Origin of the sequence: Tardiphaga sp. 768_D3_N2_1, from assembly GCF_052076105.1 — a bacterium.
GTDB lineage: Bacteria > Pseudomonadota > Alphaproteobacteria > Rhizobiales > Xanthobacteraceae > Tardiphaga.
In genome coordinates this window covers 2,446,297-2,899,266 of sequence record NZ_CP197245.1, presented here as the reverse complement: position 1 = coordinate 2,899,266, position 452,970 = coordinate 2,446,297, and the positions used below count along the sequence as shown (strand labels likewise).

Here is a 452,970-nt window from a genome sequence, read left to right as displayed (position 1 = left end):
GATGCCGACAGTTTGTTCGATATCGGCAGCGAATTTCGCCAGTACCTTGGCCGGGATCATGCCGTGCACGCGCTGCGTGCCTGAGAGATCGAGAAAGGCTTCGTCAATGGACAGTGGTTCGACCAGCGGCGTCAACGCCTGCATGGCATGGCGCACCTCGCGGCCGACGCGAACGTATTTCGCCATGTCGGGTCGCACCACGACGGCGTCGGGGCAGAGATCGAGCGCCTTGAACATCGGCATCGCCGAACGCACGCCATAGGTGCGCGCGATATAGCAGGCCGCGGATACCACGCCGCGCTTGCCGCCGCCGATGATGACGGGCTGGTCGAGGATATCGGGATTGTCACGCTTCTCGACGGTCGCGTAGAAGGCATCGCAGTCGATATGCGCCAGCGTCAGCGACGGCAGTGCGCGGTGCCGCACGAGGCGCGGCGATCCGCAGGCGGTGCAGCGCTTGACGCGAACATCCAGATCCACAAGGCAATCCCGGCAGAAGCAGTGCGGTCCGCTCAGCTCTGACGGGGAGGCGGTCACGGGATGTCGCGCTCCGTGCGGGGATCGCCCAGCGCCTGACGCGCGGCGGCAATGGTGGTCGGATGCAACTGTGAGGAGGCAGCGAAGGCCTGCACGGTCTCGTCGTCGCGCAGCACGAAATCGAGCACACTGACGAGGAACTGCGGGTCCTTTGCAGCCGAGCGGAGAGTCTCCGGACCGATTCCGCTCTCGGACAGGAACAGGCCCAGCCGCTCGGGTTCACCGGCAACGAAGGACAGCGCCTGAATCGCAACGATTTCAGCGACTTCGCTGGGGTGGCGCTGGGGCTTTTTCATCACGCGTGTTTGCCTTTCCGTAACTTATCGTCTCTATTTTAAATCATCATGCCCGAGTCACCGGGGCGATTCCAGTTGGTGGATACGCGCGGTACACGGGCACTTCGGCGGGGTGGCCGAAGTGAATTTGGAAGTTCGCTTCGGACATCACATGGCCGGTGACGCAGGGCAATGATGTCCCGCGAAACAAGAGCGCTCGGATTCGGGATTGGAGGGCGGATGGCAAAAACCGTCCTGATCGTGGAGGATAACGAGCTCAACATGAAGCTCTTCCGTGACCTTCTGGAAGCCCATGGCTACCAGACTGTCGGCACGAGCAATGGCTATGAAGCGCTCGATCTTGTCCGCTCGCTCCGCCCCGATCTCATTCTCATGGATATTCAGCTACCGCAGGTCTCCGGTCTCGAAGTGACCGGCTGGATCAAGAAGGATCCTGCGATCAGCATGATCCCCGTCGTCGCCGTCACAGCCTTCGCCATGAAGGGCGACGAAGAACGTATCCGCGAAGGCGGCTGCGAAGCCTATTTGTCAAAGCCCATTTCGGTCGGAAAATTTATCGAAACCGTGCGTCGGTTTATCGGTTAGGGAGTTCCCTATATGTCAGCGCGTATTCTTGTCGTCGATGACATCCCCGCCAACGTGAAGCTTCTGGAAGCCCGTCTCTCGGCGGAGTATTTCGACGTCATCACCGCGTCCAACGGCGCACAGGCGCTGGAAGTCTGCGCGCGTTCCGAATGCGACCTGATCCTGCTCGACGTCATGATGCCCGACATGGACGGCTTCGAGGTCTGCCGTCGCCTGAAGGCCAATCCGAAGACGCATTTCATTCCGGTGGTCATGGTCACCGCGCTGGATTCGCCGTCGGATCGCGTGCGCGGTCTCGAGGCCGGCGCCGATGACTTCCTCACCAAGCCTGTCGCCGATGCTGTGCTGGTGGCGCGCGTGCGCTCGCTGACGCGTCTGAAGATGATGACCGATGAGCTGCGCATGCGCGCCATCACCTCGCTGGAAATCGGCGTGCAGGCGCCCGAGCGCAGCGCCGTGTCTGATCTGGGTGTGGGCGGACGCATCCTGCTGGTCGACGATCGTCCATCGTCCTATGAGCGGCTGGCGCCGGTCCTGTCGGCCGAACACACCGTCGATGTCGAACCCAATCCGGCCGAGGCGCTGTTTCATGCCGCCGAGGGCAATTACGATCTGCTCATCGTCTCGTTGAGCCTCGAGAATTACGACGGATTGCGGCTGTGCAGCCAGGCGCGTTCGCTGGAGCGTACGCGGCAGATTCCGATTCTCGCGATTGCCGATGCCGATAACAATCCTCGGCTGCTGCGCGGTCTCGAGATCGGCGTCAACGATTACCTGATGCGCCCGGTGGACAAGAACGAATTGCTGGCCCGCGCCCGCACGCAGGTGCGCCGTCGCCGTTATACCGATCATCTGCGCGACAACGTGCAGCACTCCATCGAAGCCGCGATCACAGATGGGCTCACCGGGCTGCATAACCGGCGCTATATGGAAAGCCATCTGGAGACACTGGCAGAGCAGGCGGCCACCCGCGGCAAGCCGCTGGCGCTGATGATGCTCGACATCGACTTCTTCAAGTCGATCAACGACACCCACGGTCACGACTGCGGTGACGACGTGCTGCGCGAATTCGCCGTGCGTATCCGCAAGTCGATCCGTGGCATCGATTTGGCCTGCCGTTACGGCGGCGAGGAATTCGTCATCGTCATGCCCGAGACCGACATGCATGTCGCCAGCATGGTGGCCGAGCGTCTGCGTCGTTCGATCGCCGGCGAGCCGTTCTCCATCGACAAGGGCAACAAGCGCATCGAGGTCACGATCTCGATCGGGTTGTCGACGCTGGAGAAGAAGGGCGAGCCCGTCGCCGACGTACTCAAGCGTGCCGACGTGGCGCTGTATCGCGCCAAGCATGACGGCCGCAACCGCGTGGTCGCGGCGGCCGCCTAAGTTACTATCAGAGACGCGTTCGCGCTGACGGCTGCGACCATCGCGACGGCGGCGAGATCGGGCGCGATCCCGTATCGAAAGTCTGCGTGACCAGTCGGGCGCTGCAATAAGCCGGCCGGCTCATGCGTGGCCGCAAATATGCGTCGGCTTCCTTTGTTGGCAATTGCTTGTCGATCACGAGCTTGTCGAGCGTGCAGGCGAGGGCGTCAGCGCCCGGCTTGCTGCCGGTGGCATCGCAGGTCCAGCCGGCCATATACAGAGCTCTCGTATCGAACCGCGAGCTGAAGGCGAGGCACTGTTTCCAGCGGCCGTCGACCTGGATGCGCATTTCCACGGCGTGAACGGGGCCGTAGCGGGTCTCGAGATCGTAATGCGTCGAGAGCGTCTGATAGTTCACGTCGCGCAGCAATCTCGCATTGCGCAGATCAAGTCCGGGCGGCGTCTGAATGCTGCCAGACGGCGGAAACGAGATCGCCATCGCAAGACCCGTCGTGCTGGTCTGCAAAGTGCCGTATTGCATGATCTCGACACGGCCAAGCAACCCGCTGCTGACGATGTCGGAGGTGACGGGCAACCGGGTGTAGCTGCCGTCAGTGATCCTGAAGGCCGGCTTGTCCTGCACCACCTGGACGCGATTGCCCCACAGCCAGATCACCCCGAAGGCGATGAGCCCGAAGACAATCATTCCGAAAAAATAGAATGCGTAGCGGACGAAGACGCCCGCCAGAGACACCGCAGACGTGAACTGGCCAGCCGTCGTGTCTGTGTCGCGGAAAGACAAGGGTCGCTCCCGGTACAAATCAATTGCGTCGAATAATACCGGCTTGTCGCACGAATGAACTTGAAGACCGTTTCAATCGGCGGCGCGTGCCCGCCATAGTTGTGGCAGGGTAAACACGGCGCTGCGCAGATCGCTCAAATTGAAACAATTGGGCCGGGCTTGTTGCTTGACCTTTCCCCGCGCAAGAGCGGGGAGAGGTCAAAAGAAAACGGGGCCCGAAAGGGCCCCGTTCAAAATCCGTCAGCAGCTGTATTCAGCGCTTACTTGATCTTGGCTTCCTTGAATTCGACGTGCTTGCGCGCGACCGGGTCATACTTCTTCTTGACCATCTTGTCGGTCATGGTGCGCGAGTTCTTCTTGGCGGTGTAGTAGAAGCCGGTGTCCGCGGTAGAAACGAGCTTAATCTTGATGGTGACCGCTTTGGCCATGGTGAACCTCTGAATGTCAGGAATCGGGTGACAGCCAGAGCACTGGCCGTGTTGGGGCGCAACCTAGCCCCGAACGCCCCAAAGTCAAGGTTTTCCGGGGTGGTAAATCCGGGGATTTGCGCCTCTTAACCCGGAAAGAAGCGGTTTTCGGGCCGCGGGAGGCCCAAATTCTCCCGGAGCGTCCGGCCTTCATACTCCGTGCGGAAAATCCCGCGCTTCTGGAGTTCCGGGACCACCCGGTCGACGAAGTCGTTCAGCCCTTCCGGCAGGTAGGGGAACATGATGTTGAAGCCGTCGGAAGCCTCGGTTTCCAGCCATTCCTGCATCTCGTCGGCGATGGTCTGGGGCGTGCCCACGAAGGCGGAGCCGCCATAGCCGCCGAGGCGCTGGGCAAGCTGGCGCACGGTCAGGTTCTCGCGCCGGGCGAGGGCGATGACGCGCTCGCGGCCGCTCTTGCTGGCATTGGTTTCGGGAATCTCGGGCAGCGGGCCATCGGGGTCGAAGCCGGACGCATCGGTGCCGAGGTTGATAGAAAGCGAGGCGATGGCATTGGCGTAATGCACCTTGCTGTCGAGCAGCGCGCGTTTCTCCTTGGCTTCATCCACGCTGTCGCCGACCACCACGAAGGCGCCGGGCAGGATTTTAAGATGGTCGCGGTCGCGGCCGAGCGCGGCCATGCGGCCCTTGATGTCGGCATAGAGCTTTCGGGCATCGCCGATCGGACCGCCGCCGGTGAACACGGCTTCCGCGGTTTCAGCGGCGAGTTGCTTGCCGTCTTCCGATGCGCCGGCCTGCACGATCACCGGCCAGCCCTGCACGGGCCTGGCGATATTCAGCGGGCCGCGCACCGAGAGATATTCGCCCTTGTGATCGAGCACATGCATCTTCTCGGGATCCATGAAGATGCCGGTCTCGACATTGCGGATGAAGGCATCGTCGGCGAAGGAATCCCACAGCCCCGTGACGACGTCGTAGAATTCGCGCGCGCGCTTGTAGCGCTCGGCATGTTCCATGTGATCGTCCAGGCCGAAGTTGAGCGCCGCATCGGGATTCGACGTTGTCACGATATTCCAGCCGGCGCGTCCGCCCGAGATGTGATCGAGCGACGCGAAGCGGCGGGCGACATGATAGGGCGCGTCAAAGGTGGTGGAGCCGGTGGCGACGAGGCCGATATTATCGGTGACGGCAGCGAGCGCCGACAGCAGCGTGAAAGGCTCGAACGACGTCACCGTGTGGCTGCGCTTCAGCGCCTCGACGGGCATGTTCAGTACGGCAAGATGATCGGCCATGAAGAAGGCGTCGAACTTGCCGGCCTCGAGCTTGCGGATCATCTGCTTGAGGAAGGGAAAGTTGAAGTTGGCGTCGGGTACCGCACCCGGATAGCGCCATGCGCCGGTATGGATGCTGATCGGGCGCATGAAGGCCCCGAGCTTCAACTGACGCTTCGCCATCTGGAATTCCCCGTGATGCTGGTCGGGAACAGATAGGGATGCCGAGGCGTGGAGGTAGATGCAGCACGCGAGAAGATTATTGCGATTTGGAATGAGAGAGGAGGCTGTTTAACCCGTCATTCCCCGCCACTCCAATTGGAGTGGCTGAGGGCGCGGCCGGCTCTTGGCGGACGCGAACCCGGAATCCCGGAGTGATGAACACCAAAAGATTCCGGGTCCGCGCAAGAGCGCGTCCTCAGACACACCAATTGGTGTGTCGGGGAATGACGACCTTGTGGCTGAGTGTGACCGGCTACACCCGCTTCGGATTCAGCGTCGGGTCCATCGCGAATTGCGTTTCCAGGTAATCGATCATGGCGCGGGTTTTCTGCGGGACGAAACGGCGCGAGGGATAGACCGCGCTGATCGGCACCGGTTTCGGTTCGAAGGCTTCAAGCAGCACTTTGAGCCGGCCGGTCTCTATCTCATCGGTGAAATGCCAGATCGGTACGAAGCCGATGCCGAGACCGGACATCACGGCTTCGCGGATGCCTTCCGAACTCTGGGTGCGCACCGGTCCCTTGGCTTCGATGGCGATCGGGCCGTCCGGACTTTCGAAGCGCCAGGTCACTCCGCCGGTGAAGCGCGTATAGGGGAGGCAATCATGCCCGATGAGATCGTTCGGATGCGCAGGCAGTGTCTTGCCGCGCAGATAGGACGGTGACGCCACCAGGATGCGGCGTGTCACGCCGATCTTCCTGGCGATCAGGTTCGGGTCGGTCACGACGCCGGAGCGGATCGCGAGATCGATGCCGTCCTCCACGAGGTCGCTGAAGCCGTCATTCATCACGAGGTCGACGCTGACGTCCGGGTAGCGCGCCAGAAATCCCTTCAGATGCGGGATCACCCGCAGCCGTCCGAACACCACGGGGAGGGCCAGTTGCAACGTGCCTGATGGTCTGGCCCGGCGTCGTCCCACCGCGCCCTCGGCCTCGGCAACGGCTTCCAGCGCCAGTTTGGCGCGCTCATAGAAACTGCGACCGTCATCGGTGAGCGTCAGCTTGCGCGTGGTGCGGGTGAACAACCGGATGCCAAGATGGTCTTCCAGCGTTGCCACCTGGCGGCTGACGGTCGGCTGGCTGGAATTCTGCTCCTCGGCCACACGGGTGAATGAGCCCGCTTCGACGACGCGGATGAAAGCCTGGAAAAGGGCGACTGTATCGGTCATTCATTCAGAATACGGATAAATAATATCCGAACAAGCCCATAACCGCTAACGAGCGAATGGACGATGTTCTCCATGTCGGACGGCGATGGCGCCGCCCCAAATCAGATGGAGAACATCATGACCCGCAAACTCGAAGGTAAAATAGCAGTCGTCACCGGTGGCAGCGCCGGCATCGGTCTGGCCGCCGCACAGCGCTTTATCGACGAAGGCGCCACTGTGTTCATCACCGGCCGCCGTCAGGCCGAGCTCGATGCGGCCGTGAAGCAGCTCGGTCCGAAGGCCGTCGGTGTGCAGGCGGACGCGGCCAAGCTCGCCGATCTCGCGCATCTGTTCGATACGGTGAAGGCTGCCAAGGGCAAGATCGACGTCCTGTTCGCCAATGCCGGCGGCTATGAATTGAGCGCGTTCGGCCAGATCACCGAAGACGTCTATGACAAGATGTTCGACATCAATGTGAAGGGCGTTTTGTTCACCGTGCAGCAGGCACTGCCGCTGCTCTCCGACGGCGCCTCGGTGATTCTCACCGGCTCGGTGTCGGGATCGAAGGGCATGGAGTCCTTCAGCGTCTACAACGCGACCAAGGCTACGATCCGCTCCTTTGCACGTAGCTGGACCGCGGATCTCAAGGCACGCCGGATCCGCGTCAATGTCGTCAGCCCCGGACCGATCCAGACGCCCGGCCTGGACGTATTCGCGAATGATGACGTGAAGGGCTTCCTCAAGACGCTGGTGCCGCTCGGTCGCCTCGGCACCGCGGACGAAGTCGCGAAGGCGGTTCTGTTCCTGGCATCGGACGATTCCAGCTTCGTCGCCGGCGCAGAATTATTCGTCGACGGTGGCCTTGCTCAGATCTGACGATGGGCTTGGCAGAGCAGGAAGGCGCCGCCTATGCGGCGTCTTCCCGTGTCAGAAACTGTGCATGTGTGCGTTGGCGCGATACTCGCTCGCCATCAGTTCTTCGTTTTCGGCAACCTGAATCCACGAGATGGCAAGTTGCAGCAATGCGCGCACCTTCCGCACGTCACCTTCCACGCTGGCGCGCTGGCTGAGTGCCGACGCCTTGCGACGATATTCCAGTGACGCGCGAGTGAATGTCGAAGACTCGGCCTGCGGGGTCCAATTCATCTGTCCCATAACTGGGAGTTTCCTGTGAGCTTGAAAGTGGTAGCTAATACTGCGCTAATACTTCGTTGCACCACTAATCGCGCTAAGGAAACAGCTAAAATAAGCCGAAAATCGAGATCGGATTATCTGATTTTCTCAGGCATCTCCCGGCAGCATGTCGAGCTGCATCTTACCGCTGTACCAATGGAAGAAGGGCAGTGGTGCGTCGTGACGCAACGGGCCGGTGGCGAGTCGCTTCTGCAATTGATTGAGCACATTCTTCGTCATGGCGTGCGCGTCGGCAAGATGTGCGGAGCCGAGTTCGACCCAGACGAGTTCCACCAGTTCGGCATCCGCATGCACGACGCCCTCGACGCGATGCGCGATCGATGATGCATCAGCTGTGAAGAAGCGCGTATCGAAACGCTTGATGCGGCCGGGTGGTGTGATGGCGCGGGCAATCAGAAACAGGCCGGACGGATCGGGCAGGAGACCTGCATCGCTGAATGCTTCCCATACGCCGGGGAGCTTCCTGGTCGCGCCGTCGACCTTGCGGCCGAGGCAGAGACCGGTTTCTTCACAGGCTTCGCGGATCGCAGCGACGGCGAGCGAACGCGCACGCGACGGCGGCGTCTTCGGGCTGCCCTTCATCAGGTTGGCTTCAAGCTCCGGCGGCAAAGGTGCAGCCACCGGAATCTTGTTGTCGGTCGTATCGACGCTGCCGCCGGGGAAGACGAACTTGCCGGGCATGAACACGACCTTGTCGTGACGCTTGCCGACAAGCACTTTCGGAATCGGGCCGGAGCGATCGACCAGCATCAGGGTCGCAGCGTCACGCGGACGCTTATAGGGATGGTGGTCGGCTTCCTTGCCGATCTCGACTGCGTCGCTCATTCCGTCTCCTGAAATTCTTCTTATTAGGCGATGTTCAAGGGACGGAGAACGTATCAGTCAGCCGCGCCGTCGCCAAACCCATGCATGCGGAATGCCCACTGCAATCCGACCACGGCACCCTTGATTGGCTGCAGCAGCAACAGTGACGCGATCAGTGTGATCGGCAGGTAGATCGCAAGTTGCAGCGCGACCGATGGCGAATAGTTGGTCTCGATCCACAATGCGATCGGCACGACGATATGACCGACGATGACGATCACGAGATAGGCGGGAAGATCGTCGGCGCGGTGCGCGGAGAAATCCTGTCCGCATTTGTCGCAGTGATCGGCGGTCTTCAGGAAGGCGCGAAACATCTTGCCTTCGCCGCAGTTCGGACAGCGGCAGGCGAAGCCGCGCTTCATCGCGGTCCACACATTTCGCTTGGCGGAGGAATCCAGCGTCGCGCTCCAGATTTTCGGCGTGGTCAATGTCATCATGACGTTACCCCTTTTTCGGCTTGCCGGGTTTGCCTCCGGCACGAGCCTTGTCAGCTTTGGCAGCCTGCCGGGCATTGCGACCGGGTTTGGCTTTCTTGGGTGCCTTGAGCTTCTTCGACGACTTGTACTTCTTGGCACCCGGATGACGCGGCCGGTCTGCAGCGTCATTGCTGCGGGCATGTTCGCGTCGGCGGCTCCGTGGGGCGGTATTGCCCTCGGAGAGCATTTCGAACCGCAAGGCACCTGCAACGGGGGCTGCCTCGACCAGACGGACATCGACGACGTCGCCCAACCGGTGCATGGCACCACTGCGTGTACCGACGAGGGCGTGGCGAGCTTCGTCATAGTTGAAGTACTCGGTGCCCAACGTGCGGATTGGGATCAGGCCATCGGCGCCGGTCTCGGTCAATCGGACAAAGAGTCCAGCCCTGGTGACGCCGGAAATCCGGGCCTGGAAGCTCATGCCGATCTTGTCGGCCAGAAAGTGCGCAATCAGCCGGTCGGACGTCTCGCGCTCGGCCTTCATGGCCCGGCGTTCGGTGGCCGAAATCTGCGCCGAGATTTCGCTCAGCGTTTCCACGGTTTCGGTATCGGGGAGTGCGCCTTCGCCGAGCCCGAGCGCACGGATCAGTGCGCGATGCACGATCAGATCTGCATATCGCCTGATAGGCGAGGTAAAATGCGCGTAGCGCCGCAGGTTCAGACCGAAATGTCCGTAATTCTCGGCGGCATATTCCGCCTGGGCTTGCGAGCGCAAAACCACTTCATTCACCAGCGGCTCGGAATCCTGACCTTTGACCTGTGACAGCACCCGGTTGAATACCGATGGCCGCAGCGCGCCCGCCTTGGCGAACGGCATGTCGAGGGTCTTGAGGAATTCCTGCAGGTTGTGAACCTTCTCTACCGAAGGCTCATCATGTACCCGGTAGATAAGCGGCAGCCCCTTCTTTTCAAGCGTTTCGGCTGCGGCGACGTTGGCCAGGATCATGAACTCTTCGATGAGCTTATGGGCGTCGAGCCGCTCTGGCACGATGACGCGATCGACGGTGCCGTCCTTCTTCAGCAGGATCTTGCGCTCGGGAATCTCGAGGTCGAGCGGATCGCGTTCGTCGCGCGCGAGCTTCACTTGCGCATAGGCAGCGTAAAGCGGGGTCAGGATCGGTTCGAGCAGCGGGCCGGTGGTATCGTCGGGATGGCCGTCGATGGCGGCCTGCGCCTGTGCGTAATTCAGCTTGGCTGCCGAACGCATCAGGATGCGATGGAAGCTGTGTGACTTCTTGCGGCCATCGACACCGATGACCATTCGTACCGCAAGCGCGCCGCGCGGCTCGCCCGGCACCAGCGAACACAGGTCGTTGGAGATGCGCTCGGGCAGCATCGGCACGACGCGGTCGGGGAAGTAGACCGAGTTGCCGCGGATCAGCGCGTCGCGATCGAGCGCTGAGCCCGGCTGCACATAGAAGGCGACATCGGCAATGGCGACGGTAACGATATAGCCGCCTACATTGTTCGGATCGGAATCGAGCTCCGCGTAAACGGCGTCGTCGTGATCCTTGGCGTCCGGTGGGTCGATGGTGACCAGCGGCACGTCGCGCCAGTCTTCGCGTCCCTGCAATGTCGCGGGCTTCGCGGCTTCGGCCTCCTTCAGCGCATCGCGCGAGAACGCCATCGGGATATCGTGCGAGTGGATCGCGATCAGGCTGACGGCTTTCTCGGAGGAGAGCGACCCCAACCGTTCCTTCACCTTGCCGGAGCCGAGGCCGTAGCCACGCGTGCGAATGAGATCGACGCTGACGAGATCGCCGTCCTCGGCGCCGTTGGCATCGGATGCCGCGATGTTGAGTTCGCGCCCGGCCTGTTTCTTGTCGACCGGGATCAATCGTCCGCCGCCATTCGGCAGCACGCGATAGATGCCGAGCAGGCGCGTGCGAGCGCCTTCGAGCACGCGCACGACGCGGCCTTGATAGCCCTGCCTGTCGCCTTCTGTTTCGATCTTCTCGATGCGCAGCAATGCGCGGTCACCGACGCCGGCGGCCGTGCCGGGCAGGGGGCGGCGCGGCGTGTGAATGCGGATTCTCGGCGCCGTACCGTCCGCCTCGTCCCATTCGACAGGCGTGGCGATCAATTCACCATCGGCATCCCTGGAGGTGATGTCGACCAGCACGGTGGGGGGCAGCGCTGCGGGCTCGCGCACGCTGCGGCCTTTTTTGGCAATGGCGCCTTCGTCGGCGAGTTCGCGCAACATGCGCTTCAGCTCGACACGGGCAGCGTTCTTCAGTCCGAATTCACGGGCGATCTCGCGGGTGCCGATCTTGCCGGGATACGCGCGAACAAACGCGACGATGGCATCCCTGGTTGGAAAGCTGCTGTCGCGTTTCTTGTTCACAATTGTCCGTTCTATAGCGTTTTCGAGCGAAGTGGATTCCGGTTCGCGTGAAGAAAACGCGTTAAAACAAAGACCCTAGCCGGCGCTCTTCTTCACGACCGTTTTCGCGGCCTTCTTCTTGGCAGGCGATGTCTTCGCCTTCACCGGTGCGCGGGCCTTGCTGGCGGCAGCGCCCTCGGCTTTCGGCTTGGCTGCCGCTTTCTTTGCAACAGCCTTCTTGGCCGCCGGCTTCTTCTCGGCTGCGTCGGCCTTCTTGGCGGCAGCCTTCTTCGCCGGTGCCTTCTTGGCGCCGCGCTTCGGCTTGATGCCGCCCTTAGCCACGCGCTCGTCGATCAGCGCGATGGCTTCCTCGAGCGTGATCGTGTCCTGCGTCTTGTCGCTCGGGATCGTCGCATTGACGCCGCCCGCAGTGACATAGGCGCCGTAGCGTCCACCCTTCACGGCGACACCGCCGAGGGTCGGATGGTCGCCGAGCGGCTTGCCGGGATCGGCGCCGAAGCGGCGGCCTGATGGGCCCTTGGCGATCTTCTCGGCAATCAGCGTGACTGCGCGGTTGAGGCCGATGTCGAACACCTCATCGCCGGCCTCCAGGCTGGCATAGGTCTTCTCATGTTTCACGAACGGCCCGAAACGGCCGAGACCCGCGGTGATCGGCTCGCCGGTTTCCGGATGCTTGCCGATCTCGCGTGGCAGCGACAGCAGCTTCAGCGCCAGATCGAGTTCGACATCGCTGGGCGACGTGTTCTTCGGAATGCCGGCACGCTTCGGCTTCTCGCCTTCCTCGTAGTCCTTAGCGTCGCCGAGCTGGATGTAAGGCCCGAAGCGTCCGGCCTTCACGGCGACTTCGAGACCCGACACCGGATCGGGGCCGAGCACGCGGTCGGCATTGGCACCGCTGTCGGCGGCAAGCGGACGCGTGTAGCGGCATTCCGGATAGTTCGAGCAGCCGACGAAGGCGCCGAACTTGCCGGCCTTGAGGTTCAGCTTGCCGGTGCCGCAGGTCGGGCACTGGCGCGGATCGCCGCCATCTTCGCGCGGGGCGTAGATGTGGGGGCCAAGCATCTCGTCGAGGGCGTCGAGCACCTGCGCAACACGCAGATCCTTGATCTCGTCGACGGCTCCGATGAAGTCTTTCCAGAAATCCTTCAGCACCTGCTGCCAGGAAATCTCGTTGTTGGAGATCCTGTCGAGGTTCTCTTCCAGCGCGGCGGTGAAATCATATTCCACATATTTGGCGAAGAAGTTTTCGAGGAAGGCGACGACGACGCGGCCCTTGTCCTCGCCATAGAGGCGCTTCTTCTCGAGCCGCACATAGCCGCGATCCTTCAGCACCTGCAGGATCGACGCATAGGTCGAGGGACGGCCGATGCCGAGCTCTTCCATCCGCTTCACCAATGAGGCTTCCGAGAAGCGCGGTGGCGGTTCGGTGAAATGCTGGGTAACCGCGAGGTTCTCTTTCTTCAGCGCTTCGCCTTCGCTCATGGCGGGCAGGCGGCGTGAATCCTCATCGTCGGCGTCGTCGTCCTTGCCTTCCTGATACACCGCCAGGAAGCCATCGAACTTCACGACCTGACCGGTGGCGCGCAATTCCAGCACGCGCGATCCCGCTTTCGCGGCGATGTCGACGGTGGTGCGCTCCATCTCGGCGGATTCCATCTGGCTGGCGACGGTGCGCATCCAGACCAGTTCATAGAGACGGTACTGATCGCTATCGAGCCGCGCCTTCAGGCTGGCCGGGCGACGCGACATGTCGGTCGGACGGATCGCTTCATGCGCTTCCTGCGCGTTCTTGGCCTTGCTCGTATACTGGCGCGGCGCGTCCGGCACATAGGCCTTGCCGTAATCCTCGCCGATGACGGTGCGTGCCTGGGTGATGGCGGACGGATCGATCGTCACGCCGTCGGTTCGCATATAGGTGATGAGACCGGTGGTTTCGCCGCCGATGTCGATGCCTTCATAGAGGCGCTGCGCGATGCGCATCGTATGCGCCGGCGCGAAGCCGAGCTTGCGGCTGGCTTCCTGCTGCAGCGTCGACGTCGTGAACGGCGCCTGCGGATTGCGGCGCGCCGGCTTGGCATCGACGGTGGAGACCGTGAAACTTGCGGCTTCGATGGCCTTCTTGAAGTCTTCGGCCTCGGCACCGGTACCGATATCGAGACGCTGGATCTTCTTGCCGTCGGCGCCGACGAGGCGCGCGTCGAAGCTTTCACCGCGCGGCGTCGCCAGCGTGGTCACCAGCGACCAGTATTCGCGCGGCACGAATTGTTCGATTTCCTGCTCGCGGTCGCAAACCAGACGGAGTGCGACGGATTGTACGCGGCCAGCGGAGCGCGCGCCGGGCAGCTTGCGCCACAGCACGGGGGAGAGGGTGAAGCCGACGAGATAATCGAGGGCACGGCGCGCCATATAGGCGTCGACCAAAGCGCCATCGATCTCGCGCGGGTTCTTCATCGCCTCGGAGACGGCCTGCTTGGTGATGGCGTTGAACACCACGCGTTCGATCTTCTGATCCTTCAGCGCGCGCTTCTGCTTGAGGACTTCGAGCACGTGCCACGAGATCGCTTCGCCTTCGCGATCAGGGTCGGTCGCCAGAATGAGCTTGTCGGCGCCTTTGACCGCCTTGGCGATGTCGTTCAGCCGGCTGTTGGCCTTCGGATCGATCTCCCAGATCATCTGGAAATTGGCGTCGGGATCGACCGATCCGTTCTTGGCGGGAAGGTCGCGGACATGGCCGAACGACGCCAGGACCTCATAGTCCTTGCCCAGGTACTTGTTGATCGTCTTGGCCTTTGAAGGCGACTCGACAATGACGAGATTCATGTGATTCCAATAACTTAAAGGGGGAATCCGGCTTGGGTCTGCGAGAGTCGCGCCTGCCGTTTCGCGGCGAACATGGGTGCGAAGGGGGCCCGTGTCAAATCGTGAGTTGTTGATGGTCGCGGCCGCCGGGTCCCAGCCATTTACCGGGAGTTGTAAAATGCAACCTTTAAGGGTATGGCTTGGTGCTTCGTTGATACCGATTTCGTCCGGAATGCCCGGCCAGGGAATAGCCATGACACTGCCAATTCCGGACGACCCTGTGCAGGGCGATGGCGGGCCGGAGGAGGCGGCTCTCTATATAAAGGGTGCGGTCCGGATCTGTCGCGGATGGCGCGCCTGCATCGCCACGACATGCTCGCTTACCTGCTCGATATGGCGCATCTGGAAACCGAGGAGATTCTGCGGCTGCGTGACTTGCGCAAGCCGTCAGGCCGTTGAGGGCACGATCGCCGTGTCGCCATAGCCGAGCAGCCTGCCGTCAGCGGCATGTAGTTCCAGCTTCTTGATCTGCTTAGCGTTCTTGCGATCGATCATGATGGTCGTCGGTTCGCCGGGCTTGAACGCATAATCCTCGCCCCATTGGCGCAGCGCCACCATGATCGGATGGACCGCCTGGCCTTTCGCGGTCAGGACATAGTCCTGGTAGGCACTGCCATCCGCTGCCGGCTCCAGCTTCAGGATGCCGTCCTCCACCAAGGCTTTCAGCCTGGCGGCGAGAATGTTTTTCGCCAGTCCGAGACTTTTCTGGAATTCGCCGAAGCGGCGGGCGCCCAGCATGGCGTCACGGATGATCATCATCGTCCAGCAGTCGCCGATTACCTCCATGGACCGGGCCACGGGGCAGGTGGAGTTCTTCAGACTGGTGCGTTTGGCCATGTGACTGTCCTGGAGCGGAAAAGAAATCCTGTGATCGATCGGTCGAGTGGTTGCATTATGAAACCATTCGCTCTAAATGGCAATCTGGTTTCAAAAAGCAACCATATGGCCATCAGGAGATCATCATGCGTTTAGCGAACAAGACGGCGCTCATCACAGGCGGCAATAGCGGTATCGGACTGACGACGGCAAAGCTCTTCGTTGCGGAGGGCGCCAAGGTCGCCATCACCGGCCGCGACAAGGCCAAGCTCGACAAGGCGGTTGCCGAACTCGGCCCGAATGCGATCGGTATCGTGGCTGACGCGACCGATATCGCTGCCACCGAGAATGCCGTGGCCAAAGCTGTCGAGAAATTCGGCAAGCTCGACATCGTGTTCGCCAATGCAGGCATCAGCGCGCATACACCGGTGGGCGGCACTGCGCTCGACGTGTTCGAATCCGTTTTGAAGACCAACATCACCGCCGTGTTCTTCACCGTGCAGGCAGCCGCCGCGCATCTCAACGACGGCGCATCAATCATTCTCAACGGCTCGGTGATCTCCGTGCTCGGCAATCCCGGCTATGCCGCCTATGCCGCGAGCAAGGCGGGCGTGCGCGCCATGGCCCGCGTGATGGCGTCCGAACTGTCGCCGCGCAATATCCGCGTCAATGTCGTCTCGCCGGGCGCGACCGCGACGCCGATCTGGGACCGTGTCGCGCCAACGCCGGAAGCTTTCAACGCATTCGAGAAGCGTCTGTCGCAAACCATTCCGCTCGGCCGTTTCGGCAAGCCGGAAGAAGTTGCGAAAACCGTGCTGTTTCTCGCATCGGATGATGCATCGAACATCCAGGGCGCGGAGATTTTCGTCGATGGCGGCGTGACATCGGCCCCGGCGGGTGCACCGGCCTATCGTAGCTAACGTGCGAGGCTGTCATCCCGGGGCAGGCCGAACGCGTAGCGGACGGCATGAACCCGGGATCTCCATCAATAGAAACTCACTACGAGCTTCCCAGCCACTCCAATCGGAGTGGCGGGGAGTAACGAGTTGTCTTCAAGCCGCGCGCAAATCCGTCGCTGCCTGCAAGGCACCGGCAACGGCTTTCTCGCGCAACTCCGGTCCCACCATGATGCCGTCGGCAGCGATGAATTCCAGATTGGTCACGCCGATGAAGCCGAACACCCAACGCAGATAGGTTTCGAGATGTTCGCCGGCCGCCATCGGCGTGTCGGCGCCGTAGAAGCCACCGCGTGAGATCGCGACAATGACGCGCTTGTTGCCGGCGAGACCCTCGACAACACCCTTGTCATTGTACTTGAACGTCTTGCCGGCCACGAGGATACGGTCGATCCACGCCTTGAGCTGGGTCGGGATGGTGAAGTTGTACATCGGCGCGCCGATCACCACGATATCAGCGGCGAGGAACTCCTCCAGCACGGCCTGACCCGCAGCGAGGTCCGGCTGCAAGGCGGCGTCGGGCGCGGCACCCTGCGCGGCAGCGAGATGGGAACCCGACAGGTGGCCGAGCGGGGCTGTGGCGACGTCGCGATAGGTCACGGCAAGTCCAGGATTGGCCTTGGCCAGCCGGTCGGTAATGGCGGCGGATACCTGCCGGCTGACGGAGTGGGGGCCGAGAACGCTGGAATCGATATGGAGCAGTTTCATGTGGTCACCTCATGGTATAGGTTTGTAACTGACGCTACATGAGTGACTGGCCGAAACCGCACAAGAAGGCACAATTTTGAAACCCGAGCACAAAAAGGTGCCTGCTTTGCCGGCGATTCCGCATCAGGAGAGCGATTGCCGCGGCGTCGCGTCGGTGCTGGCGCGGGTCGGCGACAAATGGAGCGTGCTGGTCATCATGCTGCTCAGGGACGGCCCGCGGCGCTTCAACGAATTGAAGCGCATGATCGGAGGCATCTCGCAGCGGATGCTGACCCTGACGCTGCGCGGGCTCGAACGCGACGGTCTGGTGACGCGCACCGTGTTTCCGACCGTGCCCCCACGTGTGGACTATGAACTCACGGATCTCGGCCGAGGCCTGAGCGATCCGGTCATCAAGCTCGGCGAGTGGGCGCAGCAACATCTGCCGGATATCGACACCGCGCGGAAAAACTTCGACGGGCGCAATTCAGAGGACTGATCCCATCGCGTTTTCAAGCGCAGTGGCTTCCGGTTCGCGTGAAGAAAACGCGCCAGAAAGAGCTCAGATCATCGACACCAGCCCGCCGCCATGACGCTCCAGCCGTCCGGCAAGCTCGAGCTCCAGCAGCACGATGCGGACGGTCGAGGCGGATGTGCCGGCAAGACGTATGAGATCGTCGATACCGACGGGGCTCGGGCCAAGCAAGGCGATGACGCGCGCGCGATCGCCGCTATCGGGTTCGTCGTAGGATGCCATGTCGTCCGGCTCACGGTTCGGCAATTCAATCGGCCGCTCCATGATCGGTGCGACGGCGTTGATGACGTCGGAAGCTTCGGTCACCAGCGCCGCGCCTTGCTTGATGAGGTCGTTGGTGCCGGCGGCGCGGGGATCGAGCGGCGAACCCGGCACGGCAAACACCTCGCGCCCCTGTTCGGCAGCCATCCGTGCAGTGATCAGCGAGCCAGAACGATGTGCAGCCTCGATCACCACGACGCCGAGCGCTGCACCCGAGATTAGTCGGTTGCGGCGGGGAAAATCTCGGGCGCGGGGAACATGGCCGACCGGCATCTCTGAAATCGCGCCGCCGTTGTCCAGCAGGGCGAACAGCAGCTCCTCGTGTTCGGGCGGATAGATCTTGTCATGACCGCCAGCCAGCACAGCAATGGTGCCTCCATTCAGGCTGGCGCGATGCGCGGCCTGATCGATGCCGCGTGCGAGGCCCGACACGATCACGAAACCGGCGTCGCCAAGATCGCGCGCCAGTCTCTCCGCGAATTTCAATCCTGCGCCGGACGCATTGCGCGAGCCGACGATGGCGATCATCGGCCGCATCAGCGCGTCCACTCTGCCGCGGATGCCGAGCAGCGGCGGTGCATCGTCGATCCCCGCCAATCGCGGCGGATAGCCGGGCTCACCGGGGGCGACAAGCGCGACACCCATCTTGCGCCCGAGGTCGAGTTCACGCTGTGCATCGTCGGCGCTGTAGATCCGGCCGGCGCGGGTCGCACCGCCGCGGCGCGCCAGATCGGGCAGTCGCTCCAGCGCGGCGCGGGCGCTGCCGAAATGATTGGTCAGCGACCGGAAGGTGCGCGGCCCCACATTGTCGCTGCGGATCAGCCGCAGCCAGTCGAGCCGCTGCGCGTCCGTCAGTTTTGTGCTGCCTTGTGAGATGCTGTCCAAGCCATGCTCCCCCGGGTGGAAAGCATCTATCAACTTAAGGATGCATTCAATTGACATTCGCACTTAAGGTGCGAGAGTAGGGGGGAGCCCGGATGGCTTGTGTTCAGTGATGACAGTACTTTGGGACGTGAACAACTTCCAGCGGATCGGCGCATCGAGCAACGCCGCCGTTGGGCGTGAGTTCGAAGAGGCGGCGCAGATCTTCTTTCATTCCGAGGGCGTGCAGCTTGCGCGCAATTTCGTCGTACCCGTCGGCCACCGGCTGCAGAAGAACAAGCGCTTCGACCTTGGCAGCGCCAGCCCGCGCATCCTGGTCGAATGCAAGTCCTACACCTGGTCAGTGTCCGGCAATCGGCCGAGCGCCAAGATCCGCGGCATGAATGAAGCCATGCTGCTGTTCGGTGCGGCGCCCCGCGACTATCGGAAGATTCTGTTCGTGCTCAAACATCTTCACCCGCATTCGAAGGTGAGTCTGATCTCGCACTATATCAAGAACAACGGCCACCTGATCAGCCGCGGCATCGAGATCTGGGAGTTCGATCTGGATGCGCGGCAGGGCGCAAGGGTGTTCTAGCCAACAGGCTACTTCTGCCCGATCTTGCCTTCGGTGCCGTTCAGCAAACGCTTGATGTTCTCGCGGTGCATGAACCACAGCAGCAGCGTCAGCACGGTGGCCAGCACGGCGAGCTGCGGCGCCTTGGCCCACCACAGAAAAATGGGCGTGATGGCGCTGGCGGTCAGGGCCGAGAATGACGAGTAGCGCGAGGTGAAGGCGCAGGCGAGCCAGGCAAGGCAGAACACGATCGCCGCAGGCCAGTACAGGCCGAGCATGATGCCGATATAGACGGCGACACCCTTGCCGCCCTTGAAGCCGAGCCAGACCGGGAAGAGGTGCCCCAGGAAAGCGAAGAGACCGGCGATCATGGCCGGGACGGGACCGCCGACGCCGCCGGCGATGATCACGGCCACGGTGCCCTTGATGGCGTCGAGCAGCAGGGTCGCCGCGGCAAGACCCTTGCGGCCGGTGCGCAATACGTTGGTGGCGCCGATATTGCCGGAGCCGATGGTGCGGATGTCCTGCGTGCCGGCGAGCTTGGTCAGCACCAGTCCGAAGGGCACCGAACCGAGGAAATAACCGAGCGCGGCAGCGAATATGTAGAGAACGATCATCGGACCTCTATTCCAGGACGCGGTTCGCACTTTCGTGCTCGCAGACGCGCTCCGCGCTTTCGGTGCACCACGACGCTTGTCGCGTCAGACGTGCTCGTAAACGGTGCGTCCGCCGACGATAGTACGTGCGACGCGCCCCGTGAAGCGGGCTTCGTCGAATGGCGTATTCTTGCATTGCGACTTCAAGTCCGCGGGGTCCAGCACCCACGGCACGTCGGCGTCAATGACGATGATGTCGGCGACAGCGCCGGGGCGCAGCGTGCCGCCCGGCAGGCCGAGCAGTTCCGCCGGCCGTGTCGACATCGCCGATATCAACTGGGTGAAGGACAGTTCGCCGCTATGGACCAGTCGCAGTCCGGCCGACAGCATGGTCTCAAGTCCGATGGCGCCGGGCGCAGCCTCGGCGAATGGCAGTCGCTTGGTCTCGACGTCCTGCGGATTGTGGTCGGACATGATGACGTCGATCAATCCTGACGCGACGGCGGCGACCAGCGCGCGGCGGTTCTCTTCGGTGCGCAGCGGCGGCGACAATTTGAGATAGGAACGATAGGGCCCGATATCGTTCTCGTTCAGCGTCAGGTGATTGATCGACGCCGAGGCGGACACCCGCAAGCCGGCGTCGCGGGCGCGCTTCAGGATCTCGATGGATTCGATGCAGGTCAGCGATGCCGCATGGTAACGCCCGCCGGTGAGGGCGACGAGGCGCATGTCGCGCTCCAGCATGATGGCTTCGGCAGCATTGGGAATGCCCATTAGGCCGAGCCGCGAGGCGCGCTCACCTTCATTCATCACGCCTTCGCCGACGAGATCGGGATCCTCGGTGTAATGCACGATCAGCGCGTCGAAATCGCGTGCATAGGTCAGCGCGCGGCGCATGATCTGCGCGTTGGTGATGCTCTTGTCGGCATCGGTGAAGGCGACGGCGCCGGCCGCTTTCAGGAGGCCGAGCTCGGTCATTTCCTTGCCTTCGAGACCCTTGGTCAGGGCGGCCATCGGATGGATGTTGACGATGGCGGTGTCGCGGGCGCGCCGCAGCACGAAGTCGACTGTGGCCGAGTTGTCGATGGTCGGCGAGGTGTCCGGCTGACAGACGATGGTGGTGATGCCGCCGGCTGCGGCGGCACGGCTGGCAGAGGCGAAAGTCTCGCGGTGGCTGGCGCCGGGCTCGCCGACGAAAGCGCGCATGTCGACGAGGCCGGGGGCCACGACCTTGCCAGCGCAATTGATGATGTCGGTGCCTTCGGGCACGCCTGCCGCGCCGATGCCGCGGCGGGCATCACGGATCAAGCCGTCGGCGATCAGAACATCCCCGGGACCGTCGAGGTCGCTTGACGGATCGATCAAGTGCGCATTGGCGAGGAGGATAGGGCGGCGATCTGTCAGCATGGCGTTACGCATTCGGGAGGTTGCGCGCGAGCGCTTCGAGCACGGCCATGCGGACCGCTACGCCCATTTCCACCTGTTCGCGGATCAGCGATTGCGCGCCGTCGGCGACGATGGAGTCGATTTCGACGCCGCGGTTCATCGGACCCGGGTGCATCACCAGCGCATCGGGCTTGGCGTAAGCGAGCTTCTTCTGGTCGAGGCCGAAATACTGGAAGTATTCGCCGGACGACGGCACGAAGGAGCCGTTCATGCGCTCGCGCTGCAGCCGCAGCATCATCACGATGTCGGCGCCGTTGAGCCCTTCGCGCATGTCGCGCGCGACCTCGACACCCATGCGCTCGATGCCCGGCGGCAGCAGCGTGGAGGGGGCGACGACGCGGACGCGTGCGCCCATGGTGTTGAGCAGGAGAATGTTGGACCGCGCGACGCGGGAATGCAGCACGTCGCCGCAGATCGCGATCACGAGACCTTCGAGGCGGCCCTTGTTGCGGCGGATGGTCAGCGCGTCGAGCAGGGCCTGCGTCGGATGTTCATGGGCGCCGTCGCCGGCATTGATCACGGAGCCATCGACCTTGCGGGCCAGGAGTTCGACCGCGCCGGACGCGTGATGGCGCATCACCAGAATGTCCGGATGCATCGCGTTCAGCGTCATCGCGGTGTCGATTAGCGTCTCGCCCTTTTTGATCGAGGACGATGACACCGACATGTTCATGACGTCGGCGCCGAGCCGCTTGCCGGCCAGTTCGAACGACGACTGGGTACGTGTCGAATTCTCGAAAAACAGATTGATCTGGGTGCGACCGCGCAGTGAGGAGCGCTTCTTGTCGACCTGGCGGTTCAGCTCGACATATTCCTCGGACAGGTCGAGGAGGCCGGTGATATCCGCGGCGGAAAGGCCCTCGATGCCCAGCAAATGCCGGTGTCCGAGGACGAAAGAGGATTTCGTGGCTTGGGTCATTAAAACGAAAGCTATAGGCAGAGTTGAAAAGCGGGGCAAGCGCGATTCGGCCGGTTTCGGGTTATCCCCCGGTCAGTCCAGCGGCAGGGTAAAGATGGTGAGGCCAAATTCCCGCGGAATCGCCTTGGTTGGAGCTCCGGAACCCGTCATGAGACGTGCTCTAAACCAGGTGGTCGCGACGGTGTCGGCGGGGCTGTTTCTGGCCTTCGGCGTCATGCCCGCATATGCGCAAAATTTGCCCGATGATTTCGTGTTCCTGCGCGATATCGATCCCTCGATCCAGCAGGACATCCGCTATGCCGGCGTCAACAATTTCGTCGGCCGCAAGCTCAGCGGCTATGAGAGCGCGGAATGCGTGGTGAAACGCCCGGTCGGCCTCGCCCTGCAAAAGGTGCAGCGCGAACTGATGGCGCAGAACCTGTCGCTGAAAATGCTGGATTGCTATCGCCCGGCGCGGGCGTCGCGCGACATGGTGGCGTGGGCGCGCGACGGCAACGAGACACCTGCGCAGAAGCGTTACAATCCATCCTTCAGCAAGGCGGATCTGTTCAAGCTGGGCTATATCGCCGAACACTCCGGCCACTCCACCGGCGCGGCGCTCGATCTGACGCTGGTCGATCTGCGCGCGCCGGCGTCGCCGGCATTCGATCCGCACAAGGCCTATGCAAGCTGCATCGCGCCGGAAGCACAGCGCGCGCCGGAGGCCAGCGTCGACATGGGCACCGGTTACGATTGCTCCGATGCGAAGGCGCATACCGGATCGCGCGCGATTTCATCCGCGCAGCGGCGCTGGCGGGATCTCCTGACGTCGGCGATGGGCCGGCAGGGCTTCGTGAATTATTCCAAGGAATGGTGGCACTTCTCGCTGCCCGGCGCCGGCGCGCGCGCCTACGATTTCCCGATTGCACGGCAGGCGAGATAGCCCCGTGAAATCCCGCCCGATCCGGCGTAAAATGATTCGCAACAATGCCTTCAGCCGGAACTGATCCATGACCGACGCCACCTCCGCGATCCATGCGGTGCTCAACCAGTCCCCGCCCTTCGAGGACGTCAATCTGTTCGAGCTGGACCGGCCGCTCGTGGAAGCGGTGGCGATGAATGAGGGCTCGTTCGCCTATGTCGACCACGCCGAATTCGGTCAGCTCTGGGGCTCGGCCGAGATGGCGCAGCGCGCGCGGCTGGCCAACGAGAATACGCCGAAGCTGCGGACCTTCGATGCGCGCGGCAACCGGCGTGACGAGGTCGAGTTTCATCCGGCCTATCACGAGTTGATGGCACAGAGCATTGCGGCAGGAATTCATAATTCGACATGGACGCGTGACGGCAAGTCCGCACGCGGCGCGTCCGAAGTGGCGCGCGCCGCGAGGTTCTACATGGCGGCACAGGTCGAGACCGGACATCTCTGTCCGATCACCATGACGCGTGCTGCGGTGGGGGCATTGGCTTCGCAGCCTGATGTGCTTGCACAGGTCATGCCTGTGATCGCCAGCCGCGATTACGATCCGAGCTTTGCGCCATGGTCGGCCAAGCGCGGCATGACGCTGGGCATGGGGATGACCGAGCGGCAGGGCGGCACGGATGTGCGGACCAACATGACGCGCGCGGTGCGCGATGGCGATGCGTATCGGATCAGCGGCCACAAATGGTTCATGTCGGCGCCGATGTGCGACGCATTCCTGGTGCTGGCGCAGGCCGATGATGGCCTTAGCTGTTTCTTCATGCCGCGGTTCCGGCCGGATGGTTCGCTCAATGCGCTGAACTTCCAGCGCCTCAAGGACAAGCTCGGCAATCGCTCCAATGCGTCGTCGGAAGTCGAGTTCAACGATGCCTATGCACTGCGCGTCGGCGAGGAGGGCAAGGGCATCCGCACCATCATCCAGATGGTGCAGCTGACGCGGCAGGATTGCGCAACGGCGTCGGCAGGCCTGATGCGCTCGGGCCTCGTTCATGCGCTGCATCACGCAAGGCATCGCAGCGTGTTCCAGAAGCATCTCGCCGATCAGCCGATGATGCAAAGCGTGCTCGCCGACATGGCGCTGCATGTGGAGGCCTCCACCGCGCTGGTGATGCGGCTGTGCCGTGCGTTCGATGTGGCGCCGGAGGATGCGTCCGAGGCGGCCTATATGCGTTTCCTGACGCCGGTTGTGAAATACTGGGTCTGCAAATCGGCGCCGGGCTTCCTGTACGAGGCGATGGAATGCATGGGCGGCAATGGCTATGTCGAGGAGGGCATTCTGGCGCGGCATTATCGTGAGGCGCCGGTCAATGCGATCTGGGAAGGCTCCGGCAATGTGATGTGTCTCGATGTGCTGCGGGCGCTGTCGCGCGAAGGCGACGCTTCGACCGCGGTGCTGCAGGATCTGATGCTGGAGACGCGTGGACTGCCCGGTGCGGCCGACGCTGCATCCTTCGTCATCCGCACCTTGCTGCGGCCCGATAGCGAGCGTGCCGCGCGGCAGGCGGTGGAATCGCTGGCGTTGCTGGCGGCGGCTGCAGCGCTGAATATGGTGCATCCGCCCCATGCCGAACTGTTTGCGCGGACACGCCTTGATGGTGCGCGCAGCGCGATCTACGGCACTGCCGAATTGACCGAAGCTCAGGGCCGGGGGCTGCTCGAGCGGGCGTTGCCGCAGTGAGTGCGCTGGAGGCGGCCGTCGCTCCTGCTGCACCTTCGGATCTGCCGCCCGCGACAAAGCCGCCGCGGGTCTGGAAATTCTGGGGCACGTGCCTCTGGGGGCTGTTCGCCTTTGCAGCGATGTTCCTCGGTCAGTTGACCGTCGTCGCCTATTACCTGCTGATCAAGGATGCGCCGCTCGACGCGACGCTGCTGATCAAGGCCATGAGCAGCGGCACGACCATCGCGGCATCGGTCATCATGGGGCTTCCGGCCGTGTGTCTGGCGCTGTGGCTGGCGACGCGCATGGCGCGGCAGTCCTTTGCCGACTATCTGGGGCTGCGCGGCACGTCCTGGAAAAACTACGTCATCGGTACGGTGGCGCTGATCGCGCTGGTCGGCGCCTGGGAGCTGGTCGCAAAAGGCATGGGGCGCGATTCCGCGCCGACCTTCATGCTGGAAGTGTTGAAGTCGGCCCGTGCCGACGGCGCACTGTGGTTGCTCGTGATCGCATTTTGCGTCGGTGCGCCGATGACCGAAGAGTTCTTCGCGCGTGGCTTCCTCTATCGCGGCTGGTCGGAATCGTTCTTGCGGCCGCTTGGCGCCATCGTGGCGTCATCGCTGGTCTGGACGGCGATGCATCTGCAATATGACTGGTTCTTTTTCGTCGAGATTTTCACCATTGGCCTGCTGTTCGGCTATATGCGCTATCGTAGCCACTCCACATGGCTGACGATCTTTCTGCATGGCCTCAACAATCTGGCAGCGACCGTTCAGACGCTGCTCATCGCGAACGGTGTGATATCGCCCTAGAGCATGATCCCGAAAAGTGGCAACCGGTTTTTGGGCAAGATCATGCTCAAAAAAGAAAAACCTATTCCGCCAGCGCAATGAAGACGGGCATGGTCAGCACCGCCAGCGTGGTTTGAACGGTCAGGATTTGCGCCAACAGGGGCGCGTCGCCGCCCATCTGCCGCGCCAGAATATAGCCGTTCGATGCCGACGGCACCGATGCGCAGCAGACCACCACCGCGAGGTTGGTGCCCGACAGGCCGAAGGCGATGCCGAGGCCCATGGCGATCAGCGGCATCACGGCGAGTTTCAGGACCACCGTCAGTGCCGCAGCCATGCCGGGCTTGTGCAGGCCTTCGAGTTGAAGACCTGCGCCGACAATCAGCAGGCCCATGGCGAGTGAGCAGCGCCCGAGGGCATCGAGGAATTCGTGTGCGGGCTTGGGAACCGGCAATCCGGTCACGTTGATCGCGAGGCCGATCACGCAGGCCCAGATCAGCGGGTTCCTGGCGATGGTCAGCAACAGCGCGGGCCACGCCATCCGCTGCGGCGAGGCGTAATGCGCCAGCACCCAGACGGCCAGAATGTTCAGCAGCGGGATCATCGCCACCATGGCGACGGAGGCCAGCGTGATGCCGAGGTCGCCCCACAGATTGCCGGCGACCGATAGTGCCACGAAGGTCTGCCAGCGCGTCGCGCCCTGAAACAGCGACGTGAAGGCAGGCCCATCGAGACCGATGGCCCGCGCCAGCAACGGACGCAGCGCCAGACATAGCGCGGACATCAGGATGACGGAGAGCAGCAGCGCACCGCCGACGCCGGCGATCGGTACCGACGCCAGATTGGCCCGCGACAGCGTATCGACCAGCAGGGCCGGGAACAGTACGTAATAGACGAGCTGCTCCAGCCCGACCCACTCGATGTTCTGTTTCAACAACACACGTCGCAGCGCAAAGCCGAGCACGATCAGCAGGAAGACCGGGACGAGAGCACCGAATACCGTGAGCATGGTCAGCGAATATCCGGCGCCCGCAGCAAGGCGGCCAAACGGTCGAGTGCGCCCTGCAGGATGAAGATGGCGGCGTGCTGGTCGATCACCTTGGCCCGCTTGGCGCGGCTGACGTCATTGGCGATCAGTTCGCGCTCCACGGCAGCGGTGGACAGGCGTTCGTCCCAGAACGCGATCGGCAATTCGGTCAGTTTGGAGAAGTTGCGGGCGAAGGCGCGGGTCGATTGCGCGCGCGGCCCCTCGCTGCCGTCCATGTTGATGGGCAGGCCCAGCACGAAGCCGCAGATGTTGCGCTCGCCGGCGAGCTTGAGCAGGCGCGCGGCATCGGCCTTGAACGCGGTGCGCTCGACGGTCTCGATGCCGGTGGCGAGACGACGATCGGGATCGGACACCGCGACACCGATAGTCTTGGTGCCGAGATCGAGGCCGATCAGCGCGCCGCGGGCGGGCAGATGGGCGGCGGCTTCAACGAGAGGAAGGATGACAGCGGGCATGGCCCCGCATAACACGCGCGGCCATCAGGTCAAACGCTGCGCTGCAGTTATCGGGGCTGACGGCGGCTGCATGTACGCGTTCGAGACGGCGCAAGATTGGGCGCGATGTCGGTCGGGAATGGCAGCGGTCATCGGTCGCGTTTCACATTCGGGTCGATCTGCGGCAAGGTAGCATCGTTCCCGCGTTGCTGCGTCTAAGTCACGAGCCCTCATGGATTCCCTCAGCCTGTTCGGATTATTCGCAGTCAGCGCCATGCTGGTCTGCTATGCGCTGGAGGCGCGCAGTCCGTGGTTTACGCTGGCCTTTGCCGGCGCCTGCGGGCTTGGATCGCTCTATGGCTTCCTGCAGGGCGCCTGGCCGTTCGGACTGGTGGAGGCGATCTGGGCTGGCGTTGCGCTGCGCAAGTGGATGCTCATCCCCCGCGCAACCGCATAGCTCGTACCGCTGCGGCCGTGCTAGCTTGACCGTGGCCCGGCAACGACGCGCGTGCCGATCCCCTTACATTCTGAGAGCGTACCCATGTGGCCTGACCGCAGACTGATCGATCTATTCGGCACTGAATATCCCATCGTGCAGGCGCCGATGGCTGGCGTGCAGGATGCCGACATCATGATCGGCGCAGCCGAGGGCGGCGCGCTGGCCTCGCTGCCTTGCGCGATGATCTCACCCGAGAAAGCCCGCGAGCAGATCAATATCGTGCGCCAGCGCGTTTCCTCGCCGGTCAACATGAATTACTTCTGCCATACGGCGGTCGATGCCGATCCCGCCCGCGAGGCCAACTGGCGTAAGCGGCTGACGTCCTATTACACGGAGCTCGGGCTCGATCCGAATGCCGACATCAATGCCGCCAACCGCGCGCCGTTCGACGCGGCGATGTGTGCGCTGGTGGAAGAGTTGAAGCCGAAGGTGGTGAGCTTCCACTTCGGCCTGCCGGATGCAGCGCTGCTGAAGCGCGTCAAGGCGGCGGGCTGCGTGGTGATCGCCTCGGCGACCATCGTCAAGGAAGCCGTCTGGCTCGAAGAGCGCGGCGCGGACGCGATCATCGCACAGGGCGCGGAAGCCGGCGGTCATCGCGGCATGTTCCTGACCGAGGATATCGCCACCCAGCCCGGCCTGTTCGCGCTGTTGCCGCAGGTGGTGGATGCGGTGAAGGTTCCGGTGATTGCTGCCGGCGGCATAGCCGATGGACGCGGCATCGCGGCTGCCTTCGCGCTGGGTGCGGCGGGTGTGCAGATCGGCACTGCGTATCTGCGGACGCCCGAATCCAAGGTGAGCGGGCCCGGCCGCGCAGCCCTGGCCGAGGCGTCGGACGCCTCCACGGTGATCACCAATGTCATGACCGGCCGTCCGGCTCGCGGCGTCATCAACCGGGTGATGCGCGAAGTCGGGCCGATCTCGGCGGATGCGCCGGCGTTTCCGCATTCGGCGGTCGCGCTGGGGCCGTTGAAGACGGCGGCCGAGAAGCTCGGCAGGGTCGATTTCACCAATCTCTGGGCCGGGCAAGCCGTGCGGTTGGGGGGCGAACTGCCCGCGGCAGAGCTGACGCGGTCGCTGGCGGCTGCCGCATTGGCACGGATGGCTGAGTTGCGGGGCTAGGGCGCCAAACAGGGCGGAGGTGCCGGCCGGTTGCGGCGCGAAACCTCCGTCTGCTATACGGCAGGCAGAATTCGCCCAGAGGCCCTATATAGATGTCAGTCGATGCTGCCACCGTTCGCCGGATCGCGCACCTTGCGCGGATCGCGGTCACAGATGCCGAGGTTCCCCATCTGCAGGGTGAACTGAACGCGATGCTGGCCTTTGTCGAGCAGTTGCAGGAAGTGAATGTCGACGGCGTCGAGCCGATGACCTCGGTGATGCCGATGGAGATGAAGAAGCGCGCCGATGTCGTCGCTGACGGCGAGATCGTCGATGCAGTGACGGCGAATGCGCCGGAGTCAGAGGATCATTTCTTCCTGGTGCCCAAAGTCGTCGAGTAATCGAGCAAGAACCGTTCAGACGGAATACGCCATGTGCCTGCTTTGCGACGATGAAAAGTCCTATCAGCTCTATATGGACTACCTCGACGAGATGGAACGTCAGGGGAAGGTCAAGGACGTCGATGCGGCCATGGATGCGATCCTCGACAAGGTTCAGGCTGCGCAGGTCGCCGACGACAAGCGCCGCCGCGAACTCCACGGCAACGACCTGCCCGAAAACGACAAGACGCTCTCTCCCTTCTTCTGCAGCCCGGTCAATAAATAGATGACAGATCTGACGTCGCTGACACTCGCCGAGGCGCGTGACGGCCTTGCGACCAAATCCTTCACGTCAGTCGAACTGACCGATGCGCATCTTGCGGCGATGGAAGCTGCGCGCGTGCTGAACGCCTATGTGCTGGAGACGCCGGATCAGGCGCGTGCCATGGCGCAGGCCGCGGACGCGAAACTCGCCAAGGGCGAGGGCGGCTGGCTCGGCGGTGTGCCGCTGGGTATCAAGGATCTGTTCGCCACCAAGGACGTGCGCACCACCGCATGTTCGAAGATCCTCGGCAACTTCGTGCCGCCTTACGAGTCGACCGTGACCGCGCAGTTGTGGCGCGACGGGGCCGTGATGCTCGGCAAGCTCAACAATGACGAATTCGCCATGGGCTCGGCGAACGAAACCTCGTTCTTCGGTCCGGTGATCAATCCGTGGCGGCGCGAGGGCTCCGACGTCAATCTGGTGCCCGGCGGCTCGTCCGGCGGCTCGGCGTCGGCTGTCGCTGCAGGTCTCTGTCTCGGCGCGACCGCAACGGACACCGGCGGCTCGATCCGTCAGCCCGCGGCCTTCGCCGGTATCGTCGGCATGAAGCCGACTTATGGCCGCTGCTCGCGCTGGGGCACCGTGGCTTTCGCCTCGTCGCTCGACCAGGCAGGGCCGATCGCGCGCACCGTGCGCGATACCGCGATCCTGATGCGCTCGATGGCCGGCTACGATCCGAAGGACTCGACGTCGGTCGATCGCGAAGTGCCCGACTATGAGGCGGCGATCGGCAAGTCCGTGAAGGGCATGAAGATCGGCATTCCCAGGGAATATCGCATCGACGGCATGCCGGCCGAGATCGAGAAGCTCTGGATGGAAGGCGCCGCGCAGCTCAAGGCCGCCGGTGCCGAACTCGTCGACGTGTCGCTGCCGCACACCAAATACGCGCTGCCCGCCTATTACATTGTGGCGCCCGCCGAAGCCTCGTCGAACCTCGCGCGCTATGACGGCGTGCGTTACGGCCTGCGCGTACCCGGCCGCAACATTCACGACATGTATGAGAATACCCGTGCCGAAGGTTTTGGCGCGGAGGTTCGTCGCCGCGTGATGATCGGAACCTATGTCCTCTCTGCCGGCTATTACGACGCTTACTATCTTCGCGCGCAAAAAGTCCGCACGCTGATCAAGCGTGACTTCGAGGAATGTTTCGCCAAGGGCATTCACGCGATCCTGACGCCGGCGACGCCGTCTGCGGCGTTCGGGATCGGCGAGAAGGGCGGCGCCGATCCAATCGAGATGTATCTCAACGACATCTTCACGGTGACGGTGAACATGGCCGGCTTGCCGGGCATCGCGGTTCCCGCGGGCAAGGATGCGCAGGGACTGCCGCTCGGGCTGCAACTGATCGGCCGGCCGTTCGACGAGGAGACGTTGTTCTCGCTCAGCGAAACCATCGAACAGGCATCGGGACGCTTCACGCCGCCCAGGTGGTGGGCCTGACATCATCGTCCGCGTGAAGTGTTGCGCGTTTGACATTGCGTTTTGCAATGCACTTGGCCATGCTTTGTCCATGAACGTGGCACGCGTATGAGCACTGACGACAGTCTTCCTCCGACCCAGCAGGTCGACCAGATTCTGGGATCGTCGAAGCTCGCGCAGGCGATCGAGAACGACCGCTACAAGCATCTGCTCGATCATGTGCCGGTCGCCGTTGCCGTGTCGCGCGGTTCCGCAGGCGAGCAGCAGGTCGTCTATATCAACAAGGCGTTCGAAGCCTTGATGTCCATGGTGCCGGCCGACGTCGAAGGGCAGGGTTGGACCTGCCTCGACGGCTTTCTCAACGAAGACAATCAAGCAGAGACGCTGGGCGAGGCGATCCGCGACGGCGAGGATTTCATCGGCGTGTTTCGGCCGTCGCTGCCGCTGGAACGGCTGGTGATCGTGCAGGCCTATGCCTCGGTGATCGAAAGCGACGACGGCGTCGAAAATTTCCGGATTGCCGCGCTGGTCGATGTCGGCGGCCGCGAGCGCGCGCAGATCGAGCAGTTCGAAAACCAGATCCGTGACCGCGACATGCTGATGCGCGAGCTGCAGCACCGGGTGAAGAACAACCTGCAGCTCATCACGGCGCTGGTGCGCCTCGAAGCCCGATCGGCCGCAGAAGGCGAAGCAGTCGCGTTGGGACGGCTGGCAAGCCGCATCGATGCCTTGACCGTGCTGTACCGGACGCTGTCGGCCGAGGACGCCGCTGCCGATATCGATCTTGGCCAGTATCTCGCCGATATCGCCAATGCCGTGATGGCTGCCAGCGCCCCGGCGGATATCACGCTTGATGTGCAGGTCGGCTATTGCCCGATGTCGATCAATATCGCGATGCCGGCGGGACTGCTGGTCAACGAGATGCTGACCAACGCGTTGAAATACGCCTTCGTTGGTCGCTCCGCCGGTCAGATCAAACTGATCTGCAAGCTCGAAGGCGGTCACGTCACGGTGGTTGTCGCCGATGACGGCATCGGCCTTGGCGAAGGCCAGGAGTGGCCGTCGCCGCGCAAGCTCGGCGCTTTGATCCTGCAGACGCTCAAAGAAAATGCGCCGAACGTGAAGTTCAATGCCGAGAGCATTCGCGGGCAGGGCAGCTGGTTCACGCTGGTATTTGATGCCGCACCGGGCACGCAGCCGAACTAGAATTTCTGCACCATCGCCGCCGCTTCACCATTCATTAGCCACGTTGCGGGCGCGGGTGTCGCATTCGTGCCTCATTGCACGAAATTGCAAAGCTTTGCGTTAGTATGTGGTTGAGTATTGCGGATCGGGGAAAGTCCGGGTGGGCGTGGATCGGCTGCGGTTGGTTCCACGGACTTGGGATCGGTAGAAAAGTGATGAAAGCGTTGCGTTCGATCGGTGTCGTGGTCACGACCTGCGCGCTGCTGCTGGGCTGTGCCTCTGTCTACAATACGCCGGTCAACGTTCCCGTCGGCGCGGAGGGCGTGACCGACAACCTCAAGCTCAATTTCACTGACCCTGCCGGGATGGATGACCTCCTCATTGGGCTGTCCTTCTCCGGTGGCGGCACGCGCGCGGCAGCTTTTTCATTCGGCGTTCTCCAGGAGATGGAGCACATCCCGATGCCGCGGTCGTCAGACAAGATGGTCGACCGCATCGATTACATCTCCGGCGTATCGGGCGGTTCGGTGACCGCCGCCTATTTCGGGATCAAGAAACGCGCCGCGCTGTCCGATTTCCGCGAACGGTTCCTGCTGCAGAACGCCGAGGCAGGGCTGCAGACCACGCTGTCCCTCGGCACCATCAGTCGCGCACTGGGCGGAGGGATCAACGACCCTGAGGCGCTGTCGAAATGGCTCGACGCTCATCTGTTTGAGGGCATCACCTACGGCCAGGCGCGTCAGGTTGGCTCGCCGCGGGTCTGGATCAATTCGTCGGACATCTATAACCGCGTCCCGTTCATTTTCGATGCCACGGCCTTTAACGCGATCTGCAGCGATCTCGGAAAGTTTCCGGTCTCCAGTGCCGTTGCGGCATCGGCGGCCGTGCCGATCGCCTTCGCGCCGGCGGTGGTGAAAGCCTATCCCGGCACCTGCAACGATCCGCTGCCCGAATGGGTGCGGCGCGCGGCGTCGAGCCGTACCGCGTCGCCGATGCTGAACTCCTATGCCAAGGCCATCGTTCGTTACCGCGAGGGCGCGGTGCCCTATATCAAGCTGATGGATGGCGGTCTCGTCGATAACTATGGCGTCGCCGGTTTCACCATCGCTCGCGAGTCCTCCAACACGCCCTATGGTCCGATGAGCCCGCAACAGGCGGTGCGGCTGCGTCGCGCATTGTTCCTGGTCGTAGATTCCAAGACCGGCCTGTCCGGCGACTGGGTCAATACGGTGCAGGGACCCGACGGTGTCGAACTGCTGAAGGCCGCAGTGGACACCACCATCGATGCCAGCGTCGGTGCCAACTACACAGCCTTCGATCGCACCATGAAGGACTATCAGTCGTCGCTGGTCGCCTGGCGCTGTGGCCTTTCGGCGGCGCAGCGGGCGAGCTATGGCGCGCGGCCCGGCTGGAATTGCCGCGACCTGCAATTCTTCGTCGGCCGGCTCGGTTTCGACCAGCTTGACGGTGAGCGCGCTGCGGCTCTCGAAAGCGTGCCGACACGCTTCCAGCTGCCGCAAGCTCAGGTCGATGACGTGATCGCCGCCGGTCGCGACACGCTGCGCGCCAGCCCGGTCTTCAAGGCCTTTGCTTCGGGGATGTAGCCGGCTTGCAATGGCTCAGGTTTGAAGCCGAAGGCCTTCATGGGGGTTTTCCCGCGCCTCGTGTCGCGGTAGAAACCGCTCCATGAACGCACCTGTCAAACCTTCGAAGCTCATCAAGGGCGCCACCGGCGACTGGGAAATGGTCATCGGTCTGGAGATCCATGCCCAGGTCAATTCTCAAGCCAAGCTGTTCTCCGGCTCGTCCACGGAGTTCGGGGGCGCGCCGAACAGCCACGTGTCGCTGGTCGATGCAGCCATGCCGGGCATGCTGCCGGTCATCAACGAGGAATGCGTCCGGCAGGCGGTGCGTACCGGCCTTGGTCTGAATGCCGTGATCAACCTGCGCTCGATCTTCGACCGCAAGAACTACTTCTATCCGGACTCCCCGCAGGGCTACCAGATCAGCCAGTACAAGTCGCCGATCGTCGGCGAGGGCGAGGTCACCGTCGAACTGTCCGATGGCGAGGCCATCACCATCGGCATCGAGCGGCTGCATCTGGAGCAGGACGCCGGCAAACTGGTGCATGACCAGAGCCCGACCAGTACCTTCGTCGACCTCAACCGCTGCGGCGTGGCGCTGATGGAGATCGTCTCCAAGCCCGACATGCGCTCAAGCGAACAGGCGCAGGCCTATGTGTCGAAACTGCGCACCATCCTGCGCTATCTCGGCACCTGCGACGGCGACATGGAGAAGGGTAACCTGCGCGCCGACTGCAACGTCTCGGTTCGCAAGCCCGGCGATCCCTATGGCACCCGCTGCGAGATCAAGAACGTCAACTCGATCCGCTTCATCGGCCAGGCCATCGACTATGAAGCCCGGCGCCAGATCGGAATCCTCGAGGATGGCGGGGCGATTGAACAGGAGACGCGGCTTTACGACCCCAACAAGGGCGAGACCCGGTCGATGCGCTCCAAGGAAGAGGCGCATGACTACCGCTATTTCCCGGATCCCGACCTGCTGCCGCTGGAATTCAGCGAAGACTATGTCGCTGAACTGAAGGCCGGGCTGCCGGAACTGCCGGACGAGAAGAAGGCACGCTTCATCAGCGCCTTCGGCCTGTCGCCCTATGACGCCAGCGTGCTCGTCACCGAGCGCGAGAGCGCCGAGTTCTTCGAGACGACGCTCGACGGTCTCGCCAACAAGACGCGCGACGGCAAGCTGGCCGCCAACTGGGTGATCAACGAGTTGTTCGGCCGTCTCAACAAGGAAGGTCAGGACATCACGTCCTCCCCGGTGTCGGCCGTACAGATGTCCGCCATCGTCGATCTGATCGGCGAGGGCGTGATCTCCGGCAAAATCGCCAAGGACCTGTTCGAGATCGTCTGGACCGAGGGCGGCGACCCGCGCGCGCTCGTCGAAGAACGCGGCATGAAGCAGGTGACGGACACCGGCGCCATCGAGAAGGTGGTCGACGACATCATCGCAGCCAATCCCGACAAGGTCGCGCAGGCGCAGGCCAAGCCGGCGCTGATGGGCTGGTTCGTCGGCCAGGTGATGAAGTCGTCCGGTGGCAAGGCCAATCCGCAGGTCGTCAACGACCTCCTCAAGAGCAAGCTCGGCATCTGACGATCGCCATTCGATGACGACGGCGCCGCCTCGAGCGGCGCCGTTTTCGTTTCGGCGGACCTCGCTTGGCGCGTCGTTACCTGCGCGATGAACGGTCGCGCGCGCGGAATCAGACCACGAATCGGCGTGGTGTCAGCCGCCAAAAAGTGCGGTTGTGGCCAGCACCGATAAGTCGCGAACGCGTTTTCTGAAAAAATATTTTCGTTGCCAAAAATCCCGACTCAGAGTCCCCGGCACCCGTTTTCAGCGCCCGACTCACGCCCGGAGGACGGCAGAAGTTTGTGTAGTTGTTTGATAGTACGAATTGCGGACGCTCGGAAAAAATAAGTACTTTCTGCAATCTTGACATTTGTGGACGCAGAGTTTTCGGGCGTTTCTCGCGTCGCCTCGCATGCCGGATTTCAAGTTGTGACTGGGCCCGTGGGGGAAGTGGCGCGTTGCGCTCATCAACACTTCCTTAAGCGGGAGACTGTTCTTTTGAAATCGTTGGTGTATTCGGGATGAAGTGCATTTCGATTCCCGAGTGCACGCAGCGATCAAGTCATCTCTTTATTGGAGGGCAACATGGCCAAGAAAGCTACGAAGAAAGCCGCTAAGAAGACCGTCAAGAAGGCAGCGAAGAGCGCTGTGAAGAAGACCGCGAAGAAGACCAAGAAGGTCGCCAAGAAGAAGTAACTTCTTCTGCGATCCTGCCGGCGGCAACGCCGGCGACGTCACAAGGGCTCCGGCGACGATTTGCTTCTCGAAGCGGATGTTGAACGCAGCCCTGGTCGACGAAAGAGGGTGTCGGCGAGACATCAGGTCAAACGGCTGGACCGTCACTCAAAGGCAGAGCTTGCTCTTCCCGAGAACCGGTCCGGCAAAGAAGCCGGTCATTCCGTGATTGGCCTTCTGTGTTCGGTGCGGATCATTGGTCCGCAATTTCATCGGCGGCTTCGGCCAGATGAGATTTGATCCTGACGTGTTGCCGACGCCCTCGTTTTTTTGCCGGTGCGGTTCATCCCCGGCGCTTTGAATTTCCCAATCCCGAAAATCTTTCGTTTGCTCAAGGCGATAACGGTGTGCCGGCGCTTCTGCTAGAGTGTACCGATGCTGCTGTTTCGCCCTTTTGAACCCCGCGACCTTGCGGCGCTCCATGCGATATCGCTGGCCACCGGCCATGCGGGTGGTGATGCGTCCCATCTCTACGAGGATAGCCAGCTCGTCGGCCACATCTACTCAGCCCCGTACGCCTCGCTCCAGGCGGATCTTGCTTTTGTCGTGGAGGATCACGACGGCGTTGGTGGTTTTGTGGTCGGCACGATCGATACGGTGCTCTGGGAAAGCCGGCTTGAGCAGGTTTGGTGGCCAAGTCTGCGCCGACGATACGCCTATCCCGGCAGCGCGCCGGAAGCCTGGACGATCGACGAGCGGCGCCATGCCATGATCCATCATCCGGAGCACGCGCCAGCTGATGTGGTGCGCGACTATCCAGCGCATGTTCATCTCAACCTCCTGCCGCGACTGCAGCACCGGGGCATGGGCGTCAGGTTGCTCGCCGTATGGCTGGAGCTCGCAAGCGCGCGGGATGCCAAGGGCATTCATGTGGGGGTCAATCACGCGAATGCGGCGGCGCTGATATTTTGGAAGCGACAAGGATTTCTGCCATTGGCCACGGCGAGCGAGACGTCACGCACCATCTGGATGGGGCGTCGCATCACTGGCTAGCGGCCTTTATCGGCTGGGGCAGGTGCCTGCCTGTTCGCAGCCCTTAACGTCCATTGTTATTGGCGCTGCTGCGATGGTTACGGCATCCCAAAACAGCAGGGTAAACCGAATTCCGCGAAAATGCAGAAAACCCGCATAAATACTGGGTTTCTGGCCGCGTACCGGCCGATTCAGGCTCTGGCTCTTCAGATTTCGTTCATCGCGATGCTTAAACTGCTCTTCAAATTTGATCGGTCATATTGATCCCAACAAGCCGGCAAACGGCGGTTGGGATTGCATCAAATAACGGACAGGAGCCGCGCTCGGTTGGAGGCGGCAAAAGCAAAAAAAGGAATGACCGATGTTTCAGGGGCAGATCGATTTTGAAGCTGCGATACCAGTCGCAGAGACCGCCATCCAGGACGTGCTGTTCGAGCGCGGTCTGTACTGGGCGTCAGGCCGCTCGGGGATTGTGGACCTCGTCGCCGCGCACAAGTGGTTCAACCTCGCTGCCCTCAAAGGCCGGGTCGACGCCATCCCGATGCGCCGCGAAGTCGCCGAGATGATGTCGGATGTCGAGATCGCCGCCGCGCAGCGCGATGCCCGCGCCTGGCTGTCGACGGTTCACTAGAGCCTTTTCGGTTCTGATAGAATCAGAACCGAGGCTCCAGCTTTTTGTAGTGACGCGTTTTCTTGACGCGAACCGGTACCCACTTCGCTCGAAAACACTCTGATCCGACTGCGCGTCTTCACGGTGGGTCGGCAGGCGCGATGCCCGCCGGGGCAGCATGATCAGCCGCTACTTCTTGACGATGGTGAAGATGCCATCGGTCTCCGGCTCCGCCACATAGCGGTTGTCCGGCGTCGAGAAGCGGATGCGCAGTTTGCGGGTCGCGTCGGCAAAGCCGATCGTCCATCCCTCATAGAGCCGCCACGCCGCGATCTCGTCCATGACGGGAAAAGTCCTGGCGCAGTCCTTGGCGACGTCGATCTGTGAGCCGCCGATGGTGCTCTCGCTCTTCAGCACGACCCGGCAGCGTTTCTTGCCCTTGGCATCCTGAACCTCCCAGGTGCCGTAGATATCCTTGAGCATCGCCGGATCGACCTCCTTGAGATCCATCGGCTTGAGGGTTTGTCCACATGCGGCAGATGAGATCGTCATCCCGACGGCAATCACGGCAGCCCATTTCATATCGCGCACTCCCTCGCATACGTCCAAATGTACCGTAGCCCCGTCACGGCCTTGTTACGAGTGTCACGGTTGTAACCGGCATGTGCGCCCCAATGTCTGTCACGTCGCTTGCACAACGAGGCCGAGAGGCCGCGCCACAAAAAGGACAATGCCATGTCGACGAAGAAACTCACGCTCCCATCGATCATCCGCGCCAGCGGCCTCGCGAGTCTGGTGGTTATTGCCGTTGGCGCAGCCCAGCCTGCAGTTGCCGCATCGGCGCCCGCATATCCGCAATCGATCAGCGCACCTGCTGCGGTCACATCCACCGATATCAGTGCGGCCCGCAAGAACCGGCAGGTGAGGCGCACATCTCCGCGTGATGCCTATGGCAGCTATGTCGGCGGAGGCAGCTATGTTGGTGGGGGAGGCGGTGTATCGCAGTCCTATCCCGGCTACGGCTACGGCTACGGCGTTGGAGACAATTCGCGGAACCAGACCTGGTAGGTCCGTCATCCAGGCTGTGACGACCCGGCGGCGACCGCGAGCGTCGTCCGGGGAGGGTGTGCATACTGTTGTGGAGGATGATGGCAGAGAGGCGTCGGGAATCCTTCTTTAAGGATTGCCGGGCATCATTCGCTCAAGCGGAGAGTTTGAGTACCGCTAGCAGGTAGAGACCCGCCGGAGCGACCCGGCGGGTTTTCTTTTGAGGCCCGGTCTTGGCCCGTTAAAGCCAGGCCTCGTACAGCAGCAGTTGCTGCGGAAAGCCGAGCAGCCCGCGCGCACAAGATGCGTGTCGCCCCGCATCAGTTGATGATTTCGCCTCGTTCGTCTGAGCGCAGTGCGGTCAGACGTTCTCTCCACATCTGCAGTGCTTCGGGCGTCAATCGGGTCCAATCTGTGATTTTGCCAGTGACCTTGAGCGGTGCGCTGCTGCGATACGACCGAGTGGGGTTGCCGGGAAATTTCCTGTCGGTCACGTTCGGGTCGTTCTCGAATGTCCCGGTCGGCTCGACGACATAAACACGCGGGACTGCGCTGCCTTCGGTGAGTTCTGCCGCGATTTCAGCGGCAAGCCCGGCACCGTCCACAATGGCAGTGAAGTAGATGTGGTTCATCACCACTTCAGGACGATAGTTCGACCGGTATCCTGCGGTGAGGAAATCACCCACGCGCAAATCCGCGATTGTACCGTGAAAGAACGGTCCTTCGTCCAGCACTTCGGTCATTGTCCTTATCTTGTGAGTCTGCTTTTAGTCAGTGAGCCAGGGGTGCCAACGTCCGCGATGAGGTCGATAGCTGTCGTGGCTGATCTTCAAGACATATCAGACTGTAGCGTAGAAATGGTGGCGATTCGCCGGGCTCATGGCCGCCTGGTGACGATGCGGTGATCGGCGGGAATATCGGGCCATCGAGGGCAATCGGCGGAGATGGCGGGCCGCGCCCGATGAAGATGAGCATTATGAGATCGTCATAAGCCTCTGATGTTTATCTGGATATTCCGCGCGGCACGGTAATCGGCGGGTTTCGGCGGCGTTTGGGCGGCCAACGGCGGTGATATGGGGCGTCCGGCGGGCATACGTTGCCTTTCGAGCTATGCCGGTCGCGTGAACGCTATTCCCGCGTCAGCCGCCCGTTTCCGGACGACGCATCCCTCTGCGTGATCGTTAATGAGGCCCATTGCCTGCATGAAAGCATAAACGGTGGTCGGGCCTACGAAGGACCAGCCATGCTTCTTCAAGTCTTTCGAAAGCGCAGTGGAGGCAGCCGAAGTCGATGCAGTTTGTGGCGCGGCCAGTTCATCCGCCTTCGGCTCGAAGCGCCAGACATAGGCGGCGAGCGAACCTTCCCGGTTCACCAGTTCTTGCGCCCGTTTCGCATTGTTGATGACGGCGACGATCTTGCCGCGATGACGAACGATGCCGGTATCTTTCATCAGACGTTCCACATCGGCGTCGACGAAGTCAGCGATTCGATGGAAGTCGAACCCATGAAACGCGGCGCGGAAGCTCTCGCGTTTGGCGAGAATCGTCCGCCAACTCAGGCCCGACTGAAATCCTTCGAGGCATAGTTTTTCGAACAAGCGGCGATCGTCATCGACCGGGAAGCCCCATTCGTTGTCGTGATAGGCGAGAAATTCAGGCGCCGCCGCGCACCAGCTGCAGCGCGGGCGCCCGTCCGGGCCTGCGATCGTCGCGCTCATGTCTCAGGCTTTCAGGAAGGCGAACCGTTCATCGGTACGGCTCGGCAATATGACGAGGATTTCGGCGCTGACCACGCCCTCGGCGACGAAGGGGTCGTCCTGCACACGTGCCTCGATCTCCTCTGGCGACGCATTGTGCGCGAGGATCGCACCACCCGCATTCGGCTGGAGGCTTCCGACTAGTAGAAACACGCCGTCGTCGAAACCGCGTTTGATCCAGGCGTTGTGCCCGTCCATGAACTGCGGGGCTTTGGTCTTGTCGGCGAAGCGAAGGGTAATGACGAACATGATTGCTCCATCAGGCGGGTTGGCGGGAATGAGGTGGTGATGCGACCGGGTATTGTGCCTGCAGCCACGCTTCCATGTCGGCGACTTCGCGGCGGATGAAATCCTCATCGCGGAAGGCAGTCGCGAGCGTTGCAACGCCCTGGCTGCGCATCAGGATGTGGAGAGCCAGCGCCTCCGCGTCCGCTTCGCGCCCGAGCGCCGCAAACTGCCGGGCAAGCCAGTCGCGGAACACGGTGAAAAGGCGAGCTGCATCGTCCTTTGCTGCGTGATCGAGCTTCGCTAGCTCGTTGCAGAGCGTACCGACCGGGCAACCATGCGCCATGATCTTCGTTCGGTTCACGATGAGAATACGTGCAAAGCTGCGCATACGGTCTGCGGGCGATCCTGCCTCTTGTTCCCAGGAGTCCAGCATGGCGCGTGTAGTTGCCATGCGTCGCTCGATCACCGCGTCGAGGATCTCGTCCTTGGTCTTGAAGTGGTAATAGAAATTACCTCGCGACAGCCCGACATCCTTGGCGATATCGGCGAACGAGGTGGCCTCATACCCGTGCTCGTAGAAAAGCCTGTCGGCGACATCCACGATTTGCTGGCGGGTTTCGCTCGCACTCATAGCGGGTCTCCTCGATCATGGTGCGACAAACAAAGGTTACACATCGCGCGTAGGACGTTTGACCTAATCACTCGTAGGCCAAGCGTCCTACGAAAGCAATGGCAGAACCAATAGAACATCCCGCCTCAGTCAGGGTACTGAGGCAGGAAGGCGTACCATGGAGGGAAATCGGGGGCGTTCGGCGGTAAGCCGTTCGCAAAATTGGCTATTTCAGCCAAGATGGCGGAGCCGGAGGGATTCGAACCCTCGATACCCTTGAGAGGTATGCCGCTTTAGCAAAGCGGTGCCTTCAGCCACTCGGCCACAGCTCCATCATCGCTGCATATGCCCGACACCGTCGCCAGCCGCAAGCGCCAGTTCGCAGTCTGCAGCGCATGTTCGCAGAAATCGGACGCGGCTGATGTGGATGTGTCTTTATAATATTCAGATGCCGCGCCCGCCTGTGGCGCATTTGCGCCGGAAAAATGCGCCCCGGGGCGGGTTATCGATCGCCATTCGTCGTTGCGCGCTTGCCGGAATCTATCGCTCCGGCGGAGCGAGGCGATTCGGCCGATGGACAGGGAAATCGGGCAGTTACGTCGCATGCGGGTGTGAACGTGTTTCTGCTCGTTACGGGCGTGTCTGGCGGCCTGAAATGTGGCGTCCGAAATTCCCACGTTGAAACAGTGGCTTGCCAGGAATGCCCATTCACGAGTCCGTGTGATTTAAGCAACACAGCCCGGGAAACGGCCGAATGGAGGCCGCTTTGAGGCGTTCCATTGTTGCGAAGCGAGAAACCTTAGGAGATGGTCTCGGTGCGACGGAGGGGGGCATCCCGAGGTCGTCCCGCAAGGTGGTTCGTCCTGAACCTCGTCGGCACGCTTTGTGCGACGGGTTTTGAGATTCGGAGCGTTTGCGGGTTGTCAGGGATTAAGGGGACTTGTCTTCAGGGTGGCCTCCACCCCGTTGCAGAACCTTCCCTAAAGCAACTTGGAGGTTTACATGAAGACGATTAAGGGCCTTATTCTCGGCTCGACGGCAGCTCTGCTCGCCGTTGGCGGAGCTCAGGCAGCCGATCTTCCCGTCAAGGCCAAAGCGGTCGAATACGTGAAGATCTGCTCCCTCTACGGCGCGGGTTTCTACTACATCCCGGGCACCGATACCTGCATCAAGATCGGCGGCGCGATCCGTATCGACACCTCGTTCAATGCGAACGCATACGACACCCCGTTCTACCAGGGTGGCGCAGGTGGCAATAATCTTTGGACCAAGGATTATTTCATCACCCGCGAGCGTATCAACCTGACCACCGATACCCGCACTGCCACCGAATACGGTGTCGTTCGTACCTACGCGAACATGCAGTTCGACTTCTCGCAGAACCGTGAATCGATCGCTGGCGGCTTCACCGAAGTCGACTATGCGTTCATCCAGTTCGCCGGCTTCACCTTCGGTAAGGCTGTCTCCCAGTTCGACCCGCAGTGGGCTCTCTCGAAGCCATATATCTCGTCGGGCTTCCTGAACGGTTCGAACAACTCGACCGGTATCCCGCAGCTTGCCTATACCGCTTCGTTCGGTAATGGCGTGTCGGGCACGATCTCGATCGAAAACGCTTCGCCCTACCGCAATGCCGGTCTCTGGAACACCAACACCTTCATCGTTGGACCGGGCGCGGGTTCGTTCACCGGTACGTTCTACGGCACCAACTCGAACACGTTCCTCGGCAACGCCATCGGCGGCAACCACATTCCTGACGTCGTCGGCAACATCCGCCTCGACCAGGCCTGGGGCACCCTGCACTTCGGCGCTGCCATGCACGCCGCGACTCCGGGTCTGTACTCGGGCAGCAACGAGACCCTTGGTCACGCTGACGACAAGTATGGCTTCGCAGTCAACGGCGCTGTCGAGTTCAAGAACCTGCCCACCGGCGCAGGCGACAGCCTGAAGCTCGAAGCAACCTACGCTAAGGGCGCTGCCAAGTACGTCTTCGGTGGTACCAACGATTCGGCGGGCGGTGGTCGTTACGCCAAGGTCGATGGCAACACCATCGGCTTCGGTTATGTGCTCGACGGCGTTTACGCCACCAACGGTCAGATCACGCAGAGCGAAGCATGGTCGGTCGTTGGCTTCTACGAGCACTACTGGAACCCGGCATGGCGCACGTCGCTGTTCGGCAGCTACAGCAGCATCAGCTACGGCGATGGCAATGCTCAGATGCTGGCAGCGTTCCAGGGCCTTAGCGCTGGTGGCCCGGGCTTCAGCAGCTCGTCGGCAGCAGCAGCTCGCGCTGGTACTTTCGCCGGTACCGGCAACTTCGACTTCGCGATTGCCCAGATCGGTACCCGTACCGCCTGGACCCCCGTCAAGAACCTGACCCTGTCGGCTGAATTCACCTACAGCCGCCTCGAGCAGAACCTCAACGGCACCTACACGACCATCGGCAGCGGCATGTCCGGCAAGCCGGCTGGTACGGTCCTGAACACGAGCAACCAGAACCTCTACAACGGTTCGGTGCAGATCCTGCGCTCGTTCTAATATCGACTGCCTCACGGCAATCGCTATCTGAAACAAAGACCCCCGGCAGGAAACTGCCGGGGGTTTTTGCTTGTGTGAATGACGAGTGAGGAGCGCTGAACGTAGGGCGGAATAGCCAATGGGTCGCGCAAGGCGCGCCCGATGATGAACTCCGCGTGTTCCGCGCTGGTGCGTGAGGCCGGCGGATTACGCCTTCGGCTAATCCACCCTATGACCATCTGGAATGCTTCGTCGGAGGGGCTTCTCGCAATGATGGTGGTGAGGTCGTGCTGTTGTCGTGTGCTATTCGACGCTGCTGCCGGCGCCGCGATGCAGGTCGGCCTCGATCTGCAGCCGTGAGCCACCGCCGAAGCGGGCGCGATAGACCTGCAGGTTCTCCATGATGCGCTGGACGTAGTTGCGCGTTTCCGAGAACGGAATCGACTCGACCCAGTCAACCGGATCGACCTTGGGGTCACGTGGATCGCCGTAGCGTTCGATCCATTTGCGCACGCTACCTCGGCCCGCATTGTAACCGGCGAAGGTCATGATGTAGGAGCCGCGATAGTCTTCGAGCAGGCCACCGAGTTCGGCGGCGCCCAGCGTGGCGTTGTAGACCGAATCGCTCTTGAGGCGCGCGAGGTCATAGGTGCCACCGTGTCGCTTGGTGACGTATTGCGCCGCGCTCGGCGTCACCTGCATCAGGCCATAGGCCTGGGCCGGCGACACGACGGCCGGATTGAAGGCGCTTTCCTGCCGCGCGATCGCGTAGACGACAGCGGATTCGACTTCAGGTCCGATCGGGCGGTAGCTCGGAATGCCCGTTGTCGGATAGGCATAGTGATCGAACGGCAGGCCGCGATTGAGCGCCGCCTTGCCGACCAGCAACGTGCCGCGGGCATCCTTGTTCTGTTGCGCCAGCTCGGCAAGGCCGAGCACGGCTTCCGGATCGCCGTTCTCGCCGACATCGGCGAAGATCGGGATGGCGACTTCGCGCTCGTCCATGGCGTAGAGCAGTTGCACCGCGCGGACGATTTCCAGTCGATCGAGCCCACGCGCGCGCGCGGTCAACGCACCGCTGATGTCGAGCTGCTGCAGGCCAAGCTTCGCGCGCGCGAGCTGGCCGTAATAGCTGGTGGATTGCTCTGCTGCGCGCGTATAGGCGGCACGCGCTTCCTGGCTGCGGCCCGCGGCTTCCGCAGCACGGCCCTGCCAGTAACCGGCGCGGGCGAGAGCTGTCGGATTGACGCTGCCGACGCCGATACGTGCGAAGTGCTGTGCGGCCGTTGCGGGATCTTTCAGGAAGCGCAGCGCGATCCAGCCGGCGGTGAATTCCTGCTCGGTCTTGTAGATATCGCGCGCGGGCAGGGCGGCATCGCGTGCCACGAGATAGGCCGAGCGATGTTCGCCGACGTCGAGCAGCTTGCGCGCCGTGAGACGTCGCTCGATCCACCATTCGTCGAGATTGTGCAGGCGCTGCGGTTCACGCGGCGCTGCGAGCATCAGTCGTGCGGCTTCGCCGAATTTCTCTTCGCGGCGCAGCTGCTGAATGCGGCTGAACATATAGCCGGGATCGCTGTGCAGCTCTGAGGGTACCGCGGCAAGCAGCGCGTTGGCGTTCGATGCCTTCTTGGTGACGCCGATGCGCGCGCGGGCGAGCGCCATCTGCGCGCCGCCGAGGCGCTTGGCAGAGCGCAGCGCGGCATCTGTATCGCTGCCATAGAGCAGCATATCCATGCGCGCCTTGTGATCGCCGGGCGTGATCAGCGGACCGAACATGTCGATGGCCATGCTCTCGGTATCGCCCGAGATCGGATCGCTGCGCCATGCATCACGGATCAGCCGCTCCGCGCCGGCGCGGTCGCCGCGCGCGAGTAGCGACTTGGCCAGCGCGAACTTGCCCTTGGCGGAGATCGGCTTCTCACTCTCGAAATAAGACTGGATCGCGGAGTCGTCGCGCTTGTCGTCCCACAGCGCCGCTTCGATGCGGCGACGCAGGAAGGTCTGCGACGGCCAGCTCGGATTGGCGGCGACGAAAGCGCGGTAGCGCTCGACCGAAGCGCCATTGTCATCACTGCGCAGATAGATCCACTCGCCGAGCTTGCGCGCGACAGGATCGCCAATCGTCTGCACGAGCTGCGCGGCTTCCGAACCCTTGCGCTTGCGGATCAGCTCGATGACGTTTTCGAGCGTTTCGGCATCCGCCTGTGGGGTGGATGTCGTTGCCGCGACGGCGGCGCGGGCGACCGGCTTCTTGGCAGCAGGGGGGATGGCCGCGTGCTGGCGGGTGGCGGGCTGGATCGCGGGAGCCGGGCTCGCAGCATCCGGCGCGAGCGGCTTTGCCGGGGCCGCCACGACGGTGGGGGCCGGTGCAGCACTGCGCGCAATGGGGCGCGCTTTCGGCAATGGAACCTTGGTGGCCGCCCAGGCCTCGACGGCCAGCACCGATACCCCGACCGCCAGCGCCAGACCGGAGCCCAAAGCTGTCCGTTGCAAGGCCGTCCGCCGTGCAGTCGTGGTGAGGAGCTGGTGCTTCACGGCGTTCCCTCGCGGCGAATCAGACAATCGCACGCATTCCCATGATGTATTTGATTGAAACGGTGACCAAATCGTCAATTTCTGTGACCGCTTGATCCTCTCTGCCCGGCCACAACGGCGAAATCACGGCCAAACAGCCGGTAAACCCAGCTGAAACCGCGCTGAAACCGCCTCGGGCGGTCTTTCGCCGCAGCCGCAGACTCGATAAGACTTGCGGTTCAATCAATTGGTTCAAGCAGACGGCCAAAGCCGCATCGCGTTCGGAGCAGACCATGGCAGCCACCAAGACGAATTTCCGGGGGTCTTACACAGCTCTGGTCACCCCGTTTAAAGACGGTGCGCTGGACGAGGCAGGCTTTCGCGCGCTCGTCAGCTGGCAGATCGCCGAGGGCAGCAACGGTCTTGTTCCGGTGGGCACCACGGGTGAGAGCCCGACGCTGAGCCACGAAGAGCATTACAAGGTCGTCGAATGGTGCATCGACGAAGCCAAGGGCCGCGCGCCGGTGATCGCTGGCGCCGGGTCCAACTCCACCAAGGAAGCGGTGGCATTGGCGAAGCATGCCGAGAAGGCCGGCGCCGATGCGGTGCTGGTGGTGACGCCGTATTACAACAAGCCCACACAAGAGGGCATGTATCAGCACTTCAAGGCGGTGAACGATGCGATCGGCATTCCGATTATCATTTACAACATTCCGCCGCGGTCGGTGGTCGACATGTCCGTCGACACCATGGCGCGCCTGTATGAGCTGAAGAACATCGCCGGCGTGAAGGATGCCACCGCCGATCTCGCGCGCGTCTCCAAGCAGCGTCACGCGATGGGACCGGATTTCATCCAGATGTCCGGCGAGGACATGACCGCGCTGGCCTATATGGCAGCGGGCGGCCATGGCTGCATTTCGGTGACGGCGAATGTTGCGCCGAAGCTCTGTGCCGATCTGATGTCTCTGGTGCTCAAGGGCGACTATGCCGGGGCGCTGAAGATCCAGGATCGCCTGACACCGCTGCATGACACGATCTTCAAGGAGCCGGGCCTCGCCGGCGCCAAGCACGGCCTCGCTTTGCTGGGCCGCATCAAGGAGGAAGTGCGTCTGCCGCTGCTGACGGTGACGCCGCCGACCGGCAAGGTGATCCGCGACGCCATGGTCTTCGCGGGCCTCATCAACTAGGCATCTGCATCAACCGGATGTTGGGTGACTGTGGCTGCGTCATCTCTCCTTGTTTGTAAGCGCGTACCCGTCGTTCGTTGAAAGCAAAAGGGAATTGCAGATGCTGAAGGAATTTCGCGATTTCGCGATGAAGGGCAATGTGGTGGATCTCGCCGTCGGCGTGATCATCGGCGCAGCCTTCGGTGCCATCGTCTCGTCGATGGTGGCCGACGTCATCATGCCGATCATCGGCGCCGTCACCGGCGGTCTCGATTTTTCGAATTACTTCACCGGCCTGTCCAAATCCGTTACTGCGACCAATCTGGCCGATGCCAAGAAACAGGGCGCCGTGCTGGCCTGGGGCAGCTTCCTGACACTGACGCTGAATTTCATCATCGTCGCCTTCGTCCTGTTCCTGGTTATCCGCTTCATGAACACGTTGAAGCGCAAGGAAGAGGCCGCGCCGCCGAAGCCGACCCGCGAAGTAGAACTGCTGACCGAGATCCGCGACCTCCTCAAGAAGACTTAAGCCTTCTTGAGTTCAAGAAGGCCTGAGCCCAAAGCTTGGGTTGGGCGGTCGCGGCACCTATATTCGGTCAGTTACGCTGAAAGTATTGGACGATGGCCGAGAAGAACGAACGCCCGATCAAGGTGATCGCAGAAAACCGCAAGGCGCGGTTCAACTTCGCCGTGGAGGATACGGTTGAGGCGGGTATCGCCTTGACCGGGACCGAGGTGAAGTCGATCCGCAATGGCAAGAGCACCATTGCGGAATCCTACGCCGATCCGAAGGACGGCGAGATCTGGCTGATCAACTGCAACATCCCTGAATATCTGCAGGCCAATCGCTTCAATCACGAGCCAAAGCGGCCGCGCAAGCTGCTGCTTCATCGCAAGCAGATCAACAAGCTGATGGGCGCGGTAGAACGTCAGGGCATGACCCTTGTGCCGTTGAAGATGTACTTCAACGAACGCGGCCGCGTTAAGCTGCAGCTCGCGCTGGCCAAGGGCAAGCAGCTCCACGACAAGCGTGCGAGCGAAAAGGACCGCGACTGGGGCCGCGAGAAGGGCCGTCTGTTGCGCGCGCGGGGATAAGGCTGGGCGTCGCCCATTCTTTCAAACAAGAGGATGAGATGACGCAAGGTAACCTGCTCGAAGTCGACTGGAGCAAAATCCCGGCACCGGAAGACGATGGTGCCGCCAATCATCTGGCCGGCATGATCATCCCGCCGGTCAGCCTGCGCGCTACCAACGATACCGCGATGACGCTGTCCGAACTCGCCGGCCGCACCGTGGTGTTCGGCTATCCCCGCACCGGAGAGCCCGGCAAGATCGGCCTCGTGGATGACTGGGACATGATCCCCGGCGCGCGTGGCTGCACCCCGCAAACCTGTTCGTTCCGGGATCTGTTCGCGGAGTTGCGCGCTGCAGGGGCGAAGCACGTGTTCGGTCTCTCGACCCAGAGCAACGACTACCAGACCGAGATGGCAGCGCGGCTGCATCTGCCGTTTCCGGTGCTCTCGGATGAGCAACTCGAACTGACCGACGCACTCAGCCTGCCGACCATGGAAGTCGCCGATCTCACGCTCATCAAGCGCCTGGCGATGATTATCGACGACGGCAAGATCACCCATGTGTTCTATCCGGTGTTTCCACCGGACCGGAATGCGGGCGATGTGCTGGAATGGTTGAAGGCGAATCCTCCGTCCTCATCCTGAGGAGCGGTCGCCTTCGACCGCGTCTCGAAGGATGGCGGAGTGCTCCATTCATGGTTCGAGACGCGCGCCGAGATGGCGCGCTCCTCACCATGAGGACGGTAGATATGGCCGTAGCAGTCGTAGCCCGCATGAGCGGAGCGACATGCGGGGAGGGCTAGCCCGGATAGCGCGTCGCTCATCCGGGCTACAGGTTAGCCGTCCGCCAGATCCGCCTTCACCCGCGCGAACACCGCGCGAAACATCTCCGGCGTCAGCACCCGTGTATTCGTGTTGTAGCGCGAGCAGTGATAGCTGTCATAGAGCTTGAAGCGGCCGGCATTGTGAACGGCGCCGTGCGCAAAGGGCGCTGCCACGGCGCGAATGCCGAGCGTTCTCAGCATCGTGTCGTGGGCGACGCGGCCCAGCAGCACGATGGCGCGCAATCGCGGCATGGTGTCCATGGTGGCAATTAGAAACGGCCGGCAGGTGGTGATCTCGGCGGGCAGTGGCTTGTTCTGCGGCGGCACGCAGCGCACGGCATTGGTGATCCGGCAATCCTGCAGCATCAGCCCGTCATCAGGACGTGCTTCATAGGTGCCGGAGGCGAAGCCGAGATCGAGCAAGGTCTCGTAGAGCAGGTCGCCGGCATAGTCGCCGGTGAAGGGACGCCCGGTGCGGTTGGCGCCCTGCACGCCGGGAGCGAGGCCTACGATCAGCAGCGACGCATCGGAGGTGCCAAAGGATGGCACGGGTCCGTTATAGCCGCTCGGATCACGCTCGCGCACCTCCGTCCGGTACTCGACGAGACGTGGGCAGAGCGGGCAGTCGCGCCCCGGATCGATGGAAGTGCCAGCGGAAATCGCGGTTGCGACCACCGCCGGCTGTTGTCTGCTGAGTTGCGTCTTAGTCTTCGAAATCTTCATCGCCTCGGGGCGCCATGGTGGTCGCGCGCTGCAGGAATTGCGGCGTCTGGTGACGCGGCTCGCGCGGAGCAGGGCGCTCTGCCGGATCGCGGCCGAGTTTGCTCTGCAGTTCCATGAGATCGGTAAACACGTCTGCCTGCCGGCGCAACTCGTCGGCGATCATGGGGGGCTGGCTCGAGATCGTGGACACCACGGTGACGCGGACGCCGCGACGCTGCACGGCTTCGACCAGGGAGCGGAAGTCGCCGTCGCCCGAGAACAGCACGATCTGGTCGACATGTTCGGCCAGTTCCATGGCATCGACGGCGAGTTCGATGTCCATATTGCCCTTCACCTTGCGTCGGCCCGACGCATCGATGAATTCCTTGGTGGCCTTGGTCACCACCGTATAGCCGTTGTAATCGAGCCAGTCGATCAGCGGGCGAATCGACGAGTATTCCTGATCTTCGATGATGGCGGTGTAATAGAAGGCCCGGACGAGGGTACCGCGGCTCTGGAATTCCTTGAGGAGGCGCTTGTAGTCGATGTCGAAGCCGAGGGTCTTGGCGGTGGCGTAGAGGTTGGCGCCGTCGATGAAGAGTGCGATCTTGTTAGATGTGAGGGACATCAAGTTTTCTCATGTGGTTTGTTGTTGTTAGCGTTTTTGGCGCGACTTCGTCGTTGCGCATTTGAATCACATTGTCGTCCGCTCTTCGTCGGATCGGCCTTATTGACGCCACGCAATCAGCTGGTCTGGAACTGCCCGAATATGCCGATCCATCTGCCCTTGCAATGAAGCCTTTTGGTGTCGAGATATCCGCTTCTGGCCAGATGGTGCCACCGCTTCTGCGGCCTTTTCGAGGGTACCATAGTGCGGCAGAAAACCAAGCCAAGAAGGGCGCAATTCCAAATTGGTCCTTGCGAATGCCGCAAAGCCCCTATACCTACGGCACTTAATCATCATATTCGGTCCCACAACAAACGGAGCGACATTTTATGGCGCGCGTAACCGTCGAAGATTGCATCGATAAGGTCGACAACCGGTTCGATCTGGTGTTGCTGGCAGCACACCGGGCACGAATGATCTCGTCCGGCTCACAACTTACGATTGATCGCGACAACGACAAGAATCCCGTTGTTTCGCTGCGCGAAATCGCCGATCAGACCATTTCGCCGGAAGATCTCCGTGAAGAACTGGTCCATTCGCTGCAGAAGTTCGTGGAAGTCGACGAGCCCGAGCCGGATACGATTCCGCTGATCGGTTCCGCCGGCGCCAGCGTCGATGCCGACGACACCGAAGTGGCCGTCGAGCGCATGACCGAAGAAGAGCTGCTCAAGGGTCTCGAAGGCCTCGCTCCGCCGGAAGAGCAGCCCGAAGAAGACGAGTAAAGCGACACACACGGTTTTTTGCTTAACCGTTTTGATTATCAGTCATCACAAAGGCCCGGACATGCGTCCGGGCCTTTGCTTTTGCAGTACGTTTCGGGGCAAACTTAAAGTGAAGAATCCAGGTCGCTGCTGACCGGATCGAACGAGGCTAGGATGGCGACTTCGCGCCGTAATAGACGGCAGATGCAGGCTGCGAACGACACGGTCGCCGCGGTCTCGCCAGTTTCGCCTGAACCACTGTCCGCAGAGACGCCAGGTCCGGCCAAGGTGCCGCGGACGTCCCGTGTCCGGATGATGCGGCAATACGATCTGGTGGACCGCGTCCGGGCCTATAACCCGAATACCGACGAGGACCTGCTCAACCGCGCTTATGTCTATGCCATGGTCGCCCATGGCGAGCAGACGCGGGCCTCGGGCGATCCGTATTTCTCCCACCCGCTGGAAGTGGCGGCGATCCTCACCGACCTCAAGCTCGACGACGCCACGATTGTGGCGGCGCTGCTGCATGACACGATCGAGGATACCGAGGCCACCCGGACCGAAATCGACAAGCTGTTCGGCGCCGAAATCGGCGCGCTGGTCGAGGGCCTGACCAAGTTGAAGCGGCTCGAACTGGTGTCGCGCGAAGCCAAGCAGGCCGAGAACCTGCGCAAGCTGCTGCTGGCGATCGCCGACGACGTCCGGGTCCTGCTGATCAAGCTCGCCGACCGTCTGCACAATATGCGGACGATGGAGTTCATGCCGCCGGCCTCGCGCCGCCGCATCGCGGAAGAGACCCTCGACATCTATGCGCCGCTGGCCGGCCGCATGGGTATGCAGGCGATGCGCGAGGAGCTCGAGGAACTATCGTTCAAGGTGCTCGATCCCGACGCCTATCTGGTGGTGATGCAGCGCCTGGACTCCCTGACCGAGCGCAATCAGAACCTCATCGACATGATCGAGAGCCATCTCTCCACGAAGCTGGAGAAGAACGGCATCACGGCGCGGGTCACCGGCCGGCGCAAGAAGCCGTTTTCGATCTGGACCAAGATGAAGCGCAAGTCGGTCGGCTTTGAGCAACTGTCGGACATCTACGGTTTCCGCGTGGTGCTGAAGGACATGGAGGCGTGCTACCGCGCACTCGGCGTCGTGCACACGACCTGGCCCGTGGTGCCCGGCCGCTTCAAGGACTACATCTCGACGCCGAAACAGAACGATTATCGCTCGATCCACACCACGGTGATCGGCCCCGGCAACCAGCGCGTCGAACTGCAGATCCGCACCGAGGACATGAACAGCATCGCCGAATACGGTATTGCCGCGCATGCGTTCTACAAGGACGGGATCGGCTCGCCGACCGAAATGCTCAAGCGCGAATCCAACGCGTTTTCGTGGCTGCGCCATACCATCGGCATTCTCTCGGAAAGCACCAATCCGGAAGAATTCCTGGAACACACCAAGCTCGAACTGTTCCACGATCAGGTGTTCTGCTTCACCCCGAAGGGCAAGCTGATCGCGTTGCCGCGCAATGCCAATGTGGTCGACTTCGCCTATGCCGTGCATACGGACGTCGGCAACAGTGCGGTGGGTTGCAAGATCAATGGCAAGTTCGCGCCGCTGTCGTCCGAACTGCAGAACGGCGACGAGGTCGAAGTGTTGACCTCGGCCGCACAGCAGGCGCCGCCATCCGCATGGGAGGGCTTGGCGGTCACCGGCAAGGCGCGCGCCGCGATCCGCCGCGCGACGCGAACGGCGGTGCGCGATCAATATGCCAGCCTTGGCCGCCGCATCGTCGAGCGCTTGTTCGTGCGCGCCAAGATGGAATATTCGGACGATCAGTTGAAGGGCGCGCTGCCGCGTCTGGCGCGTACGTCCATCGACGACGTGATGGCCTCGGTGGGGCGCGGCGAATTGCGCGCCGCCGACGTCGCGCGGGCGATGTATCCGGATTACAAGGAAGAGCGCATCGGGCGCTTTTCGGCCAACAACAAGAAGTCCACGGCGGATAAGGTGCGGACGCCCGATGGCGCGACGCGCTTCACCTCGATCATCTCGATCGGCGGCGTCAATTCCGACCTGCCGGTGAAGTTCGCGCCGAACGGTGGCGCCGTGCCGGGCGATCGCATTGTGGGCATTGTCACGCCGGGCGAGGGCATCACGATCTATCCGATCCAGTCACCGGCGCTGAAGGATTTCGAGGAAGAGCCGGAGCGTTGGGTCGATGTGCGCTGGGATATCGATGAATCCTCGCCGCAGCGTTTCCCGGCCAGACTCTTTTTGCAGAACGTCAACGAGCCCGGCAGTCTGGCGCAGATCGCTCAGGTCATCGCCGACCATGACGGCAATATCGACAATATCAGCATGCATCGCCGCTCGCCCGATTTCACCGAACAGACCATCGATCTCGGGGTCTACGACCTCAAACATCTCAGCGCGATCATCAATCAGTTGCGCGCCAAGGCCGTTGTCGCCAAGGTCGAACGGGTGAATGGATAGCGTCTCCCTTTAGGCATCTTCTGGAATTCCGTCATGTCCTCTTCCTCGCTGCGCCTCGGCGTCAACATCGATCACGTCGCGACCCTGCGCAACGCGCGGGGCGGCAAGCACCCGGATCCCGTCCGCGCTGCGCTGGAAGCCATTTCGGCTGGCGCCGACGGCATTACGGCGCATTTGCGCGAGGATCGTCGCCATATCCGCGACGCCGATATGGAGCGGCTGAAAGCGGAGATCTCCAAGCCGCTGAATTTCGAAATGGCGGCGACGCCGGACATGGTGCGGATCGCGCTGGCGGTGAAGCCTCATGCCGTCTGTCTGGTGCCGGAGCGGCGCGAGGAGCTGACCACCGAAGGCGGCCTCGACGTGGTCGGCCAGCGTGAATCGCTGGAGCCGTCGATCGCGCGCTTCACTGAAGCCGGCGTGCGGGTGTCGCTGTTCATTGCGGCGGATCCCAAGCAGATCGAAATGGCCGCCAAACTGAAAGCCCCCGTGATCGAAATCCATACGGGCGCCTGGTGCGATGCCATCACCGATGGCGATGCCGCGAAGGCGGCCAGCGAATGGCAGCGCATTGTCGCCGGTGCCAGGCTGGCGAAATCCGCAGGCCTGGAAGTGCATGCCGGCCATGGCCTCGACTATGCGACCGCCGAGACCATCTCGGCGCTGCCCGAAATCATGGAGCTGAACATCGGCTACTATATGATCGGCGAGGCACTGTTCATTGGTCTGTCCGATACGGTGCGTCTGATGCGCGCGGCGATGGATCGCGGGCGGATGCAGTCCAAGAGCGCCTCATGATCATCGGCATCGGTTCCGATCTGATCGACATCACACGCGTCGCCAAGGTGATCGAACGCCATGGCGATCGTTTCCTCGATCGCATCTTCACCGAGGCCGAGCGGGCGAGGGCGCAGCGCCGCGCCAAGAGCGAGAGGATGGTGGTGGCGACCTATGCCAAGCGTTTCGCCGCCAAGGAAGCATGTTCCAAGGCGCTGGGCACCGGCATCCGGCAGGGGGTCTGGTGGCGCGATATGGGGGTCGTCAACCTGCCGGGTGGCAAACCCTCCATGAAACTCACCGGCGGTGCGCTGGTCCGGCTGCAGGCGCTGATACCGCCCGGCCATGACGCCCAGATCGATCTGTCGATCACGGACGATTGGCCGCTGGCGCAGGCTTTCGTCATAATTTCGGCCGTCCCGTCGCCCAAATCCTGAGGCAAGTCGTGAGTGCAGGCCGGGAGGTGTGCCGGAAGCGGCGCGACGACCGGCCGGCGCATCGAACCGGCGGGACGTGGCTTTTCGGGGCGTTCATTGCACCGTTACCAACAACCGTTTAAACCTGCCGGGATACCGAACCGACGCCAATTCTCGCTGACGCCGCTCATGGCATTTGCAGGACTTTGCCGTAATTATATGAATCTAATGCATTTTTCGCGCGGGGCGTGATGCCGCCTTGCCCCAAAATGCTACCAGCCGCGCGGCGACGCTGCGGGAATCGGGAAAGCGATGAGCGTGACATCCGGGACCAAGACTGAAAGCGGCGTCGGCGAGACCATCCGTGTTGTCATCAACGCATTGCTGATCGCGCTGGTGATCCGGACCTTCCTGTTCCAGCCCTTCAACATCCCGTCGGGCTCGATGAAGGCCACGCTTCTGGTCGGCGATTACCTGTTCGTCTCGAAATATTCCTACGGCTACAGCCACTTTTCGATCCCGCTGTCGCCCAACATCTTCTCCGGCCGTATCTTCGGCTCCGAGCCGTCGCGCGGTGACGTCGTGGTGTTCCGTCTGCCGAAGGACGATAGCACCGACTACATCAAGCGCGTGATCGGTCTGCCCGGTGACCGCGTCCAGATGAAAGAGGGTCTGCTCTACATCAACGACAAGCCGGTGCAGCGCGAACGCATGAGCGACTTCGTCGGCGAGGATCCGTGCGGCTCCGATGCCACGGCGCGGGTGAAACGCTGGAAGGAAACCCTTCCGAACGGTGTCACCTATGAGACGCTCGATTGCGTCGACAATGGCTTCTACGACAACACCAATGTCTACACTGTGCCGCCCGGCAACTTCTTCATGATGGGCGACAACCGCGACAATTCGACGGACAGCCGCGTGCTGTCGGCGGTCGGCTATGTACCGTTCGAGAATCTCGTCGGCCGCGCGCAGATGATCTTCTTCTCGATCGCGGAAGGCGAACATGCCTGGCAGATCTGGCGCTGGCCGACCGCCGTGCGCTGGAATCGAATTTTTTCCATCGTGCGATGACCGACGACTCCAACAATCCCATCGATACCACGCCGAAAACCGACGAAGTGAGCCTTTCGGTCAAGGATTCTGCGACTGAGGCTGCGCCGGAGACGGCGGCTGCCCGCAAGAAGAAGGCACGCGCAGCGGCGAAGGTCGCCGCCGCCGAGATCGAAACGCGGATCGGTCACAGCTTCAAGGACCCGCTGCTTCTGGCGACCGCCTTCACCCATGTATCGGCCTTGAAGTCGCAGCGCAGCCGGACCGAGAGTTATCAGCGCCTTGAATTTCTGGGCGACCACGTGCTCGGCCTCGTTGTCTCCGACATGCTGTTTCGCGCCTTCCCGAATGCGGATGAAGGCGAGTTGTCGAAGCGGCTCGCTGACCTCGTCCGCAAGGAAGCATGCGCCGATGTCGCGCGGCTGTTGGGTCTGCTCGAGGGCATTAAGCTCGGCACCGTCGGCGCCGGCGCCGGTCAGCGGTTGCGCAAGTCGGTCCTCGGCGATATCTGCGAAGCTGTGATCGGCGCGATCTTCCTCGATGGTGGCTATCCGGCCGCTGAAAGTTTTGTGCAGCGCAATTGGACCGAGCGTATGCGCAAGCCGGTGCGACCGTTGCGCGATCCGAAGACTGTGCTGCAGGAATGGGCCCAGGGCCGCGGTCTGCCGACACCGGCCTATCGGGAAGTCGAACGTTCCGGTCCGCACCACGATCCGCATTTCAGGATCGAGGTGGATGTAAAGGGTTTTGCACCGGCCGAAGGCGAGGGCGGCAGCAAGCGCGCCGCCGAGAAGGCCGCGGCGCAGGCAATGATTGCGCGTGAAGGCGTCAGCAGTGGCGGCAATGAAGGATAATGTCGTGAACGATGCTGAACCAGATCATGAATCCGAAGGGACACCAGCCGAGACCCGCTGCGGCTTCGTCGCGCTGATCGGCGCGCCCAATGTCGGCAAGTCGACGCTGGTCAATGCGCTGGTCGGCTCCAAGGTCACCATCGTTTCGCGCAAGGTGCAGACCACGCGCGCGCTGATCCGCGGCATCGTCATCGAGAACCACGCCCAGATCATTCTGGTCGATACGCCCGGCATCTTCCTGCCGAAGCGGCGTCTCGACCGGGCGATGGTCAAGACGGCGTGGAGCGGTGCGCATGATGCCGACGTCGTTTGCGTGCTGCTGGATGCCAAGGCCGGCATCAACGAAGAGGCCGAGGCGATCTTCACGCAGCTTGCCAACGTCAATCACCCGAAGATCCTGGTGATCAACAAGGTGGATATCGTCTCGAAGGAAAAGCTGCTGAAGCTGGCGCAGATGGCCAATGAGCGGCTGAAGTTCGAAGAGACCTTCATGATCTCGGCGATGACCGGTGATGGCGTCGACGACCTGCGCCGCAGGCTCGCGGCTGATGTTCCCGCCGGCCCGTATCATTATCCCGAAGACCAGATGTCGGATGCGCCGATGCGCCATCTCGCGGCGGAAATCACCCGCGAGAAGATCTTCCGTCAGCTGCATCAGGAACTGCCGTATCAGTCGACGGTGGAGACCGACAGCTGGACCGAGCGCAAGGACAAGTCGGTGCGGATCGAGCAAACGATTTTCGTCGAGCGCGAAAGCCAGCGCAAGATCGTGCTCGGCAAGGGCGGTGCGACGATCAAGCAGATCGGTGCGGACTCGCGAAAAGAGCTGACGGAGATCGTCGGCGCCCCCGTACATCTGTTCTTGTTCGTGAAGGTGCGCGAGAATTGGGGCGACGATCCCAATCGCTATCGCGAAATGGGCCTCGAATTTCCTCACGAGTAGTGAGGAGCGATGATGGAAGTGCAGCCGACACGATGACCGCTCCCGCCAACCTTCCGAAGAACGTCTTCTATTTCGAAGTGCTGCTCTACACGTCGCTGATCCTCGACGCGCTGTCGATCGCGTTTCAGGATCGCACGCCGGACCTCGCGATGTCCGAGAGCACCATCATGGCAGCGAACCTCGTCGCCGCCTGCATGCTGTTGTTCTTCGTCTGGCTGGTCTGGCTTGCCGCCTATCGCCGCAAGGGCTGGCCGCGCTGGGTGCTGGTGGTCTCGCTGGCCTTTTCGGTGTTGTCGCTGTTCCAGGTGCTTGGCCTCTACGGGCTGCAATTCGACAGCGCGATCGAGATCGTGTCATGCATCCTGACCGGGCTCGGACTGTATTGCGCCTTCTCCGGCGACGCGAAAACCTGGTTCAAGGCATAGGCGACCACAGGCGTCTCTCTCGTCATTCCGGGGCGCACGAAAGCGGCGAAGCCGCTGAAGTGCGAACCTCAGCCACTCCACTTGGAGTGGCGGGGAATCTCAGAGTGTTTTGCGCTGAACATGCTGGGATTCCGGGTTCGCGTCCGGCAAGGGCCGGCCGCGCCCTCAGGCAAACCAATTGGTTTGCCGGGGAATGACGAGCGTGGGGCCGCGCTGACCTCTCCGCTGTCGTCCCCGCGCAGGCGGGGACCCATAACCACGGTCAGCGTGATTGAAGCGGCAGAGCCACAACGACAACGCTCTCACCAGTTCTTCAGCGTGTATGGGTCCCCGCCTGCGCGGGGACGACGCGGAGAGGTCCGGGTCAAACATTTTTTCCTATCTCTCGTTGACAATATCCCCTGCCTGATTATATTCCCCGTCGTCCTGCCCCACCGAGAGGGGCGATCGCGATCGTCACGTTCGCGGGGTGGGATGCGGTGGACGCCGGAGATGCGGCGTTACGCGGTTCACGGGTGACGTCTGTCTTCGGGCAGGACGGATCTGCGCCAGCACTGCCACTGGCAAGGAGACGGCCGACCCTGGGATGGAAAGACCCCTGGACAGTGTGACGGACGACCAAATCGAAACGCGTCCGGCCCAAGTGCTTGAGGCTCCCTTCCCATCGCCTTGGGACTTTAATTCGGTGATCGGATCGTTCGCTGAGGCAAAGTGCAAGCAAGTCGAAAAAACACCGCAGGCGGAACGTCGGGCACTTGCTCGGCGCGTCCGAAAGTCCTGATGCACTCTATAGATTGCGGAAGACCGCATCGCATCAGGCCCAAGGGTGCAACGGGCACCCGGCGTTCCGCACGCCCTCTCAACAGAGGGTGGGAATGCGAAACACGACGGCGCCCCCGCGCCGCTAACAATGGGGGCGATGACGCATGTCTGAAGAACAGTGGCTGTTTGACAGTTGAATCCGTGAATGACGTGACGCGCGCACCCTCCACCAAACGCCGTCATGCCCGGCGAATGCCGGGTATCCACGCCTTGGCCACACACGAAGGAAGACGTGGATGGCCGGGATAAGCCCGGCCATGACGACTGAGAGCGTTGCGCGAGATCGCAGGATGGGTGGAGTGCAGGCGCATCGCGCCGGAGCGAACCCCATCGATCATGCACCGCACGAAGATGGGTTTCGCGCAGACGCTCACCCCATCCTATGACGCCCGATTTCCTGTATAATGACCGCATGGAATGGACGGACGAGGGCATCATCCTTGGCGTAAGGCGGCATGGCGAAGCCAGCGCCATCGTCGAACTCTTGACGCGCAGCCATGGCCGTCATCTCGGCCTGGTGCGCGGTGGTGCGGGATCGAAGATGCGGCCGCTGCTGCAGCCCGGCAATAGCGTGCAGGCGATATGGCGGGCGCGGCTGGACGAGCAGCTCGGCTATTACCTGATGGAAGGCACGCTGATGCGCGCCGCGACGCTGCTGGGCTCGTCTCATGCAGTCTACGGCATCACCCATCTCGCCTCGCTGGCGCGGTTGCTGCCGGAGCGCGATCCGCATGAGGACATCTACGAGATGCTGGAGCGCATCCTGGATGATCTCGACGATGTCGGGGAAGCTGCCATCCACATGATCCGGTTCGAACTGGCGATGCTCACCGAACTCGGTTTCGGCCTTGATCTGGAAAACTGCGCCGCTACGGGTGTCACCACCGATCTGATCTACGTCTCGCCGAAATCCGGTGGCGCCGTATCCCGTACCGCGGGCGAACCGTATCGCGACCGGCTGATGCGGCTGCCGCCATTCCTGCGCGAAAGCGAAGATCGCCAGAACAGCATCTCTGATCGCGACCTGCAGGATGGCTTCGACCTGACCGGCCGCTTCCTGCTCCGCAATGTGCTGGAACCGCGCGGGCAGGGCCATTCCGACGCCCGCGAAGGGTTCATCAATGCGGTGACGCGGCACCTCGCGCGAATCTCAACGTCCTGAGGTGAGTTCGATATTGGCGAATGCCGGATTCGCGTTTATGGTCCGCGCGTTCATGGGTTGATAGGAAGATATCGCATCCAGATGCTGGTTCGTCTGACCAGAGTGCAACGGCTGAGAGCAGGGTGGTTCGTCGCCCTGACTTATCTGTTGTGCGTGCTGGCGCCGACGATCTCCCTTGCCTTGCCCGGACAGCCCCCGGCTGCGCTGTGTCTGACCGGCGAAAGTCATATGACCGGCATGGTTCATGTGAACAGTAGCGCGTCGGCGCACATGCATGGGGATGGTCAGGCGCACGATCATTCTGTCGCGCATGCATCAGCCGCACATGCCGATGGCGACCACGCATTGATGGCGATCGACGATGCCTCCGGCTCGCACAAGGTCCCGCATTCACCGAACGGTCCATGCTGCGGCCTTATGTGTGTCTCCGCGCTGCCTGCAGTGCTGGCTGACATCGTGACCCCTTCGGTGCCGACGGTCCTTCGTGTCACCGAAGGCTATCGCGCGGTCACCGACCGCGCGCCCGCTCGGCTCTACCGCCCTCCCATTTCCTGACCTGATCGTATCGACGCGGTGCCGCGCCCGTTAAGGGCACGCGCGCCTGTGATCCATCGTCATGTCAGGAAAATAACATGCTTGCGCAGCTTGGGGCGAAGCTCGCCGCCGTTTGTTCGGTGGCCGGGAAGCTATTCGATATCAAATTGGGAATTCTTGCAGCGACGACCGCTGCCAGTACGGCGCTCGGTGGCTGCATGCCAACGACCGTGCCACTGGCCGGCGCCGACCCGGCAGATCCCGGCGCCAAGGTCGCTGGTGTCGGCTACCGCTCTACGGTGGCTCCTTACACCGGCCTCCGGCCGGTAGCGCCATCGGCATGGCGCGAGCAGAACGACCGCGTCGCTCCTGCGCCAAAATCCGGCCGGTAGGAGCGCGTCATGTTCAACAAGCATCACAAGTCGCTCACGCGTATGCGCCAATCGGGCGCAAGGCCCGCCGCGGGCATCACGCTGCTGTCTACGCTATTGCTGGCAGGATGTGCGTCGTTCTCGCCGGATCGCGGGATGGGCGTCGTCGCGGGGGTCGCAAGCGAGACCATCAACAAGGACGTGATGGCGATCCGAACGCCGGATGACGCACAACGTGCCGATGCGACCGTCAAAGCCCTGCTGCGGCGGCCACTGACAGTCGACAGCGCGGTGCAGATCGCGCTGCTCAGCAATCGCGGTTTGCAGGCTGCATATAATGAACTGGCCCTTGCGGAAACGGATCTCGTCGGCGACAGCCTGCCGCCCAATCCGACATTCTCGATCTCGCGCATTTCCGGGAATGGAGCGCTGGAGATCGAGCGACAGGTCGTCGGCGATATTCTCGCGCTGGCGACACTGCCGTTCCGCTCCGAGATCGCCCGTCAGCGATTCCAGAAGGCGCAATTGCGCGCCGCAGAAGAGACGTTGCGGCTCGCCGCTGATGTGAGGCGCGTCTACTACCGCGCCGTCGCTGCCAACGAACTTGTCGGCCTGCTGACGGACGCCAAGTCGACGGCGGAAGCCACAGCGCAACTCGCGCAGAAGCTGGGCGAGACCGGATCGCTGAACAAGCTCGATCAAGCCCGCGAGCAGGTATTCTACGCGGAGACGACCGCCGATCTCGCAACGCTCCGCCAGGAGGCAACGAGTTCGCGCGAGGGCTTGATCCGTCTGCTCGGTCTCTGGGGCGCCGACATCGGCATCAAACTGCCGCAGAAGCTTCCGGTGCTGCCGCGTCAGCCGCTGTCGCTGCCGGGGATCGAGGTCGATGCCATTTCACACCGTATTGACCTGCAGATCGCGCGCATTGAACTGGCCGCACTCGCCCGGTCGCTCAACCTGACCGAAGCAAGCCGGTTCGTGACATTGCTCGATGTCGCCGGCATCGACCGCAAGACGCGTGATCCGGAGGGGCCGCCGTTCCGCGAACGCGGCTTCGACGTGCAATTCCAGATTCCGATCTTTGACGGTGGTGAAGTGCGCGTTCGACAGGCGGCGGAGACCTATAATCAGGCCTTCAACCTGTTGACCGAGAAGGCGGTGAATATCCGCTCCGAAGCCCGCGATGCCTTCAGGGTCTATCGCTCGACCTACGATATCGCCGGTCATTACCAGCGCGAGGTGTTGCCGCTGCGCAAGATCATCTCGGATGAGATGCAATTGCGCTTCAGCAGCATGCAGGTCGATGTATTCGCGCTGCTGACCGAGGCCCGCCAACGCATCGCAGCTTTGCGCGCAGCCATTGAGGCCAAGCGCAATTTCTGGCTCGCGCAGTCCGAACTGCAGACCGCGATCAATGGCGGCGGCCGTGGCGAGTCTCAATCCGAAACGAAATCCGCGACGACCGCTCAGGCGACGAGCGGAGGAGGGCACTGAAATGGAGAGGACCATGCTGTCCCGACGAAATTTTCTCAGTACCGCCACGGCGCTTGCCGGCGCAGCTGCGGTGACTGGCCGCGTGCAGGCGGCGAGCATTCCCGAAGCGCCGATGATGGACAAAGTAACAATGCAGCCGCCGCTGCATCCGCCGAGCGGGCCCGACTACAATCCGGTGGTGACGCTCAACGGCTGGACGTTGCCGTGGCGTATGAATGGCGACTGGAAGGAATTCCACCTGGTCGCCGAACCTGTCGAGCGCGAATTCGCCGACGGCATGAAGGCCTATCTCTGGGGCTACAACGGCCAGTCGCCGGGGCCGACCATCGAGACCGTCGAGGGCGACAAGGTTCGCATCTTCGTCACCAACAAACTGCCGGAACATACGACCGTGCATTGGCACGGCGTGATCCTGCCGAGCGGCATGGATGGCGTTGGCGGGCTGAGCCAGCCTCATATCAAGCCCGGCAAGACCTTCGTCTACGAATTCGAGATGAAGCACAGCGGCACGTTCATGTATCACCCGCATTCGGACGAGATGGTCCAGATGGCGATGGGCATGATGGGGATGATGGTCGTGCATCCCCGCGACAAGAGTTTCCGGCCTGTCGATCGCGATTTCGTCTTCATCATGAGCAGCTATCTCATCGATCCCGGCACCTATCTGCCGAAGGTCAACGAGATGACCGACTTCAACATGTGGGCATGGAACAGCCGCGTCTTTCCCGGCATCGATCCGTTGCCGGTTCGGCTTGGCGATCGCGTGCGGATACGCGTCGGCAATCTCACGATGACCAACCATCCGATCCATCTGCATGGGCACAAGTTTGCGGTCAGTTGTACCGATGGCGGATGGGTGCCCGAAAGCGCGCAATGGCCTGAGGTCACCACCGACGTGCCGGTGGGCGCGATCCGCGCATTCGACTTTGTCGCCGACAATCCCGGCGATTGGGCGTTCCACTGCCACAAGTCGCATCACACCATGAATGCGATGGGGCACGACGTCAGAAACCTGATCGGCGTCTCCAAAAAGGATCTGGCGAAGGCAGTCGGCAAGCTCGCTCCGGATGCGATGGTGATGGGATCCACCGGCGGCGCCATGGGTGAGATGGAGATGCCGGCGCCGGACAACACGCTGCCGATGATGACGGGATCAGGTCAGTTCGGCCCGATCGAGATGGGCGGCATGTTCAGCGTCATGAAGGTGCGGGAAGGGCTCGCGCGCGACGATTACCGCGATCCGGGTCCTTACGATTTCCCGAAGGGCACGGTGGCCTATGAGGTCGAGGCGCCGCAGAGCGAAGCTCCACGACAGACGAGCGTGAAGGACAAGCCCATTAAAGGCCAGGGAGCGAAGCCGATGGACATGAAGAAGGGCATGAAAATGAAGGGAATGTAGAGGCCAGGACTGCACATCGTCATCACGGACAACAAGCAACATGGAAACTGAAATGAACAAGACACGGAAATATATTGGTCGCGGCGTCATGCTGGCCGCGATGGCTTACGCGGCCGCTGCTGCGGCCCACGACAAGCACGGAGGATATTCGGCGGGCGAACCCGGCGATCCCAAGAAGCCGGCGCGCGAGATCGTCGTCAGCATGAACGAGATGGATTATTCGCCTGCTGTCATTGAGGTCAAACGCGGCGAGCAGATTCGCTTCGTGATCCGTAACGCGGGGACCGAAGCACATGAATTCCTGCTGGCGACCACGGCAGAGAATCTGAAGCACGGCGAAGCGATGAAGAAAAATCCCGATATGGAGCATGACGAGCCCAATGGCCTGCGTCTCGCCGCCAAGAAGTCCGGGGAGATCCTGTGGAAGTTCTCGAAGGCAGGAACGTTCGAATATTCGTGCCTGATCCCGACGCATCGCGAATTGGGGATGACCAGCAAGGTCATCGTGAAATAGCCGGACGCAAACAGCTCAATCTGAAGCAAAGGAATGCATGATGAAGACCAATGGATTTGTCGCGCTTGTGGCGTTTGTCGCGCTCTCACTGTCCTCCGTCGCGGGTTACGCGCAGGACGCTGGGGCGAGCGGAGAAGTGAAGAAGATCGATGAAGCGGCGGGCAAGATCACGCTGAAGCACGGCCCGATCAAAAGCCTCGACATGGACGAGGGCATGACCATGGTGTTTCGCGTGAAGGATCCGGCGATGCTGAAATCGGTCAAGGTGGGCGACAAGGTCAAATTCGATGCCGGTCGCATCGATGGCCAGATCGTCGTGACCTCTATCCAGAAGTCGAAATAGTCGCCGGAAGACGGCTGTCCGGGCGGAGCCTGGACAGCCGTCTATTGGATCGCTGGGCCGTTGACCGGAGGTCGTGGGCGGCCCTCCCTAGGCGAGGGCGCCCCGATATCGATGGAACTTGATCGGTGGCGCGCGATTCATTTCTTGCCCGATTCGTTGGGAGGCGCTAACCCCTCGCCATGGGAAAAAGACTGATTCCGCCGGAGCCGGCTGAAATTCACGAAGTGCAGCTGCGGGAAGCGCTCGAGGAGCGCTATCTCGCTTACGCGCTGTCCACGATCATGCACCGGGCGCTGCCGGATGCGCGGGACGGGTTGAAGCCGGTCCATCGCCGCATCCTTTATGGCATGCGCCTGCTGCGGCTCGATCCGGGCACGCCGTTCAAGAAATCCGCCAAGATCGTCGGCGACGTGATGGGCTCGTTCCATCCCCATGGCGACCAGTCGATCTATGACGCGCTGGTGCGCCTCGCGCAGGATTTCTCGTCGCGCTATCCGCTGGTCGACGGCCAGGGCAATTTCGGCAATATCGACGGCGATAGTGCTGCGGCCTATCGTTACACCGAAGCGCGCATGACCGACGTCGCGCGGCTGTTGCTCGAAGGTATCGACGAGGATGCGGTCGAGCTGCGCCCGAATTACGATGGCCAGTCGAAAGAGCCGGCGGTGCTGCCGGGCGGCTTCCCGAACCTGCTGGCCAACGGTGCACAGGGCATCGCGGTTGGCATGGCGACCTCTATCCCGCCGCACAATGTCGCCGAACTCTGCGACGCCGCTCTGCATCTGATCGACAAACCCGACGCCAAATCGAAGTCGTTGATGCGTTGGGTGAAGGGACCGGATTTCCCGACCGGCGGCATCATCGTCGATTCCAAGGAAAGCATTGCCGAGGCCTATACGACCGGGCGCGGCTCGTTCCGGACCCGCGCCAAGTGGCACGTGGAAGAGGGCGCACGGGGCGCCTGGAATGTCGTCGTCACCGAGATTCCGTGGCTCGTGCAGAAGTCGCGGCTGATCGAGAAGATCGCCGAACTTCTCAACGACAAGAAGTTGCCGCTGATCGGCGACATCCGCGACGAGTCCGCCGAGGACATCCGTGTCGTCATCGAGCCGAAGACGCGCAATGTCGATGCCGGTCTGGTGATGGAGTCGCTGTTCAAGCTCACCGAGCTCGAGAGCAAGATTCCGCTGAACCTCAACGTGCTGGTGAAGGGCCGCATCCCGAAGGTGCTCGGTCTCGCCGAATGTCTGCGTGAATGGCTCGACCATCTGCGCGACGTGCTGCTGCGCCGTTCCAACTATCGCAAGGGTCAGATCGAGCATCGCCTCGAAGTGCTCGGCGGCTATCTGATCGCTTATCTCAATATCGACGAGGTGATCCGGATTATTCGCACCGAGGATGAGCCGAAGCCTGCCTTGATGAAGGCATTCAGCCTGACCGAGCTTCAGGCCGAGTCGATCCTGAACATGCGCCTGCGCAGCTTGCGCAAGCTCGAAGAGTTCGAAATCAAGAAGGAAGACAAGGAACTCCGCGCAGAGCTGAAGGGCATCAATGCGATCCTGAAGTCCGAGGCCGAGCAGTGGGCCAAGGTCGGCGAACAGGTCCGCAAGGTGCGCGATATCTTCGGACCGAAGACGCCGCTCGGCAAGCGCCGTACGGTGTTCGCGGATGCGCCGGAGCACGATCTGGCCGCACTCGAAGAGTCGCTGGTCGAGCGCGAGCCCGTCACGGTCGTGGTTTCCGAAAAGGGGTGGGTCCGTACGCTGAAAGGCCAGGTCGCAGACCTGTCCAACCTGACCTTCAAGACCGACGACAAGCTGGACAAGGCGTTTTTCGCCGAGACAACCTCGAAGCTGATGTTGCTCGCCACCAATGGCCGGTTCTATTCGCTTGACGTGGCGAAGCTGCCGGGCGGCCGCGGCCATGGCGAACCGATCCGCCTGTTCATCGACATGGAGGGCGACGCCGCGATCGTCTCGATGTTCGTGCACAAGGGCGGCCGCAAGTTCCTGATTGCCAGCCATGACGGGCAGGGCTTCCTCGTCAATGAGGATGACTGTGTCGGCACCACCCGCAAGGGCAAGCAGGTGCTGAATGTCGAGATGCCGAACGAGGCGCGGGCGCTGACGGTGGTCGGCGAGGGTAGCGATCAGGTCGCGGTCATCGGCACCAACCACAAGATGGTCATCTTCCCGCTCGATCAGGTGCCGGAGATGGCGCGCGGTCGTGGCGTGCGCTTGCAGAAATACACGAGCGCGGGCCTGTCGGATGTTGCGACTTTCGTGGCCAAGGAAGGCCTGAGCTGGAAGGACTCATCTGACCGCGAACATCGTCTGACCTGGAAGGAACTGGCCGACTGGCGCGGCAATCGTGCGGATGCCGGCCGTCTCGCGACGGGCCTGCCGAAGTCGAACAAGTTCGGCCGAGTGATCGAGTAGGCATCGCGTCCGTAACTCTCAACATGTCGTCCCCGCGAATGCGGGGACGATAGAGCGTGCCGCGACTGCACGCCTATCCCAGCGCCTCTTCGGTCACCCGGCTGGCCAGCACCTTGTCGATGCGGCGGCCGTCGAGGTCCATGACCTCGAAACGCCAGGCGTGCGAGACGACCTCGTCGCCGACGTCAGGGATCTTACCGAACTCCTGCAACAGAAATCCCGCGAAGGTCTGATAAGGGCGCGACTGTATCGGCAGTTCAATGCCGAGCAGGGCGGCGAATTCAACCGCGGGCATCCAGCCCGAGATCAGATACGAGCCGTCCTCGCGCTTGTGGAAGGCGACCTCAGCCGGGCCTTCCTCGGTATGGAAGGCGCCGACGATGGATTCCAGAATATCAGCCGATGTCACGACACCCTGGAACACGCCGTATTCGTCATGCACGAGGCCGATATGAAATGGCGAGTCACGCAGGATCGCCACCACGTCGCGCGCATCGACAGTGTCGGGAATGACCGGCGCCTCGCGCACCAGCGCACGGATGTCCGGCGTCTTGCCGGTGAGATAGACGTCCAGCAGGTCCTTGGCTTGCACGATGCCGATGGCGGAATCGCCGTCGCCATCGAACACCGCAAAGCGCGAATGCGAGCTGCCGGCGAGTTCGGCCTGAATGGTCTCGATGGGATCGGCAAGATCGATCATCGCCACCTCATGGCGCGGTGTCATCACGGCGCCGACGGGCAGATCGCCGAGGCGCATCACGCCCGCGATCATTTCCTTCTCGCCGGGCTCCAATACGCCAGCGGTCTCCGCTTCGGTCACGAGTGTACGGATTTCGTCCTCGCTGACCTTCTCCTCCGCTTCGCCGCGGTGGCCCAGCAGGAACAGGATCGCCTTGCCGGAACGGTCGAGCAGCCACACCAGCGGCAGCGAGATTTTTGCGAGCAGTACCATGGCCGGCGCAACGCGCACGGCCACGGCCTCGGGATCGCGCAGCGCGATCTGCTTTGGCACGAGTTCGCCGATGATCAGCGATGCATAGGTGATGAGAGTGACGACGATGCCGACGCCGAGTGTATCGGCGAGCCCCCTGGAGACGCCAAGGTCGAGCAGGATCACGCTCAGGCGTTGGCCGAGCGTAGCACCGGAGAATGCGCCCGACAGGACGCCGATCAGCGTGATGCCGATTTGCACGGTGGAGAGGAACTTGCCGGGATCGGACGCCAGCGTCAGTGCGCGGCGTGAGCCTGTCACGCCTTTTTCAACCAGAGCGGTGAGGCGGGCAGGACGGGAAGATACGATCGCCAGCTCCGACATTGCGAGCAGGCCGTTGACGACGATCAGGATCGCAACGATCCCGAGTTCGAGAGATAACACGCTTGTTCCTTCTGGGTGATGGGCAGGTATCATAGTCGATCTGTAGCTCTCGCGCCATGGCTGAGCATGTAGCGCGACACATGGGCTCAGACCCCTTGAAACTGAAATCGTCCGGCAGGCGAGATCAAGTGTCACGCCGTATTTGCGTTCTCAGGTCGTCGGCTTCGACAATTTGATCGAAATCACGTTTCAAATATCGCGCGTGTCGCCGATTCAGGCGTCGTCATTTTGGCGGTGTTGATGTCAATGCGACTCTGCTGCGGACAAGCCACAGCCCAGTGCCGATGCATTGGCTCCGACCGTGACGCCGTCGAGCATTTCTAGCAGGCAGTGCCACCCATGCGACCGTCGAGATGACCCCGCACCTCATAGGCTGTCGTCGCGTGACGTGAGCGAAAAGACGCCAGCATCACGATGATGCGACCATCGCGTGACGTTTGATGGTCAATTGCCCCTTCGGATAGCTCGGTTGCAGTCGCACGGTACTTGCAGCGACGCGGCTCGATATTATTTCGCTTGATGTCGAATTGATATAGCGCATGATGGCCGGAGTATCGGGTGTCGTGGCAGGGGGCTGGTTTTGAGGACTTCAATCAGTTTGTCTCGGTTATATGTCGCCGGAAATACCCTTGCGTCATGTCTGTCGATCGTTGCCCCCGTTCTGGCTCTTCTGCTTCTCGCAGGTTGCGGCAAGAAGGAAGAGGCTGCGGCACCGCCGGCGCCACCGGTCACGGTCGCCAATCCCGTCAAGCGGATGACAACTGACTGGGATGAATTCACCGGCCGCTTCGATGCTGTCGATCAGGTGCAGGTGCGCGCCCGGGTCACCGGTTTCATCACCAAGGTGACCTTTGTGGACGGCGCCGTGGTGAAGACCGGCGATGTTCTCTACGAGATCGATCCGCGCCAGTATGAAGCGACAGCCGAGCAGGCGCAGGGCCAGCTCGACGATGCCAAGGCCAAGGTCGTTCTGGCAGAGAAAGAACTTGAGCGCGCCACAACGCTGATCAAGACCCAGGCGATCTCCGAAAACATCGTCGATCAGCGAAACCAGCAGCTCGCGGCGGCGCAGGCTGCGGTTTTGCAGGCCGAAGGCGCCTTGAAACTGGCCAAGCTCAATCTCGAATATACCAAAGTTGTCGCGCCTATCGATGGCCGCGTCAGCCGGCATCTGATCAGCGTCGGCAATCTCGTGCAGGGCAGCGACAGCGGTGCGACGGTGCTGACCTCGATCGTGTCGATGGCGCCGATCTATCTGTATTTCGACATGGACGAGTCGATCTATCAGCGGAACAGCCGGTTGTGGTTCGAGGGCAGACGACCAAGTTCGCGGGATACGCCCAATCCGGTGCAGATAACGCTGACCGGTGATATCAAGCCGTCACGCGAAGGCAAGATGGACTTCCTCGACAATCGCCTCGATGTCGGCACCGGGACACTCCGTGGCCGCGCCATCGTTGAAAATAAAGATCTCTCGATTTTGCCCGGCCAATTCGCCCGCCTGCGTGTCATCGCAAGCGGTGAATATGAGGCGCTGCTGGTACCCGACACGGCTATCGCAACCGATCAGTCGCGCAAGATCGTGCTGGTGGTGAAGGCCGACGACACGGTTGAAGCACGACCGGTGGTTCTGGGGCCGCTCGATGACGGGTTGCGTGTCATCAGGGAGGGCCTGAAACCGGATGATCGCGTGATCGTTGACGGGCTGCAGCGGGCCCGGATCGGCGCCAAGGTGGCGCCAAAAATGGCGGACGCCAAGCCTGCTACTCCAGCTGCCGGCGTTAAGCCATGAATCTGGGCAGCCTGTCCGTCAATCGCCCGATCCTCGCGATGGTGCTGTCCATCGTGCTGATCATCGTCGGTGCGCTCGCTTACACCACGTTGCCGGTGTCGGAATATCCGGAAGTCGCGCCACCTACTGTCGTGATCACCACGCAGTATCCGGGTGCTTCCGCGCAGACCGTATCCGAGACGGTGGCGACGCCGATCGAGCAGGAGATCAACGGCGTTGAGGACATGCTGTATCTGTACAGCCAGGCGACCTCGAACGGCCAGCTCAACATCACCGTCACTTTCAAGCTCGGCACTGACCTGGATAAGGCGCAGGTGCTGGTGCAGAACCGCGTTGCCATCGCCCAGCCGCGTCTGCCTGAGGAAGTCCAGCGCAACGGTGTGGTCACCCGCAAGAACAGCCCCGACCTGATGATGGTCGTATTCATGCTGTCGCCCGACGACACCTATGACCAGCTCTATATCTCCAACTATGCGCTGCGCCAGGTGCGCGACCAGTTGTTGAGGCTCAATGGTGTCGGCGATATCCAGATATTCGGTGCACGTGACTACTCGATGAGGCTGTGGCTCGATCCTGACAAGATCGCCAATCTCGGCATGACCGCGGGCGACGTCATCGCCGCAATTCGCGCGCAGAACATCCAGATCGCCGGTGGCCAGATCGCGGAGCCGCCGATCTCTGATCGAGCCTTCTCACCGAACCTGACTTTTACCGGCCGTCTCAAGGATCAGTCTGAATTCGGCAACATCGTCATCAAGGCCGGCAGCGACGGCCGCACCGTACGTTTGCACGACGTGGCGCGGATCGAACTTGGCGCGTTGTCCTATGCAACCAACAGCTTCCTGCTCAAGAAGCCGGCGGTGGCGCTCGCTGTCTCGCAGCGGCCGGGATCGAATGCGCTCTCCACGGCGAAAGCCATCTCCGATACGATGGTCAAGCTGAAAGCTGATTTTCCGAAAGGTCTCGAATACAATATCGGCTACAATCCGACTGAATTCATCGCACAGTCAGTCAGCGAGCTGATCAAGACGATCTACGAGGCAATGGTGCTGGTCGTTATCGTCGTCCTCGTGTTTCTGCAGGGCTGGCGGCCGGCGATCATTCCGATCATCGCCATCCCGGTGTCGCTGGTGGGCACCTTCGCGGTCATGGCGGCGCTCGGCTTTTCGATCAACAATCTGACGCTGTTTGGCTTGGTGCTCGCTGTCGGCATCGTGGTCGACGACGCCATTGTCGTGGTGGAGAATGTCGAGCGGCATCTCGCCGAAGGAAAGACCCGGCGTGACGCCGCACTACTGACCATGAATGAGGTCGGTGGCGCGCTGATCTCGATTGCCCTGGTGCTGTGCGCGGTGTTCGTGCCTACGGCGTTTATTGGCGGAATCTCCGGGCAGTTCTTCCAGCAATTCGCCGTCACCATCGCGGTCGCCACGGCGATCTCCTGCTTCTGTTCGCTGACCTTGTCGCCGGCTTTGGCCTCGATGATCCTCGAGCAGCATCACGAGAAGAAACCGCCCGCAAGCTGGAATGTGGTTGCGCGCGGCTGGAACGCGTTCACCGGTGTGTTCAATCGCGGCTTCGACCGGCTGTCGCACGCTTATGGCACCGCGGCCGGCTTTGTGATCCATCATCTGGCGCTGATGCTCGTTGTCTACGCAGCCCTGATCGGCACGGCTGGCTGGCTGATTTATGCGACGCCGCAGGGCTTCATTCCTGCGCAGGATCGCGGCTATGTCATCGTCGTCGTGCAATTGCCCGGCGCGGCATCCCTCAGTCGCACCACGGAGATCGTGCGGCAGATCGAGCGCATTGCGCTTGAAGTCCCGGGCGTCGTCCGCGTGCCGTCCTTCGCCGGCTTCAACGGCGCGACGCGCACACAGGCGTCGAATGCTGCGGCGTTGTTCCCTGTATTTGACGATGCGGAGGAGCGCGCCAAACATGGGAACACGGCGACCAAGATCACGGCCGAACTGCGCAAGCGGTTGGCCGCTATCGAAGGCGCGCTGGTGATCGTGGTGCCCCCACCCGCGGTGCCGGGCATCGGCACCGGTGGTGGCTTCGCCATGCGCATTCTCGATAATCAGGGCAGGGGTCCTGATCTGCTCGAGAAGGCGACGGACGAACTTGTGAATGCCGCGCGCAAGGCGCCCGGCCTCACTGCTGTGTTCTCCCCCTTCAGTGCGAACACGCCGCAGGTGTTCGTCGAGATTGACCGCCAGAAGGCACAGATGCTCAACGTGCCCGTTCAGAACGTCAATGAGGCGATTCAAACCTATTTCGGTTCGGCCTATGTCAACGACTTCAATATCCTTGGCCGCACCTATCACGTCACGGCGCAGGCCGATCTGCCGTTCCGCAAGGAGCGGTCTGATCTGGCGCGGATGCAGACCCGTAATGCCGATGGCAACATGGTGCTGCTGGGCAGCGTGGTGAACTTCAGGGACACGGCAGGCCCCGACCGTGTGCCGCGCTATAACCTTTATTCCGCCTCCGAAATCCAGGGCGATACGCTGCCCGGTGTCAGCTCCACGACGGCGCTCAATACCATGAAGAAGCTGGCGGACGACACGTTGCCGAGCGGCTTCACCTTCGAGTGGACCGATCTGTCCTATCAGCAGGTGACCGGCGGCAATGCAGGCCTCTACGTGTTCCCGATCTGCGTGCTGTTCGTCTATCTGGTGCTGGCGGCGCAATATGGCAGCTGGTCACTGCCTTTCGCCGTCATCCTGATCGTGCCGATGTGCCTGTTCGCGGCAACCGTCGGTGTGCGGATCATGGGGCAGGACATCAATATCCTCACCCAGATCGGCTTCGTCGTGCTGGTGGGACTGGCTGCGAAGAACGCGATCCTGATCGTCGAATTCGCCCGGGATATCGAGCAGGAAGGCCGCGACCAGCTTGAAGCCGTGGTTGAGGCTTGTCGCCTGCGTATCCGCCCGATCCTGATGACGTCTTTCGCCTTCATTCTCGGCGTGCTGCCGCTGGTGATCTCGTCGGGGTCAGGCTCGGAGATGCGTCAGGCGGTTGGTGTCGCGGTGTTCTTCGGCATGATTGGCGTCACCATCTTCGGTCTGATTTTCACGCCGATCTTCTATATCCTGATCCGGCGCCTGTTCCCGGGCTCGGTGGTGGTCACGCAAAAGGATCTGGGGGCGCATGCGTGATTGCCAATAATACCATGATACCCGGCCTTGTGTCGGGTATCCACGCCTTGGCACAATGGCACGAGAGACGTGGATGGCCGGACCTTCGCTGCGAAGTTGCTCCGGCACCGCAGGCGGGATCGGCCCGTCATGACGGAAGAAAGTTTGGGAATGGACACTGCCCCCCGCATCGAACTGATGAACTGGCTGACCGGCCAGGGCCTCACCGGCTCGCCTGAAAGCGAACTGATCCGCGGCTTTTGTGAACGCTGCCTTGCCATGGGGATCGAGCTGTCGCGCGGGCAGGTTTTTCTCGACACATTGCATCCGCTGTTCGAGGGGCGCGGCTTTCGCTGGAGCGACAGGCCGAGCAATGAAAGCGAGATGTTCGAATATGGCTCGACGGCGACCGGAGACGCCGCGGAAGCGTGGCGTCGGTCGGTGTTTTTCCACATGCTGGAAGAGGGATATGACGAGATGCGGGTCGACTTGTTCGATCCGGCCGTGGCCGAACGGTTCAACATGATCCAGACCTTGCGCGACAACGGGCACCGGCATGGTGCCGTCTTCGTGCACAGGTTCGGCGAACAGGGCTCCATGGGAAACATGGACTGCGTCTATTCGCATTGGACGACCCGCCGTGAGGCCGGTTTTGACGAGGATCAGATGGCGGCGCTGCGCGAGCTCGTCCCTTTGCTCGGCCTGGCGCTAAAGGCCGTGGCACAGATGGAGATTGCTCGTACTCTCGGGCGTGTCTATCTCGGCCGCGACGCGGCCGAGCAGGTGCTCCGGGGCAGGATCTCGCGCGGCGTGACCGAACGCATCAAGGCAGTCCTGTGGTTCTCCGACCTGCGCAATTCGACAGGGATCGGCGAGGCGATCGGTCCTGACGAGATCATTCCCTTCCTGAACGACTATGCCGAGGCGTCCATCAACGCGATCCACGAGTCCGGTGGCGACGTGCTGAAGCTGATCGGCGACGGCGTGCTCGCCATGTTCACAGCCGATGACATGGGGCAGGCCAAGCGCAACGCGCTGCGCGCCGAGCATCAGTTCCGCAAGAACATCGCCGCGTTGAATGCCAGGCGTCGGGCTGCGGATCGTCCGGTCACCACGGCCTATGTCGGCCTGCACGAGGGCGAAGTGTTCTATGGCAATATCGGCAGCGACGAGCGGCTCGACTTCACCGTGGTCGGCCCGTCGGTCAACGAGGTGAGCCGCATCGCTTCGATGTGTTCGTCGGTCGATCGGCCGCTACTGACATCAACGGCCTTCCAGAGCGGACTGGACAGCGCCGGCCGCAAATATCTGGTGTCCACCGGCCGTTATGCCCTGCGCGGAATTGGTCGCGCGCAGGATCTCTACACGCTGGATCCCGAGATCGACAGCGACGAGGTCGTGCGCGGCGGCTACGAGCGCTATCTCACGCGCTAGCCAGTCGCAGGCGCGCGCGGGCGCATCGCATAGAGCAGGATCGCCAGCAGGCAGCCGCCGGTCAGAACGATACCGAGTGCCTGCAAGGCGTCCGGCACGATTGTTGCGACAAGAAATACCCCGATGGCAGCGCCAGTCATCTGCCAGAAGCCGAGCAGGGCGGAAGCGGCGCCCGCATGTGTGCCGAACGGCGATAGCGCCTGTGCGGTGCCGAGCGGATTGACGACGCCCATGCCGAGCAGGAAGACGCAGGTCGCGGCGATGAAGGTCGCGACATTGGCGTGGAGATAGGCGGTTGCGACGATGGCGATGCCGCCGAGACATGCGATAAGCAAGCCGTAACGGATCGCACGTTCCAGACCGAAGCGCGGCGCCAGACGTGCGGCCAGCATGCCCGACCCGAACACGACCATCACCGTGCCGGCAAAGAACAGGCCGAGCGCGATCGGCGTGAAGCCGTATCCTTCAATCAGGATGCGCGGCGCGGCAGAGAACATCGAGAACAGCCCGCCCATGATCAGGCTGACCGTGGCCGCTGGGATCAGGAAGTGCCGGTTCGTCGACAGCTTGCCATAGGTAGTGCCAATGGCGATCGGATTAAGCGGGATACGCGTGGCATTGTGGGTTTCGCCGAGGATGACGGTGAAGGCCAGCGCCGAGAGCAGCGCGAAGATGCCCACGAAGACAAAGTCCGAACGCCAGCCGAAGAAGTGGTCAAGCCCGCCGCCGAGCAGCGGCGAGAAGCCGGGCGCAGCCGCCTGCGCGATCATGACGAGCGTCAGTGCCCGCGCGAGCGCCTGACCACTGTAGAGATCGCGTGCAATGGCGCGTGACAGCACCGAAGTCGAACAGGCGCCCACGGCCTGAATCGCGCGGCCGACGAGCAATGACGGAAGCTCGCTCGACAATCCGCACCAAATGCTGCCGGCGATGAAAATGGCGAAGCCAGCCAATACGGGAATGCGGCGCCCGTAGCGGTCCGAGATCGGGCCCACCACCAATTGCCCGAGTGCGAAGACGACAAGGAACACCGTGATCGACGCCGTCACTGCCGGTGTCGTCACATTCAACGCGATCGCCATCTGCGGCAGGGATGGTAGCAGGATGTTGGTGGCGAGCGTGCCTATGGAGGCTAGCGCCGCCAGCACCGCGATCTGCAGCGCGGTGGAGGATGCTTCCTGCGGGGTGTCTGCCATGGCGTCAGCCGTGCGGTCGGTCATATGATGATCCTCATTTTATAGATGATGTACATCATATAAAGAGGCCTGCAAAGAGCAGGGCAGTCATGCGGTATTCCGGGAGGACGGGCATGCCACCGCCGCGTTTTCCGGCGGCGGCGGTCGAGGCTGATGGATCAGTTGCCGTACAGGTAATTCGGCAGCCACAGCGTCAGGCCGGGCCAGATATACATCAGCACCATGCAGATGATGACGATGACCATATAGGGCATCATGCCGGAGAAGATCTGGTTCAGCGTCACATGCGATGGCGCGACGCCCTTCAGATAGAAGGCGGACATTGCGACCGGCGGCGACAGGAAGGCGGCCTGCAGGTTCACGAAAACGAGCACACCCCACAAGATCGGGTCGATGCCGAAATGCTTCAGCATCGGCAGGAAGATCGGCACGAAGATCACGATGATCTCCGTCCATTCCAGCGGCCAGCCGAGGATGAAGATGATCGCCTGCGACAGGATCATGAACTGGACCGGCGTCAGGTTCAGCGACAGCACCCAGCTCTCCAGCAGCGCCTGTCCGCCGAGAATGGCGAACACTGCGGAAAAGAGCGCCGAACCGACGAACAGCCAGCACACCATGGAGGTGGTCTTGGCGGTCAGGAACACGGCCTCCTTGGTGCGCTTCCAGTCCAGCGTGCGCGCCTGGAAGGCAAGCAAGAACGCGCCGGCAGCGCCGACAGCGGCGGACTCCGTTGCCGTGGTGATGCCGAGCAGGATCACGGCCAAGACGACAGCGGTCAGAATGCCGAGTGGCATGACGGACGATGTCAGGAGCCGCAGTACCTCGAACTGCGCGGCGCCCATGGTCCAGTAATAATAGAACAGCATGAGAGCGATGATGGCCGCCGTGAAGGCGAAGTAGGTGTAGAATTCCGGCGGCGGTCCGGCATCGACCGGCGCATTCGTCGGACGGTTTTGCAGATCGGCATTGCCCATCTGCTGCAGCACTTCCGGTTCGCTCTGTTTCGCCGAGCCGGACTGGGCGGCGCCGAGCTCCTCCAATTTTTCTTCTTCAGGTGCGGCCGTGCCGGCATCGCCGGGCTGAACCCGCTCGGTAATCGCGGCGGGCGCAGGGGCGTCGGGCTGCGGATGGATGACGACATACCACCATGCGGCCCATAGCGTGGCCAGCGCCAGGACCAGCGGCACCAAAGCAAAGCCGAGATTCTTCAGGATCGTCGTGTAGTTGACCCGCGCGCCGTCCATGGTCAGCGCCATGGCACGCGACGGCGCCACGGCAGCCGTCAGCAAGGCCGGCAGCATCTTGCGCGAATAGGCTTGCTGCAGATCGGCGATCCATGGCCGGACGGGCACGCGTGTTTCGCTCTCGGGCAGCTTCGGCGCGATCTTCGGGTTCAGCAGCGCCCAGCCGATGATGTAGACGAGATAGAGGAAGGCCAGGAAGAAGCCTGGAAACATTGCCGCGGCATAGAGCTTCACGACAGACTGTCCGGCGACGGCGGCATAGACGATGATCATCACCGATGGCGGGATCAGGATGCCCAGCGTGCCGCCGGCCGTGATGACGCCGGACGCCAGCTTGACGTCATAGCCCGCCTTCAGCATCGGGTTGAAGGCGATCACGCCCATCAGTACGACGACGGCGCCGACCAGACCGGAAGCGATACCCCAGAATGTGCAGACAATCAGCGTCGCCACCGCCAGCGAGGCCGGGACGCGGCGGAAGGCGAGCTGGATCGAATAGAACATCTTGTCGACCAGCGCGCCGCGTTCCATCACATAACCCATCAGCACGAAGAGCGGGATGGAGATCAGGACGTCGTTGGTCATGGCGCCATAGGTGCGCTGGACCATTAGATCGAAGATGTGGTTGTCGGCCCAGGATTCGCCTGCGCGGTAATAGGCGAAGAAGCCAAAGAACATGCCGAGACCCATCAGCGTGAAGGCTGTGGGGAAGCCCAGCATGATCACGACAACGATGAGGCCGAGCATCAGGAGGCCGAGTGCAGGATCGCTCATTTCTGCGTCTCCCCACCCATGCCGCGCTGGCGCGCGCTTTCCTCGATCTCCTGCGCCTGCGCGATGGCATTCCTGCGCACGTCGTCATCGACGTATTCGCTATGGGCGAGCTGCTCCTCGACGACATCGATTTCGGACACGTCCTTGAGCCGGCTCGGCCACACGCCCGTCTTCAGGCAAATCACGGCACGGGTGATTTCGGCGAGGCCCTGTAACATCAGCAATGCGCCGGCCAGCGGGATCATCGCCTTGAAATGATAGACGGGCGGTCCGTCCGCCGTGACGTTGGAATGCTCGCGGATGCGCCAGCTGTCGCCCGCATAGTCCCAGCCCGCATAGACCAGCGCTGCAATGCCTGGCAGGAAGAACACAATGTAGAGCACGAGGTCGAGCGAGGCCTGCGTGCGCGGCCGCATCGAGCTGTATAGAAAGTCGCCGCGGACATGGCCGTTCTGCGCCAGCGTATAGGCGCCGCACAGCATGAACAGCGTGCCATAGAGCATGTTCGACGCGTCGAAGATCCATGCCGTCGGCATGTTCAGCATATAGCGCTTGAATACTTCGGCGCAGACGAGGCCCATCAATCCCAGAATGAGCCAGGCCGCGGCCTTGCCGGTGAATGTGCTGATACCGTCAATGGAATGCAGGAAGCGCTCGGCAGTCATTTCATGGTGGCCAGTCTACAGAACATATGGGCAGGTGGAGGTCGGCGATATCAGGCAACAGCAAAGCATCATCCGGGAGCAGGTCCCGGACGATGCAGGGTACGTGCGCCTGATGGCGTCAGGTCTTCTTCTTCGCGTTCGGGCCGAAGTAGTGGTTATAGGCCATGCGACGATTCACGACCGTGTCCTGCTCCCACTGCGTAGCCCGCTTGGCGAAGGCCTGCTGGGACTCGGAGATCTCCTTGAACAGGGGATTTTCAGCCGACTTCTTGGCGACGACCTCGTCATAGACTTCGAGCTGCTTCTGCAGGATCGAGTCCGGCGTCTTGTAGAACTTGACCTTGTCCTTGCCCTGCAGGTCCGCGTAGTCCTGCGAGTAGCGGTCGATGGCCTTCCAGGACATTTCCTGACCGGCTGCCTCGGCGGCGCCCGAAATGATCGCCCGCAGCTTCTCGGGCAGGGCGTCGTATTTGGTCTTGTTGAACAGGATCTCGAACTGTTCGGCGTTCTGGTGGTAGCTCTGCAGCATGCAGACCTTGGAAACGTCGGGGAAACCGAGGATGCGATCCGACGAGGCGTTGTTGAATTCGGCCGCATCGAGCAGGCCGCGATCCATCGCCGAGACGATTTCGCCGCCGGGCAGCGCATTCACCGCGGCGCCCAGACCAGTGAACACGTCGATGGAAATGCCGACCGTGCGGAATTTCACGCCCTTGAGGTCTTCGGCCTTTTGCACCGGCTTCTTGAACCAGCCAAGCGGCTGGGTCGGCATCGGCCCGTAAGGCAGCGACACCACATTCGCGCCGATCGACGCATAGAGCTTGGCCAGAAGCTCCTTGCCGCCGCCGAATTTGTGCCAGGCTAGCAGCATGTTGGCGTCCATCGCATAGGCCGGGCCGGAACCCCACAGCGCCAGCGCGGTCTGCTTGCCGTAGTGATAGACCATCACGCCGTGGCCGCCGTCGAGCGTGCCTTTGGAGACGGCATCGAGCAGGCCAAAGGCCGGGACAACGGCGCCGGCCGGAAGCACCTCGATCTTGAGGTCGCCGCCGGTCATGTCGTTGACCTTCTTGGCGTAGTCGAGCGCGTATTCGTGGAAGATGTCCTTGGCCGGCCATGTGCTCTGCCAGCGCATATTGATCGGTCCCTGCGCCTGCGCGATCGCTGGTGCCACGACGCTTGCAGCCGCGCCGGCGGTGGCGACCTTCAGAAAGCGGCGCCGAGACGGAGTCCTGTCCTTGGATGAAGCCATTGTGTTCTCCCCGAATGGTCGTCCTTTTGCGGACTGACCTTGTTGATTGGCGGTAAGACAAAGGCTTGCTTGCAGTTTTGGCAAGAAAGTTCGCTTTGCTGCGACGCTTCGACGCGGCGCAACTACACTAACTATCCGTGCTGCGGTGCGGGGAGATCGTGAGCGAGTGCGAACTACAGATGAACGACACCAAGCCTGCTAGACTTTCGTCGGAACGTATCCGGTCACATCGCCGACCATGTCCGGCTGCCGTTCCAGTGTCGCTGCAGGCGAAGTCAGGATCACCACGGCCTGCCAGGCGAAGCCTGCGACGGCGAGGTAGAGGCAAGCCTCCGCGTGATAGAGCCCGCCGATAATGGCAGCGATGCCGGTTCCGATCGGACGGGCGCCATAGCTCAGGATGTTGATCGCCGAGACGCGTCCGAGCAGGCTCGGCGGCGTTACGGATTGTCGCAACGTCGCCGTGGAGATCACCCACAGGATCGGGCCGACGCCGAGCAGGAAGAAGCTGAGGCCGGCCAAAGCCGGCGAAGGGATCCAGGTGGTCAGTGCCATCACGACGGAGGCGACGAAACCGGTGACGGGGCCGAGCGCGATCACGGTGCCGAACGGCAGCCGATTCATCACGCGCGTCGCCAGCAGGGCGCCGATCACCATGCCGACGCCATACATCGCGAGTGTCACGCCGACGCCGGAGGCGGAAAGGCCGAGACGGCGAACCGCGTAAGGCACGAAGACCGCCAGCACCATGAAGGACGCGGCGCTGAAGATGAATTGCGTGATGAAGACCGGCCGCAAATACTGGTGATAACAGACGAAGGAGAGGCCTTCGACGATATCCTGCATCGGCTTGCGCTGTTGGACGGTTGCGCGCGGGGGCTCGTGGATGCCCGATAGCAAGGTGACAGCGATGATCGACAGCGCTGCGGCAAAGCCAAAGGCAGGCGCGGCGCCGACGAAGCCAACAAGCGCGCCGCCGATGGCAGGACCGCTCGCAAAGGCTACGGTGCGCGCGAGTTCGATCCGCGCATTCGCCGCGCCGAGCAATTGCGGCACGACCAGCGATGGCACGAGCGACGGCGCGGCGACGCTGTAGGCCACGGTGCCGCACACCGCGACGAAGCCGAGCAAGGCCAGCAGCGGCATCGTCAGCGCGCCGAACCAGATCAGTGCCAGGGTCAGCAACAGTGCGATCGCGCGCAGCGCCTCGGCTCCGGCCATCAGGGTGCGGCGCGACATGCGATCGGCGAGCAGGCCGGCGGGAATGGCAAACAGCACGAAGGGCAGGGTCAGCGCGGTCTGCAGCAATCCGGTCTGGCCTTCGCCGACGCCGAGCAACAGCACGGCGACGATCGGCGCCGCCGCCAGCGCGATCTGCTCGGCCGACTGCGCCGCGAGGTTCGACCAGGCGAGGCGGTTGAAGGTCGGGGGCAATCGGTCGGTAGGCGAGTGGGTCATGGCGATTCCTGGATTTGAAATCAGCATCTCCGCTCAGGCTCGGTGCAGCCACCCGTTAACTGACAAGGTGGAGCCGGTGATTAAGAGGCATCTGTTCCGCCGGGCCTCGGAATCGAAATCCGATGGTCTAAATCGACGGCCAGATGCACTTGCAAATGAGTTGCAATAAGCTCGAATATCGGCCATCTTGGCGGAATGGATGCCAAATCGCCCGCCATTACCGCCGAGCCGCTTGTGAACGCCTCAAATGATGCTGTCGACCAGCCAGGCTGGCGTTCGAGGCGGGGCGACCCGTCGCTCGCGGGCATGTTCGGTTCGATCCAGACGGTCAAAAACGGCTCGTTCTGGCGCAAGCTGCTGGCGTTTCTCGGGCCGGGCTACCTGGTCGCGGTCGGCTATATGGACCCCGGCAACTGGGCGACGTCGCTCGCCGGTGGCTCGAAGTTCGGTTATGCGCTGCTGACGGTGGCGCTGGTCTCCAACCTGATGGCCATCGTGCTGCAGTCGCTCTGCGCGCGTCTTGGCGTCGGGGCGGGGCGCGATCTGGCGCAGGCTTGCCGCGATTCCTATCCGCGCGTGGTGTCATGGGCGCTGTGGCTGTCGGCGGAGATTGCGATCACCGCGACGGATTTGGCCGAAGTCATCGGCACCGCCATCGGCCTGAACCTGCTATTCGGCATTCCACTCGAGATCGGTGTCATCATCACGGCGCTCGACGTGTTCCTGATCCTGGCCTTGCAGGCGTTCGGCTTTCGCTGGATCGAGGCCTTCGTGGTGGCGCTGCTCGGCGTCATCGCGGCGTGTTTTGCGATCCAGATTGCCATGGCCGATCCCGATTGGGGCGCGGTGATCCGCGGCTTCGCGCCGACGACCGAGATCGTCGCCAACAAGGAAATGCTTTTCCTGGCGCTGGGTATCCTCGGCGCAACGGTGATGCCGCATAATCTCTATCTGCATTCCGGTCTCGTGCAGACCCGCGGCTATGGCGAGAGTCTTCCCGAGAAGAAGGAGGCGATCAAGCTCGCAACGATCGATTCCACCATCGCGCTTTGTCTTGCGCTCACCATCAATGCGTCGATCCTGATCCTGGCGGCTGCGACATTCCACAAGACCGGCAAGACGGACGTCGCCGAACTCGATCAGGCACATGCGTTTCTGGCGCCCTTGCTGGGCTCAAGCCTCGCACCGACCTTGTTTGCCATCGCGCTGCTGTGTTGCGGTCTGAACTCGACGATCACGGCAACGCTGGCGGGCCAGATCGTGATGGAAGGCTTCATCAATCTGCGCCTGGCGCCGTGGCTCCGCCGCATGATCACGCGGATGATCGCCATCGTCCCGGCCGTCGTTGTCACGATCTGGTACGGCGAGAAGGGGACAGGGCAGCTCCTGATCCTCAGTCAGGTCGTGCTGAGTCTGCAGCTGCCCTTCGCTGTGGTGCCGCTGGTACTGTTCACGGCGAGCCGCAGCAAGATGGGACCGTTCGTCGCGCCGCGCTGGATCACAGCACTTGCTGCGATCACGGCGGTCGTCATCATCGTGCTGAATGCGAAGCTGGTGGTGGATTTCTTCGCGGGCGGCTAATCCTGCGGCTCGGGCATCGTTTCGCCCGTCGCATCCACGCGCAGCCATCCTGATGGCGCCAGCCGCTGCTGCGGCAAATAGCGGCCCTTGTAGTCCATCTTCTTCGAGCCATCGATCCAATAGCCGAGATAGACATAAGGCAGGCCGAGCCGCCTGGCGCGGGCGATATGGTCGAGGATCATGAAGGTGCCGAGCGAACGGCTTTCCTCGCCGGGTTCGAAGAACGAATAGACCATCGACAGCCCATCGCTGAGCACATCGGTCAGCGCGACCGCGAGCAGGTCCTCGCCGCGGCCGGTGATGCCGGTGTCGGGACCGCGGCGGCGATATTCGATAATGCGGGTCTCGACATGCGAGTCCTCCACCATCATCGCGTAATCGAGCACGGTCATGTCGGCCATGCCGCCATGGCGATGGCGCTGGTCGAGATAGGCGCGGAACACCGAATACTGTTCGGAGGTCGGTACCGCGTTACGCTGCTCGCCGATCACGTCGGCATTGCGCGCCAAGATCTTGCGAAAGTTGCGCGACGGCTTGAATTCGTTGGCGATGACACGGACGGAGACGCAGGCGCGGCACTGGTCGCAGGCCGGCCGGTAGGCGATCGACTGGCTGCGCCGGAAGCCGCCATGGGTCAGAAGGTCGTTGAGATCGCCGGCCTTGTCGCCGACCAGATGGGTGAAAACTTTCCGTTCGTGCCGGCCCGGCAAATAGGGGCACGGCGACGGCGCCGTCAGGTAGAATTGCGGAGTATCGCGCGAGTGTTGGGTCACGGGTTGCCGTCGGTCTCCGAAGCAGTTTGGCGTAGCATCGCGCCGGCCGGGCAAACGGTCAATCGCTTTGCCCGGCCAAGTTGGCGCCATTCGCGGCTGTTAGTATGCGCGTCCGGACTGGGCGTAGGACGCACGGATCACGGAATTATTCACCACCACGGTTCCCAGCACGAGATCGTGCAGCAGCTGACGACGGCCATTGAGCAGGCCAACCACCAGCACCAGCGGCGTGAGCAGCGACACCGAGGCCCAGAACAGCACCGCATGTGCCGCGCCGAGCACGAAGTAGCCGGGTGCACCTGAGAAGGTGCGCATCTGCAGGTCCATCATCCGCATGCCCCAGGTGGCCGAATGCGGGCCGCCAAGCGACATGCCGTAATAGACAATCGGCCAGATCACGGTTGCCGGCGAGACCAGCCAGAACAGCGCCCAGCCAAGCCCAAGGGTGACGACGCCGAATACTGCGATGAAGATCACCGCGAGTACGATCGGAATCGACAGCACCACGAGATCGATCAGGAAGGCGACAACGCGGCGCAGCAATACGCCGCGGAACAGATCCGGCTGTGCATAGGGATCGAACGCATGGACGCGCGGCGGCGTGCCGGCGCTACGCCAGGTGTCGCCTTGCCAGCTTCCATTGTTGTTCGGGCCGCCAGCATTCGGGCCGGTATCAGACATGACGCATCCCTCCGTTTGCATCCTCACGATGCATCACATGGATATCACCAGACCACGCAACAAGTGCGCGGAATCGTTACAGACTATCCATGATATAAATCAGGCGAGGGCCAAGCGCGGATGCGCTCAGCGCGATGCCTTGATACGTTCCGCAGCATGCGGCGCGAAATAGGTCAGCACGCCATCGGCGCCGGCGCGTTTGAAGCCGAGCAGGCTTTCCATGATGGCGCGGTCGCCGTCGATCCAGCCGTTATTCACAGCGGCCATGATCATCGCGTATTCGCCGGACACCTGATAGGCGAAAGTCGGAACCGCGAACGTGTCCTTCACGCGGCGCACAATATCCAGATAGGGCATGCCCGGCTTGACCATGACCATGTCGGCGCCTTCGGCGAGATCGAGTTCGACCTCGCGCAGCGCCTCGTCGGAATTGGCGCTGTCCATCTGATAGGTACGCTTGTCGCCGGTCAGCGTCTTGGCCGAACCGATGGCGTCGCGGAACGGGCCGTAGAAGGCCGAGGCATATTTCGCGGCATAGGCCATGATCTGCACGTCGAGGAAGCCGGCTTCATCCAGTGCCTCGCGGATCGCGCCGACACGGCCGTCCATCATGTCCGATGGCGCAATGATATCGCAGCCGGCTTCGGCCTGGATCAGCGCCTGCTGGACCAGCACGGCGACGGTCTCGTCGTTGAGGATCTTGCCGTTCTGGATCAGCCCGTCATGGCCATGGCTGGTGAATGGATCGAGTGCCACGTCACAGAGCAGGCCGAGATCCGGGAATTCTTTCTTGATGGCGCGGACGGACTGGCAGACCAGATTGTTGGCGTTGCAGGCCTCGGTGCCCATCTCGTCGCGCAGCGACGGGTCGGTATAGGGGAACAGCGCGATGCAGGGGATGTCCAGCTTCATGGCGCGCTCGGCATCACGGACCGCCTGATCGACGCTGAGGCGCTCGACGCCGGGCATCGAGGCGATCGGAGCGCGCTGGTTGTCGCCGTCGATCACGAACAGCGGCCAGATCAGGTCGTCGGTGGTCAGCACGTTCTCGCGCACCAGCCGGCGGGCCCATTCGGACTTGCGGTTGCGGCGGGGGCGGGTGGTCAGGCCGAGGGAGGGGGCATCGTAAGTGGCCGGGCGGGGAGCATGATCGCGCAATTCGATAGGGCGCCCGAACTTGATTGCCATAATACCGTCTCTCCCGCGGGCCTTCGTGAGGTCGAAAGCCCCTTAAATTCGACCTGTTCTAAGTCTAGCACTTTGACATCGCCACGTCATGCGCTGGGTCATTGATTTTGCAGGCCCAAAGGCCCACAAAAAGCCCCCATGAATCGCCTGAACCATCGCCCAAACGTCCAGTTCCCGCTCCCGAGATTGCGTTCGCATGTCTGAGCAGATGCCGCGCGACCTCGGGTCGAGGGACCCCACGTCGCGGGACCATGCCATGTCGGTCGCGGCGATCTCGTCCGGACGCATCGAATCCGACGAGAATGTCTGGACCCGGCGTCTGGTCCTGTTCCTGCGCGTGATGGCCGTCGTCTCGATGATGCAGGGCCTCTATCACTGGGCGCAGGTGACCGGCTTTGTCGGTACCGAGGATGAGGCCTTCGAGGTCCAGACCATGGGCTGGCAGACCGCCACGGTCTATTTCGCCGTCATCGAACTGGTCAGCGCCGTCGGCCTCTGGCTCGCGACGCCATGGGGCGCCGTCGTCTGGCTGACGACCGTGGTGTCCATGGCGGTCATCGAGCTGATGTTTCCAACGATCTATGGCGGCAATCTCCTGATCGTCGGCGTGCAGGCTGCGTTTCTCGCAGGCTACCTTGCGCTGGCGTGGATGGCGGCGCGCGAACGGCCGCCATAGGCTCAAGACGTCAAGCAGAGGCCTCGCAGAAGGCCCTGCATTCAGGGAGGTCATTTTGAACCAGCTTTATTCCGGCGGTACCGCCGGCAGCATCATTGTCAGCGCCATTGCCCGCTATGGCGACCGGCCCGCACTCGCTGACGGCAATGTCCGCTGGAGCTACCGCGAATTCGGCGACGTGGTGGCGCGTTTCATCAGCCTGTTCCGCAGCCTTGGCCTCAAGAAGGGCGACGCGCTGTCCATCCTCTCCGGCAACCGCGCCGAGAGCTGGGCTGCGATTTCTGCCGCCGCCGTGATGGGCCTGCGCTATACGCCGCTGCATCCGATGGCCGCCGAGGACGATCACGCCTTCATTCTCGAAGATGCCGAAATCTCCGCGCTGATCGTGGAGGCCGGCAAGTTCGCCGCGCGGGGCCTCACATTGCGCAGCCGCGTGCCGGGGCTGAAACATCTGCTGTCCTTCGGCGCGCTTGATGGCGCGCGTGATCTCTTGGCCCAATTGCCGGGCGCGACCCCGGCGCCATTGGTGGATGAGAGCAGCGTCAGCGACATCTGCTGGCTCGCTTATACCGGCGGCACCACGGGCCGCTCCAAGGGCGTGATGCTGCCGCATCGCGTGATCGTAGCGATGGCGCTGGCGATCTATGCAGATTGGGACTGGCCGGCGGATATCCGTTATCTCGCCGCGACGCCCATCAGCCACGCGGCGGGGATCACGCTGTTTCCGGTGATGCTGCGCGGCGGCTTCGCGCGGCTGGTGCAGGGCTTCGATGCGGAGACCTATTGCCGCGTGGTGCATGAGGAGAAAATTACCGCGACCTTCCTGGTGCCGACGCTGATCTATGCGCTGATCGACGCGCCGGATTTACGCGCGAAATACGACATGTCGTCGCTGGACATGATCGTCTATGGCGCGGCGCCGATGTCGCCGGACCGGCTGCGCGAGGGCGTCGGCATTTTCGGCAATGTGTTCGTGCAGCTTTATGGCCAGACCGAAGCGCCGCAGATCATCACCACCATGCGCAAGATTGATCACGACGACAGCAAGCCGGGCCGTCTCGGTTCCTGCGGCCGCGCCAATCCGATGGTCGAGGTGAAATTGTTCGATGCCGAGATGCGTGAAGTGGCGACAGGGGAGCCCGGCGAGATCTGCGTGCGTGGCTCGCTGGTAATGGATGGTTACTGGAAACGGCAGGATGCCACCGAAGACGCGTTCCGCGGCGGCTGGCTGCATACCGGCGATGTCGCGGTGAAGGACGCCGACGGCTTTTTCTATATCGTTGATCGCACCAAGGACATGATCATTTCCGGCGGCTTCAACATCTATCCGCGCGAAGTCGAGGATGCCTTGATGGCGCATCATGCGGTCGCGTCCGCCGCGGTGATCGGCATTCCCGATGCGAAGTGGGGCGAGGCGGTGAAAGCCTTTGTCGTGCTGAAAGCCGGCGCGAATAATTCCGCAGAGGAACTGCAGGCGCATGTGAAAGACAAGCGCGGCGCGCCGTGGTCGCCGAAGACGATCGATTTCGTCGCCGAGATCCCCGTGACAGGCCTCGGCAAGATCGATCGCAAGGCTCTGCGCGCGCCATATTGGGAAGGGCGAACGCGCGGAGTTGCGTAAAATTGTCGAATTAATTTTCGGGGCATTCGCGGTAAGATTTCGGTCACCCTAACGGGCCGGTTACGAGTCTTACGCGAGTGTTTCGAATTTTACGCAAGCTGTTCCGCTATGCGACAGATCGGGCGGACAAAGCTGGAACATGGGCTTTGCAGCGTGAATCAAACCTTGCGAAAACCCCTTGTTTCACCGGCTTAATCTCAGATTCACTGTCTCAAATTCATGATCTCTTTATTGTCTTATTTAAGCGGTTCTTCAAACGCTCCCCCTTAAGTTGGCCCTATCAGGCGGAACACAAGTTTCGTCGAATAAGTCGATAAAAACGACAACAGGGGTAGTGTCATGATGAAGACCGTTGCGACGGTGGAAAGCGTCGATCTCGTTCCAGGCCAGGCGCCGGTTCAACCGCTTTATCTGGAAGCTCTCACGCTGGTGGAACGGCTGCATCGTCGTCTGCTCGACGTCATCAAGGATGAATTCGATCGCCGCGGCCGCGCTGATATCAATTCGGTGCAGGCGCTGTTGCTTTACAATATCGGCGACAAGGAACTGACCGCCGGCGAACTGCGCACCCGCGGTTATTATCTCGGCTCCAACGTGTCCTACAACCTGAAGAAGCTTGTCGAACTCGGCTTCCTCGATCATCAGCGCTCGCGCGTCGATCGTCGCTCGGTTCGCATTCGTCTGACGGCGCAGGGCCAGGAAATCCGCCACATCGTCGACGCGCTGTATCAGAAGCACGTCAAGACGGTCGAGCAGGTTGGCGGCATCTCCAACGAGGAATTCGCGACCCTCAACAAGTCGCTGCATCGCCTCGAGCGCTTCTGGACCGACCAGATCCTGTATCGTCTCTGAGAATTGAGAAGTTCCCGAAATCTGAAGGGAGACGCGAAGGCACATTTGCGGGGAATGCACCTCCGCAAGATGTTCCGGCTACAAAAGCCGGTCACGCGTTTTCCTTCCATGTTGCCTTGATCAAACAACACGCCGGTCAACGGCGGATGTGTCGACCTTTATCGGCCTTGCTGGAAACGGCGGGCCGATTTGTCGTTTCACGCGAGGAGGGTAGCCATGTCTGATCTTCTGCTCGGCACCGGCGATGGCCCGTTGTTGCGGCTGGTGCAGGCCTATCCGTTTCTGGCGTTCGGCTTCGTGCTTTGCACGGGGCTCCTCATCTACGGGGTGTTGTATCCCGAGCGAGTCAGTCGCGATGGTGGCGACTTCCCGTGCTTCGATGATCACGGCGATGGCGGTGACGGCGCCGGCGACTGATCGGCAGCTGTCCGCCAGCGGATGAAATCTCTCCCTTTAACGGAACCAGTTTCATTCTCGCGGCTTATCGCTTCATCGGAAGGGATCAAGCGATGCTGGTCGAACGCGATCTGAAGGTTCTGAATGTCGAAGCGGTCGGCGAGTCCTATGCCATTGCTGCCAACTATCTGCGCAAGTCCGGCGCCATGCCCGACACTTGCCTCACCAATGAGCGGTTGCTCGAGATCATCGTCCGGATGTTTTATCGCGGCGAGGGCAACAAGCTGCGCCTTGCGAACAAAGCCATCGCGCAATTCCAGGCTGAGCGGCCTGAGGCGGCGTAGCCGATCTTCTGATGTCCAATGGGGAAAATGACGACATGCAGACTGCCATCGACCGCATCATGCACACCTATGACCTGATGATGAGCCGCACCGAAGCGGCATCGAATGAAGCTCGCACCAAGGTAACCGATTATGTGCAGTCGCTGTTCGACGGCGGCGAGAAGGATCCACACAGGTTGACGGTGTTCGGGCTGACTTATTTGCGTGAGCTCGACGGCAGCAACGATCCGGTAAAGGCCGGGTTTACCGGGCTGTAAGCGTCGGTCGCAGGATGGGGTGAGGGTCTTCGCGAAACACCATCCTACGACCTGCAATAGCACATCACTTGCAGTCGTCATGGCCGGATGGCGCGAAGCGAGCTTTGCTAGATGTTCCGGCCATCCACGTGTTCCTTCGTGTGCGGCCAAGACGTGGATACCCGGCATTCGCCGGGCATGACGGCGTCTGGTTTGGGCGTGCGCGTCACGCGATTTCCGATTCAACTGTCAAACAGCCACTTCAGACATGCGTCATCACCCCTGTTGTTAGCGGCGCGGGGGCGCCGTCGTGTTTCGCATTCCCGCCCCCTTACGAGAGGGCGTGCGGAACGCCAGGTGCCCGTTGCACCCTTGGGCCTGATGCGAATGCGGTCTTCCGCAAGTGAGAGTGCATCAGGACTTTCGGAGGCGCCGAGCAAGTGCCCGACGTTCCGCCTGCGGTGTTTTTTCGACTTGCTTGCACATCTGCCTTGGCGAACGGCCCCATCACCAAAATTAGTGTCCCAGGGCGGAGGGACAGGGTAGCCTCAAGCACTTAGGCCGGACGCATTTTGACTTGGTCGTCCGTCACACTGTCCAGGGGTCTTTCCATCCCAAGGCCAGCCGTCTCCTTGCCAGTGGCAGTGCTGGCGCAGATCCGTCCTGCCCGAAGACAGACGTCACCCATGAACCGCGTAACGCCGCATCTCCGGCGTCCACCGCACCCTGCCCCGCGAACGTGACGATCGCGATCGCCCCTCTCGGTGGGGCAGGACATTGGGGAATATAATCATGACGGGGATATTGTCAATGGAGAATAGGAAAAAATGTTTAACCCGAACCTCTCCGCTGTCGTCCCCGCGCAGGCGGGGACCCATAACCACGGTCGGCATGATAGAAGCGGCAGAGTTACAACGGACGGCGCTCTCGCCAGTTCTCCAGCGTGTATGGGTCCCCGCCTGCGCGGGGACGACACCGGAGAGGTCAGCGCGGCCCCACACTGTCATTCCCCGGCAAATCAACTGGTTTGCCTGGGAATGACCAGCGCGGGGCAGCGCGCTCATCCTACACGTGCGCATCGAAGCGCTGTCATCGCGGCCTGCAAGTTCGAACTATCGCTCGACCAGATGCGCGCGCGAGACTGCAGGTTCGAACCGATCGGCGAAATACTGCGTTTCGTTGGCCACCCGTCCTTCGTGGAACTCCATGATGCTCACCGCGTAGGATGGCATGCCGTCATAGGTCAGGATGAATTCGGTGACCCATAAGTCGCCGCTGCCGATAATCCGCCGAACCGTAAAACGTTTCTCGTTGGGCTGGACCAGTCGGCTCATCTGAATGTTGTGCCGACCGCGGATGCGCTCTCCCGATTGAGGATAATAAAGCATCGCATCCTCATGGTAGATGTCATGTTCGATATCGAAATCGTTCGCGTCCGATGCAGTCCAATGACGCTCCAGGGCGGCCCGTACATCGTCCATCTCAACCTCCTGCGAAAGGCCTCAGGTTGGCGGCTTGGTTTGGCGCAGAGGGGAAGGGGCTCGAACCTCTCCACAATTACGGATAGTCACCGTCCAGGCAGACTAGCATGGAAAAGCCCCCGAAGATTTTCTTGTTCGCTGTATCATCGCAATCGATGGGGCTTCCGAATAGTCATCATCGAAGCTCTCTCTCTCGCCGACGCGTCTACAGATCGGGCCAGGGACAACAAAGGACACGCCGATGCTCACGCTTCATCATCTCAACGACTCGCGCTCGCAGCGGATCATCTGGCTGCTGGAGGAGCTCGGCGCGCCCTATGAGCTGACAACCTATCAGCGCGATGCGCAGACGCGGCTGGCGCCGCCGGAGCTGGAGGCCGTGCATCCGCTCGGCAAGTCGCCTGTGATCGTCGATGGCGATATTACCATCGCGGAGTCTGCGGCGGTGGTGGATTACATTATCCGCCGTTATGGCAAGGGCGCGATGCGACCCGCGGAAGGCAGCGCAGAGTACGAGGCCTATCTCGAATGGCTGCATTATGCCGAGGGCTCGGCGATGCTGCCGCTGATGCTCAATCTCTACGTGTCGCGCCTGAAAGAGGCCGGGGCGCCGCTGCAACTGCGGATCGACAGCGAGATGGCCCGGCATCTCGGTTATGCCGACCGTGCCCTGAAGGGCCGCGCATTCTTCGTTGGCGACAGCCTGACCGGGGCAGACATCCAGATGAGCTTCGTCGCCGAGGTCGCCGGCAGTTTCGACCGGCTGGGGGCCTATCCCGATCTGGCCGCCTGGATCGGCCGGATGCATGCCCGCCCAGCGTTCCAGCGCAGTGTCGAGAAGGGCGGAGTATACCGGCTGGCGAAATAGGGCATACGGAACGTCATTCCGGGGCAGGCAGGACCGCGAAGCGGTCGGCATGAGCCCGGAATGACGGTGAACGCCCGATCAGCTTGTGCTATCGCCGCATATGCTGCCGCTGCCTAAATATCGCGCCTTGAACCGCAAAACCTTGGCCTCGCCAGCCAGATATGGTATTCGGGGCACCGTTTCCTGATCGCCACTCGTGACCGTCTGCACCCTCTCTGAAAGGCTGCGGCGGTGGAGAATTGTCCTGATGACCACTTCGGCCAAAACCGGCTCCGCGCCCGACTCGTTCTTCTCCGCCACGCTTGCTCAGGCCGATCCTGAGATTGCCGAGGCGATCAAGGGTGAACTCGGTCGCCAGCGTCACGAGATCGAGCTGATTGCGTCGGAAAACATCGTCAGCCGCGCCGTGATGGAAGCGCAGGGCTCGGTGATGACCAACAAATATGCCGAGGGCTATCCGGGCGCGCGCTACTATGGCGGCTGCGAATTCGTCGACGTTGCGGAAACGCTGGCGATCGAGCGCGCCAAGAAGCTGTTCGGCGCGCAGTTCGCCAATGTGCAGCCGAATTCCGGCAGCCAGATGAATCAGGCCGTGTTCCTGGCGCTGCTGCAGCCCGGCGATACCTTCATGGGTCTCGACCTCGCGGCCGGCGGCCATCTCACCCACGGCTCGCCCGTCAACATGTCCGGCAAGTGGTTCAAGCCGGTGCACTACACCGTGCGCAAGGACGACCAGATCCTCGACATGGATGCGATCGCCAAGCAGGCCGAGGAAGTGAAGCCGAAGCTCATCATCGCCGGCGGCTCGGCCTATTCGCGCGCCTGGGACTTCAAGCGCTTCCGCGAGATCGCCGACAGCGTCGGCGCCTATCTGCTGGTCGACATGGCGCACTTTGCTGGCCTCGTCGCCGGCGGCGTCCATGCCTCGCCGGTGCCGCATGCCCATGTCACCACGACGACCACGCACAAGTCGCTGCGCGGTCCGCGCGGCGGCCTGATCCTCACCAATGACGAGGCGCTGCACAAGAAGCTGAATTCGGCGATCTTCCCGGGCCTGCAGGGCGGCCCGTTGATGCATGTCATCGCGGCCAAGGCCGTGGCCTTCAAGGAAGCGCTGCAGCCGGACTTCAAGGTCTATGCGAAGAACGTCGTCGAGAATGCCAAGGCGCTGGCCGAAACGCTGCGCGCGCAGGGCTACGATATTGTCTCCGGCGGCACCGATAACCATCTGATGCTCGTCGACCTTCGGCCGAAGGGCCTGAAGGGCAACGTCTCGGAGAAGGCGCTGGTTCGCGCCGGCATCACCTGCAACAAGAACGGCGTGCCGTTCGATCCGGAAAAGCCGTGGATCACCTCGGGCATCCGTCTCGGTACGCCCGCTGCGACCACGCGTGGTTTCGGCATTGCCGAATTCAAGGCGACCGGCGAGATGATTGCCGAAGTGCTGAGTGCTGTGGCGCAGTCCGGCGACGGCAGCGCGCCGCTGGTGGAAGCGGCCGTGAAGGACAAGGTCAAGGCGCTGACGGATCGTTTCCCGATCTATCAGTAAGACCTGCGACGATTAGAAGGCCTGCGCGGTCAGAAGGTCGCGCAGGAACGGGTCTTTGGAAGGTTGTTGGGAATGCGCTGTCCGAACTGCAATAGCCTCGATACGCAGGTGAAGGACTCGCGTCCCGCGGAAGATTCCGCCGTGATCCGCAGGCGGCGCGTGTGCGTCGCCTGTAACTTCCGTTTCACCACCTTCGAGCGCGTGCAATTGCGCGAACTCACGGTGATCAAGCGCAATGGCCGCCGCGTGCCGTTCGATCGCGACAAGCTGGTGCGCTCGCTGTCGATCTCGTTGCGCAAGCGCCCGGTGGACCCGGAGCGCGTCGAGACCATGGTCTCGGCCATCGTGCGCGAGCTGGAAAGCGGCGGCGAAGCGGAGATTTCCTCGGAGACCATCGGCGAGATCGTGATGGAGCATCTGCGCTCCCTCGACGATGTTGCCTATGTGCGTTTCGCCTCGGTCTATCGCAATTTCCGCGAGGCCAAGGATTTCGAGGCGGTGCTCGGCGAATTGCATGCCGACGATGACGACCGGCCGGTGGTGGTCCGAAAATGATCTTCCGGATCCTGGAAGATCAATACGCGCAAAAATCTGCTGACGCCAAAGCAACCGACCTGCGCTTCATGCAGCTGGCGCTGACACTCGGTCGGCGTGGGCAGGGCCGGACCTGGCCCAATCCCGCCGTCGGTGCGGTCATTGTGAAGGACGGCGTGATTATCGGCCGCGGCTGGACCCAGCCCGACGGCCGTCCGCATGCCGAGCCTGTTGCATTGGCGCAGGCGGGCGAAGCCGCACGCGGCGCGACGCTCTATGTGACGCTGGAGCCGTGTTCGCATTTCGGCAAGTCGCCGCCTTGTGCGGACGCCATCGTCGCTGCGGGCATCGCGCGCGTGGTGGCGGCCATCGAGGATCCCAATCCGGAGGTCGCGGGCCAGGGCCATGCGCGGCTGCGCGCCGCCGGTATCAGGGTCGATGTCGGGCTGTGTGCCGAACAAGCCGCGCGTGATCACGCCGGGCATTTCCGCCGCGTGCGCGACAAGCGTCCGCATGTGGTGCTGAAGCTCGCAGTGTCGCCGGACGACAGGATCGCCGCGGCCGGTCACAGGCCCGTAGCCGTCACCGGCGAAATGGTGCGGTCGCGCGTGCATCTGCTCCGCGCGCAATGCGACGCGGTGCTGGTCGGCATGGGCACGGTCATCGCTGACGATCCCGAACTGACCTGTCGTCTGCCCGGGATGGCGAAGCGCTCACCGGTCCGCGTGGTGCTCGACCGTGCGCTGCGCATTTCCGGTAACAGCAAGCTCGTGCATTCGGCGCGCACAACGCCGCTCTGGGTGATGACATCGAGCCTCTCTGAAGCCCCGGCCGCAATGGCGCTCGGCGCTGCCGGTGCGCAGGTGCTGCGTGTGCCGGTAACCACAGCGCCGCCGCCGGGACTGGATCTGCCGGCTGTGCTGCATAGTTTGTCCGGGAAGGGGATCACGAAGCTGCTGGTGGAAGGCGGATCGAAGGTCGCGTCGTCCTTCGTGGCTGCGGGTCTCGTCGACGAGGTCTGGCTGTTTCGCGGCCCTAAAGAGATCGGCGAGGGCGGCGTTGCCGCGCTGGATGCATTGCCGCTATCGGCGATCACCGGGTCGCCGGACTTCGTGCAGCGTGCTAGCGAGACGATCGAGAACGACACTCTGACCATCTACGAAAGAAGCTAATGTTCACCGGCATTGTCACTGACATCGGCGAGATCGAGAGCCTGCAGCAAATCGCACAGGGCCAGCTGCATCGGTTGCGCATTCTCTGCGACTACGACCAGACCACCATTGCCGACGGCGCGTCCATCGCCTGCAATGGTGTCTGCCTCACGGTGGTTGGCTCCGGCGTGGCCAATGGCAAAACATGGTTCGATGTGGACGCTGCCGCCGAGACGCTGGGCATGACCACGGCGAAGCACTGGAAGCTCGGCACCAGGCTCAATCTCGAACGTGCGCTGAAGATCGGCGACGAGCTTGGCGGCCATATCGTCGCCGGCCATGCCGACGGCATCGCGACCATTGTGTCGCGCGAGAACCTGCCGGACATGGCGCGGATCACCTTCCGCACCACGCGCGAGCTGGCGCGTTTCATCGCCACCAAGGGCTCGATCACGCTGGATGGCGTGTCGCTGACGGTGAATACCGTCGATGACGTGCAATTCGCCGTGCTGATCATCCCGCACACGCTGAGCGTCACCACGCTGGGCAAGGCGTGGGAGGCGGGGGCCGAGGTCAATATCGAGGTCGACCTGATGGCTCGCTATGCGGCGCGGCTCAGCGAAATGCCGGTTTAAGGCTCCGACCTTTCGGCCGTCATGGCCGGGCTTGTCCCGGCCATCCACGTCTTCGTGCACGGCCAAGACGTGGATACCCGGCATGCGCCGGGCATGACGGCGCTAAATTGCCGAGTATTGCCCTTGGCTTCGCAGCCGCACACGACTAAAACCGCGCGATTGTTGACATACACCGTAAACGGATATTGTCAGCGTTTTGAACGGATTGAGATATGGCAGACGCGCGACGCGCTCATTTGCAGGACCAGACCGACATCACGGGCGCACGCGTCCTGATCGTCGAGGCGCGGTTCTATGACGACATTCAGGATGCGCTGCTGGAAGGCGCGATCGTTGAGCTAAAGGCGGCAGGCGTCAGTTACGACGTGCTGACGGTACCCGGCGCTCTGGAAATTCCGTCGACCATCGCGATTGCGGTCGATGCTGCCGCGAAAAGCGGCAAGCCTTACGAAGCGGCAATTGCGCTCGGCTGCGTGGTACGCGGCGAGACGTTCCACTTCGAGATCGTCTCGATGGAGTCCTCGCGCGGGCTGATGGATCTGTCGGTCGATCTGCGCCTGCCGCTCGGCAACGGGATCATCACGGTGGATACCGACGAGCAGGCCTGGGCGCGTGCGCGCGCCGGCGAATTGAACAAGGGCGGCGATGCAGCCCGCGCTGCGCTGTCGGTGCTGCGCATCAAGCGCCGTCTGGCGAAGGCCTGAGACATGGCTGACAAGAAAGCCGACTTCAAGAAGCCGATCCCTAAAGGCGACCGCAAGGCCAACCGCCGCGGCGCCGCGCGTCTCGCGGCCGTGCAGGCGCTCTATCAGATGGATGTGGGCGGCTCCGGTATCAACGACGTGTTCGCCGAGTTCGAGAGCTTCTGGCTTGGCAGCGAGATCGAGGGCGACCAGTATCTGCCGGCGGAGGAGGCCTTCTTCCGCGACATCGTATCCGGCGTCGTGCGCGACCAGAACAAGCTCGATCCCCTGATCGACGACGCGCTGTCCAAGGGCTGGCCGCTGCAGCGTATCGAGGCCATCCTGCGCGCAGTGATGCGCGCCGGCGCCTATGAGCTGGAACATCGCAAGGACATTCCCGGCCGTGTCGTGGTGTCGGAATATGTCGACGTCGCGCATGCCTTCGTGGAAGGCGACGAGACCGGCATGGTCAATGCGGTGCTCGACCAGATCGCCCGGCAGTTTCGCGCGGAAGAATTTTCGCGCGCAGGAAACTGACCATGTCAGCCGGGTCCAGCGCATCCGGCGAAGACTCCCTGATCGCGCGCTACTTCAAGCCGTTGGCGCGCGATCCCGGCGCATTCGGCCTGACCGACGACTCCGCGGTGCTGAAGGCGGATGGCGAGGACATCGTCGTTAACACCGACGCCATTGTCGAAGGCGTGCATTTTCTCCCCGACGATCCCGCGGACACCATCGCGCGCAAGGCGCTGCGGGTGAACCTCTCGGACCTCGCTGCCAAGGGCGCGGTGCCGGCCGGCTTCGTGCTGACCCTGGCGCTGCGCGACCACAACGAAGCGTGGCTCTCGGAATTCGCGCGTGGCCTTGGCGAGGACATCACGACATTCGGCTGCGCGCTGCTCGGCGGCGATACCGTCTCGACGCCGGGACCGCTGATGGTTTCCGTGACCGCGTTCGGCCGCGTGCCCGAGGGACGCATGGTCCGACGCCAGGGCGCAGCGGTCGGTGACCGCGTGGTGGTGAGTGGCACGATCGGAGATGCCGCGCTCGGTCTGGCGGTGCTGAAGAACGGGGCAGTGGCCGCGGCGCTGGCTGATGACAGCAAGGCGCGTGACGCGCTTGTGGCACGCTATCGCGTTCCGCAACCACGCAATGGCTTGGCATTGGCGGTGCGCGATTTCGCAACGGCCGCGATGGATGTCTCCGACGGGCTGGCCGGAGACCTCGCCAAGCTCTGTGGCGTGTCGGGTGTCTCCGCCGTGATCGATGCGCCTGCGATCCCATTCTCCGCTCCCGCGAAGGCGCTACTGGATCGCGGCGTGGTCGGTCTCGAAACCCTGATTGCCGGTGGCGACGACTACGAAATCCTCTGCACCATTCCCGGGAATCATATGCCTGCCTTCGCGCAGGCTGCACAGCAAACGGGCGTGCCGATCACTGTCATCGGGACGATTGTTGCAGGTGCGTCGTCGCCGCGCTTCGTCGACCGGGCGGGCAGGGACATCGTCCTGCAGCGCCTGTCCTATAGTCACTTCTGATAAGCTCTAAGTCTCACAAAACGCGGAACTAACCTCGCCCCGCATCTTGCGCGGGGAGAGGTCGCCGCGTCTTCGCGGCGGGTGAGGGGCGGGGCACCCGGCCTGCATCCGGTGCGTCTTGTCAGTTCGTGATCCGTTAAATCTGGAGGGTGAGAGGCCATCGCCATGCCCCTCACCCGGCGCTTCGCGCCGACCTCTCCCCGCGCAAGATGCGGGGAGAGGTTAAGAGCCGCTCCAAAAATCCTGCATTAGCCCGTTGGCAGCGTTGCACGCCGATACCGATTTTGCCATGCTCGTCAAACGAGAGGCCGTCCTCACGTGCTGGGCAGGCCTCCTTTTTATGCGCCAAATAACAAGGCGCCGGGCAGGAAGGACTGAGGCAGATTCCATGACAGCATTGTGGGTGATCGTGCTCTGCGGGGCACTGTCGATCGTTTACGCGATCTGGGCGACGAGTTCTGTGTTGAAGGCCGATGCGGGTAACGCACGGATGCAGGAAATTGCAGCGGCTGTGCGGGAGGGCGCACAGGCCTATCTGAAGCGACAATATCTCACCATTGGCATCGTCGGCGTCGTGATCTTCGCGCTGCTGGCCTATTTTCTCGGTATGCTTGTCGCGATCGGCTTCCTGATCGGCGCCGTGCTGTCGGGTGCAGCAGGCTTCATCGGCATGAACGTCTCGGTGCGTGCCAATGTCCGCACCGCACAGGCGGCGACCAGTTCGCTGGCCGGCGGCCTCGAGCTCGCCTTCAAGGCCGGTGCCATCACCGGCATGCTGGTGGCGGGTCTGGCGCTGCTAGGCGTCACCATCTACTTCGCTTACCTCACGCAGGGTTTGGGCCTCGCCGCCAACAGCCGCACCGTGATCGATGCGCTGGTGGCGCTCGGCTTCGGTGCATCGCTGATCTCGATCTTCGCGCGTCTCGGCGGCGGCATCTTCACCAAGGGTGCTGATGTCGGCGGCGATCTCGTCGGCAAGGTCGAAGCGGGCATTCCCGAGGACGATCCACGCAACCCGGCGACCATTGCCGATAACGTCGGCGACAATGTCGGTGACTGCGCCGGCATGGCGGCTGACCTGTTCGAGACCTATGCGGTCACGGCTGTGGCCACCATGGTGCTTGCTGCGATCTTCTTCGCGAGCTCGCCATTGCTGGTGAATATGATGACGCTGCCGCTGGCCATTGGCGGCATCTGCATCATCACCTCGATCATCGGCACCTTCTTCGTGAAGCTCGGCGCCAGCCAGTCGATCATGGGTGCGCTGTACAAGGGCCTGATCGCCACCGGCGTGCTGTCGCTGTTCGGTGTCGCGCTGGCCATTCACTGGCTGGTCGGCTTCGGCCCGCTGGCGGGTGTCAAATATACCGGCCTTGCATTGTTCCAATGTGGCGTCGTCGGTCTGGTTGTCACTGGCTTGATCATCTGGATCACCGAATACTACACCGGCACCGAATATCGCCCGGTGAAGTCCATCGCGCAGTCGTCGGTCACCGGTCACGGCACCAACGTCATCCAGGGCCTTGCGATCTCGATGGAGGCGACGGCGGGTCCGGCGATCGTCATCATCGCCGGCATTCTCGTCACCTACAGCCTCGCGGGTCTGTTCGGCATCGCCATCGCCACCACGACGATGCTGGCGCTGGCCGGCATGATCGTGGCGCTTGATGCCTTCGGCCCGGTCACCGACAATGCCGGCGGCATTGCCGAAATGGCCGGACTGCCCAAGGAAGTCCGCAAGGCCACCGATGCGCTCGATGCGGTCGGCAACACCACGAAGGCCGTCACCAAGGGCTATGCCATCGGCTCGGCGGGCCTCGGCGCACTGGTGTTGTTCGCGGCCTATAATGAAGATCTCAAATTCTTCATCGCCAATGCCGCGAAGTATCCGTACTTCAAGGACGTGCTGCCGGACTTCTCGCTGAACAATCCCTATGTGGTTGTCGGCCTGCTGTTCGGCGGCCTGTTGCCCTATCTGTTCGGCGCGATGGGCATGACGGCGGTGGGCCGCGCAGCCGGCGCCATCGTCGAGGAAGTGCGGCGTCAGTTCCGCGAGAAGCCGGGCATCATGCAGGGCACCGACAAGCCGGATTACGGCAAGGCAGTCGACCTTCTGACCCGCGCGGCGATCAAGGAAATGATCATCCCGTCGCTGCTCCCGGTGCTGTCGCCGATCGTCGTCTACTTCATCATCTACGCCATCGCCGGCGGCGGCGCGGCCGGCAAGTCGGCGGCCTTCTCGGCGGTTGGCGCGATGCTGCTCGGCGTGATCGTGACAGGTCTGTTCGTGGCGATCTCGATGACCTCGGGCGGCGGCGCGTGGGACAATGCGAAGAAGTATATCGAGGACGGCCACTTCGGCGGCAAGGGCTCCGACGCCCACAAGGCCGCGGTGACCGGCGACACTGTCGGCGATCCCTACAAGGACACGGCTGGCCCCGCGGTGAATCCGATGATCAAGATCACCAACATCGTGGCGCTGTTGTTGCTGGCGATATTGGCGCACTAGACGACCGCGATGCCGAATGCAAAAATCCCGCGGCGCAAGCCGCGGGATTTTTCTTTTCAGGCGGTGGGTTTCGCTTCGCTCTACCCATCCTGCGGTCGCTGTGTAGGATGGGTAGAGCGAAGCGAAACCCATCACCTCACGGCAGTGCTGCGATGACGGAGTATCGACGCAATTTCCAGCAGGGCGGCTGTTATTTCTTTACGGTCACGCTCAACGACCGCCATTCGTCGCTGCTGATTGACCGTATCGATGCGCTTCGGAACGCTTTTCGCGACGTGCAGCAACGGCATCCATTCGTTATGGATGCCGTTGTCATTCTGCCCGAACATCTCCACGCAATCTGGACATTGCCGGAGAATGATTCAGATTTTTCAACGCGCTGGCGGCAAATCAAGGCTTCGTTCTCGCGGACGTTGCCGGCAGATGAAATGATCTCGAACAGCCGCATCGCCAAGGGTGAACGTGGCATCTGGCAGCGGCGCTTCTGGGAGCACACGCTGCGCGACGAGACCGATTTCGAACGTCATTGCGACTACATTCATTTCAATCCAGTCAAGCACGGTCATGTAAGCCGTGTGCGCGATTGGCCGTATTCGTCTTTTGCCCGCATGGTGCGTTCAGGGTCTTATCCGGAAGACTGGGGTGGTGAGGCTGTGGGCGACCAGCATGGTTTCGGTGAGCGTTGATCGTGTGGCGATGGGTTTCGCTGCGCTCTACCCATCCTACAACATCTTGCTATGCTGCAGTTCTAGATATTCGTTTTGGGGACTCGTTGGAATGACTAGGTTTACTATCGCTACGGCGCTTTCGGCTCTCTTCATATTCTTGATCGGACCGGCCATCGCGGCCGAACAATGCCCGGTCTCCGAAGCCGCCATCACGAAAGCCGGCGGTTTTCCCCAGGCCGTCACCGCCGCGATAAAAACCGAGTTCAGCTGCGAAGGCGCATACCGGATTCTGGAGCTGTGCCTGCTTGGCTCGTCAGGCGATAACGCGCTGTCCACCATCGTGCTGTCGAAATGCGAACCGCGCTTTCTGCCCAAGGCAGTCGCCGCCACGAAAGCCGCCTATGAGAAGGCGCGTGCGAAATGCGACAAGATCGCGGAGAAGAACGAGGGGTCGATGTATCAGAGCCAGGCCGCGGTCTGCATCGCGAAGTCCGGGCGTGATTTCGCGCGGAAATACGGGACGAAGAGCTAGTCTGCCTCCGATCGCTCGTTAGTGCATACGAAATCAAGAAGCCCCGCGATGTGATCGCGGGGCTTTTTGTTGAGATGGTCTGGCTTACGCCGCCTTGCTTTGCTTTCCGTCCTGGATCGCGCGCCAGATGCGCTCGGGGGTCAGCGGCATGTCGATATGGGTGACGCCGTAATCGCTGAGTGCATTGACCACCGCATTGACGATGGTGCAGAGCGAGCCGGCGCAACCGGCTTCGCCGCAGCCTTTGGTGCCGAGCGGGTTGGTCGTCGCGGGCGAGGGATGATCGCCGACCTGCATCAATGGAATATCGCCGGCGCGCGGCATGGCATAGTCCATGAACGAGCCGGTGATCGGCTGGCCCGATGCGTCGTAGCTGACTTTTTCCATCAGTGCCTGGCCGATGCCCTGCGCCACGCCGCCATGCAGCTGGCCCGCGACGATCATCGGATTGACGATGGTGCCGAAGTCGTTGACCGCCGCATAGTTGACGATGGTCAAGACGCCGGTGTCCGGATCGATCTCGACCTCGGCCACATGGCAGCCGTTCGGGAAGGTCGAGGGGACATCGGATGACGTGTGGTCGACGTCGAGCGACGACGGCACGCCGTCCGGCATCTTGCCGTCACGGACCCGCTGCGACAGTTCCATGATGTCGATGGAGCGGTCGGTGCCGGCAATGGTGAAGCGGCCCGCCTTGAACTCGATATCGGCTTCGGATGCTTCCATCAGATGCGCAGCGGCCGCCTTGCCCTTGGCAATGACAAGGTCCGAGGCTTCGACAATGGCCTGGCCCGATGCGGTGATCGAGCGCGAGCCGCCGGTGCCGTTGCCTATGCGGACGAGATCGCTGTCGTTTTGCTCCAGGCGAATGGCGTCGAACGGCACGCCGAGTTGGGCCGACAGCACTTGCGCGAAGGGCGTGGCGTGGCCCTGGCCGTAATCCAGAGTGCCGGTGGTCAGCGTCACGGTGCCGTCCTCGCCGAAGGTCAGTTTGCCGAGTTCGCCTGACGGCGGCGCGGTGACTTCGAGATAGGAGCCGACGGCGATGCCGCGCAGTTTTCCGTTTTTACGGCTGTCCTTCTTGCGCTTCGCAAAGCCCGCGTGATCGGAAATTTCCAGCGCCTTGTCGAACACGCCCTGGAAGTCGCCGCTGTCATAGGTGACGCCGGACGCGGCGGCGAAAGGCAGTTGCGACGGCTTGATGAAGTTGCGCTTGCGCAGTGTGAAACGGTCGATGCCCATCTCATCGGCAGCGCGATCGATCAGCCGCTCCATGAAGTAATTGGCCTCCGGGCGCCCGGCGCCGCGATAGGCGCCCATCAGCGTGGTGTTGGTGAGTACGCATTTGATGTCCACCGACAGCAGCGGCGTCTTGTAGACGCTGGCGAGGTTCTTGCCGGTGTTGAGCGACAGCGGGCTCGGCGACACGCCGGTGATATAGGCGCCGAGATTGCCGTAGCCTTTCAGACGCACAGCGAGAAACTTGCCGTCCTTGTCGAGCGCGAGTTCGGCATGGATGTCCTGTGCCCGGCCCTGGCTATCGGAGAGGAAGCTGGAGGAGCGCTCGTCGAGCCACTTCACCGGCTTGCCCAGTTCCTTCGCCGCATGCAGCAGGCAGATATATTCGGGATAGCTGATATTCTTCATGCCGAACGATCCGCCGACATTGCCGGTCAGGATACGAACCTTGTCGGGCGCGACATTGAGGTTCTTGGCCAGCGTGTTGCGGTTGCCGGCGACGCCCTGGGTCGGCACCTGGATCACGTAGCGGCCGCCGGATTTTTCGTAAGTGGCGAGCGCGCAGCGCGGCTCCATCGAGACCACCGCGACGCGGGTGTTCTCGATGTCGAGCTTTGTGACATGTGCAGCAGAGGCGAATGCAGCTTCTACGGCTGCGGTGTCGCCATAGTGATAGTCGAGTGCGACGTTGTTCGGGATGTGATCATAGAGCTGTGGTGCGCCGGGTCTGGTTGCAGCTTCGCAGTCGGTGACGGCGGGCAGGGCGTCGATATCCAGCACGACGGCTTCTGCGGCATCGCGTGCCTGCGCTGCGGTCTCCGCCACGACGAAGGCGACGGGATCGCCGACATAGCGCACCTTGTCGGTCATCAGGGCATGGCGATTGGTCTGGAACAGCGGGGTGCCGTCGTGGCTCTTGAGCGGCAGGCCGCAGGTGAAGGGGCCGTAATTGGCGGCTTCGAGATCACGTCCGGTCCAGACGCCGCGGACACCCGGCATCGCTTTGGCGGCCTCGGTATCGATCCCGCGGATCACGCCATGGGCATGGGGACTGCGGACGATCCAGGCATAAAGCTGGCCGGGCAGGTTCATATCGTCGGTGTATTTACCCTTGCCGCGGACGAGAGTGTCGTCCTCCTTGCGCCGCACCGGCTGGCCGACCCCGTATTTCTGCATGGCGATCGTGTTGTCGACGGGTGAGCCGGTAAAATCTTGCATGGTGAATCCGTCAAATATGGATGATTTCAGGATTTGGCGCGGTCTGGCGCCTCTGCGGCCCCCTCAGATAAGGCAGCGTTAGCTGTACGACAACGCACGATTGGGCATGGGGCTGCGCCAAGGTTGCGCTGATCCTGTGCCCTGCTAAACTTTCCGTGAAAGAATATTTCCATCTCGGCCGGAACGGTCGCGGAAAGACAGATTGAATGGATGATGACACGCGGCTTCGCGGTGGCCATGCAGTGGAGATCGCTCGGCCAAGCGAGGGTGTGCAGGGACTAGTTGCTGCAATGGCCGATGGCGCGCGCGAAGCCGCATGCGCCAACACCTATGCCGCGCTCGATCTCGGAACCAATAATTGCCGCCTCCTGATCGCCTGTCCCACCGGCGACAGCTTTCGCGTGGTCGATTCGTTTTCACGGATCATCCGGCTGGGCGAGGGCGTCTCGACCTCCGGCGTCATCAGCGACGCGGCGATTGCCCGGGCGATTTCGGCGCTCAGCATCTGCCGCGACAAGATCCGCGCGCGGGATGCGCAGCGGCTGCGGCTGATCGCGACCGAAGCCTGCCGCGCCGCGTCGAATTCGGACGCGTTTCTCGATCAGGTGGCGCGCGAGACCGGCATCACGCTTGAGATCATCGATCGCGAAACCGAGGCGGCTTTGGCCGTGATCGGCTGTTCGCCGCTGATCGATCCGCAGGGCCGCGGCGCTATCCTGTTCGATATCGGCGGCGGCTCATCGGAACTGGTGCGTATCGAACGCGATCCCCATAATCCGTCGGGCCGGCCGCTGATCAAGGCGTGGATGTCGATCCCGCTTGGTGTTGTGACGCTGGCCGAGAAATTCGGCGGCAAGCACGTCACCCGCGAGAGCTACACGCAGATGATCGCGGAGGTCGCCAGGCATGTGGCGCCGTTTGCCGCGGAACATGCCGGTGATCTCGACGGGATGCACATGCTGGGCACCTCGGGCACGGTGACCACGCTCGCCGGCGTCTATCAGGGATTGGCCCGCTATGATCGCCGGCGTATCGACGGCATCTGGCTCAGCAACGCCGAACTCGATGAGACCATCGCCAGACTGCTCGACATGACCTATGCGGAACGCGCGGCCAATCAGTGTATCGGCCCGGACCGCGCCGATCTCGTCCTGTGCGGTTGTGCCATTCTGGACGCGATCCGGAACGCTTTCCCGCTGCCGCGGCTGCGTGTGGCCGATCGCGGGCTGCGCGAGGGCATGCTGGTGGAAATGATGCGCGAGGACGGCGCGATCCGCGCGTCCTGAGCCGATTTTCCCGAGGAAACGCGAATATTCGGGTTTCCTCGCCACGCTGTGCTAAGAGACGCGCGAACACTGAAAGCAAGCACGAGACCATGGCCAAAGACACCACCGGGCGGATGCGCGTCCAGGTCAAGAGCGCCGGCAGGCTGAAACTGTCGTCGAAGCTCTGGCTGGAGCGCCAGCTCAACGACCCCTATGTGCAGCAGGCCAAGAAAGACGGCCTGCGCTCGCGTGCGGCCTACAAGATCATCGAGATGGACGACAAGCATCGCTTCCTGAAGCCCGGTGCATCGGTGGTCGATCTCGGCGCAGCTCCCGGAGGCTGGAGCCAGATCGCGGCGAGGCGCGTCGGCTCCGCGGAAGGCAAGGGACAGGTGATCGCCATCGATCTGCTGGAGATGCCGGAGATCGTCGGCGTGACCTTCGCGCAGATGGACTTCCTCGATAACGATGCGCCGGACAAGCTCAAGGCGATGATGGGCGGGCTCGCCGATGTGGTGATGTCCGACATGGCGGCCAACACCACCGGGCATCGCAAGACCGACCAGCTCCGCATCGTCGGCCTCGTCGAGGATGCTGCGGCCTTCGCGGCCGATGTGCTCAAGCCCGGCGGTACGTTCATCGCCAAAGTATTCCAGAGCGGTGCGGACGCGGCGCTGATGGCGCAGCTCAAGCGCGACTTCGCCACAGTGAAACATGTGAAGCCCGCATCGAGCCGCAAGGACTCGTCGGAGCGCTATGTGCTGGCGATGGGCTTTCGCGGCGTGGCAGGTGACGAGCGGCGGGGCGACCGCGACGATTAAGTCGGGGCGGTAGGATGGGTAGAGCGAAGCGAAACCCATCACCTTTCGCGCCGATAATGATGGGTTTCGCGAAGACGCTCTACCCATCCTACGGCTCGACGACTTACTTTGCGCTCTCGCACTTCGGCGACAGCATCGGCACGTTCGGCCACGACCAGTTGCGCCACGATCCATCACGCTCGACACAGGCCGCCGGTGTTTTAGCAGCAGTTGGATCGGTCTGCTCTTTGGCGTCCTGCGCTGCGGCTTGTTCAGCTGGTGCCGGAAATCGCCTGTTCACATAGTCAAACGACACGACGCCCGCGATGATCGTGAGGACGATCGTCGCGATGCCGATGGCCCATTGCGAGCGTGTCACAGCTCACCCCAGTTTTTGATCCCTGGCATCCGCGGTACCTTCGCTGGCCGCCTTGACGGCGGCTTTTGCCTCGCCCTTGCGGCTCGCAATATCGATCACCTTGCGGCCGGAGATTTCGTGGCCGGCATCGTCCGGCATCTGCCAGAAGAACCAGGCCGAAGCTGCCGAGATCGCGGACACGACGAGGAAGGCCGGCGCGAAATCGGCGGCGGACAATTCGGTCATGCCGCGCATCAGCATGGTGGATTCCACCGAGAAGGCACCGATCGCGACGCCAGCGGAGATTGACAGCTGTTGGTTGACGCTGACCAGCGTGGTGGCACGGCTCATCTGCGCCGTCTCCACTTCGGCATAGGCGACCGTATTGATGGCGGTGAATTCGAGCGAACGGAAGAAGCCGCCGACCACCAGGATGATCAGGATCAGCATCAGCGGCGTGGTCGCTGTGAACAGCGCGCAGGCGGCGAGGAATACCGAACTCACGACGGCGTTGACGGTCATCACGTTGCGGAAGCCAAAGGCGCGGATGATGCGTGCCGCAAGCGTCTTCATGCCCATGGCGCCCACCGCCGAGCCGAAGGTCACCATGCCCGACTGGAACGGCGACAGGCCGAAGCCGACCTGCATCAACAGTGGCAGCAGGAAAGGCAATGCACCGATGCCGAGCCGGAACAGGAAGCCGCCGACGATGGCGGCGCGTAAGGTCACGAGCCGCATCAGCGAGAAGTCGAGCACCGGTGACGCCGTGCGCCGGGCGTGGATCACGTAGAGGGTCATCGACACGGTGCCGATGCCGACCAGTGCGGCGACGATCGGCCATGGCAGTAGATTGAGGCCCGCGACGGAAAGGCCGAAGGCGATGCCGGCGAGGCCGATGCCGGCCAGCACGAGACCCAGCAGATCGAAGCGCTCCGGATCCTCCGAGCGGATCGGATCGATGTAGCGCAGTGCCAGATAGATGCCGAGGCAGCCGATCGGAAGGTTGATCAGGAAGATCCAGTGCCACGAGAAATAGGTGGTAATGAAACCGCCCAGCGGCGGTCCGATCACCGGGCCGATCAGCGCCGGCACCGTCATCCACGCCATGGCACTGACGAGCGCGCTCTTGTCGATGGAGCGCAGCAGCACGAGGCGTCCCACTGGGGTCATCATGGCCCCGCCGAGGCCCTGGATGATACGGGCGATGACGAAATGCGTGACCGATTGCGATAGCGCGCAGCCGATCGATCCGATCATGAACACGCCGATCGCAATCGAGAATACCGCGCGCGCACCGAAACGATCCGCGGTCCAGCCCGACGCCGGAATGAATACCGCGAGCGAGAGCAAGTAAGAGGTGATCGCCAGTTTCAGCGTCAGCGGGCTTGTGCCGATATCGGCGGCAATGGCCGGCAGCGACGTCGCGATCACCGTGGAGTCCATGTTTTCCATGAACAGAGCGGAGGCGACGATGAGCGGGATCAGGCGTTCTTTATTCATCAGATCTCTGGTTCCCGATCATTTCGGCAGGCGAAATCGTCGCGACTCTGTCGGTGACGCGTGCAGGCGCGCTTTAGCACCAATGTCGCCGGAGCAGCCATCGCAGCGGAGGCATGGCTCCTAACACGTGCGTGATGACGGGACCACGCGGCGACACCGCGATGTACTCACCCAACCTCTTTCAACACATCGATAAACGCCCGCAGGCCGGGCGGTACCAAGCGGTGGCCGGGATAGTACAGAAACACGCCGGGGATCGGCGGGCACCAGTCGTCGAGCAGGCCGACCAGACGGCCGCTGTCGAGATAGCGCTGCGCCGAGTGGAGCGGGACATAGGCGATGCCGAGGCCGTCGCGCGCGGCCTCGATCATCAGTTCGACATTGTCGAGGGTGAGCACACCCGGCACGTCGATCTCCAGCTCCTGACCGTGCTTCTCGAATTCCCAGCGGTAGAGTTTGCCGCTCGGCAGCCGGAGCCGGATACAGGCATGGTCCTTGAGATCGTCTGGTACACGCGGTGCGGAGCGTCGTTCGAGATAGGCAGGCGAGGCGACCGGGAGAAACCGCGCCTCGCCGCCGAACCGTACCGCGATCATGTCCTGCGGCACCGCTTCGCCGAGCCGGATGCCGGCATCGAAACCTTCGGCGACGATATCAACGAGCCGCCCCTCGGTGACCAGATCGAGTGCCATGTCGGGATGTCGCGCCAGAAAAGTCGGTACCACCTTTTCCATCAGCTTGCGGGCGCCGGGTTCGCTTGAATTGATCCGCAGGGTGCCGCTGGGCCTGCCGCGAAAATCGTCGACCTCCTGCAGGGCCGCGTCGAGGTCGCGCAGCACCGGCTGCAGACGGGATAGGAGCCGCTCGCCTGCCTCGGTCGGGGCGACGCTGCGCGTGGTCCGGTTCAGCAACCGGACGCCGAGATTCTGCTCGAGCACCCGCATCATGTGGCTGAGCGTCGAAGGCTTGAGGCCGAGTTCGTCGGCCGCCTTGCGAAAACTGCGATGCGCCGCGATGGCGGCGAAGGCAGTCAGATCACCGAGCGAGGGTTTTTCATTCATGGGTAAATTTCATCAAGTTATATAATATTGATGGTATATACCCATGAGATGGGATGTCTACCTTGAGGGGACAGCCGCCGCAGCGGCCTCCCACCTCAAGGAGCTTTCCATGACCACTTCTTCCCGCACCTGGTTCATCACCGGGACGTCGTCCGGCTTTGGCCGCGCGCTCACCGAAAAGCTGCTGGCGCGCGGCGACCGCGTCGCGGCTACGCTGCGCAAGACAGGGGCGCTGGACGATCTGAAAGCGCGCCATGGCGACCGGCTGTGGATCGCCACACTGGATGTCACGGACGCCGTCGCCGTGCGGGGTGTCGTTGACCGGGCCTTTGCCGACCTCGGCCGTATCGACGTCGTCCTGAACAATGCCGGTTATGGACTGGTGGGCGCCGGCGAGGAGGTCAGCGACGACCAGATCCGGCATCAGATCGATACCAACCTGATCGGCTCGATTCAGGTCATCCGCGCAGCGCTGCCGCATCTGAGGGCGCAGGGCGGCGGCCGTATTCTGCAGGTGTCCTCCGCTGGCGGCCAGATCGCCTTTCCGGCGCTCAGCCTCTACCACGCCAGCAAATGGGGCATCGAAGGCTTCGTCGAAGCCGTTGCGCAGGAAGTGGCCCCCTTCAACATCGTCTTCACCATCGTCGAACCGGGGGCAACCCAGACGCAATTTGGCAGCAGCCTCATCTCGGCTCCGCCGACCCCGGCCTATGATGCCACGCCGGTGGGGGACATTCGCCGCGCCTTTGCAGCCAACGCGTTTCCGATCGTCGGCGACGCCGCCAAAATGGCCGACGCGATGATTGAGGTCGTCACCCGCGATCCAGCGCCAAAGCGGCTGGCGCTGGGCAGCGATACCTACACCATGGTGCGCGCGGCCCTCGTGGAGCGGCTCACGGCGCTCGACGCGCAGAAAGACATCGCGCTGTCCGTCGACGCGGATGCCTGAGACCGTGATGACGCGGTTGTGACAGAAGCGGCGCCGATACCGGCGGTGCCGCTTCCCAAAATGCCTGTGCATGGCTGCCAAACGCTTTGATTTCACGCAGCAGCATGCTATCGACCACCGCCAATCCTACCGATGGGGTCAGATTCGACGACGGTGTCACGCACCGCCGTTAATCGGCGCATCCAAGGTTCTACCGCGGCCCGCGAGGCCGCCGAATGGAGTTGGCAATGGCAGTCGTTCAGAAGATCCGCGAAGCTTACACGTTCGATGACGTTCTGCTGAAGCCCGGCCTGTCGGACATCCTGCCGTCCGACGCCGATATCCGCTCGCACGCAACGCGGGCTATCCCGCTGAATATTCCGATCATTGCTTCGGCGATGGATACCGTCACCGAAGCCCGTATGGCGATCGCCATGGCGCAGGCCGGCGGTCTCGGCGTGATCCACCGCAACTTCGATCCGGAAGGCCAGGCTGCCCAGGTGCGCCAGGTCAAGAAGTACGAATCCGGCATGGTGGTGAACCCGCTCACCATCGGACCCGATGCCAAGCTCGCCGAAGCGCTGGCGCTGATGAGCGAGCACGGTTTCTCCGGCATTCCGGTCGTGACCGGTGCGAGCAAGGACGTCCCCGGCAAGCTGGTCGGCATTCTCACCAATCGCGACGTGCGCTTCGCCAGCAATCCGAACCAGAAAATCTCCGAACTGATGACGCACGAGAATCTCGTCACCGTGCGGGAAGGCGTCAGCCAGGACGAAGCCAAGCGCATGCTGCACAAGCATCGCATCGAGAAGCTGCTCGTCGTCGACGATCAGTATCGCTGCGTTGGCCTGATCACCGTGAAGGATATGGACAAGGCCGTCGCGCATCCGCTGGCGTCAAAGGATGCGCAGGGACGTCTGCGCGTGGCCGCTGCCACCACCGTGGGTGAGGGCGGCTTCGAGCGCACCGAGCGTCTGATCGATGCGGGCGTCGATGTCGTCGTCGTCGATACCGCGCATGGTCATTCGATGCGCGTGCTGGAAGCCGTGACGCGTATCAAGAAAATTTCGAACTCCGTGCAGGTCATCGCCGGCAATATCGCCACCACCGAAGGCGCGCAGGCGCTGATCGATGCGGGCGCGGACGCGATCAAGGTCGGCATCGGTCCGGGTTCGATCTGCACCACGCGCATCGTCGCAGGCGTCGGCGTGCCGCAGCTCACCGCGATCATGGATGCAGTGGAAGCGACCAAGAAGGCCAACATTCCCGTCATCGCCGATGGCGGCATCAAGTTCTCCGGCGATCTCGCCAAGGCGCTCGCTGCCGGTGCTGATATCGCCATGGTCGGTTCGCTGCTCGCCGGCACCGACGAGACCCCCGGCGAAGTGTTCCTGTGGCAGGGCCGTTCCTACAAGGCCTATCGCGGCATGGGCTCGGTGGGCGCCATGGCGCGCGGTTCGGCGGATCGTTACTTCCAGCAGGACATCAAGGATACGCTGAAGCTCGTGCCGGAAGGCATTGAAGGTCAGGTGCCTTACAAGGGGCCGGTGGGCAATGTGATGCATCAGCTTGCAGGCGGCCTGCGCGCCGCCATGGGCTATGTCGGCGCCAAGACGCTGACCGAATTCCACGACAAGGCAGAATTCGTCCGCATCACCAGCGCCGGACTGCGCGAAAGTCACGTGCATGACGTGACGATTACCCGCGAAAGCCCGAACTATCCGGGCGGTGCTTAACTATATGCGCGATCTCAGACACTTTCGCAGTGCCGCATAGGCATCGCTGCCTAAATTGAGCCCCACAGATCGGCGAAAACGCGCTATTGTTCGCGCGTCACGTGCGCTGTCGGCCATGGGTTACCCGAGGCCGGACAAATCCGGCGTCGGAGCCTGGCCCCGCGTCGCGTTGTGATGCTCATTTTCGACAATGACCTTGTCACGCGTCGAAGTAACACCCGCAGAAAAGAACGTTGGATATCATGGCCATTGAATGGACGGACGAACGCATCTCGGCTCTCGACACCGCGCAACTGAAAAACCTGCGTGAGAATGCGACGCGCCGCGAGGTCACCGCATTGGTCGAGCTCTGCACCGCCGAACTTGCCAAGCGCAATGCCGACAAGCCGCGCCGGATCGGCCAGCCGCGCAGCGAAGCCAAACAGTTCGAGCACGACATGTCGGCCGAGCTCGCAACCGTCGGCAAGGCGATGGCGGAGAAATACGATCTCTCCGAAGCGACCGCGAAGGCGAAGTCCGAAGGCGTGAAGGGCTTCAAGGCGCACAAGCTGCTCGGCTCCGACGGCCATGCAAAGCTCGGCGGCATGCAGCGCGACGGCTCGGTCGCGATCGATCGCTACATTTCCTATCGCCGCGGCACGGACATCGCATCGCTTAGCGTCTTCCTGCTCAAGGACCAGCCGATCGACGCGCGCGAGTTTCAGGTGATCGCGCCGCTGAGCCTGCTCGATGGCGGCAAGCCGGTGGCTGAAATCCGCCCGACGGCAACGGCCGCGCAGAAGCAGTCGGCTGATGGCGGCCTGTCCTTCGCGGATCTCGACAGTGCAGCTGCAGCATTCGACAAGGTGCTGGCGAAGCTCACCGCCTGATATTTGCCGGTTTACGTTTTGAATGCGGCGCGCGATCATCGCGCGCCGCATTTTTTTGCGATCAAGAAAGAGAAACGGAGAAGTATCATGTCAGCAGCCAAACGCGTCGTTCTCGCATCGCGCCCGCACGGTGAGCCCGGCCCATCGAATTTCCGTGTCGAGGATTATGCGGTGCCGACGCCAGGTGAGGGCGAAGTGCTGGTGCGTACGATCTGGCTGTCGCTCGATCCCTATATGCGTGGCCGCATGAATGACGGCCCGTCCTACGCCGCGCCGGTGCCGGTGGACGGCGTGATGGAAGGCGGCACGGTGTGCGAGGTGATCGCCTCGAACAATCCGGGTTTTGCCAAGGGCGATATCGTGCTGGCTCACGCAGGCTGGCAGACTCATGCGATCTCCGACGGCAAGGGACTGCGCAAGCTCGATCCGAAGCTGGCGCCGATCTCGACCGCGGTCGGCATTCTCGGCATGCCCGGCATGACGGCCTATACGGGCCTGCTGGCGATTGGAAATCCGCAGGCCGGCGAGACGGTGGTCGTTGCTGCTGCCTCGGGCGCGGTGGGCTCTGCAGTTGGCCAGATCGCAAAGATCAAGGGCGCCCGTGCGATCGGCATCGCAGGCGGTGCCGACAAGTGCCGCTATGTGAAGGACGAACTCGGCTTCGACGAGTGCCTCGATCACTACGATCCGGATTTTCCGGCGAAGCTGAAGGCCGCGTGCCCCAATGGCATCGACGTGTATTTTGAGAATGTCGGCGGCGCGGTGTTCGAAGCGGTGTTTCCGCTGCTGAATTTCTTCGCGCGCATTCCGGTATGCGGGCTGATCGCGCAATACAACGACACGACGTCGGAAGCGCCGAAATGGGCCGCCGCGATGATGCGCAACGTGCTCACCAAACGCCTGAACATCCGCGGCTTCATCGTGCGCGACTTCGCATCGATGCATGGCGACTTCCTGCGCGACATGTCGCAATGGGTGCGCGAGGGCAAGGTGAAGTACAAGGAACACGTCACCGAAGGTCTCGACAATGCGCCGACGGCGTTCATGGGACTGCTGAAGGGCAAGAACTTCGGCAAGCAGCTCGTGCGCGTCGGCGCGGATAAGGCGTAGACGCCAAAAACTCCGACGTCGTCCCCGCGCAGGCGGGGACCCATAACCTCCAACGATATGTTGGGGCGATTGCCGAGCCACGTCGGCCGAGTGCTAACCACGCCGACAGCGTGTATGGGTCCCCGCCTGCGCGGGGACGACAGCGATGTCGTCGCTAGGCGCGCGGCTCGCCTTTCTCATTGATGACGGTGAACAGATCGATGTCGGTCTGGCCCGGCGCGCGGCTGTGACGAACTTTAAAGTCGCCGGGCTGGAAACTGTATTCGACGAGCCCGACTTCCTTGATGCCGATCGTCTCCTGCTTGTCCTCCGCACGAATGATGAAACTGCTCGATGGCGCCCAGACATGCCTGACGCTGCGCCATGTGGTGTCGCGCCGCTGGTGGACATGACCGCAGGCGACGAGCCGCAGATCGACAGGGTCAAGCAGATCGATGAGACGGCGGCGTGCCGGCATCGGGACGTAGCGGATCGACGTCGCAGCCAGTTCCGGATCGTCCGGGGTATTCAGAAATAGCGGCTTGTGGATGAACAGCGCCAGCGGTCGTCCGTTCAGGCCCGACAGTTGCGAGGCGAGCCAGTCGAACTGCTCCTCTTCGCAGGCGAGCCCACTATTCATGATCAATGAATTCAGGCCGATGAAGCACCAGCCGGCCGCATTGAAACGCCAGTGGTCGTGTCCAAAGACCGAGACGAATGACTGCCGGTTTTGTTCGGAAATCAGTTGGGTTGGTGGCGGAGCGACCAGAGTCGGGTTGTCGCCGATGTCGTGATTACCCGGCAGATAGCGGCAGGCAATGGGAAGGGCGTCATGCTGTGATCTGGCGAAGGCCAGGTCATCGGGATGGCCCGGGCCATCGAAGGCAAGGTCGCCACTATTGATAACGAGGTCCGGCTTTGCTGCGTCGATGAATGCGCAGACGTGCTGGAAATTTGCGACGAATTGCGGAAAGCGTGCGCCGAGATGTGTATCGGTGATCTGGATCAGGCGGAATTCGGACATGGCGGGAACTCCTCTGACGGAGAGTGTAGCCGTCCCGGATGTCAGTCAGATGGCTCGCACGGCCGAAAATCAGATCACGCGATACCTGATCGCATAGCCATCATTGGTGCGGGCTGTCTTGCCCGCGCTGGCCGATGCGATCATCTGATCGACCAGATGCCACGGGCTGAATTCTGCCTGATGGCTCGGGCTGGCGGCGAGCCGCAGTTTGAATATCAGCGGTGCCTGGCCCGGCACATTCACGATCATCACACGCTGCGTGGTGCGAAACTTGAGCGGCACCGTGCCCTTGAGGATGCTCTCGCCCTTGCTGGTAAAGGTTGGACCTTCGCTGATGGCGGCGAGCGCCTGATTGCGGTCGGTATGCAGCTCGATCTGCGTGGCTTCCGCATTGATCTTCGCCGCGACGGCATCGGGCAGGCGGATTTCGAATTCGACGGCGGGCCTGGTCGGATTGATGCCGAGATAGCCGAGCGCGGTGTGGCGCATGTCATAGGCGGCGAAGGCGAGGAGGCCGAGCACGGCCAGCGTCGCGACGCCGTGGCGGACCACGTCATAGACCGAGCGATAGCGGGCGCTGAAATAGAGGTTCAGCAGGATAGCCACCGCGAGCGCTGCAGCGGCGCCGGCCAGGGTGGACATCATGAGGCCGGCCCAGCTGTCGGGATCGCCGGGCGTCAGCATGGCAAAGAGGGCATCGAGATAGGCCATGGCAGGGCTCTCGGCAGGACTCTTGAGGGTGACGCGCCAGCGGGCTGCGTCTGAAAATGGGTGTCGGTCGCCGCCTCGCCGGTTCAATGCGGCCGGATGGAACCCGCAGGGAACTTTTGGGGCTGGTTATTCGTCATGTTCCCCGGGGAGAGGATGAGAGCGCAGGCGGGTGCCGCGCGGCCTCGAATCCCCGTGGCTGAGGAAATTTCAATGTCGGTTCAATGGGTTTTACTGCCAGTCTTTGTGCTTGTGGCCATCACATTGGGAGCCTTTTTCTGGACCGGCCGGCGCGGCGGCGTGCTGAGCCGCAATGATGCCGGCGACCTGCCGAATACCGCTCCGCAGCTCGATCTGCTGTTCTATGCGCTGATCGCCATCGGACTGCCGCTGCGCAAGATCGATCTGGTGCTGGTTTGCCTGTCCTGGGTGTTCGTGATCGCCCGTTTTGTCAGTGCCGGTTTCGTCGGCGGCAGCCGTGGATCGCAAGCCTGGCTTGCCAGCGCGCTTGTGTTGTTGGCGATGTGGCTCTACTTCGCGCTGCGGATGCTTCTCCTGATTTGATCGGGGGCGGCATCGCGCCTCTCTCCGTCGAAAGATTGTCATGACTCCCGCCGCACGAATTTCAGCCGCGATCGATGTGATCGAGGCCATCGACAGCCAGCGTATCCCTGCCGCCAAGGCGCTGAAGGAGTGGGGCACCGCGCACCGTTTCGCCGGCTCCGGCGACCGGGCCGGGATTTCCGGGCTGGTCTGGGACGTGCTGCGGCGGCGGGCCTCCAGCGCCTGGATTATGGACGACGACACATCGCGGGCGCGGGTGCTCGGCATGCTCAAGGCCGAGCGCAGCATGGACGTGGAGACGATTGCCGCGCTGTGCGACGGCAGCCGTTTCGCGCCGGAGCCGCTGTCGGACGCGGAGCGCGCCGCGCTGACGTCGCGGACGACGGCGGGGGCGCCGGCGCATATCGCCGGCGATTATCCGGAATGGCTCGACGGCCAGTTGGCCGAGGTGTTTGGCGACGATCGCGTGGCGGAAGCCACCGCGATGGCCAGCCGTGCACCGCTGGATCTGCGCGTCAATACGCTGAAGGCCAAGCGCGAGAAGGTGCTGGGCTCGCTCCGGCATCTCGGCGCCACCGAGACGCCGTGGTCGCCGCTGGGCTTGCGGATCGATCTCGGCGCCGATGCGCGCAATCCCGGCATCCATGCCGAGGAGGATTTCATCAAGGGCGGCATCGAGGTGCAGGACGAGGGCTCGCAGCTTGCGGCGCTGCTCGCCAATGCCAAGCCGGGCGAACAGGTGATCGATCTTTGCGCGGGGGCAGGCGGCAAGACGCTGGCGCTGGCAGCGATGATGCAGGGCAAGGGCCGGTTAATCGCCACCGACGCCGACAAGCGCCAGCTCGCGCCGATCCACGAGCGGCTGTCGCGCGCCGGCGTCCACAATGCCGATATCCGCACGCCCAAGGGGCCGGATGACACGCTCAGCGACATCCACAACTCCGCGGATCTCGTGCTGATCGATGCGCCATGCACCGGCACCGGAACCTGGCGTCGCAATCCCGACGCCAAATGGCGGATGCGGCCGGGCGCCCTCGAAGTCCGGATCAAGGACCAGCAGGAGGTGCTGGATCGCGCTGTCGCACTGGTGAAGCCGGGCGGCCGGATCGCCTATGTGACCTGTTCGGTGCTTCCTCAGGAAAACCGCGACCAGATCCGCGCTTTTACCGCCCGCCAGCCGGAGTTTGCTGTGGTGCCGCCGGAGCAGGTGATGTCGGTGCTGTGGGACAAATCCGAGGATTTCGCCGCAGCCACCTATCAGAGCCCGGAAGGCCTGCTGATGACCCCGCGGCGGACCGGAACGGACGGGTTTTTCGTGAGTGTGATGGTGCGGAAGAAGGCTGGCTAAGGCCCATCCCCGTCATTGCGAGGAGCCTTTGCGACGAAGCAATCCAGTCTTCCTTGTGGCTTCTGGATTGCTTCGCTGCGCTCGCAATGACGTGGATAGGGCGGCGCAGACCAGCCATATCCCGGCTTTTCAGCCTTGCGAGGCCGGCATGAGTCGCGTAATTCCTCGCTATGACAGCCCCCAGCAAAACCTCCGTTTCGCCCGCCGATCCGTCACCCCATGTGGCTGCGGCGCATGACAAGATTCTGATCGTCGATTTCGGCTCTCAGGTGACGCAGCTGATCGCGCGGCGCGTCCGCGAGGAGGGCGTCTATTCGGAAATCGTGCCGTTCAACAAGGCTGCAGAGGCCTTCGCCGAGATGAAGCCGAAGGCCGTGATCCTGTCCGGCGGTCCGGCCTCGGTGCTCGACGACAACGCACCGTCCGCGCCGCTGTCGATCCTCACCGCCGGCGTGCCGGTGCTCGGCATCTGCTATGGCGAACAGACCATGGCGCAGCAGCTCGGCGGTACCGTCGAGGCCGGCCATCACCGCGAATTCGGCCGCGCCGCCATCGAGATCACCGACGACTGCGCGCTGTTCGAAGGCGTCTGGGAGAAGGGCGGCAAATACGACGTCTGGATGAGCCATGGCGACCGCGTCACCAAGATGCCCGACGGTTTCCGTGCTGTCGCGAAAGCGCCGGGCTCGCCGATCTCGATCATCGCTGACGATGTCCGCAAGTTCTATGCGATGCAGTTTCACCCGGAAGTCGCGCATACGCCGGACGGCGCAAAACTGATCCGCAACTTCGTGCGCAACATCGCCGGTTTCACCGGCGACTGGACCATGCGCGCCTTCCGCGAGGAAGCGATCGAGAAGATCCGCGCCCAGGTCGGCAAGGGCCGGGTGATCTGCGGCCTGTCCGGCGGCGTCGACAGTGCAGTCGCAGCCGTACTGATCCATGAAGCCATCGGCGACCAGCTCACTTGCGTATTCGTCGATCACGGCATGCTGCGCAAGGACGAGGCCAAGACCGTCGTCGATCTGTTCCGGCACCACTACAACATCCCGCTGGTCCACGTGGATGCGTCCAAGACGTTCCTTGGCGAGCTCGAAGGCGTCACCGATCCCGAGGTGAAGCGCAAGACCATCGGCCGCCTGTTTATCGACGTGTTCGATGCTGAGGCGAAGAAGATCGGCGGCGCGGATTTCCTCGCGCAGGGCACGCTCTATCCCGACGTGATCGAAAGCGTCTCCTTCACCGGCGGACCTTCGGTCACCATCAAGTCGCACCACAATGTCGGCGGCCTTCCGGCGCGCATGAACATGAAGCTGGTCGAGCCGCTGCGCGAATTGTTCAAGGACGAAGTCCGCGATCTCGGCCGCGAGCTGGGCCTGCCCGACATCTTCGTCGGCCGTCATCCGTTCCCGGGCCCCGGCCTCGCCATCCGCTGCCCCGGCGAGATCACGCGTGAAAAACTCGACATCCTGCGCGAGGCTGATGCCGTCTATATCGACCAGATCCGCAAGGCGGGCCTCTACGACACCATCTGGCAGGCCTTTGCCGTGCTGCTGCCGGTGAAGACCGTCGGCGTGATGGGCGATGGCCGCACCTATGAATACGTCGTCGGCCTGCGCGCCGTGACCTCGACCGACGGCATGACCGCGGACTTCTACGCCTTCGACATGAAGTTCTTGGGCGAGACCGCGACGCGCATCATCAACGAGGTGAAGGGCGTGAACCGCGTGGTGTATGACATCACCTCGAAGCCGCCGGGGACGATTGAGTGGGAGTGAGGAAGAATCTGTAACAGCGCCTGCCGGCCAGATGCTGGCAGTTACAATAAAATCGGAGATAGTCTTGGCGGCAAATTTCGCGGGCGATATCGAGGAGCTGAAGCACAAGGTAGCGAGCGCCGCCATTACTGGCGATTGGTCAGAAGACGAGCTAGGTAAACATAGTTTTCGATCTAAGAAGGGCGGGATTTTAAATTTCTGGTCTTCTAAGGGAACACTTCAATTCCAGGGAAAACCTGAGCCCAAGGCGGAATTGGAAGCGATTTTTTCAGGCGACGTTTCCGCGTTCACGCGTCCGGCGACGGACTCTAACTCATCACAAAAAGCAACTGACCAACGAACCAAAATATTCGTGGTCCATGGGCATGACCATACAGCACTTGAGCAGCTAGAACTTGTGCTACGTCGCTTGAATCTTGACCCATACATTCTCCAAAATAATGATGGAGAAAGCAAAACGATAATTGAAGCGCTGGAGCAGCAGATTTATCGGGAAGCTGCTTTTGGCATAGTTCTGATGACGCCTGATGATTTTGGTTACGCTAAAGTCAAAGGTGAGACGGATAGGCAGCCGAGAGCGCGCCAGAATGTCGTGCTCGAGATGGGAATGGTTTTCGCGTCTCTTGGGCGAGATAGAATGGTTATCTTAAAGAAAGGCGCTCTCGAGATTCCAAGCGATATAGATGGCGTTCTGCGCCTTGAATTTAACGATCATGTTAAAGAGGTGGGAGTACGCCTTGCCACGCGCATGAAGAATGCTGGTATCGAGATTGATGATTCCCTCATTCACCGGGTTGGAGTCTGACCGCGGTCATCGTCGTTGCTAATTGCCGGGGGGCGGCGAGTAAATGGGACGAAATCGCTTCAATCAGGGTCATGCGATTCCGGATTTTGTTGATAAATTCGGGACGGCATTAGCATACTTCAGTCTTCGGGTGCGTGAGACTGCCAATATTAAGCATGCCGGCGCCAAAGGAACCGAGCGGGAGCTTGACCTGGTAGCGTTCATTGATGGCTTGCTGCCAAATTCCTATCACGCGAGAAAAGGTGAGGTCGTTGATCTAAAAGGGCGGAAGAGCCCTCAGCTTGACGTGGTGATTTTCGACGCAATAAAGAATTTTCCGCTCTACAGCGGTGATACAGTGGTGCTCCCAGCTGAGGCTTTACTTGCCAGTGTGGAGGTTAAATCAAAACTGAACGCGACGGAGGTGGCAACTTCCCAAGAGGCGGCGAGAGAACTGAAGTTGCTTGAGCCGATGAAAAGGAAATTAGGCTCGTCTACCGCGCATGCTGCATCCGGGCCACGTGCTTACCGATATCTGCACGGCCTGTTCGCCTATGACACTGACGTCAAAGAAAGCAAATGGGCTGCAACGGAGCTAGCGCGATTTGAAAAGCATTCCGCTGGACCTGCCGATGGTGCTATCGATTTTGTTTATGTATTGAACCGAGGGCTCATAGATACTCGATCTCGGTCAGTCATTCTTGAGGACGAGGCGACGGGGCAGGCCCTCGTTGCATTTTGGTTTGCATTTTATAACTTCATTGATCGCGAAAATAGAAGGCGAGATCGAGCTCCATATTTCAACTACGCATCCGATCTCAATCGCTTTTGGCATAAAATCTAAAGAGTCGAGAGGATTAGCGCTGCGTATCCCACAGCGTCGTCGATGGAGGGCGCGATACGCTTCGCTATTGCGCCTTACGACTTAAACTAACAACTTCGTCATCGTGTCCCGGACGCGAAGCATCACGCCCACTCGGGCGTGGTGCTTCGCAGAGCTACGGGCGTCCCAAACGCCGGAATTCCCGACGGTCCCGGATCCGCGGAGCAGCACAAAAGTGCTGCACCGCGTCCGGGACAAGTGTCCCATTATGCCTTTCGCGCGCGACCGGTTTTCGGCGTCGATCACACAGTCGTTGATCGACTACTGCTCCGTCTTGAACAAATCCTGGAAGATCAGAGGGCCCCACGTACGGCCGCGGGCGTGCACCAGCGCGCCGCCTTCGTCGAGCTTGCCGAGCTTGACCGGTGCGAAGCCGAGTTGTCTGGCGAGATCCGCCACGGGAGCGATCGCATCATCGTCGTCACTCGACAGAAAGACGACGCGGTGGCCGCCCGCGACGACCGGATCGGTTGCCAGCTTCGCCGCAATCAGGTGATTGAAGCCTTTGACGAGCCTGGCGCCGGTGAACGACTTCGCAACGAAGGCCGAGGACGGGACGCCGTCCAGCTCTTCAGGGACTGGAAACGCGTTCATCGCGTCGATGACCGTCTTGCCTTTCCAGTTCGGCAGGGCCTTCGCAACCGCGCGATGCTCCCCGAACGGGACCGCCAGGATGATCGTGTCGGCCTCGAGTGCTTTCGGCAGTGACTTGGCGACGACCGTGGGTCCAATCGCCCGAGCCTGTGTCGCCAGCGCTTCGGGCGGCCGACGGCTCGCGACGGTCACGTCGATGTTCTTACGGGCGAAGGCGTGGGCGAGGGCCTGGCCTATCTTGCCGAATCCTACAATCGCATAGCTCATAACGTTTCTCCGATTTTCAGATGGCCGAGAAGCCGCCGTCGACAGACAGCTCCAGCCCATTCACGAAGCTCGAATCGTCTGAAGCAAGAAACAGCGCGACCGCCGCAATTTCCTCGGGACGACCCATCTTTCCCCGCGGGATCAGGGATTCGAACATCTGCTTCGCCTCCTCGGTGAGGACCTGGTCCTGCATCGGCGTGGCGATCGGCCCGGGGTGCAGCACGTTCACCCGGATATTCCTGCCCTTCAGCTCGTTGAGCCACCCGCGTGCGAATGCGTGCAGCGTCGCCTTGCTCGCCGCATACACGCTGTAACCAGGAAAGCCTTTCAACGATGCAACCGATCCGGTCATGAAGATCGATCCGCCATCGTTTAACAGCGGCAACGCCTTTTGCACCGTGAACAGCGTGCCGCGCGTATTCAGGTCGAAGGTCGCATCGAAATGCTGCTCGGTAATCTCGCCCAGTGGCAAGGCTTCGCCCGTGCCGGCGCTCGCATACAGGATGTCGATCTCTCCCTTTTCCCGCTTGACCGTGTCGAACAGGCGGTCGAGGTCGTCGAGATTGGCCGCGTCGCCACGCACGCCGGTCACGTTCCGGCCAATCAGCCTGACGGCCTCATCGAGCGCCTCCTGCCTCCGGCCCGTGATGAAGACGTAAGCGCCTTCTTCAACGAACCGCCTGGCGCTCGCCAGCGCCATGCCGCTCGATCCACCCGTGATGACTGCAACCTTACCTTCAAGCTTTCCCATGACTTTTCCTTCAGACTCCGTGTTTGGTCGTTCGGGGAAGGCCCCCGAGACCGTGGACATGGGTCCGCCGGCGTCGGGCGTTCAGTGCGGAAGCGTGCACATCGGTGGTGCGAAATCGATCCGGCTGGGCGGCCGACGTCAGGTGCAACGATCAGCGCCCCCGTTCGGGAGGGGGCTGCGTGCGCCGGTGTGTGCGATAACGCCCACCCTTGCTATCCCAATGCAGGATGCCGTTCGGTGATGTTAGACACGGGCCTTGGAAAGGCGCCCCGCGTGGCGCAGGAATGCACCATGATCGACTGGGATGACGTTCGATATTTTCTTGCCGTCGCGCGCGGAGGTTCAGTTCGGGCCGCCGCCGGGCGCCTCGGGGTGAATCACTCCACCGTGCTGCGACGCATCGGCCAACTGGAGGAACGGCTCGGGGCGCTGATGTTCGAGAAGCTGCCTTCGGGCTACCGCCTGACAGCTGCGGGGGAGGAGGTCCTCGAGCTCGCTGACCAGATGGAAGCGTCGTCGCACCAGTTGGAGACGCGCGTCTTCGGTCGCGACCAGGGCGCGCGCGGGCTTTTGCGGGTGACACTTCCACCGTTCCTCGCCACACACCTGCTCATGCCGGATCTCGCAGACTTCTCGCATATGCACCCGGACATCGAGATGGAAATCTTGTCGAGCGGCGAGGTGGCGAATCTGACCAACCGAGAGGCAGACGTCGCGATCCGCATTGTCGCCGACCGCAAGACCCTGCCGCTCAATCTTCACGGCCTGAGGGGACCGGAGCTGTTCAGCGCCGTTTACATGTCTCGCGATCGACTCGCCGCGTGGCGTGCGGGCGCGCTTGATCCCATCCGGTGGATCGTCATCAACAATCACGGACTCCCGGGCTGGGCGCGCGAGGGAGAGGTTCACACCACGGGAGTTCCGTTCAGGACCCCGGACGCCGAGGCGCAGATCGTAGCGGCGCAGCAAGGGATCGGGATGACGAAGCTGCCGTGCTTCGTCGGAGATGCCGACCCTCTACTGGTGAGGGTGCCGGGCACCGACCTGCCCAAGCATGGGACGCTCTGGCTTCTCACGCAGGGGGAGACGCGCAAGACGAAGCGGGTGCGGCTCTTCACGGAGTTCATATCCCGCAGACTCGCCGCGTATGCGCCGCTTCTCGCAGGGCTGTCCATATCGCGCGACTGATGTGCGGCGGGTCGCCGACCACCAATTTGCTGACGGCGGCGGGTCAGGCCGACGTTTCGGACGGTCTTGGGAGCGTTTCTTTGCGACAGGTCGGGTGAGAACCGTCATTTCAGCCCGGCAAGCATGCCTGCCGTCATGTTTTGACCGTTGAACGCTGAATTTAAAGGACTATTTTTACCGCAATGCAGTATCTTGTCAGTCGGCCCCGATTGACGTACTCGAAGCCGAATTCGCCTTTAGACCGGTTTTAACAATAACGGTTGGTGGCGCTGCGTTTCAGCGTCAACCTCCTCATGACGTTGGGATGATGATGAGCCTTTATTCAGATTACCTCGCTGAGATCGAAAGCAGAAAAGCTCAGAACCTCGCTCCCAAGCCGATCGACGACGGCGCGCTCACAGGCGAAATCATCGCCCTGATCAAGGACAACGGCAGCGCATACCGCGCCGACGCCCTGAAATTCTTCATCTACAACACCCTGCCGGGCACCACGAGCGCCGCGGGCGTCAAGGCCGCCTTCCTCAAGGAGATCATCCTCGGCGAGGCGATCGTTCCGGAAATCACGCCCAGCTTCGCGCTGGAACTGCTGTCGCACATGAAGGGCGGCCCCTCGATCGGCGTGCTGCTCGACGTCGCGCTGGGCACCGACGCCGCGCTGGCGAAGCAGGCGGGCGAAGTGCTGAAGACCCAGGTCTTCCTCTACGACGCCGACATGTTCCGGCTGCGCGATGCCTACAAGGCCGGCAACGCCGTCGCCAAGGACGTGCTCGAGAGCTACGCCAAGGCCGAATTCTTCACCAAACTCCCGGACGTCGCCGACGAGATCAAGGTCGTCACCTATATCGCCGCAGAAGGCGATATCTCGACCGACCTGTTGTCGCCCGGCAACCAGGCGCATTCGCGTTCGGATCGTGAGCTGCATGGCCAGTGCATGATCACGCCGGAAGCGCAGAAGGAAATCCAGGCGCTGCAGGCGCAGCACCCGGACAAGCGCGTGATGATGATCGCCGAGAAGGGCACGATGGGCGTCGGCTCGTCGCGCATGTCCGGCGTGAACAACGTGGCGCTATGGACCGGCAAGCAGGCCAGCCCCTATGTGCCCTTCGTCAATTTCGCCCCCGTCGTCGCCGGCACCAACGGCATCTCGCCGATCTTCGCAACCACGGTGGATGTCACCGGCGGCATCGGCGTCAATCTGAAGAACTGGGTCAAGAAGCTCGGCGAGGACGGCAAGCCGCTGCTCAACAATGAGGGCAACCCGATCCTCGAGCAGAAATATTCGGTCGCGACCGGCACCGTGCTGAAGCTCGACGCCAAGGCCAAGAAGCTGCGCGACGAGGCCGGCAACGAGCTGGTCGACGTCGCCGCCGCCTTCACGCCGCAGAAGATGGAATTCATGAAGGCGGGCTCGTCCTACGCCATCGTGTTCGGCAAGAAGCTGCAGACCTTCGCTGCGCAGACGCTGGGTGTCGAAGCTACCCCGGTGTTCGCTCCGAACAAGGAGATCACTGTCGAGGGCCAGGGCCTGACCGCGGTCGAGAAGATCTTCAACCGTAATGCCGTCGGCGTGACGCCGGGCAAGGTGCTGCATGCCGGCTCCGACGTGCGCGTGAAGGTCAACATCGTTGGCTCGCAGGACACCACCGGTCTGATGACCGCGCAGGAGCTGGAAGCGATGGCGGCCACCGTCATCTCGCCGCTCGTGGACGGCGCCTATCAGTCGGGCTGCCACACCGCGTCCGTCTGGGACAAGAAGGCGCAGGTCAACATTCCGAAGCTCATGTCCTTCATGAACAATTTCGGCGTGATCACCGCGCGCGATCCGAAGGGCGTCTATCACTCGATGACCGACGTGATCCACAAGGTGCTGAACGACATCACCGTGGATGACTGGGCGATCATCATCGGCGGCGATAGCCACACCCGCATGTCGAAGGGCGTCGCCTTCGGCGCCGACTCCGGTACCGTGGCGCTGGCACTGGCGACCGGCGAAGCCACCATGCCGATCCCGCAATCGGTCAAGGTGACCTTCAAGGGCAGCATGAAGCCCTATATGGACTTCCGCGACGTCGTGCATGCGACCCAGGCGCAGATGCTGCAGCAGTGCGGCGACAACGTCTTCCAGGGCCGCATCATCGAAGTCCATATCGGCACGCTGCTGGCTGACCAGGCCTTCACCTTCACCGACTGGACGGCCGAGATGAAGGCCAAGGCGTCGATCTGCATCTCGCAGGACGCGACGCTGATCTCTTCGCTGGAGATCGCCAAGTCGCGCATCCAGATCATGATCGACAAGGGCATGGACAATCCCGCCCAAACGCTGAAGGGCCTGATTGACAAGGCGGATGCGCGTATCGGCGAGATCCGTTCGGGCGAGAAGCCCGCACTGACGCCGGATGCGAATGCCAAGTACTTCGCGGAAGTCGTCGTCGATCTCGACATCATCGACGAGCCGATGATCGCCGACCCCGACGTCAACAATGCCGACGTGTCGCGTCGCTACACCCACGACACGATCCGCCCGATCTCCTATTACGGCGGCACCAAGAAGGTGGATCTCGGCTTCGTGGGCTCATGCATGGTGCATAAGGGCGACATGAAGATCGTCGCCCAGATGCTCAAGAACATCGAGAAGTCCGAAGGCAAGGTCGCGTTCAACGCGCCGCTGGTCGTCGCGGCCCCGACCTACAACATCATCGACGAACTGAAGGCCGAAGGGGATTGGGAAATCCTGCAGAAGTATTCGGGCTTCGAATTCGACGACGTGAAGCCGAAGACCGCGAACCGCACCGCTTACGAAAACATCCTCTATCTCGAGCGCCCGGGCTGCAACCTTTGCATGGGCAACCAGGAAAAGGCGGAGAAGGGCGACACCGTTCTCGCCACCTCGACCCGCCTGTTCCAGGGCCGCGTGGTGGAAGACACCGCCGAGAAGAAGGGTGAATCGCTGCTGGCCTCGACCCCGGTCGTGGTGCTGGCGGCTATTCTCGGCCGCACGCCGAGCGCGGAAGAATACAAGGCCGCGGTCGAAGGCATCGACCTGACCAAGTTCGCACCGCCGAAGTCCGGCGCGATGGGGGCGTCCGTCCACTACTAAGGGCGGCAAGTTAGGGCTGTTCAAAAATCGGTGGCGGCAGGTGAACACCTGCCGCGCCGCGGGGCTGGTACACGAGCAGGCATCCTGCGCGAGGCATCATCAACGAGGTGAAGGGCGTTAGTCGCGTGGTGTATGACATCACGTCGAAGCCGCCCGGGATGATCTAGCGTTTCGTGGCGGGTAGGGGCGGCACCGGCAGAATAATTTCGGAAGCGATCTTCCAGTCGTCCCCGACGCGAAGCCAGTTGATGATCATTAGAAATGGCTTCGCTGTTCCATCCTGCCCCGCATAAGAGACCGTGATGTTCATCGGCACATAGGACTCGGCGACGTCGGGCGTCAGGCCGACAACCTTCAGCTTCGAGTAATCTGGCTCGAGCACGACCGGCCCGGAGGTGCCGATATCCTGCAGCTTTCGATCAATCGCTTCGTTGCCCCAAAAGCCGGCCCAATTTCCCTCTGACTGGATCGCGCTCTTCGCCACCAACAGGGTCGAGGGCGATTGCCAGAACATATCATGCAGAGCCTGGAAATCGTGCCTGTTGGCCAGTTGCATGAGCGTGCCGAATTTCGATTTGATCGTATTCAGCGTCGCAGAATCGAGCGGCTCCTTCCCGATGTCGGGCGACGCGGCGACAGCGCCGGAGGAAAGAGCCGAGGCCAGGAGAGTGACAAGAAGTAACTTATTCATGCAGAAAATCCCTTCCCGCATTTCGACAATTCGCGAGGCGCATGTGAGTGCCAGTTGCATTGGCGAATGGTGAGACATTCACATTCAATCGTCGAAAACATCGTCAGAATGTTTCAGCCGGCGCATTCGCGCAGTAAGGTTGTTACCTTCGCATCCAGATCCCGGGCGACGGCTAGAGCTTCCGGGTTGGCATAACGCAGCAGATAACTCTCCATTTTGTCGTAAGAGATGTGCACGCCATCGGGGCGCTCATCGATCAACACTGTGACCGGAGCATAGGAGCCAGCATCGGGCACGTGCTTGACCATTTCCTTCATGATGAGTGGATTGCCAACCACAAGCCGTATGATCTGAGGCGTCCTGGATCCAGTTTCGCGACGCAGAATGTCGCCCAAGTCAAATTCTGCGAAGAGCATGAGGTCCGTTCGGCCGAGGCTGCCATGTACAACGCGTTCTAAATCCGGGAAGGATTTTGTCGCTCTCGTCTCCTCGAAAAATTCAATCATGTCGGGTTGCCCGACCGCCGACTTGAACGCGGCCACAACGGCATCGAATGGTTTTAAGCTCGTGAGGCTGAAACGCTCTACTTCGACTTTAGCGATTGTCATTTGTCCTCCGTAACAACTCTCATGGATAAGGCGCCTCTGGTCGCGCCGGAGCGCGCCAGGATTCATGCTGCCGCGGGCTGGCTGGTTTGTGCCATCGCGGTACGAGCGCGCGTGCGCGCTCCCGACGCGAAAACGCCGGGAGCGGTACCGTCACTTCGCGAGCGCTGCCTTTTCGATGACCTCAGCGACTTGCTTGGCATGAACAACGAGCGAGGCATGACTGCCTGCGACCTCCGTCGTCTGAGCCTTGATCCTGGCTGCAAAGGATTTCTGAGCCTCGGGCGCGAGGACTTTGTCCTTCGTGCTGATGACATAGAATGTCGGCTTGTCATGCCACGCCGCAATACTGACGGGGGCTTCGAATGCAACGTGATTCAACGGAAGCTGCGAGTTAGCCAGGTGCGCGGCGATCTCCGGAGGAAGATCAGCCGCGACGGCCGACGGAAACACCTTGGGGTCGATATACAGGTTGCCCTTTGCGTCGGGATGGATCGCATTGCCGCCTTCGGTCGGCGGGCCGGCTTTGGCCAGTGATGCCAGGGATTCACCGACCTCGGGCGCGAAGGCGGAGACATAGACCAGCGCCGAAACCTTGGGATCGTTGCCGGCTTGCGTGATCACCACGCCACCCCATGAATGGCCGACGAGAACGGTCCTGCCGTTCTGTTTCGCGAGCGCCTGCTTGGTGGCATCAACATCAGCGGCGAGCGAGGTGAGCGGATTTTCCACGAGCGTGACGCTGTAGCCCTTCTTCGTGAGAATATCGGCAACGGGCTGCCAACTCGTCTGGTCCACGAAAGCGCCGTGCACGAGCACGATATTGTGGACTGCTCCCTTGGGCAGTTCGGCTGAGTGGACGGAGCCGGCTAATGCCGTTCCGGCCAGGAGTATGGTGGCGGCTGAGAGCAGGAGATTTCGCATCGATTGGTTCCTGTTGGAATGTCGGACGAAAAAAGTCCGGGGGAATGGACAGGCGTTTCCAGCCAAGTCGCGGTTCTTCCATCCGCCGTTGGTGAAATGGTTGCTGCACGTGACGTCGGCCCGCCGCGACATGACCTAGTCCGCGGGCTTTTCGGACGATAGGGATCAATCGTCCGGATGTTGTGTCCGACCGTCCACCGGATTAACTTCGGCGGCATGGACATCCTCGCCCAGGTGCTCGATCGCGTTCGTCTCGGAGGGACGCTGCTCTTCCACTTCGAGCTCGGCCATCCCTGGAATCTGGAGTTGCCGGCGCGTCCCTACGCCCTGTTTCACTATCTCAGTCGGGGCTCGGCGACCCTCGCGCTCGAACAGGCACAAGAACTCCACATGACCGAGGGCGATTTTGTCGTCATCACACGCGGCGCGCCCCATGCGTTTTATTCGGATCGCCGGGCCAAGCCTTTGCGGATTGTGGACCTTGATCGATCGTCGGCACGTCTTGGCGTCGTTCGTCACGGCGGCCGTGCAAAGCCGCTCTCGACCATGATCTGTGGCAATTTCACCGTGTCGCGCCCGTTGTACGGCAGCTTGCTGGAAGCACTTCCGCCCGTGCTTCTGTTGAAGCCGACGGCTGATGGTGGTTGGCTCGAAGCAATCCTGCGCCGTATGGTGAGCGAGTCCGCGCTCGAGCGTCCAGGTCAACGCGTCGCGCTCTCACGACTGACGGAAGTGCTCTTTGTCGAGGTGCTTCGAAGCTGGATCGCGTCTCTCAGTCCCGGACAAGGCGGCTGGCTTGGGGCAATATCAGACCCGCATATCGGACCGGCGCTCAAGCTGATTCACGAAAGCCCGGAGCGGCCCTGGACGCTGAGCGACCTTGGCCATCGCGTCGGGCTCGGCCGCTCGGTATTTTCGGCCCGCTTCACCAAGCTCGTCGGCCAGTCCATGCACCGTTATGTGATCGAACGGCGGATGGCAGAAGCGGCGTTCCTGCTCGAAACCAGCGACGAGCCCATCGCACGGATTGCGAGCCGGGTCGGTTACGAGACAGCGGCGGCGTTTTCAAAACTGTTCCATCGACATCTCGGCCTGTCACCCGGCCGCTACCGGGCCGCTCAACGCCTTGACGGAGGGCAAAGGCAACCGGCCGTTCCGGAAGTGGAAGTCGCCGATCGACCCCGACCAGGCTGACGTTCATGCCGGCGTCAATCGCGCGGTGGTCAATCGCGCAGTGTATGACATCACGTCGAAGCCGCCCGGGACGGTCGAGTGGGAGTGAGGGAAAGCATCGGCTGTTCCCAAAAATGGTGTCCTGATATAAGGCCGCAGCAATCTGTATTCCGCTTACATTCTGGCCTGAGAGGGTCCCGATGCGCGCCTGCCTTGTCCGTCTGCTGTCTGTTCTCGGTCTCCTTGCTTCAGCTTCCCTTGCCATGGCGCAGAGCATGCCTGCCGACGCGCCGAATGCGCGCGATCATGCCGTACTCAGCCGCTATGCCGGATCGTGGCTGGTCGCCCAGGACGTGAAGAGCTTCGATCAGACCAGCATTCCCTCCGGAGACACGAATGTCGCCAAGCTTGAGGGACGGGTGACGCGGTTGTTCTATCTCGCGCCTGCCTTGTCCGTCTGCTGTCTGTTCTCGGTCTCCTTGCTTCAGCTTCCCTTGCCATGGCGCAGAGCATGCCTGCCGACGCGCCGAATGCGCGCGATCATGCCGTACTCAGCCGCTATGCCGGATCGTGGCTGGTCGCCCAGGACGTGAAGAGCTTCGATCAGACCAGCATTCCCTCCGGAGACACGAATGTCGCCAAGCTTGAGGGACGGGTGACGCGGTTGTTCTATCTCGCGCCTGCCGGCAAGTCGGTGCTCGAAGTGCAGCGCAATTATGAGCAGGCACTTGAGCGTGCCGGTGCATCGAAACTGGATGCATGTGCCGACGCCTGCGGTCAGCGGAATTTCAAACCGCTGCGCGAGTTGCCTGCCAATCCGCAGCTGGCCAAGGTGTCGCTGGAAGGCTGGACTCCGATCACGCTGTTGCAGCAATGGCAGGCGATTGGCAGCGAGCGCTATTGGTACGGAACGTTGAATGCATCCGGCACCACGCTGCATGTGGCGGTCCTGTCAGCCAAGCCGGACACCGTCGCGCTTGCCAACAAGTACGTTGCCACAGTCGTGGAGATTGTCGAACCGAAGGCGATGGACAGCGGCAAGGTGACTGTGGATGCGGCGGCGCTCGCGAAGGGCCTGCAGGCTGAGGGGAAGGTGGCACTCTACGGGCTGTTCTTCGACACTGGTAAGGCGACCATCAAGCCCGAGTCCAAACCGCAACTCGACGAGATGGCGCGCGTGCTGCAAGCCAATGCCGGCGCGAACGTGTTCATCGTCGGCCATACCGACAATCAGGGGTCGCTGGATGCGAACCTCGCGCTGTCGAAGGCGCGCGCGCAGGCGGTGATCGATGATCTGATGCGCAGCTACAAGATCGATGGCAAGCGTTTGTCTGCATCCGGCGTGGCGAACTACGCGCCGCTTGCCAGCAATGCCAGTGAAAATGGCCGTGCTCGCAACCGCCGCGTCGAGATGGTGTTGCAGTAGGTCTACGGACATCGCTGGCCCGAGGTGTTCGTTGGGCGGTGCCCGTTTGCTGGACCCGCCTGGCGATCCGCCGCCGCTAGCGAGTGAGGCCCATTCTCACCGTCCATACGGCTGCCGCTACCCGCGAGAAAAATGCCCGCATGTGTCGGGAGACCCGCCCGTCATGCGTCCTTGGGAGACGAAGAGCCGGGAGAGACGATGCGGAAGACCATCGTCATGGCCCATGTCACATAGGATAGCGCATGCATTCGCCGGGAGTCTGCCTATGACCCCCACCATTACCGCCTTTGAACGGTCGCCCGATCGCGGCAGGGGATTGGCGCGAGACATGCGCGTTCGCTGGGCGCTCGAAGAAGTGGATCAGCTTTACGACGTTCGACTTCTTTCGTTCGATGAGATGAAGGGACCTCCGCATCGGGCGTGTCATCCTTTCGGGCAGATTCCGACCTATGAGGAAGGCGATCTTGTCCTGTTCGAGTCAGGGGCGATCGTCTTCCACATCGCAGAGCGCCATGCTGGCCTGCTGCCGGATGATGCGAACGCCCGGGCGCGGGCAGTCACATGGATGTTTGCCGCACTCAATACGGTCGAGCCGCCGATCGTCGATCTCGCCATTGTCACGCTCTTGGAGCGCGACAAGACCTGGTATGAGCAGCGCCTGGCGATGGTCAAGGATCGCATCCGCGGGCGGCTGGGCGAACTCTCCAAATACCTTGGCGATGCCGACTGGCTCGACGGCGCCTTCAGCGCCGGTGATCTGCTGATGGTGTCAGTGCTGCTCAGGCTGGGGGCGTCGGGTCTGTTGGATGAATATCCCAACCTCTCCGCCTATGTCGCCCGCGGCGAAGCCCGGCCGGCCTACAAGCGTGCTTTCGCTGCTCAATTGGCGGTTTTCACTGCTGCAGCGGGTGGCTGATAGGAAGTCCTCGGGGCAGCGTTCACGGACCGCTGCAGCGGCGCCGCCGGTTTATCGATTTTATTTCCCGCGACGCTGTAAAATTGTTGAACATTCATTCCAGAATTGCTATCTGGCCGTTTATGGCGAGACCACGGGAATTTGACACAGACGCTGCACTCGACGGCGCGATCAATGTCTTTAGCGGGCATGGATATGAGGGCAGTTCGGCCCAGATGCTTGTCGATGCAATGGGGATCGGGCGACAGAGCCTTTACGCTGCCTTTGGCGACAAGTGGCAGCTCTATTGCGCCGCCGTGCGTCGCTATGGAATGGGCGAATGTGCTGCACATATCGACGCGCTCCGAAGGGGACCGCGCGCGATCGATGGCATCGGCGCAATGTTGCGCCGTGTCGTGAAAACAGCCGATCGGCCGTGTCTTGGTGTTGGTTCGATCTATGAATTCGGCGTGTTCGAACCGGACCTCCAGGAGATCAACGGACTGTTGGCGAAGAGCTTGCGAGCTGCCATCGCAGCGCGCCTTCGCGATGCGCAGCGTGAAGGCGATGTCGCCGGCGGCCTCGACCCCGAAGCGACCTCGGAATTTCTGATCGCAAATATCGCCGGCATCCGCGTCGCCGGACGGGGGGGCGCCGCGCGTGCGGCTCTGGCCAGTCTGGCCGACATGGCCATGAGGGCGCTGCGATAGCCCCTTTTTTTGGGAAATTATGGAATGATCGTTCAACAAAAGGAGCAAGTGATGAGAGCTGTTGTGATGACCGGAACGGGCGACCGCGCGGTGCTGGACTATGTCGAACGTCCAGATCCTGTGGCTGGGCCAGGCCAGGCACTGGTCGAGGTTGCCTTTGCCGGGGTGAACTTCATGGACATCGGCGTGCGCCAGGGCATGGCCTGGACTGAGATTCCCAATCCCAAGATTCTTGGCGTCGAGGGTGTGGGGCGTGTGCTGGCGATCGCGGATGATGTCGAAGGTTTCAAGCCCGGCCAGCGTGTCGCCTGGGTTTATGCGCCGGGAAGTTATGCGGAACGGATCTCGATCCCAGTCACGTCGCTGGTGCCGGTTCCTGACGCGATCGATGATCGCACGGCGGCGTCGGTGATGATGCAAGGTCTCACTGCCAGCCATTTCGCCACCGACTTCTATCCGGTGCAGTACGGCGACATCGCTTTCGTCCATGCGGCGGCGGGCGGCGTGGGATTGCTGCTGACCCAGATCATCAAATTGCGGGGCGGCCATGTCATCGGACGCGTATCGTCGCAGGACAAGGTCGCTGCAGCCAGGGAGGCTGGCGCCGACCATGTGATCGTCGATACCGAAGGCCGGTTCGCCGAGGAGACCCTACGCCTGACCGATGGCCAGGGCGTGCACGTTGTCTATGACGGCTCCGGGCCGACGACCTTCCAGGGCTCGCTCGATGTGCTGCGTCGATCAGGCACGTTCTGCTGGTACGGTCCGGTGCTCGGGGGGCCGGGACCGCTCGACATCATGAGCCTGCCGAGAAGCATCAAGATCGGCTACGCGACCTTCTTCGATCATATCCATACGCCCGAGCTGCTGCGTGCGCGTTCGGAGCGGCTGTTCAACTGGATCGCGACGGGAGAGCTCAAGCTCCACATCGGCGGAGAATATCGTTTGGAGGACGCAGCGAAGGCCCGTGCCGACATGGAAAACCGCAAGACGACCGGCAAGCTGCTGCTGATCCCATGAGCGGCGAGTATCGGGTCTTGTGGATCGGCTGAAGTGTTCAGGGCACATGCGTCAGTCCGGGCTGACCGCCTTGAGCGAACTTGCGACATGCAGTTGCCGAATGCAGCCCAGCTGTTGTGTTTGATGTGCCCCGCCACGTCGCATGTTACGACCAACTTACTTGCCGCCTTACCGGAGCCCCTTCATGTCCGACGCCCCCGCACCGAACCAGCCCGCAACCGCCGCCGAGACCGATCCGAACACCCTCGGCTGGATGAAGGGCTTTCCGCCGGCGCGGGACAAGCTCATCCAATTTCACGACGACTCGTTCCGCAACTTCCCTGAATTGCGCTGGGCCTGGAGCAATGTGCGCTCGCTGGTGCCGACCGTGAATGTCTGGCGCGGGGCAAGCGGCGCATCGGTGCTGCCGCGCGCCGAGCGCGATATCGGCGGCTCGCAATCGACGACCATGGACGGCCGGCCGATGACCTTCGCGCGGATGTTCGAAGAAACCTATGCCGATGGCATCGTGGTGTTGCATAAGGGCAAGCTGATTTATGAGCGCTATGCCGGCGCGCTGAAGGCGCACAAGCCGCATATCGCCATGTCGGTGACCAAGTCCTTCACCGGCACGCTGGCCGGTATGCTGGTGGCCGAAGGCAAGATCGATCCGCAGGCGCCTGTCACCGACTATGTGCCGGAGTTGAAGGCCACGGCCTTCGGCGATGCCCGCGTGCATGAGGTCATGGATATGACGACGGGACTCAAATACACTGAGGTCTATGCCGACCGGAATTCCGATGTGTGGAGCTTGCGCCGCGCCAACGGCATGGCGCCGATCCCGCCGGACTATCAGGGCGCGACCGATATCTTCGCTTTGCTGTGCAAGCAGGAGAAGCAGGGCGAGCACGGCAAGGCTTTCGCCTACAAGACCGTCAACACTGACGTGCTCGCCTTCATCGTCCGGCGCGCCAGCGGCACGGCGCTGAGCGATCTGCTGTCCGAACGCATCTGGCAGCCGATGGGTGCGGAGGAAGATGCGCATTATCACGTCGACCGCATCGGCACGGAGAGCGGTGGTGGCGGGTTGTCGACGACGCTGCGCGATCTCGCGCGCTTCGGCGAGATGATGCGCAATCACGGCCATTTCAACGGCCGCCAGATCGTGCCGGCGGCGGTGGTCGAGGATATTGAACGCGGCGCCGATCCCGCGAAGTTCAAGCCCGCCGGTTACGTCACGCTACCCGGTGGCTCCTATCGCAATCAATGGTGGGTGACCCACAATGAACACGGCGCCTATATGGCACGCGGCGTCTACGGGCAGGGGCTCTATATCGATCCGAAGGCCGAGATGGTGATTGCGCGCTATGCGTCGCATCCGGTTGCCGGCAATGCTGCCAACGATCCGGTGACGCTGCCGGCCTATATGGCGCTGGCGAAAGAGCTGATGGCGGAAGGCTGATTGATCGGGTTCCCGCAAAGGGAACCTGATCGGGAACCTAAGAAGGCGTCGCGCGTATCCTTCGCGGCCGACACATCCCGTCGGGGCCATGCGGATCTGAACGCGATGATCAAGCCTTTGCGCGCTGCCTTGTGGCTGCGCCGTTCCAGCGTTGCGGTGATGCTGTGTTCGGCCACCATCGCATCATCGCCAAGTCTTGCCCAGGAAGCGGCGCCCCGCAGTCAGAAACCGGCCAGTGACAGCAGGATCAATCTCGATCCGCGGACCAATGGCGCAAATCTGGTCCACGGCAATTATTGCGGCCTCGGCTCGCGGCCGGGCAAGTCGCCGATCGACGCGCTCGATGTTGCCTGCATGCATCATGACGCATGTACGCCGGCAAGCGGCATTCCCGATTGCGATTGCAATATCCAACTGCGCGAGGAAGCTGCCGCGGTCGCGAGTGACCCCAAACAACCCTCGGACCTGCAGATCATGGCGTCGATGATCGCATCGGCGGCAGCCGTGATGATCTGCAAGCCGATCATCAACAGGGCTGCAGCGCCTCCGGCTCCTGCGCGTCCGAGCAACGTGCCTCCGGCTGACATCCCCACTGCTAACGTGCCGACCGCGGCTCCAGCCCCGGCCACGCCGGTGGTGATCGCGCCGCCAGCCGCTGCCGCGCCGATGGACATTGCGCCTGTGGTGGTGGCTCCAGCCACGGAAGCTCCGACCACCGTAGCTCCTGTGAGTGACGCGCCTGCGTCTGCGGGTCCTCTTCCGATTGCTCCGGTGCCGCGGGCTCCGTCATCGCCTTAAGAGCTCTGGATAAGCGAACGGCTCTTGCACCTCCCGATGTTTCCGGCTCAATCATTGCCGTGATTTCCGACTCGCCGATGGCGAGGCGCATGGCGGAGCAACGTGCATGAAGTTACCTGTCGCACATTTCGTGACATTCGCATTGCTGCTGGGCTCGGCAGCATCAGGCTCCGCAGCGGCGGCCGCCGATCCCATCCGCGTCGGCGCCGTGCTGCCGTTCTCCGGTGGCGTCGAACTTTATGGCCAGCAGGCAAAACTCGGACTCGATCTCGCTGCCAAAGAGATCAACGCCGCGGGCGGCATTCTCGGCAGGCCGCTTGAGGTCATCTATGTCGATGACAAGACCCGGCCGGCCTCCGCCGAGAGCGCGATGCGGTCGGTGATCGAGAGCGGCGTCGTTGCGGTTGTCGGCCCTGTCACCTCGGCCAACTTCAATGCGGTCACGCCGCTCGCCGAGAGCACGAAGACGCCGCTGCTCTATGCGACGAATTTCGAAGGCGGCAAATGCAGCCGCTATGTCTTCTCATTCAGCACTGTGCCGAACCAGGATCTCGGCCAGTTGCTGCCCTATGTGAACGAGGCCGTCGGCAACACCTATTTTCTGCTCGGCGCCGATCGCGTCTGGCCGCACCAGATGTTCGATATCGCCAAGCCGCTGATCGCAAAGCTCGGCGGCACCATCGTCGGCACGCAATACACGCTGGGGACGGAGACGGATTTCACGCCGCTGATCAAGCAGGTGGCGGCGGCAAAACCGAAAGTACTGTTGTTTGCGCTGAAGGGCGACGGCATGGATTTCATCCGGCAGGCCGACGATCAGGGCCTGCTCAAGGACACCACGGTCGCGTTCCTGGGATTGTCCGAGATCGATCTCGGCATTTTCAAGGGCAAGGGTCAGAGCATGATCACCGTGGTGCCGTCGCTGGCGACCAGCGATGCGCCGGAGATGAAGGCCTTCGTCGCCAAAGTGCGCGCTGCAGCTGGAAACGACGTGCTGGTGTCCAACTATGTCATGACCCACTACAACACGTTGATCGCACTCAAGGCTGCAATCGAGAAAGCAGGGAAGGTCGACAGGGAGGCCATCGTCGATGCACTGGCGGGAATCACCATCCCATCGCCGACGGGTCCTGTCACGATCGATGCGAACCACTATGCAACGATGAACATGTTTATCGCCAAGACGCAGGGGACCGAACTCGTTCCCGTCCGCGGGTTGGGCGCAATCGCGCCGCAGCCAGGCTGCACCATGGCGGGTCGCTGATCGCACAGGCATGCCGGCAAGGGACTGGTGCGCGTCGCCAGAGCTTGCTTAAGTTCGCCGCAATGCAATTGGGAATATGTGGAGACGACAACAGATGGCAAAGGTGCGCTGTATCACCGAGATGGGCATGGGTGTCGATGTTCACGGCCGCGACGCCACCAAGGCTGCGAAGCGCGCAGTCTCCGATGCGATCCGCCATTCCAGCGTCGGCTTCTTCCGGATGGTCGGCAAGACGCCGCACGACATGTTTGTTGATGTCACCATCGCCGTGCCTAATCCGGATGACGTCGACACATCGGCTGTCGCGAAGGAGTTGCCTTACGGCACTGTGACTGTGACCGCAGTCAGAGGTGGCCTCGACATTCCCGCCGAAAGTGGCAACGACGGCATCCTCATTGCCAACGCGGCGGTGCTGGTGAGCCTCGACGACGGCAAGTAGATCATCCGATCGGTCGACGTTCGGCTCGCATCCGTCTGTCCCATTCTCGCTTGACTAATCCATAGCTCGCCGGTTATTGATTTAATCGATAACTGACGGGTTATGGATTTCGATGCCGGACACCTATGACACGCTTTTCAAGACGCTGGCCGATCCGACGCGGCGGGCCATCTTCGAGCGGCTATGCCGTGACGGGGAGCAAACGGTCGCGGCTCTGACCGCGCGGGCCGGGGTCTCACAGCCGGCTGTCTCAAAGCATCTCGGCGTGTTGAAGCAGGCCGGACTTGTGCTCGACCGGCATCAGGGTCGCCAGACGCACTATCGATCCAGGCCTGCGGCCCTGGCTCCATTGCTCGACTGGACGAACCAGATGGCTGGGTTCTGGGAGAGCCGGTTCGACGATCTCGAACAACTACTGAAGAGGATGGACAATTGACCAATACAGCATCCGAAACGCGTTCTGTCGTTGTCGAGCGGGAGCTTGACCATGCGCCGGAAAAAATCTGGCGCGCGCTCACACAGCCACATCTGATCGCCGAGTGGCTCATGAAGAGCGATTTCCAGCCCGTCATCGGCCATCGGTTCGATTTTCGCGCAGACTGGGGGACGGTCGATTGTCGCGTCACGGAAGTCGAGCCCCACAGGAAGCTCGCTTACACATGGGAGGCGATGGGTCTCGAGAGCGTCGTCACCTGGACTCTCACGCCGTCAGGCACCGGAACTGTGCTGCGCATGGAGCAGGTCGGATTCCGGCCGGATCAGCAGCAGGCCTATCAGGGCGCGACATTCGGCTGGCCGCGATTTTTCGCAGCAATGGAGCGGCTCCTGCAACGGCTCGACTGATCTCGGCCGGCACGATGCGCACATACGGCCTTGCCGTACAATCATGAGGAGTTGTCTTGGTCATGAGTAAATGGATTCGACAGGCTCACCGCTGGCTGTCTCTTGCCTTCACCATCACGGTAGTCGCCAATTTCGTGGTCCGCGGATTTGGAGAGCCTCCAGCCTGGGTGACATATGCGCCTTTGCTGCCGTTGTTTCTGCTGCTGTTCAGTGGCCTCTATATGTTCGTGCTGCCCCACGCCGCAAAGTGGCGAAGCCAAGCGGAGGTGGGTGCGCAAGGATAACGAAGCAAGTCGGGACGTAGCCACGCACGCGATGTTCGTGTCGTCGATTGCCGGTCAGGCTCTTGTGAGTTAGGTTTCGGGCTGCATGCCGACGGCACATTCGCCGATAACCTGAATTGGTCCTCATGGACATCTTCGATCGCCTCAAAGCCGCCGCGTCCGACGCGTGGGCCAGCTATGTCGACCACGATTTCGTCCGCCAGCTCGGCGCCGGTACGCTGCCAGAGCCTGCGTTTCGGACCTACCTCGTGCAGGACTATCTGTTCCTGATCCAGTTCGCGCGCGCCTATGCGCTGGCGACCTACAAGAGCCGCAGCCTCGATGACATGAAGTCGGCGCAGGGTGGGCTTGCGGCCATCCTCGGCGAGATGGAGCTTCACGTAAAACTGTGCGGGCGTTGGGGGCTGTCGCCCGCCGATATCGAGGCCGCGCCCGAGCTGCAGGCGACGGTGGCCTATACGCGCTTCGTGCTGGATTGCGGCGCTGCCGGCGATTTGCTCGATCTGCATGTGGCGCTGGCGCCGTGCGTGATCGGTTATGCCGAGATCGGCAAGAAGCTCGCACCGGGTGGTGCCGACGCGCTCGGCGATCATCCGTATCGCGAATGGATCGGTGAATATGCCGGCGAGGCCTATCAGGATATCGCGCTGAAAGCGCGCCGCCATCTCGACGATCTCGCTGCCCGCGCGATGACCGAGCGGCGCTTTGTCGAACTCGCCAAACTGTTCGGTCAGGCCTCAAGGCTGGAAGCGGATTTCTGGCAGATGGGGCTGGACGCGCGCTAGTCTGACGCGCAACTGTCAGGGCAGAGCATGGCACCCGTTAAGGTCGATCCCGCGAATGTGCGCGAGTTCAAGAACGCTGACGCCTTCTACAAATGGCTCGGCAAGAACCACGACAAGGCCGACGAGGTCTGGATCAAGATTCACAAACTGAAATCCGGCCTTGCATCGATCACGCCGAAGGAGGCGATCGATGTCGTGCTCTGCTGGGGCTGGATCGACGGTATCCGCAAGGGGCTGGACGATGTGAGCTTCCTGCAGCGCTATTCACCGCGCGGCAAGAAGAGCGTCTGGAGCAAGATCAATGTCGACAATATTGCGCGCCTCATTGAGGAGGAGCGCATGACCGGGCATGGCCTCGTCCATGTTGAGGCGGCCAAGGCCGATGGCCGCTGGGATCGCGCCTATGGGAGCGGCAAGGATATGGCGATCCCCACCGATCTGCAGGCCGCGATCGACGCCGAGCCGAAGGCCAAGGCGATGCTGGCAAAGCTCAGCGCCCAGAACCGCTTCTCGCTGGCATTTCGGGTGCACAATATGAAGACCGAAGCCGGCCGCAAGAAGCGGATTGCGGCCTTCGTCGAGATGCTGAAGAAGGGTGAGACGATCTATCCGCAAACCAGGAAGTGAAGTGGCGTCGCTCGTTGCTTTTCACTTCCGCTTCGGCCGCGTGATCGCGCGGACCTTGCCGCTTTTGCCGCCGCCGGCGAAGAACTGATCGGCGCCATCGGACTCGAGGCCGGAGACGCCACTGCCTGCGGGCAAAGCGAGACTCTCGAGCGCTTCGCCGGTCTGCGGGTCGATGCGTCTGACATCGCTTTCGTCATTTTCCCAGGTGCCGTGCCAGAGTTCGCCGTCGACCCAGGTGACGCCGGTGACGAAGCGATTGCTTTCGATGGTTCGCAAAATCTTGCCCGTTTCTGGATCGACCTGATGGATCTTGCGCTCGCGATACTGCCCGACCCACAGCGCGCCCTCGGCCCAGGCCATGCCGGAATCGCCGCCATTGCCGGGAGCCGGAATGGTGGCGAGCACGCGGCCGGTTTGAGGATCGATCTTCTGGATACGGTCCTCGGCGATCTGGAACAGATGCGTGCCGTCGAAGGCGGTGCCGGCATGCGCGGCGACGTCGATGGCGCGCACCGTCTTGCCGCTTGCGGGATCGAGTGCGTTGAGCTTGTCGCCAGAGGCGAACCAGACGTGCAGGCCGTCATAGGTGACGCCATGCACGCCGTCGACGCCCTCGAAGGGGCCATATTCACGGATAATTTCTGCTGCCGATGTTTTCATGAGCGTTTCCCTCGTGACGATGGCTGCAATCCTAGTGATCCGGCAGCGGCTGCGGGAGTAACAACATCGTCGCGAGTCCGGGCAGGGACGGCGATGTCCAGCGGCGTGCACGGCCGCGACCGAGCGGCTGCACCTTGTTGTTGGCAGCCAGCGTTTCGAGCGTTCGTTGAACGCTGCGTTGGCTGCCTCCGAGTGCCAGCGCGAGCGCCGAACTCGACCAGCTTTCGCCGTCGGACAGAAGGGCAAGTACGGCGGCGTGTTCTTCCTCGACGGGGCGCGCCAGCACGACGACCTCGCGTGCCATGCGCGGCGCCAGCACGAAACCGTGCCTGGTCGCATTCACGTCGGCCAGAGGCGCAAGCAGTTTGCGCAGGCGTCCCATCTCGACGCGAAGCCGCGCGCGATGCGAGTCATCGGCGTGTCTGGCGCGGAAGGCCCGTGCCAGCAGCGTCTCTCGCGCGACGTCCGCCGGCCATGTCTCGCCAAGCGCGCGTGCGAGCGTGAACAGAACCGGGCGCGTGGCCAGCGACAGCTCGATCTTTCTGTGGCGGACGGCATGTCGGCAGGCATCGATGACGATGGCTTTCGATTGCTGCAACTCCTCGACTTCGTCGAGCAGCAGCATGCGTTCGTCACCGCGCGCGATCAGGCGCGCTGCGGGCGCGTTGAGCAGACGGGATGCGCTGTCGACTTCGGCCGTCAGCGCAGGAATGCGGGCAAGGCGTGCGGCACGTTGCGCGTCGGCGAGGGCCTTACGTGCGGTTCTCGCATGGAGCCGCCGCATCGCAATGCCCATGACGACCAGCGCGTGCGCCGTGCGCAAGGCGGGCGGAAAGGGGGCCGGATCGAGGGCGCCGAGCTTTCGCTCGGCTTCGTCCAGATGCCCGATGAGCAGAAGACGCCTGACGTCGAGATAACCGCCATAGGCTGCATTGAGCCGGTCCCCATGAGCGTCGAGCGTCCGCCGCGCGGCGTCGAGAGTCTTGCTGGGCCAATGGAGATCGCGCGAGACAAGCGCGATCTCGGCCTCGGCGACGATGCACCGCGCACGGGCCACGGGTTCCTTCGCACCGAAGGCGCGGGCGGCCCGTTTCACGAGATCCTTCGCGCGTGCGAAATCGCCGAGCTGAGCCATTGCGATGCCGCGCAGGGCGAGCGCTGGCGGGTCGTCGCGCAATGCAACGCGCTTCAAGGCACCGAGCGGGTCACCCGCCGCAAGCGCTTGTCCTGCGGCGGTGATCAGGGAGTCCATCTGAATCCCGCCACACTTGTCACTCCCACCCTCAAATTGTCCGGTCCTAATCTACCTCACGACGATCAACCGGCAAGTCGTGTCGGTAACGCATGACAATGGACGAAAGTGGAGAAGACCATGACGACACCGATGAAAACACCACCGATTGTGTCACCGCAGGCATGGGAGTCCGCGCGAACGGACATGCTCGTGAAGGAGAAGGCTGTGATGCGCGCGCGCGATGCACTGGCGGCGGAACGTCGGAGGATGCCGTGGATGGCGGTGGAGAAGGCGTATGCGTTCGAAGGGCCCGGTGGCCAGGTCAGCCTGCTCGACCTGTTCGACGGCCGACGCCAGTTGATCGTCTACCGCGCCTTCTTCGAGCCGGGCGTGTTCGGCTGGCCCGATCATGCCTGCCGCGGCTGTTCGCTCGGGGCCGATCAGGTCGCCCATCTCGCACACCTGAATGCCCGCGACACCACGCTCGTCTACGCCTCACGGGCACCGCAGGCGGACATCGCGCGCCTGAAGGCGCGGATGGACTGGGAGATGCCCTGGGTCACCATCACGGACAGTTTCGACGCCGACTTCGGCGTCGACGAGTGGCACGGCCACAACGTGTTCTTCCGCGACGGTGAGCGCGTGTTTCGCACCTATTTCATCAACAGCCGCGGCGACGAGGCGATGGGGACCACCTGGAGCTATCTCGACGCGACGCCGCTTGGCCGTCAGGAAGTCTGGGAGGATTCGCCCGAAGGCTATCCGCAGACACCGACCTACAAATGGTGGAACTGGCACGACAACTATGTCGCCGGCGCCGCACCCGACAAGAAATGGGTCGAGGTCTCGGCCGCAGGAGAGGCGACGTTCCGGAAGACCGATGAGTAGCGCCATCGACGACGTCGTGGATCGTGCGAAGACCCATCGCTGGAGAATGGCTCGCCTTGCGCCGGCCGCCGACTGGTTATGCCTTGCGGCCGCACCGGCCTTCGCACTGATGGCACTGCTGACGGGTGTGCTCGATGGCAGCGCGCCGGATTTGCTCTGTTCAACGTCGCATTCATCGCCGTGGAGTGGAATGGCGGTGATGTATGCCTTCATGAGCTTGTTCCACACCGTGCCGTGGCTCAGGCTGATATCCGGTCGACGCCGCCAATCGCAGTGGCGGACGTGACGATTGTCGCGCGCTTCAGGCGCGCGACAATTTCTCGAACCGCTTGATCAGCCGCTCGCGTTTGAGGCGCGACAGGCGCTGGATCCAGAACATGCCGTTGAGCTGGTCGATCTCGTGCTGGTGACACACTGCGCGCAGACCATCGGACTCTTCTGTTTGCATATTTCCGTCGAGATCCTGGTAGCTGATCCGGATGCGCGCATGGCGCTGGATGTCGTCATTCACACCGGGCATCGAGACGCTGCCTTCCTGATGCATGATCGTCTCCGGTGAAGCCCATGTCATCTCCGGATTCACATAGGTTTTCACGCCATCGCCGAGATCGAGCACGACGACGCGCAACAACACGCCGATATGCGGCGCGGTGATGCCGATTCCGGGAGCGGCATGCATGGTGTCGCGGAGATTGTCGGCGAGCGCGCGCAGCGCATCGTCGAACACGGTGACATCAGCGGCCGGTCGCGCGAGACGCGAGTCGGGATAGCGGACAATCGGGCGGATGCTCATTCGGGCAGCCCCGCGGCTTTCAGGGCGGCGGCATAGGTTTGCGCCATCGACTCGACGGGGACGGGAATGCGCGCAAAGAAAGCGGAGACCGTGAGCTCCGGTTCGATCGTGAGCAGTTCCTCGACCACCTGAGCGGCGCGTTCGTGCTCGCCGGTTTTGACGAGTGCTACGGCAAGCGCGCGGAGTGCGACAGCGAAGCGGCGGTTCTGCAGCAGCGCCTTGTCAGCCCAACCGATCGCCTCGGTGTAGTTCTCGTCGATGATCGCCGCGATCGCCAGCGCACCGGAAACGAACCAGCCGTGCGGATCGAGTGGGTTCAAATGTCGCGTACGATCGAGCAACGCACGACCGGCCTGCTGCTGGCCGCGCATGGTTTCGATCCAGCCGGCGAGCGCCAGCGCGGTCGCCGAATTTGGATTGATGGCCAGGGAGCGGTTGAACAGCTCAATGGCCGCGTCTTTCGCCGTTTGCGTTTCGGCGAGATTCCAGATCGCAAATGCGGCCATCCAGAGGATCTGCGGATCGTTGGGCATCCGCTCGATGGCCCGTTGCGCGAGCGCGAGACCCTCGGCGCGATGGGCATCGTCGGCACTGATCCAGCCCTGGAAGTGTCGCTGCGCGTGGCAATAGGCGGCCGCCGCCATCGCTGGCGCATAGGTCGGATCAAGTTCAAGCGCCTGATGCAGGCAATCGAGCGCCGCATTCATGCTCTCCGGCGTGAAGTCGTGTTCGTAACCTGAGGCGCGCAGCAGCAGATCATAGGCATCTGGCTTGTTCGGGCGGCTGTGCCTGCGCCGTTCGATCTCGGCGATGCGCAGCGTCGGCTCGATGGCAGCCACGGCGCGCTCGGTGATGCGGTCCTGCAGGTCGAACACGTCGCTGCGATCACCATCGAAACGGTCGGCCCACAGATGCGCGCCGGAGCGCGCGTCGATCAGTTGCGCGATGATGCGCAGCCGTTCGCCGACACGGCGGACGCTGCCTTCCAGCACATAATTGACGCCAAGCGTGCGGCCGACCTCACGGATATCGACCGGCTTGTTCTTGTAGATGAATGACGAATTGCGCGCGATCACAAACAGGCCACTGCAGCGCGACAGGTCGGTGATGATCTCCTCGGCGATGCCGTCGCCGAAATAGTCCTGTTCGGGGTCGGCGCTCATATTGGTGAAGGGCAGGACCGCAATCGACAGCCCTTCGGGATCGGCGGATTCGGACAGGAGTGCAGTTGCTGGCGCCGTCACCGCGAGCGGAGAGGGGCTTTCGGTCTGTTCGAAGACCTCGCCGACGAAGCGAAATCCCTTCCGGGGCAAGGTGCGGATCAGCCGCTGCTGCTCGCCATTGTCGCCGATGGCGGTGCGGGCCGCGTTGACCCGGCTGCTGAGCGTCGCCTCGGACACGATGCGGCCATGCCAGACTTCGGCCAGCAGATCGTCACGGCTGACGACCTTGTCCCGCGCCCGGATCAGGAATTCCAGCACGTCGAACACCTGCGGTTCCACTGCCACCGTGTCGGCGCCCCGCCGCAGCTCCCGCCGGTCAGTGTCGAGCACGAATTCGTCGAACCGGAACAGCAAGATAGGGGTCCATTTCCCGTTGTCGCGCCAAGGCCTTGTGCGCAGGACCGTCCCTAGCACACCCCGTCTCAACGACAAATCATGGCGTTCTGAAGAGAAAACCAACGGATTCTTCAAGCGGCGATGCCGGCGCGGGAGCATGGTCCGCGCATCGACGGCCGCAGCCGTCATTGCCCGGAGAGCGCACCATGACGAACGACAATCCCAACAGCCCGCATCTCAACCGCCGCAGCCTGCTGGGCGCGGCGATCATGGGCCTGGCAGCAGCGCCGTTCGCTGGCATTGGCCCGGCGGCGGCACAGGCCGCGAAGGCCGGCAAGCAGCTCCCCGTCGTCAAGCGTGGCACGCATACGTCGTTCAAGCCGCTGAAGCAGATCAATGCCGGCGACCTCAGCGTTGCCTATGCCGAGGACGGCCCGGCCAACGGCCCCGTTGTGCTGCTGCTGCACGGCTGGCCCTATGACATCTACAGCTATGTGGATGTCGCGCCGCTGCTGGCCTCCGCCGGCTACCGCGTCATCATCCCTTATCTGCGCGGCTATGGCGGGACGCGCTTCCTGTCCGATGCGACGATGCGCAACGGTCAGCCCGCTGCGCTCGCCACCGACATCATCAATTTCATGGACGCGTTGAAGATCGAGAAGGCGGTGGTCGGCGGTTACGACTGGGGCGGCCGCACGGCCGACATTCTCGCTGCGATCTGGCCGGAGCGCGTCAAGGCGCTGGTCGCCGTCAGCGGCTATCTGATCGGCAGCCAGGAGGGCAACCGCATGCCGCTGCCGCCGAAGGCTGAACTGGAATGGTGGTACCAGTTCTACTTCACCACGGAGCGTGGCCGGCTCGGCTATGACAAGTACCGGCACGACTTCGCCAAGCTGATCTGGAAGCTGGCCTCGCCGAAGTGGAATTTCGACGACGCCACCTATGACCGCTCGGCCAAGGCGTTCGAGAATCCCGATCACGTCGCCATTACCATCCACAACTATCGCTGGCGGCTCGAACTCGCCCAGGGGGAGGCGAAGTATGACGAACTGGAGAAGCGGCTGGCGCAGGGGCCGGCGATCGCGGTGCCGACCATCACCATGGAAGGCGACGCCAATGGCGCGCCGCATCCCGATCCCAAGGCCTATGCGAAGAAGTTCACCGGCAAGTATGAGCATCGCACGGTGAATGGCGGCATCGGTCACAACCTGCCGCAGGAAGCACCGCGTGAATTCGCCCAGGCCATCATCGACGCCGATGCGATGGCACGCTGAGGGAGATCCGCGATGCGATGGATTCTTGCAGCGAGTCTCGCGGCAGGTGTGCTGTCATCCGCGGTGGCGGCGGCCTTCGCGGCCACCACGGCCAATCCCGCCAACCTGTCGCCGATCTACGGCGTCGGTCTTCCCGATGGCTATCGCAAATGGGAACTGATCGCGCCCGCGCAGGAGGCCGAGCCTCTGAACGAGCTGCGCGCCGTGGTCGGCAACGACATCGCGGTCAAAGCCTATCGGGATGGCAAGCTGCCGTTCCCCGATGGCACGGTGCTGGTGAAGCTGGCCTGGAAGCACACCCAGTCGCCGGAATTCGAATCCGCCTCTATCCCCGGCGCCGCGACCACGGTGCAGGTGATGGTGAAGGATTCGAAGAAGTATGCCGCGTCTGGCGGCTGGGGCTTCGGCCGCTTCATCGACGGCAAGCCGGTCGATCAGGCGCAGCACGAGACCTGCTTTGCCTGCCACGAGGCGCGCGTGAAGGAGCGGGATTACGTGTTCACGAAGTGGGCGCCGTAAGCGCCCATTTTACGAGACGCCGACCTCGCTAATGAAGGCGGCGAGGAAGGACTCTGTCCGCGCGTGGCGTTCCTGCGCCATGCGTTTTCCAGTAGCAGTGTTGAAGCCTTTCGCGAGTGTCAGCAGTTTCGCCGGCAGATGGTCGATCGCAAAATTGCGGTCGTCGAATGGGCGGTGGCGTGCTGCCGGGTCTTCCGGATCGTACAGGTAGGATTGCATCCGCCCGGCCGTGTAGAAACAGCGCGCAATGCCGATCGCGCCGATGGCATCCAGGCGATCGGCATCCTGCAGGATTTGCGCTTCGATCGTTTCCGGCGTGATCTTTGCCGAGAAACTATGCGCCGCGATGGCATGGGCAATGCGGTCGAGCCGCTCGCTCGCCCAGCCGAACGGCGCCAGAAGGGTAACCGCATGTTCGGCGGCGAGGCGCGAGGCACTGGCGCGGAGCGGTGAGCTTTTCTCAACGGCGACGCAGTCATGAAGCAGCGTCGCCGCCGCCAGAATCTCGGGATCGCCACCCTCGATTTTCTGGATGGCGCGGACGTTGGACCAGACACGCGCCAGATGCGCGACGTCATGCGAGCCGTCGTCGGTCTTGACGTGATGCAGAAGCGAAGAGGCCAGCGTTTCGAACGGAGCGAAGGCGGCGGCGATAGCGATGATCTCGGTCATGGTGTCGTTGTTAGAGGGACCGGGCGATTTTGCCAACGCCACAAGCGCGCCGCAGTTGGCGATTAGTGAGCCGCGATCGTCATTTCAATAGGATGTGTGCTTCGATGGATTTCGCCCAGGTGACAACGCCGCTTCGCTTTGTTTCCCGGGAGAAGTCTATCCATGCCTGCCCACATCACTGTATCCGATCTGTCTGTCGCGACGCCTGACGGCCGCTCGCTTTTCACCAACCTCAATCTCAGTTTTGGCGCCGAGCGTACCGGCCTGGTCGGCCGTAACGGTGTCGGGAAATCCACGCTGTTGCGCGTGATGTCCGACGATTTCGTACCTGGTCAGGGCGGTGTGAGTGTCCACGGCCGGCTCGCGGTGTTGCAGCAGGCGCTGCAGCTTCGTCCTGGCGAGACAATCGCCGATCTGTTCGGCGTCACCGAAGCGCTGGGTCTTCTCGCCCGCGCGGAAGACGGTACGGCTACGGCCGAAGAGCTGGCTCTGGCCGACTGGGACGTTGAAACCAGGATGGCCAGATCACTCGGGCGCGTTGGACTCGACGTTAGCCATGATACTGCGCTGTCGGTGCTCTCTGGCGGCCAGCGGACGCGCGTCGCGCTGGCCGCGCTCGTCTTTGCCGATCCTGATTTTCTGCTGCTGGATGAGCCGACCAACAATCTGGACCGCGACGGCCGACGGGCGGTCATCGATCTGCTGGCCGGCTGGCGTGCGGGAGCCATTGTCGTCAGCCATGATCGTGAATTGCTCGACACGATGGATGCCATCGTTGAGCTGACCTCGCTCGGTGCCACGCGCTATGGCGGCAACTGGACGCATTATCGCACCCGCAAGACGCGCGAGCTTGCAGCTGCGCAACGCGATCTGTCGGATGCGGAAAAGCGTATCGATGATCTTGCACGGCGGGCACAGGCGATGGCCGAGCGTCAAGCGCGCCGGGATCGGGCAGGGCGTATCAAAAGTGCAAAAGGCGGCGCGCCGCGGATCGCGCTTGGCGGCATGAAGGATCGCAGCGAGGATACAGGCGGCGAGCAGACGCGGCTGGCAGAGCGTCAGCAGTCCCGGGCGGAGGATGCGCTGGCTGCTGCGTGGGAGCAGGTCGAAGTCCTGCAGCCGTTGTCCGTTGCGGTTTCGCCAACCGGGCTTCCGGCCCAAAGGATGGTCCTGCAGCTCGATGGCGTGAGCTTCTGTTATCCAGCGGCGGCGCCGATCATTGGCGACCTGTCGTTTTCCATCACCGGGCCTGAACGTGTGGCCGTCACGGGTCCCAACGGCTCCGGCAAGACAACGCTGCTAAGTCTTATCACTGGAGCGATCCAGCCTGTGGCGGGTGTGGTGCGGATGATGGTCGACTTTGCCATGCTCGATCAACAGGTCAGTCTGCTCGATCCGTCGCAGACGATCCGCGATAACTTTCGACGGCTTCATCCCCGAGCCGACGAGAATGCCTGCCGCGCAGCATTGGCGCGATTCATGTTTCGCGCCGATGCTGCGCTTCAGATGGTTGGCACGCTGAGCGGAGGGCAGATGTTGCGCGCCGGTCTCGCCTGCGCCATGGGCGGCGTGTCGCCGCCGCCGTTGCTGATCCTCGATGAGCCGACCAATCATCTTGATGTCGATTCCATCGAGGCCGTGGAAGCGGGTCTGCGTGCCTATGACGGCGCGCTCCTGATCGTCAGCCACGACGAGACGTTTCTGGAGAATGTCGGGATCACACGACGACTACAGTTGTAGCTGGCGGTGATCCAGTATCGCGGTGGCTATCGCTTCAACAGCTCATACACCACGGGATCGTCCGCGCAGGCCTTGAAGCCGCATTCGAGCAAGGTCGAGGCGACGTTCGCGGCCGTCAGGCCGATCACGAGCCAGACGGCAACATGCGCGATGACACTGGGCGTCGGGTGAGCGGCGGGGTCCTTCTCGAATTGCCGGTCGAACAGCAGCACCAGCGACACCAGAACGATCGCCGCGATGAATCCGACCAGTGCCCAGGTGTAATAGTGATAGCCAAACGGCGCCGTGCCATAGCCGGCGTCGCCGGGCATGATGTGCAGCAGCACCTGCCGCGTCGAGACGATGGCGCCGACCACGGCTGCAAGCAGTGACAATGCATAATGGCTGGGACGCGGGCCGAAGCGAATGTTGAGGATCGGGCCTATGGCGAGCAGTGCGAACATGATCCGCTGTAACAGGCATAGCGGGCAGGGTAATTCGCCGAGCAGCAGCTGTGCAGCAAAGGCGCCGGCAAGCAGCGCCGCGAGGGCGTAGAGAGCGAGGACGTTGAGGGCGATAGCGCGAACGGGCGTCATCATAGCCTCAGAACGACAGTTTCAGCGCGTCAGTGGCGTGGTGCAGAAAGGTTGCCACGCAGGCGATCAGCACAACGGCACACAGAGAGAATGCGAGGCTGCGGCTGCCATACCATGCAACAAGCATCGTGATGACGATCGCCAGAAAGAGGGCGGTGAATTCCATGGTCGCTCCGGCGCTGAATGGGTCCGGTATCTTACGTCAGATTCGTGGGCGACCTGTCGTGGGTTATCTGCCTCAGTCGGCGGTCTCCGTCGCGGCCGCGCCCGTCTTGCCGGTGTAGTTGGCCACGGCATCGCGAAAGGCATGGACCTCGCTGTTCAGGGCGATCAACCGCTCTGGCGTCATGCCGGCCGCGGCGAACAACGTCTCGCCAAGGCAGCGGGATTTTTCGCGCAGCCCCGTGCCTTTGGCTGTGAGGCTGACGACAACCTGCCGCTCATCTTCCGGATTGCGCTTGCGCGCGACGAAGCCGGCCTGTTCGAGCCGCTTCACCAGCGGCGTGACCGTGCTCGATTCCAGCGCCAGCCGGTCGGCTATGCTGCCAACGCTCTGTGCGCCGCCCTCCCACAATGTGCTCAGCACGAGATATTGGGGGTAGGTGATCTCGAGGGCGTCGAGCAGCGGCTTGTAGGCGCGGCCGATGGCCATGCTGGCGCTGTAGAGCGAAAAACAGAGCTGGTGATCCAGCGGAATGTCGGCAGGCACCACGGCAATTCTCCTCACGTCAATATCACAATAATGTATATCGCGATAAATAATTCTGGACAAGGTAGGTGATCTGGCCAGATAAGCATATCGCGATATTAGTTATTGCAATATGTAATGCGGCCGAGGTTCATTCGCCATGCCGGTTGAGGGTGCCCGGTCCCAACTTCGATGGAGACCAACATGACCATCTCACAGGGAACCGCCAGTCTGCAGGCCGTGGCAGCCGGAGATCTCGCACGTTATTACCTCACCCGCGGCATCGTGGCGGTGGGCTGGGTGGTGGCCGCCGTCGCGGTCGGCACCTCGAATCCGGCAGTGGCGGCTGTGCTGCTCGTCAGCTATCCCGCCTGGGATGCCCTTGCGAACTGGTTCGACGCCAATGGCAGCGGCGGCCTTCTGGCCAATCCGTCACAGGCACTGAATGTCGTCGTCAGCCTTGTTGCTGCGCTGGCTGTCGCCGTTGCTTTGCGGTCAGGGATGAACGCTGTGCTCGCCGTATTCGGCGTATGGGCTGCGCTGGCAGGTCTGGCGCAACTCGTCACCGGCATTCGCCGCTGGCGCAAATTTGGCGCGCAATGGGCGATGATCCTGAGTGGAGCGCAGTCGACTCTGGCCGGGGCGGTGTTTGTGCATAGTGCCGGCGGTGCCACTGTGCCGACGATCCTGGATATTGCGCCTTATGCGGGCTTCGGCGCCTTCTATTTCCTGGTGTCGGCGCTGTGGCTGATCTTCTCGAACCGCAGGCGCACGGCCTGAGATCTGGAGGACAAGCCGATGATGCTGGCCAGCATCATCGGTGGCCTCTGTGGATGATCGCGGATTTGCTGTCAGCCGCCGCTGCCTGATCTGTTAGTCAGGTCAGAACGGCGATCACTTCTGGCAGGCACGGGCGACATCTCATGGCCATCACCATCTACGGCATCAAAAATTGCGACACGATGAAGAAGGCGCGCGTCTGGCTCGACAGCCATGGCGTCGCCTACAGTTTCCATGACTACAAGGCCGAGGGCATCGACAAGGCGCGGCTGCAGCGCTGGGCCAAGGAGGTCGGCTGGGAGACGCTGCTCAATCGCGCCGGCACTACGTTCCGCAAGCTTGATGACTCTGCGAAGGAAGGTCTCACGGAGGCCAAAGCGATCGCGCTGATGCTGGAACAGCCCTCGATGATCAAGCGGCCTGTGCTCGATCTTGGCGGCAAGCTCGTGGTCGGCTTCAAGCCAGAGATTTATGCAAAAGACGTGAAATAGCGATCAGTCGATTTCGACGACGTCGGCGGCCGCGAGCCGATGAGGCGCACGATAGGACAGGCTGCGATCGATCACGGCACGGAGTTTCGGTACCGGCACGCTGTGATGGCCGCGCATCAGGTTTTTGATTTCGAAGCCACCATCCTCGCTGATGGTTTTGAGCGATGCGATGATGTGCGTGACGCCGTCACCTGACGAGAACGGCATCAGCATTCGCTCATAGGCGACAACACGACCGTTGACATCGTCGATCATCGAGACGGTGTAGGTCGGCAGTTCGCGCGCGATACATTCATGATAGGCCGGCAGCACAACAGGACCGAGGATCGGGCCGAGATAGTCGTCGAGATAGCGGCCCTTGCCGGTGGTACCATAGGCGCTCGCCATGCGGGTGCCATTGCTATCGATGATGAGCCGTGGCGGTGCCGTGCTGTGATCGACGATGTAGTCGACGAGATCGGGACGTTCCTCGTCCATCCGGTCCGGGCGATAGTTGGCGATGTCGGGCAGGGCCTGTTGCGGCGCATAGAGCCGCAGCCAGCAGTTCAGCAGATCGCGCTGCCGAATGGACTTCACCACGGACGCGTCGGCGCTCTGGAAGTCCACGGCAACGATCCCCCTGATATTGATCAAGGGGAGTATGAGTACAGCGAGCAAATAATCAATGAACGCGGGAAGTCGCCTCGCAATACAATTAACGAGCGATTTTCAAACCTCCTTGCGGCGCAAACAGGTGGCGCGTTCTGCGCGATAGACCGATCGCAGGCGGACTCTGCTTTCTGCATGCGCAGGGAGCTAACTGCCTACGACTAAGGGCGAAGTCGGTGCGACAGGCGGTCCACCCAATTCTGCCGCATTGCACCTTGCGTTCGCCGTCGCGTTGACGGCATATTCGCGCCACTCGATGTGGCCGCGCGGGGATGACTTCCAGTTTTCCCTGAAATGCGGCTGCGCAAAAAGTTGGCCACTGGCGAAGACACGCGCTGGGAAGGTCGATGGGGGAAATTTGCTTGACCGATGAGTTCATTCTCGAAACCAACGGATTGACCAAGGAATTTGCGGGCTTTTTCGCAGTCCGCGATGTCAGTCTCAAAATTCGCCGCGGTACTATTCACGCATTGATCGGCCCTAACGGCGCCGGCAAGACCACGTGTTTCAATCTGCTGACCAAGTTCATGCAGCCGTCCGCCGGCCAGATTTTCTACAAGGGCAAGGACATCACCGCGACGGCGCCTGCCGACGTGGCGCGCCTTGGCCTTGTACGCTCGTTCCAGATCTCCGCGGTGTTTCCGCATCTGACGGCGCTGGAAAATGTCCGTGTTGCACTGCAGCGTCAGCATGGGTCGTCATTCGACTTCTGGCGCTCCAAGAGTGTTCTGGATCAGTACAATCAACGCGCCGCCGAGCTCCTCGACGACGTCGGCCTCAGCGAATTCGCAAATACGCCCGCCGTGGAAATGCCCTATGGCCGCAAGCGCGCGCTGGAGATCGCCACCACGCTGGCGCTCGACCCCGAGATGATGCTGCTCGATGAACCGATGGCCGGCATGGGCCATGAGGACATCGACAAGATCGCCGCGCTGATCAAGCGCATTTCGGCGAAGTATACCATCCTGATGGTCGAACATAACCTCAGCGTCGTGTCCAACCTGTCGGACATCATTACCGTTCTGACTCGTGGAAGGGTTCTTGCGGAAGGCAGCTACGCCGATCTGACCAAGGACGAGCGCGTCAAGGAAGCTTATCTGGGAGCCGGGCATGGCTGAGATCACAATGGCCGCACCGGCAAAGACTGCAGCGACAGGCAATCCCATTCTCACCGTCGAGAATCTCGAAGCCTGGTACGGCGAGTCGCACATCCTTCACGGTATCAATTTCGATGTGAAGCCGGGCGAAGTCGTCACGCTGCTCGGTCGCAACGGCGCCGGCAAGACCACGACGCTGAAGTCCATCATGGGCATCATCGGCAAGCGCACCGGTTCGGTGAAGTTCGAAGGCAACGAGATCATCAAGACCTCGTCGGACAAGATCGCGAAGCAGGGCATCGCATTCTGTCCGGAAGAACGCGGCATCTTCTCGAGCCTTGACGTGAAAGAGAACCTGATGCTGCCGCCGACGATCCGGCCCGGCGGGTTGTCGCTGGATCAGATCTTCGAGCTGTTTCCAAACTTGAAAGAGCGTCTCAACAGCCAGGGGACAAAGCTCTCCGGCGGTGAGCAGCAGATGCTGGCAATCGGCCGCATCCTGCGTACCGGCGCGCGCTTCCTGATGCTGGACGAGCCGACCGAGGGCCTGGCGCCCGTCATCATCCAGCAGATCGGCCACACCATCGCGCGGTTGAAGTCGGAGGGCTTCACCATCCTGCTGGTCGAACAGAACTTCCGTTTCGCGGCGACAGTGGCGGATCGCTACTACATCGTCGAGCACGGCAAGATCATCGATGGCTTCGCCAATTCCGAGCTCTCGGCGAATATGGACAAGCTGCATACGTATCTCGGCGTCTAATATCGAATAACGGACCGAGCCAACGGTCCGACGATAGACACAACCATCAATACGGGTAGGGAGCACAGAATGAAAAAAGCCGTTTCGACGTCGCTGCTGGGTTTCGCACTGATGATGAGCGCAAGCTCGCTTGCGTTCGCCCAGGACAAGACCGCCAAGATCGGCGTGCTGAACGACCAGTCGGGTCTTTATGCCGACGTGACCGGTGTCGGTTCGACGCTGGCCGCGCAGATGGCCGTTGAGGATTCCGGCCTTGCCGCCAAAGGATGGAAGATCGACGTCGTGGTCGGTGACCACCAGAACAAGCCGGATATCGGCGTCAACATTGCGCGCCAGTGGTTCGACCGCGACAAGGTCGACGTGATCGTCGACGTGCCGACATCCTCCGTCGGTCTCGCCGTCAACAACGTCGTCAAGGAAAAGAACGGCGTCTATCTGAATTCCGGCTCGGGTACGTCCGATCTCTCCAACGCACAGTGTTCGCCCAACACCATCCACTGGGCCTATGACACCTATCAGCTCGCCAATGGCACCGGCTCGGCGATGGTCAAGAGCGGCGGCGATACCTGGTTCTTCCTGACCGCAGATTATGCTTTCGGCACGGCGCTCGAGCGCGACACCACCAACGCCGTGACCGCCATGGGCGGCAAGGTGCTGGGCAGCGTGCGCCCGCCGCTGAATACCGCCGACTTCTCGTCATTCCTGCTGCAGGCTCAGACTTCCAAGGCGAAGGTGATCGGCCTGGCGAATGCCGGCGGCGACACCATCAACTCGATCAAGCAGGCCTCCGAATTCGGTATTATCAAGGGTGGTCAGAAGCTTGCCGGCCTGCTGATGTTCATTTCGGATGTCCATGCCTTGGGCCTGCCGGTTGCGCAGGGGCTGAGCTTCACCGAGACCTTCTACTGGGATCTCAATGACGGCACGCGGTCGTTCTCCAAGCGCTTCCAGGAGCGCATGAAGAACAAGGCGATGCCCACCACCGTTCAGGCCGGTGTCTATTCGTCGCTGATCCATTACTTCAAGACGTTGGATGCGATGGGCGGCAACTCCCATGACGGGTTGAAGATCGTCGACAAGATGAAGGCGACCCCGACCGACGACATCATCTTCGGCAAGGGCACGATCCAGCCGAACGGCCGCAAGCTGCATCCGGCCTATCTGTTCGAGGTGAAGAAGCCCGAGGAGTCGAAGGGGCCCTGGGACTACTACAAGCTCGTGGCGACGATCCCTGCCGATCAGGCCTTCACGCCGCTCGACAAGAGCGCTTGTCCGCTTTTGAAGAAGACCTAATTTAGAAGCCCGTCGTCCAAATCATTGAGAGGAAGTCATGAAAAACAAGATTTCAACCGCACTTCTCGGCACGGCGCTTTCGCTGGCCATGGCGGGCATCGCCATGGCGCAGGACAAGACTGTCAAGATCGGCGCACTCAGCGATCAGTCCGGTCTCTATGCCGATCTCGGCGGCCCGGGCTCGACCCTGGCTGCGCAGATGGCGGCGGAGGACTCCGGTCTGATGGCCAAGGGCTGGAAGATCGACATCATCTCCGGCGATCACCAGAACAAGCCGGACATCGGCTCCAACATCGCGCGGCAGTGGTTCGACGTCGACAAGGTCGACACCATCGTCGACGTGCCGAATTCCGGCGTGGCGCTGGCGGTGAACAACATCGTCAAGGAGAAGAACGGCGTCTACATCAATTCGGGCGCTGCGACGTCGGATCTCACCAATGCACAGTGTTCGCCGAACACCGTGCACTGGACCTACGACACCTACATGCTTGCCCATTCGACCGGGCAGGCGATGGTGAAGGCCGGCGGCGACAGCTGGTTCTTCCTCACGGCCGACTATGCCTTCGGTGCCGCGCTCGAGCGTGATACGACCGAGGTCGTCAAGGCCAGTGGCGGCAAGGTGGTCGGCGGCGTCAAGCATCCGCTCAACACCGCGGACTTCTCCTCCTTCCTGCTGCAGGCGCAGTCGTCGAAGGCCAAGGTCATCGGCCTCGCCAATGCCGGCGGCGACACCACCAACTCGATCAAGCAGGCGGCTGAATTCGGCATCTCCAAGGGCGGTCAGAAGCTCGCGGCATTGCTGCTGTTCATCACGGACGTCAAGGCGATCGGTCTCGAAACCGCGCAGGGCCTCAGCTTCACCGAAACGTTCTATTGGGACCTGAACGACAAGACCCGCGAATTCTCCAAGAAGTTCGCGGCGCGCATGAAGAACGGCGCTCCGCCGTCGATGGTACAGGCGGGCGTATATGCCGGCCTGATCCACTACTTCAAGGCGCTGGAAGCGCTCGGCAGCAATCCGCATGATGGCGCGAAGATCGTTGCCAAGATGAAGGAATTGCCGACCGACGATCCGCTGTTCGGGCAGGGCAAGATCGAAGCCAATGGCCGCAAGATTCACCCGGGCTATCTGTTCGAAGTGAAGAAGCCGTCGGAATCGAAGGCGCCGTGGGATTTCTACAAGCTTGCCGGTACAGTGCCAGCCGATCAGGCCTTTACACCGATCGAGAAGAGCACCTGTGCGCTGCTGAAGAAATAAGATCGTTGGCCCGGCGGTGTCATACTGCCGGGCCAAGACTTTCCTGCGATAAAAGTTGAGAACAACATGTCGATCAATCTACAGGCCCTGTCTGCGCAATTGCTGGTCGGACTCATCAACGGCTCGTTCTATGCGCTGTTAAGTCTCGGCCTCGCCGTGATCTTCGGCATGCTGAACATCATCAATTTCGCCCATGGCGCCGTCTATATGATGGGCGCGTTCGCGGCTTACTTCCTGCTCAATCTGGCTGGCATCGGCTATTGGCCGGCGCTGATCCTGGCGCCGCTGGCGGTCGGCCTATTCGGCATGGTGATGGAACGCACCATGCTGAAATGGATCGCCAATCTCGACCATCTCTACGGCCTTCTGCTGACCTTCGGTCTGGCGCTGATCATCCAGGGCGTGTTCCAGAACTACTTCGGCTCGTCAGGCCTGCCTTACGCCATTCCGGATGCGCTCAAGGGCGGCATGAATCTCGGCTTCATGTTCCTGCCGATCTATCGCGGCTGGGTCGTCATCTTCTCGCTTGTGGTGTGTCTCGCCACCTGGTTCCTGATCGAGCGCACGCGGCTCGGCGCCTATCTGCGTGCGGCGACTGAAAATCCCACGCTGGTTCGCGCCTTCGGCATCAACGTGCCGCTGATGATCACGCTGACCTACGGTCTCGGTGTCGGCCTTGCAGCTCTCGCCGGCGTGCTGTCGGCGCCGATCAACCAGGTTCGCCCGCTGATGGGCGCCGACCTCATCATCGTCGTGTTCGCCGTCGTCGTGATCGGCGGCATGGGGTCGATCATGGGCTCCATCATCACCGGTTTCACCCTCGGCATCATCGAGGGTCTCACCAAGTATTTTTACCCCGAGGCCTCCAACACCGTCGTTTTCGTGCTGATGGTGCTGGTGCTCCTCGTGAAACCATCCGGACTGACGGGACGGGCTGCCTGATATGACAACGATCACCGAAAATTCGATTCCCGCCCCGCGTCGCACCGTGAAAGACGAGATGGTCGCCTTCGCGATCATGACCGCACTGTTGCTGGTCGTGCCGCTGACCGGCGTTTACCCGTTCTTCGTGATGCAGGCGCTGTGCTTTGCGTTGCTTGCCTGCGCCTTCAATCTCCTGATCGGTTATGGCGGTCTGCTGTCCTTCGGCCACGCGATGTTCCTGGGCACCGCCGGCTACTGCACCGCCCATGCGCTGAAAGTGTGGGGGGTGACGCCCGAGCTCGGCATCGTCATCGGTGTCGTCGCGGCCGCGGCGCTCAGCGTTGTTACGGGTCTGATCGCCATCCGTCGCCAGGGCATCTACTTCGCGATGATCACGCTGGCGCTGTCGCAGCTGCTGTTCTTTGTCTATCTGCAGACGCCGTTCACCCATGGTGAAGACGGCATCCAGGGCATTCCGCAGGGCATCCTGTTCGGCCTGTTCAACCTGTCGAAGCCGATCACGCTGTATTACGTGATCCTGGCCGGCTTCCTGCTCGGCTTCCTGATCATCTATCGCGCCATCAACTCGCCGTTCGGCGAGGTGCTGAAGGCAATCCGCGAGAACGAGCCGCGCGCGGTATCGCTCGGCTACAAGACCGACCAGTACAAGTTGCTGGCCTATATCCTGTCGGGCACGCTGGCGGGCTTCGCCGGCGCCCTGAAAGTGTTTGTGGCGCAGAACGCCTCGCTCACCGACGTGCACTGGACGATGTCCGGTGAAATCGTGCTGATCACGCTGGTCGGCGGTCTCGGCACGCTGTTCGGGCCGGTGGTCGGCGCCTTCGTGATCATCGCCATGCAGCAATATCTCGCCGGTTTCGGCCAGTGGGTGACGGTGATCCAGGGCGTGATCTTCGTGGTCTGCGTGCTGACCTTCCGCCGCGGCGTCATTGGCGAAATCGCGCATTACTTCAAGCGGTCGCTGTAGTTCGTTGGCGTCCCACTTCTCCGATCCGGAGGCGGTGGCCCGCTATGCGGAAGGCCCGGTGCGGCAAGTGCCGGGCTTCCTCGGCCTGCAGCGGATGGCGGGTATTCTCCTCGCGGAACGAACGCCGGACGATGGCCATGTGCTCGTGCTTGGCGCGGGCGGCGGGCTGGAGCTGAAGGCATTCGCCGAGACGCAGCCCGGATGGCGCTTTTGCGGCGTCGATCCGTCGGCCGAGATGCTCGGATTGGCGGGACGCACGCTGGGTCCGCTCGCATCGCGCGTCGACCTCCACGAAGGTTATATCGACAGCGCGCCTGAGGGGCCATTCGATGCGGCGACGTGCATCCTGACCCTGCATTTCATTCCGGAGGAGGAACGTCGTCGCACGCTGGCCGAGGTGCACCGGCGGCTCGAACCCGGCGCTCCCTTCGTCGTCGCCCACCACAGCTTTCCGCAGCACGGCGGGGAGAAAGCCAGATGGCTGTCCCGTTACGCAGCTTTTGCGGCGGCATCCGGCGTACCGGCCGCCAATGCGGAGAATGCGATCTCGGCGATCGGCGAACGCTTGCCGCTGCTGTCGCCGGAACAGGACGAAGCCTTGCTGCGGGATGCGGGCTTCGTCGACGTCGCCCTGTTCTATGCGGGGTTCACGTTCAGGGGCTGGATCGCCTACAAGGCGTAGCGCCGTCAACGGGTTGGGTCGACTTTCCGTCGCGGCGTTATTGGCGAATCGCGCATTACTTCAAGCGCTCGCTCTAAATCCAGGCACTGCCTCAAGAAAAGCAGGACGTCATAAACTGGTGGATGATCGCGCCTAAAAGGTGCGCGATTGCCTGCCTTGGCCGGAAATGCTTTATGACGCCCGTGTGACACAGGGCCTTTGCCGTGGCCCCGCGAGACCATGTCCGCCTCTGGCGGTCCGGTCGCCGCGTTTTCCTGACAGTTGGATGTGATGATGCTGCGCTGGTTCCGCTCCTTTCTGCCACGGGAGGAGAGGTTTTTCGACCTGTTCGCTCGCCATTCCGTGACGGTGGTCGAGGGGGCCAAGGCGCTGTCAGGGATGCTGGAAGGCGGCGACGAGACGCCGGTCTACTGCCAGCGCGTCAACCAGTTCGAGAACGACGCTGACGCCATCACCCGCGAGGTGCTGACCGCCGTCCGCCGCACCTTCATCACGCCCTTCGACCGCGTCGACATCAAGAACCTCATCACGGCGATGGATGATTCCATCGATCAGATGCAGCAGACCGCGAAAGCTGTGATGCTGTTCGAGGTGCGCCAGTTCGAGCCGCCGATGCGCGAGATCGGCACGCTGCTGGTGGAGTGCGCCAATCTTGTCGGTCGCGCCGTACCGCTGATGAGCGCCATCGGCGACAATGTCGGTCTGCTCACCGCGATCACGGAAGAGGTCGGCAAGCTCGAGGGCCGCGTCGACGATCTGCACGACATCGGTCTCAAGGAACTCTACCTCAAGCATCGCGACGCCAACACCATGGACTTCGTGGTCGGCGCCGAGATCTACAAGCATCTTGAAAAGGTGGCCGACCGCTTTGACGACGTCGCGAACGAGATCAACAGCATCGTCATCGAACAAGTATAAGGCAGGGCCATCAGGTGGACGCCACGCTCGCCTTTCCGGTGCTGATCGGCCTCATCGCCATCGCACTGCTGTTCGACTTTCTCAACGGCTTGCATGACGCCGCCAACTCGATCGCGACGATCGTCTCGACGCGCGTGCTGCGGCCGCAATATGCGGTGTTCTGGGCGGCATTCTTCAACTTCATCGCCTTCCTGGTGTTCGGCCTGCATGTGGCGAACACCATCGGCACCGGGATCATCGAGCCCAGCGTCATCGATCCCGCGGTGATCTTTGCGGCTCTGATGGGCGCCATCGTCTGGAACGTGATCACTTGGGGCCTCGGCATTCCCTCGAGCTCGTCGCATGCGTTGATCGGCGGCTTGCTCGGGGCAGGTGTCGCCAAGGCGGGGATCTCTGCGGCGCTTTGGACCGGACTGTCCAAGGCGCTGCTGGCCATCGTGCTGTCGCCGCTGGTGGGTTTCCTGCTGGCGCTAGTGCTGGTGGCCATCGTGTCATGGGCCTCGGTGCGCTCGACCCCCTTCGCCGTGGACCGCGCCTTCCGCATCCTGCAATTCGTTTCGGCCTCGCTCTATTCGCTCGGCCATGGCGGCAATGATGCGCAGAAGACCATGGGCATCATCGCGGTGCTGCTGTATTCGCAAGGCCATCTCGGCACGGAATTCTCGGTGCCGTTCTGGGTCGTGCTGTCATGTCAGGCGGCGATGGCGCTGGGCACGCTGATGGGCGGGTGGCGCATCGTCCGCACCATGGGGCTTCGGATCACCAAACTCACGCCGATGCAGGGCTTCTGCGCCGAAACCGGCGGCGCGGCGACGCTATTCGCAGCGACATTTCTGGGCGTGCCAGTCTCCACGACCCACACCATCACCGGCGCGATCGTCGGCGTCGGTGCGGCGCGTCGTGTCTCAGCGGTGCGGTGGAACGTGGCGAGTTCGATCGTCTATGCCTGGGTGATCACGATCCCGGCCGCGGCGGTGGTTGCCGCCGCGACGTACTGGATCGTGAAGCTGCTGCATCTGAGCTTCATCTGACGCAGGTCACGAGACCAGCTTCAGCCCGGCAATGCCCGCCACGATCAGCCCTATGCAGGTGATCCGCGCGACAGTGGCGGGGTCGCCGAACAAGTACATGCCCAGCGCTGCGGTGCCGACCGCGCCGATGCCGGTCCACACCGCATAGGCGGTTCCCATCGGCAGTTCCTTGAGGGCGAGGGCGAGCATGCCGACGGACGCGGTCATGCTGATGAGGGTCAGGACGGAGGGGACGAGGCGGGTGAAGCCTTCGGTATATTTCAACCCGACAGCCCAGCCGACTTCGAGCAAACCCGCGACGAACAGCAATAACCAAGCCATGGAACGGCCTCCTGATGAAAGTACAGGGCCGTCCCTGCTCGTGATGATGATTTGGAGGTCGTCCTCGCAGGGGGTATATGGAGGCGGCGCAGCCGGATCGCAACGCGGCCGATGGTCGCCATAATCAGGCGAATCCCGCCCGAATCCCTCGCAAATCCCTTGATTGCGCCCGTTTTCCCTGCCACAGGCACGTTTATGTCCGACATCGCCCTTTCTGCCGACTCGCCCGTGCAATCGCCGCTTGCCGCCGAGGTCGCCCGCCGCCGCACCTTCGCGATCATCTCGCATCCTGACGCCGGCAAGACCACGCTGACCGAAAAGTTGCTGCTGTTCGGCGGCGCCATCAATCTCGCCGGTCAGGTCAAGGCCAAGGGCGAGCGCCGCAACACGCGCTCGGACTGGATGAAGATCGAGCGCGACCGTGGTATCTCCGTCGTCACCTCGGTGATGACCTTCGAATTCCAGGGCCATGTCTTCAACCTGCTGGACACGCCGGGCCACGAGGACTTCTCGGAAGACACCTACAGAACGCTCACCGCGGTCGACAGCGCCATCATGGTGATCGACGCCGCCAAAGGCATCGAGGCGCGCACGCTGAAACTGATCGAGGTCTGCCGTCTGCGCGATATCCCGATCATCACCTTCGTCAACAAGATGGACCGCGAGAGCCGCGACATGTTCGATCTCCTCGATGAGATCGAGAAGACGCTGGCGCTCGACACCGTGCCGATCAACTGGCCCGTCGGCCGCGGCCGCGATTTCGTTGGCACCTATGACATCGAAACGGGTGGCATCCGCCTGCTCGAAGGCGGCGGCGCGAAGACCGGTGCGGCGGAGCAGATCACCATCGCAGAACTCGCCGGTCGCAATCCCAATCTCGACGCGGATGAAATCGCCGGCGAACTCGAACTGGTGAAGGAAGCCGGCAAGCCATTCGACCTGCAGTCCTTTCGCGAAGGCCACATGACGCCGGTCTATTTCGGTTCGGCGCTGCGCAATTTCGGCGTCGGCGATCTGCTCGAAGGCCTCGGCCGTTTCGCGCCGTCGCCGCGCGCGCAGGAGAGCAATCTGCGAAAGGTCGAGGCCGAGGAGCCGCGCATGTCGGCCTTCGTGTTCAAGATCCAGGCGAACATGGATCCGAACCACCGCGACCGCATTGCGTTTGCGCGGCTGTGTTCCGGCAAGCTCACGCGCGGCATGAAGGCCAAGCTGGTGCGCACCGGCAAGAACATGTCGCTGTCGTCGCCGCAATTCTTCTTCGCCCAGGACCGTGCGATTGCGGACGAAGCATTCGCCGGCGACGTGGTCGGCATTCCCAATCACGGCACGCTACGCATCGGCGATACGCTCACCGATGGCGAGGACATCACCTTCATCGGCGTTCCTTCGTTTGCGCCGGAAATCGTGCGTCGCGTGCGCCTCGGCGATGCGATGAAGGCGAAGAAGCTCAAAGAAGCTTTGCAGCAGATGTCGGAAGAGGGCGTCGTGCAGGTGTTCCGCCCGCGCGACGGCGCGCCGGCTCTGGTCGGTGTCGTCGGCCCGCTGCAGCTCGACGTGCTCAAGGCGCGGTTAGATGCGGAATATCAGTTGCCGGTCAGCTTCGAAGTCTCGGAATTCTCGCTGGCGCGCTGGATTTCGTCCGAGGACAAGAAGAAGCTCGACACCTTCATGTCGAACAACAATTCCGGCGTCGCCGACGACGTCGATGGCGATCCGGTGTTCCTGGCGAAGAACGACTTCTATCTGAACTACACGAAGGAACGCGCCGAGGGAATCGTGTTCTCTGATATCAAGGATGTGAAGAAGCAGGGGTGAGACCACCGCGAATTTCGCGGGCAATATCCTCTGCCCACGTCGTTGCCGGACCAAGCGCGAAGCGCAGCTTCGCCAGCTAACCCGGCAACCCATCTTCCCTTGCGAACCAAGCGCCCGACGAGGCGTTTTGTGGCGACCCGGTTCCCGATCGCCTCGCATTTGAGGCATTTCCGGTCAAGTTTGATAGTGTTCTTTGGCTACGAGGCACTGGTGCCGGGTCGTGCATCACGACGGCCTTGGCCTATTGGAAAGTTTGAGCGAGATGGATGGGGTCATCGTCAAGACTACGCTCCAACTGATCACGCCCGGAATATTGTTCGTCTTCGGGCTTGCCTTTATCTGCGCGTGGCTCATCGAGAAAAAGCGCAACTACCTGCTGTTGCTGGCTGGCGCGTGCGTCCTGTTTGCCCTCGGCGCGATGTCGCAGATTTTGAGCTGGCCTCCCGGCGCAGGGCCCAATGCGATCGTATCGGGCGCGCTCTACACGTCGGCGGTTATCGCCGCCGTGGAGGGCATTCTGGTGCGTTCGGGAAAGGGGCTCGGTCCGGTCATCGACCTGGCAATCCTTGCCGGCTTCGTCCTTCTGCTCGCCTATTTCTTCTATGCCGATCGCAGTGTCATCGCCCGAGTCTACGTTCAGAATTTCGGCTACGGCCTGCTGATGTTGATCGCAGCGTCGCGGCTCACTGCCTTGGCGCGCGGTCCGTATGTCGATCGAGTCTTGTTCTGGGTGCTGTTGCTGTTCGGGTTGCATTTTTTTCCGCGAACACTGCTCACGGTCGGATTTTCCGCACCGATCGACAGAACCGCGTTCGGCAATTCGATATTTTGGCAAGCACTCCAGCTTTCGCTCGCCGTGCTCGGTGTCGGCCTGGCGCTGGCCATCCTCGCTGCGGCGGTGTCCGACATGATCGACGATCTCCGTCGCGAACGCGATCTCGATCTATTGACCGGCATCCTCAACCGGCGCGGCTTTCAAGAACGGGTATCCGCCCATCTGCGCAAATACGGACCGAGCCGTACTGCGCTTGCCTTGTGCGACATCGACAACTTCAAGAGTATCAACGACACCCTCGGTCATGACGCCGGGGACGATGTCCTCGGAGAGGTGGGGCGCATGCTGCGCAACGCGTCGCGCAAACGCGATATTGTCGGGCGGCTGGGCGGCGAGGAATTTGCAGTGTTCCTTCCTGACACTGACGAACAGGAAGCGGTTGATTATGCCGAACGGTTGAGGATCGCGATCGAGCAGAACAGCTTTGCCGTCCTGGGGGGAGCGAGGCAGGTCACTGCGAGCTTCGGCGTGGGCGCGCTGCGGCCGGGGGATAGCTGGCCGAGCCTGTACAAACGGGTCGATGGGCGACTTTACGAAGCGAAGCGGACCGGCCGCAACCGCACGATTTCCCATGCGCTATCGAGCGCCTCTGCCGACGCGCCTGTCGCCGGATCCGCGCTCCAAGAGCTGCAGAGCCAGGACGGCGCCAGCCTCTGAGGTCGAGTTCCGTTCTGCAAAGATGGGGGGGCATCCAGCTTTGCGTCAGACGATTCAGTTGCGATGTCTATTGCCGGCTTACTCTGCGCTTTCTGCTCTACGAGGTGCCGAGCGCCTCCACAATCCTTTTGATATTCCCCAGTCCCAGCTCCGCCTCCTCATCGATCCGTGCAATCATTTCCGGCGTCGGTGGCTTTGGCCGCGCGGGGTTACGCACAGTACGCGTGAACTTCGTCCCACCATCGACGACGGCGCAGACATATTGCACCACGATGGGGCCGGTGACGCTCATATGTGTCAGGCCGATCCAGAGCCGAGGACGCTCGCAGGCGATCACCAGCCAGTCCAGGGCCACCGGGCCTGATCGCGTCGACCAGTGTTCGTGAAACGTGTCGCCGAAGCGCATCGGGCGATCCTCGCACTCGATGTCGTGCGAGGAGGGCAGCCATTGCGGCCATGATTTCGGATTGGTGACGTAGTCGAACACGGCTTCGGGCGCAGCCGCGATCACGATGGAATGGCTGCGCTCGAACGGATGGGGCGATACGGTCGTGGTCATCCGGCATTTCCCTTGTCGTATACGTATTCCATGCGATGCGACCGCTATGTCGGCAACGACTCGCCGGTCTGCTCGTGCACGATATAGTCGGCATACCAGTCCGGCCAGTTCTCGTCATGCTGGCCACCGCTGCGTTTTTCATGCTCGCCATGGGCGACGGCCGCTCGCCGCAATGCCGCTGCGAGGTCAGCAGAGGAGTTGAAAGTCGTGGCACTGGCATCGATGCGCCCCGGCAGTCGCGCGGTGATCTCCTGAAACAGCCAGCCGTTGCCGTCCGGGTCGCTGAATGACGCGAAGGAGCGATAGCTGGCGCGCGCGGGATCCGGGCCATTCACCCGAAGCCGCCCGAACAAATAAGGCTCGTCCGGCCCGACATTGACATCTCCGGCGTGGAAGGCGTCGCTCACCTTGACGCCGCGGGCGAGCAGGTCCGCACGGGCGGCCTCGATGTCGGAGACGATTAGATACAGGCCCTGCGCCGAACCAGGCGGTGCGGCGGTGACGTTCTTGCCGAAGATGACCGAGCAATCCGACCCAGGGGGCGTGAATTGAATCACGCGATAGTCGTCGCCGGCCACGAAGTCGGCATCGAGCCTCCAGCCAAGGCTTGCGTAAAAACTCTTGGCCGTGTCGACATTCGACACGGGAATGACGACGATTTCGAGCTTCATGGTGACGGAAGTATCACGATGCACCTGGGGACTGCTCATGTCGGTCTCCTGAGGTTGGGGTGTGATGACGACGACGTGTGGTGCCGGGCTGCGCGCCGGCGCAATAATGTCTGCAATCGGTCGTTCGGCCGGTGTTCCGCTTGCTGGTCTGCTCGTGCAGTTGTGACCCATCCCGATCTTGATGGTGCCACACGCCTGTATCATTTCAGGTGAGGGCGCATTTGCAAGGGTGTCCGAATGATACGGAACCTCACGTTGCTGTTGATCGCCGGCCTACTGGCGACATTCGCCGGGCAGGCGGAGGCGCGCCGGCTGCGCGCCGGCGATGCAGTGCCGTTTTCGCACAGGCCGTGCAGCGTACTCGATGGCGAGCCGTGCACGCCCTCCACCTGCAGCGTGTTCGATCACGGGCCGTGCATTCCCGAGATCGATTATCCGATCGGCCAGAATCTGCAGGTCACGGTGCTGAGCGTGCCGCCGGGTGATCAGCAGGCTCTCTACCGCCGGCCCGATCATGATCTCGATACGATCGGCGACCTGTTTGCAGCCTTGCGGTCGTGCTGGTCGCCGCCCGCGACGGACGTTGCGCGTGAGGGCATGCAGATGTCGGTGATGTTCTCGTTCAACACGGCGGGCAGGCCGATCGCGCCGCCGCGCGTAACTTTCGCAAGCAAGGATGCGCCGCAAGACACGCGCAGCACCTATCTCAAGGCCATCAACGGTTCGCTCGATAGCTGCCTGCCGCTGAAGCTGACCAAGGGCCTCGGCGGCGCGGTCGCCGGGCGGCCGATCATGATCCGCTATGTCGATAACCGGGAGTTGGAGAAGCAGTCCGGGAAGTAGCGTGCGCCGTGAACCACTGCGCCACCCGCCGCGACGAAGGGGAAACCACCCCGGAGGCGGCGATGTTTGGACGCAGGTTTGTATTGATTGCGACGATTGTTGGCGTTGTCGGCGCGCTCATCGGTGGCAGCGCCTTGCTGCTCTGGCCTGAAGCCGACAACTGGACCGAGGAAGCCAAAGCCTGCGTCGGCGACAAGTATGTCGGGTTCTGGGAGGACAACGGCAAGTATTCGTTCAAGATGGATTTCGAGAACAACTGCGCTCGCAAGATCGCCTGCGGCATCGACGTCACGGTAACCAGCGCCAAGGGCTCGGTGAAGGACCACGGCACGGTGATCATCCCGGCACGTGGCCAAACGCCCAGCGAGGCGAGCTACAGCATTCCGACCTCGTCGTCGTCCGGCATGGCGCAAACCGCGCGAAACTGCCGGTTCGTGTGAGCCGCCTTCTAACCTCTCCCCGCATTGCGAGGAGAGGTGAGACCTCAATCGATCCTGATCTTCGCCGCCTTGATCACCTCGGCCCACAGCGCCTTCTCGTCGGCCATGCGCTTGCGGAGCTGATCGGGCGTGGTCGGCGAGGGCGTGATGAGCTGCAGCTTCAGCTTCTCGATCACCGCGGGCTCGCTTAGCGTCTGCACGACTTCCGCATTGATCTTCGCCACCACGTCTCCAGGCAATCCGCCGGGGCCGACCAGCGCATTCCAGGCGTCGGACTGCACGTCGATGCCGCTCTCGGTCAGCGTCGGCACATCCGGCAGGAACGGCGAACGCTTCGCGGTGGTGACGGCGAGAATCTTCACGGCGCCGGTGGCGAGCTGCGGCGTCACGCCGATGGCGGGGAGGCACGCGACCTGCACATCGCCGCGGATCAGCGCGGTGGTCGCGGCAGGCGACGACGGATAGGGGATGTGCACCATATTGGCGCCGGCCTTCTGCGCGATCGCTTCCATGCAGAGCTGCGACAGCGTGCCAACGCCGATCGAGCCGTAGCCGAGGCCCTTCGGATCGGCCTTCGCCTTGGCGAGAAATTCCGCGACCGTATTGACGCCGAGGCTGGTCGGCACTGCGAGCACGCTCGGAAGCTGCGTCAGCAGCGTGATCGGCGCGATGTCGGTGTCCGGATTGTAGGGCAGTTTCGCAAACAGCAGCGTGTTGATCGCGAGCGGGCCGCCGAGCGAGATGCCGATGGTCGAACCGTCGGGCGTGGATTTGGCGATGGCATCGGTGCCGATATTGCCGGAGGCCCCGGGCTTATTCTCCACCACGAAATTGGTGCCGGGATGCCGCGCCTGCAGACTGTCGGCGAGCACGCGGCCGACAATGTCCGGGCTCGCGCCGGCGCCGAACGGCACGATAATGCGCACGAGTTTCGGTGGCCAGACGGGCGCCTGGGCCTGTGCCGCGAAAGGCAGTGCGACGAACAGCAGCGCTGCAAGTGCAAGGCGAAAGCGGGCAGGTGTCGTGTCGTTTCGCAGCATTGCGTGCGTCCCCTGAAAAGTGATACCCGGAAACCATCTGACCGGCGCCAAAGGCGGCTAAAATCCGCTGGCCGGGCGGGACCATAGTGGGAATTTCAGGGCGGGCAACCCATCCGGCACGCAACCGCCCGGGCGAGAGGACTGAACATCATGGGACTGATCGTGATGATCCTCGGCCTCGTGCTGTTTCTCGGCATTCATTTGTTCATCACCAGGCGCGAGGCGCGCGCGGAGCTGATCGACCGCCTTGGCGAGAGCGTCTACAAGCTCGGCTTTGCGCTGATCTCCGCTGTCGGCCTCGCGTTGATCATCTGGGGTTTTGCGCAATATCGCGCGACCGGCTGGATCGATGTCTGGACGCCGCCGCTGGCGATGAAGCACATCACCGTCGCCCTGATGCTGCCGGCGGTGATCATGGTCGCCGCGTCCTATATCCGCGGCCGCATTTACACCACGTTGAAACATCCGATGCTCGCCGGCATCAAGCTGTGGGCCGCCGCGCATCTGCTTGCCAATGGCGATCTCGGCTCGATCATCCTGTTCGGATCGTTCCTGGCCTGGGCGGTGATCGATCGCATTTCACTGAAGCACCGCGCCGATGCTGGCGGTCCGCCGATTCCGGTGGGCGGTCCGATGAATGACGCAATCGCGGTCGCGGTTGGCATCGTCGCCTATATCGCGTTGGGTTTTGCTTTCCATCCGGTGGTGATCGGCGTTCCCGTGTTCGGAGCTTAAGTTCATGTCAGTTCAGTCAGCCATCAGGCGCAAGACCGCACCGGATATTCTCGCGCGCAAGAACGGCGAGCCGATCGTGATGCTCACCTCGTATCATGCGCACACAGCCTCGCTGGTCGATCGCTATTGCGACGTGATCCTGGTCGGCGACTCGCTCGGCAATGTGATGCATGGCTTCGAGACCACGATCCCCGTGACGCTCGACATGATGATTCTGCAGGGACACGCGGTGATGCGCGGCTCGAAGCAGTCACTGGTTGTGGTCGACATGCCATTCGGCTCCTATGAAGCGTCGAAGGAACAGGCATTTCATTCCGCGGCGCGCATCCTGAAAGAGACCCATTGCGGCGCTGTGAAGCTAGAAGGCGGGGCCCGCATGGCCGAGACGATTGCGTTCCTCACCGAGCGCAGCATCCCGGTGATGGCGCATATCGGTCTGACGCCGCAGTCGATTGCCGCGCTCGGCTCGTTCCGTTCGCAAGGCAAGGAAGAGGCCGAAGCAATTGCGCGCGGTGAGAATGTGCCGGGGCCGATCCAGAACGATGCGATTGCCGTGGCGCAGGCTGGCGCGTTCTCGGTGGTGATCGAAGCGGTGGCCGAGCCGCTGGCGCGAAAAATCACCGAGACGATTCCGATCCCGACCATCGGCATCGGCGCCAGCCCGGCCTGCGACGGTCAGGTGCTGGTGCTCGAGGACATGCTCGGCCTGTCGGCGCGGGTGCCGAAATTCGTCAAGCGCTATGGCAATCTCGGACCCATGATCGAGGCGGCCATTGAGGGCTATGCAACTGATGTGCGTTCGCGCGCGTTTCCGGGGCCGGAACATGTCTATGGCGGCAAGCCGAAGGGCTGACGCAGGTTGACGCAAGAGGCCGCAAGATTTCCGCAGGAATTTTACGGTTCGGCCGGGGTTGAAAGAGCAGGGGCAATGCGAAGGATATTGATGATGAAGGCCTTGAAATTTCTGAGCTTTCTCGCCGTTTTGGCGCTGCTTCCAGCGGTTTCGCACGCCGACCCGGCCAAAAAGGAGCGCAAGCCCCATTATCGCGTCGAAGAGCCGCGTCCGGTCTACAACCCGCTCAACGACACCCGTGGCAATGCGGCGCTGGGCGGCAACAATGCCAACTCGGCCTTCGGCGATAACAGCGCCGGGGCCAATGCCAATGGCCGCACCAGCGGCGGCGCTGGCGGCATGAACTAGGCAGCGAATCTCACCACGTGTAATGCAGACCCAGGTCTCCCCTGACGCCGTCGCGCCTGCCGCCGTCAGTGCCGCTCATTGCAAACTGGTAGCCGCCTTGGGCATAGAGGCTCACACCCGGGAGAAGCTTCGCGCTCAAGCCGCTGGCGAACTCAAGCCGCGTCGCCTGCGCGAACAAGGGCACCGGGTCGGCACCGAAGGTCGTCGTTGCGCTGGCGCCCCAGTCGCGCCAGACATTGACAAGCACGTAAGGCTGCCACACCCGCGCGGAAGGATCAGTGAAGGTCCACTTGCCGCGCATGCCAAGCCGCCCGGTGGCGCCGGACGTCGTGCCGAGCCCGACCGGACCCAAGCCATCATTGGCATCGCGGAAGGAAACCCGCTGCCAGATGATCTGGCCTTCGGGCTCCAGCACGAAGCCCGGCCCGAGCCACGGTAGCGAGATCGGATAGCCTGCCTCCAGCGAGGAGGTAAACCCGGTGCCACTGATCGGCAGGTTGGCAAATTGTGTCACGCCGTTGCCACTGTAGAACGAGCCCTGCAGCACCGCGTCGATGTACCAGCCGGTGGGACCATAGTGGGTCCAGTATCCTCCCAGCGAATAGGCATTGAGGTTCAGCGAACCGGTGTGCTGCAGGACATAGGCGGTTGCCGCCGGATTGGTGACCAGACCGTCCACGCTGGCGTTGCCGTTGCCGTAGGCGAAGTAAAGACCGGCAGCGTCGCTGTGGCCCGGGATCAGGCTGCCGCGCCAGAGATCGGCGCCACTCTGGATGCCGGCTACCTGGCCGCTGGCGCGCGGGTCGGCGAAGGCCTGATACCGGTTGTTGATCTGCTGACCGAACAACCGCCCCCACACGGGCGGTCGGCAGTTGTCGTTCGGGCACGTGGCCTCCGCCGCCGTATCGCCGCGGCGCTCATGCAGGGTGCCGAGCGTGGTCAGCCCCATCTGTCGGGCGATCGGCTGCACCACGCCGTAGGTCGCGAGTTCGGGCCCGATGATCGGCCAGACGCCGGGCGGCAACGGCTCTGGCGGCGGAGCGGGACCAATCGGCTCCTCCGGCCCCGGCCCATTAACGAAGGTGGAGCGCAGGAACCAATCATTTGCGACACTGGGGTCGGGCAAGTTCACGGGGCTGCCGCGGAACAGGCGATAGTCGTAGGCGCCGCCACGCACCTCGCCAGCGAGAGCGAAGGCATCGACCGTCGTGGTGCCGCCATTAATCGCCTGCACCACGAGGATGCCCTTGCCGGTGGTCTCTGCACCGGGGCCGCCCACATTGGTGATGCTCATGAATGACGGATCGGCATTGCCGCCGTTGATCACCAGTTTGTCCGAGGGTGAGCCGTCCGTACCGAGATAGGTGTTGAGATGGAGCGTGCCGCCGCGGCCGATATAATTGCCGGCGACAGTCAGCGTAGTGCCCGGAGGCGTTACGCCTGGAATTCCGAGTTGCACCATACCCGCGTTCTCAAGGCCGTTGTTGAGTGTCTGGTTGAAACCGCGCAGGGCGAGCGTGCCGCCACTCTGTACAACGGTATGTGATGCCGCGCTGAACACATCAGCCGCGCCTGCCGCAAGCGTGCCGCCGCTGATCGTCGTCTGACCGATGTAGGTCTTGCTCGCTGCGAAGATGGTCGTGCCGGCAAGCACGTCAACCGAGCCGGGACCGGTGATGCCGGGTGCGAACACATAGTCGGTTGCCGTGTGGTTGAAGACGATGAGGCCGGTACCAGCGCCGAATCCGACGGACGTCGTGCTCAGCGTTCCCGGCGCAGCCGCCGGCGCGCCGGCGGTTGCGCCAATATTGAGCGTGCCCCGACTTCCGGCTTGCGCAGCCACGGTGATGGGGGGAGCGGTGACCGTTGCGCCGTCCGCGATCGTGAGCGTGCCCGCTCCGAAGTAGCCGACATAAATGCCGCCGGCGTTCCAGGTGGAGCCGGGGCCTCTTACCGTCACCGTACCGGAGCCGGATGAGCCGTTCGCAACAAATGCGTTCCCGCTGTTGGTGACACTCGCGCCGTTCTCGATCGTAAGCGTGCCCGCTCCTTGAGTGCCGACACGCATACCCCCCATTGTCCAGGCGGAGCCGGCGCCGTTCACCGTCACCGCGCCCGAGCCGGATGTGCCGCTCCCGATATCACCGAAGTTGGTGGTGACGGTTGCGCCGTCCTTGATTGTGAGTGTGCCTTTTCCCGCGCTGCCGATTATCATGCTAGCGCTGCCGGTGTTCCAGGCGGAGCCGGGCCCGCTTACTGTCGCAGTGCCCACGCCGGATACGGCGTTCCCAATGATTCCGCCCGAACTGCTGGTGACGGTTGCGCCGTTCTCTATTGTGAACGTGCCCGTTCCGGAGTTGCCGACAATAAGAGCACTGACGGAAGCGTTCCAGGCGGAGCCGGGGCCGCTTACGGTCACAGTGCCCACGCCGGATGCCGAGTCGCCAATAGTGTTTCCAACACCATCGAAGAGGAAGCCGCTGGTGACCGTCGCGCCGTTCTGGATGGTGAGAACGCCTGTGCTCGTATAACCTACGCTCAGCCCCCCAGTAGTGTTGTTGTCGATGGGCGCAGTTGCCGGTGAGTTGCCAAATTGCACTTGGTCAATTCTGCAGCCGCCGGTCTGTCCCGCGCAGGTCGACACCTGCGCCTGCGCCGCACCTGCCGCGAACAGCGCCGGTATTGCAACGAGCATGGAGGAAATCGCCTGGCTCCGCACCCGAGCAATGATGAGACTTGGACATTGCTGTTCCCCCCTGGTGCCGATGAGCGACCGGAGCACTGCCGCCGCTAATGTTAATGGCGCGGCTCTAAGGCGATAAGGCGCGTCTTTGCCAAAGTCGGCTAACCGCGCAGTGAATACTGACATTACGGCACGTTGTGCTGCGACGGCGACCGGCGTCGGCGAAGACTTGAGAGAGGTCGATCGGATGAAGACTGTCTTCGTTTTTTCAAAGATGCGTTGCGATATTTGCTTCCCATCGATCTCTCCCGATATCTGAGCACAGCTACTTTCTTTTTCGTCCTTTCGAGATGCATTGATCATCACAATCGGCTCCGGCGCCGGTTGCCACCTCCGCAGTCAAAGGGACGGCGAAACAAATAGTGGATTGGGTCGACGCAAATGCCCTAACCGGAACCCCACCGGATCGTTCTGGATCGCGGTGCGCCAAAAACCTTGCCAACCAAGTATGAAAGCGACGGTGCCTGTAAAAATTGCCCCATGTGTGACGTGCAACCGGAGCGTTTATGTTTCTCGCCGTCTGTTGTCATCGCGCTACACAATGAGCAGCAACACTGACCTGTTGCGCAATTCTCAAAGTCTTGCGTTGGTGGGGTCTTCATCGCCGGTCGAGTGTGGGCAGCGGCGGAGGGCTGGCGACAGCTGTCTTCAGCCGGGTCTCGAAATTAAGCATTTCGGGATAACGCTTTGATCGCGTTGGCTTTGCCTTGCCAGCGCCATAACGCTAGGGTATCGCCGCCGCCATGCCGGGGCGTATATGCCCGGCGCCGCTCGGGGTGAGCGCGGCCCATCGGGGACAGGATACCTTTAAGTGTCTGAATTATTTAATGAAGTCGACGAAGACCTGCGTCGCGAGCAGCTCAGGAAGATCTGGGATAAGTACTCGCTCCTGATCATCGCGGTTGCGATTCTGATCGTGGTCGGCGTCGGCGGCTACCGGGGCTATATGTATCTCGAGGCCAAGAAGGCCGCTGTGGCCGGTGCGGCGTTCGACCGTGCGGTCGAGCTTGCCGAGCAAAACAAGCATGCCGAGGCGGAAGCTGCCTTCACCAAACTCGCTGCCGAGGCGCCGTCCGGCTACCGCACGCTGGCCCGTCTGCGCGCCGCTGCTGAGGCCGCCGCCCGCGACCCGCTGGCCGCCGTGAAGCTCTATGACGACATTATCGCCGACCGCACCGTTCCAGCACCCGAGCAGGATCTCGCGCGTATCCGTGCTGGCAGCCTGTTGCTGGAAACCACGCCCTATGAGGCGATGCTGACCCGCCTGGAGCCGGCGACGACCAATACCAGCACCTATCGTCATTCGGCGCGTGAACTGCTGGCGCTGTCGGCATGGAAGGCCAACAACGCCGTGGCGACGCGGCAGTGGCTGGACATGATGTCCAACGATGCGGAGACGCCGGCGAGCCTGCGTACCCGTGCCGAAGCGTTGCAGGCGCTGTTGCCGCCCGCCGCGAAAAGCTGAGCAAGACAAGAGCTGAATTAAAGCTGACCTGAAGCCGATCGTTCAGATCACGAGTTGAGTGAGAAGTCGTCCATGCGCCCGATGCAACGCCTCGTTTCCGCTGCCGTCCTGATCGCGCTGTCATCAGCGCTGTCGGGCTGCGGCAGCATGACCGGCTGGGACCCGTCCGATCTGCTGGACTTCCTCGACACCAAGAAGAAGCTGCCCGGTGACCGCAAGCCGGTGTTCCCTGACGGCGTCCCCGGCCTCGAGCAGGGCGTGCCGCGCGATCTCTACAAGGGCAATGTCGAGCAGCAGCAACAGACCCCGCCGCCGCCGGTCGCTGCAGCACCGCCGCCCGCTGAATCCAAGGGGCGGAAATCGAAGAACCGCGCAGCCGCCGCTCCGAGCGCAGCTCCCGCCGATCCCGATGCCGCACCGGTCGAGGAAGGCAGCACCGCTGCTGCGCCACCTCCGCCGCAAGGCAAGAAGCTCGCTCGCCGCCGCAGCACCACCGCGCCGCCGCCGGACGAGCCGGCAGCAGCCGCGCCGGCCCAGCAGGCCACCACGCCATTCCCGGCACCAGTGCCGTCGGGTAGTTTCTCGCGCTAGAAACCGCGTTCTGATTCAATCGCACCGCGGTTTCTAGCTTCTAGTTTTGACGCGTTTTCTGCACGCGAACCGGCAGCCACTTCGCTGGAAAACGCTGTTGTATCGCGTGTCCTCTCATTGACAGGCTGTCCGTAAAGGGCGCACGGATCACCTATGTCCTTTACGATTGCCATTATCGGCCGGCCAAATGTCGGGAAGTCCACGCTGTTCAACCGTCTGGTCGGGCAGAAGCTTGCGCTTGTCGATGACACCCCCGGCGTCACCCGCGACCGCCGCGAGGGCGAGGGCAAGCTCGGCGATCTCGAATTCACGCTGGTCGACACCGCCGGTCTCGACGAAGGTCCGAAGGGCTCGCTCACCGCGCGCATGCAGGAACAGACCGAGACGGCAATCGCGCTTGCCGACGCGCTGTTCTTCGTCATCGATGCGCGCATGGGCCTGACGCCGAACGACCGCGCCTTTGCGGATTTCGCGCGCCGCGCGAACAAGCCCGTGTTGCTGCTCGCCAACAAGAGTGAAGGCAAGCACGGCGAGCTTGGCGCAATGGAATCCTACGCGCTCGGTCTCGGCGATCCCATCCAGATCTCAGCCGAACACGGCGAGGGTATGGGCGAGCTCTATGACGCGCTGCGCGTGCTGATGCCGGAGCCGGAAGACGAGCCCGAGCAGTTCGACGATGACGACATCATTATTCCCGAGGACGAGATCGAGACGCGGCCGATCCGCGTCGCCATCGTCGGCCGTCCTAATGCCGGCAAGTCGACGACCATCAACTATCTGCTCGGCGAAGAGCGCCTGCTGACCTCGCCGGAGGCCGGCACCACACGCGACAGCATTTCGGTCGAGGTCAACTACAAGGGCCGCGACTTCCGCATCTTTGATACCGCCGGCCTGCGCCGCCGCTCGCGCATCGAGGAAAAGCTGGAGAAGCTGTCCGTTGCCGACACGCTGCGCGCCGTGCGTTTCGCCGAAGTCGTCGTGCTGATGATGGACTCGCAGAACAAGTTCGAGGAGCAGGATCTGCGCATCGCCGACCTGATCGAGCGCGAAGGCCGCGCGCTGGTGATCGCGGTTAACAAATGGGATCTCGTCGAGAAGCAGGGCGGCATGATCGGTCAGTTGCGCACCGATGCCGATCATTGGCTGCCGCAGGTGCGGGGCGTGCCGATCGTCGCGATCTCCGGCCTGATGGGCGAGGGCGTCGAACGCCTCATGAAGGCGATCGAGGATGCTTACGCTGTCTGGAATCGCCGCATTCCGACGGCAGGTCTCAATCGCTGGTTCGAGGATGCCATCGGCAACAATCCGCCGCCGGCCGTGTCCGGTCGCCGGCTGAAGCTGAACTACGTCACCCAGAACAAGGCGCGTCCGCCGAGCTTCGTGGTGTTCTGCTCGCGTGCCGACGCCGTGCCGACGAGCTATCTGCGCTATCTCACCAATACGCTGCGCGAGGCCTTCGACCTGCCGGGCACGCCGATCCGCATCACGCTGCGCGAGAAGGCCAATCCGTTCGCGCACAAGCGTAAACGGCCGAACTGATCGGCCAGCGAGAGACGCTGGATCGCGGTGCACGCGACCCAGCATTTTTATTTTATGTCCTAGCGCTCACCGCTGAGCCCGAACGGATTGGCGTGCCTCTGTGCAGGCGGACGCGCTGATTTGCGCCATGGCACCAGCATCGATACCCGATCGCGGTAGCGGCGATAATCGTCGCCGAACAGGTCGACCAGATCGCGTTCTTCCAGAGAGATCCCGACAAAGATGTAGGCGGTCGTGACGGCTGCGAACAGCAGATGCCCGACCGTCATCATTGGCGTCGCCCAGAAGGCGATGATGAAGCCGAGATAGATCGGGTGGCGCACAAACTTGTAGTAGAGCGGCGTGCGAAATACCGGCGCAGATGGCTTCTGGTCAGACAGATTCTGCACCACCTGCTGCACCCCGAACAACTCGAAATGGTTGATCAGGAAGGTGCTGGTGAAGACGAGGACCCATCCGATCAGGGAAAGCCCTGTCATGGCCATGGCCAGTTGTGGATTGTTGATCTGCCAGACGAGCGCCGGCATCGGCCGCCACTGCCAGAACAGCAGCAGAAGGCTCAGGCTCGCGAACAGCACGTAGGTGCTGCGCTCGACCGAAGCCGGGACATATTGCGTCCACCACTGCTTGAATGACTTCCGCGCCATGACGCTGTGCTGGATTGCAAACAGTGACATCAGCGCGAGATTGACGAGCACGGATTCCAGCCACGGAACCTGCGTTCCCGCGTTGATGTCTTTTGGTACCATCATTCCGTCGACGAAACCGATGGCGTAAAGGATCGTGATGAAGAAGATCGCGTAGGACGCGAGCCCGTAGAGGAGTGCAACGAGGCGGGTCATGGAACTATCCTTTGCTGGTTGTCTTGTCGCGTTGAAACAGACGTTTCCTCAGCCGGTCCCTTCGGGAGGACCCGCGCGCGCTTCGGGTTGCCTGGCGCGCGGCTGCTTGGGCATGGCGGATGCCTCGACCACGCGCACATTCGGCCGCATCGTCGGCGCTAGCGGAATGGCATCGGGCTGCAGCCGACAACGCGCGGGGTGATCACGGCGGAATTGTGCCGCGTCATGATCGGGCAGGCTGCCAGAGCAGGCACTCAGGGCGCAGACGGCAACGAGGACGCCAGCCGTAAGTATCCGAATGCGGAAGCTCACCATTTGTCGGATCGCACGCATGATGGTTCCCCGGCGAAGCGTATTGGTCTGCGCGCAATGGCTGTCGATAGCGATCGAGCTATCTGCGGCACGGTGGAGCGGGTCCGGTTGGGGCGGCGATACTTGACCCGACTCAAGGGCGGTACCGACGTCTTGCACATCGCGCTGCATATGTTTGCGGCTGAAGAAGCGGTGTGGGTCGGTTCGAAGCGGACTCTTGAGGAAATCGGCTACAGCGGCGCGCGATAATCCCGCTTTTGATAGCGAGCTGTCGTCGATGCATGTCAGTCGCGCGATGGCGCGCCGCATCAACAGTGCTGCAATCAAACGGAAGCTACGGTCGGCGGCTTTTGACAGCCGTTTCTTGATCATCATCGTCTCCATCGGATACAATGCGACGCTACATGCCGCGCATGGTTGGGGCTGCTGACGACGGTCGGAGGTTCAGGACCTCGCATGATCGAGACACCGCCATCATTTGCAGCGACGCCGGATATTGATCGCGGTGGGGATTTGCTTGCGGATATGCTGCGGTCGATACGGCTCAGCGGATCGGTATTTCTGAACGCCAGCCTGACCGAGCCCTTCGGCCTCATCAGTCCGAAACACTTCGACGAGCGCACGCCGATGGCGCATTTGCGCCATGTCAGTATTTTTCATCTGATTGCGGCGGGCGGATGCACCGTCGAACTCGCCAGCGGCGAGCGCGGCACTATTGCCGCGGGCGACATTCTGCTGATGCCGTTTGCCGACACCCACAGGTTCTACAGTGGCGAAGGCGCGGAGATGTGTTCCGCGATGGAGTTGGTGCGTGCCGGTCCACTGTCCGGCATGTGGACGATCGAGCATGGCGGCGGAGGTCGGGAGACCCGCATGGTCTGCGGCTTCATCGAATCGTCGGAGCTGCTGCATTCTCCGGTATTTCGAACTCTGCCGCCGATGCTGATCGATCGCGCCGGCGACGACAAGGTGAGCGCGGTTCTGGCCACAACCGTGCGCGAAATCCTGTCACTGACGGAAGACGCGACGCCCGGCAGCGAAATCATGCTCGGTCGGCTGATGGAGCTGCTATTCGTCGAGGTGCTGCGTCGCTACGCCGCGCGATTGCCACCCAGCGCGCATGGCTGGTTCGCGGCGCTGAACGATCCCGTGCTTGGACGCGCGATGTGGCATGTCCACGGAAATCCCGGTCATCGCTGGACGGTTGACGATCTGGCCCGCGAATGTGGCACGTCGCGCACGGTGCTGGCCGAGCGCTTCAACGATGTATTGGGACAGGCGCCGATTGAATATGTGACCAGTTGGCGGATGCAACTGGCAGCGGAGCGCATGCGAACGGGTGCCGACAGTCTTGCTGTCATCGCCAGCGATGTCGGCTACGACTCCGAGGCGGCCTTCAATCGCGCGTTCAAACGCGTCACCGGCGTCGCACCGGGGCGCTGGCGCGACGGCGCGAAGTCGGCGAAGCCGTATCCGAGGCCCATGCGCAGGGGCTGAACTCGGTTTGAACCGGCTACTCCTCGCGAAATGATCGCGCAATCTGGTCGCCGATGGGCTTGACCAGAAAAGACAGGACGGTGCGTTCGCCGGTTTGAATGAAAGCTTCCGCAGGCATCCCGGGAACCAGAGCGAGTTTGCCGAGACGGGCCAGTTGCTGCTGCGGGATGGTGATCCGCACGATGTAATGGGAAAGCCCGGACTTCTGATCCAGCGTCAGGTCGGCGGCAATGCGGCTGACGCTGCCGTTTAGTTCGGGAGTGGTGCGCTGGTTGAAGGCCGACATGCGCAGCACAGCAGGCTGGCCAAGTCGCATCTGGTCGATGTCCTGCGGGTTGATCTGTACTTCGAGTGCCAGCCTGTCGCTGTCGGGCACGATCAGCATGACCGTATCGGCCGGCGAAATCACACCACCAACGGTATGTACCGCGAGTTCGTGGACCAGTCCGCTTTGTGGCGCGACAATGTCGATCCGCTTGAGCTGATCTTCTGCGGTCACCTTCCGTTCGACATATTCCGCCGTCTGGCCCTCGATGTCGCGCAGGCTGCTGGCGACTTCGCTGCGGAGATCCTGGTCCACCTGAATCATCTGCAGCTGTGTTTCGGAGATCTTGCCACCCGATTGCGCCTGCGCCTCGACGAGCCGGCCACGTTCGCCGTCGAGGTTTGCCGCTTCGCGTTCCAGTGCCATCATGCGCTGAATGGGCACGAGGCCTTTTTCCCAGAGTTCGCGGACACCTGTCAGTTCGCGTTGGATCAGGCCGATGCCGCGAATCTTCGCTTCCTCCTGAGCCACCAGGCCGCGGACTTCCTTGCCATATTGAAGGGCGCGTTCGCGAAGCTGTGCCTTCTGGCCGAGCCGGGCCTCGCGACGCAGTTCGAACAGCCTGTCCTCGCCTGCCATCAGCTGTGCGATCTCCGGATCGGCGGCACGCGATCTGATTTCGTCGGGGAAGGCGATGACGCTGGCCTCGTCGCGCTCGGCGCGGAGCCGCGCCCGTCGCACCGCGAATTCATCGAGCCGCTTGGTGACGATGGCGAGATTGGCGCGCGTCTGCGTCGCGTCGAGGCGCATCACAATGTCGCCTGCGGTGACGCGTTGCCCTTCGCGGACCAGAATTTCGCCGACCACGCCGCCGGTCGGGTGCTGGACCTTCTTGACGTTGCTATCCACGACGAAGTGGCCGGAGGCGACGACCGCGCCGGCCAGATTGGTCGCCGCAGCCCATCCGCCGATGCCGCCAACCAGCACGACACCTGCCAGCGTGGCGATGCCGAGGTGGCGCAGGATCGAGTGGGAGACCGCCGAGACATTGCTATCGGGCATCGCGATCTTCCGTATCGTCATGAGGATGGGTGCTCATTCCCGACTTGTCGGCGGGATTGGCGATCACCCGCAGCGGCGCGAGAGACCGCGCGGTGGCCGCATGGCCGGTCGCCGTACCGTTGCCGTGTGCCGCAGGAGCGGGAGCTTTCAGCGCTTTGCCGAGAACCTCCACGCGCGGGCCGAATGCCTTGGCACGGCCGCTCTCCATCACAAGGACGAGATCAACGGCTCCGATTGCGCTCGGACGATGCGCGATGACAATGGCAATGCCCTTGCGCTCGCGTATGGCGGCGATGGCACGGATGACAGCCGCTTCGCCCTCGACGTCGAGATTGGCGTTGGGCTCGTCGAGAACAACCAGGAACGGATCGCCATAAAGCGCGCGTGCCAGTCCGATGCGCTGGCGCTGGCCGGCAGAGAGGGCGGAGCCGGCTTCGCCGATCCGCGTCTGGTAGCCGTTTTCCAGGCGCAGGATGAGATCATGCACCCCAGCAGCTTTGGCCGCGGCGACAATGACCTCGGAGTCCGGGTCGTCTTCGAAGCGGGAGATATTCTCGGCAATGGTGCCATCGAACAGTTCAACGCCCTGCGGCAGATAGCCGATATCGCGACCGAGCATCTGGCGGTCCCACTGGTCGAAGCTGGCGCCGTCGATGCGCACCTTGCCGCTGGCCGGTCGCCAGGCGCCGACCAGTGCGCGTGCCAGCGTGGACTTGCCGCTGCCACTATGGCCGATGATGCCAAGAGCGCTTCCGGCGGAGACGATAAAGCTCAGCCCCGCGACCGTCGGTCGCTTCTCTCCTGGCGGAGCGATGGTCATCGCCTCGACGCGCAGATCGATATGGGCGCGTGGCAGTGCCATCGTCTTGGCGGCTTCCGGCATGTGCGCCAGCAATTCATCGAGCCGTGCCCAGCTCTGCCGCGCCATCAGGAACGGCTTCCATGTCGAGATGGCCAGTTCCACGGGCGCGAGCGCGCGGCCCATCATGATCGAACTCGCCACCATCACGCCGGCGCTGGCTTCCTGCCTGATCACGAGATAGGCGCCGACGCCGAGCATGGTCGACTGCAGCAGCGCACGCAGCGCGCGGGATATGCCGCCGAGCCCTCCCGTTACATCGCCAGCCCGGCGATTGGCTGCCAGATAATCCGAGTTGGTGCGATGCCAGCGCGCCGCCATCCGACCGCCGAGGCCCATCGCGCGCACCACTTCGGCATTGCGACGGTTGGCCTCCATCAGCGCGTTGCGAAACATGCCGTGTTGTACGGTCTCGCGGGCAGGTCCCCTGGAGCGGGCATTGGTGAGAAGGGTGAGGGAAACGAGGATAACGGCACCCACGAGCGCCGTGATGCCGATCCAGAAATGAAACACGAAACAGATGGCGAGGTAGAACGGCATCCACGGCAGGTCGAAGAAGGCGGTGGGACCGGGCCCGGACAGGAAGCCGCGCACATTGTCGAGATCGCGCAATGGCTGCAGGCCATCGCCGGGCAACGGCATCTCAAGCGGCAGGCTGACAACGGCATCATGCACGCGGCCGGAGAGCTGGTGATCGAAACGCTCGCCGATGCGCAGCAGGATGCGCGATCGAATGATGTCAAAAAGGGACTGAAAGGCGTAGAGCGTGGCCGCGAGCACGCCGAGGCCGATCAGCGTCGAGACACTGCGACTGGCCAGGACGCGGTCATAGACCTGCAGCATGAACAGCGGCGCGGTCAGCGCAAGCACGTTCACGATGCCACTGATCACGGCTATTCCCGTGATGGCGGATTTGAGTGGCGAGATAACCGCCGCAGCCAATGGCTGCGACGGAATGCGCTGCGGAGCTTTCACCACGACAGCTCTGCTCAGACGGTGAAGTGGCCGTCCAGCATCAGTTCCAGCATGTCGGTGCCGACATAGCCGTTGAGCTGGATCGTGTTGTCGCCGTCGGTGATGGTCAGAATATTGGTGTTGTCCCACCAGTTGCTGTGGTTGAAGAACAAGTCGACATAGCCGGTGATGTTGGTCACCGCCTGCAAGTCGATGACGTCAGAATCGCCGTCCACCGTATTGAAGTCGACGACGACATCGTCGTTCCAGCCGTTGGCGAAAGTGAAGGTGTCGTTGCCGAGACCGCCGGTGAAGCTGTCAGCCCCGCCGAAGCTCAGCATGACATCGTTGCCCGCCGTACCGGTCTGGATGGTGCCCTGTTCGGCAAAGTAACCGTAGAGGCCGTTCAGACTGCCATTCTGCGACAGATCTGTGATCGCGGTATCGAAGGCCGGCGTCAGCGTTGCGCCGCTGAAACCGATCGAGAGCCCCGGGTCCTGCACCCACAGATCGGTCGAGGCGACATAGGCCAGATTGCTGCCGAGGGTCATCGTCGTCACCGTCCCGTCGATGACGCCCGGCGTATAGGAGAAGTCATCGCCGCTCACGATGACCGACGATTTGTCATTGTCGACGCCGCCGACGATGCGTGTGCCGGCATACCATTGGTCGGTGGTGTTCTTCACGGCGTTGAAATTGCCGGTGCCGCGATATTCGAAATTGTCGATCCAGTTGTCCAGATAGGCGGGCAGGTTGCTGCTTGCTTCACTGTAGGTGATGGTCAGTGCCATTGTCGTTCCTCAGGATTTGGGTTGTCGGGACGTCGTGATCCGGCGGCGCGTCGTGATCAGCTTGCTGGCGATCCTGATGCAAGGGGCTGACGCGACATCAGTGTCGCGTCAGCTGGTCGCGTGGCCAGGAATCCGCAGCGAAGCCTGTTAGACGAAGGCGATATCGCTCCAGTCCAGCGTGCCGCCGCCGTCGAAATTCACGGTGATGGTGCTGGTCAGTCCGTTGGTTGCATCGGCATAGGTGATGACATTGCCGGACAGGCTGCCGCCCGCACTCTGGAATGCCGCGGCATTTGCCCAGCCGAAACCTGCGAACTGAATCTGGTCGGCGTCGTCGAAGAAGTCGGTGATGACGTCGTTGCCCCAGCCCTGGGCAGCGGTGCCCGCGGCGGTGTCGTAATAGTCAGCGCTCCAGAGGAACGTATCGACCAGTACGGCTCCATTTCCGCTCAGCACGTCGTTGCCCGCGAAGCTGAGGAGAACGTCGTCGCCCGTCGTGCCGGTCTGGTTCGTCCCCTGTTCGGCGAAGTAGTCGGTCAGACCCGCGAACGACTGACCGAAGAACGTCCCGCCATCGACCAGCCCGCCATGCGACAGCGAATAGATCGCCTGATTGAAGGTGGTGGTGACGGGCATGTAGCCGCTGCTATTGGTGATGATCAGTTCCTGATCCTGCACCCACAGATCCGTGGCTGGCACATATTCAAGATTATGGCCGAGCGTGAGCGATTCCACGTCGCCGTTGAAGGTGCCTGGCGTGTAGCTGTAGTCATGGATGTTCATGATGACGGAAGGCAGATTGTTGTCGGTGCCTTCGGTATCGACACCGGCCGACCATTGATCCTGGCCAGTGAACGAGGTGGAGAACCAGCCGTTTCCGTTGTAGGTGAAGTTGGCGTCATACGACGCCAGATATGTGGCGAGGTCGCTGCTTGCTGCCGTAAGCTGAAGATTGAGTGCCATTCTCGAAACCCTTCTCTGCTTGTTTTGCCCGCCTTGTGGTGGGCCTCCATCCACGCCAATGGGCGGGGAATTTCTAGAACTTGTAGTTCAGCGACACCGTCGCTGTACGGCCCGGCGCGGCGTAGAAATTGGCGCCGACCGCCGGCGCATAAGCGAGATCGGTGACATTGTTCACGGCGAAGCGTAGCTTGGTCGTTTCGTCGAAGCTGTAGGATCCGTAGATGTCGTAGACGCGGTAGCCCGACATCTCGTAGCCGCTGCGCAGCGAGCCGAGGGCAGGGACGGTCTTCGACACGTCGACGATGCGTGTGCCCAGCGTCAGTTTCTCGTCGAGCAGCCGGATGCCGGCATCGAGCGTCACGCGCAGCTTCGGCTGCTCGAAGATGACGGCGGCGCCACGGCCGGCATTGATAGGCATGTTCCTGCCTGACGGGGTCGTGAAGCTGTCGGCGAAGTCGGTGTCGATGCGCGTCACCGTGCCGCCGATATAGAAGAATCGCGCGTCGTAATTGGCCTCGATCTCGACGCCCTTCATGCGCGTGATGCCATCGAGATTTACGAATGAATCATATTGCCTGGTGTTCACCGCCGGGTTCAGGATGTAGCCAAAGCTGATGTAATCGGTGATCTCCCGATAGAAGCCGACGGCCTTGAAGCGGATGGCGTCGCGCTCGGTCAGGATGCCGTTGGCCAAAACATTGAAGCCGGCTTCGTAGGTGTCGCCGCGCTCCGGACGCAGGAACGGGTTCGGCGCGTAGCCATTGATTTCATTTGTATCGTGGCCGCCGTTCAGGAACGATTCCATCACGGTCGGTGGCCGATAGCTCTTGGAATATTTGGCAAAGGGTTGCAGCCACTCGACCGGCTGGAAGGCGACCGTGAAGCTTGGCAGCCACGCGCCGCCGGACTTGTCGATATCGACATCATAGGGGGTGTAATAAGCCGGACCGTAGATCGGCTCCGTTACAGCAGCCGACCCGAGGGAGCAGCCGCGCCGATTGCAGAATGGCGCCACTGCGGCCTTGATGATTCTCACGCCGATCTGGTCGTACTGCGGGTCACCAATGACCGTGGTCTTGCCATAGAGATGATGCCAGTCGTAGCGGATGCCGCCGGTCAGCGTGACCCATTCCGCTGGCTTGAGAGTTGCGCTGCCGAAGCCGCTGACCACATCGCGGTTTCCGCTCGGCGTGCCGCCAGTCAGCAGGCTGGAATAATCGACACCGTTGGGGCCGAGGAATCCGCGCTGCAGCGTCGTCTTGCCGTCGTCGGTGAAGGCCTCCAGCCCGTAATTGAGCGCCAGCGCGCCGATGCCGGTGTCGAAACGGCTGGTATTCTCGACGCTGCCGCCCAGCGTCGAGAATACGAAGTTCGATGGTCCGGTCAGCGCAACGGCGCCGTCGGAGACCGTGTCGTTCTTGAGGTGGTTGTAGTAGAGCTTGGCCTTCAGATCGACGATGTCATTGCCCGGATTCCAGTCGAGCGCTGATGTGAACGTATCGTTGGCGACCTGCTCACTGGACTTCAGGATGCCGCCGCGAGCGATCGTGTTGTCATAGTTTCCGGTATTGTACCGGGAATCGTTATGCAGCCAGCCGATCGTGATCTTCACGTCCTCGGTCGTCAGCGCCTCGGCCTTGAGGATCGTCGAGAACACCTCCTGGCCGGAGAACAGGAAGACATTGCCATCATAGGCCGTCGTGCCGCCGCCGATGGTGCCGTTCTTGCCGATATCGTAGGCGCCGATGTTCTTGTAGCTGACGCCACCGAGCACCGAGAAGCGCTCCGATACGCGGACGGCTGCCGCCGTCGAGCCGTCGAAATTATACGCGTTGGTGCCCGTGGTGGCATTCACCACGCCGCCATACTGGTTGCCGGGCTTGATCAGGTCGTCGGCGATGAAGGTGCGAAAATTGACCAGGCCGCCGAGCGCGCCAGCGCTTCCAACGCCCGACGTCGTGCTTTTCTCCACGTCGATCTGGCGCAGGAAGGCAGTGTCGACGTAGGTCCGTTGGGTCGCACCGTGGCCGCTGCGCTGAAAGTTCTGCCGCGCACCATCGATCATGGTGGCGATGCGGTCCTGATCCTGCAGGCCGCGGACATTGACGCTGATGCCAGGATTCTGCGCCGCCGAGCGATTGGCATAGATGCCGGCCACATTGTCCAGGAGATCGCGCGCGTTGCGCGTCGGGCTGCTCTCGATCGCCTCGCGGGAAATCACGCTGACCGCGGCTGGGCGCTGATAGACCCAGTCCGGCGTTCCCTGATAGCCGGAGCCCGTCGTATTATCGTTCCTGGTGGCGTCGACGACGATCGTGTCGAGCTGGACGCCGTCAGCGGAGGAGGGAACGGGACCTGCACGGCTCTGCGACGGATCGATCAGCAACGCGGCTTTCGGACCGGTGATGCGATATGTAATTCCCGTGCCCGCCAGGAGCCGTGCGAGAGCCTGGGCCACCGTGTAATTGCCGTTCAACGGCCGGCTACGCATGTCTGGCGCGAGCTGGATCGTGTAGAGGATGCGCCAGCCACTGCTGGCACCGAGATCGGCGATTGCGGCTGCAAGAGGCTTGGCGGGAATGTTGAGCGGGTAGGTCGTAGAGGCGGTCGCTGTCGCGTCGACACTGTTTTGGCCAAAGGCCGGTATTGTCGTGATCAACGGCAACATGCCGATCAGCCCGCCCGCCACATGGCGAGCGACGCCCCGTCTACCCCCGAACCGCATTACGCACGAACTCCGCTCTCGTTGTTTGCTGTGCGCCGCCCCAGCGCCGCGAAGAGCTTCTGCTCTTCATCCAGTTCAACGAGTCACGAAATCAAACCCACATCAGGGTCGTGCGTGTTGCCGTTTAGAATTCCGGTAAACAGAGTTCAGTAGATGACGGTCACCCAGGGTGTGACCTGGGCGATGTTGCCCTCGACCATGCCGGCAATGGCTGTGAGGCTTTCATCGACATTCGTGGTCGGGAATGTGCCGGAGACGAGCAAATCGCTGAAGCGACCGCGGATGACGATGCGGCTCGATGTTTGGCGCTGCAGCGCTTCGACGACTCGATATAGCGGAACGCGGTCGAAGACCAGGCGGCCGGATATCCAGGCCAGTCTGGCATCAATGTCTCCGGTTTCGACGGTACCAAGTTTTCCGCCGGACACGCGCACATGCTGGTTGGCCGATAGTTTGACACTCGTGTCGCGGTCCTGGCCGGCGACCGACACCAGTCCGCGCTGAACTGTCACCTCGACACCATCAGCCGTCCGGTCGATATTGAAAGCGGTACCAAGCACGCGGATTTCACCTGCGCCGCTGTCGACCGTGAAGGCCGTCTGGTCGGGTTTGACATCGAAGAAGGCCTGGCCACGGCGCAGAACGACCCGGCGTCGACCATCCTTGAAGTCCAGGTCCAGGGCAGTGTCAGCGCCAATGTTCAGGCGGGAGCCGTCCGGCAGGTCGCGGACGACCACCTGACCACGCGCCGTGACAATATCCGCCTGCCAGTTCTCTACCATCGACGGATTGACGAACCAGACGACGCAGGCCGCGGCGATCGCTGCGGGCAATGCCGGCCACCATCGCATCTGGCGCCGGGCTGCGATGTTGCTGCGACGATGGCCGGATGCCACCAGTCGGGTGGCAGGCTCCTCAAGCTGCTGCCAGATCGTCGCTGCTTCGCGATAGGCAAGTCGATGACGATGATCCTCGTCGAGCCATTGCCGAAAGGACGCTTCGTCGGCCTCAGTCGTGGTCCCGTCGCGTCGGATGAGCCAGAGATCAGCGGCGGCGCACTGTGCTTTCGTCGGCCGGTCGCCAGGTTTCATCAGCAATTCCTTCGATCGATCGTAAAGGCGACGCGGAAATGCCCCTGCCGTTAGAAGCGTTCCAGCTACTACCTTTACAACGAGCGGCGAGAAAGAACCCACATCCATTTTAGCGGAAATCTTTGCTGGCGAGATTGAGATGATCGTCCACGGCGGCGCGGCAGTGTTGCATGGCGCGTAGCAGATGTTTTTCGACGGCACTCACGGAAATGCCGAACCGCTGTCCGATCTCGGCATTGGACTCGCCATTGACACGTCGGCGAATGAAAATCTCGCGGGTTCGGGCGGGGAGCTGCGCGAGAGCGCGATCCAGTGCGGCAACGGCTTCGCGCGCCTGTAGTGCTGCGTCTTCCGATGGTTGTCCGGGACTGAGCTGTTCAGGCAGTACATCGGCGAGCATATGATGTCGCCGCGATGTCGTCAGGTTATGATCGATTGCGGCGTTCCGGGCTGCAGCATAGAGAACGCGCTTGTTGTCTTCATCCGAGCCATTTGTGCCGGCGGCAATTACCCGGGCGAAGACGTCCTGGACGATCTCCGAAGCTACTTCACGATCGCGGACCCGGCGACGCACAAGCGTTTCGAGGTGAGCGCGATGTGACGTAAAGAGCCTCGCGATCGTGCTCTTCCAGAGGGTCATGATGTCACGCGTTCGAACAAGGCGGGATTCGATGCGTTGCGGTGATCATTGAGAACGGGACGATAGTTGATCGATACAGACGATATGTTGTCTGTATGACGAGATCGTCGACCATGTCACCGACGGCGCCAATGTCGCTATCGGAAATCTCGCTCATCACCGGTTCCTGCGGTCAGGACATTCCTGATTGTCCGGCAGAGATAGACGGTACCACCGTCCATCTCAAGTTATTGATGAGCGCATGACATAGAACGGTTCGAAACTCACGGAAGTCTGGCTACGCGAAGTGCCCGAGCGGGATATTCCGACACTCAGACCGCAGCTACGATCACGTGCGCCTGAATCTTGGCAGCAATCTCGCCGTTGCCATGTCTGCGGGCAATTTCAAGTGCGGCGTAGTCGGTCGCAGCTTCCAGTTTTCCTGCGTCTCTGGCCTCGATTTCGTTGCGAAGGACAGTTCCCTGACAATACGCAACGGCCGGAAGGTGCGGCGAGGATGCATGGCTTTGTTCGGCTCTCGTCTCGATCGTCACATGGGAAAAACCTGCGCCTTCCAGCTCGCGACGGATCAGTGCCGTATCGTGATAACCGTGCGGCGTGCGCGCCAGAAATCGCGGCGGATCGTCCGGAAAAAGATCTGCAAGAGCATTCGTCACATCGTCAGCAAATACATTGTCCTCGATGCGATCCCATACATTGAACAAAAGATGCCCTCCGGGTTTCAGAACTCGCTTTGCTTCGCGGTAGGCAGATGGGCGGTCGGGAAAGAACATCGCGCCGAACTGGCAACATGCGAGATCGAAGGTCGCATTTTCAAACGGGAGTGCCAGGGCGTCCGCTTGTCGCCATGTGATGCGATTATCCGGAGCTTGTCGCGACGCGGCGTAGTCGAGCATCGGCTGGTTGAGATCGGTGACAATATAGCTTGCGCCGGGGGATAATTTGGGTGCCAACGCACGGGTGACAACTCCGGTGCCCGCGGCGATTTCCAGAACGGTGCTCGGCGAGAAAGACGCTGCGCGTTGTGCGAGATCTGCAGCGTATGGCTCGAAAATCAACGGCACCATATAGCGGTCGTAGTTTTCCGGAATCGAGCCAGCGAACAACTTGTCCGTTTCCAGCATTGCTATCACCCGTCGTCCGTTTGATGGCGCACGAGACTAGCATATATTGTTGGCGCCGTCCGTCTCGATGACGGACAGCGTGATTGTCCGCATGCATGAGCATGCGGCGCATCGTCGGGGAACCACGCGCGTCGATCCGGCCATGATCAACGGCGATCGCGACGGCTACTTCAGCGCATCCGATACCAGTTTGAATTTCTGGATGCGCTTTCCGGTGTCGACCTCGGCCGTGTAGACATTGCCCTTGGCGTCCACCGCCATGGCGTGAATCCAGTGGAACTGGCCGGCCTGGCGGCCGTTGCGGCCGAAGGTGCCGACGACCTTGCCGTCGTCGCGATTGATGACGCGGATCTCGTTGTTCTCGCCATCCGCCGTCAGTAGCCATGTCTGCTTCGGATCGGGCCACACCGCGAGATCCCACACCGCACCGTTGCCGAGCGTGGCCTTTTCGTAGAACCATTCTTTCACGAACGAGCCGTCCTTCTTGAACACCTGCACGCGGTTGTTGATGCGGTCGCAGACATAGACAAGGCCGTCATTGGCGAGCTTTACGCAATGGACGGGGTTGGCGAACTGCTGCGCCACCGGCGCGTTTGGATCGTAAGCGGCCTGCTTGTCGTCATTCGGCTTGTTGCCATAGGCGCCCCAGTGGCGCTTGTAGGCGCCGGTGGTGGCGTCAAACACGATGACGCGGCGGTTGCCATAGCCGTCGGCGACGTAGATTTCGTTGGCATCCTTGTCGATGGCAGTTTCAGCGGGCTTGCCGAGCTGCGTGGTGTCGTTGCTGCCCTTGCTCGGCGCGATCTTGCCGATCTGCATCACGAACTTGCCGTCGGTGGTGAATTTCAGGATTGCATTGTCATTGTCGAGATTGCCGCCGACCCAGACGAAGCCATCGTCGCTGACCTCGATGCCATGCTCGCGGCCGACCCATTCATAGCCTTCGCCTGGCCCGCCCCATGAGCGCAACAGATTGCCGGCGGCATCGAACTCCAATACGGGCGGCGCGGATACGCAGCATTTCGAGCGCGGCGGATTGAGAGCGGCGCCTTTCTCGTCGTCGGTCAGCGAGCGCGGGCGATGGATCACCCAGATATGGCCGTCCTTGTCGGTGGTGATGCCGCCGACCTGGCCGAGGATCCAGTTGTTCGGCAGCGGCTTCGGCCAGGACGCATCGCCTTCGAAGCGGGGGATGTCGGCGGCGCGGGACGGGGGAGGTGTGAGGGAGAGCGCAGTGAGTGTGAGTGCGGCTATAGCAAGTGCACGCAGTGACCGCGCGCGAGTTGGCGACGCCATGATGACCTCCCTGATTGTCGGTGCGGGTTGTCCCGCTTGGGAGGGAGTGAAGGCTTGAGATTGGGAAGAGTCAATCCTGTGCACCTTCGGTCGTCATGCATCCACGCCTTGGCCGCAACGTAAGACGTGGATGGCCGGGACATCTAGCGAAGCTATGCTTCGCGCTTTGCCCGGCCATGACAGAGCGTGGGTCGTTCTACGAAATCGTCACGCTGGCGGGTGGAAGCCCATCACCTTGCCGGTCTTGTAGTCGACGAATTTCCCGGTCTCCGTCCAGGACGGCAGGCACAGTGGCAAGATGGCTTTCGCAGCCTGTGCAGGGGTGTCGAGCGTCTCGGGATCTTCGCCGGGCATCACGATGGCGCGCATGTGGGTGCGGATCGGGCCGGGATTGAACAGGTTCACACGCAGCGGCGTCGTGGCGGTCTCGTTGGCCCAGACGCGCACCAGCGTTTCCAGCGCAGCCTTGGAGACGGCATAGGGGCCGCGATAGGCGGAGGCCTTGCTGGCGGTGCCGGATGTGAGGAACACCGCGCGGGCGGCATCGGACTGCTGCAGCAGCGGCTCCATGCAGCGAATGAGCTGGAAGTTCGCCGTGAGGTTGGTCGCCATAGTGTCGTTCCAGGCCTTCAGCTCGATATGGCCGAGCGGCGACGAGGGGCCTGCGACGCCGGCATTGCCGACCAGAATATCGAGCTTGCCGTGGCGCTCATGCAGCGCGGCGCCGAGGCGCGACAGGCCGTCGAGGTCGGTGATGTTCAGCGGCACCAGCGTGGCACTGCCGCCCTCGGTGCGGATCGCGTCGTCGAGTTCTTCGAGGCCGCCTTGCGTGCGCGCCACCGCGACGATGTGCGCGCCGGCCTTGGCCAGCGCGAGCGCTGTGGCATAGCCGATGCCGCGCGAGGCGCCGGTGACGAGGGCGATGCGGGAGGCGAGGGGTTTGGTCATGGCAGCTTCACTCCGTCATGCCCGGACCTGTTCCGGGCATCCACGTCTTTAGTGCGTGGTTTTATAGACGTGGATGGCCGGGACAAGCCCGGCCATGACGGTGTCTCAATCGCAATTGAGGAGGACTAAACGCTCAGCTCGCTTCCGCCAGCAGCGAGAGCTGCCGCGGGGCGTCGATCTCGCTCATGTCGGTGAGCGGGGTCGGATAGTCGCCGGTGAAGCAGTGGTCGGCGAACTTGGGATGGGCGGGATCGCGGCCGGGCTCGCCCATGGCGCGGTAGATGCCGTCGACCGAGACGAAGGCCAGCGAGTCCGCGCCGATCAGGTCGCGCATTTCTTCCAGCGTATGCGTGGCGGCGAGGAGGCCGGCGCGGTCCGGCGTGTCGATGCCGTAATAGTCGGGATGGGTGATCGGCGGCGAGGCGATGCGGAAGTGGACTTCCTTGGCGCCGGCGTCGCGCATCATCTTGACGATCTTCTTCGACGTGGTGCCGCGCACCAGACTGTCATCGATCAGGATGATCCGCTTGCCTTCGATGGCGGCGCGGTTGGCCGAATGTTTCATGCGCACACCGAGCTCGCGCACGCTCTGGGTCGGCTGGATGAAGGTGCGGCCGACATAGTGATTGCGGATGATGCCGAGTTCGAACGGCACGCCCGACTGACGGGAATAGCCCAATGCTGCGGGCACGCCGGAATCCGGCACCGGCACGACCACGTCGGCTTCCACATGGGTCTCACGTGCGAGCTCTTCGCCCATGCGCTTGCGGGTGTCGTAGACCGAGCGGCCGGCGGCGATCGAGTCAGGTCGCGCGAAGTAGATATATTCGAAGATGCAGGGGCGGGGCGATTGCGGCGCGAACGGCTTGTGGCTTTGGGCGCCGTTCTCGTCGAACACGATGACTTCGCCGGGCTCGATGTCGCGGATGTATTTCGCGCCGATGATGTCGAGGGCGCAGGTCTCCGAGGCGAGGATCGGGGCGCCGTCGAGTTCACCCAGCACCAGCGGACGGATGCCGAGCGGATCGCGGGCGCCGACCAGCTTCTTGTTGGTCAGCGACACCAGCGCATAGGCGCCTTCGATGGCGCGCAGTGCTTCGATGTAACGGTCGATGAAACGGTTGCGCTTGGAATGCGCGACGAGGTGCAGGATGACCTCGGTGTCGGTGGTCGACTGCATCATCGAACCGTTCTTCACGAGCTCGCGGCGCAGGGTGAGGCCGTTGGTGAGGTTGCCGTTATGGGCGACCGCAAAGCCGCCGGCATTGAGTTCGGCGAATAGCGGCTGGACGTTGCGGAGAATGGTTTCGCCCGTGGTGGAGTAGCGGGTGTGGCCGACGGCGGCGGTGCCGGGCAGGCGTTCGATCACTTCACGGCGGGAGAAGGTGTCGCCGACGAGACCGAGGCGGCGTTCGGAGTGGAAGCGTTTACCGTCGAATGCGACGATGCCGGCGGCTTCCTGTCCGCGATGTTGGAGGGCATGGAGGCCGAGCGCGGTAATCGCCGCCGCATCGGGGTGTCCGTAGATACCGAACACGCCGCATTTTTCGCGGAGCATGTCGCCGTCTAGATCGTCATTACGCATAGTGGTGCTCGCGTCGTCGGAAGGGCTCTGCATCGGATCCATCGCGCCTTTCAGGTGTCGCGAGAAACTAAGAACGCCTAGCGTCCCGCCGGTTTGCCATCGATCAGCTTTTTCAGGCTGTCGCGGGCAGGTTTGGAATAGCCATCGCTGGCGCCGGGCGCTGCAGGCTCGGCGTCAGTCGTATCCTCATCGGGTTTGTTTTTCTTGAACCTCTTCAAGATGGTGTTTTCAGGGTCATCCGGCAAGAGCGCCATCAGCCAATCGCCGGTTCCTTGCAGAACAACGCGCGATTTTGCACCCGTGACCCAGTCCGGACGCTGCTTGTCCGGCACCAGCCAGCTGAAGAACAGGAAGGCGACGACCACGATCAGGAGGCCGCGGGCGAGGCCAAACAGGAAACCCAGCGTGCGGTCCAGCGCGCCGATGCGCGAATCCAGGATCATGTCGGAGATACGGACAGTGATGATCGAAACCACGATCAGCGTGCCAATAAACACGCCGGCCACCACCACGATGCTCGCGACTGTATCGTTGTTGAAATAAGTTTTAGCGGTCGGTAGCAGCTTCTGGAAAGCAAACAGGGTGACCAGCGCCGCCGCGCCCCAGGCTGCGATCGACAGGATCTCGCGCATGAAGCCGCGGACCATGGCCAGAAGGCCGGAGATCAGCATGACGCCGAGCAGGACAAGGTCGAGAATCGTGATCGGCATCGGCTGGTCAGGTCCGCTCGTGAATCAGAAACCGCGAATCGGCACAGGCTGCCGCTTCAGGTGACGGTGATATGGCACGTCTCGCAAGGCCGGAAAACCAATAACGGCCGGAAGATCGCACCTGATCACACCATTGTTCCGCTTTCGGCAGAGTGCCTTAACGGAGCGTGTTGCACATCTGCGCAGTCTGTCGCGCGCGCATTCTATAGCGGCGGCGGCCACGCAGGTCACGCCGGTGTCAGCGTTCCCCGCGTGTGAATCGGGCTGGCGCGGTGTTTTTCTCCGCGCCTGTGCTTTTGCTGTTGTCGCGGCTGGGATCGCGCGCCGGTTTCACGCCGCGCGCGGCGATATCGGCGACCAGCGAGGTGAGGCCGCCGATGGTATTCAGCGACAGTCCGGCATCGCCGCCGGGGTCGCCGCGCGCCGATTCCGGCAGCACCGCACGGCCGAAACCGAGTTTTGCCGCTTCCTTGAGCCGCGCCGAGGTCTGCGCCACCGGACGAACCGCGCCGGACAGCGAGATTTCGCCGAAATAGACCGCATCCGGCGGCAGCGGCGCGTTGCAGAGCGACGAGACCAGCGCCGCGGCGGCGGCCATGTCGGCAGCCGGCTCGTTGATGCGCAAACCGCCAGCGACATTGAAATAGACGTCGTAGCCGGACAGCTTCACCCCGCAATGGGCCTCCAGCACCGCCAGCACCATCGACAGCCGGGAGGAATCCCAGCCCACCACCGCACGGCGGGGGGTGCCGAGCGTGGTTGGCGCAACCAGAGCCTGCAGTTCCACCAGCACTGGGCGGGTGCCCTCCATGCCGGCAAAGACGGCGGTCCCCGGCGAGCCCAGATCACGGTCCGACAGGAATAGCTCCGAGGGGTTGGAGACCTCGCGCAGACCCAGGCCCGTCATCTCGAACACGCCGATCTCGTCGGTCGGGCCGAAGCGGTTCTTCACCGCGCGCAGGATGCGGAACTGCTGCGAGCCTTCGCCCTCGAACGACATCACCGCATCGACCATATGCTCGACCACACGGGGACCAGCGATCTGGCCGTCCTTGGTGACATGGCCGACCAGGATGATGGTGGCGCCGGATTTCTTGGCGAAGCGAATAAGCGCCTGTGCCGAGGCGCGGACCTGGGTCACGGTGCCCGGGGCGGATTCCACCGTGTCGGTCCACATGGTCTGGATCGAGTCGATCACGATCAGCCGCGGCACCGCGCCCTCGGAGAGCGTGGCGACGATATCCTCCACCGAGGTCTCCGACGCCAGTTGCACGGCGGCATCCGCCAAGCCAAGGCGGGCGGCGCGCAGGCGCACCTGGGCCACGGCTTCTTCGCCGGAGATATAGACCACGCGATGCCCGGCGCGGGCCATCATCGAGGTGGCCTGGGTCAGCAGTGTCGACTTGCCGATGCCGGGATCACCGCCGATCAGGATGATCGAGCCACGCACGAAGCCGCCGCCGGTGACGCGGTCGAGTTCGCCCATGCCCGAAGGGATGCGCGGCGCGTCCTGCGTCTTCCCGGTCAGGCTTTCGAGCGTGAAGGTGCGCCCCTTGCGCTTGGAGCGGGCGCTGACCGGAATCGTGGTGACGCCGGTGGTGTCCTCCTCGGCCAGCGTATTCCACTCGCCGCAGGCGTCGCACTTGCCCTGCCACTTGTTATAGGCGGCACCGCAATTCTGGCAGACGAAGGAGAGGAGGTTCTTGGCCATGGGGAGAGGGAATCGGGGTTAGGGGGTGGGGATCGTGGATAGCATGAAACAGCGTGGGCGAAGCGCTTATCTCGTCAGCATACGGTCAAGCTTGTTCCCGTTGGACCGCAATCATCGACCTTGATCAAACCTCTTCAAAGCGCTCGGCGAAGAAGACGCCTGTGATCGGCAACTGTGCAGCCTCAAGGGCCAATTGCGGGGAGGTTGCAACCGTAATAGCGTGTTCATGTTTCTTGTAGTTCGTGGGAGGACGTCCATGAACCGACGCCTATGGCGACAGGCCGTGATCGCATGTTTTGCACTGATCGCCGTCATCGCGCCGCTCGGCGCGATCGCTCATGCGGCGACAGTCGTCGCGCTCGGTGCCAGCAACACTTATGGCAAGGGCGTCGCGCGCAATCAGGCCTATCCGGCGCAGCTTGAGGCGATGCTGCGTGCCAAGGGTTTGTCGGTCCGCGTGCTCAATGCGGGTATCAATGGCGATACGACAGGAGGAATGCTCAGTCGCCTCGACGGTGCGGTGCCGAAAGGTACCAGCGCCGTCATCCTCCAGCCGGGTGGAAACGATAGCCGCAAGGGCAGCGGTGCCGATCGTGCCGGCAATATTGCGGAGATCCAGAGGCGTCTGAGCGCCAAGGGTGTGCGGGTGATCATGTTGGAGAACAATGCGCTGCATGGCCTGCCGCATCAGCCGGATGGCGTGCATCTCACACCCGAGGGATATCGGATGCTCGCCGAAACCCTGGTGTCGCAAGTAGCCGGCGCTGTTGGCCGCTAGCGCATGTTCGACTGATCATGCAGCGGCGCCGGCCAACATCATGTCGTCTCTTCTTGTTGATGGGGCCGCCTCATTAATTCTTAAGCACGTTCGTCAAGGTAAATAACAGGTCTGAATTGACCGGTGGTGGTGCTTGGCTAAGTGTCGCACATCAGAGCGATACGAACCCATTTCAAACAAGTTCGCCACGGGGTCCCACCATGAAGAAATTGATTGCCGCTGCCACGTTCGCCATCGTCGGGGTGGCGCTGCCCAGCGCCGCCTCAGCCGGCTGCTATAATTGCTACGCGCCGCCGCCGTGCCAGACCTGCTATCAGCAGCAGGTGGTGCCGCCGCAGTATCGCACTGTCGAAGAGACGGTGATGGTGGCTCCCGGCCGCACCGTGGCACGTCGCACCCCGGCGCAGTATGAGACGGTGATGGTGCCGAAGACCGTGATGGTCGCGCCTGCGCGCGTCGACTATGAGCGCATCCCGGCGCAATATGCGACCCAGCAGCGTACCGTTCAGGTCGCGCCGGCACAGGTCTATTACGCACCGGTGCAGCAGGGCTGCTCGACCTGCAATCGCGGCTTCAGCTTCGGCTCAAGCTACGGATACGGCTACTAAGCCGCGGACAGCTCAGATTTTCAGGACTACGATCGGCCGCCTCAGGGCGGCCGATTTGTATTTGGGGGACGCGCCGGTACTGACGCTGCGTCCCGACGAACCAGGCCGTGGACCCATAAGCGCGTAGTTAAATCCGAATGGCGCTTCCAGAGCCGTGGCCGATGTCGCGTTTCGTTGCAGCAGCGGCGCGGCCCACCTGATCGCCGTTTGAAACGCGGCGGTCATCTCCCTGCGGTGATGACCCCTGTGCACAGCTCGCCGTCAGCAGCACCATTTCCAAATGAAGCTGCCGCATGGAGGTCCAATTCGGAGAGCGGAACGGGCCGACCGAACAGAAAGCCCTGGACGAGGTCTACGCCTGCAGCTTGCAGATATTCAAATTGCTCTTCGGTCTCGACACCCTCGGCCGTCGTTGCGATGTCAAGTCCGCGGGCCAGCGCAAGCACTGAGGACACCACCGCTGCGCAATCGCGACGATTGGGAGCGCCTTGTGCGAAGGACTTGTCGATCTTGATTCTGTCGAACGGGAAATTGGTCAAATAACTCGCCGTTGAATAACCAGTGCCGAAATCATCGAGCGCCATGGAGATTCCGAGATTCTTCAGCTGCCGTATCGTCCCGAGATGCGCCGTCGCGTTCTCAAGAAGAGCTGTCTCCGTAACTTCCAACTCCAGCCGTTCAGGCGAAAGACCCGTCTCCATCAGAGTATCCAGCATGATGTCGAGCAGTTTTCCTTTGCTCACTTGAACCGCAGAGATGTTGACCGTGATCTTGAGGTGAGCCGGCCACGACGCTGCATCCGTGCAAGCCTGGTGCAGGATCCACTCGCCAAGGGGAAGGATCAGCCCCGTCGCTTCCGCGAGCGGAATAAATTGATCGGGAGCGATGAGCCCTTTCGACGGATGCCGCCAGCGGACCAGCGCCTCGGCGCCGCGGATCTGCCGCGTCTTGGCGTCAACCACCGGCTGATAGTGCACCTCGAATTCATTTCGCGCGATCGCGTCCCGCAGTTCGTTTGCCAATATCTTCTGCGAGTGAGCAGCCTCGATCATTTCGGACTGGAACAGGCGGAAATCATTTCGCCCGCCCGTCTTGGCGTCGTAGAGCGCGAGATCCGCTTTTCTCAACAGGTCCTCGGGATCGACGCCCTGTTCCGGAGCGAGGGCAATTCCAATGCTGATCCCGACACTGGCCTGGTGGCCGTTGAGATCAAATGGCTGAGCAATGGCATCGATGATCCTGAGGGCAAGCACGATTGCACCCTCCTGCGAATTGGGGCCACTGTCCTGGATGATCGCAAACTCGTCACCCCCAAGGCGGGCCAGTACATCGGTTTCGCGAGTCGATGATTTCAGCCGTTGAGCGAACTCAACAAGCAAACGATCCCCAGCGGGATGTCCCAGCGTGTCATTGACGGTCTTGAATCTATCGAGGTCGAGCATGACCACGGCAAAGCCACCGTCATGGCGGCCAAGACGCTTGCTCGCCTCCTCAAGTTTCTCGGTAAACAGTGTTCGGTTGGCAAGTCCCGTAAGCGCATCGTGACGCGCCAGGTGGACGATCTCGGCCTCTGCGCGCCGCCGTTCAGTGATATCTTCGTGCGTTGCAACCCAGCCGCCGTCCTTCATCGGCTGTCGGGTGACGAGTATCAATCGCCCATCCGCAAGTTCATCGACCCTGGCCGAGCTTGAATCGGTCGAATGCTGGCCCAATTCAGCTATCTTTTTCCTGATGGCTGGTTCGCTCGTCCCGCCCTTGAGAATGCCACGAGAGACGCGATCGGCGATGATAGCCTCATGAGGCGTCCCGACTTTCAATAAAGCCGCAGGCAACTGGTATAATTCCGCATAACGATCATTCCAGACAACGAGCCGTTTCGCTCCGTCGAACATGCAGAGACCCTGCGACATGTTGCTTAGCGCAATGTCGAAGCGTTCGTTCGTCTGCTCCAACTCCACAGCTTTCGTGGCCAGCAATTGCTCCCTGTGTTTTTGCGCAGTGACATCTTCATGAGTCGCCAGCCACCCCTCGTTCGGCATCAGATGGCGCGTCATCGAAATGAGACGCCCGTCGACAAGCTCCTGGACCTCTTTCTCCAGTTTCAGCTTGACGTCGACAAGAACGTCCGCAGCCATTTCGCAATTTGTCCTCTTCGCCCGGCGGTATTCAATAATTTGCCGCAGCGTTGTTCCCGGCTTCACCTGTTCTTCGCTGAGGTGATAGATTTCCGCATAGCGCGCATTTGAAAGAATGATCCTCTGCTCCCCGTCAAATAGCGAAAGACCCTGCGACATGTTGTTCATCGCGGCGTCGAAACGCATATTGATCCGCTCGAGTTCAGCCGCTTTATCAGTCAATAATCGCTGTGCGCGCTTCTGCTCGGTGATGTCTTCATGGGTTGCGACCCATCCGCCATCCGCAATCGGCCTGCGTTGAATTAAAATCACGCGACCGTCGGCAGACATAAAAATCTGCTTTTGCTTCGTCGGAATTTCCTGAATATCCCCGTCGACGGACAAATCGTGCTTTCCGCGATCTTTGAGGGCCTGCAGCATGCGAGACAAGGGTGTTCCGGGCCTAACGAGTTCTTCCGGGAAGCCGTACATCTCGCGGAAGCGCCCGTTCGAAACCACGAGATTCTTGTTCGCGTCAAACAGGCAGAGCCCCAGCGACATGTTGCTCAAGGCAGCATCGAACTGCATGTTCGTTCGTTCCAGAATCCTTGTTTTCACAGCAAGACTATTTGTCTGGCGTAAGATCCGAAACGTGCCGAGCAAGATGACGGCAACGATCATCGCGACGAGCGGGCCCACCATGTAAAGGTGCTGGCGCCACGGTCCCAGCACCTCGCTGCGGGCGTATGTGATGGTCAAGACCAGTGGCAGTCCGGGCACAGCCTTGTATCCCACGAGGCGCGCGATGCCGTCGATAACGCCTATCGTCTCGTACGAGCCCGATTCCGATTTTGGCAGATATTCGGAGATGAGCGGGCTATCCGCGAAAGATTTTCCGATGGCTCCTTTTATCGCGGGCTCTCGCGCAAGAACCCGCCCCGTGCCCGCGCGATGCAGCAACAGCACGGATCCGCCCTTGCCGACATCGATCGCGCGATAGACCTGCGTGAAATGGGTCGGGTCGAGCGGGGCAGTTACAACTCCTGCGAAGCTGCCGTCGGCATTGCTTAACCGGCGCGACGCAGCCGACAACCATTTGTCGGTGACAGCCGAGGGATAGGGTGGCGAAATAAACAGCCGGCCATCGGCCTGATCGCGTTGAGCGGTGAAGTGCAACATGTCGGAGATATTGCTTCGCGGCGGCGTGCGATCGTAGGAATGCGCCAGAAGGTTACCGGCGGCATCCGTCCAGCCGACGGCAACGACGATCGATGAGGCTTTCTTGAGAAGACGCAAGGCGGTATTTGCAGCTTCGGGCGTTGCGTACTTTCCCGAAAGATGATCTTCGCGAATTCTCTCGGCTTCGAGCAGTGTTCGATCGATCCCCTCAAAGGTCAGCGCCGTGTGTTCGGCGAGAATCCCGGCGATATTCAGTGCCGTTTTTTTTGCCTCAGAGAGTGCTGCATGATGGCGCGCCTGCAGATCCACCAGAAACACAACGATGATCGACGTCGCAAAGAAGACGCCCAGCACAACCAATGAAAATCCTGGCAGCCGGGCCAGCCTTCCATAGAACGCGCGCATGAAGCGTCCATGTAGTCGTTACAAATGAAACAACTGAAATTCCGGATTTCAGCGTGGATTACGAACCTTAATAATAGGTTGGAAATATTGGCATTACTGTATGCGGCGAGGCAAAGGATTATATTGCACTGCGTACGCCGGAAATGCGGCGTCGCGAGATACTAATACCTGTTGCTGGTTGATCGCCATCTATGAACGTTAGTCGCACGTACTTGTAAGTAATAGATACAACTTTAAACAGCGCCGTTTCCAGCGGCCTGTTGTTTGAAAATCTCCTGTTGACGCTTTTCGGGATCCGAGACGATGTCCTGTTTGAGCCTGCAATTCGCGGGGATAGCGGACATACTTACCGCGATTTGTGAGTACACGCTCTAGATCAGCGCCACCCCCGACAGCACCATGCTTGCGCCTGCCAGAAGCATGATCCCGTCCATGACCAGGCGGAACGTCTCGACGCTTAGTTTCAGCACGTAGCGTTTGGCGATGAAGGCGCCGGCCATCAGTGAGGCGCCTGCGATCAGGCCTTTCATAAGCACGTCGAGATCGAGCGCGCCAAACCGTTGGAAGGTGACCGACTTGCTGAGATAGAGGCCGAGCGAACTCGCGGCTTCGGTGGCGAGGAAGGCGCCCTTGGCGAGGCCGTAAAACAGAAACAGCGGCACGCTGAGTGGCCCGCTGGAGACGACGATGCCGGTGAGATAGCCGATGATCGCGCCGCCAAGCGCGAGTTGCCACAGGCTGATGGTGAAGGAGTGCCGCGCCAGCCAGTGGCGCAGTGGCACCATGGCAATGAAGAACAGTCCGATGGTGAGATCGACAACATGCGACGGCAGCACCAGCAGCGTGCGGGCTCCGAGCGCCGCCGCTGGAATGCCGGTGAGCGAATAGGCGGCGGTGGCGCGCCAGTCGACCTCGCGCCACCAGGCGAGGATGCGCGACAGGTTGGCCATTACGGCGGCGACCGCCATGATCGGCACGGCTTGCTTCGGGTCGAACTGCCAGACCAGTACCGGCATCAGCATGATCGATGAGCCGGTGCCGACGATCCCGGAAATGGTGCCGGCGATCAGGCCGACTGTGCAGACGAAGATGAAGTTCAAGGCGCGACTCTCCCAGCGCGGGACGTTACAAGAGCGCTCCAGTCGTGTAGGTGCAACCGATCCGACGGGAGAGGGCGATGCCAGTCACAAGAATTGTCACCGGAGAATGGGCGCGGGGCCGCGAGATCGAGGTCATCGAGGCCGTGCAGTCGGCGATGCTGGCGGCGCTCAAAATTCCCGACTGGGACCGCGACGTGACGGTGGACATCTATAGCGAGACGCAGCGCATCGTTCCGACCGGGCGCTCGCAGCGTTTCACACGGGTCGAGATCGCGATGTTCGCCGGCCGCTCCATCGAGGCCAAGCGCAGCCTCTACAAGACGATCGTGCAGAACCTTGCGACGCTCGGCGTTCCGGAACTCGAGATCAAGATTGTCCTGAACGAGCAGCCTTTGGAGAACTGGGGCGTGCGCGGCGGCCTGCCAGCCTCCGAGATCGAACTTCGCTTCAAAGTGGACGTCTAGGACGTCGCGGCGGTGCCGTCGCCACCCTTGTAGACCCGCAGGTAGCGCCGGCCGAGGCTGGTCAGCACCTCATAGGCGATGGTGCCGTAGTGATGCGCGAGTTCGTCGACAGTGATGCCGTCGCCGATCAGCGTTGCCAGATGGCCACGGCGGGCAGCGTTGTGGGGCAGGTCGGTGATATCCACCGCGAGCAGATCCATGGAGATACGGCCGGCGATCTGGCAGCGCTGGCCGGCGATGATGACCTCGGCGCCGCGGGTGCCGTCGCTGCTGCCGGCAGCGCGGAAATAGCCGTCGGCATAACCAGCCGCAATGATCGCAAGTCTGGTCGGACGCCGTGCGGTCCAGGTGGCGCCGTAGCCGACGCTGTCACCGCGCTCGACGCTGCGGGTCTGCAGGATGCGCACCTTGAGATCGACCACGGGTGCCATCGGATTGTCGGCTTCCGGCGTGGGATTGACACCGTAGAGTGCGGCGCCCGGACGCGTCAGATCGAACTGATAGGCCGCGCCGAGATAGATGCCCGACGAATTCGCGAGGGATGCAGGCACGCCGGAGAACAGTGAGGAAGCCTCGCGGAAACTGGAATATTGCCGGGCATTCATCGGATTGTGCAGTTGTTCGGCGCAGGCGAGGTGGCTCATCACCAGCGTGAAGCCGTGATCACCGGAACCGAGGCGCGGGATCAGACCCCGGACATCGACCAGGCTGAGGCCGAGCCGGTTCATGCCGGTGTCGATATGCACGGCCGCGCCGCCCTTCCAGCCGGTGCGGCGGCAAAATATGTCCCATTCGGCGAGTTCGTTGAGATCGCCGATCACGGGCTGCACATTGATGGCAGCCAGCGCATCGCCGGAATTGGGTGGGAAGCCGTTCAGCAGATAGATCGCCGCATCGGGCGCGGCGGCGCGCGCGGCGCGGGCTTCGTCGAAGGTCGCAACGAAGAAGGTCTTGCAGCCGGCCTTCGCCAGCGCACCTACGACCGGTGTGATGCCGCAGCCATAGGCGTCGGCCTTCACCGCGGCGCCGCATTCGGCAGGAACGCCGTGCTTCTCCAGCTTGCGCCAGTTGGCGACGATAGCGTCGAGATCGATGGTCAGGACGCCGCTGGCGTCTGCAGGCAGCTCGTTGCCGGCCTGAGTTGTCGGTTTCGGGTCCGTGACGGTGTTCATCGCAACTTCCTGACGCGCAATGACGTGCGCATCACTCCTCAGGGGCGCGGAACTGGGAGCCGCCGGCGAGATCGCTGAAGCGCGTGAACTGGCCTTCGAACTGCAGATCGACGGTGCCGGTGGGGCCGTGACGCTGCTTGGCGATAATGACTTCGGCCTTACCATGCGCAAGATCCATATCGAGCTGCCATTTCTCGTGCTCGGGCGTGCCGGCCCGTGGCTCCTTGGCCTGCAGGTAGTATTCCTCGCGATAGACGAAGACGACCACGTCGGCGTCCTGTTCGATCGATCCGGATTCACGCAGGTCGGAGAGCTGCGGATGCTTGTCTTCGCGATTTTCGACCTGACGCGAGAGCTGCGACAGGGCCACCACCGGGCAGTTCAATTCCTTCGCCAGCGCCTTGAGGCTGGTGGTGATCTCGGTGACTTCCTGCACGCGGTTGTCCGAGCGCTTGCCAGAGCCCTGCAGCAGCTGGATGTAGTCCACCATGATGACGTCGAGGCCCTTTTGCCGCTTCAGGCGGCGGGCACGGGCGGTGAGCTGCGAAATCGACAGGCCACCGGTTTCGTCGACATAGAGTGGCAGGTTCTGCAGCTTGATCGTGTAGTCGCGGATCTTGTCGAATTCGGCTTGCGTGATGCCGCCGCGGCGGATCGCACTCGATGAAATTTCGGTCTGCTCGGCCAGAATACGCGTGGCGAGCTGTTCGGCCGACATTTCGCAGGAGAAGAAGCCGACGACGCCGCCATTGATGGTCTTCATGCTGCCGTCGGGCTGCACTTCGGACTGGTAGGCCGCGGCGATGTTGTAGGCGATGTTGGTGGCGAGCGAGGTCTTGCCCATGCCGGGACGGCCGGCGAGCACGAGGAGGTCAGAGCGCTGCAGGCCGCCCATGCGGGCATCGAGGTCGCGCAGGCCGGTGGAGATGCCGGACAGCTTGCCGTCGCGCTGATAGGCGTTGGCCGCCATGTCCAGCGCAGTGGTCATCGCCTGGGAGAAGCGCTGGAAGCCGCCGTCATAGCGGCCGGCTTCGGCCAGTTCATACAGCCGGCGCTCGGCATCCTCGATCTGGGCGCGGGGGGCGAAGTCCACCGGTGCGTCATAAGCGACGTTGACCATGTCCTCGCCGACATTGATCAGCTGGCGGCGGATCGCCAGTTCATAGATCGTGCGGCCGTAATCCTGCGCATTGATGATGGTGGTCGCTTCGGCGGCGAGGCGGGCGAGATACTGGCCCACGGTCATGCCGCCCAGGTCCGTATCGGTCGGCAGGAAGGTCTTCAGCGTCACCGGGGTGGCGATCTTGCCGGCGCGTACGATGCTGGCGGCCGTCTCGAAGATCGTCTGGTGGATCGGCTCGAAGAAATGCTCGGCCTTGAGGAAGTCCGAGACCCGGTAGAACGCGTCGTTATTGACCAGGATCGCGCCCAGCACACCCTGTTCCGCCTCGATATTGTGCGGTGCCGTCCGATAGGCCGGCGTGCCCGCCTCGGGAGTGAGCTTGAGAACGTTCGAATCGAATGCGGCCATGGTCTTTATTGGGTCTTCTGAATTGGGCGGATGAACGGCGTCGTGACGCGCGGCGTTGGACTAAGCGCTTCGCCCGCGGCGAACGAAAGGATGCGGTCAGGCCTTATGCACGATTCCCACATCGGGCCGGCGGGATTTGCGCCTGAACCAAGCATTGCGCTTGACGCCTCGGTGGCAGCAAGGGGGAGGGTCTGAATCATTGCTTAAGGAACCCGGAAAAATTGGCGCCCGCGCCTGAACCTGATGGCGATCTCTCGCACTTATAAGAGAGCCAGCCGTTGGCAGGGACGGCGCTGCCGGAACCTCAAGGGGAGCCGGGCGTTGGCTTCAGAGCGAATAAGAGGCGAAGGATAAATCCATGGGCCAGCGTCACCCACATCCCGATGCCGGAACCGACGGTTCTGCGTGGTTGTCCACGCTGATCGACACGTTCGAGCGCACCGCGCAGCTTGAAAATGTGCCATGCGATACGAAAGCGCTCTCCGCCGCCAAAGCGCACCTCCAGCGCCCCGCCATTTTGCGGCCGCGGCCTGTTTTGCGCCGCCGGCAAGCGACGCTCCTATTCCAGCACTAGACCAGCCTATTCGCCGGCAATCTGCAGACGCGGTTGCTGGGTCCTTTCCCTGGCTCGAAGCCGCTCTTCTTCCTGACCTATATAATCTCGCGTGAAGGGCACCACGTCCTGACGCTTGGTGAGCTGGATCTGGAAGTTCATCACGTTCTGCATGCGAAACGACATTTCGGACGCCGCCAGATAAAACTCCCACATCCGCGCGAAGCGCTCGTCATAGAGTCGTACGGCTTCCTCGCGTCGTGCCATGAAGCGCTCGCGCCATGCCTTGAGTGTCTCGGCATAATGCAGCCGCAGGATCTCGATGTCGGAAACCAGCAACCCGGCCCGTTCGATCGCCGGGAGAACTTCCGACAAAGCAGGGATGTAGCCGCCGGGGAAAATATACTTGGCGACCCATGGATTGGTGATGCCCGGTCCTTCGGGCCGGCCGATCGAATGCAGAACCATGACGCCGTCAGTGGTCAGCAGTTCGGCGCAACGCTTGAAGAACGTGTCGTAGTGATCGACGCCGACATGCTCGAACATGCCGACCGAAACTATGCGGTGGAACGGACCAGGCACGTCGCGATAGTCTTGAAGCAGGAATTTCGCCCGGTCAGCGAGGTTTTTCTCGACGGCACGAGCTTTGGCCACCTGAAGCTGCTCGGTCGAGAGCGTAACACCGGTGACATTGGCTCCGGTCATCTCTGCCAGATAGAGCCCAAGCCCGCCCCAGCCGGAGCCGATGTCGAGCACCCGTTGGCCTTTTTCGATGAGCATCTTGGCCGCGAGGTGGCGCTTCTTGGCGAGCTGGGCATCGTCCAGGGTCGCATCCGGTCCTTCGAAATAGGCGCAGCTATATTGCTTGTCGGCATCCAGAAACAACGAGTAGAGCCGGGCGTCGAGATCGTAGTGATGGGCAACGTTGTTGCGCGAGCGCTTGCGGGGATTGAACTGTTGGGCGTGGCGCAGGATGTAGCGGAGCCACCATTGCAGCTTGGCCCAGCGGGGCGCCATGTCAGGCTGGTTCAGGGCGACGGCGAGCAGGTCGGCAATGGTGCCGCGCTCCATAATGAGGAGCCCGTCCATGAATATCTCGCCGAGTGCCAGTTCGGGATCGAGAAGTAGTCGGCGTTGGGCGGCTTTGGTGACGAAGCGGGCGGAGACGGGAGGGCCGGATCCATCACCGAACGTGAATTGTTGGCCAGAGGCGGTGGTGAAGGTTATGGTCCCCCGCCGAATGTACTGACTCAAGAAGAAACGCAACAGACGGTCCATGGATATCACCCCAATGATCCGATCACGCGCAAACCGAACCAGCAGCGTAACTTCCCGCTGTGCACGAGATCAACTGTCTCCTTAGCTCTCAGGTAGATGATAGTAGTGGTGCACCGCCTGTGCCAATGCGCACGCTGCAATGCGGCCATCCCGATTGTTCCGATCACATCGTTGCGATATGTCGATGCTTCCATTCACGTCACAATCGGATACAAGGTGATCCGCGTGATTAAGCCAGCCACATCAGGAGATTGAAATGTTGAGCCGAGCGCTCAGTTTAGCGACGGTGATGCTCCTGATTAGCTTCGCGGCAGTCCCGGTACAGGCCCAAAATCTTGAAGCCGGAAAGTCACCCTCCCAGATTTTCGCAGGCGGCTGTGCCGTCTGCCATAAAAGTCCGCGCGGGCTGTTGAAGACCGTGGCGCCCGGTGCGCTGCCGACCTTCCTGCGCCAGCACTACACCACAAGTACAGATATGGCGGCGTCGATGGCCGCTTATGTCGTGTCCAACGGGGCGGCCGACCGCCGCCCTGCCGGGGATAACCTGACGCGTCAGGGCCGTGAGCTCTCGACCGAGCAGAAGCCAGCCCCGGCCGATGCCAGGCCCGGTGCTGCGCCGCCGGAGGCAACGCCACCCGGCCGCCGGCTACGCCCGCAGGAGGCCGCGAAGCCCGATGCCGATGTTGCGCCAGCTCAGGCCGAGCCTGGCACGCGCCAGGGCCGCAATGCCAAGCGGCAGGCACGACCGACGGCAGAGAATCCAGATGCCAGGCCGGATGCGGCGAAGCCTGCGGACGCGCCGTCGCCTGCTGCCGCGGAGGCGGAGCGTCCTGCACAGAAGCAGAAGCTCGGGAAGAAGGGCCGCCGCCATCAGGAAGAGCCGCCGAAGGCCGAACCTGTGAAGGACGAGCCCAAGGTCGAACCCAAGACTGAGCCGAAGGCTGAGCCAAGGCCGGAGCCTGCCAGGACCGAGCCTGCCAGGACTGAGCCCGCGGCGAAGCCCGCTGAAGAAAGCAAACCCGAGGCGAAGCCCGAAGCCAAGCCTGAGACGCCTCCACTTCGTTCGGATCCCGTTCCGTCGGTTACGCCGGCACCGAAGGCGCCTGAAGGTGAAAGCCGTCCGGTGCCAGCCGAGCCCGCGCCTCCTGCGCCGGCAGCCCCTGCGTCTCCGCCCGCAGCAGCACCGACTCCCGCACCTGTGGCTCCTGCGTCTCCGCCTGCAGCGGTGCCGACCCCGGCACCTGCAGCTCCAACGCCTCCGCCAGCCGCAGCTCCGCCAGCGCCGGCCCCTGCAGCCCCGGCACCTGCAGCTTCACCGGCTCCTGCTGCGCCGCCGCCACCGCCTCCGGCGTCTGCTGCACCACCGGCGCCTCCTGCCTCGTCAGGCCCGCCGTTGCCGCCAATCTCGCAGTAGACCATCAGTCGCCGTTCGAACGACCGAACAAAAAAAGCCCGGCCAGATTGGCCGGGCTTTTCTCGTTTGAGCAGAAGCTCTCGCGGATGGGATCAGCCGTTGTCTTCTTCGGCGTTGCCCTGTGCGTCGGGATCGAAGAACTCGCCGGCGGCGGCGAGAGCCTCGGCGGCTGCGTCCTGATCTTCCTGACGGCTCGAGATGTCTTCGCCGCGGTTGATGCGCTCGGCTTCGTCGGCCGAACGGGCAACGGTGACGCTGACGCTGACTTCGACTTCCGGATGCACGGCGATCGAGATCGCGTGCTGGCCGATGGTCTTGATCGGCGCGTCGAGCAGAACCTGGCTGCGGGCGAAGGTGACGCCATCGGCTTCGAAGGTCGCGATGATGTCGCGCACCGACACCGAGCCGAACAGCTGGCCGGTTTCCGATGCCTGACGGATGACGACGACGTTGCGGCCGTCGATCTTCTCGGCAACCTTGGTGGCTTCCGCCTTGGCCTTGATGTTGTTGGCTTCGAGATCAGCCTTCATGCCGTCGTACTTGGCGCGGTTGTCGGCGGTGGCGCGCAGCGCCTTGCCACGCTTCAGCAGAAAGTTGCGGCCGTAGCCGTCCTTGACGCGGACGACTTCGCCCATCTGGCCGAGCTTGGCGACGCGTTCGAGCAAAATGACTTCCATGATCGTTCTCCTTTAAATGTTGAGTAGGTGTTGAGGTAAGTTGGTCAGACCACCGTCGATGACGGTGGCCTGCGTGCGAGAAAACGTTGGCGAAATCCGAAGAAGGCATCGGCGAGGCCGAGGCCAACCATGGTGAGGATCGGCCAGCCGAGGACGAGCACCATGGCGTAGGTCAGGCCGAGCACCATCACACGGCTCTTCATGCCCATGGTCAGCGTATGCAGCGCAGCGAAGCCGGTGAGGGCATAGGCCATCATCAGCGCCGAGGTGACGATCTGCGAAAAGATGCCGACAATGCCGCCCATGAAGGACAGCGCGATGGCCAGACACAGCGCGACCATCGTCATCGGCGGCAACGCTGCGGATTTCAGTTCGGGCCACGGCCGATTCAGCCGTCCCGATGTTACGGTGATGCGGCCGGCAAGCCAGAGATTGAGCGTCAGCGTCATGATCGCGACGATGGCGGCCGCCGCCGGAGCGATCGTCACCAGCGCATTGATGACCTGTTCAGAGTCGCCAGCACCGCCGCGCGATCCCAGGATGCGTGTCAAAGCGCGTCGCAGCGATGAGACGATGGTGTCGCCATCAGTGCCAAGAGTCAGTAGTGCGCCCATGGTGGTGAAAGCGGCGAAACCTGCCGTCCATAGCAGTATGCGGCCGACCGGATACCATTCGACCACGGGCGGCGTTGTGGCGGCGCCATTTGCGCCGGGCACTTCCGCAACAACGGGGCGGCCAAGCAACGCCAGATGTCCGAGCCACCAGGCGGGCAGCGCCACGGTGAAGACGAAGGCGGCGAGATAAGGCATGCCGAACAGCAGGCCGAGGGAGGTGGCGGCCGCGATGCCGCCGATGGCAGCGGTGGTCGGGCCCCAGCCGAGACCAGCCACCATCAATGGCAGCGGCGCGAGATAGAACAGCAAAAGGGAAATCAACGCGCCCGAAATGATCGAGGCGAACATCAGCGCTGAGGCAGCGCCGGCGGCAAACGCGATGAGAAGACTTGCGATCATCAGCTGTCCCGCCCCCTTCGAGCGGTTAGAGGCTCTAAGCCCCAACCATCGGCGACCGGACGACCCGGAAGCCTTATGAGAAATAGAAACGACCGGCGGCGCGAGGCCGCCGGCCGAAAACCGCCTTAGCGGATAACGTAGGGCAGCAGGCCGAGGAAACGCGAGCGCTTGATGGCGCGGGCGAGTTCACGCTGCTTCTTGGCGGAGACGGCAGTGATGCGGCTCGGCACGATCTTGCCGCGCTCGGAGACGTAACGCATCAGCAACTTGGAATCCTTGTAGTCGATCTTCGGCGCGTTCGGACCCGTGAACGGGCAGGTCTTGCGGCGGCGGAAAAACGGACGACGTGCACCAGCTTCAGCCATTATTCTTACTCCTCAACCGCTGCTTCGTCGTCGCGCGAACGGCGCGGACCACGGTCGCCACGGAAACCACCACCTTCACGGTCGCCACGGAAACCGCCTTCGCGGTCACCACGGAAGCCACCACCACGGTCGTCGCGCTCACGATCGCGATCGGCCTTACGCATCATGGCTGATGGGCCTTCCTCGTGCTCTTCGACGCGGACGGTCAGGTAACGGATGACGTCTTCGCTGATCCGCTCCTGGCGCTCGACTTCGGTCACGGCCGCCGACGGAGCGTCGATGTTCAGGAGCACAAAGTGCGCCTTACGATTTTTGTTCATGCGATAGGTCAGGGAGCGTACGCCCCAGTTTTCCATCTTCACGACCTTGCCGCCGAGACCTTCGACGATGCCCGTAAACTGGGTGGTGAGGTCTTCGACCTGCTGTGCGCTCGCATCCTGACGTGCGAGAAATACATGCTCATAAAGAGGCATGGCTGTCCTTTCCAAGGTTAGCGCGTTTCCCGGCGGCAAGCCCTTCGAACCCTTATGGAAAGGACTCGATATTGCTCAGAAGGCGGGAGCACGGGACGACGGACCGACTGGCCCTATCTCAACAAACCTGTGTGTGATTTTGCTGTGACCGTCCGTTCAGCTCCCGGCCGGGATCTGCAGATCGGAGCCTTATACGGATTTTCCGGGCAATGGCAAGCGAAACAGGGGGTAAATGCCGGGATTCCGGAGAGGGGCGGGAACCCGGATTCTGGGTTCTTCCCGGGTGCTGCAACTTGACATTCCAGGTCAGGCCAGTGTCTTACGGCGCACGTTTGCATGACTTTAAGCCAAAAAACATGACGGGGCGTCAATGACCGCAGCATTTACATTTCCGGGGCAGGGTTCCCAGGCTGTCGGCATGGGCAAGGCGCTGGCGGATTCATTTCCCGCCGCCAAAGCCGTGTTCGACGAGGTCGATTCGGCCCTGAATGAGAAGTTGACCGGCATTATCTGGGATGGCCCGGCCGAAACCCTGCAATTGACCGAAAACGCCCAGCCGGCCCTGATGGCGGTGTCGCTGGCGACCATGCGGGTACTCGAGGCCGAGGCTGGTATCTCGCTGGCCGGGGATGCCGCTTTCGTGGCGGGCCACTCGCTCGGCGAATATTCGGCGTTGGCCGCGGCCGGAAGCCTCTCCGTTACAGACGCGGCACGCCTGCTGCGGACCCGCGGTCTGGCCATGCAGAAGGCCGTGCCGGTGGGCGTCGGCGCCATGGCTGCGTTGCTCGGCCTTGATTACGAGACTGCCGTGGCCGTGGCTGAAGAAGCTGCGCAGGGCGAAGTCTGTCACGCCGCCAACGACAATGGCGGTGGTCAGGTGGTCGTGTCCGGCAACAAGGCTGCGGTCGAACGCGCGCTGGAAATCGCCAAGACCAAGGGCGCCAAGCGCGCGATGCTGCTGCCGGTGTCGGCGCCGTTCCATTGCAGCCTGATGCAGCCCGCCGCCGACGTGATGGCTGAGGCGCTGGCCAAGGTCACGATCAACAAGCCTGCAGTGCCGCTGGTGTCCAACGTATTGGCCGCCCCTATCTCGGATCCCGATGAAATCCGCCGCCGCCTGGTCGAGCAGGTCACCGGCACCGTGCGCTGGCGCGAATGCGTATCCTATATGGCAGGCCAGGGCGTGACCCGCTTTCTTGAAGTCGGCTCCGGCAAGGTGCTGAGCGGACTCGTCAAACGTATTGCCGAAGGCGCCGTCGGTGTCGCCGTCGGAGGACCCAATGATATTGCCGCCGCCAAGGATGCGCTCGCAGCAGCGCGTTCGGCGTAAGCGGCCAGAGGAGAAGACAAGATGTTCGATTTGACAGGCAAGACGGCGCTGGTGACCGGCGCGACCGGCGGCATCGGCGAAGCCATCGCCACGGCTCTGCACGCTCAGGGCGCGACGGTGGCGCTGTCCGGAACGCGCAAGGCGGTTCTGGAGACGCTGGCCGCGAAGCTCGGTGATCGCACGCATGTGCTGCCGTGCAATCTTTCCAACGCCGCTGAGGTCGAGGAGTTGGTGCCATCAGCGGAGAAGGCCATGGGCCAGCTCGACATTCTCGTCAGCAATGCCGGCATCACCCGCGACAATCTGTTCGTACAGCTCAAGGATGAGGATTGGGACGACGTTATCAACGTCAATCTGACCGCAACCTTTCGCCTTGCACGCGCTGCCACCAAACTGATGATGCGCAAGCGCTTCGGCCGCATCATTGCGATCACTTCGGTGGTCGGCGTCACCGGAAATCCCGGGCAGGGGAATTACACCGCGGCGAAAGCCGGCCTGATCGGCATGATGAAGACGCTGGGTGCGGAATACGCCAAACGCAATGTAACGGCCAATTGCATCGCACCCGGATTCATCGCAACGCCGATGACCGATGTGCTGAATGACAAGCAGCGCGAAACGATTCTGACCAAGGTGCCGGCAGGGCGTCTCGGCTCGCCGGAAGATATTGCGGCAGCGGCGGTCTATCTGAGCTCAAATGAGGCGGCTTACGTCACCGGACAGACGATTCATGTCAATGGCGGCATGGCGATGATTTAAGCGTTGGGGAACCCCAACGCCGTGATTTAATTGAGGTTTGGACGGTCACCGGGCTATGTGGTCAAGCCAAATGAAGTATGGTAACCGAAGCCTCTACGGTGGGGCAAAGAAGGCCATTGCAGGAATTTGAAACCCTGTATATTGGCGGGGACGAGCCTGCCGTTTTCGCGAGGCTCCGTCCGGGACGACGGGGTCAATCCTTAAGACGCGCAACTGCGCAAGGTTTAACGAGTTAAACGCTCCACGATGGCTCGTATCGTCTGCGGACGGGCCCAATGTAACAATTACGAGGTTGAAGATGAGCGAGATTGGCGAGCGAGTGAAGAAGATCGTGGTCGAACACCTTGGTGTCGAACCCGAGAAGGTGGTCGATGCCGCGAGCTTCATCGATGATCTCGGCGCTGACAGCCTTGATACTGTCGAGCTCGTGATGGCGTTCGAAGAAGAGTTCGGCTGCGAAATTCCGGACGACGCCGCCGAGACGATTCTGACCGTCGGCGATGCCACCAAGTTTCTCGAGAAGAACGCAAAGAGCTGACGCTTTCGCGCGGCACATTTTGAAGCCGGACGGATTGCGGTTTTGCGGTCCACCGGCTTCTTGCTGTGAAGCGCAGGTATTTGCTCAAGACGCATTGACTCAAAGATGGGCGGCTCAAGCATGGGCCGCGGAGGTACGACAATGAGGCGGGTGGTCGTCACAGGCCTTGGCATGGTGTCGCCACTTGGCTGCGGCGTCGAGCCGACCTGGAAGCGCATCCTCAACGGTGAGAGCGGAGCAAAGCGCATCGATACATTCGATGTATCCGATCTCACCAGCCAGATCGCCTGCGTGATTCCGCGCGGTGACGGCACGGGCGATACCTTCAATCCCGACCAGTGGATGGAGCCGAAAGACCAGCGCAAGGTCGACGACTTCATCATCTATGCGATGTGTGCCGCCAAGCAGGCGCTCGACGATGCCAACTGGCACCCCGACAATGAGGACGATCGCTGCGCCACCGGCGTGATGATCGGCTCCGGCATCGGTGGTCTGTCCGGCATTGCCGATACCGCATTGCTTCTGAAAGAACGCGGCCCGCGCAAGGTGTCACCGTTCTTCATTCCCGGCCGATTGATCAATCTCGCTTCGGGCTATGTTTCGATCGAGCACGGCCTCAAGGGCCCCAATCACTCTGTCGTCACGGCATGTTCGACCGGCGCGCACGCGATCGGCGATGCCAGCCGTCTGATCGCGCTCGGCGATGCCGACGTCATGGTCGCCGGCGGCACCGAGTCGCCGATCAGCCGTTTGGCGATGGCCGGCTTCGCGGCCGCACGCGCGCTGTCGACCAACTTCAACGAAGCGCCCGAGAAGGCGTCACGGCCTTACGACAAGGACCGCGATGGCTTCGTCATGGGCGAGGGCGCCGGTGTCGTCGTGCTCGAGGAGTACGAGCACGCCAAGGCGCGCGGCGCGCGCATCTATGCCGAAATCATTGGCTACGGCATGTCGGGCGACGCCTATCACATCACGTCACCGAGCCCGGATGGCGACGGCGGTTTCCGCAGCATGAGCGCCGCGATGAAGCGTGCCGGCATTTCCGCGGCTGACATCGACTACATTAACGCGCATGGCACTTCGACGCCGCTCGGCGATGAGATCGAACTGGGCGCGGTTCAGCGCCTGCTCGGCAATGCCGCCTCGAAAGTGTCGATGTCGTCGACGAAGTCGTCGATCGGCCATCTGCTCGGTGCGGCCGGTGCGGTCGAGGCCATCTTCTGCGTGCTTGCGATTCGGGATAACATCGCGCCGCCGACGATCAATCTCGACAATCCGTCGGTGGAAACCGCGATCGATCTTGTCGCGTTGACCCCGCGCAAGCGCGAGATCAATATTGCGTTGTCGAATTCATTCGGTTTCGGCGGTACTAATGCGTCCGTGATCCTGCAGCGCGTGGCTGGTTAGAGAACCTCCACCGTTTCGCCGTATTCCGCGCAAATTCCTACACTGGGCGTATGCTATTGACGGGGATCGTGTTTGTCCCCGTCACGATTGAACCGACAGGATCAGGTACTATCGATGAGTGAGAGGCCGCCCATTTCGCCGAGGAGTCCGCGTGCTGCGCTGGAGCCGGAGCAGGTTCCGCCGCCGCCGAAGCGTTCCGATCATGCGCGCAATCCGCTCGTGGTTGCCGGCAATGCCATCATCACCATCATCATCATCGCCATGCTCGGTGCAGGTGGCGCCTACGTCTATGGTCGCCAGGCGCTCGAAGCGCCGGGACCGCTGCAGGAAGAGAAGGTCGTCAATATCCCCGCGCGCGCGGGCAAGGGCGACATTGCTGAAGCACTGCTGCGCGAAGGCGTGATCTCTGCGAATCGTTGGGTTTTCATCGGCGCTGTGTTTGCGCTGAAAGCCAGCTCCGAACTGAAGCCCGGCGAGTATCTGTTCCAGAAGAACGCCAATCTGCGCGACGTCATCGGCACCATCGTCGAAGGCAAGGTTGTGCAACACTCCATCACGATCCCCGAAGGCCTGACCTCCGAGCAGATCGTTGCGCGTTTGACCGATAATGACATCTTCACCGGCTCGATCCGCGAAATGCCGCGCGAGGGCACGTTGTTGCCCGAGACCTACAAATTCCCCCGTGGCACGCCGCGCGACCAGGTGATCCAGCGCATGCAGCAATTGCAGAAGCGCGTCCTGGCCGAGGTCTGGGAGCGCCGTAACGTCGACATTCCGGCAAAGACGCCGGAGCAACTGGTGACGCTCGCCTCGATCGTCGAGAAGGAAACCGGCCGCGCCGATGAGCGCAGCCGCGTGGCCGCGGTGTTCGCCAACCGTCTGCGCCAGAAGATGAAGCTGCAGTCCGATCCGACGATCATCTATGGCATCGTTGGCGGAAAGGGCACATTGGGTCGTCCGATCAAGCGCAGCGAGATCCAGCAGCCGTCGCCCTACAACACCTATGTGGTGGAAGGCCTGCCGCCGGGCCCGATCGCCAATCCGGGTCGCGCTTCGCTCGAGGCGACTGCCAATCCGGCACGCACCCGCGACCTGTTCTTCGTAGCCGACGGCACCGGCGGTCACACCTTCACCGAAACCTACGACGCGCATCAGAAGAACGTCAGCAAGCTGCGCGCAATGGAGAAGGCCGTCCAGAACGACGCCGTCGAGCCGCCGGAAGAGGCCGCCGCTGCGCCTGCCGGAGCTCCCACGGATCCCGCTGCAGCGACCGGTACAAGCCCGACGAGACCCGCCGCGCCTGCCAAGCAGCGTGCCCGTACGGCCCCTGCGCCAGCCGCTCCGGCCCGTCAGGGCGCTGCACAGTCGACGGGTACACCGCCGGTTGTTCAGCAATAGGCCGTACTACCAAGCCTGCGCTGAATTCCGTGTCGAATTCCCCTTGGCCTGAAAAGGCCCTAACCTGAGCCGGTTCGCGCCTTGCGAATCTTACTCGTATTTTTGGAGACGTTCCGCGATGGCGTTGTCGAGCATGACCGGCTTTGCGCGAAGCCACGGCACCAGCGGGCCTTACAGCTTCGAGTGGGAGCTGAAGTCCGTCAATGCCAAGGGCTTCGATCTGCGCTTCCGGATGCCCCCGGGCTTCGACGAAGTTGAGGCGGTTGCCCGCAAGCGCGCGACCGAAGTTCTGTCGCGGGGGACCGTTTACGCGAACCTCACCGTTAAGCGCAGCAACGCAGCCTCGACCGTGAAGATCAACGAAGAGGTGCTGAATTCGGTGCTGCGCATTGCCGCCGAACTCGCCGGAAAGATCGACGCCGTCGCGCCGAGCGTCGATGGATTGATGAATATCAAGGGTGTCATCGAAGTAGTTGAGCCCGAGGTGGATGAGGCCGAGGACAAGGCGGCGAAGGCTGCCGTCTCTGCAGCGTTTGAAGAGGCGCTCACTGCGCTGGCCGCGATGCGCAAGCGCGAGGGCACGACGCTCGGCGAACTCCTGTCCCAGCGTCTGAGCGAGATCGAGACGCTGTCGAAGAAGGCCGAGGCCGCACCGGGCCGCAAGCCGGACGCCATTCGCGCGCGCCTTGCCGAACAGATCGCGACGCTGCTGGAAGCCTCTGATCGTTTCGATTCTGATCGGCTGAACCAGGAAGCGCTGATGATGGCGACCAAGGCCGACATCCGCGAAGAACTCGACCGTATCGCGTCGCACATTTCGCAGTCGCGCGAGATGATCAAGAAAGGCGGGCCGGTCGGCCGCCGGCTTGATTTTCTGGCGCAGGAGTTCAACCGCGAGGTCAACACCTGCTGCTCGAAATCCAATGATCTGGAATTGACCAGCACCGGCCTCGAGATGAAGAACGTGGTCGAGCAATTCCGCGAACAGGTACAGAATCTGGAGTGACCATGTCCGGGGGCAGCCAAAATTCTGAAGAAGCTGGCTTTGATGGAGTCGAACGGCGCGGATTGATGTTCGTGCTGTCATCACCATCAGGTGCCGGCAAGACGACATTGACGCGGCTGCTGATCGATCGGATGCCGGGACTGCAATTGTCCGTGTCGGCGACGACGCGGCAGATGCGCCCGGGGGAGGTCGACGGCAAGGACTACATGTTTGTCGACAAGCCGCGCTTCGAGAAAATGGCCAAGAGCAACGAATTGCTCGAATGGGCCACCGTGTTCGATAACCGTTACGGCACGCCGCGCGCACCGGTGGAAGCCGCGCTCTCGGCTGGCAATGACGTGCTGTTCGATATCGACTGGCAGGGTACGCAGCAATTGCGCGAGAAGGCGCGGGCCGACGTCGTCAGCGTCTTTATCCTGCCGCCCTCGGCAGCCGATCTGGAAAAGCGCCTGCATACGCGTGCGCAAGACTCCGACGAAGTGATCCGCGGGCGCATGAGCCGCGCCAGCCACGAGATGAGCCACTGGGCCGAATACGACTACATTGTCATCAATCACAATGTGGAGGAGGCCTATAGCGAGGTGCAGTCGATCCTCAAGGCCGAACGTCTGAAGCGCGAGCGTCGTACCGGACTGACGTCCTTCGTGCGTGGGCTGCAGCAAGAACTCGAAGGCTAATACCATGCAGGCATTGTTCTGGAATGAGCGCACGCAGCAGCTCAGCGATGGCGCACGGGTATTCGATCCGCTGGCGTTGAAGTGGCGAGACGCCGCGGTGGAGCAGGGCGGGGAAGCCGTAACGGCTTCCGAGGCGCTGCTGCGGCTTGCGGCAACGCACAAGCTGCGCCGTGTGCCGATCGGCATCATCGGGCCGCGCGAGGCGACGCAGGCGCAACGCGATCTCGCCGAACAGATGGGCGCAGCATTGGCGCGCCATGGTCTGCAACTGTTGTGCGGCGGCAAGAACGGCGTGATGGAAGCTGCATGCAAGGGCCACGCGCAAGAGGGCGGTATGCCCGTCGGTCTGCTCCCCGATGAAGAGTGGCACGCAGCCAATCCCTATGTGGCCATTCCCATCGCGACGGGCATCGGCCCGGCACGCAATGCAATTATCGCGCGGGCATGTCTCGTGCTGGTCGCGATCGGCGGCGGCGTTGGCACACTCTCGGAGATGGCGCTCGGACTACAGTTCAATCGCTTGGTGTTGGCGATGGCCGATGCGCCAGAGGTGAATACGGTCGAGCGCGTCGCCGATGTCGACGGCGTCATCGCTCGCATTGCAGCACGCATTCTCGCAAATGCATAACTTTGTCACCCTGTCATAAAACTGATATGCCGCCGTTATACTGAGGCGCTGACTTCAGCATCACATCTGACAGGGGACATGGCTCGTGCCGTTCGTCGCGATCGCCTATCTGATTTTTCTCGCGGCGCCCATCCTGTTACTGTTCGTCGGTTCTTTCGGAGAAGTCTGGAGCGGCACGCTTCTGCCGTCGGGTTTCACCTGGCGCTGGTATCAGGAAGTTGCTGGCGATCCGAGCTTTCGCCGCGCTTTCACCACCAGCCTGAAGATCGTCGCGACCACCTGCCTTCTCAACATCCTGATCGGACTGCCGTTGGCTTACGCCATTCACGCCGGCGCGCGGGGTGGTGTGCGGCTTGCGGCGCGGATCGTCACGCTGATGCCGATTGCCGTGCCCGAGCTGGTTCTCGCTTTCGGCTTCATCCTCGTCTTCTCGTCGGATGCATTGCCGTGGCTCGGCAGCTTCTGGCTACTGGCGGCGGGGCACCTCGTATTGACGCTGCCCTATACGGTGACGGCGCTGGTAGCTGATATGGATCAGCTCGGGCTTGCCGAATACGAGCACGCGGCCGCAACGCTCGGTGCGTCGTTTCCGGCACGCATCTGGGACGTGACACTGCCCCAACTGCATACGAGCCTGCTGTCCTGCATGCTGACAGTGGCGGCGCTGTCGATCGGTGAATTTCAACTATCCAATCTGGTCTCGGGCTTTCTGTCGCGCACCTATCCTGTGGTGCTGCTGCAGGCGTTCTACGGCGCGACGGGCTTTGCCTGCGCGGCCACCGTCGTATTGCTTGGGCTTGCGATGATCGCATCGCTGACCAGCGGGTTGACGGCGCGGGTCACCGGCCGGCGTAAAGTGGGGGCAGGCGCGTGACGCTGCGATACGATCAAGTGAGCTATAGCTATCCCGGCACGAGCACTGGTGTGTTCGACATTGCCCTGGAGATTGGCCGCGGCGAATTGCTGGCCATCATCGGCGCGTCGGGGTCGGGCAAGTCGACGATTTTGAAATTGCTGGCGGGCTTCCTCAAGCCTGACACCGGGCGCATCCTGATCGATGGCAAGGACGTCGGCGCGTCACTGCCCGAGGCGCGTCGTCTGGGTGTCGTGTTTCAGAACTATGCGTTGTTCCCGCATATGCGGCTTTGGGAAAACATCGCCTATCCGCTGAAGGTGCGCGGTATCGCCAAACAGGAACGGCGCGCGCGAGCCATCGAGATGCTCGGACGTGTCGGCATGGGCAAACGCGCGGAAGACTATCCAGCGGAATTGTCGGGCGGTCAGCAGCAACGCGTCGCGCTGGCGCGCGCGCTGGTGTTCGAGCCGCAAGGTCTTCTGCTCGATGAGCCGCTGTCGGCGCTCGATGCGGGATTGCGGTTGGAAATGCGCGACGAAATTCTGCGCGTGCAGCGCCAGGCCGGCATTGCGACGCTATTGGTGACGCATGATCAGGAAGAGGCGCTGTCGATTGCCGACAAGGTCGTGATGATGCGCGACGGCCGCATCGTACAGATCGGCACGCCGCGCGAACTCTATGAGACGCCGGCCGATGCCAGTGTCGCGGCCTTTGTGGGACAATCCAATCTGTGGCCCGGCAGTGTGACTGGCGACGGCATGGTGACGACGCCGATTGGCACGCTGGCCTGCGACACGCAGGGCAAGAGCATTGGCACGAAGGTCACCGTGTTTGTACGACCCGAGCGCGTCGAGCCCATCACCGGGCCGGTCGACGCGAGCAATCCATGCTGCTTCGCGGGCAGCATGTCGGCCGACCGCTATCTAGGTCCCGTCAGACGCATCGATATGGCCGTCGCCGGCGGCGCCATCCGTCTCGAAACCCATCTGCGCGGGCCGATCACCGGCGTGACCATCCCGCACGATGCTATCCGCCTTCTTCCCCCGACCTCATAAAGGAGATCGACATGAACCGACGCAAGTTTCTGAGCGGCGTTGCCGCAGCTTCTCTGACCTTCAGCATTAGCCCGGCTGCATGGGCCTTCGAAGGCGCCGAACTCTATGCCGGCGAGAAGGTGCTGTACGAAGCCGCCCGCAAGGAAGGGCTCGTCGTGTCGTTCGATACCGGGCCGACCTGGGCCAACTGGGCCAATCAGTTCAAGGCCTTCCAGAAGCGCTATCCCGGCGTCGAGATGGTTTATAATGACCTTGGTTCGGCCGCGACCGTCGTTGCGCTCGACAAGGCGCGCAATCGTCCGCAGGCCGATACGGCTTATTACTTCGCAGCCTCCGCGCTCGATGCCGCCAAGGCTGGCGTTGTCGACGGTTTCAAGCCGGTGAATTTCGACAAGCTCGCGGAGCCGCTGCGCGAGACCGAAGGCCGCTGGTTCACCATCCACACGCTCAGTGTGGCCTTCCTGGTCAACAACAAGCTGGTCAAGAACGTGCCGCAAAGCTGGGCCGATCTCCTGAAGCCGGAATACAAGAACGCCATCGTGTATCAGGATCCGCGCTCTACCGGGCAGGGCCAGGTCGTCGCCTTCGCCGCGGCGTTCGGCAATGGCGGTAGCATGGACAATGTCGCGCCGGGCATCGACTATCTCGGCAAGCTGACCAAGGCCGGCAATGTGCTGCGCACGGTCGGCACCACGCCTTACGCGCAGTTCCTGAAGGGCGAGATCCCGATCTGGATCGGTTACGAGAACGACGGCCTGAAGGCGAAGTTTACTGATGGTCTCGGCGATGGCGTGTCCGTCGTCATTCCCAAGGAAGCATCGGCCGCTGCACCTTACGCAATCTCGCTGGTGAAGAACGGCCCGAACCCGAATGCCGGCAAGCTCTGGCTCAACTTCATCATGAGCGATGAAGGCCAGAAGATCTTTGCCGAGGGCTATGTGCGTCCGGCGGTGCCTGGCGTGAGCCTGCCGCCGAGCGTTGCCGACAAGATGCCGGCCGCGCCGCAGGTGCAGGCGATGGATATCGCCAAGGCCACGGCCAAGAAGGCCGAGATCGATGCCGGCTGGGCCAAGGCTGTCCTCGGCCAGTAAGCTAAATCGACGGCGATCCTCGCGTCAGCGCGGGGATCGCGTCTTCGTCATGCTGCAACAAGGATCACGATGAGCGCGCGCGTTCCGACATCCATGCTGGCTGCCTTTGCCGTACCCGGCAGCGTGGTGCTGGGATTGTTCTTCCTGATCCCGGTTTGCGCGGTGCTGGTCGGCGCCTTCGTGGACGGCGGCAGCGCCTTCGGCCGACTGGCGAGCGATCCGGTGTTCTGGAACGGCTTGCGCGGGACGATGGTGCTGGGCACCGTGGCGCCGCTGTTCTCGCTCGTAGTCGGCTTCTGCGTGGCACTTGCGCTGGCGCGTTTCGCGCCGGGTCTGCGGACGGCAGCGCTGATCGCGATTTCGCTGCCACTGACATTTTCCGGGCTGATCGTCGCCTATGGTTTTATCCTTCTGCTCGGCCGCGCCGGCTTCGTGACATTGTTGCTGGCCAAACTCGGTTTCGATCCCGCGGTGATCGGCGGCTTCATCTTCTCACCGGTGGGACTGGGACTGGCCTATTCCTATTATCTGGTACCGCGCGTCGTCCTGATCGTGCTGCCGGCGATCAGCAATTTCGATCGCAACCAGATGCTGGCCTCGCGCTCGCTCGGTGCGGGGAGTGTCCAGACGCTGATCGAGGTGATGTTACCGCAGATCCTGCCGAGCCTGATCGCAGCCTATTGCCTGACCGCGGCCGTTGCCGTCGGCGCTTATGGTACGGCGCTGGCGCTGGCCGGCACGCGGGTGAATATCCTGCCGCTGGTGCTCTACAGCAAGATCTCGGAGACGGGCACCGATCTCCCGGCCGCGTCCGCTGCCTCGATCGTGCTGGTCGCGATCTGCGCAATCGTCGTGGCCATCGGCGAGGCGATGCGCCCACAGCGGAAGTCGTAGCGGGACAGCCGGAAGCTCATTGCTTGCTGGCCGTCCAGCGGCCGGTGCAGGGACATATCCTGGCCCGGATCGCATGAAGCGCAATCCGGGCCAGAGCTCTAATTCAGTTGGTCAGCATGATCCGGCCGACGACCTTGCCGGCGCGCAATTGGTCGATCCATTTCTGTGCATCGCCCATCGGCTCCGCCTTCATCGGCGTGGGCTTTAGTTTGCCGGCGCGAGCCAGTGCCATCAGCTCCTTCGCTTCCTCAAGCGTGCCGACCATGAAGCCTTCGACGGTCATGCGCTTGTAGATCCATTGCACCATGGGCAGGCTGAACTCACCACCCATCAGGCCGGACACCACGATCTTGCCTCCGCGCGCCACCGTGGCCACGGCGAAGTTCATGGATTTGTCGTTGCCGGCAAAGTCGACCACGCCATCGAAGCCGCCGTCATTTTCCTTCACCATGCGCCTGGCGACATCGGGCTCGGCCGGATCGTAAGCGAAGGCTGCGCCGTTCTTCAGCGCGGCCTCGCGTGCGGCGGGGTTGAGATCGGCGACCGAGATCGGCTGCTTGAACATGGCCTGTGCAAGCGCGAGGCCGGCCATGCCGACACCGCCGAGACCGACCAGCAGCAGATTACGCTGCCGCGGACGATCGACCAGGCGCTTAAGTGCGCCGTAAGCGGTAATGCCCGAACACATCAGCGTTGCCGCCATGTTGATCGGCAGCGGATCGTAATCGAGCAGATACTTCTCGTCCGGCACCAGCACATGCGTCGCGAAGCCGCCGTCGAGCGCTACCCCAAGGAAGCGGTTCTTGGTGCAAAGGTTCTCATCGCCAGCGAGACAATCGCGGCACTTGCCGCAGCCGATCCAGGGGAATACGGCTTTCTTCTTGCCGATCAGCGATTGATCGCCATCGGGACCGATTTCATCGACAATCCCCGCGATTTCGTGGCCGAGTGTGAAGGGCAGGGTCATGCCGCGCGTGGTGTCGAGCTTCTTGCCGCCGCCGAGATCTGCGTAGCCATCCTGGATGTGCAGGTCTGAGTGACAGAGCCCGCAGCATTCGATGCGGACCAGCACTTCCCTGCCTTGCGGCTTCGGTGTGTCGACGATGGTTTCGCAGAGCGGAGCGTCGAATTTCACCAGTGACTGGCGCTTCATCATTGCCATTTTGTTTTTCCCTAGACTTCGTTGCATCCTAGCAATCACAGGATGGGGACGAGTTCAAGGGTGCCCAAGAGCGCCAAGTTCGCACCTGCGCATCCAGATCGCCGCGTGCGGAAGTCACGTCACGCGTGCGCGGGCCCGTGCTGCGCGGCGGATGCTGAGCCGTCTCAGGCGCGACCAGTCAGGGGAGACCTGTTCCGGCGCGGGTTCGACCACCACCTGCAATAGCCGCGCATAGTCGAGGACCAATCCGGGTGTCCAGGCCATCGCTTCGGCGCGCTGTCGCAAGACGCCCGCGGCCCATAACTCGGGCGTGACGGCGGCCCGGAAAAATGCGCGCCACGGCCGCTCGGTGCGTCCAAGCACACCTTCGAGCGCGGCATCGAGTGCGTGCGCTACCGCGGTCGAGCAATTGCGGCTGGTGAGGTTGTAGGTCGTATCAACGCGGTAGGTGCGCCAGAAGTGGCGGACGCGGACACGGTCGATGCGCGTGAAACGAATATGTTCAGTGGCCTCGCACCATCCCTGTGCTTCCTCAGCATAGCTCGGCTGGAAACGGCCGGGCAGGTCGTTCTCGATGCCAGCGCGCAGCACGCGGCCGAACTCGTCCGGTGCGCGATCGATTTCGACGGCGGGGTAGTGGCTGATATAGACATTGGGCGCGAGCTCAAGTGCCGCATGCCCGGTGGAGACGATGCCATTGGCATCGACGGCTGCGATGTAGCGATCCACCAATGGCCGACGCCGTGCGCTACGGCCGGGACCTGTGGGGGTCCAGACATGCACGATGAGATCGTCCTTGCCGGCATCGTCCGGCGTGGCAGGCACCCACAATGCGGTGGGAAAGGTGCCACCCACCAGCATCGAGATAGGTGCATCCGATGGTAGTCGTCGCAATCGATTGGCAAGCAGCGTGGTGCTTACCCCGGACACAATGAGAAGTGCGCCGATGTTGAACCCGATCGTGCCTTCGTACCAGGTCGGCCAAGGCTCCAATGTGGTCGCGGCCAGCACGAGTTCGACCGCGCCTGCACCGATGGCCATCCGCCAGTTCTCGAAGCGCACCACCCAGGCACTGACGATGCGTGCGCTGCCGTCGAGCAGCAATACGCCGCCCAGCAGCATCGCGATCAGCAGGTTGGAGTGACGCGGCTGCGCGACAATGATGATAGCTGGTACGATCAGGATAACGGCCTTGGCGAACTGGTATGGCCGGCGCGTGACGGCAAGCAGGGCAGCCAGCAGGCTGACAATGCCTTCCAACAGCAGCAGGTAGCCGAAATAGTGAGGGCGCACGATCGTGCTACCATCGAACGCGTCGATCACGATAGCGAGGCCTAAGACCGCCCACAGCGCACCGATCGCGAGCAGCAATCGCCAGCGGCGTTGCACCACTTCCGCGCCCAGCAGGAGTAGCAGCAGTCGTATCATCGGTTGCCCATGATCCCGGTTTTCCGGGCAAATATAGCCAGCGGATGATTAATGTTTTTATGCGAGGAGCTCTGCGTTCACTGTGGGGTTACGCATGCAGCCTTCAATCGGTTCCGTATCCGGTTCCACGCTTTGGTCGCGCGCCGCGGTGATCATGGCTGCGATGATCTTCGGGCTGACTTACAGCCTCAGTGCAGCGTTGATTGCGCTGGATCTGGCAGAACGCGGCTCGTCCGACACATTCATCGGGGCGAATGCCGCGATGCATGCGGTCGGCGTGCTGGCAATGGCATTTGTGCTGCCAAGGTTTGCCGCCTATGTCGGCATGCGGCGTATGGTGATCGGTGCGCTTGCCGTCGCCGCCGTGGTGCTCGTGCTGTTTCCGGCCGTGCCGTCGATCTGGCTCTGGTTTCCCCTCCGTATCGTGCTTGGCGCTGCGTCTGAAACGCTGTTCGTGATGTCAGAAACATGGCTGAACAGCCTGAGCACCGACGCGACACGGGCCCGCGCCATGGCGGCCTATACTGCCGCGCTCTCGGTAGGCTTCGCGCTTGGTCCACTTACGCTGTCGCTTGTGGGGACGCAGGGCGGGACTGCCTATTGGATCGGCGCAGGATTCTCGATCCTCGCCCTGATGTGTCTGGCGACGCCAGGAATGACACAGCCGGTGTTCGATGAACCCGCGGATGCCAATCCGCTGCGTTTCATCGTGCTGGCGCCAATTGCGATGGCGGCAACGGTCCTGCATGCCGCAGTGGAAAGCGCCGGGCTGTCGTTCCTCGCGCTCTATGCCGTCAAGCTCGGTTGGCTTGAGACCGAAGCGACGCAATTGATGTCGTGCATGATGGTCGGTGCCATCGTGCTGCAACTGCCGATCGGCTGGCTCGGCGATAAACTCGACCGACGTCGCATGATCATCGCCCTGGCAGGACTGGCGGTGATCGGCGCGTTGATCTGGCCATGGGCGTTGTTGTCGCCATGGACCACCTATCCCTTGCTGTTTGTGTGGGGCGGTGTGTTTGTTGGAATCTACACGATCATGCTGACCATCGTTGGCAGCCGCTTCAGCGGCAGCCAGCTGGTTGGCATCTATGCTGCAATGGGACTGATGTGGGGCGCTGGTGCGCTGATCGGCCCGGTATTCGCCGGCGCTGCGATGCAGGGACTGACGCATGGGCTGCCGCTGTTCGTGGCACTCGCCTGCACATGTTTCATGTGGGCTGCGATCAGGAGCCCGGCGCAAGAGATCAAGGCGTCGGCGTAACGCTCTTGGATTTCCGGATCTCGGACAATTCGCGCGCCATTGCGACAAAACCTGACACCGGTACAGTCTCTGCACGTCGCGTGACGTCGATACCGGCGGCGGCGGTCAATCGCTCCGGCTCGACACCGAGCGACTTCAGGCTCTGTCGCAGCATCTTGCGGCGTTGGTTGAAGGCCGCGGCCGCCACCTGTTCCAGCAGGCGACGCTCGCAGGCCTCGGGCTCCGCACGGGGAACAAGGCGTACGACCGATGACGTCACCTTCGGGGGCGGCGTGAAGGCGGCCGGCGAGATGTCGAACAGGATTTTGGTTTCGGCGCGCCAGTTGGAGAGTACACCGAGCCGGCCATAGGCTTCTTCATCTTCGACAGCGACGATGCGTTCTGCGACCTCGCGCTGGAACATCAGCACCATCATGTCGTACCAGGGCGGCCACGGCTCCGTGCATAGCCAGTCGATCAGGAGCTGCGTGCCGATATTATAGGGCAGGTTGGCGACGATCCTGGCGCGCTCGCCTGCGAGCATCGGGCGGGGATCGAAGGTCTGTGCGTCGCCGATCACGATCTCGAGCCGGCCAGGATAGCGCGCGGCGATTTCCTTGAGCGGGCCGAGCGCGCGCTCGTCACGCTCGACGGCGATGACGCGCCTGGCGCCCGTCGCCAGCAATGCACGGGTGAGGCCGCCGGGGCCGGGACCAACCTCGATGACCGTGCAATCCTCCAAAGGGCCGGCGGCGCGTGCGATGCGTGCGGTGAGATTGAGATCGAGCAGAAAATTCTGGCCGAGCGATTTGCGCGCCTGCAGATCGAAACGTTTGATGACGTCACGCAGCGGCGGCAGATCGTCGATCGTGCTCATGCGGATTGCGTCGCGGCCATGCGGGCTGCGAGTTTGAGCGCGGCGATCAGGCTCGACGGATTGGCCTTTCCGGTGCCAGCGATGTTGAACGCGGTGCCGTGATCGGGCGAGGTGCGAATGAAGGGCAGGCCGAGGGTGACGTTGACGCCCTCATCGAAGGCGATGGTCTTGATCGGGATCAGGGCCTGATCGTGATACATGCAGATCGCACAGTCATAGGTCGCGCGGGCCGCAGGATGGAACATGGTGTCGGAGGACAAAGGCCCGCGTGCGTCGATGCCTTCGTTCTGCAGTACGGTGACCGCGTGCATGATGAAGGCCTGCTCCTCATCCCCCATCGAGCCATCTTCGCCGGCATGCGGATTAAGGCCAGCAATTGCCAGTCGCGGCCGCTTGATGCCGAAACGGGTCTTCATGTCGTTGACCACGATGCGAGCGGTGGCAGTGATCAGCGGGCCACTTAGTTGGGCAATGGCATCACGCAGCGAGACATGGATCGTGACCGGCACCACGGCCAGTTCGGGCGACCACAGCAGCATCACCGGCAACGGGACCTTGCCGTCGTGAGCGGCGAGCTCGGCGAGAAATTCGGTGTGACCGGGATGGGTGAAGCCTGCTCGGTAGAGCACGCTCTTGGCGATCGGATTGGTGACGACGGCGCTGGCGTGGCCGGCTTCCACATCCGCGACGGCCTGACGGATCGAGGCGACGGCTGCCGGCGCGCTGGAAGCGTCAGGACGGCGTGGAGGCGCAGTTACCGTCTGCCCGATCGACACCACCGGCAATGCGTCAGGGAACGTCTGGGCGGCACTGGCGGGCGTTGCATCGGCCAGCGTGATGTCCAGGCCGAGCGTCCTGGCGCGTTCAGCCATGAAGTTACGGTCGCCAAGCAGGTAGAACGGGGGCAGGTCGAGTTCGTGCCGACGCAGCCAGGCAGCGATGGCAATGTCCGGGCCGATGCCGGCTGGTTCACCCAATGTCAGCGCAAGAGGTTTGGTCATGGTGCCGCCCTAAGCCAGTCGCGGCCTAAGCCGGATCGGAACTAGCGATATTCGATCATCGCCGCCTTGCGCAAATCCTGCAGATAGGATTTCGACTTCGCCTCGAATTTCTCGGCAAACATCTTGTCCCGGACTTCGCGTTTCTTTGGCGTGTCGACCTTGGTAGGCTTGCGCGCGCACAGCGCCACCATTTCGATGCCCTGGCGGGTCACTTCCGGAGGGGTGAGACGTCCGATCGGGGTCTTGTCGAGCAATTCTCGCAGCGACGGCGGCAGATCGGCGGAGGTCTTGACCACGGTATCGCGGATCGTCGCATTCTGCATCGACTTGAAGGTGCGGTTGGCGTCTTCGCAGCTCTGGATGCGCTCGCGCAGCCCTTCGGCTTCCTTGTGCCGCGCTTCCATCATGCCGGACGCTGCACCGCGGGGCACGACCAGCACGACCGGCCGCATCTGATACTCGAATGCTTCGGTCATGGCGTCGCCGCCGGCGCTCTGGACGGCTGCATCCACTTCCTTTTCGCCGACCTGCAGGCTCTGCTTGAAGCGCCCACGGACGATGGCGTTCCAGACCATGTCGGCCTTCAAACGGCTCTTCAGCGTGTCCGGGCGGATGCCCTTGGAAGCCAGCGACTGCACCAGCTGGTCCGGCGTGAGACGCATGCGCGAGCTCATGTTCTGAAATGCACCATCGACTTCCGAGGCACCGGGATCGACACTGTATTTCTTGCCTTCCTTGATCTTCACCTTCTCGCTGATCAATTCGTCGATCACGTCCTGCCGGCTATTCGTTTTCGAACCCGACAGCGCATTCAACTTGGTGCGCTGTTCGATATCGAAATTGGTGATGGGCTCGCCGTTCACCATGACAGCGACGGACTGGGCCCGAGCCGGCGATCCCGCGCAAATGAGAATGGTGACTGCCGTTGCCAAAGTGGCTTGCAGAACGCGTCCGGAAATCATCGTACCCATCATTGTCAAAACCGCGGTGTCAAAGCTCTCGTCAAAGCAGAATTCGCATACATCGCTATGGAAAACGGAGATTTCACGGCACAGAGAACCGATATTAGTAAGTGCCGCCGGTTCCGCTCGCAGACGTGGTATTGCCAATTGTCCGCAGGCCAATCTGGAACATGAATGTATGGCTGAGGACTGGTGGCGTGCTCAGGTTACTCACGTAGTTGTAGGACGTGACATAATTGACGCCGAGCACGAAACAGTCGTCCACATAGCCCGCGCCGACCGTATACTGGTTGATCTTGTTGGCCTCGAGATCCCAGCGCGCGCCACCGGTGACCACCCAGTTCGATGCCAGTTTGATCGAGCCGGTGCCGAGGAGACCTTCGCGGCGGGTGAGGTAGCCCAACTCCGCCTGCGGAGCGTAGTTGCCATACATCAGGCTGACCGACCAGCGGTCGAAGCTCGCGCGCCCCTCCGCCTCAAAGCGCGAAATATTGCCGGTCGCTTCGTCGATACGAGCACGGGTACTGACCGTATAGGTGCGGTTCGGCGAATAGGCCAAGCTGGCGACGTAGTCGGACCGCGAGGTGGCCAGTCCCGAGTTGACGCCGGTGTTGGTCGTATCGGCGACAGCGAACGAGTTCAGGCCGAACAGCTGATAGGACTGGCCGAACAGGACTTTGACGGAGCCGCCACGGTCGAACTGCGTGGTGGCCTGCACGCCAACATTGGCCCGGCCGCCGCCTTCGACACGGTCGTAACCGGAGAACTTGTTGACGCTGAACAGATTGCTCGCGTCGAAGCTCATGCTCTGCGCGTCTTCGTTCGGCAACTTACCGGCGTAGGTTTCGTTCGGACGAATGATGACCTGAGCGATCGGCTCAAGTGTCGTGGTGCCCCACGGCTGAACGTTGATGAACGGATAGCGATATTCGAGGCCTACGGTCGGCATCACCCGCAGCGCGGTCGTGTCGCCTGTCGGCAGGAAGTTGGAGACGCCGGGCTGGTTCGAGATCGAGGCGTCGATCGCATCGACGCGCAGGATCGCGAACGGCGTGAAGATCTGGCCGAACGAGTCCGTATAGGAACGGCGCCACTGTGCTTCACCAGTCACGCGAGTATAGGTGCCAGGAATGCCGTTCATCAGGCAGTTTGTTGGCGTCCTCGCGAGAGGATCTGCAGAAGTCAGATTGCACAAGCCGTTGGTATTGGCGAGAGACGTGATCGGCGCGAATGAGGCCTGATCACGGCTCAGGCTGGTCATGTTGAACTTGTAGCTGAACTCGCCGCCCAGAATGTTCTGGTTGAGCACATTGTTGTAATCGATCACCGGGTGAATGACTGGAACCTGGCTCTGATTACCGGAGAAGCTCAGATAGTAGATCGTGCGTGCATCGAAGAAGCTGCGCTTGCCGACGCCCGTCAGATAGAGCTGCGAAACGGCTTCCGTCTGCAGGTTCAAAAACGAGGCATAGGGATCCCGGTACATCGACAGCCGGTAATCCTGCAGGAAGTTGTAATCGCTGAGTGCGACTGCATCCCAGCCCCACACCCATTTGTCGTTCAATGCGAACTGGCCCTTGGACTCGACACCGCCGCGCCAGTCCTTGTCGCCGACCGTGTTGGCATATGCATTCCGATCCTGCTGGTTAATGCCATAGGCGCGGATCTGGTAGGAGCCGTCCATCAGTCGCTGGCGGAATTCACCCTGGAGCAACAGGCCCTGTTTGGTCATATACCGCGGTGAGATCGTCGCATCGTAATCGGGGGCGATCGCCCAGTAGAACGGGGTCTCGATACCGAAACCATAGTTGGTGTTGTTCGAGGGCGACGGCATCAGGAAGCCGGTCTTGCGCTTCACCGTTGGATCGGGCGTCGAGAAATACGGGACGTAGGCGAGGGGCACGCCGAAGAACTCGATCCGGGCGTCCTCGAAATACATCATCTTTTCGGTCTGGTCGTGGATGACGCGGGCACCCTTGACCTGCCAAAGCGGCGGCTTCTTCGGATCTTCCTTACAGGCGGCACAGGCTGTGTACACACCGTTCTGGAACACAGTGTAGTTGCCGGCGGTGCGCTCGGCGCGTGTCGCGGCCATGCGGGTCGCATCCGCAGTATCGACACGAAGCGAGTCCACGAAACCGTCGCGGTAGTCGTCGCTGAGGTCGAGCAGGTTGGCATAGGTGATCTTGCCGTCGGCGTCCGTCATCCGGACATTGCCTTCGGCATGCAGGCGCTTGGTCTTCTGGTCGTAGATGACCTTGTCGGCCTCGACGGACGTGCCGTTGTAATACATCTGCACGCTGCCCACTGCGGCGACGCGCGAGTTGTTATAGTCGTAATTGACCTCGGTGGCCTGCACCAGCATCTGCCCGGTCTGGGCGGCAGGGGGCGGCTTCGGCCGGGTGGCGGGGCGATTGTAGGTGAAACTCTGGGCGGCTGCCGGCGTGGTCGCCGCGACGCCAAACGCAGTCGCGAGACCCAAAACGGTTGCGAGAACCGGGGCCAGTACGCCAGACGTGCAGAACCGGTCGCCGCGCATGGTCATGCGCAGCTTCCAATCAAATGCCTGTTCACGGAGGGCGGCAAACACAGCCACTACCCGTCCTCCTGGTACAACAAGGCCAAAAAGCCGGTGAGGCCGCCCACACACACAGGCAGCCACGCCGCAGCAATCGGATGCATCAACTCAGCCTTGCTCAAATCTTCCGTAACTTTCGACAGAACGTAGAGCAGAAAGCCTGCGCCCACGCCACTCAAAACCATCTTCTGGACACCGCCCATCCGAAAGAACCTCAGGCTCACGGAAGCGGCCAGCATCACCATCGCAACCAGCAAAAATGGCTGTGCGATAAGCTTATGATACTGCAAGCGGTACCCGGCCGTCGCGAAACCCGAACTCTCGGAGGATTTGATATACGAAGGAAGTTGCCAAAATGACACTGTTTCGGGGGTCGAAAAACTGTTTCTGACCTGCAGTGGGGTGAGGGTCGTGGCCAGGTACATGCTGTCCTGCTCGACCATGGGCGAATCGAGAGTGTAGCGGCGCACGCCCTTGAACAGCCAGCGACCGGGCTCCAGCGATGCTTCGCGGGCCTCGACCCGTTCCTTGAACTGGGATTCTGTGTCGAACCGGAACACGGTCAGGCCTGTCAGGCGGACGCCCTGCTGCTCGCTGCGGGCAGCATTGATGATGGATTGACCCTCGCGATTGACCTGGTTGATCCAGAAGCCGGAAGCGTCCTGGACGCCGCCGCCCGGCGCATCGCCGAACATCTGAGCCTCCATCCGCTTCGATTCCTCGCGCAGATTGGCCGACAGGGGATTGTAGCCCACGGTCGCCAGCACACCCAGGACGAGGGCGCTGGCCAGCGCAGGGGAAATAAACTGCCAGGCCGAGACGCCGGCGGCGCGGGCGACCACCAGTTCGAGCCGCCGCGACAGCGCGAGATAACAGGTCATGGCACCGATCAGGATGCAAAACGGCATCATCTTCTCAAGCAACTGAGGCACCCGGTACAGCGACGTCTGTGCCACCATCAGAGCGGAGGCCGAGGCCAGCCCGGAGGTGCGCCTGACCATCTCAATGTAATCGACCAGCACCAGCAGCATGAAGATGCTGGTGAACACGCCCAAGGCCGCCACCAGGAAGCGACCGGCGAAATATCTGCCAATGGTGTTGGTGATCATGCTCATGCGGCGGCTGGCCGTCGGAAGAGGCGCAACAACCGCTCGTTGGATCTGTTGATTGCTTCCACCAGCTTCGCCGGCGGTTCCACCACGATCCCGGCAGAGATGATCCAGAAGCTGACGCCGATCGCGGCGGCCAGCAGGGCATATTGAAGCGGTGCGGCGAAGTCCGATTTCGCTGCCACGACGGAGCAGGCAAAGCCCGCCATGCGCAGGCCGAACACTGCGGCAATCGCGCTGCCCATCGAGAAGTTGCGGCTCTGCCGCGTGGTCCGTGGCGAGCCCAGGAATGCGAAGGTCAGGGCGGCAAAGGCCAGCGGATAGATCGGCGCCATCAGGCGGTCGTGCATCTCGGCGCTGAACTGCCGCGGCACCTGCTTGTAAAGCGGGTCATCCACGGGCGGCGCCGTCAATTCCCAGAGATAACGTTCACGAATTCCGTAGGTAACGTCCTGGCTGCGATTAGAGAATTTCGACATATCGAAAGCATAACGGCCGAACGCCACCATGGCGGGGTCGGTCTTGCCGGTTTCGAAGCGCTGCAGATTGCCGTCTTCCAGGATCAGGAATGAACCATCCTTGTTTTTCAGCACCGTGCCATGGTCGGCAATGATGGTGACGCGCTCCTTTGGGTCGCGGCGATCGTCCACGAAGATGCCCACCAGTAATCCGCCGGGCTGACGCTCCCGGACGCGGATGGTCAGGTTCTGGTCGAGCTGCGCGAAGCGGCCTGGCTGCAGGATATTCGCCAACACGTCGGCGGTGATCTCGGCGTCCCAGCGCTTCAGCCGGCGCATGCCGTCCGGTGCCAGATATGAGCCAATGAAAGCCACGAGCAGCGATACGACGATTGTCGCGAACAGGAAGGGACGAAACAGCCGTTGCGGCGACAGGCCGGCGGCATTCATCACGATGATTTCGGAATCGGTGGCGAGCTTGGTCAGGGTGTGGGACACCGCGATCATCAGGGCGATCGGAGCAATGATCAGAACGAGAACGGGAATCGCAAGGCTGGTGACGCCGAGGAACGTCAGAATAGTCTGACCCTGGCTCGTCATCAGGTCGATTCCGCGCAGCGCCTGCGTGATCCAGATCACGCCCGTCAGGCTGACCAGAACCACCGCAAACGACGCCAGCGTCGTGCGGAAGATATACCTGTCGATAGACCCCATTGGTCCGATCAATCCCCGTTCCGGTGGTTAAAGCCGCCTGTATGTCCAATCTCCGCGCGGGAGACCCCCAAGGACATGCTGCGATCTTCAGAAGTCCATCACCTCACTTAGCATCCCTTTGATTGGTCAACAAAATGGCCGGGGGATGGCTCGCTCAAGATATGGTTAATTATGTGCCCGATGTGTCCCTCGGGCCACTGAAATGCCCCGCAACTCGCGTGGTGGCGAGGAACTGGGCCAGTCGGTAAGGCCCATTCGTTGGCAAGGCCGTCAGCTAAGGCCAGAGTCGGCCCATTCGGACACAGGCAATACCCGAATCGTGGGTTACGTGCGGTTTGGTTTCCCTCGGGGGACACAAGAAACTATCGATAAAACTATCGATCCTTGGCGGTTTCGGTCAGAACCCGTCTTGACGGTTCGCGCTGCGACGACAACAAAACACTTGAACCCCGCCGCACTGACCGGATTCCGCGCCGACCCCTGCGACAGCCTGATTCTTCTGGAGGAATTTGCCATGTCCGACGCCGTCAAGGTCGGCTTTGTTCCGTTTGCCACTGCCGTGCGCGGTGTTCTCGTGGTGTTCTGTGATGAAGCATTGAAATTCGGCCCTGCCGCCACCAAGGCCCTGGGGGACGCGGCGACGACTGTGAAACGCGCGGCCGGGACCAGCAAGTTCAAGGGCAAAAGTGCATCAGCGCTCGACATTCTTGCCCCTGACGGCATCAAGGCGTCGCGTCTCATCGTGATCGGTACCGGCAAGCTGGCTGATCTCAAGGAAACCGACCTGTTGAAATTCGGTGGCGTGCTCGCCGGGAAGGTCGGCACCAGCAACGAGGCGGTGACCGTCATCGCAGAGTTGGCTTCGGGGCCTATGACGGCGGAGCAGGCGGCATCGGTCGCCTCTGGTGTACTGCTGCGCGCCTACAAGTTCGATCGTTACAAAACCAAAAAGAAGGATACTGACGAGGCGTCAGGCAATGTCGCGGTTTCGTTGGCCGTCAGCGACGTCGCCGCGGCCAAGAAGGCCTTTGCGCCGGGCAATCATATCGTCAATGGTGTCGTGCTGGCCCGCGAACTCGTGAACGAGCCGCCAAACGTGCTGTTTCCCGCCGAATTTGCGCGCCGCGCCGGTGAGTTAAAGAAGCTCGGCGTCACGGTCGAAGTGCTCGACGTCAAGGCGATGACCAAGCTTGGCATGGGCGCGCTGCTTGGCGTGTCCCAAGGGTCTGTGCGTCCCGGCCGTATGGTGGTGATGCGCTGGAACGGTGGCAAGAAGGGCGAGCAGCCCGTCGCCTTTATCGGCAAGGGCGTGACCTTCGATACAGGTGGCATCTCCATCAAGCCGGCCGGCAGCATGGAAGACATGAAGGGCGACATGGGCGGCGCAGCCTGCGTCGTTGGCCTGATGCATGCGCTCGCCGGCCGCAAGGCCAAGGTCAATGTGGTTGGCGCCATCGGCATCGTCGAAAACATGCCGGACGGCAACGCGCAGCGTCCAGGCGACATCGTGACATCGATGTCCGGTCAGACCATCGAAATCATCAACACCGACGCTGAAGGCCGCCTCGTACTGGCTGATGTGCTTTGGTATGTGGCGAAGAAGTTCAAGCCGAAATTCATGGTCGATCTGGCGACGCTGACCGGTGCGATCATGGTCGCGCTCGGGACCGAATATGCTGGCATGTTCTCGAACAATGACGAACTCGCAGAGCGTCTGTCCACCGTCGGGCAGGCCACCGGCGAACGTGTCTGGCGGATGCCGCTCGGTCCGGAATACGACAAGCAAATCGACTCGCAATTCGCCGACATGAAGAACACCGGCACGCGCAATGGCGGCTCGATCACTGCTGCGCAGTTCCTGCAGCGTTTCGTCGACGATACGCCGTGGGCGCATCTCGATATCGCCGGCACCGCCATGGGTGCGCCGAAGACCGAGATTAATCAGAGCTGGGGTTCGGGTTACGGCGTGCGGCTGCTGGATCGGCTTGTTGCCGACTATTACGAGGCGAAGAAGTAGTCCGACACGATGACCGAGGTCCTGTTCTATCACCTGCAGAACATGACGCTGGAGAGCGTGCTGCCGCCGCTGCTCGAGAAGTCGCTCGAGCGCGGCTGGCGTGTCGTCGTGCAATCTACATCAGAAGAACGTGCCGATGCGCTCGATGCGCATCTGTGGACCTATCGTGACGATTCATTTCTGCCACACGCCACCTGGCGTGTGGCAGACGCTGCAGATCAACCGATCATTCTCGCGATAGAAGAGGGCAATCCCAATCGTGCCCAGGTCCGGTTCCTTGTGGACAGCGCGGCGGTGCCGGCAGATGCCGACGGTTATGAGCGTATGGTGCTGGTATTCAACGGCGATGATGCCGATGCGCTCGCTGCAGCGCGAGCAGCCTGGACTGACTGCAAGGCGAGGGGCTTTACCGCCACTTACTGGCAGACCGATGAACGCGGTCGGTGGCAGCGCAAGAATTAGCTGCCGATTGGCGATCTGCTGCAATTAATGATAATTGTAGATTTCCTCACCGGTATCCACCGCTGTGTCATGGTGGTGCCGCAAATGAATGATGTTACAGGCGCTTATCGCCTGTCTTGGGGTTGCGTAATCGTGCGACAAGAAAAGCTTCATCGAAACGGTCTGCTCGTGCTGCTGCTTGCTGCGCCATTGCTTGCTGGCTGCGCCGGCGTGGGCGGTGACGCATTCTCCACGGATCTGCTGTCCAAGGATGCCGACTGGTTCTCCAAGCCAGGTCGCGTATTCATCAAGAATGTTTCGATCGAGACGCCGCCGCTGTCGCCTGAGCAGGCGGTCAGTCCGCAGGATCTCATCAGCGCTGACGGTGCGTGTCCGGGCATGGCGCCGCGTGATGCCAACGCGCTTGCCGATGGTACCGCAGGTGCGCCGGTTCAAACTGGCGTCGTGGCGCTTGGCCACACGGAATGCGACGTGGCGCGCGGTGCAGGCGCGCCCGACAATGTCAGCCTCTCGACCAACCCGCGCGGTGATCGCGTTGCCGTGCTGACCTATCTGCGTGGTCCGCGCGCTGGTATCTATACATTTACGTCCGGCCGTCTGACCGTGGTTGAACGTGGTCCGGAAGTTGAGCAGCCCAAGACCGCGCGTCCGAAGGCTAAAAAGCGCGCCGCGACCTGATTTTTCATGAAGATTTGGAAGTAAGCGGCGGCTGCGTTTTCAGCCGCTCGCTTCTTCGTACAGAGAACTCGCGTTCAGCCATTGCTCTTCGGCGCGTTGCAATGCGTCTGCCGCAGCCGCGCGCGCCTTGGTGAGTTGAGTGGCTTGCTTCGGATCCTTCTTGAAGAGGTCGGGCAACGCCAATGCGGTATCGATCTTGGCAATGATGCCGGTGATGCGCTCCATCTCGGCTTCCGCGTCTGCGACCTGCTGCTTGAGCGGGATCTTCCGCTCTTTCGGTTTAGCAAGCTTTTCGCGATCCGTGCTGGCGCGGTCGCGTGCCGGCGTGCGCGTGCCCCGGCTTTGCATGACGATCTTGCGATAGTCGTCGAGGTCGCCGTCGAAATTGGTGACCGTACGGTCGGCGACGACCCAGAGCTGATCGGCGCAGGCTTCGATCAGGTAGCGATCATGGGAGACCATGATTACTGCGCCGGGAAATTCGTTGATCGCCTCGGCCAGCGCTGCGCGGCTGTCGATATCGAGATGGTTGGTTGGTTCGTCCAGAATGATCATGTTCGGACCGTAGAAAGTCGCGAGCCCGAGCAGGAGACGTGCCTTTTCGCCGCCGGACAGGCTCTTCACGACCGTATCTGCGGCCTTGCCGGAAAAACCGATATTGCCGGCGCGCGCGCGGATTTTCGATTCCGGCATGTCCGGCATGAGCTTGCGCACGTGATCGTAGACGGAGTTGTCCATCACGAGCTCGTCGAGCTGATGCTGGGCGAAGTAGGCAATCGAAAGCTTGTCCGCGCGTGTGATCGATCCCGAAAACGGCTTGAGCTTGTTCGCCAGCAGCTTGACCAGCGTCGACTTGCCGTTGCCGTTGGAGCCGAGCAGGGCAATGCGATCCTCGGTATCGATCCGGAGTGTCACCTGATTGAGTACCGGCTTTCCGGGCTCATAGCCGACCGAGACGTTGTCCACCGCAAGAATCGGCGGCGACAGGATCTTCTCGGGCGCAGGGAAGACGATCTCGCGCACGTCTTGGGTGACCAGCGCCGAGATTGGCTTCATGCGCTCCAGCATCTTCACACGCGATTGTGCCTGACGTGCCTTGGAGGCCTTGGCCTTGAAGCGGTCGACGAAGTCCTGCAGCCGCTTGCGCTCGGCTTCCTGACGCTTGATGTTCTTAGCGTCGAGCGCCTCCTTGTTGGCGCGGAACTCTTCGTAATTGGAGTAAGTGCCGCGATAGTGCACGAGCTTGCCGCGATCGAGATGTAGGATCTCGTTGACCGACGTATCGAGCAGATCGCGGTCATGGCTGATGACGATGACCGTTCGCGGATAGTTCGCGAGATGGTCCTCAAGCCACAGCGTGCCTTCGAGATCGAGATAGTTGGTCGGCTCGTCCAGCAACAACAGATCCGGCGCCGAGAACAGCGTTGCAGCCAGCGCGACACGCATGCGCCAGCCGCCGGAGAATTCCGAACAGGAGCGCAACTGGGCTTCGGCCGAGAAGCCAAGGCCGCTCAGGATTGCTGCGGCGCGGGCAGGCGCTGAATGCGCATCGATATCGACGAGGCGGGTCTGGATCTCGGCGATCCGGTCCGGGTCGGTAGCGGTTTCTGCCTCCTTCAGGAGTGCGTCGCGCTCGAGATCCGCTTTCAGCACGACGGTGATCAGGCTTTCGGGACCGTCAGGCGCCTCCTGGGCGAGGCTGCCGATACGCCAGCGCGGCGGGATCGAGATACTCCCGGTTTCGGTGGCCAGATCGCCGCGAATGGCGTGAAAAAGCGTCGATTTGCCGACGCCGTTACGTCCAACGAAACCCACGCGGGCACCCGGCGCGATCTGTACGGTGCTCTCTTCAATGAGCAGGCGACCGGCGATCCGGATCGAAATGTCTGTGATGGAAAGCATGCGGGGTTGTCACCGCTGCGACGCACAAAGGCAACCCCGATTTGCGACGGACGGTACGCGCTTGTGGCACTTTGCCGTTAGCGGCCGCCCTTTTCGTCCTGCCGCTGCATCTGATCGACCAGCATCTGCAAATGAGAGGGCAGTGCGTCGTCCGGACCAATATCGCGGCGCAACCGTTCGCCGATGGCATTGCAGATCGCCGCGCTCGTCGCGCGGTCGATGTGCTCTTCGCCATCCCTGGTGATTTGGTTCTGCATCGTCTTTCCGGTGTTCGTGGCAGTTGAATGACACTACGGCAAGTCGTGCGGGCCGAAATTGTTTCAAGATTTATGGATTTGAGGCTGTTTGAGTCAAAATTCGATGAATCGATGGGATCCGCAAAGAAAAAGCCCGGCCGAGGGAGCGGCCGGGCGGTATTTTCTGCTAGCGGAACGTCAGTAGCAGCGATTGACCAGCCGCCAACGGGGACCCCACGGGGTCGGAACGACCCGGCGAACGACACATCCACCGCCGCCATAGCCGTATACCGGCCCGCCGATGAAGCGGGGCCCGCCCCAGCCGCGATGCCATCCGCCATGCCACCCGCCGCCATGCCAGCCACCGCCGTGCCATCCACCGTGGCCACCCCAGGCAGAAGCCGAGGTCGGAGCCAGCGCGGCGGCGCCCAATGAGGCCGCTGCAACCAAAGTCAGTGCGATCTTGCGGAACATTCTCATCTCCTCTGGTACGGCGCGTGTTGCGCCTGCCGTGAACATGGCGCCGGGGGCAAATGCCGTTGGCCGGGGTCATTGCAGGCAGTCTAGGAGAGGAAAGCTGAACCGGATCGAGCCAGTCCTGTCAGAAATGGTTCATGTTGATGACATCGCGGTTATTTTCAGTGCCGGACTTGGCAAAATGGGGCCTGCGACATTTGGACGGATCGCTTGCCGTTCCCAGATAGCGTCGATATAAGCCGCCATCTTCCAGCGACTGTTATTCAAGGATAAATCATGGCTATCGAGCGTACCTTTTCGATTCTGAAGCCCGACGCGACCGAGCGTAATCTGACCGGTGCGATCAACGCGCTGATCGAAAAGGCCGGTCTGCGGATCGTTGCGCAAAAGCGTATTCGCATGACCCGCGAACAGGCCGGCACCTTCTACGCCGTTCACAAGGAACGCCCCTTCTTCGGTGAACTGGTGGACTTCATGACCTCGGGTCCGGTTGTCGTGCAGGTTCTGGAAGGCGAGAACGCCGTCCTCAAGCATCGCGACGTGATGGGCGCGACCGATCCATCGAAGGCTGCCGACGGTACCATCCGCAAGCTTCACGCGAAGTCGATCGGCGAGAACTCGGTGCATGGTTCGGACGCTCTGGAAACTGCGGCGATCGAGATCGCACAGTTCTTCTCAGGCAACGAGATCGTCGGCTAAACTTCCGGCCGAATTGACGACCGGTCGGCGCGCGGGGGCGCGCCGACCTTTCCAATCAAAACGAACAAACAAAGGGGCGCGCCGTGGACTGGTTGCTGCATATTCTCGATCCGGCGACGATCAAGTCGGTTTTCGTTCAGTTTCAGGTCGAAATGCAGCAGCCCGCATTCTGGGTCGCTGTCGGCAAGATCATCTGGATCAACGTCCTGCTTTCCGGCGACAACGCCCTCGTGATCGCACTGGCCTGCCGTGGCCTGGAGCCGAAGCAGCGCATGTGGGGCATGATCCTCGGCGCCGCGGCCGCTGTGATCCTCCGTATCATCTTCACCGGTATCGTCGCCTCGCTGATGGCGCTGCCCTATCTCAAGCTGGTGGGCGGCCTCGCACTTATCGTCATCGCAGCCAAACTGCTGGTCCCCGAACCGGAAGAAGAGGACGGCGTGAAGGCCGCTTCGCATCTGTGGGCCGCTGTGCAGATCGTGGTCGTCGCCGATATCGTGATGAGCCTCGACAACGTTATCGCCGTGGCTGCTGCGGCCAATGGCAGCGTGCCGCTGCTGATCCTCGGCCTCGCGATCAGCGTGCCGCTGATCGTCGCCGGCGCGGCGCTGATCATGGCGCTGCTTACCCGCATGCCTGTGTTGGTCTGGCTTGGTGCCGCACTGCTTGGTTGGGTCGCGGGCGAAGTCATCGCCACCGATCCGGCGATCATGCCGCTGCTGCACAGCGCTTTTGGCGGTGCGTTCGGCGCCAACCTCGACAGCGTGATGGCCTCGCTCGGCAGCGGTATCCGCTTCACCAATAATGGTCCGGGTGGCGAGATCCTTTGCGGCCTGGCCGGCATCTTCGTAGTCTTGGCGATCGGCGCGCTATGGCGTCGTCGCAGCATGGCAGGGCACGCCGAGCAGGCGGCCTAACTCCATAAAAACGAAAAGCGGGCGAGAGGCATTTGCCTTTCGCCCGCTTTTTTGTTTCTGGAACCCGGTCGTTTCTAGAACTTGAATTCGACACCCAGCGTTCCCTGGTGGGACTGCGAATAGGCGCGGAACTTGCCGTCATAATTGAGATAGAGACGTGCGGTGTTGCTAAGGCTCAGCGACGCCGATGCGCCGGCATCTGCGCCGTATTGGCTTTCGCCGATCCCCTGAACGGTGATGCTCTCGGCACCGAGGCTGATGGTAACGTTGCTGAAGCTCTGATGCACGTTGTCGACGAATTTGGCATAGCCCGACAGATCCAGAATCTTCTGATCAAATATCCAATAATGCCCGACTTCGGCGCCAATCAGGATGCGCGCGCGCTCGGCTGATGCGCCGCTTGCGTTGACAGGATTGAGGCCGCCAAGCTCCTGCATCGCGCCGGTTGTCGCGCGGGTGTATTCGAAGGCAGCCTTGGGCACGATCCGTGCCTGTTCGTAACTCCAGAAATAGCTCAGCTCGGTCAGCGCGCCGTCGATCCGCGCATTGTAGCCGGCGCTCGCGAACCCCAGGCCCGTGTCGCGGCGCGAGTTGATGTCGCCGAAGCCGTGCACCAACGCGATTGCCCAGGTCCATGCACCCTTGTCGACCGACGCATTGACGCCGATCTGCGTGAGGTCGAGCGTCGCTGATTGCAACGCTAGCGGAACATCGATCGTGGTGTGGCTCTGGTCCACCGACAGCCCGACATTGACGCCCGGCATCAGCTGGGCGCCGATCCCGGCAACGCCGCCGATGGTCCGGCGCTTGTCGCCGACAAAGTCCCCGAACAAGCTGGTGTGAGCGCCGACGCCATAGAGTTCGGCCCAGCTTCGAAAGCGTGGCGCTTCGGAGGTCTCCGATGCGCCGCCGCCGCCGGGATTGGTGCGCGACGCGCGGTTGAAGCCGTAGCTTGCCTGATCGCCGAGGCGCCGCAGGAACTGGCTACCGAGATCGCCAATGGCGATGCCGGCGGATTGCCCGGCATTGAAGTCGGTCGACGAGGGCATCGGTGCGGCCGCTGGCGGCGGTGTCGCCGGTGGCGGCGTGGTTGAGGGCGGCGTGGTAGGCGGCGGTGCGACCTGGGCAGACGCGAGCGAAGGCACAACGACAAGCGTGACGGCAAGGCCGAGTACAACGGTCCGACGTTGCCGGTTGGCTGCCGGGCTCCTGTCCGTTCGGGCGTATCGCGATGGATCGCGCATTGTCACTCTTTTCGAAATTGTCGCTGCAGTGCCGTTCAACCGCGGCAAAGCATACGCGATCCCATGAGCATTGCCGCTGCGCATTGAGCGTCTCCGGTGGCGATTGACGCGTATTGTTGTGCGATTGCCACAGCGGATTCGTGTCGCTTTTCATCGCGTTATGACCATTCACGCAGGGCAGGCCGACGATGTTTCAAACCAGCACGCCTGCTCATGGATCCGATCAGCGGTCTTCGATAGGTACGCTTGGACGCGGTAGGGTCGCGGCCGATGGTATCAAAACCTCGGCCGCAAAAAGCCAAAGACTTGCATAGCCAAAATTTTCATGTTGGAATTCTCACACAATCGGATTTAGGCCGTTCGACTGTGCGTTTTGCGAGCAGGACATTCAGCAGACACCGGGAAGCCCGCTTGTGGCGTGGCACGCATCATGCGTGGCCGCGTCTTTTTTGTATCTAGATCGGGAGACAGACGATGCAGAAGGGCACCGTCAAGTGGTTTAACCCAACCAAGGGCTATGGCTTCATCAAGCCGACTGTCGGCGACAAGGATGTCTTCGTGCACATCTCTGCTGTCGAGCGCGCAGGCCTCAGCACTCTCAACGAAAACCAGGCGATCGAATACGATCTGGTCGAAAATCGCGGCAAGACGTCTGCCGAGAACCTCAAGGTCTCATAGCTGGTCTTGCTGTGCCGGCCCTGACATATGGGCCGGCCAACTGATGTAGCCCCGGCGCAAGCCGGGCCTCTTGTCGCGCCGCCGCGGATCGTGCCGAGCCCGCGAGGCTATGCCTGTATCAGAGGCTGTGCCTGCATCATCGCTTCTTTGGCTTCTTCGCCTTTTTAGCCGTTTTCTTGGCGGGGGCGGCCTTCTTGGGGGCCTTGTCCTTCTCGGCGCTCTGAGCCTTCATCGCTTGCGCTGCTTCTGCGATCTGAAGTGCTTCAACGGCCTTGCGCATCGATCGCGCATAGCTATCGGCGGCATTATCGGCGGACATCTGAAGGCGCTTGGCGGCGGCCATGCCTTGTTCCGTCGCGTCCTTCGCCAATTGCTTGAAACGGTCCTTGGCGGTCTTGTCCTTGGCTTTGGCGGCCAGGCCCGCATAGCGATCGCGTTGTGCCTTGACGGCTGCCATCAGTGTCTTGTTTTGCTGTTTAGCAGTCTGCCGGATGATCACACCCAGATCGGCGCCCGTCATTCTTCATTTCCTTAAGTGACAGCCAGAATAGTCAATTGTTTCAATTATGCAGTTGCTATTGAGGCATTGCAATCGTCGCAGCTCGTGGCGTTAGCCAGCGTACTGGACGAGGGGAGTTCATTGTCCGATGTCGTAAGCACGGATCGGGTTTCTTTACCGTAAAGATACTCGCCAATTGCGCTCGCATGACGGAATCATGATACCGCGAGACTTCCCGTCCGGCGCAGCCAGGTCTGGCCTGTCGATATGCGGTGCCAGATTGGCTGGCGTGTGGAGCATCCTGCGATGACGGTGCCGGCGAGATCGCGTTTCCGGATTGGCTTCAGGACGTCAATCATTGCGCTGTTCGTCGGCGTCGTCCTTACGGTCGGCCTGGCACTGGTTTATCTCAGCTTCAGCAGGGTCAACACGATCATCCGGACGGCGGCTTCGTCGTATCTCAGCGTAGTCGCCCAGACTGCGACCGATCGCATCGATGCGCAGCTCAAGAGCGTTCACGACAATCTGGATATTCTGCGGGGGATCACATCGGTCCAGTCCGCGGAGCTAAAGAATAACCCGCGGCTGAACATCCTGCTGGCGTCGATGCTGCGAAATAACAAGCAGCTCTACGGTCTGTATATGGGATATGAGGACGGCTCATTCCTGGAAATGGACCTGATCGACCGAACGGGAGCCGAGGTGAAAGCGCGCTTCGGGGCGCCGGACGGAGCCGTATTTCGCCTGTTCACGATCGTGAAGGCCGGCGATTTCGGACCGCTTCAGACCACGACCGCCTATCTCGACGATGCGCTGCAGCCTCTGGCAAGTCTGCCCGGACCTGTCGATTTCGATCCTCGCGTTCGGCCGTGGTATCGCGGCGCCTTCGAGCCCAACGCCAGTCTGCTGACCGAGCCCTACATTTTCTATCAGACCGGTGACATCGGCTATACGCTGCGGATGCCTATCGTGGAGGGACAGCAGGGTGTCGTGGCCGGCGATATTCTGCTGAGTGAAGCTGAAGCCATGCTGCGCAAGCAGCAGCTTGGGCATTCGGGGGTGGCCTATCTGTTCGACGATGCCGATCGGGTGCTGGCGCACCCCGAGATGTCCAGGTGGTTGGAGGCCACGAGCGTTCCGAACAAGCTGTCCGAGCTTCCGCGGCTCAGTGACGTCGATACGATTAACGCAACGGCCGCGATCAAGGCGTGGCGTCAGACCGGCGTTGCGGAGCAATTTTTCACTGACAGCACAGGGCGCGCTTACGCTGCCGCGTTCCGCCCCGTAGAGATGGCAGGATCGGCCAATCTCCGGGTCGGGTTCTTTGCGCCGCTCGATGAGTTCTATGCCGAAATCGAGCAAGAAAAGCGCACGCTTTTCATTCTCGCATTCTGTTTCGTACTAGCGGCCGTACCGATCGCATTCTGGATCGGCAACAAACTGTCGCTCTCCCTGCGGATTCTGGCGCGCGAGGTCGACCGCATCCAGAGCTTCCGGTTCTCGTCGATGCCGCAACTGCGTTCGCCGATCCGCGAAATCGACGATCTCGGCCGATCGGTCTTCACCATGCGTACGCTGGTGCAGACATTCTCGAATTTCGTTCCCAAGCGTCTGGTTCAGCAACTGGTCGAAACCGGTACGGCCATGCAATTGGGCGGAGAGCGCCGCGAGGCGACCATCCTGTTCACGGATGTCGAGAATTTCACGGGGATGACGGAGAACGAGGACCCGACCCGGGTCATGCTCTACACATCGCGCTACTTCGCTGCGATCTCGGACGTCATCGCCACTCATCAGGGCACGGTCGATAAATATATCGGCGATGCCGTCATGGGACTTTGGAACGCGCCGATCGAACATTCGAACCACGTGGCACAGGCCTGTGCGGCCGTGCTCGATTGCGTCGAAGCCAATCGCAAGCTCAACGAGGAATTCGAGCGCGAGGGCTGGCCGGTCTACAAGACCCGGTTTGGCCTGCATGTGGGCGACGTCATGATCGGCAATATCGGGTCACCCGATCGCATGAACTACACGGCGCTCGGAGCCACGGTGAATCTCGCAGCGCGGCTGGAGGCGCTGAACAAGGACTACGGGACGAGCGTCCTGGTCAGTGAGGCCGTCAAAGAGCGGGTAGACTCGTTGTTCCTGTTTCGCCGCGTCGCCCTGATCAAGCCGAAAGGGTTCGCAGCGGAAGTTCAGATCTATGAGCTGCTCGGGGCGCGAAACTAACAACGACCTTTGCATTCGATAGGTTTGCCAAATTTTCTGCCTGATCGCCTTGGTCCGAGATATAGTGAACGTATGGCAGCCGACAGAGAAATATTGCGACGATGACCGATGTGAATCCGGTGCGGCGAGGTCGTCCTCGATCGGTCGAGACCGAGGACGCGATCCTGGAAAGCGCCTATCGCATGATGGCAGCCCAGGGGCTTGCTGCGACGACCATCGACGCGATTGCGCGGGACTCCGGCGTCTCCAAAATGACGATCTATAAATGGTGGCCGTCGCGTGAAGCGGTGCTGATCGACGCATTCTTGCGGCAGGCGTCCACCATGCTGCCGCTTTCCGAGAGCGGCGATCCGTTCACGCGCATCACGAAACATGCCGCCGCCTACGCCGTGGCGTTGAACAGCGATTTCGGCAAGGTACAGCTCGCTGTCATTGCCGAATGCATCTCGCGGACCGGTTCCGCGAAAATCTTCTCCGAACGCTACCTTGGTATCCGCCGGGACATCTCGCTGGCAATTATCAAGGACGGCCAGAAGGACGGCAGCATTATTGCTTCGGAGTCGGCCGGGGACCTCTATGATCGGATCTATGGCACGCTGTTTTATGAGTATGTCTTTGGATTTCGGCCGCTGACAGCCGACTATGCGCGCAAGCTCGTCAAATCCGTGCTGTCGGCGCCATAATCAGATGCCGTCTTGCCGCGCGCGGCGAAACCAGCGCCAGGTTTCGCGCGTGACGGCCCGGTAGCCCTGACCTCGATGCGCGATGCGTTCGTCGATGAGGACATTGAGTTTCGGCAATGCGTGGAAGGGCACCGACGGATAGGCGTGATGCTCGACATGGAATGGCATGTTCCATGTGAACCATTTCGTTAGCGCGTCGGTATAGGTCGTGCGCGTGTTCTCATAGGTACTGCGGGTACGCTCGCAGCCAGTGTGCTCGGCATAGAGATACGGCCGCAGGAATAGCTGGCCGACATAAAGCGGGACGAGCCAGCACCAGAGCAGCATCATGCTCGAGAACGCGATGGAAGCGATTAGCAGCGCAAGATAGACGAGAGCATAGATGCGGGCTTCGCGCACCACCATGCTCTGCTTGGATTCCGGGATCCACGGCGCGACGGCTTGTCCGGTCACGGCCCGCCGAACCAGCAGGCGGATCCGGTTGGTCAGTTGCACGATGCCGGTATAGGCGATCGCGAGTCTGGTGTCCGACGACGGGATGGTCGCTGTGACGAGCTCCGGGTCGCGGTCTGGATCCTGCGTGAAACGGTGATGGTCCCAGTGAAACAGCGCATAGTGTTCATAGGGCAGAACGATCATCAGCGATGAGACATGGCCAAGGGCCTCGTTCAGCAGCCGGCTGGTGAACACAGTTTTGTGCGCGGCCTCGTGCACCGCCATGAACAGGAAGGCGATGAGATAGCCCTGGATGATGATCAGCGGGATCGTCCACACCACGCCGTAGCGGGTGGCGACCTGCCAGATCAGTGTTCCTACCAAGGCGATCAAGGCATAATGGCTGATCGCGCGAATGAGCCCCGGAAGATTGGCTCGAACCGACAGGTCCTTCAACTGTGCAGGCGTCAGTGCGCGGGTTTCGATCTTGCCATGGCCAACTGCATCCATCGTCATCTGGTCAGTGCCTTTCGTTCAGTCGTGCGCTGCCAGCAGCGCGGAGACCTTCGTGTTGATGAAGGCCGCATCGGCGGGAATCTTGACGGGATTGCCGGCGCGGTGTCCGTGCAGCGAGGGGATCGGACACAGTTCGGCTGCGCATGCGTTGATCAGCAACGGGAGTTCATCTTCGTTGTCGCCGACCTGAAAATAATTGTCGGTCTGCCCAGGCATCAGCAGAACGCGTGCCTTGATGGCAGCCATGGCTTTCCGGAAGTCGCCACTGAATGCGTCGCAGCGGCTGATATCGCCATTTTGCCAGGTCCAGAGCTGGGCCAGCAGATTGTTGGCGTCACGATGCGCGAAAGCGACATCCCATGACCGGGTCAGATAGTCGTCCAGTGAGGTGAAACCGGTCTCACGCCAGAGCTCATCGCGGTAGAAGCCATGCGACATCGCCCAGCCGGCATAGACGCGCCCCATGGCGCGAAGGCCGACTGATGGTTTCGAAACAAAGCGGCCATCGACAAAGGCAGGGTCGGTGGTCAGAGCGGCCCGCACGCTTTCGAGAAATACGGTGTTGAACTGCGAACATCGGGCGCTGCCGCAGACCACTGCCGTGCGTACCACCATGTCTGGATAGCGGGCGGCCCAGTGATAGGCCTGCATGCCACCCATCGACCAGCCATAGACCAGTGCCAGACGCGTGATGCCGAATTGCTCGGTCAGAAGGCGGTGCTGGATCGAGATCGCGTCGTGATAGCTGATGTTCGGATAGGGACCGCCTGCGAGGGCCTCCATTGAATTCGATGGTGACGACGACAGGCCGTTGCCGAACAGATTGGGGATGACGATAAAGTAGCGCTCGGGATCGAGGGCTGCTCCGGGCGCAATCAACCACTCGGTGTCGTAATGCTGCGCGGCGAACGACGTTGGATAGAGGATGACGTTATCCCTCGCAGCATTGAGTGTGCCGTAGGTCCTGTAGGCAAGCTGCAGGCGAGGGTGACGCTGGCCGGATTGCAGTAGCACGTCACCCGCCTCGAAGATCTGGTAGTCGCTCGGCGTATTCATGCTGCAGCTCCGGATGGTCCGTTGATGTTTGCCGAGGGTGCGACAAGCGATCCGCTCGACAAAATTTAATAACTGTACTATTGGTATATTAATTTGCGGAGAGCGCAATGCCGAAACTTCAGCATTGCCGCCTGAATAGCATGCAGCTGGTCGTCCCCCGTTGGCGGCTCGGCGACATCTTGGTTTTGTATTCGAAACGTACAAGAGACTTGCGGCCCGTTAGTCTATTCACCGTCGTCGGCGCAGAGGCGGAAAGCGGCCAGGTTGTCCGCATAAGCCGCTGCGAATTCGAAGTCGCGCTTGCCTGCCACCCACTCAAAGGAGTCTGGATCATGGGAACCATCACCACCAAAGACGGCACTGAAATTTTCTACAAGGATTGGGGCACCGGGCAGCCGATCGTGTTTCATCACGGCTGGCCGCTGAGCGCGGATGACTGGGATAACCAGATGATGTTCTTCCTCAATCAGGGCTATCGCGTCATTGCGCACGACCGCCGTGGTCACGGCCGTTCGAGCCAGACTGCGACAGGCAACGAGATGGACACTTATGCCGCCGATGTCGCCGAACTCACCGACAAACTCGATCTGAAGGATGCCGTCCATATCGGCCATTCCACCGGTGGCGGTGAAGTCGCGCGTTACGTCGCGCGGGCCAAGAAGGGACGCGTCGCCAAGGCGGTGCTGGTCAGCGCGGTGCCGCCGATCATGCTCAAGACCGAGAACAATCCGGGCGGGCTTCCGCTCGAAGTGTTCGACGGTTTCCGTGCTGCTCTGGTGGCCAATCGCGCGCAGTTCTATGTCGATGTCCCGGCCGGTCCGTTTTACGGCTTCAATCGGCCGGGTGCGAAGGTCTATCAGGGCGTGATCGACAACTGGTGGCGGCAGGGCATGATCGGCGGCGCCAAGGCGCACTATGATTGCATCAAGGCGTTCTCGGAAACCGACTTCACTGAAGACCTGAAGGCGATCGACGTGCCGGTGCTCGTTTTGCACGGCGATGACGACCAGATCGTGCCTTATGCCGACTCTGCACCGCTGTCGGTGAAGCTGCTCAAGAACGGCACGCTGAAGACCTATCCGGGCTTCCCGCACGGCATGCTGACCACCCATGCGGATGTGATCAACCCGGATCTGCTGGCGTTCATCAAGAGCTGATGCGCGTACCGGAAGCCCGGCAAGGCAGTGCCTTGCCGGGCTTTTTATTTTGTGTGCCTCTGATCTATCCGGCACACACGCCGCGCCTCGTGGCTCCCACGGATTTGTGGCCTCCTGCGCACGCTGAAAGCCGCGGCAAAAAAGGCAGCGCGATCTGCTGCGCAAGCGACTCTGTCTGCGGTCCGGCGGACCATACGTCGCATCATCAAACTGTTGCTCAGAAGCATTTCTTGCATCAATATGCAACCTATGATTGATATTCAGGTTCGGCCGCAATGGCTTGGTGTCGGTGTGATGACGCCTGATGAGCAACCAGTCGTGGCGAAAGTCATTGGGAGGGGACGTTGGATCGCGACGATTTGGAATCTCGCAAAGACATCGTCTCGACGACGTCGCAGGCGCTGTCCGCCCAGCTCGAAAAAATCATTACACGAAAGGACTCGAGTTTCGTGCCGCCTGCCAGCCGCGCGCGTCGAAGTGCACGGGCGCGGTCGGACAAGCGGTTCGAGATGCGGAAGGAATTGTTGGAGGCGCCGCGCAGCGATCCCAATGCGTTCGAGCGTATGATTGGCGAGAGCGATCTGCTCTCGATCAACTTTCTGGATCGGGGCAGGCGGGCAGCCGATGCGGTGTGCCGCATCAAGGTCCCGAGCAATGGCGGCGCCTGGTACGGCACAGGTTTTCTGGTCGGTCCTCGATTGCTGCTCACCAATCATCACGTTCTGGGAGACGCCGACGAGGCCAGTCAGTGCGAAGCCGAGTTCGGCTATGAGCACGACCTCGATGGCGTCTTACGCGAAGGCGTCAGTTTCAACCTGCGGCCTCACGAGATTTTCTACACCAACTCCGAACTGGACATCACCTTCATTGCCGTGACGCCATTCTCTGACGGCGGCGTGCCGATCGAGCGTTATGGCCGGCTTCCTCTGCTCCCGCTGTCGGGCAAAGTGGTGGATGGCGAGTGGGTTACCATCATCCAGCATCCCGGCAGTGAGCCGAAACAGATTGCGATCCGGTCGAGCCAGATCGTCAAGCTGGATGCGAAAACGTCGGCCGGGATCGACGTAAACAAATTCATCCACTACTCGACCGATACCGAGCCAGGCTCATCCGGGTCGCCGGTCCTCAATGATCAGTGGCAGGTCCTCGCTTTGCATCACAAGGCGGTTCCTGCGCCGACAAAGCTGCGAAATCCGGCCAAGGAGCCGGTCTGGATTGCCAACGAAGGTATTCGGGTCAGCGCCATCTATATGCAGCTCGAGCGCGAGCGCTTCGAGATTACGCAGGCTGGACTGGTGCTCGACAGACTCGAGAAGGCGTTGGGCCTGCCACCGATGTCGCAGAGCATGGCGCCGGGCGAAACCATGCTGGAAGCCGACCGCAAGCCGTTGCCGGCAAAGCGGTGGACGAATGCCAAAGGCTACGACGAGGAATTCCTGACCGAGAAGATCGCGCTGTCGCGAATTTATGCTCCGCTTCTCGCCAAGAAGCTGGTTGCGCCGCTGCTCAGTAAGTCGGCAGGTTATGAACTCGACTACCATCATTTTTCCACGGTGATTCACGCCAAGCGAAAATTTCCGCTGATCACCGCCGTGAATATCGACGGCAATAAGCTCGTTCATCCAGGACCGCGCAAGGATACCTGGCGACGCGACGGGCGGATTGCGGACGAATATCAGCCTGCCGGAAATTTCTACGAGAAGGCCAAAGGCGACGACGCCGTTCAGTTCAGCCGCGGTCATCAAGTTCGTTTGCTGGACCCTTGCTGGAGCGCGGCGTCCAAGGCGGCTGCCGCCTTGGCCGAGTCGAAACTCGCATCCGAAGATACGTTCCACTACACAAACGCGGCACCGCAGATGCAGAAGTACAACGACATCGACTGGGGCAATCTGGAGGATTATCTCCTCAACAAGGCGCAGACTTCCGAGAAGAAGCTGACGATCTTCACCGGCCCGATCTATCGGCCCGACGATCCTGTTTACGGCAAAAGCCGCGAGAGCGGGCCTTGGCAAATTCCGCTGTCGTTCTGGAAGGTCGCGGTTTTGCAGAAAACCGACAGCAGGATCGCGGCTGCCGCCTTTGTGGTAGGGCAGACAGAATATGTGCAAGCCCTGTACGAAGCCAAGGTATTCTCGGGATTGAAGCCGTACACTCTTGATGAGATGCGGAAACGGCGGATCCAGACCACCATTGTGGCGATCGAAAACGAAACTGGTCTGGATTTTTCGGCGGTGAAGGATTTCGATGCACACGGGTCGCTCGAGGCGACCCGCCAGACACGCTGGATCAATGATCTCGGCGATATCATTATCTGACGGAGCACGATGCAAGGTCGCGGCAAGGTCTTTGGCGACCGATGAGATGGCTGCGGCGATGCGATTGTAGCGCCGCACTCGCCCTTAAAGGCGCGTCAGATCACCGTCGGCGAGATCAGCGTGTCGTCGAGGCTGGCGCTAGCGCCGGTACTGGTGGTGCAGGTATCGCCGGTGATGCCGACACTGTTGGTGGCCAACAGCCGTAACGCCTGCGGATAAATCTTGTGCTCGATGTCGAGCACGCGCGCGGCGAGGGTGTCGGGGGTGTCGTTATCGGCCACGGCCACGGCTCCCTGCATCACGATCGGACCGGCATCGGTCTCCGGAATGACGAAATGCACCGTGGCACCGGAAATCTTGACGCCGGCGTGCAATGCTTGGCCGTGCGGATCCAGGCCGGGGAAGGACGGCAGCAGCGACGGGTGGATGTTCAGCATCCGGCCGTACCAGTGCTGCACGAATTCCGCCGTGAACAGGCGCATGAAGCCGCCGAGGCAGATCAGCTCGATCTTGTAGTCGTCGAGGGCCGCCTGCAACAGCTTCTCGAAGCCGGCGCGATCCTTGCCGAACGGTTTACTCTCGATCACCAGCGTCTTGACGCCATTGGCCTGCGCAATGGCGAGGCCGGGAGCGTCGGCTTTGTTCGAAATCACCAGCGCAATTTCGGCCGGGAAGCCGTCTGCTGCGGCGGCCTCGATCAGCGCGGTCATGTTCGATCCGCGACCGGAAATCAGGATGGCGACACGACGCATCACGGTCTCACAGTTGGAGTTCGAGATGTCCGTCATAGACGACCCGCTCGTCGCCCTTGGCTTCGATGACGTCGCCGAGCAGCGACACTGTTTCGCCGCCCTCGCGCAGGATGTCCATCACCTGCTGCACGGCTTCGCGCTTGACGATGGCGATCATGCCGACGCCGCAGTTGAAGGTGCGCAGCAGCTCGAGTTCAGCGATATCGCCTTCCGCTGCCAGCCACTTGAACACCGGCAGGACGGTGAGGGCGGGCAGGTCGATGCGAACGCCGAGGTTCTTTGGCAGCACGCGCGGGATATTGTCGGTGAAGCCGCCGCCAGTGATATGGGCGAGGCCCTTCACAGCGCCGGTCTCGCGGATCGCGCGCAAGCATGATTTCACATAGAGCCGGGTCGGGGTCAGCAGCGCACCGCCAAGCGTCATCACCGGCGAGAACGGTGCCTTGTCGGCATAAGAGAGGCCCGTGCGCTCGACAATCTTGCGGACCAGCGAGAAACCGTTGGAGTGAACGCCGGACGAGGCCATGCCGATGACGGCATCGCCCACGCCGATGTCCTTGGTCGGCAGCAGCGTGCCGCGCTCGGCAGCGCCGACCGAGAAGCCTGCAAGGTCGTAGTCGCCGTCCTTGTAGAGGCCGGGCATCTCGGCGGTCTCGCCGCCGATCAGCGCGCAGCCGGATTCACGGCAGCCCTCTGCGATGCCAGCGACGATTGAAGCAGTGGCTTCGGGGTCGAGCTTGCCGCAGGCGAAGTAATCGAGAAAGAACAGCGGCTCAGCGCCCTGGACCACGAGGTCGTTGACCGACATGGCGACAAGATCAATGCCGATGCCGTCATGGACACCTGCCTCGATAGCGATCTTGACCTTGGTGCCAACACCGTCGGTGGCGGCGACAAGAACCGGATCCTTGAAGCCAGCGGCCTTGAGATCGAACAGTCCGCCGAAGCCGCCGATCTCGGCGTCAGCGCCGGCACGGGCGGTTGCGCGAACCATCGGCTTGATGAGGTCCACCAGACGGTTACCGGCATCGATATCGACGCCCGCATCCGCGTAAGTGAGGCCTTTTTTCTGGTCGGTCATGCCGGGTATCCTGGCGAAGCTGCGAAACTGTGTATTTTCGGCTGGTTACGTCGGAATCCCCGCCTGCGCAATGGCTCGTAAACGCTATCCCGATTACTATGTAGGCGGTAAGCCGCTCGGAGCCCCCAAGCTCGGATTGCGAAACAGGCCGGAGCCGGGAAGCGCCGCGTGAGTATCCCCAATTTCATCACCCTCGGGCGCATCCTGCTGGTGCCAGTGATCGTCTGGGCGATTGCGTCGAGCCAGATGGAGATCGCCTTTGCAATCTTTGTGATTGCCGGGGTCAGCGATGCAATCGACGGTTTCCTGGCCAAACGCTTCAATATGGCCAGCGAACTCGGTGCGCTGCTCGATCCCTTGGCCGACAAGGCGCTGCTGGTCTCGATCTATGTATCCCTGGGGATATGGGGGGCAGTGCCGCGCTGGCTCGTGATTCTGGTGGTGTCGCGGGATATCATGATCGTGAGCGCCGTCATTGTGTCGTGGTTGTTTGGCAAGCCGATCCCGATGAAGCCGCTGATGGTGTCGAAGCTGAATACGGTGGCTCAGGTGGCGTTCGCGGCGCTGGTTCTCGCCTCCCTCGGATTTGGTTTCAGATCCTCGCCTTATGATTTGATTTTAATGGGTTTTGTGACCATTCTGACGTTGCTCTCTGTGTCCTTCTATCTTGTTGAGTGGATGCGACACATGAGCACCATCGAATCCGGCCAGGACCCCAGGTAACTCGTATTCGTAACGTTCACCGGCGCAGCCGGTATGGAGTATTTGCGTGGTCGCCCGCGTCCAACCTCGTCAATTGGCGTTCGCGCTGCCCCATGCGGAGAGTCTGTCCCGCGACAACTTCCTTGAGGGCCCGGCCAATGCCGAGGCGCTGAGGCTGATCGACTGCTGGCCGGACTGGCCGAACCGGGTCATGCTGGTTGTCGGCCCCGAGGGATCTGGCAAGAGCCATCTGGCGGCGATCTGGGCCGAAGAGGCCGGGGCGCGCTCCACCATGGCGCATAGCCTGACCGCCGCGACGGTTCCGGGCGAGCTGGTGACCAACGCGCTGGTGGTGGAGGATCTCAATGCCGGTGGCTTCGATGAGCGAGCGCTGTTCCATCTTCTCAACCTGGCACGTCAGGACAACGCCTATGTGCTGATCACGGCGCGGGTCGCCCCGGCCGCCATGGAGGTCGAGTTGCGCGATCTACGGTCGCGGCTCCGTGCGATCCCGGTGGTCAATCTGATGCCGCCGGATGACGGGTTGTTTCGGGCGCTGATCGTGAAGTTTTGCGCCGACCGCCAGCTTAGCATCGACGAGAGCGTGGTCAGCTATGTGGCGAGCCGCATCGAACGATCATTTGCCGCCGCCCGCCATACGGTGGAATTGCTGGACAGCGAGGCGCTCCGGCTCGGGCGCCCGGTGACCCGTGCATTGGCCGCGGAACTGCTGCGCGACGCCTGACTTAGCCTTGGACGTCAAACGCGGCGCGTCAAACCGTGCCTTGACGGCGCAGCAGGCAGGTTCCTCAATGTCATTGAAGTGTCATGTAACTGACGCAATGTCCGCTGTGATTTGCCGGCACTATAGCGCTGCTTGAACTGGATGGATTGCTGTCTCATGGATTCCGCGGAAGAGATTGTTATTGAAGAGAAAAAGGGCGAAGCGAAACCTGCAGAGGTGGTCGCATCAGGTCCCGAGCGCTTCATCAATCGCGAACTGTCCTGGCTGCACTTCAATCGCCGCGTACTCGAGGAGTCGGTCAATCCCGGCCATCCGGCGCTGGAACGCGTTCGCTTTTTGTCTATTTCCGCAAACAACCTTGATGAATTCTTCATGGTCCGCGTCGCCGGTATCAAGGCGCAGGTCCGTGAGGGAATCACCGAGCGCAGCCCCGATGGCCTGACCCCGGCCGAGCAACTGGCTCTGATCAACAGTGCGGTCTCCAAGCTCGGCTCTGACCAGCAGGCGATCTGGCGCGACCAGCGTGGCATGCTGGCCGATGTTGGCATCGTGCTGCTCGACGGCAAGGAGGTCAGCAAGGCCGATCGGACATGGATCGAGGATCATTTCCTCCACAACATTTTCCCGTTGTTAACGCCGCTGGCGATCGATCCGGCGCACCCGTTCCCGTTCATTCCGAGCCTCGGTTTTACCATCGCGCTGCATCTGTCGCGGGTGTCCGATGGCAAGACGATGAACGCACTCATCCGTATGCCGGGCAAGATCGATCGCTTCATCCGCCTGCCGACCCCCGGCAAGGACGGCGCGGTTCGCCTGATCACGCTGGAGCAGGCTACCGGTCTGTTCATCGCGCGTCTGTTCCCGGGCTACACCGTGCAGGGGCAGGGTGCCTTCCGCATCATCCGCGACAGTGAACTCGAAGTCGAAGAAGAGGCCGAGGATCTGGTCCGGCTATTCGAGACTGCGCTGAAGCGCCGTCGCAGAGGGTCGGTGATCCGCCTCGAAATCGAAGCCAGCATGCCGGCAGAACTCCGCGCCTTCGTGCAGCGCGCGCTGGCGACTTCGGATGACGAAATCCTGCTAGTCGACGGCATCCTTGCCATGAACGAGGTCTCGCAGCTCACGCGCCTCGATCGGCCCGATCTCGAATTCGTGCCTTATGTGCCGCGCCATCCGGAACGTGTCCGCGATCATGGCGGCGACATCTTCGCCGCCATCCGTCAGAAGGATCTCATCGTCCATCATCCTTATGAATCCTTCGACGTTGTCGTGCAGTTCCTGCAGCAGGCCGCGCGCGATCCGGACGTGGTTGCGATCAAGCAGACGCTGTATCGCACCTCCAACAACTCGCCGATTGTCCGCACGCTGGTCGAGGCCGCCGAAGCCGGCAAGTCGGTGACGGCGCTCGTCGAGCTGCGTGCGCGGTTCGACGAGGAGGCCAATATCCGCTGGGCGCGCGATCTCGAACGCGCCGGTGTCCAGGTGGTCTATGGGTTTCTGGAATTGAAGACCCATGCCAAGCTGTCGCTGGTGGTGCGCCGCGAGGGCGGCTCGCTCACGACCTATGTCCACACCGGCACCGGCAACTATCATCCGGTTACGGCGCGCATCTACACCGATCTGTCATATTTCACATCCGACCCGATCATCGGTCGCGATGCGGCACGCGTCTTTAACTACATTACCGGCTATGCCGAGCCCAGCGACATCGAGAAGATGGCCGTGTCGCCGCTGACCTTGCGCGGACGCATGCTCGAACACATCCGCGGTGAGGCCGCGTTTGCTCGCAGCGGCAAGCCCGGTGCGATCTGGCTCAAGATGAATTCGCTGGTCGATCCGGAAATCATCGATGCGCTCTATGAAGCGTCGAATGCCGGCGTGTCCGTTGAACTGATCGTGCGTGGCATCTGCTGCCTGCGGCCCGGCGTGCCGGGTCTGTCCGAGAACATTCGCGTCAAGTCGATCATCGGCCGCTTCCTCGAACACGGTCGAATCTACTGCTTCGGCATGGGCAACGGCCTGCCGAGCCCAAAGGCGGCGGTATATATCTCGTCGGCTGACATGATGCCGCGCAATCTGGATCGCCGCGTCGAGGTTCTGTGTCCGCTGCAGAACCCCACCGTGCACACTCAGGTGCTTGAACAGATCATGGTGGCCAATCTCAAGGACACGGAACAGAGCTGGCAATTGTTGCCCGATGGGTCGTCAACGCGTATGAAGGCAGCGAAGGGCGAGGAACCCTTCAATGTGCACAATTACTTCATGACGAATCCGAGTCTGTCTGGCCGTGGAAAGTCGCTTGAGAAATCATCCCCGCGCCGGCTCACCCGCCGTTCGGAGCGTCACCAATCCTCGTAAGGAACCAGCAGCGTGGTAGCGCGTGCCAATCAACGCGCGACCAGCGTCGCCGTCATCGATATTGGTTCCAACTCGGTGCGTCTCGTTGTCTATGAGTCGCTGACGCGAAGCCTTGTCACGCTCTTCAATGAAAAGGCGCTGTGCGGTCTTGGCCGCGAAGTGCAGAGCACTGGACTGCTGGCCAAGGACGCCGTCGACAAGGCGCTGACGGCGCTTCGGCGCTTCCGTGCGCTGTGCAGGGTCATGAAAGTCGGTCGCGTCTATGCGATCGCGACCGCTGCGGCGCGCGATGCGAGCAATGGACCTGCCTTCATCGCAGCAGCGGAAAAAATCTGCGGCTGCGAGATCCAGATCATATCGGGGCCACGTGAAGCGAAGCTCTCGGCGCTGGGTGTGATTTCGGGCGTGCACAAGCCGGATGGCCTGGTTGGCGATCTCGGTGGCGGTTCGCTTGAACTGATCGATGTCAAAGGCAATGCGGTCCGGCAGGGCGTAACGCTGCCGCTCGGTAGTCTCGCATTGCAGGACGCCTCACAGAAATCACCGAAGAAGGCCGAGCGCATCGTCAAGCTGGCGCTGGCCGATGTCGCGCAGCTCAAGATGGGCGTGGGTCGCAATTTCTACGCGGTCGGCGGCACCTGGCGTGCATTGGCGCGGCTGCACATCATTCAGAGCGGCTACCCGCTTCGCGTGATGCATGGCTATTCGATCCCGGCCAACGAGGCGCTCGATTTCGTGCGCCGCTTGCGCCGGCTCGCAACAGCCAACATTCTCGCCAACATCGAATCCATCGCCGAACAGCGCCAGCCGCTGCTGGTCTACGCCGCGCTCGTGCTTGAATACGTCATTCGCACTGCCAAGCCGAAGGCTATCGTGTTCTCGACCTATGGCGTCCGTGAAGGCTTGCTCTACGAAATGCTGCCGCAAGCACAGCGCATGCAAGATGGTCTGGTCGGTGCTGCGCAGGCCATGAACGAACTGATGTCGCGCTCGGCCCGCCACGCACTGGAATTGAGCGACTGGAGTGATCGGTTCGCCCGTGTCGCCAAGCTCAAAGAGACCGATGAGGATCGTCGGCTGCGCCGAGTGGCGTGTCTGTTGTCCGACATCGGTTGGCGCGTCCATCCAGATCATCGCGGCGAGCAGACGCTCAGTCTGATCACGAACGGCAATTTCGGTTCGGTCGATCATCACGACCGCGCGTTCCTGGCGCTCTGTGTGTACTACCGCTACGAAGGATTCAGCCCCGGGAACGAGCCCCCCGAGCTGGTCCGCTCGCTTGTCTCGCCGGCACAGGTCGAACGCGCCCGTTTGCTCGGTGCGCTGTTCAGGGTCGCGCACCTCATTTCGGCGGCACGGCCGGGTGTACTGCCCGCCACGCATTTCGCCACAAAGGATCGAAAGATGATGCTCGTATTCGAGCATCGGATGGTCGATCTCGTCGCTGACCGCGTCGGCAGCCGCTTCAAGCAGCTGGCGCGGCTGGTCGGGAAGTCCGGCTCGATCATCAGGCGATAGCCACCGTCGCTCATTCTGAATTTACTACTGGTTGCGGCGCGGCGTGACTCTCGGATTCCGTGCGTGTACTATTTTCCGGTGCGGCCGTTTTGGTCCACGCGGCAAGTACATACGATTTCCGGACCGGGAGAGTCGAAATGTCAGCCCTTCTGATCAACCTTATCGTTCAACTGATTGGCGGCGCGATTGGCGGAAATGTCGCTGGTGGCGCATCGAAGTCTGTCGATCTTGGTGCAATGGGCAACACGATCGCGGGTGCAATAGGTGGCGGCGTTGGCGGTCAAATTCTCGGAATGCTGATTCCCATGCTTTCAAACGCATCGACAACCACTGATATCGGTTCGCTGATCGGTCAGGTGGCCGGAGGCGGTGTCGCAGGTGCTGTGCTGACGGCAATCGTCGGAGCCATCAAGAACAGATCGGCGGCGTAAAGCGATCGCATTGCGTCTCGCTGGGCGAGGTGTGATACGCCACGCCTGCTGTTTGCGCTAGGCAATTAGAACGCTACCTCGGACGATGCAGTCTACGCGCGATCCACCCGGATCACTCGGCCTTTTTCCATCGCCAATGCAAGGCGCCCATGCTTGAGCGCCAGGGCGGCCTCGCCGAACAACTCGCGCCGCCAGCCGTGCAGGGCACCGACGTCGGCATTGTCGTCGGTGGCGATCTGCTCGAGATCGTCGACGGTGGCGATGACCTTGCTGGCGACGGCGTGACGTTCCGACGTCATGCGTAGCAGCACTTTCAGCAGTTCGACGGTCGCGGCGCCGTTGGAATTGCCGCGCGGCTTCTCGATCTTCGGCAATGTGTTGGGATCGCGGGCGATGCCGCGCTGGACGGCGGCGACAATGTCGCTGCCCCACTTGGAGCGATCAAAGCCCTTCGGCAGCGAACGCAGATTGGCAAGCTTCTCGAGCGAGGTCGGCGCGTGGGTCGCGATATCGCCAACCGCGTCGTCCTTGAGCACGCGCGAACGCGGCACATCGCGACTCTGCGCTTCCTGCTCGCGCCAGGCAGCGACTTCCATCAGCACTGCGAGCTCTTTCGGCTTGCGGACGCGGGTCTTCAGCCGTTCCCAGGCGCGCTCGGGATGGAAATCATAGGTCTTTGGCGAGGTGAGAATGTCCATTTCCTCACTCACCCAGTCGCTGCGGCCGCGCTTCTTCAGATCGGCGTCGAGCTTGGCGAAGACGTCGCGCAGATGGGTGACGTCGGAGACGGCGTAGTGCAGCTGTTCTTCGCTCAGCGGGCGACGCGACCAATCGGTGAAACGATGGGTCTTGTCGGGACGGTGCCCCGTGACGCGTTCCACGAGCTGGTCATAGGCGATGCTGTCGCCGTAGCCGAGCACCATGGCTGCGACCTGAGTGTCGAAGATCGGATGCGGCACCACGCCGGCGCGGTGCACGATGATTTCAATGTCCTGCCGGGCCGCGTGGAAGACCTTCAGTACGGCCTCGTTGTTCATCAGCGCAAAGAACGGTGCGAGGTCGATGCCATCGGCCAGCGTGTCCACGACCACGGCATCCTCTGCGCTGGCCATCTGGACCACGCAGAGCAGCGGGTAATAGGTGGTCTCGCGGAGGAATTCCGTATCGACCGTAATGACGGGGTGCTTGGCAAGTCGCTCGCAGGCGGCAGTCAGCTGGGCAGTGGTCGTGATCAGTTCCATGGACGGTCCATAACGCTCTGGCCAAGGCGTTCGGCCGAAAAACCTATTGAGTCAAGGTGTTTCGGGCAGATTGGAGGTCTGCTCAGACAGAATGAGGGTGTTTAGGTGCCGCAGAAGGTCTTCAGCACACGCTGACCCGGCTCTGGCGGTTCGGCGAAATCCGCCATCTCCGGTTGATCTTCATAAGGTTTCGCCAACACGGTCAGCAGTTTCTCGAAGGGCGCGTAGTCGTCGGCCATGGCCGCCTGGATCACCGCTTCGACGCGATGATTGCGGGGGATGAATGCCGGATTGACCGTCCGCATCGCCTGATAGCGGGTATCGGCGTCCTGTGCCTCCTGGCCAAGTCGCTGCCGCCACTTCACCGCCCAGGTGTCGAACGCGGTCGGATCGATAAAGAGGCCGCGGACGGCTTCGTCATTGGACGCATCGCGTGCTGCATCGCCGAGGCGGCGGAAGGTCAGCGTGAAGTCGGCCTGATTGGCGGTCATGGCGACCAGGAGATCCTGTGCCAGCGCAGCATCGTCCGGCTGGCTGGTGAACAGGCCGAGCTTCCGGCGCAGGCCGGCCTGATAGGCAGTGTCGAAAATATCGGAGAATTCGCCAAGCGCGGCCTGTGCGATCTCGATGGCGGTCTTCTCGTCGCTGTCGATCAGCGGCAGCAGCGTCTCGGCGAAGCGCGTGAGATTCCACAGCGCGATGCGCGGCTGGTTCGCATAAGCGTAGCGCCCCATCTCGTCGATCGAGCTGTAGACGGTCGCGGGATCGTAGGCGTCCATGAAGGCGCAGGGGCCGTAATCGATGGTCTCACCGGATACCGAGCAGTTATCGGTGTTCATCACGCCGTGGATGAAGCCGACATGCAGCCAGCGTGCGACAAGTTCGGCCTGACGGCGGATCACCGCATCGAGCAAGGCGCGAATGGGATGTTCGGCTTTCGCCGCGTCGGGATAGTGCCGGACGATCACATGATCGGCGAGTTGCTTCACCCCGGCGATATCCTCGCGCGCAGCGAAAAACTGAAACGTGCCGACGCGGATATGGCTTGAAGCTATGCGCGTCAGCACGGCGCCCGGCAGCATCGTTTCACGCTGGACCCGTTCTCCCGTGAGGACGGCGGCGAGGGAGCGCGTTGTGGGAATGCCCAAGGCCGCCATGGCTTCGCTGACGATATATTCCCGGATCACTGGACCAAGCGCAGCACGGCCATCGCCGCGGCGCGAGAAAGGCGTCGGACCGGAGCCCTTGAGCTGGATGTCGCGACGCACGCCGTCGCGGTCAATGACCTCGCCGAGCAGGATCGCCCGACCGTCGCCGAGCTGCGCCACGAAATGTCCGAACTGATGTCCTGCATAGGCCATCGCCAAGGGATCGGCACCATCCGGCACACGCTTGCCGGCAAGGACTTCGACGCCCTCCGGACTGGCCAACCAGTCCGGGTCAATGCCGAGTTGTTCGGCGAGTGCGTGATTCAGCTTGATCAGCCGCGGCGCCGCCACTGGCGTCGGTGCGACGCGGGCGAAGAAATTCGAGGGCAGGGCGGCATAGCTGTTGTCGAACGGGAAGTGGACTGTCATGGCCCCAAGATGGGGGGCCATAACGTGTTAGGCAACCGCTGAATGCGGTCTCAGGCGGCGCGAACCGTGTCGAGGAACCGGTCGACTTCGCCCTTCAGGCGATTGCTTTCGAGCGACAGCGACTGCGCTGCAGCCAGCACCTGGGTCGATGCGGAGCCGGTCTCGCTGGCGCCGCGATTGACCTCGGTGACTTCGCTGGCGACCTGAGTCGAGAGCTGCGCCGACTGCTGGACGTTGCGCGCGATTTCCTGCGTTGCCGCCCCCTGTTCCTCAACCGCTGCCGCGATAGCCGAGGAGACTTCGGAGATCAGCGTGATGGTCGAGCCGATTTCCTTGATGGTCTCGACGGTCTCGGCACTGGCTGCCTGCATGCCAGCGATCTGCATGCTGATTTCGTCGGTCGCCTTGGCGGTCTGCGAGGCCAGCGCCTTCACTTCCGCGGCGACGACCGCGAAGCCGCGGCCGGCTTCACCGGCGCGCGCGGCCTCGATGGTGGCGTTAAGCGCGAGCAGGTTGGTCTGTTCGGCAACGGCGGTGATGAGCTTGACGACGTCGTCGATCCGCGCGGTGGCCTGCGAGAGCTTGGCGATGCTCTCGTTGGTCTTTTCGGCCTGCAGCACAGCGGTCGAGGCGATGCGATTGGATTCGTGAACCTGACGGCCGATCTCGTTGACCGACGAGGTGATTTCTTCGGTGGCGGCAGCAACCGACTGCACGTTGTTCGACACGACGTGCGATGCGGATGCGGCCGAGCCCGAGAGGCTCATGGTGATATCCGACGTGCGGGTCAAAGTGGTGGCGGAGGCTTCGAGTTCGGTCGAGGCGGATGACAGCGAACCAACCAGCTCACTGATCATCGACTCAAAGTTGCTGGTTGCCTTCGTGATGGTTTCCGCACGCGCAGCCTTGACGGCGGCTTCGGCGCCGGCCGCCTGATCCGCCGCACGCTTGGCGATGAGGGCGTCCTTGAAGATCTGCAACGCGCTGGCGATCCGTCCGATCTCGGTGCTCTCGCCCTGATGCGGGATAACGGCCTCCAGCTGGCCGTCGGTCAGTTGGCCCATTGGCTTCAGGATCGAAGCGATGCCGCCGGAGATGTCACGCACCAGATACATGGCAGCGCCGAGGCCGAGGACGACGGATGCGCCAAGGATCGCGATCATCATCCAGATGGCGCCAGAATAGGTGGCGTTGGCGTTGTGGCCGGCGGCTTCGGCGCCCTTGTCGTTCAGCTCGACGAGCTTGGCCAGCGTGCCATCCATCGCACGCCCCGTCGGGACGACCTTCTTGGCGTTGATCTCTTTGGCTGCCGCTACGTCGCCCTTGTTGGCGAGCGCCTGGACGTCGGTGCCAGCAGCGATGAAGGCCTTCCATTCCGCGTCGAGCTTGTCGGCCAGTTCGCGTTCGGCCGGCGACGATACCAGCGGAGCGTAGGCCTTCGCGGCCTTGTCGAAATCCGACTTGCGGGCCGCGAGGTTCTTGTCGACATCCGGGCGGTCGGCATCGGCCACGATCAGGTGGTCGCGCAGCACTGCGCGGTAACGCGCCGACTGAACGCGCATCTCACCGATCCAGCGGACGCTGGGGAGCCACTGCGCCTGGATATCCTGGGTTGCTGCGTTGATGGCTCGCATCTGCATGAATGCGAGGGTGCCGATGCCTGCGATCACCACGAAGAGGAAGGCAACAATGACAAAGAGCTTTGTACCAATTGAATATCTGGCGAGCACGAACGTGTTCCTCGGCGGTTCTAAGGTCGCAACACCGGTCGGCCGAAATAGCGCTGACCTGGGTTGCGGCAGGGCGACAGGCAGCAAGTTCCAGTTGAAATTCCTGCCTTCAAAACGGGCAGGGTTCACGACAAGACAGTGAATGGTGGTCGTCAACGTTCAGTAAACTTTGACACAAATACCGCTTTAAGTGATTGAATCTGGTGTTGAAATACCGATACCCCGCACCCGGGCACCGATGTTGCGCGATCTACGGTAACGTATTATTGCGTGTGCAATCATGTGGTTCCCGCGTTGCGGGAGGTTTTCCGATCGCTCGATTGCGTTTCGAAATGGTCGTCCGAAATTCATCGGGCGGGGCGCCTTCCGGGATGCAGTCGCGGCCCGCAAATTCGTGGGATCTGATCGCCGCGCTTTGGTTGCCGCGTCGGGTGCGGTCGGGTAAACCCTGCGCTTCGCGCTTGATCGCGAACCCGATTCCGCCCTCTGACGTATTTCCAGGATATCCATGCATCGCTACCGGTCTCACACCTGCGGCGCGCTCCGCGACAGCCATATCGACCAGACCGTTCGCCTGTCGGGGTGGTGCCATCGTATCCGCGACCATGGCGGCGTGCTCTTCATCGATCTGCGCGACCATTACGGCCTGACGCAATGCGTCGCCGATCCGGACTCGCCAGCGTTCAAGGTTGCCGAAACGCTGCGTTCGGAATGGGTTGTGAAGATCGACGGCAAGGTGCGTCGTCGCCCGGAAGGCACTGATAACTCCGAACTGCCGACCGGTGCCGTCGAAATCTATATCGACTCCATCGAGGTGCTGGCCGCGGCAGCCGAGCTGCCACTGCCGGTGTTCGGCGATCAGGACTATCCGGAAGATATCCGGCTGAAGTATCGCTTCCTCGATCTGCGTCGCGAGAAGCTGCACCAGAACATCATGACCCGTGGCGCGATCATCGACAGCATGCGCCGCCGCATGAAGGAAGGCGGCTTCTTCGAATTCCAGACGCCGATCCTCACCGCGTCGTCGCCGGAAGGCGCGCGCGACTTCCTGGTGCCGTCGCGCATCCATCCCGGCAAGTTCTACGCGCTGCCGCAGGCGCCGCAGCAGTACAAGCAGCTGCTGATGATGTCGGGCTTTGACCGCTACTTCCAGATCGCGCCATGTTTCCGCGACGAAGACCCGCGCGCCGATCGTCTGCCGGGCGAATTCTACCAGCTCGACCTCGAAATGAGCTTCGTCGAGCAGGAAGATGTGTTCGCGGCCGTGCAGCCGGTCATTACCGGCGTGTTCGAGGAATTCGCGAAGGGCAAGCCGGTCAACAAGGACTGGCCGAAGATCCCTTACGCTGAGAGCCTTCGCAAGTACGGCACCGACAAGCCGGATCTGCGCAACCCGCTTGAGATGCAGAACGTGGCCGAGCACTTCAAGGACTCCGGCTTCAAGGTGTTCGCGCGTATGCTCGAAGACGACAAGAACCAGGTCTGGGCGATCCCCGGTCCTGGCGGCGGCAGCCGTGCATTCTGCGACCGCATGAATTCGTGGGCGCAGGGCGAGGGCCAGCCCGGCCTCGGCTACATCATGTGGCGTGAGAACAACGAGGGCGCAGGCCCGCTCGCCAACAACATCGGACCGGAGCGTACCGAAGCGATCCGTCAGCAGCTCGGCCTGAAGGCCGGCGACGCTGCCTTCTTCGTCGCGGGCGATCCCGAGAAATTCTATAAGTTCGCGGGTCTCGCACGCACCAAGGTCGGCGAAGAGCTGAACCTGATCGACAAGGAGCGCTTTGCGCTGGCCTGGATCGTCGATTTCCCGATGTACGAATACAACGAGGACGACAAGAAGGTCGACTTCTCGCACAACCCGTTCTCGATGCCGCAGGGTGGCATGGATGCGCTGGTCGGGCAGGATCCGCTGACCATCAAGGCGTTCCAGTATGACATCACCTGTAACGGCTATGAGATTGCGTCGGGCGGCATCCGTAATCACAAGCCAGAAGCCATGGTGAAGGCATTCGAGATCGCCGGTTATGGCGAAGAGACGGTGGTCGAGCGCTTTGGCGGCATGTATCGCGCCTTCCAGTACGGCGCACCGCCCCATGGCGGTATGGCGGCAGGCGTCGATCGTATCGTGATGCTGCTCTGCGGTACGAACAACCTGCGCGAGATCTCGCTCTTCCCGATGAATCAGCGTGCTGAAGATTTGTTGATGGGCGCACCGTCAGAGGCTTCGCCGAAGCAGTTGCGTGAAGCGCATATCCGTCTCAATCTGCAGGACAAGTAGTCCGGCAAACCAACAAGAAGAAACGCCCTTCTACCTAACTTTTGTTTTATGACGCGCGGGAGCACGCATGTCTTCTTCATCTTCTGACGATCTCTCTCGCGCGGCGCTTGCCTATCATCGCCTTCCCAGGCCGGGTAAGCTGGAAATCCAGGCCACCAAGCCGCTTGCCAACCAGCGCGATCTGGCGCTGGCCTATTCGCCGGGCGTGGCGGCTCCCTGTCTCGCCATTGCCGCCGATCCCAACGAAGCCGCGGCGCTGACCTCCCGCGCCAATCTCGTGGCCGTCGTCTCCAACGGCACAGCCGTCCTCGGTCTCGGCAATATCGGCCCGCTGGCGTCGAAGCCGGTGATGGAAGGCAAGGCCGTTCTGTTCAAGAAATTCGCCGGCATCGATGTCTTCGACATCGAGATCGCCGCCGACACCATCGAGCGCGTGGTGGAGACCGTCTCCGCGCTGGAGCCGACTTTCGGCGGCATCAACCTGGAAGACATCAAGGGACCGGAGTGTTTCGAGATCGAGGCGCAGCTCAAGGAGCGCATGAAGATCCCGGTGTTCCACGACGACCAGCATGGCACGGCCATCATCGTTGGCGCTGCGATCAAGAATGCGCTGCTGCTCAACGGCAAGAACATCAAGGACGTCAAGATCGTCTGCTCCGGCGCAGGCGCGGCGGCGATCGCCTGTCTCAATCTTCTGGTGTCGCTCGGCGCGCAGAAGAAAAACATCTGGGTCTGCGATATCGACGGCGTGGTGCATGAGGGCCGCAACACGCTGATGGACCGCTGGAAGGCGGTCTATGCGCAGAAGACCGACGCGCGCGTGCTCGGCGATGTGATCGGCGGCGCCGATATTTTCCTGGGCGTCTCCGCACCGGGAGTGCTGAAGCCCGAGATGGTCAAGGCGATGGCTGACAAGCCGCTGGTGATGGCGCTGGCCAATCCGACGCCGGAGATCATGCCGGACGAAGCGCGCAAGGCGCGCCCGGATGCCATGATCTGCACCGGCCGGTCGGATTTCCCGAACCAGGTCAACAATGTTCTCTGCTTCCCCTTCATCTTCCGCGGCGCGCTGGATTGCGGCGCCACCGCGATCAATGAGGCGATGAAGATCGCTGCTGTTGATGCCATCGCGCAGCTTGCGCAGGATCCTCCGTCCGATGCGGTGACTGCCGGCTTCGAGACCGAAACCCAGGGTTTTGGCCCGGGCTCGCTGATCCCGTCGCCGTTCGATCCGCGCCTTATCCTGCGCATCGCGCCGGCCGTGGCCAAGGCGGCGGTGGAATCCGGCGTGGCGTCACGTCCGATCGCCAATTTCGAGGAGTACACTGCAGGTCTCGAGCGTTTCGCATTCCGCTCCGGTCTCGTGATGAAGCCGGTCTTCGCGAAGGCAAAGACCCAGCCGGTGCGCGTGATCTATGCCGAAGGTGAAGACGAACGCGTGCTGCGCGCCGTGCAGGTGGTGCTGGAAGAGAAGCTGGCGCGCGCGATCCTCGTCGGTCGCCCGTCGGTCGTGGAAGCGCGCATCAAGCGCTTTGGCCTGTCGATCAAGCCGGGGCAGGATTTCGACCTCATCAATCCCGAGGACGATCCGCGCTATCGTTCCTACGTGCAGTCCTATATCGATGTCGCCGGCCGTCGCGGTGTGACGCCGGATGCGGCGCGGACGGTCGTCCGCACCAATGCGACGGTGATCGCCGCGCTCGCCGTGATCCGCGGCGAGGCGGATGCAATGATCTGCGGCGTCGAAGGCCGCTACATGAGTCATCTGCGCCATGTGCGCGAGATCGTCGGCTTCCTGCCGGGCGTCAGCGATTTTGCAGCGCTGTCGCTGATGATCACCAGCAAGGGTGCGCATTTCATTGCCGATACGCAGGTGCGTCCGAATCCAAGCGCGGAAGAACTTGCGGAAATCGCGGCGCTCGCTGCGAACCACGTGCAGCGCTTCGCCATGAAGCCCAAGATCGCTTTCGTGTCGCATTCTGACTTCGGCAGCTACGACACGGACTCTTCGCGCAAGATGCGCCGCGCCGCAGCATTGCTGCGTGAGAAGCATCCGGAAATCGAGTCCGATGGTGAAATGCAGGGCGACACCGCGCTGTCGGAAGCGGCCCGCAAGATCGTGCTCCCGCATTCGAAGCTCGAAGGCTCGGCGAATGTCCTGATCATGCCGACGCTCGATGCTGCCAATGTCGCCTATCAGATGATCAAGACGCTGGCCGATGCGCTCCCGGTCGGCCCGATCCTGATCGGCCCGGCACGTCCGGCTCATATCCTGACGCCGGGGGTGACAGCGCGTGGCATCCTCAACATGACGGCGGTGGCTGCCGTTGAAGCGCAGGAGCGGGCAGGGCGTCCGCAGGCGAGCCTGTTCGGCTAGCGTGTCCAATCCTCGCGCTGGCTGGACGCTTTCCGGCCATTGCGCTTTTGGATAGTTCGCCGATCTGAACGGCATCGCGACAAGTGGATGACTCCAGTGACGTCATCCATTTGTTCGTTTGAAAAATGTGATGGAATGATCATACTTGTCACGTATTTCGACAAGTATTCATTGCAGTCCAGCGAGGCCGACCAATGCCAGCGTTTATTACTTTCGGGCGCATTCTCTTTGCCGTGATTTTCATTGCGTCTGGCGCATCCAAGTTTCTCGACCTCAGCGGAATAGCAGATGCGATCGCGAACAAGGTTATCCCGACGATCCCCGCAGTCGTGACGCCCTATGCGACGCAGCTCGAAGGGCTGGCTGGCATGGAACTGAAGCAGATTCTCGCAATCGCCGTCGCAACACTGGAACTGGTCGGCGGTATCTTTGTCGCGCTGAATCTGGGCGCGCGCTTCTTCGCCCTGGTGCTGGTGGTGTTCGTGATGGCCGCAACCTTCTACTTCCACGACTTCTGGAACCTGACCGGTCCTGAAGCCAAGAACCAGATGATTCACGCGCTGAAGAACCTGTCGCTGATCGGCGGCCTCTTCATGATCGCCGGTATCGGCCGCAGCGCGCGGCTACCGGGCGGCTACAACGAAGTGTAGTCCTCGTTCAGGATGCCCGCCGCCAGGCTGTCACCGTGACTTCATGTGCGGCGTCGAGGATCTGAACCTCGCTCGCCTGCAAGTCGTGACTGGAGAGAATGTCCTGCGGCGATCGTTCGGGGACGCCGGGGAAACATCCTTCGCCGCCGGGCAGGTGGACATGCGGCGCCTGCGACAGCCAGAATACGTCCATGCGGTCAAAGAACATCTCGAAGACGCCGGGCCCGCCGATGATGGCGACGGTGCCGGCATGAACGCCCGCATGCGTGCAAGCGTCTTCGAAAGATGCTCCGGCCGGATTCCACAGCGTGGCTTTGTTGTTGTCCGGATCGGCGCCTATGGCAGCGATGCTGCGGCTGACGACGATGCGCTTGCGTTTCGGTGAGTTCGGCTGATCCTCGAACGAATGCCTGCCGTGAACGATCAGATCGGCGCGGTCGAGGCCGGCGGTGAAAAAAGCGAGGTCGCCGGGAAATTTGAGCGTATCGGGCATCACGCCACGGGCGTCGGCGAGCATGCCGTCCGCCGAGACGATGACGTAGCCGTTGAAACGAAATGCGGGCATCAGGAGCGTCGACGAGTCCTCTTTATTCCGAGATCGTCTGGACGACGCTGTTCACAGGACGGCTACTGACCGTCGGCAGCTTGGCGTCCTTCACAATGGCCTCATCGTAGGAGGCGATGGTCTGCACCGGCGCCTTGGCGCGCATATGCACGACCTTGTAGCCACCAGCCTTGAGCTTGCGCAGCAGGGTCGGCAGCGCTTCGGCGGTGTGCTTCTGGAAATCGTGCATCAGGATGATGCCCTTGCCGAGCTTGTCGAGTTTGGTCATCACATTGGTGATGACCTGTTCGGACTTGCGCGTCTTGAAGTCGAATGAGTCGATGTCGCAGGAGAAGATCGCCATGTTGCGCGTACCGAGATAGGTGACGATTTCCGGCGGGTGCTGCAGCGCCGGAGCACGGAAGAACGGAGCGGGGGCTGAGCCGAGCGCCCACTTCACAGCGCTGAAGCCTTTCTCGATTTCATCGATACGCTGCTGCTGGGTCAGCTTCTTGTTGGTCAGCGCGATATGAGCCCAGGTGTGTCCGCCGATAGTATGGCCGGCCGCTGCGACCTGCTTGAGCACTTCCGGATAATAGGTAGCGTGCTTGCCGATCGGAAAGAACACTGCCTTGACGCATTCGTCGGCCAGCGTCTTCAACACGGTCGGCGTTGTGGTCTGCCACGGGCCGTCGTCGAAGGTGAGCACCACTTCCTTGTCGCGCAGGAAGTCGAGCTGCTTGAAATGTTCGAAGCCGAAGCCCGGACCGCCCGTCGTGTCGATCTCGACCACACGGCTGACGCCGAGCGCATCGGGATTGGCGCAGGTCGATTTGGCCGGGGCAGGTGCAGCCGCGGGGGCCGGTGGCGGTGCGGGCGTTGCCGCGGGGGCGGGCGCCGGGGCACCGGCTTTGGGCGCCTGCGCCTGTGCGCCGGCTGCCCACAATGAAACAGCGCTCGCCAAGATCAAACCTGCCGCACTGCGCATGGTGTCCTCCCGAAACGCAGGTCAGCCGCAATGCCGGCCGACCGAATATGAAATCGAGCGGAAGTTTAGCCCGATTTCAGGCTGTTCCACCATGGGTCTGGACCTTATCCCCAGTGGCACGCTGACGGCCGAACCCGGCACCGGTTGGGCGCGGCCAGACAAGGGGATGGCCGGTTTGCGGGTGTCTTGCGGATTGAACTGTCAAACAGCCACTGTTCTTCAGACATGCGTCATCACCCCTGTTGTTAGCGGCGCGGGGGCGCCGTCGTGTTTCGCATTCCCGCCCCCTGTGAGAGGGCGTGCGGAACGCCGGGTGCCCGTTGCACCCTTGGGCCTGATGCGAATGCGGTCTTCCGCAAGTGTGAGTGCATCAGGACTTTCGGAAAGCACGAGCAATTGCCCAGCGTTCCGCCTGCGGTGTTTTTTCGGTTGCTTGCGCGTTGCCATGGCGAACGATCCGATCACCAAAATTACAGTCCCAAGGCGAGTGGGACAGGGTGCCTCAAGCGAGTAGGCCGAACGCGTTTCGATTTGGTCGTCCGTCACACTGTCCAGAGGGTCTTTCCATCTCAAGGCCAGCCGTCTCCTTGCCAGTGGCAGTGCTGGCGCAGATCCGTCCTGCCCGAAGACAGACGTCACCCCCAAACCGCGTAACGCCGCATCTCCGGCGTCCACCGCATCCCACCCCGCGAACGTGACGATCGCGATCGCCCCTCTCGGTAGGGCAGGACGGAGGGGAATATAATCAGGATAGGGATGATGTCAACGGGAGATAGGAAAAAATGTTTAAGCCAAATCTCTCCGCTGTCGTCCCCGCGCAGGCGGGGACCCATAGCCACGGTCGGCGTGATAGAAGCGGCAGAGTTACAACTGACGGCGCTCTCGCCAGTTCTCCAACGTGTATGGGTCCCCGCCTGCGCGGGGACGACGCGGAGAGGTCAGAGCGGCCCCACTCGTCATTCCGGGGGCGCACTTCGCGGATTCGCCGCTTTCGTGCGCCCCGGAATGACAGCGACAAGCAAAACACATCGTGATCGCGGGCCCATGCCAGCCGCGATGCGGCTGTCCTGCTCCGGAGCGACACTGCAGACGTCGCTATGTGGCCGTGCTCAACGCCCGTCCGACGGCGGTCTTGATGCGCGTGTCGGTCGGCTCGAATTCGGAGGCAAAGGCGTCGGTGAGGTAGCCATCGCGTCCGACCAGATATTTGTGAAAATTCCAGCGCGGCAGGTCGCGCGGCCGAGCCTCTGCCGCCCATTTGTAGAACGGGTGCGCGTTCGGTCCCTTTACGACGGTCTTGGCGGCCATCGGGAAGCCGATGCCGAAATGTCCCTCGGCAATGTCGGCGATCTCCTTGGTCCCGCCTGGCTCCTGTCCGCCGAAATCGTTGGATGGCACGCCGATGATCATCAGGCCGCGCTCACGGAACTCGGTCCACAGTGTCTGAAGCCCCGCATATTGCGGGGTGAAGCCGCATTGCGAGGCGGTGTTGACCACCATGATCGGACGGCCGGCGTAATCCGCCAGCTTGATGTCGCCACCCTTGAGACCGGGAAATGAGAAGCCATAGGCGGTCATGCGGCTCACGGCGCCTTGTGCCAAGGCGTGACGCGCGAGCGCCGCAACACTTGCCGCGCCCAATGCCGTTGTCAGTATTTGCCTGCGATTGATCAGCGCCATTCGTCGTAGCCCAGCATGTTTCGCGCGCAGAGTAGCGTCATCTCGGGGATGACGCACTCAACAAGCTGTTACAGGGCAGGAGCTGCGAGGCTAGCGCAGCGGCACCACGAACTCGGTGCCCTGGCCGGTTTCGCCGCCGGCTGCGATGCCCTGATCGGACACCACGATGGAGCCGCCGCTCGCGAGCGCGTCGGTGATCTGGGCCAAGGCATCCGCCGGGATCGTCAGGCGGTCTAGCGCTTCGGCCGCGCTGTTCGGCAGCGGCCGGGTTTTCACTTCAACCGCGCCGGTGGACTTGCGGCGACGCGAGACATTGTCGTCCTCATCGGCGCGACGCGGGACGGCGGGCAGCGACACCGCGGTCCAGCGAAACGCCTTGGCGTCGTCCTTGTCGGTGCGGGCGGTGAACACGTGGGTGCCGAGCGGACGGTCGCTGGGTTTGATCGCGATCGGCGTCTCGAACAGCGGCGCGAAATTCTGCCGCACATAGAGCTTGCCGTCCTTGCCGCTGACCAGCACGGCAATCTGGCCGGAGCGCTTCGGCGTCGCATCGGCAGCGGGCGCCGCAGGCATCTCGGGCTTGGCTGAATCGGCGGGGCGCGTTTCGTCCTTTTTGGGGTCGAGCGCAGGGGCGGTGACCGGCGCCGCGTCAGCCTTTGCAACTTCAGCCTTCGGAGCTCCCGCCTTGGCAGGCTGTAGCTTGGCTGGCGCTTCCGCGATGGTCTCAGCCGATTTGACTTCGGGTGTCGGCAGTTCGACGACTTTGGCAATAGCGGCGTCGAGATCGCGGCGCGTCATGATTTCGGGTTCGGCGGCTTTGACGGTGCCTTCGACCTTCGCGGGTGCGGCGTCCGACATCACAGTCGCAGGCGCCGGTTTTGCCATCGCATTGCTGGCGTCGGCGGTCTGGGTCTTGTCCTGAGTCTTGGTGCGGTCGGCGGATGGCCTCAGACCGAGGTCTTCGGGCTTCGCATCTGCCGATGCCCTGTCAGCCTTTGGCGACGGCTGGACATCTTGAGGCACCGCTGTGGCGACCGGACCCGGAGCGGCTTTCTGGGCGGCGAGCAGGGGATGCGAAATGTCCGCAGGGGAGAGTTCGCCGGGCGCGATGATCACGCGGGCGCCCATGCGGGTCCAGCCCCAGATCTTGGTTGCAAAGGCCATCGGCATGCGGATGCAGCCGTGGGACGCCGGATAGCCTGGCAGCGCACCGGCATGCAAAGCAATGCCCGACCAGGTGATACGCTGCATATAGGGCATCGGCGCGCCGCTATAGATGTTGGAGCGGTGCCATTTGTTCTTCTGGATGATGCTGAACACGCCCATGGGCGTCGAATGGCCGCGCATGCCGGTGGAGACCGGCGTTTCCGCGAACAGGCCGTTGGCGTCGAATACGCGCAGTGATTGTCGCTCGATCGAGATGGCGATCACCAGCGGACCGACCGGCTTGGCGTGTTCCTTGACCTGCTTTTCGAGTTGGGCGCCGAGGTGCTTCAGCTTCCTCTGGCGCTGCTGCGGTTGCGGCGGCAGCGGTTCGATCTCCCGCATGATCATCGGGTTTTCGTCGGTCCAGAACACCGCCGCATCGGCAGGCGCCGCCACGGTCATGCCGGCCATGGCGACCAGCGCGATCCGCAGGAGGCTGCCGGAAAACATCGTGCTGCTCAGAAAACGGCTTTTGTCCCCTGGTTCACGCGACAATTGAAATGCACCCACGTCCAATATCCTCGAATCCATCTGAAAACATTAGTCTCGCAGGTGCGAGATGGGTTCACCAGCATGAGTGATCTGGCTACCACTGAGTCGGGATCAGCCTAGCAAAAAAGCCTCACATTGAATTAACAGCGGCCCATCGCGGCTTCCGAATCCCGTTGGAATGCCTACATGTTTCGGATCGCTCACGGAGAGTTGCATGACTTTTGATGGATCTGGCGCACTGGCCAAGGCGCTGCGCCGCGGTGTCCTGGCGCTTTCGGCATTCGCGGTATTCGCGTCCATCCCGGCGCAGGCTGCGGATGAGCCGGATCTGATCTTCCGGCGCTCGACCGTGTTCAAATGGCTCAGCCCGAATGACAAGCTGGCGACCTATGGCGTCGATGATCCCGAGGTCGAGGGCGTGGCCTGTCACTTCACGGTGCCTGAAAAGGGCGGCTTCAAGGGCTGGCTGGGCTTGGCCGAGGAAGTCTCGGACATCTCGCTGGCGTGCCGGCAGATCGGCCCCATCACGTTCAAGAACAAGAGCGATCAGGGCGAGGACATGTTCCGTCAGCGCCGGAGCCTTTTCTTCAAGAAAATGCAGATCGTCCGCGGCTGCGACGCCAAGCGAAACGTGCTGGTTTACATGGTCTATTCGGACCGGATCATCGAGGGCTCGCCGAAGAACTCGACGTCATCAGTTCCGATCATGCCCTGGGGGCAAACAGACGCTGCCGTGCAGAAATGCGGCGATTTCATCAAATAGGCGATGATCGATCAGAACGACCGGCCGGCCTCTATTCGGCCGGGTGTGTGATCGTGCGCTTCGTGCGCAGGCGGTCCCAGGACTCCTGCGACTGCGGGCCACGATAGCCCACGAGCTGTACCAGCTTCTGCGGATAGCACTCGTGGCCGTGCGAGCCATAACCTTGCTGCGACATCGCACCCTGGCATTCGGTGCGCGGGCGTGCCGTTGAGATCAGTGGCCGTCCGGGTGCGCCGATCGGGGTATCCTTGCCAACATCGTTGTTGCCGGTTCCCACGACTGCATTCCTTCTCTTCGAGGTGAACAGAAACGCGCAGTCGCCTGAAAAGGTTGCATACGCTCTCCTGCAGTCGCTCTAGCCGCCTTTCGGTTCAGTTTTGTTAAAACCGTGCGACAGCCAGACGAACTTTGAAGGCATCCTTTCCAAGACGTTGGCAAATTAGCCGCCCGGATTGTGTCGTCGGCAAGGGCGCCACGAAACAATTCAGCAGGGGGATGAAACCATTTTTGTCTTGGGCCGCAGACGTGCCGAAACCGCCATTGGCTATTTCTTTGCCAACGACGCGGCGGACGGCGCTGCCCAACTGGAGACGTCAGATGCGCACCATCAGCTTCATGCTCGCTTTCGCCTTCGTCCTGGCAGGTCCTTCGATGGCCGGTTTCACCGATGGCAACCTGCCGGGTATCGGCACCTTCGCTTATACCGGCTCGCCTGCGATCAGCGCCCCGGCACCAATGGTCGTTGCCTACGCGCACTGATTTCGATCGCGACTGGACAATCCGAGAAACGACAAGAAAAGTTTTGAAATGACTCGACCGCGTTTTCTGACCGCCATCGTTATCGCTGCCGCCCTTGCGGGTTCCATCACGGGAAGTGCAGCGCAGGCGCAGATCTGGTCGTGGCGAAAGTTACCGGACCAGCGCGGCGAATTCGTGCGCCTGTGCTCATCACATATGGTCGGGCGCTGGGCGCATCCGGAAGCAGTGTGCGGTTGCCTGCATGACCATGCTGTAGCAACGGTGGAAGACACCGATCTGCGCGAGGCGCTGCTGCGCGGCATCAGCGAACGCGGCGTGCCTACGATCGAGAAGGACTGGATCCCGGCATCGAAGCAGTCGATGATCAGCGCGACCTTCACGCAGATTGCGAAGCCGACCCTGCAATGCATGTATGATCCGGCGCCGCTGGATTGAACCAGTTAGTTATGTTTGCGCTGGCTATGTTCGCGTGATCGCTTTGCGCTGCATCGTAGCGTCGAAATGATAGCGGATTAGTATCTTTCCCTCTCGTCATCCTGTCACAGCCGATGATAGCGTTTGGCTTCGCCATCGTTAGTTCGGCGAGATTCGCCCACTGTTAGGTTGGCGGGAACCGAGGGGTTTTATTTTATGCGATTTATCTCGATCGGCTTTGCCTGTGTATCGATGTTTCTGTCCAGCGCGGCGTTGGCCGCAGACACCAGCACCCAGGACGCCAACAAGAAAGTTGTCGTCGAATTCTACGAAAAGGGCCTCAACCAGAAAGACTTCGAGGCAGCATCCAAATATTTCGGTCAGCGTTACGTTCAGCACAATCCCAATGCCGCTGACGGCATCGAGGGTTTCAAGGCCTTCCTGGGTTTCCTGCGGGAGAAGTTCCCGGAGTCGCATAGCGAGATCAAGCAGGTCTTCGCCGACGGCGACTATGTGATCCTCCATGTCCACGCCGTGCGCGAGAAGGGCACCCGTGGCAATGCGATCGTCGACATCTTCAAGCTGGAGAACGGCAAGATCGTCGAGCATTGGGACGCGGTGCAGCCGATCCCCGAAAAGTCCGCCAACAGCAACGGCATGTTCTGATGGACAGGCCCGAACCACGGCGTGACGACCGATTGAAAGGCAAGGTTGCCATCGTCACCGGCGCGGGCTCCCGCGGGGATGGCATCGGCAACGGACGCGCAGCAGCCGTGCTGCTGGCGCGGCATGGGGCGCGTGTTGCTCTGGTCGATATCGATGCGAACGCAGCCGAGGAAACAGCGCGATTGATTGCCGCGGAGGGCGGCGTCACGCAGATCTATGACGGCGATGTCAGCGATCGCGCATCATGCGAGGCGATCGTCGAACGGACTGTCGAAGGCTTCGGCCGGCTGGACATCCTCGTCAACAATGTCGGCGTCACGGGGCCGCGCGGCGACGCCATCGAGGTCGACGACCGCGCCTGGGACAGCGCCATGCGTATCAACGTTGCCTCGATGATGTTGATGGCGAAGTATGCGGTTCCGGAAATGATGAAATCCGGCGGTGGCTCGATCATCAACCTGACATCGATTGCCGGCCTGCGCGGTGGCCATCCGAGCCTGCTGTACCCGACATCGAAATCCGCAATCATCGGCCTTACCAGAGCGATGGCGGCTCATCACGGCCGCGCCGGCATTCGCGTCAACTGCATCGCGCCGGGCACGGTCTATACGCCGATGGTGGCGTCGCGCGGCATGAGCGACGAGATGCGCAAGGCGCGCGCTGCGGGCACGCTGCTCGGCACCGAAGGAACCGGCTGGGATATCGGTTATGGCGTGTTGTTTCTTGCCGGCGACGAAGCGCGCTGGATCACGGGCATCACGCTGGCGATCGATGGCGGCGCGAGTGTGGGCCAGACCGGTTCACCGGTGCCGCCAAGCGAGCCGCTACGACACTGACGCGCTGACAGGCGCGTCGTTCGTCATCTCATCTGCGTCTTGGTGCCGGCGCGCGGCACGCATTTGCGTACGCGCGTCACACCCGCTGTGCTGAGCGTCGTGCCGGAGACTTCCTTGATCTGGCCGGTGGGGCAGGATCCGTCATCGACCTGAATGCGCTGGCCGAGGCGAAGCTCGATGATGTCCTGTTCGCGGGCAACCTGATCGACCGCTAGCGCCGGCGTGGCCAGCGCAAACGAAACCAGAAGTCCTGATAGCCAAATTGCTGAACGCATCTTGCGACCTTTGTTACTTGTTCTGGATCTTGAGGCCGTCGGGGCCGACATTGATCTGCAGCCCGCTGGGTTCTTTCTTGGCCTGGTAGAGATTGTAGCCGAGGACGCCGATGCCGACGATGAGCGCGCCGATGATGAGATAGAGCACGTTGCGATTGCCGGACATGAGGTCTCCGTTGGGCCAGCCATGCCTGCCGGGCAGTTGGCTTGCCAGATTGTAGGGATGCGCATCCGATTCTAGAAGCACAGGGGGCGCCAGCCGTGAGTGCTAGCCAGCCTCAAGTTTTAGACCCCCGCGCGGGTTCCACGCGTTTTGGCCGCAGGCATACGGTGCGCGCGCAAATTTGCCGCCGAAGCTTTCGCCAGCCTCTCGGCTGATGTGACAAGCTGACGAACGGGATGGCCGGCGAAGCCGAGCACGAAGCCCGGAGCCGGGCGTGCGCGCAGATAGGTGTCAGCCAGCAACCAGCCCTCGACGCCAGCCGTGGCCTTGGCCTCTGCGGCGATCTCGAGCGGCGTCTTCGATGCAAACTTTGCCACGAGATGAAGACCCTGCGACGGCACCGGAACCGTGAGTTGACCGTCCGAGACCTGCGTCAACGTCGTGGCCAAAGCGTCCCGCGCTTCGCGATAGACGTTCCGCATCTTGCGCAGGTTCGCAGCGAAGGCGCCGGAGTTCAGCATGTCGGCGACGGCGCCTTCCATCAGCGTGCCGGGAAAGCGGTCCATGGCCGCGCGGGCCGTCGTGACAGGGCCGATGAGGCGCTCGGGCAGCGCGCAATAGCCGATGCGCAAGCCGGGAAACAGCGTCTTGGCGAACGTGCCCATATAGATCACGCGCTGCAGGTGATCGATGCCGGCGAGCGAGAGCAGCGGCGCGCCGTCATAGCGAAACTCGCTGTCGTAATCGTCCTCGAAGACCCAGGCGCCGGCCTCTTTTGCCCAGTCGAGCAATTCGAGTCGCCGCGGCATCGTCATTTGCACGCCGAGCGGAAACTGGTGCGAGGGCGTGACATAGGCTGCGCGCGCTTTCGGTGCGGTCGCACGGCCTCTGGCGACGATGATGCCGAAGTCGTCGACCGGCACCGACACCGGCCGCGCGCCGCAATGTTCGATTGATTTTCGAGCGGCAGGATAGCCGGGGTCTTCGCACCAGATCTGTTCGCCCGGCTTGAGAATGGCTGACAGTACGATGCGCAGCCCGTGCTGCGTGCCCGATGTCAGCAGGATCTGGTCGGGATCGCAGCGCAGCCCGCGCGCTGACAGAAGATGATTGGCAATCGCCGTACGCAGCTCGAAGCTGCCGCGCGGATCGCCGTAATGCAGATGCTCGCTGCCGAAAGCGCGCAGACGGCGGCCGGCGAAAGCGCGAAAGCGGCGCAGCGCCTGTTCGTCGATATGCGTGCAGCCAAGAGCAAGCGTGCCGCGCTGCGGTGCGTCGATGGCGATGGTCTTCGTCGGTTTGCTGCTCGTTCGCGTCGGGATGCGCGCGGCGACGAAAGTGCCGGAGCCAACACGTGCAACGGCAAAACCATCGGCGATCAGTCGCTCATAGGCATTGGTGACGGCGTTGCGCTGAATGCCGGTTTGTTTGGCGAGAATACGCGACGGCGGCAAAGCTTCGCCGGGCTTGGCGACGCCGCCGGTGATGGCGTGGCACAGCGCCTGATAGAGCCGGTCCTGCGAGGACGATCCTGCGGTGATATGCGCGCCCGTGAGATCGAGCGCCAGCTCGGGTTTCGGAATTGGCCTCGCCAAATTGGTCGGAATTTTTCGCATGGAATTGGCACTATCGCAGACCAAATGCGGCGGTACAACACATTCGAACGCTTCCAATTGATGGGGAATTGCTGTGACCGCAGCTGAACTGAAGACCGATGAACCAGCGAATGCAGACATCGCGTCCTATCCGCTCACGGAGCGGAACCGCGTGAAGCGGCGCCATGACCGCGGCTTCTACGACCACGAGACCGTGCATAAGATTCTGGACGCATCGATGATGTGCCACGTGTCCTACGTGATCGACGGACAGCCTTACTGCACGCCGACCTTCTTCTGGCGCGAAGGCACCAAGCTGTACTGGCACGGCAGCAGCGCCAGCCGCATGCTGAGGAACCAGACTGCGCAGCAACGCGTCTGCCTCACGGTGGCCTTTCTCGACAGCCTCGTGCTGGCACGTTGCGGCTTCAATCATTCGGCGGACTACCGTGCGGTGATGGCATTCGGAAACGCCTATCTCGTCACCGATCCCGACGAGAAGGAGCAGGCCGGCATCGCGATGGTCGATCGGTTCTTCCCGGACCGCACGGCCAGTCTGCGCGAGACCACAGCACAGGAGATGAAGGCGACGTCCTTCATCGCCATGGAGATCGAGGAAGCTTCGGCAAAAATCCGCGCCAAGGGCGTGGCTGACGATGACGAGGATTACGAACTGCCGATCTATGCCGAGCGCATTCCGGTGAGAACGGTGATCGGCGCGCCGGAGCCGTGTCCACGATTGTTGCCCGGTGTCGAACGACCGGCATCCTTGCAAGCATATTCGGAAGGCCGGTTGCTCGAAGATGCGCTGACAGATGCCTACTTTCTGCAGTACCCGAAGCGGTGAGGGCGGGTTAGGTTGCCGCCGCGAAATTTAAGCCAACCTGCGCATTAAATTTGGCCAGCAACGAGCGTGCTGGCCAAAACTCCAAGATGATGAACCTATGTCGATACAAAATGTTAGGCTGCTGTGAGAGGTCAATCGATCTCACTAAGCGGCTGCTTCAATTGAGACTCAGCATCATGCGGTACTCCTTTAAGCAGACGGTCCAACTCAAGCTCCGTCAGAATAGGCGCTGATCGCATTTTATCTTTTGCTTCGGCTCGCGAGACGTCAATCTCTACAAAGCGCCCTTCCATTTTCCTATAGTGAGCGTAGCAACCGATATCAATTGCAAAGGCCTGATATGTTCCAGGCGTCGATTTGTGAGTAAGCGCTGAGCCTGATTGATGAATAATTCTATAATCGGAAAGTCTATTAAATAGGCTCTTCCAAGAGTCTGACTTCTGCAGCATTTTCTCTGGTACCAGAAAGACGTTGGTCATCTTGGTGAGGCAGAATTCTCTCAGAGCATATATTCCAGAGATAAGGACGTCTTGTTCATCCGCGTGCGAATCTTTTTTTAATTCTTCGATCCGCCGCTCGATGTTTAGCCGGCTAAGCACGCGGATATCGTCTTTGCCGAGAGCGTTGCCGTCGCTATCACTCAAGCCTTCTAGGAAAAGCGAAAGCACATCTCTCGGGACGCCGCCTCCAGCCATAACAAGGCGCGAGAAGCCCTCTCCGCGAAATAGAGCGTCCAGTTCGTTCTCAGACATCTTCGCGCGCTCACCATACTCCTTTAGAATTCTCCAATTTTGAGAACGCGTTCTGGTGAAATCGCTGAATGAGTAATCGATGTTAATTGGTTGATAGTCGTGCCGCTCTTGCGCACCAATCGGCTGTCCTTCTCGATCGGCATACATTGTGGACGCGTGACGGATCGTCGCGATCTTGAAAAAGATTGGAAGATCTTTGCAAAGGCGATGAATATAATCGACCACAAAGGCCTGATCAGTGCGCTTTAGGTGATAAAGATCGTCAACCTGCAGAATGATACATTTCACCTTTGAAGATAGCTCAAAGAACTCTCGCAGCCGCTTCTTGAGTTCGGGAAGCCAAAGATCCAGCTCCTGTAATTTCTGACGGTGAGTTTTGTATACACGCTCCGTTTCGAGCTTGTTGTTGGTTGTGTCGTCCGACTTCGCCTTTAGTTTTGATCCAACTTTTCCTGTTGTCGGGGCGCTGAGTTCTGCGGAAATTTCTGCGTCTACAGAGTTGGCTTGTGTAACGGCGTCTGATTGGGTCTGCTTAATTGCCTCTTCGTGTTCGTCCGGCGCTAGGTGCATGGTATTGAGGCGAGCGATAATCTCCTGAAGAATGATCTTCGTTTTGGCTTTACGTCCGAACCATCCGCCAAGATGCCCTTCCAGTTCGCCGAACAGCGCCGTTAGTATCTCGATAAGAACGTTCGGAAACGTATGGCGCTTGAAGTCTTCGCAATTCAGGTAAATTGCGCGCGTATCTTTTGGAAGGTGCTTGGTTGAGTCATGCAACAGCAGCGTCTTGCCGCAGCCCCGCCTAGCAAAGATTGTATGGTTCTGTCGTGCGCTGACGTCGGGAATTGCGTGACCCGCATCGATGTATGTCACTATTTCGCCTCCGAGCTGAACTCGTAAGCCCTCAGTGATCAATTGCCGAAGGCGTGCAAGTTTTGCTGCATCAGCCAAGATCGTTCTCTCCCTTAGGTTGCTCCTCGCTTATGTTAGTTGTGGATTCGAAGCAAGGCTGCCCGCTATGCTTTTGCAGGATGTCCCCATAGCGCCGCGACAATTGCACTGAGTCCGTCCGTTAGTGCCGCCGGTCCCGGTTGCAGGATCAGCGGCGACTTGACCTCGACGATGCGATCGTCTCGCACCGCTGGAATAGCGCTCCAGCCCGGTCGCTGCCGGATTTTATCGGGCACGACTTTCTTGCCGCACCATGAGGCGAGGATCACGTCGGGCGCCGCGGCAATCACGTCGTCCGGCATGACGATGCGATTCTTCGCTGCCTTCTGATGTCGAAGCTGCGGGAAAGTGTCTTCGCCGCCGGCGATCTCGATCAGTTCGGAGACCCAGCCGATGCCGGTGATCAGGGGATCGTCCCATTCCTCGAAATAGACACGTGGCCTTGTTGGGCGGGATTGCGCGACTGCAGCGATCTCGGCCAAGCGCCGTTCGTACGAATGTGCGAGCTGTTCTGCACGTTCGTGGGAACCGACCATGGCGCCGAGCGTGCGGATCATCGCCAGAATGCCGGCGATGTCGCGCTGGTTGAACACATGGACCGCGGCGCCGGCGCGCGTCAGGTCTGCGGCGATTTCAGCCTGCAGATCTGAGAAGCACAGCACCAGATCGGGATCGAGCGCGAGGATCTTCGGCACATCGGCCGAGATGAACGCGGACACGCGCGGCTTTTCGCGTCGCACCTGCGGCGGCCGCACCGCATAGCCGGAGACGCCGACGATGCGATCCTGTTCGCCGAGCAGATACAGCGTCTCCACGGTCTCTTCGGTGAGACAGACGATCCGGCGTGGCGGGAAATGGCGCATGGTGCCGATATGCCTTTTAACAAAGCTCTTGTCACGACATGCCGTTGTGTCGTGAACTTTCATCAAGCCCGCATGATGATGGGCAAGACAAACCGCAGGGAGTTGAGGCCAGCATGACGCCACTCGACAAGATCCACAGCCTCGCGATGCCGTTTTCCGTCTCGATGGGCGTGACCTTTACAGATGCGGACCTGGAGCGTGTCGTTGCCACCATGCTGGTGCGCGAGGATCTGTGCACGCTCGGTCACACCATTCATGGCGGAGCAGTCATGGCGCTTGCGGACGCCGTCGGTGCGGCGGCGACGGTCATCAATCTGCCGGAGGGCGCCAAGGGGACCACGACCATCGAGAGCAAGACCAATTTCACAGGTGGGGCAAAAGCCGGAAGTACCGTCCGCGCGATCGCAACGCCGGTTCATCGGGGACGCAGAACGCAGGTTTGGCAGACCCGGATCGAGACCGAGGAGGGCAGGCTGGTGGGCGTCGTGACGCAGACCCAACTTGTGCTGTAATCCGGTTCATTTCTTGTTAAGATTTTGGTAATCAACGACTATTGCATGGCTCACCTGCGGTGAGCGCTGCCGCCTGCGGCATCTGCGCCCTTGTATTTTATGGTGCGTCGCACAATATAGGGTGTCTAGGGAATCGACGCTTTCCTCGAGGGCAACTTGAGGATTTTGACCATGTTAGACGCTGCCACCACCATCGCCATTTCGACCCGGGCTCCGGCCCGCGGATATGTGCGCATCCTTGCAGCCCGCGAGCTGCCCCTGTTCCGCGAACATCTCTTGAGACTGGATCGCGAGAGCCGCCGCAATCGTTTCAACGGTTCGCTCGATGACGACTGGGTTGCGCGCTATGCCGAGAAGTCCGTCAATACCGGCACCGTCATCCTCGCCTATTTCGAAGATGGTGTCGTGCGCGGCGCCGCCGAATTGCATCAGGCTGATCTGTCGCCGGACTCACTTCCGGAGATCGCGTTCAGCGTTGAAGCCATCGTGCGCCGCAAGGGCGTCGGCAGCATCCTGTTCACCAAGCTGATCGCGAAGGCGCGGTCGATGGGCTACGCCAAGCTGCGCATCACCACTGGCGCGCAGAACGATGCGATGCGTGCGCTGGCCAACAAGTTCGGTGCTCACCTTTCATTCCGGCACGGCGAATCCACGGGAATTATAGACCTGCGCGATCCCATGGGTGCAGGGCTCGTGGCGCAGCCGAAGACCTCGATGTTCGATGTGGCGCGCGCAGTGGCTGACTATAACCGGGCCTATTGGGGCGTTTGGTTCAAGGCGGCCGGCTGGCGCAAGTCGTGAGCAGCAAGTCGCTGTAAGCGGCAGGCAATTGCATCAAAGAAAAAGGCCTCGCGATCAGCGAGGCCTTTTTTGTATGCGCGGGGAGGGCAGTATGCCTCCTCGAAATCAAACGCGCTTGTCGTTGCCGAACTTGCGGGTGACGCGACGCTCCACGACCACGGAACGCTGGGCGCCTTGTTCGCCGGCGATCACGCGGCTGATGCGCAGCGTACCGGTCGAGCGATTGGCCTTCTTCACTTCGGCCTGAACGGCATCGAATGGCATGCCCATCAGCGACGCGGCAATCTCCGCCTGCTGATCGAGATCCTCGGTGATACCCATCGCGGCGAAGATGGCTTCTTCCAGGGTCGGGGGATCGCGCCTGACACGCCGCGTTCCGTATTTCGTGTTCCAGTCTTCGCTCATCGCTCGCCTCAGTGTTGATTTGCGATACGTAAGGGAGCGGTTGTTGCATTGCAATATGGAATTCCCGCGACAAAGCAGCCATGCAAACTTGTTCCCGGAAAACGAGAAAGAGTTCGGCCAGTAGCTTTATGACAAAGCAGATGGCGGGGCGGTATCCAGTTGGGGTTGCGGCCAGCGCTTCAGTGCCGCGTGACCGGCATCGGTGAGCGCGTAGGTGCCGCGTGCCGGACTTTCGAACCAGCCATAGACATTGCGATGCAGGATCTTCTGCGCATCCGGATAATCCGGCGTGAGTTCACGCACCTTGCGCGGGCCGACGACGAGCATCGCAGCGCAAGCGAGCGCCTGCTGGCGATAGGCCGTCATGATCGGCGCGCGCGTGCTGCCGCCGAGCGCGGGGTCGCCCTGGCGCTTCTTGTGCTCGGTGATGAGGCGTGAACGCTTTTTCGGGTTCCGCCGCGGCGCGACAGTGGCGGGCGCGACGAGAACCTCGACGCCGCCGGCTTCGGTAATTCCCAGCATGCCGAAGCCGAGCCTGCGGCACAGGTTACGGTAGCGCGCATCGCTTTCACGGCCTTTGCCGCGGATCGACAGCTTGGCCGCAACCCAGACTTCATCGCAGGCGCCGGCGCGATCGACGGCCTGCAGGATCAGTTCGAGATTGAAGCTGAGCTTGAGTTCGCCGATCACGACGATCGGCGGATCATCGCCATTCAATGCCACGAGATCGCAACCGCCAATCTCGCCTTTGACTGTAAAGCCAAGGCCTTCGAGGAAGCGTTTCACCGGAAGGTAGAGCGAGGTTTCCAAATCGAACGTCCGAGTCGCGGTCCATGAGACGATGCGTCGCTGCAACCGCGACTCACCGGCGGAGTTTATCCGGGTTGGCCCGCGGCGACACCCGAGGCGCCTTATCCCTGTGCGATCGGAGACCCGCGGTGACGACCCTTCTTGAGATGTCGGACAGCTTTCGTCTGTTGCCGCATTTGATCGCCATGTCGATCGCTTATGTTCTGGCGCTGCCGATCGGCTGGAATCGTGAGCGCGCCGAGCGAAGTGCCGGGTTGCGGACTTTCCCGCTGGTCGCGCTCGCCACTTGCGGCATCGTTCAGGCCACTGAGGGATTTCTGAACGGTCATCCCGAAGGCACGACGCGCATCATCGAGGGCCTGATGACCGGCATGGGATTTATCGGCGGCGGCGCGATTCTGAAGGACAACGGCTCGGTGCGCGGTACCGCCACGGCAGCCAGTCTGTGGGCGACCGGCGCCACCGGCGCGGCCGTTGGCCTCGGGGCCCATGACGTGGCGGTCGTCATCTCGCTGTTTACCTTCCTGACGCTGTGGCTCCTGGTGCCGTTCAAGCAGGAGGGGCCAAAGACCGAGGAGGGCACCACGAAGCCCCAGAGCGAAATATGAGCGACAAAATACCGGTGCTCGCGCAATTCTGTGAGGTTAACCTCAAATCGCCCGATTTTGCCGGCACATGGCAGCAATGATTGGCCTTTTGCTGCGAAGCAGCGTAAAGCTCTGCCGATCCCGATACGCACCGGACTCCTGGACCCGACGTGACCGCCAACTGAAGGGCGGCAGATTCGTTTCCGTTTGGTCCAAGTATTGATCCCGTGGATCCCAATGAGTCCGACCGCGACGCGGTCCGCCGCAACCAAGGTTTACATCTGTGTCATTTCTTTCGACAGGTCCGTCGCTCGCCCGCGCGTTGGCTGAGCGCAACTACAATGAATCCACTCCCGTTCAGGCGGCCGTCCTCGCTGACGATGCTGCCGGCCGCGATCTTCTCGTGTCGGCGCAGACCGGCTCCGGCAAGACCGTCGCTTACGGTCTGGCGATCGCCGACAATCTGCTCGAAGGAGCAGAGAAGCTGCCGAAGGCGGGATCGCCGCTGGCATTGATCGTCGCGCCGACGCGCGAGCTTGCGCTGCAGGTGCATGGCGAGCTGACCTGGCTCTATCAATATGCCGGCGCGCGCGTCGTCTCCTGCGTCGGTGGTATGGATCCGCGCAAGGAACAGCGCGAGCTTGCAGCAGGCGCGCATATCGTTGTCGGTACGCCCGGCCGCCTCTGCGACCATCTGCGTCGTAGCCGTCTCGACGTGTCCGAACTGAAGGCTGTTGTACTCGACGAAGCCGACGAAATGCTCGACATGGGCTTTCGTGAGGACATGGAGTTCATCCTCAAGACGACACCGGCCACCCGCCGCACGCTGCTGTTCTCGGCCACGATGCCGCGCGGCATCGCCAATCTTGCCAAGCAGTATCAGCAGCAGGCGTTCCGCATTGAAGTCGCCGGCACCGAAGGTGGCCACTCCGACATCGAGTATCGCGCGATCCGTATTTCGCCGAACGAAGTGGAGCACGCCGTCGTTAACGTATTGCGCTATTTTGAATCGCCGAGCTCTATCGTATTCTGCAACACGCGTAACTCGGTGAACCATCTGCAGACCGTGCTGCTCGAGCGCGGTTTCTCGGTTGTCGCTCTGTCCGGCGAACTGTCGCAAAATGATCGTACGCGAGCCCTGCAGGCACTGCGCGACGGTCATGCACGCGTTTGCGTCGCCACCGACGTCGCGGCACGCGGCATCGATCTGCCCAATCTTGGCCTCGTCATTCATGCCGAGTTGCCGAACGATCCCGAAGTGATGCAGCATCGGTCCGGCCGCACCGGTCGTGCCGGCCGCAAGGGTGTCAGCGTTCTGCTGGTGCCGCCGTCACGCCGTCGTCGCGCCGAATTCCTGCTGCAGCTTGCCGAAACCGACGCCATCTGGGGCTCCGCTCCGACCGTCGAAGAAATCCGCGTGCTCGACGAGCAGCGCATGGCGACGGACGCGATTTTTGATAATGCGGCGAATGAAGACGATCTCGTCTTCGCCAAGAAGCTGCTCGAGCAGCATTCGGCAGAAACCATAGCGACTGCGCTGGCGCGTCTCTATCGCTCGCGCCTGCCGTCGCCGGAAGACGTACAGGATCCCGGCACATTCCGCGGCCGCGAGGATCGCGCTGGAAGCCGGAGCCGTGGCGAAGACGGTGGTCCGGTCCGCAAGACGCCGAAGAAGAGCGAACCCATGGGCGAGGGCGCCAAGTGGTTCCGCGTCGCCATCGGCCGGCAGAAGAATGCCGAAGCGCGCTGGCTGCTGCCGATGATCTGCCGTCGCGGCGGCATCGAGAAGGCCGATATCGGCGCGATCAAGATTTACGACGCCAATTCCGAGTTCGAGATTTCGGCAGCCGCGGCCGAGAAGTTCGCGACCATGATCAAGCGTCCGGACAAGGAAGACAATATCCGCATCGAGCCACTGGCCAACGGTCCGGAAGGTGCGATCGCATCGAGCCGCATGGCGCCGGAAGATCGCGACTATTCCAACAAGCGTCCGCGCAAGCCGAGCTTCAAATCCGACGGCGATCGTCCGGACTTCAAGGACAAGGGTGCCTATAAGGAAAAATCCTGGAAGGACGGCCCGAAGGGCGACAAGCCACGTTACGAGGGCAAGCCGCGCTACGATGATAAGCCCCGCTACGACGACAAGCCGAAATATGAAGGCAAGCCCAAGTTTGACGGCAAGCCGAAATACGATCCGCTGCGCGCCGACAAGCCGGCCTACAGCAAGTCACGCGGCGAAGACACGCGTTACGAAGGCAAGCCGAAATTCGACAAGAAGTTCGACAAGCCGCGTGCGGAGAAGGCGCCTTATGTCGCCAAGGCCAAGCGCGACGGTGCCGCGAAGTTCGAGAAGCCCGCTTTCGGGAAGAAGAAAAAGAACCGGGCGTAATGCTGTCTTATCTTCGGGATGCTTTAGCGTTCCGCTGCATGAGAAACTCGTCATGCCCGGCGTATGCCGGGTATCCACGTCTTGGTAAAAAGCGAAGGCGTGGATGGCCGGGACAAGCCCGGTCATGACGGCGTGAGAATAGAATTCACACGCGTCCGCTCACCGGCAGCAATGCGCCGGTGACAGCGCTAGCGGCATCGCTGGCCAGAAACAGGATCACGCTGGCGAGTTCGTCCGGCGTGACCCATTTCGAAAAATCCGCATTGGGCATGTCGCGTCGGTTCGCCGGCGTATCGATGGTTGAAGGCAGCACGGCGTTCACCGTGATCTTGCCCTTCAGCTCGGTGGCCAAGGTCTCTGTTAGCCGATGCACGCCGGCCTTTGACGCCGCATAAGGGCCCATGCCGGCGCCAGCCTGAAGCGCACCCATCGCACCGATATTGATGATCCGTCCGGCCTTCGACGCTGTCAGATGCGGGATTGCTGCGCGCGATGCGTTGAGCGCGGTGAGCAGGTTGAGCCGGTGCATGGTCTCCCAGCTCTTGTTATTGCCGTCAGCGATATTTTCGAAGGCGAACGCGCCTGCGATGTTGATCAGCACATCGATCTTGCCGAATTGTTTGACCACCGAACCGATGGCGGCATCGGCTTGCGCGGCATCGGAGAGGTCGACGCCGCCGATCTGCAAGCGATCCGGCGTAGACGCCGGCGTCTTGGCGGAATGGTCGATGGTGGCCACCGTCGCTCCGATCGCGGCGGCGCGTTCCAGCACGACCTGACCCAGCGCACCGGAGGCTCCTGTGATGACGACGATCTTTCCGTTCATGGGGAACTCCTGTTACGCGCGATGGTCCTGCCCGGAATTGGCCTTGGGTAATAGCCACAGATAGATCGCGCCGGCGGCCAGCGCCATGCCGGCCATCAGGCCGGTCATCACCAGCGTCGGATGTCCGAACGGTTCGAATACCGCGATCATGGCGCTGGCAAAGGCGCCCATCACCATCTGCGTGCAGCGCATCACGCCGGCTGCGGCGCCGGCCACATGCGGCAGGTTCTGCAAGGCTTCGTGATTGGTCGAGGGCGCGAGAATGCCGAAGGCGAAGATGGTCAGCGCCATCGGCGGTATCAGCGTTGCCACAGTGACCGCATTGGCTGGCACCAGCAACAGTGCAGCGACGGCGCTTGAGATCATCACCATGAGGCCGAAGGCGATGATCTTTCGCGAGGCGACGTGACGACGGCTGAGCTGCCCGCTGATCAGCGAGGCCACGAGCACGCCGCAGGATGTCAGGCCGAACAAGAGCGAGAAACTGGTCGTTGACAGGCCGAGACTGCCGATCAGCACCGACGGTGCGCCGGAGATGAAGGCGAACATGCAGGCGAAGGCGCAGGCGTAGAGCAGGGCGTAGCCGACGAAGCCGCGATCGCCGAGCACGAAGCGATAGCTCTCGGCGAGCTGCTGCGGATTGAGCGAGCGGCGGTTCTCGACAGGTTGCGATTCCGCAAGTCCGAAGCCGCCGACGATGAGCAGGATCAGCCCGACGGCGGCCTGTACGGCATAGATGCTGCGCCAGTCGCTGACGGTCATCACCCAGCCGCCCAGCACCGGCGCGATCATTGGCGCGATGCCGAGAACGGCGGCGATCTGGGACAATTTCTGCCGCGCTGTGGCGTGCTGGAAAAGATCGCGCACGATGGCAATGGGCAGGATCGCGCAGGCGCCTGCTGCAAGGCCCTGCAGCAATCGAAATGCGAGGAGAACGGTGAAGGACGGCGCGAGCGCGCAGGCGCCTGCCGCGATCGAGAACAGCAGCAACCCGTCAAGCAAGGTCGCACGGCGGCCAAAGCGATCAGCGAGCGGACCGCAGATCAGCGGCGAAATCGCGAAGCCTGCCAGGAACAGGCTGAGCGTCAGCGGTCCGCGTCCCGCAGCGTCGGCGAAACTCGCTTCGATCGCCGGGAGGCCCGGCAATCCCATGTCGATCGACAGCGGTGGCAGCGCAGTCAATGTGCCCAGAAAGGCGGTGAAGGCGAAACTGTCGCGCCTGAGGGCCAAAATCGATTCCTTGAAAAAGCGGGAAGTTGGTGTGGTCGTCGCGGCGCTATTCTGCCGGACTGATCTGCGCCGGCAAGGTCCGGCGGTCAATGAGGCTGCTCAGTGTGAGCCCAAGCCCAACCGTGGCGACGAGCGCTGCGAGCAGCGGAAGCTGCGCATAGTGCACGCCGGCATTCAACGCCACGCCGCCGATCCATGCGCCGGTGGCGTTGCCGAGATTGAACGCGCCTTGGTTCAGGGTCGAGGCGAGGTTCGGCGCATCAGTGGCCGCATCGACCACCCAGATCTGCAGCGGCGAGACCAGCGCGAAGGCGATGCCGCCCCACAGGATCAGCAGCACTAGCGTCGGAAGCATCATGTGCACCACAAGCGCAAGCGCGCCGAGCACCATGACGAGGCAGACGAATGCACCGATGATAGTCGAGAGCAGGTTACGGTCGGCGAGGCGGCCACCGATCAGATTGCCGATGGTGAGGCCGACGCCGATGGCCAGCAATGCTCCCGTGACGCCATGCGGCGTGAGGCCCGTGACCTCTTCGAGCAGCGGCGTGATATAGGTGAAGAGGCTGAACATGCTGACCGACGCAATGGTCGAGATCAGCATCGGCAGCAGCACGGGCCAGCGCCCGAGTGCGCGAAACTCCCTCGCCAGTCCGCCGCGCGTGCCCGGCATGCCCGATGGTACGAAGCGGGCGATCGCCAGGAATGCGATGATGCCGATGGCCACCACGGCCCAGAATGCAGTGCGCCAACCAGCGGCCTGTCCCAGCGCGGTGCCGAAGGGCACGCCCAGCACATTGGCGAGCGTGAGCCCGGCAAACATCAGCGAGATGGCTTGTGTGCGCTGCTCACGCGGAACCAGATTGCTGGCAACGACGGCGCCGATTCCGAAGAACGCGCCATGGGCAAATGCGGTGACCACGCGAGCCGTCATCAGCAGCCAGTAATCCGGTGCGAGGGCGCAGCCGAGATTGCCGATCGTGAACAGCGCCATCAGCGCGAGCAGGGCTGTTTTGCGTGGAATGCCCGCGGTGGCCATCGCCACGATGGGCGCACCGACCACGACGCCCATGGCGTAACCCGAGACGAGATAGCCCGCTTGCGGAATGGTCACTGACAGGCTGCGCGCGACGTCCGGCAGCAGGCCCATGATGACGAATTCCGTGGTTCCGATGCCGAACGAGGCGGCGGCGAGCGCGAGGATGGGAAGGGAAAGTCGGATGGGTATTCTCCTGAGCGGAAATATTGCGATGCAATATCAGGAGATGTGCCACGACCTCGGCGATTTGGCGACCGCTTGGCGGTGGAGGCAGCATTGCGCGCCCCGGTCATCAAACAGTCGAGAGGCAGTTCGATGGAGCGGCAGTTAGCGGACAATGCGCTGACCTTGCGATCTTAGCGCGAATGCAGGCGGATCGCTCAGACCGGCGGCCAGCTGCGCATTGCCATGTCTGCGAGTTTTCGCAATTGCTCGCGCGGTGCGCCGCCTGCGGCCTGCACGGCCATGCCCTGCAGGATGGCCGACACGTAGCGCGCGAGATCGCCGGCATCCGCATCGGCTGGCAAATCGCCTTCGGCGATGGCGCGTGTGAAGCGAAGGCGCAGATCGTCCTCGCTCTTCGAGCGGCGCGCCGTCAGTTCCTGCTTGATCGTCTCCGCGGCATCACCGCAGCAGAGCGCGCCCTGGACCGCGAGACAGCCGGGATTCCGGGGATCGGTCACCGCTTCGACCGACTCGTACAGGATATGCTCGACCGCTTCGCGGGCCGTGGGCTTCTCCAGGCCGGTGCGGAAATAGCCGCCGGGGCCATCGACGTAGCGATCCAGCGCCTTGCGGAACAAATCTTCCTTGTTGCCAAACGCCGCATAGAGACTGGGCTTGGTGATGCCCATGGCTTCGGTGAGGTCGGCCATCGACGCGCCTTCGTAACCCTTGCGCCAGAACACATGCAGCGCGAGGTCGAGGGCTGTGTCGGTATCGAATTCACGAGGACGTCCCAGTGCCACGACGGGCTCTCCAAAGTTTTCTACCGTTCAGTAGATAAGTCCCTTGACAGTGGATGTCGATAGTCCATCTATACCGGACGTTACGAATATGTGCGTTGCAGCGAAATGCCCGGGGGCGACCGGTAACCGGCAACACGCGCAATGTACCGCTTAGCTACTGAAATGACAGGGCTTTACAAGGCCCACACAGATTAAATGGGGTTCACAATGGCACATAATCTCCCTCGCAAGATCGCCTTTGGCGCCGGAATCGCGTTGGTGGCGGTCGCCGTGGGCGGCGGCGCGGCGCTGATGAATCTGTCCAGCGTAGCAGCTCAAGCCGAGTCCGGCGCGGTTGCGCCCGCTGCGGTTCAGGCCTCGGTCGCCCTGGTGGAAGCCAAGGCCACGGCGCCTTCGGACGAGTTTTCGGGCCGCCTTGAGGCCATCGAGCGCGTCGAGATTCGCTCGCGCGTCGCAGGCGCCGTTCAGGAGATCCACTTTCGCGAGGGCGCGCTGGTCAAGAAGGACGACCTTCTGGTGCTGATCGATCCGGCGCTCTACGCCGCCGACGTCGACCGTGCCCAGGGACAGGTGTCCGCGTCGCGGGCGCGCCTGATCCTCACCAAGGCCGATTTCGATCGCGGTCAGCAACTGACCAGTTCCAGCATCACCCAGCGCGATCTCGATAATCGTATCAATGCGTATCGTGAGGCGGAAGCCAATCTCAAGGCTGCAGAGGCCGCGCTCAAGACCGCCGAACTCAATCTCAGCTACACCGAAGTCCGCGCGCCGGTCGCGGGCCGTGTCGGCAAGGTGGAGATCACCGTCGGCAACCTGATTTCGGCCGGCCCGACCGCGCCGCTGCTGACGACATTGGTCTCGGTCAATCCGATCTATGCAAGCTTCAATGCCGACGAACAGGTGGTGTCGCGCGCGTTGAAAACGCTGGCTGACGAGAAGACGCCAGGCGATATCGACCGCATTCCCGTTCACATGACCACCGTCACCGATAGCGCACCGGTGAAGGGCCACATGCAGTTCATCGATAATCAGGTCGATCCGCGCAGCGGCACGGTGCGGGTGCGCGCGATGTTCGACAATGCCGATGGCCGGCTGATGCCGGGCCAGTTCGCGCGGCTCTCCATGGGCCAGCCGAAGGCGGAGCAGACGCTGCTCATCAGCGAGCGTGCAGTCGGCACCGACCAGAACAAGAAGTTCGTCATGATCGTCGATGCCAAGGACAAGGCGCAATATCGCGAAGTGATCCTTGGGCCCTCGGTCGATGGCATGCGCGTGATCCTGAGTGGGCTGAAGGCCGGTGAACGGATCGTCGTCAACGGACTGCAGCGCGTACGGCCGGGTGTGACCATCAAGCCGGAGATGGTGGCGATGAACGCCGCGTCTCTCGCCTCGATCAAGGCCGTCGCACAGAACTGATAACGACCGCCCTGTCCCGCAGGCGGGCAGGGCGCACTTCCCAATACGCAGCACGTCATCGAGGTCGAGCGATCGGCCACGCAGGGCCTTTGCATCCTGCAAATTTGGATCATCACGGAATAACGTCATGAACTTTTCAAAATTCTTCATTGATCGCCCGATCTTTGCCGGCGTGTTGTCCATGGTGATCTTCCTCGCCGGCCTGTTGTCGATGCCGGTGTTGCCGATCTCCGAATATCCCGAGGTTGCGCCGCCGACCGTGGTGGTGACGGCGAACTATCCCGGCGCCAATCCGAAGGTGATTGCGGAAACGGTCTCGACGCCCATCGAAGAGCAGATCAACGGCGTCGAGAACATGCTCTATATGAGCAGCCAGGCGACCACCGACGGCCGGATGACGCTGAACGTCACCTTCCGCCTCGGCACCGATCCCGACAAGGCGCAGCAGCTGGTGCAGAACCGCGTTTCGCAGGCCGAGCCGCGTCTCCCGGCGGAAGTCCGTGCGCTTGGCGTGACGACGATCAAGAGCGCGCCTGACCTCACCATGGTCGTGCATTTGCTGTCGCCAAACGATCGCTATGACATGACCTATCTGCGCAATTACGCCGTGCTCAACGTCAAGGATCGCCTGGCGCGCATCGAAGGCGTCGGACAGGTGCAGCTGTTCGGCTCGGGCGATTATTCCATGCGCGTCTGGCTCGATCCGCAGAAGGTCGCCGAGCGCGGCCTGTCGCCGGGTGATGTCGTGCGCGAAATCCGTGCGCAGAACGTGCAGGCGGCAGCGGGGCAGGTGGGCGGTTCGCCCAATGAGCCCGGTCTCGATCTGCAGCTCTCCATCAATGCGCAGGGACGCTTGCAGAGCGAGGAAGAGTTCGGCGAGATCATCGTCAAGAACGGCGACAACGGCGAAGTGGTGCGGTTGCGCGACATCGCGCGTATCGAACTCGGCGCTGCCGACTATGCACTGCGCTCGCTGCTGAACAACAAGTCCGCAGTGGCGGTTCCGATCTTCCAGTCGCCGGGCTCCAATGCGATCCAGATCTCCGACAATGTCCGCAAGACCATGAAGGAGCTGAAGGAGAACATGCCGGACGGTGTCACCTACGACATCGTCTACGACCCCACGCAATTCGTTCGCGCCTCCATCGAGGCGGTGATCCATACGTTGCTCGAGGCCATCGCACTGGTGGTGCTCGTCGTCATCCTGTTCCTGCAGACATGGCGCGCCTCGATCATCCCGCTGATCGCTGTGCCGGTATCGGTGGTCGGCACTTTCGCCGTGATGCATGTGTTCGGCTTTTCGGTGAATGCGCTGACGCTGTTCGGTCTCGTGCTGGCTATCGGCATCGTGGTCGACGACGCCATCGTCGTGGTCGAGAATGTCGAGCGCAATATCGAGCGCGGGCTCGATCCGAAGAGCGCGGCCTATCAGGCCATGCGCGAAGTGACCGGCCCGATCATCGCCATTGCGCTGGTGCTGGTCGCTGTGTTCGTGCCGCTCGCCTTCATCACCGGCCTGACCGGCCAGTTCTACAAGCAGTTCGCACTGACGGTGGCTATCTCCACGGTGATCTCCGCCTTCAACTCGCTGACGCTGTCGCCAGCGCTCGCCGCGCTGCTGCTGAAGGGTCATGATGCGCCGAAGGATGCGTTGACGCGCTTCATGGACAAGTCGCTTGGCTGGTTTTTCGTCCGCTTCAACCGCTTCTTTGCCAGAAGCTCCGACGCCTATAGCGGTGGCGTGAAGCGCGTCGTCTCGCGCCGCGCGGCGGTGATGGGAATCTATGTCCTGCTGATTGGCGTCACCGGCTATCTGTTCCATTCCGTCCCGGGCGGCTTCGTGCCCGGTCAGGACAAGCAGTATCTGGTGGGCTTCGCGCAGCTCCCCGACGGCGCCACGCTGGATCGCACCGAAGAGGTGATCCGCCGCATGGGCGAGATCGCGCAGAAGGAGCCCGGTGTCGAGAATTCGATTCAGTTTCCGGGTCTGTCGATCAACGGCTTCACCAATTCGTCGAATTCCGGCATCGTCTTCATTGGCCTCGATGCGTTCGACAAACGCAAGGATCCGAGCCTGAGCGGCAATGCCATTGCGTTGTCGCTGAACAAGAAATTTGCCGGCATTCAGGATGCCTTCATCGCCATGTTCCCGCCGCCGCCGGTGTCGGGTCTCGGCACGATCGGCGGCTTCAAGCTGCAGATCGAGGATCGCGCGGGTCTCGGCTATGAGGCCCTGAACGACGCCACCAAGGCTTTCATCGGCAAGGCGATGCAGCAGAAGGAGCTGGCCGGCCTGTTCTCGAGCTATCAGATCAACGTGCCGCAGCTTTATGCGGATGTCGATCGCACCAAGGCGCGACAGCTCAACGTGCCGGTCACCTCGGTGTTCGACACGATGCAGATCTATCTCGGCTCGCTCTATGTGAACGACTTCAACAAATTCGGTCGCACCTATTCGGTGCGCGTCCAGGCTGACGCCAAGTTCCGGGCGCGGGCCGACGATATCGGCCAGTTGAAAGTTCGCTCCGACAGCAACGAGATGATCCCGCTCTCGACGCTGCTGCGTGTCAAGGAAAGTGCAGGGCCGGAGCGCGCCATGCGCTACAACGGGTTCCTGTCGGCTGACATCAATGGCGGCGCGGCGCCCGGCTATTCCACTGGCCAGGCGCAGGACGCCGTGGCACGTGTCGCCAAGGAGACGCTGCCCAAAGGCATCGACTTCGAATGGACTGAACTGACCTATCAGGAAATCATCGCCGGAAATTCGTCGCTGATCGTGTTCCCGGTGGCGATGCTGCTGGTGTTCCTGGTGCTCGCCGCGCAATACGAAAGCCTGACGCTGCCCTTGTCGATCATCATGATCGTGCCGATGGGCTTGCTGGCAGCGATGTTCGGCGTCTGGTTGACCAAGGGCGACAACAACGTCTTCACCCAGATTGGCCTGATTGTGTTGGTCGGCCTGTCGGCGAAGAACGCCATCCTGATCGTGGAATTTGCCCGCGAGTTGGAATTTGCCGGGCGGACGCCGATCCAGGCTGCGATCGAGGCCAGCCGTCTGCGGTTGCGACCGATCCTGATGACGTCGCTGGCTTTCATCATGGGTGTCGTGCCGCTGGTGACGTCCACTGGCGCGGGCTCGGAGATGCGTCATGCCATGGGTGTCGCAGTGTTCGCCGGCATGATCGGCGTCACGGCCTTCGGCATCTTCTTCACGCCGATGTTCTATGTGCTGCTGCGTGCCATGGCAGGCAACCGTCCGCTGACCCAGCATGGCGAAGCGACGGTCGATCAGGCGGCGCCGCTGGCACCGGGATCGCACGAAGCTGAATCGCGCCCGCACGCCACGTCGCATTCGTGACGCCGGGGGAGACATAAGGTAACGCCCGACGAGGGCTGCTGGTCCAGGGATGCGCCATTTCGACCCGTTCTACGGCGAGGAATTGCGCGGACCGTGTCCAAGATTGTTGGAATCGCACCCAACCGGCCGGGTGCGCTTTCCTCCACTGCACATCTTCCGCTACAATGCGAAAGGCGCTGCAGGGGAATGACGGGTTGAGGACAGGTTTCTACAAATGCGAATACCGCGTTGATGAGGCGGTTGGTCGCAGCGTGATGTTCGTCGAGCATGGCAGCATGCTCGGCGGCAATTCCGCTTTTGCCCATATCGGCAGCTATGAGCTCCGGGGTGACGAGGTGGTGGCGGAGATCGAGAGCCGCCGTCACATGAACGATCCCAATTATCCATCGCTGCTCGGCCATGATGTGGCGACCATCAGCGTCACAGGCCGGCCCGATGGTGACACCTATCGATTTCAGGGCGTGTCGCCGCAGATGCCGGGTGCGAAATTCGAGTCGGTCATGACGACGATCGATGACGGCGAGATGCCTCCGGCCGGGCCGATCGGTGCGGGTGGCATCGCCAACGGGCTTTATTCGATCCATCTGCGCACACTCGACGGCATTGATGGCGGGCTCAACGGCGTGATGTTGCTGCATGACGGCCGCATCCTCGGCGGGGACGCGTTCTTCTATTATCTCGGCGCCTATTCCTCGGCCGACGGGCGCTGGAAGGGCGAGATGCTCAATCAGGAGCACACGCCGGCAAAGGGCGAGAACCCGGTCTTCGGCGGCTATGAAATCGGTATCGGCTTTTCCGGCACTTGCGACGAAGCCGGCGCCGAGCTGGAAGCCACGGCGCTGGCCGGGAAGCGGAGCCTGCGCTTGCAGGCCGTGCTGAAGCTGATCCGCAAGGCCGTATGAGTTCCAGGCAAGTGCGCGGCTTGATGGGGTGCGCGCCTGTCCCTAATGTTGCCGGCGAATGACCCGGATGGCGGCAAAACCCATGACACTGCGTATCGGCACACAACGCATCGGCGTGACGCCTCTGATCTGTTTGCTCGGCGTCGCCGCCGGACTGGCTGTCCTGTCCGCGCCGTCGGGTGCGCAGGCCCAGTCCGCCGACCTGGTCCTGTGCGATCGGCTTGCGGCCGATCCTGCTGATCCCGACAAGCCTGCCGATGTGAAGGGCGTGGCCGAGATCGCGAAAGCCGATATCGCCACCGCCATCAAATTCTGCCGGACCGCGTCTGGCGGGTCGCGCCGTGCAATGTTCCAGCTTGGACGCGCTTACGCGGCGAATGCACAGGTTGCGAAGGCGCTCGCGGCGTGGCGCAAGGCGGCGGACAAGGGCAGCACCTCGGCTATGGTCGAGCTCGGCGTCGCCTATGGCAACGGGACGGGCGTTGCGCGCGACGAGGCGCAGGCGCGAAAACTGTTCGAGCGCGCGGCCGAAGCCGGCAATCCGCGTGGCGTCAGCAATCTTGCAGCGCTGTCGGGCGGCGCAGGCGCGGGTTCTGACCCGATGCGTGCACGGCAGTTGCTGGCGAAATCTGCGGAGACCAATGCCGAGGCCCAGTATCAGCTCGGCATGATGCTGTCGGAAGGCATCGGCGGCGCGAAAGACGATGTTGCGGCACGCGGCCTGTTCGAGAAAGCGGCAGCACAGAACCATGCGGGCGCACTGGAACGCATGGGCGCGTTCGCGCAAAGTGGCCGCGGTGGCGCGTCGGATAAGGATGCCGCGAAAGCCTATTATGAGAAAGCCGCAGCCCTTGGCGATGAAGATGCGAAGAAGGCGCTGGAACGCATCAGGTGTCCCTATGTGGTCAAGGACAAGCGCGGCAACGTGGTCACCAACATGTGCTTCTGATCAGCCTGGCTGACTACGGCCTGTCGCAGTTACGCGCGTTCGTCCCCGGATCGAATTCGCGCCGGTTATTCACCGAGGGATCGACGAAATAGGTGACAGCGTTGAATGGCACCGTGACGCGCGATTTGATCCCCTTGAACCATAGGTCGACGCTGAAGCGATCCGCGGTGACGTTCAGTCGCTCGAACTGGTGCTGCAGCACGAACGTCATGTCTTCGGGATATTTGGCGCGCTGGGCATCTGGCACGATGACACCGTCGAACGAGGTCCTGAACGTGATCTCGTAATAGTGCCGGCCGCGCAGACCGCGTCTAGCGACGTCGGCAAGCGTGGATCGCACCTCGGCATATTGTGCGAGCGGGTCGGTGGTGCAGGGCTGCTGTGCCGCCGCATGCGACGTGAGTGCGGCGAGCATCATCACGACTGCGGCGAATGGTGTGATGAGTGTACGGAGGGGGCGAGGCCAGGAAGGTGTCATGATCCTTTGTCGCGGCGGGCACAGGCGGGTTCATCAAGCCCACAACAGCGATTTCCTGTCGCACCATTTTGCAACCATTTGTTTCAAATTCGCCGCCTAAGCTCCGGCGCTGAGTCGCCTTTTGCGATTCTCTGGAGTTGCCCGTGAACGAAAGCCTGATCGCCATCTGCCAGCTGTTTCTGGTGCCGCTGACCATATTGTTTGCCGCGGTGGGCGTCGCCAATGCGCGCTTCGTCAAGCTGCTGGTCTGTCTGCTCGGCGTCGGTCTCGCCGGACTCTGGCTCTATCGGATCTATCTGTGGACCGGCCTGTCGGTGATCGATCGCCGCACCGCCTATGGCCTCGCGGGTTCCTTCGCATTGTGCTGGGTGCTGACGCTGTTGCATCAGATCAAGAGCAGCTTTGGCGGCGGATACGACCGCTAGCCTCAGGCGATGCCGAGCGAGAATGCCAGTGTGCCGATGGCCGCATGCGACAGGATGACAGGCCAGATGTTGCGCATCCGCAGATAGGCGAAACCCCAGACGATGCCGACCAGGAATGTGTTGAGCAGCAGCACATTGTCGCCATAGGCAATGTGGATCAGCGAGAACACCGCTGAGGAATAGATCACATAGGTCCAGGGCCTGACCTGCAGTCGATCGGTCATCAGTTTCGGTATGGACCGGCACACGACCTCCTGGCACGGGCTGGAGACCAGAACATAGAAGGGCGCGAAGCTGAGCCAGACCGGTGGTTTGTGGTCGAAGGTGAGGAACCGCGTTTGCGCCACCATGATCGCCGCAATGCCCGCCGTGATCGCGGCACAGAATAGCCAGTGGCTGATGTCAGAGGGACGGCTGAGGCCGAGTTCCGCGACAGAGAAGCCCGCCAGCAGACACAGCGCGATGCACAGCACGGACACCAGCAGCAAAGCGGGGATACGATATTCGAACGGCAGAAAGCCCCAGTGAATGGCGAGGCCCGGCGCGAGCAGCAACGCGGCAAATGCCGGAAGCGGGGCGATCAATCGCCACTGGACTCGGTGCTGTCGTAAAACCGTCATGATGTCCTATAGCGGAAATCATGCGGTGTTTTAATGGCAGACCGCTCGCGCAAGCCGCGATAGACGAAAGCGTGATCGGCAACATGGTCAAACGCGTCGGCCGAAACGGCGCGTTTTGAACGTCGGTCAATGGCAATGCGGCGGCGGATCACCTGGCGCTCTATTCCGGTTTGATACCGGCGTCTTTCACGACCCTGGCCCATTTCTGGATCTCGGTCTTGATCTGATTCGCGAATTGCGCGGGCGTGCCGCCGACGGGTTCGACGCCCTGGTCGATGAAGCGACGCCTGACGTCCTCTTGCTTGAGGATCGCATTCATCTCGCCATTGAGCTTGCGCACGATCTCCTCGGGCATACCGACAGGACCGACGACGCCGAACCAGACATTGACCTCGTAACCGGCTACGCCGGCATCCGAGACAGTCGGAACGTCGGGTGCGAGTGTTGATCGCGTCTTGCTGCTCACTCCAAGGGCACGAAGTTTCCCGCCATTCACCTGCGGCAGCACATTGGGTGTGTTGTCGAAGGCGACATCGATATGACCGCCGAGCATGTCGTTCACCATCGGCGCGCTGCCCTTGTAGGGAACATGCACGATATCGATGCCGGCGAGACTCTTGAACAGTTCCATCGACAGATGGTTCGAGGAGCCGATGCCGGTGGAGCCATAAGTCACCTTGCCGGGATTCTGTTTGGCGTAGTCGATCAGATCCTTGACGGAATTGATCGGCAGCGACGGCTTCACCACCAGCAGATTCGGCGTCTGTCCGGCGAAGACAAGCGGTGTGAAATCCTTCACCGTGTCATAGGGCAGGTTCTTGTAGATGCTCGGATTGGAGCCGAACGGGAAGGCGACGCCGAGCAGCGTATAGCCATCGGGCGCGGACTTGGCGACCGCTTCGGTACCGATCAGCGTGCCGCCGCCGGGCCGGTTCTCGACTACCACAGGAACGCCAAAGGCGTCCTGCAGTTTCTGCGCGAAGATCCGCCCGAGCGTGTCGTTGAAGCCGCCGGGCGGATAGGGGACGATGTATTTGATCGTCTTGCTGGGATAGGTCTCGCCCGCGGGCGCGGTTGCCTGCGCATGAACGCAGGCAGTGCCGGCCAGCAGGAGAATGAGCGCGCGGCAGGCGAAGTGAACGAAACGCTGGGCGCGTAGTACAACTTCAACCCGTCGCGGATCAGACATAGCAGGGACCTTCGATCAGTGGGTGAGCGTTGATGAAGGCTTCGTCGATCTCGACGCCGAGCCCCGCGATCTCCGACGGCGCGACACAGCCATTGGCATCGAGCTTGTAGGGAATGCCTCCGACCTCGTCGCGGAACGGATTGTGTTTGGCGACGTCGCCTTCGAAATAGCCGGGGTCCTCGACAGCGGCGAGGACGTTGATGGTGGCCGCCATGTTGATGCCGGTCGCCGAGGTGTGCGGATTGAACGACAGCTTCCACGCCTGGGTCATGCCGGCGATCCGCATCGACTCCGTCACACCGCCGGTCTTAGACAGGTCCGGCTGCACGAAGCTGACAGCGCGATCTTCTATCAGGCGGTTGAATTCGTAGCGGGTAAAATGGTTTTCGCCGGCAGCAAGCGGTGTCGAGCCCATGGCGGCGGCGGCCTGATAGGAACGATAGTCGAGCGCCGGGAACGGCTCCTCGAGCCAGCCGATCTGTAGATCGTCATAGGCCGGCATCACGCGGCGGACGTCGTCCAGCGTGTAGCCGGTGTTAGCGTCCACGAGGATCTCGATGGCATCGCCGACGGATTTGCGCACGGCGGTGGCACGCGCCACGTCGTCACGCGGATTGTCGCCGACGCGCAGCTTCACCGCGCGGTAGCCTTGCGAAACATAACCCTGCGCTTCCTCGGCGAGCGACTCCGGCGCCTGCCATCCCAGCGAGATGCCGCCGGCATAGGCCTTGATCGGCTTCGAGGCGCCACCGAGGAGCTTGTAGAGTGGCCAGCCGGCAGCCTTGGCGCGGATGTCCCACAAAGCGAGGTCGAGGCCGCTCAGCGCCATGGCGGCGGCATAGCCCATGCCGTGGCTGGAGAGCTGCATCTGATAGACGCGGTGCCAGACGCCGACGACATTCATGGCATCCATGCCGGTGACGAGTTCGGCAATCGTCGTATCGATAAGTTTGGCGATGGCACCCGGGCAGCGGCCGTGATGGGCTTCGCCCCAGCCGGTGACGCCTTCATCGGTCGTGACCTTCACCAGCACGGCATCGCGCTTGACGGCGCGGCCAATGCCGAGGCGGACATTCTGGCCCTGCGGCACGCGGTAGGAAATCGGAACGGCTTTGATTGCAGTAATCTTCATGGGAGCCTCACGCTGCCTTGTGACCGGGATTGACGAGATTGAGTGGTTGTTCGCCGCGCAGGATGCGGAGCATTTCTTCGGCGGCGCCGACAGCCATGCCGCGGCTGCTGCTGGCGGTGAGCGCCGCCGCATGCGGCGTCAGCAGCAGGTTCGGGCAATCGAACAGCGCGTCATCGGCGGGCAGGGGCTGGATGTCGAACACGTCCAGCGCTGCGCCGCCGAGTTTGCCGGATTTGAGCGCCCCGATCAGCGGTGCATTCTCCACGACGGCGCCGCGCGACACGTTGATCAGCACCGCATCCGGCTTCATCTGCGCGATGCGTGCAGCATTGACGAGACCGCGCGTCTCATCCGTCAGCGAACAGCAGATCACCAGCGCGTCGCTGCGTGTGAACAACTGATCCAGCGAGACGTCCTCGATGTCAGCCGGCAGCGATCCCTTTCGCCGAGACGTGCCGATCACCTTCATGCCGAAGCCCTGACTGGCGATCCGCGCCACGCGGCGGCCGATGGTGCCGACGCCGAGAATACCGAGCGTCGCGCCGTTCAGTTCGGTGAAGCTGTCCGTGGTTGCGCGTGCTGCACCCCAGCCCTTGTCGCGCATCAGCGCGTTCATGAGATGGATCGGACGCCGCAGATGCAGCAGGGCCGATATCGCATATTCGGCGACGGCACTCGTATTGCTGCCGGGAAGGTTGGCGACGGCGACACCGCGCGCGGTGGCGGCATCGACAGGGATGAAATCGAGGCCGACGCCGTGACGGACCATGCCCTTCAGACGCGGCGCGTGATCGACGATGTCGTTGGGCAGCTTGGCACGTACGATGATTCCATCGGCATCCTTGGCGAAGGCGCGCAGCGTGTCCGGTTTGGTGTCGGGTGCCGTGATCAGCCGCGCATGCGGGGACAGGATGGCCTCGCCATCGGCATGCATCGGATTGGTCAGGAGAATCGTGGGCATGTCAGGCATCGAAAGCCGGTCCTTCGGTAATGGGATTGGCGAGCTGGCCGAGGTGCTCGACACTGGCGGTCACAGTCGAGCCCGGTTTCAGCCAGGCCGGCGGCTTGTGCATCGCCGCCACGCCCGCGGGTGTTCCGGTCGCGATGACATCGCCGGGTTCGAGCGGCCCGCGATGCGACAGCCAGGAGACGAGGTCGGCGACACCGAAGATCATGTCCTTGGTGGATCCGCTCTGCAGCACCTTGCCGTCGATCGTCAGTGACACCTGTAGTGCCTGCGGATCGGCGATCTCGTCTGATGACGCGAGGAACGGACCAAAGGGGCCGAAGGTCGAAATGTTCTTGCCGCGGTCGAAATTGCCGTCGGCCTTGATCATCTCGCTGGCGCTGATGTCGTTGAAGCAGCCATAGGCGGCAACATATTCGAGTGCCTGCTCCTTCGGCACGTTCACCGCGCGCTTGCCGATCACGGCGGCGAGCTCGGCCTCATAGGTGACGCCGCCGATCCCTGCAGGCAGGATGATCGCGCGTCCCGCGGCGATTGTCGTTCGTGGCGCTTTCATGAACAGCACGGGCTCCGCCGGTGCGGCGATGCCACGTTCGGCCACGGCATCGCGATAGTTATGCGCGATGCCGAAGATGCGCCGCGGTGCGGGGAGCGGTGCAAGCAGCGTTACCTTGTCTGCCGTCAGCCGAGCGGCGTCGGCGAGACCATGAGCCGTGATGATGCTGACGACCTTGCCAAGGCCTGCATCGAGAAAGGCCTGAATCTGCGGCGCGATGCCGTTCAGGCCCGCCCGCATCGCCGGGTGGGCCAGATCGACGACGATATCGGTTGGACGTGTGGCGTCGCCGACAAGCACGCCAGCGCGTGTCAGGCCTGACTCGACGAAGGTCACGAATTTCATGATTGCGACCTCGCCATCACGCGACGCGATACTTGTCGATGACCGCGCGGTCGACCTCGATGCCGAGGCCGGCACCGTCAGGCACCGCAATGACGCCGTTCACCTGCTGGATCGGCTTGACCGCGAGATGATCGCGGAACGGGTTTTCCTCCTGTTCGAATTCGAGCATCGGCGGCATCGGGAACAGGCTTGGCGGCTGGTTCGGGATCGAGGCGAGGAAGTGGATGGTGGCGGAGAGGCCGACCACCGAGCCCCAGGCATGGGGCACGCATTCGACGCCGTGCGTGCTGGCGAGCGATGCGATCTTCTTGCATTCGGTGATGCCGCCGGCGGCGCAGACGTCCGGCTGTACGATGTCCATCGCTTTGCGCACGATGGCATCGCGAAAACCCCAGCGGGTGAATTCGTTCTCGCCACCGGCAACCGCCATGTCGAGCGCGCGCGTCACTTCGATATAGCCGTCGATATCTTCCGGCGAGATCGGCTCCTCGAACCACTCGATGTCGAGCTCTTCGAGCTTGCGGCCGAGCTTGATGGCCGCAGGCACGGTGAGGCAGTGATTGGCGTCGACCATCAGCTTGATGTCGGAGCCGATGGCCTCGCGCACGGCCTTGACGCGTTCGTAGTCGCGCTTGATGGAGCCGAGGCCGATCTTCATCTTGATCGCCTTGAAGCCGGCCTTCTTGTAGCCAACGGCTTCCTCGACGGCCTCATCGACCAGGCGTTCCATGTCGGTGAAATAGAGGCCGGTCGCATAGCAATCGACTTCGGTGCGGAAGGCGCCGCCGATCAGCTTGTGCACCGGCTTGTTGCAGGCCTTGCCGATGATATCCCACAACGCGATGTCGATGCCGCTGATGGCGGCGATCGACATGCCCTTGGGGCCGTAATCCTTGATCCGGTTATAGAGGTCTTCCCAGATCACCTCGACGTCGAATGGATCGCGGCCGATGACGCGCGGTGCAAGCTGGGTATCGATGAAGGCCTTGGCAACAGCAGAGGGGCCGTAGCATTCGCCCCAGCCGACGATGCCGTCACTGGTTTCGATCTCGACGAGGCAGGTGCCGCGCGTCTTGTAGAGCCAGCCGCGTGACGACGTGAACGGACGCTGCACGGGAGCGGCGACGACATGGCATGTGATTTTCTTGATGTTCAATGGGGTGTCCTCGTCGAGATCAGTCGGGTGGAAGCAGCCGGCGGGTGCCGGCAGCGTTTATTCTTTCGGGAAGGTTTGGGCTGCGACCTTGCCGATCGCGGCGGCGACGCCGTCGACTTCCTTGGCGAGCGCGTCGCCGGTAACGTCGTCGACCAAGAAGACGTTCTTCTTGGCGAATTCCTTGAAGCGCGGATCCTGGATGGCGGCGCGGAATGCGGTGGTCAGCCTGGTGCGGACATCGTCAGGCAGGTTTGCCGGCCCGACCACATAGGCCATTTGCACGACGGGGCCATAAGGGAAAACGTCGATGCCCTTTTCCTTGAAGGTCGGGACATCCGGGAACATTTCGAGCCGCTCATTGGCGAAGATGCCAATCGGCGTGAGCAGTTTTTCCTGGATCTGGCCGAGGGTTTCCGACGGCTTGAGCACGCCGGAGTCGACATGTTGTCCGATCAGATCGGCAACGACTTTCGAGCCGCCGGTATAGGGAACGTTGACATAGTCGACGCCGGCCGCGCGTGCGGTCATCGATGCGAAGATGTGGTTGAGATTGTAGTTGCCGGGTGTGCCGATGGTGACCTTGCCGGGCTTCGCCTTCATGTTGGCGATGTAGTCGGGAAGGGCCTTGATCGTGCCGGTGGACGGCACGAGCAGCATCAGGGGATCGGTCGAGACGCGCGCGATGTGGGTGAAATTGCTGTTGGTGAGTCCGTTCGCCTTGTTCTGGGCGATCAGCGCCAGCGTCGAACTGGTCCCCATGCCGATCGTGTAGCCATCCGGCGCAGAACTCGCGACGCGCTTCATGCCGATGACGCCGGTGGCGCCGACGACATTCTCGATCACGATCTTGATGCCGTGTTCGCGCAGGATCGGGTCCAGCGCACGCGCGGCCACGTCGTTGGAGCCGCCGGCATTCCACGGCACGATGAAGGTGATGTCTTTCTGCGGAAAGCCGGATTGCGCGTGAGCAGGCAGGGACCAGCATCCCAATACCAATCCGAGCGCGGCAAAGCTGACGCGTTGAACGAACATTTGTTTTCCTCCCATTTTTGGTGTTTGTTATAACAAACATCTTAACGGGTCAATGGAACAATGCGCCGCGGGTTGCGGGGCACGAATTTGCGGGGCACGAAATTTGCGGGACTCGGCAGGGTGAGGTAGCGAGCACAGAATGACCGCATTGAAACGGATCGAACGCGAACCGCTCTGGGACCTGGCGCATGCGCAGCTCCGGGACGCGCTGCTGGCTGGCCGTTTCGCGCCGGGAACGGTGCTGACATTGCGCGCGCTTGCGGAAAGCTTCGGCACCTCGATCACGCCGGTGCGCGACGCCGTCACGCGGCTGGTCGCACAGGGCGTGTTGCAGCAGGGGCCGCGCAATGCGGCGATCGTCCCGCATCTGACTGCGCGCGAGCTCGCCGATCTGACCGTGGTGCGCTGTGCGCTGGAGGGGCAGGCGGCGCGGGAAGCCGCGAGGCGACGTAATACTGCGGGGCTCGAACGTCTGAAGTCACTGCTGGCGACGATGCAATCGCTGATCGCTGCAAAAAATCTCGAAAGCTATCTCGATTATCATCGCCAGTTTCACTTCGAGATCTATGCGATGTCGGGCATCCCGATCCTCGTGGAGACCATCGAGAATATGTGGCTGCGCTGCGGCCCGGTGCTGTCTTTCGTGATCCCCGAATATGTCGTACTCCTGAAGGGCTGGGATCACCACACGGCGGCGCTCAAGGCCATCGTCGCGGGCGATGCCGACGCCGCCGAGCGCGAGATCGTTGCCGATATCACCGAGGCGGCCGACTATCTCGCGAGCCTTGCCGATGCCAACGGACAGTTGCGCCGGCCGCTGCGCGAGGCGCTGGCGACGTCGTAGCTGCTGCGCTCACAGATCCGTCCATGACGTAAACAGCGCCGCCTGACCGAGTCGCTCGCCGTTCTCGTCCCTCAGCTCCCAGACGGTACCGCCTTCGATCCAGAAGCGCCGGCCGGACTTCGCGATCCGCAACCCGCGATAATTGTCGATGAAGCCGTTGCGCGCGACCGCGTCGAGCAGGCGCTGGCGCTCGTCGCGGTTCGGCGCTTCTGCCGAGAGGCGCGACGGGATGGTGATGAATTCGTCGAAGCTGTATTCGAAGCAACGTTGCGCCGTGCGATTGGCATAGATGAACACCGGATCGGTCTCGGTGTTATGTGCGAGCACCGCGAATGGTGCGTCGCTGTAGAGCCATGCCGCATCTTGCCCAGGCGCCACCAGGGGCTTCCCGACGGTGCGGAGATAGCTCCCGCTAAGGAGCTTGAAGAAGGATGGATGGAGCGCGGTAGCGGGCAGTGTGTCAGTCACGGGAATCTCGCGATCGTCGGGTGATGCGGAGATAGAAGATGTGTTCGTATCAAACATCGTCACCAAACGCGGTGCTGAACTACCCTGGATGCATATGTTGACCGGTGAGATCTATTTCGTTGCCATTGCGATCAGACGGCTGCGCAGCTTCTCCCGGTCCATGCGCAAATCCGCAGGCACTTGCTGCAGGTCAGCAAGCCAGACGCCATCGGCAGCGTAGCGGACGATCTCCAGCTGCGGTGCGGCATCCGTGTCGTGATGGCGCGCGAGGCGCGCGCGCAGCCAGTCGGACCATTGCTTGCGTGCGACCGGCTCGGTGAGCAGCGCGACGCAAGTGGATTCGAGGGCAGGTGCAAACTCCGCCATCGAAAATGTCGCGACGATATAGGCACGGGTGAAGCAACCATAGCCTTGGCCATCCTGTGCGAGCGTTGCTTCGATGGCGGCGTCAAATTTGTCAATCTGATCCTTGAGCACCGCGTCGATCAGTTTCTCCTTGCTGGGGAAGTGATGAAACAGACCACCCTTGGTGACACCGGCGGCGTCGGCGACTGCCTGCACCGTGACGGCTTGTAGCCCGCGTTCGATTGCCAGATGCGCGGCGCAATCAATCAGGGTGCGTCTAACCAGTTCAGGCTGCTTCTTGCGTTCATAGGCTTCGCTCATGCAGTCATCTGGCCGAGCGGCATCTCCACTGGCAAGTGCAATCGGAGGAGCAACGGGCGTTGCTGCAATGCGGAATATTGGGTTGTAAAGAAACCAACCACGCGGTATGTTTCCATTCCGACTCTGCGAGTCGAACGTGTTTTGGGGCCGTCCGCGCCGCAGCGGGATGCCGGCAAGATCCAATCAATGGTGACGTAAGTGTTTGAGAAGTCGATGTTTCATGTCCGTGCCGCCGGAGCATTGGCGCTGTCTTTGATGCTGGTGGGCTGCGGTGACGACAAGCAGGCCGCCTCGGGGCAGGCGACGCCGGCGGTGGCGGTCAGCGTGGTGTCCGTGGTCCCGGAGACGCTTCGGATCGTCAATGATCTGCCGGGCCGTATTGCCCCGACACGGATTGCCGAGGTGCGCCCCCGGGTTGCTGGCATCCTGATCGAGCGCGTGTTCAAGCAGGGGACGATCGTGCACGAGGGCGATGTACTGTATCGCATCGATCCAGCGCCCTTCCGCGTACGTGTGAACAGCGCCAAGGCAGCACTGCAGCGCGCCGAAGCCACCCGCGTACTTGCGAAACAGCAGGCCGAGCGACAGACGCAGCTGAGGGAGCGCGATGTCACCACCGGCCAGCTCTATGACCGCGCCGTTGCCGAGCTTGCGCAGGCCGAGGCCGATGAAGCTTCCGCCCGTGCAGGGTTGGAAGCTGCGCAACTGGACTTGCAATATACGGAAGTCCGCGCGCCAATCACTGGACGCATCGGGCGGGCCCTGATCACCGAAGGTGCGCTTGTGACCGTGGGCGGCAGCGAGAGCCTGGCCACGATCCAGCAACTCGAACCCGTCTATGCCGACTTTACGCAATCCGCGAACGAACTTCTGACGCTGAAGCGCGCCGCGCAGGCGAGTTCCAGGGAGCAGGGTGTTGCCTCGGCAGATGTCCGGCTCAAATTCGATGACGGCTCGGAATATGCCCAACAAGGTCGTCTGCTGTTTTCCGAAGCTGCGGTGGATGCAACGACGGGGCAAATCACCCTGCGCGGTGAATTCCCCAATCCCGATGGCGATCTGCTGCCCGGCATGTATGTGCGCGTGCAAATCGTACAGGGCGAGCAGAAGGACGCGCTGTCGGTGCCCGAGCGCGCGTTGCAGCGCGATCCCGGCGGTCAGGCGCAGCTTTATGTGATCAATGCCGAGCGCAAGGCCGAGTTGCGCAGCGTGACACCGGCGCGTCTCGTCAACGGTCGCTGGATCATCAAGAGCGGTCTGAATGCTGGCGACAGCGTCGTCGTGGAAGGCTTCCAGACGCTGGCACCGGGCGCACTGGTCGATCCAAAGCCATGGCGCAGCCAGACGGCAGCAAAGTAAGGCGCGCGCAGATGTCCAATTTCTTCATCGCGCGGCCGATCTTTGCCTGGGTGGTCGCCATCTTCATCATGATTGCCGGCGCGCTCGCGATCCCGTCGCTGCCGGTGGCGCAATATCCGAACATCGCGCCGCCGCGCATCGCCATCAGCACCAGTTATCCCGGCGCGTCGTCGGAGGAGATCTATCAGGGCGTCACGCGCCTGATCGAGGATCAGCTCAACGGCATTCCCGGCCTGATGTATTTCGAGTCCACGGCAGATGCGACCGGTGCGATCCAGATCGACGTCACGTTCCAGCCGGGCACGACCATCGCGCAGGCGACGGTGGATGTGCAGAACCGCATCCGCCGCGTGGAGTCGCGGCTGCCGCGCGCGGTGACGCAGCAAGGCATCATCGTGGAGGAAGGCTCGATTGCCTTCCTGCTGTTCATCTCCATGCAGTCCATCGATGGCTCGATCGACAGTATCGGCCTCGGCGATTACATCACGCGCAACGTGCTCAGCGAAATCCGCCGTGTGCCGGGTGTCGGCAAGGCCCAGTTGTTCGGCACGCAGCGTTCGATGCGCGTCTGGATCGATCCCGACAAGATGCTCGGCCTCGGTCTCACATCTGCGGACATTACGGCCGCGATCGCGGCGCAGAACGCACAGGTCTCGGCGGGGCGCATCGGCGCGACGCCGAACCCGATCTCGCAGGAAGTCTCGGCACCGGTGCTGGTGAAGGGACAACTCGGCACGCCCGATGAGTTCGCTGCCATCGTGCTGCGCGCCAATCGCGACGGATCGTCGGTGCGGTTGCGCGACGTGGCGCGGGTCGAGGTCGGCGGCGAGGACTACAATTTCGCCAGCCGCCTGAACGGCAAGGCGGCAGCGGCCATCGGCGTGCAGATGTCGGCGACCGGCAACGCGCTGGCGACCTCCGAGGCGGTTAATGCCAAGATGAAGGAACTGGCCAAGTTCTTCCCGAAGGGGCTGACCTACGAGATCCCCTATGACACAACGCCTTTCGTCAGGGCGTCGATCGAGAAGGTGCTGCACACGCTGGCGGAGGCCATCGGCCTCGTCTTCATCGTGATGTTCCTGTTCCTGCAGAACATCCGCTACACGCTGATCCCGACTATCGTGGTGCCGATCGCGCTGCTTGGTACTTGCGCGGTGATGTTCGCGACCGGCTTCTCCATCAATGTGCTGACCATGTTCGCCATGGTGCTGGCGATCGGCATTCTCGTCGATGACGCCATCGTCGTGGTGGAGAATGTCGAGCGGCTGATGGCGCAGGAGGGCCTGTCGCCACGCGCGGCGACGCGCAAGGCCATGAAGCAGATTAGCGGCGCCATCGTCGGCATCACGCTGGTGCTGACGGCGGTGTTCGTGCCGATGGCGTTCTTTCCGGGCGCGGTCGGCATCATCTACCGGCAGTTCAGCCTGACCATGGTGGTATCGATCCTGTTTTCGGGCTTCCTGGCACTGACGCTGACGCCGGCATTGTGCGCCACGTTCCTGAAGCCGATCGCCAAGGGGCATCACGAGAAGGGCGGCTTCTTCGGCTGGTTCAATCGCAGATTTGACGCGCTGGCTGGACGCTATCGGTCGGCCGTCGTGTGGGCGACCGGTCGCACCGGACGCATCATGGTGGTCTATCTCGCGCTGCTGGTCGGGCTCGGCTGGGCTTACGTGCGGCTGCCGTCCGGCTTCCTGCCGACCGAAGACCAGGGCTATGTGATCGTCGATATCCAGGCGCCACCGGAAGCGAGCCAGACGCGCACGCTGGAGTCGGTAAAGCAGGTCGAGACCGTGTTCATGAAGGAGGAGGGTGTCGCCAGCGTATTCTCGGTGCTGGGATTCAGCTTCTCCGGTAACGGCCTCAGCTCCGGCATCGCATTCCCGACGCTGAAGGACTGGAGCGAGCGCGGGACGAAGGATGCCGCACCAGCCATCGTCAACCGTACTAACGCCGAATTCGCCAAGATCGGCGATGCGACTGCATTTGCGCTGTCGCCACCGCCGATCGAAGGCCTCGGCAATTCCACCGGCTTCACCTTCCGCCTGCAGGACCGCAGCAACCGTGGCTCCGCCGCATTGTCCGCTGCGGCCAGCCAATTGATGGCGGCGGGAGCCAAGAGTTCCGTGCTGGTCGGGCTTCGCATCGAAGGCTTGTCCAATTCGGCGCAACTCAATCTTGTCATCGACCGCGAGAAGGCCAACACGTTCGGCGTCTCGTTTGCCGACATCAACACGACGGTCTCGGCCAGCCTCGGCTCGTCCTATGTCAACGACTTCCCCAATGCAGGCCGCATGCAGCGTGTCACCGTGCAGGCGGAGGACGATCGGCGCATGCAGGCCGGCGATCTGCTGAAGCTGAACGTCCGCAATGCCAGCGGCGGCATGGTGCCACTGTCGGCTTTCGCGCGCACCGAATGGGCGAAGGGGCCGGTGCAGGTGGTCGGGTTCAACGGTTATCCGTCGATCCGCATCGCCGGCGATGCCGCGCCGGGTCATTCGTCCGGCGACGCCATCAAGGAAATGGAGCGGCTGGTCGCGCAACTGCCCGATGGCTTCGGCTATCAATGGGCCGGGCAGTCGCAGCAGGAGATCGAGTCAGGCAATCAGGCGCCGTTCCTGCTCGGGCTCAGCGTGCTGTTCGTGTTCCTTCTGCTCGCAGCGCTCTATGAGAGCTGGTCGATTCCGCTGTCGGTGATGCTGGTGGTGCCGCTCGGCATCATCGGCTCGCTGCTCGCGGTGATGCTGCGGGACATGCCGAACGACATCTATTTCAAGGTCGGCCTCATCGCCATCATCGGCCTGTCGGCGAAGAACGCCATCCTGATCGTGGAATTTGCCAGGGAGCTGCATGCCGAAGGCAAGTCGCTGCGTGAGGCGGCCATCGAGGCGGCCTATCTCCGCTTCCGTCCGATCCTGATGACGTCGCTTGCGTTCATTCTTGGCGTGACGCCGCTGGCGATCGCGACGGGCGCCAGCGCCGGAAGTCAGAACGCTATCGGCACTGGCGTGCTCGGCGGCATGATCTCGGCCACCGTGCTCGCGGTGCTGTTCGTGCCGGTGTTCTACGTGTTCGTGCTGAAGCGCATGCCCGCGAAACAGGTCCAGCACGGTGAAGATGAAGAGGCGGCGACGTCCCATGAGGGCACGCCGCGTCCGACCACAATGTAGGAATTGAATATGCGCCGCGTGGCTTACGAAAGGGATCTCGATCCGGCCTGGCTCAACTACGGCGATCGCGTGCGCATGAACGCGTTCGGGCTGGAGCGGCACTCAACCTATGGCAGCCGCGAGGGCGTCATCGTCGGCATGGGGACGCCAAGCTGCGTGCGCGTGAAATTCGACGACCGCGTCACCGTCCAGGCGATTCATCGCGATTATCTCGAACGCGTGTCCGGTCAATCCGGAGCGGCTAGCACCGGGCGCGCGTCATGACTTATGCCTATCTCACCATCGCCATCCTGTGCGAAGTGATTGCCACCAGCTTCCTCAAGCTCTCCGATGGCTTCAGTAAACCGGTGCCGTCACTGGTGACGGTGGCGGGCTATGCCGTGTCATTCTATTTTCTGTCTATCGCCTTGCGCGACATCCCGACCGGCGTTGCCTACGCGATCTGGTCCGGTGTCGGCATCGTGCTGGTGACCGGCATCGCCTGGGCTTTTCAGGGACAGAAGCTCGATCCGGCAGCGCTGTGCGGTCTCGGCCTGATCGTCTCCGGCGTGATTGTGATCAACCTGTTCTCGAACGCCACGGTGCATTGATTCACCGAAACGGCAGCGTCCCGTTCGTCAATTGCGCGTCCAGTGTAATCCGATAGCTGCCCGGCTTATTTAGTCGTCGCATCGGCCGGACTCTTGTTTTAGCCTCTCCCGAAAATGTCGTTCCAGGCGAAAGCCCAATGGACCGGCGCAAAGGGAGAAAACGTGAGCAACAACAAGAAGGGGCGATGGTTTGCCATCGCTGCGGTCCTTGCCGCATCGCTGTTCGCCGTAGCGCCGGGGCAGGCGCAGCAATATCCCGATCGCAACATCACGATGGTCGTGCCATTTCCGCCGGGCGGAACGACCGACATTGTCGCGCGCATCCTCACCGAACAGCTCAGTGCCGAACTCGGCAAGCAGGTGGTGATCGAGAACCGCGGCGGTGCCAGTACGTCGATCGGTGCGCAAGTCGTGGCCGGCGCCGACAAGGATGGTTACACGCTGCTGTTCGCCAGCGCGACGACCTTCACGACCAACCCGCATCTGCTGGCCTCCATCAAATACAGGCTGGAGGATTTCGCGCCGGTTGCAATGGTGGTGAAGGTGCCGTTTGCCTTCGTCGTGAAGAAGGACTTTCCGGCCGCCGACGTCGCAGCGTTTCGTGCCTATGCGCTGGCCAATCCAAGCAAGGTCAACAACGCCACCAACGGGCCGGGCAGCACCGTGCATCTGATGGGCGAGATCGTGGCCCGCGGGCTCGGCGTGAAGCTGCAGCACGTGCATTATCGCGGTGCTGCGCCGGCGATGAACGACATGCTTGCGGGCATCGTCGACAGCAATGTGGAAGCGCTGACCAATACGGTCCCGAACCACAAGGCCGGCATGTACCGCGCGCTGGCGGTCTTGTCCGAGGAGCGCTTGCCGCAATTGCCCGATGTGCCGACCTTCAAGGAACTCGGATTCCCGAGCATTGTCGGCGCGACGTGGTTCGCGGTGTTCGCACCCGCTGGTACACCGCAGCCGGTTCTGGACAGGCTCAGCGCTGCCATCACTCGCATCGTCAAGACGCCGGAATTCGCAAGGAAGATGGAGCCGATCGGCAACCAGCCATGGCCGATGACGCCGGCGGAACTCGAAACCCATGTGAAGAGCGAGCGCGACCGTCTGGGAAAGCTCATTCGCGAAGCCAACATCACGGTCGACTGACCGCGTGAACAAGATCAAGGGAGAACGTCAATGAATGCAGCCGTCAGCTCACCCGCTGTGAAAGTCGTCCGTTCGGTGCAGGATCAGGTCAGTCCCGAGGAATGGCAGTCGCGCGTCAATCTCGCGGCCTGTTATCGCCTGACGGCGATGTATGGCATGACCGAAATGATTGCCAACCACATCTCCTGCCGCGTGCCGGGAACGGAAGACCAGTTCCTGATCAATCCCTATGGCATGCTCTATGAGGAGATCGATGCATCGAGCCTCGTCAAGATCGATCTCGACGGCAACACGCTGTTCAACGCGTCCGACTACGCCGTGAATGCTGCGGGCTTTGTGATCCACAGTGCCATCCACATGGCGAGGCACGATGTCGATTGCGTCGCGCATACCCATACGGTGGCCGGCATGGCTGTATCTGCGATGGAATGCGGGTTGCTGCCGGTGGCACAGACCTGCATGCGATTCCTTCACGTCGCCTATCATGACTTCGAGGGCATCGCGGACAATCCAGAAGAGCGGGAGCGATTGATCGCGCATCTTGGCAATCATGAAGCGATGGTGCTGCGCAATCACGGCCTGCTGGTGGTCGGCAAGACCATCGCCGCGGCTTTCAACGTGCTGTTCCGGATGGAGCGGGCCTGTCAGGTTCAGGTCGCAGCGCTATCGTGCAACACCAAGCTGATCACGCCGCCGCAGAAGGTCCTGCAGGATACCTATGACCGTATGAAGCCACGTGACAATGTTCCGGGCCTCAGCGGCGAACTGGCGTGGCCGGCGCTGCTCCGCAAGCTCGACCGGGTCGATCCGTCCTATCGCAACTGAGCTTGCGCTGCCGGGCTCGGTGCCTGCCGGGCCTGCAGTCGCGGCAGTCAGAAGCCGCGACTGCGGATCCGCCTACGGCTTGAAGAACGAGACCGGCGTCATCAGCTGGTTTTCCTGGCTGATGAGATAGGCGGCCTCGGCGCTGATCTTCAGGTAGCCGGCCCAGTCCGGGTCCTTCTGCAGCGCCTGGCGCTTGGCCTCGCGATCGGCTGCGCTGTCATAAACCCAGATGTGCATGTAGCTGTTGACGTTGCCGGTCTCAATTTGCGCGTAGGCGAGTGGCTTGCCCAGATGGCGGCTCTGGATCTCGTAGCCGTGCTCGGCATACAGCGCCAGGTGTTTCTTGATCGTGCCGGGGCGGCAGGTGTAGGTGCGAACGTCAAGCAGCATGGGATTTCCTCAAGCGGTGGCGGATCAATAGGGCTATTCGGCGGTGGCGCCGGACTGCTTAACAAGCACGGCCCAGCGCGCCACCTCGTCGTTCACGTATTTCTGGAATGTCGCCTGGTCGTCACCGACAGGGTCGGCGCCGAGCCCTTTGAGCCGCTCCTGGACAGCGGGGTCGGCCACGCTCTGAACGATGGTCTGCGACAGCTTCTCGACGATCGCAGGGGGCGTGCCGGCCGGTGCGAACAGGCCGAACCACGAGCGTAAGTTCATGCCGGGATACGGCGTTTCCGAGAAAGCGGGCACGTCCGGCAAGGCGGCGTGACGCGTGCTGCCCGTCACCGCCAGCGCCTTGAGCTTGCCACTCTGCACCAGAGAGAGAACTTCGGGCAGGTTGGCGAACATGATCTGCACCTGTCCGCCGATCATATCGTTGAGCGCCTGCGCGCCGCCCTTGTAAGCGACGTGCGTGATCTTCGCACCAGCCAGTGTGCTGAACTGCTCGCCGGACAGATGGGACGCGGTGCCTACGCCGCCCGATGCATAATTGACGCTCGCGGCATTGGCCTTGGCGTAAGCGGCGAGTTCGCTCACCGAATTGACCGGCACCGACGGGTGTACCACCAGCAGCAGGGGCACCGACGCCAGGTTTGACAAGGCCGCGAAATCGCGCGTGAGGCTGTAGCTGAGCTTCTGGTAGAGCGACGCGTTGATCGCGTGGCTCGACGTGGCCATCAGCAGCGTGTAGCCATCGGGCTCCGAGCGCGCCGCCGCGGCGCCGCCGATATTGCCGTTGGCGCCGGCCTTGTTTTCCACCACGATCGACTGGCCGAGCCGTACCGACATGGCTTGCGCCACGGTGCGCGCGATCACGTCGGTGGCACCACCGGCGGCGAACGGCACGATCACGCGCAGGGGACGTTCCGGATAATCGGCCATCGCGCTGACTGAGGTGAGGGCCAATGCTGCGGCCACGACGAGGCTCCGCAACGGAGTGATTGCCTTGTACATTCGTTTCCTCGGCCTTTTGTTTTTATGTTCTGTCGACATGCACAAACGAACGCACAAGTGGCGACAGCAACGCCCGGTCAGACGTCCGTGCGGAACACTTTATGCAGCCGCGCGGTGGCGGCGCTAGGACGGATCAGACGTTGTGTTGGACTTTTTCGCGTGTCAGTCCAGCGGACGGCAATGCTTCCTCCGGAAGTCGCCCGGCGTTAGGCCGGTCTGCTTCTTGAAGAAACGCGCGAAGTAGGCGGGATCCTCGATATTGAGGCGGAAGGCGATCTCGGCGATGCCCGTTTCGGTGTTGCTGAGCCAGCGCTTGGCTTCGAGCATCACGCGGTCCTGCACCACCTGGCTGGCTGTGCGCGCCACAGTTCGCTTGACTGCATCGTTGAGCTGACGCTCGCTCACGCAGAGCGCCTCGGCATATTGGCCAATGGTCCCGAAGCGCAGGTAGTGCGTTTCCACCAGTGTCGCGAAACGGCGCGCGAGTGCCTGGTGCGGACCGATGCCGCCGGCGGGCTCGTTGTCCGAGCACAGACGGCTCAGACGCGTGAGCAGGATCAGCAGGCAGGACCGCACCACATCGGGGAAGCCTGGCTGACGATCGCGTGACTCGATTTCCATCTCGCGGAGCAGCGGCAGCATGCCGTCATGCTGGGCCTGCGTGAGATAGAGCGCGCTGTTGCCACGCGCAGGTTGGAAGAATGGAAGTTTCGCGACATCGTCGGCGCGCGGAAACATCCGCGCGAAGAAGTCGGTGCTGAAGTTCAGCACGTAGCCGTGAGGCTTGACCGATGACGTCCAGGCATGGACCTGGCCCGGCGAAAGGAAGAACACCGCGTGGTCACGCACGTCGAAATGCGCGAAGTCGAGTGTGTGCGTGCCGCTCGCGCGGGTCATCCAGAGCAGATGGTAATAGTTGTGCCGGTGCAGGAAACCGCGTGGGATGTCGTCGCGGTCCTCCAGTCGTACGAGGTCGAAGTAGAACGAGCCTTCGCCCGCGAAATCCGAGGTTTCAAAGGTCGGAAACTCGCCGGAGCGGGCGGAGAGGAGAGCTTCGGGCAAGTGAAGGTATCCTTGCGGTTTCGGGGCACGGTTATCAGTGTCATCCTATCGCAAAAAGCCGGAGAGCACCGGGAGTTGGCGAATGCGACGCCGGACGGTCTCTCCGAGGAGTTCGGCAGCTCTATAAGAATTCTGGGGGCCGCTCCATCGCACCCGGAAGTTGCGTCGGGGGATGCTCCTGCAGGCATTTATGGCGTTCGCTCGGAAGGGGACCTGATGGAACGGACGCAGGCGGCGGGTCGTCGCAACTGAGCTTGCGCTGGATCAATTGCAGAATGGTTTTCGGGCGATGGCGGTTGCCGATCTGGCCGTCGTCGCCTACATCAGGGCGCATGACGCAGACCTCCGAAATCGGCTTCACCAGCTTCCAGCCCTCCCTGAATGAAGAAAATATCGCGCTTCTGGTGCAGACCTTTTACGGTCGCGCCCGCGAGGATGATTTGCTCGGGCCGATCTTCAACGGCGCCGTGACCGACTGGGATCATCACATCGCGCAGATCAGCGATTTCTGGTCGTCGATGATGCTGAAGACCGGCCGCTACAATGGTCGGCCCATGCGTCCACATCTCGTGCTGCCGCTGAAGGGCGAGCATTTCGATCGCTGGCTTTTGTTGTTCGAGCAGACCGCGCGCGAGATATTTCCGGCTGACGTCACCGAGGCCTTCATGACCCGCGCGCGCCGTATCGCCGACAGTTTCGAAATGGGCGTTGCCTCGGTGCGCGGCGAGATCGTCAAGCCGCGGCACAGCGTCTAAAACGGTAAGTATGTGACGCATGGCCGGTCTTGCGAGAGCCGGTGGTTGCGCTAGGCTGCGGCTCCAACAAACCGGGAGTCGGTCCATGAAACGTCTGTCTGTTCTCGTCCTCTTGAGCCTGTTCAGTGCTGCGCCGGCCATGGCGCAAGGTGCGGCCTGCTCCGCCACGTCGGCCGATGGCAAGCCGCTTGCCGGCGCCGCCAAGGCCAGCCACATGAAGAAATGTTGCGAGGACAATGCCAAGAGTGCCGACGGCAAGCCGCTCGCGGGTGCTGCCAAGAAGAGCTCCATCGACAAATGCATGAAGGGCTGAGCGCTTTTTGTAGCAAGCACGGAATAAAAAAGCCCCGCTCACGCGGGGCTTTTCTTTTTGGCGGTCGATCAGGCCTTGGCGCTCTGCGCCTCGATCTTGTCCTGCGTATTCGTGTCGAAGTCGCTGGCGTCATGGCGTTCGCGCAACTGGCCGGCCGGATCGCCCGAAGTGCGATTGACCATGCGGCCTCGCTTCACGGCAGGTCGTGTCGCGATGGTCCTGGTCCAGCGCTGCAGGTTCTTGTAGCTCTGCACATCGAGGAATGTGCCGGCATCGCCATAGATCGCGCTTTCTGCGAGGCCGCCATACCAGGGGAAAATCGCCATGTCGGCGATGCTGTAGTCCTTGCCAGCGATAAACTCCTTGTTCGCGAGCTGGCGATCGAGCACGTCGAGCTGGCGCTTGGTCTCCATGGCGTAACGATCGATGGCGTATTCGATCTTCGTGGGTGCGTAAGCATAGAAATGGCCGAAGCCGCCGCCGAGGAAGGGGGCGCTGCCCATCTGCCAGAACAGCCAGGACAGGGTTTCGGCGCGGGCCTCGCCGCCCTTTGGAAGGAAGGCGCCGAATTTCTCGGCGAGATGCACCAGGATCGCGCCGGATTCGAACACGCGAAACGGCTTGTCGCCGCTGCGGTCGATCAGAGCTGGAATCTTGGAATTAGGGTTCACATCGACGAAACCCGAACCGAACTGGTTACCGTCGATCCGGATCAGCCACGCATCATATTCCGCGCCTGTATGGCCGGCAGCGAGCAGTTCCTCGAACATGATCGTGACCTTCTGGCCGTTCGGCGTCGCCAGCGAATAGAGCTGGAACGGATGTTTGCCGGTCGGGAGCTCTTTCTCATGGGTGGGGCCGGCGATGGGCCGGTTGGTCGAGGCAAATTTGCCGCCGTTTTCCTTGTCCCAGGTCCAGACTTTGGGAGGCGTGTAGGGGGCGTCGGTCATGTCAGGCTGGCTCCGGAAAAAGGGGAGGATTGTGATGGTCGGGGACAGGTAGGGTTGAATGCATCTGCATGCAAGGCTGCGATGCGCCTTATGGGGGAGGCCTGCCTTGCACCTGGCGATAACATGCGATGTAACGATTCAGCACCGCCGTCGCTCCCGATGGCGGGATTCTCCTGCATGCGAAGATTCCCTCCCGATGAGCGACTCCCCAGCGCAGACCGTCGGCGCACCGCCCGCAAAACGGTCCTTCGCGGCGCTGCATCACCCGGGCTTTCGCGCCCAGTTCATCACCTATGTGCTGGCCATGATGGCCGACAATATCGAGCATGTGATCAGCTACTGGGTGGTGTTTCAGAAATTCCAGTCGCCGGCGCTCGGCGGTTTCGCCATCGTCTCGCACTGGCTGCCGTTCCTGCTGTTCTCGGTCACGTCTGGTGCGCTGGCGGAGCGGTTCGACCCGCGGCGCGTGATCCAGTGCGGCATGGCGCTGTTCATTCTGGCGTCGCTGGGCTGGGGTTATTTCTTCATCACTGACACACTGCAGATGTGGCAGGCCATGGTGCTGCTGGTGATCCATGGCTGCGCCGGCGTGCTGTGGCAGACACCGAACCAGATGCTGCTTTACGACGTCGTCGGCCCGGCGGACCTGCCGAGCGCGGTGCGTCTGAACGCCATGGCGCGCTATCTCGGCGTCATGGTCGGCCCTGCGGTCGGCGGCGTGATCCTGCTCGCGCTGGGTCCGGCCTATGGCATCATGCTCAACACCATTTTCTATCTGCCGCTGGTGCTTTGGCTGATCAATGCGCCCTATGGTCCGCGTTTCCGCAAGGGCGGGCCGATCCCGCAGCGCGCTGTGCGCGGCTTTGCGGACATCGTCCAGACCATGCGCGATGTTCGCCACCGGCCCGTGATTGTCTCCATGATCGCACTGGCCGGCGCGGCGTCGTTCTTCGTCGGCAACGCCTATAGTTCACAGATGCCGAGCTTCGCCCACGATCTCGGTCACAGCGATCCCGGCATGTCCTACAGCATGCTGCTGGCGGCTGACGCAGCCGGTGGTCTGCTTGCCGGCCTGGCGCTGGAGGGCAGGCAATTGCTGGCGCCGAAGCCGCGTACGGCGATCATTCTGGCGCTGCTCTGGTGCGGGGCGCTGGCGATCTTCGCGCTGACCGGTCACTACGCCATTGCGCTGGTGTTCCTGTTTGCGGCGGGATTTCTCGAATTGTCGTTCAACGCCATGGCGCAGAGCCTTGTGCAGCTCGATGCCCCCATGGACAAGCGCGGCCGCGTCATCGGCCTGTTCAACATGGCGAGCCTGGGCCTGCGCGCCTTCAGCGGCATCTCGGTCGGCGTCATCGGCAGCATGATCGGCATCCACTGGTCGCTGGCGCTGTCGGCGCTGGCGACCATGGTCGTCGCCGCGGGTCTATTGGCGCTGCCCTAGCGCGGCATCCCGGCGTCCTACCAGTCGACGAGCCGGTCCTCGCCGCCGAATGCAGCCGGCATGGCAGCGTAATGCGGGAGGCCATCGCGAACCGGAGAGATGGCTTCGCTGCAATTGATATGCAGGCTCGGCTTGAACGCATCTCCGAGCAGATAACCATTGATGCTGCGCATGCCGATCCCGTCGAGTTCGATGATCAGCCGCGTGGCACACTTCGCGCAACTGAGGCGCGGGGTCGTCTTCAGCGCGAACGACGTCGTGTCGCCCTGAATGATTTCGACACCATCAGCCGGATAGACGGCCTCGGCTACATAGGCTGCACCGTGAACGGTCTGGCAGTCGGCGCAGTGGCACCAGAAATGAGCGATGGGATCGGCGCTGATCCGGAGTTTGACGGCATTGCAGGGGCAGGCGAGTTCCATGGCGCACCTCGATAGATGCAATGAAGTTATCAGCCGATTGTTTGCACGGGCAACGGCTGCGGCTTGCGACAAATCGCTCGCCGCAGTGCCCTGTCGTTATTTGCCGTTCTGCAGCGCAACCGTCTGCTTGGCGAGCTGCTTGTCGAAATCCTGTTCGAGCGTTGCAGCGTAAGTGGCAAGTTCGCCCGGTTTGACGAACGGGTTCGGTGCGCCGTCCTTCATCGCCGCGCGCTTGGCCTGCATGCCATAGACTTCCGGATGCGGTCCGAGCAGCACGTCGATTTTCATCGCCTTGGCCTTGGCATAGGTCGACCGATAATCGTCGACGATGCCGGCATGGGTCGGATTGCCGACCAGCCGGTTCAGGGCGACCGTGCCGCTGCAGAAGAACAGGACCTCACGGTTCTCGCTACCGTCTTTCACGGTCATTTCCCAGCTCGTGCAGCCCGGCGAATGGCCGGGCGTCGCATGCGCCGTCAGCGTCGTGCCGCCGAGCGTGACCTTGTCGCCTTCAGTGACAGTGCGATCGACCTTGACCGGCGGGAAGCCGATATCGGTGTTCTTTTCATCGCCGGGATAGGTGCCGCTCTCCAGCAACGGCTTGTCCCGTAAGCCTGCAATCAGTTGCGCGCCGGTGTCCTTCTTGATCTCCGCAAAACCGCCAGTGTGATCGAAATGGGCGTGGCTGTTGAGGATGATCTTGATGTCGGCCTCCTTGAAACCGAGCTTCGTGATGTGGTCCTTGATCATGCTCGTCGATTGCGGGACACCGGTATCCATCAGGATCAGGCCGTCGGAGGTCTTGATGAGATAGACCGCGATGCCGTCGGTGCCGACGTAATAGATGTTGTCAATGAGCTGAAAAGGCTCGAATGGCGCGGTCCATTTGGCCATGACCTGTGCGAGGAAATCCTTGACGGTCTGTGCCTGCGCGCTGCCTGCAAATAGCGCCAGAGCGCAGATGGCTCCTGCGAGCGTCTTCATGATGGCCTCCCGGTCCGATTTTTATTGGTTCTTCTGAACGCCGGGATTGAAGCGCGATTTGGGCAGATCCCTCAAGTGTCATTCCTGCATGCCGGCATCGCGCATAACAGGCACGGCCGGGTGGCGAATGTTACGAGCGCCGTCGAACTATTCCGGTCGTTTCGGGTTAGAGTTCATCCATGAAACAACTGATCTGCCCCAATTGTCAGACGCGCGTCTTCTTCGAGCAAGGCGATTGCGTGCAGTGCGGCGAGGCGCTGATCTTCGACACCGCGCAATCCAATATCGTCGGCGCTGCTTCGGCCATGTCTTGCGCCAATCGCGATCTGATCGCTTGCAACTGGGCCACGGATGAGAGCGATCCGTTCTGTCCATCCTGTCGCCTGACGCGGACGATCCCCAATCTGGTATCCGATCGCAATGTCGCGCTCTGGAAGCGGGTTGAGCAAGCCAAGCGACGCCTGACCTACGACCTGATGCGGCTCAAACTGCCATTCGCGGTGCCGACTGGCGCGCATATCGCGTTCGACATTCTCTCGGACGAGACCGCCGGACATCCGATCATGACCGGGCATCTGTCGGGATTGATCACGATGAACCTCTCGGAAGCCGACGATGCCGAGCGCGAGGCGCGCCGCGCAGCGTTCCGCGAGCCGTATCGTACATTGCTCGGCCATTTCCGCCATGAGGTCGGGCATTTTTACTGGGAGGCGCTGGTCGATCAGTCGCAGCTCATCAGTCCGTTCCGGCTGATCTTCGGCGATGAGAGCCGCGACTATGGCGAGGCACTCGCGGTCTATCACAATCGCGCCGATCGCTCCTGGAATAGCGATGCCTTCATCAGCGAATATGCGACGTCGCATCCGTGGGAAGACTGGGCCGAGACCTTCGCGCACTTCCTGCACATCGTCTCGACGCTGGACACCGCGTCGTCGCTGCCGCTGTCACTGGACGAGCGCTCGCGCCATACGCTGAACGATCCCTATCTCGAGCGTGACTTCGAAGCGCTGCTGTCGCTGTGGGATGCTGTGTCCTACAGCATGAACGAACTCAACCGTTCGATGGGCATGAGCGACGCCTATCCGTTTCACCTGACGCAAGCGGTGAGGGGAAAACTGCATTTCGTGCATCTGGCGATTTTGAAAACGCGCAGCGAGGGGTGAGGCGGCTCTGTCATTCGGGGCGCGCCGGTCTGTTTCGCAGATCAGCGCGCCCCGGAACAACGAGCTATGTTCTTACTGCTCCATCTTGATCCCGGCGTCGGTGATCACCTTTTTCCAGCGCGCGATTTCGTCGGTGACGAAGGCGCGGAATTCATCCGGGGTGGTGCCCATGGGGACGATGCCCTGATCCTCGAGCTTCTTCTTCAGGTCGGGATCGGCAAGGGCCTTCTTCGCCTCGAGCGAGATGCGGTCGACGATCTCCTTCGGCGTGCCCGCCGGCGCAATGATGCCGGACCAGGTGCCGGAGACGAAATCCGGCACGCCGGCTTCCGTCATGGTCGGCACGTCGCCGGCCGCCGGTACACGCTCCTTGGCGGCGACGGCGAGCGCCTTGGCATTGCCGGACTTCACCTGCGACATCAGCGGGCCGATGACGTCGAACATCACATTGATCTGGCCGCCGACCGTATCCTGCAGCGCGCCGGACGTGCCCTTGTAAGGAATGTGCTGCAGGTTGATGCCTTCGCGGCTCTTCAGCATTTCCATGGTCAGATGTGCCGCCGAGCCGATGCCCGACGAGGCGAAATTGAGCGAGCCGGGCTTGGCCTTGGCGAGCGCGATGAACTCCTTCATGTCCTTGACGGGCAGGGATGGTGTCGCGATCAGGATCAGCGGCGCGACCGAGGTCAGCGACACATAGGTGAAGTCCTTCATCGCATCATAGGGCAGCTTCGGATTGAGCGTCGGGTTGACCGAATGCGCTGCGATCACGGTGCCGAAGGTGTAGCCGTCGGGGGCTGCCTTGGCGACGGCGTCGGTGCCGATGGCGGCATTCGCACCCGGCTTGTTCTCGATGACGATGGGCTGGCCCAGTGCCGCCGACATCTTTTCCGAAACGAGGCGGGCCATCAGATCGGTATAGCCGCCCGGCGTATAGGGCACGACCATACGGATCGGGCGGTTCGGCCAGCTCTGCGCAAAGGCAGTCTCGGCGCTGCCGGCACAGGCGGCCATCACGGCGATCACGCTCACGGCGCGGACGAAGCTCTTCATCATTTCATTTCCTCGACTGCCGGCGCGCTCCAGAGCGGCGGGAGCGCCGTGGCGCTCGCTCTGGATCGCAGACCGTTCTTCTCGTTGTCTGCCCGTTCTGCGCCGCGACGGATGTCGCGGGATGCAGAGTCCCGCATGCAGGCTACCGCATCGCACGTTAACGGGGAAAGTAGACGAAAGGCCGCTAACATCTGCTGCCGCAGGGTGGAATTTGTCGATGTCGGACGCGGATGCATGTGACCTCCCGGGATGACGTTGTTGATCGCTGTGATGCAGGTGAGGGGACGGGCGTGCGCCAGCAGCGCCCGCGCCCGTGCGCGTGAGTGGCAGTCCCGGTGGTCTCCCTCAAAATGAGGGAGATGAAGCGCCGAAAGGCGCGACTTGGTAACAGTGCCGCAGCGTAGTGTCCGGATCGCCGGACAGCAGAGGCCGCGGAAACGCCTTTCGACGCTCCATCGTGGCGATTTCTGTCCCTGGGGCCGCGCTTCCGGGTACTGGGCAGGACTAGTGAAAGTCCTCTGTTCCGGACGAGCTTTCGCCCGCCTTCACCCGCACCGCGTCCAGCCGACGAGCGGCAGAGCCCCGTAATGGGCCCGGACGGCTACCCAAGGCCTCCCGGGTGCGTGAGGAAACGTCTTCCTCCCGCCCGCAGGCGCCACATCCCGCCCCGCGCCAGTCGGCGTCCCGGTAACGCTCCCTCAAGTGGAGCGGGATGAATGGGAATATATACTGGATGGAAAAGGCGTCAAGGATTATTTTCAGAAGTATTCGCAGGGCGTAAGGACGCCAGCAATGGAGGGGCAGCATGTCAGGCTTAATCTGAAGGTTGTTGCTTCAAATCCAGCCCCGGCAACCAATATTTTCAATGACTTATCATGCCCGACTGCGAAGTGCTTCAGCGCAACCCTGAAGTTCTTAGATTTTTTGTAGTAAAATCAATAGCTTTAACCAGGGCTAACTTAGCACACGCTTGCTCTGACCGGTCTAAGATCGTTCCGCAATGGCAGCCATTCGCGTGAATGAGGCAGAGAGACCATCCAAAATCGCCGAATAGATTTCGCCAAGCGTGGCATCTTCTTTCAGCTGCAGGCGGTTGGTGACTGTCTTTAGCTTCTGCGCGGCAGTCTCGCTTGATGTGAGATGAAGTGCTGCTACTCGAAAGTCATAAAGCGTGAAGAATGGCAGCATAATTGCTGCAATGTCTTCTCCGCTTGCGATTGCTTCGAGTGCCGATTGGAGACGTTTGAGGGTGCCTAAATCCTTTGGATCCCGGCCCAATGACTTCATAGTGGATCCAAGTGCTTTGTTGTCGAAGGACTCCACATAGATTTTATTGAGTGCATCGGCTGTGCGTTGACGCTCGTTTCGAGTGTCGGTGATAGGTGCATTAAGCGAGCTGACTAAGCTGAGAACTTCGTCGTCTAAGTGAGCGATTTTAACGCCAAATCTCTTTTGAGCAGCTTCTAAGAAGAGAGAGCGGTTGGCGAAGGCCGTCTTTTCTTTGGTTAGCTCTGTAAAAATACACTCTATCTGACCGTCATAGAATTCACTCCCGATGTCGTGGTCAGACGGTATGTTTTCGGATCTAAGATAGTATTGTTCATTTTCCGGTAGCTTCGCGATGTCGCCTAGCCACATGATGACTTTGCCGCTCTTATTGATGCCGAAAGAGATGTAAAAATCAGGACCATCAATGTTGCCATAGGTGGAGGACGCAAAGGATACGCTATAGTCTGGCAATGCATCATATTTGAGTAATACGGCACGATTGAAGAAAACGGGGGTCAAGGAGCCGCCTGAATGCGGGCGATCCAGTCCCGGAAGGTTCGTGTAGTCATCAGAATCATAGTCAAAAGAGATGGGCGTGAAATTGTAACGCAAATTAGGTTTGCGGCGAGTGGCTCGGATAACAGAGATGCCTTGTTTGATAGCCTGCTCGTGATGCCAGATGATCGCGAATCGGCTGTCATCTGGGAGGTAATCTAAGTCGCACGCATCGCAATGTAGAACTGGAAGGTCCTTAATGTAGATTCCGATTTCAGAGACCTCTTTGTTGAAATCAATATACGTAAGCCTCAGATGTCTTCCGCATGTGTCACAATATAAGCGCTGGATATGTCCGGCCGGTGGGAAGATGTCTTTGAGGTTGCAGCTCGGCGTGTTCATCCTGAATATCTCAATGAGTGGGGTTCAAAATTGGCTTTGCCGAGCAGATAACCAAGCGTCGAGAGCCTCGTGTCATCGCTACGTATAGATTTCTCCTGTTAAGAGCATCCGCGTTAAGAACCACGCATACATCGGCCTCCAGCCCCTTTAGCAACAGGGTACTCCCGACAGCGCGACGGGGCAGGGGGCGTCCCAGTGCACGCGATTGTTCTCGAACGGAGATGGCCGCTTCATGGAACGTAACCCCTTCGGAGGTTTCAGTGGTCTGAAGTGCGCGAATGCATCCTCTTAGAATTCCAGGACGGTGGCAGCGGACGCCGCCTTCTTCGCCAATCTTTCCGAGAAGTTGTCGAATGCCGCTATAGGAGGGCGAGTTCGAAAATTCTACTGCTGCGGTTTCCAGCTCGGTGGGCGGCTTGTGAGCCGTCCCTCGCTTCAAAGAATCAACTCTACGCAATAGATCGCTCGCTCCGACATTCGTCATTACGCTCTGGGCAAACGACATTACCTCTTCGAGGGCTCTACCTGATTTCAAGTCGAATTTCTTTGCGAAACCGACTAAATCCTTCAGGTCCACGCTTTCCACTGTAATGGCACCCGGTGTCTGGCTTGCAAACTGTTGTTGTGAAGGAGGACTGGTGCTGTCGCCTATGATTAGCACCGATCCGCTTTTATCCGGCGGGAGCGTTGAGCAGGCTTTCAGCCTCTGAGGGTGTGCATCCTTTCCGCTTACATCAATCCATGTAACGTTAGATGGGGCATTGGTTAGATCGATCGGCTTTCCAGCAATCAGAGCCTTTCTGGATTCCAGAAGCCATAGGCCAAAGCTCTCCTCTTTCTCATTCTTCCACCGCCATGGTGTCGAGAGTTCCCCCGCGCTTGGAAAGTATTTGAAAACGTCATTCTCCCAATGGACGAGCGTTCCGGCGAAATCAAATATGGCTTGCATCGGGTCACCAAGCACGCAGGTAGGCAACGTCTGCGAAGAAAAATAGACAATTGCGTGTTGAGCTGAGGAGCAATCCTGGTACTCGTCGACGAATAAGCGAGAGTAAGTGGCTGCGAGGGATTCTTTGATGTGTCCGCCTTTCAAGAGGATGGCAGCTCCCCTGCGAATAGCTGGATAGTCGTCTTTTGGATTTTCTAGCTTTAGGCAGGCGACATCGCATGTGCTGCGCTTCGGAAACATTGAGACCAGCCGCATTGACCAGCCGTCAATAGTAGAAAGCCTGTACAGCTTTGCTGCCACGCCCGCTTTTTCGAGCCGGCCTCTAAGCGCCGCGACGCCCGCGTTGGTATGGGTAAGAACCAGTATTGGTTTGGGATCTGTATGTGCTGAAATGGCTTGAGCGATTAGGTGGGTTTTTCCGCAGCCAGCCGGGGCTGTTACAGTTCCCCGTTTGATTTCAAGCAGATTGATGTCAGCTGACGCCATTCTCTATCCACTTATAGAGATCATCGACAACTTGCCAAAAAGCTATATCCGCCTTTTTAAGGTCCGGTCCCACTATGTCGCGGGCCACGTCTTCCATCCATGTAACGGACTTGAACCAGCTGCTTTGTTTTGTCCGTGAGGCTTTTCCAAGTAACGTTCTGTTTTCTTTTGATAGATTGGCTCTGCAGTTCTTGAGCGTCACCTTTCCGCTAGAAACTGATTGAATGTGAGATGCGATCGTATCTTCACCGTGTAGTTCTACCGCGCGGTTAATCAACTTCAGGACACCGTCATCCGATAGGCTTTGGAAAAGCTCGTCCTCTAGCGAGAGACCGGTGCGCCATTTGAAAAGCGCCCCGCCTGATTTAATAAAGGCGTTCTCAGCTGCTTCTTCTGGTTGGACATCGTCATCGCGCAATGCCGCCGTGCGGTAGTTCAGTGCGATAAAGGCAGCGGTTCTCTTGTGAATAGAGCTGCAGCCCACTGCGTCTATCATCGCAACGCCGTAAGCGGTGCTGGGAAGCTTCGCATGAGCCATTCGATGCTGATCTAGGCCTCTCAAAAGGCCAATTTCACTCGCTCCTTCGCATACAATTACAGACGGTGCTAGAAACGCGTCGGGATATGCTCGAATCGTGCTCTGGATTCCGTCGCTGGCTCCTACGATATCGGCTGTATGGATACCCTTTGCCTCGCGAACAACAAACAGCTGATCACCAGATAGTTCGCGTAGTGCCACGGGTGAATGCGTGGTTACGAACGCCTGCAATGGCGGTGTCTTCTCTTTAGCTCCAATCGAGCCAAGCAGCCGGATTATTCGATGAGGCTCTAGGCCATGCTCAAGTTCATCAATCAGTATAATCGCAGAGTCTTTTGCCGCTTTACGTTGAAGTCCAGCGATCAGTAGCCGTGTTGAGCCCAAGCCCAAGCTTCTTAATGGAACGCCTTCGGTATTGTGCAAAGATACTGTGCCGCCGCCAAAAGAAACTGAGTGAATATCGAGCAGAGCCTTAAGCTTGTCTCCTACGGGAATTCCCAGTTCTTTGGCTGCGTCGGAAACAATTTTTAGCGTCTCCCCCAACTGAGCGTCCGCCATGTCCCCAAAAGCGAGGCGGGCATCACGTCCTGCTTTGGCAAGGGCCGCTGACGTTTCAGCCTTTTCATCGGTAAGGCGGTTGAGTACAGATCCCCGCCGCCATGCCAGGTTATAGTCAGCTAGGGCACCTATTCTTGTAGGGCTCAGTCTCAAACGATCCGCCCAACTTAGATTTTTGGTAAGCCCCTGAGCAGCTGCACGCTCAGAAACCAAGGACCATACAGGTTCTAGGTCGCCTCCAACTGTTAGGTTCAGGGTTAGAGACGATTCAGCATCCTTTTCAGGTTCGTCCTCAATTGTCTTCGTTTTGATATTGCAGCCCCTCAGGAAGCTGCCGTAACCGTCTAAGTTTTTCAAAGCATCGTCGAGCTCACCAACCGTGACAGTGATTGAGAGCGGTGCATCGACAGCTAGATTGAAAAAGTCGGCGTCTGTGAATTGAACCGTACGGCGAGCACCCATACAGAGGTCAATTGCGTCCAGAATAGTTGATTTGCCGCTATCTCCAGGCCCTATAAGGCAATTTACGCCGGAGGCTGGCCACCAAGAAAAATTGCGAATGCATCGGAAATTCTTGATTTCGACATGACGTATGCGCGCCAATGACTTCCTCCCAATTTGACTAATGGTCTCATATGGCTCGGAGGTTGTAACTGGATTTTTGATCTACTTAATTATGATTGCGGCTAGGTGGGTATGTGTCCGCCAATTCCATCCATTAAATCAGACAATTAACCGCTTTCCATCTGTCTCAGGAACGCTGGGACATGCCGATGGCGACGGGCTGTCCGGAATATTCAGCCCAGGCCTGACGGAGTATCTGCACCGACGAGGAGAGAAAGATGAAGGCCATCACGGCAGCAACCGCCAGATCCGGCCACGCGCTCGACGAGCCCCAGACTCCCAGGGCTGCGAACATGACAATGACATTGCCGATGGCATCGTTGCGGGAACACAGCCAGACAGAGCGCACATTGGCGTCGCCGTCCTTGTAACGCATCAGGAGCAGCACCGAGGCGAGGTTGGCTGCCAGCGCCAGGAAGCCGATGGCGCCCATGACTTCGGCGCTTGGAAGGCCGAGGATAAGTGTGTGGTAGACGGTCGAACCGAACACCCACAGAGCCATGACGCTGAGCGAAAGGCCCTTGAACAAGGCCGCCGTTGCCCGCGTCCTGATGCCGGTGCCGATGACTGCGAGGCTCAGTCCGTAAGTGACCGTATCACCAAGGAAGTCGAGCGCATCCGCTTTCAGCGCCTGCGATCCCGCGATCTGTCCCGCGATCATCTCGACAAGAAACATAAGGCCGTTGATGGCAATGACCGTCCACAGCACGCGCTTGTAACGGGGATCGACGCCGTCGAAGACCGGAACGCCGCCGGAGCAACCGCATGCCTCAGTCCCGCAAGCCGCCGGGGAGACCGGCTTTGCGTTCGACTTCGAAAAATCGATGGGCGGCGGCTCGCAACAGGTGTCGGTAGTGCAGCAGGTCTTGTCGGACATCACGCTTCCTCTCAACGTAAGACAAGCGTACAACCTCTAGCGACTAGAGGTTCAAGGGAAAAATGGATTACGCAATCGGAGAAGCGTCGCGCCTGACGGGCATCAAGGTGCCGACGATCCGTTACTATGAGGGGATTGGTCTGCTGGCCGCGCCGACAAGGACGGAGGGAAAGCAGCGCCGTTATCGCCCCGAGGATGTTGCCCGCCTGAACTTCATCCGGCACGCACGCGAACTCGGCTTCGAGATCACGGACATCGCCGAATTGCTGACCCTGAGCGAGGGACCCGATCAGTCTTGCGCAGAGGTCGATCGGATCACGCGTCGGCACCTGTCGGACGTCGAGCGCCGGATCGCGCAACTCACCGCCTTACGCGGAGAATTGAAGCGCATGGTGGAAGAGTGCAGTCATGGCAGGGTCTGCGACTGCCGGGTGATCGAGACGCTGTCCGAATAAGCGAAGCACGGGTTGAACGTTGTCGAGAAGAATTGCAAAGCCCGCCGTCTCCGGCGGGGTTCACTTTCATTGCGGCACTTCCATTATTCGATCACGACTGTCGTCTCGGCCTTGACGCGGTCGAGCGCGACCAGGGTGCGGAAGCCCTTGACGAAATCATTCTCGGAGAACAGACGGCGGGTCACCGCCTCATAGGTGCGCATATCCCTGGTGACGACGATCAGCACGAAGCTCGTTCCGCCCGTGACGTAGTAGCACTGCTGAACTTCCGGGGCATTCCGGAACAGCGCCTTTGCGGCATCGACCGTTGAGGCTCGTTCGTCGCGCAGAAACACCTCCACGAAGGAGGTGATCGTTAGTGACACCGATGCGGGATCGATGATGGCGATGTTGGCCGCGATGACGCCGGCTAGTTCCATCGCGGCGATGCGCCGCTGCACCGCCGCGGCCGACAAATTGACGGCCTCGGCGATGGCACGCTGGGGCGTCTTGTTGTCACGCTGGATGATGCGGAGAATGGCGCGGTCGAACGGGTCGAGCGCGCGGGCGGCATGCGATTTGGGGTCCATACGCGAGTATTTGTTGCATTTCGGGTCGCAATCAAGAGCGCCTTAATCGCATGAGCGATGATATTCCCCGGCCGTAACAATTTGATGCGGCATCGTCACATGAGCGGCTCTCCCGGCAATTCGATATCAATCGGTATTCTGTTTGGCGCCTGCGCCGGCGCGCTGTGGGGGCTGGTGTTTCTGGCGCCCGAACTCGCGCATGCGTTCAGCCCGCTGCAACTGGCGGCGGCGCGCTACTTCGTTTACGGCGTGATTTCCGCAGCCCTGATTGCGCCGCGCTGGCGCTCGCTGCTCGCAAGGCTCGGGCGCCGCGAATGGTTTGCGCTGGCTTGGCTCGCCCTTGCAGGCAACACGCTCTATTACGTGCTTCTGACCAGCGCCGTGCAGATCGGCGGCATTGCGATGACGTCGCTGGTCATCGGATTCCTGCCCGTTGCCGTGACCATCATCGGAAGCAGGGACCGCGGCGCTGTGCCGCTTAACCGGCTGATGCCATCGTTGATGCTGTGTTCGGCCGGCGCACTCTGCATCGGATGGTACGCGGTGGCGATGCCGTCATCCGGCGTGGTCCGCGAGCAGGTCATCGGGCTTCTCTGCGCCATCGGTGCGCTGATCTCATGGACGAGTTTCGCGATCGGCAACAGCCGGGCGCTGGCGCGGCTCGACAGCGTCTCTGCGCATGAATGGAATCTCCTGACCGGCGTGGTGACGGGCGTGCAGAGCCTGATCCTGATTCCGATGGCGCTCGCCATGGATACGGCGACGCATAGCGGGCTCGCCTGGGCGCAGTTCGCGGCGGTGTCGATCGGCGTCGCGGTGTTCGCGTCCATCCTCGGCAATGCGCTATGGAATCGGATGAGCCGGCTGCTGCCGCTGACGCTGGTCGGGCAGGTGATCCTGTTCGAGACCCTGTTCGCGCTCATCTACGGTTTCGTATGGGAACAGCGCATGCCGGCCCCGCTGGAAATAGCGGCCTTCGCACTGGTGGTGCTCAGTGTCCTGTCCTGCATTGCTGTGCACCGCGCTCCGAAGCGGGCCATGGTGGCGACGTAGCTCTGGCGCATCGGCGATTGCTCGCGTCCCGTGCAGCTTCGTCATGAGAATGTGATGAGAATTGTCGCGCGACTCTTCGCGACGTGATCGGTTGCGAGCTTTGTTGTTCGCGGCATCAGACCGGATGGTCACAGTTGATCGGTAAAACGGCGCGTGACGTCGACCCGTCGGCGCGCTCCGACCTTGGTGCGTGCGCATCCTCAAGCCAATGAGCCCGCGATGCCGATCCAATTCCGCAAGACCTCAATCAGATCTCGCAAGCGAACATTGGGACTGGCCGCCTTCGGCCTGATCCTGGACGCGATCGTCAGCCATCCCAAAGTCGACGTGCCGGCGATGGTGAATGTTGCGATGATGTCGCGCTTTGCCATAGCGCCTGTCATGGCGTCGCTCGGCAGCTTCTCATGGACGACCGGCACAGGTTCGCGCAACACCGTCACGCCGTCGCCGGTGATGAGCGCGGATGATGTGGCGTGGATGTGCCCGCGGGCGCATGGCAACGCAAGTTGATCGACAACTGGATCTCTTAAACAACAACGGCCCGGATGAAGCAGGTGCTTCATCCGGGCCGTGTTGGATCAGACGCGTGTCGGCTCAGGCGACGCGCTTGATGGCGTCGCTGAGGATCGAGACGATGTCGTCGATATGGTTTTTCTCGACGGTCAGCGGCGGCGACATCGCGAAGGCATCGCCGCTCTGGCGCAGATAGAGGCCGGTGTTGAAGCAATCCACCATCACTTCATAGCCGCGCGCGCCCGGCGCGTCCTTGCGCGGGGCGAGTTCGACGGCGCCCATCAGGCCGCAATTGCGGATGTCGATGACATTCGGCAGGCCCTTCAGCGCATGCAGGCTGTCGCGCCAGTATTCCGCCATCGACGCGCCGCGGGTGAGCAGGCCTTCGTTCTTGTAGATGTCGAGCGTGGCGATGCCGGCGGCGCAGGCGACCGGATGCGCCGAATAGGTGTAGCCGTGGAACAGCTCGATCTGGCTTTCCGGACCGGTCATCAGCCCATCATAGATCTTGCGGCTGGCGAACACAGCGCCGCAGGGCACGGTGCCGTTGGTGATGCCCTTGGCGGTGGTCATGATATCCGGCGTCACACCGAAATACTGCGCCGCGAACGGCGCGCCGAGGCGACCGAAGCCGGTGATGACTTCGTCGAAGATCAACAGGATGCCGTGCTTGGTGCAGAGTTCGCGCAGGCGCTCCAGATAGCCCTTTGGCGGCGGCAGCACGCCCGTCGAGCCCGGCACCGGCTCGACGATGACGGCAGCGATGGTGTCGGCGCCATGCAGCGCGACCAGACGCTCGACATCGTCGGCGAATTCGGCGCCGTATTCCGGCAGGTCCTTCGAGAAGGCATTGCGGGCGAGATCATGGGTGTGGCGGATGTGGTCGATGCCCGGCAGCTGGGCTGAGACGAAGGCGCGGCGGTTATTGACCATGCCGCCCACCGAGGTGCCGCCGAAGCCGACGCCGTGATAGCCGCGCTCGCGGCCGATGAGGCGCGTGCGCGTGGCCTGACCGATGGCGCGCTGATAGGCGATGGCGATCTTCAGCGCGGTGTCGCCGGATTCAGAACCGGAATTCGTGAAGAAGATGCGGTCGAGGCCGGCGGGAGCGATCTCGGCGAGGCGGTTGGCGAATTCGAAGGCCAGCGGGTGGCCCATCTGGAAGGCCGGGGCAAAATCGAGTGTGGAGAGCTGTTTCTCGACGGCGCTGGCGATCTCGCGGCGGCCGTGACCGGCATTGGTGCACCAGAGGCCGGCGGAGCCGTCGATCACCTTGCGGCCGTCTTCAGTGGTGTAATACATGCCCTGGGCTGCCGCGAACATGCGCGGCGCCGCCTTGAACTGCCGGTTGGCCGTAAACGGCATCCAGAAGGTGTCGAGTTGCAGGCTGTTCGGAATCTGATGGACGGTCACGGCGCGCTCCCATGGGATGAATCTCGGCTGATTTTCGCATCTGGATCATGTTCGTAACATTGCAACAAGTCCTTTTCTTGGACTGATTAAGCTGTTGATTTTGCTGAATGGGCCGAGCCATATTTGCCCGATCCGCAACACTCGCAACAGGGATTTGGCGTGAGCATCGATCTGGGCGACCGGCTCCGCTTCGTGCGGGCGCGTCACAAGCTGTCGCAGCGTGAACTGGCCAAGCGCGCGGGCGTGACCAATTCGACGATTTCGCTCATCGAGTCCAACCAGATGAACCCGTCGGTCGGCGCGCTGAAGCGCATCCTCGACGGCATCCCGATGGGACTCGCCGAATTCTTCGCCATCGAGCCGGACCGGCCACGCAAGGCGTTCTATCGCTCCGACGAGCTGACCGAGATTGGCAAGTCGCCGATCTCCTATCGGCAGGTCGGCGATAACCTGTTTGGTCGCGCTTTGCAGATTCTCAAGGAGCGCTACGAGCCGGGCAGCGACACCGGCCGCGTGCCGCTGGTGCATGACGGCGAGGAGGGCGGTATCGTGATTTCGGGGCGGCTGGAAGTCATTGTCGATGACGAGCGTCGTGTCCTCGATCCCGGCGATGCCTATTATTTCGAGAGCCGCCGCCCGCACCGGTTTCGCTGCGTCGGCAGCAGGCCCTGCGAAGTGATCAGCGCCTGCACACCGCCGACGTTCTGATGATCCAGTCCCACGCCCGGACTAACGGGACGTGTCGATTCCTCTCATCAGCAGGTCGATACTGGCATCGGTGAAGACCGCAACATCGATCTGCCTTCGCGTTCCAAACAACAGCGACCACACGGTCAACAGCAGCGCCGGGCTCATCACGATTTCGGTGAATGTGCTTGCCTGCGACGGGCGGAATTCGCCGGCTGCTACTCCTGCTTCAATCACCATTCGGAACTGGTCGATGACCGGCCGCATGAACTCGTCATAGTGCCGGTCCACGAGATCGGGGAAGCGGCAGCCGTCGGCGACCAGGAAGCGGAGTGTTTCGCGGAAAGGTCTGTCTTCGGCGATCTTGCGATAGACGAAGACCATGAGTGCACGCAGGCGCGCGTTGTATGATCCTTCCAGCGTCGCGGCATAGCTTTCCAGTTCGGGAAAGAACGCCTGGGACTTGTATCGGATCATCTCGTCGAACACGCGCTCCTTGGTTTCGAAATAGAAATAGATCGTGCCCTTGGTGACGGACGCGCGGGCGGCGACATCCTCGAGCCGGGTCGCGGCATAGCCGTTTTTGGCAAATTCCTCGAAGGCCGCATCGAGAATCTCGATCGGTCGTTCCGCTTTTCGCCGGGCGCGCTTCTTCAGCTCAGCATTCATGGGGCGAGGATAATCGAACGCTCGGCGGGGTGCTATTGACTTTTGAGTCAGTCAATAATAGTGAGTGATTGCTCACTTAATTGTCGCGGTCAAATGCATAACGCTTTCAAAATGATGTCTCCGTTGCTGGCCGACGAGGCTGGCACTGCGGATCGGCGGTCCAAGCCGATCGAAACCCTGGCCACCGCGAAAGCGACACTGATTGCCCAGCACGCGCCGGACGGGGCGGGGGCTGCATGAAGAATGCGGATGACAGCAAATCGCCACCGCGGCTGTTCCGTGGTGCCCGCGTCCGGATGAGCCGTCTCGGCCGTGAACGGCATCCCAAATACGGCGATCGCCAGGGAGTCATCGTGGGGAACGGTTCGCCGAGCAGTTGGCGGATCAAGTTCGACGAGCGGAAGACCATCCAGGCGATCCACCAGGACTATCTCGAGCTCGTCACCCCACCTGCGGCATCCCTTCAGGTCGTCCAGCGACGCAGTTCCGCAAGCGGGGCGTCGAACCCGTGAGCGCTCTCCTGACCGAACATGTCATGCATGGCCGCCATTGGCGGCCGTCGATCTCGTTGCTTGTCGTTGCGGCGCTGAGCTTGCTGGTCGCCGGATGTTCGTCGCTGCCACGGACGCAGTATAGCGTCGCGGAAGCATCCAGTGCGCGCGTCCTCGATCTCACGAACCTGCGCCGTTATGCGGACGAACCGGCCTCGACGTTCCGAAGCGACCAGAACCAGGTCGCGCTACGAGGGCCTCGAACCTATCTGGCGCTTTCCGGAGGCGGGGCGGACGGCGCCTATGGCGCCGGCGTGCTCAATGGCTGGACCGAGGCGGGGACGCGTCCGTCATTCTCGATGGTATCCGGCGTGAGCACCGGCGCACTGATCGCGCCCTTCGCGTTTCTCGGTTCCGACTATGACGCGACCTTGCGCGACGTCTACACCAGTGGCGTCGCCGCGAGCCTGCTCGACGCGCCCAATCCGTTCAATGCGATCTTTGGTTCGGGCCTGTTTGGCAACACGCGGTTACGCGAGCTGGTGGCGAAGTATATCGACGAGAACTTCGTTGCCGCTGTCGCAGCCGAACATGCGAAGGGGCGGATGCTGTTCATCGTCACGACCAATCTGGATTCCCAGCGCACTGCCATCTGGGACATGGGACGGATCGCGTCGCTCCGTACGCCCCAAGCACTGAACCTGTTCCGGGATGTTGTTGCGGCATCGGCGAGCCTGCCCGTGGTGTTTCCACCGATGCTGGTGAGTGCGGAGGCGAACGGCAAGCGCTTCGAGGAGATGCATGTCGATGGCGGCGTCACCGCGCCTGTCCTGACATTGCCGGAGGCTTTCCTGCTGCGCGACGCGACATTCGCCAGAGCAGAGAAGCTGCAACTCTACGTCCTGATCAACAACAAGATCGAACGGGAATTTCAGGTCATTCCCAATTCCACCATCGAAATCGCTGCGCGGTCGTCATCGACCGTAACGAAGATGCAGACACGCTCCATCCTTTACAACACCTACGCTTTCGCTCGCCGCAACAAGTTCGGTTTCAATCTGACCTATATCGAGGGCGATCGACCGCCATCGCCGATGTCGGGCTTCGATACCGCCTATATGCGCGCGCTGTTCGAGTACGGTTATGAGAGAGCGCGGGGCAACCGTCTCTGGTCGAAATCCCCGCCCTCCGACGATCAGGATTCCGTGGCGGAGTCACACACAACAACCACGCGGCAAGTCGCAAGCGGCAACTGATGCGCGACGCGACTTTCAAACCCGGCACATGCGTGCTGAAACAGGAGTGACCTCATGAGACTTTCCATGCTTCGCAAGATCGTTTCGCCCCGCCGGCTTGCGCTGGTGTCGATCCTGCTCGTCGCCGCCTCGGGGTCGGCGGCGGCGCAGTCGCTGCCGTTCACGGGCCTTACCGGATCCTGGGCAGGCGCAGGAGCGATCTCGCTGTCCGACGGATCGAAGGAGCGGCTGCGTTGCAAGGCGACATATCAGGTCAGCAACGGTGAAAGGCGGCTCCTGCAGAGCTTGCGCTGCGCGAGCGACAGCTACCGCTTCGACCTCAACAGCGATGTGGTCAGCCAGGAGGGGACCATCGCCGGATCATGGAGCGAGACCAGTCGCGGAATCAGCGGAAGTATCGCGGGTCGGGAATCCGGCGGCCTCATCTCGGCCGTGATTGACGCGCCGGGCTTCTCGGCCAGCCTGTCGCTCTCGACGCGCGGCAACAAGCAGTCTTTCTCGATATCGTCCGAAGGCGACATCCGGAACGTCACCATCAACATGAGCAGGAACTGATCGGGATCGCTGCTCAGCGATGGGAGGCGTTGAACCTTGCAAGGTGATCAGCGTCTGCACGTCGCCGACATTTCGAGGGCTGCCGCGCGATCGGTTAGCAGCCCTTACAGACGTTTCCGATCATCTGTTTTATTTTTCTCTCGCTCTCTTCGTAAGTCTGCCCAGGTGGCCGCGCTCCAAACCGGACCGGTAAATGGATCTCTTGCAGGGCCTCGTCGTCGGCTGAAACTATCGGGAATGGTTGCAGCTTCGCCAGCCACTCCAGTAAATCCTGATCGACCTTCGGAATGCTTGTTCCCTTTTCGACTTTCGGGTTCAACAGTTTACCATCCCGGTCGAGTGAGAATTTTAAGAGCACATCAATGGGCAGACGCTCACTTCGTAATTCTGCCGGGAAACCGATCGGGTGTGCAGCCACGTATGCGCTGAGTTGTTTCTGGAAGAATGTTGGCTCCTTCGCCAATGCCTGCGTCCCGAGAAAGCCGATCGCCAACAGATAGCAGAACAAAAATCGCATCACGGTCTTCCAAATTTGGGGCGGGGTCCGTCGCGCTTCACGATCAGCTCGGCAGTGAATGCGGCTCGCTGAGTTTTTTGTCCAAGGGTGCAGGTATCATAAAACCCGATGTGCGAAGTTGTAAAGCAATTGGGCTGGATGAGCGCAGCGTCATCCGTATAGACAATCTTGATCAGCCGCGAAATTTGGCGAAGGCGGCTTCGACATCAATCACGGTGGCAAACCGGCCTGCATCGGCAGCCCTCAATCCGCAATCCGCGATCAATGCTGGCAATTTCTTTTGGCGTAGGCTGATACGCGTCACGCCGGCTTCAAGCTCGCGGGCATAGGCCGCCAGTTCGTCTTGCACATGTGGCGGCCACGTCCCGACGCGTTACAGGATATCGGCGAGGGGCTTGGTTTTCATGGCGTGAGGGTATTACGACGGAGACACAACGTCGCGGGGATAGCCTGAGCAATCCATCCGCCCCACCTGAATTTGAATGGCTGCCTGCGCGCCAAATCTCTATGCTGCGGGCATGTCGCGATTCATGTGTCTGTTGATTGCTCTCGTCCTGTCGCTCACTTCCGCCGTTGCACTGGCTGCGCCGGTCAAGAAGAAATCGCAGCAATGGAAGGGCTACGGTTTCCTGCCGGGCTATCACCAGCCGCTGAACAACAGCGTTCCGCTGTTCATGCAGAAGCGCGCGGACCTGCGCATGGCCAAGCGCGACAAACGCCATTGGTATATCGACCGCACCCCGGTCTATTACCGTTGGTCGGACGGCGAGAAGTATTATTTCGGCCGGCCCGGCTTCTATCGCGGCCAGTACAATGGCGGCAGCTTCGGCCCGTGCTGGACGAGGACCCCGATCGGGCCGATCTGGAATTGCGGGTGACGCTGGCCCGTTTGCAGCGGTCAGGTTCACCCACCCCCAGTGGTGGTCATGTCGGTTAGCCACTGTCGGCAAATAATGATCGGCTAGCGATTAAGAGATCTGCCGCTGGCATCGGTGAGACCATATCTTCCTCGGGATGAGGAGATGTGACGGAGGTGCGCGATGAAACCGCACAAGCTTCCCTTCGAGAACCGGTGGAGCAACGGCGAGCACGGATGGCAATGGCATTGCGAGCTCGAGCGATTGGGCCTGATGAATGTACGGGCGATGTTCGCCGACCATGAAACCCGTCATCCCGGCAAACGCGCGGTCATATTCGATATTCCGGGTGGTTTCGTCCGCGACTGGCTGGCGTTCCACGACCGGCGCACGGCGCGTCAGCAGTTTCTTTGGCGGGCGATCGTTATCGGGCTGACTCTTGTTACTGCCGTCGGCACCGTGCTGAACCTGTTGCGCCTTTGACGCCAAAGTATTTCGCGGGATGGGTGAAGCGAAGCGCTACTCGGGTATCAGTGGCCCGGCTATGGTGCCGCACGCTGACGTCCTGCTGGAATTTGCCGCCGCCGCCGGGGAGGGGGACGGCGATCGCCATTCGGCACGCTGGTCTGCCCTGCGTCAGCCGCGCGCTCAGGGCACCTGCCACGGCTTCCGAAAAAACCGTTATCCGGTCTAGGCTCGCACCAACCGAATCTCGAATTGGACGTGCGACATGACATTGGCGATGAGCTGGGACGAATGGGCCAAACACGACGCGTTGGCGTTGGCCGCGCGCGTGCGCAAGGGCGACCTGTCCCCGGCCGATGTGGCGGCGCAGGCCGCGGCCGGCATCGCCAGCACCAATCCTGCGCTCGATGCCGTCGTCGAAGTGTTCGATGACGTGGTGGTCGATCCGCTGAAGGACGGCATGAATGCGGACGGCGCGTTCGCTGGCGTTCCGTACCTGATGAAGGACCTCGGCCCGACCCTGAAGGGGCGACTGCAGGAATTCGGCTCCATGATCATGCAGGGGCATCGCCCCGCGCAGGACAGCTTCCTGACCGGCAAGATCCGCCAGGCAGGACTCAACATCATCGGCCGCAGCACCACGCCGGAATTCGGCGTCTGCAGTTCTGCCGAGAACGAGCTCTATGTTACCCGCAATCCCTGGGACACCGACTACACGACCTGCGGTTCCTCCGCCGGCTCGGCGGCGATGGTGGCTGCCGGCGTGCTGCCGATCTCGCATGCCACCGATGGCGGCGGCTCGATCCGCATTCCCGCGGGGGTGAACGGGTTGATCGGCCTGAAGGTCTCGCGCGGCGTTTATTCGCTGGCGCCGGCGCTGTCGGATCTCTCCGGGTTGGTCTCGATCCAGGGCTGCGTCAGCCGCAGCGTGCGCGACACTGCGGCTTTCGTCGACAATTGCCGCGGCGGCGCGCCCGGCGAATTCATGCCGTTCTGGTCGCCGGCCGAGCCTTATAGCGAGCTGATCAAGCGCGATCCCGGCAAATTGCGCATCGCGCTGTCGCATGAGTGGGGCGACTACAAAGCGCCGCCGCATTTCGTTGCCGAGCTTGAACGCGTCGGCAAGATGCTCGAAGGGCTTGGCCATCATGTGGAATGGGCACTGCCAGAGGTGGATTTCCGCAAGGCGTTCGCCGCGCAGACGACCTGCTATATCAGCAATTTCGCGCAGGTGATCGCCGGTCATCTGGTGCGGCTCGGTTTGGATAAGCCGACCGCCGATCTGCTCGAGCCGATCAACATCAAGATCTGGGAGAGCGGGCTGAACACCTCCTATACCGAGCGCAATGCGATGCAGGCGGTGTTCAACACGACCTCGCGTGCCTTCGGCAATTTCTTCGAGCGCTACGACATCATCCTGACGCCGATCACCGCCAAGCCGACGCCGAAGGTCGGCACATCAGAATATCTCACCATGAGCGACAATCCATCAGTACATGACTGGTTCGCCAATCTCTGGCAGAACTTCGCCTATACGCCGCTCGCCAACCTGTGCGGCATCCCCGGCATCTCGCTGCCGCTGGCGGCGCAGGAGAACGGCATGCCGCTCGGCATCCAGGCGCAGGCGAAGCAGGCCAACGACGGATTGTTGCTGCAACTGGCCGCGCAGGTCGAACGCGCGATCGATGGCAAGTGGAATGGGGGCAGGCTGCCGGCAAAGCATGTGAGCCGGCAATAGGCGCGTCGGCAGATACTGTCTTCGTCACGCTAAAGATACGTGACACAACTGATATCGAACGGATCGAACATGGTTTCAAGCTTGCCGGCTCCCGTGTCTCAGTCGGTCGTTGCCAGGCTGACGCGGGCAGCGATATTCCTGGTCGTGACGATCAATCCCGGACCGGCGCCCGAGAAGGCGGTTCGGGGCTTGTGTGGCGACCTGTCCAGCCTGTTGCGCGGCGTGGGCTTCCGCAATCTCAACGGTCAGTTGTCCTGCATCATGGGGATCGGCTCCGACGCCTGGACTCGGTTGTTCGGAGCGCCGAGTCCGAAAGACCTGCATCCGTTTCGCGAGATTCGCGGCGTGCATACCGCCGTTTCGACACCCGGCGACATCCTCTTTCACATCCGCGCGGCGAGCATGGATCTCTGTTTCGAGCTGGCGACGCATATCATGGCGCGGCTTGCCGGCGCGGTCTCGGTCGTGGACGAGGTGCACGGCTTCAAATTCTTCGACGACCGCGATCTGATCGGCTTTGTTGACGGCACTGAAAACCCGGTCGGTCAGGCAGCCGAAGCGGCCACCCTTGTCGGCGATGAAGATCCCGCCTTTGCCGGAGCCAGCTATGTGATCGTGCAAAAATATCTGCACGACGTCGAGCGATGGAACAAGGTCCCTGTCGAGGAACAGGAGAACATCATCGGCCGGCACAAGCTGTCCGATATCGAACAGCGCGATTCCGAGAAAAAGCCGTATGCGCATAACGTGCTAACGTCGATTGAAGAGAACGGGGAGCAGCTTCAGATCCTGCGCGACAACATGCCGTTCGGCGAAGTGGGCAAAGGTGAGTTCGGCACCTATTTCATCGGTTACGCCCGTTCCCCGCAGCGCATCGAGAAGATGCTGGAGAATATGTTCATCGGCAACCCGCCGGGCACTTACGACCATCTGCTGGATTTCAGCCGCGCGGTAACGGGGACGCTGTTCTTCGTTCCGACAGCGGCGTTCCTCGACGATGTCGATCCCGAGGCGTAAGCGGTGTCAGCTAATCTGCCCACCGCTTGCTGAAACAGGAGATTGTGCATGGGCGTCGATCTCTTGAATATCAGGGGACTGAAGGAGCTGGAGCATCAGGGCCCGATCGTGATGGTCAATCTGATGCGCTTCCGCGAGCGTTCGCTCGATGGCGACGGATCGGGCTGGGACGCCTATTTGCGTTACAGCGCGCTGACCGTGCCGATGATCAAAGCACGCGGCGGCACATTGCTGTGGACCGGCGATGCCAAAGCCGTCGCGCTCGGCGAAGCGGACCATCAACAGTGGGACTATCTGGCGCTCGTTTATTATCCCTCCGTGGCAGTCTTCGTGGAGATGATGACATCGCCGGACTATGAAAACCGCTGCGACCCGCACCGGACCAATGGCTGCGCCGAGCATGTGATCATCTGCACGAGCGAGGCTTACAGCAAGTTCAAGATCGGGTGACGAGGGATCGCCACTGGCTTCCGGCTCATTCGAGCCACTGAACCTCAAATGAGCCGTGTGGCGATCAGCACCGAGATCGTAAGCAGCACCGCGACGATGACCACGACAAAGGGCAGCATCGCGCGATAAGCGTCGCGCTCGTGGCCGGGCGTGCCGGCGAGATTGCAGACGATCGACATGCGCACGGGCGAGACCATGTTGAGCGACAGCGCGGCGGCGTGCTGAAGTGCGACGACGGCGGCGATGTCGAGACCGGCTTCGGTGGCGAGGCTGAGCTGCGACGGCATGAACAGCCCGTTGGCCGCATTGCCGCTATTGGCCAGGGCGCCGAACACGGCCGAGATCATCGGCGTGACCGTCACCGACCAGACCCCGAACGTGTCATACATGCCGCGGGCGAGGCCGCCGGCAATGCCCGAGCGCGATAGCAGTTCGGCCATCATCGAGAACACGATCACGGTAAGCACCGCGAGCCGGCCTGTCTTCCAGGCGGCTGCGATTTCCGCAGGGAAGGCCCGCTGATGGCCGTGCAGCAGGGCGGTCAGCACAGCCGCCACGACCAGCCAGGTGCCTGCGTGAAACAACGGCGCCCAGACCGGCGCGCCGGCGAAGGGCTGTATGCTCCACGTGGTCTGTAGAATCTGGTTGAGCGGCGGTACGAGGCGCGTCAGCGCGAGCCAGCCAATCAGCAGCGTGAATGGCAGCATGCGCCGTGCTGCATCAGCGATCGCCGCGCGGTCCGGCTTCTCGTCGATCAGATAGCGCAGCACGATGGCTGGTCCGAACGCCGCCAGCATCGCCGGCTCCGGTCCGAGAAACGCCGTCGCAACGATGGCGAGGCCGAGGCTGCCGAGTAGCCAGAGCGCTTCGCTGGCGCGCTCGCGCCAGTCGGCGGTGATACCGGCGCGCTCCGCCATGCGCCAGTAGATCGGCAGCCACAGGATGTTGAACACGAGATAGATGAGGCTGGTGCGCAGCGCGAGCGCCGTGGGATCGGTGCGCGCGAAGGCAGCACCGACCACCGCGCCGCTGCCCATGGCGCCCCACACGATCATGGTCTGGCTGATCAGCGAGAAGGCGAGCAGCTCGATCGGCTTCAAGCCGAGGCGGCGGATCAGCACCATCGTCCCCATGATGCCGATGCCGAAGCCGGTGGCGGATTCCGCGAAGGGCCCGATCAGATAGCAGGCGGTGAACAGCAGGCGTCGCCGCGCATGCGCATCCGGCAATGACGTCTCGACCGGCATGGCCGCGTCGCCCGGCCGGATCGCCATTTGCCAGAACAGCAACCCGCCGAGAATATACGGCACGACGATCCAGCCGATCCATGCGCCGCGCAGCAGCGCCGTTGCGGCGTCAGCGATCCCGAACAGTTGCGGAGCGGTGGTCAGGGCCACGGCCAGCGCCGTGGCGAGGCCGATGAGCGAGGAGGGGAGCGTGCCGGCAAGCCCGCTGGCGATGGCGCCAATGACCGCCAGCGCTGGCAGTGCCCAGATGAGGTAAAGCACGTTCCGCCCCCAAGTTTCTCGTTGGGGGCTGGATGCGCGGGAATGGAAGGGACGTCAACCGCGCTTCGCGCATGGCAAGGACCCATCGCCGCACGAAGCGATAAACCCGGCGAAATCCAGGCACCATCACGCCGGCCGGACTATCGACCTGCGCTCACGTTCGGCGTAGCGCTCGACGAAGTCCTTCACGCCGGGTGGCAGATCCTCGCAGGTGACAGCGGCCCGTTGCCGAATATAGCGGGCAATATCTGCTGATACGTCTTTCGTCCAGCATTCGGTTACATTGAAAGCGACCACGCGGTCAGGGGCGGAATATCGCCCTGAAAAGAAATCGGCGATGACGGTATCGAGGTCTGTTTTCCCCACATCGGCCTCGCGCCAAACACAACCGCCCTGTCGGCCGTCCACGACCAAGTACACATTTTGATCGTCGCCGTTCGGCACGACCGATGGGGTCCAGGCCCCACGCATAGTTCAACTCCATCGTAACGATGATCGAACTGCGGATTCAATCGGTGTGGAAATGATTCGTTCCCGGAAAAACCAGGGCTTGGTCTCGAAAATAAGAGCTCCAATGAAGGACTGAAGCGCTCCGCGCCGCGTCGTCCTGCTATCACTGGTAGTAAAAGAAAAACCCCGCCAAATGGCGGGGTTTTTGTATGCTCGGAAAATAGAGGATGAATGGTAACGCAGGTCATACAAGTCCCGCTCCGTGCAACGACTATCGCGCGGGCGGACCACGCGTCGCTAGTCTATCTGACCTTCGCGAATGCCGAGCTTCTTCACACGGGTTCGGATGGCGAGTGGCGACCGCTTCAGGCGCAGTGCGACCTCGTTGATGCTGCGCCCGGCCGCCAGTTGCCGCCGAAGCTCCTCGTCCTGCCGGGATGTCCAGGCGGTGTCGGATGGGGCGTGCAGTTTCATGGCGGGCTATGATCGCTCATTCGAAGCCGACGAACACCGTCGCTTCCTCGACTGACTTCCGTTCGGAGACCACCGCATTGGCCGGAAAGCTGTCATCCGGCCATCCCAGCGCAATGCTTTTCATGATGACCTGATCGTCGGCAATTCCCGCATGCTCGCGCACCACCGGCGACTGCATGATGCCTTGGCTGTTGATCACGGCGCCAAGGCCGCGCGACCAGGCGGCATTGACGAGGGCGGTGGCCACGGCGCCGCAATCGAACGGCGTATCGTCGCTGCCGTCCAGCACGCGGTCATAGGTCACGATCACGCAGACCGGTGCGTCGAACTGACGGAAGCCGCGCAGCACCCAGTCCTGCCGCATCTCCTTGTCGTCGCGCGCGATCCCCATCGCCGCAAACAATTGCTTGGCGACGCCGACCTGCCGGTCGCGGTGATGACCTGCAAAGGCCTGACCGGTGCGAAATTCGCGCGACTGCGGGATGCCTGCGATCATCCGTTCGGTATTGCCGGCGCGGATCTTATCGAGCGGCTCGCCGGTGACGACATAGAAATTCCATGGCTGGGTGTTCATCGACGATGGCGCGCGCATCGCCAGATTGATGATTTCCTCGATCAGCTTTTTGGGGACCGGATCGGGTTTGTAGCCGCGGATGCTGCGGCGGCCGAGAATGACGTCATCGAACTGCATAGGCCTGGAATCTCCCGGGGGCGTTTTTGAATTGGGCGGGATATTCGAGGTTTCCGGGGCAGGGTGCAAGATTGACGTGAGGGGCAGGAGGTGGTCACCGCTCAGCTGCGGGGCGGAATAGCCAACGGGTCGCGCGAAGCGCGCCCGATGATAAACTCCGCGTATTCCGCCGCGTAAACATCTTGACCGCGGCGGATTACGCTTCGCTAATCCGCTCCACGATTGCTAGTGTCGTTCTTCAATTCCATCATGTTGGGCCGAGGGCGATGAACACACGCAGCGATCATGTTGAAAAGCCAATGACGTTCGATGGCGTGACGCTCACGCCGCAGAAGGAGGTGGTCCGTGCGTTCTACAAGGATATGTGGGACCACGCGGACGTGACTTTGATCCCGCAAATTTTCCATGAGGATTTCACCTTCAGGGGATCGCTCGGGCCGGTGCTGGTCGGGCATGGACAGTTCGCCGACTACGTCCGCTGGGTTACCGGCGCGCTGCAGAATTACACGACGGACATTCTCCTGATGATCGAGGAGGGCAATCGCGTTTCCGGCAAGGTCTACTTCCATGGCGTTCAACGCGAAGCGATGTTCGGCAATCCGCCGACAGGAAAGCTCGTCGGCTGGCTTGGAGCGCCGATCTTCTCGTTCGACGGGCCGAAGGTCCGTGACCTCTGGGTACTCGGTGACATCTACGGCCTGCTCGGACAGATCAGGACAGATGGCATGCAGGACAACGAGTTTTCCACGTCCCGGTGATGCTGTGCCCGTTCGCGCGTTGACGTTCAGACGATCATGACGATGCGGCCAGACGTCGCGTTGAATTGCAGGCTGGGAAAAGGCCGCAAAGACGCCGAAATCGACTAGCGAACTGCGACGTTGTTACATTATTGCGGATCGACATGAATCGCCGATCCGTGCTACCTCGCTCGCAGAATTTGAAAGAGAAGCCCCAAAGTGACGATTTTCGCCCGCATCTTCCGCCATGGCCTGCTGCGCATCTCGCGCAGGGCGTTGGTCATGGTCGTGCTGGCGACGTATGTCTTCGCCGGCGCCATGCACGGTCTCTGCGAGTGCGATGTGACCAATCCATCCGGAACGACAATCGTCTCGCTTGCCGAGAAGGCGATCGGCCATTCCGACAAGGGAGTGGTCGCGGACAATCACTGTCACGGCTGCTTCTCCGTGACGGCGCAGCCGCTCGTCTTCACGGCGATGCCCGTCTCCATCGAGACCCGCACGGCGGTTTTTCACGATATCGAACGTCGCAGCCTGCCGCGCGGAATCGATCCTCCCCCACCCAAATTCCTGACCTGACCGTCATCGCCGGGCGCATCGCGCCCAGACTCCGTCATTCGTCAGGTTTCAATCATGTTCTCGAAGATCGCCACGCGTTTTGCGTGCGCATCTGTGCTGCTCGTCAGTTCGCCGCTGACGGGGGGAGCTCATTCGCAAACCCTCACCATGGGGGCTGCGCTTCAACGCGCGCTCGCCGCCAGTCCGCGTCTGACAGCCGCCGAGCGTGACGTCGGGATCGCGCGCGGCCAGCGCATCCAGTCCGGCGCGCTGATCAATCCCGAGATCTCCTACGAACAGGACAATTCGTTCGGTTCGGGCGCCTATAAGGGGACCCGCTCGGCGGAGACCACGCTGCAGGTCAGCCAGATGTTCGAGCTGTGGGGCAAGCGCGATGCGCGCATCGCTGCCGGTCAGGCAGGCCTCGATGCGGCGGGTATCGGACGCCAGGCCATCCGGCTCGAAGTGCTCTCCGAGACCGCGATCGCCTTCGTGAGCGTGCTCGGCCTGCAGCGGCGGATCCAGATCCTCGACGAACAGATCGAGGCGATCGACAAGATCTCGCCGCTGCTGCAGCGGCGCGTCGAGGCTGGCGCATCATCCATCGCAGAGACCGGACGCGCCGAGGTCGCATCGGCTCTGGTCAAGGCCGACCGTGAGCGCACGAGGTCATCTCTCGCGAGCGCGCGCCGTGAACTGGCGATCCTGATGGGCGATAGCGCGCCGAAATTCGCTGTCGTCTCCGGACGGCTGGAAGCGATCGGCAGGCCGCCGACCTTCCAGTCGGTGGTCGCGGCGATCGATGCCAATCCGCAGCTCGTGCGCTGGAAGGCGATCTATGCACAGCGCAACGCCGAACTGCTACTTGCCCGGTTGAAGCCCTATCCGGACGTCACGGTGTCCGCCGGATGGCGCCGCTTCAATGAGACCGGCGACAACGCCGTTCGGCTGTCGCTGTCGGTGCCGATCCCGGTGTTCGACCAGAACCAGGGCAATATCCTCTCCGCACAGGAAAGTCTCGCCAAGACCGCCGCCGAACGCCAGGGCAACCGCAACACGCTGATCGTGGTGGCGGGTCGCGCCTATGACTCGCTGCAGGGCTCGCTGCGCGAACTCGCCGTCCTGCGCGAGACGGCGATCCCCAAGTCCAGGGACGCGGCCGATGCGATTTCCGAGGGCTACGGGCAGGGACGCTACTCGCTGCTCGAAGTGCTCGACGCGCAGGCCAGCGTCGCGCAGGCGCGCCTGCGCGAACAGGAAGCCCAACAGAATTTCCATGTCGCCGTCGCCACCATCGAGGGGCTGATCGGCAATCCGTTTGCACTGGCGCGAGGGAGCGCACGATGAACAAGCCAATCAGGATGTTGCTGGCAGCCGCGGCGATCTTCGCCGTTGGCGCCGGTGTTTATGCCAGCGCGCCGAGCGGCATTGCCGCGCCGGCTGCGAAGGACGCGAAAGCTGGCGACAAGGGGCATGGCGGGAAGGGACATGGCGAAAAAGGCGACGCGCATGGAGACGAGGGCATCGTCAGGATGACCGACGCCAAGGTTGCCGCCGCGGGCATCGAGATCCTGACGGCTGGCGCCGGCACGCTGCGCGATTCCATCGTTCTGAACGGCATCCTGCAGCCCAACCAGGAGGCGCTCGTGCAGGTCACGCCGCGTTTCCCCGGCGTCGTGCGCGAGATCAAGAAGCGCATCGGCGACACCGTCGAGAAGGGCGAACTGCTCGCCAGGATTGAAAGCAACCAGAGCCTTACGGTCTATGAAATGCGGGCGCCGATCTCCGGCACGATCATCGACCGTCAGATCTCGCTCGGCGAATATGCGTCCGAGCAGAAGCCGGCCTTCATCGTCGCCGACATCTCGACGGTGTGGGTGGACCTGTCGGTGTATCGCCGCGATCTGCCGCGGGTGCGCATCGGCGACACCGTGCAGATCGATGTCGGCGACGGCGGCAAGCCGATCGAGGCGCAGCTGTCCTATGTCTCGCCGGTCGGCAGCAGCGACACCCAGAGCGCGCTGGTGCGCGCTGTGGTGGCGAATGAAAGCATGCGGCTGCGCACCGGATTGTTTGTGTCGGCGCGGCTGATCCTGGCGGCCAAGCAGGTCCCGGTCGCTGTGAAGGGATCGGCGCTGCAGAGCGTCGAGAACCGCAATGTGGTGTTCGTCCGCAACGGCGACAAATTCGAGACCCGCGACGTCGAAATCGGTGCGCGCGATTTCGAGAATGTCGAGATCGTGTTCGGCCTGATGGATGGCGACCGCTACGCAGCGAGGAACAGTTTCGTGGTCAAGGCCGAACGCGGCAAGGGGGAGGCATCTCATGACCACTGACCTCCGGACGTCCATCACGAGCGGAGCGGCGCGATGATCAACGCCATCCTCGAATTCTCGATTCGCCAGCGCTGGTTCGTGATGATCGGTGTGCTTGCCGCCGCTGCGTTGGGGGCGTGGAATTTCACGCGCCTGCCGATCGATGCCGTGCCGGATATTACCAATGTCCAGGTGCAGGTGAATGTGGAAGCGCCCGGCTATGCGCCGCTCGAAGTGGAGCAGCGCATCACGTTTCCCCTCGAAACCAATATGAGCGGCATCCCGAACCTGCAATATACGCGGTCGCTGTCGCGCTACGGTCTCAGCCAGGTCACCATCGTCTTCAACGAAGGCACCAATATCTATTTCGCTCGCCAGCAGGTGAGCGAGCGGCTGCAGCAGGTCAAGGATCAGCTCCCGACCGGCATCGAGATCGCCATGGGGCCGATCTCCACCGGCCTCGGTGAAATCTACACATTCGCGCTCGACGCCAAGCCGGGCGCGAAGAACGCCGACGGATCGCCGGTCACGCCGATCGATCTGCGCACCGTACAGGACTGGATCGTCAAGCCGCAGTTGCGGACGGTGCCCGGCGTCGTCGAGGTCAACACCATCGGCGGCTACGAGAAGCAGTTCCACGTGCTGCCCGATCCGAGCAAACTGATGGCCTATCGCCTTAGCTTCCGCGATGTGATGACGGCGCTCGCGGCCAACAATGCCAATGTCGGCGCCGGCTATATCGAGCGTAATGGTGAGCAATATCTGGTCCGCACCCCCGGACAGGTGGCCGACATCGACGACATCCGGCGCGTCGTGATTGGATCGCGCAGCGGCGTGCCCGTGCGCATCGGCGATGTCGCCGAGGTCCAGATCGGCACTGATCTGCGCACCGGTGCGGCGACACTCGACGGCAAGGAAACGGTGCTCGGCACCGCGATGCTGCTGATGGGGGAGAACAGCCGCACGGTGTCGCAGCGCGTCGCCGCCAAGCTCGACTCGATCACGCAGTCATTGCCGGAAGGCATCGTCGCTCGCGTGCTCTATGACCGCACGAAACTGGTCGAAGCAACGATCAAGACCGTCGAGAAAAATCTGCTCGAAGGCGCGCTGCTGGTCATCGTCATCCTCTTTCTCATCCTCGGTAATTTCAAAGCCGCGGTCGCCACCGCGCTGGTCATTCCGTTGTCCATGCTGATCACCATCAGCGGCATGGTGGAGAGCAGGGTCAGCGCCAATCTCATGAGTCTCGGCGCGATCGATTTCGGCATCATCATCGACGGCGCCGTCATCATCGTCGAGAACTGCCTGCGCCTGCTCGCGCATGAGCAGCAGAAACAGGGGCGCCTGCTGACCCGGGAGGAGCGCTTCGCCACGATCCTGGCGGGTTCGAAGGAGGTCATCAAGCCGAGCCTGCTCGGCACGCTGATCATCGCCGTGGTCTATCTGCCCGTGCTCACGCTGACGGGCGTCGAAGGCAAGATGTTCATGCCGATGGCGCTCACGGTACTGATGGCGCTGGCCGGTGCATCTATCCTGTCAATGACCTTCGTGCCGGCGGCGGTGGCGTTGCTGGTAACAGGCAAGGTGACGGAGAAGGAAAACTTCTTCATGCGCGGCGCGCGCCGCGTGTATCTGCCGCTGCTCGGTCTCTCGATCCGCTTTCGTCGTACTGTCGCCATCGCGGCGGTCCTGCTGCTGGTCGTCACCGGATTTGCGGCATCGCGGATGGGCGGCGAGTTCATCCCGAGCCTCGATGAAGGCGATGTCGCGATGCATGCCATGCGCATTCCCGGCACCAGTCTGACCCAGGGCATCGACATGCAGATGCGGCTGGAAAAGGCGCTGCTTCAACTGCCTGAAGTGAAAGAGGTGTTCTCCAAGATCGGGACGTCCGAAGTCGCGACCGATCCGATGCCGCCCAATGTCGCCGACACCATCATCATGCTGAAGCCACGCGACCAGTGGCCGGACCCAAAGCGCAGCAAGGCCGATGTCGTCGCCGCCATCGAGCGGCAGGGCGAGCTCTTGCCGGGCAATGTCTATGAGCTGACGCAGCCGATCCAGATGCGATTCAACGAACTGATCTCGGGCGTTCGCAGCGACGTCGGCGTGAAGATTTTTGGTGATGATCTCGACAAATTGCTGGAGACGGCCGGGAAGGTCGAGGCCGTCCTGCGCGGCGTGCCCGGTGCGGCCGATGTGAAGACCGAGCAGGTGGCCGGTCTGCCGGTGCTGACCGTGAAGCTCGATCGTCCAGCCCTGTCGCGTCTCGGCCTCAGCGTTCAGGATGTCCAGAGCGTGGTCGAAACGGCGATTGGCGGCAAGAATGCCGGGCTCGTTTTTGAGGGTGATCGTCGCTTCCTTCTGGTGGTGCGTCTGCCCGAGCAGATGCGCGCGGATGTCGAGGCGATGAAGAATCTGCCGATCCCCCTGCCGGCCGCCGAAGCACCCGCCGCAGCCACCACAAGGGCGTCGTTCAACAGCAACTCGTCGCTGGCGCAGATGCGCTACACGCCGCTGTCGGCGGTGGCTTCCATCGACGTCGCGCCGGGCCCGAACCAGATCAGCCGCGAGAACGGCAAGCGCCGTATCGTGGTGACCGCGAATGTGCGTGGCCGTGATCTCGGCTCCTTCGTCGGCGACGCGCAAGCGCAGGTCGCGGAAAAGGTGAAACTGCCGGCGGGTTACTGGATCGGCTGGGGCGGCCAGTTCGAGCAGTTGGTCTCCGCCACTAAACGCCTGACCATCGTGGTGCCGGTGGCCTTGGCGCTGATCTTCCTCCTGCTGTTCATCAGCCTCGGCTCCGTGGCTGATGCGTTGCTGGTCTTCAGCGGCGTGCCGCTGGCGCTCACGGGCGGCATCTTCGCGCTGCTGCTGCGTGACATTCCGCTGTCGATCAGCGCGGGCATCGGCTTCATCGCGCTTTCGGGCGTGGCGGTGCTCAACGGTCTCGTCATCATCACCTTCATCGAGCGGCTGCGCTCCGAGGGCATGAAGATCGTCGAAGCCGTCCGCGAAGGCGCGCTGACACGCCTGCGTCCGGTGATGATGACCGCGCTGGTGGCCTCGCTCGGCTTCGTGCCGATGGCCATCGCGACGGGGGCGGGCGCCGAAGTGCAGCGCCCGCTGGCCACGGTTGTGATCGGCGGCATCGTCTCGTCCACCATCCTCACGCTGCTGGTTCTTCCAGCGCTCTACGTCCTGTTCCGCCGCGAAGCTTCGCCTGCCGATTTGGAGGCGATGCCTGTTCACACCACCCAGGGAGACCATTGATGAAGACAATCCTGCTCGTCGCAGCCGCGCTGCTGTTTGCCGCTCCGGCGATGGCGCAGCACGCCCATCAGAAGGGGCCGAATGGCGGGCCGATGGAAGACGTCGCCGGCGTGCATCTGGAAATGATTGTCTCGGGCAAGACCTTGACGTTTCACGTCATCGACGAGGCCAGCAAACCGATCCCGGCGACCGGCTTCACCGGTGCGGTCCTGCTGACATCCGGCAGCGACCGCGAGACGCTGCCGCTTGTCGTTTCCGGGACGGCGCTGAAAGCCGAAACCAGGGGCGATGTCCCTAAGGGAGCGACGGTCAGCGTCACGCTGAAGACGGCCGAGGGCAAATCGGGGCAGGTGAAGTTCAAGAACTGAGCGGATAGCGAGCAGGGCGGAATAGCGCAGCGTATTCCGCCGAGTGGCAAAGGCGGGTTGCGCTGCACTAACCCGCCTTATGCTTGTTCCGGTGATCCGTTCTACGCCTGCTGTTCGGCGACGCCTCCGCAGCGACATTTTGAAGTAAATCGCAGCAAGTCCGACAGACCCGCGCCTTGGAATTTCACGCTCCGCGGCGGCGACTATGCTAGGCTTGTTGAGGGGCTCCCGGAACGAGGTGTCGCAATGACCACGTCATGGAAAGCAGAGCGATCGAAGCTGTCGCATGAGGAAGCGGAAATGCTCAAGGCCACCAGGCAGCCGCAGATCGCGGGATTGAGCGGAGAAGAATTGGGCGCACTGGTGGGACGCGTGCGTGGTTTTCGCGAGAAGGAGCGCACGCTGACGCGCGAAATCCGGCGCGCCATCAGCGGCCGCAAGGGCGAGCGTGGGTCGAGTTTCCCCGGCAATGTGGAACAGCCCTCCCACCGCAAGCAGATTTTTGCCGCGGCCCTCAAGCGCCTCAATGCCGAAGCCGAACGGCGGCGCGCGGACGCGGCCCGCGAGGCGGCCACGTCGGCGCTGCGACAGGCCCTGAAACGCAAGAACGCCGCGCAGCGCAGTTTCCCCGATCCCGGCCGCACCGCGCATCGCGGCATGGCCAACCTGCAGAGCGGCCGCCGCCATGCGGTGCTGGACCGCGCCGATGTCGGCCGCGCCGTGCACACCACGAAGGCGGCGCAGGCGAAGCGGGATGCGCGCGCGTCGCAGGAGTGACGGCGGACGCGATCCCGAAAATCTGACAAAAGTGCGAGACGGCATCGCGCGTCTCGCTGTGCCATCAGACGCGCCCGTGCGAGGCAGCCGTGCCGATGCTCTCTGGATATTTATTCTGCCGAAATGTCGGGACCTGACGGACCCGTTCGTCCTGGATGTATCGGGCGGCGGAAGGTCGTTGCTCGATACATCCGAATGAGACCGAACACAGGGAAAACCCATGCCCAGCACGATCCGTCTGCATCGCGTCATTGCCGCCAAGCCTGAGAAGATTTATCGCGCGTTCATTGAGCCTGACGCGATTGCGAGCTGGCTTCCGCCCTATGGGTTCACATGCACCGTCCATGAGCTGGATGCGAAGGTCGGTGGCCGTCACAGGATGTCATTCCGGAACTTCACCACGGGCGACCGTCACGCCTTCGGCGGGACCTATCTGGAACTCGTCCCCGGCGAACGCCTCGTCTACACCGACAGATTCGATGACCCCAACCTGCCGGGCGAGCTGAAGGTCACGATCACGTTGAAGGCCGTGTCTGTCGGCACGGAGTTGAATGTCGAGCAGCAGGGCGTGCCGGATGTGATCCCGGCCGAAGCCTGCTATCTCGGCTGGCAGGAATCCCTGCGCAAGCTCACGAAACTCGTCGAGCCCGAGATCAACCAGTAACAGCAGGATGGGTTGAGCCAATGGGCGCGCAAAGCGCGCTCGATGATAAACTATGCGAAACCCATCCTGTCCGTCGATGCGACCAGCTCCGCCGATGGGTTTCGCTCCGGTGCTTCTCGCCGCCGGACAGCGAACGTCTGGGCTTCGTGATGCGCGGGCTCCAATGATTTCACCGGCAGCAGCTGCTCAGCCACGGCAATCGCTCGGCGCTTGCGGCGTTGTGGCTGGGGAAGTTGCGATAGGGGATGGCGGTCGAGGCACGCAGGGGGTGTTCGACCGACCAGATTGAACGTGACACCCGGGATGCGAGACAAAGGGAAGAGATTTCCGGCTCCATTGCGCAAGCCAGTCGGAAGCGGAGATGACCGCGCTGACGGAGGCGACATGAAACGGTTTCTGGTTTTTACGGCGCTGTTCTCGCCGCTCGCGCTGCTCGTTTACGTGACCCCTCTGGTCATTCACGAGGGCGTCCCGAAGCTCGATTTCGTCATGTTCCTGATCGGATTCGCTTATGTCCTGGCCATCGTGCCGGGCTGGGTGGCTGCGTGTGCAGACTGGGTGCTGTCGGCGAAGCCGTTTTATCTCCGCGCGATTGCGTCAATGGCCGTCGCGGCCGTTATGGCGCAACTGGTTGCGTGGTATCTCGGCAACCCCATGGTTCGCAGCGAGATGATCGCCGTCACGCTGACGGGCGCCATTCCAGCCGCGGTGTGTTCGTGGCTGTCGGCTCAACAGTTCGGAAGAGCAGCCTGAGAGCGGACAATCGCGTGCAAACTAACGACTGGTCCTGATCGATCCCGCACGCTGGTGCATCCGATTACTGGTTCTGGATGGAGACGCTCATTCCGCTCAGGTCCAGATCGAACTGGAGGCCCAGTTGCTCGCCTTCCAGCGTCAGGACGACGCCCTTGGCGTTGCGCATCTGGATGGCGCGCCTGCCTGCACCGACCGCCACACCTGCACCGAGCGCCGTATAAATGCCTTCGATGTCCGAAGCCTGATGCATATTCTGCGCCGAGCCGACCAGATCGGTCGAGGAGCCCCCAAACGTCAGGCCTGCGCTCACGCCGCCGATGCGAAACGGATACATCTCACCACGGAAGCTGAGGATTCCGCTCCCTGTCTGCGCTCCGATGAACCATCCGGCCTTGAAGAACTTGAAGCGGACTTTGCCGGTGTCCGCGTGAGCGGGCAATGACAGTGCGGCGGACAGCAGGGTTGCGACGGTGAGACGAGTAAGGCAGCGAGTCTTTAGAAGGCGCATATTGATATTCCGGTCATCTGGCTGCCGCGTGGCGGCACTGCGGCAACTAGATAGAGCATTGCAGGACTCGTCAATGACGTAGGCGCGACGCGCAGTCGCCTCCCAAGCGGCGCAACGTCCGACCTCAACGCGTGGGACGCAAGTGCGACCTGTCCGCCGTAGCTCGCAGAGTGAAGGCGGAAGCGTATTCCGCCGGTACGACAATGTGGATTACGTTGGGCTATCCGCCCTGCGCTTGCTTTTAGAATAGTCGCTTGGCGATGTCGCTTGCGGCATTCAAGCCGCCGCGATGATCGCTACCGGTTTTAGCTAGAATGAACATATAGCGGTCGTCTTCTTGAAAAATTAGTTTGTAGTGCTTTCCATCGTCCGTGATAGAAAATCCCATATTCTCTAGTGCTTTCCGCGTCTTTGCATCCATGGTCCGATAGGTGCGAAGAACGTCTTTAAGTTCCTCTCGATGAGTCCTGGTTGCGGCTATCGGCGCCATATCGGAGGTGATCGAAGCTAGTATATGTGCACGTCGACTGTCGCTTGAGGCTCGTTGTTGTGCTTCTTCGACAGCGTCCAAGACTATCTGAGTGATCTCTCCTGCATAGAAGTCCTGTTCTTTTCCTACTTGTAGTACTATGCCCTTCGAAGAAGCAGGCCGTGATTCAAGTTTCCGTACTTCAGCTTGAAGACGCGAGATTTCGTTCTCAGCATCTCGAATTAACTGCTCTTTTGCCTTCATTTCGGTGTCAAAGGCGTCGATGTACTGGTCGATCTCTTTCGATCCGGATTCTTTGAGAGCGTTATATGCGGATCGTGAAGTGTCTTGTTCGACCGACGACCAAGTGCACCGGAATGTCGGGCGTCGGTTTAAGAGGGCAGTTCGAACTTCTTCGACGATCGCTCTCTTCAAACTACCCTTGCCGTTGTAATCCCTCTCCAGAAAAGATGAGCGCCTTCCCTGCCCATTGGGCCAGTAAATCCCGATTGCGCCTCCGTAGACATTGTCAGAACTCACATCGATTTGAAGACGCTGAGAAAAAGGGCGGTTTGGCTCGGATACTACGTGGGCCATACCTGCGAGGTCATTGGCGAGCGAATTTGCATCGATGGCATGTTTTCCATTGAAGCCAGCACTCACATAGACGACCGGCAGGTGGCAGCTTGAATCGCCGAGTATTAAGCTTGCCGCTAGTCCAACCTCGCTATTGGTTAATCGGCGGCTCGCACCTGATACTACGAGGTGACCGTCGGTTCCTCCGCCTAATTTGTCCAGTAGGGTACGGACAAGTATTGGTTTTTTCGCAAGAGGCAGCGTAGTGGCGGGGTGGGTCGATTCGCGTGAAGTCCGGATACTAACCCACGCATCAGTCTCGGTAGCCGAAAATACGGCGGTGGTTTCCCAGTTTATCTCTCCATCGGGCTTCGTGTGTTTGATAGCTGCTGAGCTCTCACTCTCGTCAGCAAAAAAGAGAGCGTCGAGCTGTTCGCCCTGCCGTATTATCGTCCAAGGGCCAGATGTCGGGGCGTTTTCAAAATCTTCGCGGACAAACTCCGTATGCGGAGAATGCAGGAGCCAAAATTTCACAGCGTCGAGAAACGCGCTTGTCTTGCGCGTGGGATCAACCGGGAATTCTGTAGCAAAAGAAAGCATAGACTACCTTTAATGATAGTTATATCGCTGCTTTACAAAACTTAAGTGCCTAGCTAACCGAATCAATTCGGTGGAAATACGAGGCGATGAGAAGTACAGGGGATCGTTAGCTCTAAAAATCCGCTAATGGGTTTATCCACATGTCATTAGGGTTGCTTGTGACGACGGAAAAAAAGCCGCCCTAGTAGGGCGGCTTTTGCATTCCACGGTTTGAGTCTTGGAGTCTTAGCTACACCCCGTCGTGCTGCCGCACGTATCGCATTTCATACAGGTCCCGTTCCGCACCAGCGTGAAGTTCGAGCATTCGCCGCACATGTCGCCCTCATAGCCCTTGGCTTTCGCCTCGGCGCGGCGCTCGGCCTTGCTCGGTGCTGCGGCAGCCGCGGTGCCGGCCTTGCTCCAGGCTTGCGCCTCGAGCTTTTCGGTCGGCGACAGGGCGACGGTCGGCTCGGCAGTCTTCAGCGCCACGGCGCCTTCGACAGCATCGCCGGTGCGGCCGCCGGCGAAGGCGGTGACGCGTGCGCCGCCAGCGGGAGCGCTGTCGGACGGGGAGGCGACGGCTGTCGCGCCACCGCGCATGACGACGAGGTTGTCGGTGCGCGAGCGGGTCAGGCCGCGCGAGACATACTTCGTGGCTTCATCGGGCGCCTTGCCTTCTTCCTCACCCTTGCCCAGCGCATCGAAGCCGGTCTCGGAGAGGTCGACATGGCCGAGGTCGAAGCGCGACATGTAGCTGACGGCGAGTTCGCGGAACACGTAGTCGAGGATCGAGGTCGCGAACTTGATGCTGTCATTGCCCTGCACCGGACCCGCGGGTTCGAAGCGGGTGAAGGTGAAGGCGTCGACATATTCCTCCAGCGGCACGCCATACTGGAGGCCCAGCGAGACGGCGATGGCGAAGTTGTTGATGAAGGAGCGCAGCGCCGCGCCTTCCTTGTGCATGTCGATGAAGATCTCGCCGAGGCGGCCGTCATCATATTCGCCGGTGCGCAGATAGACCTTGTGGCCACCGACGACGGCCTTCTGGGTGTAGCCCTTGCGGCGATCCGGCATCTTCTCGCGCTCGCGCATGACCACGATGCGCTCGACCAGACGCTCTACCACCTTCTCGGAGATCGCGGCGGTGCGGGCCGCCATCGGCTTCTCCATCAGGTTCTCGAGCGCATCCTCGTCCTCGTCCTCATCGGAGATGAGCTGCGAGTTGAGCGGCTGCGAGAGCTTGGAGCCATCGCGATACAGCGCGTTGGCCTTCAGCGCGAGCTTCCACGACAGCAGGTAAGCGGACTTGCAGTCCTCCACCGTGGCGTCGTTCGGCATGTTGATGGTCTTGGAGATCGCACCCGAGATGAAGGGCTGCGACGCCGCCATCATGCGGATGTGGCTTTCCACCGAGAGATAGCGCTTGCCGATCTTGCCGCAGGGATTGGCGCAATCGAACACGGCGTAGTGCTCGGCCTTGAGGTGCGGGGCACCTTCCACCGTCATCGCGCCGCAGATGTGCACGTTGGCGGCTTCGATCTCGCGCTTGGTGAAGCCGAGGGCGGCGAGCAGGTCGAAGCCGGGGGCTGCGATCGCCTCTGCCTCGATCTTCAGGACGTCGCGCAGGAAGTCCTCACCGAAGGTCCACTTGTTGAAGGCGAACTTGATGTCGAAGGCGGTCGGCAATGCTGCCTCGACCTTCTTCAGCGCTTCGTCGGTGAAGCCTTTTGCCTTGAGGGTGGAGGCATTGATGCCCGGTGCGTTGGAGAGCGAGCCGTGACCGACGGCATAGGCCTCGATCTCGGCGATGTCGCTCTCGCGATAGCCGAGCTTGCGCAGTGCAGCCGGCACGGCGCGGTTGATGATCTTCCAGTAGCCGCCGCCGGCGAGCTTCTTGAATTTCACCAGCGCGAAGTCAGGCTCGATGCCGGTGGTGTCGCAATCCATCACGAGGCCGATGGTGCCGGTCGGCGCCACGACTGTGGTCTGGGCGTTGCGATAGCCGTGGAGTTCGCCGAGTTCGAGGGCGAGATCCCAGGCGAGCTTGGCACGCTCGACGATATCCGCCTGCGGGCAGGAGGCATGGTCCAGCGCCACCGGATTGACAGCGAGGCCTTCATAGCCGCGGGTTTCGCCATGGGCGGCGCGGCGATGGTTGCGGATGACGCGCAGCATGTGAGCTGCGTTCTTCTTGTAGCCGGGGAACGGGCCGAGCTCCTTGGCCATCTCGGCCGAGGTCGCGTAGCTGACGCCGGTCATCACAGCGGTGAGAGCGCCGCACAGCGCGCGGCCTTCCTGCGAGTCATAGGACAGACCCATGGTCATCAGCAGGCCGCCGATATTGGCGTAGCCGAGGCCGAGGGTGCGGAACTCGTAGGAGAGTTCGGCGATCGGCTTCGACGGGAACTGGGCCATCATCACGGAGATTTCGAGCACCATGGTCCAGAGGCGGCAGAGATGCTCATAGGCCTGGATGTCGAAGATGTTCGTGGTGGTGTTGTAGAAGGTCAACAGGTTGGCCGAGGCGAGGTTACACGCCGTGTCGTCCAGGAACATGTATTCCGAGCACGGATTGGACGCGCGGATATCGCCCGACGACTTGCAGGTGTGCCAGTCGTTCATGGTGGTGTTGAAGTGCAGGCCGGGATCGGCGGACGCCCAAGCGGCGTAGCCGATCTTCTCCCAGAGATCGCGGGCCTTGATGGTCTTCATCACCTTCTTGTTGGTGCGACCGATCAGGTCCCATGTGCCATCGGTCTCGACGGCGCGCAGGAAGTCGTCCTTCAGCGAGACGGAGTTGTTGGAGTTCTGGCCGGCAACGGTCAGATAGGCTTCGCTATCCCAGTCGGTGTCGTAGATGTCGAAGGCGATGTCCTTGTAGCCCTGCTTGGCGAACTGGATCACGCGCTTGATCATGTTGTCGGTGACCAGCGAGCGGCGGGCGAGCTTGATCTCGCGGCGCAGCGCCGGGTTCTTCTCGGGATCGAAGCAGTCGTCGCCCGAACCTTCGCAATTCACGCAGGCCTTCATGATGGCCTTGAGGTGCTTCTGGTTCATCTTCGACCCGGTGACCAGGGCCGCGACCTTCTGCTCTTCCTTCACCTTCCAGTCGATATAGGTCTCGATATCTGGATGGTCGGCATCGACCACGACCATCTTGGCCGCGCGGCGCGTGGTGCCGCCCGACTTGATGGCGCCCGCAGCACGGTCACCGATCTTCAGGAAGGACATCAGGCCCGACGAGCGACCGCCGCCCGACAGCTTCTCGCCTTCGCCTCGCAGGCGCGAGAAGTTGGAGCCGGTGCCCGAGCCGTATTTGAACAGGCGAGCTTCACGCACCCACAGATCCATGATGCCGCCTTCATTGACCAGATCGTCCTCGACGCCCTGGATGAAGCAGGCATGTGGCTGCGGATGTTCGTAGGACGACTTCGACTTGGTGAGCTTGCCGGTCTTCCAGTCCACATAGTAGTGGCCCTGGCCGGGACCATCGACGCCGTAGGCCCAGTGCAGGCCGGTGTTGAACCACTGCGGCGAATTCGGCGCGACCATCTGCTTGGCGAGCATGTAGCGCAGCTCGTCATGGAAGGCGTGGGCGTCGGCTTCACTGGTGAAGTAGCCGCCCTTCCAGCCCCAATAGGTCCAGCAGCCGGCGAGCCGGTCGAATACCTGCTTGGCCGAGAGTTCGCCGATGAAGCGCTCTTTCTCGGGCAGGGAGGCCAGGGCATCGGTGTCCGGCACCGAGCGCCACAGCCACGACGGCACCGTCTCTTCCTCGACCTTCTTCAGACGCGCGGCAACGCCGGCCTTGCGGAAATACTTTTGCGCGAGCACGTCGGACGCAACCTGCGACCACGATTCCGGCACTTCAACGCCGTCGGCCTTGAACACCACGGAGCCATCCGGATTGCGGATTTCAGACGTGGTCAGACGGAAGTCGATCCCGGCATAGGGCGACTGTCCTTCGGTGGTGTAGCGGCGTTGAATCTGCATCGTGGTCGTGCCCCGTCTTAAGCCCGACACCCCATCTGGCGGCGCCGGTGATTTCTGTTAGCGACGTCCGGGTTGCCCCAAATTCGCCGCAGCTTGGCCGGGTGAACCGGTCCTGTTTATCTCTGTGGAGCATGTGCTGGCCGTCATCTCGGCCACCCGGGACTGCCGGGGTCATGCTTCCCGGATCTGGCTTTTCCTGCAACTGCAGGTCGACCCGATCCTAACGCCTCACCACGCTGTTTGAGCCGGTTTCCGGCCCGTTTTTTAGTGCTCCAAACGCCGAGTTTCCGGCCCGGATTCCAGGACGCAAATCCCCGATCCCGTAGCCTCGACTGGAGGACGGAGCGGTCAATCTGGAACCCGTTTGGGAGCGTCCGGCGGGACAAAATACGACCCGCGCCGAACAGTTCGAAAACTAGGCCAAACCGAACTCACCCGTCAAGGATTAGTCGGGGTTCCTGAATCAAATACTAAATATGGTGGAAAGGGTGGATAACCAAGGGGTCTAAGCGCGCCTCGATTGAGGGCAAGTATCAGTGAGTCCTCATGGATTCGGAAGTCAAAAATATTTCTAAAATTGTCCGGAATCCGAGCTGCGCCCACTGTTCACAGCCCAACTTTATTTTGTCATCCAGGGATTGCGTTTGGGGGGACTCAGACGCAGCAGTACCTGCCGGTCAGGTTCCCTCCACCGGCGGTGGTCAAGCCTTCCGATTGCGCGCATGTCAGTGCCGATTCCTTGGCCGGTTTTCTCCATGACACTGCAAAGTCCGCCCGCGAATCGCTCCGCCTGGTCTGCTCTTCCTGGCGCTCACATTTGTCGGATTGGGGCTGACCTGGCCGGCCATGAAACTGCTGTTCACCGAGTGGCACCGCCGTCAGAGCAGGGCGGTACCAGTATGGTCGTCGCTATCCTGCCGGCTGGCCTGGCACTCGCCCGCAGCGGGAGCCTGCGCGGTCCCGAGCGCGCAACGGGGCCGGTTGCTGCTGATGGCGACGTCCAATGTATTCGGCTGAATGGCGTTAGACCTGTTTCGCCGCCAACGGCACTTTCACAGTGAAATGCGAACCGTGGGTGAGGTCAGACTTCACCTCGATCACATGGCCGAGCGCTTCGGCCGTGCGCCGAACTATCGATAGTCCGAGGCCGAGACCTTCGCTGGCCGGATTGATCTGATGGAAGGCGTCGAAGATCGCGGTGAGCTGTTCGGCGGGAATGCCGGCGCCGGAGTCCAGCACCTCGATGGTCACCGCGTTGGCGTGCTTGCGGCAGCCGACCAGCACGCGGCCGCGCTCGGTGTATTTGATGGCATTACCGACGAGATTGCCAAGGATCGCGCGCAACATGCCGGGGTCGCTGACCACCCGCGCCTTGCTTGGCACAATGACGAGGTCGAGGCCCTTGGCGTCGGCATGCAGGCGCCAGTTGGCGATGGTCGACTCGAAGACGTCGGAGATCGGGAATGAGCGCAGGTTGGGAACGCCAAAGGCGGCATCCATCGCCGAAGCTTCGGCAAGACGGTCGAGCTCTTCCGCCATCCGCATGCCGGCATCGATGGCATAGCCGAGCCGCTCGCGGTCCTTCTCGTCGATCAGTCTGCTGCGGACGCGGTCGATCGCCATGATCATGACCTGCAATGGCTGCTTCAGGTCGTGGCCTGCCACTGCCATCAACCGGCTGATATTGCGCTGAAGCCGATCCGACAGATGCAGCGCGCGGCGGAATTCCATCTGCGCCATGACCTGGCGGGCGAGGGCGGCAAGCACCTCGCGCTGCTCGGTCGAGAGTACGCGTGGCTTGTCGTCGAGTACGCAGACCGTGCCGAGCGGCAGGCCATCGGGCGTGCGTAGCAGTGCGCCGGCATAGAAGCGCACATGCGGCGCGCCTGTTACCAGCGGATTGCAGTTGAAGCGGGAGTCTCTGGTGACATCCTCGACTTCGAGAAAGCTGTGTTCGAGGATTGCATGCGCGCAGATCGACTGATCCATCGGCGTCTGGCGGATGCCAAGACCGATCTCCGACTTGAACCACTGCCGGCCTTCATCGACCAGGCTGATGATCGAGATCGGCGTCTGGCAGACATAGCTGGCGATCTTGGTGATGTCGTCGAAGGATGGCTCAAAGGCGGTGTCGAGAATGCCGTAGGAGCGCAGCGCCTTGAGGCGTTCGGCTTCATTGGGATGGAGCCTGGCGATCTTCGGCTTGTCTGACGCGTCCACTGAACCTGCTCACACCCGACGTCGTCGACCCATCGAACCGGTAGATAGGTCCACATGTCCACCAACACTACGCGCGAGTTCCCTGAATGCCCCCGCGTGCTGCATCTACGTTCTTAGACCCTGAGATGGCAGGCGCAAACCAGAAACGACAAAGGACGATGCCGCGGGCATCGTCCTTTGTTTACGTCCAGATCGTCGTGTTACGGACAGGCGTGACGCAGACCGTCATAACCGAGATACGTGCCGGTGCGCACATTGTACGACTTGTAGGTGCGGATGCAGTAGTCAACGTCGCCGCCGCCGGTGTCGGGAGCCACTTCGACCACGTCGGGGGCGTCGTCATAATAGCTGCTGCCGTAATACGGGCTGCCGCCGTAATAGCCGTAGGAATTCCCGTAATAGCTGCTGGCGGCCAGACCGCTGCCGATGATCGCGCCGGCTGCAAAGCCCGGGCCGAAACCGCCGCCGCGCCAGCCACCACCGCGCCAGCCGCCGCCGTGATTCCAGCCACCGCCGCCGGGGCGCTGGCCGCCATGCCAGCCGCCACCTCCGCCACCTCCGCCACCTCCGCCACCTCCGCCACCACCAAAGCGCGGGCCGCCGCCAGAGAACGTGCCAATCGTCCGCGCACCGCCGGGACCGACGCCCACGACCTTGGTGTTCTGGGCGTAACTGGGTGTCACTGCGAAGGCGGGGATGGCCACAGCGACGGCTGCTGCGACACTCAATATCTTCAAATTCGTCATCGTTTGCTCCTGTCTGGGATGCATCTTCAACCCCCTGAAGGGATTGCCGTTCCCTGCCGCCGCGCGGTTATTGCGCAACAACAGAATGGCCGTCTGGAACTGTATGCGGCATGAATGGATTGCGCCGATTCTGCGACCGTCGGTGCTTTTGGAGGTAGGGTACGGGGAAGGCCCATAGGAGGCTTGTCACGATCAGTTGCAGGCGGCGATCGGTCGCGGCGGCAACTGGACATTTGGCGGCCCCGATGGCATCAACAGCCCGACGAAAACCTTCGAACGGTTCAAAATATGAAACAGTTTCTGCTGAAATTCTTCACGTGGTGGAGCGGGACGACCTTCGGGACGAACCTGTGGACGTCGCGATTCGGCGAACTGGTCGGCACCGACGAGCAGGGCAACAAATATTACCGCACCAAGGGCGGCAAGATCGACCCGACGCTGGGCTTCGAGCGCCGCTGGGTGATCTATAACGGCTATGCCGAAGCCACCAAGATCCCGACCGGCTGGCATGGCTGGATGCATCACACCGTCGATGTGCCACCGACCGAAGAGACCTACACGCCACGCGAATGGCAGAAGCCGCACCAGCCGAATCTAACTGGCAGCCCCGCCGCCTATCGTCCGTCAGGCTCGACGCTCGCCAGCGGCCGGCGTCCCAAGGCAACGGGCGACTATCAGGCCTGGACGCCGGGCTCGTAGTTTTCGCATCCCGTTTCTAATGAAAAAGCCGCGCAGCTTATCCTGCGCGGCTTTTTTCTTGAGCGGTCGGTTTGCTCAGGCGCTTGTCTTGTCCGGCATCTGCGCCACGGCCAGCATCGCCGCGATATAGCCGTAAGGGCCGAGGCCGCAGATCACGGCAGTGGCGGCCTGCGACAGGACCGAGTGGCGGTGGTACTTGTCGCGGGCGTGGATATTGGAAATGTGCAGCTCCACGATCGGTCCCTCGAACGCTTTCATGGCATCGAGCATGGCGATCGACGTGAAGGAATAGCCAGCGGGATTGATGATTATCGCGTCCGCATCCTGACGCGCCGACTGGATCAGGTCGACCAGTACGCCTTCGTGGTTCGACTGATGGAAGGACAGCGCCAGCCCGAGCGCTTTTGCCTGCGCCTCGCAGCTGGCCTTGATCTGATCCAGCGTCGTGGTGCCGTAGATGTGCGGCTCCCGGACGCCGAGCAGATTGAGATTGGGGCCGTTCAGGATCATCACGCGTTTCATTGTTGTCTTCCTTCCGCTAGCCGCCAAGCCATTTCGCCGGCACCAGCACCAGCGACGGAAACAGCGTCAGCAAACCAAGCACGACCAGTTGAGCGATCATGAATGGCCAGACGCCGCGCATGATCTCGTCCATGCTGACCTTGGCCACGCCGCACACCACGTTGAGCACCACGCCGACAGGTGGCGTGATCAGTCCGATCGCGTTGTTGATGATGAACAGCACTCCGAAATAGACCGGGTCGATACCGGCCTCGCGGACGATCGGCATCAGCACCGGCGTCAGGATCAGAATGGTCGGCGTCATGTCGAGCGCCGTACCGACGATGACGACGATGATCATCAGCACGATCATCAGCAGCGTCTGGTTGCCCAGGAAGGGGCGGGCGAGTTCGACGATCTGACCGGAGATTTCCGCGACCGTGATGAGCCATGACGACACCAGCGCTGCCGCGACCAGGAACATCACCACGGCGGTGATCTGCGCCGAACTGATCAGGATGTTCAGGAGTTGCGCCAGCGTCAGTTCGCGATAGACGAACGTCGCCACGATGAAGGAATAGACTGCGACGACAACGGCAGCCTCGGTCGGCGTGAAGATGCCGAAGCGCAGGCCGACGATGATGATCATCGGCAACATCAAGGCCCAGAAGCCGTCGATCAGCGCCCGAAATATCTGCGCAAAGCTCTGGCGCGGCGGGCTCACCGAGTTCTCGTTGCGCGCAACCCACCACCAGGCGAGGCACAGGCTGCCGCCGAGCATCAGGCCTGGCACGACACCGGCGAGAAACAGTTTTGAGATGGAAACTCCAGCGGCCACGCCGAAGATCACGAATCCGATCGATGGAGGGATCACCGGCGCGATGATACCGCCAGCGGCAACGAGGCCGGCTGCGGAGGCGCGGTTATGCCCGGCCGCAACCATCATCGGGACCAGCAATGCGCCGAGTGCGGCGGCGTCGGCAACGGCAGACCCAGAGAGCGACGCCAGGATGCAGGAGGTCAGGATTGCGACATAGCCGAGACCGCCGCGCAGATGGCCGACAAGGGCGATGGTGAAATTCAGGATACGGCGGGCGAGGCCGCCGGTGTTCATGATCTCGCCGGCCAGAATGAAGAACGGCACGGCCATCAGCGGGAAGGAGTCGACGCCGTTGATGACGTTCTGCGCGATGATCTGGGAATCGAAGATGTCCAGATGCGTCATCAGGGCGACGCCGCAGATGATCAGTGCGAATGCGATCGGCATGCCGATGGCCATCGCGCCGAGCAGCGAGAAGGTGAAGATGCTGATGGTCATCGGCGGTCGTTCCCGTTGGCAGCGACGGGTCCCGCAGGCAGCTCTTCGGATTCGCTGATGGCGATCAGCTCCGACGTGGCGAGTTGGCCCGTGAGCAGGCGATAGAGATCATGCAGCAGGATCGGGATCGAGGCGATGCCGAAGACGAGGCCTGCGGCGTAGAACAGGCCGACGGAGAGGCCGGAAGCCGGTGCCGTCGTGTCCCAGTTCAGCACCGTCTGTTTCCAGGAGCCTTCGGTGAGTAATACAGAGGCGTAGAGCATCAGCGCGTGGCTGAGTGCGTAGCAGATCTTGCGTCCCATCGGTGGCAGCATCTTCACGAAACTGTCGACGCCGAGATGGGCATGTTCGCGGAGGCCGACGATGGCGCCGAGAAACACCATCCAGACAAACAGCCAGCGCGATAGTTCTTCGGAGAGGGCGATGCCGGAATTGAAGACATAACGCAGCACCACATTGCCAAATACAAGGACGACCATGGCGGCAAGCAACACCGCCATGATGATCTTGATCGACGAGTAATAGGCTTCGACGATCCTGCCTGTCGCAGTAGTTGATGAAGCGGACATGGATGCTTTCGCAGTGAGCGTGGGGGCGCCGCGTGGTGACGGTTGGTGATGCGCGGCTCAGTCCTTATGGACGCGCTCAAGTTCGCTGTTGAACAGCTTGACGATGTCTTGATCGTAGTCGGCGGAGAATTTCGCTGCGATCGGCTTGGTCTTGTCGCGCATCTTGGCCAGTTCGGCCGGAGCGATGGCGTTGACCTCCATGCCCTTGGACTTGAGCTCCTCGATCGCCGCGGTCGCCTGTTCGCGGCTGACCTTGCGCTGATAGTCGCGCGCCTCATTGGCAGCGTCCTGCAGGATCTTCTGTTCGTCCTTGGACAGCTTGTCCCAGAAGATCTTGCTGACCAGAATGATGTTGGTCGAATAGGTGTGGTTGGTGACGCTGAGATATTTCTGCACTTCATAGAACTTGTTCGACAGGATCACCGAGAATGGATTTTCCTGGCCGTCGACGGTGCGGGTCTCGAGCGCCGTGTAGAGTTCGGAGAAGCTCATCGGCACCGGATTGGCGTTGAACGCCTTGAAGGTCTCCAGATAGACCGGGTTCGGGATCACGCGGATCTTGATGCCGTCGAGATCCTCGCCCTTGGTGATTGGACGGCGGCTGTTGGTGACATTGCGGAAACCGAGATCCCAGTAGCCGAGGCCGATCAGGCCCTTCTCCGGCAGTTTGGCGAGCAGCGCTGAACCCAGAGGGCCGTCGAGCAGCGCGTCGGCCTGCTTCGGCGTCGAGACGATAAAGGGAAAGTCGATCAACCCGTAATCCTTGACGATGCCGACCAGCGAGGTCGTGGCGGGCGACTGCATTTCCTGCGTGCCGGCACGCAATGCCGACTGCTGCTGCATCTCGGAGCCAAGCTGATTGGCCGGATATTCCCGCACCTTCATCTTGCCACCGCTCTTCGCCGCAACGAGTTCGGTGAACTTCTGCACGCCTTTGCTGACGGGATGATCGGTGTTGTTGAGGTGACCCCAGCGGATGGTGCGCTCCTGCACCTGCGCGGATGCGGGGCCGCAAGCGACGACAAGGGTGGTCGCGATTGCGACAAGCCAAATGGCGGATTTCCGGTGTGTGGACATGTTGCATCTCCCCTGAATGGTATTTTTCCGTTCTTGGGTGTTACCGTCTTCTACGACAAAACAAAAATCAACCGATATTTTACATTATGTATGATGATTTGTGTTTGAGCCTCTCGGTGAGGTATGGTGGGCACGACGCGAACCATTCCTCGCCACCGGGATTTTTCATGCTGGATACCCCCACCGCGGACCGCGCCGCAGAGACCGTCGGCGACAGCGCCTATCGACGCATCCGCAATGACGTGATTTTCGGCACTCTCGAGCCCGGTCAGAAGCTGAAACTGGAGAAGATGAGCGTCGCCTATGGCACCAGCGTCAGCACGCTGCGCGAGACGCTGAACCGGTTGTGCTCGGAAGGCTTCGTTGTCGCCGAAGGCCAGCGCGGCTTCGAGGTCACCTCGATCTCGGCAACCGAATTCCAGCAGATCGCGGAATTGCGCGAACTGCTGGAAGGTCATGCCATCGAGCAGTCTTTCAAGGCAGGCGATCTTGATTGGGAAGCCCTGGTGGTTTCCGCCCATCACAAGCTGGCCGCCATGGAAAAGGCGATGCTGGCCGGCGACAAGTCGAAGACCGAGGCCTGGAAGCAGTGCGACTGGCAGTTTCACCGCGCGCTGATCGCGGCCTGCGGATCACAGGTGCTGCTCGATGCGCTGTCAGCGGCTTACGACAAGTATCTGCGTTACCAGATGCTCGCCGTCGTGTTTCGCGGTGAGGTCGCTGCGGTCGAGCACCGCGAATTGATGAATGCGGCGCTCGCACGAGATTCCGTGAAGGCGCGAAAACTGCTGCACACCCACATCCATGACTGCGTGAAACACGCGCTTGGCAATTCGGACTGGTTGAGACCGGCTCCGTCGCGGCAGCAAACCGTCCAGCAGCGCAGAAAACCGAAGAGCTAGAACGGCTCGTCGTTTGGGATCCGTTTCTTCTTTCGTCCTGGACGTTCCCAGACGACGCCCGGAAAACCCTTGAGCGGAACCAGCGGCTCGCCGGTATAGGTCCACTCCTGCAACTCCTCGATGCCGATATGATAAAGCGGCTGTCGGCCGGTGCGGCTGCCGAACAGTGCGCGGGGAATGTTGACCATGTGGGGCGAGCGGGCGCGTTCGTAAAATAGCGGCGTGCCGCATTGTGCGCAGAAGCTTCGCGCGGTTCCCGACGCCTTGTCTTCAAAGCGTGTGATCTCTGCTTCGCCTGCGGTGACGCGGAAACGCTTGCGCCAACTGCCGACATAGGTGGCGTAGGCGGCACCGTGCGCCTGCCGTGTTGCGCGGGAATGATCGTGCCAGGCCCAGCGCGCCGGAAAATCGATTTCGAAATGAACCGCGCCGCATAGGCAATGGCCCCTGACCGGACCGCAGGGCGCGATCTTCTCCGGCTTCTTCATCGCGATTGCTCCCGGGGCGCGCCGCCCGCGCGCTAGCCCAACCCTTTCAGCCATTCCCCCATCTCACGCAGCTCGGTGTTCGCCTTTGGCAGGATCTTGCCCATGGTGATGAAGCCGTGGAATTGCCCGGGATAGGTTTTGTAGGCCACGGCCACGCCGGCCTCTGACAGGCGTCTGGCATATTCGTCGCCTTCATCACGGAGCGGATCGGCGCCGGCGGTCATGACATAGGCCGCCGGCAGGCCCTTCAGGTTCTCCACGCGGGCAGGCGAAGCGCGCCAGTTGTCCACGTCGGCCTTGCTGGTGAGATAGTGGTCGGCGAACCAGCGGATGACGTTGTGTGTCAACAGACAGCTCGTTTCGGGCTCGCTGTGCGAGGGATGGTTCATGCGAAAATCGGTGGCGGGATAGATCAGCAACTGGCCGGCGAGTTTCGGCCCGTGATTGTCGCGCGCGTCGATGGCCACAATGGCTGCGAGGTTGCCGCCAGCGCTGTCGCCGCCAACGCTGATTTGCTTTGCATCCACATTCAGCTGAGCGGCATTGTCCGCGATCCAGCGCGTCGCAGCGATGGCGTCGTCGATGGCGGCCGGAAACTTGTTTTCCGGCGCGAGGCGGTAGTCGACCGAGATCACGATCGTCTCGCCTTCATGCGCGAGGATGCGGCAGACCACATCGTGGCTGTCGAGATCGCCGATCACCCAGCCGCCGCCGTGGAAGAACACCAGGCAAGGCGACATGCCGTCCTTTTTCCGCAGGGTCTTCGGTGTGTAGAGGCGCACGGGAATGGCGCCAGCCGGGCCGGGGACCGTCATGGATGTCACCGACGCCAGTTCCGGCGGTTCGGGATTGGCGACCGGGCGCGCTTTCAAATACCACTCACGCGCTTCCTGGGGCGAGATGGTCTCATAGGGCGGACGGCCGGCATCGCGGAAGACATTGAGAACGGCGGCGGCATCGGGATCGAGAACGACGGGCATGTGATCTGCTCTTGGTTTTCTTGATGTTTAAGCGGAGGTGCGGCCGCCATCGACGGTGTAAGCGGAGCCGGTCACGTAGCTCGCATCGTCCGAGGCGAGGAAGGCGACGATCGGTGCGACTTCCCGGGCGAGACCGAGCCGGCGTTGGGGCACGCGATCGACAACCTTGTCTACGGGAGCAGGCGCCCCGCGGCCGACGCGTGCGTCTACGATCGCACTCAACATCCGACTGTCGATCAGGCCGGGACAGACGCAGTTCACGCGCACATTGGTGCCCGTGCATTCCTGTGCCGCGCTCTTGGTGAGGCCGATGACGGCATGCTTGCTGGCGCTGTAGACCGCGATCTCTGCCGAGCCGATGACGCCCGCGATGGAGGCCGTGTTGATGATTGACCCCTTGTTGGCCTTCAGCATCACCGGCAGGACATGTTTCATCCCGAGAAAGACGCCGACCACATTCACGTCGAGCACCCGGCGGAAGTCGGCGAGCGATGCTTTTACAATGGGCGCGATGGTCCCTTCGATGCCTGCATTGTTGTAGAAGATATCGATGGTGCCGAAGCGTTTCACCGTGGCGGCGACATAGCCGATGACGTCTTCCTCGCTGGTGACGTCGGCAGTGAGCGCCAGCGCTTCGGCGGAGGCGGGGAGTTCAGCGACCGCGCGCTGCAGGGCACCGGTGTCGCGATCCACCGCGACGATCCTGGCGCCGCGCGCGGCCAGTAGTTTTATGGTCTCGGTGCCAATTACCCCGGCCGCGCCGGTGACGACGGCAATTCGGCCGTCCAGACGGATTCCGTCAGTCATATTGAACGCTCTCCCCATGCTCCGGTTTGTTCCGGATTGATGGCCGGTCGCGCATCAAGCGCCTGCCTGATGTGGACTATTTCATGGGGAGAATGACCTGACCAGCCGGCGGTATGGAGAGCAGGGTGCCCTTTCGCCGCCGCATTCCACGTGTTAACCGGAGGCGATTACGCGGCCATTCAAATACAATGTCGCGAGCCTGATTCTCGATTGAGCCGCGCCGCATGTTGCGAACCCTGACCATTGCCGGATTTGCGGCCCTTCTGGCCGCCACCTCGCTGTCGCCTGTACCCGTGCAGGCGCAGTTCGGTCCGCTGTTCGGCGATACGCCGCCACGGCCGCCGGGAGCGGTGCCGCGCGGCCAGCAACCCGCGCCGCCCATGGACGACGAGGAAGAGGTGCCGGAACTGCCGCAGGGCCGTCTGTTGCCGACCCGTCCCGGCATGGGCGCACCGCCGCCCGGCGCCGTGCAGTCGCAGCCGCTCGCGCCGCCGCCCGGCAGCAACACCACGGTGATTCCTCAGAACGCGCCCGGTTCGCGCCAGTCCGATCTGCCGCCGCCTCTGGGCGTGTCGCCTAGCCCGTCTGCGCCGCAGCCCGGGCAGCAACAGCCCGGTGTGGCCAATGCGCCGCCTGGCGCAGCTCAGAACGGCCGCCAGCCGCCGAAGGTGGCGCCGCCGACGCCTGCGACGCTGCAGCCCGGCGACGAGGTGGTGACCGAGCCGCCGGCGCAGAAGATCGTCAACAAGAAGGCGAGCTTCTCGGGATTGGACAAGATCACTGGCCGCATCATCAATTTCGATGCCGATATTGGCGAGACCGTGCAGTTCGGCGCGCTGCGGGTGAAGACCGACGCCTGCTACACGCGTCCGGCCACCGAAGCGGCCAATACCGACGCCTTCGTCGAGGTCGACGAAATCACGCTGCAGGGCGAGGTGAAGCGAATCTTTTCGGGCTGGATGTTTGCGGCCAGCCCAGGCCTGCACGGCGTCGAGCATCCGATCTACGACATCTGGCTGACCGATTGTAAGCAGCCGGAAGCCACGGTTGCGACGACACAGCCCGAAGCGCCACGCGCGCCGCCGCCGGCCCAGAAGCGTGCCCCGCCGAAGCAGCAACCCCGTGCCCAGCAGCAGCCGTTGCAGCCGCCGCCGGGCTTCCCCGCGTTCCGTCAGTAAACGCTACGGCGCGTCTCAAGAGGCGCCGTTTCGTCCCGCGATGATGTCGAGCACCGTCGCGCCTCTGAGCGGGAAATCCATCGGCAGTCCGTCGAACTCCGCAATGCCGTCGAGCGATGCGTCGAGCAGCTTGCGATAGCGTGCACGCGGCACTTCCTGCGCGCCAAATGACAGCAGGTGATCGGTGACATATTGCGTGTCGAGCAGCTTGAAGCCGCCGGCGATCAATCGTGCGACGAGATGCACCAGCGCCACTTTCGATGCATCGCGGGCATGGTGAAACATACTCTCGCCGAAGAAGGCGCGGCCGAGCGAGACGCCGTAGAGCCCTCCGGCCAGCGCATCGTCCTGCCAGACTTCGACGCTGTGGGCGTGGCCCATGTCGTGGAGCTCACCATAGAGATCGCGAATGCGGGTGTTGATCCAGGTGTCCTCGCGGCCCGGCTTTGGCGCCGCACATTCGGCCATCACGCGCTTGAAGGCGGTGTTGACGGTTACCGTGAATACGTCCGAGCGCACGGTGCGGGCGAGGCGCGAGCTGATGCGAAAACCATCCAGCGGAATGACGCCGCGCATCTCGGGCTCGACCCAGAATAGGCCAGGATCGTCGGCGCTCTCCGACATCGGGAAGATGCCGCAGGCATAGGCGCGCAGCAGCAGTTCGGGCGTGACCTCGGACGAGGCGGAGTCGCGTGAGCTCATGCGGCGAGCATAGCAGGCCGAGGCCGTACGGGCGATGGTCTCGGCGCTCAACAGGCACCGAGCGGATGGAGATGGCATCGGAGGATCGGGACCACGTACCAAGTAACGCTTATGCGCGGTATTTGGCTTACTTATTGGATCGGTTCTGGCCGCGCAGGCACACTGACGTCAACGCGCGCTGATCGATCTGGAACCGCTCAACAATCGGCCTGGCGCGCCCGATTGTTGCTTGATTGTTCGGGCGACGGGCATAGCTATCAGGATGCAGGCGGGGAGCCTGTTCACCATGACGAATATCGTGACAATCGACGGCAAGGCATCGATCAGAGCGACAACGCCTCATCGCGTCGTCGTTGTCGGCGCCGGCTTCGGTGGCCTTGAGACGGTGTATCGGCTGACCGGCGCCGATGTCAGCATCACCATTGTCGATCGCCGCAATCATCACCTGTTTCAGCCGCTGCTCTATCAGGTCGCGACCGCATCGCTGGCGACATCCGAGATCGCATGGCCGATCCGCTATCTGCTGCGCGGCCGCAAGGATGTGACGACATTGCTTGGTACGGTGACCGGTGTCGATACGGCTGCGCACCGCGTGCAACTCGATGACGGGCAGACACTGCCTTACGACACACTCGTGCTCGCCACGGGTGCGGGTCACGCTTATTTCGGCCATGATGAATGGGAGCCGTTCGCACCCGGCCTGAAGACGCTGGAAGACGCGACAACCATCCGCCGCCGTATCCTGACAGCCTTCGAGCGTGCCGAACGCGAGAGCGACGCTGTGAAGCGCGCGGCGCTGCTGACCTTCGTGATTATCGGCGCCGGGCCGACCGGCGTCGAACTCGCAGGCACGATCGCCGAACTGGCACGCGTGACGTTGCCAGAGGATTTCCGCAATATCGATACGCGCGAGACCCGCGTGGTACTGATCGAGGCGGGGTCGCGGGTGCTTGCGGGGTTTCCTGAAGAACTGTCGACCTATGCGCAACGCTCCCTGGAGAAACTCGGCGTCGAAGTCGCGCTTGGGCATGCAGTGTCGGATTGCAACATCGACGGCGTTGTCTATGGCGACAAGGCACTCGGTGCGAGGACGATCATCTGGGCCGCAGGCGTGCGCGCGTCGCCGGCTGCCGAATGGCTGAATGTGGCTGCCGACCGCGCCGGACGTCTGCAGGTCAATCCGGATCTCAGTGTGCCGGGTCATCCCGAGATATTCGCTGTCGGTGACACCGTGACCATTGCTGCCCCTGACGGCAAGCCGGTACCTGGCATTGCTCCGGCAGCAAAGCAGGAGGGACGCTATGTGGCGTCAGTAATCAAGCAACGCTTGCGTGGTGAGACGCCCGCACCGTTTCGCTATTCACACGACGGCAGTCTCGCGCAGATCGGCAAGAAGCTCGCCGTGATCGACTTCGGCCGTGTCAGGCTGCGCGGCGCGCTGGCGTGGTGGATCTGGGGCATTGCCCATATCTATTTCCTGATCGGGCTGCGCAATCGTCTTGCGGTTGCCATCAACTGGCTGTGGATCCACACGCTGGATCAGCGCGGCGCGCGGCTGATTACGCAGGGGCGTGCCGTGGTCGACAGCCAATCCGTGCCGTCGCATGGCGGCGAGGAGAAGCGCGTCAGTTCGGCGCGCTGAAGCCTCAGGATATTTCCCAGGGTGGATCGGCAAAGGCCGTCACCAGGAAATCCAGAAAGACGCGCACCTTGGCCGGTGGATTACGGCCCGGTGGATAGACGCCATAAATGCCGCCAAGGGGCAGTGGCGGCTGGTCCAGCGTCAGTGCAATCAGCTCGCCTGATCGCAGCGCGTCAGCCACGATGAAGCGTGGCTGATAGATGATCCCTTGCCCAGCAATCGCAGCCTTGCGCAGTGCGTCGCCATTGTTGGCGCGCAGGTTGCCAGCGATGCCGACGTGAATCTCGCCTTTTGCGCCAAACGACCAGCGCTCGACGCCGACGGGGCGCGATAGCGTGTAGCCCAGGCAATTGTGCTGCGCGAGGTCGGCAACGATGTGCGGCGTGCCGTGTGCAGCGAGGTAGGACGGTGCGGCGCAGACCACGGTGGTGCATGGCGCCAGACGACGCGCGGTCAATTGCGAGTTCGCCAATTGGCCGATGCGCACGGCGAGATCCCAACCTTCCTCGACGAGATCGACCAGGCGATCGTTCAAGGCGAGATCAACGGTGACGTGCGGATACAGTTTGGCGAAGCCTGGAAGTATCGGTGCGATGTAGTCGGTGCCGAACGACACCGGCGCATTCAGCCGGAGCAATCCGACCGGATCGATGCGGTCGGCGGTGATCGCGGCATCAGCGGCGTCCATATCGGCCAGGATGCGCTCGCCGGCCTCAAGATAGCGCTGGCCGGCCTCGGTAAGGGCTATCTTGCGCGTGCTGCGATGGACCAGCGTTGCGCCGAGCCGCGCTTCCAGAGCCGCGATGTGTTTGGTCACCATGGTCTGGGACAGGCCCAGTGCCCGGCCGGCGGCCGAGAAGCTGCCGGTGGCGGCAACCCGCGCAAACACTTCGATACCCGTCAGGCGATCCAGCATATGGGCTATCTCACTCCATCGGTGTGAATTGATATCCGATATATGGCGGTTATCGGTCCATAAAAGAGGGAATACCCTGTCCTCATTGCCAATTCAGGAGATGACCATGATCGATACCCGAACCGCACCCTATGCAGCGCTATTGCTTCGCTTGGGCCTTGGCGCGCTATTTCTGGCCCATGCCGGGCTCAAATTCTTCGTCTTCACCCCCGCCGGCACTGCCAAGTTCTTCGGCAGCCTCGGCCTGCCACCCGAGCTGGCCTATCTCACCATTGCTGTGGAGACGGTCGGCGCCATCGCGCTGATCCTTGGCCTGTGGACCCGTGTGGCCGCCGTTGTCCTAATCCCCATCCTGCTCGGAGCCATTGTCACCGTGCACGGTCCGGCGGGCTTCTTCTTCACCAACCCGAAGGGAGGTTGGGAATATCTGGCGCTCTGGATCGTTGCGCTTGGCGCCCAGGCACTGATCGGTGCCGGTGCCTATGCGCTCGACAACCTGCGTGGCTCGGCGACATCCGCGTCGCTGCAAGGCTCCCTGTCGGCCTGACCGGCAGCATGCGAGGAGGCGAGCCATGACATTACCCGAGAGACTTCCAAGGAAACTTCCAAGCATCTTCCTGTCGCACGGCTCGCCGATGCTGCCTTTCACCGACGCGCCGGCGCGGACCTTTCTCGCCGGTCTCGGCCAGTCATTGCCGCGACCGGATGCGATCGTGGTGGCGTCGGCGCATTGGGAGACATTTGCTCCAGAAGTCAGTGCAGTCGACGTCAACACGACGATCCACGATTTCCGTGGCTTTCCGCGTCAACTCTATGAGCTGCACTACGACGCGCCGGGCGCGCCCGGCGTTGCCCGCGAAGTTGCCGACCTGCTGAAAGCAGCCGATCTGTCCTGTTCCATCGATCCACAGCGTGGCCTCGATCACGGCGCCTGGGTGCCGCTGCTGCTGATGTATCCGCAGGCGGATATTCCGGTGCTGCAGGTGTCGATCCAGACCCATCTCGGCCCCGCGCATCATCTGCGTCTCGGCCGCGCTCTGGCGTCCTTGCGCGAACGCAATGTGCTGGTGATCGGCAGCGGCAGCTTTACGCATGATCTGTCATCGTTTCGCGGGCAGGGCGTGAACGAACCTGCGCCCGATTGGGTCAATGGCTTTGCCGACTGGTTTGATGACGGGCTCCGGCGTAACGCCATGGACGAGCTGCTCGCTTATCGCCGACTGGCGCCCCACGCCGTAAAGAACCATCCGACCGACGAACATCTGCTGCCGCTCTATGTGGCGCTCGGCGCCGCCGGGGCGACTCCGCGCGTGACGCGGCTGCATGCCAGCGCGACGCATAGCGTGTTGCGGATGGATGTTTATGCCTTTGCGGACATCGACGATGTCGCCGGCGCGACGCTTGTTGCGGATGCGAAGGGAGAGAACAGCACGCTTTAACATGGTGATACATACAGCGCAGCCCGCGTGGCCGATTGCTCGGCAGGCAAAAACTGGTGTTACCTTGCGCGACGTGTGTCGCAGGCACGGCAGATCAATTCGCGGGAGGATAGGCTGTGTCACTAGGCTGGAAGAAGATCGCACCTTTGGCCGTCTGGCTGGTGCTGTACATCCTCCCGGTCCCGGCGGGGCTTGTCGCCAATCAGTGGCATTATTTTGCCGTCTTCGCCGCGGTAATTACCGGCCTGATCCTGGAATCCATGCCCGTTGGCGCCGTCGGTCTGATCGGTCTGACCTTTGCGGGCGTGATGGGGTACGTCGAACACGATCCTAACAAGTCGCTCCGCTGGATGTTGAGCGGCTTCTCCGAGAGCACGGTCTGGTTGATCGTCGGCGCCTTCGTATTCTCGATCGGCTATCGCAAGAGCGGCCTCGGCAGGCGTCTGGCGTTGCTGCTGGTTCGCAGCCTCGGACGCAACACGCTGGGTCTGGGTTATGCCGTTGCGTTGTCCGATCTGGTTCTCGCGCCGGCGACGCCATCGAACACCGCGCGCAGCGGCGGCACGGTCTATCCGATTGTCAGCAATATCCCGAAGATCTACGGATCGGAGCCGGGTCCGACAGCCGGCAGGATCGGAACCTACGTGATGTGGACCGCATTCGCGGCGACCGCGGTGACGAGCTCTATGTTCCTCACTGCGCTTGCGCCCAATGCGGCTGCACTGAGCATCGCCAAGAAGATCGTGAGTGTGGATGTCGGCTGGTCACAGTGGTTCATCGGCTTCGCGCCGCTCGGCGTGCCGCTCATTTTGCTTCTGCCAATCCTGAGCTACGCAATTTGCCGACCCGAGGTGAAAAACAGCCCGGAGATCGTCGCGTGGAGCGCGGGTGAACTCGCATCCATGGGAGCGTTGTCGCGCAATGAATGGATCATGGCTGGGCTGGTCGTGCTTGCGATGTTCCTCTGGATCACCGGATCCAATCCCGACATTTCGCTGCCTGGCGTCGGTTCGAACTTCATCAATGCAACCATGGTGGTGTTCGTTGTGATCGCGCTGATGCTCGTCACCGGCGTCGTCACGTTTTCCGACATCATCGCCGAGAAGGCAGCGTGGGAAGTGTTTTTCTACTTCACGTCGCTGCTGACGCTGTCATCCGGCCTCAACGAGATCGGCTTCATCAAATGGGCTGCCGCCGGACTGGCGACACCGCTTGCCACATTCAGCCCAACCATCGCGATGATCCTGCTGGTCTCGATCTTCTTCTGGATCCATTATTTCTTCTCGAGCATTACCGCGCACGCCGCGGCGATGCTGCCTGTCGTGCTGGCTGTGGGGTCGAGCATTCCCGGAATCCCGATGTCGACCCTGACATTGCTCTGCATCTATTCGCTTGGCCTGATGGGCGTGATCTCGCCCTATGCCACCGGACCGGCGCCGATGTATTTTGGCAGCGGTTATATCGGCAAGGCCGACTTCTGGAAGTTCGGCCTGATCTTCGGGCTGATCTATTTCGCCGGCTTGCTGCTGGTCGTGATGCCCTGGCTGCTGCTGATCAACTGAGCCGTCGTCCAGGGAAGCGCGCGCGGCAGGAGTCGCCCGCGTATCGCTGTGCCTTGTTACCTGGTGCCGTAAGCACGGTCACCGGCGTCGCCGAGACCCGGCTCGATATAGGCATGATCGTTCAGACGGTCGTCGATCGCCGCGGTCCAGATCGGGACGTCAGGATGATAGCCGCGCAGACGTTCAATGCCTTCCGGCGCTGCCAGCAGGCAAACGAAGCGGATATCCTTGGCGCCGCGCTCCTTGATGCGGTCAATGGCGGCCACCGCAGTGTTTGCCGTTGCCAGCATCGGATCGATCACGATGACAAGGCGCTCGTCGAGATTGGTCGGCGCCTTGAAGAAATATTCGACGGCCACAAATGTCTCGGGGTCGCGATACAGGCCGATATGCGCGATACGCGCTGACGGGACGAGGCCGATCATGCCTTCAACGAAAGAGAGACCGGCGCGAAGGATCGGCGCAAATACCAGTTTCTTGCCGGCGATTTCCTTGCCGGTCATCTTCATGATCGGCGTTTCGATCTCGACATCGGTGAGTGGCAGGTCGCGCGTCACCTCGTAGCACAGCAACATGCCGATTTCGTTGAGCAGTTCGCGAAAGCCCTTGGTCGAGCGGTTCTTGTCGCGGATCAGCGTCAGCTTGTGCTGCACCAGCGGGTGATTAACGATCGTGACGCCGTCCATGAACCTCATCCGTTGCGAGAGTGTAAAACTAGAAAACCGTGCCGTCGCTGATGACCTTCACCGGCGGAGAATGATCCTCACGGCGCTCGCGCGCAAGGATACGCCCGGCGGCCCATGTGCCGCCTTCGAGCACCTTGGCCAATGGCAGCGACGTCGCGTCGAGCTTCAGTCTTTGTCGCAGGCCGTCGGCGACGCGGTCAAGTAGCGCCACGGTCAGTGCCCGCCATTCTACCACTAGCGGCGACGATACGTCGTGCTCACGGGCGGCGTCCGCAGGATCGCGAAATTTCAGGACACCGCCATCAACGAACAATCCGCCATTGCGATATTCGGCCAGTCCCGTGAGGCCGTCGATATCGGTCACGTCGATGCCTGCGGTCTGCAGTGGTTCGATCAGCGAATAGGCCAGCCATTGCGACAGCTTGTGGAGGGGCACAAGGCCGCTCGTCGCATCCGAGGTCGTCATCGCTGGATGCTTCCAGCAATCACCGAGCGCGATGCCGTCCAGTGTCAGCCGCGACGGCCAGATCGGGCCGAGTTGCAGCAGCAGCTCCGAGAGGATGGTGGGGGCGGGCAGGCGGCCATTGTCGGCGAGCGCGGCCAGCCGATCGAACAATCCGCCAGGGCGCGGCGTGTCCATCGTGCCGAACACGTCGGGCTTCGACGCCACATGTTCGCCAAGCCGGCGCAGCAGACCGGCGCGGCCGTCGATGCCGATCATAGGATTGGTTTCGGAGACCTGCATGCCGCGCTTGAGATCGCTGACGTCGAGCTGTGCCAGCTTGCCGGCGTTGGCACGCAGGGGCTGCGCGGGATCGGCCGCGAATGCGCCGTTGGCGAACATCGCGAGGCTTGCAAGACCGAGGCCTTCGGAACGGCCGATGGCTGCGCCGGACTGCGGATCAGTATAGCGCCAGGTCGGCCCGGCCCCCGCATCGAGAAACACGCTGGTGATGGCGAGATCGAATTCCGCGCGTCCGCGTGCCGCGCGATCAGGCCATGAAATGCCATCCGCGACATCGGCCCAGCGATTGTCGCCGGCATTGACGAAGTGACGCCAGCGCGAATGAAACGGAACGTCGAGCGATGGATAGGAGGCGCGTGTCGTGTCCAGCACCAGATTGATCACGTCGTCCATGCGGGTGAGATCGATGCGGAAGTTCGGAAGTTTATCGTCTAGGCCGAGGGTCAGCATGCGTTGCGCACGGGTGCGCACGGCGTGAGCTGACAGCAAGGAGAGGGCGGCAGAGCTTTCCGGGGATGGGGAATTCACTGCTGATATCTCAATACTTCTCAAGCCCGCGACCGACGGAGTCGATCAGGTCCTGCGGTGTCACCGGGTCCGGCGTGAAGTAGCCGGCAGCTTTCTTGGCGGCGATCTCCACATGGGCGTCGGCCGGGATCATGTCGTCTGGAATCGGCACGCGCTCGATGATCTCGACGCCCTGACCGGTCAACGCGTCATGCTTCATGTCGCTCATGGAGATGAAACGATCGATGCGCTTGAGGCCGAGCCAGTGCACCACATCCGGCATCAATTGCTGGAAGCGCGCATCCTGCACACCGGCCACGCATTCGGTGCGTTCGAAATATTGTGCAGCCGCATCGCCGCCTTCCTGGCGCTTGCGCGCATTATAAACAAGGAATTTGGTGACTTCGCCAAGCGCGCGGCCTTCCTTGCGGTTATAGATGATGATGCCGAGACCGCCGGACTGGCCGGCGCGCGCGCATTCCTCGATGCCGTGAATGAGATAGGGGCGGCAGGTGCAGATATCGGAGCCGAACACATCAGAGCCGTTGCACTCGTCATGAACGCGGCAGGTGATCTTGGTGGTGTGATCCGGCAGCCTGCTGACATCGCCGAACAGATAGGCGGTAGTCCCCCCGATCGGCGGCAGGAACACCTGCAAGTCAGGCCGCGTTACGAGTTCGGGAAACATGCCGGCTGTCTGTTCGAACAGCTGGCGGCGCAGATTGTTCTCGCTGGTATCAAAGCGTTTGGCGAGACCGGGCAGATACCACACGGGATCTATGGCGATTTTGACCACGGAGACGCTGCCATTGGCATGCACGACCTCGCCGTCGTGTTTGAGGCGACCGCCGGCGATCGCGGCCTGCAGTTCTGGCAGGTCGAGCCGCGCTTTGGTGATCGCAATGCTTGGGCGGATATCGATCCCTTCGGCGATCTCGGGCGCAAAATTCTCGGCAACGAGATGACCCCAGGGATCGAGCGATACGATCTTCTCGGGATCAGTCCATTGTCCGAAAGGCCCGACGACGGCAGCAGGATGGGTATTTGTGAGGTCGGGGCGCTTGAGCGGATCAAGCGCGCCGGATGAAACCGCGAGCGCGCGATAGACCGAATAGGAGCCGCCATGGGTGCCAATGACGTTGCGGTCCTGCGGGCGGGAGACGGTGCCAATGACCGGCCCGCGTTCGCGTGCGGTGGGTGCGCCCCACTGGATCGGGAAGTGATGCTTGGCGCCTGGCGCAGGATGCGACGTCAGGCGAATATGATCGATCCGGTTGGAACGGCTCATCGCAAAGGCCTCCTAAAATGGCAACGGCCCGCCTGACAGGACGGGCCTTATTGCTAAGGAAGCAACTAACTATAACTATCTCCCAAATAAATGCAACAGGGGCGAAAGGCGCGGTAGCCGGCGCGGGATGTCCCACAAGCTCCGCCGCACCCAATATGCGCCGGTTGCCGACAATTTCAGCGTATCTGAGCCTTGTGTCACGCGATCGTCACGGCGAGCATACGCTTCGTCAACCATGTTGGAGTGCCTGATATGCGCGCCGTTCTGGATCATTGCAGCGATGGCGTGAAGCACAGCGTCGCAGCCGGCGATACGATCATCCGGGAAGGGCAGACCAGCGGCCATTTGTTCGTGCTGATCGAAGGACAGCTCGATGTTGTCAAGGGCGACACGGTGGTTGCGAGTTTGACCGAACCCGGTGCGGTGGTCGGTGAAATGTCGGTGCTTCTCGAGCAGCCGCATACCGCGACCGTGCGCGCCGCGATGGAGACGCACGTCTATGAGTTCGAGAATGCGACGGATTTCTTGCGGGATCACCCGACCGTCGCGCTGATGATCGCGCGGCTGCTGGCGCAGCGGCTGAATGTAGCGACGAGCTATCTCGCCGACATCAAGCAGCAATATGCCGGCCATGGTACGCATCTGTCGATGGTCGGTGAGCTCCTGGAAAACATGGTCAACCTGTCGCCAACGAAGGTGTCGCCAGGGTCGGATCGACACTCGGATCGTCAAGGCGATCCAAGGATCTGAGCCATGGCGGTGCGGTCTTGATCGGCAACGCCGGGCGCTGCAGCGGAGCGTTCAGATCGATATGGTCGGCGCCTTCGGCCGATAGCCAGAATGCGGTGCTGTCATCGAGGTCGAGCACGATGTAAGTCGGCGGCCGACCGAACTGGCGGCCTGCATTGAACACCCAGGTGTCGCCGATCCGATCGTACCATGAGCCGTCTTTGACAAACGGAGACTCATGCACATGGCCGGAGATCACCATCGCGGGTCGATGCACCTCGATCCATTGCACCAGTTCGACATCGCCGAAGTAGCGCTTGCCGCCCCAGCTCGTCGGTGAGTTGGTCGGCGGCGCGTGATGCACCCAGATCCAGCGTCTGGCCTTCGCCGTCGCCGCTTCATTGAGTTGCTGCGCGATGCGCTGCTGGACCAGTGGGCCGTCCCACCACGGACAGACCGTGAAGAACGTATCACCAATGGTGAGGCTGTCACCATCACAACCGATGCCGAGTTGTCTGACATCGCCAACCCAGCGCGCGATCTTCTCGCCTTCATCGTTACGTTCATCGAGATCGTGATTGCCTGAGCACAGGATCACCTTGGTGCGTTGGGCAAGCAGGCCAAGATACTTTTTCACCACCAGAATTTGAGCGCGGAAGTCGACGACCGAGGCAATATCAAGAGCGTCGCCGGCAAAGATCACGAGATCGAATTGCGGCGCGACGCTGAGCAGCCAGTCGAACTGGGGTAGCGAATAGTGGAGATCGGCTACGACGAGGCAGCGCATGGGAAATCCGAGATCTGGGAATGGAGAAAAATATCAGCAGACTGAAAGGCGCATTCTAGGCACGCCAGAATGCCGCGCAAGGCAGCCAGGCGCGGCATATTTGTGCAGTCGAGGTGATCGTTGTGCAGGCAGGCCTAGTCGGCAGCGCTCACAGGGGACTTGGCCGCCGGCTTGGTCACAGCGCAGAATCGCAGGACGATGCGCGTGCCAGCATGGTCGGGATCGCGTTCGACGGAGGCGTCGAGCTTGTTCGCCATCGCATTGACGATGCGTTGGCCCATGCCGGTGGAGCGCGGATCGACCTTCACATTGAGGCCGACACCGTCATCGGTGATTGACAGTTCGAGCTCGTCGCCCTGCGCGGTGAGCACCACATGGATCGGGCCGGCGCCGTCGGGATAGGCGTATTTGACGGCGTTCATTACCAGCTCATTGACAATGATGCCGATGGCTACGGCGCGATCCGGATCGATCTCGACAGCTTCGGCTTTCAGCGTCAGGCGCGACATCCGGTTGCCCTCGGCTGAGCGGCGGAGATCTTCCAACAGGGCTTCGAGATACTGATTGAGCAGCACGCTGTTGAGGTCGTGCGATGTGTATAGCCGGCGATGGACTTGCGCGACTGCGGCGACGCGGCCCATGGCGTTGGTCAGCGCCACCTTGACGTGATCTTCGCTGGTTGAGTTGGCCTGAAGATGGAGCAGCGAGGCGATGATCTGCAATGAGTTACCAACGCGATGATTGACTTCGCGGAGCAGCACTTCGCGCTCGGCCGCGAGCGCGGCATAGCGGTCGCGTGATGCGTGAACTTCAGCTTCGGCGTCGTCGCGGGCCTTCGATATCAAAGCCTGTTTGATAGCGGTCGTGCAGGCGACATGCAGCAGCGGCAAGAAGTCGCCCTGGGTGTCCTTCACCAGATAGTCAGCAGCGCCGGCTTTGAGCGCGGTAACGGCGATCTTGCTGTCCTGCGAGGCCGTGACGAACACCACCGGGGGCGGCGAGGGCAGTTTCTGGATCAGCTCCAGCGTTTCCAGTCCATCGAGGCCCGGCATGTACTGATCGAGCGCAATGACGTCGATGCCACCCTGTTTGATCCGCTCGATCCCGGCTTCGCCATTGTCGCAATGTTCGACGCCAAAGCCCTGTCGCGTCAGGCCGCGCGACACCAGCCGCGCAAGACCTGCGTCGTCATCGATATACAGCAGCGTGGGCGTCGTCGCAGATGTCATGTGGACGCTTGTGGAACCTGAATGACGGAGAAAAACAGACCGAGCTGGCGGATCGCGTTGGCGAAGCTCTCGTAGTTCACGGGCTTGGTGATGTAGACGTTACATCCGAGCTCGTAGCAGCGCTTGATTTCCTGCGCGTCGTCGGTGGTGGTAAGGACCACGACGGGAGCACATTTGAGAAATTCGTTCTCTTTGACACGCTTCAGGATATCGATCCCGGTCATGTCGGGCAGGTTGAGGTCGAGCAGGATCAGCAGGGCTTCGCCCTTGTGATTGAGGCCAGTGCTATCCTTACCGAACAGATAGTTGACTGCGTCTGTACCGTTGGTGAACGGGATGATCTCATTATTGACACCCGAGCGCCTGATATTGCGTTCGATCAGACGGGCGTGACCCTCGTCGTCCTCGATCATGATGATGGTGACTGGCTTGCTCATGTTTATTTATCCCGGTTATGCCCCGTCCATCTGGCCGGCAGCGTGACGGTGAAGTTGCTGCCATTGCCGAGTTCCGATGACACCGACATGGTGCCGCCCATCCGTCGCACCAAAGCGCGCACATGAGCCAGTCCGATGCCCTGGCCGGGCTTGTCCTGTGTACCCGCACGCCGGAAAAGATCAAAGATGCGCTGATGATCCCGGGGATCGATGCCGCGGCCGTTATCGATGATCTCGAAGATAGCAAAGCCCATCTTGGTGCGGCCCTTGACGAGAATGTCGCCGGGGACGCCAGGCTTCAGATATTTTAGCGCATTATCGATCAGGTTGCTGAAGATCTGTTCCATTGCGAGACGATCGCTCTCGATGTCAGGTAATGGCTCAATGCGGATCTGGGTTTCGGTCTCGGCTGCCTGATGCGCTACTGTGGAAGCAATGCCTTCGATGAGTTCGCGGGTGTCAATCTTGACGGGCTTGAATTCGCGCCGGCCCTCGCGGGTCAGATTGAGGATGGCGCTGATCAGGCGGTCCATCTTGCCGATCGATGACTTGATGAAGCCGAGCGCTTCGGTGAAATCGGCGGAGAGTTGCTTGTCCTGTTCGGGCAAAGCTGGCTCCGGCAATTCGCCATTCACATCGGGCACGACGGGCTCTTCATTGGCCAGTGTCGCGATGCGTCTAAATATGTCGCCACGCAGCTCCTCGAGCTCGCTGGTGAAGCCCATGATGTTGACCAGTGGCGAGCGCAGGTCGTGGCTGACGATGTAGGAGAAGCGCTGCAATTCGTCGTTGGCCTCGCGCAGGTCGGCGGTGCGCTCCTCAACGGCGGCTTCGAGGTCGATGTTGCTGTCGCGCAACTTGGCCTCGGCTTCATCGCGGGCGTTTGACGAGCGGCGCACGAGGAAGATCGATAGCGCCGCCAGGAGCACCACCAGGCCGGAGCCGGCCACGGTGACCCACGAGGCCCATTGCTGGCTTCGGTCTGCCGTTCGGGTCCGTTCGACGAACAGGCGCCCTTCCTCGGCGCGCATCGCTCGGGTGATGCTGGCAATGTCCTGGACAGCCTGATTGGCATCGCCGCGGCGCAGGATATCGATGCTCGACTGGACGTCGTTGTTCTTGATGCGGTCAATACCCCTGGCGAATTCCGCCAGTCGTTGCTCGACGGCTGCGCGCAGTTTGACGGTGTTGGCCGCCTGGGCCGGATTGTCGTTGGCCAGGCGGATCAGTCTGTCGACGGCCGGCAGGATGGCGGCGGCCGAGGTTTCGTATTCGGACAGAAACTGTGGACTGGTGGAGAGCAGATAGGCCCGCGTGGCGCTTTCGGCACGGCGGATTTCCAGCAGCAGGTTCGATATCTGGTTCTGGACTTCGACGGTGTGGACCACCCACTTGGAATCGTCGCGTGCCTGGTTCACCAGGATGACGGAGGCAGCGCTGATGGCGGCAAGCACGAGCAATCCCGCCAAGAGCAGCAAGATTTGCCAGAGCGCTCGCCTGCGGGCGGCGTCAGCGGTCACGTAATACTCGCTTGGATTGCAGACTGAACTTCAATATGGCCCCCGCCGCCGGGCCGGACGGCTCCCGGCAGCAGTGAAACGCGGCTGGGGGCGATTGGTTCCAGTCTGTTCCCAAATATCTCAGGTCTTGGCAGGCTTGCCAGCCAGATACTGTTCGAGCCAGTGGATGTGGTAGTCGCCCTCGATAATGTCGCTTTCCCGGGCCAGGGCCCGGAACAGCGGCAGGGTCGTCTCGACGCCATCCACCACGATCTCGTCCAGGGCCCGTCGCAGTCGCATCAGGCATTCCGGCCGGTTCTTGCCGTGGACGATCAGCTTGCCCACCAGCGAGTCGTAATAAGGCGGGATTTTGTAGCCCTGATAGACCGCGGAATCGATGCGGACGCCGAGGCCTCCGGGCGGATGATACTGAGTGATCGTGCCAGGCGAGGGCCGGAAAGTCTCCGGGTTCTCGGCATTGATGCGGCACTCGATGGAGTGGCCGATGATGTTGATCTCCTCCTGGGTGCAGGGCAGGTCGCCGCCGGCGGCGATGCGGATCTGCTCCAGCACGAGATCGATGTCGGTGATCATCTCGGTGACGGGATGCTCGACCTGGATGCGGGTGTTCATTTCGATGAAATAGAACTCGCCGTCCTCGTAGAGGAATTCGATGGTGCCGACGCCAAGATACTGCATGTCCTGCATCGCCTTGGCGCAGACGCCGCCGATCTTGGCGCGCGCTTCCGGTGACAGGATTGGCGAGGGGCCTTCTTCCCAGACTTTCTGGTGACGGCGCTGCAGCGAGCAATCGCGCTCGCCAAGATGCAACGCACCGCCGCGGCCATCGCCGAGCACTTGGATTTCGATGTGGCGCGGCTTGGTCAGATACTTTTCGAGATAGACCGACGCGTCGCCGAACGCAGCCTTGGCCTCGTTCGAGGCAGTGGACAGTGCCATCAGCAGATCGGCTTCGGTCTCCGCGACCTTCATGCCGCGGCCGCCGCCGCCGGCGGCTGCCTTGACGAGGACCGGGAAGCCGATCTCGCGGGCGATTGCCATGGCATCGTCTTCGGGGCCGACGCCGCCGTCCGAGCCGGGCACGACGGGGATGCCGAGCCGCTTGGCGGTCTTCTTGGCCTCGATCTTGTCGCCCATCAGGCGGATATGCTCGGCCTTGGGGCCGATGAACTTCAGATTATGGTCGGCGAGGATTTCGGCGAACCGCGCATTCTCGGACAGGAAGCCGTAGCCGGGATGCACCGCATCTGCGCCGGTGATCTCGCAGGCGGCGAGCAGCGACGGGATGTTGAGGTAGCTGTCTTTCGACGCTGGCGGGCCGATGCACACGCTCTCGTCGGCGAGGCGCACATGCATGGCGTCGGCGTCCGCAGTCGAATGCACGGCCACGGTCGCGATGCCGAGCTCCTTGCAGGCCCGCAGGATGCGCAATGCGATCTCGCCGCGGTTGGCGATCAGGATTTTCTCGAACATGGCGTTCCGAAGTCAGAGGGCGTTGTGGTGTTACTCGATAATGACGAGCGCTTCGCCGTATTCGACCGGCGAGCCGTCTTCGATCAGTATCTGCGTCACCGTGCCGGCACGCGGCGCCGGAATCTGGTTCATGGTCTTCATTGCCTCGATGATGACCAGCGTCTGTCCGGCGGCGACCTTGGTGCCGACATCCACGAAGGCCGGCTTGCCGGGCTCGGGCGCGCGGTAGACGGTGCCGACCATCGGCGAGGGCACGGCGCCAGGATGCTTGGTCATGTCGGCAGCGGCCGGTGCGGTAGCAACTGCGGCGACAGGCGCGGGTGCGGCAGCCGGTGCGGGCGCATAGGCGGGCACGGCGGCAGCAACGCTGATATTGCGCGCGACGCGCACGCGCAGACCGGCGCGCTCGACCTCGATCTCGGTGAGGTTGGTTTCATCCAGCAGCAGCGCCAGTTCGCGGATCATGCCGCTGTCGTTGCTTGCTTGTGGCGTGGCGGTCTGTGTGTCGTCAGGCTTGCGGGCCATGGGCAATCCAATGTCTGAAGTGAAAGACGAATAAAGAGCGGAGCGGCGCGTTACGCGATGGCGTTGGCACCAATTTTTGCGGCGAGGCCGCTGATGGCAAGGCGATAGCCTTCGATACCGAAACCGCAGAGGCTGGCAAAGGCGGCCTTGGCGATGAAGGAATGGTGACGGAAGCTCTCGCGGGTGTAGACGTTACTGACATGCACTTCCACAGTTGGAATGCGCACGCCGACGATGGCGTCGTGCAGGGCGATCGAGGTGTGCGAATAAGCGCCGCCATTGATCACGATGCCGGCCACGTGTTTCTCGCGGGCCTCATGGATGTAATTGACCAAATCGCCTTCGCTGTTGGACTGCCGGCAATCCGCGGTCAGGCCATATTGCGCAGCAGCGGCGACGCACAGCTTTTCGACATCGGCCAAAGTCGCATGCCCGTAGGTGTCCGGCTCGCGGATTCCGAGCAGGTTGAGGTTGGGGCCGTTGAGCACGTAGATGGTGTTGGTCGTGGTGTGGGCCATCGGACATCCCGGGCAATCGCAAATGGGCGCGGGCGGGCGCCGGTCTGCGGGGGTTATAGGTAACCTGACTGCGGAGGGGAAGCCTCTAGACCCCCGGTTCCCCCAGCCAAATACCTCACCCAATTCATAAAAAGCCCGGTGGAACCTGTGGAAAGTGCTCATTAACCAAGGTTAAAGCCGCTGGCGCCATTTCCGGCAATCTGCCTGCTCATGACACAGGAGGAGCGGGCCGGATAGCAAACGGGCGGACCCTTTCGAGCCCGCCCGGGTGTCACATCTGTTGTGCCGCCTTAGGCATCGAGGACTGCGACGATTTCGAGCGTCCGCGGATTCACGACGATGATCTCGTTGCGAACCAGGAAGAACTCATAACCGCGCCAGTCCGGATAGATCGTGATGATCTCAGTCGGGAGTGGATGGAAGTGAACCTCACGCGGCACGCGCGTGCCGACCGAGATCGAGAAGTTCACATTGGTCACCGGCTGGACGTTCTGCTGCTTGATGACGGTAGTAACCTTGGTGCGTTGCTCGGTGGTGAGCTTGGCGCCCGCGCCGGCCTGACCTGTGGTCGTGGTCGACTTGGTCTCCGTCGATGTCGACTTCGTATCTGCACCTGACTTCATATCGCCAGTCTTGGAATCGGCCTTCATGTCCTTGCTGGCTTTTCCACTGTCGCGGGTCGAGTCGGTCGCACGCTTGTCGTCACGCTGCATCTTGTCGTCGGACTGCGTCGACTTCATCGCCGGCTTCTGGTCGGACTTGTTGGTGGTATCGGTCGCTTCGTCCTTGTTGACGGGTGCGTTGCGTTCCGCCGGCGCAGCACGATCGGCAGATCCGCCGCCTGCGGGCGCACTCGTTGCGCCGCTACGCGCAGCACCGCCAGCTGGTGCCTCACGGCTCATTCCGGCGCCACCACCCGACGGTGCGGCTCCTGTGCCGCCAGGATTCTGCGCGCTAGCGAAACCTGAACCTGCGATTAGTGCAGCAGCGGCGACGCTCATCAATAAACGGTTGTTCATCTTGGTTCTCCTCGCGATGCATTGCCCGCCGTACAACGGCAGCAAACGATGGAGGTTCCTGAGAAAGATAGTTCCCGTGCTTTTGTTGTGAGCACGATACATCGCATACCGTCAGGGCTAGATTTTCGTCTTGTAGACTTCATCGCCATTATCGTTGACGACCACGACGTTACGAGCGCTGTGTCCGGCTATATCAGCGGCAATTTGGTGAGCAATGTTCCTGGCCAGATCCTTGGCCTGTGCGTCGTTGGCACATTCGAGACCTACGGGATCCTCAAGCCGGAAACCATCGACGATCTCGAAATGATATTTTGGCATAGCGTTTCCTTCATCCTCCGTGACAGGAAAAATCCGCCAGTGTTGAGGATGTTCCTGAGTCGGAAATCGAAAGAGGGGGCCTATGCCCGGAACGAAATGGCGGCACGTGTATTGCACCATCGAATAGGGAAATTGCCATGACAGCTTTTGTCGAAATGATCGTTGGATGCAGCTTAGAGATATCGGACATCGCGTAAGCGCCGCTGAACTATGACGCAATTCCATCAAGGCCGGCTGTTATGCAGCCGGCGTTTTTGTTGCGCGTTCAACATGGACAGCGCGGGTGCATCGACTAACATTGGATCACGCCAGGCAGGTTCTGCGGAGCTATGCGTCAATGAAGAACTGGGGTGCGGGGATATTGGCGCTCGTGGTCCTGTCGGCTGCGCCGGCGCTTGGATGGGAACATTGGGGCGGCGACCGCGGCGGTTCGCGCTTTGCGCCGCTGGACCAGATCACACCGGAGAATGTCGGCCGCTTGATCGAGGCCTGGCGCTTCCAGACCGGCGATCTTCTTCGCCGCTCGCCCGCGCAGATGGCGCGCACCAAATTCGAAGCGACGCCTTTGCTCGTCGACGACAGCCTGATCTTCTGCACACCGTTCAATGAGGTGATCGCGCTTGATCCCATCAGCGGCCTGCAGAAGTGGCGTTTCGATGCGCGGGTCGCGGCAGATGTGCGCCCCGCCAACCGCTGGGTTTGCCGCGGCGTCAGCTACTGGCGCGACGATCGCGCGGCATCCGGCACGGCCTGTCGAAGCCGTATCTTCATGGGCACCAACGATGCCCGTATCATTGCGCTGGATGCTGCGACTGGACTGCGATGTGCCGATTTCGGCGCGCAGGGTGAGGTCAAGCTCGACCCGGGAATGCCGCTTGATGGCCCGGGTGAATTTCAGATCACGTCGCCGCCGGTGGTTGGACGCGACGTCGTCGTAGTCGGTTCTGCACTGGCCGATAATCGGCGTGTGAGCGCGCCGAAGGGCACCGTCCGTGCGTTCGATACGCGCAGTGGCGCGCCGCGATGGTCGTGGGATCCGCTGCTCCATGACGGGATCGAAGCCGGCCACGCCAATGTCTGGGCGCCGATGTCGGTGGATGACGAACGCGGATTGCTGTTCCTGCCGACGTCCTCGCCCAGTCCCGATTTCTGGGGCGGCAAACGGCCGGGTAACAATGCGCATGCCAATTCGGTCGTGGCGTTGAAGATCGAGACGGGCGAAATGGTCTGGTCGTTCCAGACCGTGCATCACGATGTGTGGGACTACGACGTGCCGGCGCAGCCGACGCTGGCACGCATCGATCTCGAAAGCGGTCCGCGCGATGTCGTCATCCAGGCTACCAAGCAGGGCTTTCTGTTCATGCTGGATCGCATCAATGGCGCGCCGATCTGGCCTGTCGAGGAGAGGGCTGTTCCGCAAGGTGGCGTCGAGGGCGAAAGCCTGTCGCCGACGCAGCCGTTTCCGACGCATCTTCCGACACTGGTGCCACAGCGGGTGACGCCGGATGACGCCTTCGGCGTGACATTCTGGGATCGTGGCAAGTGCCGGGATGAACTGGCCAGTGGACGCAACGAAGGCCTCTACACACCACCTGCGACTGGGGCGGGCACCTTGCTGTTTCCGATGACCGGCGGCGGCATCAACTGGGGCGGTGTTGCCTTCGATCCCGCCAGGCAGGTGCTCTATGCCAATACGAGCCGCGCCGTGCATCGGGTCACGCTGATCCCGCGCGTCGAGGCGCAGAACTACAGGCCGCCGGCAGGTACCGATTTTGGCGCGCAACGCGGTGCGCCCTTTGCCATGACGCGGGCGCTTGTGGCGTCGCCGCTCGGCATGCCCTGTAACAGGCCGCCCTGGGGCGTGATGGCTGCGGTGGATCTGAAGGCCGGCAAGATCCTGTGGCAATCGCGGGTTGGTACCACCGAGGATGTCGCGCCGCTGGGCCTCGCACTGACCACCGGCATGCCACTGGTCAACGGTCTTCTGGCTACGCGCGGCGGCGTGATCTTCACCGGCGCCATGGACGCCTACCTGCGTGCGTATGACGCAAAGACCGGCGCCGAACTCTGGCAGGGGCGACTGCCAGTGCCCGGCGTCGCCAATCCGATGACTTACGTCGCAAATGGAGAGCAGTATGTAGTCATCGCCGCTGGCGGTCATTCGGAATCCGGCACATCGATCGGCGACAGCGTCATGGCGTTTCGTCTTGCGCGCGATGGAGAGACACCATCGCTGCGCTCGCTTTACATCGATCGTCCCGGCGGGCGGCTTCGCGCCGGCGCGATCACGCTGGGCGCGGTGCTCGTGTTGCTACTCGCCCTCGGTATTGTCTGGCGTACCAAGCGCAAGGCGCTGATATAACTTACACCCAGCGCTTGTCGGCGGTGAAGTCCACCGTCAACCAGTAGCCCGGGCTGAGCCCGCCCATGGCCAGAGCAATCTCGGCACGGATAGCATCGAGTTCGGCGAAACTCTTGCTGATCTCGCCCGATGGCGCGACCAGCCCGATCTCGATGAATTGCTGGCGGCCGGAGCGCATCACATGCGAGCTGTAATCGCTGAAGCCATGTTTAAGCGCGATCGATTGCGCGAGTTCGCGAACCTCTTCGTCGAGATCGCTTGGCGCAACCTGCAGGATGTCGCGGCCGGCATTCCAGATCGTCGAGAGCGGAAACGGCAGCAGGCAGATTGCCACCACCAGCAGGATCAGCGGATCGACCAGCGGCGCATAGGCCGCTGCCGGAGTCTTCGCCATCAACGCTCCAAGCAGGAAGCTGATGCAGACGGCCAGACTGAGCACGCCGCCCATCAGCCAGGCACGGGCATCGATGTCAAGCAGTTGCGAGCCGTGTTCGCCGGCCGAGCGACGGATATAGATGCTCATGCCGAAGCTGATGGCGCCCGCCACTGCAGCGAAGATCGCGCCGGGGCCGAATTCGATGGCGCGTCCGCCCGTGATCAGCCCGTTGAGACCGTCAATGAAGGCGTAGGCGCAGGCGAAGCTGAGCACCGTGCCGTTGATCAGCGCGAGGATTGGTTCGAGGTGCCAATAGCCATACTGGAAGCGGTCGTCTTCGCCCCTGCTGATCAAACGCGCGGTCAGTAATGCAACACCGGTCATGGCTGCATCGATCAAGGTGTAGAAACCGTCGAAGGCGATGGCGCGCGAACTGATGGCAAGCCCGAAGGCGATGCTGGCAAGTGAAATGAGTAGCGTGACGTAAATAGAAATCTTCAGGAGCCGCTGCTCCTGTTTGGTATCGGTCAACATTGGGAACTTAAGCGGAGTGTCCGCTGCATCCTTTTTTACCATTGGGGATGCCTCATTCTATCACAGCGCGCATTCGGCCGCGCATAACGCCCGCAAAAGATAAATAAAAAACCGGCTGCAATGCAGCCGGTTTGTCATATTTTCGCGATGTTCGTCTCAGATCAGGCGGAGGTATTAATCGACCTCGCCAATCCTTGATACTTACGAACAGATCGCCTTGCCGCAGCGCGCCTGATTGATCTTCTCCTTCAGTGCTTCCGCACCGACGGCACCGATCACGACCTGCTTGCCAATGACGTAGCTCGGCGTGCCGTTCATGCCCATGGATTCCGCGAGCTTGAAGTTCTCTTCGATGGTCGCGCGCACTTCCGGGCTGGTCATGTCCTTTTCCAGTCTGGCGACATCGAGGCCGGCTTCCTTCGCGGCAGCCATGGCGCGGGCCTTGTCGGCCTGGCCGCGGCCGCTCAGCAGCTTCTGATGGAAATCGAGATACTTCTTGCCGGTCGGGTCCTGCATGCGCACGGCAACCGCTACCTGGGCAGCTTCAACCGAGCCGGGCCCGAGCACCGGGAATTCCTTCAGCACGACCTTGAGCTTCGGATCGCTCTTCATGATGCCGACCATGTCGTCCATGGCGCGCTTGCAGTAGCCGCAATTGTAATCGAAGAATTCGACGAAGGTGACGTCGCCGTCCTTGTTGCCGACGACGACGCCGCGTGGCGAGTTGAAGATGGTGTTTGCGTTTGCGGAGATCGCAGCCTGATGCTTCTCGGCCTCCGCCTGGGCCTGACGCTTGGTCAGCTCGGCAGAGACCTCTTCGAGGATTTCCGGGTGGGTGATCAGGTAGTCCTTGATGATCTTCTGGATCTCGCCGCGCTGGGCGTCATTGAACGTCTGCGCCGACGCGACCGCGGGTGCGCCGCACAGCGCAAGGGCCACGGCAGCGGAGGCGAGAAAACGGAACGAAGGCATGGGCAAATAATCCTTTGGAAAAGGCCGAGGCAGAAAGCCACGTGTCATTCGGGAAGCTGCTTAGCATTTTGGCGGCGAAATACGCGTTATTTGTGAAGGCGGTCACGCGCAATTCATCGTGGTGTCGCGGCCTCAGAAGCCGGAATGATGATGATCCGGCCCGGTCATCTCGACCAAAGCATGCGGCGCTGGCAATGACGCGCCTTCGATGTCGTCGTCGAGGTCTGGCGCGAGCGGCGGCGCAGGCTCGTAGAGCACGACCCGGTTCTTGCCCTCGTGTTTCGCGCGGTAGAGCGCATGGTCGGCGGCTGCCATTAACCGTTCGGGGGAGGCGGTGAGGTTGGCGGACCACTGCGCAACGCCGATAGAGGCTGACAGTGTCCGTGCCTTGCGTCCGCCACTGCCAAATTGTCGCGGGCACGCCGCGAGCACGCGCCGCGCGATCGTGCCCGCTTGGTGCAGGTCGGTGTCGGGGAGCACGACGCAGAATTCGTCGCCGCCGCAGCGCGCCAGCGTATCGCCGGGGCGCAGCTGGCCTTGCGCCGCCCGGGTGAACTGCCTCAGACAATCATCGCCGGCGCTGTGACCGAAGCCGTCATTGACTGCCTTGAAGCCATCAAGGTCGATGGCCAACAGTGTGAATGGCCGCGCTGTGCGTCGGGCCAGCGCACATTCCTCGTCCAGTCGCTGCACGAGCCGCCTGCGATTGCCGGCACCGGTGAGATCGTCGATCAGGGCCAGTTCAGCAGCATCGCCGCGCAGGCGGTCGATGGCCATCATCAGCAATCCGTAATTCCACGTCATCGCGAGGAATGCCACCGCCAGCATGAAGCCGGCCTGCACCGCGTCAAGCGTCACGATCGTCGGTTCGCTGCCACCCAGATGAAGCAATGCCGCGATAGCGCGGAGCGCGAAGGCTCCAAGCAACAGGATCGAGAAATAGCCGGCCATCCGCGCGCCGTGATTGCTGCGCGGATGGTCGCGCGACAACAGCAGCGGCAAAGTCAGTGCGACGGGAATGCCTTGTCCCAGAGAATAGACGACGACGCGCATTGCATAATTGTCGAGGACCAATCTGAAAAACAGGAAGCCCGCCAGGCACGACGCGATCACCACGGCGGAGGTGATCCAGGATGTCGGTCGATCGTAGAAGCGCCGGATGCCGACTTCCGACAGGCAGAAGCCCAGAACCGTCATCTGGGCGGCGAGCAGGAGGCCGGCGGGATTGGGAAACAGCAACCCGAGGGCAGGGCCGCACGCAGCGCTCAGCGCGGCCGCGCTCCAGTAGCGTGCCGGGACGAAGTTCGGATAGCAGCGCCCTACATAGGCCCAGACGAGCCCCGAGGACAGGAAGTTGGCGAGCGTGAACCAGAAGATGGTCGTGGTGCTCATCTCGGGATGCTTCCCACGCGCACGGCGCCGCTTCCCGCGGTCCTGTCATTCACAAGCTGCATTGGTCTCCCCGCCGGACGCGATGAGCGCATCCATTTTCACTAAATGCAGCCAGCTCCGTTAACGGAACCTGACTGCTGGCGGCGAGAAGCCGAAAGTGGTTGTAAAATGATAAAGATCATATTGGCATGCAGTTATCCGGCGGTGAGGTGTCACATCAATCCGCTGGCCGGCAAGAGGCCGCGCCGACGACAGCGCATGGGCGGCGCGCCCGTGAACGTCTGATGACACCAGCTCCTCATAGGTGCCATGCCGTATTTGAATACCTTTCTTCTAAAGATGTTAAGTCTGAGGCCGTAGTTTTTTTGCGTATCTGAGAAAGAAGGGGTCTGAAGTCGATGCGCGTTCGTGTCCTTTTTATGCTTTGCGTCTCGGCGATGGCTGCGATCATCGCTGTCGCCGCCACGGTTTTCGTCGTGCAGGAGTGGGGTAACTATCGCAATGCCAGCGAGGCCGCCTATCTGTCCGCTGCGACTGCCGGCGTGTTGCGCGCGACCGAGCAAATTGCAGTCAGCCGTGGTCCGCAGAACGCCGCGCTGATCGCCGACGATCCCGCTAATCCCGCTGCACTCACAGCCGTTACAAATGCCCGCAAGCTGCTGGCCGACGAGTTGAGTGGTGCCCGCAGCGCTGTCGCCGTGGCAACCTATCCCGAACGCGTCCGCGCTCTCGCAGCACTCGACAAGCTTGGCCGCGATCTCACCGAAATTTACGGCAGTCTTGATGCCGCCTACAAATTGCCGCGCCCCCAGCGCGATGCCGCGTTGATCAAGGACTACGTGCCGCGCATGTTGCAGTTGAACACGCTGCTCGACGGTGTCGTGAACGGTCTCGAGCGCAGTGCTGCAGCCGCGCATGAAAGCGTCGGCAGCCTGATACAGATCGCGCGCCTGTCATGGGACATGCGGGATGCCGCCGGCCGCCGCGCCAGTTACTTCACGCGTGCCGCCGGCAACAGCAAGATGCTGACGACTGGTGATATTCAAGGCGTCTCCGAATCCACCGGCGAAATCCGCCATGCCTGGGCCCGTCTGCAGGCCACCGTCTCGCAGCTCAGCGAAGATCCGGCGCTGTCGGGCGCCGTGAAGGCTGCGGAGACCCGCTTCTTCGGCGACACCGACAAGTTCATCACCGAACTGACCGCCAAGGGCCTCGCCGGCACCGATTACGGCGTTTCGTTCCAGGACGTCCTGAAACGTCTCGTTGGACCCGCGCAATCGGCGCTGGGCATCCGCGATGCGGCGATGGCGCAGGCGATGTCGCTCGCCGAGGCGGCGCGTGGCAGCGCGCTGACACGGCTGTTGCTTGTCGCCGTCGGCATGGTGCTGGTGGCGCTTCTGGTGATTGGCGTCACGATGTTGTTCGTTCGCCGCGTGGTGCAGCCGCTGGTCGGCATTACAGCTGCGATCACGCGCCTCGCCGAAGGCGACCGCGAAATCGACGTGCCGGCGCGTGGCCGCCGCGACGAGATCGGCGAGATGGCCGGCGCACTGGAAACCCTTCGCCTCAACGCGATCGAGGCTGCCCGTCTCGAAAGCGAGCATCGCACGCAGCAGCAGGCCCGCGAAGCCCGCGCAGCACGGATTGAAGCGCTGACGCTGGAATTCGATGCAGCCAGCAACGAGGTGATCCAAAGCGTGGGCGCCGCCGGCGACGCAATGCGCCGCGATGCCGAGGCCAGCTCCAGGCTCGCTACCGGTACATCGGAACGTGCCACCAATGTGGCGGCCGGCGCCGAGGAAGCTTCCGTCGGTGTCAGCACCATCGCCAGCGCTGCCGAGGAAATGAGTGTCGCGGTTGCCTCGATCGCCGAGCGGCTGGAAGCCTGTGCAGGGATCGCAGCCAGTGCAGTGCGCGAAGTCAGTGATGCCGACAAGCGCATCGTTGGTCTCGATCACGCGGTCGAGCGTATCGGCGACATCATCAAGTTCATTCAGGACATTGCAAGCCAGACCAATCTTCTGGCGCTCAATGCGACGATCGAGGCGGCACGCGCAGGCGATGCGGGCCGGGGCTTTGCGGTCGTAGCCGGCGAGGTGAAGGCGCTGGCGACGCAGACAGCCAAGGCAACCGATGAGATCACGGCGCAGATTTCCAGCATCGAGGCCGAGACTCGTGCCGTGGTTCGGGCGATCAAGAGCGTCGCCGAGACCATTGGCCGCGTCGATGCGGTGACCGCCGACATCTCCGCCTCGGTGACCCAGCAGCGCCAGACCACCAGCGAGATTGCCGCCAACGCCCAGCAGGCGGCCAGCGGCACCAAGGACGTGTCGTCGAATGTCAGCGCGGTCAGCTCGGCGATGTCCGAAGCCGAGGCGGCGGCGCTACGCATGATCGCCAAGGCCGACGATCTCTCTGCGCGGTCGAGTGATCTGACCGAGCGGATTTCCAGCTTCCTCGGCAACGTCCGCGCTGCCTGAGTGTTATGATCTGGACGGCGTGTGAGGCTGGCCTGCAGCCGCACGGGCCGTGCAGATTTGTCGTCTCTGCACCAGCCTATCCCAACCAAGGATATTTTCATGACCCTCGATCGGCGTATGCTTCTCAAACTGTCTCTGGCCGGCGCAGCCGTTGGCACGGCAGCCGTCACGCCCGTAGTTGCGCCCGCACTGGCTCAGACGCCGAAGAAGCGCGCCCGCTGGATCTGTCTCGGCACCAAAGGCGGCCCGCGTGTCGGCCTCGGCCGCTCCAATCCGGCCAATGTGTTGATCGTCGATGATGTGCCTTACGTGGTCGATTGCGGCCCCGGCGTGACCAAGCGTCTGGTCGAAGCCAAGGTGGCATTGCCCGACCTGCGCTATGTATTCGTGACGCATCTGCATTCGGACCACGTGCTGGAATTCGGCAACATGGTCTATGGCGGCTGGTCGGCCGGCCTCAATCACCCGGTCGAAGCATTCGCACCGATCGGCATGGAAGCGCTGACCAAGGCCTATTGGGAAAGCATCAAGTTCGACGTCGATATCCGCATCACCGACGAGGGCAAGCCTGATCCGCGCAAGCTGCTGGTATCGAAAGACATCAGGGAGTCAGGGCCGGTGATGAGCAATGACAAGGTCAAGGTGACCGCGTTCAAGACGCCGCATCCGCCGATCACCGAAAACTTCGCCTACAAGTTCGAGACCCCGGACGGCGTTTTCGTCTATGCCTGCGACACCTCGTTCAATCCGGCGCTGGCGAAATTCGCCGAAGGGGCCGACGTGCTGATCCACGAAACGATCTACGTGCCCGGCGTCGACAAGATGGTCGCTCGCGTCAAGAACGCGTCGACACTGAAGGAACATCTCCTGGCGTCGCACACCACCACCGAAGACGTGGGCAAAATCGCTGCGATGGCCAAGGTCAAGAAGCTGGTGATGACGCATTTCGTGCCCGGCGACGATCCGTCGATCACCGACGAGATGTGGGCTGCCGACGCCAGGAAGCACTATAGCGGCCCAATCGTCGTCGCGAAGGACCTCATGGAAATCGAGGCGTAAGACTCGATCTGATATACCCTCCCATCGGCAGCGCCGGTGGGAGGGGATCATGAACGCCAGACTCGAACGCAAGCTAAGGGTCCTCGCGACGATTGTCGCCGCTGGCGGCGTTGCCGGCGTCGCGTTCAGTGCCACCCATGATCTGCCGATTCTGCCCGGGTTCGTCGTCGGATTGGTGATCAGCACGGTTCTGGGCGGCTTCGAAATCATCGTGGCCGACGGTCCGATCCGGAACTGGCTAAGCGGTCGCTCCTTCACCGCCAGCCTGCTGATCAAGAGTGCGTTCTATGCTGCCGTGATTCTGGCCGTGCAATGGTTTCGGCTTGCGGATGTGCTGATCGGGCGAACGGTAGAGATCGCGGAGGATACGTTCTGGTCGAGCCTCGTCTACTCCGTCATCGTCTCCATCGTCTTCAATCTGGCTCTGGCAATCACCAATCTCGTCGGCGGGCGCGCGTTGCTCAACTTCTTCACCGGGCGCTATCATGCGCCTGTCGAGGAAGAGCGTTTCGTCCTGTTCGTGGATATTGCGGGCTCGACCAGCCTGGCCGAGCAACTTGGCGGCGTCGGTATCCACCGTTTCCTCGATCAGACCTTTCGCCTGCTATCGCTCCCGGTCGTCGACTATCGTGGCGAGGTGCTCGCCTATGTCGGCGACGAAATGATCGTGACCTGGCCGAAGCGGGACGGTGCGGTTGATTGCCGTCCGTTGCGCTGCTTTATGGCCATGCGCGACGAGCTGGCGCGCAAGGCGGGGCAGTTTGAGCGCGAGTTTGGCACAGCGCCCCGCATTCGCGGCAGCCTGCATTTTGGGCCGGTGATCATCGGCGAAATCGGCGACGTCAAACGCGCGATCGTCTTCAATGGCGACGTCATGAACACTGCCTCGCGGCTCGAAGAACTCAGTCGTGGTGTAGAGGGCGGTTTTGTCGCATCAAAGGCGGCGATGGATTGCTTTGCCTCGGCACTCCCATTCACCGTCAGTGCACTCGGTCATCTTCCCATTCGCGGGCGCGCGGATGGAATTGTCGCATTCGGTTTGCAGTCGCCGCGCGAAACATAATGACATAAACGCGCAAAAAAATGGCAAATCAGCCGTGCAAGAGTTTCCGGACATGGAAACCTGCATGGCCCAATTTTCAAGATTCACTCTGATCGTTGCAGAGTGCGCGTGATGCCTCGCGCGACGCTTCCCATTATTTGTGCGGCGCTACTGCTGTCGGCTTGCGCGTCGCTGCCGCGCGCGCCGCTGATCGCAAGCGCGCAGGCGACGATCCCGCAGATCCCGTTGGCCAGGATATCGCCCGACGACGGCTATCGCATCTTCGCCGGATCGCGGCGTGGCACCGCGCCGCTCACCATCCTTGCCTTGTCCGGTGGCGGCGCTGACGGCTCCTATGGCGCAGGCTTCCTGAGAGGCTGGTCCGACTCCGGGCTGCGCCCGGATTTCGATATCGTCACCGGCTCCAGCGTTGGCGCCCTGATCGCGCCATTCGCGTTTCTCGGCCCGAGCTATGACGGTCGTCTCGAAGCGATCTTCACCAGCGGCGCGACTGAAAATTTGATGCGTATTGCGGGGATCAACGCGGTTGTCGGATCTGGCGTCTTCAAGGCAGGACCGATGAAAGACCTCATCGCGAAATATGCCGATGATCGGATCATCGATGCGGTCGGCGCACGGTATCGCAAGGGCAAGATGCTCATCGTGGCCACCACGAACCTCGACACTCAAGGGACGACGCTCTGGAACATGGGGGAGATCGCAAGCAGCGATAGTCCTGGCCGCTATGAGTTGTTCCGAAACGTTCTCGCTGCATCAGCCGCCATCCCCGGGATTTTCCCGCCAGCCTTGATCGCCGTCGAGTCCGGCGGAAACATGTATTCCGAGATGCATGTCGATGGTGGCGTGACATCGAATATTCTGGCTGTGCCGGAAAGCGTGTTGACGGCCCATGCGGGATCGCTGGTTCCGAAGTCTCGGGTCTTCGTGATCGTTAATGGCAAGCTGTCGCCGGACGTCTCCTATACATCGGATCTGACGCTTCCGATCGTGGCGCGCTCGTTTCAGACCTCGGTGAAGGCGAATACGCGCAATGCGATGATCGCGACATATGATTTCTGCAAACGCAACGGCTGGGATTTCAAAGCGACGACCATCGAGGCGGGCAAGCTCACTACGAGCGATCCGATCAATTTCGATACCGATTATATGAAAGAGCTCTACGCCTACGGTCGCGCCAAGGGCGGTTCGACCAGTGGATTTCAATCGAACCTGGAAGGGTTGAGGGGGCAGGGTAGCTAGATGTGTCGCATCGCTCTAACGCCGTCTTTGCAACGCTGCCGGATGCGGATATCCGCTCGGCGCCTCTGGTCTCGCGTAAAACACATTGCGTTCCTGAGCGTGGAGATCGCGTATTACCCGCTGCTCGTCTTCGGGATCGCGATGATCCTGTGGTCCGGCTGAAACAGGTACTGCCTACGAAGGATCATTCAGCAGTGATCGTCTGCAACAGTATCGTGCGGTCGCATGGCGGGTGTGTCGTTCAGGCTGCGACCGATGATACATTCGCGCTATCGAGCTCAATGGAAAGCGTCTGCCTTAACCCGTGAGGCTGCCGGTTCTCGATCTGGAGCGTGCCTCCCTGCCGTTCGACAATTTCCTTGGCGATAGCCAGGCCGAGCCCGGCGCCGGGAATTGGCTGGCGGCGGGCCGGGTCGACGCGAAAGAACGGTTCGAAGGCACTTGCCAGGAATGTTTCGGGAATGCCGGGGCCGTTGTCGTCGATGATGACGACCGCAAATCCCTCGCGGGCTTCCAGACTCACGATTGCGCCACCGCCATGTGTCGCGGCGTTGATGATGAGATTACGCAAAGCCCGCTTGAGCGCGAGCGGCGATATCTTGACGCTGCCCGGATCGAGTCCGGCAATCGTCACCGGCATCTTGATCAGGATCAGTTCAGCGCAAACGTCCCCGACGAGTTCGTCGATTCTGACGCGTTCGGTTCCTTTTCCGACTGTCTCTTCCCGAACAAGCTGGATGGCACTGTCGGCAATGCGGTCCATTTCATCGAGGTCCTGCAGCCACTCCTCACGCTCCCGTTCGTTGAGAAATTCGGCGCGCAGACGCATGCGTGTCATGGGCGTCCGCAAATCGTGCCCCGCGGCGGCCACAAGTCTGATCTTGCTGTCCATCGCTTTTTTCAGACTTGCGCCCATCATGTTCAGTGCCTGGGCGGTTGCCTTGATTTCGATAGACCCTTCTTCCTTGAGCACGGGCAGCATGCCGTCCTTGCCAACGGACATCGCTATGCTCTGCAGCAATTTAAGCTGCTTCGTCGTCTGATGGGCGACCGTAAGAGCGACGCCGATGACGCCAACCGTGATCAGTATCATCCAGCCGGCGAGGCCCCACCATACTTCAGGAGGCGGTGCATTCTCGCGTATGGGCCAGCTCAGCCAGCCGGGGCCCATCTTGATAGATGCCCATCGTCGGCCGTCCGGTGTTTGCTTGACGAAAATGTCGAAATTGGCCTGTGATTTCTGAAATGCTTCCTGCAGAAGGTTCGTCTGCGCTTCCAGAAGCTTTCCCTCGATGGGCGTCGGCTGGAGATGGAAAATCGCATCATTTCCCTCGATCTTGATAGTGCTGGCAAACGCCGCGACGCGAGAAGCCAGGGCGTCGCGAAAACCTTGTTCAACCAGGCCAGTGACCATTTGCGAGATGACAACGGTTGCCAGGATCACCACGCTCAGAACGGTGCCTACCAGCATCAGGGAAAATCGAATGCGTATGGAGTTCATGTGTCTGCGCCAATGGTTTCAACGCGTGCCGAGAAAATGTAACCGCCGTTGCGAACGGTTTTGATCAACTGGAAATCGTCATTGTCGCCAAGCTTCTTGCGCAAACGGCTCATCAACACGTCGATCGAGCGATCGAACACGTCGTCGGAGCTGCGGTTCGTCAGTTCGATCAGTTGGTCACGGGAGAGCAGGCGGCCCGGTCGCCTGACGAGCACGAGCAACAGTTCAAATTCGGCTGTCGTGAGATCGAACGGATGCCCGTTTTCGTCCAGTAACTGCCGCGCGCCGGGATGGAGTTTGAATCTGCCGAAATGATGTTCGATCACCTGGGAGAGCTGGATATCCTGCGTCACCTTGCGGCGAAGCACCGCGCGGATGCGAGCGAGCAGCTCGCGCGGATTGAACGGTTTGCCGAGATAATCGTCTGCGCCGATTTCGAGGCCGATGATCCGGTCAACGTCCTCCTTCAGCGCGGTCAACAGAATGACGGGGACCTCGGAGCCCTCCCGCCGAAGATCGCGGCAGATATCGAGTCCAGACCCATCGGGGAGCAGGACATCGAGAACGATCAGGTTGACCTCATTGGTCTGCAGCGCTTCCTTCATCGTTCGCTGATCGGAGGCGATGGATACGCGGTAGCCTTGTTCGGTCAGATAGCGCCCCAGCAGTTTTCGTATTGCAAGATCATCATCAACGATGAGGATGTGAGACATGGTCTGCATTGGGCGGCATCCGGCTCCAGGCGCTTGTTCGTTCAATGTGGCTGTTACTGTCGTAGCATAGCTGTCTTGGGCGGGAGGACGGTAATCACTGTCAGCATGTCCGGTCATTCTGTCACCGGCATCGCGTCGTCGTTCCACTCGGGAGGTGCTCCGATCTTCCCGCCGATGAAGGCGGGAATGCCGGTGCGTCCGAAAGCATCGCAGGCGGCGTATTTGGGCTTCCCTCCAAAGGCCGAATTCACGCGCTGCATGCTGGGCACGGACAGCTTCTTGTCGAACGGATTTTCACCGGTAATGAGGAGCTTGCTGAAATCTGCGCCGAACTCGTCCGCCAGATCGTAGGCATCGCCGGATGCCGCAACGCGCGGCTTGCTCGTCAACATGTCGGCATCGCGGGCCCAGACGAATGCCGCTTTCTGCTGGCCTTGTATGTCGCGGGCTTCCGCCTCGACCGACAGGCCGCCCATGCCGTACGGGATCCGAGGCACGATGATGGGGAATCCGGCGCTGATGAACATTGGTGCTGCGGAGGCAACTTTTGCTGCGCCAGCGACGCCTGCATCGGTGACGGTCACCCGCGTCACAGTAACATGCACGGTCAGGTCGGCGGGCTGTCCCGACGGAACCACATTGAAGCGGTCGCTCAGTCCGATGCAGACGGAGCGGTCGACGGCATTTGCAATGACGCGACGTTGCTTGTCGGTGAGGGTGGCACGAGATGCGGCTTGAGAGAAGGACGTCGGGACGATGCTGACGCTCCTGGCCGCCAGGACGCCGGCCTTGTCGACGCGCATCTTGGATTTGGTGGTGATGCCGTCGGCAGGCGCGAGGTCGTTATACGAGGCAAGAGACCCTGATGTCTCAAGTTGGGCCGTGGCGCATCCAGCGACAGCTGCTGTCAGAGCGTGCAGGCATATCATTTTCAACACGAGGTTGATGGTGTTCGTACGCATCGCGATGTCCCCCAAGAATTCGGGACAATGCGTAGTGAGACAAATTGTCAGCCAAATTGCGAAAGATTACGGATCGGCCGCCATTTATTGCAGAACATTGCAGAGGAGGCGGGCTAGTTCTTCCCCGGCATTTTCGCGGCGATGATGTCATCGGCCTTCACCCAGCCGGGCGTACCCACGGCAAACCGCGCCTTGGCGCGCGAGGCAAGGTCGCGGGCGGTCTTGTTGTCGCCGCGCAGGAAGGCAGCCTGGGCCGAGGCCAGGTCGGCCTCTGCGAGTTCGCCCTTGCGGCCATAGGCCATGGCGAGCTGCATGTAGCCGGCGGGGGCTTCGCTCTCGCGTGCGATGGCGGCGCGCAGGATGCGGATAGCTTCGTCAGTATAGGCCTTGTTGTCGGAGGCGACGAGGGCCTGGCCGAGCATCATCTCGATCAGCGGCGCATTGTTCGAGAGCTGCACCGCGCGGCGCAGCGGCGCGATCGCCTCGTTGGGTTTGCCGCCCTCGAGGAGTGCCTGGCCGCGTAGCTCGTAGAAGTATGGATTGTTGGGCTGCACCTTGATCAGGGCATCGATCTGCTCGACGGCCACGCGCAGATCGCCATGGCGATAGGTAGCGATTGCGCGGGCATATTGCGCGGGCAGGCTGGTGTCGGATGGCGGATAGCGCCGCAGCACCGTGTCACGCTGCTCCATGAAACCGGCGGTCTTGGCGCGCATCAGCTCGTGGCGCAGAATGAGCGCCGGATCGTCCTTCTTGTCCCAATAGGGACTCGACTTGGCAAGCTCCTCGAGAGCCGCAACGCGCTCTCGGGGCATCGGATGCGACATCATATACGGGTCGCTTCCGCGCGCCGCGAACAGGCTGTCGGCGCCGAAGCGCTGGAACGTCTCGTACATGCCCTTGGACGACTGGCCGGTCTGGTTCAGGAATTTGACGCCGGCGCGGTCAGCGTTTTCTTCCTGCTGCCGCTGATAGGACAGCATCGTATTCATCATCATCGCTTGCGGCGCGGCGACCGCTGCGGCACCGATATTGCCGGCAGCGCCATTGGAGTTGCCGCCACGCGCGCCGGCGGCCATGGCGCCAAGGCCGAGCAGCATCGCCACAACCATCTGGGTCTGCGCCTGCGCCATGCGCTCGCGCAGCTTCGACAGATGGCCGCCGGCGAGATGGCCGGTCTCGTGGGCGAGCACGCCGATCAGCTGGTTCGGCGTCTGCGACTGCATCAGAGCGCCGTGATTGACGAAGATGCGGCGACCGTCAGCAACAAAGGCGTTGAAGCTGGCATTGTTGATGATGACGACCTGGATGTTCTGCTTTTCGAGGCCTGCGGCGCGCAGGATCGGGCGCGTATAGTCACGCAGCAATTGTTCGATCTCGGCGTCGCGCAGCAGGCGCGGGGCACCGCCTTGCTGCGCGTGGGCCCCCATTGGCGTCAGCGTCAATGCTGCCGCGGTCAGCAGGGTGGTCAGCTTCGAGAACAATCGAGATGCAGCCCTTTTTGGCTGCAGCTGCAGGTCTTTCATCATTGGCCGGGGTTCGGATTCGATATAAGCCCTAACAAGTCAAATATTGCGGCGGGAGCGCGGCGTTGCTCCCATGCCGTAACGTGTATAACGCCGCGCAGATAGCAGATTTTTATGCCAGATACGATCCTCAAGGCCCGGGCACACAGCCTTCTTGCAGCGTCCGGACGCAGCGATGTTCCCCCGTTCATGGTGATGGACGTGATGGCCGCCGCGGCGCGGATCGAGGCCGCTGGCGGGCATGTGATTCACATGGAAGTCGGGCAGCCGGCAGCGCCCGCGCCGAAGGTGGCCATTGAGGCCGCGCAGGCTGCACTGGCGCACGGGCGGATCGAATATACCGCCGCACTCGGCACCCCGTCGCTGCGTGCGCGGATCTCCAGGCATTATCGCGAGGTCTATGGCTCCACGGTCGATCCGGAGCAGATCGTGGTGACCACCGGCTCTTCCGGTGCGTTCATCCTGTCCTTCCTGGCCCTGTTCGAGCCCGGCGACCGCGTTGCCGTCACCGTGCCTGGCTATCCGCCGTATCGGCACATTCTCACCGCGCTGGGGTGCGAGCCCGTGCTCATCGAGACCCATGCCGACAAACGCCATGCCCTGACAGCGGAGGATCTGCTTGCCGCGCATCGCGAAAAGCCGTTGAAGGGCGTGCTGGTTGCGAGCCCGGCCAATCCCACCGGCACGATGATGTCGCGCGAAGCGCTGACCAGCCTGATTCACGCGGCCGACGATGCGGGCATACGCTTCATCTCCGACGAGATCTATCACGGTCTCGATTACGCATTCCCGGCAGTGACCGCAGCCGAGCTGTCGCCGAACGCCCTCGTCATCAATTCGTTCTCGAAATACTTCTGCATGACCGGCTGGCGCGTCGGCTGGATGGTCGTGCCTAAACCGCTGGTGCGGTCCATGGAACGGCTGCAGCAGAACCTGTCGATCTCGGTGCCGACGCTGTCGCAGATCGCGGCAGAAGCTGCGTTCGATGGCCATGCGCAGATGGAAGACATCAAGCATGGCTATCAGGAGAACCGGCGCATCCTGACCGCAGGATTGCCGCAAGCCGGCCTCACAGACTTCCTGCCAGCCGATGGTGCCTTCTATCTCTATGCAGACGTGTCGAAATTCACGTCGGATAGCTTCGATTTCGCCAAGCAGATGCTGGAACAGGCGCATGTCGCCGCAACGCCCGGCAGCGACTTCGATCCGATCCACGGCAAGTCCTATATTCGTTTCTCCTATGCGAGCTCGACCGAGGACATGCATGAGGCGGTCGCGCGGATCGGCAAATGGCTCAGGCAGGGCGGCCCGAAGTGAGGGAGCCTGTCTTGCCGATGGATGCATCCGTCTCGCACCCGCGCCATGTCTCGATCGCCAGTGTGTGGTGGCCAAGCCGCGGTGAGAGCTTTACTGCTGCGCGCCGTGCCGTGGTGCTGGCAGCGTTTGGTGTCGCGTTGCTGGCGGTTTCGGCGAAGATCAATCTGCCGCTGCCATATGTGCCGATGACCCTGCAGACGCTGGTCGTTTTGATGATCGGCGCCGTCTATGGTTGGCGCCTCGGCACGTTGACGATCATCGCCTATCTCGCCGTGGGTGCATTGGGATTGCCGGTGTTCGCCGGGCCCGTTGGCGGTCTCAAACCGCTCACAGGGGCCACGGCTGGCTTCCTGTCCGGCTTCGTCGTTGCTTCGTTCATTACCGGCTGGTTCAGCGAACGTGGATGGGATCGCTCGATGGTCCGCCTGTTCGTTGCGATGGCCTTCGGTCACATCGTGATCATGGCCATGGGCTTTGCCTGGCTGGCTTACGGAATGAAACTCGGCGCCGAGAAAGCGTGGCTGGTGGGCGTGATGCCGTTCCTGGCAGGCGCGCTGGTGAAGAACACATTGGGCGCGATCCTGGTACCCGCCCTGCGCGGAATGGTTGATCGCCGGTATCGCTAAACGCTGGGCGCGATATTTGTTCGTTAATCGCCCAAGTAATTCCGTGTGGCGGCTTGCAAGAGGCCGTCCATGTGACTAATGACCGCGGCAGCAAAAATGCTCAGGGAGTTGAAGCGGAATGTCTGCGGTAACGGCAACAGCGGGTCCGGGAGCGGCTGCTCCGGTCAAAAAGCCCTGGTACAAGGTTCTCTATATTCAGGTGCTGATCGCTATCGTGATCGGCGTGCTGGTCGGGTGGCTGGAGCCTCAGTTCGCCACCAATGACTGGATCAAGGCGCTCGGCGAGGGCTTCATCAAGCTGATCAAGATGGTGATCGCGCCGATCATCTTCTGTACCGTGGTTTCGGGCATCGCCCATATCCAGGACGCCAAGAAGGTCGGCCGCGTCGGCATCAAGGCGCTGGTCTATTTCGAGATCGTCTCGACCTTCGCGCTGGTCCTCGGCCTTGTGATGGGCAACCTTTTCCAGGTCGGCCATGGTCTGGTGACCAAGACCGAAGGCAGCGCGGGCGCTGTCGCCAATTACGTCAAGCAGGCAGAAGCTCAGAAGTCCGTCGACTTCGTCCTCAACATCATTCCCGACAGCGTCGTCGGCGCCTTCGCCAGGGGCGACATCCTGCAGGTTCTGCTGTTTGCAATCCTGTTCGGCTTCGCGCTGATGGCGCTCGGCGAGCGTGGCCACAGGCTGCGTGATATCATTGATGAGACGTCGCATGCCGTGTTCGGCGTGATCGCCATCGTCATGAAGGCAGCCCCCCTCGGCGCATTCGGCGCGATGGCCTACACCATCGGCAAGTTCGGTCCGGCAGCGCTTACCAACCTGCTGAGCCTGATCGTGCTGTTCTATGCAACCGCGGCACTGTTCGTGGTGGTCGTGCTCGGCATCATTGCCCGCGTCGTCGGCTTCAACATCTTCAAGTTCATCGCCTACATCAAGGATGAGCTTTTGATCGTGCTTGGCACTTCGTCATCGGAAAGCGCGTTGCCGCAGCTGATGGAGAAGCTGCAGCGTCTGGGCTGTTCGAAGTCGGTCGTCGGGCTCGTGGTGCCGACCGGCTATTCGTTCAACCTCGACGGCACCAACATCTATATGACCCTGGCGACCTTGTTTATCGCTCAGGCCCTCGGCGTGGATCTGACGTTCGGCCAGCAGATCACGATTCTGATCGTGGCAATGTTGACGTCGAAGGGCGCCTCGGGTGTCACCGGCGCCGGCTTCATCACGCTGGCAGCCACGCTGTCGGTGGTCGACCCGCGTCTGGTACCTGGTATGGCGATTGTGTTCTCGATCGACAAGTTCATGAGCGAGGTTCGTGCTCTGACCAACATCACAGGCAACGGCATCGCTGCGGTGTTCGTGTCGTGGTGGGAAGGCGAGCTTGATCACGACACGATGCATGCCAATCTGAACAAGTCGATCGATCCGTCGGACGTGGAAACCGCGATCACGACGGACTGATCTGCAGTAGATCGCAGCACTAAAAAAGCCGCCCGGTTCCGCCGGGCGGCTTTTCGTTGTCTGTGTCAGGCGGCGCTTAGTTGTCGCCGCCACCGAAAGCGCGTGACCACCAGCCGGCTTTGCGCGGCTGGCTTTCCGGGGCCGGTGCAGCGGGCGCGGCAACGGGAGCAGGAGCCGGTTCCGGTGCAGCAACAACAGGCGCTGCCACGGGCTGCGGCTCTGGAGACGAGGAGCCGAAGTTGACCTTCTCGCGCACAGTCGAACGGCGGCGGGCGGCGGCCTTGTCGTCATCCTGAGGTGCGGCTTCCTGAACCACGGCCGGAGCAGTCGCAATCGGCGTCGGCTCAGGCGCGGCTGGAGCGAACATCGGCACGGCATCGTGACGGCGCTGTTCCGTCTCCGGCTGTGGCGCCGAATAGGACGTCACGGTCTCCGCCCCCGTATGCTGGTGAGGCTGCACGTTATTGCTCGTGTCCCGGCTGTCGAGATCGGCCACGGCCTCGCTTGCTTCCGGGGCCTGCGCCGGCCCGAATTCGTCGGAAATCGATCCGGCCAAACCCTCATCGTTGCCACCACGCCGGCGGCGGCCACCGCGACGGCCACGGCGACGCGGGCGACGCTCGCCATCGGCCGGCTGATCGGCGCGGGCTTCACGTGGCTGATCATCGGCCTCGTCGTCTTCGCCTTCGCTGTCGTCACCCTCAGCGCCGCCTTCCACCGAAGCTGCATTGGCTGCCGGGAATTCTTCGCCGTCACGGGCAGGCGCGCTACCACCTTCGCGGGCTTCACCCGAACGACCACGACGGCGCCGACGGCGCTTGCGCTTGCGGCCATCACCATCGCCTTCGCCGGCGGCGCTTTCACCCGAGGTCTCGTCGTCGGTGAGACCTTCGGTCTCCTCGGTTTCGATCTCGGCTTCTGTCTCGAACAGGTCTTCGTCGTCGAACGGTTCTTCTTCCAGCGGGGGCGGGAAGGCTGCGACCTGCGCCGCGAGCAGCGCCTTGGCGGCTTCCAGCGTATGGACCTGTTCGCCGCGGTCGATCACGAAGGACTGCTGACCACTGACATTCGGGTCAGCAATGACGGCGAGCGTCACCTTGAAGCTGTTTTCAAGATCGCGCAGATGGCCGCGCTTGTGGTTCAGCACATAGAGCGCAACATCGGTGCGGGTGCGCACGATGAGGTTATGCGTGGCACCCTTCATCAGGGTTTCTTCGAGACCGCGCAGCAACTGCAGGGCCACCGACGAGACCGAGCGGACGTGACCGCTGCCGCCGCAATGCGGGCAGATATCGGTCGAGCTTTCCAGCACGCTGGCGCGGATGCGCTGGCGCGACATTTCGAGCAGGCCGAAATGCGAGATGCGGCCGACCTGGATGCGTGCGCGATCCTGCCGCAGACAGTCGCTCATCTTGCGTTCGACTGCGCGGTTGTTGCGCTTCTCGTCCATGTCGATGAAGTCGATCACGATCAGGCCGGCAAGATCGCGCAGGCGGAGCTGACGCGCGACTTCCTCGGCGGCTTCGAGATTGGTCTTCAGTGCAGTGTCTTCGATGTGATGCTCGCGGGTCGAACGGCCCGAGTTCACGTCGATCGAGACCAGCGCTTCGGTCTGGTTGATGACGATGTAGCCACCGGAGCGCAGCTGCACGGTCGGCGAGAACATCGCGTCGAGCTGGCTCTCGACGCCCATGCGCGAGAACAGCGGCTGGCCGTCGCGATACTGCTTCACCGCGCGAACATTGCTGGGCATCAGCATGTGCATGAAGTCGCGCGCCTCCTGATAACCGGCTTCGCCAGCGACCTGGATTTCGTCGATTTCCTTGTTGTAGAGGTCGCGCAGCGAGCGCTTGATCAGCGAGCCTTCCTCATAGACGAGGGTCGGGGCCTGCGACTTCAGCGTCATGTCGCGGACGGTTTCCCACATCCGGATCAGATATTCGAAGTCGCGCTTGATTTCCGGCTTGGTGCGCGAGGCACCGGCGGTGCGCAGGATAATCCCCATGCCTTCCGGCACGTCGAGATCTGACACCACTTCCTTGAGACGCGAACGATCCTGCGCCGAGGTGATCTTGCGCGAGATGCCACCGCCGCGGGCAGTGTTCGGCATCAGCACGGCGTAACGACCGGCGAGCGACAAATAGGTGGTCAGCGCAGCGCCCTTGTTGCCGCGCTCTTCCTTGACGACCTGCACCAGCATGACCTGGCGGCGCTTGATGACTTCCTGGATCTTGTACTGGCGACGCGGACGGAAGGCGCGCTCGGGAACTTCCTCGAGAACGTCGTCACCGCCGACGGACTCGACCTGATCCTCTTCGGCTTCTTCCTCGCCGTCTTCTTCGTCTTCCTCGTCGTCGTGTTCGTCGCTGTCAGCGGAGGTGGTGTGCTCGCTTTCGGCGCGCTCTTCATGATGAGCGTCCTCGGCATGCGCCGCGTTTTCTTCGGCGTGAGCGGCCTGCCGCTGTTCATCGTGCGAATGATCGTCGTGGGCATGATCATCGTGGGTTTCGGCAGCTACCGGTGCCGGCGTCTCCGCAACCGCTTCGACCGGAGCAGGCGAGAAGCCTGCCGAAACCGGCTGTTCGGTCTCAGGCTCGGATGCGACGACCGCGGACACGACGACCTCGGGAGCCGCAGCTTCGGCAGCGACGCTCTCGGACGCGACCGGTGCGGCGGCGTGATCGTGGTCGTGTGCATGATCGCCTTCGGCATGTTCATGCGCGTGGGTATGCTCATGACCGTCATGGTCATGATGGTCGTGATCCGCAGTGTGATGCCCGTCATCATGGGCATGGCTGTGGACCTCGAAGGCCGGATCGCGCGGCTGTTCGGCCTGCGACGGATCAATCGCTGTCGTGTCGACGACATCGCTCTGCACCCGCTCGCCACGGTCGCGGCGGCGCGAGTTACGATGGCGCGAGCGGCGCCGATTTGAGCGGTTTTCGGTCTCTTCCTCAGCTTCGCGGTGCGCGCGTTCATCCGCCTCGATCAGCGCCTGACGGTCGGCGACCGGGATCTGGTAGTAGTCGGGATGAATTTCGCTGAAAGCGAGAAAGCCGTGGCGGTTGCCGCCGTATTCGATGAAGGCGGCCTGCAGCGACGGTTCGACGCGTGTGACCTTGGCGAGGTAGATATTGCCGCGGAGCTGTTTGCGCTGCGCAGTCTCGAAATCAAACTCTTCGACGCGATTGCCGCGAACCACGACAACCCGGGTCTCTTCCGGGTGGGTCGCATCGATCAACATTTTGTTTGGCATTTGGAGGCTCATGGAGGCGGACGGCGAGCGTGGCGGCAAGCGCGAAGCGCGCGGCCGAGTGACGCAACGGTCCACCTGATTCGGGGGTGAGGGGAAGGCCGAAACACAGCTCTGAACGCCGTGCCGATCGCGAGGTCAGTGTGGGGCGACGCGCGAGGTTTGAGCCTCGCATCGGCATAGTTCCCACCTGGGTCTCGGTCGGCATCACAGTCTGGCGCATCAAGCGTCGGCCCGTCTGAACATCTTGGCGGCAAAGGCGCCGCCTTTCGCTAACGTCCGGCGCGCCGCAGGACGCGGTCACCGGCTGTCGCATACTCCACCCGTAAGGCCGGAATAATCGGTTATGAAGTGTCTAAAGCCGCCCCGGGAGCGAGAAAGGACCTGGGACCGGACACCGCCTGGGCTAGGACCGCCTCTCTGGGCAACCGCGCGCTGCGCTGGTTGTAGAGGGGAAGGCCGGAAAACGCTGGATCCACCGATAGATAGTCGGGGGAACAAGCGCTGCACCGGGAGGCTGAACGCGACACAACCGGGAGTTAAACCGTCAGCTCTTCGTACATACGAGGAATGGGGGTCGCATGCAAGGGAAGCGTCACAAGGCTGCAACACTCAGGCTTATTCAATGCGATGGGCTTAAGCTCCGGTTAACCCTGCAATCCTATTGGGTTAATGAGGGGCTGCTTCGGAGGCTGTGGATTCGTTGACGAGCCGCGCAAACCACATCGTCAGACTGGCCACGGTGCTTCTTAGCGCCGGTTTCGGGCTGTTTTGGTGCCCGGACTCGACCCGTGCCGCCGGCGAGACGCCACGCGCGGAAGTGGAAGGCTCGTTTCCAATCGCCTCCGACGTGCGCATCGCTGGCGATGAAAAACAGACCCGTTTCATTCTCGATCTGGACAAAAAGATCCCGCTGCGTGCTTTCGCGCTGGCTGATCCATATCGGGTGGTCATCGACCTTCCCCAGGTCAACTTTCATCTCGATCCCGGTGCCGGAACGGTCTCCCGTGGTTTGATCAAGGCGTTCCGTTACGGTCTGGTGATGCCGGGTGGGTCGCGCATGGTGTTCGATCTGACCGGACCCGCGAAAATCAAGAATTCCTATGCCCTCGATCCCGCCAACGGACAGCCGGCCCGGATGGTGATCGAGCTCGAGTCGGTTGATCGCACCACCTTCGTGCAGGCGCTGGCAGTCGAGAATCGTCCGGATCTGCGTCCCGCTCTCGGAGCTGCCGCTGCGGCGTCTCCCGTGGCCACCAAGGTGGTTGCCAGCGCCGTACCCGATGCCGCGCCGGACACCCGTCCGGTCGTCGTGATCGATCCCGGTCATGGCGGCATCGACAACGGCACACAGGCAGGCGGCGAGAGCGAGAAGGGGATCGTGCTGGGTTTCGGTCTGGCTCTGCGTGACCGTCTGGAAAAGCTCGGCAAATACCGCATCGTGATGACTCGTGCGGACGATACCTTCATTCCCTTGGACGAGCGGGTGAAGGTCGCACGCAATCAGTCGGCCGCGCTGTTCGTCTCGATTCACGCCGATGCTTTGCCGCGTGGTGAGGGGGATGCGCAGGGCGCCACTGTTTACACGTTGTCCGACAAGGCCTCCGACGCCGAGGCGGAGCGGCTGGCCGACTCGGAAAACAAGGCGGACGCCATTGCCGGCGTCAATCTGACGGAAGAGCCAACGGACGTTGCCGACATCTTGATCGATTTGGCGCAGCGCGAAACCCGGACCTTCTCGAACCGCTTTGCCCGGCTCGTGGTGGGCGAAATGAAGACCACGGCGCGGATGCACAAGCATCCCCTGAAATCGGCAGGCTTCCGCGTCCTCAAGGCGCCGGACGTGCCGTCGGTGCTGATCGAACTGGGTTATGTGTCCAACAAGGACGACCTCCAGCAGCTGATGTCCGAGAACTGGCGCTCCAAGACGGTCGGCGCGGTCGCCAAGGCGATCGATGGCTTTTTTGCCAAGCGAATGGTCTCGGCTGGCCCCGGAAACTGAGGGCCGGAACTGAAAACGACAAATCTTTCAGTACGAAAGCCGTAGCGTTCAGTGTGAAAGCCCTAGTTTGGCCACAGCCGGCGCTCTATAAAAATTTCCGTGCGGCCGTCAGAATCGGTCAAGACTGACGGCCATTTCGGGTTGTCTCCTTAGCTGATTTTTGCCGCGGGACTTGTTGCTGACTTCGCGCCCATGGGGGCCGCCGTATGCTATATTGCGGCACAGCGATTGAAACGGATCGTCGATAATGCGTCTGCTGGTGCGGTTTATGGGTTTCTTGTTCGCCGCAGGAACCGTGGTGTTCCTGGTGGGCGTCGCAGCCGCAGCAGGCTTGATCTGGCATTATTCCAAGGACTTGCCGGACTATTCGCAGCTTCAGGATTATGAGCCGCCGGTCATGACGCGCGTCCACGCGGCGGACGGCGCTTTGCTCGGCGAATACTCCAAGGAGCGCCGGCTCTATCTGCCGATTCAGGCCGTGCCGAAGCTCGTGATCAACGCGTTCCTTGCGGCCGAAGACAAGAATTTCTACGAGCATGGCGGCCTCGATTATTCGGGCATGGCGCGCGCGATGGTGCTTTACGCCCAGAACCTCGGCTCCAACCGCAGGCCGCAGGGGGCGTCGACGATCACGCAGCAGGTCGCAAAGAACTTCCTTCTGACCAACGAGGTGTCGTTCACCCGCAAGATCAAGGAAGCCTTGCTGGCGATGCGCATCGAGCGCACCTATTCGAAGGACAAGATCCTCGAATTGTATCTCAACGAAATCTATCTCGGCCTCGGTGCCTATGGCATCGCTGCCGCGTCGCTTGTCTATTTCGACAAGTCGGTGAACGAACTGACCGTGTCGGAAGCTGCGTATCTCGCGGCTTTGCCGAAGGCGCCGTCATCGCTGCATCCGGTCAAGAACCGCGACCGTGCCATCGAGCGCCGCAACTATGTGGTCGATCGTCTGCTGGAGAACGGCTGGATCAAGCAGGCCGATGCCGACAAGGCGCGCAAGGAGACGCTGAGCGTCACCGGCCGCAACAGTTCGGGTCACATCTTTGCCGGCGAGTATTTTGCCGAGGAAGTGCGCCGCGACATTCTTGAGCGTTACGGCGAAAAGAAGCTCTATGAGGGCGGCCTGTCGGTTCGAACGACGCTCGATCCGAAGATGCAGCTGATGGCCCGCAAGACCATGACTAATGGTCTGATCAATTTCGACGAGGTCCGTGGTTGGCGCGGTGCGACCAACAAGATCGATATCTCCGGCGACTGGGGCGTGAAACTTGCCGAAGTGAAGGCACTGTCGGACATCGCGCCGTGGAAACTCGCGGTCGTGCTGGATGTCAGCGATCAGTCGGCACGGATCGGCTTCCAGCCGGGTCGTGAACTTGGCGGCGCCGTGCTCAAGGATCGCCAGACCGGCATCCTCACGCTGGACGGCGTGCGCTGGGCCAAACCCGCTGCCGGCCCGACAAAGGGCAAAACACCGACGGCCGTGTCGCAGGTCTTGGCCGCGGGCGACGTGATCTATGTGGATCCGCTCACAAACAAGGACGGCTCTGTCGTCGAAGGTCAGTTCCGGCTGCGGCAGTATCCGGAAGTGTCCGGCGCGATGGTTGCGATGGATCCTTTGACCGGACGTGTGCTCGCCATGGTTGGCGGCTTCTCGTTCGACCAGAGCCAGTTCAACCGCGCCACGCAGGCCTATCGTCAGCCCGGCTCGTCCTTCAAGCCGCTGGTCTATTCGGCAGCGATGGACAATGGCTACACGCCGTCCACCGTCGTGGTCGACGCGCCGATCGAGATCGATCAGGGGCAGGGTGCGGGTGTCTGGCGTCCGGAAAATTATTCAACCGGCAAGTATTACGGCCCGGTAACGCTGCGTAATGCGTTGATGCGCTCGCTGAACACCGTGACAGTGCGGCTGGCGCAGGACGTCGGCATGCCGCTGATCGGCGAATATGCCAAGCGATTCGGCGTCTATGATGAATTACCGAACTATCTCTCCTACGCGCTCGGCGCGGGTGAAACGACCGTCATGCGGATGGTGACGGCCTATTCGATGTTTGCCAATGGCGGCCGCCGCGTGAAGTCGACGCTGATCGACCGCATTCAGGATCGCTATGGGCATACGATCTTCAAGCATGACCAGCGCGAATGCCGCGGCTGCGACGCGCCGGATGGCTGGAAGAACCAGGCCGAGCCGCAGCTGGTCGATCGCCGCGAGCAGGTGCTTGACGCCATGACCGCCTACCAGATCACCTCCATGATGGAAGGCGTCGTGCAGGGCGGTACCGCGACCGTGCTCCGCGAAGTCGGCAAGCCGATCGCCGGCAAGACCGGCACGACCAATGACGAGAAGGATGCCTGGTTCATCGGCTTCTCGCCTGACGTGGTGGTCGGTATCTATGTCGGTTACGACAAGCCCCGGAACCTCGGCAACAAGGCCACCGGCGGTGCGCTGGCTGCGCCGATCGCGAAGGACTTCATGAAGCTTGCGCTCGCCGACAAGCCAGCCGTCCCGTTCCGCGTGCCTGCTGGCATCAAGCTGATCCGCGTCGATGCCAAGTCGGGTATGCGCGCCGGACCAGGCGATGGCGGCCGCACCATCCTCGAGGCCTTCAAGCCGGGTACCGCACCGCCGGACAACTACTCCGTGATCGGTGTCGCCGATGCGGATGGTCGTTCGCTCTCGGTGTCGCCGGAAACCGACCGCAGTTTCATGCGGCCGGGAACGGGCGGGCTGTATTGAGGCTCATCTGACCCACAGCAGATCCTTGCGGATTGCGCTTTGCCGCGCACGCCGCTACATCCCGATCACCATTCGTATTGCGGCTGATGCCGCCAGATCAGAGTTTCCATGCGCGCTGAAATCGAACGCCTCGTAGAAGAGATCAAGCAGTCAGTCGGGCTGCTGAGGAGGCATCTTTGACGTCGATGCATCCACGGCACGACTGGCTGAGCTGAACGCTCTCGCCGAAGACCCCAATCTCTGGAACGATCCCCAAAAGGCCCAGCGCCTGATGCAGGAGCGCACCTCGCTCGAGGACTCGCTTCAAGGCATCGGCAAGGTCACGCGTGAACTCGACGACAATATCGAGATGATCGAACTCGGCGAGGCCGAGGGCGACCAGGGCGTCGTGACGGAAGCCGAGAATGCGCTCAAGGCGCTAAAGAAAGAGGTCGCGCGCCGCGAGCTGGAAGCGCTGCTCTCTGGCGAGGCGGATCGCTTCGACACCTATCTCGAAGTCCATGCCGGCGCCGGCGGCACCGAAAGCCAGGACTGGGCCTCGATGCTGCTGCGCATGTATACGCGCTGGGCTGAAAAGCACGGTTTCAAGATCGAGTATCTTGAAGAGACCCAGGGTGAAGAAGCCGGCATCAAGTCGGCGACGATCCAGATCTCCGGTCACAATGCCTATGGCTGGCTGAAGACCGAAGGCGGCGTGCATCGTCTGGTGCGTATCTCGCCTTACGATTCCAATGCCCGTCGGCACACGTCGTTCTCATCCGTCGCGATCTTCCCGGTCGTGGACGACAGTATCAAGATCGATATCAACGAGTCCGATGTGCGCGTCGATACGATGCGCTCGGGCGGCGCGGGCGGTCAGCACGTCAACAAGACGGAATCCGCGGTGCGTCTGACGCATATTCCGAGCGGCGTCGCGGTGGTCTGTCAGGCCGGCCGTTCGCAGCACAAGAACCGCGCGCAGGCGTGGGACATGCTGCGCGCACGACTGTACGAGATCGAGCTGAAGAAGCGCGAAGAGAAGGCTGCTGCCGATCAGGCCGCCAAGACCGATATCGGCTGGGGTCACCAGATCCGCTCTTATGTGCTGCAGCCCTATCAGATGGTGAAGGACCTGCGCACCGGTGTGCAGACGTCGGACACCTCTGGCGTGCTCGACGGCGACCTCGACGAGTTCATGGCGGCGACGCTGGCGCAGCGCGCCTTCGGCACAACGCCTGGCGCGATCGAGGACGTAGACTAACCCATGCCCCATGTTGCGTTCATCGGCTTGGGACGCATGGGGCACGGCATGGCCGGCCGTTATCTCGACGCCGGCTTCACGACTGCCGTCTGGAATCGCAGCAAGGCCAAAGCCGAAGACCTGATCGCGCGGGGCGCCCGCTGGGCGTCGTCGCCGGCGGATGCTGCTGATGGCGCCGATGCCATCGTGACAATGGTTGCCGATGACGAGGCGTCCCGGAATGTATGGCTTGGCACCGACGGTGCCGGGCGGGCTGCGAAGCAGGGCGCACTGGCGATCGAATGTTCGACGGTGTCGCACCAGCATGCGCTCGACCTTGCGAAAGCGCTGCAGGAACGCGGGCTGACCTATATCGATTGTCCTGTTACCGGCCTCCCGGACGCGGCTGCGGGTGGCAAGCTCACGCTGTTGGTCGGCGCAGAAGCCGCCGATCTGGAAAAGGCCCGGCTGTTCCTGACGCCGATAGGATCGACGATCCGGCATTTTGGCCCCGTCGGATCGGGCACGGTCTACAAGCTGATCAACAATCTGATGGGCGCGATCCATATTGCCGGGCTCGCCGAAGGTCTGGCCATTGCCGAACATGCCGGGCTGGACATGAAGCTGGTTCTGGAGTCCATCGCTAGCGGCGTTGCTGCGAGTCCGCAGGTCCTGCGACACGCGCCGCGGATGGTGGCGCGCGATTATCGGGAGCATCCTTCACCGCTGCACTGCGCCATAAGGATGCGGCCTATGCAGTGAGGCTGGCCGAGCAGTTGTTGCAGGCGAAGCCCTTGATCGGTACCGCAGCAGTTGAAGTCTATGAAAAGGCGAAGGCTTTCGCGCCAGACGACGATGAAGCCAAAATGATCGAGCTCATTTCGCAAGCAAGAGACAGCCGAGCGAACTGAGCGCCCGTCAAGTCTGCGGCGTCTTGAAACAGTCTCGCTTTTGCGAGCGTGCTTCCGTTCTCCTTGCCACCCGGTATCATCCGCAGGCCGGAACTCAACATCCGGCGCTGGCTTATCCCGACGTCGCATGTCGCGATGTCACGAATTCAATGGGGTGTGGGGCATGAGGAAGATCATTCCAATTCTTGCTGTTGGCGTTGCATTGATGCTGGGCGGCTGCGGCCGCGATCCCGGGCCGGCAGGTCCGAAGGGCGAGACCGGTGCGCAAGGACCGGCAGGACCGCAGGGCGCGCAAGGCGTTCAGGGTGTTCCGGGAGCGCAGGGACAGGCTGGAGCACAGGGGCCGCAAGGTCCGCAGGGGACGCCCGGCGCGAAGGGTGACAAGGGCGATGCGGCACCAGTGAGCTTCCGTGCCGTGCAGGCCGATGGCGCGGTCAGCTGCGAGGCGACGGAGACGCTGGTATCCGTTGTGTGCCCGAGCGGTGGCGCGCCGGACGGCACCAAGTGCACGACGACGCCAACCGTCGGTCTCTGCCTGAAGAAGTAGGCGCGAACAAGCGGGGGCGGCAGCGCGCAAATACGCGTGCGCCGCCCTTCGGTCCGAATGCTAGGCTTTGCCGTCGCTCCGTCTGCCAAACGACGGCGGCGCCGAAATCACGAGATAATATTCGCAGGCGCGCGTAGTGCGGTTCTCGAACCAATGTTCGACATCCACTTCGAAGTAGAGCGAGTCGCCTTCGTCGAGCACCGTTTCCGTGTCTTTTGTTTTGACGGTGACCTTTCCGCGCGCGACCAAAACGTGTTTCGACGTGCCGACGGGGTAGGCGGGCAACTCACCCGTCGATGTCTTCGGCGGCAGGTGATGAAGCGCGACTTCGACGGGCATCCCCGCCATGACCGGCGACAGGAGGAAGCGTTCGAAGCCGGTGTCCGCGTCGCGGAACACCGGCCGCTGGTCCTTCCGGACGATTGCAAAGGCGCGGCGAGGGCCGTCGTCGTCTCCCATGAGAGACGAGAATGATGTGCCGAGGGCCAGCGCGATGCGCCGCGCGACGCCGATGGTCGGGCTCTTCTCGCCGCGCTCGACCTTGGACAGCATCGCGCGGCTGACGCCGGACTGTTTCGAAAGCTGCTCCAGCGTAAGATCGGCTTCCTCACGCAGGACGCGGACCCGATCGCCGAATGCGCGGCTGACGGGGTCTTCGCGAACGACCTTCCGTACTGCCGCCTTCGCCATATCGGGTGTTGCTCCGTTTCAACCTGCGATTCTACTTTAGGCGCGGTTTCGCACGATGTCACACCCTGCCGGATCAAAAACGTTGTTCCGGCCCGCTGTATTTTAGGGAATTTTCGCGCAGAAGTGGCGATTGGTCGCGTCTTCTAAAGAGGAAAAGTCGAGGGTTGCCCGCTTGCGCAAATCTCCTATCGAAGATAACTGTACCTTTAGGAGATGCGGCGCATCAGCCGCTCCACAAGCGAATATCAGGAGGAAATCATGCACCTTGTCACGTTCATGCACGAAGGCCGGCCGACTGTCGGCATTGCTGACGAGGCGCTCTCCAAGGTTTCGCCGCTCCCGGCCAATGTCGCGCCCGACATGCTGACCCTGATCGCGAATTACGAAGGCCTGAAAGGCAGCATCGCCGGTGCCGCCGGCGCAGCGCTGCCGATCGCCAGCGTGCAGCTCCTCGCACCGATTCCACGCCCGGCGCGTAACGTGTTCTGCGTCGGCAAGAACTATCACGAGCACGCCAAGGAATTCGCAGGCAGCGGCTATGACTCCTCGGCGAAGGAGGTCGTGCCGGAATATCCTGTCATCTTCACCAAGCCGTCGAGCACGGTGATCGGCCAGGGCGCAGCGATCCCGCAATATCTCGATACGACCGATAGCACCGATTATGAAGGCGAGCTTACGGTGATCATCGGCCGTGGCGGTCGCGGCATCAAGAAGGCCGACGCGCTCAAGCACGTGTTCGGCTACACGATCATCAACGACGTCACCGCGCGCACGCTGCAGCACCAGCATCGCCAGTGGTTCATCGGCAAGGGCATCGACGGCTTCTGCCCGATGGGCCCGTCCATAGTCACCGCCGACGAGATGCCCGATCCCACCAAGATGCATCTCAAGACCTTCGTGAATGGCGAGCTGCGTCAGAACGCGTCGGTCGCCGATCTCGTCTTCGACATTCCGACGCTGATCGAGACGCTCTCTGCAGGCATCACGCTCGAGCCGGGCGATGTCATCGCCACGGGCACGCCGGCCGGCGTCGGCCTCGGCTTCACGCCGCCGCGCTTCCTCAAGAAGGGCGATGTCGTGGCGATCGAAGTCAGCGGCATCGGCAGGCTGGAAAATCCAGTCGGCTGATAAGCTGAGCGACCGATAAGATCACAATCGAGGCGCGTGGGGCCGGTCTGCCCCATGCGAAAATCCCCGCAGGCTTCAATACCTCCGGGCCGCGCTGCGTCCTTTGATGCACGCAGCCGATGCATCGCCGAATATAATAAACGGGAGATAACCATGAAACGCCGTGATTTCCTTGCGGGCCTTGGCGGCCTGTCGACCCTCGCACTGACTGGCCAGACCGCGCATGCGCAGGAAGCGTGGCCGAGCAAGAATATCAGCATGGTCGTACCGTTTCCCGCGGGCGGGCAGGCGGATATCGCCGCACGTCCCGTTGCGACCTATATGCAGAAGGTGCTCGGCAAGGCCGTCATCATCGACAACCGCAGTGGCGCAGGCGGCTCGCTCGGTAATGCGACCGTGGCGCGCGCAGCGCCCGACGGGCACACGCTGCTGATGACGCTGTCGTCGCTCGCGGTGCTACCCGAGTCGGATCGCATCTACGGTCGTCCGGTCGCCTATGAGGTCGATCAGTTGCAGCCGGTCGCACGCGTGCTCGCTGATCCCACATTGTTCGCAGTGCCGGCCAGCGCTCCCTGGAAGACGATCCAGGAATTCGTCGCCGATGCCAAGGCGCGTCCCGGTGCGATCTCCTACGGATCGTCGGGTCCGTTCGGCACGCTCCATATCTCGATGGAAATGTTCGCCCTCGCGGCGGGCATCCAGATGCTTCACGTTCCGTATCGCGGCGCGGCACCGGCGATCAGCGATCTCATCGGCGGGCAAATTCAGGCGCTGGCTTCCGCGCCCGGCACGCTCAAGCAGCATGTCGATGCCGGTACGCTGCGTGTTCTCGCGAATTTCGGCGGTGAGCGTCTTGCGGCATTTCCGAACCTGCCGACGTTCAAGGAGCTGGGTTATCCCGATGTCGAGTTTTACATCTGGGCTGGCCTGTTCGCGCCGAAGGGCATGCCTGCGCCGGTCGTGACCAAGCTGCGCGAGACCATGCGCGATGCGTTGAAGGATCCCGAAGTCACCAAAGTCTTCGAGGCCGCCGGCAACATGCCCGCCTATCAGGACTCAGAGGAGTTTGCGGCTTTCGTGGCCAAGGACAGTCAGCGTCTGGTCGCCGTCGCCAAGAAAATTGGCAAGGTCTAAGCACGGGCGCGAGACCACTCCGCGAGCCACGCCGTAAATCGGCCACTGTCGCGGGGGCCTCCATGCCAGGCAGCGGTCACCTGACCGTCGCTTGCAACCATCAGCACCACGTCGAGACCTGCGGAGCGCCGCAAGGTCTCGACGGCCTGTTGCGGCGTCTGTGCGATCGGGCCGGCGACGTTGAATGAGGTATTCACCGACAGCTCCACGCCGATATGGCGACCGAGCGCCTTGAGATAGGCGTGGGTGAGCGGATCGTCCCCCGCACGGACGATCTGGATACGTCCCGTGCCGTCAGCATGGATGACCGCCGGGATTTTTTCGCGCGCATGCGGCTTCGATTGCGCGGTCAGGACCATGTAATTGTAGGCGTTGTAGTCCGCGTCGGACGCGCCTTCCAGCAAATGGAAATATTCAAGAGCCGCTTCGCGCGTTGCCATCGGCGCGAGAGGACGGATGGCCTCGCGATATTTGACGCGTTCGTTGAGCCGTTCGCGGGTGCCGGCATCGCAAGGGTTGGCGAGGATCGAGCGATGGCCGAGTGCGCGCGGGCCGGTCTCGGCCGCGCCTTGATAGAGCGCGATGATGCCGTTCTGCGCGACAAGATACGCCATCAGGTCTGCGATAGCTTCGAGTCCAGCCGGCGTTGAGATATTACCGATGATCCTTGAATTGATGTCGTCGGCCTTGAGCGCGGCCGCGATGTCTTGCGATGGGGGTGTATCGCCGCAATAGAACGCATGCGTCATCGCGGCGCCGCGTGGCGCGCCGATGAGATGCGCGAACGTCCAGGCTGCGCCAATGGTCACGCCAGGATCGCCGGGCGTTGGTGGCATCCACAGATGCAGGCGCGCCTTCCGGCCCTGTTCACGCACGAACCACGTTTCGTCGAAGTGTTCGAGCAGTCGCATATTGCCGAGCGCATTCAGTGCGACGCCGCCGGTGAGGACCAGCCGATGGGCACCGGTCTTGCGCAGCAGGCCGCCGACCACATGGATCATCGCGTCCTCAAAGACGAGTTGTGTGGCCGCGGCCTTATCGAGGCGATCCTGCGTATCCGGCCGGTGTTGGATGTCCTCGACACGCAGCACTGCATCTGGATTCCACAGCTGATCGGGCTTCAGCGGCTCGCCGAGAATGTCGATCAACGGCTGTTTGTAGGGATTGTCGAACGGGTCGCAATACCAGTTACCCATCGCGCGGTTGAGTTGGATCTCTCCATTCGCACCGAAATGCAGCACCTCGCGCAACCGCGCGTAATACGGATTGCTGGCGCGATCCATGTCGCCCCAGGCGGCGGCACCCATATAACGGCCTTCGCTGGAGAGCCAGGTCCAGCCGCCCTGTGTCGACGAGATGACGCTGTAGAACGCGCCGAGGGAGTCGAACACGCTGTCATTGCAATACAGCCGCTGCATCTCGCCGTGCTCGGCGACATAGAGCGAGATGGAGCCTTGATCGCCTGTACCGTCCAGCACGGCGATCGCCACCGGTTCGTCATCGGGGAAAGGCGATGCGGCAACGGAGAACCAGGCGTGGTTGTCGTGGTGTGGCATCATCAGCAGCGGGACACGCGCGGGCAGGCCGAATTGCTTGCGAAGCAGTTTCGGGGTCCGCGTCATCTGTTCGAGGCGCCGCGCGTCGAAGCTGACAGAGTTCTTGGTGCGCAGCAGCTTCAATCCGTCGGGAAGTTCTTCGACGATGCTTCGCACCAGCGTGCCGAGCAGATCGGGATAGTCCCAGGTCGTCAGCCATGCATCGATATCGGCGACATCACGGCCCATCGTCTGCAGCGTGACGCGCATCGCATCGAGGGCCGCGCGCGGATATTGTGTGGTGTGCTTGTCGCCCGAGAAGCGCTCTTCTTCGTTGTTGACGATCAAGCGCGGGCCGTGAGCCTGCGTGACTTCGACCAGCGCTACGCCCGAATTGTGCGTGCCCGGCAGTCCGAGGCCGGCGAGTAGAACCGTTTCGCGGCGCCCCAGTTTGGCGCGTAGCTCCGAAATGCGACGGACCGTAAAATGGGAGTCGTTGGCGTGAAAACCGGCCAGCGTCATCGCCCAGGTCGCGACCCGTCGGGTGGCACGAAAACAGAACCGACCGAGGCGGGGGAAGCGGGGACCAATGCGTCGGGGGGATTTCAACGGGCTGCCTCGGATTAACAGAGACCCCGCTTCAACCACAGTCAGGGCAGGGCAACAATGCCCTGCGTGCCGCACCTAGCCTGCGTTGAGGCGGACGCCGGCGCGGAGAAATTTCTGCGGATCGACAGCTTCGCCATCGATGCGGGTTTCATAATGCAGATGCGGGCCGGTGGAGCGGCCGGTCGAACCGACCAGGCCGATCACCTGGCCAATTTTGATGACATCGCCGACCTTGACGTTGATCGCGGACATATGGCCGTAGCGGGTCGATAGGCCGTTGCCGTGGTCGATCTCGACCATGCGGCCGTAACCGCCGGCATAGGCCGCGGAGACGACGCGGCCATTGGCGGTGGCACGGATCGGATCGCCGGTGGCGCCGCGGAAATCGAGGCCGGTATGCATCGCAGGACGGCCGAGGAACGGATCGCTGCGTACGCCGAAGCCTGAGGTGAATTCGACTTCGCCGACGACGGGCTTGCGATAGGGCACCAGCGCCATGGTCCGGTTGAGCTTGTCCATCTGCGCGCGGGTTACGTGGATGCGGTAGAGCTGGCGTTCGAACGGATCCGCGCTCGATGACAGTTTGACCGGCACAAACGGGCCGCCCATCGGGGCGCGCGGTGTGGCGGATTCGAGTTTCGCCATATTGAGCCCGAGGTCCGAGATCGCGCCACGCATGCGACGAACCTTGGAGTCCATGGATTCTTCAGCCGCCGCGAGGGTCGCAATCTGGCGACTCTCGACCTGATCGAGCGAGGCCTGCAGGCGACCGATCACATTGTCGACGCCGCCGAGTTTGGCGAACTGGTTTGGTTGCTGGGCGATGAGAGCGGGAGTGCGGGATTCAAGCCGTGCTTCGCGATCCGGCGGCGCCACGAAGGTTACCGTGTCGCTGATCGGCGACGGCTTGGGGATCGATGTCGTAGGTTCGATCGCGGCTCCACGGGCCGGCGGCTTGCCGATCGAGCCTGTAACAGACAGATCGGGCATGGCGCCGAGCGCAGTGGCACGCGATTCCAGCGTGGTCTGCCGCCGCATGACCTGGTCGAGCTTCTGGTCGAACTGCTCCTGGTCCAGCATCTGCCGGCTGGTGGTGCGGTCGATCTTTGCACGGAGCTCGGCGATGCGATCTTCGTAGGCGTATTGCATGTCGGCTTGGCGCGCGATGAGCTTGGTCAGCACGTCGTCGCGAAAGGCAAAATAGGTGGCTGTGGCCGCAGACCATGCCCCCAGCACGGTCACCGTGCCGACGACGATCCAGAACACCACCGGCCCGATGCGGACCTGCTTGCCGCGATGGGCGATCGTGTAATCGCTTTGATTGGCCTTGGAGGCGGGCGCCTTGACCGGCCCGACGCGGCGCGCCTGTGGCCGTCCATGGTCGTGTGCGTGGTGCTGAGGGTACTCGGCATATTGGGTAGGGCGGTTCGACATCAGCACTCCTGATGCCAGCCGGAGACTCGTCGGCTGGCTCAACGGAGGCGATTTGAGCCCTTCATGGTTAATTTTGAGCAAATGACATTGATCAAATCCGACGTGCTTCTTCGAGCACCGCGTCTGCGTGTCCATCCACTTTGACGCCGCGCCAGATCTTCGCGACGTTGCCTTTTGCGTCGATCAAAACCGTGGTGCGAAGAACGCCTTCGAAGATTTTGCCGTACATCGATTTTTCGCCCCAGGCACCATAGGATTTCAGCATTGTCTGTGTGGCGTCGGAGAGCAGTGGGATACCCAGAGCGAACTTGTCGCGGAACGTCTCTTGGGCCTTCAGCGGATCGGCCGAGACGCCTAGCACGGCGGTGTTGGTAGCCTGAAAGTCGGCGGACAACCGGGTGAAGTCGATGGCTTCCTTGGTGCAGCCGGGTGTGCTGGCACGGGGGTAGAAGAAGATCACCAGCTTCTGCCCGGCATAGTCCGACAGCGAGACGGTGGCGCCGCCATCGCGTGGCAATTGGAATGCTGGGGCCTTGGCTCCCTCGGCTGCGACACTGGGGGCCGGTGCGATTTTCTCGGGAGCCGGTTTCGGAGCTGCTGCGGGTTTCGGTGCGGGCTTTGGCGCCGCTTTGGCGGTGACGGTCTTGGCAGCGACCGTCTTGGCCGCCGGAGCCTTCCTGACGGCAAGCGCTTTCGACGCTTTGGCAGGGGCCTTTGCCGCCGGCTTGGCTGGCTTTGTCGCCGCTTTCTTGGCGGGGCTCTTCGCAGCAGCCTTGGCTGGCTTTTTCACCGCCTTCGGCGACGCAGTCTTGGTGGCCTTCTTCGCTGCGGCCTTGGCGGGTTTCTTGCTGGCTTTCTTGGCCATGGATGTTCCTTTCTTCGCATTCAGCGGTTCAATTGGGCGGCGCGCCTGACGAGACGCTTGGCCGCAGTTTCCAGCGTCAGTCCGGCTTTCGCGCTTGATGCGTTTTCTGCCACTGTACAGATGGCCCGTTTCGAGGGATTCTTGCGCAATTTCTTGGACATACGCCTTCCTTTCGTCGCTTTCGGCGGCTCAGTGTGATGACATTGCAAAGCACCGGCGACCGGGGTGGCTGCACGTTGCAGTGCAAATGCGCTGGCCCAAATATGCTGGTCTCGGAGTATGGTTACAAAGGATTCGACGCAACACACGTTCCGTGCGCCATAGGGGCGCCGCAACGACCGCACGACGAGTGATAATTCAAACCGAGGATTGGCAGCGATGCCGGCAGAAAAGCGCTCGTCGGTTGTCGATGCGCGAAGGGCCGGTGACGACCATTCTCATAGTCAGCGCCAGCACCGAGAGGCAATGGCCAGAAATAAACCGCCACAAGCGTATCGATCGCGCGCCGATGACGAGTCCTTGCAATGGGATGATGCCGATTGGGATCATCAGCATGACGAGGCCGGGCATCACCGTGCGCGTCGCTTGCTGTCCAAGAAGGAGAGTGGCTGGCACCGTTTCGGCGATCGGCTCGTTGCGCTTCGCGATTGGCTGTCCGGCGGTCGATGGGTCAAGCGGATTGCGGCTGCCCTCGGCATCCTTCTGATTATTTTTGGCGTATGCTTTGGCGCCTTGTGGGTCCGGCTGGGCGCAGGCCCGATCAATTTCGACATGGCCACACCGTGGCTGGTCGACGCGATCCAGGACAATATCGGGCAGGGTAATACGGTCGAAGTTGGCGGCACGCAGATCGAACGTGCGGGGCGGGTCCGGATGGCTGTGCGGATCCGTGACATCGTCGTTCGTGACCGTGATCACGCCGTCGTGGCCAGTGCCCCGAAGGCCGAAGTCCGGCTTTCCGCTGCTGCCATGATGATGGGCCGCTTGCGCGCCGAAAGCCTCAACCTGGTCGATGTTGTGCTGGCTGTGCGCATTACGCCGGATGGGCAGGTGACCGTGTCGACCGGCGAGAACGCTCGCCCGATCGCGACGGGTGTCGCATCGCCACGCACACCAGGGTCTTGGCTCGGTCCGGGCAAACAACCGGAACTCACTTTTCCACGGCAGCCGCAGCCGCCGGTGGTCCAGATTCCGCAACCCCCCGCTGACAGGCGTGAGGCCCCCACCGGCTTGCTGGCGGGTCTCGACTGGCTCGACAGCCTGACCCTGTCGGGCCTCGACGGACAGAACCTCAACGAGATCGGTCTGAAGAACGGCAAGCTGGTGGTTGATGACCAGCAGCGCGGCAATACGTGGGACTTCAACAATATCAGCCTGACCCTGCGCAGACCGAGCGGCGGCGGCGTCATGATGACGGTGGGCGAAGGTGGCAAGGCGCCATGGACACTCGGCGTCACGGTCGGCGCGCCAGCCAATGGCGTGCGTGAGGTCAGTCTGCGTGCCGACAAGGTCTCGACCCGGAATATCCTGCTCGCGCTGCGCATGAAGGATCTCACTTACAGTGCCGATCTGCCGCTGACCGGTGAGTTGAGAGGCGAAATTGGGCGCGACGGCCTCCCTACTTATTTCCGCGGCAAGCTCACGGCAGGCGCCGGCAACATCATCGATAACGATACGCCGGATTATCCGATGCCGATCGATCAGGCAGAGGTGAGCGTCGAGTGGGATGCCGGCCGCCGTGTGCTGCTGGCGCCGTTCAAGTTCGTGTCAGGTGATAACCGCGTCACTTCGCTTGCCCATGTCGAGCCACCCAATGGCGCGACCGATGCGTGGCAGGCGGGGATCAGCGGCGGCACCATCGTATTGGGTGGAGGTCCGGGCGAAGCGCCGCTGATCTTCAACAGCATCGACATCGGCTTGCGTTTCGATTCCGACAACCGCCGGGCTTTGCTGACGCGAGCAAATATCAGCAACGGCGAGATCGGCGTCGCCGGCACAGGCAGCATTGACTACGCAGGCGAGCCGCGCATGACCCTCGGCTTTGCGGGAACGCCGATGTCCGCTTCGGCGCTCAAGCGCATGTGGCCGATCCTGATCGTGCCGGAAGTGCGCGAATGGGTCACCGAGCGCATCGAGGCCGGGCAGCTCCAGAGCATCGAGATCGGGGTCAATTCGCCGACGAAGAATCTGACACGGCGCGGGCCGCCAATCCCCGATGAGGGCCTGTCGGTGAAGATCCTCGCCAATGGCGTGGCGCTGCGTCCGGTGGATGGCATGCCGGTAATCCGCGACGGCGATCTGCGCGCGCGCGTCACGGGACGGACCGCGACCGTGACGATCGGTCAGGCAAACTCCGAAACGGCGGCCGGACGCAAGCTCAACCTCAGCGATATCGTGTTCGAAGTTCCGGATATGGCACCGAAGCCGTCGCCGGCTCGCGTGCGCTTCAAGCTGGAGGGGCCGGTGGGGGCCGTGGCCGATGTCCTCAACTCCAACCGGCTGAGCGAAGTCACCGGCAACATGCTCGACCCGGCGACCACGAAGGGGAACGTGACCGCGCAGGTCGCCATGGGCATGCCTATCCAGCATGAGCTGACCAAGGCCGATACGACCTACAACATCACTGCGGATCTGACGGCGTTTTCCGCCGACAAGCTGGTGATGAACCAGAAGCTCGAAGCAAACGCGCTGAAGGTCATAGCGAACAATCAGGGCTATCAGGTCAAGGGTGACGTCAAGATCAACGGGCAGGCGGCATCACTCGACTATCGCAAACCAACCGATGGCGATGCCGATGTGCGTCTCAACGCGACGCTCGACGATGCAAGCCGCGCCCGGCTCGGTGTGGACCTCGGACCGGCGGCGGTCGGCAATCTCCCGATCAAGGTTGTCGGCAAGATCGGTTCCGGGGACCGTGACAGCAAGCTCGGGGTCGACGCCGATCTGACGCCGTTGAAGCTCGACAACATCTTGCCGGGCTGGATGAAGCTGCCTGGCAAGAGCGCGCGCGCTGTCTTCAACGTCGTGAAGAAGGGCGACACAATCCGTCTGGAAGATATCGTCATCGATGGCGGTGGGGCTTCGATCAAGGGCTCCGTCGAAGTCGATCAGAACGGTGACCTCGTCGGCGTGAACTTCCCGACTTATTCACCATCCGAGGGTGACAAGACGTCGTTGAAGGCTGAACGTGCTCCGGATGGCGTATTGAAAGTCACGATGCGTGGCGACGTGTTCGACGGTCGCGGTTTCCTGAAATCGGCGATTTCCGGCAAGGATGGCGACCCCAAAAGCAAAACCAAATCGGTCGACTTCGATATTGATGTGAAGCTCGGCGCAGTTGCCGGTTATTACGGCGAGGCGGTTCGCAGCGTCGATGCCAAGATTTCGCGGCGCAACGGCACGATCCAGAAATTCTCCCTGAGCGGCAAGCTCGGTCGCGACACGCCGTTGACGGGGGATATGCGCGGACGAGCCCAAGGCGCCGGCCGTGATGTTATCTATATTGAGACCAACGATGCCGGCGCCTTCCTGCGAGCGACCGACACCTATTCCAAGATGTCGGGAGGCCAGCTTGCACTGGCGATGGATCCGCCGTCGTCGGACGCCCGCGCCAAGGAAGGCCTGATCAATATCCGCGACTTCAGCGTCAAGGGTGAGGCGCAACTGGCCAGCGTCGCCGGAGGCGGGCAGAACGCGGCGCAGAGCAGCGTCGCGTTCTCGCGGTTGCGTGCCGAGTTCACGCGGCAGAACGGCCAGCTCACCATTCGGGACGGCGTCGTCAAAGGTCCGACCGTCGGCGCGACCATCGAAGGCAGTATCGATTACCCGCTCAACCAGGTTCGGATGAGCGGCACCTTTGTGCCGATGTATGGGCTGAACAATATGTTCGGCCAGATTCCGATCGTCGGACTGTTTCTCGGCGGTGGCAGCAATGAAGGCCTGATAGGCGTCACCTATGAAGTCGTGGGCACGCCCGGCGCGCCGGTGCTGCGCGTCAATCCGATCTCGGCCATGGCGCCGGGCGTCTTCCGCAAGATTTTCGAATTCGGTACCGGCAAGCAGAACAATTCTGTCGAATTCCCGGGGACGCCGAACAACAATAGCAACTAACGACGTTCTACGGCTTAAGCGCAGCGTTCACGCGTGTTGCGCGGGGCCTAGCCGGACGCGAGTTCGGACGCGAAGCGCTGCATCAGTTTCTGGATGATGGCGGCCGTTTCCGGACGTCGTGCAAAGCAACGCGATGTCGGACCGGCAACCACCAGCGACAATCGGCGATGTTGCACCGGCAAGGGCACGGCGACGCCCGCGAGGTCGGCGATATATTCCGATGAACTCTGCTGATAGCCGCGTTCGGCGGCCTCTCTGAGTTCGTCCTCGATCGCTTCTGCCGTTATCGGCGTGGTCTCGGAGAAGGCTTCGAACTTGATCTTGCGATAGATCGCCTTGCGTTCCTCAGGCGAATGCTGCTCGAGAATGGCACGGCCCACCGAACTCGCATGGACCGGAACGCGGTCGCCGATCTGGGCGAAGTAGCGCACCGAATGCGTGGACTCGACGACATCCAGAAAGATCGCGGACGTTCCGGCGAGGGCGGCGATGGCCGTCGTCTCGCCGGTTCGGTCGGCAATCTCGGTGACCAGTGCATGAGCTGCGTCCGGGAGCGGCTCGGCATCCGCAACAGTGCGGGCGAGGGTGAGCCAGCGTGGGCTGGGATAGTAGCCGTTGCGGGCACGAGGCTCATAGAGCCACCCCTTGTCGGCGATGGTGCCGACAAGATTGAACGTGCTGGAACGTGGCCAGCCGAGGTCGTCCGAAATTTCGGCCAGCGTCGCGGGGCGCTTGCGGCGGGCGAAATACTCCATCAGTTCCAGGACGTTGGCAGCTTGTCTGACCAGCATTGAAATTCTCGTTCTTCCATTTGGGTACGCCACGAATGGCGAGCTGTCCGCGTTTCCGCACGGTCTGGTTGACCTCTGTATCGCTGAAATGGCTTTGAAAGCCATCCACATCGACAACGCCGGTCTTGACTTACAATTCACGTATAGGTCTTATAAATTCATAAACAAGAATTATTCGCTTGATCGCCGGCTGGCGCGTTGCCCGGGGTGAATCATGGAATTCGTCAGGGGAGGAATAAATGACCATTCGTAATGCTCTTGCCGTGTCAGCCTTGGCGCTGTCGCTCGGGCTGTTGTCCGCGCCGATCGCGTCGGCGCAGACGCCGGTGAAGCTCGGCGTTCTCGCCGACATGTCCGGCATTTTCTCGGACATCGGCGGCATGGGCTCATTCGATGCCACCAAGATGGCTGTCGAGGACTTCAACAAGCTCCCGGGCGCGGACAAGTTCAAAGTCGAAGTGATCCAGGGCGATCCGCAGAACAAGCCAGACATCGCGCGCAACATTGCGCGCAAGTGGTACGAGACCGAAGGCGTCGATGTTCTCGTGGATATTCCAACCAGCGCCACGTCGCTGGCCGTCGCGCCGCTGACGGCCGAGCTCAACAAGGTTGCGCTGTTCACGGCATCCGGCACATCGGACCTGACCGGCAAGGCTTGCACCCCGAACTCGGTGCACTGGACCTATGATACCTGGGCACTGGCACACGGCACGGCCGATGCCATGACCAAGGCCGGCGGCAAGAGCTGGTTCTTCCTCACGGTCGATTTCGCGCTCGGCGCTTCGCTGGAGCGCGACGCCACCGCGGTTATCAATGCCAATGGCGGCAAGGTGCTCGGCAGCATCAAGCACCCGACCGATTCCAACGACTTCGCATCCTATCTCCTGCAGGCGCAGGCCTCCAAGGCCGAGGTCATCGCGCTGGCGAATGCCGGCGGCGATACCATCAAGGCGATCAAGCAGGCGTCGGAATTCGGCATCGTGCAGGCCGGTCAGAAGCTCGCCGGCATGCTGATGTTCATTTCGGATATCCACTCGCTGGGTCTCAACACGGCGCAGGGTCTGCAGCTCACTGAGGGCTTCTATTGGGATCTGAACGAGCAGACCCGCACTTTTGGCGAGCGCTTCGCCAAGCGTAACAACGGCCGCTATCCCAGCATGAACCAGGCTGGCGCCTATTCGGCGTCGCTCACCTATCTGAAGGCGGTCGCCAAGGTCGGCTCGCCGAAGGATGGCGCGGCGGTCGTGAAGGCGATCCGCGATATGGGCACATTCGACGATCCGCTGTTCGGCAAGACCACGCTGCGCGAGGACGGCCGCGTGCTGCACGACATGTATCTGCTGCAGGTCAAGAAGCCCGCTGAGTCGAAGAAGCCGTACGATTACTACAACGTTCTGGCGACGATCTCGGCCGATACCGCATTCCGCCCGCTCAAAGACGGCGGCTGCCCGCTGATCAAGTAACGGCTGCAACAACGAACGATGAGAACGCGCAGATGTCGGTGACGCCGCGCTGCGCGTTCTTCATTGTCTGAACTGCAACTTCGAACCCACCACAAGGACAACAGAATGCGTCTCGCCAATAAACTCGCCGCCGTCACCGCTGCTGCATCGGGCATGGGACGCGCCGGCGTCGAGCTCTTCCTCAAGGAAGGTTCCAGGGTCGCCGCCATCGACGTCAATGCGGACGCGCTGGCGCAGCTCAAATCCGACATGAAGAAGCTGGGTTATGAGCTCACCACTATCCAAGCCGATCTGTCGAAGACCGAACAGATGAAGAGTTCAATCAACGACGCGGCTGCCGCGCTCGGCGGCATCGACATCCTGTGGGCTCATGCCGGTACGCCGGGGCCGGCCGGGGTTGAGAATCTCGATCTCGCGGCTTACGAATTCGCGATGTCGCTCAATGTCACCTCCGCCACGCTGGCGGCCGGCGAAGTCATCAAGCACATGCGCAAGCGTGGCGGCGGTTCGGTGATTTTCACCTCGTCGGTGTCGGGCATCGTCGGCTCGATGATGAGCCCGATCTATTCGGCTGCTAAATTCGCCGTGGTTGGCCTCACCAAGTCGCTGGCGCAGGCATTCGCTCCCGATCAGGTCCGCGTCAACGTGATCTGCCCGGGTCTGGCAGATACGCCGATGAAGCTCGGCTTCACCGGCCGCTCGGGCGTCGCGGCGGAAGCCGCGGCCAACGAAGCCAAGCTGTTGGCGGCGGTGCCCATGGGCCGTCTCTGCAAGGCCGAGGATGTGGCGCATGCCGCGTTGTGGCTCGGTTCGGACGATGCCTCCTTCATCACGGGCGTTGCGCTGCCGGTGGACGGCGGCTTCACCGCGCGCTGACCGGCAGTCGCTCCCAGAATAGCGAGGGGCGCAGTCATTGCTGACCGCGCCCTTCTAGCTTGAGGGATATCTGCGTCAGGCCGCGCGAACGCCTGCGAGGAAGGTTTTGACTTCGCCGGACAGTTGTTCCGCCTGTTTCGACAGGCCCGTTGCCGCACTCAACACCATGCCCGCAGCGTTGCCGGTCTCGTGCGCTGCCGAGCTGACACCGCCGATATTGGTGGTGACGTTCTGGGTCGCCTGTGCCGTCTGCGTCACGTTGCGGGCAATTTCGGCAGTCGCTGTACCTTGCTCCTCGATGGCAGAGCCGATTGTGGTAGCGATTGCGCTGACTTCCTCGATCGTGGCGGTGATGCCCTGAATTGCGTCGACGGCTTCCTTGGTTGCGCTCTGGATCTGCGCGATGCGGGTGCTAATCTCCTTGGTAGCATCGGCGGTCTGGCCGGCCAGGCTCTTCACCTCGGTGGCAACCACAGCGAAGCCGCGGCCGGCATCCCCGGCACGTGCAGCTTCGATGGTGGCGTTCAAGGCGAGGAGATTGGTCTGGGCGGCGATGGTCTGGATCAGCTCGACCACATGTTCGATCTGCTGTGCGCCATCGGCGAGCGCCCGCACGATGGTGTCGGTGCGGCGTGCACTGTCCACGGCATGGGTCGTGATTTTTGCCGATTGTGCCATTTGACGGGCGATTTCGCTGATCGACGATGACAATTCTTCGGCGGCAGATGCGACCGTCTGGACGCGGCTGCTGGCTTCCGTTGCGGCCGAACTCACCATCGTAGCCTGCTGGTTGGTGCGGTCGGCTGTTCCCGTCATGGACTGTGCGGTGGCTTCGAGTTCGGTCGAACCTGATGCCATCAGGCCAACCAGCTGGCCGACGGATGCGTCGAAGCGATTGGCGAGAGCGATCAGCGCCTCGCGCTTCTCGGTTTCGCTCATTTGCTTCAGCTTGGCCTGCTCGGCTTCGAGAGACCGCGCCGTCAGCGATGTCTGCCGCAGCATTTCCAGCGTCTCCGCCATGCGGCCGATTTCGTCGCCGCGATCGGTCTCCTCAACCTTGGCGTCGAGCGCGCCGTTGGCGATGTCATGCATGCGTGACTGCAACCGGAGAAGTGCGCCCAGAATATCGCTGGAAATCAGCCACGACAGCAGCGCCATCAAAGCGAGTACGCCAGCACCGATGGCGCCGAGGCGCATCAGCAGGGCGTTCATGTCGGCATCGAGGTCGTCCACATAGACGCCAATACTGATAACGACGTTCCACGGCGCAAATTTGCGGGCGAACACGACTTTCGGTCGGGGCTCATCCTGGCCGGGACGTGGATACAGATAGGTCGCGGTCGCGCCTTCAGGCTTGCTGTTGGCGGCGGCGATGACGGCGGATGCGATCAGGACGCCATTGGAATCCTTGCCGTTGGTAATGGTGCCTTCGAGTTTCGGCAGCGTGCCGTGGACCATCACGGTGGAGTCAGCGCGATAGGCGAGCACGTAGCCCTGTCCCTTGTCGAACAACATGCGCCGGCTGCGCAGGCGAAGCTGATCTTCAGCTTCCGGCAGCTTCATCTTGCCGGCTTCAACCTCGTCCTGCAGCGATTGCGCGAGGCCGGTGACGAGATCAACGGCGGTGCGGAGCTGCAAAATCCGGTCCTCCATCATCCGCTTCTGACTAAGCGAAGCGGCGACCGCGATGACCGCGCAGACCGCGATGGCGGAGACCGCGACCATGCTGACGAGCTTGGTGCGGATCGTGAAGTTACTGAGCAGACTCATCTGGACCTCGGCATGAGAGCGACCAGATAATAATACCGTCAACCTGCTTACTAATGGTAAATCTCGGGTTGCACTGCACATCTTGAAGCGAGTTCAGCATGCGCCGCTCCGGTCAGGTCCTGAAATGAAAAAGGCGCAGTCATTGCTGACCGCGCCTGTCATTCCATGAGGTGTCGTTCGTGCTCAGGCGGCGCGCACGCCCGCGAGGAAGGTGGTGACTTCGCCTGACAATTGTTCGGCTTGCTTCGACAGACCAGTCGCAGCACTCAGCACCATACCGGCGGCATTGCCAGTCTCATGGGCTGCCGAGCTGACACCGCCGATATTGGTGGTGACGTCCTGTGTAGCCTGCGCCGTCTGCGTGACGTTGCGGGCGATCTCTGCGGTCGCGGCACCTTGCTCCTCGATGGCGGAGCCGATCGTGGTAGCAATCGCGCTGACCTCTTCGATCGTCGCTGTGATGCCCTGGATCGCGTCGACAGCTTCCCTGGTCGCACTCTGGATCTGCGCGATGCGCGTGCTGATCTCCTTGGTGGCGTCGGCGGTCTGGCCGGCGAGGCTCTTCACTTCGGTCGCCACGACAGCGAAGCCGCGACCTGCATCGCCTGCACGGGCGGCTTCGATCGTTGCGTTCAGCGCCAGCAGGTTGGTCTGGCCCGCGATCGTGGAGATCAGCTCGACGACATGCTCGATCTGCTGCGCGCCGTCGGCAAGGGCACGCACGATGGTATCGGTGCGGCGGGCGCTATCGACGGCGTGGGTGGTGATCTTGGCCGACTGCGCCATCTGACGCGCGATCTCGGCGATCGACGACGACAATTCTTCGGCGGCCGCGGCGACCGTCTGCACGCGGGTGCTCGCCTGCGAGGCCGCGCTGCTAACGATGCCGGCCTGATCGTTGGTGCGGGCGGCGGTGCCGCTCATCGATTGCGCGGTGGCTTCGAGCTCGGTCGAACCGGAAGCCATCAGGCCGACCAACTGACCGACGGAGGAGTCGAAACGATCGGCGAGGGCGATCAGTGCGTCGCGCTTCTCCGCCTCGCTCATCTGCTTCAGCTTGGCCTGCTCGGATTCCAGCGTGCGGGCAGTCAGCGACGTCTGGCGGAGCATTTCCAGCGTTTCCGCCATGCGGCCGATTTCGTCGCCGCGATCGGTTTCGCTAACGCTCTGGTCGAGTGCACCATTGGCGATCTCATGCATGCGGGCCTGCAGGCGGCGAAGTGCGCCGAGAATGTCGCTGGCGATCAGCCAGGATAGCAGCGCCATCACGGCGAGAACGCCAGCGCCGACAGAACCAAGGCGAACAAGCAAGGCGTTCACATCGGCATCGAGGTCATCGATATAGAGCCCGATGCTGAAGGTGACGTCCCAGGGTGCATAGTAGCGCGCGAAGACCATCTTGGGGACAGGTTCTGTCTGACCCGGTCGCGGATAGTAATAGTAGGTACTGCCGCCAGTCGGTGTCTGACGCCCGGCTTCGATAACGGCCTTGGACATCACGACGCCATTCGAATCCTTGGCGCCCCTGTTCGTGTCTTCGAGTTTTGGGTTAGCGCCATTCACAAACTGGACGCCGTCAGATCTGTAAGCGAGGAGATAGCCTTGCTTGTTGCCGAAATTCATGTTGCGGGCCAGCGCGCGATAGCGAAGCTGGGCATCGGCGAGGCTCGTCTTGCCGGCGGTGACATCTTCCTGCACGGCATCTGCCAGGGTCACCATCAGTTCGGCCGCGGTCTTGAGCTGCTCCATGCGGTCCTGCTGCATGCGCTTCTGGCTGAGCGAAGCGGCGACGGCAATAACGGCGCAGACCGAAGCGACGGACACCAGCACCATGCTGGTGAGTTTGGTGCGGATGGTGAAGTAACTGAGCAGACTCATCTGGACCTCTGAATGTGGGTAGCCGGACAATAATACCGCAAATCTGCTTACCAATGATGAATCACCTGTTGCGACGCGCATCTTGAAAAGGACAGCGTGTATCGCTTGGGCAGGCGCCTGAAAGCAGAAAAGGCGCGGCCATTGCTGACTGCGCCTTTCATGCAAGGGATGTTCGCTGTGTTTAGGCGGCGCGCACGCCTGCGAGGAAGGTCGTGACTTCGCCTGACAATTGCTCAGCCTGCTTCGACAGACCTGAGGCGGCGTTGAGCACCATACCGGCAGCGTCTCCAGTCTCATGTGCGGCAGCCGTGACACCGCCGATATTGGTGGTGACATCCTGCGTGGCCTGCGCCGTCTGGGTCACGTTACGGGCGATCTCCGCAGTTGCTGCGCCTTGTTCCTCTATGGCCGAACCGATCGTGGTGGCGATGGCGCTGACTTCCTCGATGGTGGCGGTGATGCCCTGGATCGCGTCGACGGCTTCCCTGGTTGCGCTCTGAATCTGCGCGATGCGGGTGCTGATTTCCTTGGTGGCGTCGGCGGTCTGACCGGCGAGGCTCTTCACTTCGGTCGCCACGACAGCGAAGCCACGGCCTGCGTCGCCGGCGCGGGCGGCTTCGATCGTGGCGTTGAGTGCGAGCAGATTGGTCTGGCCGGCAATCGTCGAGATCAGTTCGACGACATGCTCGATTTGCTGTGCGCCGTCGGCAAGGGCGCGAACGATGGTGTCGGTGCGGCGGGCGCTATCGACGGCGTGGGTCGTGATCTTGGCCGACTGCGCCATCTGACGCGCGATCTCGGCGATCGATGATGACAATTCTTCGGCGGCCGCGGCGACCGTCTGCACGCGGGTGCTGGCCTGCAAGGCGGCAGTGCTGACGATGCCAGCCTGATCATTGGTGCGGGCGGCTGTGCCGCTCATCGACTGCGCGGTGGCCTCGAGCTCGGTAGAGCCAGATGCCATCAGGCCAACCAGCTGACCGACCGAAGAGTCGAAACGATCGGCGAGGGCGATCAGCGCGTCGCGCTTCTCGGCTTCGCTCATCTGCTTCAGCTTAGCCTGCTCGGCTTCGAGGGAGCGGGCGGTCAGTGACGTCTGGCGGAGCATTTCCAGCGTTTCCGCCATGCGGCCGATTTCATCGCCGCGATCCGTTTCGCCGACGTTCTCGTCGAGTGCGCCATTGGCGATGGCGTGCATGCGTGCCTGCAGGCGGCGCAGCGCACCAAGAATGTCGCTGGCGATCAGAAAGGACAGCAGCGCCATGACGCCGAGCACGCCAGCGCCGAGTGAACCCAGCCGGACCAGCAAAGCGTTCACGTCGGCATCGAGATCGTCGACATAGAGGCCGGAGCTGAGCGTAGCGTCCCACGGTGCGAAGTGGCGCGCATAGACCATTTTGGCGGTCGGCTCGGTCTGGCCTGGCCGTGGATAGAGATAATAGGTCATGCCACCGGTCGCGCTCTGCTTTCCGGCGTCGATGATCGCTTTCGAGATCAGGACGCCGTTGGAGTCTTTGGCGCCCGTGTTCTTGTCTTCGAGTTTGGGATTGCCGGCATTGACGAGGATGACGCCATCCGGACGGTAGGCAACGAGATAGCCCTGCTTGTTGCCGAAGGTCATGTTGCGCGCACGCATACGAAACTGCAGCTGCGCGTCGGCGAGACTGAGTTTCCCGGCCGCCACTTCCTCCTGCAGGCTTTCGGCCATGCCGAGCATCAGGTCGGTCGCCGTGTGAAGCTGCTCCATGCGGTCCTGCTGCATGCGCTTCTGGCTTAGCGAGGCGGCCACCGCGATGACGGCGCAGATGGAGGCTGCGGACACCAACACCATGCTGGTGAGCTTGGTGCGGATGGTGAAACGGCTAAGCAAACTCATATTGACCTCTAGTCGGTGCAGAACTGGCAAAAAAATACCAGCGAGTCGCTTACCAATCGTGAAGGCTGACAAACTCAGCTAGGTCGTTCGCTGTGCGAACTGTTGCGCTGAGAGGTCTGCGCGCTATTGACGCAATGCCGGGACGACGAGAAACGGGATCATGCCGATCACGACGCTGATCAAAGCAAAGGCGAGCAGCGAGTTGTAGCTCTGGGTCCAGTCATGCAGCAGGCCGCCGGTCCATGAACCGAGCGCGGATCCAAGCCCACTGCCGAAGGTGATTGTCCCATAGATCGTGCCGACCCGCTTACCGCGAAAGATCTTCATTGCGGTCGCAGTCAGCAGCGGACCTCGCGAGCCGATCATGCTGCCGAAGCAGACGACGAAACCAGTAAGCAGCGCATAGTTCGGATACCATTGCAGCAGCCAGAGCATGACGATGCCAAGGAGCGACAGGCCATAGCTGAACAGAATGGACGGCCGTCGACCGATCACGCCGTCGAGCCAACTGACGCCGAGCATGCCGAACAGCAGCACCACGCCGCTGAAGCCCCAGGCCGTCGCCGCCTGCAGCGGTGGAAAGCCGACATCGATCAGATAGGCAACGACTTGCGGCGAGATTGCATACATGCCGATCGCGGTGAAGAAGAAGGTCCCGAACAAAGCCCAGAATGCGTGATGGCGCATGGCACTAATCAGGGTCCAGCCCTCGTCGATGAGCGTCTCGCTTGTCTGCGGTTTCTCAAGATGCGGTGAGCCTGCGCCGAACCTGCGCCATGGCAGAAACAGCAAGGGCACCAGCAGCGCGAGGACGCCAAAGCCGAAGATGCGATAGGCGCCGCGCCATTCGACATGATTGATCAGCAACTGGGCGATAGGTAGCATCAACAACACGCCGGCGCCGGTTGCCGAATACACGACGGACATCGCGGTCGGCAGCCGCTTGCCGAACCAGCGTCCGAGCAGCAGGGAGTTAGGCACATTGCCGATACAGGCTATTGCGAAACCCAGGCAAAGACCGAGCGCGAGCTGAAATTGCCAGAGTTTCTCTGCATAGGCCGCCGCGAGCAGTGAGCCACCAAGCAAGGCGATGCCGGTCAGGAACACGGTGCGCGGACCGGAGCGGTCGAACAGCCGTCCGACTAACGGTCCCGCGAGGCCGACGCAGAGCGCGATGAGGGAATAGATCGAGACGACCTCGGCCCGGTCCCAGCCGAAGGATTGTGAGATCGGGAGCAGAAAGACAGTGAAGCTTTCCTGCAGGCCGCGTCCCAGCACGGACAACGTGAAACAGACACCGAGAACAGTCAGTCCGGTGCGTTGGGGCGTCTTCAAATCCATCTGGCTCTTCTTCATGGCGTTTGCGACAGCTACGCCATGGAGCGCGTTTCGCAGTGCATGAACAAGTGCGCTGGACGAATGTGGCTATGCAGGCTTGAGCAGAATGTGCCGCTTCTTCCCGAGCGAGAGCTTGATGACGCCTTCCGTCAGCAGCGCGGGGGTCAGCATCATCTTCTCGTCGGTGACCGCTATATCGTTGACGCGCAAGCCGCCGCCCTTGATTTGCCGCCGCGCTTCGCCGTTCGACGCGACGAAACCAGCATTGACGAAGGCCGCGAGGACACCGACGCCTGCCTCAAGTTCAGCTTGCGGAATATTGACGGTCGGCAGGCTCTCGGCGAGTGCGCCTTCCTCGAAGGTCTTGCGTGCCGTCTCCGCAGCGGCATTTGCCGCATCGCGGCCGTGCACCACGGCCGTCGCTTCGGTGGCGAGAATCTTCTTCGCCTCGTTGATCTCCGAACCGCCCAGGGCCGCGAGCTTGGCGATCTCGTCGAGTGGCAGACGGGTGAAGACCTTGAGGAAGCGGCCGACATCGGCGTCTTCGGTGTTGCGGAAGTATTGCCAGAAGTCATAGGGGCTGAAGAGGTCGCCGTTGAGCCAGACGGCGCCGGAGGCCGACTTGCCCATCTTCTCGCCGGAGGACTTGGTAAGCAGCGGTGTGGTCAGTGCGTAGAGTTGCGGGCCGCCCATGCGATGGCTGAGATCGACGCCGTTGATGATGTTGCCCCACTGATCGGAACCGCCCATCTGCAGCAGCGTGCCATAGCGGCGATTGAGCTCGACGAAGTCGTAGCCCTGCATGATCATGTAGTTGAATTCGAGAAAGGACAGCGACTGGTCGCGGTCGAGACGCAGCTTCACGCTGTCGAAGGACAGCATGCGGTTGACCGAGAAGTGGCGGCCGACATCGCGCAGGAATTCGACATAGTTCAGCTTCAGCAGCCAGTCGGCATTGTTGACCATCAGAGCGTCGGTCGGACCGTCGCCATAGGTCAGCATCTTGCCAAAGATCTTCTTGATGCCTTCGATGTTCTCCGCGATCTTCTCGACCGTCAGCAATTGTCGCTGGTCGTCGCGGAACGAGGGATCGCCGACCATAGAGGTGCCGCCGCCCATCAGCGTGATCGGGCGATGTCCGGTCTGCTGAAACCAGTACAGCATGGTTACCGAGATCAGATTGCCGATATGCAGGCTGGTTGCTGTGGCGTCATAGCCCACATAAGCCGTGACCGGTCCCTTACAGCAGGCGGCATCCAGCGCCTCGGCATCGGAGACCTGGTGGATCAGGCCGCGGCTCTGCAGGACGTTGAGAAAATCGGACTTGTAGGTGGTCATCGGTTTACGGCTCGGTTCGGATAATTTTACGCTGTCTCAATGGATTGGCGGCAAGGTGAGGGGCGTGCTGGCCGCCCCAAAGTGCCTGTGGCATTATAAGATTGGGCGCTTCGACACAAGTTTTGACCGGAAATGAGGGCCTTGCCGCGTGCCTGACATGCTGACCGCGATCGGACTGATGAGCGGAACCTCGTTGGACGGGGTCGATGTCGCCCTGATCGAGACCGATGGCGAACGGGTCGGGTCGTTCGGCCCGTCTGGGTATCGGCCATATAGCGAGGCTGAGCGTGCCGTGTTGCGCCAGGCGCTGGCCGACGCCGTGCAATTGAGCCGGCGCGATATAAGGCCGGGTAATCTGGCCGAGGCGGAGCGGGTGGTGACATCGGCCCATGCCGAGGCCGTCGAGGCGTTTCTGACTGATCATGGCATCGCACGAGACAGCATCGACATTGTCGGTTTTCACGGCCAGACCGTGCTGCATCGTCCCGCCGATCGACTCACCGTGCAGATTGGCGACGGGGCGAGTCTTGCCGGGATGGTTGGCCTGCCGGTGATCCACGATCTGCGCGCGGCCGACGTGGCTTCGGGGGGGCAGGGAGCGCCGCTGGTGCCGGTCTATCACCGCGCCTTGGCCCAAGGACTGCATCGCGATGGTCCCATTGCCGTGGTCAATATCGGCGGCGTGTCCAATGTGACTTACATCGATGGCGATGCCGCGTTGATCGCCTGCGACACTGGTCCGGGCAACGCGCTGCTCGACGATTTCGTGTTACGCGCAACGGGGCAGCCATTCGATGCGGATGGCGCGCTGGCGGCGCAGGGGCGTGTCGATGATGCGTGGATCGCGAAGGAATTGCAGAATCCGTTCTTTGCGGCGGCGCCGCCAAAATCGCTCGATCGTAATCACTTTGCGGCACTGGTGCTTGGAGACGTTACGCCAGCGGACGGCGCAGCGACCTTAACAGCGTTCACCGCTGCGGCCATCGCCAGCATTGCGCCGCTGTTGCCCAAGCCACCGCTTAGCTGGATCATTACCGGCGGCGGCGCACGCAATCCGACGATGCTGAATATGCTGCGGCAGCGATTGTCTGCTGCGACAGTCGAGAGCGCAGATGTGCTGGGGTGGTCGGCGGACGCGATGGAGGCGCAGGCTTTTGCATTTCTGGCAGTGCGTTCGCTAGCGGGCTTGCCGTTGAGCTATCCGGCAACGACCGGTGTGCCGGAACCGATGACAGGCGGTGTGAAGGCGGACTATTTCGCGAGCTAGTGCGAAGTTCGCCGTAGTTAGGGGCGCTTCGACTCACCCAACGAATCAGTTTGATCACTGCCAACGGCGTCTATGCTTGTTGTCGCTGCCGCTGACACGAATGCGTGAGGGTATTGCCAAATCTCGTGATGAGTTAGGTACGGAAATGCCGCGACTTGCCGATTATGTTGCCGAAAGCACACAGCCGGAAAATGATGCTGCGACAATCGACCGCGCGCATTGTTTCACAACATGATCTTCCACAACTCTGCCTCATGAATGGCACGCCCGGGGCAATCGCGCGTGCCGATACGATCGGTCTGGAGGCGACATGACCACGATGAAGCAAATGATACTTGGTTCCGCAGCGGCGTTGCTGGCAGCGAGCACTGCCCAGGCGGCAGACCTTCCGGTAAAGGCCAAGGCTGTCGAATATGTGAAGATCTGCTCGATCTATGGTGCCGGCTTCTACTACATCCCGGGCACCGACACCTGTATCAAGATCGGCGGCGCGATCCGCCTCGATACCACTTTTAACGGTGGCCCGTACGACGCGCCGTTCTGGCAGGGCGGCGCCGGCGGCAACAATCTCTGGACCAAAGATAACTTCCTCACACGCGAACGTATCAACATCACGACCGATACGCGCACGGCGTCCGAATACGGCGTGGTGCGTACCTATGCGAACATGCAGCTCGACTTCACGCAGAACCGCGACAGCATCGCCGGCGGCTTCACGGAAGTGGATTTCGCATTCATCCAGTTCGCAGGCTTCACCTTCGGTAAGGCTGTGTCAAACTTTGACCCGCAATGGGCTCTCACCAAGCCCTGGATCTCGTCGGGCTTCCTCGCGGGTTCAAGCAATACAACCGGTATTCCCCAAATCGCCTACACGGCCGAATTCGGCAACGGCTTCTCGGGCACCATCGCGCTCGAGAATGCATCGCCCTATCGCAATGCTGGTCTCTACAATACCTCGACCTTTATCGTCGCGCCGGGCGCAGGGTCGTTCACCGGTGCTTTTTACGGCAACAATTCGAACACCTTCTTCGGCAACTCCACCGGCGGCAATCATATCCCCGACGTCGTCGGCAATCTCCGGCTCGATCAGAAATGGGGTTCGCTGCATTTTGCTGCAGCCATGCACACGTCGACGGCCGGCTTCTACGGGGCAAATGAATCCTTCGGGCATCCTGACGATGTTTACGGCTTTGCCGTTAGCGGCGCTGTGGAATTCAAGGTCCTGCCAACCGGTGCAAACGACAGCCTGAAGATTGAAGCGTCTTATGCCAAGGGCGCTGCGCGTTATGCCTTCACCGGCGGTTCGCTCGAAACGTCTGGCGGCGGTCGTTTTGCCAAATTTGATGGTAACACGGTTGGCTTCGGCTATGTGCTCGACGGTGTGTATTCGCCGGGAAGCTCGATCCAGCAGAGCGATGCTTGGGAAGTCAGCGCCTTCTATGAGCATTACTGGAACACGGCATGGCGCACCTCGGTGTTCGGCAACTATAGCCATATCTCCTATGGCGATGCCGGCAACGCGATGCTCGCCGCGGCATTCAGTCCGGCCGGCGGTCGCTTGGGAACGAGCAGTTCGAGCAATCCGGGCTCCACGGCTGGTAGCATTACTGGCACGACCAACAACTTCGATTTCGGGATAGCTCAGGTCGGTACGCGAACTGCATGGACCCCCGTTCAGAACCTGACCCTGTCGGCTGAATTCACCTATAGCCGCCTCGATCAAAATCTCGGTGGTACCTATACGGCTACTGTGACCGGCAAGCCCAATCAGGCCTTCCAGATCAGGGATCAGAATCTCTATAACGGTTCGGTCCAGATCCTGCGCTCGTTCTGATCCCAATCAGACCTAAAATTGAAAAGCCCTCGGCCAGATCTGGCCGAGGGCTTTTGTTGGCAGACATGAAGCGACTGGCGCGAGGCCGATCGACGTCTCAGCGCACGTTGGCGAGGCGCATGTCGAGATAGCCGGTGACCGATTCCATCAGCGGCTCGAGCTTGTTGTCGAAGAAGTGGTTGGCACCCGGAATGATGTGCTGATCGATCACGATGCCCTTCTGGGTCTTCAGCTTCTCGACCAGCGTGTTGACGTCCTTCGGCGGCACCACCGCATCCTTCTCGCCATGCACGATCAGGCCCGACGACGGGCAGGGTGCGAGGAACGAGAAATCGTAGAGATTGGCCGGCGGCGCGATCGAGATGAAGCCTTCGACCTCGGGGCGGCGCATCAGGAGCTGCATGCCGATCCAGGCGCCAAACGAGAAGCCGGCCACCCAGCAGGCGCGCGCTTCGGGATTGATGGTCTGTGCCCAGTCGAGCGCGGCCGCCGCATCCGACAGCTCACCGGTGCCGTGGTCGAACGAACCCTGGCTGCGACCGACGCCGCGGAAGTTGAAGCGCAGCACGGAGAAGCCGCGATGCACGAAGGCGTAATAGCACTGGTAAACGATCTGATGGTTCATCGTGCCCGCGAATTGCGGATGCGGATGCAACACCATGGCAATAGGCGCGTTCTTCTGCTTGGCCGGATGATAGCGGCCTTCAATACGGCCTGCTGGACCGGTGAAAATGACTTCGGGCATAGTGATCCTTAGGTCCCGTTCTTGGCGTGATCAGCCGGTTTCGCGCAGGGCTCGGCGAGAATGGCTCGGGGACCCTGCGAGGGAAGGGGCGATCGGGCACCGTCAGGTTGATGGCGGGCGGCGCCGGGTGAAGTTGAGGCCGCGTTCTACCATGAGCGCAGGGGCAAAAAGCAAGCATATTGAACGCGTCGGCGGCACTGACACGGGTTGCGGTGGGCGCATTTGGCGGGCAATTGGGCTAAGAGTGACAGCGCGCAGCACTGGATGACGTCCGATGTTGCCATCAAGGCTCCAAGTCCTTCAAGGTGAAGTGGAATTGGCCAAAGACCGGGTCTATCTCGACTGGAATGCGACAGCACCGCTGCGCCCGGAGGCGCGGGCGGCGATGGCGGCCGCGTGGGATTTGGCTGGTAACCCGTCATCGGTTCATACCGAAGGCCGCCAGGCCCGCCGGATCGTCGAGGATGCCCGTGCGGCGGTCGCAAGCGCAGTGGGGGCAGATTCACGAAACGTCGTGTTCACCTCGGGCGGAACCGAAGCCAATGTGCTGGCGCTGACACCGGGACTGGTGCGCAATCCGGGCGCGCCCGTGCGGCGGCTGATCGTCTCCGCGGTGGAGCACGCCTCGGTGCTGGCGGGCGGCCGCTTCGCCGCGGGAGACCTCCAGGTGCTGGGCGTGGACCGCGATGGCGTTGTGAGGCCTGAGGATTTGCAGGCTCTGCTGGCCGACGGCAAGCCGGCACTGGTTTCCGTGATGCTGGCCAATAATGAAACCGGTGCCCTTCAACCGATTCCTGAGCTTGCCGGTATCGTGCATGAGGCGGGTGGCTTGCTACATGTCGATGCAGTGCAGGCATTCGGAAAGATATCTCTCGATATCAGTAGATTACAGGCTGACCTTCTATCAATTTCTGCGCATAAGATTGGCGGCCCGAAGGGTATTGGCGCGCTGGTCATGGCCAATGGCGTTGCCGGGTTGGATGCGCTGCTCCGCGGCGGCGGGCAGGAGCTGGGGCGTCGGGCGGGAACCGAGAATGTGCCGGGGATTGCCGGTTTTGGTGCCGCCGTGATGGCCGCCATGGCGTCGCTAGATGATATGAAGCGGGTCGAAGGCCTGCGTCAGCGGCTTGAGGTGGGCCTGCGGCAATCCAGCAACGGACTTGTGTTCGCCCAGGATGTGCCGCGTCTGCCCAATACGGTCCTGTTCGGTGCCCC

426 protein-coding genes, 1 tRNA gene and 2 pseudogenes (2 of these 429 cut by a window edge) are annotated in these 452,970 nt (G+C 61.9%); 230 read left to right on the top strand and 199 right to left on the bottom strand.

Features of this window, described 5'->3' with window-relative positions:
* Positions 1–537: the 5' end (the start) of a DNA polymerase IV gene (locus tag AB8A27_RS13490; protein WP_441242342.1), read on the bottom strand. Its footprint begins 759 nt before the window's first position; the window shows 537 of its 1,296 coding nt (coding positions 1–537); it begins with the start codon at positions 535–537; its stop codon lies off the left edge, out of view.
* Positions 534–833 (bottom strand): DUF3572 domain-containing protein, encoded by a 300-nt coding sequence (locus AB8A27_RS13485; RefSeq protein ID WP_441242341.1) that lies wholly within the window; start codon positions 831–833, stop codon positions 534–536. The genes AB8A27_RS13490 and AB8A27_RS13485 overlap by 4 nt, the downstream gene beginning before the upstream one ends.
* 219 nt (positions 834–1,052) lie before the next feature.
* Between AB8A27_RS13485 and AB8A27_RS13480 the strand changes: the two genes are divergently transcribed.
* Together AB8A27_RS13480 and AB8A27_RS13475 are read left to right on the top strand one after the other, a co-directional pair.
* Positions 1,053–1,418, top strand: coding sequence for a response regulator (locus AB8A27_RS13480; RefSeq protein ID WP_068732379.1), 366 nt, complete (start codon positions 1,053–1,055; stop codon positions 1,416–1,418).
* 12 nt (positions 1,419–1,430) lie between these two features.
* Complete coding sequence (locus tag AB8A27_RS13475) at positions 1,431–2,804, top strand: PleD family two-component system response regulator (RefSeq protein ID WP_441242340.1); 1,374 nt, start codon at positions 1,431–1,433, stop codon at positions 2,802–2,804.
* A 7-nt stretch (positions 2,805–2,811) separates the two neighbouring features.
* On the opposite strand, the gene AB8A27_RS13470 is transcribed toward AB8A27_RS13475, so the two are convergent.
* From AB8A27_RS13470 to AB8A27_RS13455, 4 genes are all read right to left on the bottom strand, one after another.
* Positions 2,812–3,585 carry a hypothetical protein gene (locus tag AB8A27_RS13470; protein ID WP_441242339.1) on the bottom strand — a complete coding sequence of 258 codons (774 nt, stop codon included), beginning with the start codon at positions 3,583–3,585 and terminating at the stop codon, positions 2,812–2,814.
* A 260-nt stretch (positions 3,586–3,845) separates the two neighbouring features.
* Positions 3,846–4,013: a 50S ribosomal protein L33 gene (gene rpmG, locus AB8A27_RS13465; protein WP_211908954.1), complete on the bottom strand. Its 168-nt coding sequence runs from the start codon at positions 4,011–4,013 to the stop codon at positions 3,846–3,848.
* Between the two features lie 125 nt (positions 4,014–4,138).
* A complete protein-coding gene (locus tag AB8A27_RS13460) occupies positions 4,139–5,464 on the bottom strand; it encodes an LLM class flavin-dependent oxidoreductase (RefSeq protein WP_441242338.1) in 1,326 nt (441 codons plus the stop codon).
* A 292-nt stretch (positions 5,465–5,756) separates the two neighbouring features.
* On the bottom strand, positions 5,757–6,671 hold the full coding sequence (locus tag AB8A27_RS13455; protein ID WP_441242337.1) for a LysR substrate-binding domain-containing protein: 915 nt from the start codon (positions 6,669–6,671) through the stop codon (positions 5,757–5,759).
* 117 nt (positions 6,672–6,788) lie between these two features.
* Here AB8A27_RS13455 and AB8A27_RS13450 point away from each other — a divergent pair, with 117 nt between their 5' ends.
* Complete coding sequence (locus AB8A27_RS13450) at positions 6,789–7,526, top strand: SDR family oxidoreductase (protein ID WP_441242336.1); 738 nt, start codon at positions 6,789–6,791, stop codon at positions 7,524–7,526.
* 51 nt (positions 7,527–7,577) lie between these two features.
* Here AB8A27_RS13450 and AB8A27_RS13445 read toward each other — a convergent pair whose 3' ends face one another.
* The 6 genes from AB8A27_RS13445 to AB8A27_RS13420 all read right to left on the bottom strand — a co-directional run bounded on the left by AB8A27_RS13445 (position 7,578) and on the right by AB8A27_RS13420 (position 15,227).
* On the bottom strand, positions 7,578–7,805 hold the full coding sequence (locus tag AB8A27_RS13445; RefSeq protein ID WP_441242335.1) for a hypothetical protein: 228 nt from the start codon (positions 7,803–7,805) through the stop codon (positions 7,578–7,580).
* Between the two features lie 126 nt (positions 7,806–7,931).
* A complete protein-coding gene (locus AB8A27_RS13440) occupies positions 7,932–8,669 on the bottom strand; it encodes an NUDIX hydrolase (protein ID WP_441242334.1) in 738 nt (245 codons plus the stop codon).
* A 53-nt stretch (positions 8,670–8,722) separates the two neighbouring features.
* Positions 8,723–9,145, bottom strand: coding sequence for a DUF983 domain-containing protein (locus AB8A27_RS13435; RefSeq protein WP_092144349.1), 423 nt, complete (start codon positions 9,143–9,145; stop codon positions 8,723–8,725).
* Between the two features lie 4 nt (positions 9,146–9,149).
* Positions 9,150–11,531 carry a ribonuclease R gene (gene rnr, locus AB8A27_RS13430; RefSeq protein ID WP_441242333.1) on the bottom strand — a complete coding sequence of 794 codons (2,382 nt, stop codon included), beginning with the start codon at positions 11,529–11,531 and terminating at the stop codon, positions 9,150–9,152.
* A gap of 75 nt (positions 11,532–11,606) precedes the next feature.
* Positions 11,607–14,351: a type I DNA topoisomerase gene (topA, locus tag AB8A27_RS13425; RefSeq protein ID WP_441242332.1), complete on the bottom strand. Its 2,745-nt coding sequence runs from the start codon at positions 14,349–14,351 to the stop codon at positions 11,607–11,609.
* Positions 14,352–14,777: 426 nt separating this feature from the next.
* Complete coding sequence (locus AB8A27_RS13420; protein ID WP_441242331.1) at positions 14,778–15,227, bottom strand: winged helix-turn-helix transcriptional regulator; 450 nt, start codon at positions 15,225–15,227, stop codon at positions 14,778–14,780.
* A gap of 125 nt (positions 15,228–15,352) precedes the next feature.
* On the opposite strand from AB8A27_RS13420, the gene AB8A27_RS13415 reads away from it, so the two are divergent.
* The gene (locus tag AB8A27_RS13415) at positions 15,353–16,126 is read left to right on the top strand and encodes an SDR family NAD(P)-dependent oxidoreductase (protein ID WP_441242330.1); all 774 of its coding nucleotides are present in this window, start codon (positions 15,353–15,355) and stop codon (positions 16,124–16,126) included.
* Between the two features lie 132 nt (positions 16,127–16,258).
* Here AB8A27_RS13415 and AB8A27_RS13410 read toward each other — a convergent pair whose 3' ends face one another.
* Complete coding sequence (locus tag AB8A27_RS13410) at positions 16,259–16,870, bottom strand: FMN-dependent NADH-azoreductase (protein WP_441242329.1); 612 nt, start codon at positions 16,868–16,870, stop codon at positions 16,259–16,261.
* 97 nt (positions 16,871–16,967) lie between these two features.
* Between AB8A27_RS13410 and AB8A27_RS13405 the strand changes: the two genes are divergently transcribed.
* A complete protein-coding gene (locus AB8A27_RS13405) occupies positions 16,968–17,348 on the top strand; it encodes a winged helix-turn-helix transcriptional regulator (RefSeq protein ID WP_231080341.1) in 381 nt (126 codons plus the stop codon).
* Between the two features lie 63 nt (positions 17,349–17,411).
* On the opposite strand, the gene dprA is transcribed toward AB8A27_RS13405, so the two are convergent.
* Positions 17,412–18,587, bottom strand: coding sequence for a DNA-processing protein DprA (dprA, locus tag AB8A27_RS13400; RefSeq protein WP_441242328.1), 1,176 nt, complete (start codon positions 18,585–18,587; stop codon positions 17,412–17,414).
* 52 nt (positions 18,588–18,639) lie between these two features.
* On the opposite strand from dprA, the gene AB8A27_RS13395 reads away from it, so the two are divergent.
* A complete protein-coding gene (locus AB8A27_RS13395) occupies positions 18,640–19,104 on the top strand; it encodes a hypothetical protein (protein WP_092144333.1) in 465 nt (154 codons plus the stop codon).
* Positions 19,105–19,112: 8 nt separating this feature from the next.
* On the opposite strand, the gene plsY is transcribed toward AB8A27_RS13395, so the two are convergent.
* From plsY to AB8A27_RS13380, 3 genes are all read right to left on the bottom strand, one after another.
* Positions 19,113–19,700 carry a glycerol-3-phosphate 1-O-acyltransferase PlsY gene (plsY, locus tag AB8A27_RS13390; protein WP_441242327.1) on the bottom strand — a complete coding sequence of 196 codons (588 nt, stop codon included), beginning with the start codon at positions 19,698–19,700 and terminating at the stop codon, positions 19,113–19,115.
* 84 nt (positions 19,701–19,784) lie between these two features.
* The gene (locus AB8A27_RS13385) at positions 19,785–21,086 is read right to left on the bottom strand and encodes a dihydroorotase (RefSeq protein ID WP_441242326.1); all 1,302 of its coding nucleotides are present in this window, start codon (positions 21,084–21,086) and stop codon (positions 19,785–19,787) included.
* Positions 21,087–21,090: 4 nt separating this feature from the next.
* Positions 21,091–22,044 carry an aspartate carbamoyltransferase catalytic subunit gene (locus AB8A27_RS13380; RefSeq protein WP_092144329.1) on the bottom strand — a complete coding sequence of 318 codons (954 nt, stop codon included), beginning with the start codon at positions 22,042–22,044 and terminating at the stop codon, positions 21,091–21,093.
* A gap of 148 nt (positions 22,045–22,192) precedes the next feature.
* Here AB8A27_RS13380 and AB8A27_RS13375 point away from each other — a divergent pair, with 148 nt between their 5' ends.
* From AB8A27_RS13375 to AB8A27_RS13365, 3 genes are all read left to right on the top strand, one after another.
* Positions 22,193–22,966: a M15 family metallopeptidase gene (locus AB8A27_RS13375; RefSeq protein WP_441242325.1), complete on the top strand. Its 774-nt coding sequence runs from the start codon at positions 22,193–22,195 to the stop codon at positions 22,964–22,966.
* A 67-nt stretch (positions 22,967–23,033) separates the two neighbouring features.
* Positions 23,034–24,680, top strand: a complete 1,647-nt coding sequence (locus AB8A27_RS13370; protein WP_441242324.1) for an isovaleryl-CoA dehydrogenase — start codon at positions 23,034–23,036, stop codon at positions 24,678–24,680.
* A gap of 5 nt (positions 24,681–24,685) precedes the next feature.
* Positions 24,686–25,471, top strand: a complete 786-nt coding sequence (locus AB8A27_RS13365) for a lysostaphin resistance A-like protein (RefSeq protein WP_441244905.1) — start codon at positions 24,686–24,688, stop codon at positions 25,469–25,471.
* Positions 25,472–25,532: 61 nt separating this feature from the next.
* Here AB8A27_RS13365 and AB8A27_RS13360 read toward each other — a convergent pair whose 3' ends face one another.
* Positions 25,533–26,459: an AEC family transporter gene (locus tag AB8A27_RS13360; RefSeq protein ID WP_441242323.1), complete on the bottom strand. Its 927-nt coding sequence runs from the start codon at positions 26,457–26,459 to the stop codon at positions 25,533–25,535.
* 2 nt (positions 26,460–26,461) lie between these two features.
* Positions 26,462–26,953, bottom strand: coding sequence for a Holliday junction resolvase RuvX (gene ruvX / locus AB8A27_RS13355; protein WP_441242322.1), 492 nt, complete (start codon positions 26,951–26,953; stop codon positions 26,462–26,464).
* A 211-nt stretch (positions 26,954–27,164) separates the two neighbouring features.
* On the opposite strand from ruvX, the gene AB8A27_RS13350 reads away from it, so the two are divergent.
* The 10 genes from AB8A27_RS13350 to AB8A27_RS13305 all read left to right on the top strand — a co-directional run bounded on the left by AB8A27_RS13350 (position 27,165) and on the right by AB8A27_RS13305 (position 37,326).
* Positions 27,165–27,389, top strand: a complete 225-nt coding sequence (locus tag AB8A27_RS13350; protein WP_092144320.1) for a hypothetical protein — start codon at positions 27,165–27,167, stop codon at positions 27,387–27,389.
* A gap of 84 nt (positions 27,390–27,473) precedes the next feature.
* Positions 27,474–28,550, top strand: a complete 1,077-nt coding sequence (locus tag AB8A27_RS13345; RefSeq protein ID WP_441242321.1) for an NAD(P)H-dependent flavin oxidoreductase — start codon at positions 27,474–27,476, stop codon at positions 28,548–28,550.
* Between the two features lie 92 nt (positions 28,551–28,642).
* Complete coding sequence (gatC, locus tag AB8A27_RS13340; protein WP_441242320.1) at positions 28,643–28,930, top strand: Asp-tRNA(Asn)/Glu-tRNA(Gln) amidotransferase subunit GatC; 288 nt, start codon at positions 28,643–28,645, stop codon at positions 28,928–28,930.
* A gap of 31 nt (positions 28,931–28,961) precedes the next feature.
* Positions 28,962–29,195, top strand: coding sequence for a hypothetical protein (locus AB8A27_RS13335; protein ID WP_115029275.1), 234 nt, complete (start codon positions 28,962–28,964; stop codon positions 29,193–29,195).
* Positions 29,196–30,674 (top strand): Asp-tRNA(Asn)/Glu-tRNA(Gln) amidotransferase subunit GatA, encoded by a 1,479-nt coding sequence (gene gatA, locus AB8A27_RS13330; protein ID WP_441242319.1) that lies wholly within the window; start codon positions 29,196–29,198, stop codon positions 30,672–30,674.
* Between the two features lie 87 nt (positions 30,675–30,761).
* Positions 30,762–31,859, top strand: a complete 1,098-nt coding sequence (locus tag AB8A27_RS13325; RefSeq protein WP_441242318.1) for a sensor histidine kinase — start codon at positions 30,762–30,764, stop codon at positions 31,857–31,859.
* Between the two features lie 194 nt (positions 31,860–32,053).
* Positions 32,054–33,442 carry a patatin-like phospholipase family protein gene (locus AB8A27_RS13320; RefSeq protein ID WP_441242317.1) on the top strand — a complete coding sequence of 463 codons (1,389 nt, stop codon included), beginning with the start codon at positions 32,054–32,056 and terminating at the stop codon, positions 33,440–33,442.
* A gap of 82 nt (positions 33,443–33,524) precedes the next feature.
* Positions 33,525–35,009, top strand: a complete 1,485-nt coding sequence (gene gatB, locus AB8A27_RS13315) for an Asp-tRNA(Asn)/Glu-tRNA(Gln) amidotransferase subunit GatB (protein WP_441242316.1) — start codon at positions 33,525–33,527, stop codon at positions 35,007–35,009.
* A gap of 1,089 nt (positions 35,010–36,098) precedes the next feature.
* Positions 36,099–36,716, top strand: a complete 618-nt coding sequence (locus tag AB8A27_RS13310; protein ID WP_441242315.1) for a GNAT family N-acetyltransferase — start codon at positions 36,099–36,101, stop codon at positions 36,714–36,716.
* Positions 36,717–37,056: 340 nt separating this feature from the next.
* Positions 37,057–37,326 carry a hypothetical protein gene (locus AB8A27_RS13305; RefSeq protein ID WP_092144307.1) on the top strand — a complete coding sequence of 90 codons (270 nt, stop codon included), beginning with the start codon at positions 37,057–37,059 and terminating at the stop codon, positions 37,324–37,326.
* Positions 37,327–37,494: 168 nt separating this feature from the next.
* Here the strand turns inward: AB8A27_RS13305 and AB8A27_RS13300 are convergent, their stop codons facing one another.
* On the bottom strand, positions 37,495–37,887 hold the full coding sequence (locus tag AB8A27_RS13300) for an AprI/Inh family metalloprotease inhibitor (RefSeq protein WP_441242314.1): 393 nt from the start codon (positions 37,885–37,887) through the stop codon (positions 37,495–37,497).
* Positions 37,888–38,040: 153 nt separating this feature from the next.
* On the opposite strand from AB8A27_RS13300, the gene AB8A27_RS13295 reads away from it, so the two are divergent.
* Positions 38,041–38,373 (top strand): hypothetical protein, encoded by a 333-nt coding sequence (locus AB8A27_RS13295; protein ID WP_441242313.1) that lies wholly within the window; start codon positions 38,041–38,043, stop codon positions 38,371–38,373.
* Positions 38,374–38,672: 299 nt separating this feature from the next.
* On the opposite strand, the gene arr is transcribed toward AB8A27_RS13295, so the two are convergent.
* The 5 genes from arr to AB8A27_RS13270 form a co-directional block, all read right to left on the bottom strand.
* A complete protein-coding gene (gene arr / locus AB8A27_RS13290) occupies positions 38,673–39,095 on the bottom strand; it encodes an NAD(+)--rifampin ADP-ribosyltransferase (RefSeq protein ID WP_441242312.1) in 423 nt (140 codons plus the stop codon).
* Between the two features lie 365 nt (positions 39,096–39,460).
* On the bottom strand, positions 39,461–40,069 hold the full coding sequence (locus tag AB8A27_RS13285; protein ID WP_441242311.1) for a DNA-3-methyladenine glycosylase I: 609 nt from the start codon (positions 40,067–40,069) through the stop codon (positions 39,461–39,463).
* Positions 40,070–40,072: 3 nt separating this feature from the next.
* Positions 40,073–40,357: a YciI family protein gene (locus AB8A27_RS13280; RefSeq protein WP_441242310.1), complete on the bottom strand. Its 285-nt coding sequence runs from the start codon at positions 40,355–40,357 to the stop codon at positions 40,073–40,075.
* A gap of 10 nt (positions 40,358–40,367) precedes the next feature.
* Positions 40,368–40,967 carry a TetR/AcrR family transcriptional regulator gene (locus tag AB8A27_RS13275; protein WP_441242309.1) on the bottom strand — a complete coding sequence of 200 codons (600 nt, stop codon included), beginning with the start codon at positions 40,965–40,967 and terminating at the stop codon, positions 40,368–40,370.
* 220 nt (positions 40,968–41,187) lie between these two features.
* Positions 41,188–41,278: transfer RNA gene (locus tag AB8A27_RS13270), tRNA-Ser, on the bottom strand.
* Between the two features lie 670 nt (positions 41,279–41,948).
* On the opposite strand from AB8A27_RS13270, the gene AB8A27_RS13265 reads away from it, so the two are divergent.
* A complete protein-coding gene (locus AB8A27_RS13265; protein ID WP_441242308.1) occupies positions 41,949–43,481 on the top strand; it encodes a porin in 1,533 nt (510 codons plus the stop codon).
* 282 nt (positions 43,482–43,763) lie between these two features.
* On the opposite strand, the gene AB8A27_RS13260 is transcribed toward AB8A27_RS13265, so the two are convergent.
* Positions 43,764–45,923: a lytic transglycosylase domain-containing protein gene (locus AB8A27_RS13260; RefSeq protein WP_441244904.1), complete on the bottom strand. Its 2,160-nt coding sequence runs from the start codon at positions 45,921–45,923 to the stop codon at positions 43,764–43,766.
* A gap of 94 nt (positions 45,924–46,017) precedes the next feature.
* The gene (locus tag AB8A27_RS13255) at positions 46,018–46,281 is read right to left on the bottom strand and encodes a hypothetical protein (RefSeq protein ID WP_441242307.1); all 264 of its coding nucleotides are present in this window, start codon (positions 46,279–46,281) and stop codon (positions 46,018–46,020) included.
* Here AB8A27_RS13255 and dapA point away from each other — a divergent pair.
* The 4 genes from dapA to AB8A27_RS13235 all read left to right on the top strand — a co-directional run bounded on the left by dapA (position 46,271) and on the right by AB8A27_RS13235 (position 48,861).
* Positions 46,271–47,164, top strand: coding sequence for a 4-hydroxy-tetrahydrodipicolinate synthase (gene dapA, locus AB8A27_RS13250; RefSeq protein WP_441242306.1), 894 nt, complete (start codon positions 46,271–46,273; stop codon positions 47,162–47,164). The genes AB8A27_RS13255 and dapA overlap by 11 nt on opposite strands.
* Before the next feature lie 100 nt (positions 47,165–47,264).
* Positions 47,265–47,672 carry a large conductance mechanosensitive channel protein MscL gene (gene mscL, locus AB8A27_RS13245; RefSeq protein WP_441242305.1) on the top strand — a complete coding sequence of 136 codons (408 nt, stop codon included), beginning with the start codon at positions 47,265–47,267 and terminating at the stop codon, positions 47,670–47,672.
* Between the two features lie 92 nt (positions 47,673–47,764).
* Positions 47,765–48,238 carry an SsrA-binding protein SmpB gene (smpB, locus tag AB8A27_RS13240; protein ID WP_092144287.1) on the top strand — a complete coding sequence of 158 codons (474 nt, stop codon included), beginning with the start codon at positions 47,765–47,767 and terminating at the stop codon, positions 48,236–48,238.
* 38 nt (positions 48,239–48,276) lie between these two features.
* Entirely contained in the window at positions 48,277–48,861 is a 585-nt protein-coding gene (locus AB8A27_RS13235) for a peroxiredoxin (protein ID WP_441242304.1), read from the top strand.
* 191 nt (positions 48,862–49,052) lie between these two features.
* Here the strand turns inward: AB8A27_RS13235 and AB8A27_RS13230 are convergent, their stop codons facing one another.
* Together AB8A27_RS13230 and AB8A27_RS13225 are read right to left on the bottom strand one after the other, a co-directional pair.
* A complete protein-coding gene (locus AB8A27_RS13230) occupies positions 49,053–49,763 on the bottom strand; it encodes a uracil-DNA glycosylase (RefSeq protein WP_441242303.1) in 711 nt (236 codons plus the stop codon).
* Positions 49,744–50,370: a LabA-like NYN domain-containing protein gene (locus AB8A27_RS13225; protein ID WP_068732474.1), complete on the bottom strand. Its 627-nt coding sequence runs from the start codon at positions 50,368–50,370 to the stop codon at positions 49,744–49,746. The genes AB8A27_RS13230 and AB8A27_RS13225 overlap by 20 nt, the downstream gene beginning before the upstream one ends.
* A gap of 368 nt (positions 50,371–50,738) precedes the next feature.
* On the opposite strand from AB8A27_RS13225, the gene rpoZ reads away from it, so the two are divergent.
* The 16 genes from rpoZ to parC all read left to right on the top strand — a co-directional run bounded on the left by rpoZ (position 50,739) and on the right by parC (position 67,151).
* A complete protein-coding gene (gene rpoZ, locus AB8A27_RS13220) occupies positions 50,739–51,131 on the top strand; it encodes a DNA-directed RNA polymerase subunit omega (protein WP_068732476.1) in 393 nt (130 codons plus the stop codon).
* Between the two features lie 153 nt (positions 51,132–51,284).
* Positions 51,285–53,606, top strand: a complete 2,322-nt coding sequence (locus AB8A27_RS13215) for a RelA/SpoT family protein (RefSeq protein ID WP_441242302.1) — start codon at positions 51,285–51,287, stop codon at positions 53,604–53,606.
* A gap of 33 nt (positions 53,607–53,639) precedes the next feature.
* Positions 53,640–54,404, top strand: coding sequence for a pyridoxine 5'-phosphate synthase (locus tag AB8A27_RS13210; RefSeq protein WP_441242301.1), 765 nt, complete (start codon positions 53,640–53,642; stop codon positions 54,402–54,404).
* Positions 54,401–54,820 carry a holo-ACP synthase gene (gene acpS, locus AB8A27_RS13205; RefSeq protein ID WP_092144269.1) on the top strand — a complete coding sequence of 140 codons (420 nt, stop codon included), beginning with the start codon at positions 54,401–54,403 and terminating at the stop codon, positions 54,818–54,820. Before AB8A27_RS13210 ends, acpS begins: the two co-directional genes overlap by 4 nt.
* Positions 54,821–55,111: 291 nt before the next feature.
* Positions 55,112–55,870 carry a signal peptidase I gene (gene lepB, locus AB8A27_RS13200; protein ID WP_441242300.1) on the top strand — a complete coding sequence of 253 codons (759 nt, stop codon included), beginning with the start codon at positions 55,112–55,114 and terminating at the stop codon, positions 55,868–55,870.
* Positions 55,867–56,703 (top strand): ribonuclease III, encoded by an 837-nt coding sequence (rnc, locus tag AB8A27_RS13195; protein WP_441242299.1) that lies wholly within the window; start codon positions 55,867–55,869, stop codon positions 56,701–56,703. Before lepB ends, rnc begins: the two co-directional genes overlap by 4 nt.
* Positions 56,693–57,646 (top strand): GTPase Era, encoded by a 954-nt coding sequence (era, locus tag AB8A27_RS13190; protein ID WP_441242298.1) that lies wholly within the window; start codon positions 56,693–56,695, stop codon positions 57,644–57,646. Before rnc ends, era begins: the two co-directional genes overlap by 11 nt.
* 32 nt (positions 57,647–57,678) lie before the next feature.
* Entirely contained in the window at positions 57,679–58,071 is a 393-nt protein-coding gene (locus AB8A27_RS13185) for a hypothetical protein (protein WP_441242297.1), read from the top strand.
* Positions 58,072–59,305: 1,234 nt separating this feature from the next.
* Positions 59,306–60,055: a DNA repair protein RecO gene (recO, locus tag AB8A27_RS13180; RefSeq protein WP_441242296.1), complete on the top strand. Its 750-nt coding sequence runs from the start codon at positions 59,306–59,308 to the stop codon at positions 60,053–60,055.
* Between the two features lie 81 nt (positions 60,056–60,136).
* On the top strand, positions 60,137–60,610 hold the full coding sequence (locus AB8A27_RS13175; protein ID WP_441242295.1) for a hypothetical protein: 474 nt from the start codon (positions 60,137–60,139) through the stop codon (positions 60,608–60,610).
* A gap of 77 nt (positions 60,611–60,687) precedes the next feature.
* A complete protein-coding gene (locus AB8A27_RS13170; RefSeq protein WP_441242294.1) occupies positions 60,688–60,981 on the top strand; it encodes a hypothetical protein in 294 nt (97 codons plus the stop codon).
* Positions 60,982–61,023: 42 nt separating this feature from the next.
* Entirely contained in the window at positions 61,024–62,457 is a 1,434-nt protein-coding gene (locus AB8A27_RS13165) for a TolC family protein (protein WP_441244903.1), read from the top strand.
* Between the two features lie 13 nt (positions 62,458–62,470).
* Entirely contained in the window at positions 62,471–63,856 is a 1,386-nt protein-coding gene (locus tag AB8A27_RS13160; RefSeq protein ID WP_441242293.1) for a multicopper oxidase family protein, read from the top strand.
* 52 nt (positions 63,857–63,908) lie between these two features.
* Entirely contained in the window at positions 63,909–64,370 is a 462-nt protein-coding gene (locus tag AB8A27_RS13155; protein ID WP_441242292.1) for a cupredoxin domain-containing protein, read from the top strand.
* A 40-nt stretch (positions 64,371–64,410) separates the two neighbouring features.
* Entirely contained in the window at positions 64,411–64,713 is a 303-nt protein-coding gene (locus AB8A27_RS13150; RefSeq protein ID WP_441244902.1) for a copper-binding protein, read from the top strand.
* Between the two features lie 179 nt (positions 64,714–64,892).
* Positions 64,893–67,151, top strand: coding sequence for a DNA topoisomerase IV subunit A (gene parC / locus AB8A27_RS13145; protein ID WP_441242291.1), 2,259 nt, complete (start codon positions 64,893–64,895; stop codon positions 67,149–67,151).
* Between the two features lie 73 nt (positions 67,152–67,224).
* Here parC and AB8A27_RS13140 read toward each other — a convergent pair whose 3' ends face one another.
* A complete protein-coding gene (locus tag AB8A27_RS13140) occupies positions 67,225–68,526 on the bottom strand; it encodes a hemolysin family protein (RefSeq protein ID WP_441242290.1) in 1,302 nt (433 codons plus the stop codon).
* A 598-nt stretch (positions 68,527–69,124) separates the two neighbouring features.
* Between AB8A27_RS13140 and AB8A27_RS13135 the strand changes: the two genes are divergently transcribed.
* From AB8A27_RS13135 to AB8A27_RS13125, 3 genes are all read left to right on the top strand, one after another.
* A complete protein-coding gene (locus AB8A27_RS13135; protein WP_441242289.1) occupies positions 69,125–70,318 on the top strand; it encodes an efflux RND transporter periplasmic adaptor subunit in 1,194 nt (397 codons plus the stop codon).
* Positions 70,315–73,482, top strand: a complete 3,168-nt coding sequence (locus tag AB8A27_RS13130) for an efflux RND transporter permease subunit (RefSeq protein ID WP_441242288.1) — start codon at positions 70,315–70,317, stop codon at positions 73,480–73,482. The genes AB8A27_RS13135 and AB8A27_RS13130 overlap by 4 nt, the downstream gene beginning before the upstream one ends.
* Positions 73,483–73,632: 150 nt before the next feature.
* Positions 73,633–74,895, top strand: a complete 1,263-nt coding sequence (locus AB8A27_RS13125) for an adenylate/guanylate cyclase domain-containing protein (protein WP_441242287.1) — start codon at positions 73,633–73,635, stop codon at positions 74,893–74,895.
* On the opposite strand, the gene AB8A27_RS13120 is transcribed toward AB8A27_RS13125, so the two are convergent.
* The 5 genes from AB8A27_RS13120 to AB8A27_RS13100 all read right to left on the bottom strand — a co-directional run bounded on the left by AB8A27_RS13120 (position 74,892) and on the right by AB8A27_RS13100 (position 81,487).
* Positions 74,892–76,115 (bottom strand): multidrug effflux MFS transporter, encoded by a 1,224-nt coding sequence (locus AB8A27_RS13120; RefSeq protein ID WP_441242286.1) that lies wholly within the window; start codon positions 76,113–76,115, stop codon positions 74,892–74,894. The two genes, AB8A27_RS13125 and AB8A27_RS13120, sit on opposite strands and share 4 nt — an antisense overlap.
* A gap of 134 nt (positions 76,116–76,249) precedes the next feature.
* Positions 76,250–78,112 carry a TRAP transporter large permease gene (locus AB8A27_RS13115; RefSeq protein ID WP_441242285.1) on the bottom strand — a complete coding sequence of 621 codons (1,863 nt, stop codon included), beginning with the start codon at positions 78,110–78,112 and terminating at the stop codon, positions 76,250–76,252.
* On the bottom strand, positions 78,109–78,777 hold the full coding sequence (locus AB8A27_RS13110; RefSeq protein WP_441242284.1) for a TRAP transporter small permease subunit: 669 nt from the start codon (positions 78,775–78,777) through the stop codon (positions 78,109–78,111). Before AB8A27_RS13110 ends, AB8A27_RS13115 begins: the two co-directional genes overlap by 4 nt.
* A 118-nt stretch (positions 78,778–78,895) precedes the next feature.
* Positions 78,896–80,029, bottom strand: a complete 1,134-nt coding sequence (locus tag AB8A27_RS13105; RefSeq protein WP_441242283.1) for a TRAP transporter substrate-binding protein — start codon at positions 80,027–80,029, stop codon at positions 78,896–78,898.
* A 198-nt stretch (positions 80,030–80,227) separates the two neighbouring features.
* Positions 80,228–81,487, bottom strand: coding sequence for an MFS transporter (locus AB8A27_RS13100; RefSeq protein ID WP_441242282.1), 1,260 nt, complete (start codon positions 81,485–81,487; stop codon positions 80,228–80,230).
* A 195-nt stretch (positions 81,488–81,682) separates the two neighbouring features.
* On the opposite strand from AB8A27_RS13100, the gene AB8A27_RS13095 reads away from it, so the two are divergent.
* A complete protein-coding gene (locus tag AB8A27_RS13095; protein WP_441242281.1) occupies positions 81,683–83,068 on the top strand; it encodes an Nramp family divalent metal transporter in 1,386 nt (461 codons plus the stop codon).
* On the opposite strand, the gene AB8A27_RS13090 is transcribed toward AB8A27_RS13095, so the two are convergent.
* The 3 genes from AB8A27_RS13090 to hemB form a co-directional block, all read right to left on the bottom strand.
* Positions 83,065–83,841: an arginyltransferase gene (locus AB8A27_RS13090; RefSeq protein WP_441242280.1), complete on the bottom strand. Its 777-nt coding sequence runs from the start codon at positions 83,839–83,841 to the stop codon at positions 83,065–83,067. The two genes, AB8A27_RS13095 and AB8A27_RS13090, sit on opposite strands and share 4 nt — an antisense overlap.
* Before the next feature lie 99 nt (positions 83,842–83,940).
* Positions 83,941–84,522, bottom strand: a complete 582-nt coding sequence (locus AB8A27_RS13085) for an RDD family protein (protein WP_441242279.1) — start codon at positions 84,520–84,522, stop codon at positions 83,941–83,943.
* Between the two features lie 126 nt (positions 84,523–84,648).
* Positions 84,649–85,710, bottom strand: coding sequence for a porphobilinogen synthase (gene hemB / locus AB8A27_RS13080; RefSeq protein ID WP_441242278.1), 1,062 nt, complete (start codon positions 85,708–85,710; stop codon positions 84,649–84,651).
* Positions 85,711–85,906: 196 nt separating this feature from the next.
* Here hemB and AB8A27_RS13075 point away from each other — a divergent pair, with 196 nt between their 5' ends.
* The 6 genes from AB8A27_RS13075 (at position 85,907) to AB8A27_RS13050 (ending at position 89,856) form a co-directional block, all read left to right on the top strand.
* The gene (locus AB8A27_RS13075; protein WP_115029211.1) at positions 85,907–86,386 is read left to right on the top strand and encodes a DUF6163 family protein; all 480 of its coding nucleotides are present in this window, start codon (positions 85,907–85,909) and stop codon (positions 86,384–86,386) included.
* Between the two features lie 55 nt (positions 86,387–86,441).
* Positions 86,442–88,007 carry an AMP-binding protein gene (locus AB8A27_RS13070; protein ID WP_441242277.1) on the top strand — a complete coding sequence of 522 codons (1,566 nt, stop codon included), beginning with the start codon at positions 86,442–86,444 and terminating at the stop codon, positions 88,005–88,007.
* 339 nt (positions 88,008–88,346) lie between these two features.
* Positions 88,347–88,859, top strand: a complete 513-nt coding sequence (ldtR, locus tag AB8A27_RS13065; RefSeq protein ID WP_068732529.1) for a transcriptional regulator LdtR — start codon at positions 88,347–88,349, stop codon at positions 88,857–88,859.
* Between the two features lie 216 nt (positions 88,860–89,075).
* Entirely contained in the window at positions 89,076–89,276 is a 201-nt protein-coding gene (locus AB8A27_RS13060; protein WP_441242276.1) for a hypothetical protein, read from the top strand.
* 92 nt (positions 89,277–89,368) lie between these two features.
* Positions 89,369–89,599: a hypothetical protein gene (locus tag AB8A27_RS13055; RefSeq protein WP_441242275.1), complete on the top strand. Its 231-nt coding sequence runs from the start codon at positions 89,369–89,371 to the stop codon at positions 89,597–89,599.
* A 35-nt stretch (positions 89,600–89,634) separates the two neighbouring features.
* Positions 89,635–89,856 carry a hypothetical protein gene (locus tag AB8A27_RS13050; protein WP_441242274.1) on the top strand — a complete coding sequence of 74 codons (222 nt, stop codon included), beginning with the start codon at positions 89,635–89,637 and terminating at the stop codon, positions 89,854–89,856.
* Positions 89,857–90,947: 1,091 nt separating this feature from the next.
* Here the strand turns inward: AB8A27_RS13050 and AB8A27_RS13045 are convergent.
* Positions 90,948–91,316, bottom strand: a complete 369-nt coding sequence (locus AB8A27_RS13045) for a nuclear transport factor 2 family protein (RefSeq protein ID WP_441242273.1) — start codon at positions 91,314–91,316, stop codon at positions 90,948–90,950.
* Between the two features lie 241 nt (positions 91,317–91,557).
* Here AB8A27_RS13045 and AB8A27_RS13040 point away from each other — a divergent pair, with 241 nt between their 5' ends.
* The 11 genes from AB8A27_RS13040 (at position 91,558) to AB8A27_RS12990 (ending at position 101,983) form a co-directional block, all read left to right on the top strand.
* Positions 91,558–92,184 carry a glutathione S-transferase family protein gene (locus AB8A27_RS13040; protein ID WP_441242272.1) on the top strand — a complete coding sequence of 209 codons (627 nt, stop codon included), beginning with the start codon at positions 91,558–91,560 and terminating at the stop codon, positions 92,182–92,184.
* A 247-nt stretch (positions 92,185–92,431) separates the two neighbouring features.
* Positions 92,432–93,733, top strand: coding sequence for a serine hydroxymethyltransferase (gene glyA / locus AB8A27_RS13035; RefSeq protein ID WP_441242271.1), 1,302 nt, complete (start codon positions 92,432–92,434; stop codon positions 93,731–93,733).
* Positions 93,734–93,805: 72 nt separating this feature from the next.
* Positions 93,806–94,288, top strand: a complete 483-nt coding sequence (gene nrdR / locus AB8A27_RS13030; RefSeq protein WP_441242270.1) for a transcriptional regulator NrdR — start codon at positions 93,806–93,808, stop codon at positions 94,286–94,288.
* Positions 94,285–95,439 carry a bifunctional diaminohydroxyphosphoribosylaminopyrimidine deaminase/5-amino-6-(5-phosphoribosylamino)uracil reductase RibD gene (gene ribD, locus AB8A27_RS13025; protein WP_441242269.1) on the top strand — a complete coding sequence of 385 codons (1,155 nt, stop codon included), beginning with the start codon at positions 94,285–94,287 and terminating at the stop codon, positions 95,437–95,439. The genes nrdR and ribD overlap by 4 nt, the downstream gene beginning before the upstream one ends.
* On the top strand, positions 95,439–96,053 hold the full coding sequence (locus AB8A27_RS13020) for a riboflavin synthase (RefSeq protein ID WP_441229917.1): 615 nt from the start codon (positions 95,439–95,441) through the stop codon (positions 96,051–96,053). Before ribD ends, AB8A27_RS13020 begins: the two co-directional genes overlap by 1 nt.
* A 212-nt stretch (positions 96,054–96,265) precedes the next feature.
* Entirely contained in the window at positions 96,266–96,757 is a 492-nt protein-coding gene (ribH, locus tag AB8A27_RS13015) for a 6,7-dimethyl-8-ribityllumazine synthase (protein WP_092144206.1), read from the top strand.
* 3 nt (positions 96,758–96,760) lie between these two features.
* Positions 96,761–97,273 (top strand): transcription antitermination factor NusB, encoded by a 513-nt coding sequence (nusB, locus tag AB8A27_RS13010; RefSeq protein WP_441242268.1) that lies wholly within the window; start codon positions 96,761–96,763, stop codon positions 97,271–97,273.
* A 2-nt stretch (positions 97,274–97,275) separates the two neighbouring features.
* A complete protein-coding gene (gene thiL / locus AB8A27_RS13005) occupies positions 97,276–98,274 on the top strand; it encodes a thiamine-phosphate kinase (RefSeq protein WP_441242267.1) in 999 nt (332 codons plus the stop codon).
* 388 nt (positions 98,275–98,662) lie between these two features.
* On the top strand, positions 98,663–100,783 hold the full coding sequence (locus AB8A27_RS13000; protein ID WP_441242266.1) for a sodium-translocating pyrophosphatase: 2,121 nt from the start codon (positions 98,663–98,665) through the stop codon (positions 100,781–100,783).
* Positions 100,784–100,935: 152 nt separating this feature from the next.
* A complete protein-coding gene (locus AB8A27_RS12995) occupies positions 100,936–101,469 on the top strand; it encodes an REP-associated tyrosine transposase (protein ID WP_441244901.1) in 534 nt (177 codons plus the stop codon).
* A 91-nt stretch (positions 101,470–101,560) separates the two neighbouring features.
* Entirely contained in the window at positions 101,561–101,983 is a 423-nt protein-coding gene (locus AB8A27_RS12990; RefSeq protein WP_441242265.1) for a hypothetical protein, read from the top strand.
* Between the two features lie 84 nt (positions 101,984–102,067).
* On the opposite strand, the gene AB8A27_RS12985 is transcribed toward AB8A27_RS12990, so the two are convergent.
* On the bottom strand, positions 102,068–104,440 hold the full coding sequence (locus AB8A27_RS12985) for a xanthine dehydrogenase family protein molybdopterin-binding subunit (protein ID WP_441242264.1): 2,373 nt from the start codon (positions 104,438–104,440) through the stop codon (positions 102,068–102,070).
* 206 nt (positions 104,441–104,646) lie between these two features.
* On the opposite strand from AB8A27_RS12985, the gene AB8A27_RS12980 reads away from it, so the two are divergent.
* Both AB8A27_RS12980 and AB8A27_RS12975 read left to right on the top strand, forming a co-directional pair.
* Complete coding sequence (locus tag AB8A27_RS12980; protein WP_441242263.1) at positions 104,647–105,726, top strand: Ppx/GppA phosphatase family protein; 1,080 nt, start codon at positions 104,647–104,649, stop codon at positions 105,724–105,726.
* 89 nt (positions 105,727–105,815) lie between these two features.
* Complete coding sequence (locus tag AB8A27_RS12975) at positions 105,816–106,526, top strand: RlmE family RNA methyltransferase (RefSeq protein WP_441242262.1); 711 nt, start codon at positions 105,816–105,818, stop codon at positions 106,524–106,526.
* Between the two features lie 103 nt (positions 106,527–106,629).
* Here AB8A27_RS12975 and AB8A27_RS12970 read toward each other — a convergent pair whose 3' ends face one another.
* From AB8A27_RS12970 to AB8A27_RS12960, 3 genes are all read right to left on the bottom strand, one after another.
* On the bottom strand, positions 106,630–106,884 hold the full coding sequence (locus AB8A27_RS12970) for a hypothetical protein (RefSeq protein WP_441242261.1): 255 nt from the start codon (positions 106,882–106,884) through the stop codon (positions 106,630–106,632).
* Positions 106,885–106,887: 3 nt separating this feature from the next.
* Entirely contained in the window at positions 106,888–108,363 is a 1,476-nt protein-coding gene (locus AB8A27_RS12965) for an MFS transporter (RefSeq protein ID WP_441242260.1), read from the bottom strand.
* Positions 108,364–108,530: 167 nt separating this feature from the next.
* A complete protein-coding gene (locus AB8A27_RS12960) occupies positions 108,531–109,424 on the bottom strand; it encodes a LysR family transcriptional regulator (RefSeq protein ID WP_441242259.1) in 894 nt (297 codons plus the stop codon).
* 109 nt (positions 109,425–109,533) lie between these two features.
* On the opposite strand from AB8A27_RS12960, the gene AB8A27_RS12955 reads away from it, so the two are divergent.
* The 4 genes from AB8A27_RS12955 to AB8A27_RS12940 all read left to right on the top strand — a co-directional run bounded on the left by AB8A27_RS12955 (position 109,534) and on the right by AB8A27_RS12940 (position 114,067).
* Positions 109,534–110,373 carry an SDR family oxidoreductase gene (locus AB8A27_RS12955; RefSeq protein ID WP_441242258.1) on the top strand — a complete coding sequence of 280 codons (840 nt, stop codon included), beginning with the start codon at positions 109,534–109,536 and terminating at the stop codon, positions 110,371–110,373.
* Positions 110,374–110,600: 227 nt separating this feature from the next.
* Positions 110,601–112,088, top strand: coding sequence for an IMP dehydrogenase (guaB, locus tag AB8A27_RS12950; protein WP_115029188.1), 1,488 nt, complete (start codon positions 110,601–110,603; stop codon positions 112,086–112,088).
* A 242-nt stretch (positions 112,089–112,330) separates the two neighbouring features.
* A complete protein-coding gene (locus AB8A27_RS12945; RefSeq protein ID WP_441242257.1) occupies positions 112,331–112,957 on the top strand; it encodes a hypothetical protein in 627 nt (208 codons plus the stop codon).
* Between the two features lie 87 nt (positions 112,958–113,044).
* A complete protein-coding gene (locus AB8A27_RS12940; RefSeq protein ID WP_441242256.1) occupies positions 113,045–114,067 on the top strand; it encodes an NADP-dependent oxidoreductase in 1,023 nt (340 codons plus the stop codon).
* 154 nt (positions 114,068–114,221) lie between these two features.
* On the opposite strand, the gene AB8A27_RS12935 is transcribed toward AB8A27_RS12940, so the two are convergent.
* Positions 114,222–115,070: a metallophosphoesterase family protein gene (locus tag AB8A27_RS12935; protein ID WP_441242255.1), complete on the bottom strand. Its 849-nt coding sequence runs from the start codon at positions 115,068–115,070 to the stop codon at positions 114,222–114,224.
* Positions 115,071–115,139: 69 nt separating this feature from the next.
* Positions 115,140–115,781 carry an acriflavin resistance protein gene (locus AB8A27_RS12930; RefSeq protein ID WP_441242254.1) on the bottom strand — a complete coding sequence of 214 codons (642 nt, stop codon included), beginning with the start codon at positions 115,779–115,781 and terminating at the stop codon, positions 115,140–115,142.
* Between the two features lie 210 nt (positions 115,782–115,991).
* Here AB8A27_RS12930 and AB8A27_RS12925 point away from each other — a divergent pair, with 210 nt between their 5' ends.
* The 5 genes from AB8A27_RS12925 to AB8A27_RS12905 all read left to right on the top strand — a co-directional run bounded on the left by AB8A27_RS12925 (position 115,992) and on the right by AB8A27_RS12905 (position 121,096).
* Positions 115,992–116,342 (top strand): hypothetical protein, encoded by a 351-nt coding sequence (locus AB8A27_RS12925; RefSeq protein WP_441244900.1) that lies wholly within the window; start codon positions 115,992–115,994, stop codon positions 116,340–116,342.
* A gap of 40 nt (positions 116,343–116,382) precedes the next feature.
* Positions 116,383–117,690 carry an RsmB/NOP family class I SAM-dependent RNA methyltransferase gene (locus AB8A27_RS12920; protein ID WP_441242253.1) on the top strand — a complete coding sequence of 436 codons (1,308 nt, stop codon included), beginning with the start codon at positions 116,383–116,385 and terminating at the stop codon, positions 117,688–117,690.
* A 170-nt stretch (positions 117,691–117,860) separates the two neighbouring features.
* Positions 117,861–119,468, top strand: a complete 1,608-nt coding sequence (guaA, locus tag AB8A27_RS12915) for a glutamine-hydrolyzing GMP synthase (RefSeq protein ID WP_441242252.1) — start codon at positions 117,861–117,863, stop codon at positions 119,466–119,468.
* 64 nt (positions 119,469–119,532) lie between these two features.
* Entirely contained in the window at positions 119,533–120,273 is a 741-nt protein-coding gene (locus tag AB8A27_RS12910; RefSeq protein ID WP_441242251.1) for a TIR domain-containing protein, read from the top strand.
* 43 nt (positions 120,274–120,316) lie between these two features.
* Complete coding sequence (locus AB8A27_RS12905) at positions 120,317–121,096, top strand: DUF6602 domain-containing protein (RefSeq protein WP_441242250.1); 780 nt, start codon at positions 120,317–120,319, stop codon at positions 121,094–121,096.
* A gap of 300 nt (positions 121,097–121,396) precedes the next feature.
* On the opposite strand, the gene AB8A27_RS12900 is transcribed toward AB8A27_RS12905, so the two are convergent.
* Positions 121,397–121,996, bottom strand: coding sequence for an NADPH-dependent F420 reductase (locus AB8A27_RS12900; RefSeq protein WP_441242249.1), 600 nt, complete (start codon positions 121,994–121,996; stop codon positions 121,397–121,399).
* 16 nt (positions 121,997–122,012) lie between these two features.
* Complete coding sequence (locus tag AB8A27_RS12895; RefSeq protein ID WP_441242248.1) at positions 122,013–122,747, bottom strand: SDR family NAD(P)-dependent oxidoreductase; 735 nt, start codon at positions 122,745–122,747, stop codon at positions 122,013–122,015.
* 291 nt (positions 122,748–123,038) lie between these two features.
* Here AB8A27_RS12895 and AB8A27_RS12890 point away from each other — a divergent pair, with 291 nt between their 5' ends.
* From AB8A27_RS12890 to AB8A27_RS12880, 3 genes and pseudogenes are all read left to right on the top strand, one after another.
* Positions 123,039–123,935, top strand: a complete 897-nt coding sequence (locus AB8A27_RS12890; RefSeq protein WP_441242247.1) for a LysR family transcriptional regulator — start codon at positions 123,039–123,041, stop codon at positions 123,933–123,935.
* A 310-nt stretch (positions 123,936–124,245) separates the two neighbouring features.
* A complete protein-coding gene (locus AB8A27_RS12885) occupies positions 124,246–127,032 on the top strand; it encodes a bifunctional aconitate hydratase 2/2-methylisocitrate dehydratase (RefSeq protein ID WP_441242246.1) in 2,787 nt (928 codons plus the stop codon).
* Positions 127,033–127,118: 86 nt separating this feature from the next.
* Positions 127,119–127,199 (top strand): annotated as a pseudogene (locus tag AB8A27_RS12880) (GMP synthase (glutamine-hydrolyzing)); the annotation flags it as partial.
* Here the strand turns inward: AB8A27_RS12880 and AB8A27_RS12875 are convergent.
* The 3 genes from AB8A27_RS12875 to AB8A27_RS12865 form a co-directional block, all read right to left on the bottom strand.
* Complete coding sequence (locus tag AB8A27_RS12875) at positions 127,196–127,723, bottom strand: hypothetical protein (protein WP_441244899.1); 528 nt, start codon at positions 127,721–127,723, stop codon at positions 127,196–127,198. The pseudogene AB8A27_RS12880 and the gene AB8A27_RS12875 sit on opposite strands and share 4 nt — an antisense overlap.
* A 113-nt stretch (positions 127,724–127,836) precedes the next feature.
* Positions 127,837–128,331 carry a DUF302 domain-containing protein gene (locus AB8A27_RS12870; RefSeq protein WP_441242245.1) on the bottom strand — a complete coding sequence of 165 codons (495 nt, stop codon included), beginning with the start codon at positions 128,329–128,331 and terminating at the stop codon, positions 127,837–127,839.
* A 150-nt stretch (positions 128,332–128,481) separates the two neighbouring features.
* Entirely contained in the window at positions 128,482–129,252 is a 771-nt protein-coding gene (locus AB8A27_RS12865) for an alpha/beta fold hydrolase (protein ID WP_441244898.1), read from the bottom strand.
* Positions 129,253–129,468: 216 nt separating this feature from the next.
* Here AB8A27_RS12865 and AB8A27_RS12860 point away from each other — a divergent pair, with 216 nt between their 5' ends.
* The 14 genes from AB8A27_RS12860 to AB8A27_RS12795 all read left to right on the top strand — a co-directional run bounded on the left by AB8A27_RS12860 (position 129,469) and on the right by AB8A27_RS12795 (position 140,957).
* On the top strand, positions 129,469–130,446 hold the full coding sequence (locus AB8A27_RS12860) for a cupin domain-containing protein (protein ID WP_441242244.1): 978 nt from the start codon (positions 129,469–129,471) through the stop codon (positions 130,444–130,446).
* 490 nt (positions 130,447–130,936) lie between these two features.
* A complete protein-coding gene (locus AB8A27_RS12855) occupies positions 130,937–131,851 on the top strand; it encodes an OmpA family protein (RefSeq protein WP_441242243.1) in 915 nt (304 codons plus the stop codon).
* A 265-nt stretch (positions 131,852–132,116) separates the two neighbouring features.
* A complete protein-coding gene (locus AB8A27_RS12850; protein WP_441242242.1) occupies positions 132,117–132,767 on the top strand; it encodes a glutathione S-transferase family protein in 651 nt (216 codons plus the stop codon).
* A gap of 122 nt (positions 132,768–132,889) precedes the next feature.
* Positions 132,890–133,456, top strand: coding sequence for a TetR/AcrR family transcriptional regulator (locus tag AB8A27_RS12845; RefSeq protein ID WP_441242241.1), 567 nt, complete (start codon positions 132,890–132,892; stop codon positions 133,454–133,456).
* A 51-nt stretch (positions 133,457–133,507) separates the two neighbouring features.
* Positions 133,508–134,476 carry a quinone oxidoreductase family protein gene (locus AB8A27_RS12840; protein WP_441242240.1) on the top strand — a complete coding sequence of 323 codons (969 nt, stop codon included), beginning with the start codon at positions 133,508–133,510 and terminating at the stop codon, positions 134,474–134,476.
* 184 nt (positions 134,477–134,660) lie between these two features.
* Positions 134,661–135,917, top strand: a complete 1,257-nt coding sequence (locus AB8A27_RS12835) for a serine hydrolase domain-containing protein (RefSeq protein ID WP_441242239.1) — start codon at positions 134,661–134,663, stop codon at positions 135,915–135,917.
* Between the two features lie 105 nt (positions 135,918–136,022).
* Positions 136,023–136,715, top strand: a complete 693-nt coding sequence (locus AB8A27_RS12830) for a hypothetical protein (protein WP_441242238.1) — start codon at positions 136,023–136,025, stop codon at positions 136,713–136,715.
* 106 nt (positions 136,716–136,821) lie between these two features.
* On the top strand, positions 136,822–137,979 hold the full coding sequence (locus AB8A27_RS12825; protein ID WP_441242237.1) for a substrate-binding protein: 1,158 nt from the start codon (positions 136,822–136,824) through the stop codon (positions 137,977–137,979).
* Between the two features lie 94 nt (positions 137,980–138,073).
* Positions 138,074–138,418, top strand: a complete 345-nt coding sequence (locus AB8A27_RS12820) for a Lin0512 family protein (RefSeq protein WP_441242236.1) — start codon at positions 138,074–138,076, stop codon at positions 138,416–138,418.
* Between the two features lie 112 nt (positions 138,419–138,530).
* On the top strand, positions 138,531–138,854 hold the full coding sequence (locus AB8A27_RS12815) for an ArsR/SmtB family transcription factor (protein ID WP_441242235.1): 324 nt from the start codon (positions 138,531–138,533) through the stop codon (positions 138,852–138,854).
* A complete protein-coding gene (locus tag AB8A27_RS12810; protein WP_441242234.1) occupies positions 138,851–139,261 on the top strand; it encodes an SRPBCC family protein in 411 nt (136 codons plus the stop codon). Before AB8A27_RS12815 ends, AB8A27_RS12810 begins: the two co-directional genes overlap by 4 nt.
* Before the next feature lie 62 nt (positions 139,262–139,323).
* A complete protein-coding gene (locus AB8A27_RS12805; protein ID WP_092144132.1) occupies positions 139,324–139,545 on the top strand; it encodes a hypothetical protein in 222 nt (73 codons plus the stop codon).
* Positions 139,546–139,670: 125 nt separating this feature from the next.
* Complete coding sequence (locus tag AB8A27_RS12800) at positions 139,671–140,330, top strand: TenA family protein (protein WP_441242233.1); 660 nt, start codon at positions 139,671–139,673, stop codon at positions 140,328–140,330.
* A 27-nt stretch (positions 140,331–140,357) separates the two neighbouring features.
* The gene (locus tag AB8A27_RS12795; protein WP_441242232.1) at positions 140,358–140,957 is read left to right on the top strand and encodes a YdeI/OmpD-associated family protein; all 600 of its coding nucleotides are present in this window, start codon (positions 140,358–140,360) and stop codon (positions 140,955–140,957) included.
* A 21-nt stretch (positions 140,958–140,978) separates the two neighbouring features.
* Here the strand turns inward: AB8A27_RS12795 and AB8A27_RS12790 are convergent, their stop codons facing one another.
* Positions 140,979–141,617, bottom strand: coding sequence for a Vgb family protein (locus AB8A27_RS12790; RefSeq protein WP_441242231.1), 639 nt, complete (start codon positions 141,615–141,617; stop codon positions 140,979–140,981).
* 31 nt (positions 141,618–141,648) lie between these two features.
* Positions 141,649–142,869, bottom strand: a complete 1,221-nt coding sequence (locus tag AB8A27_RS12785; RefSeq protein ID WP_441242230.1) for a helix-turn-helix domain-containing protein — start codon at positions 142,867–142,869, stop codon at positions 141,649–141,651.
* Between the two features lie 120 nt (positions 142,870–142,989).
* Between AB8A27_RS12785 and AB8A27_RS12780 the strand changes: the two genes are divergently transcribed.
* Complete coding sequence (locus tag AB8A27_RS12780) at positions 142,990–143,739, top strand: DUF899 domain-containing protein (RefSeq protein ID WP_441242229.1); 750 nt, start codon at positions 142,990–142,992, stop codon at positions 143,737–143,739.
* The gene (locus AB8A27_RS12775; protein WP_441242228.1) at positions 143,732–144,025 is read left to right on the top strand and encodes a hypothetical protein; all 294 of its coding nucleotides are present in this window, start codon (positions 143,732–143,734) and stop codon (positions 144,023–144,025) included. Before AB8A27_RS12780 ends, AB8A27_RS12775 begins: the two co-directional genes overlap by 8 nt.
* Before the next feature lie 15 nt (positions 144,026–144,040).
* Here the strand turns inward: AB8A27_RS12775 and AB8A27_RS12770 are convergent, their stop codons facing one another.
* Both AB8A27_RS12770 and AB8A27_RS12765 read right to left on the bottom strand, forming a co-directional pair.
* Positions 144,041–144,532 carry a peptide deformylase gene (locus AB8A27_RS12770; RefSeq protein WP_441242227.1) on the bottom strand — a complete coding sequence of 164 codons (492 nt, stop codon included), beginning with the start codon at positions 144,530–144,532 and terminating at the stop codon, positions 144,041–144,043.
* Positions 144,529–146,109 carry a winged helix-turn-helix domain-containing tetratricopeptide repeat protein gene (locus AB8A27_RS12765; protein ID WP_441242226.1) on the bottom strand — a complete coding sequence of 527 codons (1,581 nt, stop codon included), beginning with the start codon at positions 146,107–146,109 and terminating at the stop codon, positions 144,529–144,531. The genes AB8A27_RS12770 and AB8A27_RS12765 overlap by 4 nt, the downstream gene beginning before the upstream one ends.
* A gap of 188 nt (positions 146,110–146,297) precedes the next feature.
* On the opposite strand from AB8A27_RS12765, the gene AB8A27_RS12760 reads away from it, so the two are divergent.
* Positions 146,298–147,365 (top strand): alpha/beta fold hydrolase, encoded by a 1,068-nt coding sequence (locus AB8A27_RS12760; protein ID WP_441242225.1) that lies wholly within the window; start codon positions 146,298–146,300, stop codon positions 147,363–147,365.
* 12 nt (positions 147,366–147,377) lie between these two features.
* Complete coding sequence (locus AB8A27_RS12755) at positions 147,378–147,884, top strand: cytochrome P460 family protein (protein WP_441242224.1); 507 nt, start codon at positions 147,378–147,380, stop codon at positions 147,882–147,884.
* Positions 147,885–147,893: 9 nt separating this feature from the next.
* On the opposite strand, the gene AB8A27_RS12750 is transcribed toward AB8A27_RS12755, so the two are convergent.
* Entirely contained in the window at positions 147,894–148,556 is a 663-nt protein-coding gene (locus AB8A27_RS12750) for an HD domain-containing protein (protein WP_441242223.1), read from the bottom strand.
* A 162-nt stretch (positions 148,557–148,718) separates the two neighbouring features.
* Here AB8A27_RS12750 and AB8A27_RS12745 point away from each other — a divergent pair, with 162 nt between their 5' ends.
* Complete coding sequence (locus AB8A27_RS12745) at positions 148,719–150,296, top strand: ABC-F family ATP-binding cassette domain-containing protein (RefSeq protein WP_441242222.1); 1,578 nt, start codon at positions 148,719–148,721, stop codon at positions 150,294–150,296.
* Positions 150,297–150,322: 26 nt separating this feature from the next.
* Here AB8A27_RS12745 and AB8A27_RS12740 read toward each other — a convergent pair whose 3' ends face one another.
* The 3 genes from AB8A27_RS12740 to AB8A27_RS12730 form a co-directional block, all read right to left on the bottom strand.
* On the bottom strand, positions 150,323–150,871 hold the full coding sequence (locus AB8A27_RS12740) for a disulfide bond formation protein B (RefSeq protein ID WP_441242221.1): 549 nt from the start codon (positions 150,869–150,871) through the stop codon (positions 150,323–150,325).
* Positions 150,872–150,878: 7 nt separating this feature from the next.
* A complete protein-coding gene (locus AB8A27_RS12735; protein ID WP_441242220.1) occupies positions 150,879–151,037 on the bottom strand; it encodes a DUF5993 family protein in 159 nt (52 codons plus the stop codon).
* Positions 151,038–151,109: 72 nt separating this feature from the next.
* Positions 151,110–151,583 carry a MarR family winged helix-turn-helix transcriptional regulator gene (locus AB8A27_RS12730; RefSeq protein WP_441242219.1) on the bottom strand — a complete coding sequence of 158 codons (474 nt, stop codon included), beginning with the start codon at positions 151,581–151,583 and terminating at the stop codon, positions 151,110–151,112.
* A gap of 180 nt (positions 151,584–151,763) precedes the next feature.
* Here AB8A27_RS12730 and AB8A27_RS12725 point away from each other — a divergent pair, with 180 nt between their 5' ends.
* A complete protein-coding gene (locus AB8A27_RS12725; protein WP_441242218.1) occupies positions 151,764–152,339 on the top strand; it encodes a DUF308 domain-containing protein in 576 nt (191 codons plus the stop codon).
* Positions 152,340–152,482: 143 nt separating this feature from the next.
* Complete coding sequence (locus tag AB8A27_RS12720) at positions 152,483–152,830, top strand: ArsC family reductase (protein WP_441242217.1); 348 nt, start codon at positions 152,483–152,485, stop codon at positions 152,828–152,830.
* Between the two features lie 3 nt (positions 152,831–152,833).
* Here AB8A27_RS12720 and AB8A27_RS12715 read toward each other — a convergent pair whose 3' ends face one another.
* Complete coding sequence (locus AB8A27_RS12715) at positions 152,834–153,436, bottom strand: hypothetical protein (protein WP_441242216.1); 603 nt, start codon at positions 153,434–153,436, stop codon at positions 152,834–152,836.
* A 404-nt stretch (positions 153,437–153,840) separates the two neighbouring features.
* Here AB8A27_RS12715 and AB8A27_RS12710 point away from each other — a divergent pair, with 404 nt between their 5' ends.
* The 9 genes from AB8A27_RS12710 (at position 153,841) to AB8A27_RS12670 (ending at position 162,429) form a co-directional block, all read left to right on the top strand.
* Positions 153,841–154,596, top strand: coding sequence for an ABC transporter ATP-binding protein (locus AB8A27_RS12710; RefSeq protein WP_092144112.1), 756 nt, complete (start codon positions 153,841–153,843; stop codon positions 154,594–154,596).
* Positions 154,589–155,335, top strand: a complete 747-nt coding sequence (locus AB8A27_RS12705; RefSeq protein WP_441242215.1) for an ABC transporter ATP-binding protein — start codon at positions 154,589–154,591, stop codon at positions 155,333–155,335. The genes AB8A27_RS12710 and AB8A27_RS12705 overlap by 8 nt, the downstream gene beginning before the upstream one ends.
* Positions 155,336–155,404: 69 nt before the next feature.
* Positions 155,405–156,628 carry an ABC transporter substrate-binding protein gene (locus tag AB8A27_RS12700; protein ID WP_441242214.1) on the top strand — a complete coding sequence of 408 codons (1,224 nt, stop codon included), beginning with the start codon at positions 155,405–155,407 and terminating at the stop codon, positions 156,626–156,628.
* A gap of 37 nt (positions 156,629–156,665) precedes the next feature.
* Positions 156,666–157,886 carry an ABC transporter substrate-binding protein gene (locus AB8A27_RS12695; protein WP_441242213.1) on the top strand — a complete coding sequence of 407 codons (1,221 nt, stop codon included), beginning with the start codon at positions 156,666–156,668 and terminating at the stop codon, positions 157,884–157,886.
* A gap of 66 nt (positions 157,887–157,952) precedes the next feature.
* Positions 157,953–158,828, top strand: coding sequence for a branched-chain amino acid ABC transporter permease (locus tag AB8A27_RS12690; RefSeq protein WP_092144104.1), 876 nt, complete (start codon positions 157,953–157,955; stop codon positions 158,826–158,828).
* 1 nt (position 158,829) lies between these two features.
* Positions 158,830–159,798, top strand: coding sequence for a branched-chain amino acid ABC transporter permease (locus tag AB8A27_RS12685; protein ID WP_441242212.1), 969 nt, complete (start codon positions 158,830–158,832; stop codon positions 159,796–159,798).
* 4 nt (positions 159,799–159,802) lie between these two features.
* Positions 159,803–160,480 (top strand): class I SAM-dependent methyltransferase, encoded by a 678-nt coding sequence (locus AB8A27_RS12680; RefSeq protein ID WP_441242211.1) that lies wholly within the window; start codon positions 159,803–159,805, stop codon positions 160,478–160,480.
* Between the two features lie 273 nt (positions 160,481–160,753).
* Positions 160,754–161,398: a DUF47 domain-containing protein gene (locus AB8A27_RS12675; RefSeq protein WP_441242210.1), complete on the top strand. Its 645-nt coding sequence runs from the start codon at positions 160,754–160,756 to the stop codon at positions 161,396–161,398.
* 14 nt (positions 161,399–161,412) lie between these two features.
* Entirely contained in the window at positions 161,413–162,429 is a 1,017-nt protein-coding gene (locus AB8A27_RS12670) for an inorganic phosphate transporter (RefSeq protein WP_092144100.1), read from the top strand.
* Between the two features lie 6 nt (positions 162,430–162,435).
* On the opposite strand, the gene sugE is transcribed toward AB8A27_RS12670, so the two are convergent.
* Positions 162,436–162,750, bottom strand: a complete 315-nt coding sequence (sugE, locus tag AB8A27_RS12665) for a quaternary ammonium compound efflux SMR transporter SugE (protein WP_093758260.1) — start codon at positions 162,748–162,750, stop codon at positions 162,436–162,438.
* 195 nt (positions 162,751–162,945) lie between these two features.
* Here sugE and AB8A27_RS12660 point away from each other — a divergent pair, with 195 nt between their 5' ends.
* Positions 162,946–164,565, top strand: coding sequence for a peptide chain release factor 3 (locus AB8A27_RS12660; RefSeq protein WP_441242209.1), 1,620 nt, complete (start codon positions 162,946–162,948; stop codon positions 164,563–164,565).
* Positions 164,566–164,827: 262 nt separating this feature from the next.
* Positions 164,828–166,057 carry a GGDEF domain-containing protein gene (locus tag AB8A27_RS12655; RefSeq protein ID WP_441242208.1) on the top strand — a complete coding sequence of 410 codons (1,230 nt, stop codon included), beginning with the start codon at positions 164,828–164,830 and terminating at the stop codon, positions 166,055–166,057.
* Between the two features lie 97 nt (positions 166,058–166,154).
* On the opposite strand, the gene AB8A27_RS12650 is transcribed toward AB8A27_RS12655, so the two are convergent.
* Positions 166,155–166,616, bottom strand: coding sequence for an SRPBCC family protein (locus tag AB8A27_RS12650; RefSeq protein WP_441242207.1), 462 nt, complete (start codon positions 166,614–166,616; stop codon positions 166,155–166,157).
* Positions 166,617–166,660: 44 nt separating this feature from the next.
* Complete coding sequence (locus AB8A27_RS12645) at positions 166,661–167,326, bottom strand: VOC family protein (RefSeq protein ID WP_441242206.1); 666 nt, start codon at positions 167,324–167,326, stop codon at positions 166,661–166,663.
* A gap of 198 nt (positions 167,327–167,524) precedes the next feature.
* Here AB8A27_RS12645 and AB8A27_RS12640 point away from each other — a divergent pair, with 198 nt between their 5' ends.
* Together AB8A27_RS12640 and AB8A27_RS12635 are read left to right on the top strand one after the other, a co-directional pair.
* A complete protein-coding gene (locus AB8A27_RS12640) occupies positions 167,525–168,130 on the top strand; it encodes a hypothetical protein (RefSeq protein WP_441242205.1) in 606 nt (201 codons plus the stop codon).
* Between the two features lie 62 nt (positions 168,131–168,192).
* Positions 168,193–168,570: a hypothetical protein gene (locus AB8A27_RS12635; protein ID WP_441242204.1), complete on the top strand. Its 378-nt coding sequence runs from the start codon at positions 168,193–168,195 to the stop codon at positions 168,568–168,570.
* 44 nt (positions 168,571–168,614) lie between these two features.
* On the opposite strand, the gene AB8A27_RS12630 is transcribed toward AB8A27_RS12635, so the two are convergent.
* Positions 168,615–169,610, bottom strand: coding sequence for a Bug family tripartite tricarboxylate transporter substrate binding protein (locus AB8A27_RS12630; protein WP_441242203.1), 996 nt, complete (start codon positions 169,608–169,610; stop codon positions 168,615–168,617).
* Positions 169,611–169,760: 150 nt separating this feature from the next.
* On the opposite strand from AB8A27_RS12630, the gene AB8A27_RS12625 reads away from it, so the two are divergent.
* The 3 genes from AB8A27_RS12625 (at position 169,761) to AB8A27_RS12615 (ending at position 171,546) form a co-directional block, all read left to right on the top strand.
* Positions 169,761–170,345, top strand: a complete 585-nt coding sequence (locus AB8A27_RS12625) for an NnrU family protein (protein ID WP_441242202.1) — start codon at positions 169,761–169,763, stop codon at positions 170,343–170,345.
* Between the two features lie 4 nt (positions 170,346–170,349).
* Positions 170,350–171,198 (top strand): 3-methyl-2-oxobutanoate hydroxymethyltransferase, encoded by an 849-nt coding sequence (gene panB, locus AB8A27_RS12620; RefSeq protein ID WP_092144064.1) that lies wholly within the window; start codon positions 170,350–170,352, stop codon positions 171,196–171,198.
* 90 nt (positions 171,199–171,288) lie between these two features.
* Complete coding sequence (locus tag AB8A27_RS12615) at positions 171,289–171,546, top strand: hypothetical protein (protein ID WP_441242201.1); 258 nt, start codon at positions 171,289–171,291, stop codon at positions 171,544–171,546.
* Positions 171,547–171,556: 10 nt separating this feature from the next.
* Here AB8A27_RS12615 and AB8A27_RS12610 read toward each other — a convergent pair whose 3' ends face one another.
* Positions 171,557–174,592 carry an autotransporter family protein gene (locus AB8A27_RS12610; RefSeq protein ID WP_441242200.1) on the bottom strand — a complete coding sequence of 1,012 codons (3,036 nt, stop codon included), beginning with the start codon at positions 174,590–174,592 and terminating at the stop codon, positions 171,557–171,559.
* A gap of 508 nt (positions 174,593–175,100) precedes the next feature.
* Between AB8A27_RS12610 and AB8A27_RS12605 the strand changes: the two genes are divergently transcribed.
* From AB8A27_RS12605 to der, 3 genes are all read left to right on the top strand, one after another.
* Positions 175,101–175,754, top strand: coding sequence for a tetratricopeptide repeat protein (locus AB8A27_RS12605; protein ID WP_441242199.1), 654 nt, complete (start codon positions 175,101–175,103; stop codon positions 175,752–175,754).
* Positions 175,755–175,826: 72 nt separating this feature from the next.
* Entirely contained in the window at positions 175,827–176,345 is a 519-nt protein-coding gene (locus AB8A27_RS12600; RefSeq protein WP_441242198.1) for a hypothetical protein, read from the top strand.
* A gap of 153 nt (positions 176,346–176,498) precedes the next feature.
* Positions 176,499–177,884: a ribosome biogenesis GTPase Der gene (gene der, locus AB8A27_RS12595; RefSeq protein WP_441242197.1), complete on the top strand. Its 1,386-nt coding sequence runs from the start codon at positions 176,499–176,501 to the stop codon at positions 177,882–177,884.
* Positions 177,885–177,943: 59 nt separating this feature from the next.
* On the opposite strand, the gene mddA is transcribed toward der, so the two are convergent.
* Positions 177,944–178,726, bottom strand: a complete 783-nt coding sequence (gene mddA, locus AB8A27_RS12590) for a methanethiol S-methyltransferase (protein ID WP_441242196.1) — start codon at positions 178,724–178,726, stop codon at positions 177,944–177,946.
* 225 nt (positions 178,727–178,951) lie between these two features.
* Between mddA and AB8A27_RS12585 the strand changes: the two genes are divergently transcribed.
* Together AB8A27_RS12585 and AB8A27_RS12580 are read left to right on the top strand one after the other, a co-directional pair.
* Positions 178,952–179,287 carry a hypothetical protein gene (locus tag AB8A27_RS12585; RefSeq protein ID WP_441242195.1) on the top strand — a complete coding sequence of 112 codons (336 nt, stop codon included), beginning with the start codon at positions 178,952–178,954 and terminating at the stop codon, positions 179,285–179,287.
* A gap of 207 nt (positions 179,288–179,494) precedes the next feature.
* Complete coding sequence (locus AB8A27_RS12580; protein ID WP_441242194.1) at positions 179,495–180,535, top strand: AraC family transcriptional regulator; 1,041 nt, start codon at positions 179,495–179,497, stop codon at positions 180,533–180,535.
* 16 nt (positions 180,536–180,551) lie between these two features.
* Here the strand turns inward: AB8A27_RS12580 and AB8A27_RS12575 are convergent, their stop codons facing one another.
* The 13 genes from AB8A27_RS12575 to radA form a co-directional block, all read right to left on the bottom strand.
* Positions 180,552–181,862, bottom strand: coding sequence for an HlyD family type I secretion periplasmic adaptor subunit (locus AB8A27_RS12575; RefSeq protein ID WP_441242193.1), 1,311 nt, complete (start codon positions 181,860–181,862; stop codon positions 180,552–180,554).
* A complete protein-coding gene (locus tag AB8A27_RS12570) occupies positions 181,852–183,696 on the bottom strand; it encodes a type I secretion system permease/ATPase (protein ID WP_441244897.1) in 1,845 nt (614 codons plus the stop codon). Before AB8A27_RS12570 ends, AB8A27_RS12575 begins: the two co-directional genes overlap by 11 nt.
* A gap of 14 nt (positions 183,697–183,710) precedes the next feature.
* Entirely contained in the window at positions 183,711–184,466 is a 756-nt protein-coding gene (locus AB8A27_RS12565; RefSeq protein ID WP_441242192.1) for a hypothetical protein, read from the bottom strand.
* Between the two features lie 147 nt (positions 184,467–184,613).
* Positions 184,614–185,429: a hypothetical protein gene (locus AB8A27_RS12560; RefSeq protein ID WP_441242191.1), complete on the bottom strand. Its 816-nt coding sequence runs from the start codon at positions 185,427–185,429 to the stop codon at positions 184,614–184,616.
* A 73-nt stretch (positions 185,430–185,502) separates the two neighbouring features.
* A complete protein-coding gene (locus AB8A27_RS12555; protein ID WP_441242190.1) occupies positions 185,503–188,097 on the bottom strand; it encodes a TonB-dependent hemoglobin/transferrin/lactoferrin family receptor in 2,595 nt (864 codons plus the stop codon).
* Positions 188,098–188,300: 203 nt separating this feature from the next.
* Positions 188,301–189,245, bottom strand: a complete 945-nt coding sequence (locus tag AB8A27_RS12550; protein WP_441242189.1) for a FecR family protein — start codon at positions 189,243–189,245, stop codon at positions 188,301–188,303.
* Between the two features lie 109 nt (positions 189,246–189,354).
* Complete coding sequence (locus tag AB8A27_RS12545) at positions 189,355–189,885, bottom strand: RNA polymerase sigma factor (RefSeq protein ID WP_441242188.1); 531 nt, start codon at positions 189,883–189,885, stop codon at positions 189,355–189,357.
* Between the two features lie 311 nt (positions 189,886–190,196).
* On the bottom strand, positions 190,197–191,009 hold the full coding sequence (locus AB8A27_RS12540) for a class I SAM-dependent methyltransferase (RefSeq protein ID WP_441242187.1): 813 nt from the start codon (positions 191,007–191,009) through the stop codon (positions 190,197–190,199).
* Between the two features lie 165 nt (positions 191,010–191,174).
* Entirely contained in the window at positions 191,175–192,305 is a 1,131-nt protein-coding gene (locus AB8A27_RS12535; RefSeq protein WP_441242186.1) for a hypothetical protein, read from the bottom strand.
* Between the two features lie 207 nt (positions 192,306–192,512).
* Positions 192,513–193,253 (bottom strand): SDR family NAD(P)-dependent oxidoreductase, encoded by a 741-nt coding sequence (locus AB8A27_RS12530; RefSeq protein WP_441242185.1) that lies wholly within the window; start codon positions 193,251–193,253, stop codon positions 192,513–192,515.
* A 133-nt stretch (positions 193,254–193,386) separates the two neighbouring features.
* A complete protein-coding gene (purF, locus tag AB8A27_RS12525) occupies positions 193,387–194,880 on the bottom strand; it encodes an amidophosphoribosyltransferase (protein WP_441242184.1) in 1,494 nt (497 codons plus the stop codon).
* 35 nt (positions 194,881–194,915) lie between these two features.
* A complete protein-coding gene (locus AB8A27_RS12520) occupies positions 194,916–195,548 on the bottom strand; it encodes a CvpA family protein (protein ID WP_115029067.1) in 633 nt (210 codons plus the stop codon).
* Between the two features lie 238 nt (positions 195,549–195,786).
* Positions 195,787–197,259 carry a DNA repair protein RadA gene (gene radA, locus AB8A27_RS12515; RefSeq protein ID WP_441242183.1) on the bottom strand — a complete coding sequence of 491 codons (1,473 nt, stop codon included), beginning with the start codon at positions 197,257–197,259 and terminating at the stop codon, positions 195,787–195,789.
* Between the two features lie 256 nt (positions 197,260–197,515).
* On the opposite strand from radA, the gene AB8A27_RS12510 reads away from it, so the two are divergent.
* Positions 197,516–198,037 carry a GDSL-type esterase/lipase family protein gene (locus tag AB8A27_RS12510; protein ID WP_441242182.1) on the top strand — a complete coding sequence of 174 codons (522 nt, stop codon included), beginning with the start codon at positions 197,516–197,518 and terminating at the stop codon, positions 198,035–198,037.
* 200 nt (positions 198,038–198,237) lie between these two features.
* The gene (locus tag AB8A27_RS12505) at positions 198,238–198,645 is read left to right on the top strand and encodes a hypothetical protein (protein ID WP_286144246.1); all 408 of its coding nucleotides are present in this window, start codon (positions 198,238–198,240) and stop codon (positions 198,643–198,645) included.
* A gap of 221 nt (positions 198,646–198,866) precedes the next feature.
* Here the strand turns inward: AB8A27_RS12505 and AB8A27_RS12500 are convergent, their stop codons facing one another.
* Both AB8A27_RS12500 and AB8A27_RS12495 read right to left on the bottom strand, forming a co-directional pair.
* Positions 198,867–202,343: a bifunctional diguanylate cyclase/phosphodiesterase gene (locus AB8A27_RS12500; protein ID WP_441242181.1), complete on the bottom strand. Its 3,477-nt coding sequence runs from the start codon at positions 202,341–202,343 to the stop codon at positions 198,867–198,869.
* A 371-nt stretch (positions 202,344–202,714) separates the two neighbouring features.
* Entirely contained in the window at positions 202,715–203,443 is a 729-nt protein-coding gene (locus AB8A27_RS12495; protein WP_441242180.1) for a sulfite exporter TauE/SafE family protein, read from the bottom strand.
* 77 nt (positions 203,444–203,520) lie between these two features.
* On the opposite strand from AB8A27_RS12495, the gene AB8A27_RS12490 reads away from it, so the two are divergent.
* The gene (locus AB8A27_RS12490) at positions 203,521–203,907 is read left to right on the top strand and encodes a tautomerase family protein (RefSeq protein WP_441242179.1); all 387 of its coding nucleotides are present in this window, start codon (positions 203,521–203,523) and stop codon (positions 203,905–203,907) included.
* Here AB8A27_RS12490 and alr read toward each other — a convergent pair.
* Both alr and AB8A27_RS12480 read right to left on the bottom strand, forming a co-directional pair.
* A complete protein-coding gene (gene alr / locus AB8A27_RS12485) occupies positions 203,904–205,079 on the bottom strand; it encodes an alanine racemase (protein WP_441242178.1) in 1,176 nt (391 codons plus the stop codon). The two genes, AB8A27_RS12490 and alr, sit on opposite strands and share 4 nt — an antisense overlap.
* A gap of 31 nt (positions 205,080–205,110) precedes the next feature.
* Positions 205,111–206,610 (bottom strand): replicative DNA helicase, encoded by a 1,500-nt coding sequence (locus AB8A27_RS12480; protein WP_092143987.1) that lies wholly within the window; start codon positions 206,608–206,610, stop codon positions 205,111–205,113.
* 358 nt (positions 206,611–206,968) lie between these two features.
* Between AB8A27_RS12480 and AB8A27_RS12475 the strand changes: the two genes are divergently transcribed.
* The gene (locus AB8A27_RS12475; RefSeq protein ID WP_441242177.1) at positions 206,969–207,184 is read left to right on the top strand and encodes a hypothetical protein; all 216 of its coding nucleotides are present in this window, start codon (positions 206,969–206,971) and stop codon (positions 207,182–207,184) included.
* A 6-nt stretch (positions 207,185–207,190) separates the two neighbouring features.
* Here the strand turns inward: AB8A27_RS12475 and AB8A27_RS12470 are convergent, their stop codons facing one another.
* A complete protein-coding gene (locus AB8A27_RS12470; RefSeq protein WP_441242176.1) occupies positions 207,191–208,441 on the bottom strand; it encodes a class I SAM-dependent methyltransferase in 1,251 nt (416 codons plus the stop codon).
* A gap of 289 nt (positions 208,442–208,730) precedes the next feature.
* On the opposite strand from AB8A27_RS12470, the gene AB8A27_RS12465 reads away from it, so the two are divergent.
* Positions 208,731–209,855, top strand: coding sequence for a hypothetical protein (locus tag AB8A27_RS12465; protein ID WP_441242175.1), 1,125 nt, complete (start codon positions 208,731–208,733; stop codon positions 209,853–209,855).
* 92 nt (positions 209,856–209,947) lie between these two features.
* On the opposite strand, the gene rplI is transcribed toward AB8A27_RS12465, so the two are convergent.
* From rplI to rpsF, 4 genes are all read right to left on the bottom strand, one after another.
* Positions 209,948–210,532 (bottom strand): 50S ribosomal protein L9, encoded by a 585-nt coding sequence (rplI, locus tag AB8A27_RS12460; RefSeq protein WP_092143978.1) that lies wholly within the window; start codon positions 210,530–210,532, stop codon positions 209,948–209,950.
* Between the two features lie 44 nt (positions 210,533–210,576).
* Entirely contained in the window at positions 210,577–211,545 is a 969-nt protein-coding gene (locus tag AB8A27_RS12455; RefSeq protein WP_441242174.1) for a hypothetical protein, read from the bottom strand.
* A gap of 125 nt (positions 211,546–211,670) precedes the next feature.
* Positions 211,671–211,910: a 30S ribosomal protein S18 gene (rpsR, locus tag AB8A27_RS12450; RefSeq protein ID WP_002711478.1), complete on the bottom strand. Its 240-nt coding sequence runs from the start codon at positions 211,908–211,910 to the stop codon at positions 211,671–211,673.
* 5 nt (positions 211,911–211,915) lie between these two features.
* Positions 211,916–212,383 (bottom strand): 30S ribosomal protein S6, encoded by a 468-nt coding sequence (gene rpsF / locus AB8A27_RS12445; RefSeq protein WP_092143972.1) that lies wholly within the window; start codon positions 212,381–212,383, stop codon positions 211,916–211,918.
* Positions 212,384–212,753: 370 nt separating this feature from the next.
* Here rpsF and fabD point away from each other — a divergent pair, with 370 nt between their 5' ends.
* From fabD to AB8A27_RS12385, 12 genes are all read left to right on the top strand, one after another.
* A complete protein-coding gene (gene fabD, locus AB8A27_RS12440; protein WP_441242173.1) occupies positions 212,754–213,713 on the top strand; it encodes an ACP S-malonyltransferase in 960 nt (319 codons plus the stop codon).
* Between the two features lie 21 nt (positions 213,714–213,734).
* Positions 213,735–214,472 carry a 3-oxoacyl-[acyl-carrier-protein] reductase gene (gene fabG, locus AB8A27_RS12435; protein WP_089263936.1) on the top strand — a complete coding sequence of 246 codons (738 nt, stop codon included), beginning with the start codon at positions 213,735–213,737 and terminating at the stop codon, positions 214,470–214,472.
* A 298-nt stretch (positions 214,473–214,770) separates the two neighbouring features.
* On the top strand, positions 214,771–215,010 hold the full coding sequence (locus AB8A27_RS12430; RefSeq protein ID WP_006020277.1) for an acyl carrier protein: 240 nt from the start codon (positions 214,771–214,773) through the stop codon (positions 215,008–215,010).
* Positions 215,011–215,151: 141 nt separating this feature from the next.
* Positions 215,152–216,417 carry a beta-ketoacyl-ACP synthase II gene (gene fabF / locus AB8A27_RS12425; RefSeq protein WP_441242172.1) on the top strand — a complete coding sequence of 422 codons (1,266 nt, stop codon included), beginning with the start codon at positions 215,152–215,154 and terminating at the stop codon, positions 216,415–216,417.
* A gap of 114 nt (positions 216,418–216,531) precedes the next feature.
* Positions 216,532–217,815, top strand: a complete 1,284-nt coding sequence (mltG, locus tag AB8A27_RS12420; protein WP_441242171.1) for an endolytic transglycosylase MltG — start codon at positions 216,532–216,534, stop codon at positions 217,813–217,815.
* 118 nt (positions 217,816–217,933) lie between these two features.
* Positions 217,934–218,821 (top strand): YicC/YloC family endoribonuclease, encoded by an 888-nt coding sequence (locus AB8A27_RS12415; RefSeq protein ID WP_441242170.1) that lies wholly within the window; start codon positions 217,934–217,936, stop codon positions 218,819–218,821.
* A 2-nt stretch (positions 218,822–218,823) separates the two neighbouring features.
* Positions 218,824–219,498 carry a guanylate kinase gene (gene gmk, locus AB8A27_RS12410; RefSeq protein WP_441242169.1) on the top strand — a complete coding sequence of 225 codons (675 nt, stop codon included), beginning with the start codon at positions 218,824–218,826 and terminating at the stop codon, positions 219,496–219,498.
* 4 nt (positions 219,499–219,502) lie between these two features.
* Entirely contained in the window at positions 219,503–220,126 is a 624-nt protein-coding gene (locus tag AB8A27_RS12405; RefSeq protein WP_441242168.1) for a TIGR00725 family protein, read from the top strand.
* 85 nt (positions 220,127–220,211) lie between these two features.
* Positions 220,212–221,000: an ABC transporter permease gene (locus tag AB8A27_RS12400; protein ID WP_441242167.1), complete on the top strand. Its 789-nt coding sequence runs from the start codon at positions 220,212–220,214 to the stop codon at positions 220,998–221,000.
* The gene (locus AB8A27_RS12395) at positions 220,997–222,037 is read left to right on the top strand and encodes an ABC transporter ATP-binding protein (protein WP_441242166.1); all 1,041 of its coding nucleotides are present in this window, start codon (positions 220,997–220,999) and stop codon (positions 222,035–222,037) included. Before AB8A27_RS12400 ends, AB8A27_RS12395 begins: the two co-directional genes overlap by 4 nt.
* 11 nt (positions 222,038–222,048) lie before the next feature.
* Positions 222,049–223,128 carry an extracellular solute-binding protein gene (locus tag AB8A27_RS12390; protein ID WP_441242165.1) on the top strand — a complete coding sequence of 360 codons (1,080 nt, stop codon included), beginning with the start codon at positions 222,049–222,051 and terminating at the stop codon, positions 223,126–223,128.
* Between the two features lie 69 nt (positions 223,129–223,197).
* On the top strand, positions 223,198–224,022 hold the full coding sequence (locus tag AB8A27_RS12385; RefSeq protein ID WP_441242164.1) for an ABC transporter permease: 825 nt from the start codon (positions 223,198–223,200) through the stop codon (positions 224,020–224,022).
* 103 nt (positions 224,023–224,125) lie between these two features.
* Here the strand turns inward: AB8A27_RS12385 and AB8A27_RS12380 are convergent, their stop codons facing one another.
* Both AB8A27_RS12380 and AB8A27_RS12375 read right to left on the bottom strand, forming a co-directional pair.
* On the bottom strand, positions 224,126–225,184 hold the full coding sequence (locus AB8A27_RS12380; RefSeq protein ID WP_441242163.1) for an alcohol dehydrogenase: 1,059 nt from the start codon (positions 225,182–225,184) through the stop codon (positions 224,126–224,128).
* 114 nt (positions 225,185–225,298) lie between these two features.
* Entirely contained in the window at positions 225,299–226,612 is a 1,314-nt protein-coding gene (locus AB8A27_RS12375; RefSeq protein WP_441242162.1) for an HdeD family acid-resistance protein, read from the bottom strand.
* Between the two features lie 94 nt (positions 226,613–226,706).
* Between AB8A27_RS12375 and AB8A27_RS12370 the strand changes: the two genes are divergently transcribed.
* Positions 226,707–227,876 (top strand): MFS transporter, encoded by a 1,170-nt coding sequence (locus AB8A27_RS12370; protein WP_441242161.1) that lies wholly within the window; start codon positions 226,707–226,709, stop codon positions 227,874–227,876.
* Here the strand turns inward: AB8A27_RS12370 and rsmA are convergent.
* From rsmA to lptF, 6 genes are all read right to left on the bottom strand, one after another.
* Positions 227,860–228,732 (bottom strand): 16S rRNA (adenine(1518)-N(6)/adenine(1519)-N(6))-dimethyltransferase RsmA, encoded by an 873-nt coding sequence (gene rsmA / locus AB8A27_RS12365; RefSeq protein WP_441242160.1) that lies wholly within the window; start codon positions 228,730–228,732, stop codon positions 227,860–227,862. The genes AB8A27_RS12370 and rsmA overlap by 17 nt on opposite strands.
* A complete protein-coding gene (gene pdxA / locus AB8A27_RS12360; protein WP_441242159.1) occupies positions 228,729–229,733 on the bottom strand; it encodes a 4-hydroxythreonine-4-phosphate dehydrogenase PdxA in 1,005 nt (334 codons plus the stop codon). The genes rsmA and pdxA overlap by 4 nt, the downstream gene beginning before the upstream one ends.
* A gap of 41 nt (positions 229,734–229,774) precedes the next feature.
* A complete protein-coding gene (locus AB8A27_RS12355; RefSeq protein ID WP_441244896.1) occupies positions 229,775–230,704 on the bottom strand; it encodes a SurA N-terminal domain-containing protein in 930 nt (309 codons plus the stop codon).
* A 94-nt stretch (positions 230,705–230,798) separates the two neighbouring features.
* A complete protein-coding gene (locus AB8A27_RS12350; RefSeq protein WP_441242158.1) occupies positions 230,799–233,240 on the bottom strand; it encodes an LPS-assembly protein LptD in 2,442 nt (813 codons plus the stop codon).
* A gap of 50 nt (positions 233,241–233,290) precedes the next feature.
* Complete coding sequence (gene lptG, locus AB8A27_RS12345) at positions 233,291–234,388, bottom strand: LPS export ABC transporter permease LptG (RefSeq protein ID WP_092143927.1); 1,098 nt, start codon at positions 234,386–234,388, stop codon at positions 233,291–233,293.
* On the bottom strand, positions 234,385–235,554 hold the full coding sequence (gene lptF, locus AB8A27_RS12340) for an LPS export ABC transporter permease LptF (RefSeq protein ID WP_441244895.1): 1,170 nt from the start codon (positions 235,552–235,554) through the stop codon (positions 234,385–234,387). Before lptF ends, lptG begins: the two co-directional genes overlap by 4 nt.
* Positions 235,555–236,068: 514 nt before the next feature.
* On the opposite strand from lptF, the gene AB8A27_RS12335 reads away from it, so the two are divergent.
* The 3 genes from AB8A27_RS12335 to AB8A27_RS12325 all read left to right on the top strand — a co-directional run bounded on the left by AB8A27_RS12335 (position 236,069) and on the right by AB8A27_RS12325 (position 238,711).
* Positions 236,069–237,571, top strand: a complete 1,503-nt coding sequence (locus tag AB8A27_RS12335) for a leucyl aminopeptidase (RefSeq protein WP_441242157.1) — start codon at positions 236,069–236,071, stop codon at positions 237,569–237,571.
* A 9-nt stretch (positions 237,572–237,580) separates the two neighbouring features.
* Positions 237,581–238,033 carry a DNA polymerase III subunit chi gene (locus AB8A27_RS12330; protein ID WP_093758304.1) on the top strand — a complete coding sequence of 151 codons (453 nt, stop codon included), beginning with the start codon at positions 237,581–237,583 and terminating at the stop codon, positions 238,031–238,033.
* 84 nt (positions 238,034–238,117) lie between these two features.
* Complete coding sequence (locus AB8A27_RS12325) at positions 238,118–238,711, top strand: hypothetical protein (protein ID WP_441242156.1); 594 nt, start codon at positions 238,118–238,120, stop codon at positions 238,709–238,711.
* Between the two features lie 39 nt (positions 238,712–238,750).
* Here AB8A27_RS12325 and AB8A27_RS12320 read toward each other — a convergent pair whose 3' ends face one another.
* The 3 genes from AB8A27_RS12320 to AB8A27_RS12310 all read right to left on the bottom strand — a co-directional run bounded on the left by AB8A27_RS12320 (position 238,751) and on the right by AB8A27_RS12310 (position 241,323).
* Positions 238,751–240,613, bottom strand: coding sequence for an ABC-F family ATP-binding cassette domain-containing protein (locus tag AB8A27_RS12320; protein ID WP_441242155.1), 1,863 nt, complete (start codon positions 240,611–240,613; stop codon positions 238,751–238,753).
* 77 nt (positions 240,614–240,690) lie between these two features.
* The gene (locus AB8A27_RS12315; protein ID WP_441242154.1) at positions 240,691–240,870 is read right to left on the bottom strand and encodes a hypothetical protein; all 180 of its coding nucleotides are present in this window, start codon (positions 240,868–240,870) and stop codon (positions 240,691–240,693) included.
* Positions 240,871–241,047: 177 nt separating this feature from the next.
* Entirely contained in the window at positions 241,048–241,323 is a 276-nt protein-coding gene (locus tag AB8A27_RS12310) for a sulfur globule protein precursor (RefSeq protein WP_441242153.1), read from the bottom strand.
* 279 nt (positions 241,324–241,602) lie between these two features.
* On the opposite strand from AB8A27_RS12310, the gene ndk reads away from it, so the two are divergent.
* Positions 241,603–242,025 carry a nucleoside-diphosphate kinase gene (gene ndk, locus AB8A27_RS12305; RefSeq protein ID WP_441242152.1) on the top strand — a complete coding sequence of 141 codons (423 nt, stop codon included), beginning with the start codon at positions 241,603–241,605 and terminating at the stop codon, positions 242,023–242,025.
* Between the two features lie 83 nt (positions 242,026–242,108).
* The gene (locus AB8A27_RS12300) at positions 242,109–242,942 is read left to right on the top strand and encodes a TerC family protein (protein WP_441242151.1); all 834 of its coding nucleotides are present in this window, start codon (positions 242,109–242,111) and stop codon (positions 242,940–242,942) included.
* 74 nt (positions 242,943–243,016) lie between these two features.
* On the opposite strand, the gene AB8A27_RS12295 is transcribed toward AB8A27_RS12300, so the two are convergent.
* Positions 243,017–243,991 (bottom strand): autotransporter outer membrane beta-barrel domain-containing protein, encoded by a 975-nt coding sequence (locus AB8A27_RS12295; protein ID WP_441242150.1) that lies wholly within the window; start codon positions 243,989–243,991, stop codon positions 243,017–243,019.
* Positions 243,992–244,660: 669 nt separating this feature from the next.
* Here AB8A27_RS12295 and AB8A27_RS12290 point away from each other — a divergent pair.
* Positions 244,661–244,864: a cold-shock protein gene (locus AB8A27_RS12290; RefSeq protein ID WP_441242149.1), complete on the top strand. Its 204-nt coding sequence runs from the start codon at positions 244,661–244,663 to the stop codon at positions 244,862–244,864.
* 136 nt (positions 244,865–245,000) lie between these two features.
* Here AB8A27_RS12290 and AB8A27_RS12285 read toward each other — a convergent pair whose 3' ends face one another.
* Positions 245,001–245,384 carry a hypothetical protein gene (locus tag AB8A27_RS12285; protein WP_441242148.1) on the bottom strand — a complete coding sequence of 128 codons (384 nt, stop codon included), beginning with the start codon at positions 245,382–245,384 and terminating at the stop codon, positions 245,001–245,003.
* Between the two features lie 285 nt (positions 245,385–245,669).
* Here AB8A27_RS12285 and AB8A27_RS12280 point away from each other — a divergent pair, with 285 nt between their 5' ends.
* Together AB8A27_RS12280 and AB8A27_RS12275 are read left to right on the top strand one after the other, a co-directional pair.
* The gene (locus AB8A27_RS12280; RefSeq protein ID WP_441242147.1) at positions 245,670–247,592 is read left to right on the top strand and encodes an adenylate/guanylate cyclase domain-containing protein; all 1,923 of its coding nucleotides are present in this window, start codon (positions 245,670–245,672) and stop codon (positions 247,590–247,592) included.
* Positions 247,593–247,693: 101 nt separating this feature from the next.
* Complete coding sequence (locus AB8A27_RS12275) at positions 247,694–248,275, top strand: TetR/AcrR family transcriptional regulator (protein WP_441242146.1); 582 nt, start codon at positions 247,694–247,696, stop codon at positions 248,273–248,275.
* Here AB8A27_RS12275 and AB8A27_RS12270 read toward each other — a convergent pair whose 3' ends face one another.
* Positions 248,276–249,226, bottom strand: coding sequence for a fatty acid desaturase (locus AB8A27_RS12270; RefSeq protein WP_441242145.1), 951 nt, complete (start codon positions 249,224–249,226; stop codon positions 248,276–248,278).
* Between the two features lie 18 nt (positions 249,227–249,244).
* Positions 249,245–250,282 (bottom strand): alpha/beta fold hydrolase, encoded by a 1,038-nt coding sequence (locus AB8A27_RS12265; RefSeq protein ID WP_441242144.1) that lies wholly within the window; start codon positions 250,280–250,282, stop codon positions 249,245–249,247.
* Between the two features lie 332 nt (positions 250,283–250,614).
* Between AB8A27_RS12265 and AB8A27_RS12260 the strand changes: the two genes are divergently transcribed.
* Entirely contained in the window at positions 250,615–251,439 is an 825-nt protein-coding gene (locus AB8A27_RS12260; protein ID WP_441242143.1) for an alpha/beta fold hydrolase, read from the top strand.
* A 359-nt stretch (positions 251,440–251,798) separates the two neighbouring features.
* Entirely contained in the window at positions 251,799–253,754 is a 1,956-nt protein-coding gene (locus AB8A27_RS12255; protein WP_441242142.1) for a DNA/RNA non-specific endonuclease, read from the top strand.
* Between the two features lie 95 nt (positions 253,755–253,849).
* On the opposite strand, the gene purN is transcribed toward AB8A27_RS12255, so the two are convergent.
* Together purN and purM are read right to left on the bottom strand one after the other, a co-directional pair.
* On the bottom strand, positions 253,850–254,506 hold the full coding sequence (gene purN / locus AB8A27_RS12250; protein WP_441242141.1) for a phosphoribosylglycinamide formyltransferase: 657 nt from the start codon (positions 254,504–254,506) through the stop codon (positions 253,850–253,852).
* Positions 254,507–254,513: 7 nt separating this feature from the next.
* Entirely contained in the window at positions 254,514–255,587 is a 1,074-nt protein-coding gene (gene purM, locus AB8A27_RS12245; protein ID WP_441242140.1) for a phosphoribosylformylglycinamidine cyclo-ligase, read from the bottom strand.
* A 168-nt stretch (positions 255,588–255,755) separates the two neighbouring features.
* On the opposite strand from purM, the gene AB8A27_RS12240 reads away from it, so the two are divergent.
* The 5 genes from AB8A27_RS12240 (at position 255,756) to AB8A27_RS12220 (ending at position 261,341) form a co-directional block, all read left to right on the top strand.
* A complete protein-coding gene (locus AB8A27_RS12240) occupies positions 255,756–256,310 on the top strand; it encodes a CDP-alcohol phosphatidyltransferase family protein (protein WP_441242139.1) in 555 nt (184 codons plus the stop codon).
* A gap of 46 nt (positions 256,311–256,356) precedes the next feature.
* A complete protein-coding gene (locus tag AB8A27_RS12235) occupies positions 256,357–257,034 on the top strand; it encodes a chromosomal replication initiator DnaA (RefSeq protein WP_441242138.1) in 678 nt (225 codons plus the stop codon).
* Positions 257,035–257,190: 156 nt separating this feature from the next.
* Positions 257,191–259,392, top strand: a complete 2,202-nt coding sequence (locus AB8A27_RS12230; RefSeq protein ID WP_441242137.1) for an RNA degradosome polyphosphate kinase — start codon at positions 257,191–257,193, stop codon at positions 259,390–259,392.
* A gap of 12 nt (positions 259,393–259,404) precedes the next feature.
* Positions 259,405–260,910: an exopolyphosphatase gene (ppx, locus tag AB8A27_RS12225; protein WP_441242136.1), complete on the top strand. Its 1,506-nt coding sequence runs from the start codon at positions 259,405–259,407 to the stop codon at positions 260,908–260,910.
* A 137-nt stretch (positions 260,911–261,047) separates the two neighbouring features.
* Positions 261,048–261,341: a hypothetical protein gene (locus AB8A27_RS12220; protein WP_441242135.1), complete on the top strand. Its 294-nt coding sequence runs from the start codon at positions 261,048–261,050 to the stop codon at positions 261,339–261,341.
* Between the two features lie 92 nt (positions 261,342–261,433).
* Here AB8A27_RS12220 and rnd read toward each other — a convergent pair whose 3' ends face one another.
* The 3 genes from rnd to AB8A27_RS12205 all read right to left on the bottom strand — a co-directional run bounded on the left by rnd (position 261,434) and on the right by AB8A27_RS12205 (position 265,889).
* A complete protein-coding gene (gene rnd / locus AB8A27_RS12215) occupies positions 261,434–262,582 on the bottom strand; it encodes a ribonuclease D (protein WP_441242134.1) in 1,149 nt (382 codons plus the stop codon).
* Between the two features lie 101 nt (positions 262,583–262,683).
* Positions 262,684–264,159, bottom strand: a complete 1,476-nt coding sequence (locus AB8A27_RS12210; RefSeq protein ID WP_441242133.1) for a protein adenylyltransferase SelO — start codon at positions 264,157–264,159, stop codon at positions 262,684–262,686.
* A 50-nt stretch (positions 264,160–264,209) separates the two neighbouring features.
* Complete coding sequence (locus AB8A27_RS12205) at positions 264,210–265,889, bottom strand: methyl-accepting chemotaxis protein (RefSeq protein ID WP_441242132.1); 1,680 nt, start codon at positions 265,887–265,889, stop codon at positions 264,210–264,212.
* A 508-nt stretch (positions 265,890–266,397) separates the two neighbouring features.
* Here AB8A27_RS12205 and aspS point away from each other — a divergent pair.
* The 3 genes from aspS to AB8A27_RS12190 all read left to right on the top strand — a co-directional run bounded on the left by aspS (position 266,398) and on the right by AB8A27_RS12190 (position 271,197).
* On the top strand, positions 266,398–268,170 hold the full coding sequence (gene aspS / locus AB8A27_RS12200; RefSeq protein ID WP_441242131.1) for an aspartate--tRNA ligase: 1,773 nt from the start codon (positions 266,398–266,400) through the stop codon (positions 268,168–268,170).
* Between the two features lie 67 nt (positions 268,171–268,237).
* Positions 268,238–270,547 carry an NADP-dependent malic enzyme gene (locus tag AB8A27_RS12195; RefSeq protein WP_441242130.1) on the top strand — a complete coding sequence of 770 codons (2,310 nt, stop codon included), beginning with the start codon at positions 268,238–268,240 and terminating at the stop codon, positions 270,545–270,547.
* Between the two features lie 194 nt (positions 270,548–270,741).
* On the top strand, positions 270,742–271,197 hold the full coding sequence (locus AB8A27_RS12190) for a DoxX family protein (RefSeq protein ID WP_441242129.1): 456 nt from the start codon (positions 270,742–270,744) through the stop codon (positions 271,195–271,197).
* A 7-nt stretch (positions 271,198–271,204) separates the two neighbouring features.
* On the opposite strand, the gene AB8A27_RS12185 is transcribed toward AB8A27_RS12190, so the two are convergent.
* The 4 genes from AB8A27_RS12185 to AB8A27_RS12170 all read right to left on the bottom strand — a co-directional run bounded on the left by AB8A27_RS12185 (position 271,205) and on the right by AB8A27_RS12170 (position 276,065).
* Entirely contained in the window at positions 271,205–271,762 is a 558-nt protein-coding gene (locus AB8A27_RS12185) for a dihydrofolate reductase family protein (protein WP_441242128.1), read from the bottom strand.
* 22 nt (positions 271,763–271,784) lie between these two features.
* Positions 271,785–272,729, bottom strand: a complete 945-nt coding sequence (locus AB8A27_RS12180) for a polysaccharide deacetylase family protein (protein WP_441242127.1) — start codon at positions 272,727–272,729, stop codon at positions 271,785–271,787.
* 1,095 nt (positions 272,730–273,824) lie between these two features.
* Positions 273,825–274,403: a glutathione peroxidase gene (locus AB8A27_RS12175; RefSeq protein WP_441244894.1), complete on the bottom strand. Its 579-nt coding sequence runs from the start codon at positions 274,401–274,403 to the stop codon at positions 273,825–273,827.
* 96 nt (positions 274,404–274,499) lie between these two features.
* Positions 274,500–276,065 (bottom strand): L,D-transpeptidase family protein, encoded by a 1,566-nt coding sequence (locus AB8A27_RS12170; RefSeq protein WP_441242126.1) that lies wholly within the window; start codon positions 276,063–276,065, stop codon positions 274,500–274,502.
* Between the two features lie 256 nt (positions 276,066–276,321).
* Between AB8A27_RS12170 and AB8A27_RS12165 the strand changes: the two genes are divergently transcribed.
* Positions 276,322–276,870, top strand: coding sequence for a CreA family protein (locus AB8A27_RS12165; RefSeq protein WP_441242125.1), 549 nt, complete (start codon positions 276,322–276,324; stop codon positions 276,868–276,870).
* Between the two features lie 31 nt (positions 276,871–276,901).
* Here the strand turns inward: AB8A27_RS12165 and AB8A27_RS12160 are convergent, their stop codons facing one another.
* Positions 276,902–277,147 carry a hypothetical protein gene (locus AB8A27_RS12160; RefSeq protein WP_441242124.1) on the bottom strand — a complete coding sequence of 82 codons (246 nt, stop codon included), beginning with the start codon at positions 277,145–277,147 and terminating at the stop codon, positions 276,902–276,904.
* A gap of 320 nt (positions 277,148–277,467) precedes the next feature.
* Here AB8A27_RS12160 and AB8A27_RS12155 point away from each other — a divergent pair, with 320 nt between their 5' ends.
* The 4 genes from AB8A27_RS12155 (at position 277,468) to AB8A27_RS12140 (ending at position 279,545) form a co-directional block, all read left to right on the top strand.
* Positions 277,468–277,629: a hypothetical protein gene (locus tag AB8A27_RS12155; protein WP_441242123.1), complete on the top strand. Its 162-nt coding sequence runs from the start codon at positions 277,468–277,470 to the stop codon at positions 277,627–277,629.
* 48 nt (positions 277,630–277,677) lie between these two features.
* Positions 277,678–278,064 carry a hypothetical protein gene (locus AB8A27_RS12150; protein ID WP_441242122.1) on the top strand — a complete coding sequence of 129 codons (387 nt, stop codon included), beginning with the start codon at positions 277,678–277,680 and terminating at the stop codon, positions 278,062–278,064.
* A gap of 231 nt (positions 278,065–278,295) precedes the next feature.
* The gene (locus AB8A27_RS12145) at positions 278,296–278,709 is read left to right on the top strand and encodes a nuclear transport factor 2 family protein (protein WP_441244893.1); all 414 of its coding nucleotides are present in this window, start codon (positions 278,296–278,298) and stop codon (positions 278,707–278,709) included.
* The gene (locus AB8A27_RS12140) at positions 278,709–279,545 is read left to right on the top strand and encodes an SDR family NAD(P)-dependent oxidoreductase (protein WP_092143830.1); all 837 of its coding nucleotides are present in this window, start codon (positions 278,709–278,711) and stop codon (positions 279,543–279,545) included. Before AB8A27_RS12145 ends, AB8A27_RS12140 begins: the two co-directional genes overlap by 1 nt.
* Before the next feature lie 23 nt (positions 279,546–279,568).
* Here the strand turns inward: AB8A27_RS12140 and AB8A27_RS12135 are convergent, their stop codons facing one another.
* The 3 genes from AB8A27_RS12135 to pdxR all read right to left on the bottom strand — a co-directional run bounded on the left by AB8A27_RS12135 (position 279,569) and on the right by pdxR (position 281,599).
* On the bottom strand, positions 279,569–279,820 hold the full coding sequence (locus tag AB8A27_RS12135; protein WP_441242121.1) for a DUF6719 family protein: 252 nt from the start codon (positions 279,818–279,820) through the stop codon (positions 279,569–279,571).
* A gap of 13 nt (positions 279,821–279,833) precedes the next feature.
* Positions 279,834–279,986 (bottom strand): hypothetical protein, encoded by a 153-nt coding sequence (locus AB8A27_RS12130; protein ID WP_441242120.1) that lies wholly within the window; start codon positions 279,984–279,986, stop codon positions 279,834–279,836.
* 119 nt (positions 279,987–280,105) lie between these two features.
* Positions 280,106–281,599: a MocR-like pyridoxine biosynthesis transcription factor PdxR gene (gene pdxR / locus AB8A27_RS12125; protein WP_441242119.1), complete on the bottom strand. Its 1,494-nt coding sequence runs from the start codon at positions 281,597–281,599 to the stop codon at positions 280,106–280,108.
* 118 nt (positions 281,600–281,717) lie between these two features.
* Between pdxR and AB8A27_RS12120 the strand changes: the two genes are divergently transcribed.
* Positions 281,718–282,425 carry a pyridoxamine 5'-phosphate oxidase family protein gene (locus AB8A27_RS12120; RefSeq protein ID WP_441244892.1) on the top strand — a complete coding sequence of 236 codons (708 nt, stop codon included), beginning with the start codon at positions 281,718–281,720 and terminating at the stop codon, positions 282,423–282,425.
* Between the two features lie 131 nt (positions 282,426–282,556).
* Here AB8A27_RS12120 and AB8A27_RS12115 read toward each other — a convergent pair whose 3' ends face one another.
* Positions 282,557–284,128, bottom strand: a complete 1,572-nt coding sequence (locus tag AB8A27_RS12115) for a hypothetical protein (protein WP_441242118.1) — start codon at positions 284,126–284,128, stop codon at positions 282,557–282,559.
* Between the two features lie 65 nt (positions 284,129–284,193).
* A complete protein-coding gene (locus AB8A27_RS12110) occupies positions 284,194–284,991 on the bottom strand; it encodes a cobalamin-binding protein (protein ID WP_441244891.1) in 798 nt (265 codons plus the stop codon).
* A gap of 113 nt (positions 284,992–285,104) precedes the next feature.
* Between AB8A27_RS12110 and AB8A27_RS12105 the strand changes: the two genes are divergently transcribed.
* Positions 285,105–285,503, top strand: coding sequence for a PaaI family thioesterase (locus tag AB8A27_RS12105; RefSeq protein WP_371420976.1), 399 nt, complete (start codon positions 285,105–285,107; stop codon positions 285,501–285,503).
* A 171-nt stretch (positions 285,504–285,674) separates the two neighbouring features.
* The gene (locus tag AB8A27_RS12100; RefSeq protein ID WP_441242117.1) at positions 285,675–286,304 is read left to right on the top strand and encodes an N-acetyltransferase family protein; all 630 of its coding nucleotides are present in this window, start codon (positions 285,675–285,677) and stop codon (positions 286,302–286,304) included.
* A gap of 105 nt (positions 286,305–286,409) precedes the next feature.
* Here AB8A27_RS12100 and AB8A27_RS12095 read toward each other — a convergent pair whose 3' ends face one another.
* Both AB8A27_RS12095 and AB8A27_RS12090 read right to left on the bottom strand, forming a co-directional pair.
* The gene (locus AB8A27_RS12095) at positions 286,410–286,709 is read right to left on the bottom strand and encodes a hypothetical protein (protein WP_092143812.1); all 300 of its coding nucleotides are present in this window, start codon (positions 286,707–286,709) and stop codon (positions 286,410–286,412) included.
* A gap of 126 nt (positions 286,710–286,835) precedes the next feature.
* On the bottom strand, positions 286,836–287,519 hold the full coding sequence (locus AB8A27_RS12090) for a DUF2161 domain-containing phosphodiesterase (RefSeq protein WP_441242116.1): 684 nt from the start codon (positions 287,517–287,519) through the stop codon (positions 286,836–286,838).
* A 128-nt stretch (positions 287,520–287,647) separates the two neighbouring features.
* Here AB8A27_RS12090 and AB8A27_RS12085 point away from each other — a divergent pair, with 128 nt between their 5' ends.
* Together AB8A27_RS12085 and AB8A27_RS12080 are read left to right on the top strand one after the other, a co-directional pair.
* A complete protein-coding gene (locus tag AB8A27_RS12085) occupies positions 287,648–288,127 on the top strand; it encodes an MgtC/SapB family protein (RefSeq protein ID WP_441242115.1) in 480 nt (159 codons plus the stop codon).
* Between the two features lie 262 nt (positions 288,128–288,389).
* On the top strand, positions 288,390–290,495 hold the full coding sequence (locus AB8A27_RS12080) for a DEAD/DEAH box helicase (protein WP_441242114.1): 2,106 nt from the start codon (positions 288,390–288,392) through the stop codon (positions 290,493–290,495).
* 145 nt (positions 290,496–290,640) lie between these two features.
* Here AB8A27_RS12080 and fabG (AB8A27_RS12075) read toward each other — a convergent pair whose 3' ends face one another.
* From fabG (AB8A27_RS12075) to AB8A27_RS12060, 4 genes are all read right to left on the bottom strand, one after another.
* Positions 290,641–291,321: a 3-oxoacyl-ACP reductase FabG gene (fabG, locus tag AB8A27_RS12075; RefSeq protein ID WP_441242113.1), complete on the bottom strand. Its 681-nt coding sequence runs from the start codon at positions 291,319–291,321 to the stop codon at positions 290,641–290,643.
* Between the two features lie 12 nt (positions 291,322–291,333).
* The gene (locus AB8A27_RS12070; RefSeq protein WP_441242112.1) at positions 291,334–292,551 is read right to left on the bottom strand and encodes a multidrug effflux MFS transporter; all 1,218 of its coding nucleotides are present in this window, start codon (positions 292,549–292,551) and stop codon (positions 291,334–291,336) included.
* A gap of 46 nt (positions 292,552–292,597) precedes the next feature.
* Positions 292,598–293,773 carry an MFS transporter gene (locus tag AB8A27_RS12065; RefSeq protein WP_441244890.1) on the bottom strand — a complete coding sequence of 392 codons (1,176 nt, stop codon included), beginning with the start codon at positions 293,771–293,773 and terminating at the stop codon, positions 292,598–292,600.
* 197 nt (positions 293,774–293,970) lie between these two features.
* On the bottom strand, positions 293,971–294,558 hold the full coding sequence (locus AB8A27_RS12060; RefSeq protein ID WP_441242111.1) for a TetR/AcrR family transcriptional regulator: 588 nt from the start codon (positions 294,556–294,558) through the stop codon (positions 293,971–293,973).
* Between the two features lie 207 nt (positions 294,559–294,765).
* Here AB8A27_RS12060 and AB8A27_RS12055 point away from each other — a divergent pair, with 207 nt between their 5' ends.
* The 4 genes from AB8A27_RS12055 (at position 294,766) to AB8A27_RS12040 (ending at position 301,183) form a co-directional block, all read left to right on the top strand.
* Positions 294,766–295,974, top strand: a complete 1,209-nt coding sequence (locus AB8A27_RS12055; RefSeq protein WP_441242110.1) for an efflux RND transporter periplasmic adaptor subunit — start codon at positions 294,766–294,768, stop codon at positions 295,972–295,974.
* A 127-nt stretch (positions 295,975–296,101) separates the two neighbouring features.
* On the top strand, positions 296,102–299,332 hold the full coding sequence (locus AB8A27_RS12050; RefSeq protein ID WP_441242109.1) for an efflux RND transporter permease subunit: 3,231 nt from the start codon (positions 296,102–296,104) through the stop codon (positions 299,330–299,332).
* A 194-nt stretch (positions 299,333–299,526) separates the two neighbouring features.
* Positions 299,527–300,234, top strand: a complete 708-nt coding sequence (locus AB8A27_RS12045; RefSeq protein ID WP_092144588.1) for a GrlR family regulatory protein — start codon at positions 299,527–299,529, stop codon at positions 300,232–300,234.
* Between the two features lie 82 nt (positions 300,235–300,316).
* Positions 300,317–301,183 (top strand): tetratricopeptide repeat protein, encoded by an 867-nt coding sequence (locus AB8A27_RS12040; protein WP_441242108.1) that lies wholly within the window; start codon positions 300,317–300,319, stop codon positions 301,181–301,183.
* A 13-nt stretch (positions 301,184–301,196) separates the two neighbouring features.
* On the opposite strand, the gene AB8A27_RS12035 is transcribed toward AB8A27_RS12040, so the two are convergent.
* Positions 301,197–301,661 (bottom strand): ClpXP protease specificity-enhancing factor SspB, encoded by a 465-nt coding sequence (locus AB8A27_RS12035; RefSeq protein ID WP_441242107.1) that lies wholly within the window; start codon positions 301,659–301,661, stop codon positions 301,197–301,199.
* Positions 301,662–301,804: 143 nt separating this feature from the next.
* Here AB8A27_RS12035 and AB8A27_RS12030 point away from each other — a divergent pair, with 143 nt between their 5' ends.
* Positions 301,805–302,086 (top strand): hypothetical protein, encoded by a 282-nt coding sequence (locus tag AB8A27_RS12030; RefSeq protein ID WP_092143777.1) that lies wholly within the window; start codon positions 301,805–301,807, stop codon positions 302,084–302,086.
* A 2-nt stretch (positions 302,087–302,088) separates the two neighbouring features.
* Here the strand turns inward: AB8A27_RS12030 and AB8A27_RS12025 are convergent, their stop codons facing one another.
* The 7 genes from AB8A27_RS12025 to AB8A27_RS11995 all read right to left on the bottom strand — a co-directional run bounded on the left by AB8A27_RS12025 (position 302,089) and on the right by AB8A27_RS11995 (position 309,083).
* Positions 302,089–302,706, bottom strand: coding sequence for a lysostaphin resistance A-like protein (locus AB8A27_RS12025; protein ID WP_441242106.1), 618 nt, complete (start codon positions 302,704–302,706; stop codon positions 302,089–302,091).
* A gap of 160 nt (positions 302,707–302,866) precedes the next feature.
* The gene (locus AB8A27_RS12020; RefSeq protein WP_441242105.1) at positions 302,867–303,895 is read right to left on the bottom strand and encodes a Bug family tripartite tricarboxylate transporter substrate binding protein; all 1,029 of its coding nucleotides are present in this window, start codon (positions 303,893–303,895) and stop codon (positions 302,867–302,869) included.
* Positions 303,888–305,027: a mandelate racemase/muconate lactonizing enzyme family protein gene (locus AB8A27_RS12015; RefSeq protein WP_441242104.1), complete on the bottom strand. Its 1,140-nt coding sequence runs from the start codon at positions 305,025–305,027 to the stop codon at positions 303,888–303,890. Before AB8A27_RS12015 ends, AB8A27_RS12020 begins: the two co-directional genes overlap by 8 nt.
* 7 nt (positions 305,028–305,034) lie before the next feature.
* On the bottom strand, positions 305,035–305,988 hold the full coding sequence (locus AB8A27_RS12010; RefSeq protein ID WP_441242103.1) for a hydroxyacid dehydrogenase: 954 nt from the start codon (positions 305,986–305,988) through the stop codon (positions 305,035–305,037).
* Between the two features lies 1 nt (position 305,989).
* Positions 305,990–306,895, bottom strand: coding sequence for a fumarylacetoacetate hydrolase family protein (locus AB8A27_RS12005; protein ID WP_441242102.1), 906 nt, complete (start codon positions 306,893–306,895; stop codon positions 305,990–305,992).
* Between the two features lie 16 nt (positions 306,896–306,911).
* Positions 306,912–308,051, bottom strand: coding sequence for a mandelate racemase/muconate lactonizing enzyme family protein (locus tag AB8A27_RS12000; RefSeq protein WP_441242101.1), 1,140 nt, complete (start codon positions 308,049–308,051; stop codon positions 306,912–306,914).
* 57 nt (positions 308,052–308,108) lie between these two features.
* Positions 308,109–309,083, bottom strand: a complete 975-nt coding sequence (locus AB8A27_RS11995; protein ID WP_441242100.1) for a Bug family tripartite tricarboxylate transporter substrate binding protein — start codon at positions 309,081–309,083, stop codon at positions 308,109–308,111.
* A 139-nt stretch (positions 309,084–309,222) separates the two neighbouring features.
* On the opposite strand from AB8A27_RS11995, the gene AB8A27_RS11990 reads away from it, so the two are divergent.
* On the top strand, positions 309,223–309,927 hold the full coding sequence (locus AB8A27_RS11990) for a GntR family transcriptional regulator (protein WP_441242099.1): 705 nt from the start codon (positions 309,223–309,225) through the stop codon (positions 309,925–309,927).
* Between the two features lie 9 nt (positions 309,928–309,936).
* On the opposite strand, the gene AB8A27_RS11985 is transcribed toward AB8A27_RS11990, so the two are convergent.
* Both AB8A27_RS11985 and AB8A27_RS11980 read right to left on the bottom strand, forming a co-directional pair.
* Positions 309,937–310,395, bottom strand: coding sequence for an MEKHLA domain-containing protein (locus tag AB8A27_RS11985; protein WP_441242098.1), 459 nt, complete (start codon positions 310,393–310,395; stop codon positions 309,937–309,939).
* A gap of 111 nt (positions 310,396–310,506) precedes the next feature.
* On the bottom strand, positions 310,507–311,244 hold the full coding sequence (locus tag AB8A27_RS11980) for a TetR/AcrR family transcriptional regulator (protein ID WP_441242097.1): 738 nt from the start codon (positions 311,242–311,244) through the stop codon (positions 310,507–310,509).
* Between the two features lie 30 nt (positions 311,245–311,274).
* Between AB8A27_RS11980 and AB8A27_RS11975 the strand changes: the two genes are divergently transcribed.
* From AB8A27_RS11975 to AB8A27_RS11950, 6 genes are all read left to right on the top strand, one after another.
* Positions 311,275–312,420 (top strand): efflux RND transporter periplasmic adaptor subunit, encoded by a 1,146-nt coding sequence (locus tag AB8A27_RS11975; protein ID WP_441242096.1) that lies wholly within the window; start codon positions 311,275–311,277, stop codon positions 312,418–312,420.
* An 11-nt stretch (positions 312,421–312,431) separates the two neighbouring features.
* Positions 312,432–315,590 carry a multidrug efflux RND transporter permease subunit gene (locus AB8A27_RS11970; protein WP_441242095.1) on the top strand — a complete coding sequence of 1,053 codons (3,159 nt, stop codon included), beginning with the start codon at positions 312,432–312,434 and terminating at the stop codon, positions 315,588–315,590.
* 9 nt (positions 315,591–315,599) lie between these two features.
* Positions 315,600–315,854 carry a hypothetical protein gene (locus tag AB8A27_RS11965; protein WP_441242094.1) on the top strand — a complete coding sequence of 85 codons (255 nt, stop codon included), beginning with the start codon at positions 315,600–315,602 and terminating at the stop codon, positions 315,852–315,854.
* On the top strand, positions 315,851–316,180 hold the full coding sequence (locus AB8A27_RS11960) for a DMT family transporter (protein ID WP_441242093.1): 330 nt from the start codon (positions 315,851–315,853) through the stop codon (positions 316,178–316,180). Before AB8A27_RS11965 ends, AB8A27_RS11960 begins: the two co-directional genes overlap by 4 nt.
* Before the next feature lie 162 nt (positions 316,181–316,342).
* A complete protein-coding gene (locus tag AB8A27_RS11955; protein WP_441242092.1) occupies positions 316,343–317,326 on the top strand; it encodes a Bug family tripartite tricarboxylate transporter substrate binding protein in 984 nt (327 codons plus the stop codon).
* A gap of 30 nt (positions 317,327–317,356) precedes the next feature.
* Complete coding sequence (locus AB8A27_RS11950; RefSeq protein ID WP_068736808.1) at positions 317,357–318,151, top strand: class II aldolase/adducin family protein; 795 nt, start codon at positions 317,357–317,359, stop codon at positions 318,149–318,151.
* A gap of 72 nt (positions 318,152–318,223) precedes the next feature.
* Here the strand turns inward: AB8A27_RS11950 and AB8A27_RS11945 are convergent, their stop codons facing one another.
* The 3 genes from AB8A27_RS11945 to AB8A27_RS11935 all read right to left on the bottom strand — a co-directional run bounded on the left by AB8A27_RS11945 (position 318,224) and on the right by AB8A27_RS11935 (position 320,611).
* A complete protein-coding gene (locus AB8A27_RS11945; RefSeq protein ID WP_441242091.1) occupies positions 318,224–318,541 on the bottom strand; it encodes an NIPSNAP family protein in 318 nt (105 codons plus the stop codon).
* A 33-nt stretch (positions 318,542–318,574) separates the two neighbouring features.
* Positions 318,575–319,513, bottom strand: coding sequence for a Bug family tripartite tricarboxylate transporter substrate binding protein (locus tag AB8A27_RS11940; RefSeq protein WP_441242090.1), 939 nt, complete (start codon positions 319,511–319,513; stop codon positions 318,575–318,577).
* A 198-nt stretch (positions 319,514–319,711) separates the two neighbouring features.
* Positions 319,712–320,611, bottom strand: a complete 900-nt coding sequence (locus tag AB8A27_RS11935; RefSeq protein ID WP_441242089.1) for a helix-turn-helix domain-containing protein — start codon at positions 320,609–320,611, stop codon at positions 319,712–319,714.
* Positions 320,612–320,943: 332 nt separating this feature from the next.
* Between AB8A27_RS11935 and AB8A27_RS11930 the strand changes: the two genes are divergently transcribed.
* Positions 320,944–321,366, top strand: a complete 423-nt coding sequence (locus AB8A27_RS11930) for a group III truncated hemoglobin (RefSeq protein ID WP_441242088.1) — start codon at positions 320,944–320,946, stop codon at positions 321,364–321,366.
* Positions 321,367–321,451: 85 nt separating this feature from the next.
* Complete coding sequence (locus tag AB8A27_RS11925; RefSeq protein WP_092143733.1) at positions 321,452–321,679, top strand: hypothetical protein; 228 nt, start codon at positions 321,452–321,454, stop codon at positions 321,677–321,679.
* A gap of 68 nt (positions 321,680–321,747) precedes the next feature.
* Here the strand turns inward: AB8A27_RS11925 and yghU are convergent, their stop codons facing one another.
* On the bottom strand, positions 321,748–322,629 hold the full coding sequence (gene yghU / locus AB8A27_RS11920; RefSeq protein ID WP_441242087.1) for a glutathione-dependent disulfide-bond oxidoreductase: 882 nt from the start codon (positions 322,627–322,629) through the stop codon (positions 321,748–321,750).
* Positions 322,630–322,825: 196 nt separating this feature from the next.
* Between yghU and AB8A27_RS11915 the strand changes: the two genes are divergently transcribed.
* Positions 322,826–324,073, top strand: a complete 1,248-nt coding sequence (locus AB8A27_RS11915) for an MFS transporter (RefSeq protein WP_441242086.1) — start codon at positions 322,826–322,828, stop codon at positions 324,071–324,073.
* A 17-nt stretch (positions 324,074–324,090) separates the two neighbouring features.
* Here AB8A27_RS11915 and AB8A27_RS11910 read toward each other — a convergent pair whose 3' ends face one another.
* Positions 324,091–324,495 (bottom strand): GFA family protein, encoded by a 405-nt coding sequence (locus tag AB8A27_RS11910; RefSeq protein ID WP_441242085.1) that lies wholly within the window; start codon positions 324,493–324,495, stop codon positions 324,091–324,093.
* A gap of 96 nt (positions 324,496–324,591) precedes the next feature.
* Positions 324,592–325,479, bottom strand: a complete 888-nt coding sequence (gene blaBJP / locus AB8A27_RS11905) for a BJP family subclass B3 metallo-beta-lactamase (protein ID WP_441242084.1) — start codon at positions 325,477–325,479, stop codon at positions 324,592–324,594.
* A 179-nt stretch (positions 325,480–325,658) separates the two neighbouring features.
* On the opposite strand from blaBJP, the gene AB8A27_RS11900 reads away from it, so the two are divergent.
* Positions 325,659–326,642 (top strand): zinc-binding metallopeptidase family protein, encoded by a 984-nt coding sequence (locus AB8A27_RS11900; RefSeq protein ID WP_441242083.1) that lies wholly within the window; start codon positions 325,659–325,661, stop codon positions 326,640–326,642.
* A 72-nt stretch (positions 326,643–326,714) separates the two neighbouring features.
* Here AB8A27_RS11900 and AB8A27_RS11895 read toward each other — a convergent pair whose 3' ends face one another.
* From AB8A27_RS11895 to AB8A27_RS11875, 5 genes are all read right to left on the bottom strand, one after another.
* On the bottom strand, positions 326,715–327,698 hold the full coding sequence (locus AB8A27_RS11895; RefSeq protein ID WP_441242082.1) for a Bug family tripartite tricarboxylate transporter substrate binding protein: 984 nt from the start codon (positions 327,696–327,698) through the stop codon (positions 326,715–326,717).
* Between the two features lie 981 nt (positions 327,699–328,679).
* The gene (locus AB8A27_RS11890) at positions 328,680–329,861 is read right to left on the bottom strand and encodes a hypothetical protein (protein ID WP_441242081.1); all 1,182 of its coding nucleotides are present in this window, start codon (positions 329,859–329,861) and stop codon (positions 328,680–328,682) included.
* 10 nt (positions 329,862–329,871) lie between these two features.
* The gene (locus tag AB8A27_RS11885; protein WP_441242080.1) at positions 329,872–331,296 is read right to left on the bottom strand and encodes a UvrD-helicase domain-containing protein; all 1,425 of its coding nucleotides are present in this window, start codon (positions 331,294–331,296) and stop codon (positions 329,872–329,874) included.
* Entirely contained in the window at positions 331,283–332,995 is a 1,713-nt protein-coding gene (locus AB8A27_RS11880) for an ATP-dependent nuclease (protein WP_441242079.1), read from the bottom strand. The genes AB8A27_RS11885 and AB8A27_RS11880 overlap by 14 nt, the downstream gene beginning before the upstream one ends.
* A gap of 148 nt (positions 332,996–333,143) precedes the next feature.
* Complete coding sequence (locus AB8A27_RS11875) at positions 333,144–333,893, bottom strand: cation transporter (protein WP_441242078.1); 750 nt, start codon at positions 333,891–333,893, stop codon at positions 333,144–333,146.
* 62 nt (positions 333,894–333,955) lie between these two features.
* Here AB8A27_RS11875 and AB8A27_RS11870 point away from each other — a divergent pair, with 62 nt between their 5' ends.
* Positions 333,956–334,348, top strand: a complete 393-nt coding sequence (locus AB8A27_RS11870; RefSeq protein ID WP_441242077.1) for a MerR family transcriptional regulator — start codon at positions 333,956–333,958, stop codon at positions 334,346–334,348.
* A gap of 83 nt (positions 334,349–334,431) precedes the next feature.
* Here AB8A27_RS11870 and AB8A27_RS11865 read toward each other — a convergent pair whose 3' ends face one another.
* The gene (locus AB8A27_RS11865; protein WP_441242076.1) at positions 334,432–334,917 is read right to left on the bottom strand and encodes an Lrp/AsnC family transcriptional regulator; all 486 of its coding nucleotides are present in this window, start codon (positions 334,915–334,917) and stop codon (positions 334,432–334,434) included.
* Positions 334,918–335,016: 99 nt separating this feature from the next.
* On the opposite strand from AB8A27_RS11865, the gene AB8A27_RS11860 reads away from it, so the two are divergent.
* On the top strand, positions 335,017–335,970 hold the full coding sequence (locus AB8A27_RS11860) for a DMT family transporter (protein WP_441242075.1): 954 nt from the start codon (positions 335,017–335,019) through the stop codon (positions 335,968–335,970).
* Positions 335,971–336,189: 219 nt separating this feature from the next.
* Positions 336,190–336,480: a hypothetical protein gene (locus AB8A27_RS11855; protein WP_441242074.1), complete on the top strand. Its 291-nt coding sequence runs from the start codon at positions 336,190–336,192 to the stop codon at positions 336,478–336,480.
* 84 nt (positions 336,481–336,564) lie between these two features.
* Here AB8A27_RS11855 and AB8A27_RS11850 read toward each other — a convergent pair whose 3' ends face one another.
* The gene (locus AB8A27_RS11850; protein ID WP_441242073.1) at positions 336,565–337,896 is read right to left on the bottom strand and encodes an aspartate aminotransferase family protein; all 1,332 of its coding nucleotides are present in this window, start codon (positions 337,894–337,896) and stop codon (positions 336,565–336,567) included.
* 159 nt (positions 337,897–338,055) lie between these two features.
* Between AB8A27_RS11850 and AB8A27_RS11845 the strand changes: the two genes are divergently transcribed.
* On the top strand, positions 338,056–338,604 hold the full coding sequence (locus AB8A27_RS11845; RefSeq protein ID WP_441242072.1) for a cupin domain-containing protein: 549 nt from the start codon (positions 338,056–338,058) through the stop codon (positions 338,602–338,604).
* A 21-nt stretch (positions 338,605–338,625) separates the two neighbouring features.
* Here AB8A27_RS11845 and AB8A27_RS11840 read toward each other — a convergent pair whose 3' ends face one another.
* The gene (locus tag AB8A27_RS11840; RefSeq protein ID WP_441242071.1) at positions 338,626–339,252 is read right to left on the bottom strand and encodes a TetR/AcrR family transcriptional regulator; all 627 of its coding nucleotides are present in this window, start codon (positions 339,250–339,252) and stop codon (positions 338,626–338,628) included.
* Positions 339,253–339,488: 236 nt separating this feature from the next.
* On the opposite strand from AB8A27_RS11840, the gene AB8A27_RS11835 reads away from it, so the two are divergent.
* The 3 genes from AB8A27_RS11835 to AB8A27_RS11825 are packed head-to-tail and all read left to right on the top strand — an operon-like array spanning position 339,489 to position 341,554.
* The gene (locus AB8A27_RS11835; protein ID WP_441242070.1) at positions 339,489–339,764 is read left to right on the top strand and encodes a hypothetical protein; all 276 of its coding nucleotides are present in this window, start codon (positions 339,489–339,491) and stop codon (positions 339,762–339,764) included.
* A gap of 23 nt (positions 339,765–339,787) precedes the next feature.
* Positions 339,788–340,999, top strand: coding sequence for a patatin-like phospholipase family protein (locus AB8A27_RS11830; protein ID WP_441244889.1), 1,212 nt, complete (start codon positions 339,788–339,790; stop codon positions 340,997–340,999).
* A 54-nt stretch (positions 341,000–341,053) separates the two neighbouring features.
* On the top strand, positions 341,054–341,554 hold the full coding sequence (locus AB8A27_RS11825; protein ID WP_441242069.1) for a hypothetical protein: 501 nt from the start codon (positions 341,054–341,056) through the stop codon (positions 341,552–341,554).
* A gap of 94 nt (positions 341,555–341,648) precedes the next feature.
* Here AB8A27_RS11825 and AB8A27_RS11820 read toward each other — a convergent pair whose 3' ends face one another.
* Positions 341,649–342,071 carry an energy transducer TonB family protein gene (locus tag AB8A27_RS11820; protein WP_441242068.1) on the bottom strand — a complete coding sequence of 141 codons (423 nt, stop codon included), beginning with the start codon at positions 342,069–342,071 and terminating at the stop codon, positions 341,649–341,651.
* Positions 342,072–342,243: 172 nt separating this feature from the next.
* Positions 342,244–342,420, bottom strand: a complete 177-nt coding sequence (locus tag AB8A27_RS11815) for a hypothetical protein (protein WP_441242067.1) — start codon at positions 342,418–342,420, stop codon at positions 342,244–342,246.
* 169 nt (positions 342,421–342,589) lie between these two features.
* Here AB8A27_RS11815 and AB8A27_RS11810 point away from each other — a divergent pair, with 169 nt between their 5' ends.
* The 5 genes from AB8A27_RS11810 to AB8A27_RS11790 all read left to right on the top strand — a co-directional run bounded on the left by AB8A27_RS11810 (position 342,590) and on the right by AB8A27_RS11790 (position 346,598).
* A complete protein-coding gene (locus AB8A27_RS11810; RefSeq protein ID WP_092144573.1) occupies positions 342,590–342,949 on the top strand; it encodes a hypothetical protein in 360 nt (119 codons plus the stop codon).
* A gap of 162 nt (positions 342,950–343,111) precedes the next feature.
* Positions 343,112–343,411 (top strand): hypothetical protein, encoded by a 300-nt coding sequence (locus tag AB8A27_RS11805; protein WP_441242066.1) that lies wholly within the window; start codon positions 343,112–343,114, stop codon positions 343,409–343,411.
* 247 nt (positions 343,412–343,658) lie between these two features.
* On the top strand, positions 343,659–345,131 hold the full coding sequence (locus tag AB8A27_RS11800) for an amidase (RefSeq protein WP_441242065.1): 1,473 nt from the start codon (positions 343,659–343,661) through the stop codon (positions 345,129–345,131).
* Between the two features lie 69 nt (positions 345,132–345,200).
* Positions 345,201–346,148: a Dyp-type peroxidase gene (locus AB8A27_RS11795; RefSeq protein ID WP_441242064.1), complete on the top strand. Its 948-nt coding sequence runs from the start codon at positions 345,201–345,203 to the stop codon at positions 346,146–346,148.
* Positions 346,149–346,196: 48 nt separating this feature from the next.
* On the top strand, positions 346,197–346,598 hold the full coding sequence (locus tag AB8A27_RS11790; RefSeq protein WP_441242063.1) for a DUF1330 domain-containing protein: 402 nt from the start codon (positions 346,197–346,199) through the stop codon (positions 346,596–346,598).
* Positions 346,599–346,642: 44 nt separating this feature from the next.
* On the opposite strand, the gene AB8A27_RS11785 is transcribed toward AB8A27_RS11790, so the two are convergent.
* The 4 genes from AB8A27_RS11785 to AB8A27_RS11770 all read right to left on the bottom strand — a co-directional run bounded on the left by AB8A27_RS11785 (position 346,643) and on the right by AB8A27_RS11770 (position 349,721).
* Complete coding sequence (locus AB8A27_RS11785; RefSeq protein WP_441242062.1) at positions 346,643–348,106, bottom strand: L-lactate permease; 1,464 nt, start codon at positions 348,104–348,106, stop codon at positions 346,643–346,645.
* Positions 348,107–348,232: 126 nt separating this feature from the next.
* Positions 348,233–348,577, bottom strand: coding sequence for a hypothetical protein (locus AB8A27_RS11780; protein ID WP_441242061.1), 345 nt, complete (start codon positions 348,575–348,577; stop codon positions 348,233–348,235).
* A gap of 276 nt (positions 348,578–348,853) precedes the next feature.
* Complete coding sequence (locus tag AB8A27_RS11775) at positions 348,854–349,030, bottom strand: hypothetical protein (protein ID WP_441242060.1); 177 nt, start codon at positions 349,028–349,030, stop codon at positions 348,854–348,856.
* Between the two features lie 16 nt (positions 349,031–349,046).
* Complete coding sequence (locus AB8A27_RS11770; RefSeq protein ID WP_441242059.1) at positions 349,047–349,721, bottom strand: nitroreductase; 675 nt, start codon at positions 349,719–349,721, stop codon at positions 349,047–349,049.
* Positions 349,722–350,020: 299 nt separating this feature from the next.
* Here AB8A27_RS11770 and AB8A27_RS11765 point away from each other — a divergent pair, with 299 nt between their 5' ends.
* The 9 genes from AB8A27_RS11765 to AB8A27_RS11725 all read left to right on the top strand — a co-directional run bounded on the left by AB8A27_RS11765 (position 350,021) and on the right by AB8A27_RS11725 (position 359,166).
* Entirely contained in the window at positions 350,021–350,479 is a 459-nt protein-coding gene (locus AB8A27_RS11765; RefSeq protein ID WP_441242058.1) for an ester cyclase, read from the top strand.
* Positions 350,480–350,677: 198 nt separating this feature from the next.
* Positions 350,678–351,037, top strand: a complete 360-nt coding sequence (locus AB8A27_RS11760) for a hypothetical protein (RefSeq protein ID WP_441242057.1) — start codon at positions 350,678–350,680, stop codon at positions 351,035–351,037.
* Between the two features lie 54 nt (positions 351,038–351,091).
* The gene (ihpA, locus tag AB8A27_RS11755) at positions 351,092–352,363 is read left to right on the top strand and encodes a divalent metal ion exporter subunit IhpA (protein WP_441242056.1); all 1,272 of its coding nucleotides are present in this window, start codon (positions 351,092–351,094) and stop codon (positions 352,361–352,363) included.
* Complete coding sequence (ihpB, locus tag AB8A27_RS11750; protein ID WP_441242055.1) at positions 352,360–353,352, top strand: divalent metal ion exporter adaptor subunit IhpB; 993 nt, start codon at positions 352,360–352,362, stop codon at positions 353,350–353,352. The genes ihpA and ihpB overlap by 4 nt, the downstream gene beginning before the upstream one ends.
* 33 nt (positions 353,353–353,385) lie before the next feature.
* Complete coding sequence (locus tag AB8A27_RS11745; RefSeq protein WP_441242054.1) at positions 353,386–356,604, top strand: efflux RND transporter permease subunit; 3,219 nt, start codon at positions 353,386–353,388, stop codon at positions 356,602–356,604.
* The gene (locus AB8A27_RS11740) at positions 356,604–356,972 is read left to right on the top strand and encodes a hypothetical protein (RefSeq protein WP_441242053.1); all 369 of its coding nucleotides are present in this window, start codon (positions 356,604–356,606) and stop codon (positions 356,970–356,972) included. Before AB8A27_RS11745 ends, AB8A27_RS11740 begins: the two co-directional genes overlap by 1 nt.
* A gap of 246 nt (positions 356,973–357,218) precedes the next feature.
* Positions 357,219–357,749, top strand: a complete 531-nt coding sequence (locus AB8A27_RS11735) for a hypothetical protein (RefSeq protein ID WP_441242052.1) — start codon at positions 357,219–357,221, stop codon at positions 357,747–357,749.
* 220 nt (positions 357,750–357,969) lie between these two features.
* On the top strand, positions 357,970–358,413 hold the full coding sequence (locus tag AB8A27_RS11730) for an SRPBCC family protein (RefSeq protein WP_441242051.1): 444 nt from the start codon (positions 357,970–357,972) through the stop codon (positions 358,411–358,413).
* Positions 358,414–358,797: 384 nt separating this feature from the next.
* On the top strand, positions 358,798–359,166 hold the full coding sequence (locus AB8A27_RS11725) for a hypothetical protein (RefSeq protein WP_441242050.1): 369 nt from the start codon (positions 358,798–358,800) through the stop codon (positions 359,164–359,166).
* A 64-nt stretch (positions 359,167–359,230) separates the two neighbouring features.
* Here the strand turns inward: AB8A27_RS11725 and AB8A27_RS11720 are convergent, their stop codons facing one another.
* From AB8A27_RS11720 to AB8A27_RS11700, 5 genes are all read right to left on the bottom strand, one after another.
* Positions 359,231–359,677, bottom strand: coding sequence for a hypothetical protein (locus AB8A27_RS11720; RefSeq protein ID WP_441242049.1), 447 nt, complete (start codon positions 359,675–359,677; stop codon positions 359,231–359,233).
* Between the two features lie 241 nt (positions 359,678–359,918).
* Positions 359,919–361,322 (bottom strand): hypothetical protein, encoded by a 1,404-nt coding sequence (locus AB8A27_RS11715; protein ID WP_441242048.1) that lies wholly within the window; start codon positions 361,320–361,322, stop codon positions 359,919–359,921.
* Positions 361,323–361,547: 225 nt separating this feature from the next.
* Positions 361,548–365,294, bottom strand: a complete 3,747-nt coding sequence (locus AB8A27_RS11710; RefSeq protein WP_441242047.1) for a vitamin B12-dependent ribonucleotide reductase — start codon at positions 365,292–365,294, stop codon at positions 361,548–361,550.
* A 1,023-nt stretch (positions 365,295–366,317) separates the two neighbouring features.
* The gene (locus tag AB8A27_RS11705) at positions 366,318–367,514 is read right to left on the bottom strand and encodes a GAF domain-containing sensor histidine kinase (protein ID WP_441242046.1); all 1,197 of its coding nucleotides are present in this window, start codon (positions 367,512–367,514) and stop codon (positions 366,318–366,320) included.
* A 200-nt stretch (positions 367,515–367,714) separates the two neighbouring features.
* Positions 367,715–368,260, bottom strand: a complete 546-nt coding sequence (locus AB8A27_RS11700) for a BA14K family protein (protein ID WP_441242045.1) — start codon at positions 368,258–368,260, stop codon at positions 367,715–367,717.
* A 288-nt stretch (positions 368,261–368,548) separates the two neighbouring features.
* On the opposite strand from AB8A27_RS11700, the gene AB8A27_RS11695 reads away from it, so the two are divergent.
* Positions 368,549–368,959 carry an NADH:ubiquinone oxidoreductase subunit NDUFA12 gene (locus AB8A27_RS11695; protein WP_092143609.1) on the top strand — a complete coding sequence of 137 codons (411 nt, stop codon included), beginning with the start codon at positions 368,549–368,551 and terminating at the stop codon, positions 368,957–368,959.
* 75 nt (positions 368,960–369,034) lie between these two features.
* Here the strand turns inward: AB8A27_RS11695 and aroQ (AB8A27_RS11690) are convergent, their stop codons facing one another.
* Genes aroQ (AB8A27_RS11690) through AB8A27_RS11675 form a run of 4 tightly spaced genes read right to left on the bottom strand, consistent with a single transcriptional unit; the run spans position 369,035 to position 372,424 of the window.
* Complete coding sequence (gene aroQ, locus AB8A27_RS11690; RefSeq protein ID WP_441242044.1) at positions 369,035–369,481, bottom strand: type II 3-dehydroquinate dehydratase; 447 nt, start codon at positions 369,479–369,481, stop codon at positions 369,035–369,037.
* Between the two features lie 16 nt (positions 369,482–369,497).
* On the bottom strand, positions 369,498–370,778 hold the full coding sequence (locus tag AB8A27_RS11685; RefSeq protein WP_441242043.1) for a TRAP transporter large permease: 1,281 nt from the start codon (positions 370,776–370,778) through the stop codon (positions 369,498–369,500).
* On the bottom strand, positions 370,775–371,347 hold the full coding sequence (locus AB8A27_RS11680) for a TRAP transporter small permease (protein WP_441242042.1): 573 nt from the start codon (positions 371,345–371,347) through the stop codon (positions 370,775–370,777). The genes AB8A27_RS11685 and AB8A27_RS11680 overlap by 4 nt, the downstream gene beginning before the upstream one ends.
* 57 nt (positions 371,348–371,404) lie before the next feature.
* Positions 371,405–372,424: a TRAP transporter substrate-binding protein gene (locus tag AB8A27_RS11675; RefSeq protein WP_441242041.1), complete on the bottom strand. Its 1,020-nt coding sequence runs from the start codon at positions 372,422–372,424 to the stop codon at positions 371,405–371,407.
* Positions 372,425–372,591: 167 nt separating this feature from the next.
* On the opposite strand from AB8A27_RS11675, the gene AB8A27_RS11670 reads away from it, so the two are divergent.
* The gene (locus AB8A27_RS11670; RefSeq protein WP_441242040.1) at positions 372,592–373,326 is read left to right on the top strand and encodes a GntR family transcriptional regulator; all 735 of its coding nucleotides are present in this window, start codon (positions 372,592–372,594) and stop codon (positions 373,324–373,326) included.
* Here the strand turns inward: AB8A27_RS11670 and AB8A27_RS11665 are convergent.
* From AB8A27_RS11665 to AB8A27_RS11655, 3 genes are read right to left on the bottom strand one after another with little or no spacing between them, the layout of a single operon-like run.
* Positions 373,323–373,814 carry a GFA family protein gene (locus AB8A27_RS11665; protein ID WP_441242039.1) on the bottom strand — a complete coding sequence of 164 codons (492 nt, stop codon included), beginning with the start codon at positions 373,812–373,814 and terminating at the stop codon, positions 373,323–373,325. The genes AB8A27_RS11670 and AB8A27_RS11665 overlap by 4 nt on opposite strands.
* Positions 373,815–373,846: 32 nt before the next feature.
* Positions 373,847–374,794 carry an alpha/beta hydrolase gene (locus AB8A27_RS11660; protein ID WP_441242038.1) on the bottom strand — a complete coding sequence of 316 codons (948 nt, stop codon included), beginning with the start codon at positions 374,792–374,794 and terminating at the stop codon, positions 373,847–373,849.
* A 27-nt stretch (positions 374,795–374,821) separates the two neighbouring features.
* Positions 374,822–375,601: an SDR family NAD(P)-dependent oxidoreductase gene (locus tag AB8A27_RS11655; RefSeq protein WP_441242037.1), complete on the bottom strand. Its 780-nt coding sequence runs from the start codon at positions 375,599–375,601 to the stop codon at positions 374,822–374,824.
* A 224-nt stretch (positions 375,602–375,825) separates the two neighbouring features.
* On the opposite strand from AB8A27_RS11655, the gene AB8A27_RS11650 reads away from it, so the two are divergent.
* Positions 375,826–376,779: a DUF2155 domain-containing protein gene (locus AB8A27_RS11650; protein WP_441242036.1), complete on the top strand. Its 954-nt coding sequence runs from the start codon at positions 375,826–375,828 to the stop codon at positions 376,777–376,779.
* Positions 376,780–376,794: 15 nt separating this feature from the next.
* On the opposite strand, the gene aat is transcribed toward AB8A27_RS11650, so the two are convergent.
* Positions 376,795–377,481, bottom strand: coding sequence for a leucyl/phenylalanyl-tRNA--protein transferase (aat, locus tag AB8A27_RS11645; protein WP_441242035.1), 687 nt, complete (start codon positions 377,479–377,481; stop codon positions 376,795–376,797).
* A 286-nt stretch (positions 377,482–377,767) separates the two neighbouring features.
* On the opposite strand from aat, the gene AB8A27_RS11640 reads away from it, so the two are divergent.
* Positions 377,768–379,123: an NAD(P)/FAD-dependent oxidoreductase gene (locus AB8A27_RS11640; protein WP_441242034.1), complete on the top strand. Its 1,356-nt coding sequence runs from the start codon at positions 377,768–377,770 to the stop codon at positions 379,121–379,123.
* 4 nt (positions 379,124–379,127) lie between these two features.
* Here AB8A27_RS11640 and AB8A27_RS11635 read toward each other — a convergent pair whose 3' ends face one another.
* Positions 379,128–380,039: a LysR family transcriptional regulator gene (locus tag AB8A27_RS11635; protein ID WP_441242033.1), complete on the bottom strand. Its 912-nt coding sequence runs from the start codon at positions 380,037–380,039 to the stop codon at positions 379,128–379,130.
* 106 nt (positions 380,040–380,145) lie between these two features.
* Here AB8A27_RS11635 and AB8A27_RS11630 point away from each other — a divergent pair, with 106 nt between their 5' ends.
* The 3 genes from AB8A27_RS11630 to AB8A27_RS11620 all read left to right on the top strand — a co-directional run bounded on the left by AB8A27_RS11630 (position 380,146) and on the right by AB8A27_RS11620 (position 383,040).
* A complete protein-coding gene (locus AB8A27_RS11630; RefSeq protein ID WP_441242032.1) occupies positions 380,146–380,586 on the top strand; it encodes a DoxX family protein in 441 nt (146 codons plus the stop codon).
* Positions 380,587–380,611: 25 nt separating this feature from the next.
* Positions 380,612–381,478, top strand: coding sequence for a DODA-type extradiol aromatic ring-opening family dioxygenase (locus AB8A27_RS11625; RefSeq protein ID WP_441242031.1), 867 nt, complete (start codon positions 380,612–380,614; stop codon positions 381,476–381,478).
* Positions 381,479–381,594: 116 nt separating this feature from the next.
* Positions 381,595–383,040, top strand: a complete 1,446-nt coding sequence (locus AB8A27_RS11620; RefSeq protein ID WP_441242030.1) for a DASS family sodium-coupled anion symporter — start codon at positions 381,595–381,597, stop codon at positions 383,038–383,040.
* A gap of 56 nt (positions 383,041–383,096) precedes the next feature.
* Here the strand turns inward: AB8A27_RS11620 and upp are convergent, their stop codons facing one another.
* From upp to AB8A27_RS11605, 3 genes are read right to left on the bottom strand one after another with little or no spacing between them, the layout of a single operon-like run.
* Entirely contained in the window at positions 383,097–383,726 is a 630-nt protein-coding gene (upp, locus tag AB8A27_RS11615; RefSeq protein ID WP_068736713.1) for a uracil phosphoribosyltransferase, read from the bottom strand.
* 28 nt (positions 383,727–383,754) lie between these two features.
* Positions 383,755–384,999, bottom strand: coding sequence for a URC4/urg3 family protein (locus tag AB8A27_RS11610; protein WP_441242029.1), 1,245 nt, complete (start codon positions 384,997–384,999; stop codon positions 383,755–383,757).
* Positions 385,000–385,009: 10 nt separating this feature from the next.
* Positions 385,010–386,266, bottom strand: coding sequence for a GTP cyclohydrolase II (locus AB8A27_RS11605; RefSeq protein WP_441242028.1), 1,257 nt, complete (start codon positions 386,264–386,266; stop codon positions 385,010–385,012).
* A gap of 252 nt (positions 386,267–386,518) precedes the next feature.
* Between AB8A27_RS11605 and AB8A27_RS11600 the strand changes: the two genes are divergently transcribed.
* A complete protein-coding gene (locus tag AB8A27_RS11600) occupies positions 386,519–387,016 on the top strand; it encodes a Crp/Fnr family transcriptional regulator (RefSeq protein ID WP_441242027.1) in 498 nt (165 codons plus the stop codon).
* Here the strand turns inward: AB8A27_RS11600 and AB8A27_RS11595 are convergent.
* The 9 genes from AB8A27_RS11595 to AB8A27_RS11555 form a co-directional block, all read right to left on the bottom strand.
* Positions 386,943–387,782, bottom strand: coding sequence for a metallophosphoesterase family protein (locus AB8A27_RS11595; protein WP_441242026.1), 840 nt, complete (start codon positions 387,780–387,782; stop codon positions 386,943–386,945). The genes AB8A27_RS11600 and AB8A27_RS11595 overlap by 74 nt on opposite strands.
* A gap of 134 nt (positions 387,783–387,916) precedes the next feature.
* Complete coding sequence (locus AB8A27_RS11590; protein ID WP_441242025.1) at positions 387,917–389,011, bottom strand: response regulator; 1,095 nt, start codon at positions 389,009–389,011, stop codon at positions 387,917–387,919.
* Complete coding sequence (locus tag AB8A27_RS11585) at positions 389,008–389,448, bottom strand: response regulator (RefSeq protein ID WP_184516996.1); 441 nt, start codon at positions 389,446–389,448, stop codon at positions 389,008–389,010. Before AB8A27_RS11585 ends, AB8A27_RS11590 begins: the two co-directional genes overlap by 4 nt.
* A gap of 2 nt (positions 389,449–389,450) precedes the next feature.
* Positions 389,451–390,968 carry a sensor histidine kinase gene (locus AB8A27_RS11580; protein WP_441242024.1) on the bottom strand — a complete coding sequence of 506 codons (1,518 nt, stop codon included), beginning with the start codon at positions 390,966–390,968 and terminating at the stop codon, positions 389,451–389,453.
* Between the two features lie 120 nt (positions 390,969–391,088).
* Positions 391,089–392,441 (bottom strand): acetyl-CoA carboxylase biotin carboxylase subunit, encoded by a 1,353-nt coding sequence (accC, locus tag AB8A27_RS11575; RefSeq protein WP_441242023.1) that lies wholly within the window; start codon positions 392,439–392,441, stop codon positions 391,089–391,091.
* A 30-nt stretch (positions 392,442–392,471) separates the two neighbouring features.
* Positions 392,472–392,966 carry an acetyl-CoA carboxylase biotin carboxyl carrier protein gene (gene accB, locus AB8A27_RS11570; protein ID WP_092143552.1) on the bottom strand — a complete coding sequence of 165 codons (495 nt, stop codon included), beginning with the start codon at positions 392,964–392,966 and terminating at the stop codon, positions 392,472–392,474.
* Positions 392,967–393,016: 50 nt separating this feature from the next.
* Positions 393,017–393,484 (bottom strand): type II 3-dehydroquinate dehydratase, encoded by a 468-nt coding sequence (aroQ, locus tag AB8A27_RS11565; protein WP_441242022.1) that lies wholly within the window; start codon positions 393,482–393,484, stop codon positions 393,017–393,019.
* Between the two features lie 290 nt (positions 393,485–393,774).
* Positions 393,775–394,503 (bottom strand): DUF1236 domain-containing protein, encoded by a 729-nt coding sequence (locus AB8A27_RS11560; protein ID WP_441242021.1) that lies wholly within the window; start codon positions 394,501–394,503, stop codon positions 393,775–393,777.
* A gap of 117 nt (positions 394,504–394,620) precedes the next feature.
* Positions 394,621–394,821 carry a DUF6894 family protein gene (locus AB8A27_RS11555; protein WP_441242020.1) on the bottom strand — a complete coding sequence of 67 codons (201 nt, stop codon included), beginning with the start codon at positions 394,819–394,821 and terminating at the stop codon, positions 394,621–394,623.
* Between the two features lie 337 nt (positions 394,822–395,158).
* Here AB8A27_RS11555 and AB8A27_RS11550 point away from each other — a divergent pair, with 337 nt between their 5' ends.
* Positions 395,159–397,183 (top strand): pyrroloquinoline quinone-dependent dehydrogenase, encoded by a 2,025-nt coding sequence (locus AB8A27_RS11550; protein WP_441242019.1) that lies wholly within the window; start codon positions 395,159–395,161, stop codon positions 397,181–397,183.
* A 1-nt stretch (position 397,184) separates the two neighbouring features.
* On the opposite strand, the gene AB8A27_RS11545 is transcribed toward AB8A27_RS11550, so the two are convergent.
* The 3 genes from AB8A27_RS11545 to AB8A27_RS11535 form a co-directional block, all read right to left on the bottom strand.
* A complete protein-coding gene (locus AB8A27_RS11545; RefSeq protein ID WP_441242018.1) occupies positions 397,185–398,093 on the bottom strand; it encodes a cation diffusion facilitator family transporter in 909 nt (302 codons plus the stop codon).
* Between the two features lie 201 nt (positions 398,094–398,294).
* Positions 398,295–399,065: a DsbA family protein gene (locus AB8A27_RS11540; protein WP_441242017.1), complete on the bottom strand. Its 771-nt coding sequence runs from the start codon at positions 399,063–399,065 to the stop codon at positions 398,295–398,297.
* Between the two features lie 132 nt (positions 399,066–399,197).
* A complete protein-coding gene (locus AB8A27_RS11535) occupies positions 399,198–400,457 on the bottom strand; it encodes a GGDEF domain-containing protein (protein WP_441242016.1) in 1,260 nt (419 codons plus the stop codon).
* Positions 400,458–400,894: 437 nt separating this feature from the next.
* Here AB8A27_RS11535 and AB8A27_RS11530 point away from each other — a divergent pair, with 437 nt between their 5' ends.
* The 4 genes from AB8A27_RS11530 to AB8A27_RS11515 all read left to right on the top strand — a co-directional run bounded on the left by AB8A27_RS11530 (position 400,895) and on the right by AB8A27_RS11515 (position 406,298).
* Positions 400,895–402,937: a methyl-accepting chemotaxis protein gene (locus AB8A27_RS11530; RefSeq protein WP_441242015.1), complete on the top strand. Its 2,043-nt coding sequence runs from the start codon at positions 400,895–400,897 to the stop codon at positions 402,935–402,937.
* Positions 402,938–403,036: 99 nt separating this feature from the next.
* The gene (locus tag AB8A27_RS11525) at positions 403,037–403,996 is read left to right on the top strand and encodes an MBL fold metallo-hydrolase (protein ID WP_441242014.1); all 960 of its coding nucleotides are present in this window, start codon (positions 403,037–403,039) and stop codon (positions 403,994–403,996) included.
* Positions 403,997–404,045: 49 nt separating this feature from the next.
* Positions 404,046–405,059, top strand: a complete 1,014-nt coding sequence (locus tag AB8A27_RS11520; protein ID WP_441242013.1) for an adenylate/guanylate cyclase domain-containing protein — start codon at positions 404,046–404,048, stop codon at positions 405,057–405,059.
* Between the two features lie 111 nt (positions 405,060–405,170).
* Positions 405,171–406,298 (top strand): patatin-like phospholipase family protein, encoded by a 1,128-nt coding sequence (locus tag AB8A27_RS11515; protein WP_441242012.1) that lies wholly within the window; start codon positions 405,171–405,173, stop codon positions 406,296–406,298.
* Between the two features lie 241 nt (positions 406,299–406,539).
* On the opposite strand, the gene AB8A27_RS11510 is transcribed toward AB8A27_RS11515, so the two are convergent.
* The 4 genes from AB8A27_RS11510 to AB8A27_RS11495 all read right to left on the bottom strand — a co-directional run bounded on the left by AB8A27_RS11510 (position 406,540) and on the right by AB8A27_RS11495 (position 411,003).
* Positions 406,540–407,799 (bottom strand): ATP-binding protein, encoded by a 1,260-nt coding sequence (locus AB8A27_RS11510; protein ID WP_441242011.1) that lies wholly within the window; start codon positions 407,797–407,799, stop codon positions 406,540–406,542.
* Complete coding sequence (locus AB8A27_RS11505; RefSeq protein WP_441242010.1) at positions 407,796–408,629, bottom strand: response regulator; 834 nt, start codon at positions 408,627–408,629, stop codon at positions 407,796–407,798. The genes AB8A27_RS11510 and AB8A27_RS11505 overlap by 4 nt, the downstream gene beginning before the upstream one ends.
* Positions 408,626–409,474, bottom strand: a complete 849-nt coding sequence (locus AB8A27_RS11500) for a DUF3313 family protein (protein ID WP_441242009.1) — start codon at positions 409,472–409,474, stop codon at positions 408,626–408,628. The genes AB8A27_RS11505 and AB8A27_RS11500 overlap by 4 nt, the downstream gene beginning before the upstream one ends.
* 113 nt (positions 409,475–409,587) lie before the next feature.
* Positions 409,588–411,003: a M48 family metalloprotease gene (locus tag AB8A27_RS11495; RefSeq protein WP_441242008.1), complete on the bottom strand. Its 1,416-nt coding sequence runs from the start codon at positions 411,001–411,003 to the stop codon at positions 409,588–409,590.
* Positions 411,004–411,114: 111 nt separating this feature from the next.
* Here AB8A27_RS11495 and AB8A27_RS11490 point away from each other — a divergent pair, with 111 nt between their 5' ends.
* The 3 genes from AB8A27_RS11490 (at position 411,115) to AB8A27_RS11480 (ending at position 414,402) form a co-directional block, all read left to right on the top strand.
* A complete protein-coding gene (locus AB8A27_RS11490) occupies positions 411,115–412,317 on the top strand; it encodes a pyridoxal phosphate-dependent aminotransferase (RefSeq protein WP_441242007.1) in 1,203 nt (400 codons plus the stop codon).
* A gap of 17 nt (positions 412,318–412,334) precedes the next feature.
* Entirely contained in the window at positions 412,335–412,943 is a 609-nt protein-coding gene (locus tag AB8A27_RS11485) for a biotin transporter BioY (protein WP_441242006.1), read from the top strand.
* Between the two features lie 118 nt (positions 412,944–413,061).
* Complete coding sequence (locus tag AB8A27_RS11480; RefSeq protein ID WP_441242005.1) at positions 413,062–414,402, top strand: dicarboxylate/amino acid:cation symporter; 1,341 nt, start codon at positions 413,062–413,064, stop codon at positions 414,400–414,402.
* 76 nt (positions 414,403–414,478) lie between these two features.
* On the opposite strand, the gene AB8A27_RS11475 is transcribed toward AB8A27_RS11480, so the two are convergent.
* The gene (locus tag AB8A27_RS11475) at positions 414,479–417,658 is read right to left on the bottom strand and encodes an Rne/Rng family ribonuclease (RefSeq protein WP_441242004.1); all 3,180 of its coding nucleotides are present in this window, start codon (positions 417,656–417,658) and stop codon (positions 414,479–414,481) included.
* Between the two features lie 700 nt (positions 417,659–418,358).
* Here AB8A27_RS11475 and AB8A27_RS11470 point away from each other — a divergent pair.
* The 5 genes and pseudogenes from AB8A27_RS11470 (at position 418,359) to AB8A27_RS11450 (ending at position 425,074) form a co-directional block, all read left to right on the top strand.
* Entirely contained in the window at positions 418,359–419,657 is a 1,299-nt protein-coding gene (locus tag AB8A27_RS11470) for an N-acetylmuramoyl-L-alanine amidase (protein ID WP_441242003.1), read from the top strand.
* A gap of 247 nt (positions 419,658–419,904) precedes the next feature.
* Complete coding sequence (locus tag AB8A27_RS11465) at positions 419,905–422,397, top strand: penicillin-binding protein 1A (protein ID WP_092143507.1); 2,493 nt, start codon at positions 419,905–419,907, stop codon at positions 422,395–422,397.
* A gap of 108 nt (positions 422,398–422,505) precedes the next feature.
* Positions 422,506–423,637 (top strand): peptide chain release factor 2 gene (gene prfB / locus AB8A27_RS11460; protein ID WP_139212551.1). Its coding sequence is split into 2 segments (ribosomal slippage): positions 422,506–422,574 and positions 422,576–423,637, totalling 1,131 coding nucleotides; the frame shifts between segments, so codons are not numbered across the junction.
* A 3-nt stretch (positions 423,638–423,640) separates the two neighbouring features.
* A pseudogene (locus tag AB8A27_RS11455) lies at positions 423,641–424,527 on the top strand (NAD(P)-dependent oxidoreductase).
* Positions 424,528–424,690: 163 nt separating this feature from the next.
* Positions 424,691–425,074: a hypothetical protein gene (locus tag AB8A27_RS11450; protein ID WP_441242002.1), complete on the top strand. Its 384-nt coding sequence runs from the start codon at positions 424,691–424,693 to the stop codon at positions 425,072–425,074.
* Between the two features lie 60 nt (positions 425,075–425,134).
* On the opposite strand, the gene AB8A27_RS11445 is transcribed toward AB8A27_RS11450, so the two are convergent.
* Positions 425,135–425,764 (bottom strand): helix-turn-helix domain-containing protein, encoded by a 630-nt coding sequence (locus AB8A27_RS11445; protein WP_441242001.1) that lies wholly within the window; start codon positions 425,762–425,764, stop codon positions 425,135–425,137.
* A gap of 258 nt (positions 425,765–426,022) precedes the next feature.
* Between AB8A27_RS11445 and AB8A27_RS11440 the strand changes: the two genes are divergently transcribed.
* Both AB8A27_RS11440 and AB8A27_RS11435 read left to right on the top strand, forming a co-directional pair.
* Entirely contained in the window at positions 426,023–426,892 is an 870-nt protein-coding gene (locus AB8A27_RS11440) for a fumarylacetoacetate hydrolase family protein (protein ID WP_441242000.1), read from the top strand.
* 153 nt (positions 426,893–427,045) lie between these two features.
* Positions 427,046–428,026 carry a Bug family tripartite tricarboxylate transporter substrate binding protein gene (locus AB8A27_RS11435; protein ID WP_441241999.1) on the top strand — a complete coding sequence of 327 codons (981 nt, stop codon included), beginning with the start codon at positions 427,046–427,048 and terminating at the stop codon, positions 428,024–428,026.
* Here AB8A27_RS11435 and AB8A27_RS11430 read toward each other — a convergent pair.
* From AB8A27_RS11430 to AB8A27_RS11415, 4 genes are all read right to left on the bottom strand, one after another.
* Positions 428,023–430,083, bottom strand: coding sequence for a carbamoyltransferase C-terminal domain-containing protein (locus AB8A27_RS11430; protein ID WP_441241998.1), 2,061 nt, complete (start codon positions 430,081–430,083; stop codon positions 428,023–428,025). The two genes, AB8A27_RS11435 and AB8A27_RS11430, sit on opposite strands and share 4 nt — an antisense overlap.
* Positions 430,084–430,245: 162 nt before the next feature.
* Positions 430,246–431,604, bottom strand: a complete 1,359-nt coding sequence (locus AB8A27_RS11425; protein WP_441241997.1) for a M23 family metallopeptidase — start codon at positions 431,602–431,604, stop codon at positions 430,246–430,248.
* A gap of 91 nt (positions 431,605–431,695) precedes the next feature.
* Positions 431,696–432,469, bottom strand: coding sequence for a peroxiredoxin (locus AB8A27_RS11420; RefSeq protein WP_441241996.1), 774 nt, complete (start codon positions 432,467–432,469; stop codon positions 431,696–431,698).
* A 357-nt stretch (positions 432,470–432,826) separates the two neighbouring features.
* Positions 432,827–433,387 carry a hypothetical protein gene (locus tag AB8A27_RS11415; RefSeq protein ID WP_441241995.1) on the bottom strand — a complete coding sequence of 187 codons (561 nt, stop codon included), beginning with the start codon at positions 433,385–433,387 and terminating at the stop codon, positions 432,827–432,829.
* A 6-nt stretch (positions 433,388–433,393) separates the two neighbouring features.
* Between AB8A27_RS11415 and AB8A27_RS11410 the strand changes: the two genes are divergently transcribed.
* A complete protein-coding gene (locus AB8A27_RS11410) occupies positions 433,394–436,579 on the top strand; it encodes a hypothetical protein (protein WP_441241994.1) in 3,186 nt (1,061 codons plus the stop codon).
* 47 nt (positions 436,580–436,626) lie between these two features.
* On the opposite strand, the gene AB8A27_RS11405 is transcribed toward AB8A27_RS11410, so the two are convergent.
* The gene (locus AB8A27_RS11405) at positions 436,627–437,370 is read right to left on the bottom strand and encodes an IclR family transcriptional regulator (protein WP_441241993.1); all 744 of its coding nucleotides are present in this window, start codon (positions 437,368–437,370) and stop codon (positions 436,627–436,629) included.
* A 239-nt stretch (positions 437,371–437,609) separates the two neighbouring features.
* Between AB8A27_RS11405 and AB8A27_RS11400 the strand changes: the two genes are divergently transcribed.
* The gene (locus AB8A27_RS11400) at positions 437,610–438,833 is read left to right on the top strand and encodes an ABC transporter substrate-binding protein (protein WP_441241992.1); all 1,224 of its coding nucleotides are present in this window, start codon (positions 437,610–437,612) and stop codon (positions 438,831–438,833) included.
* Positions 438,834–438,938: 105 nt separating this feature from the next.
* Positions 438,939–439,709 (top strand): SDR family NAD(P)-dependent oxidoreductase, encoded by a 771-nt coding sequence (locus tag AB8A27_RS11395; protein WP_441241991.1) that lies wholly within the window; start codon positions 438,939–438,941, stop codon positions 439,707–439,709.
* Between the two features lie 75 nt (positions 439,710–439,784).
* Here the strand turns inward: AB8A27_RS11395 and AB8A27_RS11390 are convergent, their stop codons facing one another.
* The 5 genes from AB8A27_RS11390 to tyrS all read right to left on the bottom strand — a co-directional run bounded on the left by AB8A27_RS11390 (position 439,785) and on the right by tyrS (position 447,909).
* Positions 439,785–441,479, bottom strand: coding sequence for a methyl-accepting chemotaxis protein (locus AB8A27_RS11390; protein WP_441241990.1), 1,695 nt, complete (start codon positions 441,477–441,479; stop codon positions 439,785–439,787).
* Between the two features lie 183 nt (positions 441,480–441,662).
* Positions 441,663–443,357: a methyl-accepting chemotaxis protein gene (locus AB8A27_RS11385; protein WP_441241989.1), complete on the bottom strand. Its 1,695-nt coding sequence runs from the start codon at positions 443,355–443,357 to the stop codon at positions 441,663–441,665.
* A gap of 181 nt (positions 443,358–443,538) precedes the next feature.
* On the bottom strand, positions 443,539–445,233 hold the full coding sequence (locus tag AB8A27_RS11380; RefSeq protein WP_441241988.1) for a methyl-accepting chemotaxis protein: 1,695 nt from the start codon (positions 445,231–445,233) through the stop codon (positions 443,539–443,541).
* A gap of 123 nt (positions 445,234–445,356) precedes the next feature.
* A complete protein-coding gene (locus tag AB8A27_RS11375; RefSeq protein WP_441241987.1) occupies positions 445,357–446,574 on the bottom strand; it encodes an MFS transporter in 1,218 nt (405 codons plus the stop codon).
* An 84-nt stretch (positions 446,575–446,658) separates the two neighbouring features.
* A complete protein-coding gene (gene tyrS / locus AB8A27_RS11370) occupies positions 446,659–447,909 on the bottom strand; it encodes a tyrosine--tRNA ligase (protein ID WP_441241986.1) in 1,251 nt (416 codons plus the stop codon).
* Positions 447,910–448,066: 157 nt separating this feature from the next.
* Between tyrS and AB8A27_RS11365 the strand changes: the two genes are divergently transcribed.
* Both AB8A27_RS11365 and AB8A27_RS11360 read left to right on the top strand, forming a co-directional pair.
* On the top strand, positions 448,067–449,176 hold the full coding sequence (locus tag AB8A27_RS11365) for an anhydro-N-acetylmuramic acid kinase (RefSeq protein ID WP_441244888.1): 1,110 nt from the start codon (positions 448,067–448,069) through the stop codon (positions 449,174–449,176).
* Positions 449,177–449,486: 310 nt separating this feature from the next.
* Entirely contained in the window at positions 449,487–451,010 is a 1,524-nt protein-coding gene (locus tag AB8A27_RS11360; RefSeq protein ID WP_441241985.1) for a porin, read from the top strand.
* Between the two features lie 97 nt (positions 451,011–451,107).
* Here the strand turns inward: AB8A27_RS11360 and AB8A27_RS11355 are convergent, their stop codons facing one another.
* Positions 451,108–451,755, bottom strand: a complete 648-nt coding sequence (locus AB8A27_RS11355) for an alpha/beta hydrolase (RefSeq protein WP_068736626.1) — start codon at positions 451,753–451,755, stop codon at positions 451,108–451,110.
* Positions 451,756–452,071: 316 nt separating this feature from the next.
* Between AB8A27_RS11355 and AB8A27_RS11350 the strand changes: the two genes are divergently transcribed.
* On the top strand, positions 452,072–452,970 hold the 5' portion of the coding sequence (locus AB8A27_RS11350) for a cysteine desulfurase family protein (RefSeq protein ID WP_441241984.1). 268 nt of this gene lie beyond the right edge of the window; the window shows 899 of its 1,167 coding nt (coding positions 1–899); the start codon lies at positions 452,072–452,074; its stop codon lies beyond the right edge, outside the window.

What these genes read in the sequence shown, in the direction of transcription:
- AB8A27_RS11515 (WP_441242012.1), top strand. Translation starts at nt 405,171, where the DNA reads ATGCCTCGCGCGACGCTTCCCATTATTTGTGCGGCGCTACTGCTGTCG.
- AB8A27_RS13385 (WP_441242326.1), bottom strand. Translation starts at nt 21,086, where the DNA reads ATGCTGACAGATCGCCGCCCTATCCTCCTCGCCAATGCGCACTTGATC.
- AB8A27_RS12980 (WP_441242263.1), top strand. Translation starts at nt 104,647, where the DNA reads ATGGATGATGACACGCGGCTTCGCGGTGGCCATGCAGTGGAGATCGCT.
- AB8A27_RS13085 (WP_441242279.1), bottom strand. Translation starts at nt 84,522, where the DNA reads ATGTCTGATACCGGCCCGAATGCTGGCGGCCCGAACAACAATGGAAGC.
- accC (WP_441242023.1), bottom strand. Translation starts at nt 392,441, where the DNA reads ATGTTCGAGAAAATCCTGATCGCCAACCGCGGCGAGATCGCATTGCGC.
- AB8A27_RS12755 (WP_441242224.1), top strand. Translation starts at nt 147,378, where the DNA reads ATGCGATGGATTCTTGCAGCGAGTCTCGCGGCAGGTGTGCTGTCATCC.
- AB8A27_RS12330 (WP_093758304.1), top strand. Translation starts at nt 237,581, where the DNA reads ATGACCGAGGTCCTGTTCTATCACCTGCAGAACATGACGCTGGAGAGC.
- ruvX (WP_441242322.1), bottom strand. Translation starts at nt 26,953, where the DNA reads ATGCCCGCTGTCATCCTTCCTCTCGTTGAAGCCGCCGCCCATCTGCCC.
- AB8A27_RS13000 (WP_441242266.1), top strand. Translation starts at nt 98,663, where the DNA reads ATGACAGCATTGTGGGTGATCGTGCTCTGCGGGGCACTGTCGATCGTT.
- AB8A27_RS12995 (WP_441244901.1), top strand. Translation starts at nt 100,936, where the DNA reads ATGACGGAGTATCGACGCAATTTCCAGCAGGGCGGCTGTTATTTCTTT.
- AB8A27_RS12775 (WP_441242228.1), top strand. Translation starts at nt 143,732, where the DNA reads ATGAGTAGCGCCATCGACGACGTCGTGGATCGTGCGAAGACCCATCGC.
- AB8A27_RS11895 (WP_441242082.1), bottom strand. Translation starts at nt 327,698, where the DNA reads ATGATGAAGAGCTTCGTCCGCGCCGTGAGCGTGATCGCCGTGATGGCC.
- AB8A27_RS11430 (WP_441241998.1), bottom strand. Translation starts at nt 430,083, where the DNA reads ATGACGCTGGCCGGTTTTCACGCCAACGACTCCCATTTTACGGTCCGT.
- AB8A27_RS11745 (WP_441242054.1), top strand. Translation starts at nt 353,386, where the DNA reads ATGATCAACGCCATCCTCGAATTCTCGATTCGCCAGCGCTGGTTCGTG.
- AB8A27_RS12575 (WP_441242193.1), bottom strand. Translation starts at nt 181,862, where the DNA reads ATGCCCGATAGCAATGTCTCGGCGGTCTCCCACTCGATCCTGCGCCAC.
- AB8A27_RS13170 (WP_441242294.1), top strand. Translation starts at nt 60,688, where the DNA reads ATGCTTGCGCAGCTTGGGGCGAAGCTCGCCGCCGTTTGTTCGGTGGCC.
- AB8A27_RS11395 (WP_441241991.1), top strand. Translation starts at nt 438,939, where the DNA reads ATGCGTCTCGCCAATAAACTCGCCGCCGTCACCGCTGCTGCATCGGGC.
- AB8A27_RS12630 (WP_441242203.1), bottom strand. Translation starts at nt 169,610, where the DNA reads ATGCTGCGAAACGACACGACACCTGCCCGCTTTCGCCTTGCACTTGCA.
- AB8A27_RS13480 (WP_068732379.1), top strand. Translation starts at nt 1,053, where the DNA reads ATGGCAAAAACCGTCCTGATCGTGGAGGATAACGAGCTCAACATGAAG.
- AB8A27_RS12455 (WP_441242174.1), bottom strand. Translation starts at nt 211,545, where the DNA reads ATGATCGCAAGTCTTCTCATCGCGTTTGCCGCCGGCGCTGCCTCAGCG.
- AB8A27_RS13275 (WP_441242309.1), bottom strand. Translation starts at nt 40,967, where the DNA reads ATGAGTGCGAGCGAAACCCGCCAGCAAATCGTGGATGTCGCCGACAGG.
- AB8A27_RS11625 (WP_441242031.1), top strand. Translation starts at nt 380,612, where the DNA reads ATGACATTACCCGAGAGACTTCCAAGGAAACTTCCAAGCATCTTCCTG.
- AB8A27_RS12585 (WP_441242195.1), top strand. Translation starts at nt 178,952, where the DNA reads ATGATCGGGCAGGCTGCCAGAGCAGGCACTCAGGGCGCAGACGGCAAC.
- tyrS (WP_441241986.1), bottom strand. Translation starts at nt 447,909, where the DNA reads ATGACCACCTACAAGTCCGATTTTCTCAACGTCCTGCAGAGCCGCGGC.
- AB8A27_RS11710 (WP_441242047.1), bottom strand. Translation starts at nt 365,294, where the DNA reads ATGCAGATTCAACGCCGCTACACCACCGAAGGACAGTCGCCCTATGCC.
- AB8A27_RS13175 (WP_441242295.1), top strand. Translation starts at nt 60,137, where the DNA reads ATGCTGGTTCGTCTGACCAGAGTGCAACGGCTGAGAGCAGGGTGGTTC.
- AB8A27_RS11855 (WP_441242074.1), top strand. Translation starts at nt 336,190, where the DNA reads ATGCCGATCCAATTCCGCAAGACCTCAATCAGATCTCGCAAGCGAACA.
- AB8A27_RS11440 (WP_441242000.1), top strand. Translation starts at nt 426,023, where the DNA reads ATGCACCTTGTCACGTTCATGCACGAAGGCCGGCCGACTGTCGGCATT.
- AB8A27_RS11670 (WP_441242040.1), top strand. Translation starts at nt 372,592, where the DNA reads ATGCTGGATACCCCCACCGCGGACCGCGCCGCAGAGACCGTCGGCGAC.
- AB8A27_RS12840 (WP_441242240.1), top strand. Translation starts at nt 133,508, where the DNA reads ATGAGAGCTGTTGTGATGACCGGAACGGGCGACCGCGCGGTGCTGGAC.
- AB8A27_RS12165 (WP_441242125.1), top strand. Translation starts at nt 276,322, where the DNA reads ATGACTTTTGATGGATCTGGCGCACTGGCCAAGGCGCTGCGCCGCGGT.
- AB8A27_RS12785 (WP_441242230.1), bottom strand. Translation starts at nt 142,869, where the DNA reads ATGGACTCCCTGATCACCGCCGCAGGACAAGCGCTTGCGGCGGGTGAC.
- AB8A27_RS13335 (WP_115029275.1), top strand. Translation starts at nt 28,962, where the DNA reads ATGTGCCTGCTTTGCGACGATGAAAAGTCCTATCAGCTCTATATGGAC.
- AB8A27_RS12825 (WP_441242237.1), top strand. Translation starts at nt 136,822, where the DNA reads ATGAAGTTACCTGTCGCACATTTCGTGACATTCGCATTGCTGCTGGGC.
- AB8A27_RS13045 (WP_441242273.1), bottom strand. Translation starts at nt 91,316, where the DNA reads ATGGACGATGTACGGGCCGCCCTGGAGCGTCATTGGACTGCATCGGAC.
- AB8A27_RS12960 (WP_441242259.1), bottom strand. Translation starts at nt 109,424, where the DNA reads ATGAATGAAAAACCCTCGCTCGGTGATCTGACTGCCTTCGCCGCCATC.
- AB8A27_RS12135 (WP_441242121.1), bottom strand. Translation starts at nt 279,820, where the DNA reads ATGCGTTCAGCAATTTGGCTATCAGGACTTCTGGTTTCGTTTGCGCTG.
- guaA (WP_441242252.1), top strand. Translation starts at nt 117,861, where the DNA reads ATGACAGCCCCCAGCAAAACCTCCGTTTCGCCCGCCGATCCGTCACCC.
- AB8A27_RS11560 (WP_441242021.1), bottom strand. Translation starts at nt 394,503, where the DNA reads ATGAACAACCGTTTATTGATGAGCGTCGCCGCTGCTGCACTAATCGCA.
- nrdR (WP_441242270.1), top strand. Translation starts at nt 93,806, where the DNA reads ATGCGCTGTCCGAACTGCAATAGCCTCGATACGCAGGTGAAGGACTCG.
- rplI (WP_092143978.1), bottom strand. Translation starts at nt 210,532, where the DNA reads ATGGAAGTCATTTTGCTCGAACGCGTCGCCAAGCTCGGCCAGATGGGC.
- AB8A27_RS12675 (WP_441242210.1), top strand. Translation starts at nt 160,754, where the DNA reads ATGCTGCGCTGGTTCCGCTCCTTTCTGCCACGGGAGGAGAGGTTTTTC.
- AB8A27_RS12985 (WP_441242264.1), bottom strand. Translation starts at nt 104,440, where the DNA reads ATGCAAGATTTTACCGGCTCACCCGTCGACAACACGATCGCCATGCAG.
- AB8A27_RS12035 (WP_441242107.1), bottom strand. Translation starts at nt 301,661, where the DNA reads ATGACACCTTCCTGGCCTCGCCCCCTCCGTACACTCATCACACCATTC.
- AB8A27_RS11715 (WP_441242048.1), bottom strand. Translation starts at nt 361,322, where the DNA reads ATGCTTTCTTTTGCTACAGAATTCCCGGTTGATCCCACGCGCAAGACA.
- AB8A27_RS13445 (WP_441242335.1), bottom strand. Translation starts at nt 7,805, where the DNA reads ATGGGACAGATGAATTGGACCCCGCAGGCCGAGTCTTCGACATTCACT.
- AB8A27_RS11535 (WP_441242016.1), bottom strand. Translation starts at nt 400,457, where the DNA reads ATGAGCACCACGACCATCTTCTGGTTCACGCTCGCCAACTTCCTGTCC.
- AB8A27_RS12275 (WP_441242146.1), top strand. Translation starts at nt 247,694, where the DNA reads ATGACCGATGTGAATCCGGTGCGGCGAGGTCGTCCTCGATCGGTCGAG.
- radA (WP_441242183.1), bottom strand. Translation starts at nt 197,259, where the DNA reads ATGGCCAAGAACCTCCTCTCCTTCGTCTGCCAGAATTGCGGTGCCGCC.
- AB8A27_RS12145 (WP_441244893.1), top strand. Translation starts at nt 278,296, where the DNA reads ATGTTTCTGTCCAGCGCGGCGTTGGCCGCAGACACCAGCACCCAGGAC.
- AB8A27_RS11915 (WP_441242086.1), top strand. Translation starts at nt 322,826, where the DNA reads ATGAGCGACTCCCCAGCGCAGACCGTCGGCGCACCGCCCGCAAAACGG.
- AB8A27_RS11525 (WP_441242014.1), top strand. Translation starts at nt 403,037, where the DNA reads ATGACCCTCGATCGGCGTATGCTTCTCAAACTGTCTCTGGCCGGCGCA.
- AB8A27_RS13055 (WP_441242275.1), top strand. Translation starts at nt 89,369, where the DNA reads ATGCTGGTCGAACGCGATCTGAAGGTTCTGAATGTCGAAGCGGTCGGC.
- AB8A27_RS11550 (WP_441242019.1), top strand. Translation starts at nt 395,159, where the DNA reads ATGAAGAACTGGGGTGCGGGGATATTGGCGCTCGTGGTCCTGTCGGCT.
- AB8A27_RS11585 (WP_184516996.1), bottom strand. Translation starts at nt 389,448, where the DNA reads ATGAGCAAGCCAGTCACCATCATCATGATCGAGGACGACGAGGGTCAC.
- AB8A27_RS11445 (WP_441242001.1), bottom strand. Translation starts at nt 425,764, where the DNA reads ATGGCGAAGGCGGCAGTACGGAAGGTCGTTCGCGAAGACCCCGTCAGC.
- AB8A27_RS12625 (WP_441242202.1), top strand. Translation starts at nt 169,761, where the DNA reads ATGGGACTGATCGTGATGATCCTCGGCCTCGTGCTGTTTCTCGGCATT.
- AB8A27_RS11390 (WP_441241990.1), bottom strand. Translation starts at nt 441,479, where the DNA reads ATGAGTCTGCTCAGTAACTTCACGATCCGCACCAAGCTCGTCAGCATG.
- AB8A27_RS13300 (WP_441242314.1), bottom strand. Translation starts at nt 37,887, where the DNA reads ATGAAATGGGCTGCCGTGATTGCCGTCGGGATGACGATCTCATCTGCC.
- AB8A27_RS13350 (WP_092144320.1), top strand. Translation starts at nt 27,165, where the DNA reads ATGGATTCCCTCAGCCTGTTCGGATTATTCGCAGTCAGCGCCATGCTG.
- AB8A27_RS13295 (WP_441242313.1), top strand. Translation starts at nt 38,041, where the DNA reads ATGTCGACGAAGAAACTCACGCTCCCATCGATCATCCGCGCCAGCGGC.
- AB8A27_RS12315 (WP_441242154.1), bottom strand. Translation starts at nt 240,870, where the DNA reads ATGCAGAACCAAATCACCAGGGATGGCGAAGAGCACATCGACCGCGCG.
- purN (WP_441242141.1), bottom strand. Translation starts at nt 254,506, where the DNA reads ATGCGTCGTGTCGCCATCCTGATTTCCGGTCGCGGATCGAACATGACC.
- dapA (WP_441242306.1), top strand. Translation starts at nt 46,271, where the DNA reads ATGGCAGCCACCAAGACGAATTTCCGGGGGTCTTACACAGCTCTGGTC.
- AB8A27_RS11765 (WP_441242058.1), top strand. Translation starts at nt 350,021, where the DNA reads ATGACGTTCGATGGCGTGACGCTCACGCCGCAGAAGGAGGTGGTCCGT.
- AB8A27_RS11910 (WP_441242085.1), bottom strand. Translation starts at nt 324,495, where the DNA reads ATGGAACTCGCCTGCCCCTGCAATGCCGTCAAACTCCGGATCAGCGCC.
- AB8A27_RS12505 (WP_286144246.1), top strand. Translation starts at nt 198,238, where the DNA reads ATGAAGAAATTGATTGCCGCTGCCACGTTCGCCATCGTCGGGGTGGCG.
- AB8A27_RS12695 (WP_441242213.1), top strand. Translation starts at nt 156,666, where the DNA reads ATGAAAAACAAGATTTCAACCGCACTTCTCGGCACGGCGCTTTCGCTG.
- AB8A27_RS13450 (WP_441242336.1), top strand. Translation starts at nt 6,789, where the DNA reads ATGACCCGCAAACTCGAAGGTAAAATAGCAGTCGTCACCGGTGGCAGC.
- AB8A27_RS13375 (WP_441242325.1), top strand. Translation starts at nt 22,193, where the DNA reads ATGAGACGTGCTCTAAACCAGGTGGTCGCGACGGTGTCGGCGGGGCTG.
- AB8A27_RS12690 (WP_092144104.1), top strand. Translation starts at nt 157,953, where the DNA reads ATGTCGATCAATCTACAGGCCCTGTCTGCGCAATTGCTGGTCGGACTC.
- AB8A27_RS12955 (WP_441242258.1), top strand. Translation starts at nt 109,534, where the DNA reads ATGACCACTTCTTCCCGCACCTGGTTCATCACCGGGACGTCGTCCGGC.
- AB8A27_RS13460 (WP_441242338.1), bottom strand. Translation starts at nt 5,464, where the DNA reads ATGGCGAAGCGTCAGTTGAAGCTCGGGGCCTTCATGCGCCCGATCAGC.
- AB8A27_RS13120 (WP_441242286.1), bottom strand. Translation starts at nt 76,115, where the DNA reads ATGACCGACCGCACGGCTGACGCCATGGCAGACACCCCGCAGGAAGCA.
- AB8A27_RS12335 (WP_441242157.1), top strand. Translation starts at nt 236,069, where the DNA reads ATGTCCGACGCCGTCAAGGTCGGCTTTGTTCCGTTTGCCACTGCCGTG.
- purM (WP_441242140.1), bottom strand. Translation starts at nt 255,587, where the DNA reads ATGACCGACCAGAAAAAAGGCCTCACTTACGCGGATGCGGGCGTCGAT.
- AB8A27_RS12465 (WP_441242175.1), top strand. Translation starts at nt 208,731, where the DNA reads ATGCTCCTGATTAGCTTCGCGGCAGTCCCGGTACAGGCCCAAAATCTT.
- AB8A27_RS11405 (WP_441241993.1), bottom strand. Translation starts at nt 437,370, where the DNA reads ATGCTGGTCAGACAAGCTGCCAACGTCCTGGAACTGATGGAGTATTTC.
- AB8A27_RS11650 (WP_441242036.1), top strand. Translation starts at nt 375,826, where the DNA reads ATGTTGCGAACCCTGACCATTGCCGGATTTGCGGCCCTTCTGGCCGCC.
- AB8A27_RS12095 (WP_092143812.1), bottom strand. Translation starts at nt 286,709, where the DNA reads ATGAGCGAAGACTGGAACACGAAATACGGAACGCGGCGTGTCAGGCGC.
- AB8A27_RS12155 (WP_441242123.1), top strand. Translation starts at nt 277,468, where the DNA reads ATGCGCACCATCAGCTTCATGCTCGCTTTCGCCTTCGTCCTGGCAGGT.
- rpsR (WP_002711478.1), bottom strand. Translation starts at nt 211,910, where the DNA reads ATGGCTGAAGCTGGTGCACGTCGTCCGTTTTTCCGCCGCCGCAAGACC.
- AB8A27_RS12375 (WP_441242162.1), bottom strand. Translation starts at nt 226,612, where the DNA reads ATGATACGACTGCTGCTACTCCTGCTGGGCGCGGAAGTGGTGCAACGC.
- AB8A27_RS11675 (WP_441242041.1), bottom strand. Translation starts at nt 372,424, where the DNA reads ATGTCCACACACCGGAAATCCGCCATTTGGCTTGTCGCAATCGCGACC.
- AB8A27_RS11995 (WP_441242100.1), bottom strand. Translation starts at nt 309,083, where the DNA reads ATGTTCGTTCAACGCGTCAGCTTTGCCGCGCTCGGATTGGTATTGGGA.
- AB8A27_RS12380 (WP_441242163.1), bottom strand. Translation starts at nt 225,184, where the DNA reads ATGGCAATGATGAAGCGCCAGTCACTGGTGAAATTCGACGCTCCGCTC.
- AB8A27_RS11660 (WP_441242038.1), bottom strand. Translation starts at nt 374,794, where the DNA reads ATGCCCGTCGTTCTCGATCCCGATGCCGCCGCCGTTCTCAATGTCTTC.
- AB8A27_RS12660 (WP_441242209.1), top strand. Translation starts at nt 162,946, where the DNA reads ATGTCCGACATCGCCCTTTCTGCCGACTCGCCCGTGCAATCGCCGCTT.
- AB8A27_RS11725 (WP_441242050.1), top strand. Translation starts at nt 358,798, where the DNA reads ATGAAACGGTTTCTGGTTTTTACGGCGCTGTTCTCGCCGCTCGCGCTG.
- AB8A27_RS11360 (WP_441241985.1), top strand. Translation starts at nt 449,487, where the DNA reads ATGACCACGATGAAGCAAATGATACTTGGTTCCGCAGCGGCGTTGCTG.
- ribD (WP_441242269.1), top strand. Translation starts at nt 94,285, where the DNA reads ATGATCTTCCGGATCCTGGAAGATCAATACGCGCAAAAATCTGCTGAC.
- AB8A27_RS11400 (WP_441241992.1), top strand. Translation starts at nt 437,610, where the DNA reads ATGACCATTCGTAATGCTCTTGCCGTGTCAGCCTTGGCGCTGTCGCTC.
- AB8A27_RS13160 (WP_441242293.1), top strand. Translation starts at nt 62,471, where the DNA reads ATGCTGTCCCGACGAAATTTTCTCAGTACCGCCACGGCGCTTGCCGGC.
- upp (WP_068736713.1), bottom strand. Translation starts at nt 383,726, where the DNA reads ATGGACGGCGTCACGATCGTTAATCACCCGCTGGTGCAGCACAAGCTG.
- thiL (WP_441242267.1), top strand. Translation starts at nt 97,276, where the DNA reads ATGTCAGCCGGGTCCAGCGCATCCGGCGAAGACTCCCTGATCGCGCGC.
- AB8A27_RS12480 (WP_092143987.1), bottom strand. Translation starts at nt 206,610, where the DNA reads ATGGCCGCATTCGATTCGAACGTTCTCAAGCTCACTCCCGAGGCGGGC.
- rsmA (WP_441242160.1), bottom strand. Translation starts at nt 228,732, where the DNA reads ATGAGCACGATCGACGATCTGCCGCCGCTGCGTGACGTCATCAAACGT.
- AB8A27_RS12725 (WP_441242218.1), top strand. Translation starts at nt 151,764, where the DNA reads ATGACCATCTCACAGGGAACCGCCAGTCTGCAGGCCGTGGCAGCCGGA.
- AB8A27_RS12390 (WP_441242165.1), top strand. Translation starts at nt 222,049, where the DNA reads ATGAACCGACGCAAGTTTCTGAGCGGCGTTGCCGCAGCTTCTCTGACC.
- AB8A27_RS11775 (WP_441242060.1), bottom strand. Translation starts at nt 349,030, where the DNA reads ATGAAACTGCACGCCCCATCCGACACCGCCTGGACATCCCGGCAGGAC.
- AB8A27_RS13420 (WP_441242331.1), bottom strand. Translation starts at nt 15,227, where the DNA reads ATGGCCAAACGCACCAGTCTGAAGAACTCCACCTGCCCCGTGGCCCGG.
- gmk (WP_441242169.1), top strand. Translation starts at nt 218,824, where the DNA reads ATGTCCGGGGGCAGCCAAAATTCTGAAGAAGCTGGCTTTGATGGAGTC.
- AB8A27_RS11875 (WP_441242078.1), bottom strand. Translation starts at nt 333,893, where the DNA reads ATGTCCGACAAGACCTGCTGCACTACCGACACCTGTTGCGAGCCGCCG.
- AB8A27_RS11900 (WP_441242083.1), top strand. Translation starts at nt 325,659, where the DNA reads ATGAAACAACTGATCTGCCCCAATTGTCAGACGCGCGTCTTCTTCGAG.
- AB8A27_RS12600 (WP_441242198.1), top strand. Translation starts at nt 175,827, where the DNA reads ATGCGCCCGATGCAACGCCTCGTTTCCGCTGCCGTCCTGATCGCGCTG.
- AB8A27_RS12780 (WP_441242229.1), top strand. Translation starts at nt 142,990, where the DNA reads ATGACGACACCGATGAAAACACCACCGATTGTGTCACCGCAGGCATGG.
- mddA (WP_441242196.1), bottom strand. Translation starts at nt 178,726, where the DNA reads ATGACCCGCCTCGTTGCACTCCTCTACGGGCTCGCGTCCTACGCGATC.
- AB8A27_RS12650 (WP_441242207.1), bottom strand. Translation starts at nt 166,616, where the DNA reads ATGACCACGACCGTATCGCCCCATCCGTTCGAGCGCAGCCATTCCATC.
- guaB (WP_115029188.1), top strand. Translation starts at nt 110,601, where the DNA reads ATGGCAGTCGTTCAGAAGATCCGCGAAGCTTACACGTTCGATGACGTT.
- AB8A27_RS11735 (WP_441242052.1), top strand. Translation starts at nt 357,219, where the DNA reads ATGACCACGTCATGGAAAGCAGAGCGATCGAAGCTGTCGCATGAGGAA.
- lepB (WP_441242300.1), top strand. Translation starts at nt 55,112, where the DNA reads ATGAGCGTGACATCCGGGACCAAGACTGAAAGCGGCGTCGGCGAGACC.
- AB8A27_RS12005 (WP_441242102.1), bottom strand. Translation starts at nt 306,895, where the DNA reads ATGAAATTCGTGACCTTCGTCGAGTCAGGCCTGACACGCGCTGGCGTG.
- AB8A27_RS12720 (WP_441242217.1), top strand. Translation starts at nt 152,483, where the DNA reads ATGGCCATCACCATCTACGGCATCAAAAATTGCGACACGATGAAGAAG.
- AB8A27_RS12615 (WP_441242201.1), top strand. Translation starts at nt 171,289, where the DNA reads ATGATGAAGGCCTTGAAATTTCTGAGCTTTCTCGCCGTTTTGGCGCTG.
- AB8A27_RS12470 (WP_441242176.1), bottom strand. Translation starts at nt 208,441, where the DNA reads ATGGACCGTCTGTTGCGTTTCTTCTTGAGTCAGTACATTCGGCGGGGG.
- dprA (WP_441242328.1), bottom strand. Translation starts at nt 18,587, where the DNA reads ATGTCAATTGAATGCATCCTTAAGTTGATAGATGCTTTCCACCCGGGG.
- aroQ (WP_441242044.1), bottom strand. Translation starts at nt 369,481, where the DNA reads ATGAAACGCGTGATGATCCTGAACGGCCCCAATCTCAATCTGCTCGGC.
- AB8A27_RS11485 (WP_441242006.1), top strand. Translation starts at nt 412,335, where the DNA reads ATGGATGCATCCGTCTCGCACCCGCGCCATGTCTCGATCGCCAGTGTG.
- AB8A27_RS12310 (WP_441242153.1), bottom strand. Translation starts at nt 241,323, where the DNA reads ATGTTCCGCAAGATCGCACTGACTTTGGTTGCAGCGGCCTCATTGGGC.
- ndk (WP_441242152.1), top strand. Translation starts at nt 241,603, where the DNA reads ATGGCTATCGAGCGTACCTTTTCGATTCTGAAGCCCGACGCGACCGAG.
- AB8A27_RS13325 (WP_441242318.1), top strand. Translation starts at nt 30,762, where the DNA reads ATGAGCACTGACGACAGTCTTCCTCCGACCCAGCAGGTCGACCAGATT.
- alr (WP_441242178.1), bottom strand. Translation starts at nt 205,079, where the DNA reads ATGAACACCGTCACGGACCCGAAACCGACAACTCAGGCCGGCAACGAG.
- AB8A27_RS11590 (WP_441242025.1), bottom strand. Translation starts at nt 389,011, where the DNA reads ATGACATCTGCGACGACGCCCACGCTGCTGTATATCGATGACGACGCA.
- gatC (WP_441242320.1), top strand. Translation starts at nt 28,643, where the DNA reads ATGTCAGTCGATGCTGCCACCGTTCGCCGGATCGCGCACCTTGCGCGG.
- AB8A27_RS11595 (WP_441242026.1), bottom strand. Translation starts at nt 387,782, where the DNA reads ATGCGCTGCCTCGTCGTAGCCGATCTCCACTATTCGCTACCCCAGTTC.
- pdxR (WP_441242119.1), bottom strand. Translation starts at nt 281,599, where the DNA reads ATGCGAAAAATTCCGACCAATTTGGCGAGGCCAATTCCGAAACCCGAG.
- AB8A27_RS11365 (WP_441244888.1), top strand. Translation starts at nt 448,067, where the DNA reads ATGCTGACCGCGATCGGACTGATGAGCGGAACCTCGTTGGACGGGGTC.
- AB8A27_RS11740 (WP_441242053.1), top strand. Translation starts at nt 356,604, where the DNA reads ATGAAGACAATCCTGCTCGTCGCAGCCGCGCTGCTGTTTGCCGCTCCG.
- AB8A27_RS11945 (WP_441242091.1), bottom strand. Translation starts at nt 318,541, where the DNA reads ATGCTGCTTGACGTTCGCACCTACACCTGCCGCCCCGGCACGATCAAG.
- AB8A27_RS12260 (WP_441242143.1), top strand. Translation starts at nt 250,615, where the DNA reads ATGGGAACCATCACCACCAAAGACGGCACTGAAATTTTCTACAAGGAT.
- AB8A27_RS13125 (WP_441242287.1), top strand. Translation starts at nt 73,633, where the DNA reads ATGGACACTGCCCCCCGCATCGAACTGATGAACTGGCTGACCGGCCAG.
- arr (WP_441242312.1), bottom strand. Translation starts at nt 39,095, where the DNA reads ATGACCGAAGTGCTGGACGAAGGACCGTTCTTTCACGGTACAATCGCG.
- AB8A27_RS12870 (WP_441242245.1), bottom strand. Translation starts at nt 128,331, where the DNA reads ATGACAATCGCTAAAGTCGAAGTAGAGCGTTTCAGCCTCACGAGCTTA.
- plsY (WP_441242327.1), bottom strand. Translation starts at nt 19,700, where the DNA reads ATGATCGTTCTCTACATATTCGCTGCCGCGCTCGGTTATTTCCTCGGT.
- AB8A27_RS12010 (WP_441242103.1), bottom strand. Translation starts at nt 305,988, where the DNA reads ATGCCCACGATTCTCCTGACCAATCCGATGCATGCCGATGGCGAGGCC.
- AB8A27_RS13380 (WP_092144329.1), bottom strand. Translation starts at nt 22,044, where the DNA reads ATGACCCAAGCCACGAAATCCTCTTTCGTCCTCGGACACCGGCATTTG.
- AB8A27_RS12820 (WP_441242236.1), top strand. Translation starts at nt 138,074, where the DNA reads ATGGCAAAGGTGCGCTGTATCACCGAGATGGGCATGGGTGTCGATGTT.
- AB8A27_RS11380 (WP_441241988.1), bottom strand. Translation starts at nt 445,233, where the DNA reads ATGAGTTTGCTTAGCCGTTTCACCATCCGCACCAAGCTCACCAGCATG.
- AB8A27_RS11630 (WP_441242032.1), top strand. Translation starts at nt 380,146, where the DNA reads ATGATCGATACCCGAACCGCACCCTATGCAGCGCTATTGCTTCGCTTG.
- AB8A27_RS13345 (WP_441242321.1), top strand. Translation starts at nt 27,474, where the DNA reads ATGTGGCCTGACCGCAGACTGATCGATCTATTCGGCACTGAATATCCC.
- AB8A27_RS12635 (WP_441242204.1), top strand. Translation starts at nt 168,193, where the DNA reads ATGTTTGGACGCAGGTTTGTATTGATTGCGACGATTGTTGGCGTTGTC.
- AB8A27_RS12350 (WP_441242158.1), bottom strand. Translation starts at nt 233,240, where the DNA reads ATGACCATGCGCGGCGACCGGTTCTGCACGTCTGGCGTACTGGCCCCG.
- AB8A27_RS11970 (WP_441242095.1), top strand. Translation starts at nt 312,432, where the DNA reads ATGTCCAATTTCTTCATCGCGCGGCCGATCTTTGCCTGGGTGGTCGCC.
- AB8A27_RS11355 (WP_068736626.1), bottom strand. Translation starts at nt 451,755, where the DNA reads ATGCCCGAAGTCATTTTCACCGGTCCAGCAGGCCGTATTGAAGGCCGC.
- AB8A27_RS12040 (WP_441242108.1), top strand. Translation starts at nt 300,317, where the DNA reads ATGACACTGCGTATCGGCACACAACGCATCGGCGTGACGCCTCTGATC.
- AB8A27_RS12965 (WP_441242260.1), bottom strand. Translation starts at nt 108,363, where the DNA reads ATGAATAAAGAACGCCTGATCCCGCTCATCGTCGCCTCCGCTCTGTTC.
- AB8A27_RS13320 (WP_441242317.1), top strand. Translation starts at nt 32,054, where the DNA reads ATGAAAGCGTTGCGTTCGATCGGTGTCGTGGTCACGACCTGCGCGCTG.
- AB8A27_RS12865 (WP_441244898.1), bottom strand. Translation starts at nt 129,252, where the DNA reads ATGCGAAATCTCCTGCTCTCAGCCGCCACCATACTCCTGGCCGGAACG.
- AB8A27_RS12975 (WP_441242262.1), top strand. Translation starts at nt 105,816, where the DNA reads ATGGCCAAAGACACCACCGGGCGGATGCGCGTCCAGGTCAAGAGCGCC.
- AB8A27_RS11420 (WP_441241996.1), bottom strand. Translation starts at nt 432,469, where the DNA reads ATGGCCAAGAAAGCCAGCAAGAAACCCGCCAAGGCCGCAGCGAAGAAG.
- mscL (WP_441242305.1), top strand. Translation starts at nt 47,265, where the DNA reads ATGCTGAAGGAATTTCGCGATTTCGCGATGAAGGGCAATGTGGTGGAT.
- AB8A27_RS12565 (WP_441242192.1), bottom strand. Translation starts at nt 184,466, where the DNA reads ATGGCACTGACCATCACCTACAGTGAAGCAAGCAGCAACCTGCCCGCC.
- lptG (WP_092143927.1), bottom strand. Translation starts at nt 234,388, where the DNA reads ATGAGCATGATCACCAACACCATTGGCAGATATTTCGCCGGTCGCTTC.
- AB8A27_RS13130 (WP_441242288.1), top strand. Translation starts at nt 70,315, where the DNA reads ATGAATCTGGGCAGCCTGTCCGTCAATCGCCCGATCCTCGCGATGGTG.
- AB8A27_RS11685 (WP_441242043.1), bottom strand. Translation starts at nt 370,778, where the DNA reads ATGACCATCAGCATCTTCACCTTCTCGCTGCTCGGCGCGATGGCCATC.
- AB8A27_RS13370 (WP_441242324.1), top strand. Translation starts at nt 23,034, where the DNA reads ATGACCGACGCCACCTCCGCGATCCATGCGGTGCTCAACCAGTCCCCG.
- AB8A27_RS13230 (WP_441242303.1), bottom strand. Translation starts at nt 49,763, where the DNA reads ATGAAGATTTCGAAGACTAAGACGCAACTCAGCAGACAACAGCCGGCG.
- AB8A27_RS11960 (WP_441242093.1), top strand. Translation starts at nt 315,851, where the DNA reads ATGACTTATGCCTATCTCACCATCGCCATCCTGTGCGAAGTGATTGCC.
- AB8A27_RS13050 (WP_441242274.1), top strand. Translation starts at nt 89,635, where the DNA reads ATGCAGACTGCCATCGACCGCATCATGCACACCTATGACCTGATGATG.
- pdxA (WP_441242159.1), bottom strand. Translation starts at nt 229,733, where the DNA reads ATGACCAAACCTCTTGCGCTGACATTGGGTGAACCAGCCGGCATCGGC.
- AB8A27_RS11820 (WP_441242068.1), bottom strand. Translation starts at nt 342,071, where the DNA reads ATGCGATTTTTGTTCTGCTATCTGTTGGCGATCGGCTTTCTCGGGACG.
- AB8A27_RS13060 (WP_441242276.1), top strand. Translation starts at nt 89,076, where the DNA reads ATGTCTGATCTTCTGCTCGGCACCGGCGATGGCCCGTTGTTGCGGCTG.
- AB8A27_RS13075 (WP_115029211.1), top strand. Translation starts at nt 85,907, where the DNA reads ATGTCTGAGCAGATGCCGCGCGACCTCGGGTCGAGGGACCCCACGTCG.
- AB8A27_RS12555 (WP_441242190.1), bottom strand. Translation starts at nt 188,097, where the DNA reads ATGTTGCCGTTGATCACGACAATACCGGCCTTTGGCCAAAACAGTGTC.
- AB8A27_RS12900 (WP_441242249.1), bottom strand. Translation starts at nt 121,996, where the DNA reads ATGAGCTATGCGATTGTAGGATTCGGCAAGATAGGCCAGGCCCTCGCC.
- AB8A27_RS12835 (WP_441242239.1), top strand. Translation starts at nt 134,661, where the DNA reads ATGTCCGACGCCCCCGCACCGAACCAGCCCGCAACCGCCGCCGAGACC.
- topA (WP_441242332.1), bottom strand. Translation starts at nt 14,351, where the DNA reads ATGAATCTCGTCATTGTCGAGTCGCCTTCAAAGGCCAAGACGATCAAC.
- AB8A27_RS11545 (WP_441242018.1), bottom strand. Translation starts at nt 398,093, where the DNA reads ATGTTGACCGATACCAAACAGGAGCAGCGGCTCCTGAAGATTTCTATT.
- AB8A27_RS12020 (WP_441242105.1), bottom strand. Translation starts at nt 303,895, where the DNA reads ATGTCTGATCCGCGACGGGTTGAAGTTGTACTACGCGCCCAGCGTTTC.
- AB8A27_RS12025 (WP_441242106.1), bottom strand. Translation starts at nt 302,706, where the DNA reads ATGACGGTTTTACGACAGCACCGAGTCCAGTGGCGATTGATCGCCCCG.
- AB8A27_RS12795 (WP_441242232.1), top strand. Translation starts at nt 140,358, where the DNA reads ATGGCACCCGTTAAGGTCGATCCCGCGAATGTGCGCGAGTTCAAGAAC.
- aroQ (WP_441242022.1), bottom strand. Translation starts at nt 393,484, where the DNA reads ATGGCCCACACCACGACCAACACCATCTACGTGCTCAACGGCCCCAAC.
- AB8A27_RS11825 (WP_441242069.1), top strand. Translation starts at nt 341,054, where the DNA reads ATGAGACTTTCCATGCTTCGCAAGATCGTTTCGCCCCGCCGGCTTGCG.
- AB8A27_RS13235 (WP_441242304.1), top strand. Translation starts at nt 48,277, where the DNA reads ATGACGCAAGGTAACCTGCTCGAAGTCGACTGGAGCAAAATCCCGGCA.
- AB8A27_RS12800 (WP_441242233.1), top strand. Translation starts at nt 139,671, where the DNA reads ATGGACATCTTCGATCGCCTCAAAGCCGCCGCGTCCGACGCGTGGGCC.
- AB8A27_RS11890 (WP_441242081.1), bottom strand. Translation starts at nt 329,861, where the DNA reads ATGAACACGCCGAGCTGCAACCTCAAAGACATCTTCCCACCGGCCGGA.
- AB8A27_RS12150 (WP_441242122.1), top strand. Translation starts at nt 277,678, where the DNA reads ATGACTCGACCGCGTTTTCTGACCGCCATCGTTATCGCTGCCGCCCTT.
- AB8A27_RS13225 (WP_068732474.1), bottom strand. Translation starts at nt 50,370, where the DNA reads ATGTCCCTCACATCTAACAAGATCGCACTCTTCATCGACGGCGCCAAC.
- AB8A27_RS12295 (WP_441242150.1), bottom strand. Translation starts at nt 243,991, where the DNA reads ATGCCCTCGTCGACCGACTTCAATGCCGGGCAATCCGCCGGCATCGCC.
- AB8A27_RS12415 (WP_441242170.1), top strand. Translation starts at nt 217,934, where the DNA reads ATGGCGTTGTCGAGCATGACCGGCTTTGCGCGAAGCCACGGCACCAGC.
- AB8A27_RS11835 (WP_441242070.1), top strand. Translation starts at nt 339,489, where the DNA reads ATGAAGAATGCGGATGACAGCAAATCGCCACCGCGGCTGTTCCGTGGT.
- AB8A27_RS12170 (WP_441242126.1), bottom strand. Translation starts at nt 276,065, where the DNA reads ATGTTTTCCGGCAGCCTCCTGCGGATCGCGCTGGTCGCCATGGCCGGC.
- AB8A27_RS13020 (WP_441229917.1), top strand. Translation starts at nt 95,439, where the DNA reads ATGTTCACCGGCATTGTCACTGACATCGGCGAGATCGAGAGCCTGCAG.
- AB8A27_RS12110 (WP_441244891.1), bottom strand. Translation starts at nt 284,991, where the DNA reads ATGCGCCATTTCCCGCCACGCCGGATCGTCTGTCTCACCGAAGAGACC.
- AB8A27_RS11795 (WP_441242064.1), top strand. Translation starts at nt 345,201, where the DNA reads ATGGTTTCAAGCTTGCCGGCTCCCGTGTCTCAGTCGGTCGTTGCCAGG.
- panB (WP_092144064.1), top strand. Translation starts at nt 170,350, where the DNA reads ATGTCAGTTCAGTCAGCCATCAGGCGCAAGACCGCACCGGATATTCTC.
- hemB (WP_441242278.1), bottom strand. Translation starts at nt 85,710, where the DNA reads ATGGCAATCAAGTTCGGGCGCCCTATCGAATTGCGCGATCATGCTCCC.
- ldtR (WP_068732529.1), top strand. Translation starts at nt 88,347, where the DNA reads ATGATGAAGACCGTTGCGACGGTGGAAAGCGTCGATCTCGTTCCAGGC.
- AB8A27_RS12560 (WP_441242191.1), bottom strand. Translation starts at nt 185,429, where the DNA reads ATGGCACTCAATCTTCAGCTTACGGCAGCAAGCAGCGACCTCGCCACA.
- AB8A27_RS13040 (WP_441242272.1), top strand. Translation starts at nt 91,558, where the DNA reads ATGCTCACGCTTCATCATCTCAACGACTCGCGCTCGCAGCGGATCATC.
- AB8A27_RS12895 (WP_441242248.1), bottom strand. Translation starts at nt 122,747, where the DNA reads ATGGGAAAGCTTGAAGGTAAGGTTGCAGTCATCACGGGTGGATCGAGC.
- AB8A27_RS12545 (WP_441242188.1), bottom strand. Translation starts at nt 189,885, where the DNA reads ATGACCCTCTGGAAGAGCACGATCGCGAGGCTCTTTACGTCACATCGC.
- AB8A27_RS13095 (WP_441242281.1), top strand. Translation starts at nt 81,683, where the DNA reads ATGGATGCCAAATCGCCCGCCATTACCGCCGAGCCGCTTGTGAACGCC.
- AB8A27_RS12320 (WP_441242155.1), bottom strand. Translation starts at nt 240,613, where the DNA reads ATGCTTTCCATCACAGACATTTCGATCCGGATCGCCGGTCGCCTGCTC.
- AB8A27_RS12990 (WP_441242265.1), top strand. Translation starts at nt 101,561, where the DNA reads ATGACTAGGTTTACTATCGCTACGGCGCTTTCGGCTCTCTTCATATTC.
- AB8A27_RS11700 (WP_441242045.1), bottom strand. Translation starts at nt 368,260, where the DNA reads ATGACGAATTTGAAGATATTGAGTGTCGCAGCAGCCGTCGCTGTGGCC.
- AB8A27_RS12385 (WP_441242164.1), top strand. Translation starts at nt 223,198, where the DNA reads ATGAGCGCGCGCGTTCCGACATCCATGCTGGCTGCCTTTGCCGTACCC.
- AB8A27_RS11870 (WP_441242077.1), top strand. Translation starts at nt 333,956, where the DNA reads ATGGATTACGCAATCGGAGAAGCGTCGCGCCTGACGGGCATCAAGGTG.
- rpsF (WP_092143972.1), bottom strand. Translation starts at nt 212,383, where the DNA reads ATGCCTCTTTATGAGCATGTATTTCTCGCACGTCAGGATGCGAGCGCA.
- AB8A27_RS13215 (WP_441242302.1), top strand. Translation starts at nt 51,285, where the DNA reads ATGGCGACTTCGCGCCGTAATAGACGGCAGATGCAGGCTGCGAACGAC.
- AB8A27_RS13110 (WP_441242284.1), bottom strand. Translation starts at nt 78,777, where the DNA reads ATGACTGCCGAGCGCTTCCTGCATTCCATTGACGGTATCAGCACATTC.
- AB8A27_RS12905 (WP_441242250.1), top strand. Translation starts at nt 120,317, where the DNA reads ATGGGACGAAATCGCTTCAATCAGGGTCATGCGATTCCGGATTTTGTT.
- AB8A27_RS12530 (WP_441242185.1), bottom strand. Translation starts at nt 193,253, where the DNA reads ATGACCAAACCCCTCGCCTCCCGCATCGCCCTCGTCACCGGCGCCTCG.
- AB8A27_RS12185 (WP_441242128.1), bottom strand. Translation starts at nt 271,762, where the DNA reads ATGCCCGCATTTCGTTTCAACGGCTACGTCATCGTCTCGGCGGACGGC.
- aat (WP_441242035.1), bottom strand. Translation starts at nt 377,481, where the DNA reads ATGAGCTCACGCGACTCCGCCTCGTCCGAGGTCACGCCCGAACTGCTG.
- purF (WP_441242184.1), bottom strand. Translation starts at nt 194,880, where the DNA reads ATGGATCCGATGCAGAGCCCTTCCGACGACGCGAGCACCACTATGCGT.
- AB8A27_RS12640 (WP_441242205.1), top strand. Translation starts at nt 167,525, where the DNA reads ATGATACGGAACCTCACGTTGCTGTTGATCGCCGGCCTACTGGCGACA.
- AB8A27_RS13440 (WP_441242334.1), bottom strand. Translation starts at nt 8,669, where the DNA reads ATGAGCGACGCAGTCGAGATCGGCAAGGAAGCCGACCACCATCCCTAT.
- AB8A27_RS11865 (WP_441242076.1), bottom strand. Translation starts at nt 334,917, where the DNA reads ATGGACCCCAAATCGCATGCCGCCCGCGCGCTCGACCCGTTCGACCGC.
- AB8A27_RS13415 (WP_441242330.1), top strand. Translation starts at nt 15,353, where the DNA reads ATGCGTTTAGCGAACAAGACGGCGCTCATCACAGGCGGCAATAGCGGT.
- rpoZ (WP_068732476.1), top strand. Translation starts at nt 50,739, where the DNA reads ATGGCGCGCGTAACCGTCGAAGATTGCATCGATAAGGTCGACAACCGG.
- AB8A27_RS12770 (WP_441242227.1), bottom strand. Translation starts at nt 144,532, where the DNA reads ATGAGCATCCGCCCGATTGTCCGCTATCCCGACTCGCGTCTCGCGCGA.
- AB8A27_RS11885 (WP_441242080.1), bottom strand. Translation starts at nt 331,296, where the DNA reads ATGGCGTCAGCTGACATCAATCTGCTTGAAATCAAACGGGGAACTGTA.
- AB8A27_RS11930 (WP_441242088.1), top strand. Translation starts at nt 320,944, where the DNA reads ATGACGCAGACCTCCGAAATCGGCTTCACCAGCTTCCAGCCCTCCCTG.
- AB8A27_RS12405 (WP_441242168.1), top strand. Translation starts at nt 219,503, where the DNA reads ATGCAGGCATTGTTCTGGAATGAGCGCACGCAGCAGCTCAGCGATGGC.
- AB8A27_RS12540 (WP_441242187.1), bottom strand. Translation starts at nt 191,009, where the DNA reads ATGCTGGAAACGGACAAGTTGTTCGCTGGCTCGATTCCGGAAAACTAC.
- AB8A27_RS11720 (WP_441242049.1), bottom strand. Translation starts at nt 359,677, where the DNA reads ATGCGCCTTCTAAAGACTCGCTGCCTTACTCGTCTCACCGTCGCAACC.
- yghU (WP_441242087.1), bottom strand. Translation starts at nt 322,629, where the DNA reads ATGACCGACGCCCCCTACACGCCTCCCAAAGTCTGGACCTGGGACAAG.
- AB8A27_RS12210 (WP_441242133.1), bottom strand. Translation starts at nt 264,159, where the DNA reads ATGACAGTCCACTTCCCGTTCGACAACAGCTATGCCGCCCTGCCCTCG.
- AB8A27_RS11965 (WP_441242094.1), top strand. Translation starts at nt 315,600, where the DNA reads ATGCGCCGCGTGGCTTACGAAAGGGATCTCGATCCGGCCTGGCTCAAC.
- lptF (WP_441244895.1), bottom strand. Translation starts at nt 235,554, where the DNA reads ATGGGGTCTATCGACAGGTATATCTTCCGCACGACGCTGGCGTCGTTT.
- AB8A27_RS13410 (WP_441242329.1), bottom strand. Translation starts at nt 16,870, where the DNA reads ATGAAACTGCTCCATATCGATTCCAGCGTTCTCGGCCCCCACTCCGTC.
- era (WP_441242298.1), top strand. Translation starts at nt 56,693, where the DNA reads ATGAAGGATAATGTCGTGAACGATGCTGAACCAGATCATGAATCCGAA.
- AB8A27_RS13185 (WP_441242297.1), top strand. Translation starts at nt 57,679, where the DNA reads ATGACCGCTCCCGCCAACCTTCCGAAGAACGTCTTCTATTTCGAAGTG.
- AB8A27_RS11500 (WP_441242009.1), bottom strand. Translation starts at nt 409,474, where the DNA reads ATGCGTACGAACACCATCAACCTCGTGTTGAAAATGATATGCCTGCAC.
- AB8A27_RS11635 (WP_441242033.1), bottom strand. Translation starts at nt 380,039, where the DNA reads ATGCTGGATCGCCTGACGGGTATCGAAGTGTTTGCGCGGGTTGCCGCC.
- AB8A27_RS11385 (WP_441241989.1), bottom strand. Translation starts at nt 443,357, where the DNA reads ATGAGTCTGCTCAGTTACTTCACCATCCGCACCAAACTCACCAGCATG.
- gatB (WP_441242316.1), top strand. Translation starts at nt 33,525, where the DNA reads ATGAACGCACCTGTCAAACCTTCGAAGCTCATCAAGGGCGCCACCGGC.
- AB8A27_RS11860 (WP_441242075.1), top strand. Translation starts at nt 335,017, where the DNA reads ATGAGCGGCTCTCCCGGCAATTCGATATCAATCGGTATTCTGTTTGGC.
- AB8A27_RS12805 (WP_092144132.1), top strand. Translation starts at nt 139,324, where the DNA reads ATGAGTAAATGGATTCGACAGGCTCACCGCTGGCTGTCTCTTGCCTTC.
- AB8A27_RS11730 (WP_441242051.1), top strand. Translation starts at nt 357,970, where the DNA reads ATGCCCAGCACGATCCGTCTGCATCGCGTCATTGCCGCCAAGCCTGAG.
- AB8A27_RS11655 (WP_441242037.1), bottom strand. Translation starts at nt 375,601, where the DNA reads ATGACTGACGGAATCCGTCTGGACGGCCGAATTGCCGTCGTCACCGGC.
- AB8A27_RS13310 (WP_441242315.1), top strand. Translation starts at nt 36,099, where the DNA reads ATGCTGCTGTTTCGCCCTTTTGAACCCCGCGACCTTGCGGCGCTCCAT.
- AB8A27_RS12920 (WP_441242253.1), top strand. Translation starts at nt 116,383, where the DNA reads ATGACTCCCGCCGCACGAATTTCAGCCGCGATCGATGTGATCGAGGCC.
- AB8A27_RS12645 (WP_441242206.1), bottom strand. Translation starts at nt 167,326, where the DNA reads ATGAGCAGTCCCCAGGTGCATCGTGATACTTCCGTCACCATGAAGCTC.
- AB8A27_RS12700 (WP_441242214.1), top strand. Translation starts at nt 155,405, where the DNA reads ATGAAAAAAGCCGTTTCGACGTCGCTGCTGGGTTTCGCACTGATGATG.
- AB8A27_RS12740 (WP_441242221.1), bottom strand. Translation starts at nt 150,871, where the DNA reads ATGACGCCCGTTCGCGCTATCGCCCTCAACGTCCTCGCTCTCTACGCC.
- AB8A27_RS12430 (WP_006020277.1), top strand. Translation starts at nt 214,771, where the DNA reads ATGAGCGAGATTGGCGAGCGAGTGAAGAAGATCGTGGTCGAACACCTT.
- AB8A27_RS11530 (WP_441242015.1), top strand. Translation starts at nt 400,895, where the DNA reads ATGGCTGCGATCATCGCTGTCGCCGCCACGGTTTTCGTCGTGCAGGAG.
- AB8A27_RS11475 (WP_441242004.1), bottom strand. Translation starts at nt 417,658, where the DNA reads ATGCCAAACAAAATGTTGATCGATGCGACCCACCCGGAAGAGACCCGG.
- AB8A27_RS11495 (WP_441242008.1), bottom strand. Translation starts at nt 411,003, where the DNA reads ATGATGAAAGACCTGCAGCTGCAGCCAAAAAGGGCTGCATCTCGATTG.
- rnc (WP_441242299.1), top strand. Translation starts at nt 55,867, where the DNA reads ATGACCGACGACTCCAACAATCCCATCGATACCACGCCGAAAACCGAC.
- ihpA (WP_441242056.1), top strand. Translation starts at nt 351,092, where the DNA reads ATGTTCTCGAAGATCGCCACGCGTTTTGCGTGCGCATCTGTGCTGCTC.
- AB8A27_RS11780 (WP_441242061.1), bottom strand. Translation starts at nt 348,577, where the DNA reads ATGCGTGGGGCCTGGACCCCATCGGTCGTGCCGAACGGCGACGATCAA.
- mltG (WP_441242171.1), top strand. Translation starts at nt 216,532, where the DNA reads ATGAGTGAGAGGCCGCCCATTTCGCCGAGGAGTCCGCGTGCTGCGCTG.
- AB8A27_RS11990 (WP_441242099.1), top strand. Translation starts at nt 309,223, where the DNA reads ATGACCGCATTGAAACGGATCGAACGCGAACCGCTCTGGGACCTGGCG.
- blaBJP (WP_441242084.1), bottom strand. Translation starts at nt 325,479, where the DNA reads ATGAAGACGCTCGCAGGAGCCATCTGCGCTCTGGCGCTATTTGCAGGC.
- AB8A27_RS12280 (WP_441242147.1), top strand. Translation starts at nt 245,670, where the DNA reads ATGACGGTGCCGGCGAGATCGCGTTTCCGGATTGGCTTCAGGACGTCA.
- rnd (WP_441242134.1), bottom strand. Translation starts at nt 262,582, where the DNA reads ATGGAACTGATCACGACCACTGCCCAGCTGACTGCCGCCTGCGAGCGA.
- AB8A27_RS11450 (WP_441242002.1), top strand. Translation starts at nt 424,691, where the DNA reads ATGAGGAAGATCATTCCAATTCTTGCTGTTGGCGTTGCATTGATGCTG.
- AB8A27_RS13115 (WP_441242285.1), bottom strand. Translation starts at nt 78,112, where the DNA reads ATGAGCGATCCTGCACTCGGCCTCCTGATGCTCGGCCTCATCGTTGTC.
- AB8A27_RS12845 (WP_441242241.1), top strand. Translation starts at nt 132,890, where the DNA reads ATGGCGAGACCACGGGAATTTGACACAGACGCTGCACTCGACGGCGCG.
- AB8A27_RS12325 (WP_441242156.1), top strand. Translation starts at nt 238,118, where the DNA reads ATGAATGATGTTACAGGCGCTTATCGCCTGTCTTGGGGTTGCGTAATC.
- fabG (WP_089263936.1), top strand. Translation starts at nt 213,735, where the DNA reads ATGTTCGATTTGACAGGCAAGACGGCGCTGGTGACCGGCGCGACCGGC.
- fabG (WP_441242113.1), bottom strand. Translation starts at nt 291,321, where the DNA reads ATGAACGGAAAGATCGTCGTCATCACAGGAGCCTCCGGTGCGCTGGGT.
- AB8A27_RS12945 (WP_441242257.1), top strand. Translation starts at nt 112,331, where the DNA reads ATGGCCATTGAATGGACGGACGAACGCATCTCGGCTCTCGACACCGCG.
- AB8A27_RS13485 (WP_441242341.1), bottom strand. Translation starts at nt 833, where the DNA reads ATGAAAAAGCCCCAGCGCCACCCCAGCGAAGTCGCTGAAATCGTTGCG.
- gatA (WP_441242319.1), top strand. Translation starts at nt 29,196, where the DNA reads ATGACAGATCTGACGTCGCTGACACTCGCCGAGGCGCGTGACGGCCTT.
- AB8A27_RS11490 (WP_441242007.1), top strand. Translation starts at nt 411,115, where the DNA reads ATGCCAGATACGATCCTCAAGGCCCGGGCACACAGCCTTCTTGCAGCG.
- AB8A27_RS12370 (WP_441242161.1), top strand. Translation starts at nt 226,707, where the DNA reads ATGCAGCCTTCAATCGGTTCCGTATCCGGTTCCACGCTTTGGTCGCGC.
- AB8A27_RS11810 (WP_092144573.1), top strand. Translation starts at nt 342,590, where the DNA reads ATGTCGCGATTCATGTGTCTGTTGATTGCTCTCGTCCTGTCGCTCACT.
- AB8A27_RS13280 (WP_441242310.1), bottom strand. Translation starts at nt 40,357, where the DNA reads ATGTTCGTCATTACCCTTCGCTTCGCCGACAAGACCAAAGCCCCGCAG.
- AB8A27_RS11520 (WP_441242013.1), top strand. Translation starts at nt 404,046, where the DNA reads ATGAACGCCAGACTCGAACGCAAGCTAAGGGTCCTCGCGACGATTGTC.
- AB8A27_RS12180 (WP_441242127.1), bottom strand. Translation starts at nt 272,729, where the DNA reads ATGCGCAGTGCGGCAGGTTTGATCTTGGCGAGCGCTGTTTCATTGTGG.
- AB8A27_RS12265 (WP_441242144.1), bottom strand. Translation starts at nt 250,282, where the DNA reads ATGAATACGCCGAGCGACTACCAGATCTTCGAGGCGGGTGACGTGCTA.
- AB8A27_RS13165 (WP_441244903.1), top strand. Translation starts at nt 61,024, where the DNA reads ATGCGCCAATCGGGCGCAAGGCCCGCCGCGGGCATCACGCTGCTGTCT.
- AB8A27_RS12860 (WP_441242244.1), top strand. Translation starts at nt 129,469, where the DNA reads ATGGACATCCTCGCCCAGGTGCTCGATCGCGTTCGTCTCGGAGGGACG.
- sugE (WP_093758260.1), bottom strand. Translation starts at nt 162,750, where the DNA reads ATGGCTTGGTTATTGCTGTTCGTCGCGGGTTTGCTCGAAGTCGGCTGG.
- ribH (WP_092144206.1), top strand. Translation starts at nt 96,266, where the DNA reads ATGGCAGACGCGCGACGCGCTCATTTGCAGGACCAGACCGACATCACG.
- AB8A27_RS13105 (WP_441242283.1), bottom strand. Translation starts at nt 80,029, where the DNA reads ATGGCTTCATCCAAGGACAGGACTCCGTCTCGGCGCCGCTTTCTGAAG.
- AB8A27_RS11950 (WP_068736808.1), top strand. Translation starts at nt 317,357, where the DNA reads ATGAATGCAGCCGTCAGCTCACCCGCTGTGAAAGTCGTCCGTTCGGTG.
- AB8A27_RS11925 (WP_092143733.1), top strand. Translation starts at nt 321,452, where the DNA reads ATGAAACGTCTGTCTGTTCTCGTCCTCTTGAGCCTGTTCAGTGCTGCG.
- AB8A27_RS12655 (WP_441242208.1), top strand. Translation starts at nt 164,828, where the DNA reads ATGGATGGGGTCATCGTCAAGACTACGCTCCAACTGATCACGCCCGGA.
- AB8A27_RS12520 (WP_115029067.1), bottom strand. Translation starts at nt 195,548, where the DNA reads ATGCCGATCACGATTCTCGACCTTGTCCTGCTCGGCGTCATGCTGATC.
- AB8A27_RS11640 (WP_441242034.1), top strand. Translation starts at nt 377,768, where the DNA reads ATGACGAATATCGTGACAATCGACGGCAAGGCATCGATCAGAGCGACA.
- AB8A27_RS13265 (WP_441242308.1), top strand. Translation starts at nt 41,949, where the DNA reads ATGAAGACGATTAAGGGCCTTATTCTCGGCTCGACGGCAGCTCTGCTC.
- AB8A27_RS12940 (WP_441242256.1), top strand. Translation starts at nt 113,045, where the DNA reads ATGTCAGCAGCCAAACGCGTCGTTCTCGCATCGCGCCCGCACGGTGAG.
- AB8A27_RS12100 (WP_441242117.1), top strand. Translation starts at nt 285,675, where the DNA reads ATGTTAGACGCTGCCACCACCATCGCCATTTCGACCCGGGCTCCGGCC.
- AB8A27_RS11375 (WP_441241987.1), bottom strand. Translation starts at nt 446,574, where the DNA reads ATGGATTTGAAGACGCCCCAACGCACCGGACTGACTGTTCTCGGTGTC.
- AB8A27_RS11600 (WP_441242027.1), top strand. Translation starts at nt 386,519, where the DNA reads ATGCGCGCCGTTCTGGATCATTGCAGCGATGGCGTGAAGCACAGCGTC.
- AB8A27_RS12285 (WP_441242148.1), bottom strand. Translation starts at nt 245,384, where the DNA reads ATGACGGGCGCCGATCTGGGTGTGATCATCCGGCAGACTGCTAAACAG.
- AB8A27_RS12925 (WP_441244900.1), top strand. Translation starts at nt 115,992, where the DNA reads ATGTCGGTTCAATGGGTTTTACTGCCAGTCTTTGTGCTTGTGGCCATC.
- aspS (WP_441242131.1), top strand. Translation starts at nt 266,398, where the DNA reads ATGCATCGCTACCGGTCTCACACCTGCGGCGCGCTCCGCGACAGCCAT.
- AB8A27_RS12885 (WP_441242246.1), top strand. Translation starts at nt 124,246, where the DNA reads ATGAGCCTTTATTCAGATTACCTCGCTGAGATCGAAAGCAGAAAAGCT.
- AB8A27_RS12735 (WP_441242220.1), bottom strand. Translation starts at nt 151,037, where the DNA reads ATGGAATTCACCGCCCTCTTTCTGGCGATCGTCATCACGATGCTTGTT.
- AB8A27_RS11770 (WP_441242059.1), bottom strand. Translation starts at nt 349,721, where the DNA reads ATGCAGTTCGATGACGTCATTCTCGGCCGCCGCAGCATCCGCGGCTAC.
- fabD (WP_441242173.1), top strand. Translation starts at nt 212,754, where the DNA reads ATGACCGCAGCATTTACATTTCCGGGGCAGGGTTCCCAGGCTGTCGGC.
- AB8A27_RS12610 (WP_441242200.1), bottom strand. Translation starts at nt 174,592, where the DNA reads ATGATCAATGCATCTCGAAAGGACGAAAAAGAAAGTAGCTGTGCTCAG.
- AB8A27_RS12490 (WP_441242179.1), top strand. Translation starts at nt 203,521, where the DNA reads ATGCCAGTCACAAGAATTGTCACCGGAGAATGGGCGCGGGGCCGCGAG.
- AB8A27_RS11425 (WP_441241997.1), bottom strand. Translation starts at nt 431,604, where the DNA reads ATGTCGAACCGCCCTACCCAATATGCCGAGTACCCTCAGCACCACGCA.
- AB8A27_RS12195 (WP_441242130.1), top strand. Translation starts at nt 268,238, where the DNA reads ATGTCTTCTTCATCTTCTGACGATCTCTCTCGCGCGGCGCTTGCCTAT.
- AB8A27_RS13100 (WP_441242282.1), bottom strand. Translation starts at nt 81,487, where the DNA reads ATGACCCACTCGCCTACCGACCGATTGCCCCCGACCTTCAACCGCCTC.
- AB8A27_RS12935 (WP_441242255.1), bottom strand. Translation starts at nt 115,070, where the DNA reads ATGTCCGAATTCCGCCTGATCCAGATCACCGATACACATCTCGGCGCA.
- recO (WP_441242296.1), top strand. Translation starts at nt 59,306, where the DNA reads ATGGAATGGACGGACGAGGGCATCATCCTTGGCGTAAGGCGGCATGGC.
- AB8A27_RS11790 (WP_441242063.1), top strand. Translation starts at nt 346,197, where the DNA reads ATGGGCGTCGATCTCTTGAATATCAGGGGACTGAAGGAGCTGGAGCAT.
- AB8A27_RS11465 (WP_092143507.1), top strand. Translation starts at nt 419,905, where the DNA reads ATGCGTCTGCTGGTGCGGTTTATGGGTTTCTTGTTCGCCGCAGGAACC.
- AB8A27_RS11555 (WP_441242020.1), bottom strand. Translation starts at nt 394,821, where the DNA reads ATGCCAAAATATCATTTCGAGATCGTCGATGGTTTCCGGCTTGAGGAT.
- AB8A27_RS13455 (WP_441242337.1), bottom strand. Translation starts at nt 6,671, where the DNA reads ATGACCGATACAGTCGCCCTTTTCCAGGCTTTCATCCGCGTCGTCGAA.
- AB8A27_RS11695 (WP_092143609.1), top strand. Translation starts at nt 368,549, where the DNA reads ATGAAACAGTTTCTGCTGAAATTCTTCACGTGGTGGAGCGGGACGACC.
- AB8A27_RS12855 (WP_441242243.1), top strand. Translation starts at nt 130,937, where the DNA reads ATGCCTGCCGACGCGCCGAATGCGCGCGATCATGCCGTACTCAGCCGC.
- fabF (WP_441242172.1), top strand. Translation starts at nt 215,152, where the DNA reads ATGAGGCGGGTGGTCGTCACAGGCCTTGGCATGGTGTCGCCACTTGGC.
- AB8A27_RS11800 (WP_441242065.1), top strand. Translation starts at nt 343,659, where the DNA reads ATGACATTGGCGATGAGCTGGGACGAATGGGCCAAACACGACGCGTTG.
- AB8A27_RS11665 (WP_441242039.1), bottom strand. Translation starts at nt 373,814, where the DNA reads ATGAAGAAGCCGGAGAAGATCGCGCCCTGCGGTCCGGTCAGGGGCCAT.
- AB8A27_RS12930 (WP_441242254.1), bottom strand. Translation starts at nt 115,781, where the DNA reads ATGGCCTATCTCGATGCCCTCTTTGCCATGCTGACGCCCGGCGATCCC.
- AB8A27_RS13285 (WP_441242311.1), bottom strand. Translation starts at nt 40,069, where the DNA reads ATGAGCGCGACGATCGCAGGCCCGGACGGGCGCCCGCGCTGCAGCTGG.
- AB8A27_RS11480 (WP_441242005.1), top strand. Translation starts at nt 413,062, where the DNA reads ATGTCTGCGGTAACGGCAACAGCGGGTCCGGGAGCGGCTGCTCCGGTC.
- accB (WP_092143552.1), bottom strand. Translation starts at nt 392,966, where the DNA reads ATGGCCCGCAAGCCTGACGACACACAGACCGCCACGCCACAAGCAAGC.
- rpmG (WP_211908954.1), bottom strand. Translation starts at nt 4,013, where the DNA reads ATGGCCAAAGCGGTCACCATCAAGATTAAGCTCGTTTCTACCGCGGAC.
- AB8A27_RS12550 (WP_441242189.1), bottom strand. Translation starts at nt 189,245, where the DNA reads ATGAAACCTGGCGACCGGCCGACGAAAGCACAGTGCGCCGCCGCTGAT.
- AB8A27_RS12685 (WP_441242212.1), top strand. Translation starts at nt 158,830, where the DNA reads ATGACAACGATCACCGAAAATTCGATTCCCGCCCCGCGTCGCACCGTG.
- AB8A27_RS11805 (WP_441242066.1), top strand. Translation starts at nt 343,112, where the DNA reads ATGAAACCGCACAAGCTTCCCTTCGAGAACCGGTGGAGCAACGGCGAG.
- AB8A27_RS11540 (WP_441242017.1), bottom strand. Translation starts at nt 399,065, where the DNA reads ATGCCTTCGTTCCGTTTTCTCGCCTCCGCTGCCGTGGCCCTTGCGCTG.
- AB8A27_RS12105 (WP_371420976.1), top strand. Translation starts at nt 285,105, where the DNA reads ATGACGCCACTCGACAAGATCCACAGCCTCGCGATGCCGTTTTCCGTC.
- AB8A27_RS12220 (WP_441242135.1), top strand. Translation starts at nt 261,048, where the DNA reads ATGTCAGCCCTTCTGATCAACCTTATCGTTCAACTGATTGGCGGCGCG.
- AB8A27_RS12875 (WP_441244899.1), bottom strand. Translation starts at nt 127,723, where the DNA reads ATGAATAAGTTACTTCTTGTCACTCTCCTGGCCTCGGCTCTTTCCTCC.
- AB8A27_RS13395 (WP_092144333.1), top strand. Translation starts at nt 18,640, where the DNA reads ATGACAGTACTTTGGGACGTGAACAACTTCCAGCGGATCGGCGCATCG.
- AB8A27_RS12510 (WP_441242182.1), top strand. Translation starts at nt 197,516, where the DNA reads ATGAACCGACGCCTATGGCGACAGGCCGTGATCGCATGTTTTGCACTG.
- AB8A27_RS12015 (WP_441242104.1), bottom strand. Translation starts at nt 305,027, where the DNA reads ATGAAGATTACTGCAATCAAAGCCGTTCCGATTTCCTACCGCGTGCCG.
- ihpB (WP_441242055.1), top strand. Translation starts at nt 352,360, where the DNA reads ATGAACAAGCCAATCAGGATGTTGCTGGCAGCCGCGGCGATCTTCGCC.
- AB8A27_RS13305 (WP_092144307.1), top strand. Translation starts at nt 37,057, where the DNA reads ATGTTTCAGGGGCAGATCGATTTTGAAGCTGCGATACCAGTCGCAGAG.
- AB8A27_RS12050 (WP_441242109.1), top strand. Translation starts at nt 296,102, where the DNA reads ATGAACTTTTCAAAATTCTTCATTGATCGCCCGATCTTTGCCGGCGTG.
- AB8A27_RS12535 (WP_441242186.1), bottom strand. Translation starts at nt 192,305, where the DNA reads ATGGCGTCGCCAACTCGCGCGCGGTCACTGCGTGCACTTGCTATAGCC.
- AB8A27_RS12790 (WP_441242231.1), bottom strand. Translation starts at nt 141,617, where the DNA reads ATGAAAACATCGGCAGCAGAAATTATCCGTGAATATGGCCCCTTCGAG.
- AB8A27_RS12830 (WP_441242238.1), top strand. Translation starts at nt 136,023, where the DNA reads ATGATCAAGCCTTTGCGCGCTGCCTTGTGGCTGCGCCGTTCCAGCGTT.
- AB8A27_RS11840 (WP_441242071.1), bottom strand. Translation starts at nt 339,252, where the DNA reads ATGAATGCTGAGCTGAAGAAGCGCGCCCGGCGAAAAGCGGAACGACCG.
- AB8A27_RS11975 (WP_441242096.1), top strand. Translation starts at nt 311,275, where the DNA reads ATGTTTCATGTCCGTGCCGCCGGAGCATTGGCGCTGTCTTTGATGCTG.
- AB8A27_RS13150 (WP_441244902.1), top strand. Translation starts at nt 64,411, where the DNA reads ATGAAGACCAATGGATTTGTCGCGCTTGTGGCGTTTGTCGCGCTCTCA.
- AB8A27_RS11510 (WP_441242011.1), bottom strand. Translation starts at nt 407,799, where the DNA reads ATGAACTCCATACGCATTCGATTTTCCCTGATGCTGGTAGGCACCGTT.
- AB8A27_RS12290 (WP_441242149.1), top strand. Translation starts at nt 244,661, where the DNA reads ATGCAGAAGGGCACCGTCAAGTGGTTTAACCCAACCAAGGGCTATGGC.
- AB8A27_RS11505 (WP_441242010.1), bottom strand. Translation starts at nt 408,629, where the DNA reads ATGACCGGACATGCTGACAGTGATTACCGTCCTCCCGCCCAAGACAGC.
- AB8A27_RS11435 (WP_441241999.1), top strand. Translation starts at nt 427,046, where the DNA reads ATGAAACGCCGTGATTTCCTTGCGGGCCTTGGCGGCCTGTCGACCCTC.
- AB8A27_RS12705 (WP_441242215.1), top strand. Translation starts at nt 154,589, where the DNA reads ATGGCTGAGATCACAATGGCCGCACCGGCAAAGACTGCAGCGACAGGC.
- AB8A27_RS13475 (WP_441242340.1), top strand. Translation starts at nt 1,431, where the DNA reads ATGTCAGCGCGTATTCTTGTCGTCGATGACATCCCCGCCAACGTGAAG.
- AB8A27_RS12475 (WP_441242177.1), top strand. Translation starts at nt 206,969, where the DNA reads ATGGGCCAGCGTCACCCACATCCCGATGCCGGAACCGACGGTTCTGCG.
- AB8A27_RS12745 (WP_441242222.1), top strand. Translation starts at nt 148,719, where the DNA reads ATGCCTGCCCACATCACTGTATCCGATCTGTCTGTCGCGACGCCTGAC.
- AB8A27_RS11830 (WP_441244889.1), top strand. Translation starts at nt 339,788, where the DNA reads ATGCATGGCCGCCATTGGCGGCCGTCGATCTCGTTGCTTGTCGTTGCG.
- AB8A27_RS12190 (WP_441242129.1), top strand. Translation starts at nt 270,742, where the DNA reads ATGCCAGCGTTTATTACTTTCGGGCGCATTCTCTTTGCCGTGATTTTC.
- parC (WP_441242291.1), top strand. Translation starts at nt 64,893, where the DNA reads ATGGGAAAAAGACTGATTCCGCCGGAGCCGGCTGAAATTCACGAAGTG.
- AB8A27_RS12580 (WP_441242194.1), top strand. Translation starts at nt 179,495, where the DNA reads ATGATCGAGACACCGCCATCATTTGCAGCGACGCCGGATATTGATCGC.
- AB8A27_RS12270 (WP_441242145.1), bottom strand. Translation starts at nt 249,226, where the DNA reads ATGACGATGGATGCAGTTGGCCATGGCAAGATCGAAACCCGCGCACTG.
- AB8A27_RS12355 (WP_441244896.1), bottom strand. Translation starts at nt 230,704, where the DNA reads ATGGGTACGATGATTTCCGGACGCGTTCTGCAAGCCACTTTGGCAACG.
- AB8A27_RS12850 (WP_441242242.1), top strand. Translation starts at nt 132,117, where the DNA reads ATGACCCCCACCATTACCGCCTTTGAACGGTCGCCCGATCGCGGCAGG.
- AB8A27_RS12750 (WP_441242223.1), bottom strand. Translation starts at nt 148,556, where the DNA reads ATGACCGAGATCATCGCTATCGCCGCCGCCTTCGCTCCGTTCGAAACG.
- AB8A27_RS13435 (WP_092144349.1), bottom strand. Translation starts at nt 9,145, where the DNA reads ATGATGACATTGACCACGCCGAAAATCTGGAGCGCGACGCTGGATTCC.
- AB8A27_RS11680 (WP_441242042.1), bottom strand. Translation starts at nt 371,347, where the DNA reads ATGTCCGCTTCATCAACTACTGCGACAGGCAGGATCGTCGAAGCCTAT.
- AB8A27_RS12140 (WP_092143830.1), top strand. Translation starts at nt 278,709, where the DNA reads ATGGACAGGCCCGAACCACGGCGTGACGACCGATTGAAAGGCAAGGTT.
- AB8A27_RS12890 (WP_441242247.1), top strand. Translation starts at nt 123,039, where the DNA reads ATGATCGACTGGGATGACGTTCGATATTTTCTTGCCGTCGCGCGCGGA.
- AB8A27_RS12130 (WP_441242120.1), bottom strand. Translation starts at nt 279,986, where the DNA reads ATGTCCGGCAATCGCAACGTGCTCTATCTCATCATCGGCGCGCTCATC.
- AB8A27_RS13360 (WP_441242323.1), bottom strand. Translation starts at nt 26,459, where the DNA reads ATGCTCACGGTATTCGGTGCTCTCGTCCCGGTCTTCCTGCTGATCGTG.
- AB8A27_RS12055 (WP_441242110.1), top strand. Translation starts at nt 294,766, where the DNA reads ATGGCACATAATCTCCCTCGCAAGATCGCCTTTGGCGCCGGAATCGCG.
- AB8A27_RS12500 (WP_441242181.1), bottom strand. Translation starts at nt 202,343, where the DNA reads ATGCGCGCGTTCTATGGAAGGCTGGCCCGGCTGCCAGGATTTTCATTG.
- AB8A27_RS12230 (WP_441242137.1), top strand. Translation starts at nt 257,191, where the DNA reads ATGGATTCCGCGGAAGAGATTGTTATTGAAGAGAAAAAGGGCGAAGCG.
- nusB (WP_441242268.1), top strand. Translation starts at nt 96,761, where the DNA reads ATGGCTGACAAGAAAGCCGACTTCAAGAAGCCGATCCCTAAAGGCGAC.
- der (WP_441242197.1), top strand. Translation starts at nt 176,499, where the DNA reads ATGTCCTTTACGATTGCCATTATCGGCCGGCCAAATGTCGGGAAGTCC.
- AB8A27_RS12760 (WP_441242225.1), top strand. Translation starts at nt 146,298, where the DNA reads ATGACGAACGACAATCCCAACAGCCCGCATCTCAACCGCCGCAGCCTG.
- AB8A27_RS13155 (WP_441242292.1), top strand. Translation starts at nt 63,909, where the DNA reads ATGAACAAGACACGGAAATATATTGGTCGCGGCGTCATGCTGGCCGCG.
- AB8A27_RS13210 (WP_441242301.1), top strand. Translation starts at nt 53,640, where the DNA reads ATGTCCTCTTCCTCGCTGCGCCTCGGCGTCAACATCGATCACGTCGCG.
- smpB (WP_092144287.1), top strand. Translation starts at nt 47,765, where the DNA reads ATGGCCGAGAAGAACGAACGCCCGATCAAGGTGATCGCAGAAAACCGC.
- AB8A27_RS11605 (WP_441242028.1), bottom strand. Translation starts at nt 386,266, where the DNA reads ATGAGCCGTTCCAACCGGATCGATCATATTCGCCTGACGTCGCATCCT.
- acpS (WP_092144269.1), top strand. Translation starts at nt 54,401, where the DNA reads ATGATCATCGGCATCGGTTCCGATCTGATCGACATCACACGCGTCGCC.
- AB8A27_RS12815 (WP_441242235.1), top strand. Translation starts at nt 138,531, where the DNA reads ATGCCGGACACCTATGACACGCTTTTCAAGACGCTGGCCGATCCGACG.
- glyA (WP_441242271.1), top strand. Translation starts at nt 92,432, where the DNA reads ATGACCACTTCGGCCAAAACCGGCTCCGCGCCCGACTCGTTCTTCTCC.